Origin of the sequence: Marinospirillum celere, from assembly GCF_900112235.1 — a bacterium.
Taxonomy (GTDB): domain Bacteria; phylum Pseudomonadota; class Gammaproteobacteria; order Pseudomonadales; family Halomonadaceae; genus Marinospirillum; species Marinospirillum celere.
In genome coordinates this window covers 113,676-542,011 of record NZ_FOLH01000002.1, presented here as the reverse complement: position 1 = coordinate 542,011, position 428,336 = coordinate 113,676, and the positions used below count along the sequence as shown (strand labels likewise).

Sequence of the window (428,336 nt, the reverse complement as noted above, 5' to 3'; positions counted from 1 at the left end):
GAAACCACGCCCCGCCATGTGCCCGCCAAAATTATCCAGGTGGCTGATATTCCCCGCACCCTCTCCGGCAAGATCGTTGAGCTGGCTGTTCGGGAAGTGATTCATGGTCGCCCGGTCAAGAACCAGGATGCTCTGGCCAATCCTGAAGCTCTGGAACTATTTGCCAATCTGCCCGAACTCAAAAAATAACTAGAGAAGCTAAAAAAAACCTGGCACTAAGGCCAGGTTTTTTATTGCAAGGTTCACATCAAACCATGTCTTGGACATCATCCGGTGAAGGATCATTACCCCGTGCCGGAGAACCACTGTCATTCGCTTGACGTTCAGCCTGTTCATCCGCATTGCGTTCAACAACCACGTCTTCATCTTCATTACGCTGGGCAACAGCTTGTTCAGTCTGTTGATCCGCTTGACGTATCTGTTCAGCATTCTGTGCCAGTTCGATAGCAGGACGAATAATGCTGCCATTGGGCCGCCCACTTTCGTAAAGTGGCACTTCATCAGGCGTTTCACCAAGCCGAGTTACGACATCACTGGGCTGGGTTGAGACACTATTAACTGCCTCTGCACCACTGGACGCAACAGGCTGACTAGATGCCTGCTCAGCCACAGCATTGTCATTAGCCTCTTGCTGTGCCTGTTGACTACGGACATCTTGGCCTTGTGCTTGACGCTGTACAGCAGCCGCTTGACTGCCAAAGTTGGATTCAATCATCTAGCACCTCTCATGCTTTGGGCGACGACCAACAAAAAATTCTGCTATTAGCATAGTCAATCCGCCGCCCTTGTGCAAACTTTAACCAGATGTTTTCCAGCTTTAGTCAGCCAGGCTGGTTATACGCGTTCAAATACAGTGGCAACACCCTGACCCATACCGATACACATGGTCGCCAGACCCAGAGTAGCGTCTTTTTGCTCCATGACATTCAGCAAAGTGGTCGAGATGCGAGTACCGGAACAGCCCAATGGGTGGCCCAGTGCGATCGCACCACCATTGAGGTTGACCTTCTCATCCATCTTGTCGAGCAGTTTCAGGTCTTTTAATACCGGCAGACCCTGAGCAGCAAAGGCTTCATTCAGCTCGACAATATCAATATCATCCATGGTCAGGCCGGCTGCCTTCAGGGCTTTTTTGGAAGCAGGAACAGGACCATAACCCATGATTGAAGGATCGCAACCAGCCACACCCATGGAGCGAACCTTGGCGATAGGTTTCAGACCCAGAGCCTGAGCTTTCTCGTAGCTCATCATCAGCATACCAGAAGCACCTACTGAGAGCGCAGAAGAAGTACCAGCGGTAACCGTACCATTGCGTGGATCAAAAACCGGCTTCAACTGAGACAGGCTTTCTACGGTAGTTTCAGGACGAATAACTTCATCTTTTAGAATCAGTTTCAGGCGACCTTCGGCATCATGACCTTCAACGCCAATGATTTCTTTGTCAAAACGGCCATTGACTGAAGCTTCATGAGCCAAACGGTGAGAGCGTGCGCCCATTTCATCCTGCTGCTGACGACTGATACCGTGCATCTTGCCCAGAAGTTCAGCAGTTAGGCCCATCATCATGGCGCCCTTGGCATTTTGCTTGCTGGCTGAAGGGTTAACATCAACACCATGCATCATGGAGACGTGCTCCATGTGCTCAACACCACCGACCAGGTAGATATCACCCAGGCCGGCTTGGATATTGGCACCAGCGATATGCAGCGCGCTCATCGAAGAACCGCACAAACGGTTAACCGTCTGAGCTGGAACACTTTTCGGGATAGAAGTCAGAACCGCAGCATTACGGCCAACGTTATAACCCTGTTCCAGTGTCTGGTTAACACATCCCCAGATAATGTCATCAATTTCTGCAGGATTAACGCCTGCACTTCTTTCCAGCAAGGCAGTCATCACCGCAGCTGAGAGCTCCTCAGCGCGCACGTTGCGAAAAGCACCTCTTTTGGCTTTCGCCATGGCAGTGCGCACACCATCAACAATTACGATATCTCTTGGTTGCAGACTCATTGTTTTTCTCCAAAATTCGGTTAACCGGATCGCTTAGGCGTAGAAACGCTCGCCTTTTTCAGCCATCTCACGCAGCTTGTCGGTTGGTGTATATAGAGGACCCAGTTCAGCCAGAGAATCAGCCAACTCAACAAAAGCTTTAACACCCATAGCATCGATGTAACGCAGCGCACCACCACGGAAAGGAGGGAAACCTATGCCGTAAATCAGGGCCATATCAGCTTCAGCAGGTGTTTCCACTATACCGTCTTCAAGGCAGCGAACAGTTTCCATACACAGCGGCACCATCATGCGAGCAATGATATCTTCATCACTGAATTCACGAGTCGCCTGAATCAAAGGCTTGATCAGTTCATAAGTGGAGTCGTCGAAGACCTTCTTAGGCTTGCCTTTACGGTCTTCTTCATAGCGATAGAAGCCAGTGTCATTTTTCTGACCCAGACGACCCTCTTCATTCATGACATTCAAAATGGTCTTGCCATCACGCTTCATACGCTCCGGGAAGCCTTCAGCCATGACTTCGTTGGCATGCAGAGCGGTATCCAGACCGACAACATCCAGCAGGTAAGCAGGACCCATAGGCCAGCCGAATTTCTCCATGACTTTATCCACTTGCTTAAAGTCAGCGCCATGCTCCAAGAGGCCAATAAAGCCACCAAAGTAAGGAAAGAGAACCCGGTTAACCAAAAAGCCAGGACAGTCATTAACGACGATAGGTGTTTTACCCATCTGCTTGGCATAGGCAACGGTGGCCGCAATTGCTGTTTCCGAGGATTTCTCACCGCGAATAACTTCAACCAAAGGCATGCGATGTACTGGGTTAAAGAAGTGCATACCACAGAAGTTTTCAGGGCGTTTCAGATTTTTAGCCAGGCTGGTAATGGAGATGGTTGAAGTGTTGGAAGTAATAATGGCGTCTTCTGCCACCTGATCTTCCAACTCAGCCAGAACCGCGGACTTAACTTTGGGGTTCTCAACAACCGCCTCTACCGTCAGGTCAACATCTTTAAAGTCACCATAGGATAGGGTTGGGCGGATACGCGCCAGGGCTTCACCCATCTGATCGGCAGTAATTTTTTTGCGCTGAACCTGTTTGGAAAGCAGCTTGTTGGCTTCTTTCAGACCCAACTGCAGGGCATCTTCATTGATGTCCTTCATCATGATGGGTGTGCCCTTGGAAGCTGATTGGTAGGCAACACCGCCGCCCATAATACCAGCACCCAATACGGCTGCTTTCTTGGTTGGGTTAACTTGTTTTTCGTAAGCACCAGCCTTCTTTTTAACTAATTGGTCGTTCAGGAACAGACCAACCAAGTTAAAGCAGACATCGGTTTTAGCCATTTTCGCAAAGGTTTTGGCTTCAACTTCCTGGGCCTTGTCACGCTTGGCAGTGGCACCCTTCTGAATCGCTTTGATCGCTTCTACAGGCGCGGGGTAATGAGGACCTGCTTTACCTGCTACAAAACCCTTGGCTGTTTCAAACACCATCATGGATTCAATGGGGTTAAGCTGCAAAGGTGCTTTTTTAACTTCACGGCGCGCTTCCCAATCCAGATTACCTGCTTGGGCTTCAGCCAAAATATCAAGTGCTGTTTCACGCAGTTTTTCTAAAGGAACGACTGCATCAACTGCACCCATCTTCAGAGCAACATCCGCTTTATTTTCAGTACCGCCAGCAATCCACTCAATCGCATTATCTGCGCCGATCAAACGAGGCAGGCGTACACAACCACCCCAACCGGGAATAATACCCAATTTGGTTTCGGGCAGGCCGACTTTGGCTTTTTCAGCCATAACACGGAAATCGGTTGTTAACAGCAGCTCACAACCACCACCCAAAGCAAGGCCATTTACCGCAGTCACCGTGGGGAAAGGCAGGTCTTCAATAGCATTGAAAATTTTATGAACCTTGAGGTTCATCTCAACCAAGTAGTCTTCAGTTTGATTAAAGACACTATGGAATTCAGTAATATCGGCACCAACGATAAATACTTCTTTGGCGCTGCTAATCAGCAAGCCCTTAAGGCCAGATTCTTTTTGCAGGGCAGCAACAGCTTCATCCAGTTCCTGGATCACAGCAGAGCTGAGTTTGTTAACCGATTCGCCCTGTAAATCCAGAGTCAGTTCAGCATTTCCATCACTGAGGGCTTTCACCTCTATGGCTTTGCCTTGGTAAATCATCGCGTGATCTCCAGCTTTTTGTTGTAAAAAATAAAGACTGTATGAAAACTTCAAACAAACTTTTCATACAGTCGTTTGAACTTATGAGTAGATTCGTCCATCCAGGCTTTCTTGTCAAGCCATGAACGTCGATTTTGTCAGGGAAAGTCTAGTGCATGAATCAGCTATTCGAGTGCTTCAATTTGGTGAACCCGGATCTGACGCCCCTTGTCGCCTGAGGCTTCAAAGCGGCCTGTAACCCTGACTGACTGGTCAAGATAAGGTTTAACCTCTTGATCAGGAGAAAGGCCCACGCGGTTATAACGGTCATCTTCCAACCAATAGTGTTCAGGCTCTTCCAAACCACGAACCTGTCCCTCAACAGTCAGAGTTCGGCCATCGTAAGAGCCTGAGTGCAGCACCAAAAAATCTAGTGACACCTCGTCTGTAGAGCCCGAACAGCCTACTAAAAGAGTGACAAACAAGGCTACGACCAATCCTGTTTTAAACTTCATGGGCACTGTTCCCCCTCAGATTAAAGATAGCAAAAAGTCAAAAAGTTGCTGTGTTTGGAAGCCTCTCTACCAACCAGTCGATTAAAACACGCACGGCTGGTAAAAGCCCCTGACGTTGCTGATAAACCAAGTGCAAGTGACTAACTGGCAGCTGCCATTCCGGCAGGACGCGAACGAGTTTTCCTGTTTCCAGGTATTGACGACACAGGTCTTCAGGCAGAGCCGCCAGACCCTGTGCTTTGGCAGCCGCTTCCCGCAGCATCCAAAGATCATCACTAAGAAGCCTTGGCTGGTGGTTAATGATCACTGTCTCGCCTTGATTCGAAGTCAGCTCATAGGTATAGCGACCACTGGTATAGGGCATCGAAAGGCTGGCCCAGGATATCAAATCAGTTGGCTGGCGGGGTTCTCCACGCTCAGCAAGATAATCTGGATGAGCGACTAGGCATTGAATGGAAGGTGTTAACGGCCTAACGATCAGGGAAGAATCCTCAACGCCAGCACGCACGCGCAAGGCGATATCCACCTGATCGGTCAGCAAGTTGATCGGTTGATTGGTCACCCAAAGATCCACCTGAACTTCGGGGTATTGAGCCATAAACTCAGGAATCAGATGAACTAGCATATTTTGACTGACCGCATAGGGGCAGCTAATCCGAACTCGACCGCGCGGTTTTTCCTGCACTCTTTGCGTGACCTGCTCTGCAGCCTGAGCTGCAGCAACCAGCGCCTGACAGGGTTCCAAAAATTCGCGACCTATCGCCGTAGGCACCAATTTACGTGTGGTGCGATTGAGCAGACGCACTCCTTGCTCTTTTTCCAGATCTGCAATACGGCGGCTCAGGGTCGATTTGGGTATACCCAGAACACGGGCTGCCTGGCTAAAACTCCCCTGCTCCATCACCTGAGCAAAAAGGGCCAAGTTGGTAAGGTCTTTCATTTTTATCCCATTTATGGAACAGTGATTTTCATTTTAGCCCACTAGTGATCAAAAGAATAACCCAGTAATCTACTCAACATTATTGCAACCACCACCAAGAGGTTCACTCATGAATATTCTGCACCTGGACTCAGGACTCTTTACTGGACAATCCGTTAGCCGCGAACTTTCAGGACGTATTGTCAAACAGCTGCAACAGCAATACCCAGAAGCCAGCCTGACTTATCGTGATCTGGTCGCCCAGCCCATCAGTCATTTGGATGCTGAAATTTTGCTGGCTGGTGCTGCTGAAGCGGCAGATCGAAGTGAGCGCCAACAAACTGAACTGGCGATGACAGAAACGCTACTCGACGAGCTTTTTGCTGCCGACCTCCTGGTTATTGGAGCGCCTCTTTACAACTTCAGCATCCCAACTCAACTCAAAGCCTGGGTTGACCGGGTTGCTCAAGCAGGTCGCACTTTCCAGTACACCGAGCAAGGCCCTGAAGGCCTGCTGAAAGGCAAGCGTGCCATCATCGCTTCTGCCCGAGGTGGTGTTTACAGTGAAGGCCCTGCGGCGGCTATGGAGCATCAGGAAAGCTACATTAAAACCCTGCTGGGCTTTATTGGTATCACCGATGTGAGCATTATCCGCGCCGAAGGCCTGAATATGGGCGACCAACTGAGAGCAGAAGCCTTGACCTCAGCTGGAAAAGAAATTGAAAGCCTGGCTTCTTAAGCTCATCTTGAGTTAGTCAAAAAGAGTTGCCGGACTTGGCTTATAGGTCAGCGCCAGCAGCTCTTTTTCCATTTGCTGGGCATTCAAAGGTTGTTCACTGATGATTTCCAACCTGGAATCCCGCCGATAAGCCATAGGCTGTACTACCAGCTCATTGCCAACCTGATTAAAACTTCGCCATTCGCGACTGCCGACCCGAAAGACTCCTTTCAAACGCAACAACCCTTTTTGTTGATCGATCCACTGGTAAAGTCCGTCTTCATCAAAGGCATCATCCCGGTGAAACACCCAGCCACTTGAATAAGCACCCTGCCCCTCTCCTGCCTGACAAACTGGCTGCCCAGGTTCTGGCCAGGCCAAAAACTCCAAACCCGAAGTTGGCTTTAACAAGGAAGCCTGGCTGGTTTGATGTGTTTCGCTCTTATGAATAGTCTGCTGCTGGTAAAGCAACTGCTCTGCAGGCTCCAGCACGGATAGCGGCAATTGGCCCTGCTCACAGGCCAGCAAACCCAGTTTTGGTGGAAAAAACTGCTTGGCCCTCTCCAGCGCCTGGTCCAACTGCTGCTGGCTAGCCAGGTCAATTTTGTTAAACACCAAAATATCGGCCAAGGAGATTTGATCCTGAAAGGTTTCATTAGCCAGAATGCGGGGATCTTCCAGCTGCCGAGGGTCAACCAGAGTAATCAATGGATGCAGGCTGACAAATTCCGCAAACTGCTCACCTGTCAGCACATCGATAATACCAGCGGGGTGCCCCAGGCCCGTCGGCTCAATCAGTAAACGATCCGGCTTATACTTCTGCAGCAGGTTGACTAGTGTGACCGAAAGGGTCAAACCCAGGGCACAACAAATACAGCCACCTGGAATTTCCTTAACACGGATATCATCATCTGCTTCTAACAGGCTACCATCGACACCGATCTGGCCAAATTCATTAACCACCAATGCCCAGCGCTCACCTTCAGGCTTGTTTGCCATGAGTTGGTTAATCGCTGTTGTTTTGCCCACACCTAAAAAACCGGTGATAACATGCACAGGCACTCTTGCCTTTTCTTCACCCTTCACAAGGCACCTTCTTTTTTCAATAAATAACGTTTCATCTCCACACCCCAGCGATAGCCACCCAGGCCGCCATCCTTACGTAACACCCGATGACAGGGCACCAACAAGGCAAGGGGGTTAGCAGCACACGCAGTCGCGACTGCCCTGACCGCTTTTGGGCGATCCACCAAGGCAGCCAACTCACTATAAGTCACTGTCTGACCGGCTCTTAGCTGAAGCAGCATTTGCCAGACGCTTTTTTGAAAAGGACTACCCTTTAGATCCAACGGCAAATTGGCAACCAAAGCGGGATTAACCAGAGCTTCACTGATTTTTTGCGACCAAAGAACGCGCAGCCCGGCCGAAAGTTTTTTAACGCCAGCAGGCTCCAGTTGCTGCTGGATAAGCTCATCAAACTCCTCGTCACAGGCAAGGGGCTGGAGCACAGCCAAGCCCTTGTCAGTCACGATAAAGATCGCATTTCCCCAGCCGGTCTGAAATTCTCCCCACTGCGGAGTTTTTTCACTAGCGGCAATAATAGGCTGCAAGTTCATTAAGCACCCTGAGGTTAATAGTCACTATTTGATTTTAGGGATCATAGCAGCTTTTAACGAGGGAAAGGGAAGGCTCAGCCAAGCTATATCATAGGAAAAAATTAAAGATGGCCGGATAACAGCTCCGGCCTGAAGTATCATGCAACCACATGGAAAGGTTGCTGACCTTGGTCATCTCGCCCTATCAGGACACCTATATCATCTGCAGTCTGGTTTAGCTCTCTTTTGATATTTTGCCAGGTTTCGCCTACTTCGGACTTAACTGAATACAAAGATTGGCCTGCTTCATGCCACTGGGTTTTAAACTGTTCCCTGTTTGCTTGAAGAGCATCCACAGCTGAGTTCCAGCCATCGCGCACATGCTTTAATTCCTGGATACTTTCACGAATAGGATCAGCTGCTTGCCTGAATTGGTTAACCCCCTCTGTAACTGAGGCAAAACGCTGTCCCAACGTCTTTCCTGAAGTAAAGGCTTGACCGACTGATTTAGCGCCCTCTGCAATTGATGCTCCTGCTTGCAGAACACTCTTTCCGACAGTAATCACAGCAGACACTCCCTCACCCACCAAGCTTTTTACATTATCTTTCATAGCTAATGCAGTTTGCTTCAAATCGCCAACTCTATCTTTCAGTTCAGCAATAGGCTCTTTCGCGTTAGTAAGCCCAGTGCTAATTTCAGATACTACAGAGCTTGCTGTGTCTTTAACGCGTGCAGCCACCCCTTTTGCAACAGTCACACCTTGGGTAACGGTTTCTGATACTGAGGTCCAAGCATTTTGTACTCTGTTTGCAAAACGAGACAGCAAACCGTTACCACGAGAGCGCTGATTTTCTTGACCAGCGGCTTCGGCTTTCTGAACAGCTTCAGCTTTCTTTGAGGTTAAACTGACTTGGGCATCCAAAGCCTGATCCTTCGCAACAACAGCATTTTCCTGTTTTGGTTCGGCCTTTGGCTGAAGTTCGGATTGAACTACAGATGCAGATCCCGCTACTACCTGATGACTAATACTGATCATTTTTTTCTCCTAGTCAGCGCCACAGCCCAAAAAATCACGACGAGAGTAAACTTCTTCGTCCACTACTTTAAAATCATCTTCAAGAACAAAGGCACCATCAATAAACATTTTTAAAGACCAAATTCCCAACAAGGGTGACTGCATCAGAGTCTTTGGCTGACAACGAAACATGAGTTCAATCGGTGCACTGGTTTCATTCTCAACCAGGTAGTGATCAGACCACTGAAGTAGCCTTGCATCGGGTGTGTACCATGCCAAAGTAACCGTATGCAGACCTTCCACTTGCGTAAACTCAAAGCGGGAAACGATGCTTTCATCAATAGCTAAATTGATCTGCTTGTGAACACCTGGCAAACCAGGGCCATCAAAGCGGGTTGCCAAACTATAGTCGTGTAGGTGCACCCGATAACTTTGATTACTGTGAAGTCGCTGTCCTTTAGCATTAATCAACAATACAGACCAAATTTTTTCGTCATCATCTGGTGCGTAAGCGTTGGCTTCTGGATCATTCAAACGGATACCGCCATTAACGATAAAAGCGTATTTGTATTCACCCGCAGGCAAGCTCAATGAGACCTTCCACCCCTGCTTCGTTAACTTCATGGGTAAGGTTTTCTTTTCTGACCAGGATTTAAAAAGCACCAGACTCACTTCTTGAATTGAACCTAGAGCAGATGCATTAAAGTGAATATCTACAGACATAACGACCCCAACAGAAAACCAATCAATCGTTTGATTGAATCAGTTTATCTTATTAGATTACGTACTCGCATTCCCTGTAGATTGGTACTAGGTGGGTAACGCTTTGCAATTTAAAAGAAGAAAAGCGTATCTAAACTTATTTTAAGCACAACAAAAAAAGCCCCGCAGTTGCGGGGCCAAGAGCAGAGATCTTTTAATTTATTTCATGGAAATAGTGGTATTCACGCCAGCAGAGATGCTGTCAGGCTCAAACCAGCGTTCTGTAACGGTTTTGCTATGAGTCCAGAATTTAACCGCTTCTTTACCGTTGGGACCCAAAGGACCTAAACGCGAACCGCGTGAACCGGTAAAGCTAAAGTAGGCAACAGGAACAGGAATCGGCATATTGATACCCACTTGGCCCACATCAATTTCATTCTGGAATTTGTGGGCAGCCCAGCCAGAAGCAGTGAAGATGGAAGTCCCGTTACCGTTAGGATTGTCATTGATAAAGGCAATGGCTTCATCCAGAGTTTCGGCTTCTACAACACAAAGGACTGGGCCAAAGATTTCTTCTTTGTAGATATCCATATCTTTGGTGACGCCGGTAAACACAGTCGCGCCAACAAAGTTACCCTTTTCATAGCCTTCCACAACACACTCACGACCATCCAAAGCCAGGGTCGCACCCTGCTCAACACCGGAATCGATCATGCGAATAATGCGGTCTTTTGCAGAGCTGGAGACAACGGGGCAGATATCCGCTTTAACATTAGTGCCCGGACCGACAATCATTTTTTTAGAGCGCTCGATAATATCATCAGCCCACTGGCGAGCTTCACCGACAAGTACAACCACCGGGTTAGCCATACAGCGCTGGCCTGCAGCACCAAAAGCAGAACCGATCAAGGCATCGATGGCTTGGTTTTTGTTGGCGTCAGGCAGAATCACACAATGGTTTTTGGCACCCATCATACACTGAGCGCGCTTACCGGCATTGCTGGCATGCTGATAAATCTGCTCACCGACATTGCTGGAACCGATAAAGGAAACCGCTTTAATATGCTCATGCTGGCACAGGCGCGTGGCCACTTCAGGACCACCGTGGACCACATTCAAAACACCGGGTGGTAAACCTGCTTCATGGGCCAGCTCAACCAGACGCAGCGTCGAGGTGGGGTCCTGCTCTGAAGGCTTAAGAACAAAAGTATTACCAGTCGCTATGGCAACCGGGAACATAAAGCAAGGTAGCATGACCGGGAAGTTAAAAGCGGTAATACCGGCACCCACGCCCAGAGGTTGCTTCAGGGTATAAACATTGACGCCTGTGGCAACATTTTCCGCTAGTTCGCTGAGCTGCAGGCTAGGAATTGAACAGGCATGTTCAACAACTTCCAGACCGCGACCCACTTCACCTTCAGCATCTGGCAGTGTTTTGCCATGCTCTTCGGTAATCAACGCCGCCAGATCCTTGGCATTGTCACGCAGCAACTGCTGGAACTTCAGCATGATGCGCATACGCGCGCCAAGCGAAGTGTTACGCCAGCTTTTGTAGGCTTCATTGGCATTATTGATGGCCGCATCCACTTCATCCAGTGTACAGAAGGGGACTTTGGCAACCACTTCTTGGGTGGCGGGGTTAAGAACATCGCGCCAGTCGGTGGATTTGGAGGTGACTTTCTCACCACCGATGATCATGGGAATTTCGCGCACAGACATGGCATACCTCTTTTCGTCTTGGATGATTATTGTTGTTTGAATTTTTTTACAGCGTCCTTGCATCTTAGACATCAGTAAGCATGCATGACAAGCCAGCTGAGTGCAAAGCAGTCTTGCAAATATGCAAAGGCATTCCAAGATCCAAAAAAAGGGGCGAATTCGCCCCTTTTAATGGTTAACTCAGAGAGTTTCTAAATTACTGAGTAGCCTGATTCAGACGATTAAGAGCCTGTTGGCTCATAAACTGTTCGCGCATTTGCGAAGTGGTAAAGGCATCAGGCTCAGCACCCGCAGCTTCAGCAACATTCTGCAGCATTTGAGTGACGCTCTCCTGACCTATGGCGACCATAGAGCAGAACTGGCGCTGATCTTCAATGGTGACATATTCAGCACGTACGCGACGACTGCCAACCATTTCCTGATCAACTATCTGGCGGGTTACTTCTTCAAAGTTACCGCCAACATCCAGACCATCTTCTTCGGTATCAATAGTGCGCTGGTAGTTTTCAGTCAGCGACTGAACCTGAGCACCCATGGTGGTAGCCAGTTGCTGGCGGGCAGCCAAATCTGCACGGCTGCTGTCAGAACTGATACGTCCAGAAGCAGGAACACAGCCTGTTGCAGCTAAGCCATCTTGTACTTCAGGCGTAAAAATCCAGCTGGGAATGGATGGCTCTTCAGGCTGTGAAGGGCTGCTGGCACAGCCAACCAGAGCGAGAGAGACTGCTAGAGCAGAGACTGCAAAGATATTTTTTTTCATGATACTACTCTTCCTTTTCTTAATGATCCCCGCCAGGTGACGGACATTTCTTGGTTATACAGACCAAAACTTCACTCAAATTCACGATACGCCAGAGTTCGCCTAGCCACATGATCCAGGTAGTTACGTGTTTCCTCATAGGGAAGCTGGGCCCGCAACTGGTCATAAACATCTTTTGGCTGCATCTCGTTAATAATGCGAGCAGCCTGGGCTGGGCTGGTAGAACCGCCGGTAAAGGTTCTCGCCACATTGCCAGCCCCAGTGTTATAGGCAGCAATTACTGCATAAAGACGGCTTTCAGGGTGTTCAATTTGGCGCAAATAACGACTGTTGAGAATATCCAGGTAAACAGCCCCAGCGCGCACATTATTGTCAGGATTATAGAGATAGGATGGACTGAAAACTCGATCTTCGCCATAGACAACCTGAGCCACATCTCTACCTGCAGAACCCGGAACAATTTGCATCAAACCAAATGCCGGAATATGTGAGCGCGCCATAGGGTTAAAGCTACTTTCACTGTGCATAATCGCCAGCATTAATGCAGGTTCAATATCATAGTGTTTGGCATGGCGTTTAATCAGCGGCAAGTATTCTCGTGCCTTGTCAGTCGTCCTTGAAGGTGGCAAAGGAACGGTCAGTACAATGACTTCACGCTGACTACCATCGGGTGCAGGTTCTTGACGCTGACTAACCTCAGCTTCATTCATCATCTGTTCAGCATGCTCTGGCTGAACTTCATTTAATACCCGCTTCTGCCCTTGAGTACCCAGAGATTCACTTGGCAAGCCGGCTTTTTCTATCGCCCTTTGGGTTACCTCATCCCGCTCAACCGCTTCATCAACAGGACGGTTGATCACATCAACCAGAAGCTCTACCGCCGCATCAGCTGAGCCACCACTTTTTTCAGAATCAATTTCTATACGGATTTGATTGGCTTGAAAGTCGACGATGCTACGACTGGATTGATCCTGAGAGTACTCAACCCAGGTATGGCGATCGGTCAACAGGGGCTCTTGCCAGTGGGCTCTCAGTTCTTCCTGATAGGCTGCAAAGGCCTCGTTAAAGGCATCCTGATAAGCCTGAAAGGCTGCATCAAAATCCTGCTGGAACTGCTGTAAACCCTGGCGCTGCTGTTGTTGAAACTCCTCGAAACTTGACGAAGCCGCAACCGTTGGTAACAGTATCAGTCCAGCACCCAGCACCCCTAGCAAAACCTTTTTCACGTTATTATTTCCTTGATTTACTGCTCGTTGATCGCATTTCGTGAATGAATCTTGCCACTGGACCACTAAATGTCAAGCCAGTCTCTTTAAAATGCAAACTGGTTCTCAATTTTCTTTGACTTGCAGAAAATGCAGGTCAAGAATGTTGTCTTTTAACTAAAGAGCCATGCAACATGGACTGGGACGACATTCGCATTTTTCTAGAGGTTGCGCGCACTGAACGACTCAGTGAAGCGGCCAAGCGTTTGAGGATCAATGCCTCAACAGTTTCACGACGCCTGCACCGGCTGGAGACCTCCTTGGAAGTTCAGCTTTTTGAGCGGGGACAGGAAGGGCATCAACTAACCGATCAAGGGCGTTTATTGCTTGCAACCGCTAGACAGATGGAACAGCAGGCTTTAACAGCAGGGGAAATCTTACAGGGATTGGGTGAAGAGCAGATAGGTTCTGTCCGTATTGGCTCAACGGAAGGCTTTGGCAGTTTTTTTATCACACCGCGTCTGGCTGACTTTTGCCGACAAAATCCCCGGCTGATTGTAGAACTTCTGCCTATGCCCCGTTTTGTTAAGCTCACCCGGCATGAAGCAGATATGGCCGTCACCATTGAGCGGCCCAGACACACCAGCCTGGTGGTTACCAAGCTCTGTGATTACCGGCTGAAGCTCTATGCGACCGAAAAGTATCTACAGCAGGCCCCCGCACTGGAACGAATTGAAGACCTCAATCACCATCGCTTGATAGGCTATATTGATGACCTGATGTTCAGTGACCAGCTGAATTACATGGAAAGACTACTACCTGATGCGCAACCTGCTTTTCGTAGTACCAGTGTCGTTGCCCAGTACGCCCAGGCCCGTTCTGGATTGGGGTTGGCCATTCTGCCCTGCTTTTTAGCTGCTGAAGCCCCCGAACTCAAACCGGTTTTGGCAGAAGAAATCAGCCTGACCCGGAGTTTCTGGCTTGCAGCCCAACCAGAGCGTAAACGCCTTGCTCGCGTAGAGGCAGTCTGGCAGGAATTAAAGCGGGTCACTCAAGAACACCAAAACCTGCTTATGGATGAGCCTTCACTCAGCTAACCATTCGGGCTCAGCTTCCAACTGGATACCAAAGCGCTCTTTAACGGCCTGTTGAATCTGTTCAGCCAGTTGCAATAAGCCGTCAGCTGTCCCGCCGCCATGATGAACCAATACCAATGCCTGGCGATCATGCACACCAAAAGCCCCTAGACGCTGACCTTTGAAGCCACACTGATCAATTAACCAGGCAGCAGCCACTTTTACTTGATCACCCGCCGGATAAGTGGGCATGGCCGGCCAAGCGTTCAGCAAAGCATCGGCTTGCTCGGCTGAAATCACAGGGTTTTTAAAGAAACTGCCCACATTAGGTAGCTGTTTGGGATCAGGCAGTTTTTCCTGACGTATTTCAGCCACGGTTTCGGCAATAATACGGGGCAAGGGCACACAAGCTGCTTCAACTTCCTTACGCAATTCTCTTTTGCCAGCCACCCGCTCAGCCAAATCAGCATAACCCAAGCGCGGTTCGGCCTGCTTTTTAAGACGCAGGTGCAAGGCCGTAATGATAAAGCGCCCCTTCCAATCACCCTTGAAGCGACTGGCGCGATAACCCAATTGCAGATCTTTTGCGGGCAGCAGATCAGAACGTGGCTTTTCATCTGGCTGCAACCAATAACCCTCGACTGCATCCAGGCAATCACTGAGCTCTGCTCCATAGGCACCTATGTTTTGAACAGGGGCCGCACCCGCCTGACCTGGAATCAAGGCCAGATTCTCCAAGCCGTAAAGGCCGCGGGAAGTGGTCTCCAAAACCAGTTGATGCCAGTTATAACCAGCCGGTACGCGCAAGCTGACATCCAAGCCTGCAGAAGCTGACCAGTTCAAGGGCTCGGGTAATTGATGCACAACCACAGCCTGCAAATCTTTCGCTAGAATCAAGTTACTGCCGCCGCCCAAGGGAAAAACCGGAAGCTGCAGGCTGGCCGCAAAATCCAAGGCTTCCAACAAGGCTTCCTGCCCTGAGGTTTTAACCAGCCAAGCGGCTTTGGCTGGCAGCTTCAAGGTATTAAGGCTGGTCAGGTCAGCATGTTCCTGCTTAGAGATCATGGCTTTTCCGTAGCTGAACCAGCAGACGTTTGCAGGCCTCTTCCACCAAGTCAATGACCTGATGAAAGCCACTTTCGCCACCATAATAGGGATCAGGCACTTCGGTAATGGCTGAAGGGTTGTAGCTCAGCAACAAACGTATTTTATCCAGATGCTCCATTTCTGCGGCCAGCGCTTCCACATCCGTTTTGTTTTGCTCATCCATTACCAACACATAGTCAAAAGCATCCAAGTCTTCAGTTTTAATTTGCCGAGCCTTCAAGGCCGACAAATCATAGCCTCGATCCAGGGCCGCAGCCTGCATTCGCTTGTCGGGTGCCTTACCCACATGCCAATCACCTGTACCTGCTGAATCGATCTGCAAACGATCGTTTAAGCCTGCATTTTCAACCTGTTGGCGAAAGACTCCCTCAGCTGTTGGTGACCGGCAGATGTTGCCTAAACAAACGAAGAGAACAGAAACTTTTTCTTTTTGGGTCATAAAATCAGCACACCTGAACGAAAGTCGGTATAAAGGAAACTGGCTAATGAATGCTGGGCATTATAAGCCACTAGCCTGTAAAATGCTGGCCGCAAATTGTTTGGCTGAAATCTTGTTTATGAAATCTCCTTGTGTCGGTTTTTGTTCCACCACCTTTGGCGATCCCGTTTGTCGCGGTTGTAAAAGAACAACCGACGAAGTGGATCGCTGGAATCGCATGTCGCCCGCTCAGCAAAACCAAGTCTGGAAAAGGCTCTGGAGAAATGCGGAAACTCTGGTGAAAGACTATGTTCTAATCACTGATCAAGCACTCTTACGCAAGCAGTTAAAGCGTTTTGGTGTTCGCCACCATCCGCGGGCACCCGCTGAAGCCTGGGTTATAGACCTGTTAAGGGCAGGCAGCGAAAAAATAGATTCACTGGAAGCCTATGGCCTGAAAAAAACCGCCAAAGCTCAACATTTAAGCCCGGCAGCCCTCTACAACCAGCTCAACCAGCGCCTGATCCAAGCTTGTAGTCCTTAGCCAAAGGGTCTACAACTTTTGCCCAACTTAACTTTGTTGACAATTTACTCTACAATGCCACCGCCTTTTAAAGGGATCGATGAATCCATCGATTGCTTTGATTCAAGAAGAACAGGATTTTCCGCTGTCGATCGAAGCGCTAACAGATGAGGGTATAAAACCGTGCTAGAAGCTTACCGCAAACATGTCGAAGAACGCGCTCAAGAGGGCGTTCCACCCAAACCACTGGATGCAGAGCAAACCGCTGCTTTGGTTGACCTGCTGAAAAACCCGCCCGCAGGCGAAGAAGAGTTTCTGGTTGACCTAATCAGCAACCGTGTACCTGCTGGTGTTGATGAAGCCGCCTACGTTAAAGCTGGCTTCCTGGCTGCCGTTGCCAAGGGCGAAGCCTCTTCCCCACTCATTTCTGCTGAAAAAGCCGTACAACTACTCGGCACCATGCAAGGCGGCTATAACATAGTCACTCTGGTTGACCTCCTGGAAGACGACCAACTGGGTGCCCTGGCTGGTGAAGAACTCAAGCATACCCTGCTGATGTTCGATGCCTTCCACGATGTCGCTGACAAAGCCAAAGAAGGTAACGAAAACGCCAAGGCCGTTATGAAGTCCTGGGCTGAAGCCGAGTGGTTTACTAACAAACCTGCTCTTGCTGAAAAGATTTCCCTGGCCGTCTTTAAAGTGCCTGGCGAAACCAACACTGACGACCTGTCTCCTGCTCCTGATGCCTGGTCACGTCCTGACATCCCTCTGCATGCCAACGCCATGCTGAAAATGGAACGTGACGGCATCAAACCTGAAGAGCCCGGTGTGACCGGCCCTCTGAAGCAAATCGAAGAAGTTAAATCCAAAGGCTTCCCCGTTGCCTATGTTGGTGACGTAGTCGGTACTGGTTCTTCACGTAAATCAGCGACCAACTCGGTGCTTTGGTTCTTTGGTGATGACATCCCCAACGTACCCAACAAGCGCGCCGGTGGCTTCTGCTTTGGTTCCAAAATCGCACCTATTTTCTACAACACCATGGAAGATGCTGGCGCTCTGCCCATCGAGATGGATGTTGAAAACCTGAACATGGGCGACATCATTGACGTTTACCCTTACCAAGGTAAAGTCTGCAAGCACGGCACTGATGAAGTGGTCTCCACTTTTGAACTGAAAACCCAGGTGCTACTGGATGAAGTTCGCGCTGGTGGCCGTATTCCTCTGATCATCGGTCGCGGCCTGACTGAAAAAGCACGCGCTGAACTAGGCATGGGCCCTTCTGATCTGTTCAAGAAACCTGAGCAGCCTGTCGATACTGGCAAGGGATTCACCCTGGCTCAAAAAATGGTTGGCAAAGCCTGTGGCATGGAAGGTGTTCGACCAGGCACCTACTGCGAGCCTAAGATGACTACTGTCGGTTCTCAGGACACCACTGGTCCTATGACCCGTGACGAACTGAAAGACCTGGCTTGCTTGGGCTTCCAGGCGGATCTGGTGATGCAGTCTTTCTGTCACACTGCTGCTTATCCCAAGCCTGTTGATGTCAACACCCACCACACCCTGCCTGACTTCATCATGAACCGTGGCGGTGTGTCTCTGCGCCCAGGTGACGGTATCATCCACTCCTGGTTGAACCGCATGCTGTTGCCTGACACCGTGGGTACTGGTGGTGACTCTCACACCCGTTTCCCTCTGGGCATTTCTTTCCCAGCAGGTTCCGGTCTGGTCGCCTTCGCTGCAGCTACTGGTGTGATGCCGCTGGATATGCCTGAGTCAGTACTGGTTCGCTTCAAAGGCGAAATGCAGCCAGGTATTACCCTGCGCGATCTGGTTCACGCCATTCCTTACCAAGCCATTCAAGATGGTCACCTGACCGTTGAGAAGAAAGGCAAGAAGAACATCTTCTCTGGCCGCGTTCTGGAAATCGAAGGTCTGGAGCACCTGACTGCCGAGCAGGCATTTGAACTCTCTGATGCTTCTGCCGAGCGCTCTGCAGCCGGTTGTACCATCACCCTGTCTGAAGAGTCTGTTGCCGAGTATCTGAAGTCCAACATCACTCTGCTACGCTGGATGATCAGCAACGGTTATGGCGATCCTCGCACTCTGGAGCGTCGCGCCAAGGCGATGGAAGACTGGCTGGCCAATCCTTCTCTGATGCGTGCTGACAAAGATGCTGAATATGCAGCCGTCATTGAAGTAGATCTGAACGAAATCAAAGAACCTGTTCTTTGTGCACCTAACGACCCAGACGATGCCCGCCTGCTGTCTGAAGTTGCTGGTCGCAAGATTGATGAAGTCTTCATTGGCTCCTGCATGACCAACATCGGTCACTTCCGCGCTGCTGGTAAGCTGCTGGAACAATACAAGGGTGAGCTGCCTACACGTCTGTGGCTGTCTCCGCCCACCAAGATGGATCAGCACCAATTGACCGCAGAAGGCTACTACAGCATCTACGGCAAGTCCGGTGCGCGCATGGAAATGCCAGGCTGCTCGCTGTGCATGGGTAACCAGGCACGTATTGCACCTAAATCCACTGCTGTATCCACCTCGACGCGTAACTTCCCCAACCGTTTGGGTGATGGTGCGGATGTCTTCCTAGCTTCTGCTGAGCTGGCTGCGATTGCCTCCATTATGGGCAAACTGCCAACCCCAGAGGAATACCTGGAAAAAGCTTCCAAAATCAACACTATGGCGGGTGAAGTCTACCGCTATCTGAACTTCGACCAGATCGAAGAGTATCAGAAAGCTGCTTCTTCAGTGATTCCTGTTGCCCAGGAAGCCTGATCGGCTGACAAGCGCTGAAGCCTTCGGGTTTCAGCCTTTAAAAAAACCGCCCTACTTAAGTAGTGGCGGTTTTTTTATTGCACCCTTGAAACTTGCAATAAGCACCCCTATCAATCACATTACTGCGATGCAATAAGCCGATAAACCGATAAGGGTTTTCTTCATGTCCCAAGTTTTTTGTGCCTCACTCGATGAGTTGGCAATTCTCGAGCTCCAGGGCGGCCAGCCGGATAAGCTTCTCCAGGGCCAGATCACCACTGATCTACGCCTGGTCAATAATGAACAAGCACTACCTGGCCTTCTTTGCAGCCTGAAAGGCCGGGTCATCAGTAGTTTTGAGGTCGTCTCCTTTGCCGATGACCACCTGGCCTTGATTCTACCCAAGAACAATCTGGAAGCAGTCAGCAGTCATTTAAAAAAATACGAGCCTTTTTTCAAAACTCGACTGGTAGACACAACAGCGGACTACCAGATTTTGGGCTTGTCCGGTAAAGAAACCCCTGCCCTAGTTGCCAGTCTCCTCGGTGCCTGGCCCAAAACTGATTACCGCCAGGCAGTTAATGACCAAGGACTGGTTCTGCATTTACCAGGCCCCCTGGCACGTGGCTTAGTACTTTTAAAACGTGATCACGAAAACTTTACAACCACTTTGAATAAAATCCACAGCCTGACCACCGAGGCTCCTCAAGAATGCTGGAAGCTACTGGATATTCAAGCTGGTCGGGTACAGGTAACTGCAGAATTGGCAGACCAGTACCTACCCCAGATGCTTAACTTTCAGGCCCAGGGCGCGGTTAGTTTTAAAAAGGGCTGCTATATCGGACAGGAAATTGTCGCTCGTGCCCAGTTTCGTGGGCAGGTCAAAAAACGCTTGCATCGCATCCACCTGAACACAGGCGAACTGCAACTTCCAGCAGCTGTTTATGATGCCCAAGGCAAGCAACAGGGTGAGATCATTCAAACAGCATCTGACCGACGTGGTGAGCTGGAAGCCCTGGCAGTGATCAACCAAAATGCATTAGAGGAAAATGATACATTTTTTGCTAATTCAGAACTTACTTTGAAAGCCAGTCTGCTAAACTTGCCCTACGATCCTCAGGCAAGGGTGGCCTTGCATGGTGCCGAAGCCTAAAAACTTTTTTATTGAAAATTGAATTGTGGAGCACAAAATGCCAAGTTTTGAACTCAAGCTGATGGGCCTGACTTGCGGTGGCTGCGTCAACAAGGTCACTGAAGCGCTGGTTACCCATGAGCGGGTTGAGCAGGTCGATGTCACCCAGAACTCGGCTGAAATTACCGGCAGTATCAGCCCGGACGAAGCCATAGAAATTATTGAAAACCTGGGCTTTGAGGCAGAGGAATAAGCCGCAGGCCACCACCTACCGCCTGCCTGTTGCAGGGTGGCTGTTTGTCAGGACGCGTTCATACGTCCCTGTAAGCTCTGGTCACAACATCCTGTTGTGAACAGCCTGACCAAACACCACCCTGCCGCCAGGCTCTTCCCGCTTGCGTTCTATCACTGGAGCTCCTATGTCAAAACCTATTCGTCTGGCCTTGAGAGGCATGACCTGTGGCGCTTGTGTCACTAGTGTCGAAAAAGCTCTGCAGGGTGTTTCCGGTGTCCAGGGAGTAACCGTTAATCTGCCTGACCGTAGTGCTGAGGTTAAAGGCGAGGTAGATGAAAAGATCCTGGTTAAAGCGGTTGAAGATGCCGGTTACGGTGCCACTCCCATGGGCGCTGACTATGGTGAAACAGAACGCCAGGCCGAAGAAGCCGCGGCACTGAAAAAAGTCTGGATCAAAACCTGGGTTGCCCTGGCCGTGGGTGTTCCCCAGATGCTGTTTATGATGACCGGGCACCTGCCGATGCTGGAAGAGGCTCGTTTCACTTGGGGTCTAATCGGCTTAGCCACTCTTTTTGCCATGGTTTATGCAGGCGGTCACTTTTACACCGGCGCCTGGACGGCATTAAAAAATCGCCGGGCCAATATGGATAGCCTGATTGCGCTGGGTACCGGGGCTGCCTGGATCTATTCCACACTGATGGTGCTCTGGCCTGAAATAGTGCCCCCTGAGGGTCGCCATGTTTACTATGAAGCAGCGGCTTTTATCATCGGCCTGGTTAACCTGGGCTCGGCCCTGGAAACCCGTGCTCGCGGCCAGGCCTCCCAGGCAATCCGGCGGCTGATGCAGTTGCAACCCGACACCGCCACCCTGATCACACCCGAAGGTGAAGAAAAGGAAATGCGCCTGGCTTCCATTCAACCCAGCGATCTCCTGCGAGTTAAACCTGGCGAACGAATTCCCGTTGATGGCGTTCTGGCTGAAGGCACCACTCAGGTTGATGAATCCATGCTGACCGGTGAGCCTTTACCCGTTAGCAAAAAGAAAAAAGACTGGCTTTCCGCAGGAACGGTCAATCAGGGTGGCAGCATTAAGATGCGGGTACGTAAGGTCGGTGAAGAAACGGCTTTGGCACAGATCATCAACCAGGTTCGTGATGCCCAGGGCTCCAAACCGGCCATAGGTCGCCTGGTGGATAAAATCAGCTCTATTTTTGTACCCATAGTGATTTTGATTGCCCTGGCTACGGCACTGGTCTGGGGCTTTTTTGGTCCTGAGCCTCAATCCGCCTATGTACTGATTACGGCTATGGCAGTGCTAGTGATTGCCTGCCCCTGTGCTTTGGGCTTGGCAACACCTATGTCGATTATGGTAGGTGTGGGCCGTGCGGCTGAAAAAGGGGTGCTGATTCGTAAAGGCGATGCCCTGCAAGAGTCTTCGCGCCTGGATGCAGTAATTTTGGACAAAACCGGTACCATTACGGAAGGCAAGCCCAAGCTGGTGACCTTTAAGCGCCTGGAGACAAGTCAGCAAACACTCACAGATGATCAGCTCTTGGCCCAGTTGGCCGCTTTGGAACAGGCTTCAGAGCACCCTCTCGCGGCAGCCCTAGTGCAAGCGGCCAAGGAAAAGCAGCTGACTCTGCCCAAGACAGCCACTCCTGAAATTCTCAGCGGCCAGGGCATTAAGGGTGAAATTGATAGCCAAACCTGGTTAGTAGGGAATCGCTCTCTACTGGAAGCCGAGCAGGTTAGCATCAGCCCTGAAGCCGAAGAACAGGCTGCGGCTATGGCCGATCAAGGCCACACCTGTGTTCACCTGGCTATCAAGGGTGAACTCGTTGCCCTGGCGGGGATTGCCGATCCAATCAAAGAGGATTCAGCAGCGGCGATCCAACGCTTGCAAAAAGCCGGTGTTCGCGTCGTCATGCTGACCGGAGATAGCCAGCGCACTGCGCAAGCCGTTGCCAAGCAAGTCGGTATCTCAGAAATTTTTGCCGAGGTTCGCCCTGATCAAAAAGCCGATAAAGTGCGTGAACTTCAGGATCAGGGTTTGCGGGTTGGCATGGTTGGTGATGGCATCAATGATGCCCCCGCTTTGGCTCAAGCCCATGTCGGTTTTGCCATAGGTACAGGCACCGACATCGCTATTGAAAGCGCTGATCTAACACTGATGCGTGGCTCCTTGCAGGGTGTAGCCGATGCCATGCTGATTTCACGGGCCACTGTACGCAATATCTGGCAAAACCTTTTTGGGGCTTTCATCTACAATACACTGGGTATTCCCTTGGCTGCTGGCGTTCTCTTTCCGTTAACCGGCTGGTTGCTGAGCCCTGCTTATGCAGCGGCTGCCATGGCCTTGTCTTCGGTAACCGTCGTCAGTAATGCCAATCGCTTACGTTATATCAAACTGGATAAACACTAAGGTTGCTCTATGTCCCGAAAAATCAGCGTTGCCGCCACCCAAATGGCTTGCTCAGCAAATCGGCAAGACAATATTGCCAAAGCGGAAAAGCTGGTTCGTGAAGCCGCAGCCCAGGGTGCACAGATTATTCTGCTGCAAGAGCTGTTTGAAACGCCCTATTTCTGTCAAAAACAGAAATATGATTATTTAAAGCTGGCCACACCCCTGGAAGAAAACCCGGCCGTTGCCCATTTCCAAAAACTGGCTGCCGAACTGCAAGTGGTCCTGCCCATTTGCTTTTATGAGCTGGCCGGTCAGGTCAGATTCAATACCGTCGTTCTGATCGATGCCGATGGCAGCCTGCATCCCAACCTCTACCGCAAAACCCATATCCCTGATGGCCCAGGTTACAGTGAGAAGTTTTATTTTTCACCGGGCGATACCGGCTTTCAGGTTTGGAATACCCGCTATGCGCGCATAGGTCTGGGGATCTGCTGGGATCAGTGGTTTCCGGAAACCGCCCGTGCGCTGGCCTTGCAGGGTGCTGAAGTCATCTTCTTCCCTACCGCTATTGGCAGCGAGCCGCATGATGCCAGCCTGGACAGCAAAGATCACTGGCAGCGTACTCAACAAGGTCATGCTGCAGCTAACCTGACCCCAGTTGTAGTTTCGAATCGCGTCGGCATCGAAAAAGAAGATGACTGGCAAATCACCTTCTACGGTTCGTCTTTTATTACTGATGGTCTGGGTGCCAAGATTGCTGAACTGGATCGTCAGGAGGAAGGGGTTCTTGTCCAAAGTTTCGATTTGGATGAATTGGCTTTTGCCCGTGATTCCTGGGGGGTCTTCCGTGACCGCCGTCCAGATCGTTATCAAGTCATGATGACCAAAGCGGGCCGCTAAGCCAAACGGTCAACTTCCCAGCAGGCAACTCGGGTGCCTTCACGAACCACCACTTCTGGCCGTTTCACCTTGCATTCCCCGGTTGCCAGCGCACACCGGGGATGAAAGGTACAGCCGGAAGGTGGGTCTATAGGACTGGGAATCTCCCCTTTGATGGCTTGGCGTTTGCGCCCTGTCATCTCATGGTCAGGAATGGCATCCAGGAGCATCCGGGTATAAGGATGCTTGGGGTTTTTAAACAGCTCTTCAGCCGCTGCATTCTCTACCAGCGCCCCCAGATACAAAACCCCTATCCGATCAGCCATATGCTTAACCACTGACATATCATGACTGATAAAAAGATAGGTCAGCCCAAACTCGTCCTGTAAATCCTTCATTAAATTCAGAATTTGCGCCTGAACAGAGACATCCAAGGCTGAAGTGGGCTCATCACAAACCAGAAAATCCGGCTGAGCAGAAAGTGCGCGGGCAATTGCAATACGCTGGCGTTGTCCACCTGAGAACTCATGAGGAAACTTAGCTGCATCCCGTCCGGAAAGGCCCACTTTTTCAAGCAATTCTTCAACAGTACGGTTCACTTCAGCCCGGCTTTTTGCCAGCCCGAAAGCATAAATGGGCTCAGCAACCAGCTCGCCAACCGGCCATCGGGGATTCAGACTGGCAAAAGGATCCTGAAAGATCATTTGCATCCTTCGCCGTAAATTCTTGAAGGCTTGTCCCCGACTGGTTGCCAAGGACTGGCCATCAAACTCGATTTTACCCGAAGAGGGATGCACCAAATCCACAATCAGCTTTGCAATGGTGGATTTCCCCGAACCTGATTCACCCACCAGGGCAAAGGTTTCCCCTTTATTGACTTCAAAAGAAACTTCATCCACTGCTGTTAAAAAGCTTTTGGGCTCTCTTTCCAAAATACGATTCAGCAAAGGCTTGGAAACATCAAAGTGACAGGTCAGATCTTTGACTTCCAACAGGGGCCGTTTAGCTTGATTCATGCCACACCCCCTTGATCAAAGAGCCAGCAAGCCACTTCACCCTGATTCGTTACCAGTAAATCAGGACGTTCCTTATAGCAGCGTTCACCCACTGAAGTGCAGCGCGGATTGAATGCACAGCCCGTTGGAATAGCATCCAAACGTGGCATGCTGCCGGGTATTTGAATCAGACGATGACGCTGGTGAGCAAGTGACGGAATTGAACCCATTAATCCCTGGGTGTAAGGGTGCTGAGGCTGTTTAACAATTTGACGCACCTGGCCTATTTCGGCAACCCGACCCGCATACATAACGGCCACCCGGTCACAGGCTTCGGCTATCACCCCCATATCATGAGTGACCAGCATCACTGCAGCGCCATGGTCGGCGCACATCCTTTTCAAAACATCGATAATCTGGGCTTGTACCGAAACATCCAGGGCAGTTGTTGGTTCATCAGCAATGATCAACTCAGGCTCACCTGCCAGAGCCAAGGCAATCACCACTCGCTGACGCATCCCGCCCGAGAATTGATGCGGGTAGTCATCGACACGCTTGGCAGCCGCTGGAATACCCACCTCATCCAGGAGCTGTATGGCTCTTTCCCTTGCTTGCTTGGCATTGAGAGGCAAATGAGTGCGGATTGTTTCCACCAGTTGCTCGGCAATGGTAAAAATTGGGTTTAAAGAAGTGAGGGGGTCTTGAAAGATCATTGCTATGCGCTTGCCGCGCAATTGGCGCATCTTTTCATAAGGCAGTTGATCAATACGCTGATCTTCCAGCCAAATTTCACCGGAGGCAATGCGTCCAGGCTGCTCCAGCAAACCAATAATGGCTGCACCCGTCAGGGATTTGCCCGCCCCTGATTCGCCAACCACACCTAAAATTTCACCTCGATGGATATCAAAGGACACACCATCAAGAGCCGTTAGCAGGGTCTTGCGCTTTGGAAATTCCACCACAAGATCACGAACCGATAATAGAACATCACTCATATCAACGCAGCCTTGGGTTTAATGCATCACGTAACCAGTCACCCAAAAGGTTCACTGACAAAGCCAGTACCAAAAGAGTGAGTCCAGGAAAGATGGTAATCCACCACTCGCCAGAGAAGAGGTATTCATTACCTACCCGAATCAGGGTGCCCAAACTAGGTTGGGTTGCAGGAACACCCACACCCAAAAAAGACAGGGTCGATTCAAGGATGATGGCTAAAGCCAAGCCTATAGTACCGATAACCAGCACCGGCCCCATGACATTGGGCAAAATATGGCGCAGCAGAATTCGAGGCCAGGTAACACCGAATAAACGAGCGGCCTGTACATACTCCTTGTTTTTTTCTGCGAGGGTAGAGCTGCGTACTGTCCGGGCGTATTGAACCCAGTCACTTAAACCTATCGACAGAATCAAAACATAAACCGCTGCCTGCTCCTGAAGCTCTCGAGGAATCAAGCTTTTGGTAATCCCAAAAATCAACAAGGCTATGAGAATGGCAGGGAAACTGAGCTGGACATCAGCAATACGCATAATCACCGTATCTATCCAGCCTCCTTTATAGCCAGCAATCAGTCCCAGAGTAATTCCCAAAATTGCTGCAAACCCTACTGCTGCAAAACCAACTAATAAGGAAACTCTCGCTCCGTAAAGAATAGCCGAGAAAATATCTCGCCCCTGGCTATCCGTTCCCAACCAATAAACATTACCGGTAAAGGCGTTGGGCTCCATGGGTGGCGTAAAACCATCCATTAGGTTCAAGGATGCAGGATCAAAGGGCGTATGCGGTGCTATCCAGGGTGCCAGCATGGAAGCCGAAATAATCAGCAGGGTCATGACTGCCGAAAGTACAACCACTGGACGCCTGGAAAAATCATAAAACAGGTCACTATTAAGGATACGCTGCCACCAGGGTTCAACCTGATAAGGATCCTGTGACGAAGTTGTTGTCTTGGTCATCGTGGACTCTCTTGGTGAAATTTAGCGGCTTGAAGAAGATTTGGTGACTCTTAGGCGTGGATCCACTACAAAATAAAGCAGATCAACAACCAAATTGATCACCACAAAAACCAGGGCAATCAAAAGCAGGTAAGCCGACATAAAGGGAATATCCACAAAACGGATGGCATTAATAAACAACAAGCCAACTCCGGGCCATTGAAAAACCGTCTCGGTGATAATGGCAAAAGCAATAATTGAGCCTAACTGCAAACCTGCTATGGTAATCACCGGCAAAAGCGTGTTCTTCAAGGCATGGTGGAAATTGATTGAGCGCTGACGTATGCCGCGAGCACGTGCGAACTTGATGTAATCGGTTCGCAGTACCTCCAGCATTTCTGCCCTAACGAGGCGCATCAGCAGGGTCAATTGAAACAGCCCCAGAGTGATGGCTGGCAGTATTAATGATTGCCAACCCGAAACTGTTAGCAAACCTGTGCTCCAATTATCCGTGATAGGCACTGTGTCACCACGACCAAAAGAAGGCAGCCACTGAAGCTCTACAGAAAAGATATAGATCAGCAAAATACCGATCAGAAAGGTTGGCAGGGACACACCAATCAAGGAGGAGGACATAATAAAATGACTGAACCAGCCATCTCGCCTCAAGGCAGTATAAACCCCAAGAACGATACCCAAGGTAATGGCTAAAACCCCCGAGACCAGCGCCAACTCCAAAGTGGCTGGCAGACGTTCTGCGATAACTTCTGAAACAGGGCGAGCCATCCGGTAGGAAATACCAAATTCACCTTGGACCGCATTACCCACAAAGCGCATAAACTGCACTGGAATGGGATCATTTAAGCCCAGGCGTTCACGCAATTCGGCTCTATCCTGTTGAGTTGCTTCCTGCCCAACCATATTGTTGATGGGATCACCGACAAACTGGAACAAACTGAAGGAGATAAAAGCCACCACCAGCATCACCAGTACTGCCTGAATAATCCGGCGTACTAACATTGCAATCATCAAGGCTTACCTTAATCTGATAAACATCTGGCCCAGCCACTGCCGTGACTGAGCCAGATAGATTATTTAATAACTATTAATTAGTTGAAATTCAGATATTTCAACATGGGTTTGTTTTGTGATTGAACTGTGAAATCGATATCTTCACGAACCGCCCAGTTCAACACCTGGTGGTGTACAGGCAGGTAAACGATCTCTTCCTGCACAATTTCCCAGGCCCGGGCAATCTTGCGATCACGCTCATCCAGGTCGGTTTCAGTAGGAAGAGCACGGGATAGCGCATCAAACTCTTCGTTGGACCAGCCGGTGAAGTTCCAGGCGCCAGTATCGGGTGTTTTGGTTTCCAACAAGAAATCAAAGACATAATGCGAGTCCAGAGGAGGAACAGACCAGCCCAGAATATAGAAATCCAGCTCAGCCTGCTGCAGCTCAGCAAAGTGAATACTATTGGCACGGGCATCCAGGCGAACATCAATACCTATTTGTCCCAGCATTCCAGTCACTGCCTGGCAGATGGCTTCATCATTGGTATAGCGATCATTAGTACAGGTCAAAGTCACTCTAAAGCCATCAGGATAGCCTGCCGATGCGAGCAGCTCTCTGGCCCGGTTGACGTCTGTTTCAGGAACGCTATCCAGAGCTTCGGTGTAGCCATTAACAAAAGAGGGGGCAATCATCCCTGCAGGCACTGATTGTCCACGCATCACCACCTGCTGGATGGCTTCACGGTTAATAGCAATATTCATGGCTTCACGAACACGACGATCCGCAAAGGGGTTTTCACCCTGAATATTGGATGTCCGCAACTCGTCTCTGCCCTGATCCATACCAAAGAAAATGGTGCGGTTTTCCGGGCCTGTCAGCATTTTGACATTATTGGCTCGGCTTAAGCGGTTGATATCCTGCACAGGTACATCCTGCAGAAAATCAATTTCTCCAGATAACAAGGCTGCTGCTCGGGTAGGAGATGACTGAATAGGCGTGTAAATCACGCGGCTGATGGCAAGAGGAAATTCATCCTTGCCCCAATAGTCATCATTACGAACCAATTCAGTGCGCACATCAGGGTCACGGCTCACCAATTGAAACGGACCCGTACCATTGGCATTACGCACAGCATGGTTTTCTTCACCCGCCGAGTAATCCTGTGGAGTCATGACATTATGCTCTTCAGACCAGGATTTACTCATAATAAACAGGTCGTTGAGATTATTTGGTAGCAAGGGCGTAGGGCCGTCAGTGTGAATGTGAACAGTGTGATCATCCACTGCCTCCACACGGGTCACCGAACTGATTAAAGGGCGCATATCGGAATTGGCATGCTGGGCACGTTGAAAGGAAAAAACGACATCCTCAGCCGTAAAGGGGGATCCATCATGAAATGTAACCCCTTCACGTAACTTAAATTCCCAGACATTAGGGTCATCAGTAACATCCCAGGAAACAGCTAAACCTGGCTGCATTTCAGAATCCATATCCAAATAAACCAAAGGGTTATAGATCTGATGAGAGACCGCATGGGTTTGACCATGGTTTTGTGAATGGGGGTCCAACGTCAAGGAGTCACCTGCACTGGCCCAGCGCAGGGTTTGGGCAGAAAGCCCGGCAGACATGAGTGTGAGTGCAGTTCCAAGAGTGACGGCACGAACCATTTTTCTCATTATTCGTCCTCATAATTTGAGTTATATTTTTTAGCCACGGCTTGGCTGCAAAGAGTCTAAAGGCAAAACCTGACTCCAAACGATTAAACAATTGTTTGATTTATGTAACGCATGCAGCCACTGGCTTGGTAGTTATCTAAGCAACTCTTATGCCAAATCACTACTTTTAGCCAAAAGATCAGAAAAAAACACTAGTTAATATCGGGTTAGTAGATTTTGACTATATCGACGGTATAGCCAAAAAAAGGGGCTCAGAAGAGAGCCCCAGAAGCGAATCAGAATTAACTGGCCAGTTCGATTTTGCTGTAATCCAAGGTATTTTCTTTGGGTGACCCCTGAATAGCAGCCACTTCTGCACGCCGCTTGGCAAGAATATAAACAAAGCAGCAGAAATAAAGAGCAATTACCAGGGCTCCCACCCATTGAATACGCAGGAAGTCCAGCTGGAACAGCAGGGTCAAGCTACACATAGCCACAAAATTACCAATCACATAGCGGCTTTTACCGATATGCCTGGCTGTTAGCTGCAGATTCTCAGTGTAAAGACGAATCAGAGAGTCCAGAGAGTTGATAACCATCAGGATGCCTACTGAAATCATCGCCAGGTTAATCATACTACTGATATTCAAGCCTTCGGCGTGATAGTAGTAGAGCACACTGAACCAGGTTCCGATTGCAGTTGAGGGAAAGACCAACATGGCCAAGAACAGTTGCCAGGTTTTCAAACCACCCACAAAACGCGCGGTAAACTGGCCGATCATGATGCTCCATGAAAACCACCAAAACAGATAAAACTCATGGTAATCATTGATTGGCAACATAAAATGGTGCAGGTTGCCAAAATAATCACTTATCTTGGCTGCTGTCGCCACAAAGTCACCGGGGGAGCCGGTATCACCGCTAAAGGCAAACACACCCATCACCGCTATCAGGGCAATAAACAGCAGCGAAGAACTCAGACTCAGAATACGTACAAAACGCAGTTTACTACTGGAATAAACCGCTGCAGCAATAGCCAGAACCACAATTAGATAAAACACAGGGCGAACACTTTCCCCATCACCCAATTCAGGCAGATACCAGGGTAAGTTAATCAGCAACAGGAAGGCCGTAAAGGCACAGGTACCAATAATCACTACATTATTGACGATCTTAACCACTGGGATTTCAAAGAACTTGACGCGTGGCTCTACAACGCAGAAATAAAAGCAGGTCAGGAAGTAAAAACCCCAGATTAAGAACGCCCAGAAACCAAATTCAATTGCCAGTGGGTTGGCAAAGGCATATTCAGGACTTTCAGAAAGGTCCGCATAACCGGCAAACTCGGTCAGAGGAAACATGATCAGGCCAACATCCAGGCCAGAAGTAAACAGGATCGCAATAAAAGTCAGGGTACGAACGGGAGTGACCCCGATACATTCCAAATTCCACCATTTAATCAAAACAAATAAAATGGCAGCAAAGGTAAACAGCAGACCAGCGGATAACCAGAGTGTCATGCTCGCCTCCTGTAGAAACAATCAATCATATGACGAAATAGCATGGGGATTTCTCCTCTATTGCAGTTGAAGGGGAAAAACCTTCAGGTCACTTATAAAGAACGCTGAGGTTTTCCGGGTCTTTGGCGTTCCTGCCATGAAGCATCCATGGAAACAGGTGCCTGGGAAGCTTCCAGGGGTTCCAAACCGCGAATTAAATCCGCCGCCCTTTCTGCCACCATGATGGTGGGCGCATTAAGATTGCCATTGGGGATGGTGGGGAAGATTGAAGAATCGACAACACGCAGGCCTTGCAAACCCTGGACACGAGTCTGGGGGTCAACCACGGCCTCAGCATCGACCCCCATTTTGCAGGAGCAGGAAGGATGGTAGGCACTTTCCACGGCCTGGCGAACAAAAGCATCTATCTCTGCATCTGTTTGGACTGCCTCACCCGGTTGGATTTCAGCACCCCGATAGGCATCCATTGCAGGCTGGGCAATAATTTCCCGAGTCAGACGTACACAGTCCCGAAAACCTTCGCGGTCTTCTTCAGCCTGCAAATAATTAAACAGAATACTGGGTGGCTGACGTGGGTCGGCAGATTGAACATGAACACGGCCCCGGCTTTTCGGCTTGTTATGACCAATATGTAGCTGAAAGCCATCACCAGCAAAAGCCTCTTTGCCGTCATAACGCATTGCAGCCGGTAAAAAGTGATACTGCAAATCCGGCCATTCAACACCGGCTTTGGAGCGAATGAATCCGCAGGATTCAAAATGGTTAGTTGCTCCCAAGCCTTTTTTGGTCAAAATCCAGCGCGCGCCAATTTTAAAGCGGCTCCAAAGTCCCAGCTGTCGATTTAAAGAAACTGGCTGTTTGCAGCGAAATTGAAAATAAAACTCCAAGTGATCCTGCAGGTTTTCACCCACACCAGGCAGAGCATGCAAAACGGGGATACCCGCCTTTTTAAGCACTTCAGGCTTGCCGATTCCGGACAATTGCAGCAAATGGGGAGAACCGATAGAACCTGCACACAAGAGCACCTCCTTGTTTGCCGTGACCTGGTGCACCTGACCGCCCCGTTCATATTCCACACCTGTGGCTGTTTTGCCTTCCAGGAGCACCCGGTGAACCAGAGCCTGGGTCACCAGAGTCAAGTTGCTTCTACTCATCGCAGGGCGCAGATAAGCATTGGCAGTAGACCAGCGACGACCATTTTTCACGGTCATATGCATGGCACCAAAGCCTTCTTGCTGGGCCGCGTTATAGTCTTCAGTGGCAAAATAACCGGCCTCCACGCCAGCATCGATAAAGGCTCGATACAGGGGGTTTTGCATTTGATTGCCGTTATTCACGCCCAAGGGGCCCTGGTCTCCCCGGTAATCATTACCACCAAACGCCCAGGTTTCAGCTTTTTTGAAATAAGGAAGACACTGGGCATAATTCCAACCCTCGGCCCCTTCTGCTTCCCACTCATCAAAATCCCGGGCATGCCCGCGGACATAAACCATGCCATTGATGGAAGAAGAACCTCCCAAGACCTTGCCTCTTGGACAGTGCATACGGCGATTATCCAAGCCGGGTTCCGGCTCGGTTTCAAACTGCCAGGCATATTTTTGAGTATTCATGGGAATCGACAGAGCCGTCGGCATCTGAATGAAAATACTCCGATCACTGCCCCCGGTTTCCAGCAATAAGACCGAAGCCTTGCCGTCTTCGGTCAAGCGGTTGGCCAGCACACAACCGGCTGAACCTGCCCCAACGATAATGTAATCAAAAGCTTGCCTGCTCATCAGAAAGGGCTCTCCAAGTCAGACATGCCAACATAGACGGCTTTAACCTGAGTGTAGTGATCCAGGGTAATGCGACCATTTTCACGGCCTATACCAGAAAGCTTGTAACCACCCACAGGCATTTCAGCAGGAGAAGCACCGTAGCTGTTAATCCAGCAGATACCAGCCTGAAGCTGATGAATAACCCGATGAGCACGCTGAATATTCTGAGTAAAGACTCCGGCGGCCAGGCCTACATCCACATTATTGGCGCGGCTAATCACTTCTTCTTCATCCTTGAAAGTCAGTACCGACATAACGGGACCAAAAATCTCTTCACGACAAATGGTCATTTCATCCTGGCAAGCGGTAAAAATCGTTGGCTCAACAAAATAACCCTGCTCCACGCCCTTAGGAGCTGCCGCTTTACCACCGATAAGCAGCTTGGCGCCCTCTTCCACACCTTTATTGATGTAATCCAGCACCAATTCCCTGTGTTTTTCGGAGATCAAGGCTCCAAAGTTGGTTTCCGGATGCATGGGGTCACCCATACGAATATTTTTCTGGGTTCGCTCCAACAAGCGCTCAACAAACGCAGGGTAGAGAGCTTCCTGAACAAAAACACGGGTTCCATTGGTACAGATTTCACCCTGGGTATAGAAGTTACCCAAGAGCGCTGCCGAGACCGCATTATCAAGATCAGCATCATCAAAAATAATCAAAGGCGACTTGCCACCCAGCTCCATAGTGACGTCTTTTAATGAAGAGGCCGCAGCTGCCATGACCTTTTTGCCGGTGCCCACTTCCCCAGTAAAAGAAACCTTGGCAATTTCAGGGTTCTGAGTTAACCAGGCGCCCACTTGACCATCACCCTGAACAACATTGAACACACCCGCAGGCACCCCAGCTTCTGTGAAGATTTCGGCCAGCTTCAAAGCGCCTAAGGGGGTTTCTTCTGAGGGTTTGAAGATCATCGCATTACCGGCAGCCAAAGCAGGTGCCGCCTTCCAGCAGGCAATCTGTAAGGGGTAATTCCAGGCTCCGATACCCGCACAAATGCCCAGAGGCTCTCGACGGGTATAATAAAAATCCCCACCCAGATCTTGCTGATTGCCTTCAATGGAAGGTGCCAAACCGGCAAAGAATTCGATGGCATCTGCACCGGTAACCACATCAACCACTTCCGCTTCCTGCAAGGGCTTGCCAGTGTCTCTGACTTCTACAGCAGCCAACTGATCATTACGTTCACGCAGTAGAGCCACTGCACGCAAAAGAATTCGGCTGCGTTCGATTCCAGTCATTGCTGACCAGTGTGCAAAACCTGCTTTTGCCGATTCTATGGCCGCTTCCTGAACCTTTGTATCGGCCACTTCCATTTCATAAATGACTTCACCTGTTCCTGGGTTGATGACCGGAAAGGCTTCACCTGTCGCATTGGCAAACAAACGACCGTTTACATAGTTTTGGTAACGAGGTAAGGACATAGGGGCTCCACTTAAAAAATTATTTGAAAGTCTTGAGGGCGTTGAGAGCAAAGTGCTTACAAAGCTGTTCACCCGCTTCAAAACCTTCCTGAGGGTCCAGGCTTAAGGCACTACGAAGCCAAAAGCCATCAATCATGGCTGCCGTCTGGCGCGCTGCCTGGGTCGCTGCTTTTGCTGGCAGGCGCTGGGCAAAGGAAAAACGCAAATTGCTGTAAAGACGTGCATTGTTAATTTGTTGCAAACGCTTAAGGCCAGGCTCATGCATAGATCTGGCCCAAAAACTCAGCCAGGTTCGCGCAGCCAGGTCTGAGCGCTGAAAATCCGTGAAGTTGGCTTCAATGATGCAGGTCAGGCGCTCTTCTGGTGAGCCATCAGTTTTTGCAATTCGTTCCAGCAGCTCTTTACCCAACTGCTCCAGCAGATAGCGAAGCGCTGCCTCTATCAAGCCCTGCTTGCCGCCAAAATAGTGACTGATAATGCCCGAAGACATTCCCGCCCGGCGGCTAATGGTGACGATGGTGGTGTTTTGTAAACCCAGCTCAGCAATCGACTCCAGAGTGGCCTGGATCAGCTGCTGCTTACGGGCATCTTTGATTCCAACTTTTGGCATAGGTTTTTTATTGATTGATTGTTCAATTAATAAAAAGCCTAAAGGAAATTGAACGCACATTCAACTTTTGAACAAAAAAGAACCAGCACGCAGAGTTCAACAGCCGTTAATCAGTGCTTCTCTGGAAGGGAATTAAACCTGGGGTTGTTGCTGGGTGATGCAATGGATATTGCCGCCACCCAAGAGGATTTCTCGCCCTGGGAGCATGACTACTTCACGCTCAGGAAAGAGCTGCTTTAAGATGGTTTCTGCCTGGGCATCTTCGGGAACATCAAAGCTGGGGGCAAGCACCCCACCATTGACGATTAAAAAATTCACGTAGCTACCCGCCAGGCGTATACCGGGATCACGTGGCTGAGTCCCTTCAACAGCATCCACACCCTCACACTCTTCAGCTGTTGCATAGAGAGGCGAAGGCAAGGGCAGCTTATGGATTTTCAGCTGACGGCCCTGGGCATCCTGACTCTTTTGCAGAACCCTTAAGGCTGCCTGGCAACGGTTAAAGTTGGGGTCTTGATCATCATCCGTCCAGGCCAGCAGAACTTCACCGGGACGCACAAAGCAGCAGAAGTTATCAACATGGCCATCGGTTTCATCATTATAGAGGCCTTCCGGCAACCAGATAATCGTCTCAACACCCAGATAACGCTGTAATTCAGCATCTATCTCATCCCGAGTTAAATGGGGGTTACGATTGGGGTTCAACAGACATTCTTCAGTGGTCAGTAAGGTTCCTTCACCATCAACATGAAAGGCACCGCCTTCAAGGATAAAACCCGGAGTACGCACACGTTTGACTCTTTCCATCTGCAGAATTTTGCTGGCAACCTGATCATCCCTTTGCCAGGGAAAATAAAGCCCACCCTGCAGGCCACCCCAGGCATTAAACTCCCAATCCATGCCAACCAGCTCACCCTCTGCATTGATCACAAAGGTGGGCCCTGTATCCCTCACCCAGGCATCATCACTGGAAAGCTCGACCACGCGGATATTGGGATGTTGCAAGCGGTTACAGGCGTTTTCATACTGGTCTGCATTGACGCCCAGGGTTACCGGCTCAAAATGCGCGATGGCTTGTGCAACTCGGGTAAAAGCAGCTTGCGCAGGCTTACCGCCCAAACGCCAATTGTCTGAGCGTTGCGGCCAAAGCATCCAGGTTTGCTGGTGCGGAGCCCATTCCGGCGGCATATAAAAACGCGGCATAATCAGTGCTGACTTTTAGCCTTGGCTTTACTGGCCATCACTGCACGCTGCAGGTCAGATTGGAAGGCTTCTTCCTGCTCCAGCTCTTCCATACCGGCGGCTAGTTGGTTGGGGCCTGAAGAGAGTTCCTGCTGGGCCAGAGGTTTGATTTTTTCCATGGCAGACTTGGTGTCCTTGAGCACGTCCCGAAACCGGGTTTGATCTGTGCCCTTGTACTTTTTGAGCTCTTTGATGATGTTGTTGTAAGCAATCATTGCCGCCCGATATTTTTTGCTCTTCAGCTGCTCTTGAGCATGCGCCTGGTTCATTTCAATCACCACCTGGGTGGCCGCGTTGCGCAGATCGGTCATAAATTGCTGTCCCTTGCTTTCACTCAACTTACCGTCACGATAATCCTTCATGATCAGGAATTGTACACTTTTCAGCTGGTTAAGAACTTCCTGCCCCTTTTTCTTATCTTCGATTGGCTGAACTGGTGGGTTGGACTGGGCCTTGATATCCCGAACCAGGTTTTCAACTTCATCCAGGTGCTGAAGAAAGTCAGGGTTTTTATCACCCAAATCCTGTCGAGTGTGAAGTATCTGTATCCAACGCTCTGCCAACCCAACCCGCAAGCCATGCGGCAACAAATGAGGGCGGATCTTGGTCACCAGGGGCTCATAGCGCTTCGCCTGACTATCCAGCTCTTTTACCTGCCTCTCCAGCTGTATGCGCTGTTCTTCTTTAACCTTGTGGTGATGAACCAAAAAAAGAGTCACAAAAGCTACGATAACGATGACGCTGGAAACAATAAGAGCAATCATGTCGGGTTCCGATTTAAGGATTAGGGTTCTTATCTTAGTAGCATTAAATAGTGATAAAGAATATACCGCTTATCCTGTAGGCTTTCCACTTCCCAATGTTAACCCTTGTTTACCTTAGAGATCTCCATGGATTCTCGGCTAACCAAAAACGCCAGGGCGCTTCTCTATCTTCTGGCTCAGCATAATCAATGCCTATTCTGGGTCCGCGCTGAATGGTTTCTTGCAGAGGCTCTGACCTTGGTGCCACCCAGAGCTGCTCACCAAGTGTCATATCCCACTGGTTGTAGTCTTTGTTGACAGCCAAAGCAGCCGTCAATTTACCCGGACCATTACACAGATTACGTCCCTTCACCTGCCGTAAGGCCCGCATAGCCTCTTCATTATGTAAGGGCTGCACAGCTCTTAGCATTACCCCGCAAGGTCGGCCAGCTTCTTCAGTCACCAGGTTCAAGAGATGATGCAGGCCATAAATCAAGTAAACATAGGCATGACCTGGCGGACCATACATCACTTGAGTTCGGGGTGTTCGTCCCTTAGAGGCATGACAGGCCGAATCCTCTTCACCGATATAGGCTTCCAAATCGACAATTCGTGCCGCTAGCTGCTGTCCATCCGGCAGCTCACGAACCAATAGACAGCCCAACAGGTCTTCTGCCACCTCGAGCGTAGGGCGTGCATAAAAAGCTCTTTCCAAAACAGAAAACTTCACGGCTCACCTGCTTTTTAGTTCGCTTGATCTAACAAAAGATTCTAAAAGATGATCTTGTTATAACACAAAATCAGGTTTAGGCTAGTCAGCAAGTCAATTATTGCATATCAAGGATATTTCTAATGCTATTCAAGCTTAACAAACTCAAAAGCGGTCTGGCGATTGCCGGCCTCAGTTTGACCCTGGGTGCAACACCCGCTGTCGGTGCCAGCCTGCTGAATTCCTCTTACGATATCGCGCGTGAACTTTTTGCCAGCTATAACGAGCTTTTCCAAGAGCACTGGCAGCAAACCACCGGCGATAATGTTGAAATCCGCCAATCTCACGGTGGTTCTTCACGCCAGGCTCAAGCCATTATTCAAGGCCTGCGGGCTGATGTCGTTACCTTTAACCAGGTCACAGACGTTAATATTCTCCACGAGCGCGGCCGTCTCCTGCCTGAAGACTGGCAGCAAAGATTACCCAATGCCAGCTCTCCCTACTATTCAACCATGGCTTTTCTGGTCCGCAAGGATAACCCCAAGGGAATCAGTAACTGGGATGATCTGACCCGTGAAGATGTCTCCCTGGTTATGCCTAACCCCAAAACCTCGGGCAATGGCCGCTATTCCTATTTGGCTGCTCTGGGCTTTGCCCAACAAACCTGGGGTGAAGATCAGGACGCCATTGATAGCTTTATGAAAGGCTGGCTCAGCCGCGTCTCAGTTTTTGACACTGGCGGACGGGGTGCGACCAACTCTTTTGTCGAACGAAATATTGGCGATGCCCTGCTGACCTTTGAATCAGAGATTCAAGGTATTATTGAAGCCTTCCCGGATCGTCAGTTTGAAATCGTCGTTCCAGAAATCAGCTTCCTGGCCGAATTCCCTGTTGCTGTTGTCGATCGCCATGCCGAGCGCAACGGCAACCTGGAACTGGCTCAGGCTTACCTGGAACACCTCTATAGCAAAGAGGCCCAGCGCTTATTGGCTGGCTTTAACTACCGCGTATATGACGAAGAAATCAGCGCAGAATTTGCTGACCGCTTCCCTGAGCTGACCTTGTTGGGCATTACTGACATTGCCGGTAGCTGGGAAAACGCCATGCAAGAGCACTTTGCCAATGGCGGCCAGCTTGACCAGTACCAGCGTCGCTAACAGGAAGCCTTCATGTCCACCGCCAGCTTGCTACGCAACCCTTTCAAAGTAACCGGCAGACAAGTTCTGCCGGGCTTTGCCCTTAGCCTGGGTATATCTCTGCTGTTTATCAGCTTGATCCTGCTTTTGCCTTTAACAGGTCTTTTGGTGCAAACCGCAGGCATGAGCTGGGCTGAGTATTGGTCAGTGATTACTGATCCCAGGGTGGTTGCTTCCTACCGGGTCACTTTGCTGATGGCACTGGGTGCTTCTCTGGCCAATGGTGTGATCGGCTTGCTGCTGGCCTGGGTTCTAGTGCGCTATACCTTCCCCGGCAAGCGTCTGGTTGATGCTCTGGTTGACCTGCCTTTTGCCCTGCCTACAGCGGTTGCCGGGATCACCCTGGCCACCCTGTTTGCTTCGGGTGGTTGGTATGGTGATTTACTGGCCAAAGTCGGTATTCAAGTCGCCTATAACCCCATCGGCATTCTGGTTGCCATGCTCTTCACCAGCTTGCCCTTTGTTGTTCGCAACGTACAACCGGTGATGGAAGACTTAAATGCCGGTGATGAAGAAGCTGCTCTCAGTCTGGGTGCCAGTGACTGGACCGTCTTTCGTAAAGTCATCTTTCCATCCATTTGGCCTGCACTGGTCATTGGCATTGCCCTGTCCTTTATTCGTAGCCTCGGTGAATTCGGTGCCATCATTTTTATCGCAGGCAACATGCCCTACATCAGCGAAGTCACCAGCCTGATGATCTTTATCCGTTTACAAGAATTTGATTATGCCGCAGCCAGTGCCATCGCTTCGGTCATTCTTCTAGCTTCACTGACCCTGCTATTCCTGGTCAACATCTGGCAAGCCCGTTATCTGAAAAGGCTGAAGGGGATCGCATGAAACATCAACAAAGAATCGGTGATCAACCCTGGCTGCGCCGCCTGCTGATCCTCAGCGCCCTAACCGCCATAGGGCTGCTGTTGGTCATGCCTTTGGTGGCTATTTTTGCCCAAGCCTTCAGTGCAGGGGCTGGTGTTTTTTGGGACAACCTGAGTGATCGCTACACCCTGCACGCTATCGGCCTGACGCTCCTGGTTGCGGCCATTACCGTTCCTTTAAACCTGATTTTCGGGGTTTTTCTGGCTTGGCTGGTGACGCGTTTTGAGTTTATCGGTCGTAAACTGCTGATCACTCTGATCGACATTCCTTTTGCCGTTTCACCCGTCGTTGCTGGTCTTTTATACCTGCTACTTTACGGCAGCAACGGCTGGCTGGGCAGTTGGTTAATGGATCATGATTTACAACTGATGTTTGCCTGGCCAGGCATTGTTATGGTCACGGTTTTTATCACCTGTCCTTTTGTCGCCCGCGAGTTGATTCCTTTAATGCAACAACAGGGCTCTTCTGAAGAAGAAGCCGCCGTCAGCCTGGGTGCCAATGGTTGGCAGATGTTTCGCCGGGTCACCCTGCCCAATATTCAGTGGGCGCTGTTATACGGTGTCATTTTAACCAATGCCCGGGCCGTCGGTGAATTTGGTGCTGTGGCTGTAGTCTCGGGCAACATTCGTGGTGAAACCAACACCCTGCCCCTGCATGTGGAACTGCTTTACCAGGATTACAACCTGGTCGGTGCCTTCACCAGCGCCTCGCTGCTGGCCAGCCTGGCTCTGGTCACCCTGGTTATCAAAAGCTTACTGGAATGGCGGCAGCATCGTGCGGCCCATTAAGTACACCAACTACTTGGCACTTGGCAGTGGCAGGCAAGGTGTTGCTTGTCAGGCTGTCCACAACAGGATGTTGTGGCCAGAGCTTACAGGGATGTATTCACGCGTCCTGACAAGAAATTCCTTGCCTAAAGCCACTTTGAGAAAAGGTCATAAACTATGAGTATTCAAATTAAAAATGTCAGCAAAACCTTCGGTGATTTCCAAGCCATCAAGCCTTTGGATCTAACCATTCACGAAGGTGAAATGGTGGGTTTGCTGGGCCCTTCGGGTTCCGGCAAAACCACTTTATTGCGGATTATTGCCGGCCTGGAAACTGCCGACCAAGGCCAAATACTCTTTGGTGAACGGGATATGACCCGTCTGCACGTGCGTAATCGACGCGTGGGGTTTGTGTTTCAGAACTACGCCCTGTTTAGGCATATGAGTGTGGCCGATAATATTGCTTTTGGTCTGGAGGTGTTGCCACGCAAGGAACGACCTGCCAAGGCCGAAATCAAGAAACGCGTAGCTGAGTTACTTGATCGCATTGAGCTAAGTCACTTAGCGGGTCGTTATCCGGCACAGTTGTCAGGCGGCCAGAAACAGCGGGTTGCTCTGGCCCGTGCACTGGCAATGCAACCCCGTGTGCTCTTACTGGATGAACCCTTCGGTGCTCTGGATGCTCGGGTGCGTAAAGAATTGCGCCGCTGGTTGCGGGATTTGCATGATGATCTGGGCTTTACCAGTGTCTTTGTCACCCATGACCAAGAAGAGGCCCTGGAGGTTTCCGATCGGGTGGTAGTGATGAGCCAGGGGCAAATTGAGCAGCAGGCCACACCTGAAGATCTTTATCACCAGCCTGCTAACCGTTTTGTTTATGACTTTCTCGGCCAGGTTAATGTCTTTCAAGGCACACCTTGGGGCCAGCAACTAAAGCAGGAAGCAGCTTGGATTCGTTTTCCTGAAGGTACGACGCCAGAATCCGGCCAGTTGTATCTCCGCCCACATGAAATCACCCTGGCGCGCCAGCCGGATCATCGGGCACACCTCCCCTTGACGATCAAGGCTGTGAATCTAATCGGTGCCGAGGTACGTCTGGAGCTGGAGCCAGAGGGCTGGCACAGTGATGAGATTTGGGAGGCTGGAATTACTCATGCCGAATACAATGACTGGCAGCCGCAAAGAGGCGAAACCTGCTATGCTCTGCCGTTGAGTGCTCAGCTATTTGCTCAGGATGCTGCTCAGCCCAGGCCGATCAGTTGGTTAACCGCAGCTCAGGTCAAAGGGCGGCCATCCTCAGCGAGTATTGCTCTGGTCTGATGAGTCATCTTGCCAAGGGGATCGATATTGAAAACTGAGGAGTTGCTAAACCAACTGCTAGAAGCCGCGTTAAAAGCGGCCCAGCCCGAAGAACAGCTGGCCCGGTTAAAACTGGAGCCGGTAAAAGGCAAAACCCTGGTTCTCGGTGCTGGCAAGGCCTCTGCCGCCATGGCCCAGGCACTGGAAAAAATCTGGCCCGACCCCTTAACAGGCCTGGTGGTCACCCGTTATGGCTACGCAGTCCCCTGTGAACACATAGAGGTCATCGAAGCAGCTCATCCCATTCCAGATGAAAATAGCCAATTAGCTGCTCAGCGACTGCTTGCAATGACCAAAACACTAACCGCTGATGATCGGGTATTGCTGCTGATTTCAGGGGGTGGCTCCTCCCTGCTGAGCCTTGCAGCAGATCCGTTGAGCTTTGCTGAAAAACAAGCCCTCAACCAGGCTCTATTGCATTCCGGTGCCAGCATTTCCGAAATTAACTGTGTGCGTCGTCACCTGTCTGCAATCAAGGGTGGGCGCCTGGCCGCTGCCTGCCAACCAGCCCAGGTGATCAATCTGCTGATTTCAGATGTTCCTGGTGACAACCCGCTGGATATCGCTTCAGGCCCTGGTGTGCCTGATCCCACCCGCTGTAGTGATGCCCTCAAGATTCTTGAACGCTATCAAATCAAGATTCCAGACAGTCTTCGCCGGGCTCTTGAAGACGGCCAGCTGGAAAGCATCAAACCCGAAGCCTTTGCGCCAGGACAAATCCAAACCCACCTCTTGGCTGCTCCCCGTCAGTCTTTATTGGCTGCAGCCAAGGTTGCTGAACAACAGGGGATCAGCACTCATCTATTGGGCGATGCCCTGGAAGGCGAATCGAGGGAAGTCGCCAAGGTGATGGCTGGAATCATCCAATCCTGTCGACTTCATCAGCAACCCTTTAAAACACCCTGCCTGCTGCTATCCGGTGGAGAAACCACGGTCACGCTGAAAGGCAAGGGTAGCGGCGGCCCCAATGCAGAGTTCATGCTGGCTTTGGCCATCGCTCTCAAAGGGCAGGAAGGTGTCTATGCCCTGGCTGTGGATACCGATGGTGTTGATGGTGCCGAAGAAATTGCCGGAGCCTGGATTAGCCCCGAAACACTGGATAAAGCCCGTCAACTCAACCTCAATCCAGAAGCTTATCTGGATAATAACGATGCCCATTACTTTTTCCAGCAACTGGACCAAGCCATTATTACCGGCCCTACCCTCACTAATGTGAATGATTTTCGGGCGCTTTTGCTGCTTTAAGGACACTTGGGCATTCGAGTTGTCCTCTTCCTCTTTAATCGGGATAATAGGCCCCTACTTTAGTCGCCCCATCCCGCCAAAGAGGTAGCCATGAGTCTGCATGTTATTAATCACCCCTTGGTTCAGCATAAGCTTGGCTTGATGCGTGCTGAACATATCAGTACCAAAAGTTTTCGTGAACTCACCAATGAATTGGGCAACCTGCTGACTTATGAGGCAACCCGCGATCTAGAGCTAGAAGAAGAAACCATCACCAGTTGGAGCAGTGAAAAAATTCAGGTTCAACGCCTGAAGGGTAAAAAAGTCACGGTAGTCCCTATTCTGCGTGCTGGCATAGGGATGCTGGATGGTGTGCTCCGCCTGGTGCCCAGTGCCAAAGTCAGTGTTGTGGGTCTTTATCGGGATGAAGAGACTCTAGAACCTGTTTCCTACTTTGAAAAGTTTGCCGGCAGCCTTGATGAGCGTATCGGGCTGGTTATCGACCCGATGCTGGCCACCGGCGGCTCCATGGTTGCCACCCTGGATATGCTGAAAAAGCATGGCTGCACGACCATCAAAGCGCTGGTACTGGTTGCCGCTCCAGAGGGAGTGCGTAAGGTTGAAGAAGCTCATCCAGATGTTGAGATCTACACAGCATCTCTGGATGAATGCCTGAATCACCAAGGCTATATTCTACCGGGCTTGGGTGATGCCGGTGACAAAATTTTCGGTACCCGCTGATCCAGGAGCCCAGTAAACAATGACCACCCCCAGCGAATTTCCCGGTTTTCTAAATAGCAAAACCGCCATTTCCGGTGCCCAAATGTTGTTTGTTGCTTTTGGCGCTCTGGTACTTGTACCTCTACTAACTGGCTTGGATCCCAGCGTTGCTCTTTTCACCGCTGGCTTGGGCACCCTGGTATTCCATTCCATTACCAAAGTCAGTGTTCCTGTCTTTTTAGCCAGTTCCTTTGCCTTTATTGCACCCATTCATGTCAGCGTTCAGCAATGGGGTATCCCTGCAACTATGTCAGGTCTTATGGCGGCAGGGGTTGCTTATATTATCCTCAGTCAAATCGTTCGCATCTATGGGGCCAATGCCTTGCAACGCATCCTGCCAGCCATCGTTGTTGGCCCGGTAATCATGGTTATCGGTCTGGCCCTGGCCCCCGTAGCTGTGAATATGGCACTGGGGCTCAGTGGTGACGGCGCGCATGAACTGCATCCCAACACTTCAGCCTTGATTGCCTCTATGACGGCTCTGTTAGTCACCCTGGCACTGGCCGTTTTTGGTCAAGGTTTCTTTCGACTGCTATCAATTCTCGGGGGTGTCGTTGCTGGCTACCTGGTCGCCCTCCCCCTGGGCCTGGTTGATTTTTCACCGATCGGTGAAGCTGCCTGGGTTGCCGCACCTGCATTTGTGATGCCTGAATTTCATTGGCAGGCCATTTTATTTATGCTCCCGGTTGCCCTGGCGCCAGCGATTGAACACCTGGGCGATATGGTCGCCATTGGCCAAATCACTGGTAAAAACTACATCAAAAAGCCGGGCCTGCATCGCACCCTTCTGGGCGATGGTTTGGCGACATCCACGGCAGCAGCCTTCGGTGGTCCGCCTAATACGACCTATTCAGAAGTGACTGGTGCAGTCATGCTAACCCGTAGCTTCAACCCCAAAATTATGGTTTGGGCAGCCATCATCGCCATCTGCCTGGCCTTTGCAGGTAAGCTGGGAGCTTTACTGCAAACCATTCCCTCTCCGGTTATGGGCGGTATTATGACCCTGCTGTTTGGCTCTATTGCCATCGTGGGTATGAATACCCTTACCCGTGCGCACCTGGACCTGACAGCACCACGCAACCTCTGTATCGCTTCGCTGATTTTGGTGTTTGGTATAGGCGGCATGCAAATCGGTGGCGGTGCTTTCATGCTTCAAGGCGTCGGTTTGGCAGCCGTCGTTGGTATCCTACTTAACCTGATCCTCCCCGGAGCTCCTGTCGTCAAAACGACTGGAGCCGATCACTCCTAATCAACGCATCTCGTGCACAAGGAAGTGCTAATTACTCTTTAGTCGCATTACTAATCTATCTTAAAAATGGCATATTGGGCTCGCTGGTCATCAAATATAAACAAAAAGAGTCGCGACCATGAGCCTTTACCGAAGCATAGAAAAAACCTTCTGGCATACCCTGACTCGTAAAATAGTGGGCAATGTTTCAGTTCTTCTCCTACCCCAAGCCACCCTGGTCATTTTAGCTAGCATCTACCTGCAACGTTTAGAGTCTGATCTGGACCCAGCCAGTCTGTCATCCAGTATACAGGCCACTCTTGATCATTTCTGGTGGCTGCTGGGCATCAGTAGTCTAGTGGCTATCGGCCTAGCTGTTTTCACGGTTTTTTTCATGCGGGTACTGATTGTTAAACCCATCAAGGAAATCACTCAGGTACTGCAAGCCATCAAAAGCAAGAATGGCGATATTTCAGCAACCCTGCCCGACTACACCTATGATGAAATTTCAGTGATGGCCAGAAGTTATAATGAGTTTTCTGGCCAGCTCAAACAGATGATCAATGAAGCCAGGCATCACTCCGTCAAGGTGGCACTCAGCGCCGCACGTCTGCAAAAAATCATTGCTCAAGCAGCTGACTCTTCCACCCGCCAGGAAGAGCAGGCACAGCAAATTCTGGAATCCAGTCAGCAGGCCACTCAGGCTGTTGAGGAAATTGCTTCCAACACCACCCATATCAGTGAACAAACCACTAATAATCTTGGTGAAATTCATCATTCCAGTCAGGAGTTACAGGGTGTACTGCAACAGATCAAGGATGTCGACCAGCTGGTCAAAGGCTTCCAAAAAACCGTTGCCACCCTGAGTCAAAACTCAACCAATATTCGTGAGATTCTTAATCTGGTTGAAGACTTCTCAGAGCAAACCAATTTATTGGCCCTGAATGCCTCGATAGAAGCAGCCCGAGCTGGTGATGCTGGCCGAGGCTTTGCTGTAGTAGCTGATGAAGTACGTAGCCTGGCCCATAAAGTCAGTGAGGCAACCCAACAGATTCACACCAATATCACCCAGATGAGTAGCCTGGTGGTGGAAACCGAGCAAGGCGCTGACAGTATTCGCAGTAATGTTGAAGAGACTGAAAACTTTATGGGTAAAACCAATGATCAGTTTATCAGTCTGGTTGCTGGTTTTGAGCAAATGAGCCAACAGCTAACCACTATTTCTGCTGCCATTGATGAGCTTTCTTATACCAATAGAGAAACCCATGAGCATGTCGGCGCCATTACCGAGCTTTCTGTCGCGGTAAAAAATGATATGAAAACATCCCGCGAACACTCCTTTGAGTTGGAGCTGGCGACTGAAAGCACTCAGGAGTTGCTGTCGCGTTTCATTATCGGTTTTGGTGGCTTTGAAAAGATGACCCAGTTAGGTTACCAGTGGGCACGTCAAACTCAGGATGCTCTGGCTGCATTCCAGGCTCAGGGACTGAATCTTTTTGATCAGGATTATCAGCGAATCAATCCTGACCAACAACCTGCTCAGTACCTAACCAACTATACCAAAAAAATAGAATCAACCCTTCAGCCACTGTTTGATAGCTTTATTGCCGCTCACCCTGAATTCATTTATGCCGTGGCTGTGGATCGTAACGGCTATCTGCCCGTGCACCACAAGAAGGTCTCCCAGCCTATTACGGGTGACTTTTCGGTGGATAATGCCAAGAGCCGCAACCGACGTATTTTCTTTGACACCCGCCCCGAACAAAGGCGCTGTACTCATGACAATCCCTTTTTGCTACAAACCTTTATCCGGGATACTGGAGAGATCCTCAATGATCTCTCCATCCCACTGTATATTGATGGCAAACGCTGGGGCTCACTGATTATGGGGTTTGAGACCCAACATTTGCTGGATGAAATCAATCAAGCTGATTAATTGGCAGTCATGAGTTGTTCGGGTTCAAAACCCATCACCAGGGCACCCCAATGACGGCCATTGATGTAAAGCGGAATCGACAGATCATTAACCAGCTGGCCGGTATCGCGAATATAGGTCTGCAATAGAAAAGGTTTTTGATGGGTACAGCGTCTTTGTTCCTGGCGATTATCCATGAAGAAACGCCGGTTGCGGCTTTTTGCGATATCCACCTGGGGGTCACCAGTCAGTGGCTGGCTCACTTTAGACAAGTGGGTAGGAGCATAGCCTTCAGTGTTTACAGCAATGGTGTAAATAAATTCGGGCTGGCTAGTCACAAAGCGATCAAAGAGCGGCTGCAAGCGTTGCTCAAAGGCATCGGTATAACTGAGGTTAAACTTCTCAGGCTTCTGGCCTGAATTTAAGGCCTGATACTGGGTATCAAAAAGATTTTTGCCTTCTGCGACCAGTTCATCCAGTGCTTGCTGTACTTCTTCAGCCCAACCAAAAGCCAGTTGTGTAATCCGCTCAAAGCCCCCTCGGCCTGTTGTAAAGTGAGATAAAAGCTCTTGGGTTTGTTCTGTGGCTTTTTCCAAATCACCCGAGTGCTTATGAGCTAGCGCCATATCGCCTTTTAACTCGCTAGAAAGATCAGTAATGATCTTCACATGCTCATGAGATTCCTTGTTACTGTAAGAAAGCTCTTCCAAGGCCGCTGAAATACCTGAAAGCTGCTCACTGGTCGCTTCCAAATCACCCGACATACGTTGAAACTGCTCTTGAGTGGACTGAATAAAACCATGGGTCCGCTCAACTGATTCCATAACCTGAGCCGAGCTGCCATGAACATCTTCAACGATACGGTGCATTTGCCCGACAACGTTTTCAATATTGCCAGCAGAAACACTGACGCTCTGCGCCAAGTGACGTACCTCATCCGCTACCACTGCAAACCCACGGCCAGCATCACCCGCCCTGGCCGCCTCTATTGATGCATTGAGAGCTAGCAGATTGGTTTGCTCAGAAAAGCCGTTGACATCGGTAACCGCTGAAGCGATTTCCTGGTACTTGTCAGACAGGGTTTGGGCCGCCTGATGAAACTCTGTGACCTTCTGCTTCACATCACTCATCTCAGCAACGATATTGCTGATTTCCGTCCCTGAGCCACGAATCTCATCCATATTATTCTGAGTTTGATTACTGATTTTATGCGTGTTGTCGGATATTTCTTCAATCGCCAAAGAGGCCTCAGAGCTGGATGAAAAAACCAGCTGCGCCTGCTCTTGCTGGCGTTCGGATGCATTAACTGCTTCTCTAACAATTTTTTGCATATAGGAAGCATTAATGGAAACTTCCACCGAGCGATTACGGGTTTCTTCAATCATCTTTTTCAGACGATCCACAAACTCATTGTAACTGGTTGCCAGGATTGAAATTTCATCATGAGTATAAGCCGGAAGGCTGGATGAAATATCGCCATCTTTATTTTTAATGGCTTGAAGAACTTCGGTGATTTCCCGAACCGGTTTAACAATTAGATGACGTAAAAAGAAAACCACAAAGCCACCGGCAAAAACAGCAAAAAGCCCACTGATCACCACCAGATAAAAAACCTGCTGGGCAGCCGCTTCCACTGATACAGCAGAAGAAACCAGCAACCAGGTGATGAATACCAAAGCCCAGGGTATCAGCACCAGAACAGCCACATTACTGACCAGCTTGCGCGTCAGGGTATAAAAAAAGGTTTTTTCTACTTGTCGATATAGACTCATGGTCCTTACCTTTTACTGGATGCCTAACTAAAACAGGCTGCAAGCCACCCCAATGCAGCTTGCAGCCCGACAAGTGTCGCTAATCAACCCTGGCTTTTAGCTACCTGACGCCAGTGATGCAGTAGCGGCTCGGTATAGCCACTGGGCTGTTCAAGACCCTTGAACACCAAGTCCAGGGCCGCCCTGAAAGCCACCGAATTTTCCAGATCAGGAGCCATCGGCAGGTAATCAGGATCACCTGCATTCTGCCCATCAACAACGGCAGCCATACGCGTGAAGGCTTCCATCACCTGCTCTTTACTGACGATGCCATGGTGCAACCAGTTAGCCAGATGCTGGCTGGATATCCTCAGGGTTGCCCTATCTTCCATCAGGGCAATATTGTTGATATCCGGCACCTTGGAGCAACCAATACCCTGGTTAATCCAGCGCACCACATAGCCGAGGATGCCCTGGACATTGTTGTCCACTTCCTGTTTTTTCTCTTCATCAAGCCATTCATCACGGCTAACCAAAGGCACAGCTAGCAGATCTGTCAAAAGTTGTTCACGCTCATCAGCCAGCTTCACTTTTTCAAGTGCTTGCTGAACCTCGGCAACCTTGATTTGATGATAGTGGAGTGCATGTAAAACCGCCGCCGTGGGTGAGGGTACCCAGGCTGTATTGGCACCTGATTTGGGGTGACCCACTTTTTGTTCCAGCATAGCGGCCATTAAATCGGGCATGGCCCACATACCTTTACCGATCTGGGCTTTACCTCTCAGCCCACAGGCCAGACCAACCAACACATTGTTGCGCTCATAAGCCTGGATCCAGGCTGTGCTTTTCATATCACCTTTGCGAAGCACTGCACCGCCTTGCATGATGCTGTGCATCTCATCACCCGTGCGGTCCAGGAAACCGGTATTGATGAAGACCACCCGCGAAGCGGCTTGGGCAATACAGGCCTGAAGGTTGACTGAGGTGCGTCTTTCTTCATCCATAATACCCATTTTCAGGGTGTTTTCAGGCAGGCCCAGTAGCTGCTCTACACGACCAAAAAGCTCACTGGCAAAGGCCACTTCATCAGGGCCATGCATTTTGGGTTTAACAATATAAACACTACCTGTGCGTGAGTTACCTTTGCGCTGCAAGTCATGCATGGCCAACAGACTGGTGCAGACGGCATCGAGAATGCCTTCGGGAATCTCACTGCCATCCTTCAACTGGATAGCGGGGTTAGTCATTAAATGACCGACATTGCGAATAAACAACAGGGAGCGGCCATGCAGTCTCAAATCGCCACCGGCTGCGGAAACATAGTGGCGGTCGGGATTTAAACGGCGGACCTGAGCTTTCCCGGCTTTTTCAACGGACTCTTCAAGATCGCCTTTCATCAGGCCCAACCAGTTGCGGTAAACCAATACCTTGTCTTCAGCATCTACGGCAGCAACCGAATCTTCGCAATCCATGATGGTTGAGACAGCCGCTTCCATCAGTAGATCTTTAACTCCGGCAGCATCGGTTTTTCCGATCGGGTAGCTAGGGTCAATTTGAATTTCAAAATGCAGGCCGTTGTGAACGAACAGCAAGGCTGAAGGCTTGTCTTGGGGCCCCTGGTAGCCCGCAAATAAGTCAGGGTTTTCTAAGCCTGTGGTCTGGCCTGATTGCAGTTCAACCACCAAGCGCCCATTTTCAACGCGATAAGCTTGGGCCTGGGTATGATCACCTGTGGTCAGCGGCAGTACTTCATTAAGGAAGTTACGGGCAAAGGCAATCACCTTTTCACCACGCACGGGGTTATAGCCAGGGCCTTTATCCGCCCCCCCTTCTTCAGAAATAGCATCGGTACCATAAAGGGCATCATAGAGGCTGCCCCAGCGCGCATTGGCGGCATTGAGTGCATAACGGGCATTCATAACCGGTACTACCAGTTGTGGGCCCGCCTGTTGACTCAGTTCGGTATCGACGTTTGCCGTGGTTATTTTGAAATCAGCCGGTGCTGGCTTCAAGTAACCGATGGATTCCAAAAACTGGCGGTAGGCCTGCATATCCTGAATAGGGCCAGGATTAGCCTGGTGCCACTGGTCCAGCTCTTGCTGCAGACGATCCCTTTCTGCCAACAGTTCTCGATTTTTTGGTGTCAGTTCATGAACCAAGTTACTGAAGCCTTCCCAGAAGCTAGCGGCATCCAAACCGGTACCTGGCAAAGCCTGGGTTTCAATAAATTCGTGCAGAGCCGCATCGATCTTCAGGCCTGCAACCTGGATTGCTTGTTTCATAGCTTGTTTACCTGCTTAACTAGGGTTCAAAGAGCAGCAATACCTGCCTTGGCAACTTGAGCATCCTGATCCGGCTTAACACCTGAGACACCAATTGCAGCCACCACCTGGCCTTCAACGATCAGGGGCACTCCCCCTTCTAGAGTGGCTTGAATTTCCGGTGCTGATAAAAAGGCCGTGCGGCCATTGTTGATCATCTGCTCAAAATCACGGGTTTCTTTACGGCCTATCGCGGCTGTTTTGGCTTTTTGTGGAGCCACATAGGAAGCGACAGGAGCACAGCCATCCATCCGCTCCAGAGCCAAGAGGTGGCCGCCATCGTCAACGACAGCAACACAGACCTTCCAACCTTGGGTCTGGGCTTCAGCTAAAGCGGCCTGAATCATGGTGTTGGCTTCGTCGAGGGTCAGTACGGGTTTAGTTAACATGGGTATCTCCAGAAATTTAATCGAGGGCTTCTTCAACCACTTCAATCCAGTGGCGAACAGGGGTTTTACTACCGGCATCCAAATGCGTTTGGCAGCCGATATTGGCAGTGACAATTTTATCGGGATGTCCTGCTTGCAAGGCTGTTAAACGCTGGTCTCTCAGTTCACTAGCCAGTTCTGGCTGGGTAATTGAATAGCTGCCTGCTGAACCACAACAGAGATGACCATCAGCAACAGCGGTTAGGCTGAATCCCAGGTTTTTCAGTAGACTTTCAACGCGGCCACCCAGTTTCTGGGCATGCTGTAGCGTACAGGGACAATGAAAGGCAAGGGTCGAGTCCTTATTGACCTTAAGCGGCTGTAGGTCTTCTTTTTCAACCACTTCGATCAGATCCTTGGCCAGCTCACTGACACGCGCAGCCTTGTCTGCATAAGCAGGATCTTCTTTGAGGAGATGACCATATTCTTTCACAAAGGCACCACAGCCACTGGCCGTTTGAATAATCGCCTCAGCACCGGCTTCAATTGCAGGCCACCAGGCATCGATATTCTTACGGGCTCTGTCCAAACCCTGTTGCTGGGCATCCAGGTGATAGTCCACAGCACCGCAACAGCCTGCTTCACTAATACTTTGTACCGAGATACCCAGACGGTCCAAAACCCGTGCCGTTGCTGCATTGGTATTGGGCGATAGGCTGGGCTGTACACAGCCTTCAAGGACCAGCATGCGTCGGCTGTGGCGTTGTTCAGGGCGTGCCTTGGCAGGAAGAATTTGAGCGGGAATCTTATCCTTCAACTGGGCAGGCAGCAGGGGACGAAAGGCTTGCCCGGCTTTCAACAACCATTTGAAGCGGGTCGGTTCAGGAACAGCCCAGCGAAGACCAGCACGTAACCAGCGCTCATTACGCGGACGCTCTAAATGGGCTTCCAAAGCATCCCGGCCAATATCCAGCAAGGCATGGTAATTAACTCCCGAGGGGCAACTGGTTTCACAGTTACGGCAGCTCAGACAGCGATCCAGGTGAATTTGAGTCTCACGCGTGGTTTCTTCACCTTCCAGAAAAGCTTTAATCAGGTAAATACGCCCTCTGGGGCCGTCACGCTCATCACCCAGTAACTGGTAAGTAGGACAGGTTGCTGTACAAAAACCACAGTGCACACAGGAGCGCAAAATGCTTTCAGCTTCAGCCGCACGCGGCAGTTTTTTCGCTTCTTCGGATAAATTGGTTTGCATCTTAAATTCTCTCCTGCCTTAGAGTCCCGGATAGGTACGCCCAGAATTAAAAATACCCTTGGGGTCCAATTGGGCCTTGAGTTGCTGGTGATAACGCGCCAGCAAGGGAGGCAAGGGTTGCAGGGGAGTCGCCGTCACTCCAGGAGTTTGACAACTGGCATGTCCACCTAAAGAAGTGGCCAGTTTTTGGATTTCTTCAGCCGGCGCATCACTTTTCAGCCAGCGCTGGCAACCACCCCAATCCAACAGCGAAGTACCCGGCAGATCAACCAGCGGTGTGTTGGTGGGCAGGGAAAGACGCCAGAGTGGGCGCTCATCCGCAAAGAAAGGCAATTGGCGTTCATTCAGCTGTGTCCAGAAGCTGGCATCCAAACGCTCACCACCCATCCGATCTGCAGCTGAACTGACTGAGCCCTCACCACCTTCAAGTCGTAATTTCAGGCTGTTATCCGAGTAGCAGGCGCCGGTAATGGGTAAAGGCTGCTGGCCCCATTCAGCCAGTTTTTGCAGTGCTTTTTCAGCAGGAATCTGCAAATCCAAATGGGCACTGGCAACGGGCTTGGGCAAGACTTTCATGGAGACTTCTGTGACCACGCCCAAAAGACCAAAGCTGCCCGCCATCAAACGTGAAAGATCATAGCCGGCAACATTCTTCATCACTTCACCACCAAAGCGCAGTAAACGCCCTTGGCCAGTGATAACTTTAGTGCCAAGCACAAAATCCCTGATTGAACCCACCCAGGGACGACGTGGACCCGCCAAACCGGAGCCCAGCATGCCACCCACCGTTGCCTGACCATCAAAAACCGGTGGTTCACAAGGCAGGGTTTGACCCTGTTCATCCAAAGCAGCCAGCAGTTCGACCAGCGGTGTTCCTGTACGAACCGTGACGACCAATTCAGTAGGATCATAGCTCACCAGTCCCCGGTGCTCGCGGGTATCGAGTAACTGCCCTTCAATGGGGCGACCCATAAAAGCCTTGGTGTTACCCCCTTGAATTTTCAGGGGTGTTTGGCTGGCCAGAGCAGCACGCACCTGTTCAACCAAAGCCTGCTCAGTGGCTGTTACCGCCCTTTCGCCCGGGCGTTGGGGTTTTTCTTGTGTTGCTGACATCAGAAGCGCTCCAATTCCGGGAAAGGCAGTTCGCCGTTATGAATGTGCATGGCACCAAATTCAGCACAACGATGCAGTGTCGGGATATTTTTGCCAGGGTTTAACAGGCGATCTGGATCAAAAGCAGCCTTCACGGCATGAAAGGTTTCCAGTTCATCATCATTAAACTGAGAGCACATCTGATTGATTTTTTCCCGGCCCACACCATGCTCGCCAGTGATGGAGCCACCCACCGCGACACAGAGTTCGAGAATTTTGCCGCCCAGAGCTTCCGCCCTTTCCAGCTCCCCTTCCTGATTGGCATCAAAAAGAATCAAGGGGTGCATATTGCCATCACCGGCATGAAAAACATTGGCCACTCTCAGGCCATATTCTTTGGAAAGATCAGCAATACCCTGGAGTACACCCGGCAGTTCACGGCGAGGAATGGTGCCATCCATGCAGTAGTAGTCTGGAGAAATACGCCCGACAGCAGGAAAGGCATTCTTACGGCCAGCCCAGAAGCGCTTACGCTCTTCGTCATCCTTGGCCAGGCTGATTTCTGTTGCCCCGGATTTTTCCAAAACGGCTTTAACCCGATCACACTCGGCATGCACATCGGCTTCCACACCATCCAGCTCACAAAGCAAGATGGCCTCAGCATCCACCGGGTAACCCGCATGAATAAAGTCCTCAGCTGCGCGAATGGCAAGGTTGTCCATCATTTCCAGGCCACCGGGAATAATTCCGGCTGAAATGATGTCACCAACCGCTTGGCCGGCTTTACCCACATCATCAAAACTGGCCATCAAAACCTTGGCAACCTGAGGTGCGGGCAACAGCTTGACCGTTACCTCCACGACAATACCCAGCATGCCTTCAGACCCCATGAACAACGCCAGCAGATCAAAACCCGGTGCATCCAGGGAATCAGCACCCAGGGTCATGCGTTCACCTTCCACGGTAATGATTTCCACCTTCATCACATTGTGAACGGTTAGGCCATATTTCAAACAATGCACCCCACCGGCATTTTCAGCGACATTGCCACCGATTGAGCAAGCAATCTGTGAAGAAGGATCAGGGGCGTAATAAAGCTTGTGAGGAGCCGCTGCTTCAGAAATCGCCAGATTGCGAACCCCTGGTTGAACCCGGGCAAAACGGCCTTCAGGGTTGACTTCCAAAATCCGGTTGAAGCGGGCCATCACCAACAAGACCCCCTTTTCCAGTGGCAAAGCACCACCGGAAAGCCCCGTACCCGCACCGCGAGCCACGACCGGAACCTTACGCTGGTTACAGATTTTCATCAGGGTCTGGACCTGCTCAAGGGTTTCCGGCAAAACCACCAACATGGGCAGAGTCCGGTAAGCAGACAGTCCATCACATTCGTAGGGCTGCAGGTCTTCGCGTTTGTGCAGGACCTCCAGCTCCGGCAAAGCCTGCTTAAGATCATCTATCAAAGCTTCCCGGTCTACAGCGGGTAGCTCACCATCAAGCTGTTCATCATAAAGAAGGTTCATCGCTATCACCCAGGTTCTTGTCAGTTGTCGGGTTATTGATTTTTATTGCGAAATCTTGGCTGTTTTAACTTGCCCAGTCCACCTAAAAACCAACTGGTCAGACCAGTAATTTCTTTCATCCAAGGCAAACCTGTAAAAAAATACTTTTTATTATCATTGAGTTAACAATACTTGCTGGACATAAATAAAACATAAAACTAATCTGGTAAGACCAGTATTAGAGAGGTTTACCGCATGCCTTCCAACACCCCCCAACGCCCACAAATTGGTGATCTGGTTGCCGACCGTATCGAAAAGTTAATCGTAGACGGTGTCCTTAAAGTCGGCCAGGTTCTGCCCTCCGAACGCCGTCAGTGCGAGCGTTTGGGTATTTCCCGCAGTGCGCTTCGGGAAGGTCTGAAAGTCTTGCGGGGGCGAGGCATCATACGCACCGAGCAGGGCCGTGGTTCTTATGTTGCCAGCCTGACTGGGCCTCGTGATGAAACCCCTTTGATGCATCTGTTCAGTAAACATCCGCGCACCCTTTATGATTTGCTTGAAGTAAGAGCTGTTCTTGAAGGTGAATCGGCCAGGCTGGCTGCAATCAGAGGAATGGATGCCGATTTTGTCATTATCCGCAAACGCTATGAAGAAATGCTGGAAGCCCACACCCTGGGTGACCAGCTGCCCCCCGAAGAACATGCGCGTTTGGACCATGCTTTTCATCTTGCTGTTTGTGATGCTTCTCATAACCCGGTCCTCGTCCACACTCTGCAGTCCTTGACGGATTTAATGCTCAGCTCAGTTTTTGCTTCGGTTAAAAACCTCTATCACCGTCCTGTCCAAAAACGTCAGATAGATCGACAACATTCGCGGCTGTTTAATGCTGTGATGGAACGTTTACCCAATCAAGCCAAGAGAGCTGCAACCGACCATATCCACTCCATTCGTGACAACCTTTATGAAATAGAACAGGAGGAACACCGCTTGGAGTTGGCGGCCATGCGGCTGGAAAAAGAACCGGGACTTTAAGTCCCGGTTCCTGGCGTGCTGTTAAACACTAGCCTCCAGCAGTGGTCACACCCGCCTGAGTTAGCGGATCACCAACACCGAAGACATAAACTGCAAGCATCATCAGAATACCCGCTGCCAGCAGATAGTAGAGCGTTGGTATAATGGTTTTACGAAGAATAATCCCTTCACGTCCCAGCAAACCAACGGTTGCCGAAGCGGCGACCACGTTATGGATAGCAATCATGTTACCGGCAGCAGCCCCTACCGACTGAGCAGCAACCATCAAGGCGCCAGAAATTCCCAGAAGTTCAGCAGTATTGAACTGGAACTGGGACAGCATCAAGTTGGATACTGTATTAGACCCGGCAATAAAAGCCCCTATCCCACCAACCGCTGGTGCGAAAAGCGGATAGACTCCACCCACAGCAGTAGACACCAAATCGGCCATAGCAACTGGCATAGACGGCAAGTCAGATGCATTGACTCCTGAGTTAATCAGAATCCGTACCATGGGAATGGTAAAGATCAGCACAAAGCCAGCGCCCAGGAGAGTTTTACTGGATTCTGAAACAGCAGCTTTAAGCTCAGTAAATTTCATTTTGTGCAGGAAGAAGGTCAGGATAACCACCATTACCAGAATACCGCCTGGTAAATAGAGGGGTTGTAAACTGGCCGAAATACCCGCCTCACCCAGGATATTGGTAAAACCTATACTGACTGAATTAAGTAGATCCTTGAAGGTGTCATTGGTTCTTGAGAACACCAGGAGCACAGCCAAGAGTACGTAGGGAACCCAAGCCATCCAAGTAGAGATGGGCGTTTTACCGGCAACATCGTCCAATTTCATTTCGATGCTTCCCATCCACTCAGCGGGCCAGTCTTTGGGGTCAGCAAAGTCCCAGCTCTCTTTGGGAATCAGGAAACCAGCTTTAGCAGCAGGTACAACGATAGCCAAGCCAACCAGGCCACCAATCATTGAGGGGAATTCAGGGCCCAGGAAAACACCAGCTAAAGCATAGGGAATAACAAAGGCCAAGGCAGCAAAGATAGCAAAGGGCGCAATGGCAAGACCTTCTTTCCAGGATTTGTTCGCACCGAAGAAGCGGGTCATTACACTAACCATGAACAAGGGCATCAAAATGCCGACTATTCCATGGGTAATGGCTACTTCAGAAACGATAAGTTGGAAGAAAATATCCCAGCTAGATCCTACACCCTCCAAAGCGGCACCGATACCTGCTTGGTCCAGACCAGCACCCACACCAACGATCATGGGAGTACCCACCGCACCAAAGGATACCGGGGTTGATTGCACCATCATACCAACAACCACAGCGGCCACAGCCGGGAAGCCCAGGGCAACCATCAGGGGTGCGGCAACGGCAGCAGGTGTACCAAAACCTGAAGCACCTTCAATGAAACAGCCAAACAACCAGGTTACGATGATTGCTTGTACCCGCCGGTCAGGACTGATACCTGAAAAACCCTGGCGTATTGCTGCAATACCCCCTGAGTGTTTCAAGGTATTCAACAACAGGATGGCACCAAAAATAATCCAGAGGATGGCAACTGTGAGCACCAGGCCTTGAAGGCCGGAAGCAAAAACACGATTGAAGGTCATATCCCAGGCGGTTAGTGCGATGACGACTGTCAGCGCCAGGGCCAAGGGCATTGCATATTTCGCCGGCCAGCGGAACCCGATCAGCAGGACACCTGCTAGAACCAGAGGCGAAAATGCCAGCAGAGACAAAAGGATTTGGCTCATTTGGATTTTCCTTGTTGTTATTATCGGCTAGAAGTCTAAGGTGTAGACGCCAACTCACCCTAAGGGCCAGTCAACATCCTGACTAATAGTGCTCCTCTGGATCTCGTGGGTCTAGCAAACAGCCTTCTGGTCTGACCAGTTTTTTCAAACACTTTTCATGCTGCGCAGCAATAAAAGCTTATTTATCAGTAACTAGCAATCAGAAAACATATAACAACAACAAGCAGGTTAACTGGTCAGACCAGATTTACTTGGCTCCAAGCTGGCTGGAGACTTCTTTCCAAAGTGCCTGATAGGCAAGGTTGGCGGGCTTGTTACGTGCAAATTGATCAACAGGCGCCCGGTACTCTCCCATGTTTTCAACATCTGCTGAAAAAGGAATGACTGTTTTTAGAAATTCTGGATACTTAGCACGTAATTCTTCTTGCAGGTTTTTATGCAGGGACTTTTGATTCTGAACCAGAGTAAAAAAGGGCAGGATTTTTTTTCGTGAATACCTCTCTTGTTTGAAAAAATCATGCAGTTGTTCAAAAGTACGCTCTGACAAAGTGGTAGGAATAACCGGCACCAGCAGCTGATCAGAAGCCATAAACACCGCTTCCGATAATTGCCCGATACTGGGCGGACAATCCAGCAGAACCAAGTCATACTCTTTTTTCAAACCTTTAAGCACTTTTTGCAGGCGGCTTTTACGCTTATTCAAACCTTTGAGAATGACATCAAAGTGGCGAAAACTCAGGTGAGCCGGAATAATATCCAGATTCTCATAATCGCTGGCCTTGATCTGTTTCAAGAGATGCTCATATGCCTTGAAAAAACGTTTACTCCAGCTCTTTTTTGCAGGCTTTACTCGAAAATAAAAAGAAGAAGCACCCTGAGGGTCCAGGTCGATCAGCAACGTTTTCAGGCCCGATTGGGCAGCCCAATAAGCCAGATTAACTGAAGTAGCTGTTTTTCCGACCCCGCCTTTCATGCTGTAAACTGCCAAAGTTCGCATAAAGCCTCCACCTATCGTTTGGGATAACCTGCCTTAAAAGCCGCACGCATGTGTTTGCCGGTAAACTCCTGAAGCTCTAGAACCACCTTTTGTTTAATATCCAGTTGACGCTGGTAGAGCAGAGTAATCAAGCCGTGCAGGGCTGCATCCAAATCACTGGTGGTATCCTTTTCCAAACGCTCTAACAAGAAACCTTGTTGGACGGAAGAATCATTAAAATCACCCAGCAGAGACTGCAAACGCTTGAGTTTTTTAACCTTCCGCTGATGCGGCTTGCTGGGGTAAAAGCCTGCAAAAAAATCCATAAGATAGCGTAGCTTCTTACACTCAATACGCAATTCATGCAGATCTTCATCCGGTGTCTGAGTATTAACCTGACGAGCCAGCTTGCAAATTTTATTGTAGCGTTCCCATATTTTCTGATTAGCAACCTGGCCGCCTGGGGTGCAGCCAAGGGGTGTTTTCTGCTGGGCCGGCTGAGTAAAAAAAGCACCCAGCCACTGACAGGCCTCACGATAATCAGAGGATAAAAACTGAGTGGCTAACTGCTGGTGCGCACTCAGCCTTTCTTGTTCAACACGAACAAAGAGATCGGCTAAAGCTGGCCGAAAAGCCTCTGGTAGTAGGTTCAGAAACTTCTGACGCTGCAATAAAAACACATCCAGATCTCTAAGCGGCCCTGTGATCTGATTGAGTTGTTTCAGGTAACTGTTTAATTGTCGCCCTTCCTGCCGAGGTAAAGCCCCTTTCAGCAAACTAAAGATAGAACGCAGGCGCCGTAAGTGCACACGGTATTGATGCAAAAATTCAGTATCACGATCCTGAAGGATGCCCTCTTCATAACGGCGCATCTGAGCAAATAATAGTCGCCCCGCGTCCCTTAATAGAGTTTCCGTTGGACTCTTTGCAGAGAGAGGTAAAGGCTTGGGTAACAACTCACTGGCAGGATCAAATCCACAGAGCTGATAAAGCTTGCGAGGCTCCAGCGGCAGGGCTTGATGCTTAAGCCAGGAAGCCAGGCTTTGTTTGACCCTTTTGGCTTCCTGCTCATAGCCTCTCAGGGGCTGGCAGGTCAGAAAGAACTGATGATAGTGAGGCGTTTCCTCAGCATCCAGACGAAAAATCTCCTGGTTGCGGATTTGCAAACGAACCAGAATCTTACCTTCATCATCTCGACAAGCCCAGTGACTGATTTGTTCACTGATCTCAATTAACGGCTGCAAAGAGCTAAATTCAAGGCGCTTCTCAAGGAAGGTACGCAGCTCTCTCTGAGGCAACTGCCACCAATGTGCTGGACAGGCTTCCAGCCAGGCCGCTGGAAATTTCAATGGCCGGCCTTCCAGAGACAAGGGCGTTAGGAGTCCTTTCTGATCCTCTGCCTCCAAGGAATAAACCAAGGCCGTTTTTTTACGCCATAAATTCCAGTCAAAGGTATCCACTAGCCAGATCGATCGGCTAGTGGAAGCCTCTTCACTTAAGCTTTCACACCAAGGCAAAAGCCTTGTTTCTAATTTGTCGAGGTCAGGTTGTTGTTTCAGTAGCCAACTGCTTTCCTGCATGCCTTTCATCAGTAGCCTTCCCGGAAATGAAAAGGTCATAGAGCACGGGAACCGCGATCAAGGTCAGCAGGGTAGCAAAAGCCAAGCCTGCCATAATGGTGACTGCCATACTGGCAAAGAAAGCATCAAAGAGTAAAGGCAGCATTCCTAGTATGGTTGTTACTGCGGCCAAAATCACGGGTCGCAAACGGCTGCTACTCGCTTGTAGCAAGGCTTCACGGCGAGAATTGATCTGCGTCAATTGATGGTCGATTTCATCAACCAAAACAATCGCATTTTTCATCAACATCCCGGAAAGGCTCAAAAAACCCAATAAAGCCATAAATCCAAAGGGCAGCCCTGTAGCCAGCAGCCCAAAGACCACCCCAACAGCTGACATGGGAACTACCAGCCAAATTAACAACGGTTGACGCCAGCGCCCAAAGAGCAGCAAGGAAATTACCAGCATCACCAGAAAGCTAATCGGCAGTTGAGAAGCCAGAGCCTTTTGGGCATCGGTTGCTGCTTCAAATTCACCACCCCACTCCAGTCTATAACCATCGGGCAAGGGATAGTCAGCAAGCTGTCTGCTAATTGCTTGGAAGGCTTCATCGGTTGTATAGCCAGGGGCGGGCTCTGCTTGAACCGTTAGAGTTCGTAAGCGGTTACGTCTATGGATACTGGCTTCTTCGGGGATCAATTCAAAACCTTCCACCACCTGATCCATAGGAATATAGGCCGCCTCCATAGGGCTCCAGATTTTTCGTTCCAACAAACGCCCCAGGTCACCTCGGTCACTGGCTGTCAAACGCGCAACCAGGGGCAGGCGCTCAACTCCTTCGCGGTAACTACCGGCAACGACACCCTCAGTAGAAAACTTCAAAGCTTGGGCCAAATCCTCCCGGCGTATCCCTGCATGACGCCCACGTTGCTCATGAAACCTTGGACTCAACACTTTTTCTTTTTCTTTCCAGTCATGGCGCACATCAACCAGCTCGGGTTGCTCCTGCATCTGCTGGGTAATCTCACTACCCAGTTCACGTAGACGGGCAAGATCACTTCCGGATAAGCGGGCTTCAATTTGGGCTTCAACGCCTGGGCCAAACATGATGCGCTCAAAACGCAACTGACCCTGAGGATAAACCAGCTTTTCACGAAGTTCTTCAATCATCGGGTCGATCGCATCCAAATCCTGAACCCGGACCAGCAGTTGCCCATAGCCTGGATGAGGTTGCGTCGGTTCATAGGTGAGCATGAAGCGACTTGCCCCTTGACCCACAAAACTGGTTACTGACACCACTTCCTCTTTTTGCAACAGAATTTGTTCCATTTCTGCCAAATCACGACTGGTAGCACGTATATCTGAGCCTTGAGGTAACTGGTAGTGAATATAGAAAAGTGGCGTATTGGAATTGGGAAAGAAAGCCATACGCAACCACCCGAAGGCTAAAAAACTGCTCAAAGTTAAAAGCATAAGAATGCCCAAAGTGACTTTGCGATAGTTAAGGCTCAGGTTTAATAACTGGCTATACAGCCTATAAACCCGGCTGGCATAGGGGTCACTATCTTGGCCTGAAGCTGGAACTTGCAATAGGTAGTAACCCAGCAAGGGGGTAATAGTGATGGCCAACAACCAGCTTAATAGCAGAGAGATAGAAATAACCTGGAACAAAGAGAATAAAAACTCACCCGTTTGATCCGGCGACAAACCTATACCCGCAAAGGCCATAATGCCAATCAGGGTAGCACCTAACAAAGGAAATTGAGTGCGACTGACAGCCTCTTGAGCAGCTTGATCTGGCCTAAGTTTACGCTGAAGATTAATCAACATTCCCTCAGCGACAACGATGGCATTATCCACCAGCATTCCCATGGCGATAATCATTGCCCCCAGAGAGACCCGCTCCATATCGATATTCAGCAGGCGCATGAAAAAGAGGGTGCCGAACACCGTGAGGAGTAGTGTGCTACCCACCACCAAACCAACACGCCAGCCCATAAACAAGCACAGAACCGCGATGACAATGCTGACCGATAAAGCCAGGTTAACCATGAAACTTTTAACGGCTGTATCGACCACCCGGTGCTGCTCATAAATGGGCTGTATCTCGACACCCAAAGGAATTCTGGGTTCCAGATGAGCCAGGTGCGCCTCTACCGCTTGGCCCACTTCAACAATATTGGTATCAGCAACGCCGGCTATCGCCAAAGTAAAAGCTTCTCGGCCATTGTGTCTGATTAGGTGACGGGGGTGCTCAGTGGGCAAGCGATGAATTTCAGCCAGGTCTCCAAGCTGTAACTGTTCAGTTGCACCTGGCAGGCCCACTCTAATTGCTTCAAGAGTTGCGACTGAATCCATACCCGGGCGCACAACCAAGCGTAAACGCTGATCATCAATACGACTTCGCCCAGCATCAACCACCGAATTTTCACTTTGGATGATACTTAGCAACTGATCTACCGGGAGTCTTAAACGAGTCAGCTGCTCATGGGAAACATCCAGATAAATGGTTTCTGTCGGCTGGCCTGCACTGGTCACCTTACCCACGCCTGGGACTGTTAGCAGTTCACGGCGAAGAAAACGTTCCAGATCACGAATTTCCTGATCACTGAAGTCTTCAGCCATCACCGCATAAAAGATTCCAAATACATCACCGAAGTCATCAATCACTTGTGAAGGTTGAGATCCAGGGGGCATCTCTTGCTGAGCATCCTGAACTCGGCGGCGCAGTTCGTCCCAGATTTGCGGCATATCCTTGCCCCGATAACGATCATCAATTTCCAACGTAATTTCTGAACGCCCTGGCAAAGAGCGCGATGTTAGGTGCCTTAATTGGGGAAGCTGCTGAATGGCTGATTCAAGATGCTCAGTGACCTCTTCTTCAACCTCTTGGGCAGTCGCGCCTGGGTAAGGTGTGATCACCATCGCTTGCTTAATCGTAAACGCAGGATCTTCAAGACGCCCCAGGGTCATTAGTGCCCAAAGGCCGCCTAGCAATAATAACAAAATCATTACCCAGGCATTCAGAGGGCGTTCCAGAGTATAACCAGCGGGATTAAACATGCTGCCTTCCTTTTAAAAGTGCTCGAATGGCTTAACTTTCATACCTTCATGCAAACGCTGACCGCCTGCTGTGACCAGCTGCTCACCCGGCTCAACACCTGCCAGGAGCTTCACTCGATTACCCTGCAAAGGGCCCACTTCAACCGGACGAGCATTGACTTTGCGTGTTTCCGGGTTATAAATCCAAACAAAAAAATGGCCGTCAGAACTGCCATTCAAAGCACCTACAGGAATTTCCAGTTGCTGTTGCTGGGTTTGACGGGCTTCGACAACCACTGTCACTGTTCGCCCTGGAAGTAAAGCCAGGTCAGGCAGTTGATCCCTACCTAGCGTCACTTCATAAGTTTGCACCACCGGGTCAGGTTCGGTGACATGCTCACGGTATTCGAGTTCTAAAGGTTCTCGGCCAGAGAGCTTCAACCAAGCCTGAAAATCATCGGGTCGGGTAATTCGGTGAATCAAATCTTCAGGAACACTAATGTGAACCCGCAATTCAGTCACATCCTGAACCCTGACTACAGGTGTACCCGCTTGGATCAAGGCATACTTTTCTTGAAGACGTCGGGACACCAGAGCATCAAAGGGCGCCTGCATGCGGGTGTGATCCAAATCTCTCTGGGCAGCACTCAGTGCCACTTCAGCAAGACGCAGTTGATCTTGCGCCTCATCCAAAGCGGCTCGGGGAATGGAGTTGCGTTCATAAAGTGAAAGCTTACGATCCTTATCACGCTGTGCGCGAGCCACTTCAATTTCAGCCCGCTCCACGGCTAATTGGTAATCCACAGGATCCAAGGCAGCCAAAAGCTCTCCTTCAGCGACTTTAACGCCTTGCTGAAGGGATAATTCTTGAATCTTGCCACCCACCTGAAAAGCCAGATCGACACTGCTAATCGCATCCACCCGGCCTACAAAGCGGCGGCTTTCACTGACTTCGCTGGCTCCCAAAGTCATTACTCTGACACTGGATAAAGGGGTAGTCGCTTCTGCCCAGGCCATTTGGCCCACCACGAGCAGTAGTAACACCCCCACCACTTGATGGGGTAGCAGACGTGTTATCGGTTTCATTTCAGGCCTCCAGCCTTTTCATCCAGCTTTTCCAGAAGACGGGTTTTCTCTTCAGCACCAAAGGGCAAAAGTTTCAGCATATCAAGTAGCATCAAGCCTTCACCCGCCGCCCAAAGCAGAGCAGCAGCATCCCCGGACGGAGCTTCTGCCTGGATTCTTTGATAACGCTGTGCCATTTCATCACGAAGGGGTTGCAGCAGCTCCAGGTTTTCTGCAGCAGCGGCAAGGATCGCCATAGGAATATTATGATCCAACTCCTGTAGCTGAGAGATGACACGAAAGACAGAACGCAAATGAGGGTGGGCTTGACCCTCCAGCTGTTCAACACTTTCATCAATCAAGGGACCATAGGCTTTCAACAAGCGCAGCAGCAAGCCGCTAATCAGCGCATCCTTGCTGGGAAAGTTGTATAAAACCCCACCCTTGGTTAAACCTGCTTCCTTGGCCACTGAGTCCAGGCTTACCTTGTTGGCACCCTTAGCCACAGCGACTCGTTGAGCGGCATCAAGAATGGCATTGGCGGAGTTATTTCTGCGTCTGGCTTTGGTCATGATCTCACCTTAAACAACCGTATGGTAAAGTTAATACCGGATGGTATAGTTAACAGTCGAATTTGGCAAGTCATAACTTCTAGGATTAAGCTCCTTGAGTATTGACCGCAACTAAAGGAAAGCCTGTGAAGCTCCTGTTTCGATACCTGTCCTTGTTGAGTCTGCTGGTTGCTTGGGCCTTTTTTTCGACCACTTCTCTAGCTGATGAGCCCAGCGTTGAGCTGCCACCGCTTACAGTGACAGCGGCAGGTCTGGAGCGGGAGCTTAAAGACACCGCAGCAGCTATCAGTTATTTGGACTCAACCCAGTTGCAAAGCGGGCGTCAGCAGCTACAACTTGATGAAAGCCTAAATCGAGTGCCAGGCACTTTTTTTCAAAATCGTTATAACTTTGCTCAGAATCTGCGCTTATCCATTCGGGGCTTTGGGGCCCGGGCACCCTTTGGCATTCGAGGTCTTCACCTGCGGGTCGATGGCTTTCCCGAAACCCTGCCGGACGGTCAGTCACAGGTGGATACCATTGATTTACAGTCCCTGACTGAAGCCGAAGTTCTGCGCGGCCCTTCTTCAGCGCTCTATGGCAATGCCGCTGGAGGTGTTGTCCTCTTGCGCACCCGTGATGGCAGTGAAGACATAGAAATGGAAGCCAGAGGACAGGTGGGCAGCGATGATTTCTATCGAATCGGCGCTCTGGCAGGCGGTCAAAATGGACGCTGGACAGGTCATGTCAGTGGTTGGCAAATGCGCTATCAGGGCTATCGTGAACAGAGTCAAACAGAAAAACGCCTGATCAATACCCAAGCCAACTATTGGCTCGCCGAAGATCGTAACCTGCGTCTGGTGTTTACCGCGCTGGATCAACCCCTGGGCCAGGACCCAGCTGGTTTGACACGTCAGCAGGCCAGAGAAAATCCAGGTCAGGCCTCAGCCAATGCACTGGCTTTAAATGCCGGGCAGGAAGTTCAGCAGCAACGCCTGGGCCTGGAATATTCAGATCGCCATAACCTGACGGGCGAGCTGCGCCTACAGGTCTTTTATAGTCATCGGGATTTTCAACAGCAACTGCCCTTTCCCGGCCCCAGCTTGATTGAATTTGAGCGGCACTTTTATGGACTGGGCGGCAACTACAGAGACAGCTTCGTGTTGAATCAGCAACGCCTGCCGTGGGTAGTGGGTGTCGAACTCTTGCAGCAAAGCGATGATCGCCAGCGCTACTCCGTCAACCCGGATGCGGAGGTAACCGGCCAATCGCAGGATGCGCTGGAAACGGCCACCAGCCTGGGTGTTTATGGTGAAATCGACTGGCCTTTAACCTCTGCCCTGACGCTGACTCTGGGTGGGCGTTATGACCAGTTGGACATGGAAATTGAGGATCGCTTTACCCCGGAAGGCCAGGCTTCAGGCAAACAAAGTTTCGATGAATTCAGCACCACCCTGGGTTTAAGCCTCAGCCTGAACCCTGACCATCAACTTTACGCACGCCTGGGCACTTCCTTTGAAAGCCCAACCTTTACGGAATTCTATGACCCCAATGAGCCTGAAGCCGGTTTTGATCCGCAACTTAAACCCCAGCAGGCACTGAATCTGGAAACAGGTTTGAAAGGCGCTTTCAATCCCAGCAGCCAATATCAGTTGGCTGTTTTCCAAGTCACCACGGACGATGAAATCATCAAGATTGCCTCTGACCCGGATCGCTTTGCCAATGCCGGTAAAACCCGCCGCCTGGGGTTGGAAGCCAGCCTGGATTACAACTTCAACAAGCAGTTAGTTACCCGCCTGGCCTATACCTGGTCGGATTTTCGTTTTCGCCGCTTTGAGGATGAAGAAGGCAACAACCTGAACAATAAACGCTTGCCTGGCCTTCCTGAACACCAGCTTTTTGCCGAGCTGGCCTGGCGAGAAACCAGTGGTTTTTTTGCCATAGTGGATAGCCTGCTGATCAGCGAAGTCTATGCCGATAATCAAAACAGCCGCCAGGTGAGTGGCTATGGTCTAGTCAATAGTCGTCTGGGTAGCCGTCAGCAACTTCAACACCTCAGGGTGGATACCTATATCGGTATCAACAACCTGTTTAACCGTGACTATCCGGCCAACCTGCGCATCAACTCTGGTGACAACTATCTGGAACCCGGCCCAGGCAGACACTTTTATGCAGGCATTAATCTGAGGTATTAAACCAGACCAATTGCGGCTGCAACTCCACCACCTCACCGACAATAATGATAGCCGGGGCAGGCAGCTGGGCTTTTTCTTGCTGGGCAAGAATATCCACCAGGGTGCCAGTCAGAACCCGCTGTTCCGGCGTGCTGCCTTGCGAAACGATAGCAATACGTGTGTCAGTGGGTTTACCGTGTTCCAACAACCCCTGAACAAGCAGCTCCAAAGTATGCAGACCCATATAAAAGACCAGCGTCTGGTTGGGGTGAATCATTTCCGCAAAATTCAATTCACTGGTGCGGTTTTTCAGCTGACCGGTGATCATCTTCACCGACTGGGCATAGTCCCGGTGGGTCAGAGGAATGCCAGCATAGGCAGAGCAGGCATTGGCAGCGGTGATGCCTGGCACCACCTGAAAGGGCACGCCAGCAGTTTTCAATTCTTCCAGCTCTTCACCACCGCGACCAAAAACAAAGGGGTCCCCGCCTTTTAAACGCACCACACGATGACCGGCCTTGGCCTGTTCCACCAGCAAACGATTAATGTCCGGCTGGGGGACGGCATGGTTATCGCGTTTTTTACCGACATAAATCATTTTGGCATCACGGCGGCAAAGATCCAACACCTCTTTGGAAACCAAGCGATCATAGAGCACCACATCGGCCTGCTGCATCAAGCGCAGGGCCTTGAAGGTCAAGAGTTCAGGGTCACCAGGGCCGGCACCAACCAGATACACTTCACCCACCTGCTCCTGACTGTCGGAAGCATCCAACTGCTCCTGCAAGAGGCGCTCAGCCTCTTCCATCTGGCCATTAAAAACCCTTTCGGCTACCGTGCCTTGAAAGGTGCTTTCCCAGAACTTGCGTCTTTGATTGATATTGCTAAATCGGGTTTTAACGGCATCACGAAAACGCGCTGCCAGTTGGCCCAGATCGCTATAGCGCGTGGGAATCCAGGTTTCCAGTTTGGCCCTAAGCAAGCGCGCCAGAACCGGGGCTTTGCCACTGGAAGTAATGCCAATCACTAATGGCGAGCGATCCACGATGGCGGGAAAAATAAAGGTACACAAGGGAGGATTATCCACCACATTAACCGGCAGGTTACGAGCAATACAGTCGGCGTGGATCTGCTCGTTGAGTGCCTGGTCATCGGTGGCTGCAACCACCAGCACCCGGCCTTCCAGCAGCTCGGCAGAATAGTCACTGGCTAGCCACTCCCCCTGATGTGCCTCTAGCAATTCTTTAAGCTCGGGATCAACCTCATGGGACACCAAAGCAATGCGAGCACCGGCACGCACCAGTAGGCGTGCTTTACGCAAACCCACATCACCGCCACCGACGAGAAGAAGCGAGCGACCCTTAAGGTCAAAGAAAAAGGGGAAATAGTCCAAAGTTGGCCTCTTTATTTACTTGTGTAAACCACATTCACGGGTTTCTGGATTTTCCCACCACCAACGGCCTGAGCGCGGATCAGCACCGGGCTGGACTGCACGGGTACAGGGTGCACAGCCAATACTGGGATAACCCTGATCATGCAGGGCGTTGTAGGGCAGCTTAAGCGCCTTGATCGCCTGCCAGACTTCCGCTTCACTCCAGTCATACAGAGGACTCAGTTTCTGCAGGCCATTGCCTGCATCCCACTGGCTGTATTGCAACTGGTCGCGGGTGACAGATTGTTCGCGACGCAGCCCGGTAATCCAGGCTTTTTTGCCCTGCAAAGCCCGCTTTAAAGGCTCCAGCTTGCGCAGGCCACAGCAGGCTTTACGTAACTCCTGAGAGCGATAAAAGGCATTCACGCCTTCACGATTGACAAAGTCTTGCAGCTGCTCGGCATCCGGATAAAACACCTGAAGACTAATTTGTGGCCAACGGCTGCGCACCTGATCTAGCAGGGTCAGGGTTTCTTCAGGCAAACGACCGGTATCCAGCACAAATTGGGCAATCTCTGGCTGCTGCTCGGCAATCAGGCCGGTCAAAAGCGCATCTTCAGCACCCAGGCTATTGGCAAAGGTCAGAGCCTCGCCATACTTCTGCCAGGCCGATTGCAGGCGTTCAGTGACCTGATCCAGCTTGGCCTGAAGGGCGGGATCAATTGGCTTGGCTTCCTGCCTAGATTCGGGTTCCAGAAAGGCATCAAGGGACATGAGGCACCTCAAAAGTTGGGCGAAGCGCAAGGTAACTGCTTGTGTCAGGACGCGTAAATACATCCCTGTAAGCTCTCGCCGCAACCTCCTGTTGTGGAGAGCCTGCACAATCAACACCTTGCACTTGTAAAAGTAAGTATCGAGCTTGCTCAGCTACCAGGATTCGGGTGAAAGGCACCGACTGAAAAAGCAGTACCTGCTGCCTCGACTAGGCAGGAGCGGTTTCAGCGTCCTCGAACGTCTCCACTTGATAACTCACACTAATCTCAGAGAAGGCCTGTAAATCATCCGAGTTAAAGCGCTCTTCAGCGATGTCAAAAGCATCAAAGCCACAGCGCTCCAGATAAGCCAGACGATCACGAGCCACATCACCTATGGCTCTGAGTTCACCCTTGAAGCCTGCCCGACGTAGCAGACGGGCCTGGCTGAAACCACGGCCATCCCGAAAGACAGGGAATTCAATGGCAATCAATTGCAACTGATCCAGCCAGGGCAGCAGAAGTTCATGATCTTCTTCAGTGGTCAACCAGGCTCCCAGTTGTTTGCTTGCTTTGACTTTATCTTCAGTCAAATCAGCCAGGTGGGCAGCAGGAAGAACAGCAGCTTCCGACCAGGGTTCCTGGGGCAGTTGGCCGGTTTCTGCATCAACGTGCAGAAACTGCCAGCTATCCTGTTCAACCAGGCGGCGATTACGTAGCAGGGGCATTTACCTCTCCTTATCATTAAGCGATCTGCTACGCAGTCTAACGCCTCTCAAGACAAACAAAAAATACTAAGTAGAGCTTTTTATATTCATAAATAGAATATCAATAATAGACTTCTACTTCTGCGCCCACCAGTCGAACCGGCCAGGTACGAACCTTGATGCTTTCTTCTTCCAGGCATTGGCCATCAGTTAGCCGATAACGTTGCTTGTAGAGGGGTGAAGCAACCGACCACTCACCCTGGCTTTCACAAACCAGGCCATGCGCCAGAACTTCCGCCTTACCCAGGGGGTCATAGTGGGCCAGTGCATAAATCGCAGGCTCCTGATCTGGTAACCAGAAAAGTGCTGCTGGCTGGGCATCCAGCCAGGCCACGACACCCGAGTTAGCGACCAGGTCATCAAGACGACAAACAGGATGCCACTGGGCTGCATTTAAGTGTGCGCTGTTCATGCGACCTCCTCTTCAGTGATATCCCGTACAGGAATCAACTGGCCTCTTTCTTCAACCAGTTGAATACGGGCACGCCTGGGTTCATCGGCATTGACATAGCTGCGGAAGCGTTTGCGTTTGCTGGGGTCTTCAATGGCGGTTTTCCATTCGCATTGGTAGGTATCTACCACCTGTTGCATCTGGGCTTCCAGCTCGGCACCTAGGCCCAGACTGTCTTCCAGCACCACCTCTTTGAGATAGTTCAGACCACCTTCCAGGTTTTCCAGCCAGACGGAAGTGCGTTGCAAACGATCACCGGTGCGTACGTAAAACATCAGCACTCGGTCAATAGTGGCAATTAGTTCTTCATCGCTTAAGTCCGTGGCAAAAAGATCCGCATGGCGTGGACGCATGCCGCCATTACCACAGACAAAGAGGTTCCAGCCGTTTTCAGTGGCAATAACCCCGATATCCTTGCTTTGCGCTTCAGCGCACTCACGGGTACAGCCGGAAACCGCCATTTTAATTTTATGGGGTGAGCGCAAACCCTTGTAACGGTTCTCCAGGAAAATCGCCATGCTGACGCTGTCCTGAACACCATAGCGGCACCAGGTATTACCGACGCAGGATTTAACGGTTCTCAGGGATTTACCATAGGCATGCCCAGTTTCAAAACCAGCGGCGATCAGCTCTTCCCAAATCAGGGGCAGTTCATCCAGGGTGGCTCCGAAAAGATCAATCCGCTGCCCACCGGTGATTTTGGTATACAGCTGGTATTTTTTACCCACCTCACCGATTTTGATCAGCATCTCTGGAGTAATTTCACCACCGGGGATTCTGGGCACTACAGAATAGGTGCCGTTCTTCTGCATATTAGCCATGAAGGTATCATTGGTGTCCTGCAGAGAAACATGAGGTTCTTCATGCACATGTTCATTCCAGCAGCTGGCCAGAATTGAAGCAACCGTGGGTTTACAGATTTCACAGCCGCCACCCTTGCCATGTTTTTCCAGCAGTTCTTCAAAACTACGTATCCCTTCTACTTGAACCAGGTGAAAAAGCTCCTGGCGGGTATAGGAAAAGTGCTCACACAGGGAGCGATCAACACTAACACCGCGACTTTCCAATTCATTTTCAAAGACAGTTTTCAGCATGGCCGCACAGCCACCACAGCCAGTGCTGGCTTTGGTTGTGGTTTTCAGGTCACCCAGACTCATAATGCCATCATTCATGGCTTCACGAATATCGCCTTTGGTGACATTGTGGCAAGAGCAAATACTGGCTTCATCCGGCAGCGCATCAGCGCCCAAAGCCGGCGGACCACCGGCATTGCTCGGTAGAATCAAGGCTTCTGGCTGCTCGGGCAGGTCTATCCCATTCAGGGCATATTGCAGCAGGGTATCGTAGGGCGCATTATCACCCACAAGAATGGCACCCAGGAGTTTTTTGTGATCTTCTGAAACTACCAGTTTATAGTAGATACCGTCAATTTCATTCAAATAGCGGTAGGTTTGCGCACCTGGCGTAGTGACATGAGCATCACCGATTGAGCCTACATCCACACCCAAAAGCTTCAGTTTGGTGGACATATCAGCGCCGGTGAAGGTCACAGAAGAATCGCCATTAATGGCTGCGGCAGCAGTACGCGCCATCTGGTAACCAGGAGCGACCAAACCAAAATGCTGATTATTCCAAATCGCACATTCACCAATTGCATAGATGTTGGGATCACTGGTTCGACAGGCGTTATCCACTAGTATCCCGCCTCTTTCACCCAACTTAAGACCGGCTTCACGGCCCAGAGCATCCTGAGGACGTATCCCGGCTGAGAAGACAATCAAGTCAGTTTCCAGGTGGCTGGAATCACTGAACTCCATGCACAGGCGATGCTCATCACCTGGACGGATCAGTTGCGTCGCTTTTTCTGTGTAAACCTTAACACCCAGATCTTCTATCTTCTGGCGCAAGAGTTTCCCGGCCTCAGCATCCAGCTGTACTGGCATCAGGCGCGGCGCAAACTCAACGACCGAAGCCTCCAACCCCAGTTTTTGCAAGGCGTGGGCGGCTTCCAGACCCAACAAACCACCACCAACGACCACACCCTTAGTTTTGCCTTCGGCGCTGGCTTTGATGGCATCCAGATCATCCAGAGTGCGATAGACCAGGCAATGTGGCAGGTCTTTGCCTTCAATAGGGGGAACAAAGGGATAGGAGCCGGTGGCCAGAACCAGTTGATCATAGTCATAACTTCCTTTGGAAGTAGTGACCTTCCTGGCCTGGGGGTCAACTTTAAGCGCCTGCTCGTTCAGGTGTAATTGAATCTTGTTACCCTGATAGAAAGCCGGGTCAGCCAGGAGCAAATCTTCAGCCTGACCTCGCTCAAAATACTCGGACAAGTGCACTCGGTCATAGGCTGCATAGGCTTCTTCACCCAGCACTCTGATTTCCCAGCTGTCGCCATCAGCAGCATCCAGGAATTGTTCAATAAAATGCTGACCAACCATGCCATTGCCAATGACTAGCAGTTGCTTTTTCATGTTTCTAACCTCCTCAACCAGCAGACTTACGCCAGCTCTTTTTCTTTATTAGTTGCGCTTTCTGCTGCTCGCGTCTTTTTTGCCGAAGGCAGGTCTTCCACCTTGCGCTGCTTTTCATAAAGGAAGCTCAATACCTGCTGGCGATAACGGTTATAAAGCGGGTTATCTGCCATCTCGATACGATTGCGAGGACGCGGTAACTCGATATCCAGGATTTCACCAATGGTTGCTTCAGGCCCATTGGTCATCATCACAATGCGATCTGAAAGTAAGACAGCTTCATCAACATCATGAGTAATCATAATGATGGTTGTATTCAATTTTTCTTGAATACTCATAACCTCATCCTGCAAATGAGATCGCGTCAAAGCATCCAGAGCCCCAAAAGGCTCATCGAGCAAAAGCACGCGAGGCTCCAGTGACAGGGCTCTAGCAATACCTACACGCTGTTTCATACCACCCGAAATTTCATTGGGACGTTTATCCAGCGCATGGGACATACCCACCATATCCAAACTCTGAAGTATCCAGTCACGTCTCTCTTTAGCCGTTTTCGTTTTTTTGAAGGCTTTATTCACGGCAAGAGCGACATTTTCATAAACCGTCAGCCAGGGCAGCAAAGAGTGATTCTGGAAAACAACACTACGATCCCGACCAGGAGAATTAACTTCTTTTCCTTCCAGAATGACGCCACCGGAGGTTGCCGAAAGCAGGCCAGCAACAATATTCAAAACAGTTGATTTACCACATCCTGAGTGACCAATAATGGATACATATTCGCCTTTGTCTATTTGAAGATTGATGTCATCAAGAACACGGGTCTCTTTTTTACCTTCACCAAAAACCATGTTGACTTTTTCAATAGAAAGAAATGCATTACTCATAATTTGACTCCTATTAATTCTTAGCTACTACTGGTTCCACGAGTAACCAGGCGACCAATAAAACCGATAAACTGGTCAAGAAAGAAACCTACTAGCCCGACATAAACCAAAGCCAAAATAATGTCGCTCAGCATTGAGGCATTCCAGGCATCCCAGATAAAGAAACCTATACCTACGCCACCAATTAGCATTTCTGCAGCAACAATAGCTAGCCAGGACAGACCAACCCCAATTCGCAAACCAGTGAAAATATAGGGTGCAGCTGCTGGCAGCATGATTTTCACAAAGTATTCATAGCCATTCAGAGAAAGCACCTTAGCAACATTCCGATAATCATCAGGAATATTACGAATGCCCACAGAGGTATTGATAATGATGGGCCAAATGGCAGTAATGAAAATCACAAAAATGGCGGAGGGGTTACTGGCCTGAAAAGCAGCCAGGGAAATAGGTAGCCAAGCCAAGGGAGGCACGGTTCTCAGCACCTGAAAAACCGGATCCAGACCGCGCATGGCCCAGGTTGACTGGCCTACCAAAACACCCAGTGCCACACCGGCAACTACAGCCATCAAATAGCCATAGGCAACCCTCTCCAGACTGGCAAGAATTTGCCATCCCATGCCGACATCATTCCCGCCATAGTTATAGAAGGGGTTGACGATCAATTCCCAAGTATCGCTGACAACTTGTGATGGAGCTGGGAGGAGGGCTCCCTGCGAGCCGCTCAACATTTCCCAAATCAGCAAAAGCAAGCTTGTCACCACTAATGCTGGAAGAACATTAAAAACAAAATAATTTCCAGTGTTTTTCAGAGCCACAAGAAAATTATTAATGAAAGATAATTTATCATCAACCCTATAGTTCAGAGCAGAATTATGATCACTTTTAGAACTCATAACTATTAACCTCTAATACAATAAATAATTAAACTTTAATTTCAAGACTTTCTAGATAAGCCTGAGGGTTTTCTGGATCAAATTTTTTGCCATCAAAGAAGGTTTCAACACCACGAGATGTTGAATCAGGAATAGCTGAACTATCGATACCCAAACTTGCTGCTGCTTCACGCCAGATATCTTCTCTGTTTACTTTCTGGATGAGTGCTTGGGTATCCATGTTTTTTGGTAAAATTCCCCAACGCTGATTTTCTATCAGGAACCAAAGATCATGACTCTGGAAGGGATAGGAAGCTTGATCTTTCCAGTAACGCATTTGGTCTGGATGGTCTTCAACAATACGACCATTACCATAATCAAAGTTACCTTTCATACGATCGATAATGTCGTCAAAAGGCGCATGAATCCAACGACGACGTGAGCAGATACGAGCAACTTCTTCCTTGTTTTCAGGTTCTTCACAGTACATCTGGGCTTCCATTACAGCCATGACCAAGGCTTTAGTTGCATTGGGGTTAGCTTCAATATAATCAGAGCGCAGGCAAAGCGCTTTTTCAGGATGGTTATGCCACAGCTCACCTGTAGTGTTTGCTGTGTAGCCAATGTTTTGATTAATCAGCTGCATGTTCCAAGGTTCGCATACACAAAAGGTATCCATACTGCCAACCCGCATATTGGCAACCATTTGCGCAGGAGGAACAGTTATCGTGGCAATATCACGATCAGGGTTAATACCACCAGCAGCCATCCAGTAACGAATCCAAAGATCATGGGTTCCGCCGGGGAAAGTCATCGCGGCACGAACCTCATCACCACCCGCTCTTTTATCTGCAAGAGCTTTAGCAAATTGGCTGGTGTCTGTACCGACTTTTAGATCACTGTATTCATTGCCTACCGAAATGCATTGGCCAGCAAGATTAAGGCGCGCCACGATATTGATAGAAACGTCGTTGCGTAACCCAGACTGAGTAATGATGTAAGGCATGGATGTCAAAATATGACCGCCATCTATCCCACCGCTTCCTGAACCCAAAACCAGGTTGTCTCGGGTTGTTCCCCAGGAGGATTGCTTAAGCACCTCAACGTCGGTCATGCCGTGTTTAGCAAAAAAACCCTTTTCTAAAGCAACGAACAAGGGGGCAGCATCGGTCAAGGCAATAAAACCAAGTTTTGCTGAAGTTGTTTCCAGTGCATTACCAGAGGCTTGTAAAGACCCTAGGCTGCCTGGAGCCAAGCCACTCAGCAGACCCGCTCCGGCAAGACCTGCCATGCCGCCTATAAAACGTCGACGGCTTGTATCGGGAGAAGATTTCATGTCATTAGAAAAATTGGATTTGCTCATTGGGGCACCTCTGCTCAGTACACATAAAAAAACGGCGTCACTTCCAGCAGCTGCTTTAGGGCAGTAGGAAGTGGACGCCGTTGTCCGTTCTTAAATTGTTCATTTACTATCAAGCAGAAACCATGCCAGAAATACAAAAGCGTTTAATTACTATTAAAAATCATCAGCTTAAAATAAAAAACTGCTTTACCCCGCCTTGCAGCCCTATTGCTTTTTAAGCGCTGTTGCAGTGCACACTGGTTTTTAAATGGAACATAAGAGCGCATTTTTGATCTCTAACCCTGGAGTAACTCAACAGTACCGATCACTCTTTCTGCCACTTCAACCAGACGCCGATTTTGTTCCATCGCAGTTTTACGTAGCTGGCGATAGGCCTGTTCTTCTGTAACGCGACGATGCTGCATCAATAAGCCTTTGGCACGTTCCACCAGCTTGCGCTCCTCCAGGGCTTGGCGCGCTTCGTGTAGCTGGTCCTGCACCTGTTGCAGATGCTGGGCCTGAGTTTGTACCAATTCACAGAGTGAACGCCCCACACCACTCATTTGACCTTCCACCCATAAAGAAGAAGGCGCATCCGTCGGTTCTTGGGCCAGTTGGTCCAGGAGTTCCTGGTGGTTCTTAAGGTCAATCCTGGCTTTTTGTATACGACATTCAGAAAGTTTTTTTAGGGTGGCGGCTAGCTGATCTTCAATGGTTTTCATAGTATCGATACGGCTAGTTGCAACCTCATACCAGACTTCACTGAAACTAGATGGAATCCCTTCATCTTTACCTGATTTTTTGACGACCTGCCGCAAACGGAGCAATTCTTTATGGGCAGTGGCTTCCAGTAGTTGCTGCCAGGCCTGAAGTGAATCCTGATCTGCAAACTGTTCAAAGAGGTCAAAGCATTTTTCCTGACCTTCAACAAGATGACAGAGGCGTTGTTGGTTTTCTTCAGTAAAGTGACCCGCTGCAAAACCACTGGCACCCCAGGCCCTTTCCTGCCCCGCCAGCTCCTTACCTTGCATAAAGTTGAACATGGCAACCAGGTGGCCGGTAATTTCAGGATCGGCTGAAGCATCTGCGGCTTCAAAAACAATCGACAGTAAACCACCGATCAAATGCGTGAAGGTGGCGGTGGACTCTTCGGGCTGCAAACGCTGCTCAATAATTTTTTGACGTAGGCGAGGCAGCTGGTCCAATTCCTGAAGAACAGCTGTAATGCGAATAAACTGCCTGACGCGGCCGTTGTCCTGACACTTTTCTGGATGCAACTCCTCTAAGAACTGATCCAGTTGGTTTTCCTTCTCCAAAGAATTCTGCACCTGTTCAGTGCGCTGCTGACCAAAGTGGCTCCCTTGTGACGCAAGAAACACATTGGAAAGCCCTCGCTCTTTTTGCAAGGCATGAACCAGTTGGCTGATATAAGCCACCAACTCACAGGTTACACCCAGATACTCAAGGCCATGGATTTCACAGTGTTTAGCAGCCAATAAATAGTGCCTGGCTAGATGGTTACGTGTACTGGTCATCCTTAATTATCCGCCTTATTCATTTGCTCGAATCATCAGATAAGTAGCAAGTACTGTTCCTTCTGGCATTCTTTTTGCGTCTAGCCTTACAACAATTTATTCAAGCCACAGGCAAAGATGCCTCTACCAGCGACCTACGGGCAGCTGTTAGAGGCATTTTTTTTATTTAAACACCGAGGTTATCAAGATGCACTGGACACTCTACCCTGCCCTACTGCTGCTGGGACGCTTAAGCCTCAGTCAACTTTTAGTACTTAAAGCTTTAAGTTGGGCCTTGCTGCTGATGACCTTGCATCTGGCTCCACTGGCCCTAACCACTGGCTTTGCAGTGCTGCTGGGCTACTTTAGCCTGGCTTACTTGCAGCTTATCAACCAGGAAACCAAGAACCTGCTCGCTCCTTCTAAAAACCAGTTACTAGCTTGGCTGGCCGAAGGGATTCAGAACCAGCTGATTCAGGAAAAGCGCCAGCAACAGTTACTACAACAAAGGCTGGATGAAATTTCGCATGCATCCGATGAGCTCGAATCCAGTGCGGTAGTGGTAACTAGCAGTGCAGACAAACAAAGTCAGGCTGCGGCAACCGCAGCAGCCGCCATTGAAGAATTGAATGTCAGCATTCTTCAGGTGGCAAGCTTGGCGAGCGAATCACGTCAAGCCAGCCATGAAGCTGAGCATGAACTTCTGGCTACCAACCAGCAGTTGCTTGAACTGGTCGAACAGTTCTCAGAGGTTGCCGAAGCGGCCCAGCAAAGCAACCAGCAGATTCACCAGCTTTATAGCAGTTCTCAGGTCATTAATGATGTGACTCGTGTCATTCACGAGATTGCCGATCAAACCAATCTCCTGGCTTTAAATGCCGCTATTGAGGCAGCCAGAGCGGGCGAGGCTGGCCGGGGTTTCGCTGTGGTTGCTGATGAAGTACGTCAATTAGCCCAAAACAGCCAGGATTCAGCCAGTGAAATCAGTCGCACCATCACGGAAGTTCAGCAACAAATCAGTCAAGCCACTGAACGTATGGACCGCCTTAGTCAGCAGGCTCAAGCCAGTTCAGAAAAATCAGAGTTTTTACGCCAACGCTTGGAAGGTGTTAGCCACAAAACCCATCAGCTTTCAGATCAGGTTGTTCAGGTTGCAGCCAGCACAGAACAACAAAGTCATGCCGTAACTGAAATTGCGGCCCTGGCGGATCAGGTCAAAGAAGGTAATCACAATAATAAGCAAGCCGCCGATCAAACCCGATCTATTGCCCGTCATCTCAGCCACCTAACAGGTTAAGTCTTATGTTTGCATTTATCACTCATTACGCCCTGTTACTGGTTTTGCTTGCCAGTAGCTTTTTCTTGTTCAGCCTGTTTATTTTTTTACATCAACTACGCCTGAGGCAGACTCAGCAACTCAAACAGCTGCGTTTACAACAGTTGGGTAAGCTACGTGAAATTATTGCCGGCCTACAGCGCCATCGGGGTTTAAGTAATGGTCTTTTATCCGGTGATGCCAGCCTGCAAGGTGATCTGGATGCCACCCGAAGAAAGCTGGATCAGCAGATTCAAGAAGCCAAAAAGCGCGTTAACTCTCATCAGGATTCTTGGAATAATCTTTTTGATCACTGGTCCCGATTACGTGAAGGTCGTATCCAGCAGGCGGAAAACAACCTTGCCCAGCACCATCTGATCATACGTAACAGCATCTTTTTATTACAGGATTTAGCCATCAACCTGGATCTGACTGGGGAAGATAGCAACCTGGCCTTTTTAACCTGTATATGGCAAGACGTAATCCAGGCTGCAGAGTGGGCAGGGCAAGCCAGAGCCCTGGGTACGGGCATCGCTGCCGCCCATAAAAGCAGTGCCGAACAACGTATTCGTTTGCGATTTCTTTACCACAAGATTCAGGAGCTTTCCGGCCAGGCTTTCGCAACACTTCAGCAGTCCGATTTAGGTAGAAGCTTTAGCCTGGGACGCTGTCAGGCCAGCGTTAATCAATTTCTGCACTGTATCGAACAGGACCTCTTGGCTGATGAGGAACCCAAAACGAGCGCCCGTGTTTACTTTCAACAGGCCACTCAGGCCATTGATCAGCTGTTTTCACTGGTTGATTCCAGCCTTGAAGCGCTACAAACAAGCGCACGCACTTGAAATGCCTTACAAGAGTGCATACTTTCTTTAGCACCAAGCATAAAGATACATTAAGGCACTGATTTTTAAGAACTAAAATTAATGGCATCAAAATTGCTTAGTTTTAAAGTAGAAACGACCAACTGATTGACTTGTCAGGCAACGCTGCCTGCAACCTTCCGCCTTAGGAGGGTTGCAGGCTTTTTTTTGGGTTACAGAAAATGAATAAGCAAGCAAAACGCAAAGTTTCCACAACCTGCCCTTACTGCGGCGTGGGCTGCGGTGTTCAGGCCAGCATCCAGGGTAATGACTTGATCGCTACTACAGGTGATCAACGCCATTCTGCCAACCTGGGGCGTCTTTGCATCAAGGGCAGCAAGCTTCCAGAAACAGGCGGCCATGCAGGACGCCTGCTCTATCCACAGGTTGCCGGTCAACGGGTGAGCTGGGATCAAGCAGTTAAGAGCGCAGCCGAGGGGTTACAAGGAATTATTGACCGTCATGGCCCGGAAAGCGTGGCTTTTTACCTGTCAGGTCAATTGCTGACCGAAGACTATTATGTCGCCAATAAGTTGATGAAAGGCTTTATTGGTAGCAGCCACGTCGATACCAACTCCAGACTCTGTATGGCTTCCACCGTTGCTGGTCACAAGCGGGCTTTCGGGGCAGATGCCGTGCCTGGCTGTTATGAAGACCTGGAACTGGCAGATCTACTGGTGTTAGTCGGATCCAATGCAGCCTGGAATCATCCGGTACTCTATCAACGCATTCAAGCCGCGAAACAGGAGCGGCCTGAATTAAAAGTGGTTGTTATTGATCCACGGCGTACAGCCACCTGTGACCTGGCGGATCTCCATCTCGCTTTAAAGCCAGGCACCGATTCTTTGTTGTTCAATGCCCTTCTGGTGCACTTGGCTGAAAACCAATACCTGGATCATGAGTTTATTTGCAATTCCACTGACCATTTCACGGACAGCCTTTTGACGGCTCTGGCCGAAGCCGCTGATCTCAAGACAGTTGCCAGCCAACTGGATGTTCCCGAACACCAACTAATGACCTTTTTTAACTGGTTTGCAGAAACACCCAAAACCGTCACCCTTTTTTCCCAGGGTGTCAACCAATCCAGCAGCGGTACTGACAAGGTCAATGCCCTAATTAACTGCCATCTGGCCACTGGACGAGTTGGAAAACCTGGCAGCACGCCTTTTTCCCTAACCGGACAGCCCAATGCCATGGGCGGTCGTGAAGTAGGCGGCCTGGCCAATCAATTGGCCGCTCATATGGGGTTTTCCAGTGAAGAAGTTACTCTGGTCGAAGAGTTCTGGCAGGCACCCAGAATGGCCCGTCAGGAAGGTTATAAGGCCCTGGACCTTTTTAAAGCCATTCACCGAGGTGACATTAAAGCCATTTGGATTCAGGGTACCAACCCGCTGGTCAGCCTGCCGGATAGCCAATTTGTTCGCGAAGCACTGGAAAAATGTGAGCTGGTTATTGTGTCTGAGGCCATGGCAGAAACGGATACAATGGAGTTTGCCGATATAGCTCTGCCAGCTACCACCTGGTCAGAAAAAAATGGCACAGTCACCAATTCAGAAAGACGGATTTCCCGCCAACGTGGCTTTTTACCAGCTCCAGGTGAAGCCCGCCATGACTGGCAAATCCTCTGCCAGGTTGCAAAAGCCCTGGGCCATGGAGAAGCTTTCAACTATCAGTCACCTGCGGCTATTTTTCGTGAACACGCCGCGCTTTCCGGGTTCAAGAATCAAGGCCAGCGCTGCTTTGATATCAGCGGTTTGCAGCACTTAACCGACCAGGCTTATGAAAGCCTGCAGCCCGTACAGTGGCCCGTCAACTCATCCAACCCTCTGGGCACTGAGCGCCTTTTTACCCAGGGCAAATTTTTCACTGCCAGCCAACGTGCTCAGTTTCTTAGCATTCAATCCCGACCACCCGAGCAAAAACTGGACCCAGCCTATCCTTTCCGTTTAAACACCGGGCGCATTCGTGATCAGTGGCATAGCATGACACGTACCGGACGTTCAGCGGCCTTGATGCAACATCGCAGTGAACCCTTTATTGAAGTTCACCCTGAAGATGCCGCTCAAGTTGGCCTGCAAGATCAAGGCCTGGCCAGAGTCAGTCACCCCCAGGGCGAGTATCTCGGGCGTGTGCGTTTTAGTGAAGGCCAGAGACCCGGTGAGATTTTTCTTCCCATGCACTGGAATCGTCAGTTTACTGGCAAAGGGCTTTGCAATCAGTTGATCGAACAGATCTGTGATCCCGTATCCGGGCAACCTGAATCCAAGCAGGGCCGAGTTCAGCTGGAAGCCTTGAAAACCAGCTGGCAAGCCCAGCTATTGGTTGCCCAGCCACTGAAAAAACCTTTACCCGCCACTTATCTGGCTGAACAGCCCCTAACCAATAGCCATAGCTATGTGTTTGCGGGTAGCCAGGCCGTTGAAGACTGGAGCGGCTGGTGTGAGGAAACCCTGGGGCAACGCCCACAGATGCACTTACAAACCTCTCAGGAAGGCCCCTTCCGGGCTGCCGGTTTTGATCAGGGACAGCTTGCCTGGGTGCTAGCGGTCAGTCGGGAACGCCCCCAACTGGCCATCAAGGAAATTGATCAGCAGTTTGCCAGCAGCAGTCTTTCACCCGAAGCAAGGCAAGCCCTCTTCACCCCTTCTGAACACCAGGCTGAAGACCAGCTCATTTGCAGTTGCTTTCAAGTTTCTGCCAACCAAATCAAACAAGCCATCTCTGAAGGCCAGGATACGCCCGAACTTCTCGGTCAAAGCCTGTCTTGTGGCACCAATTGCGGCTCTTGTTTGCCGGAAATCAAATCACTTATTGAACAGGAGGTGCCCCATGGCATCACTGAACTTGTTTAAACCCCTGAATCTCGACTTTTTTCACTGGAGCAGCCTGCTGGAAAAAGCCTCGGCTCCAACTGAGCAGCCCGCCAAGAAGAAAAAGCTCGGTGAAGTAGCCCTGGTGGGTGCTGGCCCTGGTGACCCTGATTTGATCACCCGCAAGGGTTGGAAGCTTCTGCTCAGTGCAGAAGTCATCGTTTATGATGCCCTGGTCAGCCAGGAGTTATTGGGTGAGATTCCATCGACTATCCGCAAAATTTATGTTGGTAAACGCAAAGGCCAGCACTCCCGCTCTCAACAAGAAATCAACCAGTTATTGGTTGAACTAGCCCAACAAGGCTTGCAGGTGGTACGCCTGAAAGGCGGTGATCCCCTGATTTTCGGACGCTTAACCGAAGAAGTAGACACCCTGAAACAGGCCGGTATTCAGTGGCAACTGGTTCCCGGAATTACCGCTGCGGCTGGCTGTGCTGCCCAGGCAGGTTTTTCTTTAACAGAAAGGCGCATTGCTCCCAGTTTACGGCTGGTCACGGCTCACTCCTGTGATGAACGCCCGATTAACTGGGCCGAATTGGCTCGTCGGGATGAGACCCTAGTGTTTTATATGGGGCTATCCAAGGTCGATGAAATCAGTCAGCAACTGATGCGTTATGGCCTACCCGAAGACTGGCCGGTTCTGTTTGTGGAAAAAGGCACCCTTAAAGACCAACGCCAATTTCTAACCAATCTAAAAGCCATGCCTGACTGTGCCCGACAAGTAGGCCTAAAGGCCCCGACCCTGATTTACGTCGGCCAGGTTGTCAGGCAGTTGCAAAGCACCGGGCAATTATTAAGTGAAGAGGTTGTACAGCAGCCCTGAAATTCAGGGCTGCTGTTTGATTCTTAGAAAAAGACCAGACCCAGGCTGATGATAATACCGGTGATAAAGAGTTGAACCAGACAAAAGCCCATAATGTCTTTTGCCTTAAGACCAGCAATAGCCAGCATGGGCAAAGCCCAGAAAGGCTGTAACAGGTTGGTCCAGGCGTCACCCCAGGCAACAGCCATGGCCACTCGGGCAACATCAGCACCCAGTGCCTCTGCGGCAGGCAACATAACGGGTGCCTGAACAGCCCATTGGCCGCCACCTGAAGGCACAAAGATATTGAGTAAGCCGGCACTGATAAAGCTCCAGAAAGGCAAGCTGGTTTCACTGGCAATGGCTACGAAACCTGAAGAGATGGTTTGCGCCAGACCTGATTCAATCATGATGGCCATGATCCCGGCATAAAAAGGAAACTGAATCACTATGCCCGCGCCACCTTTAATGGCTTCCTGAAGGCAGTTCAACAAACGTCTTGGCGTTTGGTGAAGAATAATGGCCAAGAACAGAAAGGTGAAATTCACCACATTCAGGTTCAGAGTACCGCTATTCACAAAATAGTGAACCATATAAGCCAAGCCAGCAAAACCAACTAACCAAGCCAAGGTACGGCTGTTTTCCAAGTGCTCTGCAGGTCGGGTAATTTCAGTGTCCATTTCCGGCTCATCAATCAGTTTGGACTCATCAACATAAACCCGATCCTTTTCTTCCGGCATCATCAGACGATTAACCAGCGGCACAGCAATAAACAGTGCCACAACGATAGCCAGGTTGAAGAAAGCAAAAATTGTATCGCCTGTACCTATGATCCCTATGCGATCTTCAGTGAAGTGGCCAGGTGTCGCTATGGTCAAGGGTACTGAGCCTGCCAGACCACCGTGCCAAACGATAAAACCTGAGTAGGCACTGGCAACCAACAACCGGTAATCCACCTTAATGACCTTCGCCAACTGGCGTGCAAAAAGAGCACCGATAACCAGGCCAAACCCCCAGTTAATCCAGCTAGCCATCAAAGACACCAGGGTGACCAGAATAATGGCCTGCCCAGGTGATTTCGCCAGGCGTGCAATTCGGACCAAAACCCCTTTGATCAAAGGCGTACTGGCCAACATGAAACCCGTCAGCAAAACCAGCAGCATCTGCATGGAAAAGGTCAAAAGACCCCAAAAACCGTTACCCCACATCTGAACAACGTCCATTGGGGTTTTACTTTCAACAAGTACCGCTGCAACAAAAGCAACCAAAGTCAGCAGGAGTACAAAGATGTAAGGATCAGGAAGATAACGCTCAACAACGCGTACGAAGGGTTGTGCAACACGACTTAACATGGCTATTATCCTTATTTATATTGTTGTTATTCAAGAGCATGGAACATTAGTGTCTTGCAACTGCGACTAAAGCATAAGAACAAATTAACTGCAAGATATAAGATAAGGAAAGCCACTACCCGGATCGCAAACCTGATTGAATCGCCTGCTCAACCAACCAACGCCTGAACAGTTGAATACCTGTTTCCTGGCGCCGGGCCTGCTTCCAAGCGAAGTAGAAGTGATCCCCGGTTGCCACGGCATGACAAGGCAGACGAACAAAGTCATCAGCATCCTTGCGGTTGCTGAGCATATAGTCATTGGTCAGGGCGACCCCCTGATGGAAACGGGCCGCTTCCAAGGCCAACAACATATGACTGAAGTGTTGAAGGTGAGCCTGGGCAGGCAGCTCCTTCCCTAAAGCCGCAAACCAGGCTTGCCAATCACCCGCTGCACGCTGGTAGATACTGTGGGTGGATAGCAGCGGGTAGCGCAGCAGGTCGTCTGCTGTCAGCCGGGCATCAGAGGAAGTCAGCTGCAGCTCGCGTTGCATCCGGTGCCAGTAATCCTGACTGACTACCGGAAAGAGCTGTTCTTCATACAAAAGCTCGTAATCAAAAGCCGGTGAGGTTTTTTGGATGGTGATAAAGCAGTCCCCGACCCGGTCCGAGAGCACTGGGTTTTCACCGGTCATTTCCAAAGACAGTTCTACCTGGGGGCAAGAAGACTGCAAGTCCGGCAGACGTGGCACCAACCAGCGCACAGCAAAAGAACTGTAAACACTCAAACGAAGGCGCGCCTTTTCCTGACCTAAGAGTCGACTACTGGCTTTTTCCAACTGCATCAAGGATGAAGTGACCGCTTCCTGATACTGCCGACCTTCCTCCGTCAAACGCAGGTGACGACCACTGCGTAAAAACAAGGGCTCCCCCAGGTAGGTTTCCAACTGTTTGATCTGATGACTGACTGCACTCTGGGTAATCGACAACTCTTCAGCAGCCAGCGAAAAGCTGTTCAAGCGAGCGACAGCTTCAAAAACCGGTAGAGATTTCAAGGGTGGCAATTTCATTATCTAATTTTCTAATGGATGGCAACAAAAGATCATTTTATCAGATAAAGAAACCCGCTTAAGCTAGTCAACACCCTTTCACAGAGAAAGCCTTTAATTGATCAAAAAATCAAAATAATCATCTGGATATCAACTATTTCAAGGAGTTTTTTATGTCAGGAAAAACCGTCAACAGTGCCATCTTCTTACTCATTTTAGGTAATGCGCTGGCGATTCTTTCTGATGTCGTGATCAAGCTGCTGGAGCCGGGCACCCCTATTTTCCAGTTTGCCTTTTTGCGTTGCCTCTTCACCCTGCTGGTGCTTTTACCTCTATTTAAAAAGATTAACTCTTCAGAGCTTTTTACCGGCTGGAAGCTGCACACACTAAGAGCTCATATTCATCTGGGCGGTATTCTCTGCATGGTACTGGCCTTGATGCATCTGCCCCTGGCCACCGCCAATGCTATTTTTTATGCAGCGCCCTTGCTGGTGATGCTTTTGTCAGTAGTATTTTTCAAGGAAAGATTGTCAGCCCTGAGTTTTTTGGCTGTAGTTAGTGGCTTCTTGGGTATTCTGGTCATTTTACGACCCGTGGAAGTGAACTGGGCCGCACTGGCTGCACTAGGCTCAGCCTTTGCCCTGGCGATTAGTGCCGTGTTGGTTCGCAAACTGCCCAAAACACAAAGCACGGTTCACAAGCTTTTCCTGGGGTATTTGCTGATCCTGCCCACCGCAGCGGTCTTGGCCTGGTGGGAAGGGGCTGGTTGGAACCCTCAGTTGCTGGTCTATGCCCTGGCTTCATCAGTTTTTATTCTGGGTTACAACATCACCGTGCTTTTGGCCTATCAACAGGTCGATGCCAACCAGGTGACCAGTGCTGAATACACTGGCCTGATCTGGGCGGTGGCCCTGGGCTGGATGTTCTTTGCAGAAGTGCCCGATCTCTGGTTTGTCATCGGCAGCAGCATGATTGTCATCCCGCTGCTACTGATCGCCTGGCGACAGCGCACCAGGCACTCCTTTAAGCTGGCTGATAAACCGCTTTCTTGAAAGGTTCGATGCCCACACGCTCATAGGCCTGGACAAAGCTTTCACCTTCTTCACGCAGTTCCAGGTAGGTTTCCAGCAGTGTCCGCAGGGTCGCGGGCACCTGGTCAGCAGGCACAGCCCGGCCTAGCACCTTACCCAACTTGGCATTTTCTGTGGCACTACCACCCAGGGTAATCTGATACCAGTCCTCACCCTTCTTATCGACGCCCAGAATCCCGATATGGCCGATATGGTGGTGAGCACAGGCATTAATACAGCCCGACATGTTCAACTGGATATCGCCCAGATCATGCAGGTAATCCAGGTCTTCGAAGGCCTGATTGATTTCATCGGCAATATTCAGAGTACGGGCATTGGCCAGGTTACAGAAATCAAAGCCCGGGCAGACAATCATGTCGGTCAGGGTATTGATGTTGGCGCGCGCCAGCTGAGCATCCTGAAGACGCTGCCAGAGTGCATAGAGATCCTTTTGCTGCACATCGGTCAACACCAGGTTCTGATCCTGGGTAGCACGAATTTCACCAAAACTAAAGGCATCGGCCAGATCAGCCACCACATCCATCTGCTGCTCAGTAATATCTCCGGGTGCGCCCAGCAGGGGTTTCAGAGATAAATGCACCACCCGATAACCCGCTACCTTGTGCTCCTGGGTATTTTGTTGATACCAAACCCGAAAATCTTCGCTGGTATCCAGCGCCTGTTGCAGACTACGATCCTCGGCTGCTTCAGCGGCATACTCAAAAGGCTGGAAGTGAGCCTTGATTTCATCTATCCGCTCCTGGGTCAGGCGCAGCTCACCTCCTTTAAGATGCTGCCATTCCTTTTCAACCAAGCGACGAAACTCATCAATACCCAAAGCAGCAACCAGTATTTTGATGCGTGCCTTGTATTTGTTATCACGACGGCCTTTCAGGTTGTAGATCCGTAGGATGGCTTCCAGATAACTAAACAGCTCTTCCGGTTCCAGGTAGTCACGAATCACCTTGCCAATAAAAGGGGTACGACCCAGGCCACCACCCACCAGGACTTTAAAACCGGTTTCGCCTGCGGCATTACGAACCAGCTCTAGGCCGATATCATGGACTCGGGCTGAAGCACGATCTTTAGGGCCACCACTGACGGCAATCTTGAACTTGCGCGGTAGATAAGCAAACTCAGGATGCAGCGTCGACCACTGGCGAATCAACTCACACCAGGGGCGTGGGTCTTCCACCTCATCAGCTGCGACCCCCGCCAGAGGGTCAGTGGTGGTGTTACGGATACAGTTGCCTGAAGTCTGAATGGCATGCATCTGCACTTTGGCTAATTCAGCCAGAATATCCGGCACCTCTTCCAGCTTTGGCCAATTAAACTGAATATTGGTGCGGGTGGTGAAATGACCATAACCCTTGTCCCAGGTACGAGCGATATGAGCAAAGGCGCGCATCTGAGTGGCAGAAAAAGTACCGTAAGGAATCGCCACCCGCAGCATCGGTGCCTGACGTTGAACATAAAGCCCATTCATCAGCCGCAGGGCCAGAAACTCCTCCTCCGGCAAATCACCGGCTAGATAACGGCGTGTCTGGTCACGGTACTGAGCAACCCGCTCATCCACCAGCTGTTGATCGACTTGGTTATACGTGTACATAGGGCTAGGCCACCTTCATCTTGAATATTGAGTGCTGAGGCCAGCTGTGGGTGAGAGTCTTGAATGATCAGGCTGTCAACAACAGGAAGTTGTTGCCAGAGCTTACACGGACGTATTTACGCGTCCTGATCAACAAGACCGAGCCAAAGCAGCTTCTCAGCTAATAATGCTGGCAAGGGTAACTCCTATCTCTTATAGCATAAAATACTTAATGATCATTTTGATATAACCAGAAGAAAAGCCCCGATATCCCAAAAGAGCATTACAAAATTCCTAGATATTCTTTTTGGTTTGGATTAACCCAAGGCATACTGGCTGGCATTCAGAATCAACAGGAGTTTATCGCATGCCCCAGCCAGCACCTGAGCGGCTTACCCATCTCAAGCAACTGGAAGCGGAAAGTATTCACATCATCCGTGAAGTTGCCGCCAGTTTTGATAATCCGGTGATGCTCTATTCGGTCGGCAAGGATTCCACAGTGATGTTGCATCTGGCCCGCAAGGCTTTTGCACCAGGCACACCGCCCTTCCCGCTTTTGCACGTGGATACCACCTGGAAATTCCGGGAGATGATTGAGTTTCGCAACCGCATGGCCAAGGAAGCGGGTATGGAGCTGCTGGTGCATATTAACCAGGAAGGTGTGGATATGAACATCAACCCCATGGTTCACGGTTCCGCACTGCACACGGATATCATGAAAACCCAGAGCCTCAAGCAGGCCTTGAACAAATACGGCTTTGATGCCGCCTTTGGTGGTGCCCGGCGGGATGAAGAAAAGTCCCGTGCCAAGGAGCGTATTTTCTCTTTCCGCGATAAAAACCACCGCTGGGATCCCAAAAACCAACGCCCGGAGCTGTGGAATACCTACAACACCCAGGTCACAAAGGGTGAAAGTATTCGTGTCTTCCCCTTGTCCAACTGGACGGAACTGGATATCTGGCAATACATCTGGCTGGAAATCCTGCCCATCGTACCTCTTTACTACGCTGCAGAGCGCCCGGTTGTCGAAAGAGATGGCACCTGGATTATGGTTGATGACGACCGCCTACCGCTGGAGCCCGGCGAAACCCCACAAATGAAAAAGGTGCGCTTCCGCACCCTGGGCTGTTACCCCTTAACAGGCGCTATTGAATCCGAAGCAGCCACCCTGCCCGATATTATTCAGGAAATGCTGCTAACCACCACCTCCGAACGTCAGGGCCGCATGATTGACAAGGATGCCCGCGGCTCCATGGAGCAGAAGAAGATGGAGGGCTATTTCTAATGAGCCTAATGATTGCCCCTGTGGGAGCTTGCTCCGCAAGCGATGAATTCAGACTCATGATGACTAGCCCGAGGAATTAAGATGTCACACCAGTCAGAACTGATAGCCGAAGATATCCATGCTTACCTTAAACAGCATGAAGACAAGCAACTGCTGCGCCTTTTAACCTGCGGCAGTGTCGATGATGGTAAGTCCACCCTGATCGGTCGTCTGCTGCATGACAGCAAGATGATCTATGAGGATCAACTGGAAGCCCTGGAAAAAGACAGCAAAACCAGCGGCACCACAGGCGAGGATATTGACCTGGCATTGCTGGTGGATGGCCTGCAAGCAGAGCGCGAGCAGGGCATTACCATTGATGTGGCCTACCGCTACTTTTCCACTACTCGACGCAAATTCATTATTGCCGACACCCCCGGCCATGAGCAGTACACCCGCAATATGGTCACCGGTGCCTCCAACTGTGAGCTGGCGATTATCCTGATTGATGCCCGCCAAGGGGTTCAGGTTCAGACCTGCCGCCACACCTATCTGGTTTCCTTACTGGGCATCAAGCATCTGGTGGTCGCCATCAACAAGATGGATCTGGTGGATTATAGTGAAGAAACCTTCAACCAGATTCGTGAAGACTACCTGAAATTCACTGATGGCCTGAATGTACCCGAAGTGCATTTTGTGCCCCTGTCGGCCCTCAAGGGTGACAACGTGGTAACGCCTTCAGAGGCAATGAGCTGGTATTCCGGTCAGCCCCTAATGGAGCTACTGGAAAGTGTCGATACCCGGGAAGACACCAGCCACCAACCGCTGCGTTTTCCGGTTCAATACGTCAACCGCCCTCACCTCAACTTTCGGGGTTACTGCGGCACCCTGGCTTCCGGGGAAGTTAAGCCGGGCGACTCGATTACCGCGCTGCCTTCAGGAAAAACCAGCCGCGTGCAATCCATCGTCACCTACGAAGGGGAACTGGAAAGAGCCTATGCACCCATGGCCGTTACCCTGACCCTTGAAGATGAAATTGATATTTCCCGTGGTGACCTGCTGGTACGCACAGGTGAGGAGCCACGCATACTGGAACGCTTCGAAGCGGAACTGGTTTGGATGGCTGAAGAACCCCTAGTGCCTGGCAAAACCTATCTGCTGAAACTGGGCCCCAACCAGGTCAATGCCCAGGTTACGGCTTTGCACTACAAAACTCAGGTCAACACCCTGGAGCGCCAGCCAACCGCCAGCCTGGAGCTCAATGAAATTGCCCGGGTGGAAATTCAACTGGAAAAACCCCTGGCTGCGGATGCCTATGCCGAACTGCCCAACACCGGCAGCTTTATTCTGGTTGATCGCTTCAACCAGGCCACCGCTGCGGCGGGTATGGTACAAACAGCTGGGCAGGATGCTGCTTCCCGAGTTGCCAACCAGCAACCCGTTACCGCAGAAGAAAGAGCTGCGCGCCTGGGGCAAAAGGCCGTCAAGATTGAACTTAGTGGTGATGATGCACGGCTGCGCAGAGAAGTGCTGCAACAGCTGGAGCGCCTGCTGTTTGACCGCGGACGCCTGCCCCTGCTGCTGACAGACGAGGAACTCAGCCAGGAACTAGCCCGCCAACAGCCTGCACTGGAGCAGCTGTTACTCAGCAAAGGGCTTTTGCTACTCACCGCCAGCGCCTCGGATCAACCCGGCCTTCAGGCGCAAATCAGCGGGCTGGAAACACCCCTGAAGCTGGAAGCTGATAACGCAGCCCAGGCAATCTTCAACCAACTCAGGGATAGCGGAGCGATTTAATCACCAGGCCCCAGGGAAGGGGCCTTTTGTTAACCCTCTTCCTTCACCACATCGATAAAGTAGCCTTCCACACCCTCCACTTCTTCATGCACTAGACCATGCACATCGGTTTCAAAACCGGGGAAGCGCTGGTTGAAATCGCGGACAAATTGCAGGTAACGCAGGATACTGGCGTTGAAGCGTTCACCAGGAATCAGTAGCGGAATGCCTGGTGGATAGGGCGTCACCAGCATGGCGGTGATACGACCTTCCAGCTCATCAATCGGGCAGCGTTCGATCTGACGGTGCGCCATCTTCGCCCAGGCATCGGCAGGCAGCATCGCTGGTTCAATTTTTGACAGGTACATATCGGTAGTCAGCCGTGCCAGGTCGTATTCACGATAGACCTGGTGGATGGCATCGCAGAGATCTCGCAGCCCGGTTTTTTCGTACTGAGGGTGCTTGCCAACAAACTCCGGCATCACCCGCCACAGCGGGCGATTGCGATCATAGTCATCCTTGAACTGCTGCAACTCAGTGACCATGGAATTCCAACGGCCCTTGGTGATACCGATGGTGAACATGATAAAGAAGGAGTAGAGGCCTGTTTTTTCAATGATAATGCCATGCTCGGCCAGGTATTTGCTGACAATGGCCGCCGGTATGCCCTGCTCATCAAACTTGCCCTGCACATCCAGGCCAGGCGTGATAATGGTCGACTTGATGGGATCAAGCATATTAAAGCCGGTTTCGATATCACCAAAACCATGCCAGGTATCTCCGGAATGAATAATCCAGTCATCGCGGTCACCAATACCTTCTTCTTCGGTCAGGTGATCCGGACCCCATACCTTGAACCACCAGTCGTCGGCACCAAACTCTTCATCCACCTTGCGCATGGCACGGCGAAAATCAATGGCTTCATGAATTGACTCTTCCACCAGCGCACGACCACCCGGCTCTTCCATCATGGCTGCAGCCACATCACAGGAGGCAATAATTGCATACTGGGGGCTGGTCGAAGAGTGCATCAAATAGGATTCATTGAAGCGATAGCGATCCAGCTTGCGGGTCTGGCTGTCCTGGACCAGTATCTGCGAGGCCTGCGACAAACCCGCCAGCAGCTTGTGGGTGGACTGGGTAGCAAACACCAGAGTTTCTTCGGAACGTGGGCGATCAGCCCCAATGGCGTGCATGTCCTTGTAGAAATCATGGAAGGCTGCATGGGGCAACCAGGCCTCATCAAAATGCAGGGTATCAATGCGATTGCCCAGCACCTTTTTGATTTCTTCAACGTTATACAGCACCCCGTCATAGGTCGACTGGGTGATGGTCAGAATACGCGGTTTTTTATTCACGGCATTGCGGGCAAAGGGGTTCTCAGCAATCTTGCGTTCCAGCGCCTCGGCGGTGAACTCACTCTTGGGAATGGGGCCGATAATGCCGTAGTGATTGCGCGTTGGCATCAGGAACACCGGGATGGCGCCGGTCATGATGATCGAATGCAGAATGGATTTGTGGCAGTTGCGATCCACCACCACGATATCCCCCGGCGCGACCGTGGAATGCCAGACCACCTTGTTGGAGGTGGAGGTGCCATTGGTGACAAAAAACAGGTGGTCACAACCAAAGATACGCGCGGCGTTATGCTCACTGTCAGCGACCGGGCCGGTATGATCCAACAGCTGACCCAGTTCATCGACGGCATTACAAACATCGGCACGCAGCATATTCTCACCAAAAAACTGGTGGAACATTTGGCCGACCGGGCTTTTTAGAAAGGCGACACCACCCGAATGCCCAGGGCAATGCCAGGAATAGGAGGAGTCACTGGCGTAGTCCATCAGCGCATTGAAAAAAGGCGGAGCCAGAGCTTCCAGATATTTTTTGGCTTCACGGATGATATGCCGGGCGACAAACTCCGGCGTATCCTCAAACATATGAATAAAGCCGTGTAGCTCGCGCAGAATGGAATTGGGAATATGCCGTGAGGTACGGGTTTCACCATAGAGGAAAATAGGAATATCTTCATTGCGCTTGCGCACTTCGCGGATAAAGCTTCCGATTTGTTCCAGGGCTTCATCCACCCCATCTGGCTGCTCAGCAAACTCTTCATCATCAATCGAAACGATAAAACAAGAAGCCCGACTTGCCTGCTGCGCAAAAGCCGTGAGATCACCATAGCTGGTGTAGCCTACAACCTCCATGCCTTCTTTACTGACCGCTTCAGCAAGATCTCGGATACCTGAACCTGAGATATTCTCAGAACGAAAGTCTTCATCAACGACGACGACGGGGAAGCGAAATTTCATGGGCGCAGCACACCTCCTGAAGCAGGATGGACAAACTGCGCAATCTAACTGATCCCCCCTGCCTTGACCAGAAGAAAATACAAAATTTACTGGATCGCCAGTTCACATTCAGGCACACGGTAACCAACCCCCGAAAGGGTTTGAATAACCTGCTTACAGCCCAGCTTTTTGCGCAGTCGATGAATCAATACCGCTATGGTTTCAGGACTGGTATCCAGATTACCCCGCCCCACTGCATCACTAAGCTGCATTTTCGACAAGGGTTTACTATCCGCTTTTAACAAAGCCAGCAGAAGATCAAACTCAGCCCGCGTTAATAGCAACTCTTTACCTTTATTGTTTTTCAACACACGCCGACCTTCCTCTAGAGTCCAATTGCCGAAGGACCAGATTTTCTGAGTCGTTTTGTCAGAACGGCTTTGCAAGCGTAAACAAAGGTTTAGCAGATTGCGCATTCTTAACAGAATTTCCATACAAGAGGCATTTGCATCAACAACATCATTGGCGCCCATCTCCAGAGCAGCCAGACGATGTTTATCCTGTTCCAAGTCTTCCTGAACAATCACCAAAAGCTGGTCACGTTGGCGCAGTTTGCGCAGCACCACCAGGTTACTTTCATCAGTCAATTCACCCAAAAAAATCAGGTCATAACGCTGATAGTCCCAAAGCATAAACATTTCACGAGCATTTGCAGCCAAATCAGCAACCATTCCTTCCTGAGCCAAACAACGGACGAGTTGCTGACGAAAGTCAGGCCGCGAATCAACCAAAAGCACACGTTGATATTTATGAACTGTCATTCCATTAACTCCTGATATATTAACAATAACTAAAACTTAATACATTTTGAAAAAAATGCTGTCAGAAATACTGGACAACTTGTCCCCCTGATGGATGATCTAGACCTAAGAAACAGACAAAAAAATCCACTTGTAGTATTACTACAGAGATGCTAAACTTTAGTCTAATAAATTGGCAGGCTTGCGGAGGCTAGATGGTCACCAGCAAACAACTTCTTGAACTCCTTGAAAGTAAAGAGCAGCTCAAGCAGCAGCTGGCACTCAGTCTGCCTGCAAGGCCTGAAACCTGGCGCAGCATCCTGAAAAATCATCCTCACCTGGCTTTCACTTTGGCTCAGAACAAGAGCCTACCCCAGGATCTGGCTGACGAATTAACTCAGCATGCGGACCCCAAAGTCCGCTTGATGATTGCCAAGAAGGGTGATTTAAGCTTTGCTGGCTTTCAGCAACTGCTTGACGATCCGGAAGCAGCAGTACGCTTAACCCTGGCCAAGCGCCAGGATTTAGAGCCTCAATTTGCGCACCAGTTGCTGACAGATTCGGACCCGGGGGTGCGCTTGGCCGCTGAAATCTATCAAACACCTGCTTTCACTATGGCGACAGCAAGCGGGTGGTAATTTTTTCCTACGTCGATTGACTTGAGTGCGTCCTTATTTGCACTGAGAGAGCAGCTAACCTGCTCTCTTTTTTTTGCCTTTTATTTCACCCCAAGTTATGCACAGTTCCTGTGGATAGATCTGTTAAAAAACCTGTGGCAACAGCCTCTGTTTCCCATAATAGCTAGCCGCATGACAGATTGATTAAAAAGGCATCACCCAGAAAACAGGTGCCTTCAAACTACTGAAATAAATCCAATTAATTTTTTAAGTCATTGATTTTATTCAATTTTAAATAAAACCCTCTCCGCAAGGGGTTGACATGACCATAATTAAAATTCTATTTACCCAAGAGGTTGCGAAGCTTATTGACAGGACTTGAATTTTACGAAAAGTTAATAACTACGCCTGTGGACACTTGACAAGCGAGTGACTTTCCTAAAAGCAACTGGCAAGCTGTATAAGCCATTGTTATTCTGAAAATCATATCTTTCCTTTTGAGCCCAGAATCATGTCCACATCCCTCAGTAAACTAACAACATCAGGACAGGATAATCCTTTGGAAGCAAGGCTCAACCCGCTACAGAAACAATTGTTGGATTTGAGCTTTAATATGAGGAAGTCAAAACCAGCTTACAACTGCTTGATGGTCGCAAAACCTTCCAAGGCTTTACTCCCGCCCCCGGTTTTAGTGGACTTCAAGCACATGAGCGTTTGCTGGCCGCCTATTAATAGGTGCAAAGAACCCAGACTGCAAGCAATTGATTTGTATAGAAGCACCGCTAAGACTACACTCGCTTTAACAGTTTCAAGGAGATTTGCATGCAACTCAAAGATACCAGCCTTTTCCGCCAGCAAGCCTGGATTAACGGTGAGTGGACGCAAGCCGACTCAGGTGCCACCACAAAAATCTATAACCCATCCAATAACGAGCTTATTGGAGAAGTTCCCAACCTCGGTCAGGCAGAAACCCGCCGGGCCATCCAAGCGGCTGAAGCTGCCATGCCTGCCTGGCAAGCCCTGACCGCCAAGGAAAGAGGTAACTGCCTGCGCAAGTGGTTTGATTTAATGATGGAAAACCAGGAAGACCTGGGCCGCATCATGACTCTGGAACAGGGCAAGCCCTTTCCTGAAGCCAAGGGTGAAATCGCTTATGCTGCTTCCTTTGTTGAATGGTTTGCCGAAGAAGCCAAGCGAGTCAATGGTGAAACCCTCCCCGGTCATCAGCCCGACAAGCGTATTCTGGTCATTAAACAAGCCATCGGCGTTGCTGCGGCCATTACTCCATGGAATTTTCCTGCCGCCATGATTACACGTAAAGTTGCACCAGCTTTGGCTGCTGGCTGCGCTATGGTGGTTAAACCCGCGCCCCAGACACCCTTTTCGGCACTGGCCCTGGCTGAACTGGCTCAGCGTGCGGGCATTCCGGCCGGCATTCTCAATATACTTCCAGCCGATGTCGAGCAGTCCCGTGAAGTGGGTGCCGAACTCTGTGCCAACCCAACCGTGCGCAAGCTTTCCTTTACCGGCTCCACTGCGGTTGGCAGCAAACTGATGGAGCAGTGCGCGCCCAGCATTAAGAAGCTTTCATTGGAACTGGGCGGCAATGCTCCCTTTATTGTTTTTGACGATGCCGACCTGGATGCCGCTGTCGAAGGGGCCATGCTGTCCAAATACCGTAATGCGGGTCAAACCTGCGTTTGTGCTAACCGCATTTATGTGCAGGAAGGTGTCTATGAAGCCTTTACTGAAAAACTCAGTGCTGCGGTCAAAAAGCTGAAGGTGGGTGATGGCTTTGAGGAAGGGGTCAGCCTGGGCCCCTTAATCAATCAGCAGGCTGTCGACAAGGTTAACCGTCACCTTGAAGATGCACTCAGTAAGGGTGCCAAAATTCATACCGGTGGTGAAGCTCACCCCAAAGGCGGCACTTTTATGAGTCCGACGATTATCACCGGTACAACCCAAGACATGCTGCTGGCCAGCGAAGAAACCTTTGGTCCCTTGGCCCCGCTGTTCAAATTCAAGGATGAAGCTGAAGTGATCCAGCAAGCCAATGATACCGAGTTTGGGCTAGCCGCCTACTTCTATGCCAAGGACTTAAGCCGGGTCTGGAAAACCGCCGAAGCCTTGGAGTACGGAATGGTTGGCATCAACACAGGTATTATCTCGACTGAAATCGCACCCTTTGGCGGCGTCAAAGCCTCTGGCTTGGGTCGTGAAGGTTCCCACCACGGTATTGAAGAATACCTGGAAATGAAATACCTGTGCATGAGCGTTTAAGATGACTTCTTCAACACAAGAGTTGGCTGATCACTACGCTGACCAGCACCTTGCACTCCGCTTGCGTGAGGCGTTAGTTGCCGAAGGGCTTAATCCGGATAAGCTGACTCTGGAAGAGCTGGCCCCGATTGACCAACTCCATGTTGGTGGACGCCTTGCCAGTCGTCAACTGGCTGATGAAGCAGGTTTCCAGCCAGGTGACCGGGTTTTGGATCTTGGCTGCGGAACAGGTGGTAGTAGTCGGCTCTTGGAAGCTGAATATGGAGTTCAAGTGGTCGGGGTGGATATCACCCCACCCTTTATTGAAGTGGCCCGCTGGTTGAGCCAAGCAACAGGACTGGATGCGCGCAGTGAGTTCATCTGTTGCAATGCCCAGCAGCTTCCTTTGCAAGACCAGCAGTTTAATGCTGTGTGGTGCCAACACACCCTGATGAACCTGCCAGAACTGGAACTGGGCCTCAAAGAAGTCCACCGGGTACTCAAGCCAGGAGGCCGCCTGCTTCTGCATGAAGTCCTACAGGGTACCAATCTGGAACCGCTGGACTTTCCAGTGCCCTGGGCTGAGCAAGCCACCCAGAGTTATTTAAAAACACCTGAGCAACTTGCAGCCTTATTGGAAAAAACCGGCTTTCAGCCTCTTTTCCAAATCGAAGTGACTGAAGAAGCCCTTGCCTGGCGAAAAAAACACACGGAACGTGAAGCCAGAGGACAAACGCAAATCCTCACCCCCCAACTGATTTTTGGCCCCCGTTTTCTGCAGATGGGCAAGAACCTGATGAATAATCTGGCGACGGGAAAAGTCCGCTTGTTTCAAGCTGGTTGGCAAAAAACTTAAAGGCGACCACCACCACGCGCTTCCAGTCGCTGACCCGGTGCCAGTTCGCCTTCCTGAATTGCACCCTGAGCACGCCAACCCAGCATTCGCAAGAGAGGCGCTAGCTCAGCCTCTTGGTGAACCTGGGCCTGGGCGGTAAACGACCAGCGTTCAACACTCGCCTGACCTTCCAGCTCCAACTGATGCTCATTTTGAATAACAGAGCTAAGCTGCCAGCCCAGTTGCTGTTCGCTAGGACAGGAGGGCTGAAGACTCACGCGTCCCAGATCAAAGCTCATAGGGCTCTGCAAGCGGACCACTCCCTGCCAGCCACCCTGGAGATGAATGCATTCCAAGCGATTCTGATTGACTGCCAGGTGCGCAATCACCTTGCCTTCCAAACGCCCCAGGAAGGCCAGGGGCAGCCCTTGAGCAACTTCTAGGCTGCCGGCTTCCAGCTGTAGCTTGTAAGTTCCCCAAGGACTGGCAGAGGCCTTAAGCCGCCAGGGTAGAGGCTCTTCACCCAGTTCTACCTGCAGGGCAGGATTCAAAAACAACAAGCGCCACCAGCTCAACTGCCACTCCACGCGAGCCAGTTCACCAGCGGCCAGTTGCAGGTTGTTAGCCTGCCCTTTGCCTAGGTGACCTTCAAAGGCATCAGCATTAATTTGTAAAAGCAATTGACGGGATTCAACGGGTAAGTGCTCAGCCAGCCAGCCCTGTTGAGCCTGGTACACCAACCAGGAAACCGGGGCCTGATACACCAGGCTGATTAGGAACATCCAGCTAAATGCCAAGACCACCAGGAGCCCTGGCAGGCTTTTCTTAATCCATTTCATAAGGGGCGTAACTCCAATTGCAGCTGCAAGGGGCGCCCCTGCAAATCGATTGCATCCCAGTGCCAACCCTGTTGCCCTGCAGCTTGTAAAAAGCGTTCTACTTGGCGGGGTTCGCGGGCCTGGGCACGGATTAACCAGCGACCAGCATCTTCGGTTACCTCAACCTGACGTAAACCCTGACTTTGCGCCAAAGCCTGCCATTGACGTTCACTCATGCTTTCAATCGGTTGCAGTTGCCCACCCAGCCCTTGTAAAAAGGCGACCAGGTTTTCTTCTTGTTGAACGCCTGTAGAGCTGGCTTCACGCCTTTCTTGTATTGGCTGCCACACTAATAAATAGCCAACCAGCAACAGAATGATCGGGCCGCCCAACTGGATCAAACGCCTCTCTCTGGCCTCCAGTCCGGACCAGTAGTCTTTGATCAGCCGGGTCATAAAGCCTTCTCCCAGTGTGCTTGGTTATCAGTAAAGGTCCACTGCCCTGCCAGCGCACGCAGGCGGGCCTGATCTGCCTCTTCAACATCCACTAAGCGGGCACTAACCCCTTCCGCATTAAGCTGCAAAGCCTCCAGCTTCAAGTGCGGGTAATCAGCCAACAAGGCCTCCAGCGCCTGCCAAGCTTGCAGGCGTTCATTTTGCCATTGACGGTGGCTCTGCATTCTTTGCAAACGCCCTTCAACCTGCTGCCTGAGATTGCGTGCTGGTATTGCCTCACCCATAAGCTCCTGGCTCAAGCGCTCCAACTGCTCATTTTGTTGTCGTTGTTGGCCAGAAAATCCGGGGATGAGCAACTGACCCATCATCAAAATTAGAATCAGTGCCCAGGGCAAAACCCAAGTCAGCTGGCCACGCAGCTGTTTGAGTTGACGCAGGGGCTGTAAAAGATTCTGCAAGGGCGAAGTGGGCCAGAGGTTGATTTTAGGGGGCAGGTGATCAGCCAAAAAAGGAACCAAGGCGCGCTGGGGAAGCTCTTCACTGGGCAGAGTTTCACTTCCCAGACCTGCCTGTTGATACACCCCCGCAGGTAACACCAAAAGCTCGTCGGAATCCTTGCGGTAGTGCCACACCAGCCCCTTCTCGGCAATCACCAGGCTCTCTTCTTCAGCAGCCTGGGCAAAAGCCAGATTTTCTGGAAGCCAACGCTTAACCTTTAACCCCAGCTCATCGACCCTTTCTTGCCAGGCGGCTACTCGGCTGTTTTCCAGGGTCGCGGTTTGCAGTTGCCGGCCTTTTTTCTGTAAAACCAGCACCTGTACTTCTTCTAAAGGCTGGGAAATCAAATCTTCCAATAAAAGTTCTGCTTCCTTGGCTTTGACGCCCGGTGGTAATTCCAGCCAATCCAGACGCAAACCCCGTGCATCCAGCAGGATTTCAGCAGGATACTGCTGGCTTAGGTGTGCAGCCTGGTCTTCATCCAGCTCACGAGCTGCTGAAGCCGCAGGCAGCCACCAGAATTGATCGTCTTCCGGCTGTAGTGCCAGGCGGACAAGCAGCTGACCCTGGCGTTTGGTTGCTTTCATTGTCAGAGTTTTCAAGCCTTGCATCCTTTATTCCTCTAGCCTGTCTTGAAGGCTAATCCGCCCATCAACGGGTCCCCAGCGCCTTGCATAAATACGTGTCTGGGCGTCTGGGCTCAGGTAGAGATCACTTTCAAAAACCAAGTGTTTATCGCTTAAATTCATTTCAATACTGATTCGGTAGTAGTCACTGACAAACATCAAACGCTGCCCCACACGTTGACGCCAGGCAGAATCCTCTGGAAGCCAGGTTTCACCAACATCCTCCCAAAACTCATCCAGACTGGAGTAACCAATTTCCGGACGCTGTGACCACCAGTCTTCCAGTGCGGTCAGAGGTACCTGACCTTCCATTAATGCCCAGAGTAAAGGCAAACGCTCTTCTGGCAGAGTATTCACATTCAACCTTAAGCGGGTATCAGGCAGTAAGCAGATGGATGCGGGTAGCTGACGAAAACGCTCTCGATTACCCGGTTGCAGCCAGTTTACTTCACTCAGGTCGGCCATCGGTTGGTTAGCCGCAACCCGCGGTGGATCTTTGAGCAGATACTGTCCTGTCTCGGCGCCAAAATCCAGGGCCTCATTGTCGCCATCCGTCCAGTCCCTTGCCCTGTCTAAAAATTCTTCCATCGTCAAATCAGGTAACCAGTTTTCTTCCTGTTCCAACTGATTGATATACAACCGCCAGGGTAAAAGTGCAGGCAGGTCCAGACTGCCTTCCTGTGAATTCAAACCCGCTAAATGATTGAGATTAAAGCAGCTGCGCATATCTTCAACCGTCAGGCTCAACATGCCTTCATCCACCGGGTAGGCAACTGCCTGACCTCTCAGGGTATTCCACCAGCGCGGCTGCTCACGGATACGGCTATCAGTAAGTACCTGACGAGCCAGGGTTTCCGCTCCCAGCATATAGGCCCAACCCTGTTGCTGTAAAAAGCGGCTTTCTATGCGTTCCAGATCCTGACGGCTGGCCCCTTGCATTTGGGTTAGCGCATAGGTCACCACCACCAGGATCATCAAAACCGCCAGCAAGGCAATGCCTTTTTGTTTCACCCTAGGGTGCGGTGATCTAGTCATTGCCACCCCCGGAACTGCCAGCTGGTGTCACACGTATCGCTTCCGGCAAGAGCACCAGGCGCTGATAGTCTTCGCCTTTCCAGGTCAATTCCAGACGCACACCCGCCGGTAACTGACCACCCGGCAGGGTTGTTTGCCAGCTTTGCTGATGATAAAAAGCCCAATTCATGCCGGTCACCTGGCTGAGCCGATCAACCAGCGTCCAATCATGTGCTTCGGCTGCATCCAGCAGGCCTGTGGCTTCCAAAAACAAACTCTGATCATCCGGCTCCCAGCGTACCCGCCACAAACGCAAACGGGTTGAATAATCCTGGAAGGGCAATACCCATTGGCCGCTACTCACCCAATAGAGTTCACGGGCATTATTCATTAACAACAGAGAACCATCACCCTGAGACTGGCCCAATTCATGGGGCCTACGCAGAACCAATTGACTCAAAGGCCGATCAACACGAGTCAAAAAATCAACCAGCCGCTCCCGCCCTTCTGCTCTGGCTTCACTGAGTTGGCTACGGGCATCCAAAACCTGGGAAACCAGTAGGGTCAAGGCCACCGCCAGGGCCCCCATGATCGCCAGGGCAACCATGACTTCAATCAGGGTAAAGCCTGCTTGCCTTTTCATTGGCCAACAAACCCAGATACTTCAGCCAGTTGATAACGCCTGTCGCTGGATGCAAAAACCTGTATATCGACACGGCGCATGGTCGGTAAAGGCGTTCCTTGAATATCAACCCGCCAGTAGCAGGCCTGATCACCATAAGATTCCTGGCCTTCATCCCGGCCGACTTCCGGCCAGTCTTCACGCAGCATCCACTCAACCAGCAGATTATCCGCACATAACTGCCCCAAAGCCCTTTGTTCTGCAGCCAGACGTATATCAATGCTGCGACTGACCACTTCATTGGCAATGCCTGCCAGCAACGCCAAAATAAACAGGGCCACCAGCACTTCAATCAGCGTCAGGCCTTGCTGTTGATGCTCAGGCTTGTGCAGGCTAGTTATCATCGGCCAGATCCAAAAGTTCAAACTTCTCGACTTGCACTCTTAGCCGACGCTCTGTGCTATTGAGTTGCAAGGTCAGTAGGGCGGGAGTCACTTCACCACTGGGAAAAAATACCAGGCTCGGCTGGTTAAGCTCTTCATCATTAGTATTCAACAGTTTTTCAGGCGACTCCTTGAGCTGCACGCCTGCTTCCCAGCTGCGCTTTGGAAGCCCTCGACTGGTATAAGGCTGCCACTGCCCCCAGGAGTCGCGCAGTGAGAAGCGATAACCCTCCTGCGTTGGGTGCCAACCCACCAGTCGATGCTGGTTCAATGCCAGATCGCGTGCAAAACTGAAGTCTTCCAGCAGTTGACGCGCCTGCCGATCAACCTGGGTTTGATCATCCCGACCCAGAGTGACCACAGCCAAGGAGGTGGTCAAAGCAATAATGAAAATGACCACCAGAACTTCAAGCAGCGTAAAACCCTGCTGAGACTTTTTATAACTGCCAGTTACCAATTTCAGCATTCATGCCCTCACCACCAGGGCGGCCGTCAGCTCCCAGCGAGTAAATATCCACCCGGCCATGCTCACCCGGATGACGGTACTGATAAGCATTGCCCCAAGGATCTGTCGGTAAACGGCGGATATAACCATTTTCACGATAGTTGCGCGGTTCAGGGGCTAAAGAAGGCTTACTGACCAAGGCATCCAACCCTTGTTCACTGGTTGGATAATTGAAGTTATCCAGGCGATACATTTCCAATGCCTGCTCCAGACTGGCAATATCCGCCCTGGCTTTTTGCTTCATGGCCTGGTCTTGATTATCCAGTACATTAGGCGCAACAATAGCCACCAGCAGGCCGATAATCACCAGCACCACCATCACTTCCAGCAGGGTAAAACCCTTTTGTTTTTTTACTCGCTGCATTTTTACTTCCTTCGATTTCTCTTGAAATTCATTTTGTCATGGATGAAGGTGCCGCAAGGTCAGGCTGTCTGCAACAGGAAGTTGCAGTCAGAGCTTACAGGGAAGTATTCACGCGTCCTGACCTGCGGCACCTTCATCCTCTCTCAACTCCTGAGCTACTCGATGCCAAGGTGCGGCAAAGTTGCTAGCGTCACGAAGTTAAAAATTCAATACATCATTCAACTGCATAATCGGTAGCAGAATTGCCAACACGATAGTCAGTACCACACCCCCCATAAAGAGGATCATCATGGGTTCAAACAAGGATAGGCTGACATCCACCTTTTGTTGAAATTCGTTATCCTGTAAGTCGGCCACGCGCATCAGCATCGCATCCAGTTCACCACTGGCTTCACCACTGGCGACCATATAAACCATCATGGGTGGAAACTCGCCGCTGGCTTCCAGAGCACGATGTAAGCTCACCCCCTCTCTGACCTGATCGACAATACCTTCTACTTTATATTGCATCCAGGTGTTGCCCAGGGTTTCCCTGGCGACTTTCAAGCCTTCCAGCAAGGGAATCCCACTGGCTGTTAAAATAGCAACAGTGCGCGCTAAACGAGCTGTATTCAAGGCGCGGCTGAGTTTGCCCAGCATCGGCAGGGTTAGCAGGCGACGGTGCCATACCAAGCGAACTTCAGGCTTTTGCAACAGCATACGTATTAGAAGCAGAAGTAGAGCCAAAGCCAGCCCGGCAACCAAACCCCAGTCACGAATCGCATCACTGACGGCTATGAGCCCCCGGGTAATGGCAGGCAGGGTTTGCCCAGCATGATCAAATTGACTGACAATGCGTGGCACCACAAAACTCATCAAAGCTATGACGATTGCCAAAGAAACCAGGGTCAAAAGCACTGGATAGACGAGGGCCATAGTGGCTTTCTGGCGTTGTTTTTGGCTGGTTTCCAGATAATCGGCCAGGCGCATCAGTACCTGATCCAAGCGTCCGGCTTTTTCACCCGCCGCCACCAAGGCCACATAAAGATCTTGAAAGGTGCCCGGCCAGTTTTTCAAACTATCCGCCAGACTATGGCCTTCACGTACACGGGTTCTCAAACCCAGTAGCAGACTGCGCTGCTTGTCCGTTTCTGCCTGCTTGCTCAGGGTTTCCAGTGCGTTTTCAAGGGGCAGACCTGCAGCAACCAGGGTAGCCAACTGGCGGGTAAAGAGTGTTTTTTGATCATGAGACAAATAGCCCGCACGAGCTTTCGGTTTTTTGAGGCCTTGGCGCTCCCCGGACTTGCGACCCGATGAGCGTTCGACCTTGCGGGGAAAAAGCCCTTGATCACGCAGTAACTGGCGGGCATGGCGTTCTGTTTCTGCTTCCAGCACCCCTTTTTTTGCTTTGCCCTGAGTATCCAGTGCCTGATAGCGAAATGAATCCATGGCTTAGCTCCGGGTCACTCGCAAGACATCTTCCAGGGTGGTCTCACCTCGGGCTATCCTTTCCACTCCGGCAGCCAGTAGATCAGGCCATTCTTGAAAGGCCTCACGGGCCATTTCCGCTTCGGCAGCGCCATCATGAATCATATCGGACAGGCGTGCAGAGATGGGTACAAATTCATAGAGCCCCACCCGACCTCGATAGCCGGTATGCTGGCAATGTGAGCAGCCTCTTGCCTCACGAATTTCAGTCAAGTCTGCAGCAGCCGGACCCAACCACTGGCGCTCGCTATCGCGCAGCGGACGGGCTTCACTGCAATGACTACACAAGCGACGAACCAGGCGCTGAGCCATAACCCCCTTTAAACTGGATGCCAGCAAAAAAGGCTCTATCCCCATATCTCTTAAACGGGTAATCGCACCCAGAGCCGAATTGGTGTGCAAGGTGGATAAGACCAGGTGCCCGGTCAAGCTGGACTGAACCGCAATGGATGCGGTTTCCAGGTCACGGATTTCACCAATCATCACCACATCCGGGTCCTGGCGTAGGATCGCACGCAAACCCTTGGCAAAGGTCATTCCGGCTTTAATATTCACTGAAGTCTGGCCAATTCCGGCAATGGCATACTCCACTGGATCTTCAACCGTCAAAATATTACGGCTGGAATCATTGAGTTTGTTCAAGCTGGCATAAAGGGTTGTGGTTTTACCGGAACCTGTTGGGCCGGTAATCAATAGAATGCCATTGGGCTGCTCTAGAAGCTGCTGATAACGCTCGGCAACCCGAGCAGGCATACCCAACTCAGTGATTCCCATTAGTGCGGCGGTTTTATCAAGTAGCCGCATCACCACCCTTTCGCCGTAAATGGAAGGCAGGGTGGATACACGAATATCCACTTCCCGCCCCGCAGCTCTTACCGTAATCCGGCCATCCTGGGGGTGACGCTTTTCGGCAATATCCAGGCGAGCCATCACCTTGATGCGTGATACCAGCATGGGCGCCAGCTTGCGGGGTGGCCGCATGATTTCCAGCAAAACGCCGTCCACACGAAAGCGTACCAGCAGTTCCTGCTCAAAGGTTTCGATATGGATATCCGATGCGGACAGGCGCAGAGCTTCGGAAAAGAGGCCATTGATCAAGCGGATAATCGGTGCTTCGCCTTCGCTTTCCAGCAGGTCTTCAATGGCGGGTAATTCTTCCATCAGGCTATCAAGGTTGACTTCTTCCAGCCCTTCGATCAACTCTGAGGTTGAGGCGCGTCCAGCATCGTAGATGCGTGATAATTCGCGGGCAAATTCCTCTTTATCGACCCAAGTAATTCGAGCCGGTTCGCCACGGACACGGAGCACTTCCTGCAGCTGTTTAAACTCAGCACCTTCTTCAGCAACCAGAATAAACTGCCCATCGGCTTGGGGTTCAACCAGGAAGCCATAACGCTTAGCAAAACGGTAAGGTAGTAACTCCACCATCATTAACGGTTTTCCCAGCGGGCAGGAAAAAGGTCTTCCAGCGTTAAATTCTGATTAGCTGCAGTACGGGGCTCCCATTCATCCAGGCGTCGACTGCTTTCACTGCGCAGCAGATGAGCTGCACGCATATAACGGTACTTATCACTGCTGGCCAAAGCCAGGGCATCCCGGTCATGTAGGATTTGTGGTTTGATAAACACCATCAGGTTGCGTTTTTCAGTTGAAACAGAGGTGGATCGAAACAAAGCTCCCAGCCAGGGAATATCACCCAGCAAAGGAACCTTGCGAACAATTTCCTGCTGTTCATCCTGAATCAACCCGCCTAGTACGATAATGTCATCATTATCAGCCATCACGGTGGTATTGATTTCACGCTTGTTGGTAATCAGGTCAGCAGCTCCTTGCACACTGTCTTCAACATTCGAGACCTCCTGCATGATTTCCAGACGGACAGAATCACCATCATTGATTTGGGGTTTGATTTGCAGGCGTACCCCCACTTCCCGGCGCTGAATGGTTTGGAAGGGATTGTTGTTGGTATCCAACTGGTTTCCGGTGATGAAAGGAACTTCCTGGCCGACCAGAATCGAAGCTTCGGCATTATCCAGGGTCAAAAGACTGGGCGTGGAGAGGATATTGGAATCCGTTTCTGTTTCCAGAGCACGTAAAATGGCAGCAAAGCTAATCCCGGAACTGGAAATACGCCCCACACCTGCAGCCAAGCCTTGGATACCAGCCAAGGCTGCCAAAGCCCCGGCATCACCTCCTGAAGAGTAACCCTCGGCAACACCTCCCAGCCCCCCGCCAAAATTGCCCGAGGCCACGGGTACAGCCCCGCCACTGGTGTCACCGAATAACCAGCTCACCCCTAACTCTCTGGCCTGGCGCTCAGAAATTTCCACAATGATGGCTTCAACCAGTACCTGGGCACGGCGAATGTCCAGCTGGTCAATGATCAGACGCATTTCCCGCAGCTGATACGGGCTTCCTGAAATAACCAGGGCATTGGTGGACTCATGGGCCTGAATATTCAAACGCCTTCTTTCACTCCCTTCACCAGCAGCTTGTTCATCTTCAGCCAGATTTTGCAGCAGACTGACCATTTCTGTAGCCGAAGCATGGCGCAGATAAAAAACCTGGGTATTTGCTGAGCGCTCCACAGGCTGATCCAGTTCACTAATCAAGCGCCTGACTTCATTACGGGTTGCACTGTCCCCTCTCACCAAAAGCACATTCAAACGGTTGTCGGAGATAATTGTCGGGGCCTGTCCACCACGCCCTTCACGGCGCAGCAATTGATTGAGCAGCTGTTCCATTTCTGAAGCGGCTGCATGTTCCAGCACCAGCATTTCCAGATCATCACTACTGGCGGTATCTATACGCCTGACCAGATTGGTCAAGCGTTCCAGATTAGTGCCCCAATCAGTGAGAATCAGCAGGTTGGAAGGCTCATAATGAGTAATTACCCCGATGCGCCTGTCCATCAGAGGAGTCAAGATATTGACCAACTGAGCAGCACTGGAATGGCGCACTTCCAGCACGCGTGTAGCCATAATGTCCTGACCATCCGTATTGGGTGCTTCTGCGCCTTCAACGCGTATGGGTTCCAAACGTGCGGTTTGTTCCGGCACTATCTTCAGGCGATCATCATCCATTTCAACCACGGCAAAGCCATTCACGCGCAGTTGAGAAAGAAAGACTTGATAGACTTCGTCTGCGGTTAGTTGCCTTTGGCTACGAATACTGACCCTGCCTCTAACCCTGGGGTCCAGCATAAAGGTCCGGTCGGTAATGCGCCCAACACTATCTATAAATTCAGCCAGTTCAACATCCTTCAGGTTCACTGAAAAACGCTCTTCTTGTGCCCAAGCCACCAGAGGTAGGCTACAGAGTAGAACCAACATTATTTTTATCAGAAGCTTCACGGTTTACTCCATTTCCAAGCTGAATAGCAGGCGCTCACCATCCCGCAGAATTTCCACATCCAAACTTCTTGCTGTCGCTAACTGTCCATGCAGATTCATCATAGCAGCGGTATCGCTGACGGGAACACCATCAACACTAACAACCAGATCACCCGCTTCCAGACCCAGGCTTTCAAAAAGTGCCGGATCTGAACCCGGACGTATTCTAAACCCCTGCAGCTGACCACCTTCATTATGCGGGGAAACGGTAATATGCCGCATCAACTGTAAAGGATCACGCACCAAGGACTCACGAAAATCCGGTCCGAAGGTTTCTTCCAGAGGCCGAATGCCCACAGTCTCCTGACGGGAAATTTGCTGTGACTCTACAGCCGCATCACTGGCCTCTGAATTTCCCGTTGCAGCTCTTTGATTGGCTTGACTGCGTCCTTCTGGGGAGCGTCTTGAAGAGGTTGTCGCTTCGCCCTGATCAAGCAGACTGCTTCTCCTGCTTTGGCGGTCTTCCTGAGCAAGTTGCCAATCCACTCTTTCCAGCCGGCCATTTCTATTGAAGATCAATGCATCCTGATGAATTTCTGCCAGGGTCACACCTTCTTCCAGTTGATCACCAATAGACAGGGTTCTATCCTGATTCCGGTATTTTAGAAGCACTAGAGAGCGTTCTGGCCGGGATGAAAAGAGCACTCCCTGGACATCCACACGCAAACGGCTGCGCTCAACGGGCTGAACCTCTTCAAGCGGTTGCTGCTCTTGCGCAGGCTGCCAGTAGTCATCCAAATTAGTGATCCAAAGAACCTCAGGGCCGGATGTGCGGGAACTTGTTGAAGTATCCTGAGGCAAAGGCGCCAGGGTTTCCATCAAAGTCCAAATAAAAGCAGCCAAAACTGGAGCCAAAAGCAGCCAGCCAAGTACTACCAAAGACCAGCGGAGTGCTGACTTAACGGCTACCCCTTTCACGACCCACCAGCCTCATCCAGTAAGGCTTCAGGATGCCATCCTGGATGACCTTCCACAAAAGCCAGACTTGGTTTTTCAATTTCAGGTAACTGCCAGTCTTCCGACTGCTGACGTAACCAGGCTTCTAAAAGCTGCCACAGCGGAGTTCCTTCACCCTGATAATGGCGGGACCAACCCGATACTCGTAATTGTTCAGTCGTTGAGGCAGCCGGCCATTCCAACTCAGAAACCCGTTGACCGGCCTGAGCCTGATAACGCAATACATAATGACTACCGGTTAAGCGCGGTAGATCTTCACTAGTATGTAAATAGAGCTGGTCACCCAGCCATTGGCTGGCACCGGATTCCAAACGTGAACGCAGCTGCCTGCGGTTAGCACCGACATTAAACACCGGCGCTTCATAACCCCCCGTCAAACTAAGCAGATGTTCGCGGGTAATCACTACGCCAGGGGGTACTGCCAGCCCCTGTCTCAAACCAGGTGCAAAGGTCAAATCAGCTCCCGTGGTTTTTAGAGCTTCAGCTATCAACTGATCCCAGCTACCGGCCAAAGCATCGCGCCGATACAGCCACCCAGGTGCTTTGCCCAAGGGTTGGTCCAACCATCCCGCATAGGGAGCGCGCAGGCGAGTGATTTGATCAGCTACCTCGGCATCTTCTTCGGTCAGGCGACTCCACACCGGGTGAAACTCTGCATCCAGTTGCCACCCATAGCTACCAGGCCGCACTTGTATAGTAAAAAAGCCCTGCCCCTGACTACCGGCCAGGCATACAGGAATGGGAGCCGCCGTATTTTGGCGTGGGTAAACCAGTTGCGGCCAAAGATCCTGGCCACGGGAAGATAGAATTAAATCAACCCCTTGCAGCTGTTGAGCCAGCCAAAAATCAGGGTTGGTGCCTGCATCAGAGAGCACCACCACCAAGGCTGCTTTTTGTCCCGCTGCATCCACCTGCTGCTGAATGCTATTCAACCAGTCTTGCTCATCAAAACGGCCTACTTGCCAGGAAGGGTCAGTCACACCGACCACGGCGACTTCTATCCCCCCCTTGCTGAAATAGGCTGTTGGCTGATCACTGGTCAGAACCGGACGTCGAAAGCTGGAATAAAGCTGCTTATAAGCTGAAGGCCATAAACGCTGTTCTTCACTGGCAACCCTGACATCAGCTCCCAGCCAATCACTCGATAGAGGGCCATGACGTCCTGCTGACATTTGTGCCAAACCACTGCCATTCCAACATTGGCCGCCTTCAAGCGTTAAACTAGCTTCAGCTCCAAAAGCTTCGCGTTTTTCCTGCAAGGCACTGGCCAAAGCCGCATAGCCTCCCATTTGGCCTAACTGCTGGGATTGTTGGCGCGCGGCAGAAGCAGTCAACCAAGCTGCCGCCGAAGTCGTTTCTGCAATACCCAAGCTGGACAGACGGCTGGATTCCGTTAAATAGGGCGCCTGCCCCAGTAACGACATGGGCCCCAAATGATTGGCAGCAGGATGAGAATGCACAGGTAGCCAGTGGGCGTGAGTATCCGCATAAAACAGCAGCTGCAACTGCCCATCGGCTGGAGGAGAAGGACGCGCAGCGCCCTTGGAAGCACAGCCTGCCAACCCAGTAGCAGCAGCACTGGCCAAAGAAGCCTGAAGAAAACGACGGCGTGAAAGCTTGGGCATGAAAACATTCGTCCTTAACGGAAACTCACCAAAACCCTTGGATAATAACGGAATTAACAGACCAATAAAACTAGGCTATTGATCTTATTAAACTGAAAAAGGATAACTCATCTCTAACGAGAATTTGTCAGAATTTTCGTACACTTTTTTCACCAGTCTGATGCCTGCGTTTTCACAGAAACAGAAAAACAGCGCCTTCGACTCGCAAACCATATCGGTCAAGCTGTTAACTTTATTGCCGGAACTCCCTTTATGTTTTTCCAGGAGGGCCGCTAATGCACAGACGCGACTTTCTTAAGCAGCTTGCCAGCTCCAGCTTGGCTACACGCTTTTACCTTTCATCCGGCCTCCTGGGCTTAGCGAGCGGTTTCAGCACCTAGGCTCTAGGTGAAAGCTTTTGGCGTAACCACTTTACTGCCCACTATCTCAGAAACAGCAACCCGGACACCATCAAAAACTACTGGGAAGAAGACTATGACTCTATAAATTTTGATGGCCATACTTTTGAGGTTCTCAAAAAAGCCAACTGGCTCAAAGATGAAATCCTGGCCGGGCGAGTTGCTCTTATCGCTAATGTATTTGGCTCCCGCTCGCGGGATCATGTTCACTCGCTACTGGCTCTGGAGTATGGGCGCTGGGATACTCAAGCAAACGAACTTCTTGGCTCCGGTTGGGGTTGCCGCCTGGCAGCTGAGCACCCACAAGGACGGGTTATATCCTTAACCGCCACGCCACGGCGTTTTTGCCATGCCCCCGACCCGTTTAACACTGAACGCCGTGCACGCAGTGACAATCTAATCACTCTACAGAACTCACGGGCAGCCGGTCTTTTTGACCATCGCACTGACTCACGCCTTGATGATGTAAATGACAGGGAAGCCCACTGGCGCTTAGTCATTTCCCGTGCTCACAGCAGCTATTACGCCAGTCTACAGAATAAACGTCACCAGTTGCCTGAACACCTGCACCAGTTGCTTGATCACGAATATGAACTTAGAAACCTTAGCAGAGATTTAAATGCCGCCCTCGCCACCCCGCTGCCTGAAGAACTGGCCGAACTCAACTTGAGCCGCAACTTCCATCAACAAATAACAACCCTGTATGACCTACTAAGTCAGGTTGGTGGTTTGCTCAATATGAAGGTTGCTTCCCTAGGACTGGGCGGCTGGGATAGTAACAAAAACCAAAAACAAGACATAGAACCGCTACTGGCAAGCCTTTTTGGTGAAAACCAGGGCCTACACCAGCTTTATCGCCACTTGGGCTCCACCGCAGCGAATAATCTAGTAGTTTCCCTTAACGGTGAGTTTGGCCGCCAGATTCTTAGTAATGGTGATCGCGGCACGGATCACGGTGAAGGGAACCTGTTTATCCTCTTGGGCTCCCCAGTGAAAGGCGGGGTTTATGGTGAACTCTTCCCTGAGCGAGAAATTGAAGTTCTCAAAAACCGGAAGGTTAACACCCCCGACATTGAAGGGCGCACTAGCATAGAGCACGTCTTCAAAGCTTTGGCTGACTGGAGCCTGGATAGGGACTCCGGCACCCAAGTCATCACCCGCCCGCTAAGTGACCTAAGCCTAACACCCAGAGAGGCGGGGATTGATTTTAATGAACTAATTAGCGGCTAAACCACTGCCAGAAGCTAATCAAACGATCCAGCCCCCAGCGAACTAGAGCTTGCAAACGCGGTTTATCATCCATCCATTCCGCAAAAGCAGGCGAATATTGATAATACTGACGAACCAGCCAACGACCTGTAGCGGATTGCATTAAGACCTCACCACGAAACTCACGCAAGGCTTCAACTTCAGGTGCCTTCACATCACCGTAAACACGCGTGGCTATATAGCATTCGGCTGTCTCATCATCATAGGTAATCGAAGGGTGAACAATAAACTGCCAGTAGTGCCCAACCTCTCTAACATAGTTAGAATCCAAGTGCAGATTCACAGTAAAGGCTTGGTCAGACCGCTGCCCTGGGTAATAACTTTTCCATACAGGTTTATTATCTAAAGTAGTTGCTTCAGCAGACCAGTTACGAAGGCGAGGTGCATTAACACTGAACCCTTCATCACTGCTCAGAGCAAAACGCCAAGAATACTTATCTCGATCACGATGATTAGTTGGTTTTTCAATCAGAATACTGATTGCCTCTATACGCTCACCCTCAGCCTCGTAAGCTTCAACAGGATAAGCCCACCAGCGGGGTTTTTCATCTTCAAAACCCTCCAGTTGAGCCGTCACTTCTAGACTTGAACGTTCACTAGCCTTTTGCCAACGCAAGTTTCGACTGTCGCTTAAGTTGTTTACGGCTTCCCAGCGATAACCTCGCTCAAAACCAGAATCTGAGTTTTTCTGTGATTGAAATTTAAGGTTTAAATCATAGCTGTCTGCAGCGTCTGGTATAAATGCCAGTTGCAGTTGATTAATAGAAAGGCCAGGAATTGCTTGAGCTCCTAACCTTTCAACTGAAGTCCAGTGATCCGCAAGCAAGTAATTAAAATCCAGAATAAAGGCTTGGTGTGCTTGCACCTGCGGCAGAGTCACAGGAATGCCATCCCTCTCAAAATTTGGTTCACTCAACACCAAAGCAGGCCAGGCCAGCAAGCCCACCATGAGCATTCCTGCTCTTCTAATCATTAAGTTTCCCCTTAGGCTCTACATAAAAATTCAGAAAGGCTTCATTCGTTAGCAATCAATCTACCAAATACAACGATGAATTCGAACAAAAAGATTTTTTAGGGATCATAATTGGGCGACCGCCACCAATTTTGGACGTGATATGAAAAAGCGCCTAGTTTACTTGACTGCTCATCTGGTTCTCTTGAGTTCCATTCTGCTCGTTTCTGCCACTCAAGCACTTGCTTACCCTTCTTTTGAAGCGAGCTATCGCGTCACCTCCAATCAATACTCCTTGGCACCTAGCGCGACCATTCAGCACCAGTTGACCTACGATCAGGGTGAAGTAACTTCACATATGAACGCCAGTGTTCGACTCGCCCGCTGGGAAGAAACCTCAACCTTCTATGCCGAAAACGGCCAATTGGAAGCTGGGAACTTTGATATGTACACTCGCGTCATCCTGCGTCGACGCAATTATGAATTGGCAACTGAAGATTTTGACCAAGAGCTACCTGCCTATGACCGTCAAAGTGCAATCTTTTACATGGCAACAGCCATCCATGATATGGAACCCGACCAAATTCAATCCATCATGCTGGTTGATGAGCGTGGCCTGGCCGATGAACTGGTCATTGACCTGGCTGGCTTTACCGAAATGGAAGGACTGAAAGTGGCTGAGGTTTATTTCTGGAAAACCAAAAAACCAGCTGAGTACACCCAGGCCTATTTGGCTATCGACTACCCGGGCCTTCTGGTTTTCGCTCAAGTTCACGGTAGTAAAGGTGAAAAGCTGCTGACCTTTCAATTATTGGATTGGGAGCGTCTTTAATTTTAAAGCTGGTAGCTTGCGGAAAAACGCCATAACAGGCTACGTGCTTCTTGATAAGAGAAATCATCACTACCCAGACTAAGATCCAGGCTCCAGTCTTTCTTTTGTTGCTTATAACCCAGCAGCCAGCGTTTGCTGCGCGCTTCATAGCCAGCCGACACCTGTCCAAAAGATTCTACTTGCCTGCTTAGACGAACCTCAGGGAAGGTCAAGCCCCAATAACGACTAGCAAGTAACTCAGCGCCCCAGCCTACTCCCTGGTAGCCCGCCAAAAAGTGGCCACTAACAGCTAAGGGCTGCTGCACCCAGTTTTCCGTTCCTCGCACACCACTGCGCAATAGGGGGTCATAACGAATATAGCCTCCATCCGTTATAGAAATACGGTCTGTATTAAGCTCGCCCCGTGTATAGGGTGCGTCATACCACTTAAAAATCATCCAGGCATCTTCAACCTTCAGGTTGAGGTAAAAAGGGTCGCCTTGCCAATGTAACTCTAACCCTACAGATGCTCCTTGCCCTCCAGGCTGGGAGGCCTGATGCTCCAACAAGCGATCTTTACTGTAGCGGTAGTTTAACTCTGCCCATCCCTGATAATCAGCACCCTCCTGAGCTCCCCACTGCCCCTCTAATTCACCTTTTTGAAATGCCCGCCCTTGAAGTAACTGCAGGTTAGTCTGTAGCAACCAGGAAGCTCCTAACTCAAATTGATAAGCCAGTTGCAGACCTTCAGCTGCTAGTTGCTGAACCTCTAGATCGACACCAAAAACTTCGTCTTCTGGCACAGGCAAGTTGTTGTTATACAGATAAACTAAATAAGCAGTAGCAGGTGAAAACTTGAAATACCAATCATTGCGGTACAAATAGCCTAGGCTAAAACCTGCTCTGTTTGCTCCAAGATAGAAACGATCACGCCTAAACGCATAGCGCCCCTGACTACTAGGCTTTTCTTTCCAATCACTAGCCAACTGATAAAGTGCCGCCGTATCTGAATAAGCAACAATTTCATGGTTTACAAGGAGTTGCCAACTGTCATCAGCATTAACTGAAAAAACCAAAAAGAGTAAGGGAGCACAAAAAACCCCAGCAAGCTGGGGTTTTTTGTGCTCAACAATCCAACCTTTTAACTTAGAAAAGGCTTTCAAACTCAATTTCCTTACTGTCACCATCCAGGTAGTTAACTAGCACTAGGCCACTTTCTTCTGTAATTGAAGCATAAACAGTACCATCTCGCATAATACGAGCAATAACTGGTGACTGGCCTTCAATCAACTGCATCTCAGTACCCTGTCCATCGCTCAGATAAAAGAGGTCAGGTGTCGGGCGGCTGTCATCAATATCCACTCGCAGCTTAAGCATTTGCTGGCTTTCACCCTGAACCTGCCAACTGGCAACCAGTTCAGCATTGCCCTGCTCGTAGCTAGTCCTTCTCACCTTAGCTTCCAGGGCCAGCTCTGGCAGGTTAGGGCTCAAACGTGCAGATTCGATCTTGGCATCAAAGCTTAACTGAGCCCAGCCATTTTCTTCATTGGTTTCATCAGGATAGAAAGCAAAAGCACTGGCATTATGCAGCTGGGCACGCACACTGGCTTCCAACTTTCCGTTATTCGCCCCGGTAAACTCGCCTTTTAGCTGCAACTCACTTGGCACCAGGCCCAAAAAGCCGTATTCACCCTGTTCCTGGTTAACCGCCACCTCACGCTCAGAGCGCACAGCCTTAAGACTCAAGTCACCACGGAAACCATGTTCATCGCCCACTTGAATACTGGCTTTACCTGCAAGAGTGAAGGCTTCTAGCTCACCCTGAAAGTCAGGCAATTCATCTGTATCCAGCATAGACACCTGCAAACCTTTTGTGGTTTGTAAACGCAACTCAGTGCCCTCCTCAATGGCCATAACGAGGGTATTCTGCCCCTCTAGGGTGGCATCAGCAGCGATAGTGAAATGTACATCCTTCAAACCCTCTTCAGAATCCAAAAGGCTTAAATCTGGATAGCTGAGGGCAACATTCAAGGTCATGGTAGCATCACCTCGGGTGGTAAACTCCAGGCCAGAAACACTAATCGATTGATCACCGTAGGTAATCGCCGTGTTACCCCCAAAGCGATCATGGATGCTTTCAATATCCGTCAGGACATCTTCATTCATAAAGTCAGCGGCAACCTGCTCAGCTAAAGTCTGAATAACGATACTCAGCACTTCTGCAGTGACTTCTATGCGGAGATCAAGAGCATTGCCTACCATTTCCAGCTGCTCGAAGATACTGCCTTCTTGCTGTTTATCAGCAGCCCCACCTATGCGGACTACTTCATTACCCATAACACGGACTGTTTGAACCAGACCTTTTACATAGTCCAGATTGGTTTTTTGGATATCCGTCAAAGCTGTTTCTTCTGGGCCAGTCGCACAGTTTTCATCAACACAGGCGTTCAGGGTGGTATCAAGCCTAGCAGACAAGTCCGCAATGGCTTCGCTCAAACCCTCACGTGCTGTGCTCAAACCATCAATACGCTCTTTAACGCCTTCCAATTCTGTTTTGGTCAACTCCCCTTTGGACGCACGCTCAACAAAGTTGCTAATGGCATCACCTACATTATCTCCACCGGCAAAACTGGCAGCTACCAATGCCAACTGCATACCTGCAGGATCAGCCCCTTCCAGGGATTCAGATGTTAAATCGATCGGGCGAGTACGAATGGGATCCACACCTGAAGGTAACCCCAAAGCCTTTTGAACAGTTTGGCGAGCTGCCGTTACAGTCGCATCATCTAAGCGCCCTCCACTCTGCAAAGCAGCGGTCACCAGCAGCTCACTGGCAGGTGTGACATGGCTCTCTACAGATGTTGAACTTGAATCCAACTGAGCTACAGATCGCAACCTCAGGCCAGGATCCATAGGGAGATTGTCACCGAAATCTACACTGCCACACTGGGGAGCATCACAGACCATCTCGGCATCCGGTGCATAACGAACCCGAACAGTGTAAAAGGTCGGGTTTTCAACTGCTGCGTTAAAAGAGTACTCGCCTTTATCATTAGTCGTTGTACTGGCCAAAATCGTTGTACATTCGGGATCAACACAAAGTTCAACCCTGGCCCCTTTCAAAACCCCTTTGGCAGCCACACCACTGACTGCTATATCTTGTTTAGCTGGGGTTGAGTCACCACTTGATGAAGAACTACTATCTGAACAACCAGCCAAACCCAAAGACATCAAGGCTGCAGCAAGCGTAGCCAGCTGCAGCAGTTTATTATTTTTCATTACCATTTCCTCATAGAACCAATATACTGAACTTAACCATAAGTCCACTAAACTTATATAACACTATGCTTATGGATCCACAAGCTCTTATCTGCCCTACTAAGGCTACTCAGGGCAATAAAAACCAGGTTTAGTTTTCCAGGCCTTTTATTTGAGATTCTCATGCAGGCGCTCCTCCAGTGTGGCCAATTCAAGTTGATCCAATTGATTCGTTGTTAGTTCGCTTTCTAAGCGCTGAATACGGTCTGCAAAGCTAGGATGAGTACGTGAAATTCCAGCCGCTTCCTGTTCTGCTTGAGACTGAACACGTTCAAAAAAGTCCTTAAGGGCACCGGGGTGATAGCCTACCAGGGTCAGAAGCCAAACGGCAGTCTGATCGGCTTCGTATTCATCTTCGTGGGATTGCAAGCCGGTTTCGAAGAAGATTTCCATCATGGCATTAACAGCCTGATCAAAAGCGATTGCTGCTGTTGCACCGCCACCCATCAACATAGTTGTCAGGCCGGATTCAAGGTCACCCTGGCTAGCTCTTAAGCCAACGGCCTCTACATAATGTCTGTGTTCTATATGTCCAATTTCATGGGCAAGAATGGCCGCAAGCTCAGCTTCATTAGCAACCTGATCCAAAGCACCACGAGTGATAAAGACATAACCTCCCGGAGCAGCAAAGGCATTTACTTCATCAGTATCTAAAGCCAGAAAACGGTAAGTTAACTCTGGACGCTGTGAGTTTTCTACCAGCAGTTGGCCGACCTTGTTGATGTAAAGGTTCACCTTAGAGTTATCCCAGGCCGGGTAACGACCCAAAACTTTGCTAGCTAACTCGCGACCAAAATGAATTTCTGCTTCTATATCCTCAGCGGTGTAGGCACCACTGGTAAGCTCAGTATTCAGACGGTTACGAAAATTTTCATCGGCCTGAGCAGCGGTGAAGACAAAAACAAGCAAAAACACTGCAATTAATGTGCGCATCATGGGCGGGCTCCCTGCAAAGCACTTGCAAACTCATCCAACTGTTCACGGGTAATTTCAAAAGACTCCATTAGCTCAACCGCCGGGTAATCAGAAGGGTGTTCTCCACCCTGGTCTTGCTGGCGACGGCTGGAAGCCAAACCACGCGCAGCAGCTGCGGTTGTAATAGCAGAGGTTCTACGCCTGACATCACGCATTTGATTTTCCTCATTCCCACCCAAGACGGACACTCTTTCCATCGGTGGTGTTGATGAAGTTAGCATTCAGGCTACCCAACCGGTTTCACCATTCGGCAAAGCAATGGCTAACCAAGCACCTTGCCGGTCAGTGACTTCTATTGCCTCGGCGCGCTGTAACTCAACAACAACTTCAGCCTGAAAAGCGGGCTCGCGCATCACCTTAGCCTGATGACTAGAAATATACAGAGTTTCAGCCTGTAAAACAGAAGCCATCATCAACAGTAACAAAGTGCTAAGTAATTGTTTTTTCATAGCAAGTTCCTTGATCTTCTTGCACTCCTTTAAACTTGATAGGTGAAGCAAGCAATCATTAATATTAACGCTTCTTGTGATCTGGCTCACAAAATGTAGACTTAATCTATCTTAGGTAATTTCCTGTGACTAAGTTTACCCTAAGATCAAGGGTAAACTTGTCAGATTTTGGAGACAGGTTGAGTCAATACAAGACTTTTTGATTTCCATCAACAAAAGAACCGGATTGCTCTTTTATGCGAATGGACTTAGAAACTTACATTAGGCAGCGTGCACGAAACCTGAACATTTCTTTAAGCCAGCTCTGTCGAGAGGCAGGTATTAGTCGTCAAACACTTTACGAAGCCTGGTCACTTAGTGGCAAATACCCCAGCCTGAATACTCTCGTCAATATCGCCTACACCTTAAAGGTGCATCCACTGCGCCTATTACAGCTACTCTTTGGTGACCAGGAGCTTCCTGAAACCATTAAAAGCATCCCCGGCGACCGTAGTGCTTTTGTCGGCGATATAACCTATCCAGATGGCGAATATGTCATGCCAGGCGAAACCTTCACAAAAGTTTGGGCGATCCAAAATATAGGGGAAGTCGCCTGGGAAGGTCGGTCCTTAATTTGCCAAGATGATGAACTCATCGTTTTTTCAAATGCCGGTGACGAGCTCTGCCTTGCGCAACAGCTCATACCAACTGAAGCCATTATTCCTATACCCTACACACCACCGGGCCAAACGATTGAAATAGCGGCAGAGTTCACTGCACCTGACTCACCAGGAACCGTCATGTCCTATTGGAAAATGGTTAACTCTGAAGGGAACTTTTGTTACAGCAAGTCCAAAGGCCTCTGGGTCAAGGTGACGATCATTACGCCTACGCGCTCAGCACAAGGAGAAATTCTTGAAGAAGAATGATTAGCTTTTGATAAACAGCCCGATTATTAACATATCGCTACATTATTTTAATCTAAAGTTTAACAAAACCCTCCTAATTGAAAGGTAACATAGATTCATCATAAAAACATATTATGGATGAGTCATGTTAACCTTCAGACCCCTCGCACTTAGCTCGCTTGCTACTGTGATAACAGCGACTTCTCTCACAGTCACTGCCTCAGAATCAACTCACTTAGAAACCCTACAAGTGACTGGCCAACCACTACCTGATCAGGAGTTAACAACAAGTGATCTCGATAAAAATATTCGTAGTGTCTACCGCTTAGATTTAGATGCTATCGATCACCCTGCTACCCGCATAGAAGATCTTGCTTTCACTATTCCTGGTGCCCAAGAAGGGGTCCAAGACAGTGGCTTTTCAACCTCAATGATCATACGGGGATTCCCGGTTACACGACCTGATTACAATGGATTACCAGATATTCAAAGGCTGTTTGTGCGTGATCTTCACACCGTTGAAAGCATTGAAATACTCAGTGGCCCTGATGCCATTATGCGGGGCATCAGCTCGCCAGGCGGTAGTATTCGGTATATTGGGAAGCTGCCTGAGTTTGAAAGAAAAACTACCGTTGGGGCACAACTATCAAGCTACCAACCCTTTCAAGAGCATAATGGTTCAAGGCTCACCCTAGATACGACTGGCCCTTTAGGAGAACAAGTTGCTTATCGTTTAGTTGCAGCATCTCAAGATATTGACTTACAGCCCAATGATACAGCAGCACAAAGAAACCACGTTCTCGGTGGTCTAACCTGGCAATATCATGATTTAGGGGAAATCCGTCTTGAAAGTGAATACCAGGAAAATCGCCAGCCCTATCTCTTTGGTACTGTCATTACTAGCGAAGGTGAACCTATCTATAACCACTATTTTCATAGCCCTGACCAAGAAAGTAAAAGGCAGTACAAACGACATGCTGTTGACTGGCAACAGCGCTGGAAACCCTCTGAGAAGAACAAGTTCAAAGTCAGTGGCCGTTATGCCCATTCAGAAGTAAAGCGTCAAGATGAGTTGATAGGGTTCTGGTCTAGACTAGACGATGAAACCTTGTCAGGTTATTACACTGATGTTGCTGACGACTACCAGCAAACTTCCTGGCAGCTACAACTTGATTGGAAACATGATGGAGCACTAAGCCACCGTGGACTAATACTCCTTGATCAACATACAGAAAGCTTCACACTGGATCGTACCCAGTCTCTTTGGGACTCGAGTGTAACTGATCCACCCTGGGGTGACTGGGCATTCTTTATAAAAACTGATAACCCTAATTTTCAACCTTTAAGCAATGATGGTCTACAACCAATCAACGCGAAGGATGCTTTTTCAACTAGCTGGCAAGATAAAAATGAGAACACCACTCAAGGCTTAGCAGCAGCTTATCAAATAGGTACTCACTGGGGGCAACGAAATGTAGATTGGACAGTGGGACTAAGATACAACGAATTTGAGCAAACCTATGCTAGAAACTCAGATCAACTACCAGTGGTGATGAAAGCTGACGGCTTAAGCTGGCAGTGGGGGTTCCGTCTAGACGTAACTGAAAATTTACAATTTCGTTTAGCACAAGGGCTTTCGCGCCAAGTAGCAGCAAATGGGCGTAGGGACAAAGAAGGCAGCTTTCTTCCCCCTGAAGAAAATTTATTATCTGAAATTAGCCTAGCATACGCACAAGCCAATCAAAAAGCCCAAATAACTGTTTACCATATAGAAAAAGGAAAGATTGCAGAGGCTGATCAATCTGTCAGCAATGAAGAAATTAGCGACTTAGGCTTCACACCTTTCAAGCTTACCGGTAGTCAAACATCAATGGGACTAGAAGGTATTTATCAGTATTCAAATGAAGCTTTTTACTTTTCTGCATTAGCTAGTTACCTGGAAACTACAGATGACCGTAGAGGTTTTGAAGGCAGCCAATTTCCCGGGGTCGCTAAAAGTACTGGTAGCTTAACTGCTGGACTACATAAAACCCTTAATAATGGTGCTAAGTTAAGGCCCTGGTATTCACTTAGATATGTTGGCAAGCGCTATGCAGACACCGCCAACGAAGTTGAAGCTGATGCCTTTTTGCTTCACAGCTTAGGGCTTTCTTTAACCAAGGAGAACAGCCGTATCAGCCTAGTAGTAAACAACCTGCTAGATGAAGAGTATGTCAGCTATTTATCCAGCACTGACACTGTTTATCAGGGTGATCGAAGAAGGATTTGGCTCTCGATGGAAACTACTTTCTAAACAAAAATTGAAAAGTTGTCTAGTTTTTCTGACACCTTTCGTAAGGTTATTAAGTAGACTCTTAGCAAAGATTCCAACCAATAACCTTTTAACAAAACTTAAGGATGATCATGAAAAACAAAGCATTGAAACTACTGGCCGCTGCAACAACGACTGCATTTTTAGCGGGTTGTGGAACCACAGGTGGCTTTACTCAGTATGACCGCCATGGTCTTTATTCCAGTGATACTGCAGGCAATTTACCTTATGTTGAAATAGGTCCCGCCCAGGCATCTACGCGGAGTTTTTTCTGGACTTCTTGTGACGAGATGGTTGAAGAAGTAGCAATTGATCTGGCCGAGCAAACTGCTGCTCTGGGTGGTAATGCGATGATCAATCTACGTTGGCGCTCTGTTGGTAGTGATGAAATGCTTTCAGTTCCTCACTGTGACACTGGCTGGGGCTGGGCAGCTCTAGGTGGTGTAGGCTTGTTGCACCCCTGGACAAAAAGCGCCTATGCCGAAGGTGTCATGGTTTATATTGATCAAGAAGACAAAGATTATCTGGTTACCCGTGTAGCGGATGTCCGCCAGCAAATTCTTGATGACCTGGCAGCCCAGCGAGCTGCGGAAGAAGAAGCACGCCGCCAGGCTGAAGAAGAGGCCCGCCGTCAAGCAGAAGAAGAAGCTGAGCGCCAACGCTTGGCCGAAGAGGAAGCCGCTGCGGCCGCTGAAGCAGCCGAAGCCGATGCTGAAGAAGAAGCTTCCGATGAAGACTAAAGTTATTTAAACCAAGACCAGAAAGCAACCAAACGATCAAGCCACCAACGGGTTACTGCTTCCAGGCGTGGCTTGTCGTCCATCCATTCAGCAATTGCTGGTGAGTACCGATAATACTGACGTATCAGCCAGCGCCCTGGCGGGTGTGTTGCTAGAGCTTTATTCCTGAAGTCCCGCAAGACTTCAACCTGTCCAGATTGAGCGCCATAAAGACTAGAAGCAATATAGCAGTCAACCTGCACGCTGCTGCTACGCAGAGTCACGCTGGGATTAATCAATAATTGGCGTTTTTCACCCGCAGGCCTGGACCAAAGCTGAGTATCCGAACTAGTCAAAATCCACTGGGCGCTAGTCGTACCCAAGAAGTCCAGATTCACAGGCTCCCATGAATCCAGAGCCTTATCCTGTCGTGCTGAAAAGCCATTTAAGTTAATGCCAGAATGACCAAAAAACTCAAAAGTCCAAATACCTTCCAAAGCAGCTTCATCTTCAGTCAAAATACTGATGGATTCATAGGTTTGGCCATTACGAGTGGCATAGACAGGGTAAACCCACCAAGCTTGACCATCACCTTCTTCGCGAGTCACGCGGACTCTTAACCCTTCCCAAATGATCTCCCGGGTTTCTGAGAGAGACTCAACAACTTGGAAGCGATATTGTTGAATTCTCTGATCTCCATCTTCGCTACCCCTTTCCATCCTTAAATCAAGTCGATAGGGTGCAACAGGCTGATCAGCTTCAATAATCAATAAACCGTCTGTTAAGGTTACAAAATTGCTCGCTTGATCTTCAATTTCCCAAAGCCCCCAATAATTTGCCAAACTCTTTAAATCCAGTTGAAATGGCTGATTTACTGCAATTCCAGGCATTTGCAAAGGAACACCTTCAAGCCGCTCAGGGTGGTCGAGGCTTAGCTCTTGCCATTCAGATACATAGGTCTGTAGATCAGATGTAGCCGTTTCTCTGGCTATATACGAGGTTCTTACTCGAAAGTCCAACTGGTCGATTTCTACCTGCTCATCCAGATACTCACCGGACTGGGGATCAACTTCTGCGATGACTTCCCAGTTAGTCGATGCTGAACTACGCCTTTGGATTTCAACCTTCTCCGGTTGCTTGCTAGGCTCCCAGGTCAGCAGAATATTCTCTCCCTCCCAGGCCACTTTTAAATTTGCCAGTGGTTGAGGTGCCAGGTTAATAGGGATAGGTTGCAGTTCTCTTCCGGAAGCAGTTTGCATCAATAGCTGGCCACGACGCAGGGCCCCTGGCAAGTCCAGTGACAAATTTCCAGCCTGCAAATTAGCGTCCAAGGATTGCAGGGTTAAAGCCTCATCAAAATACTGATACTCCACTTGATCCACTTCATCCAACAAATAACCAGATAGGCTTATTTCTCGATCTAACTCATTGAGTTGATAGTTAAACCAAGTGGCTCTGGCCAGTTCATCAAGAGAGCCGGTGAGGGCTTGCCGCACATCTAAAATACCCGGATAGCGCAACTCACCGAGTAAAGCCTCTTCATGTTCAAGACTATTGAGCACTATGGCTTTTAAAGCTTCAGGTGGAAGGCTAGGTTCTTGAGTCGCCAAAGCGGCCAGGGTTGCAGCAACCAGGGGGGTCGCCATAGAAGTACCCGTTAGAAAACGATACTCCTGATTCAACCAAGTGCTCTTAAGTGACGTTCCCGGAGCGGCAAGGTCAACCGTACGTAATCCATAGTTGCTATCCAGGTTAAGTTTGCGGTTAGAGTTAGCATTGGCAATTGCAAGAACAAGCGGTAAATCACGAGTGTAGGAGGCAGGGTAAGCTGGCTGTATATCTAAAGAGCGCCCATTGTTTCCTGCTGCAGCGACTACCAGAACACCCTCCTGGTTCGCGTCTTCAATCGTAAAACGAAGACTAGGGGAGTCACCTGTGACCAAGGAGGCATTAATAATTTTTACACCTGCATCCAAGGCAGCTTCTATTCCTTGTACCAAGCTAGTAGTGGAACCCGTTCCACGCCCGTCTAGGCTTTTAATAGATAAGATAACGGCCTGATCGCAGAGACCCGCTGTTTTTTGTTGTTCGTTAATAGTGCCCGCAATCAACCCAGCAATGTGAGTGCCATGCCCATCATCATCTTGGCTGGATGTTGTTGATTCAATAATATTAATATCTGGCCGGAACTCTAAGCTCTGACGATTTAAATCTGGATGTGCGGAATCAACACCCGTATCAATAATGGCAATGGGGGCAAGACTGCAATCAGTAGGAGCTAGGGAAAAATCATTTAAACCCAAGTCAAGGAAGTACTCAGGAATACTGGATTGGGTTTCAACAGGCTGATCCCTTTCAACAAAAAGGACTTCGTCTTTGGCTTGAAGACGCTTGATCAATTCCAAACGCTGCTGGCGGTCAGGTACGGGATAACTGAGCAGCTTATAGTTGCGACTTTCCGAAGTTGTAACCAGTGTGCCTTCCACTTGCGCTGCTGGCTGGGCATCCGTAGCCACCAGCTCTAGCGTCCACTGGACATTTTCAAGAGGTGTCCAGGCTACTAATAGGTTCTGGGCAGCAGCACTACCACTACTAACCGCCCAGATAACAAAAACAATAAAAATAAGTCTTTTCACTACTCGCAACCCTTACCTCAAGTGTTTAGCTGCATTTTAGCAGGCTACATGAGGCGGGTGTTACTGAATAACCACATCACTTTCAGCATTATATTCTGGATTACTATAGGGTCCGGCCGTCAAAGAAACAGGCTGGATGCAAACTTCAACCTTGCCTGAGCCTTCTTCGGACCAAGCATAGAAATTCTGTTCCAGATCACTTTCGTCAGTGGAAGCATCAATGATACCTGTCATTCCTCCACTTGGCTGGATAGAATAAATCACGCCATCTTCTTCAAGTGTCTCAGAAGGGCTTGCACCAGTTCCAAATGTCTCGATCTTGCCTTCCTCATCTCTTAAATAACTGCCATCTTCAGCTTGATACCAGTAACCAAACTCAGGGGCGGCTGGCAGCCAAGTTTCCTCGTCCGGATTGAAAAGATAGAAGCTAGATACTCTCTGAACATCCAAATCCATCACAAAACAACCACTAGCTGCAGTTGAAGCAATTAACCCAGAGTCAGCTGCCAAGGCACTTAATTGTAGATTGCGTAATATCAATGCTTGGCTAGAAGAGCGCAGTGAACTTCCACTCGTGTTCTGCAAAGAGCTGCTTGCAGCTACTCCACCTATGACAGGATTAACTTCTATTGTATCGACTTGAGTAAAGTTGCCCTCTTCATCTTCTAAAAGAAGAGGATATTGGTAGGGTGGGCTTTCAATGGCATTATAGTAGCCTACATATTCAATAAGACTACCCTGAATACGATCAGCAGCAGTCAACCGGGTTGGCTCCAAAGCATCAAGGGCCTGAAAATTTTGAGTATCAGTACCTTCTGCAATAAGTAGCTCCCCTTGCTGGGTTTCTATATCGAAGAAAGCAATAGTCAGATTACTTTCGGGCAGAACTTCAGGTACTGGTTGACCAAATTGACCAAATTGACCAAATTGACCAAATTGACCAAATTGACCAAATTGATCAAAAACAGGTCGACGGACATTAAGTTGATCAAAACTTCTCTGGCCCTCAACTTCTTCTGTTGCATCCCGCAAAAGATTTAATATGTCATTCTCTCCAGAAACCAGCATCAAGCCAGCAAAAATTTCTACATTTTCTGTAGAGATTTCTTCCCCAATAGTCACTTCCCAAGTTCCCAAGCCTAACCGATGGCGATTGGCTTGCGACTGCTCTGGTGCATACTGCTGCATTAAAGTGGCTGGCTCATAAACTCCACGACCGAGCATTAAATCAGGGTCATCGTCTATACCCTCCACCAACTCAAAACGGGGTTCCACAAAAAAAGCATTGCCTGCTACTGAACTTTGCAATAAAGGCTCATGAGGCGCCAAGATTCCCCAGGGGTATTGACCAAATAAATCAAAGTTATCAGGCTCACCTTGAGCACCAAATAGCCGTATGCCCTCATCATTTCTTGCACTATCCACCTGATTATTGGGCGATAGTTCGTAATAGCTACGCAAATGCAAACGATCCAGGTTAATAGTGGCATCTCCAGTGTCGGCAAGGCCTAAAGCCATCGCTGGAGTACTCATGACGTGAGTACTTGCTGGCCACCAATCTGGAGCTTCCGTAAATTCTTCTAAATCTTCTTCATTAAACCCAATAAAGTTACCAAATGCATAGGTTGAACGATTAAGCAATTGCAGACTGGGGCCGCCATCAAACTCCCAGGAACCGTACAGAAGGTTCAGCTCAACATCGTTGTTGCCATCATTGGGAGTAATGGTTGTTGTTGTCCAGCCAACCGGAGTCAGTCCAGCAGGATTGGATGAGCTATATTGAGCTGCTAAGACGATATAACTATTACCTGGTTGCAGGTTGAACCCTGCAGCAGGAAGGTCACTGGTCAAGGTTGCTGAATAAAGAGGTGTATCAGCTATTTGTGCTGGATAACGGCCACAGGCTGACTCCATCTCCTGTATTCCCATGTCACCTTCAGAAGGGGCATTGGCCATCACACATTGAAAATAAGCTCTTAATACATCCGTTGCTTGAAAGCGATCCACATCAAAACCCGCAATACTGCTTGGAAATACACTAACAACGATTGATCGTGTATTTTCAGTATCGATATAGGCTGCCGAAGCATCTCCTGGCAAGTGAACAGAAAACTCGACCCGGGCAGTGCCTTCTCCCTGACGGTATTCACCTCCCTGTGAAGCATCCGAGCCTAACTGGCGACTGGACTCATCCTGCTCAGCCAGGCAGGCCGTTAACAACCAGCCAAGTGAAATCAGCAAGGCCAAATTCAGCTTTTTCATTCCATCCACTCCACTTAGGCGAAGCACCTAAATTTGATTACTGGTGACTACTGAATAATACCGTCAACTTCTGAGTCTTTTCTTGGATCACGATAAGGGCCAGCCGTTAAAGTGGCAGGCTGTAGGCATACTTGCATATGAACATCTTCAGTTTTTTGCAAACCTTCGCCGCTCGCATTATCAAAATTTAAGCTTATAATGCCAAACCTGTAATCATCAGCATCCTCATTTTCATCAATATAAGCCCAGGGATCATCACTTTCGTCAATAGTCACAATATCACCATTTTCATCCCTAACTGGTTGTCCTTCAACATCTACAAACCAGTAACCCTCCTCAGGAGTGCCAGGTGTCCAAACACCGTCAATTAGCTGATAGTAGCTATCAGTAATTTCCCTCTGGACATTTTGAAAATAACACCCGGAACTGGCTGACATCGGGGGTGCTTCACCCAAGAGTTCACTGACCAGATTCATTTTCATTTGATGCTTGATCTGCGCACGTATCCATTGTGAGCGTTTGGTATCCCGTTTGGCTGTAGTCGTTACAGCTTGAGCAGTAGCAAAACTGCCATCTTCATTAAAGGTAGGTGGTGTTAAGTTTGTCTCTGGAAATTCATCGATATTAGCAACGCCAACATACTCAATCAGGGTCGTTTCTATTTGACTGGGGCTATTAAGCTGTGAAGGTTTTGCTTCTATGATTGCTGAGAAATCATCCGTGTCTCCTGCCAGGGTGAAGGTACTATCAAAACTATTAACTTCTAGCAGAGCAATAGTGAGCCCAGGTAGAACTTGTATTGAAGGCAGGTCACCCCATATTTCAACACCTTCTAAAGCCAAGCCTTCACTCGTAGGCTCCTGCTGCTGCAAACGCTGGAGGAAATCATCCAAAGCATTGTAGAAAAAAAGGCCCGAGAAATAATCCTTAATATCCAAACCTGCATCATCTTCAGTTTCAACAAACTTAACCACTTCCCAGTCACCCAAACTTATGACATGACTGTTTCTGTTACCTGTAGATTGGTTAGGATCATATTGCTGCATTAAAGTGGCAGGCGCATACATTCCCTTCAGATATTCAGTTCTACTTGGCCCCTCAAACTCTTCTGGTGGGTCTTCAAACCCCTCACCAAGGTAAACTTGGTCAGAAAATTCAATCAGCGGGTTATGAGGAACAGCAACACCCAGTGGGTAGCCTTCCAAAGCTGAGAAAGGGTAGTCAAAAGAATCTTCAAACGCTATTGCCTCAGGAAAAGGGTAATCCGTATTACCCGTCGTAAAACGGGGATAGTCACGGATATGCATAGCCCTCAAACCTAAAGCCTCACCAGCATTATCAATTAACCCTAAAGCTACAGCTGGTACAGCAGTTGTTGCCTGTTGATCCCAGGTAAAACCTGATTCAAAACCCTCTACACCCAAGTCAGTAGAATCACGATTGAGAAGCTGTAATTGTGGCTCATTATCAAAAGTCCAGGAGCCGTAAATTAGATTAAGTTCAACATAATTGTTGCCCTCTTCCAAACGAGCAAAAGTCGTTGCCCAGGCAAAAGGATTATTGGCCCGGCGCTCGGTTTCAGATGCATAAAGAGCTGCTGAAAAACGATATTTCTTATTGGGACGAAGATTAAACCCTATTGCTGACTCATCAGGCGTAATATTACCTTCATCAACCAGGGGGAAATTTAAGCTGCCAGGAACAGGGCCACAATCATTCGAAGGTGACACCACCTCTGCTATTTGTACTGATGAACTGGAGCCCGGAGATACACCATAACCGTAAAGGCACTGAATATACTCTCTTACCACCTGCTTAACACTATCTTCTGCCACATCATAACCAGCAACACTGCTTTCCCTAACCTGAACCCGAATAATTTGGGTTTTAGGGTCAATGTAGGCTGCATGAGGACCATCCGGCAACTTGGCGCTGAAGGTCACCTTGGCTGTGTCCTGCTGAGTAGAGCCCTGTGATTGTTCAGAACCTGAACCCAGCTGCCTGTTTTGCTCTTTTTTTGCCCGGCAGCCACCGAGAGTGAGTGCACCTGCCATTAATATTAAGGGGTAGACTTTATTCATGACCAACCTCATTTAGCTTCTGCTCAGCCTGTTGTTTTAATCATTAATTTATTGCAGACGTATGATGGTGTTGTAATCATCAAAACTTGGGCCTGCATCATCTTCCGTTTGATCTTCAATAATATCTTCAAGCGTGTCTTCAATGCTCGCTGAAATCAGTTCATCAGTTAGCTCATCTAACCCAGTATCATCATCCGATATGCCATCATCAAGAAGGTCATCATTGACTGCTTCATCATCAGTTTGGCCTTCATCATCTGACGATGCTGTTGATTCAGCTTCAAGAGACTCAGCACTGGCAGGGAGTGCGGGAATAAATTGAGGTGCTTGTCCTGGGCTTGCCTGGGCAATGCTTCCTGCGGGAACGCCCAGTTCCACACCTTGAGAAGTAATCGTGCCTTCACCTGAATTCACCCTGAGTACAGATTGCAGGCCATTGTTGTTACCCGGTTGCTCATCAGGCACCACGAAGGTGTCCATGTCAGTACCACGTATACCCATGGTTGCCACTGGCGTTTCTATTTTGACGTTTTCACTTCGATTACGGCCAATAACACCTGAAACGGTTCGCAAACCACCTCTGGCCAGGTTAACCAAGCTGGCATCATCATCGGCTTGGTTGTACTGATAACCTTCAATGACAAGTTCGCTGCGTGGACGCAAGGCCATGAGAGCATCATCGACCATGCGAATTTGTGCGCTACTGGCAGCCGCTGTGGTTACAGTGTCACCTTCGTACACCGACAGGTTACGTTCTGCTGCCAAGGTTTCGCCATCCGCACGAACGACTTCGACAGTACCGTGTACAAACTGAAAGCGACCAGCCTCCTGATTGGCATAGGCTGACGAATGAAAAAAGGTTAAAGCCAAAAGCAGACCCAATACCCAGTAGGGAAAAGGTGCTGCTTTGTTTTTATCGTGTCCAGGTATCAAAATCATAGCGCAGACTCACTTGGGTGATCAGGCGTTGGTATTCATAGGGATCGCTATTGCTCTGCTGATCGATATAGGTCAGCCTGGGTTCAACTCGCCAGGAGGAAGCAAAGCGGAATTGGGCACCCAGGCTGTATCTAAGCTGTAGATCTTCACGCTGGGAGTCACAGGAAGTAACAGGGTGGCCATCACAGTCATAACTGCGAAAGCTGCTGGAAAAGCGAACAAAGTAATTTTGCTGGGCATTGAGTCGGTAGCTTGCATTGACACTGGTTCCAAACCCGGAAAACTCACCTACCGGCGAATCTGGCTGGTCGGTAAAAAGGTAATTACCTGTTGCGACCAACAAAAGCGGCAACTGAGCACCCAAAGGATGTCCAGCCCAGCCACCACCAATCAGGTTAAAGTCACCGTCGTTGGCAGGTGTCTGGTCATACTCGATTTGGCTTCGGCTTAAAAAGCCTAAAACCTGCGAGTTGTTATCAAGTGTATAGCGGCCATTAACTGCTAAGCGCTTTTCATCAAACTCACCTTCACCATCTTTCCAACCCTTGGCATAAGTCGGCTCCAAGCTGACCCGCCAGCGATCAGCTCGGTAGGCCGCACCAAAATTAAGGGCCAAGTTCTGGCGGATAAACTCACTTTCAGAATAGGGACGGGTATCTCGAAAACGATAGCCAGCAAAAAGACTAATGGAATCAATGGGGGTGTAGGTCAGTCTCTGCCTTAAAGTGAGAATTGAAAAAACACTGTCATCTTCTTCATAGCCCTCAGGAACAGCATCAAGAGGCGTGCCTGGAGAGGAGGTAACATTGGAGTCATAACCAAGGGCTAACTCAACCCGAGTGGTTAATTTCAAGTGAGTGGGCTGGGTACGTTGTTGAATCCTTTGTTCTAACCGAGCAACACGATTGGACATGCTTTCAGTGGGTTGGCGCTCTTTGATGATATCCAGCTGTCGTTGTGCTGACGAATAGCGCTCTAGTTGAAAGTAGGCTTCAGCAAGCAGGTATTTAGCAGACAGGCTACGAGGTTCAACCAGAACTAGACGCTCTAAAGCCCAGGTTGCTTCATCCGGCCTGGATTGGCTAAGTGCAGCTTGTGCAAAAAGGCGATCATAAGCAGCCTGGCCCGCAAACTCAGCTTCCAAAGGCTTCATCAGCTCGTAGACTTGAGCTCGTTGGTTACTGGTATAAAGATCTCTTAGTTCATTAATATCAGGCAGATTTTCTGCTGTAACCGCAGCAGATGCGCCTAATATCAGCAAGGTGAGTAGCCCGGTTTTAATTTTTTTTCCCACAACCCTTACCCCAAAGTGAACTCTTGGCATTTATGTTAGTCAAAAGAGTCGACCGTTACTGTGATCTCTTTCACAAAGTCCTCATAAAGTTCAGGGTAGATGCTTTTTATTTTTTTTCAAAAAAATTTTTATATATATTTTAAATACTTTTTAACAAGCCCTTAAAGTTGCATTCTGTACTATCCAAACCAAAAGACTTATTAGTACAACTCCACCAAAACCCAGTGCCACCCACTGCAGCCAACTCAAATTGTAGATGATTTTGCTTTTCCGCTTCCCAGGCACTTGACGCTTTTCAGTTTTTAATTCCACCTTGTCGCGTTCAATTTCTGCTGCTGCTTCTACGAGCAATCTGACATCAGGTGCCGCTCTTTCGAGTAAAAATTCAGCAGCGGCCTGCCAGTTGGGGTTGCTTTTACCTACCCGAAGGGTTCTAAGCGCTGATCCTGAAGAGGTAAAGGTGGGTTTATAGCCGCTTTTCTGTTCGCTCATATCCGTTGGGTATCCTGATCTTCGATATCGATTAAAGCCGTGAATGGCTTGCAATTCTGCGGCAGAGCTAAAGAGCTTGTCCAGCTCTCCAGGCAGGTAATTTCAGTTGGACGCAACAACCCTGACCTTCAGGGTTGTTATAAATATTCAGGTGAGCACCCAGTTCATAAGCGCGCTGATGCATATTCGCCAAGCCTCGCCCACCTGGTGACGGGTCTCTGGAAAGTCCTTTGCCCCGGTCACAAATTCTAATAATCAGATTTCCGTAATCATCTGTTTCAGCTGTCAGAGTTGCCTCCTTGACCTCCGCATGCTTAATAATATTGGTTAGTGCCTCCTGTATCAGGCGTTGAAAATTCAGTGCTTGCTGAGGTGTAAGCTCTTTTTCCATAGGCAGATCCTGAACCTGCCAATTAAGTTTCAGCCCAGCGGCCTGCATACGCTGTCCCAAACGATAACGCAGCTGCCCCAGCAAAGTAGCAAGATCCATACCTTCCGGTTGTAGGCTGTCCATCATTAAACGCAGATCATTCAGAACAACCTCCAATTGATCCTGCAGCTGGTTTTTATCGACTTCTTCCCGACGCGCAGCATAGAGAGTAGCTGTCAGTTGGGAGCCTAAACCATCGTGCATTTCCCGCATCAGGCGTTCACGTTCCTGGCTGTTGTTCTGAACCAGGCGGCGTTTTTCTTCTTCAGATGCCACCAGTTTCTTCAGAGTCTGTTCGTATTCATAACGATCCAGATAGATTTTTTGTGCGACAGCCAGGGCGAAGAAGATAACCTGAGCAGTCATACCCACCAAAATACCGTTACGTGAAATAAAGAAGGCTGAAAAGCCCCACTCACCCAGTAACAAGGGCTGCAAGGCCGTAGTGAGCGCACGGCTAATATCTATGCCCGCCCCCAGCATAGAACAAAGAATACCGATCAAAATCAGACCTGCAGGCCGGAAACGCCGGTGCCAGGCCAGGATAATGATCGCCAGGGTCATCGGCGTTGCCATCCAGGCCAGCAACATGGTCAGCCGGTAGCCCTGAGTGTAATCCACAATTGCCAGTAGAGCCGCTGGCAGCATCAACACCAAATAACCGTAGAAAACTTTGACCAGGCGCGGAGCCCATAAACGCAAATTGAAAAAAGCACTCAGAAAGAGCAAAGAAGCTGCCGTAGTCACCAGTGGCCAGAAAACAATCATTAGCTTTACGGCCTGCGGCCAGCGACTTAGCCAGGCATTGGCGACAAATTCCCCGGCATTGGCCAAACTAAGTATTAAAACCGTTAGGACCAGCCCGCCAAAATACAAAAACATGCGATCACGCAGCACCAGGAAGATGATCGCAAAGAAGAGTCCCAACCCACCAATGATGCCATAGAACCAACTCAGCCAACGGCTTTCGGTGGCATTAAAGCGATAAAGGTCGTCAGCCATCCAGTGCAGCAAGAGAGTATTCGCCAAGCCTTCGGTCTGAATACGAACATAGGTTGTTAAGCTGGCGTTTTCTGGTAGCTGGAAGGGAAAAGCAAAGCGTTTTTGCCAGTCAGGACGCTTATCCAGCGGCTGATAAAGCCCTGAATGCTGCTCAGTGACTTGGCCCTGCTCATCGACCCAGTAGACACTAACCTGATCGAGCAGGATAAAAGGTGCCACTAGAAACCAGGGGTTTTCTTCTGCCAGCGGCCCAGTCAGCTGAAAGCGATACCAGTGAGCTGCCTCGTTGAACCCCAGGTTGCCAGAGGCCTGACGCTGCCAAGCTCCATCCGGCAGAGCACGTATCTCGGCCAAATCCATCTTACCTTCTGTGTCCTGATAGTAATCCAGAAGCTGGCCGTAACCCTGACCATAAAAATGCCGCTGTTCAATTTTGAATTCAGGAGCAGCCTGAAGCCCTGCTGACACTAGCAGCATAACAATCAGCAGTAACAAGCGAGCCATGTCTTAGTCCAGATGACGCATATCCAGCAAGCCCTGACGCGTTGCTGCAAAAACCGCTTCGTTTTTGGTTTTGACCGAAAGTTTACGATAGAGGTTTTTGATATGGGAATTAACGGTGTGACTGGAAACAGAAAGTTCTTCGGCCACTTCGCGGTAGGTGTAGCCTCGGGCAAGAAGTTTCAACAGCTGCATTTCACGTTTGGTTAGCGCTACACCTGTGACCTTGGCCTGCTCAGGCTCTAGTGGCTGCTGCATTTTTTTCAGCAGATGTCGCGCAATCATCGGGCTCATGGGGCTACCACCATCAACCAACTGAATGATGTGCTCGGCAAGGCTTTGATCATCCGTATCCTTAAGGATATAGCCACTGGCACCCGCTTCTATGGCCTGAATAACATGCCCTTCGTCACCAAACATGCTAACCACCATGATTTCGGTCGTGGGACTAAGTTGGGTGGTTTCCTGAATCACTTCCAGCCCTGAGCCATCGGGTAACCCCAGATCGACAAGAAGCACCCGCGGATAGTTATCTTCAAGTAGGATTCGACTCTCTTTCACTCCCGCCGCTTCACCCGCCCAGGAAAGCTCAGGATGCTTTTCAATGGAATTTTTGAAGCGTTGTCTGACTGCCGGATCATCTTCAATCAGAGCAACACTGATCGCTTGTCGGCTCATATGAAATTTCCTTATCTGATCAGGTTTAAAGGCTTACTTAATCCAGTGTGCAGCAAAGTCAGCAGCAAACCTATACCTAACCTTAGTTAATCACTCACTTGCTGATGAATAGCAAAGAGCGATTGCAGGTTTTTTTCGAGTTGTTCGACAAGGTATTCCTCTTCTTCCTGCCGGATTTTTGCCAGCACCTGCAAAACCTCAGGAATTCTAGCAGGCTCATTGCGCTGGCCCTGATAGCCTTTTAGCGGCATATCAGGGCTATCGGTTTCCAGCACGAAGGATGAAATAGGCAGGTTTGCAGCTACGCGGCGAAGCTTTTGAGCACGCGGATAGGTCAAGGCACCACCCAGACCCAATTTAAAACCCAGCTCAACCAGCTTTTCTGCCTGCTGCTGGCTGCCAGAAAACGCATGGGCCAAACCGCCTCGAGGAAGTGCTACCTGACGAAGGCGCTGGGTCATTTTATCCATGGCTTTGCGAATATGCAGCACCACAGGAAGCTGGTATTTTTTCGCCAGTTGTAGCTGGGCATCAAAGAAAAACCACTGACGTTCCTGCTCTTGGGGTGAAGGATCTGCCCACAAGTCTATCCCTATTTCTCCAACAGCCACTACTTGCGGGTGCTCTTGAAGCAATTGCTCCAGTTGCTGCAAATGCGCTTCACAATGCTCATCAATAAAATAAGGATGCAGCCCCAGGCAGGGGTAAATATCCGGGTGGGAAGCGGCCAGCTTTAAAGTGCGCTGCCAGGTTGCTGCTGTGGTTCCGGGGAGAAGAAAGCGCTTTACCCCGGCCTGACGCGCCCGCTCCAACATAGCTTCCCGATCCTTATCGAAATCAGGAAAATCCAGGTGGCAGTGGGCGTCAGTCAGAAACATTAAATCACCATCAGGCTCCTGGCAGGTCACGCATGATCATGGCGTATTTCAGATCCTGTTCACTCAGGGTGTCGCCAGGTAAAGGAATACGAACAAAATAGCCAGTGCCTGGGGCCACGTCCATAGCAAAGCCGTTTTTACGGTTTTCCAAAGCATCCAGCTTAAAACGGCGGTTGCCTGATGGTGTCATGATTTCCAGGGTATCGCCCATTTGGAATTTATTTTTAACTTCCACTTCCAGCCAACCCCGGTCATCCGTACCCAAAACCTCACCCACAAACTGCTGATGAACACCTACGGAATTACCCGTTTCATAGTTCTGATATTCATCATGCACATGGCGGCGGTAAAAGCCTTCGGTATAACCCCGGTTAGCCAGGTTTTCCAGGGCATTCATCAGGTCCATATTAAAAGGGCGACCGGCAGCGGCATCATCAATAGCCTTGCGATAGACCTGGGCAGTGCGGGCCACATAATAATGGCTCTTGGTACGCCCTTCGATTTTCAAGGAGTCGACACCCATCTCGGCAAGACGGGCAACATGCTGAACAGCTCGCAGGTCTTTGGAGTTCATAATGTAGGTGCCATGCTCATCTTCATAGATGGGCATTAACTCGCCTGGACGACCCGCCTCAGAAATCAGCGCTGACAACTCTTCCTGGCCTTCAGTGCCACCCGCTGTTTTGGTCGAAGCCAAACCCTGATCCGGCGTCCAGATGCCCTGAGCTTCAGCCTGGGCCAAAGGAATCAGATCGCCGGTCGCATCGGTTGTGGTTTGTACCGTGTCGTATTTCCAACGGCAGGCATTGGTACAGGTGCCCTGGTTGGGGTCGCGGTGGTTAAAGTAACCGGAAAGCAAGCAGCGTCCTGAATAGGCAATACACAAAGCACCATGAACAAAGGTTTCCAACTCCATGGTTGGACATTCCTGACGTATCTCTGCAATTTCATCCAGAGAAAGCTCCCGGGACAGAATAATGCGTTGTATGCCCAATTTCTCCCAGAAACGTACCGCAGCATAGTTAACCACATTGGCCTGTACAGAGAGATGAATGACTTGATCCGGCCACTTTTCACGCACCATCATAATTAAACCTGGATCAGACATGATCAAGGCATCCGGTTTCATTTCAATAACCGGTTCCATATCCTTCAAATAGGTGCGCACCTTGCTGTTATGGGGCGCAATATTGCTGGCCACAAAGAAGAGCTTGCCGCGCTCATGGGCATAATTGATGCCTTCAGCAAGCTTTTCCAGCTTGAAGTCATTATTACGTACCCGCAAACTGTAGCGCGGCTGCCCTGCATAGACGGCATCAGCGCCGTAGGCAAAGGCATACTGCATGTTGCGGAAGGTTCCTGCTGGAGAAAGTAGCTCGGGCGATTTCATGGAAAGGCAATACCTGAGTGTTTAGCTGGGTTAAAGCGCTATCTTAACATGATTTTCTGCTATATTAACGCCTATGAGCACTTGCGATGAACATCAATGCCGTCCCGGCTGTGGAGCCTGCTGTATTGCACCTTCCATCAGCACGCCAACACCCGGCCACCCTCAAGGCAAGGCAGCCGGTCTGCGCTGTGCTCACTTGAATGAAGATTTGCTCTGTAGCCTTTTTGGTCAACCGGAAAGGCCAGCTGCCTGCGCTGCTTTTCATTTCGACACCAGCGTTTGTGGCACAGAACGACAAGAAGCCTTGCAACGAATCCACTGGCTGGAAGAAGCAACTCAAATATAAGAATCAAAAGGGGATTGCATGCATCAAGCATTTATTATTGCTGCCGCAGGCCGTCAGGACGGCCAAGGTAGCCTGGCAGAACTGGACAAAATGCGTGAACAGGTGACTGAAGCGGGTCTTAAGCTCGAACGCCTAGTTATCGACCCCCTCAAAGCGGGCTGGAACTCACCCAAACCACGCAATCATTTTCGTTCCGGTTGCGCCCCCTTGGAAGCCCTGGCCTTTGCCCACACCCAATTAAAAGAAGGCGCTTTTGAAGCCGTACTCATTGAAGGCCAGGATGCCATCAAAACCGGTTATTCAAGAGAGGAAAGGGATGAACTCATGCAGGAAGTCTTTGGTCCTGATTACCCCCTGCCTGAAGCCTATACCGATCTGGCCCGTTATTTTTGCCATCAACAGGGCCTGAGCTTTGATGAATTCCGTAAGCTGCGTGATGCCCTATTTGAAAACTATCGTCGCTCTGCACCCGAAGCAGCTGTTGATGAGCGCTGGTATGCAGAAATTACCGAGCTTTTCCGGGGCGTGGATTGCGCTAATCCCTATACCGACTACTCTGGTGGGCTGCTACTCACCCGCGATGACTTACTGGGAAGCTTTGATTGCAGCCAGCCTCCCGTTGAGGTCAAAGGTGTAGGCATTGGCTTTGCCCAGGGCGATGGCGCCGATCACTTAGAAGAGCTGGCCGATTACTGGCACCTGGAAAAGGCCGTGCACTATGCCAACCTGCAAGCAGAAATGGAGTTTGCTGAAGAATTTAATGCTGGCAAAGCCTTACTGGAAGCCTACACCTGCTACCCGGTAGTTCCTCTTGCTTTATTATTAAGAGGTGATTTTGTGGGCAGTGTTGAAGAAATTCCTGCCTGGCTGGGAAAACATCGACTGACTTTAAAAGGTGGCATGAATCTGAATCGTGCTCCCTGGAACCTTCCCGCACTCAGGGCCTTGATTGAAATGACTCTAGCTCTGCATAATAACCCCGGAATGCTTGGTGGGGTTCACGGTAACGGTGGCTTGGGTTACAAACAAGGTTTTGCCATTCTGGGCGGGAACCCCTAAGCTGTTTGCAAATCCAAGCAAGCGTATCAACATTAACTCTGGAGAAGACAACCATGCGTTACGACGCTCAATCAACACAGACACAGGCTCAGTCCAAAGCCCTTAGTCCTGAGGCGCACCGCGTCCTCAGAAACACCTATATGCTGCTGGGCATGACTCTGGCGTTCAGTGCCCTAACGGCCTTCTTTGCAGTGGCCACTGGCCTTCGCTTGAATATTTTTGTCTTCTTTATTGGAGCCTATGGTTTCATGTTCCTGACCCACAAACTGGCTGATTCTGCCTGGGGCCTCTTGAGTGTCTTTGGCTTTACCGGCTTTATGGGGCTGTCACTCGGCCCAATTCTCAGCATGTATCTGGGTGCTGGAATGGGCAATGTTGTGGTTTCAGCCCTGGGCATGACCGCATTGGTATTCTTCGGGCTATCCGCCGTTGCGCTGGTCACCAAAAAGGATTTCAGCTTCCTGGGTAAATTCCTGCTGGTCGGTGGCCTGGTCCTGATTGCCGGTATTATTGCCAATCTCTTCATGGGTCTAACCAACCTGCACCTGGCTCTCAGCGCTGGTTTTGTGATCTTTGCTTCTGCCTTGATCCTCTTCCAAACCAGTGAAATTGTGCATGGTGGAGAAACCAATTACATCCGTGCAACCGTGGGCCTGTTTGTTGCCATTTACAACCTCTTTGTCAGCCTGCTGGCACTGCTGGGTATGAGCAACGACTAATTCCATGGCAGTTTTTGCACTCAACATTACTGGGGCGCCCTATTCCACTTTGGCGCCCCTTTCTGCGTTAAGGTTTGCCCGCGCTGCTCTGGCTGCAGGACACAGCATCCAGCGTATCTTCTTCTATCAAGAAGGTGTGCTTCTGGCCAACCAACTGGCTTGCCCACCCCAGGATGAACTCAACCTGACCCGTGCCTGGCAAGAGTTAGCCAACGAGCATCAGCTGGAGCTGGTAGTCTGCGTGGCCGCAGCCCTAAAACGTGGCGTTCTGGATGAGAAAGAAGCCAAACGCCACGGCCTGGATCAGCACAATCTTGCCAGTGGCTTTAGCCTTGCCGGACTCGGTCAACTCATTGACAGCTTCAGCCAAGCTGATCGAACCCTGACTTTTTGCTCATGAAAGCCTATAGATTTGATTTGGTTGTCTTTTTTACTCAGCCTCCCTTGGCTGGAGCACAAGGCAAGGAAGCACTCGATACCGCTCTGGTCAGTGCAACCTTTGAACAAAAAACGGCCCTGGTTTTTACCGGCTCCGGTGTTTTACAGCTCCTTAAAAACCAGCAACCTGATTTGCTTGAATTAAAGGGCATTCAAGCTATGCTCAAAGCGCTACCCCTTTATGATTTGGATGCCATCTATGTTGATCAGGAATCCATGGAGCGCCTACAACTAACAAGTGAGCAGCTACTCCTGGATATAGACGTTTTGCCTGCTGATCAAATTAGACAACTGATGTCGACCAGCAAAAACCTATTGGTATTCTGATATGGCAACCCTGCACCAACTTAATGCCGCGAATAAACTGGAAAGCTGCCGCCCCTTTTTAGAAGCAGGTGATCAGTTGCTGCTCATAGAAGCGGCTGTTTTTCTGGCACTGGATGAACAGGCTTTGCAAACCCTACCCCCAGGGGTTGAGCTGCTGGTGTTACAGCAGGATCTGGATGCCCGCGGCTTAAGTACTTTAGCCAACTGGCCCCTGACCCGAGTGACCGCTGTCCAGTGGGTAGAGCGAGCACTGGAGGCTGAGCGTGTCTGTAGCTGGTAACCTTCCTCCCCTAGACCCAGAAGGCTATCTGGAGAACCTCAATGACTGGAACGAAACAGTTGCTGAAGCCCTGGCTGCTGATGAGGGCAAAAGCCTGACAGCCAGCCATTGGGAAATTCTGCACCTACTGCGCCAGTTCTATCAGGAATATGAACTCTCCCCGGCCATGCGCCCCTTTAGCAAATATCTACGCCAGCACCTGGGCCCGGATAAGGCACGCAGCATCTACCTCATGCAGCTTTTTGGTGAAAGCCCTGCCAAAGCAGCGGCCCGCCTGGCTGGCCTCCCCAAGCCGGATAATTGTCTGTAAGGTTTTCCTTAACTGCCTGCATACAATACAATGGGGGAATTTTCTATCACCGCCATTTCTATGTATCCAAGGAAAACCTATGTCTGATAACAAAAGGGTCGACAACCTGAATGTTGCTGCCCAGGAAATTTTGATTACTCCAGATCGCTTGAAAGACAAGCTACCCCTGACAGAAGCGGCTGAAAAAACCGTCTATGAAGGTCGCCAGGTCATACAGGATATTCTAGATCGCAAGGACCCCAGACTCTTTGTGATTGTTGGTCCCTGCTCAATTCATGATATTGATGCAGCGCTGGAATATGCCGAACGCCTAAAAAAACTGGCCGACCAAGTCAGTGACAGTCTCTACTTGGTGATGCGTGTGTATTTTGAAAAGCCCCGCACTACCGTTGGCTGGAAGGGTTTGATCAACGACCCTCACATGGATGATTCCTTCCAAATTGAAGAAGGCCTGCACCTGGGCCGTAAACTTCTGGTCAAGCTTTCAGAAATGGGCTTGCCACTGGCAACCGAAGCCCTGGACCCCATCTCACCCCAGTATATGCAAGACTGCATTGCCTGGAGTGCGATAGGCGCACGCACGACCGAATCCCAGACCCACCGTGAAATGTCCAGTGGCCTTTCCTGCCCAGTCGGCTTTAAAAATGGCACTGACGGTAGTTTGGATGTTGCGGTTAATGCCCTGAAGTCCATGGCACATCCACACAACTTCCTGGGTATCAACAGCGAAGGACAGGTCGCGATTATTCGTACCAAAGGCAATAGCTACGGCCATGTTGTTCTGCGCGGTGGCAACGGCAAGCCCAACTATGACTCAGTCAGCGTCAAACTCTGTGAAAAAGATCTTCACAAGGCAGGCTTGGCCCAAAACATTATGATTGACTGCAGCCACGCCAACTCCAACAAAGATCCCGGCCTCCAGCCACTAGTACTGGATAACGTCACCCACCAGATCACCGATGGCAATGAGTCAATCGTTGGTTTGATGATTGAATCCAACCTTGGCTGGGGCAACCAGAAGATCCCAGAAGATAAATCACAATTGCAATACGGCGTCTCCGTCACCGATGCCTGCATCGACTGGGAAACCACCGAAAAAGCCCTGACAGAAATGGCTGAAAAACTACGCCCAGTACTTGAAGAGCGTCGTCAAAGAGCCGTTAAAAACGTCTGATTCCTAGTCGCGAAACAAAAAAACGGCCCTAAAATCTTAGGGCCGTTTTTATTCATCTTTACAGCTAATTAGCTCTTGTCTTCTAACCCTTGGGTATCATCAAACAAGGGTTTATCTTCCTTACTGCCCAGAACCCGTTCACGGAAAAGATCCAGCTTTTCATGAACCAGCTCCAAAGTCCGTTCGGCATTTTCTTGCACATCACCTTTGAAAATCTCAAAGCCTTGCAGTATCTCTTTGGCTTGATTAAAACCACGGTCTATGGCAGGCGTGATGATATCCATAAACTTGTCTAAGGCTTCTTCTTCCGAAAGACTGGGGTTCTGCTTTTTGAAAGCTTCAAAATAGCCAGTCGCGCCAGTAACAATGCGATCAGCTGTTTTTTCTGGCGACCAATAGTCTTCCTGGCCTTCAACACCTGAAGTTTTTGCAGCCAACTTTTCCAAACTGAAGTTATCATCGCCCAATTCTTTTCGCAGAACCTCTTCCAGCTTAATAACTACTTCTTGATAATTAATCTTCTGAGCATTGGCTCCGCGACTATCCGCTTTACCAAACATTGCCTGAAGCAAACCAGCATTGGCTTCCAAACGAGACTCAGCCTGAGCTTGAGCCCAGTCTTTACCCCGTTCTTTAGTGTTCACTTCAGGGGCATCCGTGCGCTTAGCATCCAGAACCTCCGCAGCACGCGCTTTGGGCGGATTAGCCTGACCCGGCGTGGTGACTGGAGCTGATGAAATAGAAAGATTTTCGCTGGACATAGCCAAGCCCTCATCAAGTGTATTCGTATCAATAGAGGAGATCGGCAAAAATCAGCAAAACTTTACAGAATTTAGCGTATTTTTCGGGAAGTCTTTAAAAAGCAATGGCTTAGTAAACGACCCACGAAACACTTCAGTATACCTGTTGTCAATTATGTCTTTAGTATGCAGATAGGAGCCTGCATTCCTACCAGAAGAATTAGCTATAGCTTTGCAGCTTCCGGTAATAAGGCAAACTAATCGCTAGCAATCCACTTAGTAAAAAACTGGCTGCTATCAATTCCAGACTCTCCTCAACCAAATGGTCCACCAAAAGATAGCCTGGAGAAAACCCATAATCAGGATTCTGCTCAAGTTCATGATAGTAGATAGAGAAGGCTTCTTGCCAAGCTTCAATAGCTTTGAGGTTTAGGCTATCAATAATGGTATTTCCCAAACGCTCCTGCCACTCAAAAAGCCGACGAAATGCCGAACCAAAACCAACCATACCATAAAGAACAAAACCAAAGGTCAATCGCTTATTAGGCTTTAATTCACTAGAGCCTGATTTTAGGAGGCACCAAAAAGCACCTACCATAATGGATGCAAGGAAGAAGTAGAAAACAGCTTCCCAAATCATGCGTGCCTGAGTGCTACTCAACCAAGCTTCAAACAAGGGAATCATATAAGCTGATGAGATTAGATGACGAATATTCATCCAGTCTTCTAAAAACATCAAGAAAAACCCGGCAGAAAAAAGAAAAAAAGCCCTCCGTTCTATGCTCCGTGCTGGAGAAGTGCCTATTGAGCCATACACTAAAGCACTTAGCAAAGCACCTGAAGCAAGGAAGAACCATTGGAGTTTTTCAATAGTTCGCCCTTCACTAAAAATTGAATAATATACCAGAGGATAGTCGTCTATAAAAAACAGAGCTAAAGCAGAGACACCAAAAAAATCAAAAACGACAGTTACTGCCAAAGATAAGAAAAGTAACGTCAATCCCAAAAAAACAGGTAAGTAGGACATAATAAAAAAGGAGCAGCCTTTTAAAGCTACTCCTTCCTGATAGTATAATTATTTAAGCTATAGGCTTATCGCAACTACTGTTTTAAGGTGTGGCTGGTGTTCCATCTGGTCCAGAGCAATTACGCAAATTCACACCTTCGAAATCATGCACACAGCTCCAGCGACCTGCTTCAGTTCTGGTCAGAGTGACTGATCCACGGTCATTGCTAGCAGTGATAGTATGATCTTCACCATCTTCAGCTATAGCTACACTAGTGTCATTCTCATCATCAAGAGGAATAATATCGTCATCAGTTGGATCGTCACCTGAGAAGATAGCTGCATCTACAGCTGTACGATAGGCTGTTGCAGTCGCAAACAATGAAGAAGCCTCAGCTCTATCAATGTAGCGCTGATACTGAGGCACAGCGACGGCGGCCAGGATGCCGATAATGGCGATAACAACCAGAAGTTCAATCAGGGTAAAACCTTGTTGAGCGGCTTTCATTCAACCTTCTCCTTTAAAATTTCAAAATTTAGTATCCAGCTTCCCTGCGGGAAGTCTTGAGCTTGTATGGCAACTATGAAACACTTTGTTACCTAATGCAACAATGATTTTAGTCAATCTGTTAATTAAAATGCAAGCTGTTACCTAGCCTAGCCAAGTCTACCAATGTCATAATCCTTTGACTATCCGGTGCAACTGAAATAAGGAATCCAGGCTTTATGGTGGATGTATCCAATCCTCACGTGCTGAGCTCTTTGTCCAAACGCTTGATTCGCCAAGGCCTTATGGATGAAAGTGAAGCGCTGGCCGCCCAGGTCAAGGCTAAAGAGAGCAACCTATCCTTTAGCCATTACCTGAACTCCACTGGCCATATTGATAGTGACCAACTTGCTAGCTTGATTGCCGAAGAGTTCGGCCTTCCTTATCTTGATCTGGAAGCAATGGAACCCAAGCTTTTCCCAAAGAAGCTGGTCAATGAAAATTTACTACGCAAGCACCAGGCTCTACCTGTTTTTTTAAAGGGGAATCAGCTGACGCTTGCCCTGACCACACCAACCAACCTGGCTGCCATTGACGAAATTCAGTTCCAAACAGGCTTGATTATCTATCCAGTAATCGTATCTGAAATTAAGTTACATCGAATCCTGGAAGACTCACTGGAAACAGATATCAGTGCCCTGGGTGATCTTAATGACAGTGAGCTAGAAGGCTTGGAAACGGGCGAAAGCCAACTTCAAGAAGAAGATTTGGATGATGGCATCGGTGGCAAGGATGATGCACCCATCGTTAAATTTGTCAACAAGGTGCTCTTGGATGCCATACGTCGCGGGGCTTCGGATATTCACTTTGAGCCCTATGAGCATAGTTACCGGGTTCGCTGCCGTATCGATGGTATCCTGCATGAAATGACCCGCCCACCACTTTCACTGCGTGGACGCTTGGCAGCCCGTTTGAAGGTGATGGCCAAGCTAAATATTTCTGAGCGGCGTATCCCTCAGGATGGCGGCATCAAACTCAAACTGTCCAAAACCCGCTCTATCGACTTTAGGGTCAACACCCTGCCCACTCTTTGGGGTGAAAAGATCGTCCTGCGGATACTGGACGCCAATGCCGCCAAAATGGGCATAGAACAATTGGGCTTTGAGGCCGATCAGCAAAAGCTTTATGAACAGGCCCTAGCCAGGCCTCAGGGGATGATTCTGGTCACCGGGCCAACGGGTAGCGGTAAAACCGTAACCCTCTACACAGGTCTGAATCTACTAAACAGCCCGGAAAGAAATATTGCCAGTGCCGAAGATCCGGTTGAAATCAATATGGAAGGTATCAATCAGGTCAACATCAATACCAAGGTGGGATTGAACTTTGCCGCTGCTTTGCGGGCTTTTTTGCGCCAGGATCCTGATGTGGTTATGGTGGGTGAGATCCGTGATTTGGAAACCGCTGAAACGGCAGTCAAGGCAGCACAGACCGGGCACCTGGTACTCTCAACCCTGCATACCAACTCAGCAGCAGCGACTTTGAATCGCCTGATGAATATGGGCATACCTTCTTATAACCTGGCCGCTTCTGTGCAGCTAATCATTGCCCAGCGCCTGGCCAGAAAACTTTGCCCCAAATGTCGCAAACCGACTGAGTTGCCGAAAGACACACTTTTGGAGTTGGGTTTTACTCAAGAACAAATCAATGCGAAGGGTATTTTTGATGCTGTTGGTTGTACTCACTGCACCAAGGGTTACAAGGGCCGTATCGGGATCTATGAAGTGGTCAAGATTACCCCTGAACTGGCCGACTTGATCATGCATTCTGCGAGCGCTTTAGAGATTGACCGCAAGGCCAGAGCCGAGGGTTTTGATGATCTTCGCCAAGCGGGACGCAAGAAGGTACTGGCAGGCCTGACCAGTGTTGATGAATTAACACGTGTAACCATGGAGTAGGCTGAGACGCTATGGATAAAAAACCACCCAAAATTCATTTATTCCATTGGCAGGGCACCAATGCCCGCCGTGAAAAGATATCCGGTGAAATAGAAGCTGAAGATATCAATCTGGTGCGGGCAAAACTGCGTGAACAGGGTATTTCACCCAAGCGCATTCGCAAAAAATCCAATTTCTCACTGGGGTTTGGTGAGAAAATTACTGCCCGGGACATCACTTTATTTTCCAGGCAACTGGCGACCATGATTAAAGCCGGGGTTCCTGCGGTTCAGGCGTTGAGTATCACTATTGAAAGCCAAACCAAAAAGAAAATGCGGGACCTCCTTATTGATTTGAGGGATCAGGTTTCTTCAGGTACGCCCATCGCCCAGGCTTTGCGTCGGCACCCTAAAGTATTTGATGATCTTTTTTGCAGCCTGGTAGAAGCTGGTGAAGCCTCAGGCGCTTTGGAAAATATGCTGGAAAGGGTGGCTCTTTACAAAGAGCGCATGGAGTCTCTGAAGAATAAAATCAAAAAAGCCCTCTACTATCCGGTGTTTGTCATGGTCATCGGCTTAGGGGTCGCTGGCCTTTTGCTGGTGAAGGTGGTTCCTGAGTTTGAGCGCATGTTTGCTGGTTTTGGGGCCGAACTTCCAGCCTTCACCCAAATGGTCATTAACATGTCTCGCTTTATGCAGGAATGGTGGTATCTGGTTTTCGGTGGAATGCTTGCGGCTATATATTTAACTCTAGTGATGCGCAAGCGCTCAGAAACCTTTGCTTACCGGCTTAGCAAACTGGCCTTGCGGCTTCCTGTAATAGGCATGTTGCTTCACAAATCTGCTGTTGCACGCTTTGCCCGCACCCTGGCCACTTCTTTTGCTGCAGGGGTTCCTTTAGTGGACTCACTGGATTCTGCTGGCCGTTCCACAGGCAGTCTAGTTTATCGTGATGCTGTTGCGAGCATGAAAGATGATGTAGCCGCAGGTCAGCAACTTAATTTCAGTATGCGCCAGACCAAGCTATTCCCTACCATGGTCAACCAGATGGTTGCCATAGGGGAAGAGTCAGGGGCCCTGGACACCATGTTGGTTAAGGTGGCTGATTTTTTTGAAGAAGAAGTCAACACCCTGGTGGATTCCATGACCAGCCTCTTGGAACCCCTGGTTATAGCGGTCTTGGGGATAATCGTTGGTGGTCTGGTCGTAGCCATGTATCTGCCTATCTTCCAGATGGGTGATATTCTCTAATGAGTGAATTGGCTGCCCTGAATGCCAGTTTCTGGCCTTTTTGGCTGTGGTTAGTCTTTGCCAGCCTGCTGGGCTTGGTTATCGGTAGTTTTTTAAATGTGGTGATTTATCGCTTGCCGCTAATGCTTAGGCGTAGCTGGGGCGAAACCCAGCTTCCTGAACTCAGCTTATCCTGGCCAGCATCCCACTGCCCTGCCTGCTTAACGCATGTCAGTTGGTACCACAACTTACCTGTAATCAGCTGGCTACTGCTCAAAGGCAAGTGCGCCAGCTGCAAAACACCCATTTCCAGACTCTACCCCGGCGTTGAACTGGCTGCTGGTTGCCTGGCACTGATGATCGCCTGGCGCTATGGGGCCAGCCTCCAATCGCTTGCGTTTATGGGTCTGGCTTTTACGCTCTTGGCCTTGGCCGTTATTGATGCCCAAACTCGCCTTCTGCCTGATTTTCTGACCTTGCCACTGGTCTGGGCCGGACTCACCTTTCACTGGTGGTTTTCTTCACCGGAGTTATTTAATCAAGCCTTTGTCGGTGCGCTTCTGGGCTATCTAAGTCTCTGGAGCCTCTATTGGGTCTTCAAGCTGTTGACTGGACGAGAAGGCATGGGGTATGGCGACTTTAAATTATTAGCCGCTCTGGGAGCCTGGTTGGGTGCTCCTGCCCTGGTTCCTATTGTCTTGCTGGCTTCCCTGTCGGGTTTGGTTGCTGCCTTGCTGCTAAAGCTAGGTAAGAGGTGGCAGGGGCAGGCCTTGCCCTTCGGACCTCATTTGATCCTCGGCGGGCTGGCTCTGTTACTGGGTGGCTGGGAGTTAGCGCAAACCTTGAGGCTGGGTAGCTGGTTGCTGGTTACTGGCTGGGCTTTTCCTGGTTAGCCGCTGCATCCAGCTGTCTTAAATAGCGCAGTTTTTCAGCAATTTTGATTTCCAGCCCCCTTTCTACTGGCTGGTAGTAGCAAGTGCCTGCCAGCTGTTCAGGCAAGTAGTTTTCTCCAGCCGCATAGCCTTCAGGCTCATTGTGGGCATAGCGATAGTCTGCACCATAGCCCAGCTCTTCCATCAGACCTGTCGGTGCATTACGTAAATGCAGGGGCACTTCATAGCTAGGTGATGACTTAACTGCTTTCATGGCCGCATTAAAGGCGTTATAAACGGCGTTGGACTTGGCTGCTACGGCCAAATAGACCACGGCATGGGCAATGGCCAGTTCACCTTCGGGGCTACCTAGCCGGGTTTGTACATCCCAGGCATTCAGGGCCAACTGCAGGCCACGCGGATCAGCATTACCGATGTCTTCACTGGCCATGCGCACGACCCGCCGGGCAATATACAAAGGATCACAACCGCCATCCAACATACGGCATAACCAGTAGAGGGCAGCATCCGGTGAAGAGCCCCGCACCGCTTTATGCAGCGCAGAAATCTGGTCATAAAAGGCTTCACCGCCCTTATCAAAACGCCTTAAACTTTCTTGAACGACTTCGGCAATGGTTTTTTCGGTAATCTGCCCTTCTTCAGCAAGATCGGCTGCAATTTCCAAAAAATTCAGTGCCCGCCGGGCATCACCATCAGCGGCCCTGGCCAGGGTCAGCAGAGTCTCGGCTTCTGCTACCAGCCCCAGTTGACCCAAACCCCGATCAGTATCAGCCAGCGCCTGCATCAGCAGCCCTTGCAAAACCTCTTCACTAAGTGATTTGAGTACATAAACTCTGGCTCGGGACAGTAAGGCGGAATTAAGTTCAAACGAAGGGTTTTCTGTGGTTGCCCCTATAAAAAGAAAGGTGCCATCTTCAATGTAGGGCAGGAAGGCATCCTGCTGGGATTTATTAAAGCGATGCACCTCATCAACAAACAAGAGAGTTGGCTTACCAGTAAATTGCTGATGCTCCTGAGCCGCAGTAACCGCCGCACGTATTTCTTTAACACCACTCATAACTGCTGACAGGCTGGTGTAGCGTAGTTCTCCCTGCTCTGCGAGCAAACGGGCCAGGGTTGTTTTACCGACTCCTGGAGGCCCCCAGAAGATCATTGAGTGCAGCTGCCCGGCTTCCAGCGCCTGACGTAACGATTTGTCCTGGCCCAGCAGGTGGTCTTGACCAACAAACTCACTGAGGTTGCGTGGCCGCATTCGTGCCGCTAGAGGTTGCCAGCTGGTTGGCCCGCCTGCGCTGAACAAATCATCCGCCATAATTACTCCTGAATGACATCCACATTTTCAGGAAGGACAAAATCAAAACCGGAAGGGTCTAAAGGCTGGTTGTAACGGGGGTTGAGCAGTTCAACACGGGTTTTCTGACCCAGGCTGTCTTCCAGATGGATCGCTTCTATTTGACCGTCCCGGAAATAAAGTTCCATTTGTTCAAAAAGACTATCACCTGCCAAGGGCGTCAGGGTGAAGATTTCCTGTTGGCTTTCCTGACGGCGGGTAATTTCAAAGTCATCACTAAGCGTTGCGGTTTCCCCTGAAAGAATCAGCGCCGGCGTATAGGCCATGCGTTGATCCAGCTTTTGAATGGTTACCTGCTCCAGATCGGGATCATAAAGCCAGAGAGATTCGCCATCGGATACCAGAACTTCTGGAAAAGGGTTACGGGTTTCCCAATAAAAGCGCCCTGGCTTGAGAAGGCGCATTTCACCTTCCGTTTTTTGCATACGCTGGCCCCGGGCATCCAGAAGCTGTTGTTCAAAACCCGCTTCCAGGCTGCGTATTTCAGCCAGGTAAGCCTGCAGTTGCTGTTCAGCCTGATCAGCCAGAAGCGCCGGAGCCAATAACCAACAGCCCAAGCCGAAAATCAGTGATCTAAGTCGCATGCTTTTCCTTACATTCAGTTGAATTTACTCGCCAACCAGAAGTTCACGCTGCCCATTCGCCTGTAAAGGAGAAACCAAGCCAGCTCTCTCCATGGCATCGACAAGGCGGGCTGCCCGGTTGTAACCTATTTTGAAACGCCTTTGCACCGAGGAGGTTGAAGCTCTTCGGGACTCAATCACAAAGGCGACGGCCTCGTCATAAAGAGGATCATTTTCATCGTCGTTATCAGCGCCTTCGGCTTCCAAACCCGCCAGACTGGCTGCTTCGACATCACCCGACAAAATAGATTCCACGTAATCAGGGGTTCCTCTTTGTTTCCAGTCTTCAACCACCCGATGCACTTCATCATCATCTACAAAAGCACCATGCACCCTTTCGGGCTGAGGAGCCCCAGTCGGCAGATAAAGCATGTCGCCATTGCCCAGCAGCTGTTCCGCTCCTCCTTGATCGAGAATGGTTCGTGAATCAATTTTACTGGAGACCTGAAAAGCGATGCGGGTTGGAATATTGGCCTTGATCAGACCGGTAATTACATCAACTGAGGGCCGCTGAGTTGCCAGGATCAAGTGAATACCGGCTGCCCTGGCTTTTTGGGCCAGACGGGCAATCAGCTCTTCCACCTTTTTACCCACCAGCATCATCATATCGGCAAATTCATCAATCACGACAACGACATAAGGCAGGGACTCCAAGTATTCCTGGCGACCTGATTCCGGGTCCACCAAAGGGTCCACTACCTTGCCGCCATTACGCGTGGCTTCTTTAAGTTTGGCATTAAAGCCGGTGATATTGCGCACACCCAAGGCGGCCATCAGCTGATAGCGCCTTTCCATTTCAGCAACACACCAGCGCAGGGAGTTGGCGGCTTCCTTCATATCCGTCACGACCGGCGCCAGCAGATGCGGAATACCCTCATAAACTGAAAGCTCCAGCATTTTAGGGTCGATCATGATCAGTCGCAGCTCTTCGGGGCTGCGCTGTAAGAGCAAAGACAGCAGCATGGCATTCACGCCAACCGATTTCCCTGAACCTGTAGTCCCTGCGACCAGTAGGTGGGGCATCTTGGCCAGGTTGACGACTACAGGGTTGCCAGCGATATCCTGACCCAGTGCCAGGGGAAGAGGGTGTTTGTCCAGAGTAAAAGCATCATGATCCAAGACTTCAGTCAAACGAATCAGGGCTCTTTTGGCATTGGGTAATTCGATCCCTATGGTCGATTTACCTGAGATGACTTCAACAACACGAACACTGGGTACTTTTAAGGCTCGCGCCAGATCCAGCGCCAGGTTAGCCACCTTACTGGACTTGATTCCTGCGGCCAGCTCCAGCTCAAATCGGGTAATCACCGGGCCAGGGTGAACATCCACCACTTCGGCTCTGACACCAAACTCAATCAGCCGCTGCTGTAAGAGAACGGCAAGAGCTTCCAATTCAGGCTGGGTAAAGCCAGCCTGTTGGGGCCGACTGGCATCCAGTAACTGTAAACCGGGTTTAGTGCCCTGCACCGGCCCGGCAGGATGTTGACGTTTGGGCTGAAGGTCTTCGGCAGTCAGTAAACGAGGTTCCTGGGTAGGTTCTTGTTCTTGTTCATCATCAGTTTCCAGGTGAGGCTCCCGATATTCCTGCGGTGACTTTTTGGGAGCTTCAGGTTTGGGTAGCCTCTGTTTAATATCTTCCAGCCAGCCAGGCGCGGACTTTTCCTGAGGTGGCAGGGATTCCGTTTGTGGCTCTCGGGCATCACGATAATAGTCTTCTTTTTCTTTGCGTCTAAAAAGCTCAGCCTTCCACCAAGTATTTTTTAACTTTTCAAACAATCTAACCAACAAACTGCCCAGCTCATCCATGATCATGAACCAGGACCAACCAGTGATCAGTGAGAAGCCCGCAAAACAGGCCGTCAAAAATACCAGAGTAGCGCCCAAGTGCCCGAGTAATGGGCCAGCAAGGCTGGATAGGCTTTCACCCAGAATGCCACCGGCGCCATAGGCCCAACTGACTTCCTGGTCGTAAAAGTGCATGGCGGCCAGGGCAGCAATACCCACCAGCAGGAGCATTAATCCAGAAAAACGCAACGAGGGAATGAAAGGGTCCCAAGCTTCATTTTGCCAGGGACGACGCATGACTTGGATGGCCAAATGCACGATAGCCAGAGGCAGTAACCAGGCCGCAGCACCAGCAAGGGAAAAGAGCACATCAGCCAGCCAGGCACCCGAAAGACCCATCAGGTTGGTCGCCGCCTGTTGGGACGTCATATTCCAACCCGGATCAGCCGGATCAAAGCTGAAGAGTGCCAAGGCCAGCATCAAGCCAACCAAAGCCAGAACCAGAGCACCGGCTTCATAGAGTGCTTTGCGCAAACGATCCGCCAGAGGACTGGGCTGATGAGGGGTTGCTGTTGTCTTTTCCTGTTCAGTCACTGCTACTTCCCGTTTACTCAACTTGTTGATTACCCTGCCAAGGCCTTATGATAACTGATATCTTCAACAGCAACAGGCTGATTTATGCTTGAAATCTGGCAACTGGATGATGAGCTCTGGTTTCCCCCGGTACAGCTGGCCCTAGAGGAGCCCAACGGGCTCCTTGCCTTTGGCGGCGACCTTAGCCCAGAGCGCCTGTTGCTAGCCTACAGCAAGGGTATCTTTCCCTGGTTCAGCGAGGGCGAACCCATTCTCTGGTGGTCACCGGCCCCGCGGATGGTTCTGTTTCCAAAAGAAATCAAAGTCAGCCGCAGCTTGCGAAAACGCCTGAAACGCAATGACTTCAAGATAACCTTTAACCAGGCTTTTTCCCAAGTGATTCATTTCTGCGCGGCTCTTCGTGAAAACCGTGAAGGTACCTGGATCAGCAAGGAAATGGAAACCGCCTATAATCAATTGCATCAACAGGGTTTTGCGCATTCTGTGGAAGTCTGGCAAGAAGAAGAACTGGTTGGCGGCCTTTACGGCCTGGCCCTGGGTCGGGTATTTTTTGGTGAATCCATGTTCAGCCGGGTCAGTGATGCCTCAAAAGTTGCTCTGGTAGCTTTAGCAAGGCATCTGGAAGCGCTAGAATTTGAATTAATCGATTGTCAGGTTTACTCGCCTCACTTGGCTAGCCTGGGGGCAAGAGAAATTGGTCGGGAAGAATTTTTAAGCTTTCTCAAGCAAGGAGTTGAAGTGTGACTAGCAATACTCCGGGTGAAAAGGCTTTTTCACTACGCTTCTACCAAACCATGCCGCACGCCTGTAGTTACCTGCCCAACCGGGAGGCGACCACGCTTTTCCTTGACCCCCAGCAGCCCCTGACCCTGGAAGTCTACGATAGCCTGACCCAGGTTGGTTTCAGGCGCAGTGGACGCCACCTCTATCGCCCTCACTGCCAGAACTGCAATGCCTGCCAGTCAGTACGTATTTCAGTGCCAGAATTCAAACCCAGCCGCCAGCAGCGTAAAATTTGGAACCGCAATCAGGATTTAACTGCCTGGGTGGTCAATACCCGCTTTACCGAAGAATACTATGCCCTTTACGAGGAGTACCTGGAAGCCCGCCATGCAGATGGCGACATGTACCCGCCTTCTGTAGAACAGTTTCGCAGTTTTTTACTTCTCAGCGAGCCCTGGGCGCGTTTGGTGGAATTTCGTGATGAACAGCATCAACTCCTTGCTGTTGCAGCCATGGATAGGCTGTCACGAGGCCTCTCGGCCATCTATACTTTTTATTCTCCTGAAGAAAACCGGCGCAGTCTTGGTGTCTATGCTGTACTCTGGCAGATTGAACTAGCCAAGAAACTGGGGCTCCCTCATGTTTACTTAGGCTACTGGATCAAAAACTGCCGGAAAATGAATTACAAACAAAACTACCAACCCCTCGAAATCCTCCAACAGCAAGAATGGATTCCATTTAAAGAAGCTAATGACTAGCTGCTGCTGATAAAGGCTTTTTTTGCCATTTCTTGAAAAATAAGGCAGAATGTTGGCGATTTTTATTCTGGCAAAATCCAATCAGCCAATTCAGAGGTTTTTACCGAATGGCAAAAGAAGACCATATTGAAATGGAAGGTGTCATCATTGATACCCTACCCAATACAATGTTTCGTGTAGAGCTTGAGAACGGTCATGTTCTGACTGCTCATATTTCAGGAAAGATGCGTAAAAACTACATCCGTATCCTGACTGGTGACAAGGTTAAGGTTGAGCTCTCGCCTTATGACCTGACCAAAGGGCGTATCACCTATCGCGCTCGCTAAGCACTTGACTAGGGTCCGCTTGCTGATTCAATAAGCTTAGGGCCCGGGCACAAAAAAACCCGCACTTGCGGGTTTTTTTGTTTCTAAGAAAGGGCTGGATTAAACAGCCCCTTCTTCCTCTTCTTCTCTGGAAGCAGCTTCAAACTCCAGCTTAAGATCTTCGCTTTCTGAAGACTCAACCGTGACATGCACAGTACCGCCCTTGTCGGAGAGCTCGCCAAAGAGAATCGCTTCAGCCATGGGTTTCTTGATTTTCTCCTGAATCAAGCGGGCCATCGGCCTTGCACCCATGGCCTGGTCGTAGCCTCTGGCTGCCAACCAAGCTCTTGCCTTATCGTCAACATCCAGCACCACACGCTTGTCATCCAACTGGGCCTGAAGTTCAACCAGAAACTTATCGACCACGTTTTTGATGACTTCGGTGTCCAGTGCTTTGAACTGAATAATGGTGTCCAGACGATTCCGGAACTCAGGTGTAAAGAACTTGCGTATCACCTCCATACCATCCGAGGTATTGTCCTGTTCTTTAAAGCCGATGGAGCGCTTGTTCAACACTTCAGCACCTGCGTTGGTTGTCATCACCAGAATCACATTGCGGAAGTCAGCCTTGCGCCCATTGTTGTCAGTCAGGGTTCCGTGATCCATAACTTGCAGCAGCAGGTTAAAGACTTCTGGATGGGCTTTTTCTATCTCATCCAGCAAGAGCACACAATGCGGATTCTTGGTAATAGCTTCAGTCAAAAGGCCGCCCTGGTCATAACCCACATAACCTGGAGGCGCACCGATCAAACGGGAGACAGTATGTCTTTCCATGTACTCAGACATGTCGAAACGAACCAGCTCTATACCCAGGGTACGCGCCAGCTGTTTAGTCACTTCTGTCTTACCCACACCAGTAGGACCTGCAAACAAGAAGGCCCCTATGGGTTTTTCAGGTGATTTAAGCCCTGCCCGCGACAATTTAATGGCATTGGACAGTGCCTGAATACCTTCATCCTGGCCAAAGACCAGCATTTTTAGATCCCGCTCAACATTGCGCAGCACCTCTTTATCATTGCTGGAGACCGTTTTAGGCGGAATACGCGCAATTTTGGAGACGATGGCTTCGACTTCGGAGCTGGTGATCACTTCCACCCGCTGATCTTCCGGTAGCAGCTGCTGATAGGCACCCGCTTCATCGACAACATCGATGGCCTTGTCAGGCAGATGGCGATCATTGATGTAGCGTGCAGCCAAGCGTGCAGCTGTCTCCAGCGACTGATCGTCATACTTGAGCTTGTGATGCTGTTCAAAACGGCTCTTCAGGCCTTTGAGAATCGCAATGGTATCTTCGACACTGGGTTCAACCACGTCGATTTTCTGGAAGCGCCGCGCCAGGGCACGATCCTTCTCAAAAATACCGCGAAATTCCTGGAAAGTCGTTGACCCTATGCAGCGCAGCTCACCACTGGATAGCATGGGTTTCAGAAGGTTGGAGGCATCCATGACGCCACCGGAAGCAGCACCTGCGCCGATAATCGTGTGTATCTCATCGATAAAAAGAATCGAGTTTTCCTGCTTTTTCAATTCATGCAGCAGCGCCTTGAGGCGTTTTTCAAAATCACCGCGATATTTGGTACCAGCCAGCAGTGCACCCAAATCCAGTGAGTAGACTACGGCATCGCCAATAACTTCTGGCACTTCGCCATCGACAATGCGTTTGGCCAGGCCTTCAGCTATCGCTGTTTTACCAACGCCTGCCTCACCAACCAACAAGGGGTTGTTTTTACGGCGACGGGCAAGAACCTGAATCGTTCTTTCCACCTCTTGATCACGGCCTACCAGAGGGTCAATCCGACCTATGCGGGCCTGCTCATTGAGGTTGGTTGCAAAACTGTGCAGAGGATGGTTGGAACTCACACCTTCCTGGCTTTCTTCCTGTTCATGGCCAAGCATGCCGTGATCCTGTTCGGGATCATCCGACACCTTGGAAATACCGTGAGAGATGTAATTAACCACATCCACACGAGCAATATCCTGTTGCTTAAGGAAATAAACAGCCTGGCTTTCCTGCTCACTAAAAATGGCAACCAGTACATTGGCACCGGTTACTTCACTTTTACCTGAGGATTGAACATGGAAAACTGCTCTTTGCAGCACTCGCTGAAAGCCCAGAGTTGGCTGTGTTTCTCGCTCCAGATTGTCATCAGGAATCACTGGCGTGGTTGCGTTGATGAAGTCGTTGAGATCCTTACGGATGACACCTAGGTCAGCGCCACAAGCTTTGAGAACCTGTGCAGCCGATTCATTATCCAGCAATGACAGCAATAAATGCTCAACTGTCATGAATTCATGGCGTTGGCGCCTTGCCAGGGTGAACGCCTCATTCAGCGTATGTTCAAGATCTTTGCTAAGCATGAGCCTACCCTCACTTACCCGCCTGGGAACCAGATTGATTTTACAGCTTTAAGGCTTATGCCCAGCTGTTTACTCCGCCACTTCTACATTGCACATTAATGGATGCTGGTTCTCACGAGCAAAATCGACGACCAGCGCTGCTTTGGTTTCAGCGACATCCCTCGTAAAGACACCGCAGGTTGCCTTGCCTTCAGTATGCACTGCAAGCATGATCTGCGAAGCCTTTTCCATATCCATGTGGAAAAACCTGATTAATACTTCAACGACAAACTCCATGGGTGTAAAGTCATCATTTAGCATCACCACCTTGTACAAGGGTGGTTTTTTCAGCTTCGGCTTGGATTCTGCTGTTGCCAGCCCTTCACCATCCTGATGATCAAAATCATCATCACCCGTTCCGCCAGAAGAGACGACCCTGCCCGATGCCAACATCTGTGACTTCAACTGCTAACCCTCTCTGCTATCTGTTAGTCTTCGCCTTTACCCAAGCTTAGTCCCTGTATGCAGGAATAAATTCAACGGGAAGCGCAAATCTTTGTTTCTTAAAATGTGTTACTTAGAAAATAGGGATGTTTTGGTAAAATCACAAGTAACACGCCAAAAAAAACTGCAATCGAGAACACCATGAGCGACCTTTACCTCTTTTACAAACCCTGGCAGGTCCTGTCCCAGTTCACTGACGATAAAGGACGCAGCACCCTGTCGGACTTTATCAAGGTTCCAGATATCTACCCTGCTGGCCGCCTTGATTATGACTCAGAAGGCCTACTGCTGCTAACCGGTGACGGTGAGCTGCAAGCCCGCATCACCCACCCTGAATTCAAGCTACCCAAAACCTACTGGGTGCAGGTCGAGGGCCAGATTACCGATGAAGCCCTGCAAGAACTAAGCCGCGGTGTTGAGCTCAATGATGGCAAAACCCGTCCGGCTCGCGCAAGACACCTGCCAGAACCCAAGCTACCGCCCCGCGCCGAACCCGTTCAGCCCAGACCAGGCAAGGGCACCAGTTGGCTGGAGCTGACCCTGGTTGAAGGCCGTAACCGCCAGGTACGACGTATGACAGCCCATGTTGGTTTTCCGACATTACGCCTGGTGCGCTGGTCCATTGGTAGCTGGTCACTCGACAAAATGAAACCGGGTAAGCTAAAAATGACTCAGGTTCACCTGCCCACCAAAGAAAGCAAAGTTGCCCTAAAACCGCGTAAAAAAGGCGTTCGCAAGGAGTCAAAATGAGCCGCTGGACACCCAATGCCACCGTATCCACCCTCGTCCATGATGGTGAACGCTTTCTGCTGGTCGAAGAATACGACCAAATGACACGTTCCGACCGGCCTGTATTGAATCAACCTGCGGGCCATCTGGAACAAGATGAAAGTCTCATTGAAGCAGCCGAACGGGAAACCCTGGAAGAAACCGGCTGGCTGATTGAAGTAGAGGCCTATCTGGGACTCTACATCAATGTCGCTCCCAATGGCATCACTTATCACCGGCACTGCTTTATAGCCCGCCCTCTATCCGAAGTCCCCAATGCTGTTTTGGACGAAGGCATTATTGGCCCGCATTGGCTAACTCTGGATGAAATCCTGGCTGAAAATGAGTTGGGTCGCCTGCGCAGCCCCATGGTGCTGCCCTGTTGCAGAGATTTTCTGGCAGGCATTCGCTACCCGCTGGAAATAATCAGAGATTTTCGTGAGCTTCATCCTTAATTGCAGGCTCTTCCTGCCTACTTTTAAGCCCGTGCCTGCGTTATAATGGGCGTTTTTTGACCCCGGAGCCACCAGTGCCTCAGGCAACACCCATGCAGCCAGTTGATCCAGCTTCCACCCGCGTCATCGTCGGCATGTCCGGCGGTGTTGACTCCTCCGTTTCCGCCCTGCTTCTCAAACGCCAGGGTTATCAGGTTGAAGGCCTGTTCATGAAAAACTGGGAAGAGGACGATGGCACTGAATACTGTACGGCCAAGGAAGACTATGCAGATGCGCAGGCAGTCAGTGACAAGCTAGGCATCAAGCTGCATGCGGCTAATTTTGCTGCCGAATACTGGGACTTTGTCTTCGAGCATTTTCTGGAAGAATACAAAGCGGGCCGCACGCCCAACCCAGATATTCTTTGTAACCGAGAAATCAAATTCAAAGCCTTCCTGGAATATGCCCAACACCTGGGTGCCGACCTGATTGCCACCGGCCACTATGTGCGCCGCGGACAGGACGACCAAGGCCAGGCGTTACTGCTACGTGGCCTGGATAACAACAAAGACCAGAGCTACTTTCTACATGCCGTGGGCCACAGAGAAATTGGTCTGACGCTTTTTCCCGTGGGTGAACTGGAAAAGCCCGAAGTTCGCCGTCTGGCAGAAGAAAATGACCTGGTCACAGCCAAGAAAAAAGATTCCACTGGAATCTGTTTTATTGGCGAAAGACGTTTTAGTGACTTTCTAAAGCGTTATTTACCCGCTCAGCCAGGCACAATCATTACCGATCAGGGCGAAGTGATTGGGGAGCATGCCGGACTCATGTATTACACCCTGGGCCAGCGCCAGGGCCTGGGAATCGGTGGTGTCAAAGGCTACCCGGATGCACCCTGGTTTGTTGCCGGCAAAAACCTGGACACCAATGAATTGACCGTAGTCCAGGGTGAAGATCACCCTCTGCTGTTCACTGACGGCTTGATTTGTGCCGCACCTGACTGGGTTGCCGGACAGCCACCCAAAAGTGCTTTTCGTTCAACAGCCAAGGTCCGCTATCGCCAAGCCGATCAAGACTGCCAGGTTGAAGTCCTGGAATCAGGCCAGTGCCGTGTGCTTTTCGACCAGCCCCAACGTGCGGTCACCCCCGGCCAATCCGTCGTTTTTTATCAAGATGAAATCTGCCTGGGCGGCGGTGTCATTGAAGAAACTTTTTTACAATCTAAAGGTAGTCACCTATGAACAACCTGGATGCAAACAAACGTCAGGCAATTGGCCTGATAGGCGTCCTGCAAGCGGCCCAGTTGGTCCATGAGCTGGCTGGTCGCGGACTCGTCGATCAACATACCTTTGAAACCAGTGTCAGCAGTATTCTGGTACTCAACCCCGAATCGACTGAAGACATTTATGGTGGTGACCTTTTCAATCTACGTCCAGGCGCACGGGCCCTGCGTAAAATCCTGCAAAAGGAAAAAGACATCCACCCCAATATCATGCGCTATGCCGTAGGCATCCTGGTATTGCAGACCAAACTCATGAAAGACCAGGGCATGCTGACCGCCCTTGGTGAACGCCTGGATGCCATCCAGGGCCAGGCCAGGCACTTTAGCCCCACGCACGAAAATGTAATCTCAGCCCTGGCCGGGCTTTATCAGGACACCCTAAGCACCTTTTCTTTTCGTATTCAGGTGCAGGGTGACCCCCAAATTCTGCAACAGCAAATCAACGCCGATAAAATTCGTGCCCTCCTGCTGGCAGGAGTACGCTCGGCAATGCTTTGGTCACAAGCAGGCGGCAAACGCTGGAAACTACTCTTTGCACGTAAGCGCTTATTAAGTGATTTGGATGAACTGGGCTTTCGCGCCTAAACCTGCGACCTGGCTTAACTTTAAGTGCTGAAGCAGCTGATCAGCCTCAGGGGAGCAAGGCACTGCTTACTTCTGGCTCAATGGATGGCGCTATGACGCTTTTGTAGAGGCTGGTTTTTTCAGGACGCGTAAATACATGCCTGTAAGCTCTGACTGCAACTTCCTGTTGCAGACAGCCTGAAAAAATCAGCCTCTACCGCGCCCTGGCAGCTGCAAAGTAATTTTTAACTTAAACCGATAAACTTTAAATTGGAAAATTTCATGTCTCTTGAGCAACTTACCAATCTGACCGCCATTTCACCTGTTGATGGCCGCTATGGCAGCAAAACCGCCGCACTGCGCGAGCATTTTTCTGAATATGGCTTGATTCGCGCCCGTGTCGAGGTCGAGGTTCGCTGGTTACAGCGTCTGGCCGAGCACCCCCAAATCAACGAAGTACCTGCACTTTCCGAACAAGCCAATCAGCTGCTCAATGATCTAGTCGCCAACTTCTCTGTTGAAGATGCTGAGGCAGTGAAGGCCCACGAGCGGGTGACCAATCATGACGTCAAGGCCGTGGAGTACTTCATCAAGGACAAGATCGAAACCCTGCCTGAACTCAAGGCCATCACTGAGTTTGTCCACTTTGCCTGCACCAGTGAAGACATTAACAACCTGTCCCATGCGCTGATGCTCAAGGGTGGTCTGCAAAAGGTGCTGCTTCCCGAAATGCGCCAGGTGGCTGAAGCCATTCGTGCCCTGGCCCATGCCAATGCGGAAGTGCCTCTGCTATCCCGCACCCACGGCCAGACCGCCAGCCCTTCCACCCTCGGCAAGGAAATGGCCAATGTAGTTTATCGCCTCGAACGCCAGATCAAGCAGGTTGAACAAATCGAGCTGCTGGGCAAGATCAACGGCGCTGTCGGCAACTACAATGCCCATTTGAGTGCCTACCCCGAAATTGACTGGCAGGCGAATGCCAAGCAGTTTATCGAAGGCCTGGGTTTGGCTTGGAACCCCTACACCACGCAGATTGAGCCCCACGACTACATTGCCGAGCTGTTTGATGCTCTGGCCCGTTTCAATACCATCCTAATCGACTTTGACCGGGACGTTTGGGCTTATATTTCTCTGGGTTATTTCAAACAGAAAACCGTGGCCGGTGAAATTGGTTCTTCCACCATGCCCCACAAGGTTAACCCCATCGACTTTGAAAACTCTGAAGGCAACCTGGGTATTGCCAATGCCCTGTTTGATCACCTGGCCGCCAAATTGCCCATTTCGCGCTGGCAGCGGGATCTTACCGATTCCACGGTTTTACGTAATCTGGGCGTGGGTTGTGGTCACAGTCTGATTGCCTACCAGGCCAGCCTGAAAGGCATTTCTAAGCTGGAAACCAACCCCGCACGTCTGGCCGCTGATTTGGATGCCGCCTGGGAAGTCCTGGCTGAGCCCATTCAAACGGTGATGCGTCGCTATGGCATTGAAAAGCCTTATGAAAAACTGAAAGAGCTGACCCGCGGTAAAACCATCAACCAACAGGCCATGGCTGAATTTATTGATACGCTGGCACTGCCAGAAGAGGCCAAGGCTGAGCTTAAGCAGTTAACGCCCGCTAACTATATTGGCAATGCAATAGCTCAGGCCAAGGCGATCTGAAGATGACACTTTCAATCCTCGGTTCTATCAGCCCTGAAACTTTTCTGCGTGAGTACTGGCAGAAAAAACCCCTGTTGATCCGCCAGGCCCTGCCGGGCTTTCAACCACCTCTGGAAATCAATGAGTTGGCGGGGTTGGCCTGTGAAGAGCAGGTGGAATCGCGGGTTGTTATGGAAACAGGTCCAGAGGGACCCTGGCAGCTGTTCAATGGTCCTTTTGAGGAAAGTTTTCTACAGAAGCTTCCTGAACAGAACTGGACCCTACTGGTTCAGGCCGTAGATCACCTGCTACCCGAAGTCGGCGAGTTGCTGCAAGCCTTTGATTTCCTGCCTCGCTGGCGGCTGGATGACATTATGATCAGCTATGCACCCCCAGGTGGCAGTGTTGGTCCGCATATTGATTACTATGATGTGTTTCTGCTTCAAGCCAGTGGTCAAAGGCGCTGGCAACTGGGCCAGTTCTGTGATGAAAGCACACCACTGCGCCAGGATACCCGTCTGAAAATTTTGACCGACTTCCAGCCCAATCCTGAACAGGATTGGGTGCTGGAACCCGGTGACCTGCTTTATCTGCCCCCGCAACTGGCTCACTGGGGTACTTCCCTGAGCGAGGATTGCACCACCTGGTCAGTGGGCTTTCGTGCACTGAGTGCCGAAGAAATTCTCTGCGGTGCGGCTGATTTTATCGGCGAAAAGCTTCAGGAAGACCTGCGCTACACCGACCCGGATGTCACTCTGCCTCGGCATCCGGCAGAAATTGATGATGCCGCCACCCAGCGCTTGAAAAAGCTGCTGCTGGAAGTGCTGGATCAACCTGCAGCTATCAATGAATGGTTTGGCCGGGCCATGACCCAAACCAAATACCCGGATCAATTACTTGCGCCAGAACAACCCTGGGTTCAGGAGGATCTGGAGCAACTACTCACTTCAGCACCTTCAGAAGCTCCAGTGCTTCAGCTGGCCGAAGGCAGTCGCCTTGCTTTTCGCCAGGGATCTGAAGGTCGCTGGCTATTTGCGGATGGGGCGGCCTGGCCCTATGCGGAAAGCCTACAACCCTGGATTGAAAGCTTGAGTGCCAAGTTCACACTGGATGCAGATTTCGTTAAACTCAGTTTGCAAGATCCGGCCAGCCTTGACCTTTTATTGCAGCTGATTAACCAAGGTAGCCTCTACGCCATTTCAGACGACCAATGAAGGATTAGGGATAGCCAACCATGACCAGCAACTCTGCCGAGCAAAACAAGACTTCACTACGCCTGACTGCCAAGCAGGGTTCCTGGAAACAAATCGGTGATGCCTGTCATCAGGTGCGCTATAAGGTTTTTGTAGAAGAGCAACAAATCGCCGAAGAGGACGAATGGGATGAGCAGGATGAAGTCAGTGAGCACTTCCTATTATTGATCAATGACCGCCCCGTGGCTACAGCCCGGCTGACTCCTGGTAACAAAATTGGCCGTTTTGCAGTACTCAAACAGCTTCGTGGAAAAAATCTGGGTGTAAAACTCATGCAGCGTATGCTGGAACATGCAAAGCGCCAGGGCATCAAAAAACTGGCGTTAAATGCCCAAACCAGCGTCGTTGATTTTTATCAAAAGCAAGGTTTTAGCATCAGCGGTGAAGAATACCTGGAAGTCGGTATTCCACACCGACCCATGCAAATGAGCTTGGGTGCTGATCTGCATGAAGACACCCAACTAAGCCAAGAAGACTTTTTAGAGGCTTTGGCGCAAAAAAACCAAGTACGTATCCAGGGACGGCAGCAGGTGAACAGTCTGATTAAATGCCTGCTTCAACAGGCCAGACGGAGCGTTTGCTTGGAAGCGCCAGCCTATGTCAGTCACTGGTTCTCAGATGCCAGTTTGAGTCCTCTGCTAAGTCTTGCCAAACGCCATCAACATAGCCGGGTACAATTTATTTTTACCGATACTCTGCAATTCTCCCGTCAGTCCAGCAACCTGCTAAAACTACACCAGCGCGCACCCACACATATTGAAATTCGTAAGGCAGCTACCGCTTACCGTCCCAATAAAGAAGCTAAACTACTGATTGATGATCAGCATCTTCTGGTTTGGCCTAATTTCCAGGAAACCAGGACAGAGCTTTATACCCAAGAGCACCGCGAGGCCTATCGTCAGGCGCAGGCTTTCAAACTTCATTGGGAAAAAGCCGAAACAGTTAAATATCTACAAGGCCAAAGCTTGTAGTTAAATAACACTGTAGTCAAATTACAACGAAATCACCTCGACTAATGCCTATTTGTATATCAACCTCCACTGGGGCATGATGCACCGCACCAACCGGTTGGCAACTGCCGGTTCATGATTAAAAATCCGGTGGGCAACCACTGAACCGTAAATGCCAATAAACCAGCATCTGCTTTGTATGAGGAAATAGCATGTCAACTTATCAAAAAGACATCGACGCAGTAGCAACACTGAAAGAAGCCAACGGCTCGCCCTGGGATGCAATCAATCCTGAAGCTGTAGCACGTATGCGTGCTCAGAACAAATTCAAGACTGGCCTGGACATTGCGCGCTATACCGCTGGCATCATGCGTCGTGACATGGCTGAGTTCGACAAGGACAAAACCAAGTACACCCAATCACTGGGCTGCTGGCACGGTTTTGTTGGTCAACAGAAACTCATCTCCATCAAGAAGCACTTCGGCAGCACCGAGCGCAAATACCTCTACCTGTCCGGCTGGATGGTTGCAGCCCTGCGCTCTGACTTTGGTCCTCTTCCTGACCAGTCTATGCACGAGAAAACGGTCGTTGCTGACCTGGTCGAAGAGCTCTACACCTTCCTGCGCCAGGCCGATGCCCGCGAGCTGGGTGACCTCTTCCGCCAGTTAGATAAAGCCCGTGAAGCAGGTGATACTGCTAAAGAAGCTGAAATCCAGAAGAAGATCGACAACCACGAAACTCACGTTGTCCCCATTATTGCCGACATAGATGCAGGTTTTGGTAACGCAGAAGCCACCTACCTGCTGGCCAAGAAAATGATCGAAGCCGGTGCCTGTGCCCTGCAGATCGAAAACCAGGTTGCTGATGAGAAGCAGTGTGGTCACCAAGACGGTAAAGTCACCGTTCCTCACGCCGACTTCCACGCCAAGATCCGCGCTCTGCGTTACGCTTTCCTGGAACTGGGTGTTGATGACGGTGTTATCGTTGCCCGTACCGACTCTGAAGGCGCAGGTCTGACCAAAGAAATCGCTGTAGTTCGTGAGCCAGGCGATCAAGGTGACATCTACAACTCCTTCCTGGATGTTGAAGAAGTGGCCCCTGAAGACACCAATCCCGGTGACGTCCTGATCAGCCGTGACGGCAAGCTGGTTCGTCCCAAGCGTCTGCCTTCCGGTCTTTATCAGTTCCGTCAGGGTACTGGCCATGAGCGTTGTGTTTTCGATTGCATCGAAGCTATCAACGCTGGTGCTGACCTGCTGTGGATTGAAACTGCAGTACCGACTGTTTACGAAATCCGCGACATGATGAACGAAGTGCGTAAAGTACACCCAGATGCCAAGCTGGTGTACAACAACTCACCTTCTTTCAACTGGACCCTGAACTTCCGTCAGCAAGTATTTGATGCTTGGGAAAAAGAAGGCAAAGACGTTTCTGCCTATGACCGTTCTGACCTGATGAACGCCAAGTACGATGATTCTGAAATCTCTGCTGAAGCGGATCGCTGGGTTAAGAACTTCCAGGCTGACTGTTCACGCGAAGCGAATGTCTTCCACCACCTGATCACTCTGCCGACTTACCACACCACGGCTCTGTCTGTAGACAACCTGGCAAAAGAGTACTTCGGTGAAGCCGGTATGCTGGGCTACGTTGAAGGCGTACAGCGTAAAGAGATCCGTCAGGGTATCGCTTGTGTTAAGCACCAGAACATGGCGGGTTCTGACATAGGTGATGACCACAAGGAATACTACGCTGGTGAAGCGGCTCTGAAAGCTGGCGGTGCGAAAAACACCTCCAACCAGTTCGGCTAAACCGACAAGGGAAGTGCTCTGACCGCCCCTAGGGTCGAATCAGAGCCATCCTGATAAAAAAGGCGACCCTTGCAAAGGGGTCGCCTTTTTTTACGTTAGAATGGCAGACTGATTTCTTATGCTAACTGAATAAATGGTTTAACTATGACTGCTACACCGGCTTTTCTGAAAGACACCCAAGAAGTATTAAGCGCCCAGGGTTTTGCCACCGGTAATATCTGGTATCACGGCACCTCATCAGCACTGGTTGGCTCCATTCAGGAGCAAGGCTTAAAAGGCTCAGGCGACCAGGCAATCCTAGAGGCCACTAAGAAGACCATGGCAACCATCGGAAACAGCTACACAGAAACACAGGAACCCGTCTTTCTAACGCCCAGCAAAGAGCTGGCCTACTACTGGGCACAGCAAACAGTTCGTAACCGTCAGATGCGTATCCAAGGTGAAGAAGCAGCAGTTGTTTTGGAGGTTAACCTCCCCGATGAACTCAACCAGCAAGTCAAACCCGATGTCGGTGCTGCCAGCCTTTTATTGCTTAAAGAAGGTGAAAACTACCTGGCCTACTTGGCTAGCCTCTACCAGGCAAACGGACTTGAACTTCCTCAAATTAATCTGATGAAAGCCGAGCGTACTGATTATCTGAAACTCCTGGGCATGGCATATAGCGATCAGGATATTCCAGCTGAATACATCCGATTGCTTGCTGAATAAGCCTGCACAGAGCTTCTAGACTGCACTCCAACAGAAAAAGGCCACCTATGAGGGTGGCCTTTTATTAAAACAATTTTTTAGAAGAGTAACAAAACTGCCGTTTAATCGCGCTCTTCAACAACCCAGCCTTCGACAGTTTCAGAGCCGTGCTCTGCCTTCCATTCTTTTAACTGTTTCTGGTTACCGCCACGGGTTTCAATACGCTCACCTGTTTTAGGGTGAACATAAACTTTCAGTTTACGGGTACGACGATTGCCACGACCGGATGTTTTAGCCGCTTCCTGACCCAAGCCAAAAATTTCGGCAAGATCCTTTACTGAGCGTTGGTGTTTATCAAGTACTGCTTCAATTTCCTGCTTAAAAGTAAGCTCTTTTTTAAGCTGGGTATTTTCTTCCATTTTGCGCAGCTCGTCCTGGAGCTTGCGCATCAGTTCTTCTTTTTCACGATAAGAGGCTAGAATCGACATTAATGTCTCCTTAATTTGTAACAGGCAAAGTAATTCTTATACAAAAGAAGATTTTTAGCAAGTCTATTTGAAATAAGCAATAAAAAAAGACACTGACAAAAGAGAAAAGTTTCTCCTATTTAGTCGTAAATTTTGTTTAAATAGTCTTTGTAAACTAGCAGTTTTAAAATTCTGGAGCCACCTATGCAGCATCAACCCTTGTCTCACTCCGGCACCTCATCCTCATTGATTATCGGGCTTACCGGTGGTATCGGCTCAGGGAAAACAGCCGCCAGCAACCTCTTTGCTGAAAAAGGTATTGAAGTAATAGATGCGGATGTTATTGCAAGAGCGGCATTGGAACCTGGGTCACCCTTGCTCGAAGATGTTTATGAACATTTTGGCAGCCAACTGCAATTAGCAGACGGCAGTCTGGATCGTGCAGCCCTTCGCAAAAAGATATTTAATAACCATCAGGAAAAAATCTGGCTCGAAGAGCTGGTTCACCCCTGGGTTAGAGAAGAAGTTGTAAAACAACTTAAAACAGCTAAGGGCGGCTACTTGATCCTTGCATCCCCCTTGTTGATTGAAAGTCATCAAGACCAATTGGTTGATCGGATTCTTGTAATAGATTTACCTAAAAAACTGCAAATAGAAAGAACTTGTCAGAGAGATAATAACCAAGAAGAGCTGGTAACCAAGATCATGGCTAACCAGCTGGAACGCCAAGAGCGTCTCGCCAAAGCGGATGATGTTATTGATAACAGCAAAGGATTAAACGAGCTGAAAAAGCAGGTAAACTACTGGCATGATTTTTATCAACAACTGGCCCGGAGAGCACCATGAAAGCACCAACCCGAATTTTTCCTTGTCCAACCTGTGGCCAGGCCAGTGTGATAGGTCCAGAAAATAGCTGGCGGCCCTTTTGCAGTGAACGCTGCAAACTTATTGACTTAGGCAGCTGGGCTGCAGAAGAGCACAAGATTGCTGGAGAGCCCGCTATGGATGAGCTTAATCTGGATGACGAGAGTCTTTATCCCAGAAATGACTGATTCCTGCTACCCCCTGGCCACCCAAAGCAAAAATGCGCTGTCGATCGCTAGGTCGCATACCGCCTAAGGCAAACACAGGCATTTTTGCTTCGTATTCGACAAGCTCTTTGAATCTTTGCCAACCCAGAGGAGCTGCCTCTGGGTGAGTTGTCGTGGGTAATACGGGTGACAGGGTTATAAAGTCTGCATCCAGCTTTACAGCCTGACGAATTGAAGCCGGATCATGGCAGGAAGCAGCAAGCAACTTGTCCTGCCCCACCGGGCGTTCCTTTAAAGCCATTAAGCGCTGGCCAGTCAGGTGGATACCAGCGGCATCAACCTTCTTCAGCAGCTCAGGAGCAGCATTTAATAGCAAGCGGGCACCGGCTGCCTGGCAAGCCTCTTGAAAGCGTTCTGCAAGCAGGCAGAAGTCCTCTTCACTCAAGGTTGGCTGCCTTAGCTGAATCAGCTTGGCGCCAGCCGTCAGCAGTTCCTGCAGGCGCTCCAGAGCGTGATCTGGATCATTGCAATCACCGGTTATCACATATTCGTCCGGCAGGGTTAGTGCCTGAATAATCGGCTTGTTGGCGTCGGGAAAAGAGTAGTTAACCAATTCATCCAGTTTCACCCAGCGTACGGGTTGTCCTTCACGTCCCCAAGGCTCACCTTGAAAGGATTCCACCTTCCAAACATCCAGAAGAATCTTTTTATGAGGATAAGCATGATTAATTCTTAACAGAGGCCGCGCTCGGGTCAGAGTGATCCCCAATTCTTCATGAATTTCACGCTTAAGTGCCTGATAGCCGGTTTCATAGGGGGCCAGCTTACCGCCGGGAAATTCCCACAAGCCACCCTGATCAACATCATGTGGCCTTTTGGAAATTAGTACTTCCTGCTGGTCATTAATAATTGCAGCGGCAGCAACCAGAACTGGATGGGGCATGGGTGGTCTCTTTTCCTGTCAAATAGCTAGCTTCGATAATCAGCATTGATGGTCACATAGTCGTGTGAAAAATCACAAGTCCAGACCTCTTCACTGATCTTACCCCGCCCCAATTGAAGGGTCAGAGTAATTTCGGACTCCTGCATCACTGCAGAACCCGCTTCTTCTGTGTAGCTGGCTGCCCGGCCGCCCTCTTCAACCAGCAGGACATCGCCCAGGTAAACAGTAACACCTTCAACTCTCAGGTCTTCCAGGCCCGGAGCACGCCCTACAGCAGCGAGGATACGCCCCCAGTTGGCATCGCTGGCATACATGGCTGTTTTCACCAAAGGCGAATGAGCAACGGTGAAAGCAGCACTGAGAGCCTCTTCAGCGGTCGCTGCCTCTTCGACCTTCACTCTAACGAATTTGGTTGCGCCCTCGCCGTCGCGGACAATCATTAATGCCAGTTGCTGCATCACCTGAGTCAGGGTTTCTGTAAAGACAGCAAGATCTTCAGGCGTCTGTTCGCTAATTTGCGGACCCTGGTTGGTCGCAATCAACATACAGCTATCATTGGTGGAAGTATCACCATCAATGGTAATCCTGTTAAAGCTTAGGTCGCAGGTTTGCTTAAGCAGTTTTTTCAGTAATGGCAGGGGAAGGCTGGCATCTGTGGCGATGAAGCCCAACATGGTCGCCATATTGGGCTTGATCATACCTGCCCCTTTGGTAATGCCACTGATATTTACCTGCTGGCCCTGAATCTGACAGCTGGCTGTTGCTCCCTTGGGGAGAGTGTCAGTGGTCATAATGCCAGCCGCTGCTTCCGCCCAGCCAGTTTCACTGAGTGCAGAGATGGCACTGGGCAAGCCAGCTAATAATGCGGGCATGGGCAGGGGTTCGCCTATGACACCCGTTGAGAAGGGCAGGACTTCTTCCGGTTTAACACCCATCAGTGCTGCCACTTCAACACAGATACGTTCAGCATCCTGATAACCACGCTTACCTGTACCGGCATTTGCATTGCCTGTGTTAATCACCAGGTAACGAGGATGGCTTTTTTGCAGGTGGTCCCGGCAAATTTTGACTGGTGCCGCACAAAAAGCATTCAGGGTGAATACCCCAGCAGTATGGCTGCCTTCAGGTAGTTCCAGGATAACCAGATCCTTCCGACCTGCTTTTTTAATGCCTGCACTGCCAGTGCCCAGCTTGATCCCAGCCACCTTATGAAAGTCAGGCAGGGTAATTTCTCCGACAGCCATCTTAGTGCCTCTTAACTCAATTTACCGTGACAATGCTTGTATTTTTTGCCTGACCCACAAGGACAGGGTTCATTCCGGCCCACCTTGGGAACTTCGCGTTTAAAAGGCTGGGAGGGATTTTCTGTCGCTGGACCCTCGCCTCTGGCTGTAGAGCCTGGGCTGGCATGCCTTGCCTGCTGGCGTTGCTGCAGAAGGTCAGCCTCAGCACGGCGTTGCCTTTCCAGTTCTTCCACTTCTTCTGGAGTGCGTATTCTTACGTGACTCAGAATACGAACGACATCCCGACGCACATTGCCCAGGAAGTTTTCAAACAAGTAAAAGGCTTCCTTCTTATATTCCTGTTTGGGGTTTTTCTGGGCATAGCCACGCAAGTGAATACCTTGACGCAGCTGATCCATACTCTGCAAGTGCTCTTTCCAGCGGGTATCGAGGACCTGCAACATGACCTGCTGCTCAAAGCGTCTCAGCAGTTCAGCACCTGCTTGCTCTTCTTTTTCCTGATAACTTTTTTCCAGCTCTTCATGAAGCCTGTCACGTAAGGATTCTTCATGCAGGGTTTTATCTTCATCCAGCCACTGCTGAACTGGCAGAGGCAGGTTGAATTCGGTTTCCAGATGCTTTTCCAGCTCAGCAATGCGCCATTGGTCAGGCATGGATTGAGGTGGAATAAATTGCGAAATCGCCTCTGCCAGGACATCGCCACGCATTTCTTCAACTTCTTCAGCTATATCCTGAGCTTCGAGAATTTCTTCGCGCTGGCTATAAACCACCTTACGCTGATCGTTATTAACGTCATCGTATTCAAGCAGCTGTTTACGAATATCAAAGTTGCGGCCTTCAACCTTACGCTGGGCTTTTTCAACAGCATTGGTGACCATCTTGTGCTCTATGGCTTCACCCTGTTGCATGCCCAACATGGACATCATGTTTTTAACGCGGTCAGAAGCAAAAATACGCATCAAGGGGTCTTCTAGGGATAAGAAGAAGCGCGTCGTCCCTGGGTCACCTTGGCGGCCAGCACGGCCACGCAGCTGGTTATCGATCCGGCGAGATTCATGACGTTCCGTACCTATAACATGAAGACCACCCGCTTCCAGCACCTGGGCATGACGCTCTTCCCACTCTTTTTTCAGCTGATTTAACTGTTCTTCAGTGGGGTTTTCCAGTTTCGAGGCTTCATTTTCCCAGTTACCACCCAGAACAATATCCGTACCCCGACCAGCCATATTGGTTGCCAGGGTAACGGCACCTGGACGCCCTGCCTGAGCAATGATATCCGCTTCACTTTCGTGCTGCTTGGCGTTTAAAACCTTGTGCTTGATACCCGCCTTCTTTAGCAGGTTGCTGACATACTCTGAAGTTTCTATAGATGCAGTGCCCACCAGGACAGGCTGGCCTTTATCAATACAATACTGGACATCTTTAATGATCGCTTCAAATTTTTCTTCTGAGGTCATATAGACCAGGTCATTCATATCAATCCGCTGCACTTCCCGGTTAGGCGGAATGACAACCACATCCAAGCCATAGATATGATTAAACTCATAGGCTTCAGTATCAGCCGTACCTGTCATGCCTGACAGCTTGTCATAGATGCGGAAGTAATTCTGGAAGGTGGTTGAAGCCAGGGTTTGACTTTCCGCCTGGACCCTCAGGCCTTCTTTGGCCTCAACAGCCTGGTGCAAACCCTCACCCCAACGGCGGCCTGGCATGGTACGACCGGTATGCTCATCGACGATGACCACCTGGTTGTCACTGATAATATAATCAACATCCCGGTGGAACATATGGTGGGCACGCAGGGCTGAATGCACATGGTGTAGCAGGTTCAGGTTACCAGCGGCATAAAGGCTGTCACCTTCTTTGATGAGTCCTTCGTCTGTCAGGAGCTTTTCAACCAACTGGTGCCCCTGCTCAGTTAATTCGATACTGCGCTGCTTTTCATCAACAAGAAAATCGCCTTCTTCCTTTTCCTCATCCCAGGCTTTGAGAGTCGGAATCAGTTTGTTGATGCTCTTGTAGAGCGCCGAACTGTCTTCAGCCGCACCTGAAATAATCAGCGGCGTACGGGCTTCATCAATAAGAATAGAGTCGACCTCATCGACCACAGCAAAGAAATGGCCTCGCTGAACCCTGTCCTTCAAAGAGAAAGCCATGTTGTCGCGGAGGTAGTCAAAACCAAATTCATTATTGGTGCCGTAGGTAATGTCGGACTGATAAGCTTCGCGCTTTTCTTCAGGGTTCTGACCTGAGTAAATAACCCCAACACTCATACCCAAGAAGTTATACAGCTTACCCATCCACTGGGCATCACGCCGGGCCAGATAATCATTGACCGTGACGACGTGTACACCCTTGCCCGCCAAGGCATTTAAATAAACTGCCAGGGTCGCTACCAGAGTTTTACCTTCACCAGTACGCATTTCCGCTATTTTGCCCTGGTGGAGAACCATGCCACCAATCAGCTGGACATCAAAATGGCGCATAGCCATCGCCCGTTTACCGGCCTCACGCACCAAGGCAAAGCTTTCTGGAAGCAGCTTATCCAGGCTTTCACCCTCAGCATAACGCTGCTTGAACTCCTCGGTTTTTTGTTTGAAGTCTTCGTCTTTTAAAGCGTCAAACTGAGGCCCTAGTGCATTAATTTTTTCAACAGTTTTGCGAAGATTTTTGAGTTCGCGCTCGTTTTTACTACCAAAGATTTTCTTGAACAAAGGGGTAATCATTGACTGTCCTTACCCGTGAAATTGAAGTTGGGTGTGTGAATTGACCAACATATCACGTTTTCATTTAAAAGTGGTTTGCAGGATTTTAACACCCTGCCGATTGAGAAACACCCGCTTTAAAGCGGGTGCATCAGTAAAGAGGGGATTAAGAGCTTAGCTAGGGAGCTGAGCGGGAGACGTAGCGTGCTGGGTCGACAGCGCGACCATTACGCAAAACTTCATAGTGAACATGGGTTCCTGTGCAACGACCAGTACACCCCATCCCGCCAATAATATCACCACGCTGAACCAGGTCACCCTTGGAGACTCTAAATTCATTTAAGTGTGCATAGCGGGTTAGATAGCCATCACCATGGTCTATCTCGACCAGTTTTCCAAAACCACCCCGACGCGCAGCGAAAACTACCACTCCTGCTCCCGTGGCCAGCACATCGGAATTTTCACGACCGGCGTAGTCGATCCCTTCATGCCAGGAAGTACGACCAGTAAAAGGATCACTACGACGTCCGAAGGGAGAGGACATCCAGCCACTATTGACCGGACGACCCGCCAGATAAACCTGATCAGCAAGATTACGCTGGGTCAATAAAGCATGGATAAGTTCAAGCTGCTGATGGCGTTGTTCAATTTTACGAGTGAGGGCGTTGAGGGTGTCCATCAATTCTGAATCGGTATAAACAGAGCCCTCTTCATAAAGGGATTCAGGACCACCCATAGGAGGCGGCTGATCAAAATTAAATTCATCGCTTAAGTCAGCAACGGCAGTCAAACGCTTACCGAGAGCATCCAGTCTTAATAGCCTGGCTTGCAGCTCACCAATGCGGGGGGTTAGAGCATCGATACGTTCTATCGATTGTCTCTTAACTTTTTCAACTTCTTCACGCTGATTTTGCAGTTCTTTTGCCATCATCTGGCTGGCTTGATTGTTATGTAGCCTTTCATTGGCATCAACCCACCAGTACACCAGGGTTCCTCCTATCGCCGCGGGTATGGAAAACACCACACCAAAGATGATAGCCAGTAGTCCCGGCGTCAACTTAAACGACTTGCTTGAACTGTGTGCACTGCTGCAAAAAATCAGATTCATTGATCACTTCCCGTATTCGTCCCTTGGTGTTTTACTTGGTTGTTCGTTAACATCTAGATTGAAGTCATTCCAAGGGGCTAAGCGTGAGTATAAAGGCAAGAGTGGGTAGAACAAAATCCCTGAATGCACTTATTAACAAAGATACCTCAGTTTTAAGGCATATTTTTGATCAGGCAGCAAAACTGAAACAGATTGAAACACTTGTGCTGCAAAAGCTGCCAGAAGCCAGCCGCACTGACTACCGAGTGGGGAATTATTCTCATGGGCGCTTGGTATTGCTGACCTCCAGTGCTGTCAACCTGACTAAATTTCGTTATTTGAAGCCCCAGTTATTCACCGACCTAAAAGCTGTCTTGCCAGATTTACAACAGCTGGACTTAAAAATTCGCCCTGAAACGCCGGTCAAAGAACCCCAAAAGAAGGGTAAACCTATTTCTAACAAGGCTCGAAAGCAACTTAGCGATCTGGCTGATGAAATTGATAATCCACGGCTCAAGGAGTCTTTACAGCGCTTGGGTCGTCAGCAGGCAACAAAAAACCAGCCCTAGGGCTGGTTTTTTGTCAAGCCATTTCAAAAGATCAGGCAAGCGCTGCTGCGGTTGTATAAGAAATAGGCGACTTGGCTTCTTCACCTTCAAAAGTCACCACTTCCCAGGCATCAGGCTGGCTAATCAGCTCACGCAAGAGCTGATTATTCAAGCCATGCCCTGATTTGTGACCCTTGAACTCACCAATCAGGCTTTTGCCCAAGAGATAGAGGTCGCCAATGGCATCCAGCACCTTGTGCTTAACAAATTCATCTTCGTAGCGCAGACCATCTTCATTAAGAATGCGGTAATCATCAACGACGATCGCATTTTCCATGCTGCCACCCAAAGCCAGATTACGCGAACGCAGATACTCAATATCACGCATAAAGCCAAAGGTGCGGGCGCGGCTGACTTCACGAACAAAAGAAGTGGTTGAAAAATCAATCGTAGATGTTTGCTTTTGATCCCGGAAAACCGGGTGATCAAAGTCAATGCTAAAACCTACTCTAAAGCCTTCGTGAGGTTCAAAGCTGGCAATCTTGCCATCTTCAGTCACACTGACTTTTTTCTTGATTCGGATAAACTGCTTGGCTGCTTCCTGTTCCTGAATACCCGCAGACTGGATCAGGAATACAAAAGGACCAGCGCTGCCGTCCATAATAGGAACCTCTGGCGCACTGACCTCAACATAGAGATTATCGATTCCCAGACCAGCTAGGGCAGACAACAAGTGCTCTACCGTACTAACTTTAGCACCACCCTCGCAAAGTGTCGTCGACAGAGTCGTCTCACCTACGTTTTCAGCTTTGGCGTGAATTTCTACTACTGGGTCCAAATCAACCCGACGAAAAATAATACCCGCATCCACCGGAGCTGGACGCAGCGTCAGATAAACTTTCTCACCAGAATGCAGGCCTACACCCGTCGCACGAATCGTATTTTTGAGGGTACATTGCTTGATCATTGCCACTCTTCTCAGCTCACGCGGAGCTAAATATCAAGAGAAAGCCCAAAGCGCGTACTTTGGGCATGAATTTCATATTACTTTAACAAAGTTCTGCTAAAAGCGAAACTTCAGGCAATAAAAAAACAGATAAGTTTCGTATCTTCAGACGTATTTGTGTTATCAGTCTGCCTGCTTTCTTAAAAAGGTAGGGATATCCAGCATGGAAGTCTGGTCTCCGCTGGGCGAAGCCTGGGGTCGCACATTGGCCTGACGGGCAACCTGAGCACCACCCGCAATGGCAGCTTCGGAAAGCGAGGATCTTTTTCTTGTCCCTGCTTCAGCTTCATTCTTGGCAGCAACTTTCTTCTTACTTTCCAACCCAGTAGCGATTACTGTAACTCTAAGTTCATCATCCAGATTGGGATCAACAGTATTACCTACGATAATCGTGGCATCCTCATCCGCATGCTCATACATCAGGGCCAGGATTTCATCATATTCATCCAGTCCCAGATCAACATTGGCTGTAACATTAACCAAGATCCCTTTGGCACCTTTAAGATCGATATCTTCAAGGAGAGGCGAACGTATAGCCTGTTCTGCGGCCTGAAGGTGGCGATTTTCACCAGAAGCCACCCCTGCGCCCATCATTGCAGTGCCCATTTCGGACATAACAGTGCGCACATCAGCAAAGTCGACGTTGATTTCACCGGGATGAGTAATGACATCAGCAATGCCCTTCACCGCACCCAGGAGCACATCATTGGCTTTGCCAAAAGCACCTTTTAGGGTGATACCCTTGGGTAGAACCTCACGCAACCGCTGATTGGGTATTACAACCAAAGAATCCACATGCTGAGTCAGTTCAGCAATACCCTCTTCAGCCAAACGCATGCGTTTGGGTCCTTCATTATTGAAAGGCTTGGTGACTACGGCTACCGATAGAATACCCAGTTCACTGGCAACTTCAGCGACTACTGGCGCTGCCCCCGTTCCTGTTCCTCCACCCATACCGGCGGTAATAAAAACCATATCGGCACCCTGAAGGATGTCGGCAATAACCTCACGGTCTTCCAGTGCTGACTGGCGACCTATTTCAGGGTTGGCACCAGCCCCTAGACCTTTGGTGATATCACCACCCAGCTGTATTTTAATGATAGGTGTATTGTTGACCAGGGACTCATCATCCTGCATCTCTTCTTCATTGAGCTGCAATTTTGACATTTCCAGAACCGTATCACTGAGCTGGCTTTGTGAGTTCTGACGGGCGGACTCGACCGCCTTTTGTTTTCTTAGAATCCCATTAACCTGACTATCAAGGTTCTTGAGTGCCTGGGCATCAGTATTGGCACAAATGAACTCAACATCCCTGATTTGGTTGGCAACCATGTGGGCGACGGCATTGCCACCACCTCCTCCAACACCGATAACCTTGATCACTGCCAAGGATGATGGTGTATTTTCTACAATTTCAAAAGCCATTTGCCCGTCTCCTGAAAACAGCTCTAAAGCTAAAAAATTGACCCCAGCGCTGCTAATCGACCCGTAATTACTTAACTTTGCACTAGACTAACAAATACAGCAAGCAGAATAAAAGCTGAGCAGCACAAAATTCCTGCCAAAACAGAGTGCTTGAGCTGTTTTTTACTAAAACTGGCGTTGGAACCAGCGCTTGACTCTACTTAAGGTTGTTTCGTATTCAACTTCACCAGACTGACCCTCGTGTCGATAGCCACCTTCGGGTAGCGCCTCACTATCACCGCGCTGCAGTGCATAATGCAGCAAACCCACACCTGTAGAGTAGATGGGATTGCTGACAACATCATTCAAACCAGCAACAAACTGAGGGCTGGCCAAACGCACAGGAGCGTGAAAAATTTCTTCAGCCAGCTCCACTGCACCTTCAATTTTTGCTGTGCCACCGGTGAGCACTATCCCTGCCGCGATTCGGTCTTCAAAACCACTTCTGCGCAGCTCGGACTGTATCAAGGTAAACAGTTCATCATAACGCGGCTCAACCACTTCAGCCAAAGCCTGGCGTGACAACTCACGTGGCGGACGATCGCCTACACTGGGCACCTTAATCATTTCATCAGGGCCTGCCAACTGTGTCAGGGCACAAGCATACTTGATTTTGATGTCTTCAGCATGCAGCGTTGGTGTGCGTAGCGCCATAGCTATGTCATTGGTTACCTGGTCACCGGCAATGGGAATGACTGCGGTATGACGAATCGCGCCCTCAGTGAAAATGGCGATATCGGTTGTACCCCCACCGATATCCACCAGACAGACGCCCAGTTCTTTTTCATCTTCTGTTAATACAGCATAGCTGGAAGCCAACTGTTCAAGAATAATATCTTCAACTTCCAGCCCACAGCGGCGCACACACTTTTCAATGTTCTGTACGGCGTTAACTGCACAGGTCACCAAGTGCACCTTGGCTTCGAGGCGAACCCCAGACATCCCCAAGGGTTCCCGAATACCTTCCTGACTGTCGATTGCGTATTCCTGAGGCAGAATATGAATAATTTTCTGGTCAGCGGGAATGGCCACCGCTCTTGCTGCATCGATAACCCTTTCCAGATCAGCTTCACCCACTTCACGGTCACGAATAGCAACAATGCCGTGAGAATTCATACTGTGAACATGACTGCCAGCAATACCGACGTAAACTGAATGTATCTCGCAACCAGCCATGAGCTCAGCTTCTTCAACGGCTCGGCGTATGGATTGCACAGTAGAGTCTATATTGATGACGACACCTTTTTTCAATCCGCGGGATGGATGTGAGCCCAGGCCAATAACCTCCAATTTACCCTCGGGGGTACGCTGCCCGACAATAGCAACAACTTTGGAGGTACCAATATCCAGCCCGACAACCAGACTACCAGGATTAGACTCTTGTGCCATGATGTAGGAATACTCCCTAATTTATAACTACAGACTTATAATCTGCAGTCATCTTTTATTAATCTTCTGTTACTGCCAACCAACTGCAAGACCATTCGGATAGCGTGCATCTATTTTTTTTATCTGAGCCTGCTCTTCAGGCATCCACTGGTTCCAAGTCCAGATAAAACGATTAATTCGTTTCTCTATATTATCACGCCCCAGTAAAAGTGTAACACCATCCGTTAACTCAACACGCCAAGCACCTCGCGGCTCAAGCTGAATTTCAGAGATTCTCAGATCACTTTCCTGAAAAGCCTTATTTAAATATTGATAAAATTCCAGAAGACTATTCAGGTTTTCAGGCTCACTGTATAAATGCAGCGACAGTTCCAGGCTTTCCCAATTAGCAGGGAAAAAGATTTCACCCTGCTTATCCAAAATACCGTCTTCGTTCCAATTTGCCCAAGCTTGACGTTCAATCAACTGCATATCAATCTGATCAGGCCAGCGTCGGGTAATAACAACTTTTTCAAGCCAGGGGTCCTGTTCTAGCTCCTCACGCAGGCCAGCAAGATCAACTCGCCAGAAAGGGGCTGCAAGCCAGGGTAAGGCATGTTCTTGCAATCTATGCTGGTCAACATAGCGTACTTCACCATAAATGGATACCTGGCCGACTGGGCGCGCCAGCATCCAATTCAAAGCATAGGCAGCCAGTAAGATCAAAACCAGCAAAGGAACCAGGGCTTTGAGCCACTTTAGAACCAGGCTTGTCTGCATCGGAGTTGCTGAAAAGTCAGTGGCCACTGAAAACCTTGAGCCTTGCAGAACACAAAAGGGTTAAAACCAGTTCTTCAAAGCTCATGCCATTAAAAGCAGCTGCCTGGGGAACCAGGCTAAGATTAGTCATACCCGGACTGGTATTCACTTCCAGGAGCCAGGGCCGCCCTTCTGCATCAACCATGATATCGACGCGCCCCCAGCCTTCACAGCCAACGGCCTGATAGGCTTTAAGGGCAAGCTCCTGCAAGGCCTGTTGCTCTTCATCGGGCAACCCGCTGGGCAGGAGGTATTGGGTATCCCCAGTCACATACTTGGCGTTATAGTCATAAAAAGCATGACTGGTTTGCAGCCCAATCACTGGCAGCGCCTGATCACCCACGATGCTGACGGTAAATTCAGCACCCTGGATATAACGCTCGGCCAAGACCCTGGCATCATAGTGACTGGCTTCTTCCCAGGCGGCCTTAAGATCGGCAGCCGAATCCACTTTACTCATTCCCAGGCTGGAACCCTCGTGTGCAGGCTTGACCATTATCGGGAGTCCCAAGTGTTCAACAACTTGCTCAGGGTCAGACTCGGGTGTCAGCAAACAAGAAGCAGGTGTTGGCAGGCCTTGCCCCAACCAGACCTGTTTACACTTGTATTTATCCATAGCCAGGGCTGAAGCCATAACATCACTTCCAGTGTAGGGCACGCCCAGCCATTCCAATGCCCCTTGTATGCAGCCATCTTCACCGCCCCGACCATGCAGAGCAATAAAGGCCCGATCCATGGGTTCAGCAAGTAATTGCGCCAGGGCATTCTTACCCAAGTCCAACCCAAAAGCATTGACACCCTTTGCTTGCAGCGCTGCCAAAACAGCCTGACCGCTTTTCAAGGACACTTCACGTTCTGCAGAACAGCCCCCCATCAGAACAGCAACACGACCCAACGCTTTAATTTCTTGCTCAGTGGCAGACATCCGCAACTCCGAATTCTTTTTTTATTTCATATTCACAAAAGCCAATTCACTTCTCGCTAGGCGCTGGGCAAGTCCACCAATATCACCAGCACCCTGAGTCAGAAGAATATCATCAGGGCGCAAAACATCAGCCAGTACCGTTTCCAATTCAGCCGGATCATCAATAAACAAAGGATCCACTTTACCTCGCTGGCGAATAGAGCCACTCAGGTTGCGGCCATCAGCACCAGAAATCACGGCTTCTCCGGCAGGAAAAACATCCAGCAGAACCAGGGTATCCACGCCGGACAATACCTTAACAAAGTCTTCGTAAAGATCACGTGTGCGTGAATAACGATGCGGCTGATAGAGCATCACCAGACGCCGCTCTGGCCAACCTTCCCTAACGGCTTTAATGACGGCCTCAACTTCACGTGGGTGGTGGCCATAATCATCCACCAGCATAATCTCACCCCCAGGAACTGGAAAATTACCCAGTTGCTGAAAGCGTCGACCCACGCCCTGGAAATTACGCAAGCCCTGCACGATATGCGTATCGGCAATACCTTCATCAGTGGCTACTGCAATAGCCGCAAGGCTGTTTAAGACATTATGGCGTCCAGGACTGTTCAGAGTAATTTCCAGATCAGGAAGCTCCTTGGGGCGTTTGACCCGAAAACTGATTTCACGCCCTTTTTGACAAAAATCGACAGCAACAAAATCGGCTTGATCGGAAAAACCATAGGTAAGCACGGGTCGGCCTATGCGCGGCATTATCTCACGGACAAACTCATCATCGATACAAACCACCGCCAAACCATAGAAAGGCAAGTTGTGCAAAAACTCAACGAAGGTATTTTTGAGTTTTTCAAAGTCACCACCATAGGTCGACATATGGTCAGCATCGATATTGGTGACTATGGACACCATGGGCTGAAGGTGTAAGAACGACGCATCCGACTCATCGGCTTCAGCAACCAGATAGCGGGATTCACCCAAGCGGGCATTGGTTCCAGCCTGTGTTAGTTTACCGCCAATGACAAAAGTCGGATCTTGCCCTGCTTCTGCAAGAATTGATGCGATTAAACTGGTGGTTGTAGTTTTACCATGAGTGCCGGCCACAGCAATACCATGGCGAAAACGCATCAATTCAGCCAGCATTTCTGCACGGCGAACAACAGGGATACGTGCTTCAAGGGCGGCCGCAACTTCCGGGTTGCTTTCATTGATAGCAGTTGATACAACTACCACATCCGCACCCTTAACATTTTCTTGCTGATGACCAAGTGCAACCTGGGCACCCAGCTGGGTCAGGCGCTCTACTGCGGGCGATTGCTTGAGGTCGGAACCACTCACCTGATACCCCTGAGTTAACAATACTTCAGCAATTCCACACATGCCTGCACCACCAATACCGACAAAGTGCAAATGACGTATACGCCTCATAGTAGGTACTTGGTAGGGGAATTCAGTCATTTATTCATCCTTCAAAAGCTGTTCAATCATGAGTGTTGTTGCTCTGGGTTTGGCAAGCTGTCGAGCTTTAACTGCCAAAGCTTGTAGCTGGTTGCGCTGCCCCAGTTCATTACTTAGAACCAGCGCCAGCTTCTCTGCAGTAAAGTCTGTTTGGGGTATCAGCAGGCCTGCTCCAGCATCAGCAAGAAAACGGGCATTATGCGTCTGATGATCATCAACCGCAAAGGGAAAAGGCACCAGCAGGGAAGCAACGCCCGCTGCGGCAACTTCCGAAACGGTTAATGCCCCTGCTCTGCAGATCACCAGGTCAGCCCAGCTAAAAGCAGCGGCCATATCGGTGATAAAAGCGGTAATCTCTACGGATGACAGGTCCTCCAAATGCGCCTGATAGGCGAGTTCTGTGGCCTCCACCTTGCCAGCACCCGCTTGATGCCTAACTTGAGGTCTTTCATCTTCAGGCAAGAGAGCAAGAGCCGCCGGTAGCGTCTGATTAAAGACCTGAGCACCCAAACTGCCGCCGATCACCAGAATACGCAAAGGACCGTCACGGTCCGCATAGCGCTGCTCAGGTTCAGCAATTGACAAGAGTTCCTGTCTGACCGGGTTACCAATGCAACTAACTTTAGGTCCAGGTGGAAAAGCATTCGGAAAAGCGGTAAAGACTCGTTTGGAAAAATCGGCCAGACGTCGATTAGTCAAGCCTGGCAGTGCATTTTGTTCATGAATATACAGAGGAATACCCAGTAGCCTTGCCGCCAAGCCGCCTGGACCACTGGCAAAACCACCAAAACCCACCACTCGCCCGGGCTTTAGGCGCTTAAGAATCCTAAACGCCTGCCAGAGTGCTGCCAAAAGTCGAAAAGGTGCTGCCAACAAGGTTAACTTACCCTTACCCCGCAAACCCTGAATACTCAGCCCATAAAAGTCGATTCCGGCCGCAGGAACCTGTTCGGCCTCCATCCCCTTCAAACTACCCAACCAAGCCAGACTTTGCCCTTGCTCTTCCAGTGCCCGGGCCAGCGCCAAAGCCGGAAAAATATGGCCACCTGTTCCCCCGGCCATAATCAAATTATCAATACCTCTGGCTTTCACTTGGCTTTTAACTCCTTAGCTTGACGACGAATTTCCAGATCAGCACGAAACACCAAGCCGAGCATGATTCCACTGGCCAAAAGGCTACTGCCACCATAGCTGATCAAGGGTAAGGTCAAACCCTTGGTCGGCAGTAAGCCAGTGTTCACACCCAGATTGATCAGTAACTGGACAGCAAAAATAACACCCAGGCCATAGCACAAATAGGCCGCATAAAAATGCCCCACCTTTTCACCTCGGCGGGCAATCAAAAAAATACGCGCGATCATCAGCCCAAAAAGCCCCAGCGTTAACAAGGCACCCAGCAAGCCCAACTCTTCGGCAAGAATCGAAAAAATAAAATCGGTATGGGCTTCTGGCAGATAAAACAGCTTCTGGACACTATTACCCAAGCCCAACCCTGTCCATTGTCCGCGACCAAAGGCAATCAGTGCCTGGGTGAGCTGATAGCCAGAATCAAACTGCCTTGACCAGGGGTCGGTAAAACTGATCAGGCGTTGCATCCGATAGGGCTCAATAACTGCAATAAGGGCCAAGGCAGCAACAGCCAAAAACAGAACCAACAGAAAATGGCTAAAGCGTACGCCGGCAAGAAAGACCATCCCCATAACAGCAGCCATAACCACAACCAGGGCACCATAGTCCGGTTGAGCAATCAGCAGGCCACCATAGAGAACAACCAGTACCAGAGGCTTAATAAAACCGCTAAAGGTTTCGCGCACACTTTGAAGATGGCGCACCAAATAACCGGCCATATAAATCAGCAAGAAAATTTTGGCTATTTCTGATGTCTGCAGGTTAAAAGGCCCTAGGCTAATCCAACGGGTACTGCCATTGACCTCACGACCGATAAACAAGACCACAACCAACAACAAAAAGGCCAACATCAAAAACCAGTGGCCATTGAAGCGGCTGAGTGATAAAGGAATACAGCTAACCACCCAGGCCGCAATAACTGCCAGGAAAATAAAGGCGCTCTGGCGAAAAGCAAAGTATTGTGGCGAACCCGTCCAGGCTTCAGCAATGGCAACCGATGCCGAGCTGACCATGACCCAACCCAGCAACAAAAGAGCAATGGCAGAAAACAGCAGCCAGGCATCAACCGGCGTCTTGCCGACCTCAGGGCTGGCTAACAGGCTGCGGACCCGCTCTAGCAAGCCCCGGTAGCCAAGGCTCAAGCGGGTAAGTGTTGCACGCACTGGACAAACACCTCGCCACGTTCAGCATAACTGGTAAATTGATCAAAACTAGCGCAAGCAGGAGCAAGAAGAACAGCGTCTCCTTCTTTGGCTTGCTCGGCCAGCAGTTTAACTGCTTCACTGAGGCTATCAGCCTTCCAACTGGGCAGCCCGATAGGCAGATGCTCGGCAAGCAGGTTCGCATCCCGACCGATCAAAGCAATGCCGGCTACCGGGGCCTGTAAAGCCTGGTTCAAACTAGAAAAATCCTGGCCCTTACCTTCCCCACCCATAATCAGCCAAAGCTTTGCATAGCTCTGATTTAGTCCTTGAATAGCTGCCAAGGCAGCCCCCAAATTTGTTGCTTTGGAATCATTGATATAGTCAACGCCTTGTTTAGAGGCAATCTTTTGGCAACGATGAGGTAAACTCTGGAAACGGCGAATTGCCGGAGCCAAATCTGCCAGAGGAATAGCTGCTGCAGTCAGTAGGGCTAAGGCCGCCAAAACATTAAGCAGGCCATGCTCTCCCGCCAGAGGCACTGTATCCAGCGTAAACAGAAGTTGTTTGCCCTGCGCTATCCAGGTTTGTCCGGCTTCGACTCGCAAGCCCAAATCCTTTTCACCCGGCGGCTGATCCAGTCCAAAGCTAATCGGAGTCGCCAGCTGACCATGAATAGGACGGGTCCGTTCATCCTCGCGGCTGAAAATAACATGACGGGCATGGTGAAAAATGCGCTGCTTGGCAAACACATAGTCATCCATACTGGCATAGCGATCGAGATGGTCTTCACTAATGTTCAGTAAGGCTGCCCCCTGAGCCTTCAGGGAAGAGGTGGTTTCCAGCTGAAAAGAAGAGAGCTCAAGAACATAGAGATCCGGATCAGGAGCAGCCAGTAAATCCAGGGCAGGCACACCGATATTGCCACCTACGGCCACTTGCAGGCCTTGAGAGGCGGCCAGCTCACCCACCAACGTGGTTACTGTGCTTTTCGCATTGGACCCGGTAATAGCCAGCACCGGCTTACGGGCTGCACGACTAAACAACTCTATATCGCCCAGCAATTCAACCCCTTCAGCCTTGGCCTGCTGGATGGCTGGCTCTTCAAGGCTGACACCCGGGCTAACCACCAAATGGGCGGCCTGACATAAAAGTTCAGGGTCCAGGGGGCCCAGCCAAATTTCTGCATCTGGAAAGGCCTCTTCAAAAGCCTTTAATCCAGGTGGATGCAGACGGGTATCCGCTATGGCAAAAGATCGCTGTTGCTGTGCCAGGTAACGTGCAACAGACAGGCCAGTTATGCCCAGCCCCAGGATCAGATATTCTGTTTCAGTCTTGCCGGACATCCCGCCTTTTACCTCTTCAATTAACGCAGTTTCAGTGTTGATAGGCCAATCAGTACCAGCACTACGGTGATAATCCAAAAGCGCACGATTACCCGAGGCTCTGGCCAGCCCTTCAGTTCAAAATGGTGATGCAACGGGGCCATCCGAAAAACCCGCCGCCCAGTTAACTTGTAGGATGCCACCTGCAAAATAACCGATAGGGTTTCGGCAACAAAAATCCCGCCCATGATAAAAAGCACAATTTCCTGGCGCACTATCACCGCAACCACACCCAGGGCAGCACCCAAGGCCAGAGCCCCTACATCACCCATAAATACCTGAGCGGGATAGGTGTTAAACCAGAGAAAGCCTAGACCAGCGCCGATAATGGCTGCACAAAAAACCACCAACTCACCGGAGCCAGGCACGAAAGGAATCAGCAGATAGTTAGCAAAGTTCACGTTACCCGCTGCATAAGCAAAAATACCCAAGGCGCCGGCAACCATAACTGTTGGCAAAATCGCCAACCCATCCAAACCATCTGTTAAGTTAACCGCATTACTGGAACCAACAATCACCAGGTAGGTCAGCAGAATAAAAAACACGCCCAGCTCAAGAGTGTATTCTTTAAAGAAGGGGAAAATCAGCTGGGTTTCAGCAGGCACCTGAGCGGTGGAAAACAACAAATAGGCCGCCAGGAAGCCCACAATGGACTGCCAGAAATACTTCCAGCGTGCAGGCAGGCCGCGAGGATTCTTTTCAACGACTTTACGCCAGTCATCAACCCAGCCGATGGCACCAAAACTCAGGGTAACTCCTAAAACAATCCACACAAAACGATTGCTCAAATCAGACCAGAGCAGGGTACTTAAAGCGATGGATAAAAGAATCAGTGCCCCACCCATGGTTGGCGTACCAGCCTTGGATAAATGGCTTTCCGGGCCATCATCACGCACTGCTTGTCCGATTTGGCGGCTGGTCAAACGTCCTATAACCCAAGGCCCCAGCAAAAGGGAAAAAGCCAAAGACGTCAAAACGCCCAGAATGCTTCTCAGCGTCAGGTAATTAAAAACATCAAAAACAGCAAAATATTGGGCAAGATATTGAGTTAGCCAGAGCAACATGAAGGGTTATCTTTTCTTTGAGTGTTTTAACAAAATAAAACCACCAGGAAGCCTCTAAGTGCCTTGAAAAAAGGCATCAACTGCTTCCTGACCGCTTTACGCCCCTGTTTCTTCCTTACGCAGCAAAGTCACCAGTAGATCCATGCGAGCACTACGCGACCCCTTCACCAACAAACAGGTTTCCCTATCCAAGTGAGGTTTCAAGGCCTCGGCCAAGGCCGAATGATCAGCAAACACCCTGGCCTCTTGTCCAAAAGCGCTGGCAGCAGCCTCAGCGGCTCCGGCCAGAACATAGAGCCCATCCAGCTTTTGCTCCCGCGCATAGCCTCCCAACTGACTGTGGATGGCCGCACTGGCATCACCCAGCTCCGCCAAAGCCCCCAATGCTAGTAAACGCTTACCCGGCAAGCTGGCGAGCAGGTCTATCGCAGACTTTACTGCACCGGGACTGGCATTGTAACTATCATCTAGCAGAAGGGCATCACCATAAGCGTTGATTCTCTGTAACCGGCCTTTTACTGACTGCATTTCAGCAAGGGCCTGAGCCTGAACTTCTAACACGATACCCAGGTGACCCGCCAGGGCCATACTTGCCAGAGCATTCGACAGATTGTGTCGCCCAGGTAACGCTAGGTGAACAACTTGCCTCCCCCAGGGAGTCACAGCCGTAAACTGGCTGTTGCCCAAAGCATCTGTGTGCAGGTCTTCAGCCCGGACATCCCCCTGCCGAATACCAAAGCTTGTTATAGGACAAAGACTTTGCTTTCGCCAGAAATCAAAAAACACATCTTCCGCATTCAAGACACTCACGCCATCATTGGGTAGCCAGGCCAGCAACTCCCCCTTCGCCTGGGCAATGGCTTCAAGGCTGCCAAACTCACCCAGATGGGCTCCGGTGACATTGGTGATCACACCCAAATCAGGCCGGGTTAAAGATGCCAGATAATCAATTTCTCCCAGGTGGTTAGCCCCCAGTTCAATGACCGCTGCCTGGTGCTGAGGCTCCAGGCTTAACAGGGTTAAAGGTAGGCCTATCGCATTATTCAGGTTACCCGGCGTTGCCAGTACTGAGCCTCGATCCAAACGCAGCATGGCAGCCAACATTTCTTTAACTGTTGTTTTACCGCTATTACCAGTTACACCTACCACGGGCCCTTTAAAAGCCTGCCTATTCCAGGCAGCCAATTGCCCCAAAGCCTGCAAACTGGAAGCCACCTTAACCTGGGGCAAGGGGTCGTCCACCCAGCGCTCAACCAGGGCGGCACTGGCACCAGCTTCCCTGGCCGCAGCGATAAAATCATGTCCATCAAAACGAGGGCCCTGCAAGGCAACAAATAAAGCCTGATCGCTAGTTTGCCGGGTATCTGTCACCACCCGGCAAAAAGTGTTTTCCTGCGCCCCTCTGATTTGACCGTCAAGCAACCCGGCCAGGAAATCCAATGTTAGGCTTTGCATCATGACTTGAGCCGCTCCTGCAGAAGTGTTCTGGCAACCTCTTGATCAGAAAAAGGCAGGCGCTGTCCGGCAATTTCCTGATAGTCCTCATGCCCCTTACCGGCAATTAACACCAGATCTCCGGCTTTAGCCTCGGTCAGGGCCCAACTTAGTGCTTCTTTACGATCAGCAATTTCTTTTGCATCCGGTGCTTCGCTGAGGAGTTGCTGGCGTATTTGGGCTGGATCTTCGTTACGCGGATTGTCATCGGTAATGACCAGTCGATCCGCTCCCTCTCTCGCCACTTTAGCCATCAGTGGGCGCTTACCCTGATCACGATCACCACCGCAACCAAACACACAAAACAGCAAACCCTGAGTATGGGGGCGCAAAGAAGCCAGGGCCTGCTCCAAAGCATCAGGGGTATGGGCGTAATCAACAACCACTCGAGGAAGAGTCCGAGAAGCCGCCGTTTCCGGGAAGCGAAGCTGCTCCATACGCCCAGTCACCGGTTGTAACTGGGTTAAAGCAGGAAGCAGTTGCTCAAGTGAGTGTCCTTCACTCAACAAAACAGCTAAGGCCGCCAACACATTGGCTAAATTAAAACGTCCTAGAAGAGGCAAGTGCAAAACATAGCTTTGTTGCTGCCAAACCAAGCTGGCCTCAAACCCTTGATCCGAGTAGGTATAGTGCGCGAGAAAAAGATCAGCTTCCGGTTTTTTCAGGCTAAAGGTCAGGGTTTTAGCTACTGAGGAACTGGCCACCAGCTTTTCGCCCAATAGAGCATCATCCAGATTGATCACTCTGGTTTGCAGCTCAGGGCGGGAAAACAACCGGCTTTTTGCTGCTGCGTAGGCTTCCAGGGTCTGGTGATAATCCAGATGGTCACGGGTCAGGTTAGTGAGTACACCAGTGCTGATCGGTAAAGCATCCAAACGTCCCTGATCCAGTGCATGGGAAGAAGCTTCCAGGCAGACCTGTTCTATACCCTGATCCATCCAATCCTGGTAAAGCTGATGCATACGCAATAAATCAGGGGTCGTATGGCTTGCTGGTTGCAAAGCATCCAAAGGGCCATAGCCCAGGGTGCCCACCAAGGCCACTTTTTGGCCGAGCTGCTGACGTAGTTGCGCCAGAAAATGAGCCACTGAGGACTTGCCATTGGTACCCGTAATGGCAGTCGTGTTCAGCGCGGCATAGTCTCTGCCAGTCGAGACTGCCAATAGCTGGCCGAGATGTTTTTGCAGGTCCGGTAGAGTCAGTTGCCAGGTATCCGCTTGCAGGCGAGTCAAAGCCAGGGGGCCTTGGTTAACCAAAAGGCTGGCTCCCTTATCTCTGGCCACCTGAAGATAATCCATCCCTGATTGAGTGACTCCCTGCAGAGCAAAAAATACGCTGCCTGCCTTAACTCTGCGGCTATCGGCTGTTAAATGCTCAATTTTGGGAAGTTTTTCGGAAAAACCCTGGAGCTGGGGCCAGATAGCCGACCAGCAGGTTAAAGGCTGGATTCTCACAGAGAGCTTCAGCTCACTCATCTTCAGTTCTCTCCATTGACACTTGAATTCTGCAAGGGGTCCGTATTATCTGGTGGCACATCCAGAATACGCAGGGCATGGCCCACTACACGGCTAAATACGGGAGCCGCCACTTCGCCACCAAAATATTCCTGCCCCTTGGGACTATCAATCATGACCACTGCAACCAATCTGGGGTTACTGGCCGGTGCTATACCGGCAAAAGTGGCCAAATAGTCGCCGGACCCATAACCCTGGGCACCCAGTTTATGGACCGTTCCTGTCTTACCAGCAACCCGATAACCGGGAATGGCAGCCCGCCTGCCGGTTCCTCCCGGTTCGGTTGCTCTTTCCATCATTGCCACAACCTGGCGGGTGACTTCAGGATCAAAAATCTGGGTACTGGAAGGCTCATGCACTTTTAGCAGGGAAAGCGGATGCAGACGCCCCTGGTCGGCTAAAACCATGTAAGCCTGGGCCAGCTGCCCCAAACTCATAGATAGCCCATAGCCATAGGAAAGCGTTGCTCGTTTGATTCGGCTGATATTAAAACTGCCGGGCAAGACACCCGAAGCTTCACCAGGAAAACCGGTTCCTGTTGCCCGACCAAAACCCAAGGAATCATAATAATTGATAAGCATTTCATCAGGCAGTTCCAGCACCATCCGAGAGACCCCTATGTTGCTGGAATGGGTCAGAATACCCGCCAGTGACAATTCACCATAGTTTCTAAAGTCACGTATGGTTTGTCCAGCCAGGCGCATCACACCAGGCGAAGTATCTATCCTGTCATCCACATCAAAAACGCCCGATTGCAAAGCAATGGCAATGCTAAAGGGCTTAATGACCGACCCAGGTTCTATGAGATCAACCAGAGCACGGTTACGGATGCCGGAAGGGTTTAAATTTGCCCGGTTATTCGGGTTATAGGAGGGCTGGTTGACCATCGCCAAAACTTCACCGGTTTTGGCGTCCAGCAACACCAGGCTGCCGGAAACTGCTTGATGCTGCTCCACTGCAGCTTTCAGTTCGCGGTAAGCCAGATACTGAAGGCGTAAATCCAGGCTCAACTCAAGAACCTGACCGGGCTGGGGCGGATTCAAGGTTGCCAGATTTCTAATCGTTCGGCCCCGGAGGTCTTTTAAAACGCGTTTGCGACCTGGGGTGGCTTCCAGCCAGTGATTCCAGGCCAACTCCAGGCCTTCCTGCCCCTGCTCATCAACATTGGTAAACCCTACCAAGTGAGCTGCCACCTCACCACTGGGATAGTAGCGCTTATATTCATCCAGCGCATAGAGTCCGGGAATTTGCAGGCTTAGGACAGCTTCCGCCAAATCAGGAGTCACTTGGCGCTGCAGGTACATAAACTCTCTGGAGGCAAAACGCTGTAAGCGCCTGGTTAGTTGCAGCGAAGAAATATTCAGACGCTCAGCCACCTGACGAATCACTTCTGCATCTGCAGGAAACTGCTGAGGATTGATCCAGAGGGTGGCAACAGGTGAGCTAACCGCCAGGGGTTCGCCATGACGGTCGGTGATCATGCCCCGGTAAGCGGGAATTGGCTCCACCCGCAGTGTTCGCACATCACCTTGGCGTTTAAGAAATTCGCTCTCAAAAAGATGCAGCTGTACCAAACGGCCGACTACAACCAAGAGCAGGGCGGCCAATACCAGCCAGACTATCCTGATTCTCCAGGCTGCGGCTGCCTGAAGCTGTACCCCTGAGTCCTTGTTCACTGAATAACCCTGATGTCCAGATCGGAAGTTTCCGGTAAGCGGAGCTGAAAGTGTTCACTAGCCAGCTGCTCCAGCCTCACCGGTGTAACCAGTACGCTCTCTTCCAGCAAGAGCCTTCCCCACTCAACTTGAAGCGCATCCCTCTCTCCTTCCAAGGTCTGCAAGCGTACCTGTTGCGACCGAGCCTCATGGGTTACCTGGACCAGCAGATGGGCACTAATAACCAGCAAAACCAGCACCAGGGCCAGTATTCTGACAGGCCAACTGGTGTTTTTGAGAAGCTGTATCCCTTCCCGAATAAGTGGGCGAAAAGGTAAAAGCTGGGACACCTCAAGGAACCTCTGGCAGTTTTTCAGCAGCTCGCATCACTGCACTACGTGCACGTGGATTGAGTTTAACCTCTTCTGCACTGGCTTTCACGGCTTTTCCAAGAGGTTTCAGGCGACGTTTAAGTTCATCTTCCCTAAAGGGGACTCCAGGTGGCAAATGGCTGTCTCCCTTTGCGGCATCGCGGATAAAACGCTTAACCATTCGATCTTCCAGCGAGTGAAAACTAATCACCACCAAACGGCCACCGGGTGCCAAAAGATCCAGGGCCTGGCTCAACAAGCGCTCCAGGTCTTTCAATTCTTGGTTGATATGGATGCGTATACCCTGAAAGGCACGGGTTGCAGGATGCTTGTGTTTTTCCCAGCTCGGATTGGCGGCTTTGATGATTTCAGCCAATTGGCCGGTTCGGGTAATCGGTGCTTCTTCACGGGCACGAATCAAAGCCCTGGCCATCCGCCTGGCATGACGCTCTTCACCATAATGAAACAGAACATCGCTTATCTCAGCCTCTTTTGCTGTTGCCAGCCAGTCTGCAGCGCTTAGACCTTGACTGGTATCCATACGCATATCCAGAGGGCCATCCTGCATAAAACTGAAGCCACGTTCAGGATCATCCAACTGCGGCGAGGAAACGCCTAAATCCAGCAAGATGCCCTGCAGACCCTGGCTGATCCCTGCCTCTTCAAGGCAGAGAGGCAAATCAGCAAAGGAAGCATGATGGATGGAAAAGCGTGAATCCTCGGCTGCCAACTGACGGCCAGCCGCCAAGGCCCGAGGATCCTTATCGATACCAATCAAGCGACCTTTCGAGTCCAGCTTTTCCAACAGCAGACGACTGTGACCACCCCGACCAAAAGTGCCATCCACATACACCCCTGAAGGATCAGAACACCAGGCAGCAACGGCTTCCTGTAATAACACCGTAAGGTGTTGATGATCGGTTGAGGCAAGGGGGTTAACGGACGCTGAATGGGTTGACATAGTTGGCTCGGTATTAAGAAAAAGTGGGAAGTCGGCCTATAAGCCGGGTTCTGTCGAGGACAGCCATTCCTCTAGGCGCTGGATCACTCCAGCGCTCAAGCAACCTACCCGAACCCAACGCGGGCCACGCCTTTAGGGTTCCTATTTGGTCTTGCTCCAGGTGGGGTTTACCCTGCCACGGTGTGTTGCCACCCGCGCGGTGCGCTCTTACCGCACCTTTTCACCCTTACCTGTGCCTCGAAAGGCCATCGGCGGTATATTTTCTGCGGCACTTTCCGTAGGCTTGCGCCCCCCAGGCGTTACCTGGCACCCTGCCCTTTGGAGCCCGGACTTTCCTCCCCCGCTGCAAGCAGCGGCAGCGACTGTCCGGCCGACTTCCGAGCGCAAGGATATAGACAAACCCGATGCGGCTCAAGCCTTGCCTGCAGCTTCCTGCGCCAGCATCCAAGCATACAGCGGTTTCTTTTTAACACCAGTCATTTTAGCGACCAGGGCACAGGCCCGCGAAGGTGGCATTTCATTTTTCAATTCCCCCAGCCATCGACAGGCTTCAGACCAGTCCTCGGCATCCTGCACCCCCTGATAGCCTTCAACCATCACCACCAGCTCTCCGCGCTGCTGATTACTATCTGCCTGAACCTGCTGCAACAATTCAGCAAGGGGCGCATGAAGAAAAGTCTCATAGCGCTTGGTAATCTCCCGAGCCAGGCACGCTGGTCGTTCACCGCCCAAGACATCCACCATAGTTTGCAGACTCGCCAGGATGCGGTGAGGGGATTCATAAAAAATCAGAGTGCCCTGCTGCAGCTTCAACTCTTCCAGCTGCTTGCTGCGTGCCTGAGATTTGGCCGGTAAAAAACCAGCAAAGTAAAAACGGTCGGTCGGCAGGCCCGCTACACTCAAAGCCGCAATCAGTGCACTAACACCAGGAATGGGCACCACTGAAAAGCCTCCCGCTCTAACCTGCCGAACCAGCGAATAGCCAGGATCAGAAATCAGAGGCGTGCCTGCATCAGAAACCAAAGCCAGGCTTTCACCTCGCTCAAGAAAACTGACCAGCTGTTTACTACGAGCTTCTTCATTGTGATCATGCAAGGATATCAGCGGGCTTTGGATACCAAAATGCTGTAGCAGCTTTTGAGTTAAACGCGTATCTTCGGCTGCAATTCGATCAACTTGCTGTAAAATAGTCAGGGCTCTGGCTGTCATATCATCCAGGTTGCCTATGGGTGTCGCCACTACGTACAAACAGGCCTGTTTTTTGGTATGCTCAACAGATTCATTAACTGACTGTGGAGCCTGAACAGTCGGAGAGCTATTGCGGGTCATTATCGAAGGATCATCCAGGGTGTTAAACAAATTATCAGCTCATCGTCCGATGCTTTTGCTTCTGGTTGTATTTATGCTTCTAGTCGGCTGTGCCACTGCGCCCCAGCCTTCAGAAGAAGCCGAAGACTTGGCTATTAGCCACCAGGACCCAGAAGTTGAAGCACAACTACTCAGGCTGGAAGCTGCTCAGATTCTAGCACAGGAAGGTAACTATCAGCAGAGCCTGGAACTGGTGCAAAGTATTCAGTTGCACCTGCTGCCTGCCGAGGAGCGCTGGCGGCTTTTGGTCCTGGCCGCTGAAAATGCCCTGGCTCTGGATGATGGGCGTCAGGCTCTACGACAAATTAACCGTATCAGTCAAAGTCTTGAGCAAACATCGCTTGAGCAGGAATATCAGCTTGCTGGTTATCGATCCGCGGCTTTTGAAATCACTGGGCACTTTGTCGCGGCCCTTCAGCAAAGCTATAGCCAAACCCTAATAGCACCTAATCTTGAAAAACAAGAAGAAGCTCAAAATCGCCTTTGGCAGCAACTTAACCAACTGAGTGGTGAGCAGCTCAACAACCTAGTCAGCCGTGAACGCCAAGCAGGGCTCAGAGGCTGGATAGAGTTGGCCCAAGTACGTCAGCAGACCACTGAAAACTTTGAAGCCTTTCAAAGCCTAATGGATAACTGGACGGAGCGCTGGCCAAACCATCCCGCTCGCCAAAATCTCCCTGAAGACCTGGAGCTGCTCGCCGAACTCAGCCGACGTCAGGTTCAGCATCTGGGGGTTTTCCTGCCCTCATCCGGGCCCCTTGCCGAAGCTGCCCAGGCCATACGCAATGCGTTGATTGCGCGGCACATCCGTGCCGGTGAAGAGGGGCAGTTTCAACCCCAAATCAGCTTTTATGATACCCAGTCAGGCAGCTTGGACGAGCTTTATCAACAGGCCAAAAGAGATCAGGTTGAAGTGATCATCGGCCCCCTCGCCAAATCACGCGTTGATCTCCTGGAGCGGCGTTCAAACCTACCCCTTCCCACACTGGCTCTAAACTATGGCAATGATCCTGAATTCCCAAACCGCGATCTTTTCCAGTTTGGACTCTCCGCTGAAAATGAAGCCCGCCAGGTTGCTCAAAAGGCATGGCAAAGCGGTTTTAGACGAGCGCTAAGCCTGACACCTGAAGGTGATTGGGGGACTCGTGTGGAAGCCAGCTTTATAAAAGCCTGGGAAGAACTGGGTGGTGAAATCACCCACACCCGCCAGTATGGCGAAGGACGTAGCCTGGATTCTGCATTACGTCAGCTACTGGAAGTTCAGTTAAGCCAGCAACGCCACCAAAATCTAACCCGTCTTCTCGGTCAGCGCCCCCATTTTGTTGCCCGGCCCCGTGAAGACAGTGACTTTCTTTTCCTGCACGCCAATACAGCCACTGGACGCCAAGTAAAACCAGCCCTAAGCTTTCTTCTCGCTTCTGGCCTTCCGGTAATGGCAACTTCTTCTATCTATTCAGGCACTCCCAATCCTTCGCAAGACAGGGATATGAATGAAATTGCTTTTGCCGATATCACCTGGTATTTGGCCCCTGAAGACGAATTGCAAAAGCGCATTCGCGAAGCCTGGCCGAGCAGTATGAATCGCTATGGGCGTCTCTATGCAATGGGTGTCGATGCCTATCTGCTTGCTCAACGCATGGAACTCTTGGAAGCCTTGCCTGAGTCCCGCCTTGACGGAGCAACTGGACGCCTGGGTCATCAACACCGCAGAATTGAACGTGAACTTCAATGGGCCCAATTTATAGCAGGACGCCCTCAACCACTGCCTGAAAATGCTTTCGAACAGCAACAACTGGTTGATCAATTGATATTGGACTAATGCAGGATGCAAGAGATTAAAAAGCCAACACAAAAACAGCTCCAAGGACAGGCAGCAGAAGAAGCCGCCTGCCAATTTTTGCAGGCACAGGGCTTAAAACTGCTGAAACGCAACTTTCTATGCAAACTGGGGGAGCTCGACCTGATCTTTCAGGATAGAGACTCCCTGGTCTTTGTTGAGGTACGCTTTCGGAAAAACAACCACTTTGGCGGTGCAGCAGCCAGCGTAACGCCAGCAAAACAACTTAAACTTAGACGAGCCGCTCAAGTCTATTTACAACAAGTGGGTAGCACCCTTCCCTGCCGCTTTGATGTAGTGGCGATGACTCATGACCAGCAGGCGCAGCTAGTCTGTGAAAACTGGATCAAAAATGCTTTTTAATCAGGTTGGTAACTATGGATCTTAATGCAAGAATAACCCAACATTTTCACGCAAGCATCGACACCAAAGCTGAAGCCAGCCAAGTGTTGCCCCCTCAGATTGCCTTTGCCAGCCAGATGATGGTGGAAACACTACTAAATGAAGGAAAGATCTTGGCTTGCGGTAATGGCGGCTCAGCAGGTGACTCGCAACACTTTTCATCAGAAATGCTTAACCGATTTGAGCGTGAGCGACCCAGCTTGCCAGCGATGGCCCTGACCACCGACACCTCAACCCTGACTTCAATTGCCAATGACTATAGTTTCAACGAAGTCTTTTCCAAGCAAATACGCGCTCTGGGCCAGCCAGGCGATATCCTCCTGGCTATTTCCACCAGCGGTAATTCAGGTAATGTTATCCAGGCGATACAAGCAGCTCACGAAAGGGAAATGCGCGTGGTAGCCTTAACCGGAAAGGAAGGCGGGGATATGGCAGCGCTCCTGACGCCGGATGACTGCGAAATTCGTGTTCCCAGCCAGGTCACAGCAAGAATCCAGGAAGTACACCTACTGGTCATTCATTGCCTTTGCGACCTGATTGATGAACAGCTTTTTGGGGGCGCTTAAGCCTTATTTAACCACCTTCAAATGAGAGGCCTGCCTAGAAGCAGAAGCTGGGGCCTCCTCACTGGCTGCAGAGGGGCTTTCACTAGAAGCCTCCTCTTCCTCCAGGGCTTCCTCCACTCCCGGCTCCTGACCAAAGACCATTCCAGCGCCATTCTCTCTAGCGTAGATAGCAACCACAGCCTCCATAGGAATGTAGAGCTGCCGGGGAACACCCCCAAAGCGTGCACTAAAAGTCAGCGCCTCGTTACTAATTTCCAGGCCACGAGTTGCGGTATCAGAAATATTCAATACTAATTGACCTTCCTGAACCTGTTCTCGCGGCACCTCAACACCGGGCAAGTCAGCCGCAATGATTACATGCGGCGTCAGATGGTTGTCCAACAACCACTCATAGAGGCCACGAAGCAAATAAGGACGGCTAGAGCTTGTCATAGATTTTACCTTCTAAATTCAGCGCATTTCTTTTTCAGCTTCAGAAAGACTTTCCAGAAAACCTTCACGGTCAAAAGATCTTTCCATGTAGTCAATCAAGGGCTTAATCTGCTTTTCAGGCAACTCAATACCAAAGTGCGGCAGACGCCACAAGATAGGCAGTACACAGCAGTCGACCAAGCTGAACTCATCACTCATAAAAAATGGACGGTCAGTGAAAATAGGGGCAACCCCAATGATGCTCTCACGCAATTCCTTTCGGGCTTTATCCGCTTTCTTTCCTTCTTCAGAAACCAGAGTATCAACCAGCGGACTCCATTCACGCTCTATGCGATGCAGCCAAAGGCGGCTTTGTGCGCGCGCAACTGGGTAGACTGGCAAGAGGGGCGGATGAGGAAAACGCTCATCCAAATACTCCATCATGACCTTGGATTCATAAAGCACCAAATCCCTGTCCAGTAGTGTTGGCAAACTATTGTAAGGATTAAGATCAGCCAACTCCTCTGGTTTGTTATTGGGGTTGATGTCCAGCAAATCAACAGTTACGCCCTTCTCTGCCAAAACTATACGTACACGATGGCTGTAGTGATCACTTCCATCTGAAAAGTAAGTCATGGAAGAACGTTTGGTGACAACGCCCATTGATAATTCCTCACTCTACAAGTAGCCCATAACTATAACGTCTTGGGACCAGAAATAGCAAAAAGCGCACGGTCATCCGCACGCTTTCTGCCAAGTTCACTGAGCAGGCAACCCTAGGAGCTGCCCAAAAGAATCAGTGTTTAATGTCACGCCAGTATTCTTTCTTCAGCAAGTAAGCAAAAATGAAGAATACAAAAATGAACACCAGCACCTTGGGACCCAGACGGTCACTTTGGTATTTGCTGGGCTCAGCGACGTAAACCATGAAGTTGGTCAGATCATAAACCGCCTGATCATACTCAGCAGGAGACAGGCTACCTGCACGTACTTCACTAAAGCAGTCACGTGGATCAGCCACCGTTCCCTTTAGTGGATCAGTGGTTTTAACTTCCACTTCATTGGGATCACAAATCAGTTCATATTCACCCTGGAGGTGGACCAGCGGATGAGGCATACCGATATCGGCGAAAACAGTATTGTTAACACCGAAAGGACGGCCTTCCTCAACATAGTAACCACGCAGCAGGCTGTAGATGTAATCAGCACCGTGTGAGCGGGTAATCAAGCTCAGATCAGGAGGCGCCGTACCAAACATGGCTGCACCGTCTTCACGAGTCAAACCATTTAACATGTGATCATTGTAAGCCAGCTGAGGACTCAAAATCAGATTCTCCTCAATGACATCCTGAGGAATACCCAGATCTTCAGCAGTCCTTGAAAAACGCTGGTGCTCAGCAGTATGACAACCCATGCAATAGTTCACGAAAAGACGTGCCCCATTGTGCAGGGATTCAAAATCATAGAGATCCGGTTTCATGGAATCCAGTTTACCGGAAGGTGCCGCCATAACCAGGCCCGGCACCAGCGCAATAATCATTGCCAGTAATAGTTTTTTCATTAGCCGGTCACCCTTTCTGGAGGAGTTTTGCATTTCTCAATCCTGGTGTAGAAAGGCATCAGAATGAAGTACAAGAAGTAGATCGCTGTACAAATCTGAGCAACAACTGTCCGAATTGGTGTTGAAGGCAGAGCACCCAAAACACCCAGCACGACAAAACTGATGCAGAAGAGTATCAAGGCAAGCTTACTCATCCAGCCTTTGTAGCGGATAGAGCGCACAGGGCTACGATCCAGCCAAGGCAGTACAAAAAGAATAGCGATCGCTGCACCCATAAAGACCACACCAAGGAATTCAGCTTCCAGACCAAAGAGCGAGAAGGTTATCGCGCGCAGGATGGCATAGAAGGGCGTGAAGTACCAAACAGGGGCAATGTGATCCGGTGTTGTCAGTGGATCAGCCGGAATAAAGTTCGGATGTTCTATGAAGAAACCACCCATTTCTGGGAAATAGAAAACCACGATGGCAAACACAAATAGGAAGACAGCCACACCCACCAAGTCTTTAACGGTGTAGTAAGGGTGGAAAGGAATACCATCTTTAGGTACGCCGTTTTCATCCAGATTGTCTTTTATTTCAACACCATCCGGGTTGTTAGAACCCACTTCATGCAGAGCAATAATGTGCAGAACGACCAGACCCAAAATAACGATGGGCAGAGCAACCACGTGCAAAGCAAAGAAACGGTTTAGAGTAATACCCGAAATCAGATAATCACCACGTACCCACTGAGCCAGGTCAGGACCAATCAGCGGAATCGCAGCAAACAGGGAAATGATAACCTGGGCACCCCAGTAGGACATTTGTCCCCAAGGCAGCATGTAACCCATAAAGGCTTCAGCCATAAGGGCCAGATACAGACACATACCGAAAATCCAGATGAGTTCACGTGGTTTTTGGTAGGAGCCGTACATCATGCCGCGCAGCATGTGCAGATAGATAACCACGAAGAACGCAGAAGCGCCAGTGGTATGCATATAACGAAGCAGCCAACCATATTCAACATCACGCATGATGTATTCCATGGAAGCAAAGGCACCCTCGGCAGAGGGGTTGTAACTCATGGTTAACCAAATGCCGGTAATGATCTGGTTAACCAGAACCAACAGGGCTAGCGAGCCAAAGAAATACCAAAAGTTAAAGTTTTTAGGCGCATAGTATTTGCTGAGGTGATCTTCCCACATCTGAGTTGCGGGAAAGCGGTCATCGATCCACCGCATTAATCCTTTTTCAGCCTTAGCGCGATTCGGGTTACCCATTAGGCGTTCTCCTCATCGACACCGACAATGATGGTGTAGTCGTCCTCAAACATATAGGGAGGCACCTCAAGATTACGGGGTGCCGGCTGGTTCCGATAAACGCGGCCAGCAAGATCGAAGCGCGAACCGTGACAAGGGCAGAAGAAACCACCCAGCCAATTAGAGCCCAGATCATTCGGTGCCACATCAGGGCGATAAGTAGGAGAGCACCCCAGGTGGGTACAGATACCAATCACCACCAAAAACTCACGCTTACGTGAGCGGTGTGGGTTACGCGCATAATCAGGCTGCATGTCGCTACTATGACTATCAGACTGAGGATCACGAATCCTATCTTCTAGCTGCTCAAGGCTCGCCAGCATTTCTTCAGTACGGTGTACGATCCAGACAGGACGACCGCGCCATTCGACGGTCATCTGTTGTCCGGGCTCCAGCCTGGAAATATCAGCCCTGGCCGGTGCACCTGCAGCACGCGCCCTGGCACTGGGATTCCAGGAGGCAACGAAAGGTACCGCCACCCCGACTGCGCCCACCGCCCCTACGACGGATGTCGCACCAACGAGGAAGCGTCGCCGCCCCTTGTTCACGCCATCATTACTCATTGAAGGTTCTCCCCATCTACAAATAGTTTATTCAGGCAACGCAAGTGTATCCCGAATCTTTTCTAAATAGATGTAATATTAAAAAAAAGCGCCGTCCAAAACAAGAAAGCCCTGCTTATCCTTGCTAGTGAATTAGTGGTAGGGCTTATTGTCGCAGCAAAAAAAAACGCCTAACCAACAGTGGCCAGGCGTTTTTGGGAGGCCAGAAGCCAGCCCGTCGATTAACGCTTGGAGTACTGTGGACGCTTACGCGCTTTGCGCAGACCCACTTTCTTACGCTCGACCATACGCGCATCACGGGTTACATAACCCGCCGCACGCAATTCACCACGCAGGCTTTCATCGTAATCCATCAGCGCACGGGTAATACCGTGGCGAATTGCCCCAGCTTGACCACTCGCACCACCACCAGCAACGGTAATGTGAAGATCAAACTTCTCAACACTGTTAGTCAGCTCAAGCGGCTGCATCACAACCATGCGTGAAGTTTCGCGACCAAAGTAGTCTTGCAGACTGGAGCCATTAATTGAAATCTTACCACTGCCGGGCTTCATAAAAACACGAGCAGTTGAAGTTTTGCGACGGCCGGTGCCGTAATTTTGAGTAGCAGACATGACGACCCTTCCGTTAGATGTTCAGAGTTTGCGGTTGCTGGGCGGCATGAGGATGCTCCGCTCCGGCATAGACCTTGAGTTTTGCCAGCATGGCGCGACCCAGAGGGCCCTTGGGCAGCATGCCCTTGACCGCACCCTGAAGAACACGCTCAGGCGCATGGTCAATAAGTTTCTCAAAGGACATCTGCTTGATGCCACCAGGGAAACCTGAGTGACGATAGTAAAGCTTGTCTTTAGCTTTTTTACCAGTCACTTTGACTTTCTCAGCATTGATGATAACCAGGTAGTCACCAGTATCAACGTGAGGCGTGTATTCGGGCTTGTGCTTACCACGCAGACGACGCGCGATTTCAGTCGCCAGGCGACCGAGGGTTTTATCTGTGGCATCAACCACATACCAGTCGCGCTTAACGCTTTCCGGTTTTGCTGAAAATGTTTTCATTACTACTGCCTCAGTAGGATCATCTCGACTTGGATACAAGCTGAACTTGTGCCAGATCGCACTGATCTTTACCTATTTTTATTGGGTTGCCTGACACCAGGGCCACGACAACGGCTTGCCTGAATCTCATCTGAAATTCAGGAGCGCGGATTCTAACCCACCACCAACCCTGATGACAAGTTAAGGTTTGTGCTCGCGCCCTAAATATTCGTGGGACTGCATTTCCAGCAAGCGACTTTTGGTACGGTCAATTTCAAAAGCAAGATTGCCACCCGTATAAATCTCATCAATGGCGACTTCTGCAGAAATGATCACCTTGACGTTGCGATCGTAGAATTCATCAATCAGATTGATAAAACGGCGGGTTTGGTCATCTTTTTCACGGCCCAGCTGAGGCACATTGGAAAGCAGCACGGTATGAAAAATTTTTGATAGTTCAATGTAGTCGTACTGGCTACGCGGCCCATCACACAGCTCATGAAAATCAAACCAGGCGACATGATCATGACAACGTTTGGCTTTAATGGGACGGCCATTAATATCGATACTGAGGTCTCTCTCGCCCTCAACCATCACCACGCTTTCAAAGCTCCGGTTAAGGCTCAGGTCGGCTTCAGCATCCAGAGGCCAGTGATAGATTTCGGCCTGACTCAAAGCTCGAAGCCGGTAGTCCACCCCACTGTCCACATTGACAACCAGGGTGTACTTTTTTAGTAAATCGATTGCCGGTAAAAAACGAGCACGCTGCAAGCCATCTTTATAGAGTCCGTCCGGCTCAATATTAGACGTCGTCACCAGCGTGACTCCTTCACTGAACAAGGCATCCATCAGGTTACCGAGGATCATCGCATCGGTAATATCCTTGACGAAAAACTCATCCAGGCAGAGCACCCGAAACTCACTTGCCAGTTGCTTGGCAACCAGCTTTAGGGGATCAGATTGGCCATCATGCTTTTTCAATTCAGCATGCACCCGCTGCATAAAGCGGTGAAAATGGGTACGCAGCTTTTCCTGGAAGGGCAGAGTATCAAAGAAGGTATCCACCAAGTAGGTCTTGCCGCGACCCACGCCACCCCAGAAATATAAGCCGCGCACTGGCTGCTTGCTTTTCTTGCCGGTTAGCCGCGACAAAAAGCCACCAGCCGCAGGCTTGTGTGCAATCAGCTCATCATGCAATCTCTGTAGGTGTTCAACAGCCATTTTCTGAGCCGGGTCTGACTTAAAATCATCCCGTTTCAGGTCTTCCTGATAGCGCTCCATCGGCGTCATAGGACTTTTACCTTTTGCTTGCCAACTAAAAATCCGGCGATTATACGCTAGGCCTACTCCATCTCCCAACCCCACCTCTGGCTACCCTGCTTAAGTTGTAGGCCTGCAAGCCTTGACCAGATGACCGGGCAGACCGATATAATGCCCCTAAAGAACAAGGTAACCACCTTGCCGTTATTGAGGAGCGACCTGTGAATATCGCTGATACCCAGTGGGTTTTTGTTATTACTGCTTTTATTCTTGGTGCAGGTTTGGGGGCGCTAGCTTACCACCTGATGAATGCCAACGTGGCGCATAGCATCAAAATCCGCCACCAGTTGACCGAACGGGAACTGGAAGTCAACCAGCTAAGAGAGGGGCTGAACGATCACTTCTCCCGCACCGCTGATGGCTTAGCTTCACTCAGCAAGCAGTTGGATGATATGCAAGATCAGGTTCGCAAAGATGCCAAGCACCTTTGTGATGATGAAAGCGTGATCAAGCGCTTAACCAATCAAGCAGAAAGCGAAGCTGATAATGAGGAACTGGATGCACCGACTGATCCAGTGAAAAAGCCTGTAGAACCCCCACGTGATTATGCTGCTGGAACGAGTCGAGGCACTCTTTCTGAAGACTATGGACTGAAACCAGAAGTCTTTGAGCCACCGCGCAACTAATCTTCATTAGCGATAACCCGGCCTTATACCGGGTTATCAATATCAATAAACTCCACTTCTATCGAAGTCTGACCTGCAACCCACTCACCCAAAGCTTTAACACCATAGCGCTCAGTGGCATGGTGACCTGCAGCAAAATAATCAATCCCCAGCTCTCGCGCTTCATGAACGGTTTTTTCACTAATTTCACCGCTAATATAGGCATCAACACCCAGTTCAGCTGCCCGAAAAATACCGCCTTCAGCAGAGCCAGTACACCAAGCAAAAGTACGCAGCGGCCTGCTGTGTCCAGCAATATGCAAAGGTTTACGCTTTAGTTTAAGTTCCAGCAACTTTTTAAACTCGTCACTGGAAACAGCGGATGGTAATTCACCGTGCTGACCCAAAGGCCAGCTTGGCGAGTCCATCAAGCCTTTGATTTCAATTCCCAGAAGCCTTGCCAATTGCGTGTTGTTTCCCACTTCGGGGTGGGCATCCAACGGCAGATGATAGGCAAGCAGACTGATTCCTTCCTGCATCAAGCTTTTGATTCTGCGACCTTTCATACCCGTCAAAGGCTCGGGCTCACCTTTCCAGAAATAGCCATGATGAACCAGTAGAGCATCAGCTTTTCGTTGGATAGCTTGATCAATCAGGGCTTGGCTAGCAGTTACTCCGGTCACCAGGCGTCGAACCTCAGAACACCCTTCAACCTGCAAACCATTGGGTGAGTAGTCTTTAAAGTTGGTCGGTTCTAAAAGTTGATTAAGGCGCTCAACCAGGCTGGTTAACTTAACACTCATACTGATCCTCAATTGATGTTATTTGATAACTCTTCCCAAGATACAAGCGAAGCGAACAAATTTGTAGTAATCTTATTGGGTTTTTTTGGCGGAGATCCACCCCAGATGCGTTTTCTGAAGCCCTCACTCATTTGGCCACTACTAACCGGCTTGTTATTGGGACTCCTCTTACTCCAAGTCTTTCCCGAACTAGCCGGTCAGGGAGGTGAGTCCCAAAGTAGCAGCCAGGTTCAGGCTGAAGTTATGGCGAGTGAACCCTTGCTTATCCCGCGTCAGCAAGGGCCGGTTTCCTATGCCCAGGCGGTCCGTCAAGCAGCACCCTCGGTTGTTAACATCTATACCACCAAGGTCATTCAACAGCAGTTGAACCCTTTTCTGAACGACCCCTTTTTCAGACATTTTTTTGGTGATGACACCCTACCGCGCCAACAACGTATGCAATCCAGCTTGGGCTCGGGAGTCCTGGTCAGTAGCGAAGGCTATCTGCTCACTAATCACCATGTGGTCCAGGATGCCGATGAAATCCGCGTCGCCTTGCGTGATGGACGTGAAACCTTTGCGCGCATCATTGGCAGCGATGCTGAATCTGACCTGGCCGTCCTAAAAATCGAACTGGATAATCTACCGGCCATCAGTTTGGCCTCTTCAGATACGCTTGAAGTGGGTGATGTCGTCCTGGCAATAGGCAACCCCTTTGGTGTGGGGCAAACCGTCACCCAGGGCATTGTCAGTGCTTTGGGACGCAGTAGCCTGGGCATCAACACCTACGAAGATTTTATTCAAACGGATGCGGCTATCAACCCAGGGAACTCAGGCGGCGCTCTGATCAACCCCTATGGACAGCTGCTGGGTATCAACACTGCCATTTTCAGTCGCTCAGGCGGATCTCAGGGTATAGGCTTTGCCATTCCATCGAATCTGGCCAGAGAAATCATGTTAGATTTAATCAATGAAGGGTTTGTGATTCGCGGCTGGCTGGGCGTAGAAGTCCAGGAGTTAACTCCCGGATTGGCCAGCTCTTTAAACCTGGAAACGGTTCAGGGTCTTCTGGTTGCTGGACTGCAACGCAATGGGCCTGCCCATCAAGCGGGCCTGCAGCCAGGGGACTTGCTGCTGGAAATCAATGGCCAGCCGGTCACCACTGCTCGGGATACCATTAATTATATTGCCCGCTTGCGTCCCGACAGCACAGCCAGACTGGGTATTCTACGCGATGGCGAAACCCGGGAAGTTCGTGCACGGGTTCGCCAACGCCCTTCTCAGGAAAATCGTCGCTAGTCTTTGACCCGATAGCGGGCAGAACGGGCGTGGGCCGTCAAGGACTCACCATCAGCAAGCTCTCCTGCGATCTTGCCTAGTTCACTCGCTCCTTCAGGTGAACAGAAGATTAAGGATGAGCGCTTCTGAAAATCATAGACACCCAAGGGCGATGAAAAACGAGCCGTTCCTGAAGTCGGCAGCACATGGTTAGGGCCAGCACAGTAATCACCCACCGCCTCAGCCGTATAGCGACCCATAAAAATGGCTCCAGCATGGCGTATTTCGGGCAACCATTTTTGCGGATCTTCAACTGAAAGCTCCAAATGCTCAGGAGCTATCCGATTGATCATCTCCAGAGCTTCCTGCTCAGAAGCCACAGTAATCAGAGCGCCTCTCTCCTGTAGCGAAGTGCGAATGATTTCGGCTCTTTCCATGGTAGGTAAGAGTCGTTGAATACTGGCCTCTACCTGCTCCAGGTACGCAGGATCCCAGGTGACAAAAATCGACTGGGCATCCTCATCATGTTCAGCCTGAGAAAAGAGATCCATGGCAATCCAATCGGGGTTGGTTTGACCATCGCAGACCACCAGAATTTCTGATGGACCGGCAATCATATCGATACCCACCTTGCCAAAAACCGCTCGCTTGGCGGTCGCCACAAAAATATTGCCGGGCCCAACAATCTTATCAACCGCAGGAACGCTTTCGGTTCCATAAGCCAAAGCAGCCACGGCCTGGGCTCCACCCAAAGCAAACATACGCGTTGCCCCTGCAAGCCAAGCGGCACCCAAGACCAGGGGATTGAGTTCACCCTCGGGAGCAGGCGCGACCATAATGATTTCTTTAACCCCAGCCACCTTTGCAGGCAGAACATTCATCAATACTGATGAAGGGTAGGCCGCTTTACCGCCGGGCACATACACACCGACGCGGTCCAAAGGCATGATTTGCTGCCCCAACAGAGTCCCATCCGCTTCACGATATTGCCAGGATTCTTGCTGCTGCTTTTCATGGTAACGGGTAATACGTTCAGCGGCTGCTTTCAGGGCATCACGCCGGGCAGGAGCAAGGCTCTCAAAGGCTTCGCGAAGCTGGTCCTGTGAAATTTCCAACTCAGCAAAGGACTCTGCAGGGTGACGATCAAATTTTTGGGTCAAGGCCAGCAGGGCCTGATCACCCTCTTGCCGGACCTGATGAATAATTTCGTCTACGGAATTCTGTACCTCTTTGCTGGAAACACCTTCCCAGGACAAGAGTTCTTCCAACTGACGATCAAATTCAGGGGCACCAGCTTTTAATTTACGAATGACCAGGGCTTCACTCATGATTCAACTCTCTGATTGACATCGGCAACAGCTTTTTCAAGACGTTGCAGCAGTGGCTGTATTTGGCGGTATTTCATTTTCATCGAAGCTTGATTCACCACCAAACGAGAAGAAATATCGGCGATGTGTTCGCAGGGCTCAAGACCATTGGCCCTCAGGGTATTGCCGGTATCCACAATATCAACAATTTCATCGGCAAGCCCCATAATGGGTGCCAGCTCCATACCCCCATAAAGCTTGATCAAATCCACCTGGATACCCTGTTCGGCATACCATTGCTTGGCAATCCCCACAAACTTGGTGGCCACACGACGCCGTCCTTCAGGAACAGCTGCACCCTTAATTCGGGCAGTCATTAGCCGGCAACCGGCAATTTGCAGGTCCAGGGGTTCATACATACCTGCCTCACCATGCTCCATCAGCACATCCTTGCCGGAAACACCCAGGTCAGCAGCACCCAGCTCCACATAGGTGGGTACATCCGTTGCACGAATCACCAGCAAACGAACACCCGGCAAATTGGTATCAAAAACCAGTTTGCGGCTTTTCTTGATGTCTTCAGCAGGCTCAATTCCTGCAGCAGCAAGCAGTGGCAGGGTATCGTCCAGTATGCGCCCTTTGGAAAGAGCCAGAGTTAAACTTTGCGGCATCTTGAATCTCTGTTTTTTGTTCAGTCGGCGACCCGTCTTATTTTGGCGCCAAGAAGCATGAGTTTTTCTTCAATACATTCATAGCCACGGTCGATATGGTAAATACGATCAACCAGGGTCTCGCCTTCCGCAACCAGGGCCGCTATCACCAAACTGGCCGAGGCTCTTAAGTCAGTGGCCATGACAGGAGCAGCCGTTAAGCCCTCCACTCCTTTAATAATCGCGGTATTACCTTCAACCTGGATATCTGCACCCATGCGATGCATTTCCTGAACATGCATAAAACGGTTTTCAAAAATGGTTTCTATGACCGTTCCTGTCCCCTCTGCAACCGCATTCATGGCCATAAATTGAGCCTGCATATCGGTTGGGAAGCCTGGATAGGGTGAGGTCTTGATGCTCACCGCTTTGGGCTGTCGCCCCTGCATATCCAGTTCTATCCAGTCAGGCCCTGAGGAGATGCTAGCACCGGCCTCTTCAAGCTTGGCAAGTACTGCATCAAGAATATCCGGGCGCGTGCGTTTGACTCGGACCCGGCCTCGGGCAGCAGCAGCAGCGACCAAAAAAGTACCTGCTTCTATCCGGTCTGAAATGACATCATAATGGCAACCCTTGAGGCTCTCGACCCCCTCAATGGTAATAGTATCTGTACCATGACCGCTGATCTTGGCTCCCATGGCATTAAGAAACTCAGCCAGATCAACCACTTCAGGTTCACGGGCAGCATTTTCCAGCAGGGTTTTGCCTTCGGCCAGGGTCGCTGCCATCATTAGATTTTCAGTACCTGTCACCGTCACCGTATCAAAAACGATGCGGGCACCTTTAAGGCGACCTTCAACCTTGCCACGGATATAGCCCTCTTCAACCCGAATTTCAGCACCCATCTGACGCAGGCCATTGATGTGCAGGTTGACGGGGCGGCTACCTATTGCACAGCCTCCGGGCAGGGAAACCTCAGCCTTGCCATAACAGGCCATCAAGGGGCCCAGTACCAAAATGGATGCCCGCATGGTTTTCACCAGATCATAGGGGGCAACGCAGTTCTTCAGATGACCCGCATCCAGTTCCAAAGACATTTTTTCGTCAATGACTGCGCGCACGCCCATACCACCCAGGAGTTCAATCATGGTGGTAATGTCGTGCAGGTGTGGCAGATTGCCGATGGATACCGGCCCTTTAACCAACAAACTAGCGGCCAGTATGGGAAGCGCGGAATTTTTGGCACCAGAAATCCACACTTCTCCATCAAGAGGAATGCCCCCTTGAATAATCAATTTATCCATGCGTTTTGGCCTTACCCTACTTGCAAGTCTTTGACCTTCGCCCATTCATCAGGCGTATAGGTTTTCAGTGCAACAGCATGAACCTGATTGCTGGCAATTTCTTCACTCAGCTGGCTCATGACCAACTGCTGTTTTTTAACCGGTGTTTTGAGTTCAGTAAAGGCGTCGCTAATGGCAATGACCTGGAAATGCTGGCCATCATCACCCTGGACAATAAATTCACACTGGGGCAAACGGCTTTCCAGAAGCGCTTTCAGTTCATTTGCTTGCATGGACTTTCCTCATGAAGTAAGCATCCTCTGGGGATGCGGATTCTAAAAATTGGCTGGCATGATAACCGAAATCAGGTGTCCAGGGACACCTTGAATTCAGCTGGCTTACCATTCTGTTCGAAGGGTAGCAGGGATTCCAGGTCACTAAGAACAACCAGACGCAGCAGAGAGTCACTGGCGTTTAAAAAGCGCAAAGGCCGCTGGGCCGCTCTGGCCTGGCGGCACCAGGAGAGCAAAACCAACAAGAGGGCCACGCCCCCGTTTGCTTCTTGAAGGTCGATACTGCAGCTTTGCACACCTTCGATATCCAAAGCTGCGGCCAGGGACTCAGCGTTTTCAAAGCCCACTTGGCCCTGTAGAACCCATTTCCCAGGCTCAGGGTTCAAGAGCTCAGGTGAAGCCTTCATGATTCGGCTTCTTCCTGAATTTCTTCCAGAGCTGCATCCGGTGACCACTGGTCAATAACACGATCAAAGTCTCTGCGATGCTCACGCATGGCCCGGTCAAACTGGCTATTGAAGGTCAAACCCAGGTTGACGCCATTGACGATCAGGTTGATCACCTTCCACTCGTCGTTACTCTTGCGAAGTGTAAAGACAACCGGATAACGCTGCCCGTCTTGAGCGACGACTTCCAACTCCACATTATCCTGGTCTTCATGACGACTGGCTGTTTCCCGAAACTGCAAATCAAATTCGCGGTAATCAAAATTCATCAAGCCCTGACCAAAGGTCCTAACCAGCGTTTTCTGAAAAACCCGGGCAAAACGTGAGCGCTGTTCAGGTGAGGCCGCCCGAAAATAACGCCCGCCCATAACCCGGGCGCTGATGTAGCGAAAATCCACATAGGGCTCCATTGCGTCCGAGAGAGCTTTGTAAAGAATGTCCGGGTCTTCTTCAAAACTGCCGCGATTTTCTTCAAAAGCTTTGGTTAAAGCTTCGATACCGGCTTCAACCACCTGATGGGAAGCTGAAGTTCCCGCCTGCGCAGGCACGACCAAAAAGCAAAGCAGCAGTAACAAGTACGCGGGTTTAAACATAGTTAATCCCTCGAGGAGTTGGTAATAAACTGATTGATCAGCTGTTCCAAAATAAGTGCCGACTGGGTATCCCGCAGCGTGTCTCCAGGGCCCAGCATCTCGTCTTCGATTCCTGGAGTCAGGCTGATATAGTTATCACCCAAGAGGCCGGCTGTTTGGATGGCGGCAGCCGTATCCTTGCTGAGTTTACCCTGGAGACTGGAATTCATTTCCAGAACAACCCTGGCTTCAAACCATTCTTCATCCAGCTCGATAGCGGCAACCCGACCCACGGTTACTCCGGCTAGTGTGACCTTGGATCTTGGCTTTAAGCCACCAATATCACCAAAATAGGCTTCAACCTGAAAGCTGTTTCGATCGGCATTCATAGTCAAACCGCTCACTTTCAAAGCCATAAAAACCAGAGCCAGAATCCCCAGTAGCATAAAACCGCCTACAGAAATCTCGACCCAGCGCTGCTTAGGCATCCATCTACTCCCTTCAAATATTGCTGAACATCAAGGCAGTCAGGATAAAGTCCAGACCCAAGATGACCAGTGATGAGTAAACAACCGTTTTTGTGGTTGCCCTGCTGATACCTTCGGAAGTCGGCACCAGATCATAGCCCTGAAAAACCGCTATCCAGGTTACTGCCAGAGCAAACACCAGACTCTTAATAACCCCGTTAATGACATCCTGCTGAAAACCAACCGCAGACTGCATGTTGCTCCAAAAAGCGCCACCATCAACACCCAGCCAGTCAACACCCACTAACCAGCCACCACCAACACCAACCATGGCAAAAACCAGGGTTAGCAAAGGCAACGCAAAAAAACCGGCCAACAATCTTGGAGCAACAATCCGCTTGAGCGGATCAACACCGATCATTTCCATACTGGAAAGCTGTTCAGTGGCTTTCATCAAGCCAATTTCAGCGGTCAGAGCTGAACCTGCCCGACCTGCAAACAGCAGAGCGGCAACAACAGGAGCCAGCTCGCGAGTCAAACTTAAGGCAACCATCTGACCCAAAGCCTGTTCAGCACCAAAATCAACCAGAATGGTATAACCCTGAAGTGCCAGCACCATCCCGATAAAGAGCCCGGAAACTACAATAATAATCAGCGACAGAACACCGATAGAATAAACCTGTCGCACCCATAAACTCAGGGCTTCGGTTGACTTGGGCCAACCCACCAGTGATTGGAAGATAAAAATCCCGGATCGCCCCAAGGCAGCCAGAATATCCAACTGCTTCCTTCCCAAGCCTGCCAGCAAGTCAAGCATGATCCGCTTCCTTAGCAATGCCAAAAAGATCTTCTGAAAAATCTGCTGCCGGGTAGTGAAAAGGTACAGGGCCATCGGGCAAGCCACCAACGAACTGGCGCACCTCTGCTTGCTTGCTGGCTTCCAGTTCTGCTGGTGTACCTTCGGCAATCACCCGACCGCCCGAAAGAATATAGGCATAATCTGCAATCGACAGGGTTTCACCTATATCATGGGAAACAATAATGGACGTCAAACCCAGCACCTGGTTCAAACGTTTAATCAACTGAACCAGCACGCCCATAGAGATGGGATCCTGGCCTACAAAGGGTTCATCATACATCAAGAGTTCAGGGTCCAGAGCGATGGCTCTGGCCAAGGCTACCCGCCTGGTCATCCCCCCGGAAAGCTCGGCAGGCATCAAGTCTCTTGCCCCACGCAGGCCCACGGCTTCCAGCTTGATCAGAACCAGGTCCCGGACCATGGTTTCCGGTAAGTCAGTATGCACTCGCAGAGGAAAGGCCACATTTTCATAAACACTCATATCCGTAAAAAGCGCCCCTGACTGAAACAACATGCCCATACGGCTGCGTAACTTAAACAAGGCACTGCGTTCCAGGCGGGCCACTTCCTGATCAAAAACACTGATCTTGCCGGAAGCAGGCTGCAACTGACCACCCAGCAATTTAAGCAGAGTGGTTTTACCTGTGCCACTGGGGCCCATCACAGCCGTGATCTGGCCACGCCTGACCCGCAGATTAACTCCAGAAAATATAGGAGTCGCCGCGCGTGAAAAGTGCAGATCTTCTACTACGGCAAGATTTTCGGTCATGAGTACCAACTACGAACGGAAGCTAAAAGAGGGTATAATCTAAAGACTAGCTGGCGCCAACACAAGTCCGCCTTTACCCTAGACCTTTCGAATTTTAAGTGGAGTTTCCAAGCCACCTTATGACTGTCACCGATCATCTGGCCAGCGCCCAGCGCACCCTGCAATTAGAAATTGCCGCTTTAGAGGAAATCAGCCGCCATCTGGACACTGGTTTCAGCCAAGCCTGTGAACTGATTCTCAAGTGCTCAGGTCGCGTTGTTGTCACCGGCATGGGCAAGTCAGGTCACATTGCCAACAAGATAGCAGCCACGCTCGCTAGCACAGGCACACCGGCTTTCTTTATGCACCCAGGAGAAGCCAGTCATGGTGATCTGGGCATGGTAACCCGTAGTGACCTGGTCCTGGCGCTTTCCAATTCCGGTGAAACTCAGGAAGTAACCTCCCTGCTCCCGCAATTGGTTCGCCTGGGCATTCCAGTAGTCAGCATTACTGGAGCACCTAACTCTACTTTAGCCCGTGAGGCCAGTGTTCACCTCAATGCCAGCATCAGCCGTGAAGCCTGTCCCTTGAATCTGGCCCCCACCTCCAGTACAACGGCAGCTCTGGCTTTAGGTGATGCCTTGGCCATAGCCTTGTTGGAAGCCAGAGGTTTTGGTCCGGATGATTTTGCACGTTCGCATCCAGGTGGTAGCCTAGGCCGCAAACTCCTACTCCGGGTAGGCGATATTATGCATAAGGACAGCCAAATCCCCTGGGTCACTAATACAGCCAGTCTACGCGAGGCGCTATTGGAAATGACCCATAAAGGCTTGGGCTTCACTTGTATTTTGGATGAGCAGAAAAAATTACTGGGAGTCTATACCGATGGCGATCTGCGCCGTACCCTGGACCAGCAAATGGATTTCCATCAGCTGCAGGTCACTCAGGTGATGACACCCGGTGGCAAAACCATCGCCCCGGAGCTCCTGGCTGCAGAAGCTGTGCATTTAATGGAAGAAAACCAAATCAATGCCCTGCCCGTAACCAATGCCCAAGGTGAAGTGGTAGGTGCCCTCAACATGCATGACCTGCTTAAAGCAGGTGTCATTTAACTGGTAAACGCTATTATGGATTTATCCAATACCCTGCTGGACAAACTTCGCCCCCTACGCTTGCTGGCCCTGGATGTTGACGGAGTTCTGACGGATGGAAGCCTTTACTTCCATGCTGATGGTGGTGAAACCAAAAGCTTTAACACCCAAGATGGTCAAGGCCTGAAGCTTCTGCAAGCCAGCGGTGTTGAATTAGCTATTATCACCGGCCGGGACTCTTCCATTGTCAGCCAGCGTGCGGCTGCGTTGAAAATCAATTGGGTCATGCAGGCGCGCGAAGACAAACTCAAAGCGTTAACTGAGCTGGTCAACAAACTGGGCTATAGCTGGGAACAAGTCGCTTACTGTGGTGATGATCTTCCTGACCTGGCCGCCATCCGTCGTGCTGGATTTGGTGCCAGTGTCGCCAATGCACCTGAGTACATTCAAAACCATAGTGACTACACAACCCGCCGGCCTGGAGGCCAGGGGGCTGTCCGGGAGCTAACCGACATGATCATGCAGGCTCAGGGCACCTGGCAGGCCTGTATCAACCATTATCTTTTCAATCAGCAATGAAAGCCGTCACTGCCTCCTTGCAACGCCTGCTCAATCAACCCAGCCACCGTAAAATCGGCGGCCTGGTTGCTTTGGCACTTTTGGGAGGCTGGATTGTTTGGTTGCAGGACTTTTCACAGAGCCCTCCCCGGGCCCAGCTGCCCCAGGTTCATGGTGAACCCGACTACTATCTGGAAGATGCCACCCTAAAGCGCTACAACGCTCAGGGAAGGCATCATCAGACCCTGGAAGGCAAGGTGGTCACTCACTACCCGAACACCCAGCTAACAACGGTGGACCTGCCCAGAGTTCACCACTGGTCTGAAGATGGCCAACTGTGGATACTCAGTGCTCTTGAAGGTGAAATTCGTGAAGATAACGAAATCTACCTGCAAGAAAATGTACGCCTGACGCCCATCAATCCAGATTCTGCCTATACCCCCGAATTTGCCACTCAGCGCTTATGGCTGGACACGCAAACAGAAACGGCCAGAACCCCGGACCCAGTCAGCTTCAGCAGCCAGGGTGGACTCACTCAGGGGCTGGGACTCTTCGCTCAACTGGCTACCGGCCAAATTGAAATTCTCGAACAGGTCAGTAGTGAATATCTGACTGAATTCACTAGCCGCAATACCCAGGAACAACCATGATGCCTTCATTGTCTTTTGCAAAGCCTATCCGGATTCTGGCGGGCCTGTTATTGATAACCCTGATGAGCCCTGCTACCTTCGCCCTGCCCGAAGACAGAGAGAAGCCAGTACAGGTTAATGCCCAGCGGATGGAATGGCACAATCAGCGCCAGCAAGGCGTCTACAGCGGTGACGTTGTTGCCACCCAAGGTGAGTTGCGCCTGGAAGCAGCAACCCTGACCCTCTACCGGGGCACTAATGGTGAGTTGACCCGCGCCCTGGCAGAAGCAGGTGGAGAGCTGGCCTACATGAGAGACCTACCCAATCTCGATGAGCCAGAGGTTGAAGCCTGGGCGGAAAGTATTGATTATCATCCGGCTGAAGACAAAATCATTCTCATCGGACAAGCCAGACTGGTCCAGGGTGAAGACAGCTTTCGGGGCCACCGCTTGACCTACAACCTGACCACCCAGGATCTGGAAGCCGAGCAGGCTGAAACCGGGGAGTCAAGAATAGAGGTCATTCTTACCCCCAAACGCAGTAATGGAAACTGATCATGGCTAAAACCCTGGCTGCCCGCCAATTGCAAAAGAGCTACAAGGGCCGCAAAGTGGTCAAGGATATCTCCCTGGAAGTCTCACAAGGAGAAATAGTTGGCCTGCTGGGTCCCAATGGAGCTGGCAAAACCACCTCCTTCTATATGATTGTTGGCCTAGTTAAGGCTGATGCCGGTCAAATCACTCTGGATCAGCAGGATATTACCCAGCTCCCCATGCATGGCAGGGCTCATGCAGGTTTGGGCTACCTGCCCCAGGAAGCTTCAGTTTTTCGTAAGCTGACCGTGGAAGAAAACATCCTAGCTATCCTTGAGCTGCGTAAAGAACTCAGCAAAACAAGGCGCAAGGAAATTCTCAACCAACTGCTTGAAGAGTTTTCCATCACCCATATTCGTAACAACAAAGGCATGAGTCTTTCCGGTGGCGAAAGACGACGCGTTGAAATTGCCCGAGCCCTGGCCAATGAGCCTGACTTTATTCTGCTTGATGAACCCTTTGCCGGGGTGGACCCCATCTCAGTTGCTGAAATCATGGGTATTATCAGACAGCTTCAGGCACGTAATATCGGTGTTCTGATCACTGACCACAATGTTCGTGAAACCCTGGAAATTTGTGAGAGAGCCTACATTGTCAGTGAAGGTAGCATTATTGCCCAAGGCGATGCCGAAGCCATTCTGGCCAATCCGGACGTCAGAAGGGTTTACCTGGGCGAGCAATTTAAGATATAAAGGGTTAACATCTAATGGCACAGTATTTGCTGATCCAAAAACAAGTATCAGCATGAAAAACACATAAAACTGTTAGCCAACATTTTCTGGCAGTAAAACAAGCGGTTACAAGTGTATGTCGATGAAACCCAGCCTTGGGCTGAATGTATCCCAGAATCTCGTTATTACTCCCCAGCTGCAGCAGGCTATTTATTTGCTGCAACTATCGACTTTGGACCTTCAACAGGAAATTCAGCAGGCGCTGGAATCCAACCCCTTGCTCGAACTGGAAGAAACTGACCAGACACCTCTGGCAGCCGAACCTGACCCTTTCGACACCTCCACCCGGGAAGCCAGCAAAGCCGAAGCCCAGCAGGAAGCAGCCACCTCGGAAATGAATCAGTGGGAAGAGCAGCGCCTGCCTGAAGAACTGCCTGTCGATACTGGGTGGGATGATATCTACAGCCATGACTATAGCCCTCCCGCAGGTAATCAGGATAATCACGACTACTTTGAGCGTGACACTTCCAGCAACAGCCTGATCGATCACCTGCTCTGGCAGCTAAACCTGAGCCTGCACAATGAAAGAGATAGAATCATTGGGGAAACCCTGATTGACAGCATCAATGCCGAAGGCTATCTCAGTGAAGACCCTCAGGTCATTTGCGACTCCCTGCAACAGCAGGATGACCGTTTTGCTGACCTGACCTGCGAGGAAGTGATCGCTATCCTCAAACTGATCCAGCGTTTTGATCCCCCCGGCGTGGGTGCCAGAGATCTTCGTGAGTGCCTGCTCCTGCAACTGGAACAACTTCCTGAAAGCACTCCACAGCTGGCCAGTGCCCGACGCCTGGTTGACCAATACCTGGAAGTCCTGGCCGCCAGAGATTACCGCTTTTTGATGCGCCGCTTAAAACTGCGCCATGAAGACGACCTCCACAACATCATCACCCTGATCCAGCAACTCAACCCCAGGCCCGGCAGTAGTATTGAAAGTGAAGCTTCCAGCTATGTCATCCCTGATCTGCTGGTCACCCGCACCAAACAAGGCTGGCGGGTTGAACTCAACCCCGAAACTCTTCCCAAACTCAGGGTACAGCCCCAATACGCTGAACTTATCCGCCGGGCAGATAGCAGTGAAACCAACCGTTATCTTAAAGATCACTACAAGGAAGCCCAGTGGTTGATCAAAAGCCTACAAAGCCGCTGTGAAACCCTCCTCAAGGTTGGCAGTAAGATTGTTGAAGTTCAGCAGGACTTTCTGGAAAAGGGCGAAGAATTCATGAAGCCAATGGTTCTAGCTGATATCGCCAACGCCATAGAGATGCATGAATCCACCGTTTCCCGGGCGACTACACAAAAATACATTCATACGCCCAGAGGCATTTTTGAGCTGAAATACTTCTTTTCCAGCCATGTCTCCACAGCCGAGGGAGGCGAAGCTTCTTCGACCGCCATTCGCGCTATGATCAAGAAGCATCTTTCCAGTGAGCCACCCAAAAAACCCCTCTCTGATAGCAAGCTGGCGGACCTTTTGGCCGATGCCGGCATTCAGATCGCCAGGCGTACTGTTGCCAAGTATCGGGAAGCCATGGGCATCCCTCCTTCCAGCGAAAGAAAGCGCTTACGCTAAAGGCTCATTTTGTCAAGGGAATTATGTTTCTATGCTAGGCATTTCAGGGCTTTGCTTTAAGACAAAAAGCGTTACAATGAAAGTGCACACTCATTAAAAGGAGTCTACTATGCAACTGAACATTACTGGCCATCACGTAGAACTAACAGACGCCCTGCGCGACTACGTCGAAACCAAGTTTGCTAAGCTGGAGCGTCATTTTGATCAAATCACCAATGTTCAGGTGACTCTAACTGTCGACAAGTTACGTCAAATTGCCGAAGCCACTCTCAAAGTATCTGGTGGTGAAATTCATGGCAGCGGTGAAACTGAAGACATGTACTCCGCCATCGACCAGTTGATCGATAAACTTGATCGCCAACTGATCAAGCACAAAGAAAAAAATCAGGCCCGCCAACAGGGTGCAACCCACTAATTAAAGCGCAACTGCCCGGCCATCATGCAAATTAATGAAATCCTGACCCTTGAGCGAACCCTTTACGGGGTTCCCGGGGGCAGCAAAAAACGTGTTTTGGAATACTTCAGCAAATTCATTGCCCAGCAGATTCCTGCGCTGGACAGTGAAGAAGTCTTTTCAAGACTGATTGCCAGAGAAAAGCTGGGCAGTACAGGGATAGGGGAAGGCGTTGCCCTCCCCCATTGCCGTATCAGCCACTGCAAGGAGGCAATAGGTACCTTTATTCGCCTCAGAGACAAGATAGACTTTGACGCCATTGACGGGCAGCCAGTTGATCTTATCTTTTTGCTGTTAGTCCCTGAAGAAGCCAACGAAGCTCATCTGCAAACCCTGGCCAACTTGGCTGAAACCTTTGCTCAGGATGACGTCCGTAAATCCCTGCGCAAAACAGATCAGCCGGAAGAACTTTACCAACTGCTGACTACCCAGAAAACGCCCAGCTGATTGAATACACCTAGCCTGACAACCAAGGAGGCGCCCATGCAACTGGTCATCATCAGCGGACGCTCAGGGTCAGGCAAGAGTGCCGCCCTTCATGCCCTGGAAGACCTGGGCTACTATGCCATTGACAACCTCCCCGCCGGGCTCTTGATTCCCCTGGCAGAACAAGCCAGGGTGCAATCCAACCTCAGCCGGGTTGCTGTCAGCATTGATGCACGCAACCTGTCGCGTGACCTGGACCACTTCCCGACCATTATGCAGGAACTGACTGCTGAAGGCGTGGAAGTTAATGTCGTCTACCTGAATGCCAATGCCAAGACGCTGCTTGAACGCTTTTCATCAACGCGCAGACGTCACCCGCTGACCCGTGAAGGTGAGCTTTCCCTGAGTGAAGCCATCGACCGCGAACAAGAACTGCTAGACCCTCTGGCCAACCTGGCTCAGCTGACCCTGGATACCACCCGGTTGTCCGTGCATGAATTACGCTCAACCATTGCCCGGGAAGTCGCCAAAGAAGCCAGCCAGCCAACCACGCTACTCTTTCAATCTTTTGGCTTTAAAAAAGGCGTGCCCCTGGATGCCGACCTGGTTTTCGATGTCCGCTGCCTTCCCAACCCCTTCTGGGATATCAGGCTGCGCGGCTTAACGGGGTTAGACCCGGAAGTTGCAGACTTTTTTAAACAAAGCAGCCGCCCGGAAGAAATGTTTGAAGACATCAAAAATTTTATCCAGCGCTGGCTACCCCGCTTTATTGAAAGTAATCGCAGCTATATTTCTGTATGCATCGGCTGCACAGGCGGACAACACCGTTCTGTTTACCTCGCCGAGCAACTGGGCAAATACTTTAGTCAGCAGCACCCAGAGGTGCAAACCCGTCACCGAGAACTTCAATCCAAGCTAACGAACACCTGATCCATGCCCGAAAAGACCGTCACCCTGATCAACAAAAAAGGCCTGCACGCTCGGGCTGCGACTCGGCTGGTCCATCTCAGCCAAAAATATAACTGTCAGATTGAACTCTGTTTGGGTGACAAGATTGCCAATACCCGTAATATTATGCAGCTGCTAATGCTCGCTGCACCCTGTGGAACCCAACTCCTCCTTAGGGCTCAAGGTGATGATGCCGAAGCCGCCCTCTGTGCACTTGATGAATTAATCCAGGCTCGATTTGATGAAGAAGAATGACGACCTCCAGGCTTCCGAACAGGAACTGCCACCCAGTAAAAGTGAAATCAAACGCCAGATGCTGCAACTGCAAGAACTGGGTAAAAAGCTACTGGAGTTAAATAAAAAGCAGCTACAAAGTGTTCCTCTTAATGAAGAATTACTCCAGGCTTTACAAGAACACCAGCGTATCAAGTCGCATGAAGCCCGGCGGCGGCAACTACAAAGAATAGGTAAGTTGATGCGTTCAGCCGACCATCAAGCCATACAGGCGGCAGTGGATCTCTTTGATGCCAGCTCTGAAGCCTATGCCCAGCATTTCCAACAATTGGAGCTCTGGCGTGAGCGGCTCATTCAGGATGAAAGTGCAGTTGCCGAGTTTATAGAACGCTGGCCAGCTTGTGATATCCAGAAACTCAGACAATTGATTCGCAATGCGCGTAAAGAAAGGGATGCGGAAAAGCCCCCCGCCCAGGCGCGCAAGCTGTTCCGTTATCTAAGAGAAGTCTGTGAAGTCACTGAGTGACCGTTAACGCAGATGCCTGAGTTTGACTTCAGGGTCGAGTAGCGGGCCTTGAACATCGTAAACAGCTTCACGGCGGGTATCAAAAAACAGCGCCAGCACTTTTTGACCCGCCCAAATTGCTACCCCCACCTGGGGAGCACCCAAAACCAGGGCAGCTAAAGGCAGCGTTTGACCCACTGGCAAGGTCACTCTAAGACGCTGATCCAAAGTTTCCTCCAGCAAATCGATTTTCCCAGTTAAGCTCACCCGAGTTGCTGAACTTTGCATCTGCGTGGGTTCCAGAGTTCGCAAATAGCCCTCTTCCAGCTGATATTCGGCCTGCAGGCGATCAAAACTGACCCCATCAGCCGTTACATCGGTAAAATCCAAACGCAGACGGCGAACCAAATTATCCAGATTCATCAAACCGAAGAAACGACTGGCACCCAAAGCCGGACCTTCAGTATCTGGAAAATAGCCGTTGGTAAAGTTCATCGCCAGCTCACCTTCCAGCCTGGGTAGATCCCAGGCCGCAGGAGAGCCCGGCCACTGAATACGGGCTTCCAGCTGATGCTGATTACTGATTAGTGGTGAGCGTCCAGCCAGGGTTGCCGCCAAGGCCGGAGCAATATTGCCACCTGCCAGCTTAAATTCCAGCTCACTGCTCATCTCAGGAGCCAGCAACCAGACCAGGTTTCCTTCGAGGCGACTTTCACCCAAGCGAGCTTCTACATCGGCCAGAGATGCTTTTTCCGGCTCCAGCAGCAAACGCCCTTGCCAACGACCCAGGTGCTGCTCACCTCTCTCCAGGCTGGCCAAAGTCCAGTGAATTTCAGGCCAGGAGACCAGGCTGACTTGCGACCAGGGATCTTCACGACGAACAGCCATTCTTTCCAGACGACGGCTTCCTGGCACCCTGGGCTCATCCACCTCAGCAGTTGTTTGTTGTTGATCTTGACTGGTTTTAGCCAGGCGCAAACGCAATAAATCCAACTGCAGGGGAAGGCCCTGCTGCCAGGAAAGACCACCAACCAAATAAGGGTGGCTGAGCTGGGCATCAAGACTTACTTCAGGCTGATGAGCCAACTCAAGCGATAAGGGGCCCAGTTGATTATCCTGCCAATAGCTCTGTTGAACCTTCAAATCCAGCCCACGCAGACCAGAAGGTAGAACACGGCCCAGGGTAACTGCTGGCCTTTCACTGGCTGCCGACCCTCGCACTTGCGGTGGATCAGGTCGATATTCCTGGAACCATTGCCAATAGGCATCCAGATCTGCAGCCTCTAAATCCAGTTGGACATGCACTCCGGACGCTTCTGGCAAGTAGGCATTCACCTGCTCTGAGGCCAAAGCCACACCAATACCCAACTCAGGCCTGGAAAGCTCGGCTAACACCTGTAGCCGATCCTCAAGGGTCACTTCCAAGGGTAAATCAGCAGCATCCAGGCCTAAATTCAGGCTGAGCTTACGACGCTGTTCGGCTGTTTTGTGAAAGGGTGCGGGAAGATCCAAAGCCAGTCCCTGCAGATCTGATTCCAGTTGCAGTTCGCCCAGAGGGTTCAGCGGCAAGCGACCATCCAGCTTCACCTTACCCTCGGCCCAGGGCCAAGCGGGCCAGTCCAACCAGGTCAAGACCGAGCTCATGGCCTGCTGACCACTGAATTCCAGTAAATTCGTGCCGCCACTGATCTTTGCAGTAAAGTCTTCGTCCCAAAGCTGCCCTTGCAGGCTGGAAGCACTTAACCCTTCAGCCAAATCAAACTGCAAGTCACCCTTCAGCTGCTTAAACAATAAATCAGCCTGGCTTATGCCTAGTTCGGCCTCGTCAATATCCAAATCCAGGCGTACCTGTAAACCCTCTGTCGCTTCATAGAAAGGGATAAACAACTCCAGCTGCCCTTGAGCTCGCCCCTGATAGTGCCAAGCCTGCAAAGCTTCCGGTAACCACTCTTGCAAAGGGCTACGGCCAATCAAATCAGTAAAAGCATCCAGCCCAGCAGTAAACTGACTGTCTACCTTTAACGCCTGTCCCTGAGGAGTCGCCTGAGTAGTAAAACGGCTAGGCAGCAGCTGTGCATTCAAAAAGCGACCCTGATCCACCTCACCACGAACACCTTCGTTATCTACCCGGACCCATCCAGCTAAGTCTTCCAACTCTGGCCACTGGTTATCAAAAGCCAAGCTGGCAGCATCAACATCAAGATGGAGTTGAAAACCCGAAGGACGATCAGGCTGCAGGGAGCCGGAATAAATAAAACCACCCTGTTCAACCTTTCCTGCCTGCAAGGCAGTTTGCAGCCAGAGGTAGACAGGCCCTGGAAGCAAGTACTCAGGCACCAGCTGGCTATGTGCTGCGACCTGAGCAGGTTGTAAACCCAAGTTCAGGTAAAAACGTTGATCACCCTCCAGAAGCTGCAAGCTGAACTCACCGGTTACGCGGGTTGGCGCCTCCTCATGCGAGGCTTCAGGCAAGGGCAATTCAGCTGCCAGCTGCTGACCTTCAACCCAAATCGAGTCTTCGTCCAGCAGCCAGCTCACCTGCCCCTGGCCCCAAGCCAGAGCGAAGGGATCACGATAAAAGTAAGGGAACCCAAGTTCAAAAGCCTGATCCGCAAAAACCACCCGGCCTTCGGTTGCGGACATTTCCAGCCAAGCATCCAGTTGCTTTACGGACGGAGCAGCAGCCCAGGCGCCTGCATCCAGGTTTTCTAAATACCCGCTTAGCTTCCAGGACTCCTGTGGTGCCCAAGTCAGGCTCAACTGCTTAACATCGCCCTTGGGCTGCAAGGCTGTCAACAACCCCTGAAGACGTTCAGATTCACTGAATACTTGTTTGGCGATGCCCGCTGCTGGCTCCAAGGCGAAGTGGTCAACCAAAAACTGCCAACGCCCCTGATCAAACTTGAGTTGCGCCTGCAGATCATCAACAGCCTGCCCCGCCCATTGCAAAGCATCCAGTTGTAAAGCTGCTTGCCAAACTGTTTCCCGCCCAGCCAGACTCATTGCCAGCTTGTTAAAGCTTAGGGTTTCATCACCAAGAAGAAACTGCCCTCCCTCACTGAACAGGTCCAGTTGCGTTTGGCCTTCCTCCAACTGCATCCAGGCTTGCAGTGAAAGCTCCCCTTCAGGAACACCCAACCAGGTTTTCCAGTCAGCAGGCCACACAAAGTGCAGGTCTTCAGCATTAACCTGATTAAAAGCCAACCAGGCCCTAAGACTGGATTCCTGTAGGTTAAAGGTTTCACCCTCCAGGGTGACTAAAAGACGTGAACGCGCTTCTCGTCCTTCCAGGCCCAGTTGAAAATCCAGTTGGCGACCTTCCGACCAGCGTCGATAATTCAGGTGAGGGGCATAAAGCTCTAGCGGTTCAGCATCCAGTGGCTTTAAATGCAGCGTTAGTTCAGAGAAGTCCAGCTCACCCTGTACCAGCAGCAACTCCAACCATTCCAAGAGTTCTTCAGCCTGTACACCTGCTGCCACTCTTGTCGCAGTTGCTTGTTCGGACTCTGCTGTTTGCCAACCGGGTAACTTCCAACCCTCAGGAGTTTCTTCCAACCAGATATGCAGGTTACTCAACTGCACTTCCTTCATTCTGGGAGCCCAGGCCAACAAGGAAGACCAGCTGTCGAGTTCAACTTCCAGATATTCCAATTCCATAAACACCTGATCCTTGCGAGACAGGCTGATGCCCTCGATACCCAAACGAGGGTCGAGACGATAAAGAGAGGCTTGAATGGCTTCACTCTGATATTGAAAAGGAAGTTGCTGGCTTAACCAGGCTTCAAGATCTGGGCGAGCCTGGTCCAAGTGGGGGAGAAGACTGCGAATCAGAAGAACAGCAAGGGCCAGAAGGACCAGCAGAATCAGCAGTGCCCAGAGGGGGAGTTGTAAAATAAACCACCGCAAGGTAGTTTGCTTTCTGTTGCTGCTGGCCATGATTACTGAAGAACAATATCAAATTGCTCTTGGGAATAAAGGGTCTCAACCTGAAAGCGTATGGTCTTGCCAATAAAAGCTTCCAAATCAGCTACAGCAGCTGACTCCTCATCCAGAAAACGATCAACAACCTCTTGGCTGGCCATCACCAAATAGGCATCACCGCCATAGGCTCGATCCATACGCAACAAGTCACGCAGAACTTCATAACAAATGGATTCAGGTGTTTTCAGCGTTCCGCGCCCCTGACACAGATGGCAAGGCTCACAAATGATCTGCTCCAAACTTTCCCTGGTGCGTTTGCGGGTCATTTGCACCAGGCCCAGCTCAGTTACCCCAGACAGCTTGGTTTTGGCATGGTCCCTTTCCAAATTCTTTTCAAGCAATCTGAGCACCTGACGCTGATGTTCAGCATCATCCATATCGATAAAATCAATAATGATAATGCCACCCAGGTTACGCAACCTCAATTGGCGCACTATGGCTGCTGCCGCTTCCAGGTTGGTTTTGAAAATGGTTTCTTCAAGGTTGCGGTGCCCGACAAACCCACCGGTATTAACATCGATAGTAGTCATGGCTTCAGTTTGGTCGATAACCAAATAACCGCCACTTTTTAGCTGCACCTTACGGGTCAGGGCTTTTTGAATTTCATCCTCGACACTGTAAAGGTCAAAAATGGGCCTTTCACCAGGATAGTATTCCAAACGTGCTTCCAATTGAGGGACAAACTCTTGCACAAACTCTTGCAGCTTTTGAAAGTTTTCTCTGGAATCAATTCTGATTTTTTCAATTTCGGGGCGTACAAAATCACGCATCGAACGCATGAACAAGGGCAGGTCTTCATAAACACAGCAGATGATCTGGTCTCTCTTAATCCGCCTTTGCACGGCCTGCCAGACACGATGCAAGAACTGGATATCTGCCAAGATTTCCTCGCTACCCACGCCTTCAGCAGCGGTGCGCAGAATAAAGCCACCCTCTTCGGCTTCGGCAATATCGGACATCCCCTGACCAACCAAGTTTTTCAGACGTTCCCGTTCTTCTTCCTGCTCAATACGCTGGGAAACACCAACATGCGGGGTTTGTGGCATGTAAACCAGGTAACGCGAAGGAATCGATAGATGAGTGGTCAAGCGGGCACCCTTGGTTCCTATCGGATCTTTGGTTACCTGCACAACTAGAAGCTGGCCTTCATGCAAGAGTTGGCTGATATTGGGCATTTCAGCTTCTGTCTGAGAACGGGCGACTTCAGCAACATGAATAAAAGCAGCCCTTTCCAAACCTATATCGATAAAAGCAGCCTGCATTCCAGGCAAGACCCTAACAACCTTACCCTTATAAATATTACCAACGATCCCTCTGCGTCGAGTACGCTCAATGTAGACTTCTTGGAGAACACCATTTTCCACCAGGGCCACCCGGGTTTCCATGGGAGTAAGGTTGATCAGTATTTCTTCACTCATTTACTATCCTTAAACCCTATTTAATTCAGGGCAAAGCGCCGTTTGAGTCCCTGCAAGAGGGTAAACACCCAGGCCCAAAGCAAACCGGAAACCAATGCAGGCAGCAACAGGAAACCCAGCGTGGACATGGCACCAAAAATACCCTGAATCCATTGAAAAACCAGTTGGCTAATTCCAATCAACAGAAACACCAGCAGCGATTGCTTAAGCAGGGAATACATACGTATGCGCTGGTAAAAACGATTGCACAGAAAGCCCAGAAGTGCCATCACCAAAGCATTATGACCCAACAGAGTGCCCTCTATCAGATCCAACAGCAGCCCCCAAAAGAAGCCATGCACTATACCCACCCGCTGCGGCAAACTTAGTGACCAGTAAATCAATACCAAGCCCAGCCACTCAGGCCGCCAATAAAGAACCGCATCCGGCATGGGCAAAGCCTGCAGATAAAGGGCGACCAAAAAGGTCAGCTGCACCAACCAAAAGCCATGAAAGGTTTTCTTGGCCATTAACGTGACCTCCTGTTTGGTGCATCCACATCATCGGGCATGGGTTCTTGGTAGAACAACAGAAGTACGTAACGACTCCTATCCAATTGAGCCAGTGGACGAGCCTCGACATCCATAAAGGGTTCACCTCGCTGATGACTCACCCGCTCAATACGGGCTACCGGATAACCAAAGGGAAAGCGATCACCCAACCCGGAAGTAACAAGGAGATCCCCCTCCCGAATATCGGCGGTTTCAGGAACATGATCCAACCGCAAGAGGTTGGCACGACCACTGCCCTGGGCAACAAAGCGCAAACCATTGCGATTAACCTGGACCGGAAGGGCGTGGTTAGTATCTGAAATCAGCAGCAAACGACTGGTATAGGGGCTCACCGAAATTAGCTGGCCCATAACACCTGAAGCATCAACAACGGGCATGCCAATGTAGGCACCATCCTGACGTCCCCGGTTGATCACCACCTGCTGGGAGAAGGGGTCATAATTAACCCCGATCAGCTCGCCGGTGATAAAGTCCAATTCACTGCGCTGGGCCGCATTCAAGAGTTCGCGCAGGCGAACATTTTCAGCCACCACGGCAGACATAGTCTGACTGCGTTCAGCCAAAACCAACGCCTGGGATTTGAGTTCACGGTTTTCTTCAAGAAGCAGATTACGGTTGGCTAGAGTATCAACCGCCCAGCCCCAGGTGCGGCCGGGAACATCTGCCGCCCATTGAATAGGCGTTACTACCAGAGACATCCAGGAACGCGCATAGGCCACTTCTGAAAAGCGATGTTCGGCAAGCATCAAAAGGGCACTCAGGGTTACCGCAAACAGCAAGCGGTAACCCAAAAAAGGTCCTTTAGCGAAAAGTTGCTTGATGGTACTACCCTCTTGAAAACACTGGCTTTAACGTAAAGAAACGCCACCCTGAAATTTTCAGGGGGCGTTTCAAAGCTGGGAAGCTGGACGCTGAATGCTTATTCAATCGCCAGCAAATCGAAAGTCTGCTGATCAATCAATTCTAGAGCTTTGCCGCCACCCAGTGCCACACAGGTCAGAGGGTCTTCTGCAATGATAACAGGGAGGCCCGTTTCTTCTGCAATCAGCTTATCGATATCACGCAACAAGGCGCCGCCGCCGGTCAGCACCAAGCCCCGTTCGGCAATATCCGAAGCCAGTTCTGGTGGAGACTGTTCCAAGGCACTCTTGATGGCCTGCACTATGGCTGCCAGAGGTTCCTGCAAGGCTTCCAGGATCTCATTGGAGTTGAGCGTAAAGCTACGTGGAATCCCTTCTGCAAGGTTACGACCGCGAACGTCGATTTCTTTGATATCGCTACCGGGATAGGCACAGCCAATTTCTTGTTTAATGCGTTCTGCCGTGGCATCACCAATCAAGCTGCCATAATGGCGGCGCACATAGGCAACAATGGCTTCATCAAAACGGTCACCAGCAATACGAACCGACTCAGAATAAACCACGCCGTTCAGGGAGATAATAGCAATTTCAGTGGTACCACCACCGATATCAACCACCATGGAGCCCTGAGCCTCTTCAACTGGCAGGCCAGCACCGATTGCAGCTGCCATAGGCTCTTCAATCAGGAAAACATCCCGAGCACCGGCACCCAGTGCCGACTCTTTAATCGCACGCCGCTCTACCTGAGTAGACATACAAGGCACACACACCAGGACTCTGGGGCTGGGTGTGAAAAAGTTGTTGTCATGTACTTTGGAAATAAAATGCTGCAGCATTTTTTCAGTAACATGGAAGTCGGCAATTACACCATCCTTCATCGGACGTATCGCCGTAATATTGCCAGGTGTCCGGCCCAGCATCCGCTTGGCTTCAAAACCCACGGCAGCCACACTACGCTGGTTACCATGGTGGCGGACAGCAACTACTGAGGGCTCATTCAGAACCACTCCCTGCCCGCGTACATAAATCAAAGTATTTGCGGTTCCCAGGTCAATCGAAAGATCGCTGGAGAACATACCTCTGAGACGTTTAATCATGCTTTTGGTGACCTATCCTATTGAAACCCTCTACTGGGCGGAAACTCTAGCAACCTGAGGGGGTCAGAGCAAGCAACTTTAACACTTGCGCCACTAAATATATGTTATTCTTTACGACTTTGATTCATGACACAACAGTCATTGCACTTTAAATCAGCATTAAGGTTATCAAATGACTCTGGAAGCAGAAGAATTGCATAAGGTTGCCCACTTGGCACGCTTGACCCTGGAGCCCGAAGCCGTCAAGGACTACGCCCAGGCCCTCAGCAACATTCTCGATCTGGTTGATGAAATGCAGGCCATCGATACCGATCAGGTGCAACCTATGGCTCACCCTCTGGATGCAACACAACGCCTACGCATTGATGAAGTAACCGAAACGGTGGACCCTGAATACCTACAAGCCGGTGCCCCTGCCACCGAAAAGGGGCTCTATTTGGTCCCGCGAGTCGTTGAGTAAGCAAGAGTCGATTTTCTAGGAGACAGCATGATCAACCTGAGCCTGACCCAGATGGCCCATGGCCTGGCCTCTGGTGATTTTTCCAGCACTGAGCTCACCCAGGCCTTTTTGGATCGTATTGCCAAGCACAGCCAACTCAACGCCTTCATCTCGGTAACCGCAGAAGAAGCTCTTAAAGAAGCGGCAGCTGCAGACCAGCGTATCAGCCAGGGCAAGGCGAGTCCACTGACCGGCATTCCCTTGGCCCACAAGGATATTTTTTGCACCCAGGGCGTCAAAACCTCCTGTGGTTCAAAAATCCTCGACAACTTTGTTGCCCCCTATTCAGCCACTGTTGTTGAGCGCCTGGCTGCTGCTGGCATGGTTTCATTGGGCAAAACCAATCTTGATGAATTTGCCATGGGCTCTTCCAACGAAAGCTCTTTTTATGGCCCGGTTAAAAACCCTTGGAATGCCCAGGCTGTCCCCGGTGGCTCTTCCGGTGGCTCAGCAGCCGCTGTCGCCGCCCGCCTGGTTCCTGCCGCAACAGGAACAGATACCGGTGGCTCCATACGCCAACCTGCTGCCTTCTGCGGCATCACCGGAATCAAACCCACCTATGGCCGGGTTTCCCGCTGGGGGATGATTGCCTATGCCTCCAGTCTGGACCAAGGTGGTCCCATGGCCCGTTCCGCAGAAGACTGTGCCCTGCTGCTGAAAGAAATGGCCGGTTTTGATCAACGGGATTCGACCAGCATCCAACGCTGTGTTCCTGATTATCCCGCCCTACTGCAAGAACCTCTTCAGGGTTTGAAAATTGGCCTGCCCAAAGAATACTTTGGCAGTGATCTCAACCCAGAGATGAAAGCCTGCCTGGATACTGCCGTCAAAGAGTTGGAAAAACTCGGTGCCCAGGTTCTCGAAGTCAGCCTGCCTCTGACCCGCCTGGCCATTCCGGCCTACTATGTGATTGCACCTGCTGAAGCCAGCTCCAACCTGTCGCGTTTTGACGGTGTACGCTTTGGCTATCGTTGTGAAGATCCCAAGGATTTGGAAGATCTCTACAAACGCTCACGCAGTGAAGGCTTTGGCCCGGAAGTGAAACGCCGCATCCTGATTGGCACCTACGCCCTATCAGAAGGCTTTTACGATGCCTACTACCGCAAAGCCCAGCAGTTAAGACGAATGATTACTGAAGACTTCCAGAAAACGCTTAATGAAGTCGACCTCCTGCTGGCACCAACAACGCCGACTCCGGCTTTTGATCTGGGCAGCAAAACCAGTGATCCGGTGCAAATGTACCTGGAAGATATTTATACCCTGGGCGTGAACCTGGCAGGCCTACCAGCTATGTCAGTTCCAGCAGGGCAAGTCTCAGGTCGCCCGGTTGGCATGCAGCTGATAGGCAATCATTTTGATGAAGGCCGCCTGTTGAATGTCGCCCACCAGTTCCAGCAGGTTACCGATCATCATCTACAGGCTCCGGAACTGGATTAAACGAAGATCACAAGTCACTACCGCAGTGATTTGAGCATCCGATATCAAGAATAAGTCCTATTATAGAAAGGTTTGCACTATGCAATGGGAAGCGGTTATCGGGTTGGAAGTACACGTCCAGCTCGCCACAGAATCGAAGATTTTTTCCGGTGCCAGCACCCGCTTTGGTGCCGAGCCCAACACCCAAGCCTGTGTCATCGACCTGGGTATGCCCGGTGTTTTGCCGGTACTAAATGAAAAAGCCGTGGAAATGGCTGTTCAGTTTGGTCTGGCCGTTAATGCCAACATCCCGCAGCGCTCCTACTTTGAACGCAAGAACTACTTCTACCCAGATCTGCCCAAAGGCTACCAAACCAGCCAAATGGCCGAGCCTATTGTTGGTCCTGGCTATCTGGATATCCCTCTGGAAGAAGGCAGCAAGCGTGTCCGTATTCACCACGCCCACCTGGAAGAAGATGCTGGCAAAAGTCTGCATGAAGACTTCCACGGCATGACCGGTGTAGACCTTAACCGGGCAGGTACGCCTTTACTGGAAATCGTTTCTGAACCTGAAATGAACTCGGCCAAGGAAGCCGTTGCCTATCTGAAAGGCATCCACTCAATTGTTACCTATCTGGGTATCTCTGACGGCAATATGGCTGAAGGTTCACTGCGCTGTGACGCCAACGTCTCGGTACGTCCCAAGGGACAAAAAGAGCTGGGAACCCGCTGCGAAATCAAAAACGTTAACTCCTTTCGCTTTGTCGAAAAGGCTATCAACCATGAGATCGAGCGTCAGATTGAGTTGATTGAAGATGGCGGCCGCGTGGTTCAGGAAACCCGTCTTTACGATCCTGATCTGGATGAAACCCGCTCCATGCGGACCAAGGAAGAAGCCAATGATTACCGCTACTTCCCCTGCCCGGATCTGCTACCGGTAGAACTCGACACAGCCTACATTCAGCACCTGAAAGAAGGGCTGCCAGAACTGCCTGATCAAAAGCGCCAGCGCTTTACAGAACAACTCGGCCTGTCAGACTATGATGCTGGAGTGCTCTCTGCCAGTCGCGCTCTGGCTGACTACTTTGACCGGGTCACAGAAATCTGTGGCGATGCGAAACTTGCGGCCAACTGGGTCACCGGTGAGCTTTCCGCTCAGCTCAACCGTGACAGCCTTGACCTTCAACAGGCCCCTGTTGCTCCAGAACAGCTTGCTGGCCTCCTCAAGCGATTGCTTGATGACACCATCAATGGCAAGGCCGCCAAGCAGGTTTTCGCGGCGCTTTGGGCCGGTGAAGGCCATACCGCTGATGACATCATTGAAGCCAAGGGGCTTAAGCAGGTCACCGATACCGGCGCCATTGAAGCTATCATTGACGACGTCTTGGCCCAGAATCAGGCTCAGGTTGATCAGTACAAGGCAGCCGAAGCGGATAAGCGGGGCAAGATGATTGGCTTCTTTGTCGGCCAGGTCATGAAGGCCTCCAAGGGCACAGCCAATCCTCAAACGGTCAACCAGCTTCTCAAAGACAAGCTGGGCTAAAGGGATCTAGAGGGGCAGCAGTTGCAGTTCCGAGGTTCGGAACCACTGCTGTCTTAACCCTCTTTGCTCACGGATGAGCAGCTGTAAATAGGCCACCAAGGGATGCCTGGCTGGCAAAGCCTGCAACTTTTCACGCAAACTCTTCTGATAGCGCAATTGCTGTTCGGGCTGATGCAAGGCTGCTGCCTTTTCCTGAACATAGGCTAAAGGCGGAAGCAGCAGATGGGTATAGCCTTCATTAACCGCTATATTGACTCCCTTGGCATCAAAGTCGCCCAGATAAATGGAGGCCTTGCGTCTGTCCCGCCAGCAACTTTTCAATTGTTTAAGGCCCGAGGCATAGTGTTGATCACCCCGATATGCAATCAGGGCGCTATTCAGGGAAGCAGGCAACAAACAACCCGGCTGTTGCAGGCTATAAAAACTATCCAGGTTTTCAACCACCAGTAGCTGTTCAAAGCTGGTCAGATTCAGGTCTCGCCAGTCCAAATCAGCATAAACACGCCGACTGGGTTCCAGGCAAACCTGATCAAGAAAGCCGTTTGCATTGGGCAGATTAACCAGTAAACGCTGCTCCCTTGGGCTTTCGCCCTGACCCTTGAATTCATCCAGGCCCAGCTGCGCCTGGTCTTCACGTGTTTGCGCCGGGTCTCCCGCTTGCAAAGGCTGCTGACCCAACTCTTTGAGTGCCTTTTCTATTTGTCCCAAAAAAAGTGCATCAAAGGCAAAATCTTTACTGCCCTTGCGGCTACCTAAATGAATTTCCTGCTCATAACACCAGTCCAGAATTTCCTGTATCACCGGCCCGCCGAGTTTTTTCTTGACCTGGATTTCGCCCTTTCTTAAGCGCTGATAAATACCGAGCAATTGCTTGCGGGCCGCCGGACTCAAAGAAAGTCCATTCATAAACCCACTCCCGAGCGTTTGAATTGCAGGTGCAGGTCACGAATTAATAGTACCTGGTTCCAGTCACTGGCTGGACTCTCTTCTTTAAAAAGGTGTAACTGTTCCTGCTCTTGGGCTGGCAAACCCTGGTGCTCAGCCAAGACCTGAAAAAGCCAGATTTCAGCATCCCAACCCAGCTGTTTTTTATGCCAAAAATCCAGGGCACTAACTGCCCCTTCGGAATCAATCACTTCCAGATAAAAGTCTTCAACTTCTTTTTTAAGCTGTTGTTGGCGGGCGGCAATGGCTTCATCCTGGGGCGTTGCCAGAACCCCGGCCTCTTCCGTAGCCACCAGAGGCTGTTCGCGGCGGGGCAGTTGCCGTACCAGCTCAGCCAGTTGATCACTTTCTGAAGGGCGATCCAGGGCAACAGCTGCGGCGGGCACCAGAGGCGCCGCCCGGTTGACCACTTCCGGCACTTGGCTGCGTCGGGCATAATTGCCTGGCTGAAATCCCGGATGCTCGCGTAAAAAGGCCAGCATGCCATGAACCAAAAGGCTGCGTTCCTGTTGTTGGCGAAAACGCGCCAGCAGCTGCACCAGGCGCACCTGAACTTCACGCAGGCTGGTGTAATGACTGGACACCTGGACTTGCAGCTGGCTTATCAAGAGCTTACGAAGCGCACCCTGACCAGCAACCAAAGCGATCAGCTCTTCAAAATCAATGAGTTCCAGCCCATCCAAGAGACGACTGATCTGCTTTTGTGCGCGCTCATTTTCCCGAATCTTGTCATTCAGGCTGCTGACAAAACCAAAATCACTATTCAACCGCTGCCAGAGGCTATCTATAGCATCTGCAAAACGACTGTTTAGATCATCCACTTCCTGAGTGAGTCTCAGCTGCTGCTGTTCAGCCAACAGGTAATCACCCCGGTGCTGAGCTTCGTGATACCCCTGTACCAGATTACGAATCAGCTCCAGTGTCTCAGCAACATCCGCATTAACATGGCGACGCTTTTCATCAGCCAGCATTTCTGCCAGCAGATCCCTCACCCGATGGCTTAGCTTCAGACCCGAATATTCATCCGGCCGCCATAGAATGCGCGCTGCCATCAGCTTTTTTAGGGCGGTCTCACTAAAAGCGGAGGGGTCGACTTCTTCGCCAATATAGCCTTGCATCAGGGCTTCGGCATGTTTACCCAGCAAACTCAGGCGCTCGACACCCGTTTTAACCAGGCTACTGGTGAAGGTTTCATCCACCATCAGAGAAGTTCCTCCTGCTCGCCCACCTCTTGGTCAATGGGGAGGTTTTCTTCATCACGAATAAAACGAATCAGATCGATCAGGTAATCGACTTTACTGGTCACCAGGTAAAACTGGCGGTCACTGTGTGGCTGCAATAAATAGCCATGTTCTTTAAGCCTGCGAAAAATCAATTTGACCTGATTATCTAAAGCATCACTTTGCGAATTGAAAAAGCGATCACTGGCCAAACGCTGCAGGCGATCTTTCAAGCTGGCGTTATCTTCACACTTCAGGGTAAATTCAGCCGGTTTCAAAACATCGCCTGCTGAAATAACGGCATCCTTACCCAGGGCCTCCTGAACCAGTTGCATCCATTCCAGCAAGGGTTGCAGGCTGTTCAGGGTTAGCGCCAATTGACCCGACAGCTGATCCCTGGCCTCACCGGTTAATTCCAACCAGGCCAGAAACCAAACACTGCCTTCGGGATTACTGGCAAGGCGCCGATTCAAGGGTTTCAAATAATCATTGATGGCTTCACGCGTGCTTTCATCCTGAAGATGGCGAAAAGCGTCTTCATCAGTCACCGGGCAAATAAATTCACCCGCCAGCAGGCGTTCCAACAGAGGGCCGTGTACTTGAATCATGACACCACCTCCTGGTGTTTTTGTTGCAGGCGTTCAGCCAGACGGCTTAGTTGGGGCTGGATACGTTTCAGTTGTCGTTTGTTGGGGTTGTTACTATCCCGGTCGATCAAATAGCGGTGCTGGAAAAGCAGCAGCACATCCGATTCTGGGTTGGGAAAGGCGCCAACGATGTGAATACGATTGCTTTCACAGGCCTTAAAGAGTTTTTCGACATTGTGGTAGGCCAGGGTGCCTATTTCATCGATTGGCCAATGAATCGCTATATCGGCTGGCCCCCTAAGCAGACGGGTAAAGGCCAGCAGAAATTTACATAGAATCAGGTAGGCCATGCCATGGCTGGAGGATTCCAGCAGCTGGCGGTCATTGCGAATAATCAGATCCGTGCCACCCTCATTCAGATGCAGCTCCAAGCGCAGCAGGCTTTCAAAGGTATAGCTCTGGTCACTGCGTAGCAGCTCAACCACATCGGCCAGGGCATGCAGGTATTCATTACCCGGCAAGCGTTCACCGGAAAGACGCCAGTCTTCATAGAGGCTGGCAAAGTGGCGCAAGGGTTTCCAGAAACCCAGCTCGTCTATGGTTGACTGAATTTTTACTTCAGATTTGCTGATGCCTTCCAGTAACAGATCATCAGCCACCTCCCGGCTTAAGCGCCGGCTCTGTTCATGGATACGCAGGTTGAGGTCACGAAACACTGTGAAGAACTTACTTAAATCCGCACCCAGATTACGCCCCTGCTCCAAAAGCTGATGCTGCTGGTCTTCCAGGAGTTTAAGCATACCGGCAAGAATCGGCAGGAGCTGGCGGGGATTGGCAGAACCCGGGCGGTCGCCTTCCAATTTTTGACGTTCATTGTTCAGATAATCAATAAAGTCACTGCTCGCATCCTTGATCAGATGGGCTTCAAAATCTTCCAAGGATTTTCTGAATTGATGGCGCAATTGATCACTTTCAGTGAATGCCTTTTGAGCACGCTCTATGCGCTCGGTTACGTCACCCGCCATCAGGGCTTGTTGAGGGGGCTGTTCTGGTGGTGTCAGGCTTTCCAAACGACTGACCAGAGGACCCAGCTGGTTCAGCAGCCGTTGGTGTTCTTCCAGCCTTTTCTTCAGTTGCTGCAGCCGCTGATTGTAACCTGCACGCTTGGTTTTAAAGTCTTCCTTAAGTTTTTCCAGGGCCTGCTCAGCCTGGCGCGCCTCCTGCTTGAGCCGGGCTTCACTTTGCAACAGTTCTGGCTTGCGCTTTTCCCAGTCAATGCGGATAAATTTATGATAGGCATCCAATTCATCCCGGCGGCCACTGGTGATGCGAATTTTTTCATCCAAACGCTGGCGACGTTCTTCAACCTCACGCAGATGTCTGGGGTCCAGCTGTTTTTCTTCCAGCTCACGATTGAAGGCCGCTTCCAGTTCATCCAGTTGCTGTTGCTGTTCATCACGCAGGGCTTGTAGCTGTTCTTGCTGCTGTTGAATTTGGCGATCCAGGGTTTGCAACTGCTCCTGCCAGTCAGCTTTGAATTCCAGGAGCTGGGTTTGGTATTCATGGCGCAGGGCTTCCAAACTCTGATCACGCTGGGCCAGGAGTTGCTGCTTACGCCCTTCCAACTGCTGAATCTGGGCTTGCAGGCTTTCCCGGCGTTCTTTTTCCAACAGGCGCTGCTCTTCCTGTAAGCGATTACGGGCATCCACTGCATAATCAATTTCAGCTTCGACCTTGCGCAGTGTCAGCCGCGCCCCCTCTAAAGCTTCTTCACGCTGTTTGACATCCAGATTGCACTCAGCCAGGTGTTTCTCACTGGCCTGGCTGTCCGCTTGCAAGTCAGCAACCCGATGAGTGGCCGCTTCCAAAGCCAGGAGCAGTTCCTGTTCGTCACGGGCATAATCTGGCAACTCTATTGCATTCAGATCCAACTGCAGGTTGAACAAGCGCTGTTCATCACCCGCTACCTGCTGTGGCGACAGGTCACTCCGCTCCAGCAGGTCCGAACGCAGCACCTTACCGAGGCTTTGTTCCCAGCCAGGCTGGTGGGCGCGCAAAAAGTGTCTGAGCGTTCCCTGTTCAGGATCCTTCTGACGTTCCAGTTCACGCTGACGCGCTTCAGCCAGACTCAGCTGTTGGCGAAGCTGAGTAAGCTGTTCACTGGCCTGACGGCGTTTTTCTTTGCTGGTTTCTGCTTCCTGGCGCAAGGCTTCCAGAGTTTTGGAGTGAACTTGGAGTTGCTGTTGAGCTTGCTCAACACGTGCCTGCGCAAGTTCCAGCTTTTCAAGTTCCTCTTCATTCAGCTGGGAAACCTTCTCTCGGGCTCGGATGGCGGCCAGCTGCTCGGTCATTTCATCCAGCTGTTCCTGGAAGAGCGTTTGGTTTTCAGTTACCTGCAGCTCCTGTTCTTGCTGTAAGCGGCTACGTTCTTCTTCCTGGGCTTCACGGCGACTTTCTTTTTCATTCTGCAGCTCTTGAATGCGGGCATAGGCTTCGCGTGTTTGCCGTTCCAGACTTAACGACAGCTCCAGCTTGCGGGCTTCCAGTTTTTGCTGGGAATCACCCAGTTCATCGCGCATCAACTGGAGATGCTTATCCAGTTCTTCACGATCCTGACGCCACTGAGTCAGGCTTTGTAAGTCAGCTTCCAGACCGGGCATATCCCTTTCGATAAACTGATCATAGCGGGCATGCAGGTCTTCCAGTTCAGCTTCCACCTGACGCAGCTCACTGCGGGTTTCACTCAAGCGGTCGTTAAAACCATTACGTTCCTCTTCATAGCTTTGCTGCTGTTGCTGAAGTTCATAGTTCAGCTGGTTGAGTAGGGCTTCTTCATCGGCTTGAAGGGTCTGCAATTGGGCGGCATCCTTTTCCAACAAGGGATGCAATTGCCAGAGTTCTGCTTCCAGGGCCGCCAGTTGCTGGTCAAGCTTGTTCAGTTGGGTGAATTCCTGCTGCAGGCTGTCCAAACGCATCGACTGCCGCATTTGCTGAATCCATTCTCTGGCCTTGGTGTTTCGCACACCGGTAACCGGAAGCTCCACACCATCCTCTTCAAAAATGGCGGCCAGCATGGTCTTTAAGGTATCCATTTTGCCTTCCTTGGCATGAACAGCTGATACCAGTTTTTCCATATGACGGATCCGGTGCGTCTGTTTGACCAGACTAAACTGGGCAGCCAATTGGCGAAGACGCAAGCCTTCACGGCTATTACCGCGCAGCAGACTGAAATCATTTTGAATGATACTGCGATATTCTGAGGTGGCCGCCAGTTTGGGTGAAACCACACGCTGCTGCTGGCGTAAGCCGCTGGCCCAGTCGGAGTAGTTAAAAGCACGCAAGCCTTCGGGTGTTTCCTGAAGATAATCACCTGGCAGGTAACCTGCCTTGATAAAGCGGTATTCCACTCCGCCATCGGCTTTACGGGTTAATACCGCCTGACAAAGATCACCGTCTTCGCGGCGATATTCATAAATCAGGTAAGAGTTGCTGTTGGGTAGATAAAATTCATCAAACTTCTTGCGCGTTCTGGGCACTACTTTATTGGGTAGTTCACCATAAAATACCGGCAACAACCGCTGGAGCGTGGTTTTACCCGAGGCATTGGTTCCGCAAATATTGGTGTGCCCATCCAGGGCCAGCTCCACCACCCCATCAAGGTGGCTGTTGATCAGGATAATACGCAACAAGTGAGACATGACAGGTGCCTGTAATCCGTTGGCAAAAGAAAAATTATCGCATAGAAAATCAGGGGAAACACGCTTGGCAACTTTTGCTATAGTAGCTGGCATTTTTTAACGGTCAGGGACTTGCAGTATGTCGATTGCCATCGTGGTTTTTCTGGGCATCATTCAGGGTGCCTTTATGTTTCTTCCGGTCAGCTCCACGGCTCATTTAGTGCTTGCCCAGCACTGGCTGATCGGTCAGGGCGCTGACCTGCCTGCCCCTGACAGCCCGGAAATGATTTTATTTGATCTGGTCGTTCATGTTGGCACCCTCATTTCCATTGTCGTGGTCTTTCGTCGCAGCCTTTGGCGTTTGACGTGCGACACTCTGTCAGGGCTGCGCAACATGCTGGCCAAACCCTCGCCTATCCCTTTAGCGGTTCGCTTGGCATTGCTGCTTGCCCTGTCCGTCCTGGCTACCGGGGTTATCGGCATTACCTTTAAGCTTTTTTTCGAAGCCATTTTTGCCTACCCGCAAATGGTTGCCCTGACCTTGACCCTGACCGGCATCCTCTTGTGGATTTCCGATAAGCTGCCACCCCGCCCCAAGGGTCTTAGAGACATCAAGCCTTCTACGGCTTTGATTATAGGTGCCGCTCAGGGTTTGGCGCTCATCCCGGGGATCAGCCGCAGCGGGATCACCATTGCCGCCGCCCTCTTTACTGGTATGAAACGTCGCTGGGCCGCTGAATACAGCTTCTTTTTGGCCATCCCGACCATCCTGGCGGCTACGCTGGTGCAAGCCATTCAAGTCTATTCAGCCGACACCAGCAGTCTGCGCTTGGGTTGGATGGAAATGGGGGTAGGTATGCTGGTTGCCGCTCTAGTTGGCACCTTTGCACTCTACCTGGTGGTCAGGCTGTTAAGAAGAGCCCAGCTGCGATTTTTTTCCTGGTACCTGTGGCTGTTGGCCGGGCTGGTTCTTTTTGGCTTTATTCCAGTAGGCTACTAAAGCGCCCTAATTAGCGTCGATTGGCCCAGTAAACACCCAAGACAGTGACCAGCATGCCTACCAATGCCAGGGTGGTCATGCGCTCATCAAACAGAAGCCAGGCTTCCAGAGCGGTCAGAGGTGGCACCAAATAAAAATAACTGGCTGTACGCGTGGCTTCCCCTGCTTTGATCATCATCAATAGCAGCAGAAGCGCCCCGACAGAAAGAACCAGGACGGACCAGGCCAGAGCAAGAGCAAAATCTGGATGCCATTCAACCGCCCCCTCACCACTCAGCCAGACACCCGCAAGAACCAGCACAAAGGTCGCTGAGTACTGCATAAAAGAGGCGGCCAACAAGGGCTGGGGATCACAAGCCTGCTTTTGGTAGAGAGTGCCCAGGGTAATGCCGAATAAAGCCAGCAACACCCAAAGCAAGCCTTGCCAGGTAATCGCCACCCTATCCACATCCATATCTGCGGTTTGCTGTAAAACCAGCAAGACACCCAGAAGACCTAGGACTAGCCCGGCCCATTGTTTAAGGCCCAACCTTTGTTGCCAGACCAGATAAACCAAGAGCCCAGTCAGTAGCGGTTGTAGCCCGACCAAGAGAGCCGTTAAGCCAGCCGGAATACCAGCATCAATCGCGGAAAAAACCCCACCCAGGTAAGCTCCATGAATCAGCGCACCAGCGACCAGCTGTTGTCGCCAAAGTCGCCAGGAACGGGGCAGCTGCACAGTAAAGAGTTTTAACAAGAGGGCAAAGCAGAGTAGGTTAAAACCCATCCGCCAGCTAAGAAAAGTAAAGGGATCACTATAGGGCAGGCCATATTTGGCACTGATAAAACCGGTACTCCAAAGCAGCACGAAGAGCCAGGGAACCACGCGGTACAGCCAGGGAGCAGTAAAGAATTGGCGATTAATCATCAGTAGAACCCAGCCAAACGCTCATCAATGGCCACAACAGGCACACTGAGGATCCTTAGCCAATTTCAAGGTACGCATTTCAGCCCTTAGGGCATCATAGGTGACGAGCTTACCCACTGCGGGTTGACCACAAATAGCAAGCAGCTTCATCGCTTCCACGGCTTGCAGGCTACCGATTACACCCACTAGCGGGGCCAGAACACCACTTTCCGAGCAGGTGAGTTCTTCGTCCTGAGCTTTTTCATCATAAATGCAGGCATAGCAGGGGCTGGTCTCCTGGCGAGGATCAAAGACAGCTAGCTGGCCTGAAAAACGTATTGCTGCACCAGAAACCAAGGGCTTGCCAGCCTGCCAGCAGGCTCGATTGACGGCAAAGCGGGTCGAAAAGCGATCACTGCAATCACACACCAAATCCACTTCACTGATGGCCTGCAACAACGCCTGACCTTCCAGCTTTTCTGGATAGGTTCTTAGCTTGAGCTGGCTGTTGATTCGTTGCAGTTGCTGGGCTCCTGACTCTACCTTAAGCTGACCAATACTGCTTTCCTGGTGAACAATTTGACGTTGCAGGTTGGAAAGATCGACCTCATCGTGATCAGCCAAATGGAGTTCACCGACCCCGGCAGCAGCCAGGTAAAGCGCAACGGGTGATCCCAAACCACCCAAGCCAATAATCAACACTCGACTTTGCAGCAGGCGCTGCTGTCCGGCAACATCAATTTCTGGCAGCAGTAGCTGGCGACTAAAGCGCAGCAGCTCTTGGTCGGTCATTTCACGCTGGATCATCCCAGGCAATCCTGCTCGAATTCCTGAAGCTCAGGAACATAAATCGCTGTATCTTCTTTCACTTCTTCCATTACCACATAGCTTTTCGATTCCTTAACCCCTGGAAGGGTCAAGACGACATCGCCCAAGAGTTGGCGATAAGCACTCATTTCAGGAATTCTACACTTGAGAATATAATCAAATTGTCCAGAAACCAGATGACATTCTTGGATCTGTGGCAGCTTGGCTACGGCCTTACGAAACTCATCAAACACTGCTGGCGATTGAGTTTCCAGGCTGATTTCCACAAAAACCAGCAAATTGGCCCTTAAATACTTGGGGTTCAATATGGCCTTGTAGCCCTTGATCACACCCTTGCGCTCCAAGCGCTTAACCCTTTCCAGGCAGGGTGTTGTCGACAGACCCACCTTGTTGGCCAGGTCGACATAAGAAATACGGGCATTATCCTGCAAGGCTTGCAGAATCTTCAGATCGATCTTATCCAGAGTTCTGGTTTTATTGTTTTTCATGAAGCTAGCCTTTTATTTTTGTATATCAGCTTAAAGCTTCGGCAATCCAATCGTGGGGCCACATCTACCTCTATCCAGTTGATCTTGCCAAAAGCTCTCCCTCTTTTAGAGTTTTATCATGTTATATCCATAAAAACCACACCCAAATAAAAGGTTTAAACTTTTGGGCGACGTCCCTGAGTGATTCGAGGCTGACCGGCATAATCCTGAAAGCCAGAGATTTCTACCAAGCCAGCCCGGGCAAAAAGCTCGGCCACTGCTTCAGCCTGATCATAACCCTGTTCGACCAGGAGCCACCCCCCGGGTTTTAAGCGCTGCTCAATCCCGGATAACAACTTGCGATAGGCCTCAAGACCATCATCGCCGCCAACCAAGGCCGTTTGTGGCTCAAAGCGGACATCCCCCTGCAGGAGATGCGGGTCGTCAGGATGAATATAGGGCGGGTTGCTGAGGATCAGATCATAGTCGCCGGGTGGCACTGACTGCCACCAATCGGATTGCCAGATGCGTACGTCCAATTCCAGCTGGCGGGCGTTTTTTCTGGCCAGGGTCACTGCCGCAGGCTGAAAGTCAACCGCCTCAACCTGCCAACCCGGCCGTTCTTTTTTAAGAGCCAGAGCCAGGGCACCCGTTCCTGTACCCAGATCCATGACCCGCAAAGCGGGCGCTTCGCCCAGACTCAAAGCCTGTTCAACCAGGCATTCAGTATCGGCACGAGGAATCAGAGTGGCAGGCGAAACCTCTAGCCTTAACCCCCAGAATTCCCAAGCACCCAAAATCCAGGCTAAAGGCCTACCATCCAAACGCTGCTGCAACCAGCTAGCCAGTTGTTCTTGCTGAATGGGGGTCAGGGTTAGTTCAGGCCAGGCAAAGAGGTAGGCCGTATTCTTTTGCAGCTGCTGGCACAAGAGCATTTCAGCTTCCTGGCGTGCATTTTCCTGGCCTGCTTCCTGTAATTGCCGACTGGCTTCAAGCAACCAGCTTTTAAGCGTCACGGCCATGTCAGTCACTGAGCCTGGCCAGAAGTTCTGTTTGCTGTTCCTGCGCCAATGCAGAAACCACTTCATCCACCTGGCCGGTTAAAATTTCATCCAGCTTGTAGAGCGTCAGGTTGATACGATGATCCGTGACTCGGCCCTGTGGAAAATTATAGGTCCGAATGCGCTCGGAACGATCACCACTGCCCACCAGAGAACGACGGGCATCGGCCTGGTTTTTATGGGCCTCTTCTTCAGCCTGTTGTTTAAGCCGGGTCGCCAGCCAAGCCATAGCCTTGGCCTTGTTTTTGTGCTGGGATCTTTCCTGCTGACACTCAACCACCAGACCGGTTGGCAAGTGGGTAATCCTGATTGCTGAATCGGTGGTATTAACATGCTGGCCGCCTGCGCCTGAAGAGCGGAAGGTATCAATACGCAGGTCAGCCGGGTTGATATTCACATCTTCGACTTCATCAGCTTCCGGCATCACCGCAACGGTACAGGCGGAAGTGTGAATTCGCCCCTGAGATTCGGTGGCTGGAACCCGTTGCACCCGGTGCACACCTGATTCAAATTTCAACCAGGAATAAACATCCCGACCACTGATACGGGCAATGATTTCTTTATAGCCACCTGCTTCACTGGCATTGGCGCTGAGCACCTCAACCTGCCAGCCCTTGCCTTCTGCAAAGCGGGTATACATCCGGAAGAGGTCACCAGCAAAGAGGGCCGCTTCATCCCCCCCGGTGCCTGCTCTGACTTCCAGAAAAATATTCCGGCTGTCATTCGGGTCTCGGGGCAAAAGCAAACGCTGCAACTCTTGTTCAAGATCGGCTAAACCGGCCTTCAGCATCTGAGCTTCTTCTCGACCCATTTCACGCATTTCCGGGTCTTCATCCGAGGCTAGGGCTTCAGCCGCTGCCAAATCTTCCTGCTGTTGGGTATAGTCTTGGTAGGCTTGAATGACCGGTTCCAGCTCAGCATATTCTTTTGAATAGCTGCGAAATTTATCCTGCTGACTGATGGTTTCAGGGTCTGATAGCAAAGCTGACAACTCTTCAAAACGATCACGCAGGTTATCCAATTTGCCGAGTATTGATGTTTTCATAAATGAGGTTTATCCAGAGAACTGAAAGGAAAATTCAGGAAAGAAAACTGAAGTAAAGACTCAAGCCAGCTAGGGCTCTTTATTGGCCCGGGGTTTGGAAAGCTCTTCCGGGTCTGTCAGATTCAGGAGTTCAGAAGCCGCCGCCAGCAAATCAGCACGATTTTCAGCCGAAGCTTCACGGAGCTTGAGTGTTGGATGATGCAGCCACTTATTGGTTAGGCTGCGGGTCAAGCGCTGCAAGACTTCCCGGGCATCCTGCCCTTGATCCAACTGGGACAAGGCCAGCTGCAATTCAGTGTCGGCCAGTTCCTGAGCATTGCGCCGGAACTCACCAATCATACGCCCGGCATCTCTTACCCTTAGGCTACGCAGAAATTCCTGTACACTGCCACTAATCAGCTCTTCGGCCTGTCGGGCCGCTTCACGTCGCGCAGCCAGGTTTTCATCAATGACTTCTTGCAGATCATCCACGGTAAAAAGAAAGACATCGTCCAGCTGGTCCACCTGAGGCTCTATGTCCCTGGGCACAGCGATATCAACCATAAAAATGGGTTTGTGACGACGTAGTTTCAGCGCCCGTTCGACCATTCCCTTACCCAGTATGGGTAAGGGAGCCGCGGTTGAGCTAATTACGATATCCGACTTGACCAGGCAATCAGGAATGGCATTCAGTGCCACAGCTTCAGCTTGCATTTCATCGGCCAAAACCTGGGCTTTTTCCACAGTTCGGTTGGCAATGGTCATTTTCTGAACCCCGGCCTGACGCAAATGACGCGCAACCAGTTCTATGGTTTCACCCGCGCCGATTAACAGGGCATGGCTATCTTTCAAGTCGGCAAAGATTTTTTGGGCAAGACTGACCGCAGCATAGGCCACGGAAACCGGGTTGGTTCCTATACCTGTTTCCGTACGCACACGTTTGGCCGTTGCAAAGACCTGCTGAAACAAAAGCTCCATGCCTGAACCCAGAAGCTGCTGCTGCTTGGCAAGATCATAGGCATCTTTGATCTGTCCCAAAATTTGCGGCTCACCCAGGACCATGGAATCCAGTCCACTGGCAACCCGCATTAGGTGACCTATTGCAGACTGGTCTTCATGTACATAACTGTACTCAGCGATTTCTTCCAGCGACAAGCCATGAAATTCACTGAGCCAGGTCAGCAGAGGACGAGCATCCCCGGCCTCCACGAGAGTGTAGACTTCAGTGCGATTGCAGGTAGATACTATGGCTGCTTCTTTGATACTCTCATGCTTGCGTAACTGCTGACTGGCTTCTTCCAGCTGGGATGGCGTAAAAGCCACCCGTTCACGCAGAGCAACGGGTGCCGTCTTATGATTTATGCCCAGAGCTAAGAAACGCATTGGCTGTACTGCTGGCACCGTCAAACGTCACTCCAAGGTATTGGCAGCCCCTGACTACTAAGGGGAAAGAGTGCAAAAAAATACAACTGCTTACAGTTTTTGCAGAGCAGCTGACTATAAGGACGTTATGATAGCACAATCAACAGTGAAACCAGACTCAAGGCAGATGCGTAACCTTTATTTTTCTCTTATTGCTTGCTACAGATCATGCTTCAATTGCATCTTTGCTCTGCTGCTGGTCAGTTTGCTAACCGCCTGTGCTTCCAGTCAGCCTGCGGAAACCTCTACTAATGCTGGTCAACCGGTCGAGTCAACGTCCCTTTATATCCACGACAGGGACACCCAATTACCTGAAGTCCAGGGCCTCAATCAAAACCTGGTTTTTGGGCTCCTTAGTGCCGAACTGGCCGGACAAAGAAACCAGCTCAACTATGCCCTGGAAACCTATTTGCAGCTGGCCATAGAAACACGTGACCCTGGCCTGGCAGAAAGAGCCACCTGGATCGCCCAGTTTGCGCGCCAGCCTCAACAAGCACTTCAGGCAGCCATTCTTTGGGCCAATACAGCTCCCAATAATCCGGATGCCCAACGCACAGCGGCTGGGTTACTCCTCCAGAATGAGCACTACCTGGAAGCCTTCGACCACTTACTGCGTTACGAACGTCTTGGCGGTGAAAGCAACTATTCACTCCTAGCTGGACACTTGGCAGAAAGCGCCAATCCGGTTATTGGTGAACTCTACAAGTTGATGCTGCAAGAAAGCCAACAAAGAGAAGAACCCACCACTGACCTGCTCACTGCCCTGGCACTACTCAGCGAAGAAAGTGGCAATTTGGAGCTGGCCAAGCAACACCTTAACCAGGCACTCGGCAAAGAGCCCAACAATGTCCGGGCTTTACAGTTGAGAGCACGTATTTATCGCCAGCAGGGTCGAGTAGAGGCTGCCCAGCAACTTTTGGAAGAGGCCCTGCATGAAAACCCTGAAGAAGTCAGGCTCTGGTTGGAATTGGCCAGAACCCAATTGCAGAACCAGCAGCTGGAAGCAGCAGAGCAATCTTTTGAGCGCATCATCAGCTTGCAGCCTGACAACCCGCAAATCAGATTGGCACTGGCCCGCATTCAACTGGAAACCGAGCAGTTTGAAGCAGCACGTACCAGCCTTTTAGCATTAACTGATGATGAACTTTTAGCTGACCAGGCCTATATTCACCTGGCTGAGCTGGCCGAACGCGAAGGCCAAATTGAACAGGCTTTAGATTATTATTACCGGGTTCAAGGAGGGCAGGCGTTACTGGAAGCCGCCAGAGCCAGAGTCGATATTCTGACGGCACGCAGTCAACACCAGGAAGCGCTTGAGTATCTAAACTCGCTGCGCTTATCCAACCCAGAACTAACAACACCCCTCACCCTTCAGGGTGAACAGCTTCATCGCCAGCAGGAGCGTTTTGAAGAGGCCATCAAATGGATAGATCAAGGCCGCAAACTCCTCCCTGACAACCAGGAATCCCTGCGTTTACTTTACGCCCGTGCTCTGCTCAATTATGAACTCAAACAGCTGGACGCCATGGAAGCGGACCTAAGGCTTTTGCTGGCCACAGACCCTGACAATGCCATGGCCTTGAATGCCCTGGGTTATACCCTGGTCAATCTCACCGATGATCGTATTGAAGAGGGCCTGGAACTGATCAAAAAAGCCTATCAGCAAAACCCTGAATCACCTGAAATTCTTGATTCCCTTGGCTGGGCGCTCTATCGCCTTGGCCGCTTGGAAGAAGCCAGAGAATATCTGGAAGAAGCCTTCCAGCGCCTACCCGATGAAGAAATTGCCGCCCATTTGGCGGAAACCCTCTGGGACCTGGGTGAAAACCTGGAAGCACGCAACCTGCTCTACCAGATGCTGGACTCTCAGGAAGCCACACCAACTATTGATGATTTGCTGCAAAGACGCCCTCAGTTGATACCTCAACCATGAAACCATCTAAATTTTTACTGTTATTGACGCTCTTCACTAGCCTGTTGGTTGGCTGCGCAAGTCACCCTCTGCCACCAGTCCCCAAACCAGACTCAGTTGCCCCCAACGCCAAACTCTGGCATTGGCAGGTTCAAGGTCGCCTGGCAATTAATGATGGTCAAGAGCGTCATTCCGCCAACCTGGATTGGCAACAACAGGGCTTTGAATATGAACTGATGATTTTTGGACCCCTGGGCCAGGGACGCGCCCGACTTGAAGGTCAGCCTTTTCGTGTGCGCTTGACCACTTCTGATGGCAAAACCCTGGAAGCTTCCAGCCCCGAGCAACTCATCCGTGAAGGCTTGGGTTGGGATCTGCCGCTTTCCAACTTGATCTATTGGGTACGCGGCCTACCGGCTCCCGGCGAACACCTCTATCTGGATACCCAACTGCTCAGGCAAGGGCATTGGGAGGTTGAGTGGCGACGTTTCACTGAGGTGGAAGGCTATCAGCTACCCAGCTTAATTATTGCCCGCCAGGGAAATTTTGAACTGCGTCTTGCCGTCAATACCTGGACTCTGCACAGGAACAACCAGCCTTGAAGACCTTAACCCTACCGGCACCCGCCAAACTGAATTTGATGCTGCACCTGGTTGGACGGCGCGCTGATGGCTACCACCTGCTGCAAAGTGTTTTTCAATTTCTTGATCTTGCTGACGAACTGCATTTTCAGCGCCTTGATGCCGACCAGTTAGAACTAAAAACGCAATTAGCTCAAGTCAAACAGGAAGACAACCTCATCTGGAAGGCCGTTCAGCTCCTGGCACCACTGCGCCCCCACCCCAAGCTGGGTGTCAGCATCCAGCTAGAAAAACGCCTGCCAATGGGTGGCGGACTAGGTGCAGGCAGTTCTGATGCAGCAACCACCCTGCTTGCCCTGAATCAGCTTTGGGAATTAAACCTGAGCCTGGATTACTTGGCCGAGCTGGGGCTCCAACTGGGTGCTGATGTCCCTGTTTTTGTTCGCGGTCAAACCGCCTGGGCGGAAGGAATTGGTGAACAGCTGGAACCTCTTAGCGTGCCTGCTGAACACTATCTACTGATTCATCCAGGCTGCCATTGCTCAACTGCAGAACTCTTCCAACACCCTGACCTGCCCCGCTCGACAGCCAAGATCAGCAAAGAGCAAGCACTGGACCACCTGGGATCCAATGATTTTACAACACTTGCCAGACGCCTTTATCCGGCCCTGGATAGCAGCTTTCATTGGCTGGAAGAGCAACAGCTGCAGCCCTGGCTGACAGGCACAGGAGCCTGTGTCTTTGCTCACTTGAAAGAGCCAGCTCAGGGCCATGAACTCCTGCAACAACTGCCAGAAAGCTTTGGCGATCAGCCTCTACAAGGCTGGGTTGTTAAAGGCTGCCAGCTTTCACCTGCTCATCAAGCCCTGATCTAAAAATCAACCGACTTTTTCACCATGGGCTTGTTTGTCTGCATGGTAAGAGGAGCGTACCAGCGGGCCGGAAGCGATGTGTTTGAAGCCCATTTTGTAACCCTCTTCGGCAAACCAATCAAAAGTTTCCGGGGTTACCCAACGATCTATAGCCAGATGGTCTTTTGAAGGCTGCATATACTGTCCCAGAGTCAGCATGTCGACCTTATGGGCACGCAGATCGCGCATGACATCCAAGACCTGCTCATTGGTTTCTCCAACACCCAGCATCAAACCAGATTTGGTCAAAACATCTGGGCAGATCTCTTTATAGCGTTGCAGCAACGTCAGTGACCACTGGTAGTCCGCACCGGGACGCACCTTTTTATAGAGCTGGGGTACCGTTTCCAGGTTGTGGTTGAACACATCCGGGGGTGTTTCTTTAAGAATCTCAAGGGCAACGTCCATACGTCCACGAAAGTCGGGAACCAGGACTTCAATTTCCAGTTCGCTCATTCGAGTGCGCAGTTCCGAAATACAGGCAGCAAAGTGTCCAGCACCGCCATCACGCAAATCATCACGATCCACAGAGGTGATCACCACATACTTGAGCTGCATTTCGGCAATGGCTTCAGCCATTTCGCGTGGCTCATTTTCATCCAAAGGATTGGGACGACCATGGGCCACATCGCAAAAGGGGCAACGGCGAGTGCAGATATCGCCCATAATCATGAAGGTTGCTGTGCCTCCATGAAAGCACTCGCCCAGGTTTGGACAGGAGGCTTCTTCGCAAACGGTATTGAGTTTATGCCGACGCAAGGTTTCCTTGATGCGTGTCACTTCGGGTGAAATAGGCATTCGAACTCTCAGCCAATCCGGCTTCTTGGGCAAAGTTTCGGTAGGAATAACCTTTACCGGAATGCGTGCGGTTTTATCCGCACCACGCAGTTTTTCACCTTGAACGATCTTCTTTGCTTGTGTGTTTGCTGTCATGCCAGCTCCTGCCAGGAGTTCGTGGTATTAACCTGCTGATGCCCAAGGCGACGCAGGATGATAGAAAGCAGGCCATCCCGGGCCTGATCAAAGCGGATATCCGGCTGCAAATCAATCAAACGGGTTACAGGCATGCCTGCGTAGCCACAAGGGTTGATGCGTTTAAAGGCATCCAGCTCACAGTCAATATTGAAGCTGAGGCCGTGAAAACTACAGCCGCGACGAATTTTCAAACCCAAGGCCGCTATCTTGGCCTCACCGACATAAACGCCAGGCGCATCGGCACGGGCTTGAGCGGAGATACCCAGGCTGTCAAGGTAATCAATCAAACTTTCTTCAATCAAGTTGACCAGATCCCGTACGCCATACTCCAGGCGCTTTACATTCAGGAGTAAATAGATAACCAGTTGACCTGGTCCATGCCAAGTGACTTGTCCACCTCGGTCCACTTTGACAACAGGTATGGAGCCTGGGTCCAGCAGGTGGATGTCCTTGCCAGCCTGGCCTTGGGTAAAGACACTGTCGTGTTCAAGCACCCAAAGCTCATCAGCGGCATCCGCAGTACGTTCATTGGTAAAAGCCTGCATTTTTTTCCATACAGGCTCATAAGGCTGGCGATCCAAATAACGCAGGATCAGCGGTGGGCTTGCCTTCATTCAAAGAACCATCTGAACACGCCCAGTTTCTTTCAAGGCTTGATGCAGACGAGTTAGGTGTTGCTCACTTTCCGCTTCAATAGTCACTCGTACTGATTGAAAGCGGCCATTGCGACTATCCATAACGCTGACACTTTCATGAACATAGCCTGTCTCTGTGGTGATGAGCACATCCAGTACACAGGCTTTAAAATCAGGTGCCGCTTCCCCCATCACCTTAATAGGAAACTCACAGGGAAATTCAATTTTTGGAGCCTCGGCGGCTGTTGTCTGAGTCATGGCTCACCTATAACCAAGTAATTTTGTCAATTATAGCCCAGCCTGTTTAACTGAACAAACCTATGACGAACATTAGCAGGCTGTGCCACAAGCGCTTGAAAAAACCTGCCTGCTCCAGGTTCTCCAGAGCAATCAGGGGCTCACGTGCCACCACCTCATCGCCCAGGCGAACAACCAGGGTTCCCAGCTCTTGGCCGGCTCTGATAGGTGCCTTAATGGTTGAATGAACCTCAACTTCTGCCTCCAGGTTAGCCTGCTCACCTCTGGGAATGGTGGCATAAAGCTCATCTTTCAAGCCCAATTCCACTTCATCGCGCACCCCTTGCCAAACACGCGCCCTGTCGAGCACTTCATAACGCTCGTAGAGCTTGGGAGTTTCAAAGTACCGAAAACCATAGGTCAGCAGCTTCTGACTTTCTTGGGCTCGCCCTTCTTCACTTCGTGCACCCATGACCACGGAAATCAGACGCATATCATTACGCACCGCCGAAGCAGCCAGACCATAACCTGCTTCTGTGGTATGCCCGGTTTTCAAACCATCAACGCTGGAATCACGCCACAGCAGACGGTTACGGTTACTCTGGCGAATTCCGTTATAGGTAAACTCCCGCTCTGAGTAGAGGGAATAGTGCTCAGGGTAGTTAATAATCTTTTCTTGGGACAGGATGGCCATATCCATGGCTGTCGAATAGTGGCCTTCATCAGGCAAGCCAGTTGAGTTTTTAAACTGGGTGTTCTGCATACCTATGCGACGGGCATGTTGATTCATCAAGTCAGCAAAGGCTGCTTCACTTCCAGCCAAATGCTCTGCAACAGCTACAGATGCATCATTACCCGATTGAATCACCACCCCTTTTAGCAAGTCCTCAATACTTACAAAGGTGCCTTCCTGGATAAACATACGTGAACCTGGCATCCTCCAGGCCTTAACACTGACCCGAACCAAATCATCCAGCTCCACATTGCCACGCTTGATTTCATATTCCAGCAAATAGCTGGTCATCATTTTAGTCAAGCTTGCAGGGGGCAGTTGTTTATCAGCATTGTGTGCAGCAATAACCTTTCCGCTATGAGCATCCATCAATACCCAAGCATTAGCTGCCAGTTGGGGTGGCGCCGGAATCATAACCTGGGCATGTGCAACCAGGCCGAATGCCAGCATCAGTGCTGCACTTAGCATTAATTGGGATACCAAGGTCTTAAGGGGTAGAAACAAAACAAATTTAACCGACATCAGTAATTACTCTATTAATACTCAAATGGAAGAAACCTTAGAAATTCTACTTCACACAATCAGTTTCTGACCCTAAAGGGGCGACCAAGTTCTGAAGCTTCAAGTTTACGAATAGCCACTTCGGCAGAAGCTTCTTCCAAAGGCCCGACCTGGACGCGATAGAGGGTCTGATCACTGACTACTCTGACCGGGGCCTGGGTCAATTCTCTGGCACGGGCTTGCAGACGCTGAGCAGCCTCGGCATTACCTAGCGCACCAACCTGAAGGAAAATACCGCCATTGGCACTCGCAGCTGATTGGTTGGACTGCCTGCCTCTGGAGTTTTGGCTAGCCTGCCATTGTACAGGATCGATCGCTTCTATCCGAACCCTTGCTGTCCCCTTATCCAGCATATCCAGACGGTAGGCAGCAGCATAGGAAAGGTCGATTACCCGGTTACCAACAAAGGGCCCCCTATCATTAACCCTGACAATGACTTGCCGATTGTTTTCCAGATTGGTTACACGCACAAATGTCGGCAAAGGCAGACTGGTGTGGGCTGCTGTCATTGCAAACATGTCATAGATTTCACCATTAGAGGTTTCGTGACCATGAAATTTGCTGCCATACCAGGAAGCCACCCCTGTCTGGGTAAATCCGCGGCTGGATGGCATAACTCGGTAGGTACGCCCAAAAACCGTGTAGGTGGACGCATTACCGCGGCGACTACGTTCTTCAGGCACAGGAACGGCATCAGGAACTCGGGAAACATCCGGTGGATTGGCCGGCATGCTGTCAATTCTTTGAGTGTAGCGTCCCCCACCCGAACTGACGATCTTGTCCTGCAGGGTGTAGCCACCGCCTCCCCCGCCAGGGCCATGCGCTCCGAAGACACCTCCTCCGCCACCCACAGAACAACCTGTCAGCACCCCTAAAGGCAGCAGTAGCACACCAAGGCGTAAATAGCGGTACATTTTTCTTTCTTTCCTGAAGCTTATTGACGCAAGGCCTCAGCCAGTTCGTAAACAGCAAGTGCATACATACGGCTGTGGTTATAGCGTGTTATGACGTAAAAATTGGGTAAACCCAAAGCAAAGCGCTCGCCCTCTTCAAGCTTAAAAGCCATGGGCAGAACACGCGTTGAATCAATGACACCCTGGCGTTCTTTGGCTTTCAAACCAGCAGCTTCTGCTTCTGACAAGGGTATACGCTCAAAACGATTACGGCGCAAATCCGCAAGGCCATTGCCATCACCTTCCAAACGGGCCTTCAGCAAAATAGGTTCGTCACTTTGCCAGCCATGCTCCTTGAAGTAGTTGGCTACTGACCCTATGGCATCAACCGGATTCGTCCAGATATCGATAAAACCATCACCGCTAAAATCAACAGCAAAATCACGGTAGCTGGTAGGAATAAATTGGGGATAACCCATAGCACCAGCATAGGAGCCCATCGGCAAGCGTGGATTCAACCCCTGTTCACGAGTCAGATTCAAAAACTCGGTCAGTTGGGTTTGAAAAAAGCTGGATCTATCTCTAGGTGTGTCTTGGGGGTAATCAAAACTCAAGGTCGCCAGTGCATCAATCACCCGGTGACGGCCCTTGTTGCGACCATAAAAGGTCTCAATACCAATAATTGCAGCGATAACTTCTGGAGCCACGCCATATTCTGCTTCAGCCCTGGCCAGAGGTTCTTCATATTCTTCCATGAACACTCGGCCTGCATCAATTCTTTGCTGGGTTATAAAGATTTTGCGGTACTCATACCAGGGCAAAACCCTTTCCGCAGGGCGTGACATCAGGTCTTGGATATCCTGACGTTTCTGAGCTTGAGCAAAAAGGCTACTCAGTTCTTGGCGATCATGGCCCTTGTCGTTGACTAACTCATCAATATAGGCCTGGACATCTCCTCTCAGTGCGGGATCGTAGTAGCCGGCTGCAGCCAAGCCAGAAACACTCAGTAGACCAGCTATTAACAGGCCTACAGCAAACTTCTTGTTAATCAGCAACACCCTTTAACTCCCAGACTGTTATTTATTGAGCAGGCTCTTATGTGTGTGAATCGACATGAGCACACCAAAACCGGCCATAAGAGTCAAACTTGAAGTACCGCCGAAACTTACCAAAGGCAGAGGAACCCCAACAACGGGCAAAAGCCCACTAACCATCCCTATGTTAACAAAAACATACACAAAGAAGGTAAAAATGATCGCTGACGCTAACAAGCGACTAAAAGTTCCTACCGCTGAAGCAGCTATCTGCATGCCTCGCCAAATAATAAACAAATACAAAGCCAATAGCAGACTAACACCTATCAGCCCAGTTTCTTCAGCTAAGACAGCAATAATAAAATCCGTGTGTCGTTCAGGCAAAAATTCCAAACGTGACTGAGTTCCTTGCAGCCAGCCCTTACCCTCCAAGCCACCAGAGCCTATTGCTGTTTTTGATTGAATAATATTCCAACCGGTTCCCAGGGGATCACTTTCGGGGTGCAAAAAAGTCAGCACCCGGTTGCGCTGATAGTCATGCAACATCCACCAGAGAGCAGGTAAAGCAGCTAACACCAGGGTCAAGAAAGAGAAAATTATCTTCCAACTCAAACCCGCCATAAAAAGCACGATCAGGCCGGCAGAAGCAACCAGTACAGAAGTCCCCAAATCAGGTTGCCGGGCAATCAAAAGCACCGGAATTATCATTAAGATCAGGCTAAGACCTAGGTGTTTAAAGCCTGGAGGCAGTTGCCTTTGAGATAAATAGGCAGCCAGCATCAGCGGCAAAGCCAGCTTCATCAGTTCCGAGGGTTGAAAGCGGAACCCGCCCATCACTAACCAACGCTGAGCCCCCTTGGCATCCGTTCCAATAAAAAGCACAACCACCAAGGCCAATAATGACAAGAGGTAGACCGCTGGTGCCCAACGGCGCATATAACGCGGTGGGACCTGAGCCACTGCAACCATGACCACCAAGGCCAGAGCAAAACGATAAGCCTGGGAAATCGTGGCTTGAAGGTTACTGCCAGTCGCACTGTAAAGAACCAACAAACCTGCACCCATCAGTACAAGCAACGCCAAGAGCAGCATTCCATCAAGATGAATGCGGGTAAGCAGGTTTTCTTTTTTCTTTAGATGCAGGTGAGCACCTGGCAGCTTCCATTGAAAATCGCGAGGCATTAGTTGCTCTCCAACTGTGCGAGACGCTCAGGGGTCAGGTAGGCATCAAAAATGCGACGGGCTATGGGTGCAGCAACCTGACTACCCCCTCCTTCAGCATTCTCTACAATCAATGCCAAAGCAATTTGTGGGTTATCTGCGGGAGCAAATCCCATGAAAATAGCATGGTTACGCAGATGTTCAGGCCTATCCACCGGCAAGTTGTTTTCATCTTCTTCCTGACTCAGACTGAACACCTGGGCTGTCCCGGTTTTACCTGCAATCCGGTAAGCCGCCCCGCGACCTGAAGCCCGAGCTGTGCCTTCATGACCGTGGAGTACAGCTTCCATGGACGAATAAATATAAGACCAGTTTTCCGGGTCAAGTTTCGGAACCGGTTCCCGATCTGACAACACATCCGGCACTAGGCTGGAAGGCTGGCTTTCCCTTAGCATCCGAGGTTGCACCCAATGGCCCTGATTAGCAAGCACTGAGGTAGCCGTAGCCAATTGCAGCGGTGTGGTTAACCAATAACCCTGTCCGATACCTGCACTCAGGGTTTCGCCAGGGAACCAAGGTTGCCTGTGAACTTCGCGCTTCCATTCACGACTGGGCATTAAACCACTGCGTGCACCCAACACATCCAAAGCGGTTTGTTCACCAAAGCCAAACTGACGCATATAAGCTGAAATACGATCAATGCCCAACTCATAAGCCAGGCTATAGAAAAAGGTGTTATTGGATACTGCAATAGAGCGGTGCAAATTCACGGTGCCATGCCCCCAGCGCCGCCAGTTACGATACAAGCGGTCATCATTGGGCAGTTGGAAGTATCCAGGATCATGCATTTCCATATCCCGGTCAATAATACCCAGCTCTAAACCAGCAAGACCCACAAAGGGTTTAACCGTTGAGCCTGGGGCATATTGCCCGCGACTGGCACGATCAAAGAGGGGTAATTGCGGATCATCCCGTAAACGGCTAAAGGCTTGGCCATCCAGGCTACCAACAAAGACATTGGGGTCATAACCAGGTGAACTCACCAAAGCCAGAATGCCGCCTGTTTCTGGCTCTATGGCAACCAAACCAGCGCGACGACCTTGCAATTCTTCATAAGCCACCTGCTGAAGAGCACTGTCCAAATGCAGGGTCAAATCAGCGCCGGGAACCGGGGGTTCAGATTCAACAACACGCAGTACCCGGCCTCGGGCATTGGTTTCTACGCGCCTATAGCCAACCTGACCATGCAGCAGATGTTCATAATGGCGCTCTATCCCGGTTCGACCTATATAATGAGTCCCGGCATAAGCACGGCGGTCCAGGGTTTCCAAATCGTCGGTACTGATACGCCCAACATAGCCGAGCGCATGAGAAACCGCTTCACCAGCCGGATAGTGCCTTAACAGTTGTGCTGAAACTTCAACGCCCGGAAGAAGATGGCGATTGACAGCTAAACGAGCGATCTGCTCTTCATTCAACTGATCAAGCAAGAGTGCGGGTTCAAACGGGCGCCGCCGATGGCGACTACGTTCAGTTAGAGTGTCTGCACATTCTGCATCCTGTTCCAGTAATTCACAGATTAGATCAACCACTTCACGCACATTACCCGCCAGCTCGCGGGTCAGCGTTAAACTATGACTGGGCAGGTTGTCGGCCAGCAAGCGGCCTTCACGATCAAAGATCAAACCTCGAGTGGGAGGGATGGCTTCAACGGCTGTACGATTACGCTCTGAGCGACTGACGTGCTGGTCGTATTGAAACACCTGCAAATAAGCCATGCGACTAAAAAGAACGCCGATCAGCGCAAACACCAGTATCATAAGTAAGCGAGCACGAAACTGGAAAATTCGATTTTCCTTTTCTGGATCCTTAAGCTGTCGGCGAAACTCATTCATGGTTCGTTCAACGATGATAGGGGTGGCCGGACAAAAGCGTCCAGGCACGATACAACTGTTCAGCCAGCAAAACTCTGACCAGGGGGTGCGGCAAGGTTAATGCAGAAAGCGACCAGCGTTGTTCTGCACGAGCCAAACAGTCTCGGGAAAGACCATCAGGCCCGCCGATAAGCAGAACCAAATCTCGCCCATCCATTCGCCAGTCTTCAGCTTGAGCAGCTAAGTCTTCGCTGCTCCAACTTTTGCCTTTAACATCCAAAGCGATCACCTTGTCTTTATCTTTGATTTTTGACAAGAGGGCTTCCGACTCTTTAGCCAAGGCTTTCTTCAAATCCTTTCCCGCCTTACGCTGCCCCAGCGGAGTTTCTTCAAAGACTACTTTAAATTCAGGTGGTAGGCGCTTCAGGTATTCATTAACACCTTCCTCGACCCAGGCAGGCATCTTCTGCCCTACGGCAAGTATCCGGATTTTCAAAACCCTTCCTGATCCTCAGCTAGGGAAAAGTCCCCCCAAAGCTTTTCCAGATCATAAAATTCACGGGTTTGGGGTTGCATGATATGCACGACCAAATCTCCCAGGTCAACCAGCACCCATTCACCAGCATCCAGACCTTCCAGGCTCAGCGGGGTCACCCCGGAAGCTTTCAACTCACCTACTAAATTGGTTGCCAAGGCACTAACCTGGCGTGATGAACTGCCAGATGCGATCAACATAAAGTCGGTCACGCTACTGGCTTCACGAACGTCTAGCTCGACTAGATCTTTGGCTTTCAAATCTTCCAGCGCTTTTAGCGCCAATTCTTTCAGTTGTTCAACTTGCATGGCTACTCTTGATGGTTTTATCGACAGGAACATAAAGCCCCTGACTAAATAGATAGTTTATCACCGCATCTGGCAGAAGGTAACGTACTGAAGCCTGCTGCGAAAGGAGGCGGCGGATATAGGTAGCCGAAACCTGCATGGCACTGGGCAGAGCCAGTCGCAGTATACGGCCTGCAGGTTTTGCATTAAGTGCTTCTCCTGCTTTCAATTCATACTGATCCAGCAAGTCGAGTAACTCTTCAGAAGCCGGTTGCTTTTCTCCCGGCCTGGCAATCACGATTAAGTGGGCCTTTTCCAACAACAGGTCTCTACGTGACCAGGACGGCAACCCCAAGAAGGCATCCCAGCCCAGAACCATAGCCAAGGGCTGCTGGTCACCATAGTCTTCACGCAAGCTTTCCAGCGTATCGATTGACCAGGAAGGTCCTGGCCTGCGCAGCTCTCTGTCATCGGCAACCAGAAGTGGCTCATCTGCAGTAGCCAGCTTGAGCATTGCCAAACGTTGTTCAGGGCTGGCACTGGGCTGATCACGATGCGGGGGCAGTTGACAAGGAATTAGATGCACCCGAGCCACTGGAAGCACCTGGGTCAACTCCAAAGCAGAACGCAGATGCCCGTTATGTACGGGATCAAAGGTTCCGCCATACATGAGCACCAGAGATGTTGACGCCATTACGGAGTCCTTATTCACGAATATGACCATTTCCCAGAACAACATACTTTTGAGAGGTCAGGCCTTCCAAACCAACGGGGCCACGCGCATGAATCTTATCCGTTGAAATTCCAATTTCAGCACCCAGACCATATTCAAAACCATCTGCAAAACGAGTAGAGGCATTGACCATGACAGAACTGGAATCCACTTCATTTAAAAAGCGTCGTGCACGTGTGAAGTTTTCAGTAACGATTGCATCAGTATGATGAGAGCCATAACGGTTGATATGCTCAATGGCATCATCCAAGGAGTCGACAATTTTCACAGCCAGAATCGGGGCCAGATATTCAGTCGTCCAGTCAGAATCGATGGCCGCTTGCATAGCAGGTGCAAGCAAACGTGAACGTGAACAACCACGCAACTCCACACCCTTTTCTATATAGGCTTCTGCCAACAAAGGTAAAAGGCTCGCCGCCTGGCTCTCATGAACCAGCAGGGTTTCCATGGTATTACAGGTGCCATAACGGTGGGTTTTAGCATTGATAGCAATCGCCAAGGCTTTATCTTTATCCGCCTCCTGATCCAGATAGACGTGACAAACGCCATCCAAATGCTTAATAACTGGAATTCGAGCACCTTCACTGATGCGTTCTATCAACCCTTTACCGCCACGCGGAACCAAAACATCCACGTACTCGCTTAGCTTTATAAGTTCACCGACGGCTTCACGATCTGTGGTTTCCACCACTTGAACAGCCTCTGCAGGTAGGCCTGCCAACTCCAAACCACTGGCCAAACAGGAGGCTATTGCCTGATTAGAATTAATCGCTTCAGAGCCGCCGCGTAAAATAGCCGCATTACCAGATTTCAAACACAAACTGGCTGCGTCGACCGTCACATTAGGGCGGGATTCATAAATAATACCAACCACGCCCAGGGGCACACGCATTTTGCCCAATTGAATGCCACTGGGACGATAGTTCATATCAGTAATGGCGCCCACAGGATCGGGAAGACTGGCAACCTGTTCCAAGCCCTCAATCATGGCATCGATTCGGGCGGGGGTTAATTCAAGACGATCCAGAAGGGCGGCATCCAGCTGTTTGGCAGCACCGGCGCGCATATCCAAGGCATTGGCTTGCAATAGCTGGTCTCGACGCGCATCAAGCTCTGCCGCCGTTGCCAATAAGGCTTTATTTTTTGTCGCAGTGGTTGCTGCTGCGAGTTGCCTGGAAGCTTGGCGTGCCTGGCGGCCAAGCTTTTGCATGTATTCTGCGATGTTCATCATTCATCTCTTTATAATGGATGTTTTCTTCTCATGATGCGAACGAATGGGCATTATACGCAAGTAGCAGGCTTTACCCTAGTCTTGCAGAGCTGCAAAAAATACCAACTCGCTTATTTATCTGGCTTCCTTGATGAATAACATTGAGTTACAATCTAAGGAGTTTTACCAAGGGAAGGTAGAGTCAACCAAGTAAGGTACCCAGACTTTTCAACACCCGCTGCTGGATGCAGGGTGCAATAACTTAACTTTAGGGTCTTTCCGGCTATGGGGCTACTGGAGTCCATACGCACACTTACCTGGTGCCAATTGCTGGCAAGCGGTCTCTTTGCGCTGCTTTCAGCCTGGTATTTTTATTCAGGTAACCAGTTACTGGCCCTGGCCTACCTGACTGGCCTGCTATTTATCAGCATCCACCTCTTCACCAAAACCCAGTTGGCGGCCAAAAGACAAACTTATTTAGGCCTGCTAGCTTTCAGTGCGTATTGCCTCGTTTCTTTAACTCTTTTACTACTACCCGAACACTATCAGTCACTTACTGCGCTAAGCCTACATCTGGCCTTCCCTTTCCTGGCTTTTAGTCTGCTGCCTTTTCGCCCGGCACTTCTGTTTGTTCTTGGCTTTACATTGGTTGCCAACCTCTTGGCAATGATCCATCTTGACGGCAGCTTTAGGTTCACCTTCCTAACCGCCCTCTGGCTGGTTACTCTGATGACCAGCGTTTATAGCTTCACCCATGAATTGCGCCAGCAAAATCTTTACCAGTTGCTAAGCCGCAATCCGGAAACCGGGCTTTTTAACCGCAAACAACTTGCTCAGGATTTAGAAAAAGAACAGCAAAGAGCCCTGCGTGAGGGCACTGCACTGGCCATTTTTGAACTGGAAAGCCAGGAAAGCCCTGTCTGGAGCAAAAAGCAGCTACAGGATTTGCTCAGTGTTTTTGCTGCCTATGAGCGCATCTACCACTTCTCTTCCAAAAAGCTACTAATACTGGCCCCAATCAAAGAGCAGGAACAGCTGCAGGAGCGTAGCCGCCAATTAGAAATAGACCTGGATGACCTGAAATTGCATAGCTATCTTTGTCCTCTGGATGCGTTACCCGCCCGAATTCTTCATTCGCTCCAGTCAGACAACAAGGATATGTGGTTATGAGACAGGGTTTCTCACGCCAGCAGCGCAGGGTAACTGCTAGCCTCTATCTGATTCTGAGTACCGTCATGGCACTTCTTGCCAGTCAGGTCTACCTGTCGGCCTACTATGAAGCCATTCTCCTCCCTGCACTCTTAACACCCATCTTCTTTGCCTTGGGCCTGCTACGCTGGCAGGTGAATAGCCATCTTCAGTATGATCCGGCAGCTTTGACGGCCTTAATCTGCCTGGGTGGTTTTCTGTTGCTCCAGCCTGAAACCCTGTCTGGCTTTACCCACTGGCACTTTGCCGGCCTTTTTTACCCCCTGGTTGCTTTTTACCTATTACCCAATGCTGCCTCCCTTGCCCTCAGCCTGCTATTACTTTCCGGCTTGCTGACCTTTCGTCTGGATAGACTGGGCCTTGAAGAACAATTGCTTTTTTGCTTTCAGTATCTGCTGCTGGTTATTTTAGCCTGGCATTATGGCCTTAGTAGTCGTTTAAAAACTCAGAAGCTAGAGCTTCTAACCGGAGAAGATGCCGTCACCGGCCTGCTCAATGCTGAACACCTGCAATCTCGCTTGACCGCTGAAGTTGCTCGCTCACGGGCAACCCAAAGACCCCTGGCACTTTTGCTCATAGAGTTTCACCAGTACCCACAGGTCGTTGAAGAACTGGGGCAGGCCAGTGCCGATCGCTTTTTACAAGAAGCGGGAAAAATTGCCTTACAGACCTGCAGAACGGGTGATGAAGCCTATCGGATGGATGACCTGACTCTGCTGCTGCTGCTACCCAACACAACCATCAATGGCGCCCTGGTTCTTCGCGAAAGGCTTTATCACCAACTCTTGCATCAAGTCATTTGTGAACTGGGCCCGCTGGATACCACCATCACTCCCCTGCTTTTGCAACCGGGTGAAAAACCAGAAGAGCTTTGGCAGCGTATCGGTGAAAGCTGTTATCACTCACTCAGTGAACGAGTTGATGATCAACTGGAAGATCACCCCTAAGCATCAGCTTCTCCCCAACGCGCTACTAGCTTTTGAGGAAGATTCAAGTGGTCCAGCAGCCGGGCCACAACAAAATCCACCAAATCCTCTACTGATTCTGGCTGATGATAAAAACCCGGACTGGCAGGCATGACTAGAGCGCCCATCTGTGTCAGCTTCAACATTTGTTCCAAATGCACCTGATGCAAAGGCATTTCACGGGTCACCAAAATCAACTGACGTCTTTCTTTAAGCGCCACATCACCGGCTCTTTCAATCAGGTTATTACTCGCCCCGGTTGCCAGGGCTGAAAGAGTACCGCCAGAACAAGGACAAATAATCATGCTGGAAGCGGCACCCGACCCCGAAGCCGCCGGTGCAAACCAGTCTTCACGGCCATAAGCCTGAACTCGACCGGGCAGATGTTGATACTGCTGGGTCAATTGAGCGGTTAGCTTTTCCGGGTTGGCAGGCAGACTTTCCTGTGTCTCGGTCGCTATGACCAAATGGGCTGCTTTGGAAATCATCAAGTCCACCTCACAGCCAGCAGCCAATAGGCACTCCAGCAAACGTAGCCCGTATTGAACACCTGAAGCCCCGGTCATTGCCAGGGTCACTCTTTTTACTTGATCATTAGAGTTCATGCAGAATCCTTCTCAGCCAAGGCGGTCAGTAGACGTTCATGCAGGCCACCAAAACTACCGTTACTCATCAATACCAGATAATCTCCAGAACGGGCTTCGGCAACCAAACTTCGGCAAAGTTCACCCAAGTCGGTAAAGCTATCGCCCTTGCCTAGAGTGGCAGGCGACCAACCCATACCCTTGCCTTCAAACCAGAATACTTTATCCGCTGCTGCCACGCTGGCAGCCAGACGACCCTTAAGGCTTCCCAGCTTCATGGTATTGGAACGCGGCTCAATAACAGCTAGTAAGCGTCCGGGGCAGCTGGGTCTGATTCCTTCCAAGGTCATTGCGATGGCCGTTGGGTGGTGGGCAAAATCATCAAAGACCTGAATCCCCCGAACTTCACCTTTGTTTTCCATTCGCCGCTTCACACCTTTAAATTCAGCCAGAGCAGCCAAGGCCTGAGCTGGCTGAACTCCGGCATGACGCGCTGCAGCCAGGGCGGCCAGGGCGTTATAAAGATTATGATCGCCGGTCAGTGACCAGCAGACTTCACCAAGCTTTTCACCCTGCAAAAAAACAGCAAACGCTGAAGCCTGAGGGTTGAGTTTAACTGCCGTCCAGTCACCCACTTGCTGACCAAGAGTTTCCTGCTCACTCCAGCAACCCTGCCCCAGAACTTCTTGCAAGGCTGTATCCGCCTGAGGGTAAATAATCCGCCCCTGACTGGGAACCAAGCGAACCAAATGATGGAACTGCTTTTGAATGGCTGCCAGGTCCGGAAAAATATCCGCATGATCAAATTCAAGGTTATTCAAAATCAGAGTGCGCGGCGCATAGTGAACAAACTTAGAGCGCTTATCAAAAAAGGCCGTGTCATATTCATCGGCTTCCACAACAAAGAAAGGAGAGCCACCCAGGCGCGCTGAAACAGCAAAGTTACCCGGCACACCACCAATTAAAAAACCCGGTTGCATCCCAGCGGCTTCCAACAGCCAAGCCAACATACTGGCTGTGGTGGTCTTGCCATGAGTGCCTGCCACGGCCAACACCCAACGGGGTTCACCTATAGATCCGCGCAGTAGATGATCGTGCAGCCACTGAGGGCCTGAGGTATAGGGCAAAGACGAATTCAACAAGGCTTCAACGCAAGGCGTACCCCGACTCATGACATTGCCGACAACCACCAAGTCCGGTTGCCAATCAGCCGGGTTATAATCAAAACCCTGGTGAATTTCGATACCGGCAGCAGCCAACTGGTCGCTCATAGGCGGATAAACCTGTTGGTCTGAACCACTCACCCGGAAGCCCATTTCTCTGGCCAAAATCGCCAGAGAGCCCATAAAGGTTCCACAAATACCCAGAAAATGAAGGTGCATATAAAGGTTTCCAGCCCACTTGAACTTTAGTGTCGCGAGTTTAGCATGCTGCAGTCAAAATAGGGCTTGAGAGTCACAAACACCCCATGCATCCAAACGCTGAATCCGTTAGAATGCGCAGAATTTTTTAAAACCAGCAGGAGCCTTATCCCCCATGGCGAAGCAAAACGCCTTTTATGCCCAGTCCGGCGGTGTCACCTCAGTCATCAATGCCAGCGCCTGCGGCGTAATCGAAACAGCCAGAAAGCACAGTGATCAAATCGGTACCGTTTTCGCAGGACGCAATGGTATCTTGGGCGCTCTCACCGAAGAACTGATTGATACCTCTGCTCTTTCTGATGAAACCGTCAAGCAGCTTCGTCACACCCCAGGTGGTGCCTTTGGTTCCTGCCGTTATAAGCTGAAAGACATAGAAACTCACCGCACTCAATATGAGCGCCTGATTGAAGTCTTCAAAGCCCACAATATTGGCTACTTTTTTTACAATGGCGGTAATGATTCCGCTGATACCTGCCTAAAAATTGCCCAGTTGGCAGAATCCATGAACCATCCGCTAAAAGCGGTTCATATCCCCAAAACTGTCGACAATGACCTGCCAGTAACCGATAACTGCCCGGGCTTTGGTTCTGTTGCCAAGTATATTGCCGTTTCCACCCGTGAAGCCGCCCTGGATATCGAATCCATGTGTGCAACTTCCACCAAGGTCTTTATCCTTGAAGTCATGGGGCGTCATGCGGGTTGGATTGCTGGGGCTGGCGGTTTGGCGGGCCAGGGTGAAGGCGAAGCCCCTCATTTGATCATCTTCCCTGAAATCCCTTTTGACCGGGCAACCGTGATGGCCAGGGTCGATGACTGTGTCAAAAAATATGGCTATTGTGTGATCGTGATCTCTGAAGGCGCCCGCTATGCAGATGGCACCTTCCTGGCCGATGCAGGCACAACCGATGCCTTTGGTCACAAGCAACTTGGTGGCGTTGCACCCACCCTGGCCGGTATGGTCAAACAGGATTTGGGCTACAAATACCACTGGGCCGTTGCTGATTACCTGCAACGCTCTGCACGCCACCTGGCTTCAGCCACTGATGTCGCTCAGGCTTATGCCGTCGGCGAAGCCGGTGTCAAACTGGCTCTGGAAGGCAAAAACTCAGTCATGCCAACCATCGTCCGCACCAGTGATACCCCCTACCGGTGGGAAATTGGTGAAGCCTGCCTGTCGGATATTGCCAACGTGGAAAAATTCATGCCACGTGACTACATTACCCCCGATGGCTTTGGAATCAGTGAAGCAGGACGTGAATACTTTGAGCCCCTGATCCAAGGCGAAGACTATCCGCCTTATGAAAAGGGTATGCCCGTTTACATTCAGTTAAAGCATCAACTGGCTGAGAAAAAGCTACCCGACTTCCAGCCCTAAAGCTGAAGTAACCAGGCCACCTTCGGGTGGCCTTTTTGATCTGAGATTCCATTCATCCTGCAAGAGGAGGTCCCAATGCAATACCTGCACACCATGCTGCGTGTCAGCAATCTTGAAGAGTCTCTGCACTTTTTTTGCGACCTGCTGGGAATGAAGGAAATCAGCCGCAAGGATAATGAGAAGGGACGCTTCACCCTGGTTTTTCTGGCGGCTCCAGAAGATGAAGCCAGGGCACGCCAAGATAAGGCACCCATGCTTGAATTGACCTACAACTGGGACCCTGAAGACTACTCAGGAGGCCGCAATTTTGGCCACCTTGCCTTTCGGGTCGATAATATTTACGCCTTGTGTGAAAAACTGCAGAAGGCAGGCGTCACCATCCTGCGCCCACCCCGGGATGGTCATATGGCTTTTGTTCGCACCCCTGACCAGATTTCGATCGAACTCCTGCAAAAAGGTGATGCCTTGCCTGCCCAAGAACCCTGGGCCAGCATGGAAAACACCGGAACCTGGTAAGCAGTTGTTCAGGCGGTTTCCAGAACCACAAAGGCCAGGGCATGCTCCTGTTCATCGCTCAGCGACAGGTGAACCCTGGTCACCTCCTTTTCAGCCGCCATTTCCGCCGCCCGACCGGACAGCGTCATCACCGGCTTGCCCAGCCCATCATTACTGACTTCCAGCTGCTGCCAACTCAAGCCATCTCTCAACCCCGTACCTAGCGCTTTTAATAAGGCTTCTTTGGCCGCAAAACGCTTAGCCAGGAAAGCAGCAGGCGAAGCTGCCTCCGCCAAGCCTTGACGCTCAGAGGGCGTTAACAAGCGTTTGGCAATCGAATCACCGCGCCTTGCCAGCAAATCAGCAAAGCGCTCTATCCGGGCCAGGTCCGTACCTATACCAACCAGCATCAGTCGCGAAAATTATTAAATTGCAAAGGCATATCCAGATCAGCACCCTTGAGTAGAGCGATCACCTGTTGCAAATCATCGCGCTTTTTCCCGGTCACCCTAACCTGATCGCCTTGAATTTGGGCCTGCACTTTCAACTTGGCATCCTTGATCATTTTGACGATCTTTTTAGCCAAATCACTTTCAATACCTTCGCGCAGCTTCACCGGCATCCGTGCTGATTTATTGGCTTCACTCACATCACCCTCTTCCAAACAAGCCAGGTCTATCTCTTTACGTACCAGCTCACTACGCAAAATATCCAGCATCTGGCGCACCTGAAACTCAGCTTCGGCATGAATCACCACTTCATTACTGCCTGCCTGCTCAAAGCGGGCATCCACCCCTTTGAAGTCAAAACGGTTACCTACCAAGCGATTTGCCTGATCAACAGCATTGGTTACCTGGTGCTTGTCCAATTCGGACACCACATCAAAGGACGGCATAACAACTCCTCAAAGTAGAAAAAATAACTGAAGCAATTATACCCGGCTTACAAAGTCTCAGGAACAGGAAGGTTTTTCTTGGGCCTGACTTGGTTTCTTTTTTAGTTTCTGCATTTACTGGTTTGTTGTGCGATCTAAACCCTAATAAAGCCCTTAGTATATAGAGGGATTTACTACGCTTTTAGGGTTGCGCTCCTGTTGCGGTGGCGTTATGGTGCCTGACTTCTGCTAGGGGAGTAAGAATGACAAGTCGCAGTTGGTATGTGATTCAGTGCAAGGCAAAAGAGTCTTTTCGTGCTGCTGAAAATTTGCAAAATCAGGGGTATGAAGTCTTCCACCCCTATATTCAAGTTGAAAAATTGCGCCAGGGTAAAATCCGCCTGGTTGAAGAGCCCCTCTTCCCCTATTACCTGTTTATCCATCTCAGTGATGTTGCCGACAACTGGCGTCCGCTTAGGTCGACACGGGGTGTGCTTAAACTGGTCAGCTTTGGTAATAAGCCGGTAAAAATTTCTGATCAGCTGATTGCTCAGCTGCGTGAACGTACTCAACCGCAACCCAAGGATTATCTAAAAGCCGGTGAACAAGTTCTGATCGAGGAAGGTCCTTTTAAAGGGCTGAATGCCATCTTCCAAAGTCGCAAGGGAGAAGAAAGGGTGGTGCTGCTACTTCAACTACTGCAGAAGCAGCAACGCCTGGAAATGCCGGTTACTTCGATTCGTCCGCTTTAATAGCCTGGTAGAGCTCTTCACTGAGCGGTAACTGCAATTGCAGCGGTTTCGCCACCTTGAGCAGACTACCTGTTATATAATCTATTTCGGTAGGACGGCCTGCCAGCACATCCTGAAGCATGGAAGAACGATTAGCTGCGGTTGCCAAAATCACCTGTTCGACCCGGTAGGCTAGGCCGCCTTCAGGCTCAGGAATCCCCAATCTTTTGAACACGCTTAAGACTTCTTCAACCAAGCCTTCAACCTGGGGTCTGAACTCTCTGGCTGCCAGGGCACCATTTTCAACCCTATGCACTGCTGTTAAAGGATTGATCACCGCATTGACCGCCAGCTTCTGCCAAAGCACCGGACGGATAGGCTCAACTTTTTCAGCCTCAAGCCCGGCCACCGTGAGCCGGGTCACCCAGGAAGCAGCCGCGCCCTTGGCTGGCCCACACCAACGACCCAAACGGGTTTTGCCCTTGCCAGCATGAACTACAGTAGCGGGGCTTTCCAGGTAGGCACCTTCAGTAACACTGGCCGCTAAGAGGGTTTGTCCCGGCTGCATCAGCTCTGCCACTTCAGCTTGACTCCCCAAGCCATTTTGCAGCATGAGTACTTCCGCATCTTCGGTTAAACAAGGCTGCCAGTGTTTAAGGGCGTCAGCGGCACTCCCTGCTTTGGTCGTCAATAGCAAACGGTCAATACGCAGCTGCTCATACGGTTCGCTGATCACCCGCATAAATTGCCGCTTGGCCAGGGAGCCAGGGCTTTCTTGTAGGGTAACGCCCAGGCTCAAGGCCGAAACCTTTTCAGGTCGAACGAGCAGGGTGACCGCTTGTCCATTTCTGGCTAAGCGGCTGGCAAACAAAAGCCCCAGGGAGCCGGCACCAAGAACACAAAAACGGGGTTCACTCATGAATCATCCTAACTGCTGACGCGCTTTAATCAGGGCGCGATACCATTCACGTTTCAGGGCAACCACTCGGGGTGGCCGCAAACTCAGGAAGCTGACCGGGCCATTGCCGGGCGTTGCTTCATAATTGGACAAAAGGTCCAGGGTTTGGCTGCGGGCACCATAGGCATCAACCAAAAACTCCTTGGCCTCCTCGGTCAGATCCACCCGGTAGTGTTTGACGAGTGCCACGGCCAGGCGCTCAGCAGCCCCACTCATATCCTGCTGCACTTCCTTAGCCATGGAAGAGCCCAAGGCGGCCTTTTCTGCAGCACTCATGTCCGGTTCCAGCCCCCCCAGATAGGTTGCATTGGTGGCATTCAGTCCACGCTGAACAGCAGGTCGGGACAGATTAATATAGGGCTCCAGTGCCAGAGCCACTTCAACGGCTAATTGACGAGCACCTTCCAGGGTGAGCGGACGGGAACGGCCATTGTGTCGGGTAAAGAAACGCCTGCCTCTCTTTTCCAATTGTTCACCTTGCAGGTAATTAACCAGGTGCTGGCAGACATCAACCTTTTCTTCGTCCGTTAGGTAGGTGACCTTCTCAAGAATGCGCAGACCCATACGGCCTGGCCCCAGGCGCAGTTTACTGGCTTCATCACCAAATTTTTCAGCTAGCTGGTTCCATTCTTCCGAAGCTTCCAAAAGACCCGCATGGGCTTTACCCAGTTGTTGATAACCCTGACGCGCCGCCTTGTAAAGACTTAAGCATTTGCCCAACACGTCGGACTTATTGCGCAACTCGCTCAGACTGGTGAGTTTGCGAATTCTGGCCTGATGCGCCAGCTGAGTCACTTCGGAAGCCAGGCGATCGAGAATTTCTTCAACCCGGATCACCAGTTCTTGAGCAGAAAGGCCATTGGGTAACTGATCATGAGTGGCTTCATCTGTTTCTACCAAAAAGCCGGCCAAAGCTCTTAAACGGTTACTACCGCTGGCTTGGGCAATTCGATATTGGCTGCGTTTAGATTCCAGATCATCCAGGGCCTGTGCCAGCTTCCACTGCCCTGAATAGCTAAAGAGTAAGAGTGGAATCTCACGACCATTAATCAGCTCAAACGCTAAAATCAGCATCTCTTCGACATCCTGCAAAGTCATTAAGAGCAGGTTGTCTTCTTCGATAGCCGCTAATACCCTTTCGATGAAAAACTCATCCCGAGGCACCCCTTTTTCCAACTGGGGAGCTTCGCCGTTAAAGCGTTCACTAAGCACACTGGCCGCTTCTGGAGAAACGTCATTTAACCACTCTAAGGCCAGTTCAATACGCTCACGATGCTGGCGATTCAAATCCCGGACCCGTGAATAAAGACCAGCACGCCGGTAGGTTTCCACCCGGCCCAGGATTTTCGCCAGTTCACTGTCGCCAGTCAGCTCCTGGGCAGCAAAGGCCACACCATCCGGTGTGAGTTCAATGCGCCGCAAGAGTTGCAAGGCCGCTTCGCGCTGCCTGGCCTCACCCTCTTCAAAACTTTCAACAATCAGATCACGGACAGCCAAAATCAAATCAGCCAGCTTATCGATCGCTTCACTGACATCCTGCTGGGCCTGTTCCTGAACATGGCCTCGCGTCATGTCATAAATGACTTTGGCGATAAAGGCCAGCAGACCTGAAAACAGGGTGAAAAGGAAAAAATACAGCAGGGTCTGACCGGGAGGAGATTTGCCATAGGCCGCATAAAAGCCGCCATAAAGCCCCAGCAGGGTAACCGGCCCTGCGGTCCAGACAATGCTCAGTAGATTGCGTGTCCAGTGGATGCGATGGACGACCCGGCTGATCCGTTCAATTTGTTCATTGCCTTCACGATCCAGGGAAACCCGGGCCCGCTCAAAACGCTCCTTTTTCTTGCTCTTAAACCAATTCAACCTGAACCTCCTTGATTCGCTGAAGATTCAACCGGTTGGGCTTCTCGAAACTGTGCCTGACGCACCTGTAGAGGAGCAGGAAAATACTTCATCAGCACCCACAGCAAAGGAAGCCCAATCAGGGCAATTACGGCTGTCATTACAAAGAAAAGCGCCCAGTCACCACCCAGGCTATCGACCATCCAGCCACTAGATGCTGAAAGCCAAATCCGGGCAAGATTCCCCAGGGAAGCCAGCAGGGCGTATTGGGTGGCTGTGTAGGCTGAATTACACAGACTAGACAAGTAGGCCACAAAGGCAACAGTGACCAGCCCGGTTGTAAAATTATCTGAGGCAACGGCCAATACAAACACCAGCCAGGACTGCCCGGAAACCGCCAGCCAGGAATAAGTCAGATTGGTGGCTGCAGTCGCCAGACCGGATAGAAAGAGGGCCTTTAGGAGCCCTATTCGGGCCACCAAAACACCGCCCAGGATGATACCAATAATATTGGCCGTAAAGCCGTAGATTTTGGCCACTTCGGCGATATCAGTCAGACTGAATCCCATTTCCCGATAGAAGACACCCGACATACGGCCCAAAAGAGCATCACCCAGTTTAAACACAAAAATAAAGGCCAGAATCCAGATCCAACCCTTACGGCGAGTAAATTCGGCAAAGGGCGCAATCAAGGTGACATAGAACCAGCCCAAAAAACGGCGCATCAGCGAAGGCAGTTCTCGCCAGCGCTCCAAATGAGCCAGAGCGCGGGATTCTTCGGCCAAGGTTTCAGCAGGCGGTGGCCGCTTGGGTTCAGGGCTGGAGAGAACCGCCAGCATTCCAACCAGCACCCCAAAGGCCAAAACCAGATAAGCCAGATTCCAACCAAATTGATGCGCTAAATACAGGCCCCCGGCTGCGCCTATCAAGGTGCCGCCCAGGTGCCAGCCCCAAATAGCAGCAGCCGTGCCACTACCGTATTGATGGGGTTCAAGGATTTCTATTCGGTAAGCATCAATAACGATGTCTTGAGTCGCTGAAACAAAGGTCACAAAGAGCACGCCCAAAGCCACCAAGTGCAGATTGGCTTCAGGGTCGGTCATCGCCAGCAGGGCAATCGCCAGCATCAGCAGCATCTGGGTAAAGAGTGCCCAGCCCCGCCTTCTTCCAAAGCGTGCGGAAAGATAAGGCAGACGCAGGCGGTCTATCAAGGGCGCCCATAAGAAATTGATGGCGTAGGGTGTTGCTGCCAAAGCAAAAAGGCCAATATCCGTCCGGCTAACCCCCACATCCCTGAGCCAAATCGACAAATTGGAAAAAACCAGAGGCGCAGGCAAGCCGCTGGAAAAGCCCAGCGCCAAAAGCGTCAGCATTCTGCGATCGCGATAAGGTTCTACCCAGGCAGCCAGCCTGTCCCTGAAACTGACAAGTGTCATCAGCGACCTGTCAAAAGTTGGGCACGCTGAATCAAGGCATGCATTTCTTTGACGGCGGCATCCAAACCAACAAACAGGGAGCGGGCAATCAAGGCATGACCGATATTCAGTTCATGCATACCAGGAATGGCCGCTATCGGCTCAACATTATGGTAATGCAGGCCATGACCCGCATTCACCACCAGACCCTGTTTTAGCGCATAGGCAGAAGCCTTGCGCAGTCGAGTCAATTCCTGGGCTTGTTGCTGAGGGTTAGTGGCATCCGCATAGGCACCGGTATGCAATTCGATGGTTGGCGCGCCTGCCGCAACAGCCGCATCAATTTGTTTTTCTTCAGGATCAATAAACAGGGAAACATCCATACCTGCAGCCGCCAAACGTTGGCAGACTTCCTGCATTCGTGCCTGCTGACCTGCAACATCCAAACCGCCTTCAGTGGTCAGCTCTTCGCGTTTTTCAGGAACTAGGCAAACATGCTCGGGTTGAATTTTTTCCGCATAATCCAGCATAAAATTCGTGACGGCCATTTCAAAATTCATGCGGGTCTGCAAAACCTGTCTGATCAGCTCAACATCCCTTTCCTGAATATGACGACGATCTTCGCGCAGGTGCAGAGTAATACCATCAGCACCGGCCTGTTCAGCAACCAGGGCAGCCTGCACAGGATCAGGATAAAGCGTTCCCCTGGCCTGACGAAGGGTCGCTATATGATCAATATTGACACCCAGTAATACCCGCTGACTCATGAATTACTCCGAAAGTTTGGATCGCGATGGATTCTTGACCAGTTGTTTAAAAAGTTGTCGGCTCTGCAAGGGCCGCTGGCCCAGTAAGGGTTGCAGCAGTTGCCGGGTCAGGTGTTTACCAGCCTGACGGGTTGCAGCCAGCCGCCAGTCATCCGCTGCAATAGCCAACAACTGAGCACCAGTAAACACCGGCTGCCCGCTTCTGCCCGACTCAGTCGGCAAACAGGGCACAAAGCCCTCTTCTGACCGGTAGCTATAATACCAGTCTGCAACCAGAGTCTCACCCGTTGCCGACTGCCATGCAGGAGCATAACCCAGGGTTTCCAGCAAAGTGAATTCCAAGCGTCTGAGAGCGGGTTCGCGTTGCTCAGCATTGCTGAGTAGATTCAATAACAGGGAATAGTCTCGGAAAAGGTCGGCACAGGCTTGTCCGGGAAGCAGCAGGCGACTCAGCAACTCATTGGCATAGAGGCCACAAACCAGCGCCTCACCCTGAAACCAGTGGGGCGCACTGGTTGACTCCAGGCCCACCAGGGTTCTTAACTGGTGATGCCCCTTTAAGTTGACCTGCAAGGGGGTGAAAGGCTGCAACAAAGCCCGATAGCGGCTTTTACGGCTGCGCACGCCACGCACCACTGCATCAACCCGGCCTTCTTCAAGAGTGAGCAGCCAGGCCAAGGCACTGGTTTCCCGATAAGGCCGGGAATGCAGGAGCCAAGCCGGTTGATAGTCAGCAGCGCTGGAAGCCATGGCAGCACCCTTGCCGCGAAAGGTTAGTTCAGGTCGTTATAACCCAGGCTTTTCAAAGCGCGGGCATCATCCGACCAGTTACTTTTCACCTTGACCCAAAGATTCAACATCACCTTGGTATCAAAAGCCTGTTCCATATCCAGACGGGCATCACGGCCTATCTGTTTGATACGGCTGCCCTTGTCGCCAATAATAATTTTTTTCTGGCCTTCACGCTCAACCAGAATCAAGGCATGGATATGCAGGACATGTCCTTGTTGCTGAAATTTTTCAATTTCAACAGTTGTTGAATAGGGCAGCTCTTCACCCAGTTGACGCATAATTTTTTCACGCACCAACTCAGAAGCGAGAAAACGTGAACTCCGATCCGTGACCTGATCTTCCGGGAAAAAGTGCTCCCCTTCTGGTAAGCGGGAAGTGGCCTGGGTAATGAGTTCATCAACCTGAGTTCCCTGCTTAGCAGAAATAGGAATGATCTGCTCAAAGGCAAACTTCTGGCTGACTTCTTCAATATAAGGCAGGAGGCTGGCCTTATCTTCCAGCCAGTCCACCTTGTTGATTGCCAGAATCACAGGGCATTTCACATACTGCAAGCGCTTGAGAACCAGGTCATCCTCATCGGTCCACTTGGTCCGGTCTATCAGGAAAATCACCAGATCAACATCTTTCAGGGCGCGGCTGGCGGCATCATTCATATAATGATTGATGGCTCTATCCCGATCACCTGTGGCCAAGTGCATGCCTGGCGTATCAACAAAAATGGCTTGGGTAGTCTGGTCGGTATGAATACCCAAAATCTGATGACGAGTGGTTTGGGGTTTTTTGCAGGTGATACTGATTTTCTGACCCAATATCCGATTCAACAGGGTAGATTTACCCACATTGGGGCGCCCTACCAGGGCAATATAACCACTGCGGGAAACACTCATTTGACCTCCAGGGCCTGCAGGGCTTTTTCGGCTGCCTGCTGTTCGGCATGACGACGGCTGGAACCTATGCCCATCGGGTGGTAATCCAACTGATCGATCACACATTCAACAGTAAAGAGTTGCGAATGGGCTTCGCCCTCAACCTGAACAACTTCATAGCGGGGCAGAGCGTACTGGCGTGACTGCAGAAACTCCTGCAAGCGGGTTTTGGGATCCTTTTGGGTATCCTTCAGGCTGACATCAGCCAGACGCCCAGCAAACCAGCTCAGCACCCTTTCTCGAGCCACCTGCATGCCGGCATCCAGATAAATAGCACCGATCACTGCTTCCAGGGCATCCGCCAAAATCGAATCCCGACGAAAGCCGCCACTTTTTAACTCGCCCGAACCCAAGCGCAAATAATCACCCAGGTTAAACTCTCTGGCTACTTCAGCCAGGGTCGCTCCTTTAACTTGCCGGGCTCTCAATCGGGAGAGCTGGCCTTCTCTGGCCTCAGGAAAACGTTGAAAAAGATCCTCGGCAATTAAAAAATTAACGATGGAATCCCCCAGAAACTCCAGGCGTTCATTGTTCTGGTTGCCATGGCTTCGATGAGTCAATGCCAGTTCCAAAAGATCAACCTGGCTAAAGGTATGACCCAAAGCCTTAATCAGTGGGTCCAGTTTTTTCTTCACTTAATAATTACTCAATTCTTCGAATAGCGGTAAAGTCGGGCAGGCTGAAAAGCTCAGGCCAGTGCATCCACACAGCCACGGCCTTGCCAACCAGCGTTTCTTCAGGCACAAAGCCCATAACCAGAGGCGCACCCCGTTCATTCACATAACCGGGAATGACCAAGCAGCCTACCCCTTCATTGACCTGCCCCTGACACCAGAAACGGCTATCGTTACTGTGATCCCGGTTGTCACCCATCACAAAATAATAGCCTTCCGGCACTTCTATATCGGGAAAGTCGAAGACACGCGGTGGATAGTTGTAAACCTGGTGGTCAGCAACACCGAGTTGTTCTCGCCACAGCCACTCACTGGGAGCCTCTGTGGGATACTTGTCAATCAACTCACGTGCAATTGGCTCACCATTAACCGTCAGCGCCTTCTCCCGATAGCTAATCACATCACCCGGTGTTCCTATCACCCGTTTAATGTAGTTCAAGCGCTCATCCAGCGGGTAGCGGAAAACAGCCACTTCACCCACCTGGGGTTCATTGACCTCCAGAATCTGGGTATTGGTGACCGGCAGACGCACCCCGTAGGTGTATTTATTGACCAAAATAAAGTCGCCCACTTTCAGTGTCGGCAACATGGAGCCGGAAGGAATTTGAAAGGGCTCGAACAAAAAAGAGCGCAGCACCAAAACCAGGGCTAACACTGGAAAAAAGGAATTGGAATATTCCACCAGTAGGCCCGGCTTATTGTCACCCAACCTTTTTTTACGCTTTTTCTGCAAGAACAGCTTATCAAGCAGCCAAATCGCGCCAGTAAAAAAGGTGGCCAGTACCAGCACCAAAGCAAAGTCCAGATGCATTCTTTTATTTCCTAGTTATCGACCTGTAAAACCGCCAAGAAGGCATCCTGTGGAATTTCCACACGACCAACCTGCTTCATGCGCTTTTTACCGGCTTTTTGTTTTTCAAGAAGTTTTTTCTTACGGCTGGCATCGCCACCATAGCACTTGGCGAGAACATTCTTGCGCAGGGCCTTAACCGTTGAGCGGGCAACGATTTGACCGCCCAGGGCAGCCTGAATAGCGACATCAAACATCTGGCGTGGAATCAGCTCTTTCATTTTTTCAACCAAAGCCCGTCCCTTACCATGAGCCAGGTCCCGGTGAACGATCAGAGCCAGGGCATCCACTTTTTCGCCATTGATCAGAATATCAAGGCGCGCCAACTTGGAGGTTTCAAAGCGATCAAAGGAATACTCCAGCGATGCAAAGCCCCGCGAGGCAGATTTCAAACGGTCAAAGAAGTCCAGAACCACTTCTGCCATGGGAATATCATAGGTGAGCTGTACCTGGTTACCCAGATAGAGCATGTCCTTTTGCATCCCTCTTTTTTCAGTACACAGGGTAATGACCGCACCCACCATGTCCTGAGGCGTTAAAATGGTACAGCGGGCAATGGGTTCGCGCATTTCTGCAATACCGGCGGGGTCAGGCAGGCGCGTGGGGTTATCAACATAAACCGTATCGCCATTTTTCATGACCACTTCATAAACGACCGTGGGTGCTGTTGTCAGCAGGTCCAGGTCATATTCGCGTTCCAGGCGTTCCTGGACGATTTCCATATGCAGCATACCCAAAAAGCCACAACGGAAACCAAAGCCCAAAGCATCGGAGGAGTCCGGCTCATAAAACAAGGACGCATCGTTCAATGAAAGTTTTTCCAAGGCCTCACGAAAGTCTTCAAAATCATCGGCAGAGACGGGGAAAAGACCAGCATAAACCTGAGGTTTGACCTTTTTAAAACCCGGCAGGCTGGCCACTTCGGGGGTCTTGGCATGGGTAATGGTATCCCCGACAGGCGCACCATGAATTTCTTTGATTCCAGAAACCAAAAAACCGACTTCACCAGCACGCAGCTCTGTTTTTTCCACCCGCTTGGGAGTAAAGATGCCAACACTATTGGCATCCCATTGCTTGCCAGTGGATTTGATCAGAATCCGGTCGCCTTTTTTCAAGGTGCCATTTTTGATTCTGACCAGGGAAACCACGCCGAGATAATTATCAAACCAGGAATCAGCAATCAGCACCTGCAAAGGTCCTTCAGGATCACCTTCGGGGGGTGGAATCTGTTCAACCAGGCGCTCAAGCACCTCTTCAATACCCAGGCCGCTTTTTGCTGAGCAGCGCACGGCATCTGTAGCCTCAATGCCTATGATGCTTTCAATTTCATCAGCAACTTTTTCCGGGTCAGCCTGGGGCAAGTCCATCTTGTTGATGACAGGCACCACTTCCAGGCCCTGTTCGATGGCGGTGTAGCAGTTAGCAACCGACTGGGCTTCAACACCCTGGCCAGCATCCACGACCAGCAGTGCGCCTTCACAGGCTTCCAGGGAACGGGAAACCTCGTAGGAAAAATCAACATGGCCAGGCGTATCGATAAAATTCAGTTGATAGACTTTGCCGGAGCGGGACTTGTAGTCCAGAGTCACACTCTGGGCCTTGATGGTGATGCCCCTTTCCCGCTCCAGGTCCATGGAGTCAAGCACCTGCTCTTTCATTTCCCGGTCTGTTAGGCCTTCACAAAACTGAATAAAGCGATCAGCCAGGGTGGATTTGCCATGGTCTATATGGGCAATAATAGAAAAGTTACGAATATGCTCGAGACGACTCACGTTCACCTGCGCTGAAAAAGTAGAATCAATAAATAAGGAAGGTTTTGAAAACCGGCAAAGTCTACCTGATTAGCCGCCCGAGGGAAACTTAACCTCGCCTTGGACGGCCACCTCACACGTTATTCGTTGATTCTAAGAGCAATAAACAGAGGATTGCCTTGGCGAATCAAGCGGACAGCAATAGAGCGTTGGGCGGGCAAATCAGCAACCAGCTCGGCAAATTGCCGCGGAGATTCTATTTGCTGGCCTGCCAGGGTCACCAAAATATCGCCACGTCGAATACCGGCCTGGGCAGCGGCGCCCTCAGAAGCCACAGAAGCAACCAGGACACCCTGATCAACTGACCAGCGTTCACGGGCATTGGCAGGCAGAGGCTCAACTCGCAAACCCAAGCGATCCGCTTCAGCTGGCTCTTCCTGCTGTCTTGGCGAACGCTGTCCAAATTCAGGCTGATCCGGCCGCTCACCCACAGCGACCTGTAACTCTTTACGTTCGCCATCACGTAAAATCACAAAGCGACCTTCAGTGCCAGGCTGTATCCGGCCCACAGCCGGTGGCAGATCGGAGGAGGTTTCAATATTCCGGTCATTAACCTCAAGCACGATATCACCTGCCTGAATACCACCTGCAGCAGCTGGACCCTCAGGGTCAACATTGGCAATCAAAGCCCCTTGAGGTCTGTCCAAACCAAAGGATTCAGCCAGATCACGGCTGACTTCCTGAATCACCACACCCAGCCAGCCGCGGCTGACTTTACCGCTTTCACGCAGTTGCTCAACAACTTCCATGGCAACATGGGTTGGAATGGCAAAAGACAGCCCCATAAAGCCACCTGAGCGGGTATAAATCTGTGAATTAATACCGATGACTTCACCATCCAAATTGAAAAGCGGGCCACCCGAGTTACCTGGGTTAATAGCTACATCGGTCTGAATAAAAGGCACATAGGTTTCATTGGGCAGGGCACGTCCCTTGGCACTAACGATGCCAGCAGTTACCGAATGGTCAAAACCAAAGGGCGAACCTATAGCCAGCACCCATTCACCCACTTTCAATTGCTCAGAATCACCCAAACGGACTACGGGCAAGCCTTCAGCATCAATTTTCAACAGGGCCAGATCACTGGAAGGGTCGCTGCCAATCAACTCTGCAACGAGTTCACGCCTATCACTCAGACGCACAACGATTTCTTCAGCATTTTCAACAACGTGGTTATTGGTTAGCACATAGCCATCTTCAGAGATGATGAAGCCTGAGCCCAAGGATTGGCGCTGCCTTTGTCGAGGTTGCTGGGGCTCCTGACCGCCATGAAAGTCTTCAAAAAAGTGACGAAAAATATCCGGGACCTGGGCGCCGGGTGGCAAACCGCCAGAGCGCGAACGCTGCTGGACTTGTTGAGTGGTACTAATGTTAACAACGGCCGGTGAGGCTTCTTCTACCAAATCCGTAAAATCTGGAAGGCCACGGGCCATTACCGGCGGCATACTGACCAACAAAAATGCCAGCAGCACCGAAAACCCAGTTAAGACGCTTTTTTTATTCAACATGAATCAGCTCCAGTTCAGGCTAAGTCGTTACTTTTCTCAATAACTCAGGTTTGGTTGCTTGGCCAGCAAACTTGCGTGCACCCAGCAAACCCACCGCCAAACCGAGGATGGCAACCACCAGTTGCATAAAGACACTGGTAACGCCGAGAAATTCCGCAAAAATACTGGCCAACAGCAAAGTCATCAGCGGCAAAGCAAACTGCAACCAGGCGGCACGATTTAAAATGGAGGCATCCACCCCCAATTCAACCCGGTCACCTACTTCCAAGACCAGATTGGGAGCATCTAACTGCAAGAGAGGGGGCGGTCGTGAGAACCAGCGCGCCAGCAGGCCCTGACCACAGGAGCTGGACAGATGGCAGGAAGAGCAACCCTGCTCAATACAGGCTTGAACCCAGACCCGGTCAGCCTTTTTGGCAACCACCCGCGCTTCCTGGATTACAGCTGTCATCTGTGTCTACCTGAACAAAGTCAGCGGGATGCAGCGGGTTGAACAGTAAGTGGCTGCCTTTCAGCGGGAGAAAAGTTTTGCTCTGTTCTTTCCTGGCGCGACTGTAAGGGCTGCACACCTGTTCCATAGCTCACCAGCGAACGGCCCGTAAAGGCATGTGGACTAAAAGGCGAGCTGGGAGATGAAGATGCTTGCAGCAGCGGACCTCGGAAATCATCAGCTGCAGCACTGACACTTTGCGCTGCCTGGCGCTGTTGCTGACTGTCACCTTGCTGAGTTGCCAGAGTATTAACGCCACCTGGCTGCACAACATCGCGACTAGCATTGTAGACCTGGACACCGGTAATCACCAGCAAGGCAACGGAAGCAGCAAGCGCACTGCCACGGAACCATTGGTAGCGGTCATTACGCTGTTTTAAAGGTTTAGAATCAGCAGGCTGGTCATTCGCCGCCTGGGCAAAGGCAGCCACTTCGGTGAGGGTTTCTTCAAGATTTTCTGTTGCCTGGGGTGCTGAGGCATCCATTTCAAGATCCAGTTGTTGCATAACGCTGTCTGAAATATCTACCTGAGCGGCCTGGATTTGTTCTGTCCCTCTCAAATCCCCTTGAAGAATTGCCTGGGCGAGATGGTAACGCCGCCATTTTTCACCCAACTGCTGTCCCAGCTCAGGTGATTCCTGCATGCTATTCAGCAGTCGCGGTAATTCCAAATCGTCACCAGCGGCATCCATGATAGATGATAGGGACTGGTGAAGTCTTTCTGTCATGCCAAGTTACCTCTTGATCATAAAAATACAGAAGATGAGCCTTCAATCTAGACATTCAGCTCTGGATTTGGTTTTGTCAAAATCCCAAAAAACACGACTTTTTTTTAATGTTTTTCGTGAAGAGCCAAAAATATAACTCTTGGATATTTAACGCATAAATCCGGTACAACTAATTAGGTGACTAAACTTTCGATCGCCTTATCGATGGCTTCACGGGCCCGAAAAATCCGAGAGCGCACGGTGCCTACAGGGCATTGCATCACCTCAGCAATTTCTTCATAGCTCATACCATCAAACTCGCGCAGACTGATTGCCGTCTTCAAATCATCCGGCAGCTGACGAATGGTCGCAAAGATACGCTCCTCCAACTCATCACGCATCAAGTTGGCTTCGGGCGTATCCGAATCCTTCATCTGGGGTGTGACTGAATAAATTTCGGCTTCATCAATATCCACATCCGTACCCGGGGGTCGCCTGCCCCTGGATACCAGATGGTTTTTTGCTGTATTGATCGCAATGCGATACATCCAGGTATAAAAAGCACTCTCTGCACGAAAGTTTCCCAAGGCCCGATAAGCTTTGATAAAAGCCTCCTGAGCCACATCCTGCATTTCATGCTGATCCTGAATATAGCGCCCTACCAGAGCAATAATTTTGTGCTGATACTTTTTGACCAAAAGGTCAAAGGCACGCTTGTCGCCTTTCTGAACACGTTCAACTAATCGCTGATCAGTTTCCCTTGCGCTTGTCATCAGGAACTCCAGAATAATTGCCAGCAAGCCCTCCCTGCCCTGCCGGGAACCTGTAAATCTATTTCTTTTCAAGAACCAGGGGCTTGCCAGCCAGATAAAAATGCTTATACCTTAGCATGCTAACGCCTGCTCAAGAAGTCAGGAAGCTGCTGTATAATAACAGGCTTTTTCCATTCAGGAGCCCCAAGATGCTACCGACCCGTGAATTTGATGTTGTCCTACTTGGCAGCGGTGCAGCTGGTATGACAGCCGCCCTCCATTTAGCCAGGGACTATAGGGTTGCCCTGCTGAGTAAAAGTGAGCTGGGCCAGGGCTCTACCCGTTGGGCTCAAGGCGGCATAGCGGCCGTTGTTGACCCTGAAGATACTCAGGACGCCCACGTCCAAGATACCCTGATAGCCGGTGCCGGCCTCTGCCACCAAGACACTGTTGAACGGGTGGTGGGTGAAAGCCAGCAGGCTATTGAGTGGCTAATCAACCAGGGCGTACCCTTTACACCATCAAGCCCTGAAGTTGACCCAGAAGAAGCCTCAAAACAGCCTTATCACTTAACACGTGAGGGCGGACATAGCCACAGACGTATTCTGCATGCTGATGATGCGACCGGCAGAGCTATTATTGATTGCCTGACTGCCCGCATACGTGAAAATGCCAATATTGAAGTTTTTGAAAACCACTTAGCTGTCGACCTGATCACCCGTCATAAACTGGGCTTGGCTGAACAAGCCTGTGTGGGTGTTTATGCACTGGACAACCAACTGGGACAGGTTCGACCCTTTTCTGCCCCGGCAGTCATTCTGGCAACGGGTGGCGCCAGCAAGGTTTACCTTTACACCTCCAATCCGGATGGCAGCTCAGGTGATGGTATTGCCATGGCCTGGCGTGCGGGCTGTCGGGTGGCCAACATGGAATTCAACCAATTTCACCCCACCTGTCTTTACCACCCCAAAGCCAAAACCTTTTTGATCAGTGAAGCCCTGAGAGGTGAAGGCGCCCGCTTATTGCTGCCTGACGGCCAACCTTTTATGCAACGCTTCGACCAGCGCCAGGAGCTGGCTCCCAGGGATATCGTCGCACGCGCCATAGACCACGAAATGAAACGCCTGGGGCTGGATCATGTGTATCTGGATATCAGTCATCAACCTGCTGATTTTATCAAGAGCCACTTCCCAACCATTTACCAACGCTGTCTTGAATTTGGTATTGATATTACCCGTGAACCCCTACCAGTAGTTCCTGCTGCGCATTACACCTGCGGCGGTGTAGTCACCAATGAATGGGGTGAAACCGACATCCCAGGCCTTTTTGCCATTGGAGAGTGTGCCTTTACCGGATTACATGGAGCCAATCGCATGGCCAGCAACTCACTGTTAGAGTGCGTGGTCTATGGCCGACTTGCCGCCACGCAGCTGCTGAATCGCAAACTTCAGAGAAGCCAACTACCCACTCCACCGGCCTGGGATGAAAGTCAGGTGACAGATTCAGACGAGGATGTAGTGATCAGCCACAATTGGGATGAAATCAGGCGTTTTATGTGGGACTACGTGGGTATCGTGCGAACGGACAAGCGTCTGGAAAGAGCCAGTCACCGAATCAAGTTGCTGCAAACTGAAATTCACGATTACTATTCCAATTACCGCATCAGTGGCGATCTTTTGGAATTACGCAATCTGGCAACAGTGGCCGAGTTAATTATTCAGTCTGCTCAACTACGCAAGGAAAGCCGGGGACTTCACTACACACTAGACTATCCTGAGCCGGCAGCCGAAGCCAGAGATACGCTGCTTACACCGGCCCGCTGGTAACCTGACTGAAGCTTCTAACCAAAACACGCAACTGTTGACGGTCGGCTGCACTTAGCATGTCCGGCCACAACAACCAGCTTTTAAGGCCCCAAGGACGCCCCTTAACCTGAAAAGCCAGCCAGCAATAGCTCGTCCAAAGAGCTGGCAAGCTCACCTCAAGCAATTCGCCCTGGCGTGTGGTCATCCAAAGACGACCCGCTTCCCAGTCCAAACTGACCGGACGCTTACTGCCAAAATCATTCTGCCAGCGCAGCAAAAAGCCCAGCATAATCGGCAAGAGCCCCCAGGTTAGAAAGCTCCAAGGCTGCAAAAACAGGGCAATGGAGAACAAAACAGCCACAAGTAACCAGCAGCCCCTACCCAGCTTAGAGACCCTTAAACTGACTGAGATCGCCTTTTTCTGCATAGTCGATAATCTGGTCAACAATCTGCTGCAAACTTGAGTCTGCAGCAGGTTCCCTTCTCATTAGCCAGGTAAACAAATCCTGATCTTCCAAAGTAATCAAACGGCGATAGTCTTCCTGCAACTTGGAGTCCAGTTGGTCATAACTATTTTCCAGGAAGGGAATCAGCAATAGATCCAGCTCCCACATGCCACGGCGACTGTGCCAGTAGAGGCGCTTGCGTTCGGGGGATTGCGCGCTAGCTTGTTCGCTTGTCATCATTTTCTCGTGCATTTACGGCCAAAGATAGAGCGCCAGTCTAAGCCCAAAAAAGGTACAAACCAAGCAGTCATTTCCCACCCCCACTACCAAAAGCTAAGCGATTGTTTGCAAGCAACTTATTGTGTATTGAGAAAAACACCACTATGCTTGCAAGGTCGAAGAAAAATAACCAGCCTGGCCGCAACCCCCTGGCATGGAGAAAAGGCATGACCAAATCTGAACTAATCGAACAGCTGGCAATGCGCAAACCTGAACTAAGTATTAAACAGGTAGAGTCAGCAGTGAAGCTTCTGCTTGACCAGATTACTGAAAAACTCGCTACTGGCGGCAGGGTTGAAGTCCGCGGCTTTGGAAGCTTTTCGCTGCATTATCGTGAGCCTCGCCAAGGTCGCAACCCCAAGACAGGTGATAGCGTTCATTTAGATGGCAAGTATGTCCCTCACTTTAAACCCGGTAAAGAACTACGCGACCAGGTTAATGCCGCAGCCCGATTTGATTAATAGCCATTAAAGAGGGCCGGAACTTAATTTATTTCTCCAGGGTGATATCAACAGCACCTTGAGGTTTTTATGCGATTAATCAAGTCCATTTTTACTTTCATACTGGTTCTTACTCTCCTGCTACTGGGAATCTGGTTTACCCTGCGTAATCAGGCCCAAGTACCTCTGGACCTAATCTTCGTCCAGCTCCCTGAAAACAGCTTGGCACTCTGGCTTATCCTCAGCTTGATTTGCGGAGCCCTGTTTGGATTACTTCTTCTCTTGCCCTGGCTAACCAGCTGCAAAGCACGTAACCTCCAGCTGGAACGCCAGCTGAAACAACAACAAAAAGAGCTCCATCAACTGCGCACCCTTAGCCTTAAATCTCCTGAATAGCCATGTCTGCTAAAGGGTTCACAGGATGCTGACGGATTTCTTACTACTTGTCATTTTGGTACTAGCTCTAGCCACTGGCTGGTGGCTTGGCCGTCGTGAAAAATACCGCCGCACCCCACCACCCGGAGCAACTCCTGAACTAAGCCGCGACTATTTTGTTGGCTTGAACTATCTACTCAATGAGCAGCCTGACGAAGCCATAGACACCTTTGTCCGCGCCCTGGAAGTCAATTCAGATACCATAGAAACCCATATTGCCTTAGGTAATCTCTTTCGCTCTCGGGGAGAGTCCGATAGAGCCGTCCGTGTTCATCAGAATCTTTTTGCGCGGCCCAGCCTGACTAAAGAACAATCAGCCCGGGTTCAGCTCGAACTGGCCAGAGACTTTATGTCCGCAGGCTTACTTGACCGTGCCGAGCGACTATTGTTGGAGCTCACCGAAAACAACAGCGAGACAGGTCAAAACAGCCAGGTTCTGCTGGTTGATCTTTATGAACGGGAAAAGGAATGGCAAAAAGCAATACACACCCTGTCATCCAGCCTGCTTAAAGACCACCCCCGCTTGCAAAAAGCAGCCGCTCATTATGCCTGTGAGCTGGCCAGTGAACTCTTAGCCAAAAATCAGTTTGCTGCGGCTCGTAAACAACTCAAACAGGCTCAGGCATTTGATGCCGCCTGCATTCGGGCCACTCTGCTTATGGCCCAATTGGAATTACAAAGCGGCAGCGCCAAATCTGCGATTCGACTTTTACTTCGCATTCCCAATCAGGACGCCAACTACCTACCTGCTATACTGCAAACCCTGGTTGATGCTCACTTACTGCTGGACCAGCCTGAAGAACTCGCCAAAAACCTGGAAAAACTGCTGGTTGAGCACAGCTATACATCCATCCTCTTACATCTGGCGCAAACCCTGAGAAGCCTGGGAAGACATCAGGAAGCACTTGAAAAAGTCAGTCACTATATGCGCCACCAGGTTTCACTCAAGGGTGTCGACTATCTGATAGATCTCTATATGGACCAAGCCAGTGGCGAGGAAAGAGCACACCTGGTTACCCTACGCACCCTCACCCGCCAACTGCTTGAACATAAACCTGAGCACCAATGCACCAGCTGCGGTTTTCAGAGCGTACAACTCTACTGGCAATGCCCCAAATGCCGCGAATGGGGCAGCATCAAACCCATTATTGGGGTAGAAGGCGAGTAATTTCCTGCAATACCTGACCTGGGTTATCCGCCCGCGTAATAGGACGCCCAATAACCAAATGCGTACTCCCTGAGCACATCGCCTTTTCTGGAGTCATGACTCGCTGTTGGTCACCCAGATCACTGTCTGGCAAACGAATTCCCGGAGTTACTTTAAGAAAAGCCCGGCCCAGCTCACGCTCCAAAAGCTCAGCTTCACGCGCAGAACAAACCACTCCATCCAGACCAGCTTCATGCGTCATTTGTGCCAAGGCCAACACCTGATCCTCAAGTGAACGCTCAACACCCAGAGCAGCCAGCTCTTCCGCATTCATACTGGTTAGAACTGTGACCGCAATCAAATGGGTTTGCAAGTTGCTCTTAACCAGCAGCTCCTTGGCCGTTTGCATCATTTTCAAACCACCACTGGCATGAACATTCACCATCCAAACACCTTGGTCCGCTGCAGCTAGAACAGCTTGGGCACAAGTATTGGGAATATCATGAAATTTGAGATCAAGAAAAACTTCAAAATCACGCTGATGCAATTGCTTGAGTATCGCGGGCCCGCAGCGAGTAAAAAGCTCTTTACCAACTTTGACACGACATAACTGAGGATCAAGCTGATCGGCCAAGGCCAGCGCCTGGGCTTCTGAAGGTACGTCCAGAGCAACAATAATTGGGGTCACAAAGGTCTCCAAGATGTGAATTTTTGCAGTGAAAATTATAACAAGCTTTACAAATTTGCGCGTCATCAACCAAAAGCTAGCCGTTCAGCTTGATGACTTGTTCAACTCTAGACCTAAATAGAAGATAAACCCGTCAGTCAATGCTGACCTTGACACAGATGACCCTATCAAGAGGAAATCCCCATGCAAGGAATAAAAGCACGATTTTTTTACCTATCACTTACTCTTCTAACCGCTCTGACCTTGATATCCAGCCCTGTCTTGGCCAACTCAGCTGAGGAACAGCAAAAGGTAGTTGCCGCCAGCCAAAAGCTCGATATCAACCAGGCATCAGCTGAACAGTTGGTGAGCCTTCCGGGTATAGGCCCAGCAAGGGCAGCTGCCATCATAGAGATGCGTACCAGCCAGGGTGATTTCAGCAGCCTGGCTGACCTACAAAAAGTCAGCGGTATAGGGCCTGCCACTTTAAGAGAGTTAGAGCCGCTAATCAGCTTTTAGCAAAACCTATTGATAAAAAACATAAAAAAGCCCGCCTTCCATCCAGAAGGCGGGCTTTATTGCTTAGCGCAAAGGCTACTCAGATGCGCAGAGCACCATTACACTCAACAACACTTCCTGAGAAGTAGTCATTTTCAATGATATAGCGAACGGTGTGAGCAATTTCTTCTGGCTGGCCCAAACGCTTCAAAGGAATACCAGAAGTAATTTTATCCAGCACTTCCTGCGGCATGGCTGCAACCATATCCGTTGCTACAAAGCCTGGAGCTACTGCACCGGTACGAATACCGTAGCGAGACAACTCTTTAGACCAGGTCACAGTCATGGCAACCACACCCGCCTTAGCGGCCGCATAGTTGGTTTGGCCCATGTTACCTGCGCGGGAAATAGAGGAAATATTGATCAGTACACCCTTGTTACCCAGCTTAATCATCTGGGCAGCCGCCTCACGACCACATAGGAAAACACCGGTTAGGTTAACATCCATAACCTGCTGCCAGCTGCTCAAGGGCATTTTACCGGTGACTTCACCATTCTTGGCTTTAACCAAAAGGCCATCACGAGTAATACCTGCATTATTAACCAATACATCCAGGGCACCAAAATCCTTTACGATCTGTTCAAAAGTACTGACGACCGCTTCTTCATCGGCAACATTAACCAAGTAGTAATGAGCCTCACTACCCGCTTCACGAACCAACTCAACAGTTTCCTGAAGCTTTTCTTCATTCAGGTCCAGCAGCGCCAATTTTGCGCCCTGAGCAGCCAGATCAACAGCCATAGCACGACCCAGGCCTTGACCACCACCAGTAACGACCACAACAGAATCTTTTACTTGCATGCTTCACCTCGAACTTAAAAATGAACGCCAGCCCTCTTGTTATCTTTATATTGGCGGAAGGGGCCGAACAGTGACACACAGGGTTTATTCCTGCTATCTTGCAATATAACTCATCATCTCGCACTTGCGAAATGAATTATGCAAAACCTGAACAAAAAATTTGACTTAAGAGTCACAGGCAGAAGGAAAACACCTTGAAGTCGCCAACAAGCATCACCATTGTTATTCTGTGAAACCTGTTACCCAGGTCCTAACTTTTTCAAGGTATCCCTATGCCCCTCATTTTTTTATTTCTTGTCTGGCCACTTGCTGAAATTTGGTTAATGATCCAAGTCGGACAGGAAGCCGGAGCTCTCAACACCCTCCTGCTAATTATTGCTACTGCCGCTTTAGGCTTGCTGCTGGTTCAGTTGGAATGGCGTCGCTTGGCTCTGACGTTACGCAACCATTTGAACGAAGGCAAAGAACCTTTAATACCTCTACTGGAAACAGCGGCAGTTGGGCTTGCTGGGGTCCTCTTGTTTATTCCCGGTTTTATCTCTGACTTTCTAGGTGTTCTACTTTTGCTGCCTTTCACCAGAAAAATTTTGATTACCCCCTTGAAAAAGCGCCAGCGCACCACCAGTTTCCACTATCGAGAAACTTCTTACCGGGGAAAGCCTGACGACCCGAGTGCCGAAAAGGATGAGACCCTTTCCGAAGGCAAGGTGCTGGAAGGCGAATATCAAAGAAAAGATGATAAGCGCCCTTGAAAAATCCTTACTCACCCCCATTAAGCATCACGGGATACAGGCAAGACCTGTAAACGCACAAGGGGCTAAGCCCCATTACTGTTGAACTACCAGGAGATATTCAGCAATGAAAATCCGCCCTCTGCACGATCGCGTTGTCGTTCGTCGAATGGAAGAAGAAACCACTACACCCGGCGGCATCGTTCTGCCCGGCAGTGCCCAGGAAAAACCTTCACAAGGTGAAGTGATTGCTGTTGGTGAAGGCCGCTTTGTAGATGGCGAAGTTCGTCCTCTGTCTGTTAAAGCAGGCGACAAGGTAATTTTTGGCAGCTATGCCGGCAGTACAGTCAAAATTGACGGCGAAGAACTGCTGATTCTGAACGAAAGCGAAATCTTTGGTGTTCTGGAAGGCTAAGCACTGCTTTCCGGAAGTTTTTTTAAGACCAACCAACGAATTGATTAATATAGGAAGCGAAAATGGCAGCTAAAGACGTACGTTTCGGTGATGACGCTCGTAAACGCATGGTCGCCGGTGTCAACATCCTGGCTGATGCAGTAAAAACCACCCTCGGCCCCAAAGGTCGTAATGTCGTTCTGGAAAAATCCTTCGGCGCTCCTACCGTCACTAAAGATGGTGTTTCCGTTGCCAAGGAAATCGAACTGCAAGACAAGTTTGAAAACATGGGCGCGCAGATGGTTAAGGAAGTAGCTTCCAAGACTTCTGACGTTGCTGGTGATGGCACTACCACCGCAACCGTTCTGGCCCAGTCGATTGTCAACGAAGGCTTCAAGGGTGTGACTGCGGGCATGAACCCCATGGACCTGAAGCGTGGTATCGACAAAGCAGTGGTTGCAGCCGTTGAAGAAATTAAGAAGCTGGCCAAGCCTTGTACCGACACCAAATCCATCGCCCAGGTTGGCACCATTTCTGCTAACGGTGACAGCCGCATCGGTGAAATCATTGCCGAAGCCATGGAAAAAGTCGGTAAAGAAGGTGTTATCACTGTTGATGAAGGTCGTGGTTTTGAGGACGAGCTGGAAGTTGTTGAAGGCATGCAGTTCGACCGTGGCTACATCTCTCCTTACTTTGTCACCAACCAGGACAACATGTCGGCCGAACTGGAAGACCCCTACATCCTGTTGATTGACAAAAAAGTCTCCAACATCCGTGAACTCCTGCCTGTTCTGGAAGCGACTGCCAAGGCCAGCAAGCCACTGCTGATCATCGCTGAAGATATCGAAGGCGAAGCCATGGCGACCCTGGTCGTTAACTCCATGCGCGGTATCGTTAAGGTTGCTGCGGCCAAAGCGCCTGGCTTTGGTGATCGCCGTAAAGCCATGCTCCAGGATATCGCTATCCTGACTAATGGCACCGTGATTTCCGAAGAAGTTGGCCTGACTCTGGAAAACACCACTATTGAGCACCTGGGTACTGCCAAGCGTGCGGTTCTGACCAAAGAATCCACCACCATTATTGATGGTTCCGGCAGCCAGTCTGACATCGAAGGTCGCGTTAAGCAGATCCGTGCCCAGATGGAAGATACTTCATCCGATTACGATCGTGAAAAACTGCAAGAGCGTCTGGCCAAACTGGCTGGCGGCGTTGCCGTTATTCGCGTCGGTGCTGCGACCGAAGTGGAAATGAAAGAGAAGAAGGCTCGTGTTGAAGACGCTCTTCACTCGACTCGCGCAGCGGTTGAAGAAGGCGTCGTTGCCGGTGGCGGTACTGCCCTGATCCGTGTCCTGAATGACCTGAAGGTGACCGGTGACAACGAAGATCAGAACCACGGTATTGCCCTGGCCCTGCGTGCAATGGAAGCACCACTGCGTCAGATCGTTACCAACGCTGGCGAAGAAGCTTCAGTTATCGTTGCCAAGGTTAAAGAAGGTACAGGTAACTTTGGTTACAACGCCCAGACTGGCGAGTATGGCGACTTGGTAGAAATGGGTGTTCTGGACCCAGCCAAGGTAACCCGTACAGCCCTGCAGTCTGCTGCTTCTGTTGGCGGTCTGATGATCACCACTGAATGTATGGTTGCCGAACACCCCGAAGAGAAATCTGGCGGTGGCATGGGCGACATGGGTGGTATGGGCGGAATGGGAGGCATGGGCGGCATGATGTAATGCCGGTCAGCTGACCTTTCCCGGCCCTTAGCGGCCCGATCAAGCCCCGGTTTCTTAGGAAGCCGGGGCTTTTTAATTAGGCCCCGCTCAGCTAACCTAGATACTTGGACACCAACCCTAGAAGGCAGAATCTCATGGACTACACCTGGATCATTATTCTTGGCCTGCTGTTACTCGTTGCGTTTCTACTGATAGCAACCTACAACCGTCTGGTTAAACTCAAAAACCGTTTTAAAAATGCGTTTGCGCAAATTGAAGTACAACTCAAACGCCGCTATGACCTTATCCCTAATCTAGTGGAAACCGCCAAAGGCTATATGAGCCATGAGCGGGACACCCTGGAAGCCGTCATTCAAGCTCGTAACCAGGCATCTGCTGGCCTACAAAAAGCTGCAGGTGATCCCGGCAATGCCGCTGCCATTCAGCAACTTTCTCAAGGCGAAAGTGCTCTGGGCGGTGCCTTGGGTCGTTTTAATATGCTGATGGAGGCCTACCCAGACCTCAAAGCTTCCCAAAATATGCAGCAGCTTTCAGAAGAGCTGACCAGCACTGAAAATCGCGTTGCCTTTGCCCGTCAGGCTTTCAATGATGCAGTTATGGAATACAACACCGCTCGCCAAAGCTTTCCTGCAGTGGTTGTAGCCGGGATGCTAGGACATGCCAGTGATGCCAGCCTGCTGGAATTTGCTGATTCCGAGCAGATTCAAGCGGCACCCAAAGTTTCTTTTTAAGTAGCCTAGTCAAGGAGTCAGGGGATGAATTTTTTTGAGCACCAGGACCGGGCCCGCAAGCGCACGGGACTCTTGATTGGCCTCTTTCTGGTCGCCGTTTTGGCGCTCATCAGTATCACCTCACTGGTACTGCTGATCTTTCTGAACGAAGGAAAAATTCCCTGGCTAACCAGTGAACCCCAGGCTGGCGACTGGAAAATTCTTGCTAGTGTCAGTCTCAGCGTCCTTTTGCTGGTGCTACTAAGCAGCTTTTTCAAGCAGCTCCAGCTGAATGCTGGTGGCGAGGTGGTCGCCGAGGCCCTGGGCGGTCGTCGCCTGCCTCCAGATACCCGCGACCCTGAAGAAAGACGCCTACTCAACCTGGTGGAAGAAATGGCTCTGGCCTCAGGTTCTCCCGTTCCGCCGGTTTATCTACTCGAAGACAAGGCCATCAATGCCTTTGCAGCGGGCTATTCACCGCAGGATGCCGTCATCGGCATCACCCGTGGTGCTGTTCAACAACTTAACCGGGATGAGCTTCAGGGCGTAATTGCCCATGAGTTCTCGCATATTTTTAATGGTGACATGCGCCTGAACCTGCGTCTGGTTGCCCTGCTGCACGGCATCCTGATTATCGGTCTGGGCGGGCGGGTGCTATTGCATAGTATGAGTGCTGCACGTTTTCGGCGTACCTCCCGCGATGGCCGGGCAACCGCAGTTATTGTCATCCTGGGCATTCTTTTACTGGTGGTCGGCTATATCGGTATCTTTTTCGGCAAGCTCATCAAAGCAGCGGTCAGCCGCCAACGCGAATTCCTGGCCGACGCCTCCGCCGTGCAATTTACCCGTAACCCTCAGGGCATTGCCGGGGCACTGGACAAAATTCGCCGCAGCAGTCAGCAATCTAAACTGGAATCAGGCCATTCCGAGGAATTCAGCCACCTGTTTTTCAGTAATGCTCTGGGCTCATCAATCAGTGGTCTCCTTGCCACCCACCCCCCCTTGGATGAGCGCATTCAACGACTGAATGCTGGCCCCCTTCCCAAGACCTCAGCCGCTTCGCCTCAGCCGAAACAGCAACAGGAAGCAGAGGCTTCACCCAAGGAACAGCTAGCGCGCCCTCTGGCTTTTGCTGCTGCCGCTCAAGCTTCCATTGAAGCCATGGGTCAACCCCAGCAATGTCATCTGGATCAAGCCAGGCGTACCCTGGAACAGCTGGATTCCCGACTGCTGGAAGCCACTCACGAACCCTGGACGGCACGCGCAGTCATCTATGCTTTATTGCTTAGTCGTGATCCTGAAATCCGTGAGCAGCAGCTAGCAGCACTGAACCAGGAAGCAGCACCAGAAACCCTGCATGCTCTTAAAGAGCTGCAGGAATTTTTGCCCACCCTGACGGATGAACAGCGCCTGCCCTTGGCTGAACTCAGCTTGCCAGCTCTTAAATATCTGACACCTGACCAAAAAGACCGCTTCTATCGCTGTATGACGCTGTTGATTCGAGCCGATCAGCGCCTTAGCCTGTTTGAATGGAGCCTGTCCCGATTGATCCGCCACAGCCTGGATGATCGCAAGGAGCGCCAGGATCGCAAGCTGCCGCAGCTGTTAAAACCTCTGGCAGAACTGCTATCACTGGTTATCTGGGTCGGCCAGCAGGATAGCTCCTTGGCTCACTTAAGCCCCGCTGAAAAAGAATTGGCCGCCCAGGCCAGTTTTGCTGCAGCCAGCCGGGAACTCCAGGCTCCTGATTTGCAACTACTAGCACGCGATCAGGTTAGCCTAAAACGCCTGGATGAACTCCTGGCACAAATCAACCAGCTACGCCCAGTACACAAACCTCAAGTACTCAAGGCCCTGGCTAGCGCCATCAGTGGTGATGGTCGCATCACCCTGGCTCAAGCTGAACTCTTCCGTGTTCTTGGCGTCACTTTGGACTGTCCACTGCCACCCCTGCAGCTAGGTGAGGACCTGTAGGTAGAGGCACACCACCACTTTTCAGGCTTAGATTTGAACACTTGCATCCACTGAATGAATCTGCTTAAATTCCTCCACTTCTCAGGGGAGTAGTCGCACTGCCTGCTAGGGCAGTGGCCTGTATCAACATTCTTGACCCTCAAGGTCATGGTACAGGCGGCAAGGGTAAACACCCGGCTTGACGAGACCTGTGATGCGAATTTTCTGCTTGAATCATCAGGCGGCCTTTGGTCGGGCGGAGAAAATTCAGCATCACGGTTCTACGTTCAACCGCCCGGCCCCGGAGATTTTCTTGATGGAAGCCTTTTTCACCTCAACCCTCACTGTTGGTATCGCTGAAATTGGTGATCGCTCACTGTTTCTTGCTTTGCTTTTCGGTATTCGCTATCAGCGTCCCTGGCCTATCTTCTGGGGAATGACCCTAGGCTTGATGCTCAATCAAGCGATTTCAGCCTTGGTTGGTGTTTGGCTGTTCACCTGGATTCCAGCCCACTATCAAGGCTGGATTCTCAGTCTGGTATTCTTTGCCATGGCCATCTGGATGCTTTTTCCTGAAAAAGATGATGAAGAAGGCAAGCTAGTGATGACGGGGCGTGCGCTTTTTCTGGTTGCCGCAGTCAGCTTTTTTGTCCTGGAGATGGCCGACAAAACCCAGGTGGCAGTCATTAGCTTGGCAGGTGCCTTTGATACCTACTGGCCAGTGGTATTCGGTGCAACCCTGGGTATTTTGTTAGTGACAACTCCGGCACTTTGGCTAGGTCAGCGCTTCGCTCACTGGCTAGCTGTCCAGAAAATCAAATATGTATCTTCTGCCATCTTTGCTTTACTTGGTGCCTGGATCTTTTTAACAACAATCAATATACCTGTTTAAACTATTTTAATTAAAAGGTTGACGTGAAGAATCAGGATAATTATAGCTAGCTCGTCTATACCTAGTAGACACTTTTTTAACTTACAGTGAGGTGCAAAGCAATTGATGGACGACGAACCGCGAAGTCGAATATCCAGCTGTGGTGTTTTCCGTTTGAGTGGAAACTGCCCGGTTGCCTTGTCTGCCTGCTGCTGATTACCCACCTTTCAGCATCAGGCCGCCAGGCGCCTGGTGCTTTTCCTTATACAAGCTAAAAACAACTTCTTCTCAAACAGTAGACTCCATACCTGGATGTATACCTATCAATGCCGCCTGTCAGAAATAGGGTTCGTGCCCTTTTCCGACTGCGCTCGATTAGGTATGCCATAAAAAAACTTCTGGTTTTGATTTATCTTTATTGATAAGTCACGCCTTTATATTGTCTATTTAAAAGTTAAATCAAAATAGACAAGAGTTGCCTGCGCCTTGATATTAAATCAAGGAGTTTAATTATGTCTGAAAGCCTGGCTTTAAAACAGTCTATGCAAACTGCAGCAAAAGAAAAGGAAGCTGCTCACCCCGTAAGCAAAGTGATGCGCGGTAGCTATCTGAGTGTTAGTGAAAACCTCAGTGCTGGAGAAGTGCTGGATATGGTCCGCTCTTCTTGCCTTAAAAACGACCAACTCAACCTGGTCTTTGTCAGTGGCCGTAGTGGTCGCTACAGCGGCTTTGTTCGTCTTAGCACTCTCCTGCGCGCGCCTGAAAGCACCCAGATGAAAACACTGGCCAAAGGCCGAGATCTTTTTGTCACTGAAACCAGCGATCAGGAAGCTGCTGCACGCCTACTCCAGAAAAGAGATATCCCAATGCTGCCTGTGGTGGATGAAAACCAACGCTTGCAGGGGGTACTGACTTTTGACGATGCCATGGACATTCTGGAAGAGGAAACCTCGGAAGATATCTATTGGAAAGCCGGTGTTGGTGACCCCTTACATATGAAAGACACGGTTCGCAGTGAAAAGCTGACGCTGGGCGGTATCGGTTACACCCTGAAAGTTCGTATTGCCTTTCTGCTGGTAACCCTCGCTGGTGGCCTTTTGGTCGGTGGTTTGATTGATCATTCGGCTTAAGCATGGGTGCTGCCCTGGCCTTGATGGCTGGTGTCATTGCTCACTACTGGCAGGGGGTTCCCAATGACTTGCCCATGCTTGGTGTCGTCGTTGGTAGTGCGCTGATGTATTCCATCACCACGGCCAGTGTTCTGGGTTTCCTACTACCCTGGATCATGCTGAAAATTGGTGTTGATCATGCCCCAGGTGCTGATCCTTTTATAACTACTATTAAGGATTTTTCAGGCCTTTTGGTTTATTTCCTGATTGCCGCCTGGCTGCTTGGCATCACCATGTAAATTAACCAGCAGCTTACTGCTGGAAGTCGGCAGTAAGCTACCCTACCCAAAGGAAAGTATTATGGCTATTGACCAGAGGCTTATTCGCGACCTAAGCCATGCCAATATTCACCAAGACTGCGAAAGCTTGGTCACTTTGCTAGAAACCTGGAATGAAAAGCTGCTTGCCAAAGCCTTTGCATGGCTCTTCTTCCAAGGCTGTTTTAGTCTGAATGAAATCGTTGATCTTTTGAATGCCCTACCCTATCGGCATAAAATGCTTGTTTACTCAGACCTACCCGTGCATTTGCAGGCCCTGGTGCTTGCCAAACTTAGGGCAAGAGGCAGCCAGGCGGCAATACGACAAAAAATCAACACTTTAACTTGACAAAGACATAGCATCTAACCAGGGTTCGCACGATTTTATCAATAACCAACAAGGTGTATGACAATGGACGACCCACGAAGTCGATTATTAATCGGGGTTTTGCTTCTTACTGGAGGCAACCCTGTCTAGTTCTTACCCGCCTTGTCCCTCACTTTTGATCAGGCTGGTAGCAACTAGCCCTGGTTATCTTTTCTGAAGCCGTTTTTATAGAAACGCAATCAAACCCCGATAAATTACAGCGATGCGTCTCTCATCCTGCTCGTAGCTGGACTTTTTAAGTTTAGTTCCCTGCAGTGGTCAGTAATGCCTGTTGGGTTCAATTTCACCCTTGAACCTTGGGAGTTTGTTATGTCTCAAAAAGACCTGATACAAGAACTCAGAGCTTTATTCATGAGGCAGAATGGCGAAGCCATGGTCAGGCTAGTTGAAGAAAACCACAATGCTGATATTGCTGAAGCCTTAAAAATCATCCTGGAAGAAGAAGAGTTCTCTTTTCAGGAAGCTCAGCAGCTTGGCCCCTGTTGAGTCCAAAGCCAAAATTCTTGGCTATTTGCCCTTAACCATGCAGTTGGCCATTAGTGAGCACTTCGAGCAGCAAGAGCTTGCCAATACTCTAGAAGCCATGCCTCATGATGAGCGGGTCGACTTCTACAACCAGCTCCCTGATGAAAGGCAGCAAGAACTTCTGCCCGAAATGAAGCCAACTGAAAGGGCTGACTTGGAGAAGCTGGCTTCTTATGAAGAGGGTACTGTTGGTGCGGTAATGACCACTGACTTTGCTCTGCTAGAAGCAGGGTTAACGGCTGAAAAAGCCATTGCTCAGCTGCGCCGGACCAGTAAAGATAAAGAAACCATCTACCAGGCCTATGTTGTCGACAAGGATCAACAGTTGGTCGGTACTGTTTCTTTGAAAGATCTGATCATGGCGGAACCCGACGAAAAAATCCGGGATTTCATGACCACCGATCCCGTATTTGTCCGAGCCGAAGAAGAACAGGAAGTCGTGGCCCAAGCGATCAGCAAATATGACTTGATGGCTATACCCGTTCTTAATGGTGGTGATCGCCTGGCTGGTATTGTCACCTACGATGATGCGATGGACGTTGCCTCTGAAGAGGTCGACAAGGATTTCCGCGCCCATGGTGCGGTTAGCGGCTTGGCCGGTAGCCTGAAAGAAGCCACCGTTCATGTACTTTATAAGAAGCGGGTGTTCTGGCTGGTCTTACTGGTCTTCGGTAACATCTTCTCAGGTGCCGGTATTGCCTATTTTGAAGACACCATCGCGGCCTATGTCGCTCTGGTCTTCTTCCTGCCACTGCTGGTGGATAGTGGTGGTAACGCTGGCTCCCAGTCGGCAACCCTGATGGTTCGTGCTTTGGCCACCGGTGAAGTCATCATGAAAGATTGGGCCAAGATGCTCGGCAAGGAACTGGCTGTTGCCGGTCTGCTGGGTGCCACCATGGCCGTTGCAGTTTCCCTATTGGGTGTCTGGCGCGGTGGTATGGAAATTGCTCTGGTTGTGGCTCTGATCACTTCAGTTGCTGATGCAGTTGGTGTTGTCATCTACTTTGGTATGGCAACCTGGATTTTGGATATCCCTGCCGGAGTAGCAGGCTAAACGTACACCACGTCTAATGGATCTGACCGGGGAGCAGAAAGCTCCCCACCTTCACAAGAGGCAGTACAGGGTGAAGTCTGGTGGAACTACATGATGGATGTTGTTTGCAAGGAAACCGACGAAGCTCACATTCGAGCCCTTTTACTACAAGGTTTGGCAGGGAGTGGCTTGCAACTACAAAAACTCGAAAGCGAAAACCTGGTTGAACAAGAAGAAATTCGCGTTAAAGTGGCAGCACAACTACTTGCCAGCGAACGCAATGATGCGGTTGTTGAAAAAGTGATTGGCCGTCTCAGCCTGGAACCTTCCGTTACTTCAGCCCGCTGGGATGTCCGTGAAGCCTAAAATCAGGAGTCGATATGGCTGTTTTACTCTTCAAACTTAACAATGTACCAGATGATGAAGCTCAGGAAGTTCGAGCACTGCTTGATGAAAAGGGCTTTGACTATTACGAAACCTCAGCAGGTCGCTGGCGACTTGGTGTCAATGCCATTTGGATACGCAGCAATCAAGAAGCAGAAGCCGCACGTAAACTCCTCGCCGAGTACCAACAAGAGCGTGCGCAGCGAGCAAGAGCAGAACAAGCCGAGCTGGAAGCCCGGGGTGAAGCACCCCGTTTTGTCGACCGCCTGGCAACAGAGCCGTTGAAAGTTCTGCTTTCTTTGGCAGGCGTACTAGCGATCCTACTTGTTGGGCTGATTCCCATTATCTGGATTGTCTACTCTTAACCCGCTTCTCTCTTGTCAGCCTGGCATACAAAATGCCCGGTTCTAGATAGCAAGCCCTCCAAGAAGCAAATACAAATAACAACAATTACCACTTGCAAAAGGGAGGCAAACGCACTAATCTACTTGCGAACCATTAGCATTTACGGGAGCGCAACCATGTATGTATGTATTTGCAAAGGAATCACTGATCAACAAATCAAAACATCCATTGCTCAGGGTGCGGGTTGCATGCGTGACCTCTACAAAGAATATGCCTTGGGTAGTCAGTGTGGCAAATGTGTATGTACAGCCAAACAGCTTCTAAATAGCGAGAAACAAGCCTGCAATGGCTGCGAAATAGTCGCTGCTTAATTCCAAGGCACCTTTTAGTAAAGCCTTCCATTCTTCCAGAACACCCCTACCTTCATCAAAAAAACTTCCCCTTGGCAGGTTTTCAATGCTGCCAAGGCCTGGGAAGCCTCTGAAATTAACTCTAGAGTTTACTAACACGTCTTTGGTTAAGGACTTCCGAGTCACACCTTTTTTGCTGCAAAAACCAGGGTTAACGCTCACTTTTTTGCAAAAAAAAGGCCGCCCTAATTAGGGCGGCCAAGACTCGCTTGATGATGAGGAGAACCTAAAACACAGGGAACCTGTAAACAACCCTAGTCTTAAGTTAGGATCTCTCGATCCATATGCTAATGTTAATCTTTCTCATTTGTGTTTGCAAGCGATTTTTAATCAAATTAAGTGTTTTTTTAGCCCAGATGACTGAGCAAAGGAGCCAAAATACTCAGCCCTAAACCCACAGCAACAAGTTGTAACCAGAGTGCATTTTTCAACATGATCCACCTCCTTTAAGACAAGGCCTGAAAAATTTCACGATAAAGTAGATTCTCAGGCTGACACTCAGGCTTTTCTTCCTGGATCTTGAGAACCAACTGACCTTGACCATTAAAAATTTCCAAGGAAGTCACCCAGCCATCTCCTTCGGGTTTACGGACAACAAAAGCTTCTTCAAGCTGCTGGGGATCGCAATGCACACAGCCATCTGCATAGGCAATACAGAGCTGATTGTGTTGTAGCCTGGGGGGCTGGAGCACGCCACTGACTGCCTGCATGCAACCCTCAGTATAAAAGCTCAGTTTCAAGCGCGGCTTATTGGTCATGTCAGACAAGCCGGTCCACTTTTTCAATAATTGACTTAATGAAGTCAGGCTTACTTCTCGCGCAAACTTTGCATCCAAATGCTGTAAAACAGGCAGATAATCAGCCTGGTGTCTTCTTAAAAGAACCGACAATTGCTTGGCATGACTCATTAATCGCCATTCTTGACTGAACTGCTGCATATCAGCAGGAGGGGTCAATTGCTTCTGATCCTGCTGTGCAGCAAAGAGGGGTTTTGCAGCTGATTCTTTTTTTGCAAAATTTGTAATCAGGTTATGCCAGGCCAGCTCATCGGTCTGAGGCACAGCATGAATTTTTAAGAAACGCTTACCCTGGTAATTGAAAAATTGCAGGCTGCGCTGCACACTCCGCTCAGGAGGACGGTCCTCAACGGCACAACCCCAGTACCATTTTTCCAAATCCAGCTTCATATGCATGCTGGCAGTTCGAAATTCCAACTCCAGGTGCTGAGGGTCATCCAAACAAAGATCAGGTGCATTAAAACGTCCCTGGTATTTGGCCCAGCCCAGATTGTTAAATGTCTGAACTTCTACCTCGCCCAGACTGGACAGTAAATAAAATAATGAAAAGACATCCTCCAAGGGCCAGACCTTCTCATGATTTAAGCGCGAAGCCTGAAGCTCACCCTCACTGGTCGCCAACAAGCGACTCCAGCCAGTCAGTCCCAATAAGGGTTGGGCTTCACGGACCCCTACAAAGGCCTGGTAAAGCAAGGAAAGTGGTTGAAAGGACGGAGAGATTTTAGCCAAAGCATTCATAGTGAGCTCCTTTTTTTGCAAGGTTTTGCAATAAAAACCGGGTGCTTTGGCTGGCTTGAGCAACGGCTGGCTAAGTAAGCACTCTTATCATTCGATAATGATTATCATTTATAATCTGGCCTATGTCAAAATTTAATTGGCAAGCAGGAATAAAAAAGGGGAAACCCGTTTGTACGGATTTCCCCAACTCACTAAATGGTGAGAACGCTTGCTCTGCTACCCTGCCGTGAAAAAGCTTTTCACTTCCCTTGTAAAAAGCTTCTTACCTGTACCTTGTGAGTACTTAAAACTGGTAACGGGCACCTAATTCAAAGTTACGCTCAGGTCCTACATAGATACCCTGGCGTAAACCAGAAATATACCGCTCATCCGTCAGGTTTTTAACTGCACCAAACACCTTGAAGCCTTCCATCACCTCCAGGCTAGCAGTCAAATCCAGTGTGTAGTAACTGGAAATCAAGCCGCCCATGTAGCTTTCAGGGTCGATTTCTTTACGATTCATGCCGTCACCATAAACTTCATCTGTGAAGTTCAACAACAGCGCTGTTTGCAAAGTGTCTGTTCGATAGCCCAGAGCCACGTTGGCAGTCCACTCCGGTGAATAAGCTAAACGATTGCCTTTGTCTGCCTCACCTGCACGGTCCTCACCATATTCTGCAGTAGGAATCCAAGTCACATTCCCATCTACACGAAATCCATGGCCTATCTCATAACCTAGGGCTGCTTCAGCACCCTGAATAAGTGCACTACCCTCATTAGGACTCCTAATTCCTGAAATACCTGGATCTACTTGATTAGAGAAATCCATGTGGAAAGCTGTAAGTTCATAGCTAAACAAGTCGTCTCCACCACGTACACCCAACTCTATGTTTAAGGATTTTTCTGCTTCGGTTGGCTTGTCATTGGTACCTACAACACTACCAACAACAGGAGGTGCAAAGGCTTGGTAAACACTACCGTAGACTTGGGCAGAAGGAGTTAACCAGTAGGTTGCACCCAGACCTGGAAGAACTTCAGTGTTGGAGTAAGTATCCTTGGCGTCAGTAGCTGCCTGCAGGTTTTTACGCTTTTGTTCGTAGGTCTCTAAACGTAAAGACGCAGTAACCGAGAGGCGGTCATCAATATCAAAGCGATTCTGGGCAAACACTGCCAGACTATCTGCAGAGTCTTCACGGTTTCTACGTAGAGCGGACTCACCTTGAGCAGTGCCTAAAGAAACAGGATCACGTGGCGTGTCTCTGGATGCACGAGGTCGAGTATCCAGCATTTCTTCCTGCATCAAGCGGGCACCCAGCTCAGCCTTGTTGCCAATACCAAATAATGCATGATTCACGACTAAACGTGAGTCAACACCAATACGCTGAAAATCACGATTTCGACCTTCCAGTACGTCAGTGAAGTTCCATACTGTGTGACCATCAGCATTTTGAGTCGTACCATCTACATTATAGCGCCAATAATCCCGATTCATTTCGCTCCAAAAAGCAACTGTCTTCAACTGCATATCTGAACTGATATTCCATTCATGATTAACATCAAAAGACTTGCGTTCAGTTAGGAAATAATCGTCCTTGCCAGGATTAAAGGTTGCACCAGCATCATAGGCATCTTCAAAGTAGCCACGATAGGAAATATTAGCTTCATTTTCGTAATACGAAAATTTAACACCTACAAACTGATTATGGTTTATTTCTGTCCCAGCCTTAACCATAACATCCGTCATCTCCCAGCCTTTATCCATCCAGCCATCACTTTGAGCATGGGTTGCAATCACACCAAAATAGGCGTCGTCGGAAGGAGAGCGGCCACCTGCTTCAATACTGGTTTCATAGGTAGCCCAGGAGCCAACACGACCGGTAACTGCAACACCCTCATCCGGCGTCTTGGTTTGATAATTGATGACACCACCAATATTGTTTGGCCCATAACGTAAAGAAGAAGCCCCCTTAAGCAGCTCTACGCCTTCCATTCGCTGGATGCGTGGGTTGTAGTAGCGTGAGTTACCAACAAAGGTTCCAGGCTGTACAGGAACACCATCTTCTAAAACTAGCGTTTTATAATCACCAGCAGGAAGACCACGCACACCAACATTAGTCACTACAGCACTATCTTCTTCACCTTTAATATAAATACCTGGCACACGGCGAAGAACGTCTTCAGTTGAGCGGGGCTTACTTTGCTCAATATCTTCAGAAGTAATCAAAGTGACAGCACCGGGTTGAGCAGATACATCATCACTCGTGTTCCCTACTATATTCATCTGAGGAAGGCGCACACCAGATCTTTCAGTTTGATCACTTCCCGTTTCCTGAGCCTGAACACTGCTAACTGCAACCATGCTGGAAACAGCTATTGCCAGAGCAGTTTTTTTCATGGATTGGATACCCTGACTGATCTCAGTAGCTTGCAAGTCACTCTGAGCCCGAGTTTTATTATTGCTCATTCCTTCTCTCCAGTTGGATTTTACAAGATCACTGGCTGGCTGGAGTGAACTCACTCTTGGCTGGCTGGATTTATTTTCTATTTATTTAGTGAGGATCAGCTTGCCTTTGCTTGTGATACGCAAGGTATAGAGCTCACCTTCATGCTCGATCTGCAGTTGACGCAGATCTCCGAATAATTCATGGGATTGAAGAGTATTCTTGGGGCTGCTTTTTCTAGCACTCGACTTCAGCTCGCTATCTAGAGACTGCCCATGACTATTTTGAACACTCATACCCTTTTCCTCGATTTGCACTTCAAGAAACATTGCCAATTGTAATTCTTAATGATAATGATTGTCAATAAGAAATGTATCTTATAACAATTGCTTGCCATTTAGTAAGTTGAGCGACTTTTATAGGGACGCACTGAAAAGACGGAAACGGCAGTCCAATGGCTCCCTAAGGAGTTTGTTGAAGAGTTACTTAATCAAGGTCTGCGCTGGTTCAAGATAAATGACCGCTTTTTGCCGCACGGTTTCAGGATCAGCACCTTCAGAAGCCAGATGGAGGTCTTCTAAGGTATCAACCAGTTGGGTCACTTCTTCATGAATTTTTTCCAAAGCATTCTCAAGCGTATAGGTCAGGCGATGAACTTCCCCCAGGTCGCGTCGGGAAAAACCCTTGTCCAACATGGCTTCTAACTTTTTGTTATATTCAGAAAAGTTGGCTACCGCTTCCTGTAAGGTATCTGCTGGAAGCCCCTTAAAGTGGTCAGGTCGATTATCAGCCTGAACCCAAGAAGCTGCTACTAACAAGATAACGGCTACAAGTACTTTTTTCATAGAATCACCTTCATTTAGGTTTTACGGAATAGGAATCATTTACATTAGCTTCTTATTCGCATAAACGCAATGGTTATCAGTTGCTATTTTACCCACGTCTCAACTTGTAACGATTTGCATTGACAGCCGTAAACCCCTGTCATTGCTGGATTTTTTTGATTTATGCGCCAATAAAGACTAAGCTTCATTGTGAATTTGCCAGCCAGCCCGCTTCCGGCAAGCCAGCCCTAGAACTCCTCTTAACTTTAAAACCAACGCATCAGGTGATGACCATGAAAGGCAATCAAGCCGTCAAGGATCAGCTCAACCGGCTATTAACGCTGGAGCTGACATCTATCAACCAATACTTTTTACATGCCCGCATGTTTCGTAACTGGGGCTTTGAAAAACTCAACAAGGCCGCTTACAAAAAATCCATCAAGGATATGAAGCAGGCTGATGAACTGATTGAACGTATTTTGTTTCTGGAAGGACTACCTAACCTACAGCACCTAGAAAAACTGCGTATAGGTGAGCAAACTCAGGAAATGCTGCAATGCGACGAAGCCCTACAACTGGATATGATCAAAGAGCTGCGCACTGCTATTGCCCTTTGTGAAGAGGAAAAAGATTTTGTCAGCCGCCATCTACTGGAAGAAATTCTGGAAAATGAAGAGGAATACCTGGATTGGCTGGAAACCCAGCAGCACCAGATTGGCGAAATGGGCATCGAAAACTATCTTCAAGCAGCCGTAGCGGAGGAATAAATCATGAAAGGCAGTAAAAAGGTCATCGACTCTTTAAACCATCTTCTGGGCGGCGAACTGGCTGCCATGGACCAATATTTCATCCATTCGGAAATGTATGCCGATTGGGGCCTAACCAAGCTGTATGAGCGTATTTCTCATGAGTTTGATGATGAAAAGCAGCATGCCAAGGATCTGATTGAGCGTATTCTTTTTCTGGAAGGCACGCCTGACATGGTAACGACCCGTCCAGCAATCAAGGTTGGCAAGGATGTTAAAGAAATGCTGACTAATGACCTGAATCTTGAATACCAGGTTGTTGACGATCTGAAAAAAGCCATGGCGCTTTGCGAGAAGGAACAGGATTATCAAACACGCGAAATCCTGCGCAAAATGTTGGATGACACGGAAATGGATCATGCTTACTGGCTGGAACAACAGCTGGGCCTGATCGAACGTATTGGTATGAAGAACTACCAGCAATCACAGCTGTAAACTCTAATAGCCAGCTATCCAGATAGCTGGCTATTTTTTCCATAGAAACCTCTAAACATCAATCATAAAAACCTGCTGTTGCTTCTGCGAATGAGCATAAATATCCAGCTCAGCCGCATAAACACGGCTTAAGTGATCTACATCCAGGACCTTTTTAGGCAAACCCCACGCCTGAGTTTTCCCTTTTTCCAGTAAAAGCACCCTATCGGCATAGAGACTGGCCAGGTTTAAATCATGCAGCACCACCACTAGAGACCACTGGTATTCCTTAACCAGCCGCCTTAAGCAGCGAAAAATCCATTGCTGCTGGCCCAGATCCTGAGCAGATAGAGGCTCATCCAGCAATAGAAGCGCTCTAGGAACAGCCCAAACTTGTGCTAAAACGCGAGCCAGATGGACACGCTGCCTTTCCCCCCCAGAAAGCTGAGTAATCAAACGTCCTTTGAGGAGATCAGCGCCTGCAGCCTGCAAGGCAGCCTCCACAATTTTGTCTGTTTCTTCAGGTATTTCCTGCCAGGCAAAACGTCCCAGGGCAACCACTTCTTCAACACGAAAATCAAAACTGATGGTGACTTGCTGCTCAAGCCTGGAGCGGGTTCGAGCCAATTCCCGGTTTGACCAGCTATTCAGTGGCCGCTCTTGCAGTTTTATTTCACCGCAGGTCGGTTGGAAGTCATTAGCCAAGAGCCCAAGTAGGGTCGATTTGCCAGCACCATTAGGGCCGCAAACTGCCGTAATTTCACCCGGGTAGAGCTGCAATGAAAGCTCACTGAGACGCCAGTTGCCTTTTGCAGCCATACCTAAGGATTCAAGAGTCACATTTGGGTTCATCTGCACCTATTCCTTTTTGCGTCCACGCGACAACATCCACAAAAAGTAGGGGCCGCCAATTAAACTGGTGAGCAGGCCTACAGGTATTTCAGCAGGTGCTGCCAGAGTTCTTGCCAAAGCATCGGCTATCAGTAGCAAACTGGCACCGCCCAGTGCAGAAGCTGGCAGTAAGAAACGATGACCGGGTCCAAAAATCATTCGCAACAGATGGGGAATCATTAAGCCCAGAAAACCAATAATACCCGCCAGAGCAACACTTCCACCAACGGCCAAAGCTGTTCCCAGTACCACTTTTCTTTTCAGAAGGTCAGCATCCAAACCGGTACTTGCGGCAGAAACATCACCCAGTTGCAGGACATCCAAATCCTTTCTGACATGCAGTAAGAGCAGCAAGCCTGGCAGCATCAGCAGGGCTCCAAACAGCAACTCTCTAGTCTGCACATAACCCAGCCCACCCATGCCCCAAAGGCTCATTTGTCTTAGCTGCTGGTCATCGGCCAAATAACTCAGCAAACCGCTAAAAGCGCCCGCAAGGGTATTGATTGCCAGCCCCGCCAAAAGTAACCAGAGCATCGAGGTTTGTCGGCCTTTACCCAGATTGAAAACCAACCAACAGGCAAGCCAACCACCCAAACAGGCAGCCAGCATCTGACCCGCCCAGTTCCAGTGATCGGCAAGCAGCAAATGAAAAGGTAGGAGTATCCACAGGGCAACAGCTAAGCCTGCGCCACTGGAAACACCCAGTAAACCAGGATCAGCCAGGGGATTACGAAACATCCCCTGCATGGCCGCACCGGCAATGGCCAAGCTGGCCCCAACCAACAGGGCAAGCAGTAAACGCGGTAAGCGTATGGCTGACCAAAGTTGCCAGTCATAAGCGGACATCTGTCCTCTTAAAGCTTGCCAGGGCCCCATACCCAAAGCGCCTGCTTGAGAGGCAACCAAAAGTGCCCCCCCCAGGATTAGGAGCAACAACAGCATTCCTTTAGGCAAGGGGCCGGGTTTTCCTAAGGATTGAGTTTGCATATCAAAGCTGCTCCACCTGTTCTCGCAAGCGAATCAGCTCGGTTGGAGTACGAGGACCAAAACCCAAAAAGGCCAAATCATCTACTACGATCAAATGACGACTCCGTCCAGCTGGGGTTCTGGACAAGCCCGGTAAGGACCAGATACCCGTCTCACCGCCGAGGGATCGCAATCCGGCTTCCGTCACTATCACCAGCTCAGGGCTGGCACCAATCAAGCCTTCCGGGCTTAAGGGTTTATAGCCTCTTAGCCCTTCGACAGCATTACTAATCCCCGCAAGGGAGAGCATGGAATCCGCACTGGAACCTTGGCCCGCCACCAAGGGAGCACTCATCCCACCATGATTGAGAATAAAAACCGCGTTTTTATCCCAAAGCCTGGCCTTAGAAGCCAAATACTCCTGCTCTTCTTCAAGGCGTTGACTGAGACGCTTACCTTTATCTTCAACACCTAAAGCCTCAGCAATCTGAGCAATCTTGAGATGGACACCTTGCAGGTCTTGCTGATAGCTGATGCTTTCCACACGCACCCCGGCCGAGCGAAGCCGATTGGCAATGGGCGCTGGCCGGGAGGCCTCGCTGAGCAGAACCAAATCTGGGCGATAAGCCAAAATGCCTTCCAGAGATAACTGCCGCAAATAGCCAACATCCGGCAAGTTTTCTGCTTCCTGTGGAAATTGACTGGTTGTGTCCCTGGCAATCAAGCGATCACCTTCACCCAAGGCAAATACAATTTCGGTGACATCGCCTCCGAGGCTGATAATACGTTCAGGAGCTGAGCCTGCAACCAAAGCTGTAGACCAGCAACTCAATAGCAGGCCCATTAAGAAACTCGCGGCTGGATAACGGATGCTTAACATCATCAGTCCCTACTTCAAGCGTCAGGCAAACTGGCTAACAGCTCAGTCCAGGCTTGCTGTTCTGGCTCACCCTCATCTCTGCGGCCATACATTTGCAATAAAATACGCCCTTCAGAATCGAAGATTTCCAAGCTCGTTACCCAGCCGCCGCTCTGGGGCTTACGAGTCACGAAAGCATGTGCAAAGGTGCTTGGGTCAGCATGCAGGGTAAAGTTGGGTTCAAAAAGGTTCAGCCAGCCTCGCATAGGCTTGAAGCCGGAAACCTTGCCGGTATAAATCTGTACACAGCCACGGCTGCCAACAAAAAACATCACCTCCATACCGCTTGTTGCAGCCTGCTCAACTACCCGTTCCAAAGCACCTGATTTCACAGGACGGCTCAAATCACTGGGGACGGCCTGCAATGCAGCAAAACGGGTGGTCCGATGTCTTCTGATCAAACTGAAAAACTGGTGAACATCGGTCATTTGCCGCCACTCTTCAGCCAACTGCTGAGGACTGACTGGCGCAGGGTTGCTCGCCAATGGCTGAGGAACAAACTCGGGCAAGGGGCTGGGATCTTCAGCAGCCAAATCAGATAAGAGTTCTTCCCAGGCAGAAATATTCGACTCCTCCAAAGCAAACACCTTGTGGACAGCCTGCCCATAATGGTCAAAAAACTGCAGGCTACGCTTTTTGCCTTTGGATGTTTCTTCTTCAAAAGCACAGCCCCAATACCAGTGATCCATAAACAAGCGTAAATCCAGCCCGCCAATATCCAGGAAAATTCCTGAAGCATGGCGTCCTTGCTCACCGAGTTTCGGTTCTGGGTAGCACCCCTTGTATTCATGCACAACACCGGCATTTCGCGTCAAAGCCAGCACTCGCCCCAGCTTTGGCAAGAATTTAAGCACCTTGCGAATATCCTGAATCGCCCAAACTTTTTCCTGACCGATACGGCAAGCTTGTAAAGCACCTTCACTGGTATTTAGTTGCTTGGCCCAATCCACCATGAAGCCAGGTTGTTTTCTGTCACGAAATTCACAGAGGGCCTGAAATAGGGATGAGGTTTCAGAAGTGTCTTTAACAGCAGTCATGGTCAGCTTCCTTAGAAGTTTAGGATTAAAAAGTCTGGCTGGCTGGTTGCTTACCTTGGCTGGCTGAAAAATAGCTTAGCCTGCCTCTTGACAGACTGTCAATCTACATTGTTATTATAAGCATCCGTAATTGATAATTATTATTATAGCCAGCCAACCTTGCATTTCAAGTTTAGCCAGCCCTAAACCCCTGACTTTTGATAACAGGAAATGCAATGCAAGGCTGGTCTCGGCTTTTTATCCGTTCCACAACGGTTTTGTTTTTATGCTCATCCAACCTACTGATCGCTGATCAGGTTGCTGAATCTGTTTATGCACAGCTTAACCCTGTGGTTATTACTGGCACCCGGACAACCCGGGATCTGGCTGCCAGTCCGGTTAGAACGCAGGTTATCGACAGGGAAGAGCTGGATCGCTATCAGCCCAGAGACTTGGCAGCAGCGCTGCGCCACCTGCCGGGTGTTTATCTGCGTACCACCCATGGCAAAGAAGGCCAGGAAGTCTGGATGCAGGGGCTGGATAGTGAGCGGGTACTGGTGCTTATCAATGGTGTACCCGCTATTGCCTCTACAGGAAGCAGTGTCGATCTGACCCAAATTGCCATTACCGATATTGAGCGGATTGAAGTGGTACGCGGGGCGACCTCTGCCCTCTATGGTTCTTCAGCAATGGGTGGCGTGATTAACATTATTACTCGCCAACCTGATACTTCGCGTTATCGCATCCAGACCCTTGCCGGAAGCCTGGGGGAAACTGGCGATGGCGACCCACTGGATCGCTCACAAATTCAGGCACTGGCCAGCCTGGCCGGTAAAAGAGCGCAATTGGAAGTCAGTATCGACTGGCGAAGGGATGAAGGCTACACCCTAAAGCCGGATGCTTTTGCTCAGGATGGGCATCAGCTGGAACAGTTAAACCTCAATGCGCAACTTAACCTGCAAACCCAACACTGGGGTGATTTTTATTTTCGTCCCAGCTGGTTCCAGGAAGATAAAAGCAAAAGCCAGGCCACTCCCTTACCTGGTGGCATGGAGGCCCGCAGCATTAAGGAAGAAAGTGTTGAACAACCCGGCCTGCAAATGGTTTGGAAAAAGTCGACACCCCTGGATGGCGAAATTCAACTGCAAGCCAGTGGTTCTCTTTTCCAAAACATCACTCAGGACTCGCGCATCAATGGCTCCCCCTTGATGCGTCGTGAAGCCGAAATAAACAACCTGCGCACTGAGCTGCAATGGAGCAGCTGGTGGCATGCCAGACATCAAGTCACCCTGGGCGCCCTGGCCCGTCAGGAAACCCTGGATCAGTTTAAAGACACCTGGTCTTCGACAGGCAGGGAAAGAGAAGACGAAATTCAGGAAGATGCCGAACAAACCAACCTGGAAGCCTATCTGCAGGATAACGTCTTCATCACTGACTCCCTGGAGCTATTAGTCGGTGCCCGCTACCAGCACGACAGTGATTTTGGCTCCTTTGTTACTCCTTCAGCAACCCTCTTTAATCGTACGAAAATGAACGCAGGTCATTTCGCTCAACGCTTGAGTTTAGGTCGCGGTTATCGGGTTCCCAATCTTAAAGAACGCTATTTTGTTTTTGACCAAAGTGACAAGGGCTATCAGGTGCTGGGCAACCCAGATCTGGAACCGGAAAGCTCTTGGAGCTTGCAAGCCGGCGCAGACTGGCAACCCAAAAATCGCCACCACCCTAGCCTGGATATCAATTTCTTTTTCAATGACATAGAGCAGCTGATTATTCACGAATATGACCCGCAAGCCAGCCAGGCTGCAGGACTGCAAGTCTATAACTATCAAAATCAGGATAGGGCCAGAACCTGGGGTAGCGAAGTCAGTAGCCAATGGCAGCCTCACCCCAACTGGAAACTGCAACTGGGCTACACCTGGCTGCAAACTGAAGATCCAGATACAGGTTTAGAACTCAGTAGCCGCCCCACCCACCAAATTAAGGGCGATATCGGCTTCAACTACCAAAATTTTGAACTCACCCTACTGGGTGAATACCAGTCACGTGAGTTTACCGACAGTGACAACACCCAGATTTCACCCGCTTGGCAGCGCTTCCACCTGCGCGCCAACTATCACTTGAAACCCTTCACCCTGCTGGCCGGCATCGACAATCTCTTCGATGAACTGCCAGACCTGGATGATCACAACGACCTCAGCCCCAAACCCGGACGCTATGTTTTCGTCGGTTTGCGCCTGGATGGTCACTTTTAAATACATGGAGACCCATCATGAAACAGCAATTTTCTTCCCCTGTTTTTTACAAATCCACCCTCGCCCTGGCACTGAGCAGCTTACTGCTGACTGGCTGTTTGGACAGCGACTCCTCATCTGGTAGTGACTCTAATGATGACCCGTCTGAAATCGCTGGCATGCAGGAAATCACTCTGGATGCCACCAGCAATACCGATTGGGTCTACCTAAATCTGGATACTGGCGAAACCTTGGAACTGGATGCCGAAGCAGCTGCCACCTCTACTGACTGGCATCTGGCTGCCCGGCGGATGAACATCAAACTCAATACCGGAGCTTCAGGCCCAGGTTCGGTTAGAGCGGCCTTGGCAGAAGCCCAAGAACATCTTTATGACCAGCAAGGACAGCCAATCGAAGCTCAGTTTCAGGGCATGAGTGCCAACAGCGAACTCTATCTACTGGATGGCCCTTTTGACGAACCTGGAGCCCGAGACTGGAGCAGCGAAAGTATCACCAATTCGTTTGGTATGGATTGGGCTAGCTATAACCACGGCAGTGGTCATTATACGGCCAATGATCAAAAGGGCTGGGTTGTGCGTGCCGCTTCAGGCAAGGCCTACGCCAAAATGCGCATGACGGATTTGGACTTTCCCACCCGTGAAGGCCAGGGCATTAAAAGCTTTGAGTTTGAATTTTATGTCCAGCAAGAGGGTGAGTCTGAATTCTCAGCAGCGCCCATTACCTGGCAAGGTAGCGCCCTCAGCAGCGGCACCCTATGTTTTGACTTTGAAAACAATCAGGAGGTCGCAGACTGTTCAGGCAATGACTGGGATATCCAGCTGGGCTTTCAAGGTCGTGATTTCTTCCTCCGCACCAACAGTGGTGTCAGTGGTGAAGGCCAAGCGGGCAGCTTTGGAGCCTTTGCCTGGTCTGATCAGGGTGACTTCACCTCAGCCAGTGACGTGCCCTCGCCTCAACCTGGTTTTGCAGCCGACACCACCAGCGGCATTTTCACCGAATCCCCCTGGTATGCCTATGGCATCGGCGGTGGTCACCAACTTTGGCCCAACTACCGTGTTTACCTGATCGATACCGACAGCAGCAGTGAAGAAGCAGCCCGCTACGCTCTGCAAGTCATTGGCTATTACGACGATGCAGGCCAATCAGGGCACCTAAGCCTGCGTTACCAGTCAGCGGAAATGAATGAGTGAAAAATGACTTGATATAAAAATCAGTAGGGCTATTTCCTGAGTAAAAAATGTTATAACATAACACTTTTTACTCAGGAAGCTTTATGAACGCCCAGCTACCCGATGTCGCCAGCCAAACTCACCAAAGCCTACATCTTGACCAGGTAGGCATGGCTGGCATTCCCATTCGTTTGCAATTTCTTGGTCAGGAAGTAACTGCCAGAATTACCGTTACCGTTGATCTGGATGCCCAGCAACGCGGCATTCATATGTCCCGCCTCTATCTGGGTCTGGAACAACTACTGGAACACAAAGAGTTAACACCTGCATTACTCGGTAAAACCCTTCAAAAGCTTTTGGCAACCCAAGGCATCAGCAGTGAACAGCTTCGCCTGGAGCTAAGTTTTGAGTGGCTACGCAAGGCATCCGCTTTACTTAGTGGTCACCAAGGCTGGCAAGCCTATCCTATTCGCTTGGTAGCTAGAGTCACTCCACAGGGTTATGAACTTTTGGAAGAAACCAGCCTTCTCTATTCTTCAACCTGCCCTTGCTCGTCAGCCCTTTCTCGTGAGGCTTTGGCTGAAGTTTTTGCAGAAGAGTTTTCCAGTCAGCCACTGCTTAGTGCTCAGGAGGTAACCGCCTGGCTCAAAAATAATGCCAGCCTAGCCACACCGCACAGCCAACGCAGCCAAGCTACCTTGGGATGGGTATCCAGTCTGGAAAATCTTGATACCTTCTCAATAGCTGAACGCTTGCAAGCAGCTGAAAAGGTATTGGGAACAGCAGTACAAACCGCCGTCAAGCGTCCCGATGAACAGGCTTTTGCTCTTCGCAATGGTGCCAATCAGATGTTCTGCGAGGATGCTGCTCGCCGCTTAGCTGGAATCTTTGAAACCTGTGATCAGTGGCTGGATGCCAAGATTCACGTAGAGCACTTTGAAAGCCTGCATGCTCATGATGCCGTTGCAAGCAAATGGCTAACGCGCAGAAATACCCCGGCTCCCTGGTTAAAGGCTATCTAACTTCATTTTTGTTAGGGCAGCAGCTAGGGCTGCTGCCCTTTTTCATTCAACTTAAAACAGCCTTCTTGTTGGTTTAGCTTTTAATGATGATGGTGGTGGTGTGCATCAGCAGCCGCACCACCTTCCGAGGCCTCTTCAACCCAAACATCAACACGAATCTCACCTTCCTGCTCAAATGTCAGCCAAAGCGGAAAGCTATCACCCGCTGTTAAAGACTCTTGCAAGCCAATTAGCATCAAGTGGTAACCACCACCAGGTCGCATTTTCAGAGTTTCCTTGCCAGCAATTTCAATCTGGGAGACTTGGCGCATTTTCATGATGCCTTCGTCCATTGCCATATCATGCAACTCTACCTTGTCAGCAATATTTGCTCGGGCACTGACAAGACGAGCGGGCGTGTTGCTCTCGTTGGAAATATCAAAATACACCGCCCCTACCTGGGCGCTGGGGGGTGTAGGGGTTGCAAAGGGATGAACCAGGCGCAGATCGGCCAAGTGGAAATCATGTGCAGCTAACTGCCCTGCCAGGATGAGCAGGCAGGCAAAAAAGAAGGTACGAAGCATGGTATTCACCTTGTTTAGAAAAAATGGTGGCCTTTTTCAGGCCGATTTCATGATTTCAAGACAACAAGGTTGGCGGAGCACGACCGGGTGGTGGCAGGCTAACAAAAAGTGGGTGGGCATTCTGGTGTTGAAACGCTAAAACAGGATTTCTGGAAGGCGAGGCCTGTTCACTGATTTTAAGCAGCTCAGGCGCAACTAGCGCAGCACTGGCAACACACTGGGGACAATGGCTGAAGGGTTGTTCAGATTCGAACTGGTTGCCATCAGTATCAATCAGAACACGATTAACACCACCGTGCCAAGAACAGACTTCAATATAACCATTATCATGAACAACAACTGCAGGCACTGAAAAAGGCGTGAGTACTCGACTGACCATAACAGCCAGTGCAAAAAGTAGCAGCCAAGTATTCAGGTTGCGGTTGTATTTCATAATAATGAATTCCAAACAAAGCCTTCAACTATCCTAGCGCAAAGGCTTCGCTTGGAGTAGAGCCGTTTTGCAAAGAATTTTAAATTCAACTGGCCAGATCCAGCGTCAACAAGAGACGCTTTTGTCCCGCAGGAACACCTGGGGAGCGGTGCACCAGCCCTCTGTCTTCATTACCTTCCCATAAACTGCCTTTAAGCAACCCCACCTCACCGGTTTGCAGTCGCTGTATCTGGGTGTCCTGTTGATAAAGGCGGCCTTCCAACGCCGCTTCTTCAGGATGCCGTGGGCCTAAGAAGCTTCGATCAACCTGTTCGTGAGTTAGCCATTCAGTCCCTGGCCCAGCAAAGGTTGCTGCCAAGCGGCAGGGTACGCGATCAACATGAAATCTTGGACACATGGGTTGATCCAGCACCTGCATACGCCAACCAATACGCTCTTGATCAAAGAGGCAGGCAAACATCTCACCCAGCTCTACCAATTGATCAATAAATCCATCCTTAGCGGTCAAATCAGGTAGGCTTTCGTTGAGGCTCTTGTCCAAATCCTGCAGTGGAAAACTGGCTTTTAAGTTCAGCTTCCAGGGTAATTGCAAAATTTCATGAACATAGGCAGAAGCTTGCTGCTCCTGCTGCCAGACGACCATATTCACTTCCGGCTCAAAAATCCGGGTCATCACCAGAGGATCATCAGATGAGTAGTGCATAATCTAACCTCGCGAAACCCTAACTCTTAGGTGTTTCAATAGATAGCAGCCAACACCCTGGAGCAGGGCAATCAGTACCAGTACCGGTGCAAAGGGTTGATCGCCCCAAAGAGCCAGCACCCAAGCCAATAAAAATGCAGTCAGGCTGAAAACAAGACTCAACAGAAAAAAAGCTTTCAAATTGCGGGCAAAAAGTGCCGCTGTCCAGGCGGGCAACAAAAGGCCGGCCAGAGCAGCAGGCAAGCCCAGAGTCAGGCTACCCAGCACCACCAACAGCAAGCGCCAACCCAAATCCAGAAATTCCAAAAGACGTCCAGCGGGCTTCCGGCAACCTCGATCGGCACCCAACTGACTTAATAACCAAACCCGATAAAGCCAGGGCAAAAGCAGCAGAGTGAGACCACTTAATGCCAGTATCCAGTAGATATCTCTGAAGGCCAGAAAGTACACCTGTCCTTCCATCCAACGGGCCGCTGCCAGACTGGCTTGGGAAAAATTACTGGCCAACAGGGTTGTCATTGCCAAGGCGGCCAAAAAAGCGGCTAGCGCTAAGCGCTCCTGATCTTTTTTATTCTGCAGCAAACCCATCAAAAGGCCTGAAAAACCCAGTGCTGTAGGGACCAGGGGCCAAGCCAAGACACTGGCAACCAAGGCACCTGTAGCCGCTGTTTGAGCCAGAGCCAAACCCTGCCAGGCGGAACCCTTAATAAAAAAAGCTGCTCCCCCCAGCCCCAGGAGGGCCGCCATCAATAAACCACCAATAAAGGGCCAGAAGAGAAAAGAACCCAACAGCTCAGAGAGCATCAGTGACCTCCCCCGCCCAGAGTTGCTGCATAGGCATTTCCTTGGCACCTGAAGCCTGAATAAACTCCTGATCATGACTTGCCATCAGCAGGCTTTGCTCAGGTTGCAATTGTTTCAGCAGTGCCAGACTCTGCTCACGTACCCGCACATCCAAATGATTACTGGGCTCATCCAGAAGAAGGACATCTGCACCGGAAGCCAACACCGAAGCCAAGCGCAGCAGTTGCCACTGACCTCCACTGAGTTGGTCCAGACGTTTGCTCAACAGGGGCTGAACAAGTTCCAGTTGTTTTTCAGTCACCCCCATCGCTTGTAACCAATCCCCTGCGCTCATCGGCCAAAGCCCAGGACGTGGATGCTCCTGAGCCAGATAGACCCACTGAATATCCGATTGCCAGCGATAACGGCCGGCCAGCGGCTGCACTTGTCCAACCAAGGTTCTTAGCAGTAAAGATTTGCCGCAACCATTAGGGCCAGTGATCACCCACTTATCTCCTTTTTCCAGCTGCCAATGGATAGCCGGAGTCAGAGATTGCTGATAGCCCAGCACCAAGCCGGTCAAATGCAGCCTGGGCAGATCATTTTTGTTCAAAAGCAGCAGCCCATTCAGTCATTAAATTCAAATAACCTTCCAAGCCTGAACCTATTGCAGGCTCCAGGGGTAGTGCATAGCCCGGCCAGCCCAGGTGTTCTTCCAGAAAGCGGGCTCCTCGTGAAGGCTGATAATTAGCATACAGCACTCGCCCTTCCTGCCCGGAAAACTCCTGCACCAAAGCACGCAGATGCGAAGAGGTGGGTGGCAGGCCAGGAATAGGTTCCAAATAACCAACGTTCTTTACCGGCAGCCACTCTTCTAGATAATCAAGATCTTCGTGGTAGATGATAAATTGCTGATTTGGCTTTACCTGCGCGGCAAGCCTCCCTGCATGATCTCGCAACTGCTGGCCCAGAGCTTCAGCCCTTGCCTCTAGCTCTTCTGCTTGGTCAGGGAAGAAAAAACCCAAACGACGACCGATGACCTGAGCAACCCTTGCCATACGATCTGGATCAAGGTTGAAATGCGGATTGCCCTCTTCATGAACATGCCCAGTGTTCGGGCCTTCAACAGTAATTGAGGGACGTAAATCGGTAAAATCTGAAGCCCGCAAATGCCCAGGACGACCATAATTCACAGCCGGATTGGCCGCATTGCCGGTCACTGCAGGCAGCCAGCCTTCTTCCAGTCCAGCCCCCATTTCAATCAAGAGGTCAGCCCGGCGAACAGCAGCCATAAAACTGGGACGAGCATCCAAATCATGCGCATCTCGATCCGGTGCAGCCAGCACCCGCACCTGCACCAAATCACCACCTATCTCTTCGGCCAACATTCCCAGAGTCGAAGTGGTCGTTACTATCCTAAAGGAACCTGCCCAACTGGCCGTTGCCAATAACAAACTAACCAGTAAAACCAGTGAAAGCCCTAGCTGCTTCTTCATGAGGCCTCCTTTATCTAAACTTAATTTAAGAAAAAAAGGGGACTCGTAAGTCCCCAATACACCTTGACCCCGAAGAAATCTTAGGATTAACGTGATGAGCGCAGGTCAGACAAGGCAAAATTGAACGAAAAAGCGCAGTTTACAGCTAGTAAATGAGCATTTTGAGATCAATTTCAACGCAGTATCACCCAGCGCAATAGTTAATCTAAGCTTTCTAGAAGGTGTGGGCACCATGCGCACCCAATGCCACATTAACCTGCAACATCAAATCCCAACCGCCGTGGCTGTGACCATCGCCTTCTTCAGCAAAGTCATTGTGGTTGACTTGAGCGCGAAGGAAAATTGGCTCAACAGGACGGAAGGTCAGCTGACCGGAATAACGAAAGGAAGCATCATGACTGGTGCCATCACCGCGACCCAGATCATTGGTCAGGCCCAAAGCTTCAGCACGCACACCCGCTTCCCAGCGGGGAAGAAAACCATAGACCGCCTGTGCATAAAGACCATCCTGCTTGTTTTTAAAGCTGGATACATTGCGAATATGGCCAATTGGACCATTACCATCAGCTTCAAAATTCACATCACGACGATCAACATCAATTTCACGGTAGAAGTACTCAGCTTGGAGGGTCAGGTTACCCTGTCCGTAACTGCGCCCGGATTCATACTTGTAAACCGCATCCACACCGGCAAACCAGGCTGTACCTTCCCAGTCTTCATGACGGGTTGAGTGCTGATCGGTATATTGATAGCTGAAGCTATAGCCACCGGATGCACCCAGTTGCAGAGCATGATCATGCCCCAGATCCGGTGCCCACTTAGTGAAAGCAGTCAGCAGACGAGGGCCCGCACGATCCTTTAGAATACGGTCGGTTCCGTCTTCTGCTTCCTGCTCGCCGATGTAGTTAGCCACTTCTGCATTTTCACCCTGCAACAACTCCACACCAATCAGGGTATAGGTGTCACTGGGTGCCAACCAGGTGGCCTGGATACCGGTTTCCTGCAAGCCATGATCACCAAAGAGATATTCATTAACCAGAGGACGATCAACAAAGTCCCAGTCATGGCTGTGACGACTGTTGATGTAGCCGATGTCTGACAAGAACTTACCGCCTTTGACCTGGAAACCAGCAGGCAGACTTCGGGTTTTCAAATAGGCTTCTTCGACCTCGATATGATCGTTATCAAAACCTAGCAATAAGACGCCATCCAGCAGCTCGCCAAGACTGGCTTCAAATGCTAGCTCTGAATGCCCCAAATTAAAGCCCTCTTCAATCCCATGGCTATGGCCGTGATCATGTCCATGATCGTGACCACCACCAAAACCAGCAGGGCTGTGAGCCCCGTGCTTGAGTTCATTGAAGTAGATGCCGTCCAGAATCAAAGACACCCGCATGTCCAGATTGTGTTCGGAAGCCAAAACACCAGAGGATAGACTGGCAGCAACGGCCATCGCCGATGCTTTCAAAGCAAATTTATTCATGATTTTCCCCAAAGCCAATCAGATTATAAAATGTTATAACATAACTTTAACGGCAGGAATTTTGGCAGAGGGATCGTAAATCGTCAAGTTGGTGAAGGCAGGCCACAGAAATTCTTTAGCAAACGACTCAGTAACTAACTACAGCCAAATTCGTACAAGAGTCTGGACAAGACGATAAAAAAACCGCCCGTTTCAGGGCGGCAAAGACTCGCTTGATGATGAGGAGAACCTAAAACAGCCTGGGAACCTGTAATTCCAGCTATTCTTGGTTAGGGCCTCTCAGCCCATAAAGCTAACAATAATCAATCTCATTTATATTTGCAAACACTTTCTTGAGATTTTTTATCATCTGCATCAAGCAAAGGCCTAAATTTACAAACTAATCCATCGATCCGCTCGCGGCAGATGCTCCAGGTTATGAGCCAATAAAAATACAGTGCGCCCCTGTAACCAGGAATCCAAACGCAGTTTGAGTCGCTCACGGGTTCTCCAATCCAGGCCACGAAAGGGTTCATCCAGAATGATAAGGGGGGCATCTTTTAAAAGAAGACGGGCCAGTGCCAGACGTCGAGCCTGACCACCGGAGAGTTGCTGGCCGGTTTCACCCACCCAGGTATCCAGTTGTCGGGCAAAACCAGCGACCTCCTCTGCCAGATCGACTGTTTCCAGAGCCTGCCAAAGCTCTGCATCTCTGGCGTCAGGCTTGGCCAAGCGCAGGTTGTCGGCAATGCTTGCAGCAAAGAGCTCAGTTTCCTGGGTCAGATAACCCAGGTGGTTCAGCCAAATCTCTGTATTCAAGTCTTCAAGTGGCAGCGCTTGATCCTGAGTTTTCAGAAGCAGTTGGCCCTGCTGCGGGCTTAGCTGCCTGGCCAGCAGAGAGGCAAGACTACTTTTACCTTTGCCGGAAGCAGCCAATACCGCCAGCTTTTCGCCCTGAGCTATCTCAAGCTGAAAGTCTTTAAGCACCTGCTGTCGCCCTAAAAGCAAGTGGATCTTCTGGAACTCAATTGAGGTGTAATCAGGCAAGGAGGATAGCTGGCCAGATGATGGCTTTTCAGTGCCCTCTTCACTGGCCTGGTTCAAGCGCCTTGCCGCAGCCAGGGTGCCACCCCAGTTGGCAAAAGCCGCAGGCAGGTTTTGAAAGGCTTCTTGCAGGGCCAGCAACGCCAGAGGCAGCATCACCAGTACCGGGCCGGAAACCCAGCCTTCTTGCCAGGCACCCGCCAAGAGCAGCAGACAGGCAGCTACCACCAGCTGCAACATCAGGGATTGCAGCCCCTGACCCAGAGCGACCAGGCGTTGCAGGCGTGCTTGGTCTTGCATATTGGTTTTTTGCGCCTTGATCCTTGCCTGCTGATGAACCTTCAAACTGTGGCTGGCCTGGAGAGCACCCAGACCCTGAAGGTGTTCAACCAACTGACTCCGCTCCACCTCCTGCTGCTGAGCCAGGCGACCACTTAATTGCTGACCGGCCAGCGCCATGCCATAGGTAGAAATAGCCAGGATCAACAAAAGGCCTAAACCGACCAGCAAGGCAGCCTGCAAATGAAACAGCGCCAGTACCAGAACAACCAGTAATAAGGTGACCAGAGCGACCAATGGCGGGGCCAAAAGACGCAGATAAAGATTATCCAGGGTTTCCACATCGGTAATCAGTCGATTAACCCACTGCGAAGCCCGCCAACGCGCCAGAGTCATGGGGTCCAGCTGCGTCATGCCCTGAAAAAGGCGCTGACGAAGCCTGGCCAGAAGCCTGAGTACGGTATCGTGGTTATAGACCCTTTCCAGATAACGCCCCACCGTCCGTGATAAAGCAAAGAAACGAATGCCGCCACCAGGCGTATAAATATCCAGGGTCACTGCCAGACCAGCGGCCCAGGCCAAGGCGGTCATTCCGGTTGCGGTAATAAACCAGCCAGAAAGCCCCAGCAGACCCACTGCGGATACCAGCGTCACCAACAACAAAAAGCTGCCCAGCCAGAGACGACCGGACTCTACTTTAAGTAACTGTAACCAGGGTTTAAGTGGATGCATCCTGACCTCCCGAGGTTAATTCCAGGTGGTGATCGGCCAATTTAAGAAACCGGTCATCGTGACTGGCAATCACCAGGGTGCAACCCTGCATCTTCAAACCAAACAACAAGTTCAACAGCTCATCAGCGGCTTGATCATCCAGACTGGCGGAAGGCTCATCGAGTAGTAACAGGCGAGAAGGCGTCAGTAGCGCACGCGCCAGCACCAGGCGTTGCGCCTGGCCACCAGAAAGACTTCTTCCTCCTTCCAGTAGGGGCGTATCCAGACCTTCCGCTTGTTCACCCAGCAATTCCAGCAGTCCAACTTGCTGCAAGGCATCCAGCATTTGCGCGGAATTGGCTTGCGGGGCCGCCAAACGCAGGTTTTCAGCCCAGGTCCCCTGAAAGATAAAGGCCTGCTGCTGCATCCAGACCAGAGGACGCTCTCCTGCGGGTAAACCCTCGACGTGAAGACTGCCCGAAGTAGGCTGAATAAAACCCGCCAGCAAATGCAGTAGAGAAGACTTGCCACTGCCCGTACGACCACTGATCAGCAAACAGCTGCCCCGACCAAGCTGGAGGCTGATGGGGCCCAGAACCTGGCCGCGCTCGGCAAAGCTGATACAGACGTGATCAAGATCCAGCATCCAGGGTGACAGCCTGGCCTCCGAAGTTTTGTTAGCGCTAGGGCTTTCACTCACCGGCCTCTCCAGGAGATCGACCAGGCTGTCGGCAGCACCCAGGGCGGCTGCACGATCATGGTATTGCTGGGCCAGGGTGCGCAAAGGCTGAAAGAACTCAGGGGCAAGCAACAAGATCAACAGTCCACTGAAGAGAGTCAAGGAAGGTGCTGGCCCCCAGGCGATATAACCCAGCAGGCCAAAGCCGATATAGATGGCGACGGCTGCAATGGCTACGGAAGCAAAAAACTCCAACACGGCAGAAGATAGAAAAGCCACCTTGAGCGTGCGCATATTTAAGCGCCGATAGTCTTCAGTCGCGGCGACCACTTGATCACAGGCCGCCTGGGTCTGCCCAAACAGCTTGAGTGAAGTCAGACCGCGAATACGATCCAGGAAGTGACCCGACAGGCGTTTCAACAACACAAAATGCTGTTGATTAAGCCGCTCAGCACCCCAACCCACCAACGCCATAAACAGAGGAATCAAGGGCGCAGACACCAGCAGGAAGAGGCCAGCGACCCAATCCAGATAGAAAACAGCCCCAAGAAAAATCAAGGGTGAAGCCCAGGCCAGCGTCATCTGAGGCACAAAGCGAGCAAAGTAAATCTGCAGGGCATCGACCTGCTCTAGCCATTGACTACTTAGTGAGGCAGGCGAGTCACCACTCAGGCCTATTGGTCCCAGTCTGGCCAGATGACTCAGCAGTTGCTCACGTACACGCAGGCGCAGACGGTTGCCTACAGCCTGACCCACGCCTTCCTGTAAGCTTTGCAAAAGACTGCGAATCACTATCAGCGCAATCAACAGCAACCAGTAACCCAGCAGAGATTCCAAAGGCTGCTTTTCCACCAGGAGTTGACTAATCAGCCAGGCCATCAGGCCCAGCTGCAACAAAATCACCAGCGTCAGCAACAACCCAAGCAAGCGGGCCATCAATAGCCCGCTTTTTTCCTGAGCAGCCAACTGACGCAACCAGTTACGGTTGCGCTTTTTGCGATCCAACTCAGTGATAGCCTTCACCTGCTTTCACCTTGCCGCGGAACACCCAGTAGGTCCAGGCGGTGTACATCAGCACAAAGGGCACCACAAACAACAGGCCCAGCAACAGAAAGAGTTGCGACTCATGAGCAGAAGACGCATCCCAAAAGGTGTAGTTGGGCGGCACTACATAGGGCCACTTGCTGACCAGTAGGGACACAAAAGTGGAAACAAAAAGGCCTACTGTGGCAACAAAGGGGAAGCCCTCCTGACGCTTGGCTACAGCTCTAAGAGTCCAGGCCGCAAAACCCAAGGTCACTAAAGGAATCAACCAGAGCAGACTAATACTGGTGAACCAGCGCTCACGAATCATATCGTCAATAAAGGGTGACCAGATACCAATCAAACCAAAGATGATCAATACACCAAACAAAAGACATGGCGTAATCTTATAGGCCCAGTCCTGGATATAGCCTTCAGACTTCATTATTAACCAGGTACTACCCAGCAGGGCATAGCCCAGCAGCAGGCCAACACCCGTCAGGACGGTAAAGGGCGTCAGCCAGTCCAGGGCGCCGCCAACATAGCGCATATTTTCGGTTTCAAAGCCCTGAATATAGGTACCCACCACGGCACCCTGCGCAAAAGCAGCCACTATCGAACCACCGGAAAAAGCCCAGTTCCACAGATAACGGGACGTATTGGCCTTGAAGCGAAACTCAAAGGCTACGCCACGGAAGATCAACCCGGCCAGCATCAGGAAAACCCCGATATAGAGTGCCGGCAAAAACACCGAATAGACCAGCGGGAAGGCTGCCAAAAGCCCCGCACCACCCAGCACCAGCCAGGTTTCATTACCATCCCACACAGGGGCAACGGAGTTCATCATCACATCGCGGGCATCTTCGTCCGGGGCGAAGGGGAAAAGGATCCCCTGCCCCAGGTCAAAGCCATCCATCAAGACATACATGATGACACCGAAACCTATGATCCCTACCCAGATCAATGTCAGATCAAATACCGGAGTCATAGCTTACCTCCATTATCCAAAGACACATGCGCAGCCGACATGGGGCGCTTGGCATGATCAAAATCTAACTCATGATCTTCATCCTGAGCTTCGATGCCTGCCTGAAATAGACGCAACAGATAATAGATGCCCGCCGAGAAAACAGCCGCATAAACAGCGATATAACCAATTAAAGTGAACAGGGCCATGCCACCCGTTAACGAGGGGGTAAGACCTTCAGCCTGGGTCATCAAGCCATACACCAGCCAAGGAGCGCGCCCTACCTCAGTTACAAACCAACCCGCCAATACGGCAATAAAAGGAGAGACACTCATCAAGGTGAGACCCTTCAAGAAGCGCGGTGACTGCCAGTAGCGACCGCCACGGCGCAGCCAGAGGCCTGCCAGAGCAAAACCAATCATGATGAAACCAATACCGACCATGATGCGGAAGGCCCAGAAAACAATACCTACAGGCGGCCTTTCTTCAGCAGGTACATCCAGCAAGCCGGGCACTTCACCTTCCCATTCGTGGGTCAGGATCAGACTGGCCAGTTTGGGAATGCCAATTTCGAAATGGTTGGTTTCATTTTTTGAATCAGGAATTGCAAAAAGCAGCAGGGGCACCCCTTCACTGCGCTCCCAGTTGCCTTCCATTGCGGCCACCTTGGTGGGTTGATGCTCCAGGGTATTCAAGCCATGGAAGTCACCCACCAAAGCCTGGCTAGGTGCAATAAGCAACAGCAACCACAACGTCATGGAAAGCGCCTTTTTGTTGGCTTCCACTTCGCGTTTACGTAGTAAATACCAGGCACTGACCCCTGCCACTACAAAGCCACCCGTCAAAAAGGAAGCCAAGGCCATGTGTATAAAGCGCCAGATAAAGGACGCATTGAAGAGTGCCTGCCCCCAACTGGTGACATGGAAGATGCCATCACGCAAATCCACACCGGCCGGAGTCTGCATCCAACTGTTCGCAGCGAGAATCCAGAAAGAGGAAATGAAGGTCCCCACCGCAACCATAATTGCTGCAAACAGGTGCACCCCCTTGGGAACTTTGTTGCGGCCAAACAGCAATACGCCCAGGAAAGCGGCTTCCAGGAAGAAGGCCGTGACCACCTCATAGCTCAGCACTGGGCCAAGGAAATTGGCAGTGGCGTAGGAGAAATTACTCCAGTTGGTTCCGAACTGGAAGGACATCACTATTCCGGAAACTACGCCCATGCCAAAAACAACGGCAAAAACCTGGGTCCAGAATTTCGCCAAACGTTCCCATAAAGGGTTACGCGTTTTATAAAAGAGCCCTTCCAAAAGAGCAATAAAGGATGCCAGACCGATGGTAAACACCGGAAAGATGGCATGGAAGGAGACCACAAACGCAAATTGTATTCGCGAAAGCAGAAGAGGATCTAGCTCCATAGCTTGCTCCTAAAATAAATCAATAAAAACTGCAAGTGCTCATGTCATGAAACAGCATGGCAGAATATTGATGTGGAGCAATCAGACAGCTTGTCACACCCTGTCAAGCCAATAAGGATATCTTATACTTCTATTCTTATTTCTTTATGGAATAAATATTATGCATATCCGGCTTTGCAAATGGAGCAAAACCAAACCACAGATCCAATAAAACCGGCAGCGCTGCTGCCGGTAAGTGCGTTAAACTTCGACTCATGCAATTTCCTGCAAAGGGACTTCTGCGGCTTCCAGCGCATAGAGGTGGAAAGCTTCCGGCCCAAAAGCATCAACTGCTGTTGCTAAATGCTGATAGCGTGCAGGAATGGCTTCACCCGTATGAAAAACGCGAAGATGCATTGAGTGTTCGGGGCGCGTGCTATCTAAGGGCACTTCGATCCAGACAAATACAACCTTCTCTGTTACCAAGTACTCACTGTGCAAAGTGCAAATGTTTAAGGTTCAGGCGAGAACTCATCCGACCCAAAGAATGAATTGGTGGTACATAGGAATACCCACTAAAACATTAAATGGAAAGGTCACACCCAAGGAAGCAAGCATTGCTAAACCTATATCTGCTTCTGGAATGGCATTACGAATAGCAACAGGTGCAGCTATATAGGAGGCACTGGCTGTCAGTGCTGCAAGAATGACTGCGGAGCCCTCCGGAAGCCCCAAGAAAACCGCAGCAAAAATACCAAAAAACGACAGGGCGATAGGCGCTGCCACTGCAAAGGTAATCACGCGCCAGTAGTGCCAACGTACTTTACGTAAAGTTTCTGATGCCACCAGCCCCATTTCCAGAAGAAAGAGCGCCAGCACCACCGCAAAACTACTCATCAAAAGCTGAGTAACTTGAGCACCTTCATCGTAACCATAAAGGGCACCAATAATCAGCCCCCCTACCAGCAAAACGACACTGCGGTTGGTAAAGGTTTCATGGAGCAGGTCTTTGAGTTGAAATTCAGCTTTTTGATTGCGGGTCAGCTGATAAAAACTTAAAGCCACCAACAGGGCCGGCAGTTCCAAAAGGACTAGGTACAAAGTAACCTGTCCCCCCGTTTCCAGACGATGTGTCATGGTATAGGCCAAGGCCACTGCAAAGGTACCTGCACTCACTGAACCATAGTGAGCAGCCAAGCTAATCGCATTGGCTGAATTCAAACCAACCAGTAGGCGAAGAAGTGGGATCAAAATAAGAGGAATAATAAAACCAATAGCAAGGACAACGCCTACTTCCAGCATCAATGCCGGTGAAAAATTACCATGAAGTGCCATGCCACCTTTCAAGCCAATTGTTAACATCAGCAGCAGGCTTAGTGTGTCGTAGGCAGCTTTGGGTAGATTAAGGTCTGATTTCAGCAGACCTGAAACCACACCCAGTACAAAAAACATGGCAACAATATCTGGCATTGATGGCTCCAATCAGAAAAAACGGCGGTATCTTACCCCAGTTTGTAAGTGAGAACACCTAATTCAAGCTGATTTGACTTCAACCCGGTTGCGACCCGCATTTTTGGCTAGATAACAGGCTTCATCCGCTCTTTTAACCCAGGTAGAAACACTGTCATCACCTTCTTGCAGAAGCGCAATTCCTATACTGGTAGTCACCGAAAAACCTTCGGATTCAGGAATTTCAATTGCCATCACCTGATGGCGCACTATTTCAGCTTCTTTCTTGGCCTCATTCACTGAAAAGCCGGGCAAAAGCAATGCAAATTCATCACCACCCTGGCGGGCAGCAGCTCCTTGGGCGCTTGCCCGCTCACGCAAAATATCGGCTATTTTTATTAACCAAATATCACCTACATCATGCCCCAGAGTATCGTTAACCGGCTTAAAGTGATCCAAATCGATCAATAAAAGAGCCGCAGGCTGGCCGGTTTTTTGCCAGGCATCAAAGGCTTTGAACATCATCTCATCAAACCCGCGCCGATTGAGCAAATGGGTTAAACCATCATGCAGCGCCGCCCAACGATGAGCTTCTTCTTTTTGTTTGCGCTCAGTAATATCCCTCACAGTACCTATATAGCCTTGAGTCACCCCTTGATCATCAGTAATCGGCGATGCATGCGCTTCCAGCCAGATTTCACCAACCTCGGGGGTTGAATAACGGTATTGGATTTCATAACTATCATCTGCAGCAACAGCACCCTGCCAATACTGCAAAAGCTTGGGACGATCTTCAGGATACACATAGTCCAACCAGGTCCAACCCAGTAGCTCGCTCGCCTCTAAACCAGTAATCCGGATGTAGGCTGAGTTCACGTAGATGGACTTGCCTTCCAAATTGGTCAAAAAGACTCCTGACGGTGAAGAGTCCAATACAGCATTCAAATAAGCCTGGCGCCGCTGCAGGTCTTGTTGAGTTCTGGACTGGGAATAAAGAAGAGCATTAAAACGCTTGGCGACCGAACGTAATTCCGTTAAAGAGGTTCGTGCTTCGAGCCATTCCTGCTCCCCCCTGTTAATTGAGTCAATTTGCGTGGCAAAGCGCTGCACCGGTAAAAGCAGTAAACGTAGCAACCACCAAAGAAAAGGCAGACTACCCAGAATAACCAGGGTACCCAAAGTCCAGAGAACCCACCAGAGGCGGTCAAAAGCAGCATAGGCTTCATCATTGGGCAAATAAACACCCACGATCCAATCGGCAGCCCAGATCTGCTTATAGGCTTGCAACGCCTGAACCCCAGCTAGAAGTCGGCTTTCACCTGAACCCTCCCAACCCAGCAAAGCCTGCCTGATAAACGCATTATACTCATCAGGCACTGGTTCCATAATTAGGCTGCGGTCAGCATGCACCAACACTCTCCCTGAGGCACTGCCAATGGCAGCAAAACCCGTTGTACCTAACCTGTGGCGCTGTAAAAAACCCAAAAAATTATCGCCCAGAATGGTTAACACCCCACCAACCATGCCCTGAAACTCACCTTGCTCATCTCTTAGGGGGTAGCCCACCATGACCAGGGGCTCAGTTGTTACTGCACCAACAAAAGGCTCACTGATAAAACCCCGACGCATCCCCTGAGCACGTTGAAAAAACTCACGCTGATTAACATCCAGACTTTGTCTTCCCGGCGCTTGTGGCCAATCGGCTTCCACAAAACCTTCAGGGCCAGCAAAAACCAGCGCATCAAAATAGGTCAATAACGCCGAGTTTTTCTCCAGCACCTGTTGTACTGCTCCTGTTTGCTGGACGACTGGCTGAACTTCAGCTGCCAATTTTGCTATCGAAGCCTTACGGGTTAAAACATCCTGCTCAACCGTTCTAGCCAGCAACTCTGCTTGGTACTCCAACTGAACGAGTAGAGTTTCACGGGTGATATCCCGGCCTAAGTACCAGGAGGTGCCCAAAAGGACACTGACTAGCAGTACCCAGCCTAATCCCAGGCTCAGCATCAGACGTGCATGGAGTGATGACATCCACCGCTTCATCATTATCCTTCCCTAAAATTCAGCTTACTATGTTAGAGTTTTCATTCAGTCTCAGCTTACAGGTTGACCAATGCAGCTTGCCAAAGCCTATCCTGCCAGCTTTTCAGTTGAAACAACCAGCAATCAATTGTTTCACTTTTTTAACGAACACCACAAATGGCTGGTTCTGACCGGTGCAGGTATCAGCACAGGGTCAGGTATACCTGATTATCGTGATGATGAAGGTCAGTGGAAAAGGCGCCAACCTGTTCAGCATCAAGAATTTATGACCTCACCTCAAGTCCGGCAACGCTATTGGGCTAGAGCCCTCGCCGGCTTTGAAGCCTTTCGTTCGGCGCGCCCAGGGGCTGGTCACCTGGCACTGGCAGCACTCGAAAAACAAGGACGCATTCAGCAGGTCATTACCCAAAACGTTGATCGCCTCCATCAAAAAGCGGGTTCAAAAAAAGTGATTGACCTGCATGGTCGCGGTGATACCGTCAGTTGCCAAAGCTGTGGCTTCCGCACTATGCGCTATGCCTACCATCAGCACCTTATTGAGCTTAACCCCCAGTATGATAAAAAGCACGCCAGCTTAGCTCCTGATGGTGATGCCGATTTGGAACAACAGAATTTCAGTGACTTTCAACTGCTCGACTGTCCGCGCTGCTCTGGCATCATCAAGCCTGACGTGGTGTTCTTTGGTGATTTAATTCCCCCAGCAACGCGTCATGCAGCTGAACAAGCAATGCAAGCTGCAGATGGACTTCTGGTTGTTGGCTCTTCTTTAATGGTTTATTCCGGATATCGCTTCTGCCGCCTTGCCAAACAGACTAACAAACCTATTATTGCCATCAATCGAGGGAAAACCCGTGCTGATGAACTCTTGGATCTGAAAGTCAACCAGCCTGCAGAGAGTATCCTCACTAGACTTGCGGACTTATAGATGAGATCTTTTAAGCTTAGAACATCAGCTGGAATTTCAGGAGATCATAACTGATGCTGCAAAAACTCTACAATTTCAAATTATGGATACGCCTTGTTGTAGTACTTTGGGCATTATTAGTGATCACCTGGACCAGCATGATTGCCTGGGCCGCTTGGGAGCAACGCAATACAGCCTATGCGCAATCCGAAGTCTTCGCTCAATCATTATTTGAAAGCACCATGGCTGGTCTTACGACCATGATGATTACCGGCACCATGGATCAACGCCACGAATTTCTTGATCAAATCACCGAACTGCAAAATGTGTCCGACCTACGTGTTCTTAGAGGCAAATGGATTGATGAGCAGTTTGGTCCAGGCTCCAGAAGCGAAGGGGCAAGAAGCGATCTTGAGCGCCAGGTTCTTGATACTGGTGAAGCCTATATGGCAGTCGATAGGGACACCCAAGCCTTAAGAGCCGTATTACCTATTTTTAACCGCACCGATTACCTTGGCAAAAACTGTACGCAGTGCCACGCCGTTGCTCCTCAAGATGCCGTGCTGGGTGCGGTCACCATGAATATTTCACTTGAAGAAGTTAACCGTGATGCCAAGGCTTTTGCGATCAATCTTTTTAGCATTGCTGTCGGTATTAGCCTGGTTCTGCTGGCATTCGTTTACCTGTTTATCCGTACCTTTATTACCCGGCCTTTAGAGCAGATGACCCGAGGTATGCAGGCTGTTGCAGCAGGAGGTGACGACAACCTCAAGCTGGAAGTAAAAGGTACAGATGAAGTCGGTCAAGCCTCTTCGGCATTCAATCAGGTCGTGCAGCGTTTTAGCGACCTGGTCACTGCCATTCGAGGCTCAGTGGCAAGCATGCAAGACTCGGTTAACCAACTCGCTCAGGTGGCGGACAAGACTTCTCAGGCGGCTTCCAATCAACAAGGACAAACCGATCAAGTGGCTACTGCCATGAATGAAATGACGGCTACGGTTCAGGAAGTTTCCCAAAGTGCTGGCCATGCCGCTGATTCAGCGCAGGATGCCCGAGAGAGAGCCGCCCGAGGTAAAGAAGTGGTTAGCCGCACTATTCATATGATTAACACCCTGGCTCAGGATATTCAGCAGGCTGACCAAGTGATTCAGGAAGTTGAAGGCAGCACCGAAAATATCGGTATTATCCTCCAAGTGATCAGAGATGTTGCTGAACAAACCAACCTTCTCGCCTTAAATGCGGCTATAGAGGCAGCCAGAGCCGGTGAAGCAGGACGAGGATTTGCCGTGGTTGCCGATGAAGTGCGCAACCTGGCCCAACGTACCGAGCACTCAACCCGAGATATAGAAGTGCAGGTGCATGAGTTACAAGAGAAGGCCCGTCATGCTGTTCAAGTCATGCAAAACAGCCGCAAGCAAGCCGAAGAAGGCATTACTCAGGCGGCTGAAGGTGACCAAGCCCTGGATAGTATTACTCAGGGCGTGGAATCCATCAGTGATATGACCACCCAGATTGCCAGCGCTGCAGAACAGCAAAGTGCGGTCGCCAGTGAAATTGATCGCAGTATTATTGAAATTAGCCGGATGGCTGAGGATACCGCTAATCAAGCTCAGGGCTCCGTTGCGGTTGCAGATCAGCTGAGGCAAATCTCTCGTGACCTTGATGAACTAGTCAACACTAAGAAAAGCGCCACTTGATATTACAGCCCAGGCTGGGCTTCTGGTGAACTTCAGGAGGCTGAATCCCCTGAGAAAGAAGCTTGGCCGCAGTCAGTAAGTCTTCACCAGTGACTGGCTGCTCATTACCTGGGCGGCTGGAATCCAATTGTCCCCGATAGCTCAGCTTGCCCCGGTGATCAAACAAAAAGAAATCCGGGGTGCAAGCAGCCGAAAAGCTCTTCGCTACCTCCTGGCTGGAATCAAACAAGTAAGGAAAGGGCAGCCTGTATTCAGCAGCAAATTCTGACATCTTTTCAGGGGAGTCTGCAGGATAGGCTTTAATATCATTAGAGTTAATCGCCAGTGTTTTGATACCTAATTCATCCAATTGGTCGTAAAGCGTTTCCAAAAAAGGCGCAATATGCAGCACAAAAGGGCAATGGTTACAGATAAACATGACCAGTAAGCCCTTACTACCCAAGGATTCAGACAAGCGCCAATATTGATTATTGGGGTCAGGAAGATTCGCATCCGGCAAAGGGGTGCCCAAGGGGAGCATAGCAGAAGGAGTCCGTGCCATAGTTGACCTCACATACAAATAAACCTAACTGCATGCTAAAGGTTGAAACCTGGGGGTTCAATGCCCAAGAAAAGATTCAATTTCTGCTAATACTTGCTCTTGCTGCTCCCGATGAGGCACATGCCCACATTCAGACAACAAACGCATCTGCGCACCAGTCGGCACCTGCCTGACGATCAATTCAGGAAAAGCAGAAGAGCCATATTCATCCTGATCGCCATGCAAAGCCAACACAGGGCTCTCAATCCTGGCCAAGGCTGAACTCAGGTTCCAGTCACTAAACTCAGGAGCCAACCAGGTTTTAATCCAGGCATCCAAAACCCACTGGGCTTTATCGCCATGCCATCGCTTCAAGCGCTCAAACTGGCTGGGATCTACAAACAGCTTCTCTGCCTGACGAATACCTTCGCGCGTACGTTCTTCAACAAAGGTTTGGGCGGCCTCAGTGACAACCCAACGACAAATCTGACCATAGACGGCAGCCACATTCAAAGCCATAGCCCCGCCAACACTATGTCCGAGCAGGGCAAACTCCTGAATATCCAAACCCCGCAGCAACTCTGGAAAATAAACTTCCGCTTCTTCCTCAACAAAATGCCAGGATGGCAAAGCATCACGGGGAGAAGATTGTCCAAAACCCAGGCGATCATAGGCGAAAACCGGTTGTTGCAGGTGTTCGGCCAAGCGTTGGGGGAAATCCCGCCATAACTCAACACTACCCAGAGAGTCATGCAGCAAAATGATCGGGAGACTGCTTTTACAAAGCTCTGGCTGCCACAGGCGTACAAAAATATCGCCACCGGGTACCTTTAAATAGAGGTCTTCAGTAGTGATCAGGTTGGTCATTGAGGTGTTCATCCTGGTTAAGTGGTTTTCTGTTGGTTCCCGCAATACGCTCTTTCTGCTCTCTGATAGCTGCGGTCATATAATCCAATAACGAATTAATTCGGGCAACCCCACGTAAATCTGGGTGGAACAGGAACCAAAGCTGATAGCTTAAAGGCTCAATCGGATCAGTTAGCTGGATTAATTCAGGTTCATGGTCGCCCAAATAACAGGGCAAAACGGCTACTCCCAAACCCGCTTTAATACCATTCAACATACCGATCAGGGTATCCACCCGAAATTGACAGTGGTGATCATACCCCTGCTCAAACATCCAGTCCCTTAAGGGCTGATCCAGCAAGCGGGCACCCGGGCCTACCCAAGCTAAGTCCTTCAGCTCTCCAACACCCTCTTTAAAATCAGCGCGACGACCATAAACCGCCATACCGATATCAACCAGCTTACGACCCACCAAATGATCGGGTGGTGCTTTGGAAGCTCGAATAGCCACATCAGCTTCGCGGCGGGTCAGGTTTAAAGGCTGATTAGAAACGGCTATATCCAACAGAATACCTGGATATTCCTGCTGAAACTGAGCAAATAAGGGGGCAAGCAAACCCGCAAACAGTGAATCCGTGGTTGTGACCCAAACGGCTCCACGCGGCTGCAAATCACGACCCACAACTCGCCTTTCAGCAGCTAACACCCGAGCCTCAATTTCACGGGCAGTCGCAGCCAACTCTTCACCGGCTTGAGTAGGTAAATAGCCGCGGCGCGAACGTTCGAACAGCAGCACACCCAGGCGTTTTTCAATATCCCCCAAACGCCTGAAAATAGTCGCATGGCTCACCTTCAAATGCCTGGCTGCACCTGATAAGGAACCTGTTTCGGCAATGGCGAGCAGGGTTTCAAAATCATCCCAATGAATTCTTAAAGGGCCGCCACTGCGCTGCCTTTTTTGCTGTTCGATTTTGCAAACTCCATTTTAATTTTTTGGGGATTTTATTTAACTCAGGTTCAGATTAGCATTCGCGCCCTGATTAACAAAGCCAACCCAACCAAGAGGAGGAATGCAATGAACTCACAGGTGATGAATCTTGCCACTGACTACACCAGCGAAGAGCGCCTAGACACTGCAGCAGTTGCAGCCAATGACCAAACCATGCAATTCCAGGAAGTGGTTCCTCTTGAGTATCGCTTGAATGCAGGGCGTATTGATCTTGAAAAAGTAGAACGTCAAGCTAGGGCTGCTCGTGCCAACTGGCTACGTAGCTGGTTGTTTCGCTAAGCAACCCTTCTAAAAATTTTTGTTTTGGTGATAAAGATAAATGGGGCCTGCTATCCAAGTAGTCACAAGGCTTAGATAGAAGAGCACCTCATTGACAAGTTCCAGCCGGTAAAATAAGTAAAGCCCTAAACTACCCACCACTAGGCCTAAGAAGAGGCCGGGTAGTTTTTTCCAGTAAGCCGGCTGGAGGTTATGACTATAGAATCCCTGATAGCCCCGCAACCGCTCTTTAATCCAATCATCCCAGGAAACCTTAATCCCAGAGCACGCAAAGCCCAAGAGTGCAGCCCACACCAACAACCAAAACCCGCCAAAAACAAAAGGCGTAATAAAGAACACAAAGGCACTCACTCCCAAACCATAAGCCGTACCCTGTGCCCAGGCCTTCAACCTCATCAGCAGACTTGCGTTCAACCCTTCTGGTACCGGTTTATTAACCAGGGCAGAGCCTAAACGTTTTCGGGACTCAAACTCTTCTTTATCAATAACGAGTAGCCTGCCCACATAAACACACCCCAAGCCCACGACGACCAGAAGACAGTCAATAACCAAAAAGGTAGGGCTTAGAAAATGGGGGTCTCCATCTGCTGTAAACATAACCGCACGCAAACCCATGGACGCCAAGACAATCAGAACCAGCCAAAGGTATGCCAAGCGCTCATAGACTAAGCTGCCCAGTAAAAAGGGCCCCAATAAAAGTACAGTGGTTAAGATCACTGGAAACCAAAAGCCTGGCAGTGGCAGGCCAAGGATTGAATTCAGGTAAGTTGGGGCAGAAAGAGGCAGCCCTGTGATAAAAAACACCAAAAAAAGCAACGCCAGCAAAACTGCAAAGGACAGATAGTGTAGTGGGTTGCGTGATAAATACATGGCATCAACCTTTTTAATCAGCGGCCGCATAGATCCAACAAAGGCGCCCTGATTTTAGGGTTGCAGAAACCCTCTTATAGTCACTTACCTCATAGTCATCCGCCTGTTCCAGTTCAGCTGCAGTTAACTCAAAGACACTGCCACTCACTTCATCTTCTGGATTGCCGGTATATCTGAGAATAGGATGAATTGCCTTGCCACTTTCCCTTAAAACCCGCTCATCGGTAATACGAATTTCACCCACTTGATAGCCAGGGAGCAGATCTGGCTCCCCTTTCAACTCCCGCCCAAAATTAGCAAGCTGTACTTTTTTTTGCTGTAAAGTGCCATAAGAAAATAACCAAGGCATGCTTAGCTCCAAGCAAAAGTTAATGGCTAGCGGTTTGCGAAAAAAGATTGATAACCAGCACACCACTGATAATCAGCAGCATGCCCAAAATAGCGGGCATATCCAACTTTTGACCAAAAACCAGCCAACCCAAAAGGGCTATCAAAACAATACCCAAGCCTGCCCAAATTGCATAGGCAACACCGACTGGAATGACTTTAAGAGTCAAGGCTAAAAAATAAAAAGCAATCCCATAACCCAAAACCACCAGCACACTGGGCACTAAGCGCGTAAAGCCTTCACTTGACTTCAGTGCAGAGGTTGCCAGTACTTCAGCAACAATTGCAACCCCAAGAAATATCCAGTTTTTCATAACAACAAGTCACTCTCTATTAAGGCGCAAGCACTACAAATCCTGCCCCGCTGCGACACCTGAAGCCCAGGCCCATTGGAAGTTAAAGCCACCCAGCTGTCCGGTAACATCCAGAACTTCACCAATAAAGCGAATTTGCGGCAAGTCTTTAACACTAAAATCCCGTGATGAAATTGCTTGAGTGTCCACGCCACCCAGAGTGACTTCGGCCGTTCGATAACCTTCAGTACCTGCCGGGGTGAAGGTCCATTCTTGTAAAAACTGGCCCACCAGCTCCAACTGGTTGTTGGAGAAATCAGCCAGACGCTCGGGCAGCTGCAACTTCTTGCTTGCAAATTCTTCTTGCAGCATTTCGGTCAGCAGGCCTGCCAGACGTTTAGCATGATGGTCATTCAACCAGGCATTGAGGCTGCTTTTGGGAGCTGTTAGGCGTAACTGACTGAGTTCTTCAACCACCTGCAAACCTGGCAACCAGTTAATCGTTACCGAAGCACCCGGTTGCCAGTAGCTGGATGCCTGAAGAATCGAAGGGCCCGACAAGCCACGATGAGTTATCAGTAAGGGTTCGGCAAAGCTGTGCCCACCACAGGTTACTTCCACTTCAGCACTTAAACCCGACAAGGGGGCCAAGCGCTCCTTTAACTCAGGATGAAGGGTAAAAGGCACCAAGCCTGCACGCGTGGGCAAGAGGTTAAGTCCCAACTGGCGGGCCAAATCATAACCAAAACCAGTGGCCCCTAAAGTTGGAATAGAAAGGCCACCGGTAGCAACAATCAAAGTACCTGCATCGATCGAACCTGCTGAGGTTTCCAGACGAACGCTCTCGGCGGTGGTTGCAACCTGATTGATGCTGGTTTTCATCCGCAGGTCCACCCCGGCCCAGTCTGCCTCAGTCAAAAGCAGATTAAGTATTTCCTTACTTTTGCCTGCACAAAACAATTGACCCGGTGCTTTTTCTACAAAGTCCACGCCATGGCGTTCCACCAGTTCCACAAAATGCTGGGGGGTATAGCGCTTTAAGGCTGAAATACAAAAATTGGGATTGCTGGATAGAAAATGGGCTGGCGTGGTATTCAGGTTGGTAAAATTACAGCGCCCACCACCGGACATCAGAATCTTTTTGCCTGGTTTGTCGGTATGGTCCAGCAGCAGTACTTTTTTACCCGTATAGCCAGCAGTGGTAGCTGCCATGAGTCCAGCAGCCCCTGCACCGAGAACCACGACATCAGCTGTTTGGCTCATAGCAGCAAGAGTCCCGATAAAACCACGAGTAACAAAGTAAAAATTAAGGCGGCTTCCCGACGCCAGGCAATTTCCTGATAACTGATTTTATCCATTAAAAGCCCCAAGCTCTTTAAAGAGCCCAACCAAGCCACCAGCTGCTGCATTGCAGCATCCCAGCCAGCAATCAGTCCGCGAACTCCCTTTAGCAGACCCAACCCCAAATACCTGTAAACCACTAAAAGATCACCCAAAGGGGGCACCCACTTCTGCCAGGCTGAAGAGCGACGGGTAAGAGCCCAGGCCAAGACGGCCAACACCAAGCCTGCAAGAACCGGCCAAGCCAAATCCAGCCAACCCTGTTGATCTGGCCAAAGAAAGTTATCGATAGACAAGGGCAGCCACCAGGGGGTCAACAAGCCCAGGATCAGCAAGAGTAACCAGCTGCCCAGCATCCAGAAGTTGATTTTTTGTGGTTGTTTTTCTTGCTGACTGAGTTGCTGGCGAGCCAGGTACAAAAGCCATAGATAACGGAACATCAGTAAGCTGGTCGCCAAGCCAGCAAGCGTTAACCAAAACACCAAAGGTTGCCAACCAGCCTCATAGAGCACCCCCTTCATCAGGGTTTTATTCAAGGTGCCACTGCCCAACCAGCCAACCAGGGCCAGAGGTGGCAGCACCAGACCCAACCACAACAAAGGGGTCCAGCGCAGAGGCAGGCGTTCATTCATCCCGACAGCCAAAAACAGGCTGCCTTTGTTAAGGCCATGATGCACAAGGAAGAGTAAAAGAACAGGCACCAACGCAGGCCAGAGCGTAAAATCCAACAGGCCCACACCCACCAGGCTAGTCATCATGCCCATTTGACTGATACTGGAATAAGCCAAAACTGCCTTGGCTTTAAATTGCAGAGCACCCAAAAGCCCCGCACCCAGGGCAGCAACCAAGCCTGCCAACAGCAGGGCCTGACCCACTTCCGGCCAGTTGCTGGTTCCCAGAGGTAGCGTCAACCACCAGCCTAATAAACCTGCTTTAATCATGGCTCCTGAAAGCACTGCACTTGCAGGCGTTGGAGCAACCGAATGAGCAACCGGCAACCAGACATGCAAGAGTGCCAAACCCGCTTTCACCCCAAAACCCAATAAAAGACAGAGCAAAAGAGGCAGCCCCAAGCTATTGTCTGGTTCCAGAATTAAAGGAATTTGGGACATCAAGGGTTCGGCTGCCTGAGAAGCTGCACCCAGAAAACCAATCAGCAGCAAGCCTTCACCCAATAAAGCCAGATAGAGGTAGCTGCGTCCTGCAGCCAGGCCTTCATGGCTACGAAAATGAATCACAAGCCCATAGCCTGAAAAAGTCATGATCGCAAAGCCGGTGTAGAAGCTGGCAATGTCCTCAGCAACTATCAGCAGCAGGTTGCCAGCCAAAGTAAGCAGCCAAAGGTATTCAAAGCTTCTTAACCTGGCTTTCAGCTGATCCTTGGCTCCCTGGCTTACCTTGAGGTAGCCTCGGGCATAGCAACCTGCCAACAGCCAAAGCAAACTGGTCATTAGCAGGAAGACCAAGCGTACTTCATCCAGCCACCAAAGCGCTCCCAGAAAAAGCCCAGGTAATTCCAAAAAGCTGGCTGCAGGGTCAGGTTCTGCAAGCACCGCCAACAGGAGCCCTGGTAAGGGCGCTGTCAGCCACAGGAAACCAAAACTGGCTGTTTCGCCTTTCGCAAAACGCCAAGCAGCCGAACAAACCAGTACCACCAGCGGCCATACAGGTGTTAAAAACAACAAGGCTTCAATCATGGCAGATACTCCCGGCTGGTGATCAACTCAACCCAAGTCAAAGGACTGAATCCGGAGGCTGCAAAAACACCGGCCAGCAGACTCAAGGCAGCGGTCACCAAGGCAGGGACGAGCAGCCAAAGACTTGTATCCCAGCGCCCCAAGACCCGCTCATGAGGCCAGGGCTGCTCCTGGGGTCTAAACCAAATACGGTAGAGCACGGGTAAGAAATAGGCGGCATTCAAAAGACTACTAGCCACCAACACACCCAGCACCCAATAGTTGCTGGCGGCTACCGCTCCAATACCCAAATACCATTTACTGATGAAGCCTGCGACTGGCGGCACCCCGATCATACCCAGAGCCCCGATTGTAAACGCAAGACTGGTACCCGGCATGCGTCGACCAGCGCCATCCAGATCTTTGATCTTGTGAACCCCTAAAGTCTCGGCATAGTTGCCCGCACAAAAAAACAGGGTTACCTTCATCAAGCCCTGATGCAGCAGATGTACCAAGCCACCAATCGTCCCGGCTGGCCCGAAAAGGCTGATACCCAAGGCGATATAAGACACTTGGCTGATCGTCGAGAAGGCCAGACGTTTTTTGATATCCTCCTGCATCAGCGCACGGATAGAGCCATAAATAATGGTCACAGCCGCCGCAATTCCCAAAGGCAGCAGGAGGCCCAGCTCCCAGGTCAGGGTAATTCCATAGACATCGTAAACAACACGCACAATACCGAAGGCACCGGCCTTGACGACTGCAACCGCATGCAACAAGGCACTGACCGGTGCCGGGGCAACCATTGCCTGGGGCAGCCAACCATGAAAAGGTACCATAGCAGCCTTAACCGAAAGCCCAGCAATCAACAGGAAGAAAATCCATTTCAGGGCGGCAGGTTGAGTGACCGCTAAAGCATCCAGATGATTGCGTCCATAGAAGCTGAGATCACCCGCTAAACCATAAAGCCAGAGCACGCCCATCAGAAGAACCAGGCCACCACCGAGGGTATAAATCAAATAAATTTTACCGGCACGCAAGGCTTTGGCCGTTCCCCGGTGAACAACCAGCGGGTAGGTTGAGAGGGTTAGAAGTTCATAAAAAATCAGGAAAGTAAAAAGATTACCTGCAAAGGCAATACCCAGGGTAGAAGCTACGCAGAGACCAAAGAAACCAAAGAAGCGTCTTCTGTTGGGCGTACCCTCAAGATAGCCAATCGCATAAATGGTAGTGAACAGCCAGAGCACCGAAGAAAGCCCGGCAAACATGACTCCCAGGGCATCTGCGCGGAGCACAAAGTCAATATCGGCCAAGAGTGCAAAACGAGTTTCATAAACCTCCCCACCCATAACACCCAGTAGAATAATCACTACCAGGGCGATTTTTAGTACTGCTGCTGTCAGGTTAATACCACTGCGCAACTGACTGCGATTTTCGTTAATCCAAAAAATAAAACCTGAAGCAACCAAAGAGGTTGAAAGCACCAGCAGAGGTAGCCAGAAATACCAATCCAACATCAAACTCCCCCTCCTGATAAGGCCGTTGCCAACAGTGCTTGTGGCCAGGCCGAGAAGATACCCAAAGACAAGGCCAAGAGTGCCAAAGTGATAGATGACAGATCGAGCAGCAAAGAGGGATGCCTGAAGTTATCCACTTCGGTATCTTCGATATAACACTGCTGATAAACCTTGAAAATATAAACAGCACTCAAGGCACTGCCGCCTGCCAACACCAGCAACCACCACCACTGCCCACTAGCCAGCGCACTTTGCAAAAGCAGCCACTTGGCCATAAAGCCGCCACTGGGAGGAAGTCCCATAATACTGACACCTGCCAAACCAAAGCCCAACAAGGAGAAGGGTAAAAACCGCCCTACACCGTGCAGACCAATAATATCTGGCCTGCGCATTGCCAGGACCAAATTGCCTGCAGCCAGGAACATTGCTGCCTTGGCCAGGGCATGAGCAATCAACTGCAACCAGCCCCCCTCCCAAGCCAGCTGGGCTGCAGTTGGTGAAACGCCAACCATTAAGGGGAAAATCAGCATCAAATAACCCAGCTGGGCCACAGTGGAATAGGCAACCAGCATTTTCAGCTCTGTTTGCCGCCAGGCCATCCAACCACCCCAAAAGACGGCACCAGCCCCCAAAGCACCCATAAACTGGGCAGCAGAAGGCACGACCACCTGCAAACCGGCTTCCAACCACAAGCGAACAAGAATATAAAAAGAAGCCTTGACCACCAGGGCCGAAAGCAAGGCACTAACAGGCGGCAAAGCCTTACCATGAGCGGGTGGCAACCAAATATGCAAAGGGAAGATAGCCGTTTTCAGCAGCAAGCCCAGGGTCATCAGCGCCAGTGCCAAACGCGTACTGGCATCAGATTCCAGCAGGCCGGACAAGGCCGGTAAGTCCAGCTGACCATAGCCACTGTAAATCAGGGCCACACCCAACAAGTAGGCCAGTGATCCCAGCAAAGCAGCGTACAAATAGCGCAGCGCCGCACCCAGCGCTTCGGTCTGCCCTGTCAGCGCCACCAAGCCTACAGCACTCAAACCTAAAAGCTCTAGACCCACATAGAGGTTGAAGAGATCAGCCGAAAGCCAAATTACATTCAAGCTGGCCCAGGTAAAAGCCAATAAGGGCCAAAAGTATTGCTGAGCACGTGGGTAATCATCCAGGTAAGTGCTCGCATGCAGGCTGCACGCCGCCGTCACCAGACTGGTTACCGTAACCATAGCGAGTGCAACCCCATCCAGGCGCAACTGAATGCCCAGCGGAACGTCCCAGTCCCCCAGGCTATAGTAAAGATCACCCAGAAGTAGCCACTGTCCAATCAAAATCAGATTGGTTGCCAGCAACAAAAAGATGAAGACCCCAGCAATCCAATGTCTATAAAGAACACCCAGCGCCAAGCTGAATAGGGCCCAAAAGAGCGGCAGAATAACTAACCAGGGTAATAGCTGGGGTAACTCCTGTAGCAGGGAACTCATCCCTGAGCCTCCTTACTGGATGTTTTTTCCAGAGACTGAACATCTTCCGGCAAAGAAGTCTGGCCGGTTAAGTGATACCAGCGACGGATCAGAACCAAGGCCAGGGCAGTAGCCGAAACAGCAACGACAATGCCTGTCAATACCAACGCTTGGGGCACAGCATCCACGCCCTGATGAGATTGAGACAAACCGGTTAGTATCAGAAAGCAGCCACTGCCCATCAGGTTAAAAGCCATCAGACGCCTTAACAGATGACGATGCAGGATAAAACCCAAGAGCCCCAAACTCGACAAAAGACCACCAGTCAGCGCATAGATAAAAAAGGTATTCATGCTCCACCTCCACGCGTCATGCTCGCCTGCTTGGGTGCAGGACTGGCTTCAAACAGTGAAAAGAGCAACATGCCCAAGGAAAAAGTCAGGGCTCCTTCAACAACCAGAATGGAGGCTTTTTCCCAACCTTCAGGCCAAGCCAAAAAATTGCCGCCACTGACCAAGTCTACCGAACCCAATAGCAAAAACAGACCCAGCCCGACCACCAGACCAATTCTCAGCAGATAGAGGTTGCTGTGACCTGGAATGGGTGTGCCTGACATACGCATCAAGACAGCCATAGCAGCAAGTACCGCTGCTGCCTGAAAAGCACCACCACTGCGATAACTACCTATCCACAACAGGTAGATGGCCACCATCAGCATCAAAGGTAGCAGCCAAACCAGCATTTTTTGTAGCAGCGGGGACAGCACCTGGGTTTCAGCAGGCTGGTCTTCTTGGCTGAAGCGCAAGGCCAAACCCACCACCACTGCAACCAGAATGACAGCCACTTCGAGAAGCGTATCGTAAGCCCGGAATGACAAGAGGACGGCTGTAATCGGGTGTTCAACACCACTGGCCAGCAACTGTTGATCAACTATTTCAGGCAAATGAACGCCCGGCTGAGGACTATCAACCAAAGCCATCCATAACAAGCCTGTCACGCCTAAAGCCAACAAAAAAGCTAATCCAGACAACAAAGGCTGGCGGTACTTCTGGCGAACTGCAGCTGCTTTATCCGGGTTAAGGTGACCCAAAGCATCCAAAAACAGAACACCGGTCAGCCCCGCCCCGATAGCTGCTTCAGCCAGAGCCAAATCGGGCGCTTCCACCCTGACCCAAACCAGCGCCATCAGCAAACCAAAAATAATAAATAGAACGACTGAGCGATAAAGATCCCGAGTCAAAAGAACACCAGCCGCCGTTCCGATTAGTGCTCCTGCCAATAACCAATCAAGAATCACGGGATGAGGTCTCCTTGTTTTGGGAACCTGCCCAAGCCTGAACAACCAAATGGCCTGCCAAAGAAGCAGCCGCTATAGCCAGCAACCAAATCAAAATCATTTTGAAGACTACCGGCCAACTGGCTACCCCAGGCAAAAGCCCCAGTACGATTAGTCCCAACCCCAGGTTATCTACCTTGGTCAAGGCATGAATTCGGGTTGGTGCATCCGGAAAACGAAGCAAACCCAAGGTGCCAACTAGAAAAAAGGCTGCTCCAACAAGAATTAACAGACTGCGTAGCAAATCAATCAGCATCCTCGTTCTCCTTTTTGGAAATTGATTGACCAGCAGGCTGAGCACGGGCAACAAAGGCAACTGTGGCCATCACTGCCAAGAGGGCAATAACCAGAGCGACATCTCTTAATGCAGGCTGCTCTAGGAGTTCAGCCAAGAGCAAGAGCAGCGCTACCCCCGTGGTCCCAAACAACTGGGCAGCCAGCATACGGTCAGCAAGGGTAGGCCCCAACCAGACCCGCCAGACGCCCAGAACCAATGCCAAAAGTAGTAGCAGAGTACTTACCCACAGCGCCCAAGTCATAACAATGGCTCCCTGGCTCTGATTAAAGCCGCTCCTGAAAGACCAAATACAGCCGCAACCCGGCGCTCAGCAGTCAGCACATCGACTTCAACCGGCTCACCAATATCCAGGCAATGCAGTACCAGGCTGTCACCTTCAAAACGAACGCTAAGGGTGCCGGGCAAAAGTGACAGGGTCATTGCCAGCAGCCAACGCGGGGCTCCGGCAGGCAGGTGAAGCTTTAGAGTCACCTCACCCGGTTGAATGGGCATCTCAGGTGAGATGATTCTTTTGGCAACGTCATAGCCAGCCACCAGGGATTGACGGCTGAAGTACCACCAGAAAGCCAGAATACCGGGTAAGGAAAGCCGGTAACCGGAAGCAGGCTGCAGATAAAAGCTAAACACGACAGCCAAAACAACCGCAGGGGCGCCCAACACCCAGGAATCATTTCGGCCCTCACTGATTAGCCACCAGCAAAAGGCAGCCAAAAGGCCTCTGATCAGCCAGGCTAAATACCTGTCTGTTTTGGAAAGCTGTTTCGATGTCTCAGGCATCTCGCCCCTCAAGGATGTAGCCATCAGTCAATCAGCTGACAAGGATATATGATCTGAGCCTTGGCTGCCATTTACCCCAGCATTAACGATCACTTAGCTGTACCTTTTCAAACCCCAGACAAAAAAATTTGACACTAGTAACATTTGTTACTATCTTCACAAAACACACAACAACAAGAGCGGAGACCAATCATGATCCAGCTACAACAAATCCATCACGTGGCTTATCGCTGCATGGATGCCAAAGAAACTGTCGAGTGGTACCAGGATAAGCTCAACATGGATTTTCTGGTTGCCATTGCTGAAGACAGGGTTCCTTCCACCAAAGAGCCTGACCCCTACATGCATCTTTTTCTGGATGCTGGTAATGGCAATATTCTGGCCTTTTTTGAAATCCCCAACTCGCCGCCCATGGGTAAAGACCCCAATACGCCTGAATGGGTTCAACACATCGCTTTTCAAGTTGCCGATGAAAAAGCTTTACTGGATGCCAAGGCAGAACTGGAAAGCAAGGGTGTTGAGGTATTGGGCCCTACCGAACACGGTATCATACGTTCGATATATTTCTTTGACCCCAATGGACACCGCTTGGAACTGACCTATGTGAAGGGAACTCCGGAACAAATGAAGCAGCTCAAAGAAGTGGCTCCGGCCATGGTGGAAGAATGGTCAAAAACTAAGCGCGCACCCAAGCATGCTGCCTGGCTACATGAAGAAGAGTTCAAATCAAAAGAGGGTAGCGATTAATCCTTGGCCTGCAGCTGGCGTGTACGCGCCAGCAGCCTGTCCATGATTTGATCAAGAAAACGCCTTTCTTCATCGTTTAGATCAGCCAGCAGCCAAGCTTCTCTTTCCAAAACAAGAGGCACTATTTGCTGATACAGCTGATGGCCCGCTTCGGTTAGGCTTAATTTCAGATAGCGTCGATCATGCTCAGCAGGGGTTTGTTCCAACAGCTCTCTGGTCGTCATACGCGCAACAGCCCGACTGACTTGCATTTTTTCAAGATTGGTATGCTCAGCCAGCTGTTTCGCAGACAGCTCAGGGTATTCATGCAAGGTAGCAAGAAGACGCCATTCATGATGAGTCAACTCAAAGCGCCCTTGGTAGAGCTGAGCCACTGCTGCACTGACTGCAGCCTGAAGGCTGGAGAGCCGATAAGGAAAAAAATCTTTTAATTGCAGCTGTTCAGCGGTATCGGAAGTTTTGTGTTCAGACATACTCAGCCAGAGAATCCTTGGAATGCCAGCCACTCTACCCAGTTTTTTCAGGCTTGTCAGCTTTTCGCCGGCGGCTGTTCCTCACAGGCATTGATTCGGTCCAGCTGCTGTTCCAGCTTTAGCATGATGTTGAACAAATCCCGATATTCCTGAGCCGAGAGCCCGGCAACCAACTCACTTTCCCAGTTTAGTGCCCGGGGAATCAATTTATCCAGCAATTGATGCCCCTGCTCACTCAGACTCAAAAATACCGTACGCTGATCTTCTTCATCACGGATGCGTAGCAGGTAATCTTGATCAGCCAAGCGATGCACAGCTCGGGAAACCTTGGCCTTATCCATATTACTCAGCTTGCAAATTTCTTTAGCAGTGAGGGTTTCTCTGGCATTAAGCCAAATTAAGATACGCCACTCAGGAATGCTGATACCAAATTCCTGGCTGTAGATGTGCGAAAGTGAACAACTGATACGCCCACCCAGGTGATTGATTCGAAAAGGCAGAAATTGCTCCAGGCTCAATAAAGCCCGGGTTTTGGAAAGAGGATTTGCTTTAACAGGCTTATTCATCAAGGACTACCTTCGTTTTTCCTGCCAGTTGAAACCACCAGGCAGCTGCTCCCAAAAATGCACAACTCAGTAAAATCACCGCTAAAGGCAAAAGCGTCTGTTTGTAAAAATAACCGGCCAGGGCTCCGGTCAAGCCCGCAGTGGAAATCTGAAACAAACCAAACACCGCCGAGGCTGAACCTGCCGTTTCTCGAAACAGAGTTACTGCCCCGGCCTGGCTATTCGCCAGGGTTAATCCACCGGCCGCAAAAACCAGCAGCATAGCAGGCATCAGCGTCCAAACATAAACCCAGTCCAGCCACCAAAAAATAGCTGCCAAACCGGCTGCCAGAAACAACACTGCCATGCCCCAACCCAAAGTCGTTTCCAAGCCCAACCTGGCGACCAGCCGTGCGCTTAAAAAAGCCCCCAAAATAAAACCCAGCACCACAAAGGCAAAGGTATAACCAAAAAGGCCCGCATCCAGCCCCAGCACCTCCATAACCAAATAAGAAGAGCTGGATATATAAGCAAACATAGCGCCAAAAGCGGTACTGGCACAGGCCACATAGGCCATAAATTGTCCGTGCAGCAAAAATCGTGGCATTAGGCGCAGCAGATCACTCAGCTTGCGTTTTTCACCTTCAGCCAGTTGCGGCCGAGTTTCCCATAGCAGCAAAGAGACTCCCAGCAAAACCAGGCAAGCAAACAATGACAGGGCAACAAAGTGCGAACGCCAGCTAAACCAAATCAACAGCAAGCTACCCAGAATGGGGGCCAAAGCAGGCACCAAAGCCATGGCTGAGCTGAGGTAAGCCAGAATTCTTGCCGCATCCTGACGAGGGTAAACATCACTGACGATGGCTCGACCCAGCACCGGTCCGACACTGGCCCCAATACCTTGCAAAATACGGCCCAACCAAAGCACTTCGATAGTGGGAGCCCAGATGCAAAGCAAAGAAGCCAGGAAAAAAATCACTAAGCCCAGTTTGAGTACCGGAATCCTGCCCCAGCTATCCGACAAGGGCCCATTGATCAGTTGTCCCAGTGCAAAGCCCAGCATAAACAAGCTCAAAGTAAGCTGTACTTGGGAGTGAGTCGCGCCCAAATCCTCAACCATAGCCGGCAAACCAGCCAGGTAAAGATCCGTGGATACAGCACTCATGGCAACCAGGCCAACCAGCACCATACCTTGCGCCCAGCCAGGCAATCTTAAAGCACTGGCCGCAGCAGAGGATTCCTGAAGGGGCGAACTCATTTTCAAATTAAAAACCTGTTAGTAGAAGAAATTAGGTAACCAGAGTGCCAGTCCGGGGATAAAAACCACCAAGAACATGCGCACTACATCAGCCACCCAAAAAGGAAAGATACCCTTGAAGATGGTTGCGGTTGACACTTCCGGCAGCAACCCCTTGAGCACGAAGACATTCATACCCACGGGCGGAGTTATTAAGCTGATTTCAATAACAATGACCACTAGGATACCAAACCAAACCAGATCAAAGCCAAGTCCAGCCATGATTGGGAAAAATAAAGGCACGGTCAGTAGCAGCATGGACATGCTTTCCAGCATGCAGCCCAAAAGCAGATAAATCAGCAGTATCGCCATCAGCACCATCATCGGGCTTAAATCCCAACCATGAATCATCGCCAAGAGCTCATTGGGCAGACCGGCACGGTTGATAAAATTGGAAAAAATCATCGCGGCAATAATGACGGCAAATAGCATGGCTGTGGTTCGGGTGGTATCAACCAAAACTTCTTTCAGAACCTGGAAGTTTAGCGCTCTACGGCTTAACGCCAGCAAAAAAGCACCAAAAGCCCCCATGCCTGCTGCTTCTGTAGGGGTAAACATCCCAATATAAATGCCACCGATAACCAACAAAAAGAGCGCCAAAGTGGTTCCGACCCCGGCCAGCGCTGAAAAGCGTTCTTTCCAGTCAGCCTTTTCGCTTTCAGTACAAGAATCCTTATGACGACGGACCACAAACTGAATCGCCACCAGGTAGAGCAAAATACCCAAAATGCCCGGTAACAGACCCGCTGCAAAGAGTTCACGAATACTTTGTTCCGCTAAGATGCCATAAATGACCAGCATGACACTGGGTGGAATCAGAATACCCAAAGTGCCCCCGGCAGCAATGGAAGCCGTTGCTAGTGAATCCGAGTATCCATATTTACGCATTTGCGGCATGGCGACCTTGGACATGGTTGCCGCTGTTGCCAGGCTAGAACCACTAATTGAACTAAATCCACCACAAGCAAGGATGGTCGCCATCGCCTGACCACCGCGATAATGACCAATAAAAGCATTGGAGGCGCGATAGATCGCTGCCGACATGCCCGCTTTGGTCACCAGATTGCCCATCAACACAAAAAGCGGAATCACCGTCAGGCTATATTGCAAACCGGTATCAACAATACGCCGTGCCGCCATAGCCTCGGCGGCATTCCAATTGCCTCCCAAAACAAAGTAAAAACCAATAAAGCCAACAGCACCCATTGCAAAAGCGAGGGGAATACGCAGTAGGATCAGAATAAAAAGAACAAAAAAACCAATCAACGACTCAATCACTGCGACCTTCCTCTTGATTCTTGTTATGGCCAGACTCACTACCCAGATACTGCTCGGTCATACTTTCCTGTTGCTGGTGCGCCCAGGTCTTGTAGCCGAAAATCTCTGGTATATAAGTAAATGCACGCAAAGCACAAAGCACTGCGGCTATCCAGGCCATGACAGCCATCAAAACAATTAAATAACCCATAGGAATTTTCAAAAATTCAGTCACATCGCCGTAAGAAAAAGCCCGATTGGCAAACACCTGAATGCGACCAGCCATGATATAAAGCGCAAAAGCACAAAGACCATTGATCACCAGTTGCCGCCAGGGCACAACCCAAGCGGGAACCCAGGTATCCAGCAAATCAATACTGATATGCTCTTCCTTCCAGCAAACGATTGGAAAGGCACAAAAAATCACAATCGCCAAAGCGAGTTGCATCAACTCAATCGCGCCCAACAAGGGAGCGTTGAAAAAAAAGCGCCCTAAAACATCTACTGTGGTGATCAGCATCATGCTGAGCAGGGAAATTCCCGCCAAACCCTCCAAAAGGCAACGCAAGCACCCTTCTGCTCGTGCGGCAAGACGACCTAAAAGCATAGATTCACCTTTTCATCAGCCCGAATAAGCCTTAACTCAACACCCTGCCGCCTCAGGCGACAGGGCAAGACTTTAGTTGAGTTCCTGCAATTGCTTGCGGAAAAAGGCCAAAGCTGCCTCTGCATCCACTCGGGAAGAATTCATGCGCTCAACCCAGTCATCGGGTAGGTCAGCCGTCAGTTGCTTAGCAGCTTCAACCACTTCCGAAGAGGCTTCAGTAAAGGTGTTGCCCTTTTCTTTGGCAAACTCGACACCGGCCTGATCGCTGAGATCCATCATTTCACCAAACAGACGTGATAGTCGTTCACCGGACACTTCCATAATGGCTTCCTGATCAGAGGCGGAAATTGAATCCCAGACATCAGGGTTGATGACGATCGCAAAGCTGCCCCGATAAAGGCCGCCAGGCAGACTCAAGGTGTAGGGTGCAACTTCAGCGATACGGAAAGAACGTAACCCTTCCAGAGTCAGAAAAGCCCCTTCAATCACCCCTTGAGAAGCGGATTCATAAGTCTGGGTGGGTGGCAAGGCAACACCGGAAACCCCCAAACGATTAGCAATTTCCGACATCACCCCACCACCGGTTCTCAAACGCTTACCTTCCAGTTGATCAAGACTTTCGACACGTTCACGGGTAAAAACCTGGCCAGGCCCATGAACACCCAAGCCCAGCACCTTAACCCCCCTATGCTCATTGGCGGCACTCAGGTACTCCTGATGGGTTCGCCAGTAGGCAGCCGACATCTTTTCTGATGAAATAGCTTCAAAGAAAGGCAGTTCGGGCAGTTGGGTTGCGGTAAAGCGCCCCGGAAAGTGACCATGGAACATCCAGGTCACATCGCCGATACCGTCAGCAACGATATCCATCTGCTGGTTAGGTGGCCCCAAATCTGAAACCACTTCAACAGTGACCCGCCCCTCAGTGGCTTCTTCCACCCACTGCCCCCAGTTGGGCCAAACATGGGTATTAATGCCGTGATTGGGTCCCCCCCAGCTGCTGACTGTCAGGGTTGTCTGGGCAAGAGCTGGGGTCATAGAGGTTGCTGCTACCAGGCCGGTAGCCAACAGCATTGTTTTTATTTTATGCATGGTTTTACCTTATCTGATGAGTTCACTTGTTGTTTTTGAAATTAGTTTCACTCAAAACTTTTAGGTTGTCTTATTTCGTGCACTGAGATCTGCTTTTCAGGAATTCAAAGGCTTGAAAAAAACCAACTAAATACACTTATGAAGCTAGATCACCCTTTCAATATCCAACACAAGCTTGCTTTGTGTCAAGGAAGATGCTTAGATCCTTAAAGTTTCAATTGAAACAAGATAAACAAGCATAGATGACAACCAAAAGCATATCGAGGTAGACAAATGACCAAAAAATTTGCTTCTCACGGCGACCTGGAACCCAAGCAGGTCAGCTTTACCCAGCTGGGGGAAGGCCTTTACGCCTATACCGCTGAAGGCGATCCCAATACTGGCGTTATCATTGGCGATGACAGCGTGCTGGTCGTCGATACCCAGGCAACCCCGATCATGGCTGAGGACGTCATTCGCCGGATTCGTGAAGTCACAGACAAGCCCATTAAGCATGTTGTCATGAGTCATTATCATGCTGTTCGGGTACTGGGTGCTTCTGCCTATCAACCTGAAAATATCATTGCCAGCCGCAATACCTATGACCTGATTGTCGAGCGCGGCCAGCAAGACTATGAGTCTGAAGTGGGTCGCTTCCCCAGGCTCTTTCAGGGTGTGGAATCGGTACCCGGCCTCACCTGGCCCAACATTGTTTTTGAAAAAGAGCTCACCCTGTTTATGGGCAAGCGTGAAGTCAAAATCATGCATCTGGGTAAGGGCCACACCAAAGGCGATACCGTGGTCTGGCTACCCGAAGAGAAGGTTCTTTTTGCCGGTGACCAGGTGGAATATGGCGCCACACCCTATACCGGTGATGCCTACCATGAAGAATGGCCGGCCACCCTGGATAAAATTCTCGCCCTGAACCCACAAAAACTGGTACCTGGCAGAGGCGATGCTCTGGAAACACCGGAAAAATGCCGCGAGGCCATCGAAGGCACAAGAGACTTTTTACTGGATATGTACTCTAGCGTTCAGGCAGGCAAAAAAGCCGGCAAGTCACTGAGTGAATGCTATGCAGAAACCTACAAGAAACTAAAACCCAAATATGGTCACTGGGTTATTTTCGACCACTGCGTCCCCTTTGATATCACCCGCTGCTACGATGAGGCGGGAGGCGACTTCCCGGACCCAAGAATTTGGACCGCAGAAAGAGACACTGAAATGTGGCATTCTTTGCAGGAAGTTGTAGAAAACCAATAAAAACAAGAAATCAGGAGTTGTATCATGAAATTAGCTTCTCTGAACCGCGGCCGCGATGGAGAACTTATTCTGGTCTCGAGAGACCTGACCCAGGCTGTTAGTGCCAGCGATCTTGCGCCCACCTTGCAAGCAGCACTGGATAACTGGGAAAGCTGCAAGGCAGCCCTGGAAGCCCGTTATCAAGAACTCAACCAGGGCCAGGCACAGGGTGCTTTTGCCTTTAATCAAGCGGATTGCCACAGCCCACTACCCCGTGCCTACCACTGGGCGGATGGCAGTGCTTATGTCAATCATGTTGAACTGGTTCGCAAGGCCCGTAATGCTGAAATGCCCAGCAGCTTTTGGGAAGATCCACTCATGTACCAGGGCGGCAGTGATGCCTTCATCCCGCCCCAAGCCCCCATCCAAATGGCTGATGAAGCCTGGGGCATAGACTTGGAAGCAGAAATTGCCATCATCACCGATGATGTTCCCATGGGCATAACTGCTTCCCAGGCAGCCGATCACATCAAACTACTGATGCTGGTCAACGATGTTTCCTTACGTAACCTGATTCCTGGTGAGCTAGCCAAGGGCTTTGGGTTTTATCAGGCCAAGCCTTCTTCCAGCTTCTCACCCGTTGCCGTTACCCCGGATGAGCTGGGTGAACATTGGAAGGAAGGCAAGGTTCATCTACCGCTGGTTTCCCATATCAATGATCAACTTTTTGGTCGTCCCGATGCGGGCACCGACATGACCTTTAATTTCCCAACCCTGGTTGCCCATGCCGCAAAAACCCGCCCCCTGGGTAGCGGCACCATTATCGGTTCAGGCACTGTATCCAACTATGATCGCAGTGCAGGCTCTTCTTGCCTGGCCGAGAAACGGATGCTGGAAATTCTTGAAAAGGGTGAGGCGAGCACGCCTTTTCTGAAGTTTGGTGATCGGGTACGTATCGAAATGTTTGATACTGAAGGAAAAAGCATTTTTGGTGCTATCGATCAAGCGGTTGAAGCCTATTCAGCAGACTAGTGGAGGCCAGCATGCAACTTTTTGGTTACTGGCGCTCTAGCGCAGCCTACAGAGTCAGAATTGCCCTGCACCTCAAGGCATTGGATTTCAGCAACCATTCCGTTCATCTGGTTAGAGACGGGGGCGAGCATCGCAAGCCAGCCTATCAAGAGCAAAACCCTCAAGGTCTGGTGCCCCTGCTGGTTGATGGTGATTTTCGGGTTAGCCAGTCACTGGCTATTATCGAATACCTGGAAGAAAAGCACCCCCAACCAGCACTCTTGCCCAGAGATCTGCAAACCAGGGCTCAGCTGCGAAGCTGGGCTCAATTCCTGGCCTGCGAACTGCACCCGCTGAATAACCTGCGCGTGCTTCAGTATCTGACTGGACCCTTGGGCCTGGATGAAGACCAGAAAATGACCTGGTATCACCATTGGTTGCAGCAGGGTTTGGCCGCACTCGAAACACAAGTCAGCCAAAGTCCGCTACTGAAAGCTACGGACTTTACTCTGGGCGATCTTCCAGGGCTTTTTGAAGCCTGCTTGGTACCCCAGCTCTACAACGCCCGGCGCTTCCAGTGCCCCCTGGACCCTTACCCAACACTAGTTGCACTGGATCAGCGCTGCCAACAGCTACCCGCCTTTCAACAGGCAGCTCCTGAAGCCCAGCCAGACGCCCAGGTCTGAGCAAAGGCTTCCAACTGCTGCTGACTTACCTTGGCACCCAGGTGCCGGGGCATTCCTGCTGCAAAAAATAAATTTAAACCTTTGAAAAACAAAAGCTTTTAAGCTTGACTTTCACTCAACCCCTCTCTAAAGTTAGTTTCATATGAAACTAACTGCTTCATATCTCCTGCTGGTACAGCCAAACCTCCAACAACAATAAACAGGTGGAAAAGTAAGATGCTGAATACCTATACCTACCCTGAATTCCCCTACCAACAATCCAAAGAACAACAAGAAGGGCACATCAAAAGGCACCCCCTGGTGATCATTGGTGCCGGACCCATCGGCTTAACCGCTGCCCTAGATGCAGCAGCCTATGGCATTCCTGCGGTGGTCCTTGATGATAACAACACCGTCAGCATAGGATCGCGTGCGGTTTGTTATGCCAAGCGCCCCCTGGAGATTTGGGATCGACTTGAAGTCGCGCAACCCATGGTGGATAAAGGCATTAATTGGAAAGTGGGCAAAACCTTTTTTAAGGACAAGCTAGCCTATGAGTTTGACCTCCTTCCTGAAGAGGGTCACAAGATGCCGGCCATGATCAACCTGCAGCAATATTATCTTGAAGAGTATCTGGTTGAGCGCTGCAATCAGTTGGATAACGTTGATCTACGTTGGAAGCACCGACTGCTCACCCTGGAGCAAAAAGGCGATCATGTCCTTCTCACTGTGGAAACACCCGACGGTATTTTTAAAATGGAGGCTGATTGGGTGCTGGCCTGCGACGGTGCCAACTCAGATACACGGGAAATGGTTGGCGGTGTTTTCAAAGGCCAGTTTTTCCAAGACCGCTTCCTGATTGCGGATGTGGTGATGAAAGGCCAGTTCCCAACCGAGCGCTGGTTCTGGTTTGATCCTCCCTTCCACCCCAACCAGTCAGTGCTGCTGCACAAACAAGCTGATGATGTCTGGCGTATTGATTTTCAGTTGGGCTGGGATGCCGATCCCGAAGAAGCCAAAAAACCAGAAAATGTACTGCCATTATTGAAGCAAATGCTGGGTGAAGACTCGGAATTCGAACTGGAATGGATTTCTGTCTATCAGTTTGCATGTCGGCGTATGGACCAATTCCGTTATAACCGGGTGCTCTTTGCGGGTGACGCCGCCCACCAAGTATCCCCCTTTGGTGCCAGGGGTGCCAATACCGGTGTACAGGACATCGACAACCTCTTTTGGAAACTAAAGCTGGTGATGGATGGCAAAGCACCCTTGGCTTTATTGGACACCTACTCCGAAGAGCGGGTTTATGCCGCAGACGATAACCTGAAAAACTCCACCCGCTCTACTGACTTTATTACCCCTAAAAGCAAAAGCAGCAAAATCTTTCGGGATGCCGTGCTTGAGCTGGCTGAAAAGCATGACTTTGCAAGGCCCCTGGTCAATTCAGGTCGCCTTTCAACACCCACGCCCTACCTGGAGTCTTCACTGAATACAGCAGACGAAGAGGCTTTTGCTGGAAAAATGCAACCTGGCACCAATTGCGCCGATGCCCCCATTAAAGTGCAAGGACAGGATGCCTGGCTACTCAATCAATTGGGTGAAGGTTTTCAATTAATGGTGTTTGGTGATGCTCCCCAAAAATCAGTAGAACAGGGCGGTGTCTCTGCTCAGGTAATTCAGGTAGGCCAAGATTTCGAAGATTCACAAGGCCTGGTCACCCAACGCTATGACGGCCAGCCGGGAACGGTTTATCTACTCAGGCCTGATCAGCATGTTGCCGCTCGCTGGCGTCAGTTTGATGCCAGCAAAATCAAACAAGCCCTGGCCAAAGCCACCTGTCAGTATTAATTATCTTTGGAGTAGAATCATGAAGCTCAATCTGAACCGTAACCTCGAAAAATATGACGATTTTTATGAAAAGCTCATCGCCATGCAGCGCAATAAAACGGAAGATCAAATTCAACTGATGAATGCCAAACTGTTGCTGATTCTGGCAAATCACATCGGTGATGAGCAGATTTTGGAAGAGGCCATACAAACAGCCAGTGCAAGCTAAACGCAAAAAACCCGCCTTTAAGGCGGGTTTTCATGCAGTCTGAAGTAAAGAGTTACTTAGACTACAGTGATCTTTGCAGCCTGCAGGCCTTTGGGGCCTTGCTGAACTTCAAAGGAAACTTTCTGGTTTTCAGCCAGGGTTTTAAAACCCGTAGCTTGAATTTCAGAGAAGTGAGCAAAGAGGTCATCGCCACCGTCGTCTGGAGTAATGAAGCCAAAACCTTTGGTGTCGTTGAACCACTTAACTGTACCAGTTGCCATATCGCTAATTCCTATTTCTTACTGTTTAAAATTGAACCAGACCCACATTTGTAAGCTCTGACTCGGTCTTGCGGGAATCAAGATAGAACGAATGACGAACTGATGTTACCGACACTTCGATTACAACGGTGTTACGACACTTCTACTTGCTACCTTGCTGCCTACAGGATCTACATTGATCGAATTGAGGCCCCACGTCAAGTAGTTTTAGAAAAACTTTGTGACGCCGTCAAGTCAAATGGAAGACGTTTTTGTTGCACTATGTTCAGTTTCTGAAGCCGGGTCAATTTTTTGACCTGATACTCCAGCTTCAGAGCCTGGCTTTGATCACCAACCGGGCACCAAAACACCAGTTGCAAGGGCCCTTTACCCCGTAGACTGCGCGCTGCCTTGGCCGAACCTGACTGGTGTTCAGCAAAACGCCTTTGCACATCGGTAGTCACACCCGTATAGAGCTGGCCTGAAGCCAGCTGCAAAATATACAGATACCACTCGCGCTGGATTGCGGTCATGCTTTGGGCTCTTCTGGCTTAAGGCCACCCCACTGATGCTCAATGTCTCTGTCTGAAAAGCCAATCAGATACAAAATCGCATCCAGGCCCAAGGTAGACAGGGCATGACGGGCATTTTGACGAACCAGTGGCTTGGCGCGAAAAGCAATGCCTAAGCCCGCCAAGCCCAGCATGGGCAGGTCATTGGCACCATCGCCAACGGCTATGGCCTGCTCCAGATTGATACCCTCATTGCGAGCAATTTCCTGGAGCAATTCAGCCTTGCATTCACCATCTACAACCCGACCAACGACGCGTCCAGTGACCTTACCGTCTTCAATTTCCAGTTCATTGGCATGAACTTCATCGATACCCAGTTTTTTCTGCAGGTAGTGACCAAAATAGGTAAAACCACCGGACAGGATGGCTGTTCTATAGCCCAGGCCTTTCAGGGTAGCAACCAGCTTTTCAGCACCTTCCGTCACTGGCAGGCGTTCAGCAATTTTTTCCAGAACACTGGCATCCAAGCCTTTTAGTAGAGCCACACGAGCACTGAAGCTTTCTTTGAAGTCCAGTTCACCACACATGGCTCTTTCCGTGATTTCAGCAACCTGATCCCCCACCCCCGCTTCACGGGCCAGCTCATCAATCACTTCCGTTTCTATCAGCGTCGAGTCCATATCAAAAACGACCAGGCGACGATTGCGGCGATAGATATTGTCTTCCTGAACGGCAATGTCTACCTCCAGCTCTCCCGCCAAAGCCAGAAAATGACGGCGTAACTCAGCCGTATCTGTTGCTTCGCCACGGACTGAAAACTCAACACAAGCCCGGCCAGGTTGCCCCATACGCGAACGACTCACCCGCCCAGACAAGCGATGAATACGGTCGATATTCAAGCCATTGGCTGCAACCGTCCGCGTCACCCTGGCGATCTGCTCTGCGGTAATCTGCCGTCCCAGCAGAGTAACGATATGGCGGCTTTTACCCTGCCCCGCTACCCAGTGTTCATAGCTGGCTTCAGCAACCGGGGTGAAACGTATCTGCATTCCCCACTCATGGGCTTTAAAAAGCAATTCCTGAAGCACAGGCGAGTTCTGAGCTTTGGGCGGCAGGTGCACCAAAAGACCCAAAGCCAGAGTGTCATGAATCACCGCCTGCCCGATATCCAGAACCTGTACATCGTAACTGGCCAGTATTTCGGTAATGGCTGAGGTAATACCCGGACGATCATGCCCGGAAAGATTGATAAGAACGATGCTTCGGTCCTGGGTATTCATTCGCTACCTGTAAAAAAATAAAAATTTTGTTAAGCAGAAACCACAAAGGCTTCTATACTCAAAACATTCGGAAAGTAAGGTTTTTTCAGCGCCTAAGTATAACGCTCCTTGGCATTCACTTGCACCGTCAAGCGATCTGGAGGTCGACAATGACAACCCGCGGCAAAAAGCACCTTGATGAGATGATGCCGCAACTTGGACAAATCTGCTCCCAAGGCTTTCGCAGAGTCGCTCATTACTGTCGCAAACAATTTCAGGTTCCCGTAGCGGCAATAGGTATGCGCGAAGGCCGCCATGTACGCCTCTACTTTTCTCAGGACGGCCAACAACGCCTCTTGGTTGACGATGCTTTGTGTGGGTTACCCCTGGTCATCCCCGGCGAGCAGATCTTTATTCGTGACCTCGAGCTAGTACCCGAAGAAATGCAGCCTCACTTGGCACTGGCATTGGGCGTACGCAGCTATGTCGGCGTTCCTATCTTTCTTCGCCAGCAATTGGTAGGAAGCCTGAACCTGGCTGATCACCAACCAAGGGATTTTTCATCCAAAGAAATCGCACGCCTCAAAGAACTGGCCAAATGGACCGGCAATTTAATGGAATTACATTTGTAAAAAAACCAAACTCTATTAACTTTCTACCTATATCAACAAAAACAATCGATACGATTTAAGGATATGATTATGGCCAGTTTAACCCCTGCCTGGTGGAAAAAGCTTAGTTTTGGCTTGCGTCTAACCGTCACCATCTTGGGCCTGCTTGTCCTTTCGTTACTCATTCTACTCAGCCTGGCCTTTAACCAATACCGGGAAGCTGTCATCACCGACACTCTCAGTGACGCCCAAACAACCAGTCAAAACAATGCCGTGCGTTTCACTGACTGGCTCCTGGCGCGCCAGGATGAAATGCGCTATCTGGCCAAGGTTCGCCCGGCAAGAGATTTGGATCGCAACAGCATTAACAGCTTAATGGCCAGCCTGGCCGAGCAGGATGGTTTTTATGACACCATTTTTGTCGTGGGTGAAAATGGCCGTGGCTTGGCCGGTATCAGTTATGAAAATGGCCAAGCCAGACTCCTCAGTTCGCAGGAAGCTGATGACTTTAACGTCGCTGACCGCGCCTGGTTCAGGTCAGCCATTTCTGGCCAAAACACCTTTTCACAGCCTGTTGTTTCCCGAGCCAGCGGCAACCTGGTGAGCACTGTGGCCATTCCAATACGTACCGACGGTAATATTATCGCGGTAATGCGCGGCGCGGTGCAAATCGACACCCTCATTGAGCGCTTGGCTGAACTTTCCAGAGATGCGGGCACTGAAATCTATCTGGTCAACCAAGAGGGTAGAGCAATCACCCCGGCTGACTCCATTGCCGACACCAGCCAGCCGCTCAACACCCAGGCCAGTCAATGGGCCAGGGCTGGAAGCTCAGAAGTTGGGCGCTATACCAATGCCGCAGGCACACCAGTGATTGGTAGTACCGCTTTTATCGACCTCCTGGGCTGGAGCCTGGTCGTGGAAACTGAAGAAGCCGTTGCCCTGGCCAATGTTAGGACCATGTTCTGGGTACTGGCAGTGATTACCTTGATTATTCTTGCCGTTGCCTCTGTGATTTCCATGGCTGTTGTCCGCTCGATCACGCGTACGCTTGGCGGTGATCCTGAATATGCTTCAGAAATCGTTCATCGGGTTGCCGAAGGCAATCTAATTACTGAAATCAAACTTACCAAAGGGGATAACAAAAGCCTCTTGTCTGCTCTGGCGGGCATGCAGGACAAGCTGCGCCACCTACTGGGTGATATTGCCAACTACTCGGATCAGGTAGCGGCGGCCTCGACCCAACTCACTCAAATCAATGAAGCCACCGATCAGGGGATGCAGCAACAAACTGAAGAAATTAATTCTTCAGCAACGGCCATGACTGAAATGACCTCCAGCCTGGAAGAAGTGGCCCATAATACCCAGCGCACTGCCGATGCTTCGACCAGTGCCCTGGAAGCGGCAGATACCGGCCAGGAAGCCATAGCAACCACCCTCAAACAGGTTCACACCCTGGATAAAGAGGTTGTGATGACAACGGATCTGATCAATCAACTGAAAAATGACACTGATGAAATCGGCCAGGTGCTTGAGGTAATAGAAGGTATTGCCGAGCAAACCAACCTGCTGGCATTGAATGCTGCCATAGAAGCTGCCAGAGCTGGTGATGCTGGCCGGGGGTTTGCTGTCGTTGCTGATGAAGTACGCACCCTGGCCAGTCGTACCCAGACTTCCACCTCAGAAATTCAAGCCATGATTGAGCGGCTTCAGGCGGGTGCCGATAAGGCCGTCAATGCCATGCACAAGAGCAATCAAAGTACTCAAAAAACTGTAACCTTGACTGAAGATTTGAGGGATAAGCTGGATCACATAGCCACTGCAGTGAGTGAAATTAATAGCAATGCTCAACAAATTGCCAGTGCAACTGAAGAGCAAACTTTAGTCTCCCGAGATATTAATGCTAGTATCGTCAATATCAGCGAGGTTGCCGAACGCACAGCTGGAAATGTGGGCGAATCAGCCAAAGCCAGTGAGTCTCTGTCACAACTGGCCGAACACCTGAAAGCCCTGGTTGCCCAGTTCAAAACCAGCTGACCCTTAATACCTATGGCACTGTAATTCCAAGGATGCCCTAAGCGCATGTCTGAACAAGAAAATTTACCCCATCTGGTCTGGATCGATCTGGAAATGACTGGTCTGGACCCAGCAAAAGAACGCATTATTGAAATAGCGACCCTGGTGACCGATAGTGATTTAAATATCCTGGCGGAGGGCCCGGTACTTGCCATCCATCAGCCGGATAGTCTATTGGATGCCATGGATGACTGGTGCACCAAAACCCACGGCAATTCAGGTCTCACCCAGCGCGTCAAAGATAGCCAAGTCAGTACCCGTGAAGCCGAACTGGCGACTCTTGAATTCCTGCGTAGGTATGTCCAACCTGGCGCCAGCCCCATGTGCGGCAATAGTGTCCACCAGGATAGACGTTTTATGCTGCAGGAAATGCCCGAACTGGAAGCTTTTTTCCATTATCGTAATCTGGATGTTTCGACCCTCAAAGAGCTGGCCAAACGCTGGAATCCAGAGGTTAAAAAAAGCTTCCAGAAGCAGAATACCCACCTGGCCCTGGACGACATCCGTGAATCAGTTGCCGAACTGCGCCACTATCGTGAACATTTTCTGCGTACAACCAACGACCAGCCTGCATGAGTAAACGCAAACTGACCCGTCAGCAACGCTGGCGTGTAGAGAAGGTTCAGGCTGAACGCACACAGCGCGCTCACAGTAAAGATAAAAAAGCCCAGCATGCTTTGATTGAGGGACACCTTGATGAAGTCAGTAATGGCTTGGTCACAGCCCACTTTGGCCGTCAGGTTGAAGTAGAAGCAACGGACGGCCCGCATCAGGGAAAACGCCAGCGCTGCCATGTCAGAGCAAATGTTGAAAGCCTGGTGACAGGTGACAAGGTAACCTGGCGTCCGGCGCTGGATGAACTTCAGGAAGGTGTTGTTGAAGCCCGCCAGGAGCGTAAAAGCTTACTGGCTCGCCCCGATATGCGCGGCACCATGAAAGCCGTTGCAGCCAATGTCGATCAACTCTTATTGGTCGTCGCTCCTGAGCCGGAACCCTTTGCCAACCTGATTGACCGCTATCTGGTTGCTGCTGAAGATTCCGGCCTGGAACCGGTTCTGGTCATTAACAAATGGGATCTGATCAGCCAGGGACAAGTGAGTCCGGTGATTAGCCAGCGTCTGGACAGTTTTCTGGAAATTTATCGGGAAATTGGTTATCAGGTGCTGGCCACCTCAACCCAAAGTGAAGAAGATCTTCGCGATCTTAAACAACAGCTCAAAGGCCAAATCAGTGTCTTTGTCGGTCAATCCGGTGTTGGCAAATCGTCACTAATCAATTACCTGCTGCCAGGCGTTGACCTGCGCGTTGGCAGCCTGTCTGAAGATAGCCGCAAAGGGCGTCATACGACCACCACGGCCAAGCTTTTTCATTTTCCCGAAGGGGGCCAGCTGATCGACTCTCCCGGTATTCGGGAATTTGCTCTGGGTTATCTGGAAGCTAATGCCTTGGCGGAAGGCTTTAGAGAGTTTCGCCCTTTCCTGGGCCTTTGCCGCTTTCGGGATTGCAGCCATCAAAAAGAGCCTGGTTGTGCACTCCAGTCAGCTGTTGCTGAAGGCAAAATCCGCCAGCAAAGGTTTGATAGCTTCCTACATCTACTCACCAGCCTTTAATCCATTAGCTTACGCATTTCATCGTAAAGGCGGGCATCCAGAGCCAAGGGTGCCTGCTGCAGCCAGCGGTGACTGCTCATTAACTCTTTAAGCAGGGTAATGGACAGTAAAGGGCCTCGCCAACTGGCACCCTTGCCTTCTGTGGCTTCTTCTACTTCCTGAGAAAACAGTTCCAGATAATCCTGCCAAAAACCAGGAATAAAGCGACGCACTGGGCGCTGGCTCATCATTCCCAGACGCTCGGCAATAACCAAGCCCTGATGGTCCAGGTCACCAAAGTGAACATGTGGAACAAACTGAGGCAGAAAACGTAAGAACTCACCAGCCAGCTCCAGGTTATCAGGAGCCACCCAAACAACCAGCAGGTTTTCCGGCAAATCAATATCCAGAAAGACGCCCCTGTCTTCAATCGTCATTACCAAATAAGGAAGCTCACCATCCAATTCTTTAATCTGATGAAAGTCTCTTTCCGGCAATATCGCTTCACTCAACTGTCGCCAGATTTTTTTTAGCTCAATATTAACACCATGGCGCTTGACCAGTTTGAAATCCATTTTTCCACGCAAATGCAGGCAACGGTCTTTGCTTAGTTGCAAAGGCGGCAACTGTTGCTGCAAGTGTTCAGGAAACTCATCCATTTCCTGACCCAGCAAAGCAAGCTGTAAACTGCGCTGATTCAAGGTATGTGGCAAATCTGAACGCAAGGCTTTTTGTAAAAACTGCCAGCGTTTCTCAAAGGTTTCACTAATCAGGGGAGCATCACCATCAATTAATTCCAACCACTCACGCCATTCGGGCAGGCGCAAGTCCAGCAGTTCAGCCAAACCAGCCCGTCCGCGTGCACTGAGGCTAAACTCATCCTCCTGTTCGGTTGGCAAGAGCCAGTTGCTGGTAATCAGCTCATCAACCAAGAGCGCATTCGCCTGGTTACGACGAATCATTTGGTGTTTATAGAGCGCCAGGACGGCCTCCTGTATCGCCAGCGATTGCCAGTCAATTTGTGCATCAAGCATTGATGATCCTCTCCGCATCTCTTTGCCCAACAAGATACCACAAGTCAGCAGTGGACTATGCGTCCAAAGCCCACTTGACAAGCCCTCAGTGTTTCAGTGGATACTAATAGTAACTTTAATTGCTAGATCGAAATCCCTGATGACAATAATGAACAGAAAAAAGTGTAAAGGTTCAGGTGATTTTTAATCCTGGAAGTTAAGCTGCACGCACTGATTTCTTTACAACTCAAGCAAACCTCTTAAGATGGTTACTAGTCAGTGCATCAGGACCCAAGGAAGTAACAAGGAGCCGATATGAACAACAAGCATTCTAAATTACTCCTGGTGTTTGTCTTCCTAATCGCGGGTATCAATTTGCCGGCTTTCGCGTTTGAGCCCCAGCGGGCAGCCCCAGAGCTTCTCGACCAGCTTAAGACAGGTGGCTACGTCCTTTATATCCGCCATGGTCACACGGATTCTTCGATCCCAGACCAGGTGCCCGTCAGTCTCGATGATTGTGCCACTCAGCGCCCATTAACAGCCAAGGGCCACCAACAAATGCAGCAATTGGGTCAAGCACTGACGCGCTTGCAGCTTCCTTTAGATCCCATTATTTCCAGCCCTTTTTGTCGTACGCTCGACAGTACCGAAGCCGCTTTTCCAACAACTGGTTACCAAGTGGAAGAGCTGCTGATGTATACCGCTGCCTTAACCAGTGAAGAGAAAGAACCGGTTATTGCACGAACGCTAGGGTTAATTAGCAAGCCCCAGCCAGAAGGAAGCAATCGCGCCCTCGTTGCTCATGCACCCAACCTAGCCGAGTTGATTGACTACTTCCCACCTGAAGGTAGCCTGGTCATTTTCAAACCTCTGGGTGACGGTAACTTCCAGTACCTGGGTAGCATCTACCCCGATGACTGGCCACGACTCCTGAAAGCTAAAGGACTGGCTGATGATAACCAACCCTAAGCTCCTGTTTTACTTTCTATTTCCAGCCCTTTTGTTGGTACTCTTTGCTCTCTTATTTGGGGGCTGGAGTCTATCGCAGCTGAAAAACGAGTTTGATAATAAGCAAAAGCTAACCATTACTGACCTGGAAACCATTGAAAAAGCCGCCGACTTCAATCAAGAATTAGCAGAAGTTCACAATCAACTCATGGCAGTACTTCAAGCCGCAGAAGCGGGCGAAAAATCACCCTTGCAGCTGTACCGTAGCCATAGCAATTTAGTGGATCAACTCAGCACGCTACAGCAGCTCATTGATCAGATGGCCAACTCCCCCCTGCTAATCGACATTAATCACGGCACCTCCCAGTTACTCAACGAAGCCTTTCAGGAGTATCGGCGTTTTGCCATCATGTCAACGGATATCATAGCGGTTGACCCTGCAACCTCTGCCCATTATCTACGTGAAGCCGAGCAGAACTTCCTGGCTTTTAATACCTACACCAGCCGCATCAATCAACTCTTGGCCGAACGCACCCGGGTCAGAACTCAAGTCAGTACCGAAAGCTTTACCCAGTCTTTCCAGCGCCAACTGGCTCTCGGTTTAATGTTGCTTCTGGTTACCCTGGTCTTAATGCTATTTATGGTTCGTTTTGTAACCAGTAAGCTAATGGTCGTTACCCGAGCCCTGTCCCGACTCGCTCATAAAAGAGACTCCATACCCCGCTTAAGGTCTGTTGAAAAACTGGAACAAACCACAACCGGAGAGTTCAACAGCCTGGCTAAGGCCCTGTTGGCTTTTCGGGATTCAGAGCGTCTACGCCAGAAAACCGAAGAAGAAAACTACCGTCTTGCCTACTATGACAATCTCACGGGTTTGCCCAATCGTCGCTTGATTGCCGAACACCTGCAGCACTCTTTGCAAATTTGTCGGAGCCATCAGCGCTTGGGTGGTGTGATCTTCATGGATCTGGACCAGTTCAAAAGTATCAATGAATCCGAAGGGCCCAGCTTTGGCGACAAAGTTCTTCGGGCCTTTGCTGAACGCTTAAGTGAACAGCTCATCGATAAAACGGCCCTGGGACGTCTGGGTGGTGATGAGTTTATGCTGATTTTGGACAACCTGGACCCAGAACCCACTCTGGCAGCCAAGCAGGCACAAAGCTTTGCCGATAAATTTCGTCGCCTGCTCTGCGAACCTTTTATTATTGATGGCCAGGCTCGTAAACTCACAGCCAGTTTTGGTCTCACGCTTTTTGATCTAACCCAAGCAGATAGCCATATCGACAGCCTCTTTCGTAAGGCAGAAGCTGCCATGTACCAATCCAAAAACCTTGGTGGGAATTGCTGCAGCTTTTTTGATCCACAGATTCAGGCCAAATTGGAAGAACGTATTTGGTTGGAAAGAGAGCTGGAAAAAGCACTCGAAGAACAACAGTTGGAACTTCATTACCAACTGCAGGTTGGTACCAATAATCAACCTCTGGGTGTAGAAGCCTTACTCCGCTGGAAGCACCCGGAAAAAGGCTATATCTCTCCAGGCCAGTTTATCCCCCTCGCAGAAGAGTCCGGGTTAATTCTTCCGATAGGCCACTGGGTTTTGGCTACAGCCTGTAAGCAACTTAAGCAGTGGGAAGAACATCCAGAAACCCGGGATCTATCGCTAGCGGTCAATATCAGTGCCAAGCAGTTTCACAAGAATGATTTGGTCAGTCAGATCAAAACCTTGCTGGATACCTATAGGATCAACCCTCACCTACTCAAACTCGAATTAACCGAAAGCGCCCTACTGGAGCAGATGGAAACAACCATTCTGAAGATGCTGGAACTCAAGCAAATTGGGATTACCTTCTCCATGGATGACTTTGGAACCGGCTACTCATCACTCCAGTATCTGAAGCGCCTGCCTTTGGATCAGCTCAAAATTGATCAATCATTTATTAAAGACCTGCCCAAAGACCGTGAAGGGGCTGCTATCGTCGAAACCATCATCGCCATGGGCCATGCCTTGCAGCTGGAAGTCATTGCTGAAGGGGTAGAAACAACTGAGCAGCAAGATTTCCTGATCAGCATGGAATGCCGGGCTTTCCAGGGTTTTCTGTTCTCCCGCCCCCAACCAGGCGAAGGCCTGACCGCTCAGTTGACTGCAGGTGTAACAAAAACACACCCAAGCAAAACACTTAACAACTTGTAACACTTATAGTATACCATTAGTATGCATGAAACTTTATTCAATGAATCCAGATACTTGAGAAGTGATCATTCAATCAATTGACAGGAACCTTATCTGCAAGGAGGCTTAGTGATCGCCTCCTTACAACAGGGTAATCCATGTCAACCAGCCGCAACCTGCTACTTGTTTTCCTTTTACCTGCACTGCTGATTCTGTTTATTACCCTGGTTTTTGGGGCCTCCTCCCTTAACCAACTGAAAACCCAGTTCACCAATTACCAAACTCTGAATACCCAGGATCTGCGTACTATTAAAGAAGCCATACGTTTTACTGAAGCCTTGGATGCCCAGCATCAGGAGTTATTAGTGAGTATCAATGCTGCACGTAATGACTTAGTCGGCGAACTTAAACTAGGCTTTATTTACAGTGATCAGCAAGCAAGCTTTAATCAGTTGGCAAATCAGGTGGAATCTCTGGCTGAATCAGCCCTGGTTTCTGCCGTCAATGAAACCTCACGCTTAAGACTAAGAACTGCTTTTGCTGATTATCAAAATTTTGCGTTAGAAGCTTTGGAGATTTTGCAAACGAACCCTGAAAAAGCTGAACAGACTCTTCAGCACGCTTACTTGGAGTTCCATGAGGCTACTCAGGACATCAACCACATCAAAACCCTCTTGGCTGAACAGGCAGAAGAGCGTACACAAGTTGCTTCACTAGAGTTTTTAAGTACCGCCCAAAAACAAATGCTGGCAGGCTTGGTTGCCCTGCTTAGCCTGCTGTTTGTCTCCCTGATGCTGATTCGTTGGTTTGCTGACCGGCTGTTAATGATCACGCAGGCACTGGTTTCTCTGGCCAGTAACCGAGATGCTGAAGCTGCCGTGGCGAATATGGAAAAAATGAGCAAAAGCAGTACCGGAGAGTTTCGCCGGGTTGCCTCTGCACTCTTGTCTTTCCACACTTCAGAAAGTAAACGCAAAGCAGCGGAACAGCTGGCTGAACGCTTGGCTTATTATGATCAGCTAACCCAATTACCCAACCGGCAACTACTAAACGAACACCTACAACACTCCATGAAAATCAGCCAGACGGCACAACGTTCAGGCGCTTTGGTTTGTATCGATATCGATCAATTCAGCAGCATCAATGCCGTGCGAGGCTTTGCCACTGGCGATCAACTATTAAAAATTTTTGCCGAACGTTTTAACAAGCTGATCAAGGATCCAAGTGCTCCTGGCCGCTTGGGTGGCGATCAGTTCACTTTGATCTTGGACAACCTGCACCCGAAGCGGCCACTAGCAGCTCGACAGGCTCGTGAATATACCTTTTGGTTGCAAGAACAGCTCAGCCAGCCCTACGTGATTGACGGTGAAACCTACTCATTGACTTTAAGCCTGGGCTTGGTCTTTTTTGATGACTGTAAAGAGGATGCGAATCATCTACTGCGTAAAGGTGAATCAGCCATGCGTTTGGCCAAGGAATCAGGCGGCAATCAGATCTGTTTTTATGATCCAAGCATTCAGGCGGAGCTTGAAGAAAGAATTTGGATTGAAAAGGAACTACATCTCGCACTGGAAAGGAATCAGCTGGAACTTCATTATCAGCTTCAGGTCGGCAAACACAACCAGCCCTTGGGCGCTGAAGCTTTACTACGATGGACACATCCAGAAAAAGGTCCTATTTCACCAGGCCAGTTTATTCCTTTAGCCGAGGAAAGTGATTTAATTTTATCGGTGGGTCACTGGGTTTTGGAAACAGCCTGCAAACAACTGAAAGCTTGGGAGACTCATCCAGCTACGGCCAAACTGGAACTCGCCGTTAATGTTAGTGCGCGCCAATTCCAACAGGATAACTGGGTTGAAGAGGTTCAAGGCCTCGTTGAGCAAACAGGTATCAATCCTCAGCGTTTGAAACTGGAAATAACAGAGAGTGCTCTGTTAACCAATATGAACCCCACTATTACCAAGATGAAGGCCCTGCAAGAGTTGGGTATCCGTTTTTCCATGGATGACTTTGGTACCGGCTACTCGTCACTTCAGTACCTCAAACGGCTGCCACTACAACAACTGAAGATAGATCAAAGCTTTGTCAGAGATTTGCCAGGTGACCAAGAAGCTCTTGCCTTGGTAGAAACCATTGTTGCGATGGGCCACGCGCTCAAGTTGGACGTGATTGCTGAAGGGGTGGAAACTCAGGACCAGCTAATGTGCCTAACCCGTATGCAGTGCAGCCATTATCAAGGTTACCTCTTTGCCAAGCCGATGACAGCAACAGACTTAATTGAACGCCTGACCGGAGAGGCTTAAAGGGATTCGTCAACACTTTCATCGGTTAAAGGAAAAGCCAGGGTAAACAAAGCACCTTTCGCTGAGTTGACCACCTGAATTTCACCCTGCATTTGTTTTTCTATCACCATTTTGGCCATATAAAGACCGATGCCTGTTCCTTCTGCCTTGGTAGTAAAGTAAGGGTCAAATACTTTACTGATGGCCTCCTCGGGAATACCGCCCGCGTTATCTTCCAGGGTTAGCAATGCTTGGCTCTTTTCTTTTTTCAGGGTGATCCAAACCTCTCCAGCCAGCCCCTTCTGGTCCTTAATCGCTTCACGGGAGTTTTGCAAAATGACCATAATCACCTGCAGCACTTCATTGGGGTAACCTTTTACGCGAATATCCTTGTCCACATCCAAGTGCAACTCCATCGACTGAAGGCTGGTTTGCATCACATCCAAAGACTGGTCAACCAAATCAGCCAAATTAAACACTCGGGCCTCCTTGCGTGGCCTAAAGAAGGTCACAAAATCCCTAACTGTTTGGTTCATCTGGGTAATCAGCTTATCGGCCTGTTGCAGGCTGTCATCAAACAAGTCTTCAGTCAATTGACCAAACTCTCGCGCATCCTGAAGATTCCCCAAAGTCAGACGCAGGCTATTTAGGGGCTGCCGCCACTGATGGGCAATATTGGAAACCATTTCTCCCATTGCGGCTCGGCGTGACTGATGCAAAAGCAGCTCTTCCTGTTCTTTAACTTTCTCTTCCGCTTCATAGGTTTCAGTCATATCAGTGATCAAACCATCAACACGCAAAGGTCGTCCTTCAGCCGAATATACCAGCCAGTATCTTAGGGTCATAACGCGCCATTCTTCTTCTTTCGGATTCCAAAAGCGCATGACAAGACGGCCCCTACCTCGTTGCGCCATATGACCCAATTCTTGCAATACTCCCGCAACCTGTTTCTTATCAAGGCCACGCCGAATTAAGCCCTGAGCATCACCCAGCCAGGCACGGGCTGAATAGCCTGTTAAATAAAGGACACTGGGACTAATAAAGTTCAACTTGAACAGGGCTTTGCCTTCATTAAGTTGCAGGTCTGCAGACCAAAGCACGGCTTCCATGGAATCCATCACACTTTGTAAGTGCTGATGCGCATCAACCAGTTCCCGAGTACGGTTTGCAATGACCTCCTCCAGGCGCTGTTCTTTTTCCTGAAGTTCGCCAAACTGCTCTTTGAGCAAGCGTCCCATGGTTTCCAGTTGGACACCTAACTGATTGAATTCCAATACCGGGTATTTTTGTGACCAGCGCCAAGATTCTATTGGCAGAGGTAGTTGAGAAGGAATATTTTCTGCCACCTTAATCAAATCTTTAACCGGGCGGGCAATCCATACAGAAACCAAGCGGGTAATCAGTAAGCCGACCAGAATTAATAAAAAAGATAAACCAAAGAGAAGCGCATACATGCTAAACAGATTTTCTTGCATTTGGCGGGGGCGCAGCTCTATACGAATTGAGCCAGGCAAAGCAATACCCAGATTTTCAAGCCGATTTTGCAGGTAGTAAATGGAATTACCCCAACGACCAACAGCAGTCGCTCCTTCATCAGGCAACCAATGCAAAAATTGTCCATCTTTTGAAGCATCCAGATGCTTTGCAAGTGGTAAAACCGGGTCGATAGCAGCTTGGTTAGCCAGTAGTTCCTGTTCACCCAATTGCCAGATATAGCGCAGCTCTGGATAAACCATAGCAGCAAGCAAATCCAGGTTGAGTTCACTGAGATCAACTCTGGCTACCAGCCAATTTTGGTGCAAATAGTCATTAAATACCCGGCGCACTAATAGCAGTTCACCGGTATCGGTTAAACGTTGGGTTCGGTTGCGTCCAGTCTCCTGAAGCTCTCTAAGACTGGATTCCAAGTCAGCATTAAGGGATTGGCTAAATTCATCCAAGCGTGAAAAGCTGGTCAGGTTATTCCAATCGGAGCCCGACATGGGCCTTAACAGCAGTTCCTGGAAGGGGGTGCCTATTACTTGCCGGTCATAGCATTGACGTGTTCTGGTTTCATCATCCAGAGTACTCTGGCAGAGCTGATTAATCCGGGATAACTGATCATGTAAGCTGCCCAGCTTTTGATCCAACTGCCGGACCACAAAGCTTTGTGCACCTCTCAACTGCTGCTGTATTTCAGCTTGGGCCCTTTCCATTTGAAAGTGACCAGTAATCATGACAATCACCAGGCTGCCTAAAACCAGCATTAGCGTGGGCAGATAAAAAAACAAATCAGTGATCGACATTTCAGGTCTTTTGCGCAGACCTAAACGATCAGGCAGCAAGTAAATAAGAGTTAGCGCCAGGGTAGCATTCGCCAGAGAATTCAGGGCCTGTTTACCAATAATCATCCAGGCATCCAGCCAGGGTAATCCCAAAACCTGGTGGTAAATCAGTAATCCACCGGGAATACCCAAAAGTAGCCAATAGATGGCAACCAGCAAGGGTAGTTCCCGAAACCGGTAATGTGACAAGAGCCCTGCAACCAGGATCAATTCAAGCAGGTGAGTGATGGTTCCCCAGGGATGCCCCCAGAGTAGCCAGGTCAGCAAGTAAGCAGGGATAGCAGCGACAAGCGTTAAGGGCAGTCCATAATAAAACAACAACAGGTAGATAAAGATACTACCCAACAACAAACTGACCCCAAATAAAAGCGGGACAGCAAAATAGTTGCCCAGGCAAGCCAGCAAGGCTAGAAGTAAGAAAATCCCCAGCTTACCGGCACGCTTGTTAGCCATCTCTTAGCCCATTTCTCTAGCCAAACGGTTGAGTCCCATGGTTCTGGCCATTTCCTGAACACTCAAGCTGGTTTTTGGATGCTTCAATTTGGGATCAGCGCCAGCATTGAGTAGAATTCGAGCCGCTTCTTCATTGCGCATCATCACAGCAAACATCAGTGCTGAGTTGCCCTGTTCATCGAGCAAGTCAATATTACCCCCCTCCTGAATCAGGTCTTCCAGGGTCTTTACATCCCCTTCAACGGCAGCAATACGCATCAAAACCGCCTGACTTCGGCGCGAACCCGATTGATGACTGCGTTCTCGCTCCAGGTGACTTAGTGAGTGTTGTTTACCCAAGCGCAGGCCTATGGCTTTTAACAGGCCTTCACGGGTAAAGGGTTTGGTCAGATAGTCATCGGCCCCTAGTTCACGACCTAGGCGCTGGTCTTCTTCAGAGGTTTTTGCAGTTAGAAAAATAAACGGCAAGCTGGCGGTTTCCGGCTGGGCACGCACCTTCTCCAGAAATTCAAAACCATCCATCATTGGCATCATAATATCGCAGACGATCAAGTCCGGTTGATGCGTTTTTAATTGAGCCAGGGCTTCACCGCCGTTCATCGCCTTGATAATGTCAAAGCCTTCCAGTTCCAACATTTCTTCCAGGTTGTCCAGTAAACTGGCTTCATCTTCTACCAACATTAAGGTTTTCGTCATATTTCATTTTCCTTGGATTGCAGATTGATGGGTAGCCAAACACGGAAGCAGCTGCCTTGACCCAGTTGACTGGTTATCTCCAAACGCCCCTGATGCAAATCAACAAAGCGCTTAACGATGGAAAGGCCCAGCCCTGTGCCCTGTACATTGTCAACATTACCCGCCCTAAAGAAGGGTTCACCCAGGCTATCCAGGTCTTCCGCTGGAATTCCCCGACCCTGATCTTCTATCTGCAGACACAGCCAGGTATCCACTTCTTTGACCTGGATGCTGATCTCTTGCCCCGGTGTACTAAACTTCAACGCATTGGAAAGCAAATTAGTCAGTATGTGTTGAATCAGCTGAGCATCTACTGGGTAGGTTTTGCTAGGATCCTCCAACTGACAAGAATAGCTGATCGGCAGTTCCAGTTTTTCTGCCAGGGGTGTCAAACTATCAACAACCTCTTCAACCAGTTTGCCAACACTAACCGGGTAGGGGTCAAAGCGTGTTCGCCCTGCCTGACTTTTCTCAAGCACCAACATTTCTTGAACCAGTCCATCCAGGTGCTGAATAGCTTCTTCCGAGCGTTTGACATGCCTTAATAGTTTATCCAACCACTTGCTTTCTGTTTCTTGAGCCAGCTTTTGGCAGTATTGATCCATTAGCTGCAAGCTGGAATAGATACTTGCCAAAGGGGTGCGGAATTCATGGGTGGCCATGGACATGAACTCCGATTTCATTCGATTAATTTCTTCCAGGCTGCTGATTGCATTTTCCAGCTTGTGTCTGGCTTGGCTTTCTACGCTAATATCGTGAAACAACAGAATTCTTGCTGGGGTTTCCTGCCATTTGATCGAAGTTTCCTTGGCGAGAAGGACAACTTCACCCGTTGGCGAGTAGTCCTCATCAACTTGCAAATACACCTCTTGATCCGGCTTAAAATCGGGAAAAGCTTCTTCCAGCAGCGGATAGACCGGCTGGGTTTTATTGAAGTTATAACCCATGGCCGCCAGCAGTTTTTTAGCCGCCACATTGGTCAAGAGCATGCGCCCTTCATCATCAGTGATCATCAAGGGTGCTGGATGGCTTAATAAAAGCTGGCGCATCCGGATTTCAGCAGCAATAAAATGCTTAAGTAAATCATGAGGGCCAGCTGGCTTGCTTCGGTCAGAACTGGTGATTTCCAAACGCACAGCCAGCTCTTGCCCTTTTTGCTGAGCATCAGCCACCCGCTGATTAAGCTGATCTCTCTCCGTCTCCAGCCAAACCCTCAGGGGCAGTGGTTGTTTCAGCAACTGGCTCATATTAGAAAAGCTCTATATCAGGAGTTGGCGCTTTTTGGTTCTGCTTAGCTTCTTCAGCTTCTTTGCCAACAGCGGCCTTATGAGTCTGCCGCTGGTCCTGCATCACATAGCCTTTTTCATACTCATCCAAATCAATATGCAATTCTTTTTTAGGCAGCTGAGCAGGATTTTCCAGGAGATCAAGCATTGCCATATCACTTTTCAACAGGCATTCCAGACCATGAATGACCTGTTCGATTTGTTGCCGTGAGACATCCTGAAATTGGATTGCAGACAGGGCTTTAATCACCAGATCTTTAAAGCGCTCACTAACATTGAACATCTCTCCAACCAACTGACCGTGCTGATCGATCAGCTGTAAATAGCCTGAGCCCAGGTGCTCCAACTGCCCGGCAATTTTATCCAGCATCTGTTGCTCTTCATCCTGAAGACCTTCATCCAATTCTTCACGAAACTGCTCCTGGATGGTTTCGACCATCTGCAGGATTTCACCACTGATTTTTTCGGCTGCTTTCTCAGATTGCTTGGACAGGTCTCTGACTTCATCGGCAACCACGGCAAAACCACGACCATGCTCACCGGCCCGTGCTGCTTCGATACTGGCATTCAGTGCCAAAAGATTGGTTTGGGAAGAGACATTTTTGATCAATTCGATGCTGTCTTCCAAAGATTTGGAGCGCTCCAATACCGCCAATACTTTCTCGCGGTTATTTTCCATCTGGCGATTTTGCTGGCGTATCAAGGAGCTGACGTCTTCGAGAGCCTTTTGATTGGCTGCTGCCTTTTGTTTAGAGTCTTCGGCAAGGCTTTCTGTTTCTTCACTGCGCTGACCAACCAAATTAACAAAGTTACTGACCTCCTGATCCATTGAATCCAGATGAGTCATCAGTTCGGTAACCGCTCCCTCGGTGTGTCCATTTACACGTTGTAAGTGTCCGGAAAGCACCCCATACAAGGGTTGACGCTCATCAAAAGCCTTTTCGGCATGCCTGAGGGCTTTCAGGTAGTCCTTCAACTGGTCACTGAAGTAGCGCACCATATTGCTGGCCCCAGCCGTCAAATCACCTTCACGAAAATAAGACCATACCGCCTGAAGTGCCAAAACAGACAAGACCAGCAGGGTATTGAGTGTCGCCTGAACAAAGGAGGTTTTAAGTCCCAAGTAAACCGTTAACTGATCTACATAGTCCTGAGTCAGAAAGACCAGCAACCAGGTCATCACCAATAAAAAGCCAATACGCCTGAGTAGACGGCTCTGTAAGAGCCGAGCGCGCTTGGGTAGAGGGCGTTCTTCACTGGCCATGGTTAGATCCTTGAGCAATAGGGTAAAAACAAACTTCAGGCACCGGGTAAAACCTTCTTGATCACTTGCATCAACTGATCACCTTGCACGGGTTTGACCAGCCAACCTGTTGCTCCCGCTGCCCGAGCCTCCTGACGTTTGGATTCTTGAGACTCAGTGGTCAAGACCAGCATGGGGGTGAATTTTAAACCGCCTTGACGGGCTTTTTGAATCAATTCGATGCCATTGATTCCCGGCATATTCAAATCGGTAATCATCAAATCGGGTTTGACCCCACCCTTGATCTTATCCAGGGCTTCTTCACCTGTTTTCGCGGTTTCCACGTTTAAGCCATTACGCTGCAACACGCCCTTAACACTCATCAGAATTGTTGGTGAATCATCAACCAGCAGTACTGTTTTCATCGCCTTTTCCTTTACAAGGTAGATTAAACCACTTAAATTTTTAAAAGCTGCTCAGTTAGCAGAAAATAATCCATCGCACCCCGTGAACGAGGAGCATAGTCTCTAATTGCCTGCCCGGCTGCAAAAGCTTCAGCCAAACGCTGATCTCGTCGAATGCCTCTGAGCATGCGGCCCGGCCCAAAGGCCTGCTGGAGTTCACGTACCACAGCCTGGTGTCCGGGCACCTGGGGGTCAGCCATCACAGGGACGATACCTAAAAGTTTGAGTCCTGGATTATCCCGGCTGGCGACCCGATAAAACAACTGTGTCAATTGACGGACACCTTCAGCCCCCAGATGATGCGGAACCGCTGGAATCAGTACGCCACTGGCCGCAGTCAGGGCGTTAATGAGTACCAGATCTACTGAAGGCGGCGTATCCAGCAGAATCAAATCATAGTAGCTACGCGCTTCCTCTAGAGATCGTTTCAGAATGCCTGTGTCTTCACTGCCCCAGAGACCTTCAAAACGGGTATTGGCTGGAATCAGATCCAGGCCTGGCACCTGAGTTTTCAAAACGCATTCTGACCATTCCGGGGGCTGATCCTTAAAAAGATCATGGACACTCGGCATTCCTGAACGCCAGCGTATACCCAACCCTAAGGCACAGTGACCCTGGGAATCAGTATCCACCAGAAGCACGCGAAACTGACGCGCTGCAAATTCAACAGCCAGGTTAACTGCCGTTGTCGTTTTACCGGTGCCACCCTTGCGATTGCTGATGGCCAGTACCGGATAGGCAAGTTGCTCAAGCATCCATCAATCCCTATTCGCTTCAGCGAGGGCTTTTTCCAGTTGCGGTTGTAGCCAACGTTTAATAAAAGAATCTGTTGCTGCCCGTTTAATCGGTCTTGGCTGGCGTAACAAGGCTTGAAATACGGCCGCATGCAAATGCTCACAAGCACTGAGATCCAGGTGGAGCTCGGGGTCTTCCAAGAGCTTCTCGTGTATTTCCTCTGCCTCTTCAACGCCGCAGATGGCTTCCAGCTTCAGGCAGTTACTTTCAAGTGTATAACTCATAGTCAATCAGCCTCCTAAAGCAGGTTGGGAAGATCCAGAACCAAAAGAACACTGCCATCACCGAGGAGCGCTGTCCCCTGATAGACACCCAGGCTTTCCAAAGCGCCTTCCATAGGCTTGAGAATTACTTCCACACCTTCACTAAAATCATCCACCATCAAAGCCACCAGCTCACCGCGCAGACGCACAATCAACAGAGCAACCTGCTGCTGGTCTTCAGGTTCTTCCAATGCCAGCAGTTGGCGTGAACGACAGACAGGCAACACCTGTTCACGGAGCATCACCGTTTCCCGGTCTTTGAACTGGTGCAAGCGATCCTTGGGCAGGCGAACCGTTTCAGCGACCTGATCCATGGGCACACCATAGCGCTGGCCATCAATCCAGATCTGCATCACCTGACTAATCGACATGGACAGAGGCAGTTTCATTCGGGTTCGAGTTCCTTCACCCAGGCGGCTATCCAGTTCCAGACGCCCTCCGGCCTTTTCAATCGTGGTTCGAACCACGTCCATGCCTATACCACGACCAGAAAGATCGGTGGCCTCATCTTTGGTTGAAAACCCAGCCGCAAAAATTAATTCCTGAGCTTCCTGATCCGTCATTTCTTTGATTCGGCGCTCATCAACCAGGCCTTTCTCGTAGGCTTTGAGGCGCATGGCTTCGGGGTCGATCCCCTTACCATCATCGGCCACTTCAATCACCACCCATTCATTTTCCTGCCAGGCTGACAACCAAATCTTACCGGTTTCCGGCTTACCCGCAGCAGCACGCTCTTCAGGCATTTCGATGCCATGATCAATACTATTGCGCATCAGGTGAATCAAGGGATCTGACAGGTTTTCAATAACATGCTTTTCCGCTTCAGTATCCTCACCCTTGACCTCCAGCTCCAGAGGTTTGCCCAGTTTGCGGGACAAGTCCCTAACCAACCGAGGAAAACGCTGGAAGACATGAGAAACAGGCAGCATTTGTACCTGCATCATGGCATCTTGCAGGGCGCGGGTAATCCGGTTAATAACATTGAACTGTTCACGAATTTCCCGGGCAATGCGGCGCTGACCATAAATCTGTTCTGCCCGCTGCGCCAAAAAAGGCAGGGTATTCTTGGCAACCACCAGCTCACCAACCAGATCACCCAGTTGCTCGACCTGCTCATGATCAACCTTATAGGAACGTATCATGGGGGCTGCTGCTTTACTGTCACGTGCTGACGATGCAGGCGCAGTAGCTGATTTGGCAGGAGTTGGGACTGTTGTTTTGGGCTGATCAGTCACCCTTTCTTGAGGCTGCGCAGCTGGAGCTTCATCCTGAATAACCCAGGCTTTCAGCGCCTGCTGCATTGCCTGGGTGTCTTTGGCTTCTACAACCGCAGGAGGCAGACTGGCTTGGCAGGCTTGAGCCAGATTAGCCAACAAGTGCCTGACCGAAGCCAGGGCGCCAGCCTGTAGCTGGGCTTCCTGGCAGCTAGCCAGCAAGCGTAGCTGCTCTTCGATCAGTTGGGTTTCCAAACTGCCTTCAGTGAGCTGAAGAACAGGTGCAGACTCAATAGACGGAGGTTGGTTGGCTACTTCTGAAGCAGTTTCAGACTCAGATTCAGCTTCTTGCTCTGGAATTGAGTGCTCTTGAAAAGCAGGCTGAGTTGAAGCTTCAAGGGGTTGTGGTGTAAAGACAGCCAAGCGTGAAGACCAGTCAATTTGATTGTCGACCAGGAGGTCATCGGGATTTTCCAAAGCCTCAACCAGGGTTTCAAAAATCAGGGCATCATCTGGCGTCAGTTGAACAATTTCTTTAAGCCAACGCAGCAAGCTGGCTTCCCGACTTGTCGGGTTGAGTAGTTCCAGTTGAATATCCAGGCGCTCAAGCAGCTGATCCTGCTGGCGGTTTTCCCAGAAGTGGCGCATATCCTCCAGCATGGCTGAGTCTAATTCCATGCCCAAGGGCTCACCCTGTGGCTGAATAAGCTCTTCCTTGACCAGCGGCTGATAATCAATTTGCTCAGGAATATACTGAAAATGCTCGGCGACTTCTGCTTCACTGGTTTGAATCAAAGCGCCCAACTGAAGTTCGCATTGATAAACATCCGCTGATTCAGGTTCTGTCGTTGCAGGCCATTGGGTTAACGCCAAACCGAGCAGACCGGGAGCCTGACGTAAATTAAGCAGTGGATCATCGCCCTGATAAAAACAACCTTCATCCGGTGTATAGGTCAACACCCAAAGGGTTTCGCCGGCCTGAGCCAAACGAAAAGCTTCCAGCCTGGCTGCTTCATCCAGATTAACCAGCCACTGGGGGGCAACTCTATCTTCAACAGGATCTTCAAACACACCCCAGTTGATGCCCTCACCCGTGGCTGCTGCAGGTTCTTCTTCAGGCTGGGTTGCTTCCGTTGTTTCCTGGCTGGTCGCTGTTGCCTCCACTGGGCTGCCCTTGTGAGCTGCAAGCACTTGGCTCAGTTCACCCGCTAGTTGATCAGCCTTTTGGTCAGCATCTCCTGGCAAAGTACCCTGAGTATCCAAAGCATCCACCCAGGCACTGATCTGGTCCATGGCTTCCAGCAGAATATCAATACTGCCAGCATCCAGCCGGGTTTCACCTTCTTTGGCTATTTCCAGCAGTTCTTCGGCAACATGTACCACCTTAACCAAAGCATGCAGCTCCAGTACTCCACCCGAGCCTTTCAGGGTATGTACCTGGCGAAAAACTTCTGTCAAGGCATCAGGATCTTCAGGATTTTTTTCCAGAACCAAAAGCGCCTGCCCGGCTTTTTGTACCAGCTCATTGGCTTCTTCAACAAAAAACTTGAGCAAATCATCCATGGTTAGCCTCCTCAGTACGCCCAGTCACCAGCTTGAGCTGACGAGCCAACAAATCACCTTTGACCGGCTTAACAAGATAGCCATTGGCACCCGCTTTGTAGGCCATTTCCCGGTCGTGTATTTCCGATTCGGTAGAAATCATAATCATAATCATGGCCTGGGTTTCAGGGTTGCTTCTCACTTCACGAACCAGGGTATAGCCATCCATCTGAGGCATGTTGATATCAACCAGTAGAGCTAGATAGTCTTTAGGTTTTTGAAACACCTTTTCAACGGCTTCCAGGCCATTGGCTGCTTCATCGACTTCAAAACCTGCTTGCTCCAGCAGTTGTCGGTGGTAGCCTCTTACGGTCTGAGCATCATCAACGACCAAAATTTTCATACTTGACTCCTCTTGGCTCTGGCTACTTCTGATACACCAGGGCATCAGGAAACTTGCGTACCTTGAAAAGGGGCGAAATGCGGCTCATGGATTCAGAATGCCCCAGACAAATAAAGCCGCCTGGATTGAGGGCATCAAAAAGTCTTTCTGCAGCTTGACGCCTGGATAAATCATCAAAATAAATCAATAGGTTGCGACAAAAAACAACATCCATCTTGCCCAAAGCAGCCACTTCTGAAGCTGAATAAAGGTTGACTCTTGAAAAGCCAACACTTTCGCGTATATCTTCAATCAGTTGATAGCGTGAAGAAGAACCGCCAGCTACCGGGCGAAAATATTTTTTAAGCCACTGTTCCGGGACATGTTGCAAGGATCGCTTGTCATAAATACCCTCGCGTGACCGGTTTAAAACCTGAGTATCGATATCCGAAGCCAGAATTTCTACGTCCCAGTCCGCCAGGCCTTTCCAACGTTCCAATAAACTCAAGGCGATGGAGTAAGGCTCTTCTCCTGTGGAGCAAGGCAAAGACCAAATACGTATGCGCTGACCCGGACGTTTTTGCCAGGCCACTTCATTCATCATGCTGTTGACTAGGCAGTCCAACTGATAGGACTCTCTAAAAAAGTAGGTTTCGTTCACTGTCATCAGATTAATGACCGCCTGTAACTCGTCGGTGCGATCAAATCTCAACAGGTTGAAATAACTACGAAAGTCTGCGCACCCCTTGATTTTGGCCCGTTCTTCGAGCCGTTTATCAACGAAGTAGCGTTTACTTTCTTCAAAATAGATGCCGGTTTTGCGATAAAAGTAATCACGAAACCTCAGAAAATCCTCTTTAGTTATTTCCACTCAGGAACTCCTTGCCGGATGCATCCTGATTTTTCTGAGCAGCCAGTTCCTTGCGAATATTGGCAAGGGCAAAGCTGGCGTAGGGCTCATCACTGAATTTTTCTGCAATTTCATCAAGCAAAGGTAGCTCAGGATCGGCCTTCAGCGATGGCAGAGCATCCAGAGCTGTCATACAAACATTGATATCTTCTTCCTGGCTGAGCAGCTTGAGTACCACTGGTAAGAATTTAGGGTTTTCCAGCCAGGTAATCAGGTTAAGGGTTAAAATGCGGGTATCCCTGTCCCCTTCTTCCAAGCGTTTTTTCAACTCAGGAAAGAGTAATTCCCGCTGTTGATCCTCACTCACCTGGCTCAGCCCATCAATAATTTGACTGCGCAGGCCGGCATCATCGTTATTCAGTTGGTCGAGCAACAGATGTAACTCTTTTGCTGTCAGCCCCGGCAAAAGGTGATTCATAAACACCTGCTGTAAACGAACATCGCTTTCGGCAACCATTCGCTTCAGCATGCTTTTGCGCAGATCAGCGGGCAGACTCGGGTTAGAAGACAAGAGGTGGATGCAGTCTTCAGCACTACCTTCTTGCAGCTGCTCAGCGAGTTGCTGAACCAACTCTTCGGTTGTCGCTGCTGTTTTTTGCTGCGCTTCAGCTTTAGGGTTACGAATTAACATGCACCTTACTCCTGTCCTAGTGAGTCGTTGCTGGAAGCCAGCGCTTAAGCTGGGCAGGCATGTCTTCAACAGGTAGAACCTCATCCGCACCACCCAGCTCAACCAAAGCACGCGGCATACCATAAACCACGCAAGAGTCTTCACTTTCAGCCAGAGTGCGTCCTCCTGCTTGGTTCAACTGATACATTGCCTGAGCCCCATCATCACCCATTCCGGTCAATAACAGACCGACCAGTTGCTTGGCATCCAGAACTTCCATTGCCGACTCCACCATACGTTCAGCACTGGGATGCCAGGGACGTTTGGCGTCTTGTGGGCAGGGCACAGCCATCAGGCGTCCAGCACGACGTCTTATTTCTATATCCTTGTCACCCTGAGCCATATAGACATGCCCGGCCAGCAGTGGTGTGGGTTTATTGACCTCCCTAACGGGCAGCGCACAGAGGCCATCCAGGCGTTTGGCGAGGACTCCAGTAAAGGTTGCCGGCATATGCTGGGCAATAACCAGGGGCCAGGACTGCTGGCTGGACAAGCCACTCAACAAGCTTTCCAAAGCACTGGGGCCACCCGTGGAAACACCAACCAGTACCAGGCCTTCTGCTTCCTCTGTTGAAGCTTCTTGGATGACAGGTGGCTGCTCTTCAAATTGTGCAGCGACTGGGCACTGACGGGTTCTTGGACGAGAGCTGGCTGCAGCACGAACTTTTGCCAGCAGCTCTTCAGCAATGGTCTGCATATTGTGCGAAACCGTTCCCCCCGGCTTGGCAATATAATCCACTGCACCCAGTTCCAGGGCTTCCAAAGTTGAGAGAGCACCCTTTTCAGTCAGCGAGGAAACCATAACCACCGGACAGGGCTTTTGAGTCATGATATGGCTTAGGCAAGTCAAACCATCCATAGCGGGCATATTGATGTCCAGAGTCACCACATCGGGTGTTTCCTCAGCCAGCAACTCCAAAGCAACTTCGCCGTTACGTGCGGTGCGTACCTGAAAATCACCCGCCTCTTCAAAAATACGCGTTAAATAACGGCGCATCATGGCCGAGTCATCGACTACCAGTACGGAAATCATACTTGGAGGCTTCCTTCTTCCGTTGGGCTGTCCTCGACTGAACTCAGGCCTTCGGCCAATTGCCTGGCTTCCTGGTCGCTAATCAAACGGGCCACATCCAACAGCAGGATAATGCGCTGCTGGTCGGTAATATTGGCCATTTGGCTAATTAGTTGCATCTGTTCAGGCGACAAGGGAGGGGCTGCTTCAATTTGTTTGGTACGAATCTTCAGAACTTCTTTAACACTATCCACAATAAAGCCCGTTCTCTGACCATCCAGGTTCAAGACAATGATTCTCTGACGATAGTCTCTTTCTTTTAAAGGCAAATCAAAACGACGGCGCAGGTCCATGACTGGTAAAACACTGCCACGCAGATTGATAATACCTTCAATAAAAGAGGGTGCCTTGGGCACTCGAGTTAGTTGTTCAGGGACACGCAGAATTTCCTTAGCGGCTTCGATGGCAACACCATATTCTTCATCTTCCAGGGAAAAGACCACCAGTTGCCTTTCTTCTTCTGTGGTTGTTTGATTCATATTTGCTGTCTCCTGCTCGACCGCTTCAGCGGCCTGTTGAAACTGTTGGTCAGCCAAGAGCTTGCGGGTATCCAGCAGGGCTAACAGGCGTTGATTGTCAGCCAGGCGAGCCATCGCATTAACATCCTGAAAACCCGGCAGGCCGGCTAGCAGTTCAGGAACAGGCTGAAAGGCCTTTTCGGGAAGGCTGGCAACCTGGGTAATCGCATCCACAATCAAACCCACAAAATGCTTGCCACTGCGATCTCCCAGAGGAACCACCAAAACACGCTGTTGGGATGCAGGCACCTGGTCTTCGGGTAATTGATACAGCCGATGCAGACTAACCAGCGGAATCAAAAGCTGACGCAAGGGCAAAACACCAACCAGATAACCAGGCAAGCCGGTTACAGGTTCCAATTCATCAGGCAGACGAACGACCTCCTTAACCTGCTGAATGGGCAGGGCAAAATCCTGGTTGCCCAGTTCAAAACCTATGATCAGCTGCTGTTTGTCCGTCTTTTCCTGACTGGCAAGCTGGGCTTGATCACCCACTTTGCCTGAGGAGGCCGTTTGCTTTTGATAGTCCGGGTGGAGGCCACTGGCTTCTTGGAGTGCCTGGGCGTCAAGTAGCCGGCGTATACCCTGCTGCGGCTGCTGGGGATCAGGGCGTAAAAGGCCAGCCAAGTAGCGGCGACTATCTTCACGCTGTAGTGAATCGCTGGTATCCAGACGCGATTGAGGAAAGTTTTCAACCGCTTCGACTTCATCAACCCAGAGCCCCAGGGGCTGTTCACCCTTAAGAACCAATATTCGGGCTGCAGCTGTTTTGGGACTGGTTTCGCGGCCTAGCAAACTGGCCAGATTGACCAGAGGCAGCACCTGGCCACGTAGATTGGTAACCCCCAGCAGATGGGCACCGGCCAAGGGCACACGAATCAATTCGGGCACACGAATCAGCTCTTTAACGGCACTCATCGGCAGGGCGAACTGCTCTTTGCCGAGCACAAAGCAAAGGCATTGCAGCTGTTGGTCAGCGTGTCCGGCTACCTGGACCTCTTCCTGCTGAAGACTGGTCGTCATAACCCCTCCTCAGCTTATTCGAGTGTCTGCAGCTCATCAGCCAAAGACGCGATTTCTTCGGTTGCTTTTGCCAACTGCTCGGTACTGGTTGCCTGCTGGCGAGAAGCGGCAGCGGCTTCACTGGTCGCCTGATCCGCCTCTTCAGCTGCACCGGCAATCTGTTCGATACCCTTGGTGGCTTCATCGACAGAAACACTGATTTGTTCAGAGGCGGCAGCAATTTCATCATTACCTGCCAGAACTTGACTCATGGCGTCTTCAACACCTTCCAACTCCTTGGCTGTACTGGCGTTTTTCTCGGCATCCATAACCGCAGCATCGCTAATGTCATCCATGATGTGACGGACATTGGCAATATCATCCTGTGCCGATTCAATCACTTCCAGAATACGCTCAGCATTTTCATTGGCATCATAGGATAGGTTGCGTATGTCAGTGGCAACCACGACAAAGCCCTTGCCATGCTCACCCGCACGAGCAGCCTCTATACCCCCGTTGACTGCCAGCATACTGGTCTGGATATTAACCTTGTCGATAGTGTTCATGACCTTGTTAATTTGGCGCAGGAGTAAGTCCAACTCACGAATTTGCTCGCGGGCACGACGAACTTCTTTAACACTTTCCTGGACACTCTGTGACAGGGATTCCACCTGCTCACGGTTAGTTTTTACCAGTTCCATGGCCTTGTGGCCTGTTTCCTGAATGCCACGCACCAGCTCAGCCGACTGGCTGGCCGCTGCAGATAACTGCCTGACGGCCGAAGCGGCTTTACCGGAAGCCTGACTTTGCTGCTTGGCACCCCGGTTGATTTGTTCGATGGCCGTGGCCACTTCATTGGCTGCTCGATTAACTTCTTCAATTGCAGCGGCCAGATCTTCAGTAGCCGCAGCCACTTCTTCACCGCTTTTATCCGCCTCACTATTCACGCGCAGATCTTCGGTCAGTTCAGCCAAAGCCTGGGTGGAATCCTTGGCTTGTACCAGGGCCTGATTTTGCTGCTCGACCATGCGTATGGCCTGGTTACAGGCTGAAGCCTGCTCTTCAGCTGCTGCAGCAATGGTTTCCCCTTCCTGGCTGAGCAGACGAACACCCTTAACCGCTTCAGAAACAGCCCGGGCAATCTCTTCGCCCTGGTTAACCATCGAGTCCATGGAGGTTCTGACTTCCCCCAATTGATCGACCACCTTATCAGCAATTTTCATGTCTTCACGGCTGGATTCAGCTGAGCGGTTGGTTTCTTCAACCAGTTGTTTAACCTTGGTTTGTATACCTTCCACGACCTCTTGAATTTTACTGGCTGATTCCTGCGAGGTTTCTGCCAAAGCACGAACTTCATCGGCAACCACTGCAAAGCCCCGGCCATGCTGACCAGCACTGGCTGCTTCTATCGCCGCATTCAAGGCCAGCAGGTTGGTTTGATCAGCAATATGAATGACAGCTTCAACGATATCGCCGATTTCATCGGAACGCTTAGCCAGTAATTCGGCGGCGTCTACTGCCCGTCCTTGGCGATCAATGGATTGGCGGATGGAGTCAATCATGGCTTCAACCTTATCGCCAACTTCACCGACACGCTTATGCATCCTCTGGAGACGCTTGCTGGCCTCCTGGGTGGATTCTGTTTGCGTTTCTATGGCGTCATTGACTTGGCGAACCACCTGCTGGGTTTCTTGAGCAGCGCCGGAAGCCTGTTCAGCACCTGAAGCTATCTGCGTGGTGGCTGCTTGCAGCTCCAGAGTGCAATTCGGTTACGGCACTGGCAATACGCTCAGCCAATTGTTGTTTACGGGCCAGGGTTCTGGCTCGTCGACGGGCTTTCATGGCTTCATCATTTTGACGGGGGTTGGTGGCAGGTGCGGAAGCTGGAGTAGCAGCTGTCGTTGATTGGTCCGCTGAACCCTTAGTGTTACGGTACAAGCGCCATAGGTTGATCTCTCCATCAGCCAAAAACTTAAGTTTAATCCTGCTATTTAAATACAATTTTATTCTAAGGTAACAAAAACCAGCCTGCTGACCTAGGGTGTTTAAACCTAAGGTAGCAGAAATAAAAAAATGTACAACCTGTGTACAGGTATTTTATCGTTACTGATACAGGAGTTTTTGTTAGCTTTCACTTTCCGATGGGCGAGTCAGTTCTCCCAGAGCTTCAATCGTCATTTCCAAGACTTCCACCAAAGCTTCCTGTTCTTTCATGCTTGCCAAGCGGTCGCTGGCATCCCGACTGGTCATCAAACCCAAATCCCGGTGGCCGCTTTTAAAGCGGGCAACCAGCATTTCCGCCGGAAAAATTTCCTCACTTGAATTCTGAACATTGACCAAGAAGACTTCCCGCTGACGCTCTGTTTGGTCAATCAAATCTCTTACTTTGGCAAATTGCTGATCGGCAAAAAGCTCTACCAGACTGCAACCTTGTAACTCACGATAGGAATAACCAAAAAGCACTTGGTGTTGGCGGTTGATTTCTTGGATTTCCAGGCTGTCCCAATCAAAAATACAAAAGGCATCCATGGCGGTCCAAAACAGGGTGCGATAACGCTCTTCACTCTCTTGCAAGGCTTTACGAGCTTTATCCAGTTCCTTACGGGCATGCAATTGATTGGCAAGGCGCAGCAGGGTTTGGTTCAACTGGCGGGTATTCACTGGCTTGAGAATAAACTTGTCAACGCCCAGATCAATGGCTCTAAGAAGATATTCTGTTTCCTCATGAGCTGTGGTCATGATGATGGGCTGGTCAGGATTCATTTCACGCAGATGTTCAGCCATCGCCAGACCATCCATTTTGGGCATGCGGATATCACTGATCACCAGGTCAGGCCGGGGGTTTTGGCGGGTATACAGATGCAAGCCTTCAGCACCATCTTTAGCCAGAAGCACTTGGCCAAAACGTCTTTCCAAAAACTGTAGCAGTTGGGCTCTAACGTCCTCATTGTCTTCAACATAGAGTACCGATAGGGCTTTCAATCCATCTGGATGCTCTGCTTCAGAGGACTGCTGAAATAAACTCATTCGATCTCCTGATAATTAACCCCGCCCTTGGGTTCTGTTTTTGTTAGGTGCAGCGTTTTTAGCAATATAGTCAATAATCAGGCCGGCAACATCTTTTCCTGTCGCCCTTTCGATACCTTCCAAACCCGGAGAGGAATTGACTTCCATCACCACAGCGCCATGATTGGAGCGCAGTAGATCAACACCGCAAACCCGCAAACCCATGGCTTTGGCCGCACGGATTGCTGTCGAGCGTTCTTCAGGGGTGATTTTGATCAGCTCGGCCTGACCACCACGATGCAGGTTGGAACGAAACTCCCCGGGGGCGGCCTGGCGCTTCATCGCCGCAACCACCTTGTCACCAATAACAAAGCAGCGAATATCAGCCCCTCCGGCTTCCTTGATGTACTCCTGAACCATGATGTTGGCTTTCAAACCCATAAAAGCCTGGATCACACTTTCCGCAGCCTTTTCTGTTTCTGCCAAAACCACTCCTATGCCCTGAGTGCCTTCCAATAGCTTAATTACCAGAGGAGCACCACCGACCATGCGGATCAAATCAGGAATATCATCAGGTGAGTGGGCAAAACCAGTGACAGGCAGGCCTATCCCTTTGCGTGACAGCAGCTGTAGGGAGCGCAGCTTGTCTCTTGAGCGGGTAATGGCTACGGACTCATTGAGTGTATAGACACCCATCATTTCAAACTGACGGACAACAGCTGCCCCATAAAAGGTGATGGAAGCACCGATGCGAGGAATCACGGCATCAAAGTGCTCCAGGTCTTCACCCTTGTAGTGAATAGTGGGCTTATGGGAGGCAATATTCATATAGCACCGCAGGGTATCGATAACCCTGGCTGTATGCCCACGCTCTTCAGCTGCTTCCAGCAGACGGCGTGTGGAATAAAGAGAGGCACTACGAGACAAGAGGGCAAAATGCATAGAGATCCTACCAAAAAGTTCAGGACTGGCTGAGCAGATAGCTGGCACCAGGAGCAACTACAAAATGTTCTTCCATCGCTGTACGGCCAAGCAGCATAGGGTATTTCATCCGCGAACGATCGGCCAGAGTGAGCTGAATTTTCTGGCGAACTGGCCCCAGTTGCATCCACAGGCGCACTACATAGCGGGTACTTTCATCGCCGTTGGAACTGCGTACTGGGCGACGGTCATAGACTGGCAAAACCAGAGTCATCGGCTCGTCTTTGTCTTCCAGTTGGTTACAGGTAACAAAACTCACCCAAAGCTGATCTTTACGCATCAGCGGGGTGATCTCTTGCGCATGCAAACTGGAGGTTTTGGCTCCGGTATCCACCTTGGCACGAACTTCCAATTGGTGCTCTGGAAACCAGATTTTTTCCCGAGCACCAATAAGGTGACAGCCTTCCAGCCAGAACGTCCGGGATTTTTTTTTATGATGACTCATCCAACAGCATCTCAAGTGATTGGTTATTTATTGGCCAGAGCGGCCAGCCGCCCGAAGGACTTTAGGTTGATCCACTTTTACTGAAGTTATCCACATGCCTGTCCACCCGATTTGTGGGTAAAGCCTGTTTATGGAAAATGAACCACTTCAGTATTCCAATCGCCATTGGCTTGTAAGTCCAACCAGCGTAAGCCAGCGGGAGTCTGTAGATCCAACTGAAACTCATCTTTTTGGGGCGCAAACTGCACCGCCGTGGCTGGCGTGGAAAAAACCTGCGCACCCCGGTGTTCCCAGCTTTGTTCCTGGTGAACATGACCGCAGATAATCACAGGTGGGCAGGTGGCTTTTTCGACCCTTTGCCAAAAATCTTCATTTTGCTCCAGGGCCAAAGCATCCATCCAGGCACTACGCACAGCCAGAGGGTGATGATGCATGGCTATCAATAAAGGTTGTTGTTGCTCAAGGGCCACTTGCAAACGCTCCAACTCCTGAGTGCCCAAGCGTCCTGAAGCCGAACCCGGTTGACGGGTATTCAAGCCCAAAAACTGCCAACCCTGCTGCTGAAATTCAAAAACAGGGGCTGCCCAGGGTGCCATCAATTCAGGGTCATCATGATTGCCAGGCAACCAGAACCAGGGCAAGGCACTCTTATTTAACTCTGTGGCTAGCCAAGCATAGGTGGCTGCAGCTTCATCCTGGGCCAGGTCACCGGTTAGCAGAAGCAGATCAGCCTTTAGCTCCTGGACTTTTTCCAGAGCCTGCAGAAAACGCTTGCGAGTATCCACGCCTTTGAAAAGGGCACCAGGCTCGGCCAATAAATGTAGATCAGTCAGTTGAATAACACGCAGCTTTTCAGCCATTGTCGATCTCCACTGCCAAACTATAGCCCTTGTCGAGCGCAAAGCGCAGCAATTCCCGCAAGAAGTCATTAACCTGGACCTTCTCATCGGGGTGGAACATGGCGTCATTGGGATAGGCATAACGCCCTTCTCTGGCTTGGCGCTGCTGAAAAGCAATCACTTCCGTCAAACGCACATCATGATAGCTGCGTATTTGCATCACGGCCGGGTAGAGATGTGGGTGGCTGTTACCAATATCCAGACGCAGCTCAAGAAGCTCTGTCCAGCGGCTTTTTTCCAACTGCCGAAGACTCATCGAACCCAGGTCACGTCCTGCTGAGCGTAAACCCAGCACCACCTGCTCCTGAGTTTGCCCAGGCCAAAGGCGCTGCAACAGCAAATAGTTGGCCGCAGCATCTCTTTGCAGACGCTGAAGCTCAGCCACATATCGCCTCATCGGGGATACTCCTGTTGCAGGCGTTGAAAGTTGGCCTGTAACCATTGCAGGCCGATCAGACTCATGGAATTGGCCGCCCGTCCACGGCAGGCTTCCGCAAAAGCCTCTTCACGTGTCATCACTCTAACCAGAATATCTTCATTTTCATCTTCCAAACCATGTACACCCCCGGCATTACTGGCATCCACTATACCCAAAAAAAGAATAACCTCTTCGTCAGTTCCGCCAGGGCTGGAAAAGTAGGTAAAGAGTTGTTCCAGCGCCTGGATCTCCAAACCGGCCTCTTCAAAAGCCTCTCGCTTGGCAACTTCTTCTGGACGCTCACCGGTTTCAACCAAACCGGCAATCAGTTCGATCAACCAGGGACCCTGGGGATTTTGCAAGGCACCCACCCTGAATTGTTCTACCATGACCACTTGGTCAAGTCGCGGATCATAAGCCAAAACACCAACTGCCTGTCCTCGATAGAGGAGTTCACGACTCATCACTGGCGTCCAGTCACCAGCAAAACGCTGATGCTTCAAACGCAACTTGTGCATACTGAAAAAGCCCTGGTAGACAGGCTTGTTTTCAACCAGCTGATAATCCTCTGGTTGCCAGGAATCTACTGTCATTCACAACTCCTGATGGTAAATTATACGGCTATTGATTTTTCCAACCTGCCGGAGCCAAGTATGCAAGGTCGCTACACCCAACGCTGGCGTGATCCTGCCAAGGATCCCCGAGCCGAGTCAAAAACCAATCTGATTACTTTGCAAGGCTATCAAAAATTGCGCTCAACCAGGGATTTTTTATGGCGGGTTCGGCATCCAGAACTGGCAGCCAAGGTACAAGAGGCAGCCGCCAATGGTGATCGAAGTGAAAACGCGGATTATACCTACAATAAACGCGAACTGAATCGCACTTTATCAAGAATTGCCTATTTGGATAAGCGCTTGGATGAACTTAAAGTTGTGGACCAATTACCGGCCGATCAAAGCCGTGTTTACTTTGGTGCCTGGGTTACTCTAGAGGATGAAGAAGGCCAGGAAGAAATCTGGCGACTGGTCGGTCCGGATGAGGCCGATGCCAGCCAGGGTCTGATGAGCATTGATGCCCCCAGAGCCCTGCTGCTACTCGGCAAGCACTTGGATGATGAGATAGAACTACCCACCCCTGACGGCAAGGCGTTTTTCCAGATTACAAAAATTCGTTACTGCTGACGCTGATTATTCAGGCTGTCAATAAAATTGCTGGCCAACAGATGCAGATTAGCAACCTGGTTATCCAGTTTGTCGGATTCATGTCGGGCAGCTTCCCCAGCGGTCACTGATTTCTCAGCCAATTCAGCCAGCTCACCAACTTGACGCCTGGTTTGTTCGCTCAAGGCTGACTGCTGGTGAGTCATATCTGACACTTCAACAGCCAGCTGATTGATCTGGGCCACAGCACTCAAAACCTCTTCCAAAGAAGTGCGCATATCTTCAGCCAGATTAACTGTTTTTTGAGAGGCTTGAACACCCTTCTCAATAGCTGCAACAGACCCCTGGGTGTCCTCTTGAAGCTGATTGATAATGGTACGCACCTGCTGGGTGGATTCATGAGTACGTTGTGCCAAACCTCGGACTTCATCAGCAACGACTGCAAAGCCGCGTCCAGCCTCACCGGCTCTGGCGGCTTCTATGGCCGCATTAAGCGCCAGCAAATTGGTTTGCTCAGCAACATTGGTAATCACATCTATGACAGTACCTATTTGTTCACTGCTTGCAGCCAGACTGGCAACCTGCTTCTTGGCCACTTCCAACTCTTCAGATTGGCTTGCAATGGCTTCAGCAACCTCAGCAATGCGTTCTTGGCCCTCGCGTGTTGCCGATTGTGATTGGCTGGCAGCAGCTGCTGTTCTTTCGGTACTTGCCATCACGCTTTCCAGGCTTTGCATTTGTTCTTGCATGGCTGAGCGTATTTCAGTCACCCGCCCTCCCTGCTCTTCCAAATAATGGAAGGCTTCATGCAATTTTTCATCAGAACGGGATTTGCTACGTCTTAAATAGCTGGAATTATTGTGCAAGCGAGACACTACCGCCCGCAACTCAGAAGAGCGGGTGCGCAGTGCAAAATCCATTGCACCCAGTTCATCTTGGCGGCCGGTATAAAGAAATTGCATCACTGGGCTGGCATTGATGCGCTCGGCGGCTGTTTTAAGGCGTTTAAGGCCTTTCAATTGATTGGCCAGGAGCCCAGTAGTGACCAGGCCAGCAACTAAAAGCGCACCACTGACCCAGCCCTGGCCCAAACCGGCCAGGATAGCCGCAGCTATTAGGGCTGGAAGACTGCCTGTCAGCAAGACCTTCATGTGCAGCGACAAACCTGGCCGTTTTATAAGAGCTGGAGTTTTGCCTTGCCGCCACTGCCGATAGAGTTTTTCTGCACGGGAAATGCTTTTTTGAGTCGCAGCGATACGTACTGACTGGTACTCAACGATCTTGCCGTCACGACGAATGGGGGTGACATAGGCATCCACCCAGTAGTGATCGCCATTCTTACAGCGGTTCTTAACCAGCCCTTTCCAGGAACGCCCCTTACCCAGGGTGTCCCACAAGTCTTTGAAGGCTTCAGGTGGCATGTCTGGATGACGAATCAGGTTATGGTTTTGACCGACCAACTCTTTACGCTCATAGCCTGAAATTTTGACAAAAGCATCGTTGGCAAAAGTGATGATGCCCCGTAAATCAGTGATGGTGATCAACTGCTCATCATCAGAAACCCGCACTTCCGCGCCGGTAACCGGTTCATTGATTCTCATTAGGTCGCTCCCCAGATTAAAACTCGCCTTCCTTGGAGTGCAGCAATATTAGACCAAGGCGTGCTAAAGGTTGAACCCGACACTTTAGTCGGGGGAGCCCAGATGCGCTATTGACTTCAATCAATGAAAAATAAAACAATTAACCAGAACTTACTTTTTCTCTCTCATTTCTTCCTGATGCTTCTGAAGCTGGGAGAAAAGCACATCCAGTTGATTTTGTAGCCCTTCATACACTTTGGATAAAGTGAAAGGGTCAGCACCCTGTCTGATTAGGATTTCCAGCTCTCTGGCCAGAGCACAGGGTTCTTCAGCAGCAAAGGTGGCCAACAGGCTTTTGAGAGTGTGAGCAGCTTGCTTAAGGGACTGTAAGTCTTTTTCCTGCCAGGCCTGTTCAAGTTTTTGCTGATGCTCAGGGTATTCATCAATAAAAGTCTCCAAAGCCATCACCAGCAGACTTTCATCGGCACCCAAGACCTCAACCGCCCTTTGCCAATCAAAAAGTGAGGAAGCTGGCTCCTGCAAAGGCGGCTCTTCATCAGCCATAGCTTCTTCAAGAAGACTCGCTGCCTGATCAAGCAGGTCATCAAATTCACCAGGAACCACTGCTTCTTTAACTGTTTCTGGACGATATTCAGCGATAACCCGGTCAATTTCCCTGTAGAGCAACAGCGGGTTAACTGGTTTAGGGATATAACCTTGCATGCCCTCTGCCAGACATTTTTCACGGTCACCCTGCATGGCATTGGCTGTCATGGCGACTATAGGTGTCATGGGCAATTTACGTTGCTGCTCTTCCTGCCGCCATCGTCGGGTTGCTTCCAGGCCATCCATCACCGGCATCATGATGTCCATCAGCACCAAATCATAAGATTGTTGAGCCAGAAGCTCCAAAGCCTCATGACCGTCGGCAGCTCGTGTAACCTGATGCTGGCACTTTTCCAAAAGCTTGAAAGCTACCTTCTGGTTAACCGGATTGTCGTCGACCAGAAGAATATTCAAACCGGTAAGAAAGCATGTCGGGTCTCCTTTGGACCCTGCTGCGTTAGACTGTGCTTTTTGACCAATCAAATAACTCAGCAAAGCCTTGAGTTCAGTGGAAATGATCGGTTTACTTAAATAACCCGCCAGGCCGAGCGCCCGACAACGTTGAGCATCACCAGTTTCTGCAGCTGTAGTCAGAATAACCACCGGGATACTTCCAAAACGCTGATCCTGGCCGATTCTTTCGGCAACTTGAAAGCCATTGAGCCCCGGCATCTGGGCATCCACGAGAACCAAGTCAAAAGGCCTCTGCTCATCACAGGCATGACGAAGCAAAAATAACCCTTCAGGCCCTGAGGTGGCTGTTTCCTGCTCGACACCCAGTTGACTTAACATCGCAGCCAGCATACGTTGATTGACTGGCTCATCATCAATGACCAAAACCCGTAGGTCATTAAATTCCAAAGGCTTTTCATCACCTGGACTTACTTCTGAGGAAGCTGGCAGGGGTAATCGCAGACGTATGACAAAGCGGGAGCCCTCGTTGAGTTGACTAGTAACAGAAACCTCGCCACCCATCATCTCAGTCAGTTGTCTGACAATCGATAACCCCAGACCGGTTCCTTCAAACTGGCGATTTGATTCAGAGTCTACCTGCTCAAAGGGTTCAAACACTTTCCTCAAAGCCTCAGCAGACATCCCTATCCCGGTATCCGTTACTTCCAGATCTATCAAAGCTTCTGTTGGCTGGAGGTCAACACAAGTTACCTTTAAATAGACGCCACCCATTTGAGTAAATTTGATGGCATTGCCCAACAAGTTAATCAGCATTTGCCGCAGGCGCGAAGGATCGCCATAGACAAAGCGAGGCAAGTTCGCGGACATCTCATATTGCAGTTGCAGCTCTTTGACTTTGGCTCTATTGATCAGACTGCGGACCGTCTGGCCCAGCATTTCGGGTAAATCAAAGACCCTGGGCTGCAAGTCGAGCTTACCCGCTTCAATTTTTGATAGATCCAACAGGTGGTTAATAATTTCCAGTAGATGCTCAGCAGAAAGCCGAGCCAGATCCAGGTTTTCTCTTTGTTCTTTTTCCAGCTCCGTCGCCAACACCAAATCCAGCATGCCAATAATGCCATTCATAGGCGTGCGAATTTCATGACTCATATTAGCCAGGAACTGACTTTTGGTTTTACTGGCCTGGTGGGCTGTATCCAACTCATTCAGGAGGCATTTCAGGGCCTCCTGGGTGCTGGTGTCCAGTATTTGTGGTTCTTGAGCGTTCGCGACTTTATAAAGCTTGGCTTTTGCTTGTGAGGGATCCATAGGTCTTGCCTTCTTTGAGGTCAGTCACAAGTTCCCAAGATTTAAGCCGGTGTTGAGCGTTTACGAAAGTGATCCAGTACCGAAACCGCCAGCTCGTCAGCATCAAATTTGGCAATAAACCTGTCCGCACCTACTTTTTGAACCATGGATTCATTGAAAACACCGGAGAGCGACGAGTGCATCAGAATAAATAGCTGCTGCATACGCGCGTCCTGTTTAACGTTACGAGTTAGGGTATAGCCATCCATTTCCGGCATTTCAATATCTGAGATCATCATCAGATACTCTTCATAAGGGTCCTTCCCTTCTTCCAGCATTGCCTGCAGATGCTCCAAAGCTTGAAGACCATCTTTCAGCAACACAGCTTCCAGCTCTACTTTTTCAAGACAGCGTTTAATCTGGTTGCGTGCAACCACTGAATCATCAACGACCAGCACCTTACGTGGTATCTGGGAAGCTTTCAGTTCGCTTAGGTCTTCATCAAATTGGGTTTTAAAGTCTTCAGGTGCCGGGGTTACTTCAGAGATAACCTTTTCAACATCAATGATTTCCACCAGTTTACCTTCATGACGAGTCACGGAGGTTAAATAATGGCGATGGCCTATTCCCTTGGGCGGCAGGAGAATCTCACTCCATTCCATATTGACGATGTTATCGATGCGATCAACAAGAAAGCCCTGCATCTTACGGTTGTATTCACAAACGATAACTTGTTGTTTGCGAGGGTCTTGAACCTTGCCTGACTGAATAGCACTAAGCAAATCAAGAATAGGTAGCGAGCCATCCATTGTATTGGCTACACCCGCAACATGGGGGTGATGGTAGGGAAGTTGAGTCAGTGGCGGGCAGGGCATAATCTTCTTTACCTTGAAGACATTAATCCCATAAAGCTGGCCATTTTGTAAACGAAAAAGCAAAAGCTCCAGACGGTTTTCACCGGCCATCTGGGTACGCTGGTTAACATTGTTCAACAGCTTGCTCATCAGGCGGGTCTCCCTAGCCTTAATGTTTTAGAAGCATTGAACCCTGAACAACCTGTCAACGCAATACATTTTTACATTTTGCAACGTGTTGCAGTGCAATAATTCAGATCAATCCACGCATAAAAGGGTCAACTGAAGAGAGGTCAGTACGCTGTTCCACCCGCAGGGCATCAATTCCCCACAGGGTGGCTGGATTAATTTTAACCTTTTCCGTGGCATCACAAACATAGCGAACTTCTATTTCACCTTCCCGTAAGTCTCTTTTTCGAGGTGAAGGATACATATAGCCATCAGAACGTCGAATGCTCGCCACCATAGGGGATTTGGGGTGATCAGTACGCCCGATTACAACGGCCAGATCATCATTACTCAAGCGCACATAGATGCCAGGTGGATAGAGCCCCAACTCCATGATAAATAGCTCTGTGAGCTTGCCATCAAAGGCTCGGCCCCTTTGCTGGAAAAGATCTTTGAGAGAATCTTTCAGTTTTAAAGGGCCACGGTAACCACGCGGTGTCACCATGGCCGAATAGACATCTCCCAATGCCAGAATTCTGGCTTCACGCCGAATAGCATTGCCTTTTAGCCCCAAGGGGTAGCCACTGCCATCCAGTTTTTCATGATGCTGAGTCACCAACTCCAACCAGAGCTCATCATCTACTCCAGCGACTCTTAGCATTTCAGCGCTAATCAACGGGTGTCGATTGATCAGATCTTTTTGAGCAGGCAGCAAGGGCCCTTTTTGCTGGTCCAGGCGTTTCTGGAAAGGGTTCATGGCCAGGTTGCAGGTTAAAGCAGCTCCCAGAACACTTAAGCGTGTTTCCTGATCAACCTTCAAGCGGGCCAAAATCAGCTCGGTCAAGACGGCGATCTGCATTGGATGCTGAATGGGGTATTCAAAGCTTTCTGTTAAATGGACGGCGCCGAGTAGCGCATCAGCATCATAGTGAACAAGGCCCTGAAGGCTGGCAATGAACCGATGAAAGCGTTTAATCAATAATCCGGTAGGAAAATGTTGCCCTGCTTCGATGCGTTTAAAGATTGCTTCCAGCTGCACACAAAGATCATCAAATTCAGCAAAAGGGTTAACCTTACCCTTCAGGCGTACTGGTTGAACCAGAGCTTGATTGATTTGCTTGGCAAAATAACCCACCTGTTCTAGAAGCCTTTTAAAGTCTTCCGAATCGATGGGGCTGCCCTTTTCAACCAGTAGACTCCCCTTGCTGTCACAAATGCTCCAGGGTGTTGGCTGGCCAACCACCAGATCCCCTGACGCAATTTTTAACAGCTCAAAATCTTTTGTTAACATTTTGTTTCTCAAAGACACGATTAAACTGGACATTAGAAGGAGTGCCTCTTGATGTCAATAGGTGTTATTTTTAATCGGAGGGCTTCACCTTCGCCTAGTCAACTTCCATCAAAATTTGATTCACCCAAATCTGGCTCTCCAGCCAAACCCGGTTCAGACGCTCTATCAATTCAGACGATTTGCCTGACATTTTTGCTTGTTCAAAAGCCTGCACAAGACTCAGCAATTGGCCCAGGCGGCCTGCTCTGGAGACCAGGGCTGCCTTGAAATCACTACTAAGAGGCAACTCTTGCAGCAAGTCCTGCATGGGCATGCCCATAAGTAGGTCCATCATTGACATGAGTCCAGCCATAAAAGCCTGACGCTCACCAACACCACTCACACTGGCCGCCAAACGCTCGCACATGGCTGCACGCGTTAAAGCCTTGGGCAAAGAAAGCCGGTTGGCAGCCCCGTTATTCGCCAACATCACTGTGGTTACCAGGCTTTTGACTCTATCCAGCCCCAGGGTATTGAGCGCCTGATGAATGGTAGTGACTTCAGATCTCCGTCTGTAGAGCGGGGAATTGGTTAGCTTGAGCAACAAAAAGGCCAAGTGAGGGTCTTGGGCAATCAAGGGTTCCAGCACTCGATAGTCAGGCTCAGGGGCTTGAATTTCGGCAAGAATACGTATCTGAGCACTGCGATTGCCACTGCGTTCCAAGGTCGCTGCCTGGGTAACTTCAGGCCGCGCGTAAAAATATCCCTGAAAATAATCAAATCCCAATTCACGGCAGCGCTCAAAGATTGTCCAGTCTTCAACACGTCGTGCCAGCAGCTGTAGCCCCCGGCTTTTGAATTCGGCGAGTTGCCCGGTATCCAAAGGCTTCAGCAAGTCCACCTTGATAACATCAACCACTTCAAGCAAAGCCAGGTTTTGGGGGGTCATTGCAAAGGCAGCCAGGGCAACACGATAACCCAGCTGACGTAAATTTTTGAGGGCTGCAAGCAGGTCAGCATCAGGCTGAGGGTCGAGAACCTCTATAACCAGTTGTCCGGTCGGCGGCGGCAGGTTTTCAGGGTGTAAGACCCATTCGCGGGGCGCAATAAAAAACAATTCCCGTTGACCGACCAGTTTTTCCAAGCCCAATTCGTAGAAAGCGGTATGGCACACCCGGGCAGTCGCCATCAGATGATCATCAATTCGTGCTGCCTGCTCATTGGATGCGGCACGATAAAGCAACTCATCAGCCTGGTGACGCAGTTCTGCATTGCAGATGGGCTGCAAGGCCACACAATAAGCCTGGTTATTGAAAAGCAATTGCTTACTCACAAGTCGTTTTGACTCCTACAGCCAATCTTGGAAGCTAACAGCATTATAAAAAATGGCTGTCATTGCCACTTAAATATGTCATTTATTTGTTAAACCACCCCCATAAAAAAACGGCCTTCCCGAGAGAAGGCCGCTTTAACTGGTTAAAACTTTAGTTACCGGAAAGCGGAGCCCGGCTGAATCCCCAGTTTTTTGAAGATCATTACCGCTGGACAGAAGCCTGTAAAACTGGCCTGAATCATATTGACAGCAATAAAAGCGGTGAACCAGACAAAGCCCGGATGAACAAAGTGAGTCAACAGTAGACTGATACCTACCATGATTCCAGCAAACAACAAGAGCGCACGATCAACGTTCATGACTGACTTCCTCCTCGAGAAGAAAAACAACTAATTAAGAATTATCTTAATTAGTATACTCTTGCCAACTGGCTTTGCAAGCCTGTCAATTTATTTTCAAAGCTACCTTGGCAACCTCTTTAAACTGGCGAGCAAAATGAACCTCCAGGCCAGCCTGCAGGTAGTCAGGCAATTCATCATAGTCCCGTCGATTGGCCTCAGGAAGAATCAGGGTGGAGACCCCCGAACGCCTGGCCGCTATGACTTTCTCCCGAATCCCTCCCACAGGTAACACCTGCCCGGTTAGGCTTAATTCACCCGTCATAGCCACCTTTTCAGGTTTTCTCTTCAAAGCCAGAGACAATAAAGCCGTTGCCATGGTCACCCCGGCTGAAGGACCATCTTTGGGTGTCGCCCCTTCGGGCACATGCAGGTGAATAAAGGCTTCATTATAAAATTTCGGGTTGGCCCCAAAACTTTTTAAATGCCCCATCACATAGCTGTAGGCAATTTCAGCCGACTCTTTCATGACATCGCCCAGCTTACCGGTCAGCTTAAAACCGCGTGTCAGGGCATGCACCTGATTTGCTTCAATCGATAAGGTGGCACCCCCCATAGAAGTCCAGGCCAGGCCGGTAACCACGCCGACGCCCTTCATCAATTGCTCACTACGGAAAACCGGCGCGCCCAAATAGTCTTCCAAGTTTTTAACGCCAACCCGGACCTCTTTTTTATCCGGGTCTTCGAGCAATTCCACGGCCGCCTTGCGCAGAATGCGGTGCAGTTGTTTTTCCAGTTTGCGGACCCCGGCTTCTCGGGCATAGCCTTCGATAATCTGCTTTAGGGCCGCATCGGTAATATTCAACTGCTTTTTCTTCAAACCGGCGCGTTTCAACAAGCGTGGCCAAAGGTGATGCTTAGCAATGGCCAGTTTTTCTTCAGTGATATAACCGGACAGGCGAATGATTTCCATCCGGTCCAGCAGAGGTCCGGGAATCGTATCCAGTTGGTTGGCTGTACACAGAAAGAGCACCTTGGACAGATCAACACGAACATCCAGATAGTGATCCAGAAAATTGACATTCTGCTCTGGGTCCAGCACTTCCAAAAGGGCCGAAGCCGGGTCGCCTTGAAAGCTGGCTCCCAATTTGTCGATTTCATCCAGCAAAATCACCGGGTTTTCGGTTTCGGCTTCCTTGAGTGCTTGGATCAACTTGCCCGGCAAAGCACCGATATAAGTACGACGATGCCCTTTGATCTCGGCTTCATCCCGCATCCCTCCCACGGAGAAGCGATAGAATTTGCGCTCCAGGGCTTCAGCTATAGAGCGGCCTATCGAGGTTTTACCGACACCGGGCGGGCCCACCAAGAGCACGATGGAGCCGCCAACGTCGCCTTTAAAGTGGCCTTCAGCCAGAAATTCAACGATTCGGTCTTTGACATCCTCCAGACCATCATGGTCTCTATCCAAAACCTGACGGGCATGGCCCAGGTCCAGGTTGTCATCCGAGCGAATGCCCCAGGGCAGACAGGTGATCCAATCCAAATAATTGCGGGTGACGGCATATTCCGGTGAGCCAGATTCCAGCACCGAAAACTTCTGCATTTCTTCATCAATGCGTTTTTGAACCGGCTCAGGAAGCTGCTTACCTTCCAGGCGTTCACGAAACTCATCCACTTCGGCGGTCTTGTCATCCTTGCTGATGCCCAGCTCCCGCTGAATGACTTTAAGCTGCTCACGTAGAAAGAATTCGCGCTGACGGTCCTGAATTTTCTGGTTGACCTCTTCGCTGATTTCACCTTGCAAGCGGGCTACTTCCACCTCTTTGCGCAACAAGGGTAAAACCTTTTGCATCCTGGGCAGCAGAGGCAGGGTTTCCAGTACCTTTTGCAGTTCACGTCCCTTGGCAGAAGTAATGGCTGCAGCAAAGTCAGCCAATGGGCCTGGCTCATTAGGGCTAAAACGATTCAGATAGTGTTTTAGCTCTTCACCGTAAAGGGGGTTGAGTGGCAGCAGCTCCTTAATGCCATTGATCAAAGACAGCGCATAAGCCCTGGCTTCATCACTGGTATCCTTTTGCTCTTTGGGGTAGCTGACTTCAACCAGATAAGGAGGCTTGCGGGAAATCCAGCGCTCTATCTTGAAACGTTTCAAACCCTGGGCAATAAACTGAATACGGTTTTCTTCCATATCCGCCCGATGAACGCGCACTGCAGTACCTATCTGGGGCAGTTGATCCAACTCCAGTTTTTCGGGCGAGGTTTCACCAACATAGATGACGCCCAACACGTGATGGGGTGTTTCACTGACCCGCTCAAGGGTGGATTCCCAGCGTTTACGGGGAATCACCAGAGGCTGAATCTGGGCAGGAAAAAAAGGACGGTTATGAATCGGTAGTAAGTAAATACGTTCCGGCAAGTACTCACCGGAGATCACCAGCTCTCCAGCCTGAGCCTGGGAAGAATCCTGTTGGTCTGTCATGCAAGGGCCTCTTATGGCAACTCAGATTGATCTCTACTTGCCTTGATGCGGCCCTCAACAGGGGATTTCAAGTCTGGGCTAAGTAAAAGCCTTCAGCCACTGGTGCCAAGGCTGGCTGGGATCAGCCAGAGCAACAAAGTCTGGATTGATCAATTCAGGCTTTTGATTGTAAGTCAGGGGTTCTAATTGCCAGTTCAAGAGTTGGCCACCCGCCGCTTCCAGAATGGCCTGAGCGGCAGCGGTATCCCACTCACCTGTTGGCCCCAGACGCGGATAGAAATCAGCAAGACCTTCAGCCAGCCGGCAAAACTTTAATGAACTGCCCAAAGGGCTGGATTCCAGCAGGAGCTTTTGATGGCGTAAAGCAGTCAAGACAGGTTGTAGCTTGTCCAGGCCATGGCGATGACTAGTCAGCAGGTGTAGCTGCTGCCCCTTCAGGGGTCTAACTTGTATCCGTTCCGGTTCAGCGGTTGCAGTTTGTTTCCAAGCGCCCAGTTGACGATCACCCCACCAAAAACAGGCTGTGGTTGGCTGATAAATAATCCCTAGGCTTGCTTGCCCTTGTTCAATCAAAGCGATGTTAACGGTGAACTCATCATTGCGATCCAGAAATTCCTTGGTGCCATCCAAAGGATCAGCCAGCCAATAAGTAGACCAAAGACGCCTTTCTTCCCAAGGGATATCCGCTGCCTCTTCAGAGAGAAGCGGCAGCTCTGGGGTTAGGGCCTGCAAGCCTTGGCTAATAATCTGATGTGCAGCCAGATCAGCTGCAGTGACGGGCGAGGCATCACTTTTTTGCTGGGTTTGCCAGAGCTCCGGCTGCTGGTAGACCTCAAGAATGGCATCACCAGCACGACTGCAAATTGCTTTTAAGCCAGTGATCAGTTGATTCTTATCCTCAAGCACCACCTAACTCCTGCCAGTCTTTCCCGGACCAGTCTTCCTGCTTCAGCCTTTCCTGAGCAATAAATAAAGCGGCGATGGACCGGCCTTCATGAAAGTCATCACGACCGAGCAGGTCACTGATTTTATCCAAAGGATGCAACTCAACTTCCAAGGGCTCAGGCTCGTCCCCTTCCAGCTTGCAAGGATAAAGATCCCTGGCCAGTACCACCTGCATCTTATGGCCCATATAGTTAGGGGCCAGGGACAATTGGGTTAAAGGCTCCAGTTGGCGGGCTCCATAACCGGTTTCTTCCATGAGTTCGCGGTTGGCTGCAACCAGCAGGTCTTCCCCAACTTCAACCAAACCCTTGGGTAGAGCCAACACATAGTCGTGCATGCCACCCGCATATTCACGAATCAGCACCACTTCTCCTTGGTCATTCACAGCGACCACCATGACGGCTCCCAGCCCCTGGCTGACCAGTCGCTCATAATGGCGCTTGGCACCATTGGCAAATTCCAGGTGCATTTCTTCAACCTTGAACAGGCGAGTTTGCGCCACTATCTTACGCTGCAGAATACTGGGACGAACGGGCATGGGTGCCACTCCTTATCTTGAGGGTGCCAAAAGAGAACGGGTTCTGATCAAAGTCAACTTCCGCTACAATTCATACTAGATGATTATCAACTCTATCCCACCGACTCACAAGGCTTGGCATGATCAACTGGCACGCAATCGACACTGTTTTGCTGGATATGGATGGCACTCTGCTGGATCTGCATTTTGACAGTCACTTCTGGCTCGAGCATCTGCCACGCCGTTATGCAGAATTACACAAACTGGATCATCAGGCTGTCCGTGATGAACTCATCCCCAGAATTCTGGCTGAAAAAGGACAACTGAACTGGTACAGCCTGGATTACTGGACGCAGGAACTGGGCGTGGATATAGTCACGCTCAAAAAGGAAATCCAGCATCTGATTGGCTTTAGAGCCGATGCCGTGGATTTTTTGCAATGGCTGAAAGAAGCCCACCCCCGGGTCATCCTGGCAACCAATGCAGATCGCAAAAGCCTAGAGCTCAAACTCCATCTGACCGGACTTGACCAGTATCTGGATGCGATTGTCAGTTCAGCCGATATCGGTATCCCCAAGGAAGAACAGGGTTACTGGCAGGCCTTAATGCAGATTGAACCCTTTGACCCGGCACGCACTCTGTTTATTGACGATAATGAAGAGGTTCTGGAATCAGCCCGGCAGTTTGGTATTACTCAGTTGATCACCATCACTCAACCGGACAGCCAGCTACCCATACGCCAAATGACTGAGTTTCCAGCAGTCACCCGCTTTGCAGAACTTCAACCGGTCAACAAACCGGGAAAGGCAGCCCGCTGAAATGAACAAAACAACTGCAGATCCTAAATCCCAGGAAGTCCGCCTGGATAAATGGCTCTGGGCAGCGCGCTTTTTTAAAACCCGCAGCCTAGCCAAAACCGCTGTTGAAAATGGCAAGGTTGAATATGATGGCCAGCGCCCCAAAGTTAGTCGCCTGGTTGAAGTAGGGGCTCTACTCAAAATCACCCAAGGCTGGGATGTTAAAGAAATTGAAGTTCTGGCCCTCTCCAACCAAAGAGGTCCGGCCAGCGTTGCCCAACAGCTCTATCGGGAAACCGAACAAAGCTTGGAAAAGCGCGCCCAAGAAACTGAAAAGCGCCGTCTTTCCGGCGCTGTACTGCAAGCACCCCAGCACAGACCGGACAAAAAATCCCGTAGACAAATCCAGCGCTTCAAACGACAGGAAACAGAATGACCAACTCCCCCGATTCCACCCGGTCACTGGACCAGGTACAACGCTTTCTTTTTGATTCCACTGCCGTCAGGGGGGAACTTACCCACCTGCAACAAAGCTATCAGGAAGTGCTGGATCGCCATGAATATCCACCTGCCGTTGCCAAGCAGCTAGGCCAACTTCTGGCTGCCGCTGCTCTTTTGACCGCAACGGTTAAACTGGAGGGCACTCTGAGCCTGGAAATTCGTGGACAAGGCCCAGTCAGCCTGATGATGGCCGAATGCAACACGGGTCAGCAGGGCGGTGACCAACTTCGAGGAATTGCCCGCTATCAGGAAACACCCCAAGGCCAGACCCTGCAGGAATTAACCGGCGGTGGACAGCTGGTGATTACCCTTGACCCTTCACAAGGCAAGCGCTATCAGGGCATAGTGGCCCTGGATAAAGAAAACTTGGCCCTGTGTCTGGAAGACTATTTTGCCAACTCAGAACAGTTGCCTACCCGAATCTGGCTGGAAGCAGCTGACCAAAAAGCGGCTGGCTTACTGCTGCAACAACTGCCGGATGATGCCAACAACAAGGACCCGGACGCCTGGAACCGAATCACCCACCTGGCTGCTACCGTTCAAAAAGACGAGCTGCTGGATTTGGAACCCTTGCAACTGCTCCACCGGCTTTACCACGAAGAAACACTCAGGGTTTTTGACCCCCATAACCTGGAATTTGGCTGCACCTGTTCACGAGACAGAACAGCCGATGCCCTGGCCAGTCTGGGCCAAGAAGAGCTCCGTAAAATTATTGAAGAGCAAGGACAGCTAGAAACTCAGTGCCACTTCTGTAATACGGTTTATACTTTTAACAAAAAGGACCTATCGGAGATCTTCAACCAACCCGGTGCAGACAACCTGCCTGAAGGGCATAAACTTCATTAAGCAACCTTGATCTACCGCAAGATTAGGTAGTCATCAATGATCATTTTCTAAGCAGAATGAAAATAAATCCTGCTTATGCTTTGTAATATACTGAATAAAAAGGACTTTTTTCATGTAATGGGCCTACACCGGCTTTTAGTCATTTTTTGACCGAGAGCAAGTCTTCGCCCCTAAAGCTTTTTTTGACATAATAGCCGCCACTTTTCGGGCGACTGAGATACAAAGGCCACCCTTGACTCATGACAAATCTTAACGAGAGCGCTGTGAAAACTTATATCAACCTAAGCAATGCCCAACTGATCGAACTAGCCATTCAACGCGGCGAAGGCCAGCTGGCCAATAACGGAGCCTTGGTAGTCAACACAGGTGAACGTACCGGGCGCTCTCCGTTAGACCGTTTTATAGTGGAAGAGCCCAGCACTTCTGCACAAATTGAATGGGGTGGCATCAACCGTCCTTTTGATGCAGCCAAGTTCAATGCCCTTTGGGAAAAGGTCGATGCCTACCTAAAGGAAAAGGATCAGTTCATTTCTGAACTCCATGTTGGCTCCGACCCCACGCATTATCTGCCCGTTCGTGTCACCACTGAAACAGCTTGGCACAACCTCTTTGGTCGCACCCTGTTTATTCGTCCTGAAGTTTTCAATCCTTCCAGCAAGGAAGAATGGACGATCATGAATGCACCTCATTTTGAGTGCGACCCAGCACGTGATGGCACCAATTCTGACGGCTGTGTCATCCTCAACTTTGCCGAGCGCAAGGTGCTGATTGCGGGCATGCGCTATGCCGGCGAAATGAAAAAAGCCATGTTCTCCGTTCAGAACTTCCTTCTGCCCGATGCTGATGTCCTGCCTATGCACTGCTCAGCAAACGTGGGTGAAGATGGCGAAACTACCCTTTTCTTTGGCCTGTCTGGCACCGGCAAAACCACCCTGTCAGCTGATCCTTCACGCTACCTGATTGGTGATGATGAGCATGGCTGGGGCGTGGGCACCGTATTCAATATTGAAGGCGGCTGCTACGCCAAGTGTATCGACCTATCCCAAAAGAATGAGCCCATTATCTGGGATGCCATCCGCTTTGGCTCCGTCCTGGAAAATGTGGTTCTGGATGATCGTCGCAACCCTGACTATGCCGACGACAGCCTGACTCAAAACTCGCGTGCTGCCTACCCACTGGAGCATGTTGAAAAACGGGTTGTTGAAAATCGTGCCGGTGAGCCCAACGCCATCATTTTCCTGACCTGCGATATGAGCGGTGTACTGCCACCGGTTTCTATCCTGTCTAAAGAAGCAGCGGCTTATCACTTCCTGTCTGGCTACACGGCTAAAGTGGGCTCCACTGAAATGGGTTCCACCTCGGGTTTGGAAGCCACCTTCTCTACCTGCTTCGGCGCTCCCTTCTTCCCAAGGCCAGCACGTGAGTACGCCGATCTTTTAATCAAGCGTATTGAAGCCTTCAACTCTCGTGTTTACCTGGTTAACACCGGTTGGACGGGTGGCTCCTATGGTCAAGGCGGCAACCGCTTCAGTATCCCAACGACCCGCGCCATCGTTAATGCGGTTCAGAATGGTGCTCTGGCTGATGCGGAAACCGAAACTCTGCCAACCCTTAACCTTCAGGTGCCGACTCATGTTCCCGGTGTTGACGCCAGCCTGCTCAACCCTCGTGAAACCTGGGAAGACAAGGATGCCTACGACCGTCAGGCCAAAGAACTGGCAACCATGTTTATTGAAAACTTCCGTAAGTTTTCTGGTGTGGATGACAGTATCATTGCCGCGGGCCCCAAGCTCGGCCAGTAATCCTCGCCACTTAAGTATCCAAGCCTGCATTTTGATGCAGGCTTTTTTTTGCCTGCTCCATCCAGCAAAGCAACAGCATGACTCGACAGGCCAACAAGCAAAAGGCAAACTACACGCCTTGCAAAGCAGTCACTAGGAAGAACCGAGATGAGCCAATACAATGCCAGCGCCATAGAAGTCCTGACCGGCCTTGATCCCGTTCGCAAGCGCCCGGGCATGTATACTGATACAACCCGCCCCAACCATCTGGCCCAGGAAGTTATCGATAACAGTGTTGATGAAGCCCTGGCAGGCCACGCCAGCGCCATTACCGTCACCCTGCATGAAGACAATAGCCTAAGCGTTCTGGATGATGGCCGCGGTCTACCTACTGACCCTCACCCTGAGTATGGTATTTCAGGTGTTGAGCTCATCCTCACTCGGTTGCATGCCGGGGGCAAGTTTTCCAATAAAAACTATGAATTCTCAGGTGGTCTTCATGGGGTTGGGGTCTCAGTGGTCAATGCCCTGTCTCGCCGCCTGGAAGTGACTGTCTGGCGAAATGGCCAGGTACAAAGAATTGGTTTTGCCGAAGGTGAAAAAGCCAGCGAGCTGGAAGTCATCGGCAGCTGCGCCAAGAAAAACACCGGAACCTCTCTGCGCTTTTGGATTAATGAAAGCTATTTCGACAGCCCGCGCTATGCGCTGGGCCGCCTGAGACACCTACTTAGAGCCAAGGCTGTTCTCTGCCCAGGTTTAAAGGTTATCTTCATCAATGAGCAGGAAAAAGATCCTGAAACCGGCGAAGCCCTGGTTGATGAATGGCTGTTTCAAGAAGGTCTCAAAGACTATCTCAGCCAAGCTTGTCAGGGTTGGGAAACTCTACCCGCCAGTCCCTTTTCCGGAGAATTCAAGGCCCCTCATGAAGCAGTGGACTGGGCCCTGGTTTGGCTGCCCGAAGGTGGCGAGCAGGTTCAGGAAAGCTACGTCAACCTGATCCCAACCACCCAAGGGGGCACTCACGTCAATGGCCTGAGAGCTGGTCTTCTGGATGCCCTGCGTGAATTTTGTGAATACCGCAACCTGCTACCGCGCGGTGTCCGCCTGGCCCCTGAAGACCTTTGGCAAGACTGTGCCTTTGTGCTTTCCCTTAAAATGCAGGACCCTCAGTTTGCTGGACAAACCAAAGAACGCCTGTCTTCCCGCCAGAGTGCTACCTTTGTCAGTGGGGTGATCAAGGATGCCTTTTCTCTATGGCTGAATCAGCACACCCTGGATGCTGAACGCATTGCCGAACTGGTACTCAGTCGGGCCAACCGCCGTTTACGCGCAGCCAAAAAAGTGGTCCGTAAAAAGATTACTCAAGGACCCGCCTTGCCTGGCAAACTGGCCGACTGCACCGGTACTGACATCGCACGGAGTGAGCTTTTCCTGGTCGAGGGGGATTCTGCCGGGGGTTCAGCTAAACAAGCTAGGGACCGGGTTTTTCAAGCCATCATGCCGCTTAGAGGTAAGATACTTAATACCTGGGAAGTCGATTCTTCAGAAATTTTAGCTTCACAAGAAGTTCATGATATCGCTGTCGCCCTGGGCATTGACCCTGGTTCAGAAGACCTCCAAGGCCTGCGTTACAACAAAATCTGTATTCTTGCTGATGCTGACTCGGATGGCCTGCACATAGCGACTCTCTTGTGCGCTCTCTTCCAACGCCACTTCCCGGCTTTAGTGGACAAGGGACACGTTTTTGTCGCCATGCCACCCCTCTACCGAATAGATTGCGGCAAGGAGGTTTTCTACGCTCTAGATGAAAGTGAAAAAGAAGCCATTCTGGATCGCCTCAGTGGCCGTAAAGCCAAAATCAACACCCAACGCTTCAAGGGCCTCGGGGAAATGAACCCTCAGCAGCTACGCGAAACCACCATGGCGCCCGAAACCCGCCGCCTGGTGCAACTGATCAGGGAAGAAGGCGATCAAGCCAACGAACTGCTCGACATGCTTCTTGCCAAAAAGCGCTCCAGCGACCGCAAAAGCTGGCTGGAAGCCAAAGGCAACCTGGCCGAGGTGGCAGGTTAACTGTCTGTCTCTTCTTTTTTCTTCTTGCCGGGCTTGATATTGCGCCCTTTAATGATCTTGACTGGCAAGGTGGATTGCGCTTTGACGATGCCTCTTTTACCTTCAGGGGCTTCTTCAGTGCGCGTGGTTTCACCCGCTTCATTGGCTGCCGGGTAACTGCTACGGTCGATTTCGTTCCCCATCAGGAAGTCGCCCATGGCGTACATATCTGAACGGGAAATCTTGAAGGTATCCAGGCCGCCATACATTTGAAACTCACGTTTCTTGTAGGCGCTGAAGGTTCTGTTGATGCTTTGTGTCAGGGCTTCAGCAAAGATAATGCTGGAGTTGTTGATTCCGGTGCCAACAATCGAGCTTTTCGGTGCCTGAATAAATAGCGCATCTATTGGCATGTTTTCAAAGGTTTTCTGGCTACCCTTGACCCGGGTTAGCAGGCTATCAATGTTTTCAGTCAGCATTTTGCGCAGGTTACGGCTGACATACTTAAACATTTCCACCGGGTTTTGCATGACAATTTCACGACCCCGAACGCTACGACTCCATTCGCCCCGGTAGTTGACCTCAATTTTACCGTGGATGGCCCGGCTGTTAATGATGGTCATGCCATAGCTGTGGATTACGATATGGTCGACATTGACCTTGCGTTCTTCGTCATAAGGAACACGAATATCATTAAGAACAATAACATCTTCATTATTTTTGAAGGCATTCCTCAGGCGGGTTGCCGCATCGGCACAGGTTTCCTCAGACTTGGGATCTGCATCCGGTCGGTGGACATAATCTTTTAAAATCATTCAACTTCTCCCTGACCTTATCGGTTTACCCTGGCGCTTGCTGGGCCTTGAAAACTTCACTGATCCAAGGATTATAGCGACTGCCCTGATGCTCGGATAGCATTCACTACACATGGAAACAAAGTTCACGGGTGCCTGATGGCGATTTATCCAGTAAGCTATGCACCCCTATTCAGTTCAGACCACCCAGGGATAGTCGTCAATGACCAGCTATAACGAATTTGTCGATGACAATTTTGAGCGCCAAAGCCTGAGCCAATATACCGAAAAGGCCTACCTGGATTATTCCATGTACGTCATTCTGGACCGGGCCCTGCCCCATATCGGCGATGGCATGAAGCCTGTTCAAAGGCGCATCATCTATGCCATGAGCGAGCTGGGGCTTTCCGCCACAGCCAAATACAAAAAATCAGCCCGTACTGTTGGTGATGTTTTGGGTAAGTTTCACCCTCATGGTGACTCAGCCTGTTATGAAGCCATGGTACTCATGGCCCAGAGCTTTAGTTATCGCTACCCACTGGTTGATGGACAAGGCAACTGGGGCAGCCCGGATGACCCCAAATCCTTTGCAGCCATGCGTTACACCGAATCCCGCTTGGCCCGTTTTTCGGAAGTACTGCTTAAGGAACTCGGCCAGGGTACGGTAGATTGGGTGCCCAACTTTGACGGCACTATGCTGGAGCCAGAAGTCCTCCCGGCACGCCTGCCCCACCTGCTTTTAAATGGTGGCACCGGGATAGCCGTAGGCATGGCAACCGATATTCCACCACACAATGCCCGGGAAGTTACTCAAGCCTGTATCCACCTGCTGCATAACCCGGAAGCCAGTGTTCTGGACCTGATGCAATTTATCAAGGGGCCGGATTTTCCAACTGCGGCACAAATCATCACGCCAAGGGATGAGCTGCAAAAAATCTACACCACAGGCAAGGGTTCAGTTAAAAGCCGTGCCACCTGGACTCTGGAAGAAGGTGAAATTGTTATCCAGGCGCTGCCTTATCAGGTTTCTCCTAGCAAGGTACTGGAACAGATCGCCGCCCAGATGCAGGCCAAGAAACTGCCTTTACTGGCCGATTTGCGTGATGAATCAGATCATGAAAATGAAGTGCGTCTGGTGTTGGTGCCCCGTTCCAACCGGGTGGATACCGAGGCCTTGATGGCTCATCTGTTCGCCACCACGGATCTGGAAAAAAACCAGCGCGCCAATTTTAATGTCATCGGCTTGGATGGTCGCCCACAGGTTAAGCCGCTGAACCGTCTACTCAGTGAATGGCTGCAATTTCGTCGTACCACGGTTATTCGCCGCCTGGAAAACCGTCTGAAAAAGGTTGAAGATCGCCTGCACCTGTTGGCAGGCCTATTGATTGCCTATCTGAATCTTGATGAAGTCATCCGCATCATTCGTGAAGAAGAAGACCCCAAGCAGGAGTTGATCAAGGCTTTCGGCCTTTCTGAACGCCAGGCCGATGCCATCCTGGATTTGAAACTACGCAATCTGGCACGCCTGGAAGAAGAAAAGATTCGCGGTGAAGAAAGTGAGCTGGAAAAAGAGCGCAAAAAATTGACCCAGTTACTGGGCAGTGAAGATCAATTGCGCCAGCTGATTATCGATGAACTCCAAGCCGATGCCGAAAGCTTTGGTGATGAGCGCCGCTCGCAACTGGTGGAAGCCAAGCAGGAAGCCAAAGCCTTCAGTGAAACTGAACTCGCCGGTGCCGACCCGGTCACCGTGGTCTTGTCGCGTAAGGGTTGGATTCGCTCTGCCAAGGGGCATGATGTTAATCCCGAAAGCCTCAATTACAAAAGTGGCGACAGCTTTTTCCTTGCAGCTCAGGGGAAAACCAATCAACAAACCATCCTGCTGGATGACACCGGGCGCAGCTATAGCTTGCCTACCCATACCCTGCCCTCAGCTCGCGGGCAAGGTGAACCTGTCACCAGTCGCTTGAACCCACCAGCAGGTGCTGAATTCCGTGGACTGCTGATCGGCCAGGAGCAGGACCAGGTGTTGGTCGCTTCAGATGCGGGCTATGGATTTATTACCAGCCTGGGCGATATGGCCAGTAAAAACAAAGCAGGTAAGGGGCTGCTCAACCCGCCCAAGGGTACAGAAGTCATGGCACCACAACTTCTGCCGCAGGTTGAGGAAGGCCAAACCCTTCTGTTGGCGGCCTTATCCAATGAAGGGCGCTTGCTGGTTTTCCCAACCAGTGAGTTACCACAACTGAGCAAGGGTAAGGGCAATAAGATTCTGGATATTCCCGCAAGACGGGCAGCCAATCGCGAAGAAAAAGTCATTGCTTTGGCCTTGTTGCCTGAAGGCAGTTCACTCAAGGTGATTGCAGGTAAGCGCAACCTGACCCTCAAACCTGCTGATTTGGAGCATTACATGGGTGAAAGGGGTCGACGAGGCAGTAAATTACCGCGTGGCTTCCAGAAGGTCGATCGCCTGGAAGCCAGTGAGTGACCTTGCTATTGAAGCGGGGCGTTTAAACCTTCAGGTTAACATTATGGCCACTGCGGGCATCGGGCAAAGGAACTGCCTCCATTAGAGCCATGATGGCATTTTCCTGAGTTTCTTGTACGTTCTTAACCAAACGTGCTTGGGCCTCAATACGGGTGTCGGCTTCACGCTGTTGCGCCACTGCTTGAACGATCACTTCGGGGCTAACGCCTGAAAAATCCATGGGGCTATTTCCTTTGTAAGCTTGATGGAGTTGGGAAGCTTGGGCTTCCCAACCTGCAGATTACATCGAATCAGGCCTGAAGGTCCAGGTTTTGGCCCTTGTTACCTTCTGGCTGGGGTACAGAGTTGATCAGGTCAGTGACAGCTTGCGCAGGCTGCTCCTGAGCATCCTTCAGTACACTGGCCTGGGCTTCACTTTTGCTTTGGGTATCATTCTGCTTCATAGCCGCTTGGGCCATAACAGAACCGGCACCAGAAATATCCATTATTTCTCCTTAATCTTTTTTAAGGTGAATGTTGATCAAGCTACTTCAGCTTGGCAGTCATTACTGCAAACTGCAACTTCAGTAAAACACTCATGAATCAGGACTGAACAGTGTCTCCACCAAGCAACAACAACCCAGCGCCAGCCCGTGAACTGCACCGCTTCCTCGGTATTTTTCGCTATACCCGCCGGGCTCTGGAACTGGTCTGGCAAACTTCGCGCCGCCTGACATTTGGCCTGATGTTACTGACAGTGGTCGCCGGGGTTTTACCTGCGGTTGCTACTTGGCTGGGCAAGCTGATTGTCGATGCTGTGGTTGCGGCTATGGAGGTTTATCAGGCCAGTGGTGAAATCGATTACCAGCCATTGCTAACCTATGTGCTACTGGAAGCCCTGGTACTTATTGGGATCAGTGCTGCGCAAAGGGCAACGGCAGCTCACCAAGCCTTATTGCGTGCCCTGCTTGGCCAGAAAGTCAACGTCATGATTCTGGAAAAAGCACAGACCCTCTCCCTGGCCCAGTTTGAGGACTCAGAATTCTACGACAAGCTGACCCGCGCCAGACGCGAGGCTTCGATTCGTCCTCTGGCCTTGGTTAATAAAACCTTTAGCCTGCTACAAAACACCATTTCTCTGGCGAGTTTTGCCTTCCTGTTGATTCAGTTTTCTCCCTGGGCCCTCTTGTTACTTTTTATCGGTGCCCTACCGGTATTTATTGCCGAAGCCAAATTCTCCGGTGATGCCTTCCAAATTTTCAGACGCCGCTCGCCTGAAACCCGGGCGCAAATGTACCTGGAAACTGTGCTGGCTCGGGAAGATTCCATCAAAGAAGTCAAACTCTTCCAGCTTGGCCCCCTGTTACTGGGACGCTATAAGGGTATTTTCGACACCCTGTTTAAGGAAGATCGCCGCCTGATTCTACGCCGTGAAACCTGGGGCTTTCTACTCGGTTTACTGGGAACCCTAACCTTCTATGCGGCCTATGCCTGGGTTGTTCTGGAAACTGTACTGGGAAAAATCACTCTGGGTGATATGACCATGTATCTGCTGGTATTCAAGCAGGGTCAAACAGCGATTAGCACCTGCCTAACGTCTATTAGCGGCATGTATGAAGACAACCTCTATCTATCCAACCTCTATGAGTACCTGGAACAACCTGTTCCTGGTGAAACAGGGCGTATCACTGCAGGAGAAAAACCGGGCGATGGCCTGCGCTTTGAAGGCGTACACTTCACCTATCCCGGTAGCACCCGTCCCGCTGTACAGGATTTCAACTTACACCTAAAGCCTGGTGAAAGCCTGGCTTTGGTGGGTGAAAATGGCTCCGGTAAAACCACCCTGATCAAACTCCTGACCCGCCTCTATGATCCGGATCAGGGCCGTATTCTACTTGATGGCACTGACCTGCGTGACTGGAACCCCCTGACCCTGCGCCAACGCATTGGTGTGATTTTCCAGGATTTTGTACGCTACCAGTTTCTGGTTGGTGAAAATATCGGTATGGGTGATGTTGAAGCCTTTAGCGACCAGGAGCGTTGGCAGGCCGCTGCCGAATCAGGCATGGCCAATACCTTTATCGATAAACTCTCTGATGGCTATCAAACCCAATTGGGTCGCTGGTTCAAAGGAGGGCAAGAGCTTTCCGGCGGGCAATGGCAAAAAATTGCTCTATCCCGCGCCTTTATGCGTGAAAAAGCCGATATTCTGGTACTTGATGAACCCACGGCAGCCATGGATGCCGAAGCTGAAGCCCAGATTTTTGAGTATTTCCGGCAGCATACCCTGAACAAAATGGCGATTTTGATTTCGCATCGCTTCTCTACAGTACGTATGGCCGACAAGATCCTCTTTATTCAGGGCGGTCAGGTTATTGAGCAAGGCAATCACCAAGAACTTATGGCTGCCGATGGGCGTTATGCTGAACTCTTCAATCTACAAGCAAGCGGTTACCGCTAAAGGGCTTTCTCTGTATAATCCTTTAAGCCCAAAATACAACTCAGGCAAGAGACCCCCCTCATGCTGCTGATGATCGATAATTTCGACAGCTTTACTTACAACATCGTCCAGTACCTGGCTGAACTCGGTGCTGATGTTCGTGTTGAACGCAACAATGCCCTGACCCTGGAACAGATTGAGGCGTTAAACCCCAGTCATCTGGTCATTTCGCCCGGCCCCTGCACGCCCAATGAAGCCGGTATTTCCCTGCAGGCCATTGAACACTTTGCTGGCAAGTTGCCCATCTTGGGTGTTTGTCTTGGGCACCAGGCCATCGGCCAGGTTTTTGGCGGCCAGGTCATACGGGCACCGCAAGTGATGCATGGTAAAACCTCGCTGGTCAGTCACAAAAATACCGGGGTTTTCAAGGGTCTGGACAACCCCTTGTCAGTAACCCGCTATCATTCTCTGGTGCTGGATGAAACCCAGCTGCCGGACTGCCTGGAAGTCACCGCAAGCGTGGTCGAAGATGATCCGACTCCGGGTTTAATCATGGGCATCAAACACAAAACCCTGCCCATTGAAGGTGTGCAATTTCACCCGGAATCAATTTTGTCGCAGCAGGGCCATGAATTACTGAAGAATTTCCTGGAGTACTAAGAACAACCAGAGGTCACTTTGGCCAGGCCCTTGGCTTTTCAGATGACACTTCTATCCATGAACTGACATCTGCGCTCGTCTTTCTCTGACTCGCTGACGCCAACAACCTGGCCGTGACCTTCCAGTCCTCAAGACTGCCAAGCAAAGAGGTTAGATGATGGATATGAAAGCGGCCCTGGACAGGGTGACAAAACAGCAAGACCTAACCCGCGAAGAAATGCGCGACGTCATGCAGCTGATTATGACCGGCGAAGCAACCCAGGCTCAAATGGGTGGCTTTCTGGTCGGCCTACGCATGAAGGGTGAAACTGTTGATGAAATCACGGCCGCTGCTGAAGTCATGCGCAGCCTGGCCACGCCAGTAACCATCGACTCTGAGCGTTTAGTGGATATTGTTGGAACCGGCGGTGATGGCGCCAATCTTTTCAATGTTTCCACCTGTACCAGTTTTGTTGTCGCCGCCGCTGGTGGCCAGGTCGCCAAGCATGGTAATCGTTCGGTTTCTTCATCCAGTGGCAGTGCCGATCTTCTCGAAGCAGCTGGAGTCCATCTGGGTATTGATCCTGAAGCCGTGGCCCGGTGCGTCGAAGAACTAGGTGTTGGGTTTATGTTTGCACCTGCTCATCACAGTGCCATGAAGCATGCTATTGGCCCCCGCAAGGAAATGGGAATCCGCACGCTTTTTAATATTCTGGGTCCTTTAACCAACCCTGCTGGAGCCCACTACCAACTGCTCGGTGTCTATACCCCTGAGCTAGTGAGACCTCTGGCAGAAGTCTTGCAACAACTGGGACTTAAGCATGCCCTGGTGGTTTGTTCCGAAGAGAGTCTGGATGAAATTTCCATTGCCGGACCAACGCGGGTGGCAGAATGCCGACCTGATGAAATTCTTGAATACGTCATCCAGCCGGAAGATTTTGGCCTGGAAAGACAGCCCCTGGACAGTCTCAAGGTAGAAACTGCCCAAGAGTCACTTGAGCTGATTCGCAAGCTACTCAACAATGAGCAGGGTCCGGCACTGAATATGGTTTTGCTCAATGCCGGTGCCGCTCTCTATGCGGCCGATATTGCTGACTCGATCATTGAAGGCGTTGCCCTGGCCCAGGATGCTGTTGCCTCCGGCCAAGCTGCTGAAAAACTTAAGGCCCTGGTCAATTTTACCCAGGCCCTCAAATAATCAGGTTTTGACATGAACCCCGACACTCCAACGATTTTAAGAAAAATTGTTGAGCGCAAGCATCAGGAAGTGGCTGAGCGCCAGCAACAGGTCAGCATTAAAGACCTGCAAAAGAAAGCCGATCAGGCTGATCTACCCAGAGGCTTTACCCAAGCGCTGTTTAATAAGCTGGAAAACCAACAGCCCGCCGTGATTGCCGAAATCAAAAAGGCCTCACCCAGCAAGGGCATCCTGCGTGAAGACTTTATTCCCGCTGAAATTGCCCAGCGCTACGAAGCCTGTGGCGCAGCCTGTTTATCCGTACTAACCGACAGAGACTTTTTCCAGGGCCATGAGGACTACCTGCAAGAAGCCCGTGCGGCCTGCCATCTGCCGGTGATTCGTAAAGATTTCATCGTTGATCCCTACCAGGTATTTGAAGCCAGGGCGATTCATGCCGACTGTATTCTGCTGATTGCCGCCTGCCTGAATGATGAGCAGATGAGCGAACTCAATCTACTGGCTCATGAGCTGGGTATGGATGTCTTGATTGAAGTACACAACCGTGAAGAACTCGATCGGGCACTGAAGCTACCCAACCGCATCCTGGGTATCAACAACCGGGACCTGCATAGCTTTGAAGTGAGCCTCAGCCATACCTGGGACCTGCTACCTGCGATCCCAGAAGATCGACTGGTTATTACCGAAAGCGGTATTCTTAAACGTGCGGATGTCCAGGCCATGCAAGCAAGGCAAGTCAATGCGTTTCTGGTCGGTGAAGCCTTTATGCGCCAGGAAGACCCAGGCCGCGCCTTGGAAGAATTGTTCTTTTAAGACTCTTGATACAGCGGACGTAAACTCGGGTCACGGATGACCAAGGTCTTGCCTTCAGCATCCACCAACCCCCGCTCTTCTAAATCCTTCAGTACTCGACCTGCCATTTCCCGTGAACAGCCAACCAGCTGGGCAATTTCCTGACGGGTAATCTTAACCTGCATCCCTTCAGGATGCGTCATGGCATCTGGCTGCTTGGCCAGCTCTAAAAGTACCCGGGCAATGCGGCCGGTCACATCCAAAAAGGCCAGATCCCCCACCTTTTCGGTTGTTGCCCGCAAGCGCACCGCTAACTGATTACCCAAGAAAAACCACAGGCACTGGTGCTCAACCGCCAATTGGGTAAAGCGCTGATAGCTCATTTCAGCAACTTCGCAATCAGACTTAGCTCTCACCCAGGCACTACGGCGGCTGATTTCATCGAAAAGACCCAACTCACCAAAAAAGTCGCCCTGATTGAGGTAGGAAACGATCATTTCCCGCCCCTGGTCATCTTCTATATAAACAGCAACACTGCCTTTCAGAAGATAATAAACCGAGTGGGCATCCTCACCTGCGTGAATAACCAAAGAACGCTTGGGGTAACGTCGGGGGTGGGCCTGCTGCAAGTAAATACTCAGTGCACGTTCCTGGGCATCCTTCTGAGGTTGCATTTCGCCTTGCTCCTGAACAAAGTTTTAACCAAAGAACCATTAAAACACCAAGAGTGGTAAGATAAAAGCCACTTATATTGGTTAGAAACAGGTTGTCAGCATGCAAGCAAAAATCAAGTGGACCGATGGCGTTCAATTTGTTGCCGAATCCGGAAGTGGTCACTCGATCGTCGTGGATGGCCCGCCCGACAAGGGTGGACGCAATACCGGTGCCCGCCCCATGGAGCTGCTACTTATGGGACTCGGCGCCTGCAGCAGTTTTGATGTCGTCAATATTTTGCAAAAAGCCCGCCAGCAAATCAGTGATTGCCATGCAGAAATCACCGCTGAAAGAGTCGATGAAGTTCCTGCCGTTTTCAGCAAGATTCATCTGCACTTTGTGGTCAGCGGCAAGGAGTTGAAAGAAAAGCAGGTTGCCAAGGCCGTCAGTCTGTCTGCCGACAAGTACTGCTCAGCCTCCATCATGCTTGGCAAAGCCGGCGTGGAAATCACCCACAGCTATGAAGTGGTTGAACAAAGCTGAGACCGTTTCCGGAAAGGTAGCCTGAATCACCCGACCCGGAAACACCTTGAGCAGCACCACCGCCCTACTTAATGAACAGTGACCTATAAGCTTAGTTTGTCCAAACCTTGTCCTTGAAAAATTGACGCGGGCCGCCTAACTTTCATATAGGTGTCTATTTTCCAGCCAGTGGGGTGGCTCTCATGGAGTCTGATCTTTCGGCGTTAACATCAGTCGCTGACCTTCTCACCTTTGCTAGGCAGCAGAATACAAACAAAGCGACCGGTCAGGCCAACAATTTGTTTGTTGATCAACAGCCGCCTAGCATTCAGGTTAGCCTCAGTTTTAATGAGCCAAGAAACACCTCACCAGAATTACTGGAAAGTCTTCTACTATCTCGTCCACTAGGAAACCTGGCAGTTTTTAATCCAGTTAGTATTGACCGAGATGAACCTCAGGGCAGGCAACAGCTACTTAATGAGGACAGGTCTGGCCAAGATTTAAGTGAAACTAGCTTTCAGTCCATTGAAAACTCAAGATTGCTGACCGCTGATCTTAGTGAGTCTGAGCTGAGTGGAGCCAATATCACTAATAGCAACTTAGGTATGGCGAATCTCAGTGAGGCTGATCTGGCTGATTCCAGAGTTTCAGATTCCAATTTTATGCGTGCCAACTTGGGTGAAGCTGACCTCAATAACGCCAATCTTGAAACAACCAACTTCAGCCGAGCCAATTTGAGTGCTGCCAACCTTCAAAGCACCAATATTAATGAGTCGACCTTCATTGAAACCAATCTGGAAGCTGCTGATATGTCCGGCAGTCAAATCAGTGAATCCAACTTCTCAGCCGCCAACCTAAGCCAGGCTAAGCTGGCTGGCAGCGATATCACAGATTCAAACTTCAGTTTTGCTAACTTTAGAGATGCGGATCTTAACAATACACGTTTCAGCGATTCTAGCCTTTATGGAGCAGATTTCCGTGGAGCGGACCTAAGTGGTGCCGACCTTAGTGATAGCAACCTAGATGCAGCAAACTTTGAGGGTGCGCTTTATGATGCCACGACTGATTTGGGTAACCTTAATCCTGAAGATCTAGGCATGATAAACATTGATGAAATGGAGCAGGAAGAACTGGAAGAGATGAACTAATTTCTGTGAGGCAGGCCATGATTACCGAAGCCCCCAGCTTAAACCCTTTTGGTGCTCAGCTTCTTAAACAGCAGGCGCGCAGAGAAGCAGAACAAGCTGAAGCCAAAGCAGATCAACTGGCTGAACAGGCTGATCAAAAGCGTAAAGAAGCACGGCAAGCTACTGAGCAAGCTCAAGAGCTGGATAAGCAAGCAGGCAAATACCAAACCCGTGCAGATAATGTGCGTTCCAGCCAACAGGTTGCTGAAGGTTTTAATCAAGCCGGTGAAAGTGTTGCTCAGGCCGGTGAAAACTGGTTTGAAAGAAGAAGTGATAACGGTCAACAGGAAGAGCAAGCTGCAACAGCAGACAACGAGCTTTACAATAACAACCTTTCTCTCAACACCCTAAACAGCTCAACTGGAACCCGCTTTAATACCGTCATCTAGAATTAAAAAAGGCCAGCAATTTGCTGGCCCTTTTACTGATCACCCAAGGATCGCTTAGGTTAGGAGAAATGCAAAGGACGCTCGCCTTCTTCATCCCGAATCGAGGTGGGCAGCCCCATCTGATTAAGCAGGTTCAAGAAAGGCTGGGGCGGCAGCTCTTCGACATTCGCCATAGTGCCTATATCCCAGGTTCCATCAGCAACCAGCATGGCCGCCGCAACTGGGGGCACACCAGCAGTATAGGAAATCCCCTGGCTGCCAACTTCGTTGTAGGCATCCTTGTGGTCAGCAACATTGTAGATAAAGACTTCCCGCTCCTTACCATCCTTCTTACCTTTAACCAGATCGCCAATACAGGTTTTACCGGTGTAATTAGGTGCCAGGGATGAAGGATCAGGCAAGACCGCCTTAACTACCTTAAGTGGCACCACTTCCTGCCCTTCCGCCGTGGTCACTGGCTGCTCGGACAAGAGGCCCAGGCTATTCAATACGGTAAAGACATTGATATAACGCTCACCAAAACCCATCCAAAAACGAATATTGGGAACATCCAGGTTTTTGGACAGCGAGTGGATTTCATCATGTCCGGTCATATAGCTGGTGCGCTCACCGACCACCGGCAGGTTATCCGTACGGCTATGCTCAAACATCTTGTTTTTAGTCCACTGGCGATTCTGCCAAGACCAAACACGCCCGGTAAATTCGCGGAAGTTAATTTCGGGATCAAAGTTGGTGGCAAAATAACGACCATGATCACCGGCATTAATATCAATAATATCGATGGAATCGACGCTATCAAAATATTCATCCACCGCCAGCTTGGCATAGGCATTAACCACACCCGGGTCAAAACCAACACCAAGAATGGCCGTGGTTTCTGCCTTGGCAAACTCATCCTTGCGGGTCCACTCATAATTGCCATACCAGGGTGGATCTTCACAAATCTTGTCCGGCTCTTCGTGGATAGCCGTATCCAAATAAGCGGCGCCGGTATTAATACAGGCCGTCATCACCGACATATTGATAAAAGCGGAGCCAACATTTATCACAATGCGGGACTCTGTCTTGCGGATCAGGTCTTCTGTGGCGGGGATATCCAAAGCATCCAGTGCGTAAGTCTGAATACGTCCGGGCACCTTCATGCTGCCCTTTTCTTCGACACTTTTGACGATGGCATCACACTTTTCCTGGGTACGTGATGCCAGAACTATCTGGCCCAGTACATCGTTGTTCTGGGCGCATTTGTGGGCGACCACCTGAGCAACGCCCCCACCTCCGATAATCAAGACATTTTTTTTCATTTCCAGACATCACTCCACTATTAAATAAGTTTCAACAGAGATTCCGTTTGATGAGTCGCACGCTTTTGTAAGTTCAAAATTCAGTCTAAGAACCAGAAGTTCAGAGCAAGGTGTTACTAGGTCAGGCTGACCACGACAGGAAGTCGTGGTCAGAGCTTACAGGGATGTATTCACGCGTCCTGACCGGTAAGCTCCTTGCTCGGGACAAGTCGCTACTACTAGGACAAAGCCTGCACAAAATCATCGTAGGTAAACTCCCTGGTGACCTCAAGACTGCCATCCAGATTTTTCACGACAATAGAAGGCATTTTCACGCCATTGAACCAGTTTTTCTTGACCATTGTATAACCAGCTGCATCCTGAAACGACAGGCGATCACCAATTTGCAGCGGTTTTTCAAACTGGAAGTCTCCAAAAATATCTCCAGCCAGGCAGGACTTACCACAAATCTGGTAGCTGTACTCACCTTGATTGGGTTCCAACTTGGCTGTTTCACGGTAGATCAACAGGTCCAGCATATGGGCTTCAATGGAAGAATCCACTATAGCCAGCTCTTTACCATTATTGAGCAAATCCAGAACGGTAACTTCCAAACTAGTGGAGTTGGTTATGGCTGCCTCACCCGGTTCCAAGTAAACCTGAACAGAGTAGCTGTCAGCAAAGGCTTTCAGGCGCTGACAAAAACGCTCCAGCGGATAGCCTTCGCCAGTAAAGTGAATACCACCACCCAGGCTGACCCATTGCACTTTTTTCAGCAGATGACCAAAGCGGTTTTCAATCACCTGCAGCATTTCATCAAAGCGTTCAAAAGAAGCGTTTTCACAGTTGTTGTGAAACATAAAGCCTGAAACCTGATCCAGAACTTCTGCAATTTGGTCTGGGTTGTGTTCACCCAAACGGCTGTGCGGACGAGCCGGGTCAGCCAGGGTAAAGTCTGAAGAGCTAACACCAGGATTCACTCTCAGACCTCGAGTTTTGCCTTCTGAAGCTTTGGCAAAACGCTTTAATTGGCTGATGGAATTGAAGATAATTTTGTCACTGTGAGCCAGGACTTCTTCAATTTCATCATCGGCATAGGCCACGCTATAGGCATGGGTTTCCCCGGCAAACTTTTGCTTGCCGAGTTTGACTTCGTAGAGGGAAGAAGAAGTGGTGCCATCCATGTATTCCTGCATAAGATCAAAAACACCCCAGGTCGCAAAGCATTTAAGCGCCAGCAAGGATTTAGCACCTGACTCTTCACGAACCCGGGCGATAGTTTCCAGGTTACGCTTAAGTTTGCTTTTATCGATCAGGTAATAGGGTGTTTTGAGCATCGACTTACCTCAGCAGTGATGAAGCTTGAAAAAGCGCGCGATTATATACGATAAACGCTCTTAGTCATCACTTTTGACATTAGAGTCATCACTTTTTTTACTGGGGTAGGAAATTCCACACCACCGGCCTTGAGTGCCCAGTCAGCATGATGAGCTTCATCTTCATGCATCTGGCGCAAAATAGCCCGTGAACGCTCATCCTGAGCAGGCAAGGACTCAAAGTGTTCTTCCAGGTGGTGGCAAACCTGATCTTCAGTTGCAGCAACAAAACCCAGACTGTATTTATCGCCTGCTTTACCAGCCGCAGCACCTATCCCAAAAGAAAGAGCATAGAAAAGCGGGTTTAACAGGCTGGTCCGGCTATCCAGCTCTTGCAGGCGTTGATCACACCAGGCGAGGTGATCAATTTCTTCTTGAGCCGCCAGCGTCATTTGATCACGGACTTCTTCCAATTTGGCCGTCATGGCCTGCCCCTGATAAAGAGCCTGGGCACAAACTTCACCAGTGTGGTTAATTCGCATCAGACCAGCAGCATGCTTACGCTCAGCCTCATCCAGATCGGGCTGCTCATGCTGTAAAGCGGGATTGGGACGATAAGGCTGTGCGGCCTTGGGTACCAGAGTGCGCAGCAGCGTATCAAACTGGCCTATGGCCTGGTCCAGGGGGCTGGGTTGACGTGTCAGGGACATGGGGAAGCCTCCAGCTGTTTCAAAGTATGTCGGGCTATCATTTTTTCTTCATTGGTTGGAATAGCAAAAATTTTAACCCGGCTGTCATCGGCTGAGATCAGGTATTCATTGGCCTGGTTACGACGAGAGTCAATTTTCATACCCAGCCAAGCATTCTGTTCAACCACTGCTGCGCGCAAGTCAGCATCATTTTCACCGACACCACCAGTAAACACCATAACGTCCACGCCACCCAAGGCTGCCGCCAGGGAGCCGCTTTCACGTGCAATGCGGTAGATAAACATATCAATGGCCGCCTTGGCGTTAGGATCATCTGACTGCTTGAGCGCCAGCATTTCCGAAGCAATACCACCAGAAACACCATACCAGCCGCATTCCTTATACAGCATCTGCTCCAAAGCTTTGGCATCCATACCTTTTTCCTGCATCAGGTAGAGAAGTACCCCAGGGTCCAATTGGCCAGAGCGCGTTCCCATAGGCAAGCCTTCAACTGCGGTAAAGCCCATGGTCGATGCTCGGCTCTTGCCTTGCTCAATCGCAGACATGGAGCTGCCTGCACCCAGGTGTGCAACCAGAAGCTTTTTCTGGGCCAGTTCTGCATCCAGTCGGCCTAGCTTGTCGAGGATGTATTCGTAGGAAAGGCCATGAAAACCATAGCGGCGCACACCCTCTTCGGTGTATTTACGCGGAATGGCAAATTCTTGTGCCACCTTGGGGATGCTGGTGTGAAAGGCCGTATCGAAACAAGCGACCTGAGGGCATTCGGGCAGGAACTCACGGCACAGGTGTATCAGCTTGAGGTTATAAGGCTGATGCAAAGGAGCCAGAGGAACCAGAGTTTCTAGGAAATCCAATACCTGAGAATCAACGATCACCGGATTTGAATAGCGGTCACCACCATGGACGACCCTATGTCCAACCCAAGCCACTTCATATTGCGGAGTGTTTTTACTGATCCAATCGAGAATGACTTTTAACGCATTGGCATGGGCCTGGTTGTTAGCAACATCCAGCTGCTCTTTATCAAGGGTTTCCTTGTCGACCAGTACTCCATCTGAATTTTCACTGTGGTCGTAGATTTCCAGGCGTGCAGGGCCTTTGAGGTTGGCTACCTTAACGCGAAAGTGTTGACCCACTTCGCTACCCTGAACATCAAACAGGGAGCACTTCAGGCTGGAAGAACCCGCGTTAACAATTAAAATCATTTGTGTTTTAGTGCTCATAAGCTTACTCCAGGCGACCCATTTTGCGTGCCACCATAACCGCTACAGCACAGGAAGAAAGACGCTCCAGCGACTTGGCTGCTCGACTGGTCAAAATGATCGGAACTCGGGCACCCATTACAATACCTGCAGCTTTGGCATTCGCCAGGTACTGAAGCTGCTTGGCAAACATATTGGCCGACTCCAAATCCGGCGCCATCAGAATATCAACATCCCCAGGTACAGGGGATTTGATACCTTTATCTTCGGCAGCTTCACGCGAAATAGCATTATCAAAAGCCAGAGGCCCGTCCACAAGCGCACCAGTGATCTGCCCCCGATCCAGCATCTTGCAAAGGGCCGCAGCATCCAGTGTTGATTGAATATTGGGTTTGACCTTTTCCACCGCAGAAAGAATAGCGGCTTTAGGTAAATCCACGCCCAGGGCATGAGCGCAATCTATGGCATTTTGCAAAATATCGCGCTTTTCCATCAGGTTAGGCGCAATACTTATGGCAGCATCGGTAATAAATAGACTTTTGTGATAGCTGGGAACATCCATCACAAAAACATGCGACAGCCTGCGTTCAGTACGCAGACCGCCCGTTTTAGAAATGACCGCGCCCAAGAGTTCGGAAGTACCCAACTTACCTTTCATTAGTGCATGAACATCGCCACACTTGGCCATTTCGACCGCTTTTTCAGCTGCTTCATGGCTGTGTTCGGTGTCGATGATCGGATAGTCCTTCAGGTCAAGGTTATTTTCCTTGGCAACCTGACGAATTTTCGATTCAGGACCCACAAAAATTGGAATAATAATATTGGCTTCAGCAGCTTCCAAGGCACCATCCAGGCTATTGAAATCAACCGGATGCACCACGGCTGTAGGAACGGGGGGCGCATCCTTGGCCTGTTGCAGAATTTTTTCCAACTGATAATGCTTAACGTCAGTGACTTCCAAAGCATGGGGAGCCAGTACTTTCTTTATCGCATCATTCATGGTCATCTTTCCTTAAAGTTTGAAAATTTCCGCAACCGCCAACCCCTTAACTGGTGATCAGAATAAAAAGATCAGCCTGGTGGCCAGGTCAGGCTTCGTCCAGCAAGCAAGTGCATGTGAATATGCCAAACCGTTTGACCGCCATCTTCATTGCAGTTCATGACAATTCGGTAACCCTGCTCAGCAAAACCCATTTCTTTGGCCAGCTTGGCAGCGGTAACCTGTAAGCGCCCCACCAGAGCAGCATCCTCTTCAGTCAAATCATTCAAGGTCGTAATATGACGCTTGGGGATAATCAGAATATGGGTCGGTGCCTTGGGGTCGATATCATGAAAAGCCAGCACCTGCTCATCTTCGTAAACAATTTTAGCTGGAATTTCACGCTCAACAATCTTACAAAATAGACAGTCTTGCATGGTTATTTTCCTTATTTTTCAAGATACTGAATTTTGTCTGGCTTGCCGTCCCAGTCTGCTGCATCAGGCAAGGGGTCTTTTTGTTCACTAATATTAGGCCAGACTTCAGAAAGCTCAGCATTGAGCTGGATGAACTTTTCTTGCCCTGCCGGTAATTCATCTTCAGAAAAAATAGCCTCGGCAGGACATTCAGGTTCACAAAGGGCGCAGTCAATACACTCATCCGGGTGAATGACCAAAAAATTAGGGCCTTCATAGAAGCAATCGACCGGGCAAACTTCTACACAGTCGGTATATTTACAGCGAATACAGTTTTCAGTTACGACAAAGGTCACTTTCTTCTCCCATCTATTCTCGGCTTGGCGCTAAACCCGAAGTCAAGCAACCATTCTCGGGCTGAGTACTGGATGCAACTTGCCCGGCTGTACACGACAGGAAGTCGTGTTCAGAGCTTACAGGGATGTATTCACGCGTCCGGGCAAGTTCGTATCCAGTTACACAGCTTTTCTCAAGCGTTTAACCCGCCATTCTAGACTGCTATTTGCATTTTTTCAGCTTTTGGCTTTGATCTGCAGTTGATAAAGCAGCTCCAGCGCTTGGCGGGGGGTCAGATCATCCGGTACCAGCTGGCTAAGTTCTTCAACCACTGGATGCGGCTGGCCAGCAAACATGTCCGGCTGCCAGGGTTGGGGCTCTTCTTTTAAAGGTTGGGCCTGTTGATAAGCCGCACTTGCCTGGCGGTCTTGCACTTCCTGTTTTTCTAACTGGGTCAGACGTTCTCTGGCACGTTGAATCACCGGTTCAGGCACGCCTGCCAAGCGAGCCACCTGCAAACCATAACTCTGGCTGGCAGGGCCGGGCTCCACCTTGTGCATGAAGATCAGTTGCTCAGCATATTCACTGGCTGAAAGGTGAACGTTAACCACGGTTTCCAGTTCATCGGCCAGGGTGGTGAGTTCAAAGTAGTGGGTTGCAAAGAGTGTCCAGGCGCCCAAGTCAGCAAGCTGTTCAGCACAAGCCCAGGCCAGGGACAGGCCATCAAAGGTAGAGGTTCCCCGACCCACTTCATCCATCAAAACCAGGCTTTGGCGGGTGGCATTGTGCAGAATATTGGCGGTTTCGGTCATTTCCACCATAAAGGTTGAGCGCCCTGAAGCCAAATCATCTGAAGCCCCTATGCGCGTAAAGATGCGATCTACCGGGCCAAGCCGAGCTTCTCGGGCAGGGACAGCAGAGCCGATATAAGCCAGCAGGGTGATCAAAGCAATTTGACGCATATAGGTGGATTTACCGCCCATATTGGGGCCAGTTATAACCAGCATGCGCGAACCAGGATCAAATTCCAGATCATTGGCAACAAAAGGATCGGTCACCACCTGTTCCACAACGGGATGTCGCCCTTCTTTAATACTCAACCCTTCTTCTTCAGTCAGTTGAGGAAGACACCAGTTGAGGCTGGTGGCACGTTCAGCCAAGTTTTGTAGAACATCCAGTTGCGCCAGAGCGGCAGCCGTCATCTGCAGGCTGCCCAGCTGCTCATTCAAAACATCCAAGAGTTCTTCATAGAGCTGTTTTTCACGAGCAAGGGCCCGGCTCTGGCTGGACAGGGCCTTGTCTTCAAAGACTTTCAATTCAGGGGTGATAAAACGCTCGGCATTTTTTAGCGTCTGACGGCGCTGATATTCAACCGGAGCTTGATCTGACTGGGCACGACTGATCTCAATATAGTAGCCATGCACCCGGTTATAACCCACTTTGAGAGTGGAAAGGCCTGTGCGTTCTTTCTCGCGGTTTTCCAGATCCAGTAAAAAGCCGCCGGCATTTTCACGCAGTGCCCTCAGCTCATCCAGTTCTTCATCGTAGCCAGTGGCAATCACTCCGCCATCACGGATAATCACTGGTGGATTTTCAATCAGTGCCTTGTTCAATTGCTCGGCCAACTCGGGCAGGGGTTCTAACTGAGCGTTTAGCTCAACTAGCAAAGGGGCTTGCAAATCAGCCAACTGGCTTTTTAAGTCCGGCAGCGCCAGCAAAGCATCGCGAAGGCGAGATAAATCTCGGGGGCGAGCTGAACGCAGAGCTACCCGAGACAAAATTCGTTCCAGGTCGCCTATTGCTTTCAGGGGTTCACCTAACTCCAGGTCACAGGCCAAATTCATTAATTCCTGAATAGCTTCCTGGCGTTCTTTTAAACGGGCCTGATCGCGTAAAGGCCGATGCAGCCAGCGCCTTAACAGCCGTGAACCCATAGGTGTTGCTGTTGCATCCAGAACCTGAAAAAGCGTGTGCTCACTGCCACCCGACAGATTGGTATCCAGCTCCAGATTACGACGACTGGCCGCATCCATTAAAAGAGTGTCTTCTTCGTCTTCAAGAACCAAGGAGCGCAGATGAGGCAGGGCTGACTTTTGGGTTTCCTTGGCATATTCCAATAAGGCGCCAGCCGCGGCTAATGCGGGGTGCAGGTGTTCACAACCAAAGCCACGCAGATCCTGAACCGCAAACTGCTCAACCAATTTGCGTCGGGCTGTTTCTTCATCAAACTGCCAGGGCGACAGGCGGCGTAACCCTGAAAACTCTGACCAACCCTTGGGCAGGCTCGCCATTTCATCGACCAGTAATTCTGATGGCGACAAACGGGCCAGGGTGGTTTCCAGCTGACTGGCATCACGGGTTTCACTCACCACAAAGCGGCCACTGGCCAAATCCAGGCTGGCAAAACCATACTCAGTGTCTTGCTGATAAAAGGCAACCAGCAGATTGTCACGGCGCTCATCCAGCAGGGCTTCATCGGTTAGCGTACCTGGAGTCACGATACGAACCACCTGGCGCTCCACCGGACCCTTGCTGGTTGCAGGATCACCCAACTGCTCACAGATAGCGACTGACAAGCCTGCCCGCACCAAACGGGCCAAATAACCCTCAGCAGCATGGTAAGGAATGCCAGCCATAGGAATTGGCTGACCACCGGACTGGCCGCGCTGGGTTAGGGTAATATCCAGTAAACGGGCAGCCTGCTTGGCATCGTCAAAAAATAATTCGTAAAAATCACCCATTCGATAAAAAACTAGAGTCGTCGGATACTCCCGCTTTATCTTTAAGTATTGGCGCATCATGGGCGTGTGGTTGCTATATTCTTCTTCTGACATCAAGGCCTTACCGTAAATTTATCCATTCGAATCAAAATCTTAAGAGCTTCACAGAAACTCACGACCCGACAACAAGCGCCTAAGGGTAACTTGCACGGGGAAGGGCATCAAAACCTTTTTCCGACAAAGGGCCAACTTGCATGCCAAAGCCCTGTTTGCTAAAAAAGATATCAAGGATCACCCCACCTCCGCAGGATGCGCGTCACCACTCGACCCACTCCCCAAGGCAGTAGCTTAAAAGCCAAGCCAGCTTTTTTGTTGGCAAAGAATAACGAAAACGTCTTGTGAATAAGAATATTTGGTAAAAAATGAAGCTCACTAGAATCGACTACTCACGATTGAACGCTAGGCAGCAGGAAGCTTTCAATTTTCAGAAACATGAGTTTCATAACCGGCAGGTGCGGCTCTATCGCAAGATGCGTGAAGACTGGATACTTAACTAACGGGTGCTTAATTAAAGAGGCACAAAAACCTTAATCCCACAGTCGCCATGCCAGTTCAAAACCTGTCCAGAAGAGGGCGTATTCAAGGCCGTCATGATCGCTGTAATCGTAACCTAGCAGCCAGCCACCTCTTTCACTACCAAGACGCAGGAAAACGCCAGCATAGGGGTCAGTGCCTGAATGGCTTTCCCAGCGGGTTCCACTAATGGCAAGTGGACGGATTTCATATTCCCAATCAATAACACCGCCACGAATGCCTAGCTGTAGCCATTGCGTCAAGGGTTGTCGATAACTCAAAAGATAGCGTTTAGCAGAGCCACGAACGCCATAAAAAGCATCATTAATGGTTGGCAGCAGATCCTGCTCCAAATAGCTGGCTTCCAGTGTCCAGCGCTCACCAAGACTAAGGCCCACGCCCGCCATTAAACTGAAATTGGCATCACTGACCCCGTCTTGCCCTTGGGCACCTGGCGCGTTTTCATTCCCGTCAAAGTCGCTGTAGCCAGCACCAGTAACCAGGTAGATATCCAAGGCTACTGCTTTGGCTAAACCAGAGGACAGGGTTAAAGAAACAACCAAAAAGAAGAGTAAGGCTCTCATGGCTTGGCCTGCTCGCTAAGATCAATAAAATTGTTTTTAGGCTGGGCAGCTTGGCTGTTAACCCTTAAGCTGAGCCTTAAAACTTCACTTGAGTTTAGCGGGAAAAACACATGTCACGCCTAAAAATTCTTCAAGAGTTGGCTGAACTGCTTGGTAAACATCAATGGATGCTCGCAACGGCCGAATCCTGTACGGGTGGCGGGGTTGCCAAAGCAATTACAGAACTTCCCGGCAGCTCTGCCTGGTTCAACTGCGGGCTGGTCACCTATTCCAATAGCGCCAAAACAGCGCTGCTGGGGGTCCAGCCGACCAGCCTTCAAGCTTTTGGTGCAGTCAGTGAAACAGTAGTCAAAGAAATGGTAGCTGGTGCTTGTATTCATGGGCAGGCTCACTTTGCCCTGGCAACCAGTGGTGTTGCCGGGCCAGAGGGTGGAACGGCTGACAAACCTGTCGGTACTGTTTGGCTGGCCTGGGGTTCGGCACAAGAACAACAAACCCTGGTCTGTCATTTTCCCGGTGATCGGCGCAGTATCCGTGAAGCTAGCATTGACAGGGTGCTGGAAGAATTACTCTACTATCTGCAGCAGCAGTAAAGTCAAACTAAGGGCTTCCATTCGACAGTTTTATCATTTTATACTGGCAACCCATACAGTATTTTTATAGAATTCCTAACCAAGCCCAACTCTCATAATTTGCAAGGATCTTCACTCATGGCAATTGATGAAAACCGCCAGAAAGCGTTAACCGCTGCTTTAGGTCAGATTGAAAAGCAATTCGGCAAGGGTGCCGTCATGCGCATGGGTGACCAACCCCGCGTGACCATGCCTTCAGTCTCCACGGGTTCCCTAGGCCTGGATATCGCCCTGGGTATTGGCGGCCTGCCTTATGGCCGGGTCGTGGAAATCTATGGTCCGGAATCTTCGGGTAAAACCACGCTGACGCTTTCCGTTATTGCTCAGGCCCAGAAGCAAGGTAAAACCTGTGCCTTTATTGATGCCGAGCATGCTCTGGACCCGGTTTACGCTGAAAAGCTGGGCGTTAATATTGATGATCTACTGGTTTCCCAGCCTGATAATGGTGAGCAGGCCCTGGAAATCACTGATTCTCTGGTGCGCTCAGGCGCAGTTGATGTTCTCATTGTTGACTCAGTCGCGGCTTTGACTCCCAAGGCTGAAATTGAAGGTGAAATGGGTGATTCCCACGTTGGCCTTCAAGCACGTCTTATGTCCCAGGCGCTGCGCAAAATTACCGGTAATATCAAAAATGCCAACTGCCTGGTGATCTTTATCAACCAGATCCGCATGAAAATTGGCGTTATGTTTGGTAGCCCTGAAACCACCACTGGTGGTAACGCACTGAAGTTCTACGCCTCCGTTCGCCTGGATATTCGCCGTATTGGTGCCGTTAAACAGGGCGATGAAGTCACCGGTAATGAAACTCGCGTCAAGGTCGTCAAAAACAAGGTTTCACCGCCCTTCAAACAGGCTGAATTCCAGATCCTTTACGGCAAGGGTATCTACCACGCGGGTGAAGTTATTGATCTGGGTGTGCAGTGCAAGCTGGTGGAAAAAGCCGGCGCCTGGTACAGCTATCAGGGCACTAAAATTGGCCAGGGTAAAGCCAA

General features: G+C 50.3%; 411 protein-coding genes, 1 other RNA gene and 1 riboswitch (1 of these 413 only partly in view). Of the genes, 145 read left to right on the top strand and 267 right to left on the bottom strand.

The genetic code is table 11. The features are described from left to right. The coding region (locus BM185_RS07090) for a hypothetical protein (RefSeq protein WP_143089494.1) at positions 1–189 on the top strand (189 nt) is incomplete at its 5' end. A gap of 58 nt (positions 190–247) precedes the next feature. On the opposite strand, the gene BM185_RS07085 is transcribed toward BM185_RS07090, so the two are convergent. The 5 genes from BM185_RS07085 to BM185_RS07065 form a co-directional block, all read right to left on the bottom strand. Further along, positions 248–715, bottom strand: a complete 468-nt coding sequence (locus tag BM185_RS07085; RefSeq protein WP_091961298.1) for a hypothetical protein — start codon at positions 713–715, stop codon at positions 248–250. A 119-nt stretch (positions 716–834) separates the two neighbouring features. Further along, positions 835–2,010 carry an acetyl-CoA C-acyltransferase FadA gene (fadA, locus tag BM185_RS07080; protein ID WP_091961295.1) on the bottom strand — a complete coding sequence of 392 codons (1,176 nt, stop codon included), beginning with the start codon at positions 2,008–2,010 and terminating at the stop codon, positions 835–837. A gap of 33 nt (positions 2,011–2,043) precedes the next feature. Continuing rightward, complete coding sequence (fadB, locus tag BM185_RS07075; protein WP_091961293.1) at positions 2,044–4,191, bottom strand: fatty acid oxidation complex subunit alpha FadB; 2,148 nt, start codon at positions 4,189–4,191, stop codon at positions 2,044–2,046. A 164-nt stretch (positions 4,192–4,355) separates the two neighbouring features. Beyond that, positions 4,356–4,685, bottom strand: a complete 330-nt coding sequence (locus BM185_RS07070) for a hypothetical protein (RefSeq protein WP_091961290.1) — start codon at positions 4,683–4,685, stop codon at positions 4,356–4,358. A gap of 37 nt (positions 4,686–4,722) precedes the next feature. Next, positions 4,723–5,625: a LysR family transcriptional regulator gene (locus BM185_RS07065; RefSeq protein ID WP_177203500.1), complete on the bottom strand. Its 903-nt coding sequence runs from the start codon at positions 5,623–5,625 to the stop codon at positions 4,723–4,725. 109 nt (positions 5,626–5,734) lie between these two features. Between BM185_RS07065 and BM185_RS07060 the strand changes: the two genes are divergently transcribed. Beyond that, positions 5,735–6,343, top strand: a complete 609-nt coding sequence (locus BM185_RS07060) for an FMN-dependent NADH-azoreductase (RefSeq protein WP_091961285.1) — start codon at positions 5,735–5,737, stop codon at positions 6,341–6,343. A 12-nt stretch (positions 6,344–6,355) separates the two neighbouring features. Here BM185_RS07060 and BM185_RS07055 read toward each other — a convergent pair whose 3' ends face one another. From BM185_RS07055 to BM185_RS07025, 7 genes are all read right to left on the bottom strand, one after another. Next, positions 6,356–7,408 carry a CobW family GTP-binding protein gene (locus BM185_RS07055; protein ID WP_091961282.1) on the bottom strand — a complete coding sequence of 351 codons (1,053 nt, stop codon included), beginning with the start codon at positions 7,406–7,408 and terminating at the stop codon, positions 6,356–6,358. Continuing rightward, a complete protein-coding gene (locus tag BM185_RS07050) occupies positions 7,405–7,938 on the bottom strand; it encodes a methylated-DNA--[protein]-cysteine S-methyltransferase (RefSeq protein ID WP_091961280.1) in 534 nt (177 codons plus the stop codon). The genes BM185_RS07055 and BM185_RS07050 overlap by 4 nt, the downstream gene beginning before the upstream one ends. Positions 7,939–8,075: 137 nt before the next feature. Then, complete coding sequence (locus BM185_RS07045) at positions 8,076–8,954, bottom strand: hypothetical protein (RefSeq protein WP_091961277.1); 879 nt, start codon at positions 8,952–8,954, stop codon at positions 8,076–8,078. A 9-nt stretch (positions 8,955–8,963) separates the two neighbouring features. Further along, positions 8,964–9,656 (bottom strand): early set domain-containing protein, encoded by a 693-nt coding sequence (locus BM185_RS07040; protein WP_091961275.1) that lies wholly within the window; start codon positions 9,654–9,656, stop codon positions 8,964–8,966. Between the two features lie 198 nt (positions 9,657–9,854). Then, entirely contained in the window at positions 9,855–11,354 is a 1,500-nt protein-coding gene (locus BM185_RS07035) for a CoA-acylating methylmalonate-semialdehyde dehydrogenase (RefSeq protein WP_091961272.1), read from the bottom strand. A 196-nt stretch (positions 11,355–11,550) separates the two neighbouring features. Next, entirely contained in the window at positions 11,551–12,114 is a 564-nt protein-coding gene (locus BM185_RS07030) for a hypothetical protein (RefSeq protein ID WP_091961270.1), read from the bottom strand. A 71-nt stretch (positions 12,115–12,185) separates the two neighbouring features. Beyond that, complete coding sequence (locus BM185_RS07025) at positions 12,186–13,340, bottom strand: transglycosylase SLT domain-containing protein (RefSeq protein ID WP_177203499.1); 1,155 nt, start codon at positions 13,338–13,340, stop codon at positions 12,186–12,188. A gap of 173 nt (positions 13,341–13,513) precedes the next feature. Between BM185_RS07025 and BM185_RS07020 the strand changes: the two genes are divergently transcribed. Then, positions 13,514–14,416 (top strand): LysR family transcriptional regulator, encoded by a 903-nt coding sequence (locus BM185_RS07020; protein WP_091961263.1) that lies wholly within the window; start codon positions 13,514–13,516, stop codon positions 14,414–14,416. Here the strand turns inward: BM185_RS07020 and murB are convergent. Both murB and BM185_RS07010 read right to left on the bottom strand, forming a co-directional pair. Next, positions 14,405–15,460 carry a UDP-N-acetylmuramate dehydrogenase gene (gene murB / locus BM185_RS07015; RefSeq protein ID WP_091961260.1) on the bottom strand — a complete coding sequence of 352 codons (1,056 nt, stop codon included), beginning with the start codon at positions 15,458–15,460 and terminating at the stop codon, positions 14,405–14,407. The two genes, BM185_RS07020 and murB, sit on opposite strands and share 12 nt — an antisense overlap. Further along, positions 15,450–15,941, bottom strand: coding sequence for a low molecular weight protein-tyrosine-phosphatase (locus tag BM185_RS07010; protein ID WP_091961257.1), 492 nt, complete (start codon positions 15,939–15,941; stop codon positions 15,450–15,452). Before BM185_RS07010 ends, murB begins: the two co-directional genes overlap by 11 nt. Before the next feature lie 46 nt (positions 15,942–15,987). Between BM185_RS07010 and BM185_RS07005 the strand changes: the two genes are divergently transcribed. The 6 genes from BM185_RS07005 (at position 15,988) to aguB (ending at position 23,877) form a co-directional block, all read left to right on the top strand. Next, complete coding sequence (locus BM185_RS07005; protein WP_177203498.1) at positions 15,988–16,464, top strand: DUF1289 domain-containing protein; 477 nt, start codon at positions 15,988–15,990, stop codon at positions 16,462–16,464. Positions 16,465–16,626: 162 nt separating this feature from the next. Next, positions 16,627–19,227, top strand: a complete 2,601-nt coding sequence (gene acnB / locus BM185_RS07000) for a bifunctional aconitate hydratase 2/2-methylisocitrate dehydratase (protein ID WP_091961251.1) — start codon at positions 16,627–16,629, stop codon at positions 19,225–19,227. A 163-nt stretch (positions 19,228–19,390) separates the two neighbouring features. Continuing rightward, entirely contained in the window at positions 19,391–20,359 is a 969-nt protein-coding gene (ygfZ, locus tag BM185_RS06995) for a CAF17-like 4Fe-4S cluster assembly/insertion protein YgfZ (RefSeq protein ID WP_091961249.1), read from the top strand. 37 nt (positions 20,360–20,396) lie between these two features. Continuing rightward, positions 20,397–20,591, top strand: a complete 195-nt coding sequence (locus tag BM185_RS06990) for a cation transporter (protein ID WP_091961246.1) — start codon at positions 20,397–20,399, stop codon at positions 20,589–20,591. Between the two features lie 166 nt (positions 20,592–20,757). Next, positions 20,758–22,995, top strand: a complete 2,238-nt coding sequence (locus tag BM185_RS06985; RefSeq protein ID WP_091961242.1) for a heavy metal translocating P-type ATPase — start codon at positions 20,758–20,760, stop codon at positions 22,993–22,995. Positions 22,996–23,004: 9 nt separating this feature from the next. Then, positions 23,005–23,877 (top strand): N-carbamoylputrescine amidase, encoded by an 873-nt coding sequence (gene aguB, locus BM185_RS06980; protein WP_091961240.1) that lies wholly within the window; start codon positions 23,005–23,007, stop codon positions 23,875–23,877. On the opposite strand, the gene BM185_RS06975 is transcribed toward aguB, so the two are convergent. From BM185_RS06975 to BM185_RS06920, 12 genes are all read right to left on the bottom strand, one after another. Next, positions 23,874–24,872, bottom strand: a complete 999-nt coding sequence (locus BM185_RS06975; protein WP_091961237.1) for an ABC transporter ATP-binding protein — start codon at positions 24,870–24,872, stop codon at positions 23,874–23,876. The two genes, aguB and BM185_RS06975, sit on opposite strands and share 4 nt — an antisense overlap. Further along, positions 24,869–25,846, bottom strand: coding sequence for an ABC transporter ATP-binding protein (locus BM185_RS06970; protein ID WP_091961233.1), 978 nt, complete (start codon positions 25,844–25,846; stop codon positions 24,869–24,871). Before BM185_RS06970 ends, BM185_RS06975 begins: the two co-directional genes overlap by 4 nt. 1 nt (position 25,847) lies before the next feature. Beyond that, positions 25,848–26,804 carry an ABC transporter permease gene (locus tag BM185_RS06965; protein WP_091961230.1) on the bottom strand — a complete coding sequence of 319 codons (957 nt, stop codon included), beginning with the start codon at positions 26,802–26,804 and terminating at the stop codon, positions 25,848–25,850. 21 nt (positions 26,805–26,825) lie between these two features. After that, positions 26,826–27,812, bottom strand: a complete 987-nt coding sequence (locus BM185_RS06960) for an ABC transporter permease (protein ID WP_091961226.1) — start codon at positions 27,810–27,812, stop codon at positions 26,826–26,828. An 80-nt stretch (positions 27,813–27,892) separates the two neighbouring features. Beyond that, positions 27,893–29,473, bottom strand: a complete 1,581-nt coding sequence (locus BM185_RS06955; protein ID WP_245751720.1) for an ABC transporter substrate-binding protein — start codon at positions 29,471–29,473, stop codon at positions 27,893–27,895. Positions 29,474–29,754: 281 nt separating this feature from the next. Continuing rightward, the gene (locus BM185_RS06950) at positions 29,755–30,972 is read right to left on the bottom strand and encodes a choline transporter (RefSeq protein WP_091961223.1); all 1,218 of its coding nucleotides are present in this window, start codon (positions 30,970–30,972) and stop codon (positions 29,755–29,757) included. Positions 30,973–31,064: 92 nt separating this feature from the next. Continuing rightward, complete coding sequence (gene betA, locus BM185_RS06945; protein WP_091961220.1) at positions 31,065–32,747, bottom strand: choline dehydrogenase; 1,683 nt, start codon at positions 32,745–32,747, stop codon at positions 31,065–31,067. Further along, positions 32,747–34,210, bottom strand: a complete 1,464-nt coding sequence (betB, locus tag BM185_RS06940; RefSeq protein WP_091961218.1) for a betaine-aldehyde dehydrogenase — start codon at positions 34,208–34,210, stop codon at positions 32,747–32,749. The genes betA and betB overlap by 1 nt, the downstream gene beginning before the upstream one ends. Before the next feature lie 19 nt (positions 34,211–34,229). Then, the gene (gene betI, locus BM185_RS06935) at positions 34,230–34,820 is read right to left on the bottom strand and encodes a transcriptional regulator BetI (protein WP_091961361.1); all 591 of its coding nucleotides are present in this window, start codon (positions 34,818–34,820) and stop codon (positions 34,230–34,232) included. Positions 34,821–34,952: 132 nt separating this feature from the next. Beyond that, the gene (aguA, locus tag BM185_RS06930; RefSeq protein ID WP_091961216.1) at positions 34,953–36,023 is read right to left on the bottom strand and encodes an agmatine deiminase; all 1,071 of its coding nucleotides are present in this window, start codon (positions 36,021–36,023) and stop codon (positions 34,953–34,955) included. Positions 36,024–36,025: 2 nt separating this feature from the next. Continuing rightward, positions 36,026–36,826 carry a hypothetical protein gene (locus tag BM185_RS06925; protein WP_091961213.1) on the bottom strand — a complete coding sequence of 267 codons (801 nt, stop codon included), beginning with the start codon at positions 36,824–36,826 and terminating at the stop codon, positions 36,026–36,028. A gap of 109 nt (positions 36,827–36,935) precedes the next feature. Then, entirely contained in the window at positions 36,936–37,535 is a 600-nt protein-coding gene (locus tag BM185_RS06920) for a DNA-3-methyladenine glycosylase (RefSeq protein ID WP_091961210.1), read from the bottom strand. Between the two features lie 122 nt (positions 37,536–37,657). Between BM185_RS06920 and cysP the strand changes: the two genes are divergently transcribed. From cysP to BM185_RS06880, 8 genes are all read left to right on the top strand, one after another. Continuing rightward, on the top strand, positions 37,658–38,671 hold the full coding sequence (cysP, locus tag BM185_RS06915) for a thiosulfate ABC transporter substrate-binding protein CysP (RefSeq protein ID WP_091961207.1): 1,014 nt from the start codon (positions 37,658–37,660) through the stop codon (positions 38,669–38,671). 12 nt (positions 38,672–38,683) lie between these two features. Beyond that, positions 38,684–39,547, top strand: a complete 864-nt coding sequence (cysT, locus tag BM185_RS06910; protein ID WP_091961204.1) for a sulfate ABC transporter permease subunit CysT — start codon at positions 38,684–38,686, stop codon at positions 39,545–39,547. Next, entirely contained in the window at positions 39,544–40,374 is an 831-nt protein-coding gene (cysW, locus tag BM185_RS06905) for a sulfate ABC transporter permease subunit CysW (protein WP_091961201.1), read from the top strand. Before cysT ends, cysW begins: the two co-directional genes overlap by 4 nt. A gap of 156 nt (positions 40,375–40,530) precedes the next feature. Then, positions 40,531–41,673 carry a sulfate/molybdate ABC transporter ATP-binding protein gene (locus tag BM185_RS06900; RefSeq protein ID WP_091961198.1) on the top strand — a complete coding sequence of 381 codons (1,143 nt, stop codon included), beginning with the start codon at positions 40,531–40,533 and terminating at the stop codon, positions 41,671–41,673. Between the two features lie 27 nt (positions 41,674–41,700). Further along, on the top strand, positions 41,701–42,957 hold the full coding sequence (locus BM185_RS06895) for a glycerate kinase type-2 family protein (protein ID WP_091961195.1): 1,257 nt from the start codon (positions 41,701–41,703) through the stop codon (positions 42,955–42,957). A 90-nt stretch (positions 42,958–43,047) separates the two neighbouring features. Beyond that, positions 43,048–43,677, top strand: a complete 630-nt coding sequence (gene upp, locus BM185_RS06890) for a uracil phosphoribosyltransferase (protein WP_091961193.1) — start codon at positions 43,048–43,050, stop codon at positions 43,675–43,677. A 19-nt stretch (positions 43,678–43,696) separates the two neighbouring features. After that, a complete protein-coding gene (locus BM185_RS06885) occupies positions 43,697–44,965 on the top strand; it encodes a uracil-xanthine permease family protein (RefSeq protein WP_091961190.1) in 1,269 nt (422 codons plus the stop codon). Between the two features lie 118 nt (positions 44,966–45,083). Then, positions 45,084–46,880: a methyl-accepting chemotaxis protein gene (locus BM185_RS06880; RefSeq protein ID WP_091961187.1), complete on the top strand. Its 1,797-nt coding sequence runs from the start codon at positions 45,084–45,086 to the stop codon at positions 46,878–46,880. Here BM185_RS06880 and BM185_RS06875 read toward each other — a convergent pair. The 6 genes from BM185_RS06875 to glcD all read right to left on the bottom strand — a co-directional run bounded on the left by BM185_RS06875 (position 46,877) and on the right by glcD (position 55,166). After that, positions 46,877–48,631 carry a methyl-accepting chemotaxis protein gene (locus tag BM185_RS06875; RefSeq protein ID WP_091961184.1) on the bottom strand — a complete coding sequence of 585 codons (1,755 nt, stop codon included), beginning with the start codon at positions 48,629–48,631 and terminating at the stop codon, positions 46,877–46,879. The two genes, BM185_RS06880 and BM185_RS06875, sit on opposite strands and share 4 nt — an antisense overlap. An 83-nt stretch (positions 48,632–48,714) precedes the next feature. Next, entirely contained in the window at positions 48,715–50,892 is a 2,178-nt protein-coding gene (locus BM185_RS06870) for a malate synthase G (protein WP_091961181.1), read from the bottom strand. A 26-nt stretch (positions 50,893–50,918) separates the two neighbouring features. Further along, complete coding sequence (locus tag BM185_RS06865) at positions 50,919–51,320, bottom strand: GlcG/HbpS family heme-binding protein (protein ID WP_091961178.1); 402 nt, start codon at positions 51,318–51,320, stop codon at positions 50,919–50,921. Between the two features lie 16 nt (positions 51,321–51,336). Next, positions 51,337–52,554 (bottom strand): glycolate oxidase subunit GlcF, encoded by a 1,218-nt coding sequence (glcF, locus tag BM185_RS06860; protein ID WP_091961175.1) that lies wholly within the window; start codon positions 52,552–52,554, stop codon positions 51,337–51,339. A gap of 18 nt (positions 52,555–52,572) precedes the next feature. Then, a complete protein-coding gene (gene glcE, locus BM185_RS06855) occupies positions 52,573–53,667 on the bottom strand; it encodes a glycolate oxidase subunit GlcE (protein ID WP_091961173.1) in 1,095 nt (364 codons plus the stop codon). Continuing rightward, the gene (glcD, locus tag BM185_RS06850; RefSeq protein ID WP_091961170.1) at positions 53,667–55,166 is read right to left on the bottom strand and encodes a glycolate oxidase subunit GlcD; all 1,500 of its coding nucleotides are present in this window, start codon (positions 55,164–55,166) and stop codon (positions 53,667–53,669) included. The genes glcE and glcD overlap by 1 nt, the downstream gene beginning before the upstream one ends. 234 nt (positions 55,167–55,400) lie before the next feature. Here glcD and glcC point away from each other — a divergent pair, with 234 nt between their 5' ends. Next, positions 55,401–56,177: a transcriptional regulator GlcC gene (gene glcC / locus BM185_RS06845; protein ID WP_091961167.1), complete on the top strand. Its 777-nt coding sequence runs from the start codon at positions 55,401–55,403 to the stop codon at positions 56,175–56,177. A gap of 28 nt (positions 56,178–56,205) precedes the next feature. Here glcC and BM185_RS06840 read toward each other — a convergent pair whose 3' ends face one another. From BM185_RS06840 to BM185_RS06815, 6 genes are all read right to left on the bottom strand, one after another. Next, on the bottom strand, positions 56,206–57,924 hold the full coding sequence (locus BM185_RS06840; RefSeq protein ID WP_091961165.1) for an L-lactate permease: 1,719 nt from the start codon (positions 57,922–57,924) through the stop codon (positions 56,206–56,208). Positions 57,925–58,171: 247 nt separating this feature from the next. Next, on the bottom strand, positions 58,172–58,921 hold the full coding sequence (locus tag BM185_RS06835) for a ParA family protein (protein WP_091961163.1): 750 nt from the start codon (positions 58,919–58,921) through the stop codon (positions 58,172–58,174). An 11-nt stretch (positions 58,922–58,932) separates the two neighbouring features. Next, positions 58,933–60,489, bottom strand: a complete 1,557-nt coding sequence (locus BM185_RS06830; RefSeq protein ID WP_177203497.1) for a CHAD domain-containing protein — start codon at positions 60,487–60,489, stop codon at positions 58,933–58,935. Then, positions 60,443–63,523: an efflux RND transporter permease subunit gene (locus tag BM185_RS06825; protein WP_091961157.1), complete on the bottom strand. Its 3,081-nt coding sequence runs from the start codon at positions 63,521–63,523 to the stop codon at positions 60,443–60,445. Before BM185_RS06825 ends, BM185_RS06830 begins: the two co-directional genes overlap by 47 nt. Positions 63,524–63,535: 12 nt before the next feature. Next, positions 63,536–64,588 carry an efflux RND transporter periplasmic adaptor subunit gene (locus tag BM185_RS06820; protein ID WP_091961153.1) on the bottom strand — a complete coding sequence of 351 codons (1,053 nt, stop codon included), beginning with the start codon at positions 64,586–64,588 and terminating at the stop codon, positions 63,536–63,538. Then, a complete protein-coding gene (locus BM185_RS06815; protein ID WP_091961150.1) occupies positions 64,585–65,139 on the bottom strand; it encodes a TetR/AcrR family transcriptional regulator in 555 nt (184 codons plus the stop codon). Before BM185_RS06815 ends, BM185_RS06820 begins: the two co-directional genes overlap by 4 nt. Positions 65,140–65,264: 125 nt before the next feature. On the opposite strand from BM185_RS06815, the gene BM185_RS06810 reads away from it, so the two are divergent. Then, complete coding sequence (locus BM185_RS06810; protein WP_177203496.1) at positions 65,265–67,313, top strand: TonB-dependent receptor family protein; 2,049 nt, start codon at positions 65,265–65,267, stop codon at positions 67,311–67,313. Here the strand turns inward: BM185_RS06810 and cysG are convergent. The 9 genes from cysG to BM185_RS06765 form a co-directional block, all read right to left on the bottom strand. After that, positions 67,297–68,685: a siroheme synthase CysG gene (gene cysG, locus BM185_RS06805; RefSeq protein ID WP_091961144.1), complete on the bottom strand. Its 1,389-nt coding sequence runs from the start codon at positions 68,683–68,685 to the stop codon at positions 67,297–67,299. The genes BM185_RS06810 and cysG overlap by 17 nt on opposite strands. 15 nt (positions 68,686–68,700) lie before the next feature. Further along, entirely contained in the window at positions 68,701–69,438 is a 738-nt protein-coding gene (locus tag BM185_RS06800; protein ID WP_091961359.1) for a phosphoadenylyl-sulfate reductase, read from the bottom strand. A 208-nt stretch (positions 69,439–69,646) separates the two neighbouring features. Further along, a complete protein-coding gene (locus BM185_RS06795) occupies positions 69,647–70,144 on the bottom strand; it encodes a DUF934 domain-containing protein (RefSeq protein WP_091961142.1) in 498 nt (165 codons plus the stop codon). Between the two features lie 100 nt (positions 70,145–70,244). Continuing rightward, entirely contained in the window at positions 70,245–70,595 is a 351-nt protein-coding gene (nirD, locus tag BM185_RS06790; RefSeq protein ID WP_091961139.1) for a nitrite reductase small subunit NirD, read from the bottom strand. After that, entirely contained in the window at positions 70,592–73,111 is a 2,520-nt protein-coding gene (nirB, locus tag BM185_RS06785) for a nitrite reductase large subunit NirB (RefSeq protein WP_091961137.1), read from the bottom strand. Before nirB ends, nirD begins: the two co-directional genes overlap by 4 nt. A gap of 26 nt (positions 73,112–73,137) precedes the next feature. Further along, complete coding sequence (locus tag BM185_RS06780) at positions 73,138–73,995, bottom strand: ABC transporter ATP-binding protein (RefSeq protein ID WP_091961135.1); 858 nt, start codon at positions 73,993–73,995, stop codon at positions 73,138–73,140. Between the two features lie 20 nt (positions 73,996–74,015). Next, entirely contained in the window at positions 74,016–74,756 is a 741-nt protein-coding gene (gene ntrB / locus BM185_RS06775; RefSeq protein ID WP_245751718.1) for a nitrate ABC transporter permease, read from the bottom strand. A gap of 163 nt (positions 74,757–74,919) precedes the next feature. After that, positions 74,920–76,233 (bottom strand): CmpA/NrtA family ABC transporter substrate-binding protein, encoded by a 1,314-nt coding sequence (locus BM185_RS06770; protein WP_218149402.1) that lies wholly within the window; start codon positions 76,231–76,233, stop codon positions 74,920–74,922. A 275-nt stretch (positions 76,234–76,508) separates the two neighbouring features. Continuing rightward, positions 76,509–77,747: a nitrate regulatory protein gene (locus tag BM185_RS06765; RefSeq protein ID WP_091961129.1), complete on the bottom strand. Its 1,239-nt coding sequence runs from the start codon at positions 77,745–77,747 to the stop codon at positions 76,509–76,511. A gap of 187 nt (positions 77,748–77,934) precedes the next feature. On the opposite strand from BM185_RS06765, the gene BM185_RS06760 reads away from it, so the two are divergent. The 4 genes from BM185_RS06760 (at position 77,935) to cobA (ending at position 83,594) form a co-directional block, all read left to right on the top strand. Further along, entirely contained in the window at positions 77,935–79,023 is a 1,089-nt protein-coding gene (locus BM185_RS06760; RefSeq protein ID WP_091961126.1) for a methyl-accepting chemotaxis protein, read from the top strand. A 5-nt stretch (positions 79,024–79,028) separates the two neighbouring features. Continuing rightward, on the top strand, positions 79,029–79,883 hold the full coding sequence (locus BM185_RS06755; RefSeq protein ID WP_091961124.1) for a nitrate- and nitrite sensing domain-containing protein: 855 nt from the start codon (positions 79,029–79,031) through the stop codon (positions 79,881–79,883). A gap of 200 nt (positions 79,884–80,083) precedes the next feature. Further along, complete coding sequence (locus BM185_RS06750; RefSeq protein ID WP_091961121.1) at positions 80,084–82,753, top strand: nitrate reductase; 2,670 nt, start codon at positions 80,084–80,086, stop codon at positions 82,751–82,753. Next, positions 82,731–83,594, top strand: coding sequence for a uroporphyrinogen-III C-methyltransferase (cobA, locus tag BM185_RS06745; protein WP_091961119.1), 864 nt, complete (start codon positions 82,731–82,733; stop codon positions 83,592–83,594). Before BM185_RS06750 ends, cobA begins: the two co-directional genes overlap by 23 nt. 23 nt (positions 83,595–83,617) lie before the next feature. Here cobA and BM185_RS06740 read toward each other — a convergent pair whose 3' ends face one another. Then, a complete protein-coding gene (locus BM185_RS06740) occupies positions 83,618–84,925 on the bottom strand; it encodes a short-chain fatty acid transporter (RefSeq protein WP_091961116.1) in 1,308 nt (435 codons plus the stop codon). A gap of 115 nt (positions 84,926–85,040) precedes the next feature. Continuing rightward, positions 85,041–85,973, bottom strand: a complete 933-nt coding sequence (locus BM185_RS06735; RefSeq protein WP_091961113.1) for a LysR family transcriptional regulator — start codon at positions 85,971–85,973, stop codon at positions 85,041–85,043. 152 nt (positions 85,974–86,125) lie between these two features. On the opposite strand from BM185_RS06735, the gene BM185_RS06730 reads away from it, so the two are divergent. After that, positions 86,126–87,004 carry a DMT family transporter gene (locus BM185_RS06730; protein WP_091961111.1) on the top strand — a complete coding sequence of 293 codons (879 nt, stop codon included), beginning with the start codon at positions 86,126–86,128 and terminating at the stop codon, positions 87,002–87,004. Here BM185_RS06730 and BM185_RS06725 read toward each other — a convergent pair. After that, positions 86,976–88,631 (bottom strand): nitrite/sulfite reductase, encoded by a 1,656-nt coding sequence (locus BM185_RS06725; RefSeq protein ID WP_091961108.1) that lies wholly within the window; start codon positions 88,629–88,631, stop codon positions 86,976–86,978. The two genes, BM185_RS06730 and BM185_RS06725, sit on opposite strands and share 29 nt — an antisense overlap. 346 nt (positions 88,632–88,977) lie before the next feature. Here BM185_RS06725 and cysD point away from each other — a divergent pair, with 346 nt between their 5' ends. Then, positions 88,978–89,895 (top strand): sulfate adenylyltransferase subunit CysD, encoded by a 918-nt coding sequence (gene cysD / locus BM185_RS06720; protein WP_091961105.1) that lies wholly within the window; start codon positions 88,978–88,980, stop codon positions 89,893–89,895. Between the two features lie 81 nt (positions 89,896–89,976). After that, positions 89,977–91,671, top strand: coding sequence for a sulfate adenylyltransferase subunit CysN (cysN, locus tag BM185_RS06715; protein ID WP_091961103.1), 1,695 nt, complete (start codon positions 89,977–89,979; stop codon positions 91,669–91,671). A gap of 29 nt (positions 91,672–91,700) precedes the next feature. On the opposite strand, the gene BM185_RS06710 is transcribed toward cysN, so the two are convergent. Then, entirely contained in the window at positions 91,701–93,962 is a 2,262-nt protein-coding gene (locus BM185_RS06710) for an arginine/lysine/ornithine decarboxylase (RefSeq protein WP_091961100.1), read from the bottom strand. Between the two features lie 86 nt (positions 93,963–94,048). Next, positions 94,049–94,762 (bottom strand): response regulator transcription factor, encoded by a 714-nt coding sequence (locus tag BM185_RS06705; RefSeq protein WP_091961097.1) that lies wholly within the window; start codon positions 94,760–94,762, stop codon positions 94,049–94,051. Between the two features lie 194 nt (positions 94,763–94,956). On the opposite strand from BM185_RS06705, the gene BM185_RS06700 reads away from it, so the two are divergent. The 3 genes from BM185_RS06700 to BM185_RS06685 all read left to right on the top strand — a co-directional run bounded on the left by BM185_RS06700 (position 94,957) and on the right by BM185_RS06685 (position 98,473). Next, positions 94,957–95,379, top strand: coding sequence for a hypothetical protein (locus BM185_RS06700; protein ID WP_091961094.1), 423 nt, complete (start codon positions 94,957–94,959; stop codon positions 95,377–95,379). A gap of 801 nt (positions 95,380–96,180) precedes the next feature. Continuing rightward, positions 96,181–97,638 carry an NADP-dependent succinate-semialdehyde dehydrogenase gene (gene gabD, locus BM185_RS06690; RefSeq protein WP_091961090.1) on the top strand — a complete coding sequence of 486 codons (1,458 nt, stop codon included), beginning with the start codon at positions 96,181–96,183 and terminating at the stop codon, positions 97,636–97,638. Position 97,639: 1 nt separating this feature from the next. After that, complete coding sequence (locus tag BM185_RS06685) at positions 97,640–98,473, top strand: class I SAM-dependent methyltransferase (protein ID WP_091961087.1); 834 nt, start codon at positions 97,640–97,642, stop codon at positions 98,471–98,473. Here BM185_RS06685 and gspN read toward each other — a convergent pair. From gspN to BM185_RS06620, 13 genes are all read right to left on the bottom strand, one after another. Then, positions 98,470–99,291: a type II secretion system protein N gene (gene gspN, locus BM185_RS06680; protein ID WP_091961083.1), complete on the bottom strand. Its 822-nt coding sequence runs from the start codon at positions 99,289–99,291 to the stop codon at positions 98,470–98,472. The two genes, BM185_RS06685 and gspN, sit on opposite strands and share 4 nt — an antisense overlap. Continuing rightward, entirely contained in the window at positions 99,288–99,725 is a 438-nt protein-coding gene (gene gspM / locus BM185_RS06675; protein WP_091961081.1) for a type II secretion system protein GspM, read from the bottom strand. Before gspM ends, gspN begins: the two co-directional genes overlap by 4 nt. Continuing rightward, positions 99,722–100,834 (bottom strand): type II secretion system protein GspL, encoded by a 1,113-nt coding sequence (locus BM185_RS06670; protein ID WP_091961078.1) that lies wholly within the window; start codon positions 100,832–100,834, stop codon positions 99,722–99,724. The genes gspM and BM185_RS06670 overlap by 4 nt, the downstream gene beginning before the upstream one ends. 3 nt (positions 100,835–100,837) lie before the next feature. After that, positions 100,838–101,884: a type II secretion system minor pseudopilin GspK gene (gspK, locus tag BM185_RS06665; RefSeq protein ID WP_091961075.1), complete on the bottom strand. Its 1,047-nt coding sequence runs from the start codon at positions 101,882–101,884 to the stop codon at positions 100,838–100,840. Then, on the bottom strand, positions 101,877–102,506 hold the full coding sequence (locus BM185_RS06660) for a prepilin-type N-terminal cleavage/methylation domain-containing protein (RefSeq protein WP_091961073.1): 630 nt from the start codon (positions 102,504–102,506) through the stop codon (positions 101,877–101,879). Before BM185_RS06660 ends, gspK begins: the two co-directional genes overlap by 8 nt. After that, a complete protein-coding gene (gspI, locus tag BM185_RS06655; RefSeq protein ID WP_091961070.1) occupies positions 102,503–102,889 on the bottom strand; it encodes a type II secretion system minor pseudopilin GspI in 387 nt (128 codons plus the stop codon). Before gspI ends, BM185_RS06660 begins: the two co-directional genes overlap by 4 nt. Continuing rightward, a complete protein-coding gene (gspH, locus tag BM185_RS06650; protein ID WP_091961066.1) occupies positions 102,879–103,394 on the bottom strand; it encodes a type II secretion system minor pseudopilin GspH in 516 nt (171 codons plus the stop codon). The genes gspI and gspH overlap by 11 nt, the downstream gene beginning before the upstream one ends. After that, a complete protein-coding gene (gspG, locus tag BM185_RS06645) occupies positions 103,366–103,797 on the bottom strand; it encodes a type II secretion system major pseudopilin GspG (protein WP_091961063.1) in 432 nt (143 codons plus the stop codon). The genes gspH and gspG overlap by 29 nt, the downstream gene beginning before the upstream one ends. A gap of 198 nt (positions 103,798–103,995) precedes the next feature. Further along, on the bottom strand, positions 103,996–105,225 hold the full coding sequence (gene gspF, locus BM185_RS06640) for a type II secretion system inner membrane protein GspF (protein WP_091961061.1): 1,230 nt from the start codon (positions 105,223–105,225) through the stop codon (positions 103,996–103,998). 3 nt (positions 105,226–105,228) lie between these two features. Further along, positions 105,229–106,695, bottom strand: coding sequence for a type II secretion system ATPase GspE (gene gspE / locus BM185_RS06635; RefSeq protein WP_218149401.1), 1,467 nt, complete (start codon positions 106,693–106,695; stop codon positions 105,229–105,231). Next, positions 106,695–108,617, bottom strand: coding sequence for a type II secretion system secretin GspD (gene gspD / locus BM185_RS06630; RefSeq protein ID WP_143089493.1), 1,923 nt, complete (start codon positions 108,615–108,617; stop codon positions 106,695–106,697). The genes gspE and gspD overlap by 1 nt, the downstream gene beginning before the upstream one ends. Positions 108,618–108,620: 3 nt before the next feature. After that, the gene (gene gspC, locus BM185_RS06625; protein ID WP_091961056.1) at positions 108,621–109,574 is read right to left on the bottom strand and encodes a type II secretion system protein GspC; all 954 of its coding nucleotides are present in this window, start codon (positions 109,572–109,574) and stop codon (positions 108,621–108,623) included. Further along, a complete protein-coding gene (locus tag BM185_RS06620) occupies positions 109,571–111,238 on the bottom strand; it encodes a twin-arginine translocation signal domain-containing protein (RefSeq protein ID WP_091961054.1) in 1,668 nt (555 codons plus the stop codon). Before BM185_RS06620 ends, gspC begins: the two co-directional genes overlap by 4 nt. A 950-nt stretch (positions 111,239–112,188) precedes the next feature. Here BM185_RS06620 and BM185_RS06610 point away from each other — a divergent pair. Beyond that, positions 112,189–112,866 carry a DUF1501 domain-containing protein gene (locus BM185_RS06610; protein ID WP_091961050.1) on the top strand — a complete coding sequence of 226 codons (678 nt, stop codon included), beginning with the start codon at positions 112,189–112,191 and terminating at the stop codon, positions 112,864–112,866. Here the strand turns inward: BM185_RS06610 and BM185_RS06605 are convergent. Beyond that, entirely contained in the window at positions 112,856–113,878 is a 1,023-nt protein-coding gene (locus tag BM185_RS06605; protein WP_143089492.1) for a CFI-box-CTERM domain-containing protein, read from the bottom strand. The two genes, BM185_RS06610 and BM185_RS06605, sit on opposite strands and share 11 nt — an antisense overlap. A 142-nt stretch (positions 113,879–114,020) precedes the next feature. Here BM185_RS06605 and BM185_RS06600 point away from each other — a divergent pair, with 142 nt between their 5' ends. Continuing rightward, a complete protein-coding gene (locus BM185_RS06600; protein ID WP_091961045.1) occupies positions 114,021–114,689 on the top strand; it encodes a hypothetical protein in 669 nt (222 codons plus the stop codon). A gap of 2 nt (positions 114,690–114,691) precedes the next feature. Here BM185_RS06600 and BM185_RS06595 read toward each other — a convergent pair whose 3' ends face one another. From BM185_RS06595 to BM185_RS06575, 5 genes are all read right to left on the bottom strand, one after another. Continuing rightward, complete coding sequence (locus BM185_RS06595) at positions 114,692–115,831, bottom strand: hypothetical protein (RefSeq protein WP_091961042.1); 1,140 nt, start codon at positions 115,829–115,831, stop codon at positions 114,692–114,694. Beyond that, complete coding sequence (locus BM185_RS06590) at positions 115,815–117,947, bottom strand: hypothetical protein (RefSeq protein ID WP_091961040.1); 2,133 nt, start codon at positions 117,945–117,947, stop codon at positions 115,815–115,817. The genes BM185_RS06595 and BM185_RS06590 overlap by 17 nt, the downstream gene beginning before the upstream one ends. A 147-nt stretch (positions 117,948–118,094) precedes the next feature. Beyond that, positions 118,095–118,922: a M48 family metalloprotease gene (locus BM185_RS06585; protein ID WP_091961037.1), complete on the bottom strand. Its 828-nt coding sequence runs from the start codon at positions 118,920–118,922 to the stop codon at positions 118,095–118,097. Then, positions 118,919–119,182, bottom strand: coding sequence for a hypothetical protein (locus BM185_RS06580; protein WP_143089491.1), 264 nt, complete (start codon positions 119,180–119,182; stop codon positions 118,919–118,921). The genes BM185_RS06585 and BM185_RS06580 overlap by 4 nt, the downstream gene beginning before the upstream one ends. Then, the gene (locus BM185_RS06575) at positions 119,183–119,410 is read right to left on the bottom strand and encodes an SH3 domain-containing protein (RefSeq protein WP_091961032.1); all 228 of its coding nucleotides are present in this window, start codon (positions 119,408–119,410) and stop codon (positions 119,183–119,185) included. Positions 119,411–119,652: 242 nt separating this feature from the next. On the opposite strand from BM185_RS06575, the gene BM185_RS06570 reads away from it, so the two are divergent. The 3 genes from BM185_RS06570 (at position 119,653) to BM185_RS06560 (ending at position 123,348) form a co-directional block, all read left to right on the top strand. Beyond that, positions 119,653–120,318, top strand: coding sequence for an NBR1-Ig-like domain-containing protein (locus tag BM185_RS06570; RefSeq protein WP_218149400.1), 666 nt, complete (start codon positions 119,653–119,655; stop codon positions 120,316–120,318). 124 nt (positions 120,319–120,442) lie between these two features. Continuing rightward, positions 120,443–122,590 (top strand): TonB-dependent siderophore receptor, encoded by a 2,148-nt coding sequence (locus BM185_RS06565; RefSeq protein ID WP_091961026.1) that lies wholly within the window; start codon positions 120,443–120,445, stop codon positions 122,588–122,590. Positions 122,591–122,700: 110 nt separating this feature from the next. Then, positions 122,701–123,348, top strand: coding sequence for a hypothetical protein (locus BM185_RS06560; RefSeq protein ID WP_091961024.1), 648 nt, complete (start codon positions 122,701–122,703; stop codon positions 123,346–123,348). 2 nt (positions 123,349–123,350) lie between these two features. Here the strand turns inward: BM185_RS06560 and BM185_RS06555 are convergent, their stop codons facing one another. The 10 genes from BM185_RS06555 to trhP all read right to left on the bottom strand — a co-directional run bounded on the left by BM185_RS06555 (position 123,351) and on the right by trhP (position 137,910). Continuing rightward, positions 123,351–125,963, bottom strand: coding sequence for a S8 family serine peptidase (locus BM185_RS06555; RefSeq protein WP_177203495.1), 2,613 nt, complete (start codon positions 125,961–125,963; stop codon positions 123,351–123,353). Positions 125,964–126,023: 60 nt separating this feature from the next. Next, complete coding sequence (locus tag BM185_RS06550) at positions 126,024–128,225, bottom strand: hypothetical protein (protein WP_091961020.1); 2,202 nt, start codon at positions 128,223–128,225, stop codon at positions 126,024–126,026. Positions 128,226–128,272: 47 nt separating this feature from the next. Continuing rightward, positions 128,273–130,306, bottom strand: a complete 2,034-nt coding sequence (locus BM185_RS06545) for a hypothetical protein (protein WP_091961018.1) — start codon at positions 130,304–130,306, stop codon at positions 128,273–128,275. A 48-nt stretch (positions 130,307–130,354) separates the two neighbouring features. After that, on the bottom strand, positions 130,355–131,245 hold the full coding sequence (locus BM185_RS06540; RefSeq protein ID WP_091961017.1) for a FecR family protein: 891 nt from the start codon (positions 131,243–131,245) through the stop codon (positions 130,355–130,357). After that, positions 131,220–132,539, bottom strand: coding sequence for a tetratricopeptide repeat protein (locus BM185_RS06535; RefSeq protein ID WP_177203494.1), 1,320 nt, complete (start codon positions 132,537–132,539; stop codon positions 131,220–131,222). The genes BM185_RS06540 and BM185_RS06535 overlap by 26 nt, the downstream gene beginning before the upstream one ends. 150 nt (positions 132,540–132,689) lie before the next feature. After that, a complete protein-coding gene (locus BM185_RS06530) occupies positions 132,690–133,031 on the bottom strand; it encodes a hypothetical protein (protein WP_091961013.1) in 342 nt (113 codons plus the stop codon). 67 nt (positions 133,032–133,098) lie between these two features. Further along, positions 133,099–134,967 carry a sensor histidine kinase gene (locus tag BM185_RS06525; RefSeq protein ID WP_091961011.1) on the bottom strand — a complete coding sequence of 623 codons (1,869 nt, stop codon included), beginning with the start codon at positions 134,965–134,967 and terminating at the stop codon, positions 133,099–133,101. Positions 134,968–134,970: 3 nt separating this feature from the next. Then, positions 134,971–135,642: a response regulator gene (locus BM185_RS06520; RefSeq protein ID WP_091961009.1), complete on the bottom strand. Its 672-nt coding sequence runs from the start codon at positions 135,640–135,642 to the stop codon at positions 134,971–134,973. An 86-nt stretch (positions 135,643–135,728) separates the two neighbouring features. Next, positions 135,729–136,520 carry a TatD family hydrolase gene (locus BM185_RS06515; protein WP_091961007.1) on the bottom strand — a complete coding sequence of 264 codons (792 nt, stop codon included), beginning with the start codon at positions 136,518–136,520 and terminating at the stop codon, positions 135,729–135,731. Between the two features lie 10 nt (positions 136,521–136,530). Beyond that, a complete protein-coding gene (gene trhP, locus BM185_RS06510; protein ID WP_091961004.1) occupies positions 136,531–137,910 on the bottom strand; it encodes a prephenate-dependent tRNA uridine(34) hydroxylase TrhP in 1,380 nt (459 codons plus the stop codon). A gap of 73 nt (positions 137,911–137,983) precedes the next feature. Between trhP and BM185_RS06505 the strand changes: the two genes are divergently transcribed. The 8 genes from BM185_RS06505 to BM185_RS06470 all read left to right on the top strand — a co-directional run bounded on the left by BM185_RS06505 (position 137,984) and on the right by BM185_RS06470 (position 142,563). Then, positions 137,984–138,256, top strand: a complete 273-nt coding sequence (locus BM185_RS06505; protein WP_091961001.1) for a YkgJ family cysteine cluster protein — start codon at positions 137,984–137,986, stop codon at positions 138,254–138,256. 18 nt (positions 138,257–138,274) lie between these two features. Next, complete coding sequence (locus BM185_RS06500) at positions 138,275–139,315, top strand: hypothetical protein (RefSeq protein ID WP_091960998.1); 1,041 nt, start codon at positions 138,275–138,277, stop codon at positions 139,313–139,315. Between the two features lie 53 nt (positions 139,316–139,368). Further along, a complete protein-coding gene (locus BM185_RS06495) occupies positions 139,369–140,034 on the top strand; it encodes a Bax inhibitor-1/YccA family protein (RefSeq protein ID WP_091960994.1) in 666 nt (221 codons plus the stop codon). A gap of 4 nt (positions 140,035–140,038) precedes the next feature. Further along, positions 140,039–140,434 carry a sulfurtransferase complex subunit TusD gene (gene tusD, locus BM185_RS06490; protein WP_091960991.1) on the top strand — a complete coding sequence of 132 codons (396 nt, stop codon included), beginning with the start codon at positions 140,039–140,041 and terminating at the stop codon, positions 140,432–140,434. Continuing rightward, on the top strand, positions 140,431–140,799 hold the full coding sequence (tusC, locus tag BM185_RS06485; protein ID WP_091960988.1) for a sulfurtransferase complex subunit TusC: 369 nt from the start codon (positions 140,431–140,433) through the stop codon (positions 140,797–140,799). The genes tusD and tusC overlap by 4 nt, the downstream gene beginning before the upstream one ends. A gap of 1 nt (position 140,800) precedes the next feature. After that, positions 140,801–141,079, top strand: coding sequence for a DsrH/TusB family sulfur metabolism protein (locus tag BM185_RS06480; protein ID WP_091960985.1), 279 nt, complete (start codon positions 140,801–140,803; stop codon positions 141,077–141,079). Beyond that, entirely contained in the window at positions 141,063–141,389 is a 327-nt protein-coding gene (locus BM185_RS06475) for a TusE/DsrC/DsvC family sulfur relay protein (RefSeq protein ID WP_245751716.1), read from the top strand. Before BM185_RS06480 ends, BM185_RS06475 begins: the two co-directional genes overlap by 17 nt. A gap of 79 nt (positions 141,390–141,468) precedes the next feature. Continuing rightward, on the top strand, positions 141,469–142,563 hold the full coding sequence (locus tag BM185_RS06470; RefSeq protein WP_091960980.1) for a 3-deoxy-7-phosphoheptulonate synthase: 1,095 nt from the start codon (positions 141,469–141,471) through the stop codon (positions 142,561–142,563). A 68-nt stretch (positions 142,564–142,631) separates the two neighbouring features. Here BM185_RS06470 and BM185_RS06465 read toward each other — a convergent pair whose 3' ends face one another. From BM185_RS06465 to BM185_RS06455, 3 genes are all read right to left on the bottom strand, one after another. Beyond that, entirely contained in the window at positions 142,632–143,324 is a 693-nt protein-coding gene (locus BM185_RS06465) for a DUF5610 domain-containing protein (RefSeq protein WP_091960977.1), read from the bottom strand. 199 nt (positions 143,325–143,523) lie between these two features. After that, the gene (locus BM185_RS06460) at positions 143,524–144,330 is read right to left on the bottom strand and encodes a hypothetical protein (RefSeq protein WP_091960974.1); all 807 of its coding nucleotides are present in this window, start codon (positions 144,328–144,330) and stop codon (positions 143,524–143,526) included. Between the two features lie 82 nt (positions 144,331–144,412). Beyond that, positions 144,413–144,817 (bottom strand): pilin, encoded by a 405-nt coding sequence (locus BM185_RS06455; protein WP_091960972.1) that lies wholly within the window; start codon positions 144,815–144,817, stop codon positions 144,413–144,415. Between the two features lie 218 nt (positions 144,818–145,035). Between BM185_RS06455 and pilB the strand changes: the two genes are divergently transcribed. The 3 genes from pilB to BM185_RS06440 are packed head-to-tail and all read left to right on the top strand — an operon-like array spanning position 145,036 to position 148,852. Further along, positions 145,036–146,751, top strand: coding sequence for a type IV-A pilus assembly ATPase PilB (pilB, locus tag BM185_RS06450; protein WP_177203493.1), 1,716 nt, complete (start codon positions 145,036–145,038; stop codon positions 146,749–146,751). A gap of 11 nt (positions 146,752–146,762) precedes the next feature. Next, complete coding sequence (locus tag BM185_RS06445; protein WP_091960969.1) at positions 146,763–147,980, top strand: type II secretion system F family protein; 1,218 nt, start codon at positions 146,763–146,765, stop codon at positions 147,978–147,980. Beyond that, positions 147,980–148,852: a prepilin peptidase gene (locus tag BM185_RS06440; protein WP_091960966.1), complete on the top strand. Its 873-nt coding sequence runs from the start codon at positions 147,980–147,982 to the stop codon at positions 148,850–148,852. The genes BM185_RS06445 and BM185_RS06440 overlap by 1 nt, the downstream gene beginning before the upstream one ends. Here the strand turns inward: BM185_RS06440 and BM185_RS06435 are convergent. Genes BM185_RS06435 through BM185_RS06425 form a run of 3 tightly spaced genes read right to left on the bottom strand, consistent with a single transcriptional unit; the run spans position 148,827 to position 153,226 of the window. Continuing rightward, the gene (locus BM185_RS06435) at positions 148,827–150,164 is read right to left on the bottom strand and encodes a replication-associated recombination protein A (protein ID WP_091960963.1); all 1,338 of its coding nucleotides are present in this window, start codon (positions 150,162–150,164) and stop codon (positions 148,827–148,829) included. The genes BM185_RS06440 and BM185_RS06435 overlap by 26 nt on opposite strands. Positions 150,165–150,166: 2 nt before the next feature. Further along, on the bottom strand, positions 150,167–150,787 hold the full coding sequence (gene lolA / locus BM185_RS06430; RefSeq protein ID WP_091960960.1) for an outer membrane lipoprotein periplasmic chaperone LolA: 621 nt from the start codon (positions 150,785–150,787) through the stop codon (positions 150,167–150,169). 24 nt (positions 150,788–150,811) lie between these two features. Continuing rightward, complete coding sequence (locus tag BM185_RS06425; RefSeq protein ID WP_245751715.1) at positions 150,812–153,226, bottom strand: DNA translocase FtsK; 2,415 nt, start codon at positions 153,224–153,226, stop codon at positions 150,812–150,814. Positions 153,227–153,289: 63 nt separating this feature from the next. On the opposite strand from BM185_RS06425, the gene aat reads away from it, so the two are divergent. The 3 genes from aat to infA all read left to right on the top strand — a co-directional run bounded on the left by aat (position 153,290) and on the right by infA (position 155,012). Next, positions 153,290–153,949 (top strand): leucyl/phenylalanyl-tRNA--protein transferase, encoded by a 660-nt coding sequence (gene aat / locus BM185_RS06420; protein WP_091960953.1) that lies wholly within the window; start codon positions 153,290–153,292, stop codon positions 153,947–153,949. Next, entirely contained in the window at positions 153,946–154,686 is a 741-nt protein-coding gene (locus tag BM185_RS06415) for an arginyltransferase (protein WP_091960950.1), read from the top strand. The genes aat and BM185_RS06415 overlap by 4 nt, the downstream gene beginning before the upstream one ends. A gap of 107 nt (positions 154,687–154,793) precedes the next feature. Beyond that, a complete protein-coding gene (infA, locus tag BM185_RS06410; protein WP_027849523.1) occupies positions 154,794–155,012 on the top strand; it encodes a translation initiation factor IF-1 in 219 nt (72 codons plus the stop codon). Between the two features lie 99 nt (positions 155,013–155,111). On the opposite strand, the gene clpA is transcribed toward infA, so the two are convergent. Both clpA and clpS read right to left on the bottom strand, forming a co-directional pair. After that, positions 155,112–157,409, bottom strand: a complete 2,298-nt coding sequence (clpA, locus tag BM185_RS06405) for an ATP-dependent Clp protease ATP-binding subunit ClpA (protein WP_091960947.1) — start codon at positions 157,407–157,409, stop codon at positions 155,112–155,114. A gap of 69 nt (positions 157,410–157,478) precedes the next feature. After that, positions 157,479–157,841, bottom strand: a complete 363-nt coding sequence (gene clpS, locus BM185_RS06400; protein WP_091960945.1) for an ATP-dependent Clp protease adapter ClpS — start codon at positions 157,839–157,841, stop codon at positions 157,479–157,481. A 192-nt stretch (positions 157,842–158,033) separates the two neighbouring features. Between clpS and BM185_RS06395 the strand changes: the two genes are divergently transcribed. The 9 genes from BM185_RS06395 (at position 158,034) to BM185_RS06355 (ending at position 167,297) form a co-directional block, all read left to right on the top strand. Then, complete coding sequence (locus tag BM185_RS06395; protein WP_091960942.1) at positions 158,034–158,642, top strand: pseudouridine synthase; 609 nt, start codon at positions 158,034–158,036, stop codon at positions 158,640–158,642. Then, entirely contained in the window at positions 158,639–159,115 is a 477-nt protein-coding gene (locus tag BM185_RS06390; RefSeq protein WP_091960941.1) for an NUDIX hydrolase, read from the top strand. The genes BM185_RS06395 and BM185_RS06390 overlap by 4 nt, the downstream gene beginning before the upstream one ends. Positions 159,116–159,207: 92 nt before the next feature. After that, complete coding sequence (gene mnmA / locus BM185_RS06385) at positions 159,208–160,335, top strand: tRNA 2-thiouridine(34) synthase MnmA (protein WP_091960938.1); 1,128 nt, start codon at positions 159,208–159,210, stop codon at positions 160,333–160,335. Next, on the top strand, positions 160,332–160,961 hold the full coding sequence (hflD, locus tag BM185_RS06380) for a high frequency lysogenization protein HflD (protein ID WP_091960936.1): 630 nt from the start codon (positions 160,332–160,334) through the stop codon (positions 160,959–160,961). Before mnmA ends, hflD begins: the two co-directional genes overlap by 4 nt. 261 nt (positions 160,962–161,222) lie before the next feature. Next, positions 161,223–162,599 (top strand): adenylosuccinate lyase, encoded by a 1,377-nt coding sequence (gene purB / locus BM185_RS06375; protein ID WP_091960933.1) that lies wholly within the window; start codon positions 161,223–161,225, stop codon positions 162,597–162,599. Positions 162,600–162,601: 2 nt separating this feature from the next. Further along, complete coding sequence (locus tag BM185_RS06370) at positions 162,602–163,792, top strand: cupin domain-containing protein (protein WP_091960931.1); 1,191 nt, start codon at positions 162,602–162,604, stop codon at positions 163,790–163,792. 20 nt (positions 163,793–163,812) lie between these two features. Next, entirely contained in the window at positions 163,813–164,802 is a 990-nt protein-coding gene (locus BM185_RS06365) for a GNAT family N-acetyltransferase (RefSeq protein ID WP_091960928.1), read from the top strand. 191 nt (positions 164,803–164,993) lie between these two features. Then, the gene (locus tag BM185_RS06360) at positions 164,994–166,589 is read left to right on the top strand and encodes an isocitrate lyase (protein WP_091960926.1); all 1,596 of its coding nucleotides are present in this window, start codon (positions 164,994–164,996) and stop codon (positions 166,587–166,589) included. A gap of 144 nt (positions 166,590–166,733) precedes the next feature. Continuing rightward, positions 166,734–167,297 carry a hypothetical protein gene (locus BM185_RS06355; protein ID WP_091960923.1) on the top strand — a complete coding sequence of 188 codons (564 nt, stop codon included), beginning with the start codon at positions 166,734–166,736 and terminating at the stop codon, positions 167,295–167,297. A 101-nt stretch (positions 167,298–167,398) separates the two neighbouring features. Here the strand turns inward: BM185_RS06355 and BM185_RS06350 are convergent, their stop codons facing one another. Continuing rightward, positions 167,399–167,764, bottom strand: a complete 366-nt coding sequence (locus BM185_RS06350) for a histone-like nucleoid-structuring protein, MvaT/MvaU family (protein WP_091960920.1) — start codon at positions 167,762–167,764, stop codon at positions 167,399–167,401. A gap of 183 nt (positions 167,765–167,947) precedes the next feature. On the opposite strand from BM185_RS06350, the gene coaE reads away from it, so the two are divergent. Continuing rightward, a complete protein-coding gene (coaE, locus tag BM185_RS06345; RefSeq protein WP_091960918.1) occupies positions 167,948–168,589 on the top strand; it encodes a dephospho-CoA kinase in 642 nt (213 codons plus the stop codon). Next, complete coding sequence (locus BM185_RS06340; RefSeq protein WP_091960916.1) at positions 168,586–168,795, top strand: DNA gyrase inhibitor YacG; 210 nt, start codon at positions 168,586–168,588, stop codon at positions 168,793–168,795. Before coaE ends, BM185_RS06340 begins: the two co-directional genes overlap by 4 nt. Here BM185_RS06340 and BM185_RS06335 read toward each other — a convergent pair. The 4 genes from BM185_RS06335 to BM185_RS06320 all read right to left on the bottom strand — a co-directional run bounded on the left by BM185_RS06335 (position 168,755) and on the right by BM185_RS06320 (position 174,651). Then, a complete protein-coding gene (locus BM185_RS06335) occupies positions 168,755–169,717 on the bottom strand; it encodes a Nudix family hydrolase (protein WP_091960914.1) in 963 nt (320 codons plus the stop codon). The genes BM185_RS06340 and BM185_RS06335 overlap by 41 nt on opposite strands. A 26-nt stretch (positions 169,718–169,743) precedes the next feature. Then, complete coding sequence (gene argJ / locus BM185_RS06330) at positions 169,744–170,961, bottom strand: bifunctional glutamate N-acetyltransferase/amino-acid acetyltransferase ArgJ (RefSeq protein ID WP_091960913.1); 1,218 nt, start codon at positions 170,959–170,961, stop codon at positions 169,744–169,746. A gap of 11 nt (positions 170,962–170,972) precedes the next feature. After that, entirely contained in the window at positions 170,973–173,687 is a 2,715-nt protein-coding gene (gene secA / locus BM185_RS06325) for a preprotein translocase subunit SecA (RefSeq protein ID WP_091960911.1), read from the bottom strand. 157 nt (positions 173,688–173,844) lie between these two features. Further along, positions 173,845–174,651, bottom strand: coding sequence for a M23 family metallopeptidase (locus BM185_RS06320; RefSeq protein ID WP_177203492.1), 807 nt, complete (start codon positions 174,649–174,651; stop codon positions 173,845–173,847). A gap of 206 nt (positions 174,652–174,857) precedes the next feature. Between BM185_RS06320 and BM185_RS06315 the strand changes: the two genes are divergently transcribed. Beyond that, positions 174,858–175,322, top strand: a complete 465-nt coding sequence (locus BM185_RS06315; protein ID WP_091960908.1) for a hypothetical protein — start codon at positions 174,858–174,860, stop codon at positions 175,320–175,322. Positions 175,323–175,353: 31 nt separating this feature from the next. Here the strand turns inward: BM185_RS06315 and lpxC are convergent, their stop codons facing one another. The 17 genes from lpxC to rsmI all read right to left on the bottom strand — a co-directional run bounded on the left by lpxC (position 175,354) and on the right by rsmI (position 194,381). Beyond that, positions 175,354–176,268, bottom strand: a complete 915-nt coding sequence (gene lpxC / locus BM185_RS06310) for a UDP-3-O-acyl-N-acetylglucosamine deacetylase (RefSeq protein ID WP_091960907.1) — start codon at positions 176,266–176,268, stop codon at positions 175,354–175,356. 162 nt (positions 176,269–176,430) lie between these two features. Further along, positions 176,431–177,732 carry a cell division protein FtsZ gene (ftsZ, locus tag BM185_RS06305; RefSeq protein WP_091960905.1) on the bottom strand — a complete coding sequence of 434 codons (1,302 nt, stop codon included), beginning with the start codon at positions 177,730–177,732 and terminating at the stop codon, positions 176,431–176,433. Positions 177,733–177,897: 165 nt separating this feature from the next. Beyond that, complete coding sequence (gene ftsA, locus BM185_RS06300) at positions 177,898–179,160, bottom strand: cell division protein FtsA (protein WP_091960903.1); 1,263 nt, start codon at positions 179,158–179,160, stop codon at positions 177,898–177,900. 69 nt (positions 179,161–179,229) lie between these two features. Further along, entirely contained in the window at positions 179,230–179,919 is a 690-nt protein-coding gene (locus BM185_RS06295; RefSeq protein WP_143089490.1) for a cell division protein FtsQ/DivIB, read from the bottom strand. 16 nt (positions 179,920–179,935) lie between these two features. Continuing rightward, positions 179,936–180,883 (bottom strand): D-alanine--D-alanine ligase, encoded by a 948-nt coding sequence (locus tag BM185_RS06290; RefSeq protein ID WP_091960898.1) that lies wholly within the window; start codon positions 180,881–180,883, stop codon positions 179,936–179,938. Positions 180,884–180,904: 21 nt separating this feature from the next. Next, entirely contained in the window at positions 180,905–182,338 is a 1,434-nt protein-coding gene (gene murC / locus BM185_RS06285) for a UDP-N-acetylmuramate--L-alanine ligase (protein WP_091960896.1), read from the bottom strand. Beyond that, complete coding sequence (murG, locus tag BM185_RS06280; protein ID WP_245751714.1) at positions 182,339–183,430, bottom strand: undecaprenyldiphospho-muramoylpentapeptide beta-N-acetylglucosaminyltransferase; 1,092 nt, start codon at positions 183,428–183,430, stop codon at positions 182,339–182,341. Next, entirely contained in the window at positions 183,427–184,629 is a 1,203-nt protein-coding gene (gene ftsW, locus BM185_RS06275; RefSeq protein ID WP_245751712.1) for a putative lipid II flippase FtsW, read from the bottom strand. Before ftsW ends, murG begins: the two co-directional genes overlap by 4 nt. Then, positions 184,605–185,954 (bottom strand): UDP-N-acetylmuramoyl-L-alanine--D-glutamate ligase, encoded by a 1,350-nt coding sequence (gene murD, locus BM185_RS06270; RefSeq protein ID WP_091960893.1) that lies wholly within the window; start codon positions 185,952–185,954, stop codon positions 184,605–184,607. Before murD ends, ftsW begins: the two co-directional genes overlap by 25 nt. A gap of 20 nt (positions 185,955–185,974) precedes the next feature. After that, on the bottom strand, positions 185,975–187,057 hold the full coding sequence (gene mraY, locus BM185_RS06265) for a phospho-N-acetylmuramoyl-pentapeptide-transferase (protein WP_091960891.1): 1,083 nt from the start codon (positions 187,055–187,057) through the stop codon (positions 185,975–185,977). A gap of 96 nt (positions 187,058–187,153) precedes the next feature. After that, entirely contained in the window at positions 187,154–188,515 is a 1,362-nt protein-coding gene (locus BM185_RS06260) for a UDP-N-acetylmuramoyl-tripeptide--D-alanyl-D-alanine ligase (RefSeq protein ID WP_091960887.1), read from the bottom strand. Further along, the gene (locus BM185_RS06255) at positions 188,512–190,026 is read right to left on the bottom strand and encodes a UDP-N-acetylmuramoyl-L-alanyl-D-glutamate--2,6-diaminopimelate ligase (protein WP_091960884.1); all 1,515 of its coding nucleotides are present in this window, start codon (positions 190,024–190,026) and stop codon (positions 188,512–188,514) included. Before BM185_RS06255 ends, BM185_RS06260 begins: the two co-directional genes overlap by 4 nt. 2 nt (positions 190,027–190,028) lie before the next feature. Beyond that, entirely contained in the window at positions 190,029–191,741 is a 1,713-nt protein-coding gene (locus BM185_RS06250) for a peptidoglycan D,D-transpeptidase FtsI family protein (RefSeq protein ID WP_091960882.1), read from the bottom strand. Further along, entirely contained in the window at positions 191,738–192,070 is a 333-nt protein-coding gene (ftsL, locus tag BM185_RS06245) for a cell division protein FtsL (RefSeq protein WP_177203491.1), read from the bottom strand. Before ftsL ends, BM185_RS06250 begins: the two co-directional genes overlap by 4 nt. 1 nt (position 192,071) lies before the next feature. Beyond that, positions 192,072–193,052, bottom strand: a complete 981-nt coding sequence (gene rsmH, locus BM185_RS06240; RefSeq protein WP_091960876.1) for a 16S rRNA (cytosine(1402)-N(4))-methyltransferase RsmH — start codon at positions 193,050–193,052, stop codon at positions 192,072–192,074. 23 nt (positions 193,053–193,075) lie between these two features. Then, positions 193,076–193,430, bottom strand: an RNA gene (gene rnpB / locus BM185_RS06235) — RNase P RNA component class A. A gap of 33 nt (positions 193,431–193,463) precedes the next feature. After that, entirely contained in the window at positions 193,464–194,381 is a 918-nt protein-coding gene (gene rsmI, locus BM185_RS06230; protein ID WP_091960873.1) for a 16S rRNA (cytidine(1402)-2'-O)-methyltransferase, read from the bottom strand. 73 nt (positions 194,382–194,454) lie between these two features. Here rsmI and BM185_RS06225 point away from each other — a divergent pair, with 73 nt between their 5' ends. The 3 genes from BM185_RS06225 to BM185_RS06215 are packed head-to-tail and all read left to right on the top strand — an operon-like array spanning position 194,455 to position 197,225. Beyond that, positions 194,455–196,239 (top strand): penicillin-binding protein activator, encoded by a 1,785-nt coding sequence (locus tag BM185_RS06225; RefSeq protein ID WP_177203490.1) that lies wholly within the window; start codon positions 194,455–194,457, stop codon positions 196,237–196,239. 6 nt (positions 196,240–196,245) lie between these two features. Then, positions 196,246–196,620 carry a YraN family protein gene (locus BM185_RS06220; protein ID WP_091960868.1) on the top strand — a complete coding sequence of 125 codons (375 nt, stop codon included), beginning with the start codon at positions 196,246–196,248 and terminating at the stop codon, positions 196,618–196,620. Between the two features lie 14 nt (positions 196,621–196,634). Next, on the top strand, positions 196,635–197,225 hold the full coding sequence (locus BM185_RS06215; protein ID WP_091960862.1) for a phosphoheptose isomerase: 591 nt from the start codon (positions 196,635–196,637) through the stop codon (positions 197,223–197,225). A gap of 3 nt (positions 197,226–197,228) precedes the next feature. Here BM185_RS06215 and BM185_RS06210 read toward each other — a convergent pair whose 3' ends face one another. The 8 genes from BM185_RS06210 to zapE form a co-directional block, all read right to left on the bottom strand. Beyond that, positions 197,229–197,657, bottom strand: coding sequence for a ClpXP protease specificity-enhancing factor (locus BM185_RS06210; RefSeq protein ID WP_091960859.1), 429 nt, complete (start codon positions 197,655–197,657; stop codon positions 197,229–197,231). A gap of 18 nt (positions 197,658–197,675) precedes the next feature. Beyond that, positions 197,676–198,299 carry a glutathione S-transferase N-terminal domain-containing protein gene (locus BM185_RS06205; RefSeq protein WP_091960856.1) on the bottom strand — a complete coding sequence of 208 codons (624 nt, stop codon included), beginning with the start codon at positions 198,297–198,299 and terminating at the stop codon, positions 197,676–197,678. A 133-nt stretch (positions 198,300–198,432) separates the two neighbouring features. After that, complete coding sequence (locus BM185_RS06200; protein ID WP_091960854.1) at positions 198,433–199,197, bottom strand: cytochrome c1; 765 nt, start codon at positions 199,195–199,197, stop codon at positions 198,433–198,435. Next, complete coding sequence (locus BM185_RS06195) at positions 199,197–200,456, bottom strand: cytochrome b (RefSeq protein ID WP_091960851.1); 1,260 nt, start codon at positions 200,454–200,456, stop codon at positions 199,197–199,199. The genes BM185_RS06200 and BM185_RS06195 overlap by 1 nt, the downstream gene beginning before the upstream one ends. Beyond that, positions 200,456–201,058, bottom strand: coding sequence for a ubiquinol-cytochrome c reductase iron-sulfur subunit (gene petA / locus BM185_RS06190; RefSeq protein WP_091960848.1), 603 nt, complete (start codon positions 201,056–201,058; stop codon positions 200,456–200,458). Before petA ends, BM185_RS06195 begins: the two co-directional genes overlap by 1 nt. 221 nt (positions 201,059–201,279) lie before the next feature. After that, the gene (gene rpsI / locus BM185_RS06185) at positions 201,280–201,672 is read right to left on the bottom strand and encodes a 30S ribosomal protein S9 (protein WP_091960845.1); all 393 of its coding nucleotides are present in this window, start codon (positions 201,670–201,672) and stop codon (positions 201,280–201,282) included. A gap of 13 nt (positions 201,673–201,685) precedes the next feature. Continuing rightward, a complete protein-coding gene (gene rplM, locus BM185_RS06180) occupies positions 201,686–202,114 on the bottom strand; it encodes a 50S ribosomal protein L13 (protein WP_091960842.1) in 429 nt (142 codons plus the stop codon). A 180-nt stretch (positions 202,115–202,294) separates the two neighbouring features. Further along, positions 202,295–203,383, bottom strand: a complete 1,089-nt coding sequence (zapE, locus tag BM185_RS06175) for a cell division protein ZapE (RefSeq protein WP_091960839.1) — start codon at positions 203,381–203,383, stop codon at positions 202,295–202,297. Positions 203,384–203,574: 191 nt separating this feature from the next. Between zapE and BM185_RS06170 the strand changes: the two genes are divergently transcribed. Continuing rightward, positions 203,575–204,039 (top strand): Z-ring associated ZapG family protein, encoded by a 465-nt coding sequence (locus BM185_RS06170; protein ID WP_177203489.1) that lies wholly within the window; start codon positions 203,575–203,577, stop codon positions 204,037–204,039. A gap of 23 nt (positions 204,040–204,062) precedes the next feature. On the opposite strand, the gene BM185_RS06165 is transcribed toward BM185_RS06170, so the two are convergent. Then, a complete protein-coding gene (locus BM185_RS06165; protein ID WP_091960833.1) occupies positions 204,063–204,821 on the bottom strand; it encodes a Nif3-like dinuclear metal center hexameric protein in 759 nt (252 codons plus the stop codon). A 105-nt stretch (positions 204,822–204,926) separates the two neighbouring features. Here BM185_RS06165 and BM185_RS06160 point away from each other — a divergent pair, with 105 nt between their 5' ends. After that, positions 204,927–206,099 carry a Do family serine endopeptidase gene (locus BM185_RS06160; protein ID WP_091961344.1) on the top strand — a complete coding sequence of 391 codons (1,173 nt, stop codon included), beginning with the start codon at positions 204,927–204,929 and terminating at the stop codon, positions 206,097–206,099. Here the strand turns inward: BM185_RS06160 and hisD are convergent. The 9 genes from hisD to BM185_RS06115 all read right to left on the bottom strand — a co-directional run bounded on the left by hisD (position 206,096) and on the right by BM185_RS06115 (position 212,724). Beyond that, a complete protein-coding gene (gene hisD / locus BM185_RS06155; RefSeq protein WP_091960830.1) occupies positions 206,096–207,406 on the bottom strand; it encodes a histidinol dehydrogenase in 1,311 nt (436 codons plus the stop codon). The two genes, BM185_RS06160 and hisD, sit on opposite strands and share 4 nt — an antisense overlap. Next, complete coding sequence (gene hisG, locus BM185_RS06150; RefSeq protein WP_091960827.1) at positions 207,403–208,056, bottom strand: ATP phosphoribosyltransferase; 654 nt, start codon at positions 208,054–208,056, stop codon at positions 207,403–207,405. The genes hisD and hisG overlap by 4 nt, the downstream gene beginning before the upstream one ends. Before the next feature lie 20 nt (positions 208,057–208,076). Then, the gene (murA, locus tag BM185_RS06145) at positions 208,077–209,339 is read right to left on the bottom strand and encodes a UDP-N-acetylglucosamine 1-carboxyvinyltransferase (protein ID WP_091960824.1); all 1,263 of its coding nucleotides are present in this window, start codon (positions 209,337–209,339) and stop codon (positions 208,077–208,079) included. An 11-nt stretch (positions 209,340–209,350) separates the two neighbouring features. Then, positions 209,351–209,611 (bottom strand): BolA family protein, encoded by a 261-nt coding sequence (locus tag BM185_RS06140; RefSeq protein ID WP_091960821.1) that lies wholly within the window; start codon positions 209,609–209,611, stop codon positions 209,351–209,353. A gap of 71 nt (positions 209,612–209,682) precedes the next feature. Further along, the gene (locus tag BM185_RS06135; protein WP_091960818.1) at positions 209,683–210,018 is read right to left on the bottom strand and encodes an STAS domain-containing protein; all 336 of its coding nucleotides are present in this window, start codon (positions 210,016–210,018) and stop codon (positions 209,683–209,685) included. Next, the gene (locus BM185_RS06130) at positions 210,015–210,650 is read right to left on the bottom strand and encodes an MlaC/ttg2D family ABC transporter substrate-binding protein (protein WP_091960815.1); all 636 of its coding nucleotides are present in this window, start codon (positions 210,648–210,650) and stop codon (positions 210,015–210,017) included. The genes BM185_RS06135 and BM185_RS06130 overlap by 4 nt, the downstream gene beginning before the upstream one ends. 2 nt (positions 210,651–210,652) lie before the next feature. Beyond that, the gene (gene mlaD, locus BM185_RS06125) at positions 210,653–211,117 is read right to left on the bottom strand and encodes an outer membrane lipid asymmetry maintenance protein MlaD (RefSeq protein ID WP_091960812.1); all 465 of its coding nucleotides are present in this window, start codon (positions 211,115–211,117) and stop codon (positions 210,653–210,655) included. 13 nt (positions 211,118–211,130) lie between these two features. Then, positions 211,131–211,913 carry a lipid asymmetry maintenance ABC transporter permease subunit MlaE gene (mlaE, locus tag BM185_RS06120; RefSeq protein WP_091960809.1) on the bottom strand — a complete coding sequence of 261 codons (783 nt, stop codon included), beginning with the start codon at positions 211,911–211,913 and terminating at the stop codon, positions 211,131–211,133. Beyond that, the gene (locus BM185_RS06115; protein ID WP_091960806.1) at positions 211,906–212,724 is read right to left on the bottom strand and encodes an ATP-binding cassette domain-containing protein; all 819 of its coding nucleotides are present in this window, start codon (positions 212,722–212,724) and stop codon (positions 211,906–211,908) included. The genes mlaE and BM185_RS06115 overlap by 8 nt, the downstream gene beginning before the upstream one ends. A gap of 119 nt (positions 212,725–212,843) precedes the next feature. On the opposite strand from BM185_RS06115, the gene BM185_RS06110 reads away from it, so the two are divergent. From BM185_RS06110 to yjgA, 11 genes are all read left to right on the top strand, one after another. Next, complete coding sequence (locus BM185_RS06110; protein WP_091960803.1) at positions 212,844–213,815, top strand: KpsF/GutQ family sugar-phosphate isomerase; 972 nt, start codon at positions 212,844–212,846, stop codon at positions 213,813–213,815. 15 nt (positions 213,816–213,830) lie between these two features. After that, positions 213,831–214,373, top strand: coding sequence for a KdsC family phosphatase (locus tag BM185_RS06105; RefSeq protein WP_091960801.1), 543 nt, complete (start codon positions 213,831–213,833; stop codon positions 214,371–214,373). Beyond that, complete coding sequence (gene lptC / locus BM185_RS06100; RefSeq protein WP_091960799.1) at positions 214,370–215,002, top strand: LPS export ABC transporter periplasmic protein LptC; 633 nt, start codon at positions 214,370–214,372, stop codon at positions 215,000–215,002. The genes BM185_RS06105 and lptC overlap by 4 nt, the downstream gene beginning before the upstream one ends. Further along, positions 214,999–215,535 carry a lipopolysaccharide transport periplasmic protein LptA gene (gene lptA / locus BM185_RS06095; protein ID WP_091960797.1) on the top strand — a complete coding sequence of 179 codons (537 nt, stop codon included), beginning with the start codon at positions 214,999–215,001 and terminating at the stop codon, positions 215,533–215,535. Before lptC ends, lptA begins: the two co-directional genes overlap by 4 nt. 2 nt (positions 215,536–215,537) lie before the next feature. Further along, on the top strand, positions 215,538–216,266 hold the full coding sequence (lptB, locus tag BM185_RS06090; protein ID WP_091960794.1) for an LPS export ABC transporter ATP-binding protein: 729 nt from the start codon (positions 215,538–215,540) through the stop codon (positions 216,264–216,266). A 121-nt stretch (positions 216,267–216,387) separates the two neighbouring features. Then, positions 216,388–217,878 carry an RNA polymerase factor sigma-54 gene (locus BM185_RS06085; RefSeq protein ID WP_091960791.1) on the top strand — a complete coding sequence of 497 codons (1,491 nt, stop codon included), beginning with the start codon at positions 216,388–216,390 and terminating at the stop codon, positions 217,876–217,878. A 109-nt stretch (positions 217,879–217,987) separates the two neighbouring features. After that, positions 217,988–218,293 carry a ribosome hibernation promoting factor gene (gene hpf / locus BM185_RS06080; RefSeq protein WP_091960788.1) on the top strand — a complete coding sequence of 102 codons (306 nt, stop codon included), beginning with the start codon at positions 217,988–217,990 and terminating at the stop codon, positions 218,291–218,293. 24 nt (positions 218,294–218,317) lie between these two features. Further along, positions 218,318–218,779 carry a PTS IIA-like nitrogen regulatory protein PtsN gene (ptsN, locus tag BM185_RS06075; protein ID WP_091960786.1) on the top strand — a complete coding sequence of 154 codons (462 nt, stop codon included), beginning with the start codon at positions 218,318–218,320 and terminating at the stop codon, positions 218,777–218,779. A 36-nt stretch (positions 218,780–218,815) separates the two neighbouring features. Next, the gene (gene rapZ / locus BM185_RS06070) at positions 218,816–219,688 is read left to right on the top strand and encodes an RNase adapter RapZ (protein ID WP_091960783.1); all 873 of its coding nucleotides are present in this window, start codon (positions 218,816–218,818) and stop codon (positions 219,686–219,688) included. A 3-nt stretch (positions 219,689–219,691) separates the two neighbouring features. Next, entirely contained in the window at positions 219,692–219,961 is a 270-nt protein-coding gene (locus BM185_RS06065) for an HPr family phosphocarrier protein (protein ID WP_091960780.1), read from the top strand. Next, positions 219,948–220,466, top strand: coding sequence for a ribosome biogenesis factor YjgA (gene yjgA, locus BM185_RS06060; RefSeq protein WP_091960777.1), 519 nt, complete (start codon positions 219,948–219,950; stop codon positions 220,464–220,466). The genes BM185_RS06065 and yjgA overlap by 14 nt, the downstream gene beginning before the upstream one ends. A 3-nt stretch (positions 220,467–220,469) precedes the next feature. Here the strand turns inward: yjgA and BM185_RS06055 are convergent, their stop codons facing one another. The 5 genes from BM185_RS06055 to BM185_RS06035 form a co-directional block, all read right to left on the bottom strand. Further along, complete coding sequence (locus BM185_RS06055; RefSeq protein WP_177203488.1) at positions 220,470–224,351, bottom strand: YhdP family phospholipid transporter; 3,882 nt, start codon at positions 224,349–224,351, stop codon at positions 220,470–220,472. Positions 224,352–224,383: 32 nt separating this feature from the next. Beyond that, a complete protein-coding gene (gene rng / locus BM185_RS06050) occupies positions 224,384–225,844 on the bottom strand; it encodes a ribonuclease G (RefSeq protein WP_091960771.1) in 1,461 nt (486 codons plus the stop codon). A gap of 20 nt (positions 225,845–225,864) precedes the next feature. Next, entirely contained in the window at positions 225,865–226,353 is a 489-nt protein-coding gene (gene mreD, locus BM185_RS06045) for a rod shape-determining protein MreD (RefSeq protein WP_091960768.1), read from the bottom strand. Next, complete coding sequence (mreC, locus tag BM185_RS06040; protein ID WP_091960766.1) at positions 226,353–227,216, bottom strand: rod shape-determining protein MreC; 864 nt, start codon at positions 227,214–227,216, stop codon at positions 226,353–226,355. Before mreC ends, mreD begins: the two co-directional genes overlap by 1 nt. 98 nt (positions 227,217–227,314) lie before the next feature. Further along, positions 227,315–228,352, bottom strand: a complete 1,038-nt coding sequence (locus BM185_RS06035; protein ID WP_091960763.1) for a rod shape-determining protein — start codon at positions 228,350–228,352, stop codon at positions 227,315–227,317. Positions 228,353–228,524: 172 nt separating this feature from the next. Here BM185_RS06035 and gatC point away from each other — a divergent pair, with 172 nt between their 5' ends. Genes gatC through gatB form a run of 3 tightly spaced genes read left to right on the top strand, consistent with a single transcriptional unit; the run spans position 228,525 to position 231,810 of the window. Next, entirely contained in the window at positions 228,525–228,812 is a 288-nt protein-coding gene (gene gatC, locus BM185_RS06030; RefSeq protein WP_091960761.1) for an Asp-tRNA(Asn)/Glu-tRNA(Gln) amidotransferase subunit GatC, read from the top strand. 27 nt (positions 228,813–228,839) lie between these two features. Then, complete coding sequence (gene gatA / locus BM185_RS06025) at positions 228,840–230,288, top strand: Asp-tRNA(Asn)/Glu-tRNA(Gln) amidotransferase subunit GatA (protein WP_091960758.1); 1,449 nt, start codon at positions 228,840–228,842, stop codon at positions 230,286–230,288. A gap of 43 nt (positions 230,289–230,331) precedes the next feature. After that, complete coding sequence (gene gatB / locus BM185_RS06020) at positions 230,332–231,810, top strand: Asp-tRNA(Asn)/Glu-tRNA(Gln) amidotransferase subunit GatB (RefSeq protein WP_281247330.1); 1,479 nt, start codon at positions 230,332–230,334, stop codon at positions 231,808–231,810. 6 nt (positions 231,811–231,816) lie between these two features. On the opposite strand, the gene BM185_RS06015 is transcribed toward gatB, so the two are convergent. From BM185_RS06015 to BM185_RS06000, 4 genes are read right to left on the bottom strand one after another with little or no spacing between them, the layout of a single operon-like run. After that, positions 231,817–232,716, bottom strand: coding sequence for a DUF7281 domain-containing protein (locus tag BM185_RS06015; RefSeq protein WP_091960753.1), 900 nt, complete (start codon positions 232,714–232,716; stop codon positions 231,817–231,819). Continuing rightward, the gene (locus BM185_RS06010; RefSeq protein WP_091960751.1) at positions 232,713–233,957 is read right to left on the bottom strand and encodes a hypothetical protein; all 1,245 of its coding nucleotides are present in this window, start codon (positions 233,955–233,957) and stop codon (positions 232,713–232,715) included. Before BM185_RS06010 ends, BM185_RS06015 begins: the two co-directional genes overlap by 4 nt. Further along, positions 233,957–234,583, bottom strand: coding sequence for a condensin complex protein MksE (locus BM185_RS06005; RefSeq protein WP_091960748.1), 627 nt, complete (start codon positions 234,581–234,583; stop codon positions 233,957–233,959). The genes BM185_RS06010 and BM185_RS06005 overlap by 1 nt, the downstream gene beginning before the upstream one ends. Next, positions 234,580–238,260: an ATP-binding protein gene (locus tag BM185_RS06000; protein WP_091960746.1), complete on the bottom strand. Its 3,681-nt coding sequence runs from the start codon at positions 238,258–238,260 to the stop codon at positions 234,580–234,582. Before BM185_RS06000 ends, BM185_RS06005 begins: the two co-directional genes overlap by 4 nt. Positions 238,261–238,378: 118 nt before the next feature. On the opposite strand from BM185_RS06000, the gene BM185_RS05995 reads away from it, so the two are divergent. After that, entirely contained in the window at positions 238,379–239,239 is an 861-nt protein-coding gene (locus BM185_RS05995) for an undecaprenyl-diphosphate phosphatase (protein WP_091960744.1), read from the top strand. 10 nt (positions 239,240–239,249) lie between these two features. On the opposite strand, the gene BM185_RS05990 is transcribed toward BM185_RS05995, so the two are convergent. The 6 genes from BM185_RS05990 to hemA all read right to left on the bottom strand — a co-directional run bounded on the left by BM185_RS05990 (position 239,250) and on the right by hemA (position 244,888). Further along, positions 239,250–240,146, bottom strand: a complete 897-nt coding sequence (locus BM185_RS05990; RefSeq protein WP_091960738.1) for a DMT family transporter — start codon at positions 240,144–240,146, stop codon at positions 239,250–239,252. Between the two features lie 24 nt (positions 240,147–240,170). Continuing rightward, complete coding sequence (locus tag BM185_RS05985) at positions 240,171–240,932, bottom strand: HesA/MoeB/ThiF family protein (protein ID WP_091960735.1); 762 nt, start codon at positions 240,930–240,932, stop codon at positions 240,171–240,173. Next, the gene (lrp, locus tag BM185_RS05980) at positions 240,929–241,441 is read right to left on the bottom strand and encodes a leucine-responsive transcriptional regulator Lrp (protein WP_091960731.1); all 513 of its coding nucleotides are present in this window, start codon (positions 241,439–241,441) and stop codon (positions 240,929–240,931) included. The genes BM185_RS05985 and lrp overlap by 4 nt, the downstream gene beginning before the upstream one ends. A gap of 155 nt (positions 241,442–241,596) precedes the next feature. After that, entirely contained in the window at positions 241,597–242,442 is an 846-nt protein-coding gene (gene prmC / locus BM185_RS05975; RefSeq protein ID WP_091960728.1) for a peptide chain release factor N(5)-glutamine methyltransferase, read from the bottom strand. Position 242,443: 1 nt separating this feature from the next. Continuing rightward, positions 242,444–243,526, bottom strand: a complete 1,083-nt coding sequence (prfA, locus tag BM185_RS05970) for a peptide chain release factor 1 (RefSeq protein WP_091960725.1) — start codon at positions 243,524–243,526, stop codon at positions 242,444–242,446. A 69-nt stretch (positions 243,527–243,595) separates the two neighbouring features. Continuing rightward, a complete protein-coding gene (hemA, locus tag BM185_RS05965) occupies positions 243,596–244,888 on the bottom strand; it encodes a glutamyl-tRNA reductase (protein ID WP_091960722.1) in 1,293 nt (430 codons plus the stop codon). A 244-nt stretch (positions 244,889–245,132) separates the two neighbouring features. Between hemA and BM185_RS05960 the strand changes: the two genes are divergently transcribed. The 3 genes from BM185_RS05960 to ispE are packed head-to-tail and all read left to right on the top strand — an operon-like array spanning position 245,133 to position 248,295. Further along, positions 245,133–246,860, top strand: coding sequence for a tetratricopeptide repeat protein (locus BM185_RS05960; protein ID WP_177203486.1), 1,728 nt, complete (start codon positions 245,133–245,135; stop codon positions 246,858–246,860). Further along, positions 246,857–247,441, top strand: coding sequence for a lipoprotein insertase outer membrane protein LolB (gene lolB / locus BM185_RS05955; RefSeq protein WP_091960717.1), 585 nt, complete (start codon positions 246,857–246,859; stop codon positions 247,439–247,441). The genes BM185_RS05960 and lolB overlap by 4 nt, the downstream gene beginning before the upstream one ends. Beyond that, entirely contained in the window at positions 247,438–248,295 is an 858-nt protein-coding gene (ispE, locus tag BM185_RS05950) for a 4-(cytidine 5'-diphospho)-2-C-methyl-D-erythritol kinase (RefSeq protein ID WP_091960714.1), read from the top strand. Before lolB ends, ispE begins: the two co-directional genes overlap by 4 nt. Before the next feature lie 3 nt (positions 248,296–248,298). On the opposite strand, the gene lipA is transcribed toward ispE, so the two are convergent. The 12 genes from lipA to BM185_RS05890 form a co-directional block, all read right to left on the bottom strand. Continuing rightward, positions 248,299–249,264: a lipoyl synthase gene (gene lipA / locus BM185_RS05945; RefSeq protein WP_091960712.1), complete on the bottom strand. Its 966-nt coding sequence runs from the start codon at positions 249,262–249,264 to the stop codon at positions 248,299–248,301. Next, positions 249,261–249,920 carry a lipoyl(octanoyl) transferase LipB gene (lipB, locus tag BM185_RS05940; protein ID WP_091960709.1) on the bottom strand — a complete coding sequence of 220 codons (660 nt, stop codon included), beginning with the start codon at positions 249,918–249,920 and terminating at the stop codon, positions 249,261–249,263. Before lipB ends, lipA begins: the two co-directional genes overlap by 4 nt. Then, the gene (locus BM185_RS05935; protein ID WP_091960706.1) at positions 249,921–250,199 is read right to left on the bottom strand and encodes an HP0495 family protein; all 279 of its coding nucleotides are present in this window, start codon (positions 250,197–250,199) and stop codon (positions 249,921–249,923) included. A 46-nt stretch (positions 250,200–250,245) separates the two neighbouring features. Next, complete coding sequence (locus BM185_RS05930; protein WP_245751711.1) at positions 250,246–251,379, bottom strand: D-alanyl-D-alanine carboxypeptidase family protein; 1,134 nt, start codon at positions 251,377–251,379, stop codon at positions 250,246–250,248. Positions 251,380–251,492: 113 nt separating this feature from the next. Next, positions 251,493–252,386 (bottom strand): septal ring lytic transglycosylase RlpA family protein, encoded by an 894-nt coding sequence (locus tag BM185_RS05925; protein ID WP_091960701.1) that lies wholly within the window; start codon positions 252,384–252,386, stop codon positions 251,493–251,495. Between the two features lie 20 nt (positions 252,387–252,406). Beyond that, the gene (mltB, locus tag BM185_RS05920; RefSeq protein ID WP_245751709.1) at positions 252,407–253,423 is read right to left on the bottom strand and encodes a lytic murein transglycosylase B; all 1,017 of its coding nucleotides are present in this window, start codon (positions 253,421–253,423) and stop codon (positions 252,407–252,409) included. An 18-nt stretch (positions 253,424–253,441) separates the two neighbouring features. Further along, complete coding sequence (gene rodA / locus BM185_RS05915; RefSeq protein WP_091960698.1) at positions 253,442–254,581, bottom strand: rod shape-determining protein RodA; 1,140 nt, start codon at positions 254,579–254,581, stop codon at positions 253,442–253,444. Further along, positions 254,581–256,455, bottom strand: a complete 1,875-nt coding sequence (mrdA, locus tag BM185_RS05910; protein ID WP_091960695.1) for a penicillin-binding protein 2 — start codon at positions 256,453–256,455, stop codon at positions 254,581–254,583. Before mrdA ends, rodA begins: the two co-directional genes overlap by 1 nt. A 7-nt stretch (positions 256,456–256,462) precedes the next feature. Continuing rightward, the gene (gene rlmH, locus BM185_RS05905; RefSeq protein WP_091960693.1) at positions 256,463–256,930 is read right to left on the bottom strand and encodes a 23S rRNA (pseudouridine(1915)-N(3))-methyltransferase RlmH; all 468 of its coding nucleotides are present in this window, start codon (positions 256,928–256,930) and stop codon (positions 256,463–256,465) included. Further along, a complete protein-coding gene (gene rsfS, locus BM185_RS05900) occupies positions 256,927–257,277 on the bottom strand; it encodes a ribosome silencing factor (RefSeq protein ID WP_091960690.1) in 351 nt (116 codons plus the stop codon). Before rsfS ends, rlmH begins: the two co-directional genes overlap by 4 nt. Further along, positions 257,267–257,950 carry a nicotinate-nucleotide adenylyltransferase gene (gene nadD / locus BM185_RS05895; RefSeq protein WP_091960687.1) on the bottom strand — a complete coding sequence of 228 codons (684 nt, stop codon included), beginning with the start codon at positions 257,948–257,950 and terminating at the stop codon, positions 257,267–257,269. Before nadD ends, rsfS begins: the two co-directional genes overlap by 11 nt. Positions 257,951–257,960: 10 nt before the next feature. Next, positions 257,961–259,217, bottom strand: a complete 1,257-nt coding sequence (locus tag BM185_RS05890) for a glutamate-5-semialdehyde dehydrogenase (RefSeq protein WP_091960683.1) — start codon at positions 259,215–259,217, stop codon at positions 257,961–257,963. Between the two features lie 267 nt (positions 259,218–259,484). Here BM185_RS05890 and BM185_RS05885 point away from each other — a divergent pair, with 267 nt between their 5' ends. Together BM185_RS05885 and BM185_RS05880 are read left to right on the top strand one after the other, a co-directional pair. After that, positions 259,485–260,369, top strand: coding sequence for a hypothetical protein (locus BM185_RS05885; RefSeq protein WP_091960680.1), 885 nt, complete (start codon positions 259,485–259,487; stop codon positions 260,367–260,369). After that, positions 260,366–261,355 (top strand): GGDEF domain-containing protein, encoded by a 990-nt coding sequence (locus BM185_RS05880; RefSeq protein WP_091960676.1) that lies wholly within the window; start codon positions 260,366–260,368, stop codon positions 261,353–261,355. The genes BM185_RS05885 and BM185_RS05880 overlap by 4 nt, the downstream gene beginning before the upstream one ends. Here BM185_RS05880 and BM185_RS05875 read toward each other — a convergent pair. Then, a complete protein-coding gene (locus BM185_RS05875) occupies positions 261,352–261,978 on the bottom strand; it encodes a flavin prenyltransferase UbiX (RefSeq protein ID WP_091960673.1) in 627 nt (208 codons plus the stop codon). The genes BM185_RS05880 and BM185_RS05875 overlap by 4 nt on opposite strands. Beyond that, positions 261,975–263,339 carry a UDP-N-acetylmuramate:L-alanyl-gamma-D-glutamyl-meso-diaminopimelate ligase gene (gene mpl, locus BM185_RS05870; RefSeq protein WP_091960671.1) on the bottom strand — a complete coding sequence of 455 codons (1,365 nt, stop codon included), beginning with the start codon at positions 263,337–263,339 and terminating at the stop codon, positions 261,975–261,977. The genes BM185_RS05875 and mpl overlap by 4 nt, the downstream gene beginning before the upstream one ends. 154 nt (positions 263,340–263,493) lie before the next feature. Between mpl and BM185_RS05865 the strand changes: the two genes are divergently transcribed. After that, on the top strand, positions 263,494–264,753 hold the full coding sequence (locus tag BM185_RS05865) for a 6-phosphofructokinase (protein ID WP_091960668.1): 1,260 nt from the start codon (positions 263,494–263,496) through the stop codon (positions 264,751–264,753). Between the two features lie 75 nt (positions 264,754–264,828). Further along, complete coding sequence (gene gloA / locus BM185_RS05860) at positions 264,829–265,269, top strand: lactoylglutathione lyase (RefSeq protein WP_091960665.1); 441 nt, start codon at positions 264,829–264,831, stop codon at positions 265,267–265,269. Between the two features lie 8 nt (positions 265,270–265,277). Here gloA and acpS read toward each other — a convergent pair whose 3' ends face one another. Together acpS and BM185_RS05850 are read right to left on the bottom strand one after the other, a co-directional pair. After that, positions 265,278–265,658, bottom strand: coding sequence for a holo-ACP synthase (gene acpS / locus BM185_RS05855; protein WP_177203485.1), 381 nt, complete (start codon positions 265,656–265,658; stop codon positions 265,278–265,280). After that, a complete protein-coding gene (locus tag BM185_RS05850) occupies positions 265,658–266,143 on the bottom strand; it encodes a YajQ family cyclic di-GMP-binding protein (protein WP_091960660.1) in 486 nt (161 codons plus the stop codon). The genes acpS and BM185_RS05850 overlap by 1 nt, the downstream gene beginning before the upstream one ends. A gap of 242 nt (positions 266,144–266,385) precedes the next feature. On the opposite strand from BM185_RS05850, the gene rfaH reads away from it, so the two are divergent. After that, positions 266,386–266,874, top strand: a complete 489-nt coding sequence (gene rfaH, locus BM185_RS05845; RefSeq protein ID WP_091960658.1) for a transcription/translation regulatory transformer protein RfaH — start codon at positions 266,386–266,388, stop codon at positions 266,872–266,874. Here rfaH and BM185_RS05840 read toward each other — a convergent pair. The 13 genes from BM185_RS05840 to rpoE form a co-directional block, all read right to left on the bottom strand. Continuing rightward, complete coding sequence (locus tag BM185_RS05840) at positions 266,852–267,772, bottom strand: ketopantoate reductase family protein (RefSeq protein ID WP_091960655.1); 921 nt, start codon at positions 267,770–267,772, stop codon at positions 266,852–266,854. The genes rfaH and BM185_RS05840 overlap by 23 nt on opposite strands. Before the next feature lie 3 nt (positions 267,773–267,775). Beyond that, positions 267,776–269,674 (bottom strand): hypothetical protein, encoded by a 1,899-nt coding sequence (locus tag BM185_RS05835; protein ID WP_091960652.1) that lies wholly within the window; start codon positions 269,672–269,674, stop codon positions 267,776–267,778. After that, positions 269,671–271,089, bottom strand: a complete 1,419-nt coding sequence (locus BM185_RS05830) for an AmpG family muropeptide MFS transporter (protein WP_218149399.1) — start codon at positions 271,087–271,089, stop codon at positions 269,671–269,673. The genes BM185_RS05835 and BM185_RS05830 overlap by 4 nt, the downstream gene beginning before the upstream one ends. Then, entirely contained in the window at positions 271,089–271,835 is a 747-nt protein-coding gene (gene pdxJ, locus BM185_RS05825) for a pyridoxine 5'-phosphate synthase (protein WP_091960649.1), read from the bottom strand. Before pdxJ ends, BM185_RS05830 begins: the two co-directional genes overlap by 1 nt. Positions 271,836–271,838: 3 nt before the next feature. Beyond that, a complete protein-coding gene (gene recO, locus BM185_RS05820) occupies positions 271,839–272,585 on the bottom strand; it encodes a DNA repair protein RecO (RefSeq protein WP_091960647.1) in 747 nt (248 codons plus the stop codon). Positions 272,586–272,608: 23 nt separating this feature from the next. Next, positions 272,609–273,514, bottom strand: coding sequence for a GTPase Era (gene era, locus BM185_RS05815; RefSeq protein WP_091960644.1), 906 nt, complete (start codon positions 273,512–273,514; stop codon positions 272,609–272,611). Further along, positions 273,511–274,188, bottom strand: coding sequence for a ribonuclease III (gene rnc, locus BM185_RS05810; RefSeq protein WP_245751707.1), 678 nt, complete (start codon positions 274,186–274,188; stop codon positions 273,511–273,513). Before rnc ends, era begins: the two co-directional genes overlap by 4 nt. A 7-nt stretch (positions 274,189–274,195) precedes the next feature. Next, positions 274,196–275,032 carry a signal peptidase I gene (gene lepB / locus BM185_RS05805; RefSeq protein WP_218149406.1) on the bottom strand — a complete coding sequence of 279 codons (837 nt, stop codon included), beginning with the start codon at positions 275,030–275,032 and terminating at the stop codon, positions 274,196–274,198. Positions 275,033–275,049: 17 nt separating this feature from the next. Further along, positions 275,050–276,849 carry a translation elongation factor 4 gene (gene lepA / locus BM185_RS05800; RefSeq protein WP_091960639.1) on the bottom strand — a complete coding sequence of 600 codons (1,800 nt, stop codon included), beginning with the start codon at positions 276,847–276,849 and terminating at the stop codon, positions 275,050–275,052. A 119-nt stretch (positions 276,850–276,968) separates the two neighbouring features. After that, positions 276,969–278,396 (bottom strand): DegQ family serine endoprotease, encoded by a 1,428-nt coding sequence (locus tag BM185_RS05795; protein WP_091960636.1) that lies wholly within the window; start codon positions 278,394–278,396, stop codon positions 276,969–276,971. Positions 278,397–278,415: 19 nt separating this feature from the next. Further along, on the bottom strand, positions 278,416–278,847 hold the full coding sequence (locus BM185_RS05790) for a SoxR reducing system RseC family protein (protein ID WP_091960634.1): 432 nt from the start codon (positions 278,845–278,847) through the stop codon (positions 278,416–278,418). 20 nt (positions 278,848–278,867) lie between these two features. After that, positions 278,868–279,614 carry a sigma-E factor negative regulatory protein gene (locus BM185_RS05785; protein ID WP_091960631.1) on the bottom strand — a complete coding sequence of 249 codons (747 nt, stop codon included), beginning with the start codon at positions 279,612–279,614 and terminating at the stop codon, positions 278,868–278,870. Positions 279,615–279,787: 173 nt separating this feature from the next. Beyond that, on the bottom strand, positions 279,788–280,366 hold the full coding sequence (gene rpoE, locus BM185_RS05780) for an RNA polymerase sigma factor RpoE (RefSeq protein ID WP_091960628.1): 579 nt from the start codon (positions 280,364–280,366) through the stop codon (positions 279,788–279,790). Between the two features lie 188 nt (positions 280,367–280,554). On the opposite strand from rpoE, the gene nadB reads away from it, so the two are divergent. Then, the gene (nadB, locus tag BM185_RS05775) at positions 280,555–282,171 is read left to right on the top strand and encodes an L-aspartate oxidase (RefSeq protein WP_091960625.1); all 1,617 of its coding nucleotides are present in this window, start codon (positions 280,555–280,557) and stop codon (positions 282,169–282,171) included. Here the strand turns inward: nadB and BM185_RS05770 are convergent. Together BM185_RS05770 and BM185_RS05765 are read right to left on the bottom strand one after the other, a co-directional pair. Further along, positions 282,152–282,511, bottom strand: coding sequence for a hypothetical protein (locus BM185_RS05770; RefSeq protein ID WP_091960623.1), 360 nt, complete (start codon positions 282,509–282,511; stop codon positions 282,152–282,154). The genes nadB and BM185_RS05770 overlap by 20 nt on opposite strands. 25 nt (positions 282,512–282,536) lie before the next feature. Further along, positions 282,537–282,836, bottom strand: a complete 300-nt coding sequence (locus tag BM185_RS05765; protein WP_245751705.1) for an FAD assembly factor SdhE — start codon at positions 282,834–282,836, stop codon at positions 282,537–282,539. Positions 282,837–283,042: 206 nt separating this feature from the next. On the opposite strand from BM185_RS05765, the gene ihfB reads away from it, so the two are divergent. From ihfB to lapB, 3 genes are all read left to right on the top strand, one after another. Beyond that, positions 283,043–283,336 (top strand): integration host factor subunit beta, encoded by a 294-nt coding sequence (ihfB, locus tag BM185_RS05760; RefSeq protein ID WP_091960620.1) that lies wholly within the window; start codon positions 283,043–283,045, stop codon positions 283,334–283,336. Between the two features lie 69 nt (positions 283,337–283,405). Further along, the gene (locus tag BM185_RS05755; protein WP_091960617.1) at positions 283,406–283,711 is read left to right on the top strand and encodes a lipopolysaccharide assembly protein LapA domain-containing protein; all 306 of its coding nucleotides are present in this window, start codon (positions 283,406–283,408) and stop codon (positions 283,709–283,711) included. A 25-nt stretch (positions 283,712–283,736) separates the two neighbouring features. Next, positions 283,737–284,918, top strand: coding sequence for a lipopolysaccharide assembly protein LapB (gene lapB, locus BM185_RS05750; protein ID WP_245751704.1), 1,182 nt, complete (start codon positions 283,737–283,739; stop codon positions 284,916–284,918). Here the strand turns inward: lapB and pyrF are convergent. Next, complete coding sequence (gene pyrF, locus BM185_RS05745; RefSeq protein WP_245751703.1) at positions 284,896–285,585, bottom strand: orotidine-5'-phosphate decarboxylase; 690 nt, start codon at positions 285,583–285,585, stop codon at positions 284,896–284,898. The genes lapB and pyrF overlap by 23 nt on opposite strands. 183 nt (positions 285,586–285,768) lie before the next feature. On the opposite strand from pyrF, the gene BM185_RS05740 reads away from it, so the two are divergent. Next, complete coding sequence (locus BM185_RS05740) at positions 285,769–286,083, top strand: ComEA family DNA-binding protein (RefSeq protein ID WP_091960612.1); 315 nt, start codon at positions 285,769–285,771, stop codon at positions 286,081–286,083. Positions 286,084–286,162: 79 nt separating this feature from the next. On the opposite strand, the gene BM185_RS05735 is transcribed toward BM185_RS05740, so the two are convergent. After that, positions 286,163–286,924 carry an SDR family oxidoreductase gene (locus BM185_RS05735; protein ID WP_091960610.1) on the bottom strand — a complete coding sequence of 254 codons (762 nt, stop codon included), beginning with the start codon at positions 286,922–286,924 and terminating at the stop codon, positions 286,163–286,165. A gap of 272 nt (positions 286,925–287,196) precedes the next feature. Here BM185_RS05735 and BM185_RS05730 point away from each other — a divergent pair, with 272 nt between their 5' ends. The 14 genes from BM185_RS05730 to BM185_RS05670 all read left to right on the top strand — a co-directional run bounded on the left by BM185_RS05730 (position 287,197) and on the right by BM185_RS05670 (position 297,785). Next, positions 287,197–287,676: an FxsA family protein gene (locus BM185_RS05730; protein WP_091960607.1), complete on the top strand. Its 480-nt coding sequence runs from the start codon at positions 287,197–287,199 to the stop codon at positions 287,674–287,676. A 106-nt stretch (positions 287,677–287,782) separates the two neighbouring features. Next, the gene (locus BM185_RS05725) at positions 287,783–288,070 is read left to right on the top strand and encodes a co-chaperone GroES (protein ID WP_091960605.1); all 288 of its coding nucleotides are present in this window, start codon (positions 287,783–287,785) and stop codon (positions 288,068–288,070) included. 62 nt (positions 288,071–288,132) lie between these two features. After that, complete coding sequence (gene groL, locus BM185_RS05720; protein WP_091960602.1) at positions 288,133–289,779, top strand: chaperonin GroEL; 1,647 nt, start codon at positions 288,133–288,135, stop codon at positions 289,777–289,779. Between the two features lie 134 nt (positions 289,780–289,913). Then, the gene (locus BM185_RS05715) at positions 289,914–290,510 is read left to right on the top strand and encodes a LemA family protein (protein WP_091960599.1); all 597 of its coding nucleotides are present in this window, start codon (positions 289,914–289,916) and stop codon (positions 290,508–290,510) included. A gap of 24 nt (positions 290,511–290,534) precedes the next feature. Further along, positions 290,535–292,463, top strand: a complete 1,929-nt coding sequence (locus BM185_RS05710) for a M48 family metallopeptidase (RefSeq protein ID WP_091960596.1) — start codon at positions 290,535–290,537, stop codon at positions 292,461–292,463. Between the two features lie 72 nt (positions 292,464–292,535). After that, positions 292,536–292,692: riboswitch (yybP-ykoY riboswitch) on the top strand. Beyond that, complete coding sequence (locus BM185_RS05705) at positions 292,657–293,334, top strand: TMEM165/GDT1 family protein (RefSeq protein ID WP_218149398.1); 678 nt, start codon at positions 292,657–292,659, stop codon at positions 293,332–293,334. (Overlaps the previous riboswitch by 36 nt.) Positions 293,335–293,825: 491 nt before the next feature. Then, positions 293,826–294,443 (top strand): CBS domain-containing protein, encoded by a 618-nt coding sequence (locus tag BM185_RS05695; RefSeq protein ID WP_218149397.1) that lies wholly within the window; start codon positions 293,826–293,828, stop codon positions 294,441–294,443. Between the two features lie 2 nt (positions 294,444–294,445). Next, entirely contained in the window at positions 294,446–294,721 is a 276-nt protein-coding gene (locus BM185_RS14720; protein WP_218149396.1) for a magnesium transporter, read from the top strand. Between the two features lie 61 nt (positions 294,722–294,782). Further along, positions 294,783–295,088 carry a hypothetical protein gene (locus BM185_RS05690; protein WP_091960591.1) on the top strand — a complete coding sequence of 102 codons (306 nt, stop codon included), beginning with the start codon at positions 294,783–294,785 and terminating at the stop codon, positions 295,086–295,088. Between the two features lie 348 nt (positions 295,089–295,436). Beyond that, complete coding sequence (locus BM185_RS14715) at positions 295,437–295,613, top strand: hypothetical protein (protein ID WP_218149395.1); 177 nt, start codon at positions 295,437–295,439, stop codon at positions 295,611–295,613. Beyond that, positions 295,600–296,706 (top strand): magnesium transporter, encoded by a 1,107-nt coding sequence (gene mgtE / locus BM185_RS05685; protein ID WP_218149394.1) that lies wholly within the window; start codon positions 295,600–295,602, stop codon positions 296,704–296,706. Before BM185_RS14715 ends, mgtE begins: the two co-directional genes overlap by 14 nt. Positions 296,707–296,796: 90 nt before the next feature. After that, a complete protein-coding gene (locus BM185_RS05680; protein WP_177203484.1) occupies positions 296,797–297,051 on the top strand; it encodes a hypothetical protein in 255 nt (84 codons plus the stop codon). A gap of 14 nt (positions 297,052–297,065) precedes the next feature. Next, complete coding sequence (locus BM185_RS05675) at positions 297,066–297,434, top strand: DUF6164 family protein (RefSeq protein ID WP_091960588.1); 369 nt, start codon at positions 297,066–297,068, stop codon at positions 297,432–297,434. A gap of 156 nt (positions 297,435–297,590) precedes the next feature. Beyond that, positions 297,591–297,785 carry a (2Fe-2S)-binding protein gene (locus BM185_RS05670; protein WP_091960586.1) on the top strand — a complete coding sequence of 65 codons (195 nt, stop codon included), beginning with the start codon at positions 297,591–297,593 and terminating at the stop codon, positions 297,783–297,785. 485 nt (positions 297,786–298,270) lie between these two features. On the opposite strand, the gene BM185_RS05665 is transcribed toward BM185_RS05670, so the two are convergent. From BM185_RS05665 to BM185_RS05650, 4 genes are all read right to left on the bottom strand, one after another. Then, on the bottom strand, positions 298,271–299,359 hold the full coding sequence (locus tag BM185_RS05665; protein WP_091960583.1) for a ChuX/HutX family heme-like substrate-binding protein: 1,089 nt from the start codon (positions 299,357–299,359) through the stop codon (positions 298,271–298,273). Positions 299,360–299,642: 283 nt separating this feature from the next. Then, entirely contained in the window at positions 299,643–301,802 is a 2,160-nt protein-coding gene (locus BM185_RS05660) for a TonB-dependent receptor family protein (RefSeq protein ID WP_218149393.1), read from the bottom strand. Between the two features lie 81 nt (positions 301,803–301,883). Beyond that, positions 301,884–302,075, bottom strand: a complete 192-nt coding sequence (gene hemP, locus BM185_RS05655) for a hemin uptake protein HemP (protein WP_091961325.1) — start codon at positions 302,073–302,075, stop codon at positions 301,884–301,886. Between the two features lie 186 nt (positions 302,076–302,261). Then, the gene (locus BM185_RS05650) at positions 302,262–302,624 is read right to left on the bottom strand and encodes a DUF6746 family protein (protein WP_091960580.1); all 363 of its coding nucleotides are present in this window, start codon (positions 302,622–302,624) and stop codon (positions 302,262–302,264) included. A 272-nt stretch (positions 302,625–302,896) separates the two neighbouring features. Between BM185_RS05650 and bfr (BM185_RS05645) the strand changes: the two genes are divergently transcribed. Together bfr (BM185_RS05645) and bfr (BM185_RS05640) are read left to right on the top strand one after the other, a co-directional pair. Next, the gene (gene bfr, locus BM185_RS05645; protein ID WP_091960577.1) at positions 302,897–303,370 is read left to right on the top strand and encodes a bacterioferritin; all 474 of its coding nucleotides are present in this window, start codon (positions 302,897–302,899) and stop codon (positions 303,368–303,370) included. 3 nt (positions 303,371–303,373) lie between these two features. Continuing rightward, complete coding sequence (bfr, locus tag BM185_RS05640; protein WP_091960574.1) at positions 303,374–303,844, top strand: bacterioferritin; 471 nt, start codon at positions 303,374–303,376, stop codon at positions 303,842–303,844. Positions 303,845–303,895: 51 nt separating this feature from the next. On the opposite strand, the gene BM185_RS05635 is transcribed toward bfr (BM185_RS05640), so the two are convergent. From BM185_RS05635 to BM185_RS05620, 4 genes are read right to left on the bottom strand one after another with little or no spacing between them, the layout of a single operon-like run. After that, positions 303,896–304,675 (bottom strand): heme ABC transporter ATP-binding protein, encoded by a 780-nt coding sequence (locus BM185_RS05635; RefSeq protein ID WP_091960571.1) that lies wholly within the window; start codon positions 304,673–304,675, stop codon positions 303,896–303,898. Between the two features lie 6 nt (positions 304,676–304,681). Beyond that, a complete protein-coding gene (locus tag BM185_RS05630; RefSeq protein WP_218149392.1) occupies positions 304,682–305,701 on the bottom strand; it encodes a FecCD family ABC transporter permease in 1,020 nt (339 codons plus the stop codon). Position 305,702: 1 nt separating this feature from the next. After that, the gene (locus tag BM185_RS05625) at positions 305,703–306,563 is read right to left on the bottom strand and encodes a heme/hemin ABC transporter substrate-binding protein (protein WP_091960568.1); all 861 of its coding nucleotides are present in this window, start codon (positions 306,561–306,563) and stop codon (positions 305,703–305,705) included. Between the two features lie 11 nt (positions 306,564–306,574). After that, the gene (locus BM185_RS05620; protein ID WP_091960565.1) at positions 306,575–307,636 is read right to left on the bottom strand and encodes a hemin-degrading factor; all 1,062 of its coding nucleotides are present in this window, start codon (positions 307,634–307,636) and stop codon (positions 306,575–306,577) included. Positions 307,637–307,851: 215 nt separating this feature from the next. Between BM185_RS05620 and BM185_RS05615 the strand changes: the two genes are divergently transcribed. From BM185_RS05615 to folE2, 3 genes are all read left to right on the top strand, one after another. Then, on the top strand, positions 307,852–309,867 hold the full coding sequence (locus BM185_RS05615; protein WP_091960562.1) for a TonB-dependent receptor plug domain-containing protein: 2,016 nt from the start codon (positions 307,852–307,854) through the stop codon (positions 309,865–309,867). A 17-nt stretch (positions 309,868–309,884) separates the two neighbouring features. Then, positions 309,885–311,057, top strand: a complete 1,173-nt coding sequence (locus BM185_RS05610; protein WP_091960558.1) for an HmuY family protein — start codon at positions 309,885–309,887, stop codon at positions 311,055–311,057. 83 nt (positions 311,058–311,140) lie between these two features. Beyond that, complete coding sequence (folE2, locus tag BM185_RS05605; protein ID WP_091960554.1) at positions 311,141–312,058, top strand: GTP cyclohydrolase FolE2; 918 nt, start codon at positions 311,141–311,143, stop codon at positions 312,056–312,058. An 80-nt stretch (positions 312,059–312,138) separates the two neighbouring features. Here the strand turns inward: folE2 and BM185_RS05600 are convergent, their stop codons facing one another. The 14 genes from BM185_RS05600 to BM185_RS05540 all read right to left on the bottom strand — a co-directional run bounded on the left by BM185_RS05600 (position 312,139) and on the right by BM185_RS05540 (position 327,093). Continuing rightward, entirely contained in the window at positions 312,139–312,621 is a 483-nt protein-coding gene (locus tag BM185_RS05600; protein ID WP_091960552.1) for a copper chaperone PCu(A)C, read from the bottom strand. Positions 312,622–312,676: 55 nt separating this feature from the next. Continuing rightward, positions 312,677–313,054 carry a DUF2946 family protein gene (locus tag BM185_RS05595; protein WP_091960549.1) on the bottom strand — a complete coding sequence of 126 codons (378 nt, stop codon included), beginning with the start codon at positions 313,052–313,054 and terminating at the stop codon, positions 312,677–312,679. An 85-nt stretch (positions 313,055–313,139) separates the two neighbouring features. After that, positions 313,140–313,757 carry a DUF1826 domain-containing protein gene (locus tag BM185_RS05590; protein ID WP_091960547.1) on the bottom strand — a complete coding sequence of 206 codons (618 nt, stop codon included), beginning with the start codon at positions 313,755–313,757 and terminating at the stop codon, positions 313,140–313,142. A gap of 3 nt (positions 313,758–313,760) precedes the next feature. Beyond that, on the bottom strand, positions 313,761–314,561 hold the full coding sequence (locus BM185_RS05585; RefSeq protein WP_218149391.1) for a metal ABC transporter permease: 801 nt from the start codon (positions 314,559–314,561) through the stop codon (positions 313,761–313,763). Then, complete coding sequence (locus tag BM185_RS05580) at positions 314,551–315,153, bottom strand: ATP-binding cassette domain-containing protein (protein WP_218149390.1); 603 nt, start codon at positions 315,151–315,153, stop codon at positions 314,551–314,553. Before BM185_RS05580 ends, BM185_RS05585 begins: the two co-directional genes overlap by 11 nt. Then, positions 315,140–316,036, bottom strand: a complete 897-nt coding sequence (locus BM185_RS05575; RefSeq protein ID WP_091960544.1) for a metal ABC transporter substrate-binding protein — start codon at positions 316,034–316,036, stop codon at positions 315,140–315,142. Before BM185_RS05575 ends, BM185_RS05580 begins: the two co-directional genes overlap by 14 nt. Positions 316,037–316,250: 214 nt before the next feature. Further along, positions 316,251–317,519 (bottom strand): TonB-dependent receptor, encoded by a 1,269-nt coding sequence (locus BM185_RS05570; protein ID WP_091960541.1) that lies wholly within the window; start codon positions 317,517–317,519, stop codon positions 316,251–316,253. 372 nt (positions 317,520–317,891) lie between these two features. Then, complete coding sequence (gene cydC / locus BM185_RS05565; RefSeq protein WP_091960538.1) at positions 317,892–319,553, bottom strand: thiol reductant ABC exporter subunit CydC; 1,662 nt, start codon at positions 319,551–319,553, stop codon at positions 317,892–317,894. Continuing rightward, positions 319,540–321,234, bottom strand: a complete 1,695-nt coding sequence (gene cydD, locus BM185_RS05560) for a thiol reductant ABC exporter subunit CydD (protein ID WP_091960536.1) — start codon at positions 321,232–321,234, stop codon at positions 319,540–319,542. Before cydD ends, cydC begins: the two co-directional genes overlap by 14 nt. Then, positions 321,218–322,222 (bottom strand): cytochrome d ubiquinol oxidase subunit II, encoded by a 1,005-nt coding sequence (gene cydB / locus BM185_RS05555; protein ID WP_091960532.1) that lies wholly within the window; start codon positions 322,220–322,222, stop codon positions 321,218–321,220. Before cydB ends, cydD begins: the two co-directional genes overlap by 17 nt. Continuing rightward, the gene (locus BM185_RS05550; protein WP_091960529.1) at positions 322,219–323,619 is read right to left on the bottom strand and encodes a cytochrome ubiquinol oxidase subunit I; all 1,401 of its coding nucleotides are present in this window, start codon (positions 323,617–323,619) and stop codon (positions 322,219–322,221) included. The genes cydB and BM185_RS05550 overlap by 4 nt, the downstream gene beginning before the upstream one ends. Positions 323,620–323,871: 252 nt before the next feature. Beyond that, positions 323,872–324,099 carry a DUF7352 domain-containing protein gene (locus BM185_RS14655; RefSeq protein ID WP_425434196.1) on the bottom strand — a complete coding sequence of 76 codons (228 nt, stop codon included), beginning with the start codon at positions 324,097–324,099 and terminating at the stop codon, positions 323,872–323,874. Positions 324,100–324,129: 30 nt separating this feature from the next. Next, on the bottom strand, positions 324,130–325,068 hold the full coding sequence (locus BM185_RS05545; protein ID WP_091960527.1) for a sodium-dependent bicarbonate transport family permease: 939 nt from the start codon (positions 325,066–325,068) through the stop codon (positions 324,130–324,132). Positions 325,069–325,131: 63 nt separating this feature from the next. Then, a complete protein-coding gene (locus BM185_RS05540) occupies positions 325,132–327,093 on the bottom strand; it encodes a sensor domain-containing diguanylate cyclase (protein ID WP_091960524.1) in 1,962 nt (653 codons plus the stop codon). Between the two features lie 67 nt (positions 327,094–327,160). On the opposite strand from BM185_RS05540, the gene BM185_RS05535 reads away from it, so the two are divergent. Next, a complete protein-coding gene (locus tag BM185_RS05535) occupies positions 327,161–328,015 on the top strand; it encodes an NAD-dependent protein deacetylase (protein WP_091960522.1) in 855 nt (284 codons plus the stop codon). Between the two features lie 53 nt (positions 328,016–328,068). Beyond that, positions 328,069–329,691 carry a methyl-accepting chemotaxis protein gene (locus BM185_RS05530; RefSeq protein WP_218149389.1) on the top strand — a complete coding sequence of 541 codons (1,623 nt, stop codon included), beginning with the start codon at positions 328,069–328,071 and terminating at the stop codon, positions 329,689–329,691. On the opposite strand, the gene BM185_RS05525 is transcribed toward BM185_RS05530, so the two are convergent. Genes BM185_RS05525 through BM185_RS05515 form a run of 3 tightly spaced genes read right to left on the bottom strand, consistent with a single transcriptional unit; the run spans position 329,672 to position 331,985 of the window. Further along, positions 329,672–330,232 (bottom strand): thioredoxin family protein, encoded by a 561-nt coding sequence (locus BM185_RS05525; protein ID WP_091960519.1) that lies wholly within the window; start codon positions 330,230–330,232, stop codon positions 329,672–329,674. The two genes, BM185_RS05530 and BM185_RS05525, sit on opposite strands and share 20 nt — an antisense overlap. Positions 330,233–330,289: 57 nt before the next feature. Continuing rightward, positions 330,290–331,078 carry an alpha/beta fold hydrolase gene (locus BM185_RS05520; RefSeq protein WP_091960517.1) on the bottom strand — a complete coding sequence of 263 codons (789 nt, stop codon included), beginning with the start codon at positions 331,076–331,078 and terminating at the stop codon, positions 330,290–330,292. Continuing rightward, complete coding sequence (locus BM185_RS05515; protein ID WP_091960514.1) at positions 331,056–331,985, bottom strand: LysR family transcriptional regulator; 930 nt, start codon at positions 331,983–331,985, stop codon at positions 331,056–331,058. Before BM185_RS05515 ends, BM185_RS05520 begins: the two co-directional genes overlap by 23 nt. 147 nt (positions 331,986–332,132) lie before the next feature. Between BM185_RS05515 and BM185_RS05510 the strand changes: the two genes are divergently transcribed. Further along, positions 332,133–332,345: a hypothetical protein gene (locus tag BM185_RS05510; protein WP_091960511.1), complete on the top strand. Its 213-nt coding sequence runs from the start codon at positions 332,133–332,135 to the stop codon at positions 332,343–332,345. A 9-nt stretch (positions 332,346–332,354) separates the two neighbouring features. Here BM185_RS05510 and BM185_RS05505 read toward each other — a convergent pair whose 3' ends face one another. From BM185_RS05505 to BM185_RS05450, 12 genes are read right to left on the bottom strand one after another with little or no spacing between them, the layout of a single operon-like run. Next, positions 332,355–333,245, bottom strand: a complete 891-nt coding sequence (locus tag BM185_RS05505; protein ID WP_091960505.1) for a hypothetical protein — start codon at positions 333,243–333,245, stop codon at positions 332,355–332,357. Then, complete coding sequence (locus BM185_RS05500; protein WP_091960503.1) at positions 333,229–333,564, bottom strand: gamma-glutamylcyclotransferase family protein; 336 nt, start codon at positions 333,562–333,564, stop codon at positions 333,229–333,231. Before BM185_RS05500 ends, BM185_RS05505 begins: the two co-directional genes overlap by 17 nt. A gap of 19 nt (positions 333,565–333,583) precedes the next feature. Beyond that, positions 333,584–333,916 (bottom strand): SMR family transporter, encoded by a 333-nt coding sequence (locus BM185_RS05495; protein ID WP_091960500.1) that lies wholly within the window; start codon positions 333,914–333,916, stop codon positions 333,584–333,586. Positions 333,917–333,949: 33 nt separating this feature from the next. After that, the gene (locus tag BM185_RS05490; protein WP_091960496.1) at positions 333,950–335,158 is read right to left on the bottom strand and encodes a BaiN/RdsA family NAD(P)/FAD-dependent oxidoreductase; all 1,209 of its coding nucleotides are present in this window, start codon (positions 335,156–335,158) and stop codon (positions 333,950–333,952) included. After that, entirely contained in the window at positions 335,155–336,933 is a 1,779-nt protein-coding gene (locus BM185_RS05485) for a proton-conducting transporter transmembrane domain-containing protein (RefSeq protein WP_091960493.1), read from the bottom strand. The genes BM185_RS05490 and BM185_RS05485 overlap by 4 nt, the downstream gene beginning before the upstream one ends. Next, a complete protein-coding gene (locus BM185_RS05480; RefSeq protein ID WP_091960491.1) occupies positions 336,930–338,429 on the bottom strand; it encodes a complex I subunit 5 family protein in 1,500 nt (499 codons plus the stop codon). Before BM185_RS05480 ends, BM185_RS05485 begins: the two co-directional genes overlap by 4 nt. Beyond that, positions 338,429–339,904, bottom strand: coding sequence for a complex I subunit 5 family protein (locus tag BM185_RS05475; protein WP_091960488.1), 1,476 nt, complete (start codon positions 339,902–339,904; stop codon positions 338,429–338,431). Before BM185_RS05475 ends, BM185_RS05480 begins: the two co-directional genes overlap by 1 nt. Then, positions 339,901–340,236: an NADH-quinone oxidoreductase subunit K gene (locus BM185_RS05470; protein WP_091960485.1), complete on the bottom strand. Its 336-nt coding sequence runs from the start codon at positions 340,234–340,236 to the stop codon at positions 339,901–339,903. The genes BM185_RS05475 and BM185_RS05470 overlap by 4 nt, the downstream gene beginning before the upstream one ends. Next, complete coding sequence (locus BM185_RS05465; RefSeq protein WP_143089488.1) at positions 340,233–341,180, bottom strand: hydrogenase subunit MbhD domain-containing protein; 948 nt, start codon at positions 341,178–341,180, stop codon at positions 340,233–340,235. Before BM185_RS05465 ends, BM185_RS05470 begins: the two co-directional genes overlap by 4 nt. Beyond that, entirely contained in the window at positions 341,170–341,475 is a 306-nt protein-coding gene (locus tag BM185_RS05460; RefSeq protein ID WP_091961317.1) for a cation:proton antiporter, read from the bottom strand. Before BM185_RS05460 ends, BM185_RS05465 begins: the two co-directional genes overlap by 11 nt. Next, positions 341,465–341,758: an MrpF/PhaF family protein gene (locus BM185_RS05455; RefSeq protein ID WP_091960479.1), complete on the bottom strand. Its 294-nt coding sequence runs from the start codon at positions 341,756–341,758 to the stop codon at positions 341,465–341,467. Before BM185_RS05455 ends, BM185_RS05460 begins: the two co-directional genes overlap by 11 nt. Next, a complete protein-coding gene (locus BM185_RS05450; protein WP_177203482.1) occupies positions 341,755–342,294 on the bottom strand; it encodes a Na+/H+ antiporter subunit E in 540 nt (179 codons plus the stop codon). The genes BM185_RS05455 and BM185_RS05450 overlap by 4 nt, the downstream gene beginning before the upstream one ends. A 192-nt stretch (positions 342,295–342,486) precedes the next feature. Here BM185_RS05450 and BM185_RS05445 point away from each other — a divergent pair, with 192 nt between their 5' ends. Continuing rightward, complete coding sequence (locus BM185_RS05445; RefSeq protein ID WP_091960472.1) at positions 342,487–343,041, top strand: VOC family protein; 555 nt, start codon at positions 342,487–342,489, stop codon at positions 343,039–343,041. On the opposite strand, the gene BM185_RS05440 is transcribed toward BM185_RS05445, so the two are convergent. From BM185_RS05440 to BM185_RS05415, 6 genes are all read right to left on the bottom strand, one after another. Then, a complete protein-coding gene (locus tag BM185_RS05440) occupies positions 343,038–343,514 on the bottom strand; it encodes a MarR family winged helix-turn-helix transcriptional regulator (protein WP_091960469.1) in 477 nt (158 codons plus the stop codon). The two genes, BM185_RS05445 and BM185_RS05440, sit on opposite strands and share 4 nt — an antisense overlap. Before the next feature lie 56 nt (positions 343,515–343,570). After that, the gene (locus BM185_RS05435; protein WP_091960466.1) at positions 343,571–344,080 is read right to left on the bottom strand and encodes a MarR family winged helix-turn-helix transcriptional regulator; all 510 of its coding nucleotides are present in this window, start codon (positions 344,078–344,080) and stop codon (positions 343,571–343,573) included. Continuing rightward, on the bottom strand, positions 344,073–345,317 hold the full coding sequence (locus tag BM185_RS05430) for a multidrug effflux MFS transporter (RefSeq protein WP_091960463.1): 1,245 nt from the start codon (positions 345,315–345,317) through the stop codon (positions 344,073–344,075). The genes BM185_RS05435 and BM185_RS05430 overlap by 8 nt, the downstream gene beginning before the upstream one ends. Positions 345,318–345,335: 18 nt before the next feature. Beyond that, on the bottom strand, positions 345,336–346,634 hold the full coding sequence (locus BM185_RS05425; RefSeq protein ID WP_091960459.1) for a TRAP transporter large permease: 1,299 nt from the start codon (positions 346,632–346,634) through the stop codon (positions 345,336–345,338). Then, positions 346,627–347,220, bottom strand: coding sequence for a TRAP transporter small permease (locus tag BM185_RS05420; RefSeq protein WP_091960456.1), 594 nt, complete (start codon positions 347,218–347,220; stop codon positions 346,627–346,629). The genes BM185_RS05425 and BM185_RS05420 overlap by 8 nt, the downstream gene beginning before the upstream one ends. 72 nt (positions 347,221–347,292) lie before the next feature. Further along, positions 347,293–348,309: a TRAP transporter substrate-binding protein gene (locus tag BM185_RS05415; RefSeq protein ID WP_091960453.1), complete on the bottom strand. Its 1,017-nt coding sequence runs from the start codon at positions 348,307–348,309 to the stop codon at positions 347,293–347,295. Positions 348,310–348,582: 273 nt separating this feature from the next. Between BM185_RS05415 and BM185_RS05410 the strand changes: the two genes are divergently transcribed. The 5 genes from BM185_RS05410 to BM185_RS05390 all read left to right on the top strand — a co-directional run bounded on the left by BM185_RS05410 (position 348,583) and on the right by BM185_RS05390 (position 353,262). Then, positions 348,583–349,551: an MBL fold metallo-hydrolase gene (locus BM185_RS05410; RefSeq protein ID WP_091960451.1), complete on the top strand. Its 969-nt coding sequence runs from the start codon at positions 348,583–348,585 to the stop codon at positions 349,549–349,551. Between the two features lie 24 nt (positions 349,552–349,575). Further along, a complete protein-coding gene (locus tag BM185_RS05405; RefSeq protein ID WP_091960448.1) occupies positions 349,576–350,562 on the top strand; it encodes a fumarylacetoacetate hydrolase family protein in 987 nt (328 codons plus the stop codon). Positions 350,563–350,573: 11 nt separating this feature from the next. Continuing rightward, positions 350,574–351,227 carry a maleylacetoacetate isomerase gene (gene maiA, locus BM185_RS05400; RefSeq protein WP_091960445.1) on the top strand — a complete coding sequence of 218 codons (654 nt, stop codon included), beginning with the start codon at positions 350,574–350,576 and terminating at the stop codon, positions 351,225–351,227. A 216-nt stretch (positions 351,228–351,443) separates the two neighbouring features. Further along, positions 351,444–353,054 (top strand): FAD-dependent oxidoreductase, encoded by a 1,611-nt coding sequence (locus tag BM185_RS05395; RefSeq protein WP_091960442.1) that lies wholly within the window; start codon positions 351,444–351,446, stop codon positions 353,052–353,054. A gap of 19 nt (positions 353,055–353,073) precedes the next feature. Then, positions 353,074–353,262: a DUF2783 domain-containing protein gene (locus tag BM185_RS05390; RefSeq protein WP_091960439.1), complete on the top strand. Its 189-nt coding sequence runs from the start codon at positions 353,074–353,076 to the stop codon at positions 353,260–353,262. Positions 353,263–353,318: 56 nt separating this feature from the next. Here the strand turns inward: BM185_RS05390 and BM185_RS05385 are convergent, their stop codons facing one another. The 3 genes from BM185_RS05385 to serB form a co-directional block, all read right to left on the bottom strand. Further along, entirely contained in the window at positions 353,319–353,522 is a 204-nt protein-coding gene (locus tag BM185_RS05385) for a cold-shock protein (RefSeq protein WP_091960436.1), read from the bottom strand. 197 nt (positions 353,523–353,719) lie between these two features. Beyond that, positions 353,720–354,034, bottom strand: coding sequence for a GIY-YIG nuclease family protein (locus BM185_RS05380; RefSeq protein WP_091960434.1), 315 nt, complete (start codon positions 354,032–354,034; stop codon positions 353,720–353,722). Beyond that, complete coding sequence (gene serB / locus BM185_RS05375) at positions 354,031–355,293, bottom strand: phosphoserine phosphatase SerB (RefSeq protein ID WP_091960431.1); 1,263 nt, start codon at positions 355,291–355,293, stop codon at positions 354,031–354,033. Before serB ends, BM185_RS05380 begins: the two co-directional genes overlap by 4 nt. A gap of 149 nt (positions 355,294–355,442) precedes the next feature. Between serB and BM185_RS05370 the strand changes: the two genes are divergently transcribed. From BM185_RS05370 to rsgA, 4 genes are all read left to right on the top strand, one after another. Further along, positions 355,443–355,904 (top strand): GAF domain-containing protein, encoded by a 462-nt coding sequence (locus BM185_RS05370; RefSeq protein ID WP_091960429.1) that lies wholly within the window; start codon positions 355,443–355,445, stop codon positions 355,902–355,904. A 69-nt stretch (positions 355,905–355,973) separates the two neighbouring features. Further along, positions 355,974–357,920, top strand: coding sequence for a methyl-accepting chemotaxis protein (locus BM185_RS05365; protein WP_091960426.1), 1,947 nt, complete (start codon positions 355,974–355,976; stop codon positions 357,918–357,920). Positions 357,921–357,965: 45 nt separating this feature from the next. Continuing rightward, positions 357,966–358,535 (top strand): oligoribonuclease, encoded by a 570-nt coding sequence (orn, locus tag BM185_RS05360; protein ID WP_091960423.1) that lies wholly within the window; start codon positions 357,966–357,968, stop codon positions 358,533–358,535. After that, positions 358,532–359,569 carry a small ribosomal subunit biogenesis GTPase RsgA gene (gene rsgA / locus BM185_RS05355; RefSeq protein WP_091960420.1) on the top strand — a complete coding sequence of 346 codons (1,038 nt, stop codon included), beginning with the start codon at positions 358,532–358,534 and terminating at the stop codon, positions 359,567–359,569. Before orn ends, rsgA begins: the two co-directional genes overlap by 4 nt. On the opposite strand, the gene BM185_RS05350 is transcribed toward rsgA, so the two are convergent. Beyond that, complete coding sequence (locus BM185_RS05350) at positions 359,566–360,582, bottom strand: hypothetical protein (RefSeq protein WP_091960417.1); 1,017 nt, start codon at positions 360,580–360,582, stop codon at positions 359,566–359,568. The genes rsgA and BM185_RS05350 overlap by 4 nt on opposite strands. 294 nt (positions 360,583–360,876) lie before the next feature. On the opposite strand from BM185_RS05350, the gene BM185_RS05345 reads away from it, so the two are divergent. The 3 genes from BM185_RS05345 (at position 360,877) to BM185_RS05335 (ending at position 365,982) form a co-directional block, all read left to right on the top strand. After that, positions 360,877–361,530 carry a histidine phosphatase family protein gene (locus tag BM185_RS05345; RefSeq protein WP_091960414.1) on the top strand — a complete coding sequence of 218 codons (654 nt, stop codon included), beginning with the start codon at positions 360,877–360,879 and terminating at the stop codon, positions 361,528–361,530. Further along, positions 361,514–363,700: a putative bifunctional diguanylate cyclase/phosphodiesterase gene (locus tag BM185_RS05340; RefSeq protein WP_091960411.1), complete on the top strand. Its 2,187-nt coding sequence runs from the start codon at positions 361,514–361,516 to the stop codon at positions 363,698–363,700. Before BM185_RS05345 ends, BM185_RS05340 begins: the two co-directional genes overlap by 17 nt. 137 nt (positions 363,701–363,837) lie before the next feature. After that, positions 363,838–365,982, top strand: coding sequence for a putative bifunctional diguanylate cyclase/phosphodiesterase (locus BM185_RS05335; RefSeq protein WP_091960409.1), 2,145 nt, complete (start codon positions 363,838–363,840; stop codon positions 365,980–365,982). Here the strand turns inward: BM185_RS05335 and BM185_RS05330 are convergent. The 21 genes from BM185_RS05330 to BM185_RS05230 all read right to left on the bottom strand — a co-directional run bounded on the left by BM185_RS05330 (position 365,979) and on the right by BM185_RS05230 (position 387,176). After that, positions 365,979–368,738, bottom strand: coding sequence for a sensor histidine kinase (locus BM185_RS05330; protein ID WP_091960406.1), 2,760 nt, complete (start codon positions 368,736–368,738; stop codon positions 365,979–365,981). The two genes, BM185_RS05335 and BM185_RS05330, sit on opposite strands and share 4 nt — an antisense overlap. Positions 368,739–368,741: 3 nt before the next feature. Continuing rightward, complete coding sequence (locus tag BM185_RS05325; RefSeq protein WP_091960403.1) at positions 368,742–369,434, bottom strand: response regulator transcription factor; 693 nt, start codon at positions 369,432–369,434, stop codon at positions 368,742–368,744. Further along, complete coding sequence (locus BM185_RS05320) at positions 369,431–370,720, bottom strand: sensor histidine kinase (protein ID WP_091960400.1); 1,290 nt, start codon at positions 370,718–370,720, stop codon at positions 369,431–369,433. The genes BM185_RS05325 and BM185_RS05320 overlap by 4 nt, the downstream gene beginning before the upstream one ends. 1 nt (position 370,721) lies before the next feature. Then, positions 370,722–372,023, bottom strand: coding sequence for a methyl-accepting chemotaxis protein (locus BM185_RS05315; RefSeq protein ID WP_091960397.1), 1,302 nt, complete (start codon positions 372,021–372,023; stop codon positions 370,722–370,724). A gap of 35 nt (positions 372,024–372,058) precedes the next feature. Then, the gene (locus tag BM185_RS05310; RefSeq protein WP_091960394.1) at positions 372,059–372,427 is read right to left on the bottom strand and encodes a response regulator; all 369 of its coding nucleotides are present in this window, start codon (positions 372,425–372,427) and stop codon (positions 372,059–372,061) included. Positions 372,428–372,459: 32 nt separating this feature from the next. After that, positions 372,460–373,221, bottom strand: coding sequence for a ParA family protein (locus BM185_RS05305; RefSeq protein ID WP_091960392.1), 762 nt, complete (start codon positions 373,219–373,221; stop codon positions 372,460–372,462). Positions 373,222–373,224: 3 nt separating this feature from the next. After that, positions 373,225–373,485, bottom strand: coding sequence for a hypothetical protein (locus tag BM185_RS05300; protein WP_091960390.1), 261 nt, complete (start codon positions 373,483–373,485; stop codon positions 373,225–373,227). 14 nt (positions 373,486–373,499) lie between these two features. Next, complete coding sequence (locus tag BM185_RS05295) at positions 373,500–376,301, bottom strand: chemotaxis protein CheA (protein ID WP_091960388.1); 2,802 nt, start codon at positions 376,299–376,301, stop codon at positions 373,500–373,502. Then, positions 376,294–376,683, bottom strand: a complete 390-nt coding sequence (locus tag BM185_RS05290; RefSeq protein ID WP_091960385.1) for a response regulator — start codon at positions 376,681–376,683, stop codon at positions 376,294–376,296. Before BM185_RS05290 ends, BM185_RS05295 begins: the two co-directional genes overlap by 8 nt. A gap of 22 nt (positions 376,684–376,705) precedes the next feature. Next, positions 376,706–377,533, bottom strand: coding sequence for a CheR family methyltransferase (locus tag BM185_RS05285; RefSeq protein WP_091960383.1), 828 nt, complete (start codon positions 377,531–377,533; stop codon positions 376,706–376,708). Beyond that, a complete protein-coding gene (locus tag BM185_RS05280; protein WP_091960381.1) occupies positions 377,520–378,203 on the bottom strand; it encodes a HEAT repeat domain-containing protein in 684 nt (227 codons plus the stop codon). The genes BM185_RS05285 and BM185_RS05280 overlap by 14 nt, the downstream gene beginning before the upstream one ends. 16 nt (positions 378,204–378,219) lie before the next feature. Then, positions 378,220–379,275, bottom strand: coding sequence for a chemotaxis-specific protein-glutamate methyltransferase CheB (gene cheB / locus BM185_RS05275; RefSeq protein WP_091960379.1), 1,056 nt, complete (start codon positions 379,273–379,275; stop codon positions 378,220–378,222). Beyond that, positions 379,272–380,855 carry a chemotaxis protein CheW gene (locus tag BM185_RS05270; protein WP_091960376.1) on the bottom strand — a complete coding sequence of 528 codons (1,584 nt, stop codon included), beginning with the start codon at positions 380,853–380,855 and terminating at the stop codon, positions 379,272–379,274. The genes cheB and BM185_RS05270 overlap by 4 nt, the downstream gene beginning before the upstream one ends. Positions 380,856–380,869: 14 nt before the next feature. Further along, a complete protein-coding gene (locus BM185_RS05265; RefSeq protein ID WP_091960374.1) occupies positions 380,870–382,513 on the bottom strand; it encodes a methyl-accepting chemotaxis protein in 1,644 nt (547 codons plus the stop codon). A gap of 34 nt (positions 382,514–382,547) precedes the next feature. Next, on the bottom strand, positions 382,548–382,802 hold the full coding sequence (locus tag BM185_RS05260; RefSeq protein WP_091960371.1) for a hypothetical protein: 255 nt from the start codon (positions 382,800–382,802) through the stop codon (positions 382,548–382,550). Between the two features lie 156 nt (positions 382,803–382,958). Then, positions 382,959–383,861: a response regulator gene (locus BM185_RS05255; protein ID WP_091960368.1), complete on the bottom strand. Its 903-nt coding sequence runs from the start codon at positions 383,859–383,861 to the stop codon at positions 382,959–382,961. Positions 383,862–383,876: 15 nt separating this feature from the next. Beyond that, positions 383,877–384,782 carry a 30S ribosomal protein S6--L-glutamate ligase gene (gene rimK, locus BM185_RS05250; protein WP_091960366.1) on the bottom strand — a complete coding sequence of 302 codons (906 nt, stop codon included), beginning with the start codon at positions 384,780–384,782 and terminating at the stop codon, positions 383,877–383,879. A 19-nt stretch (positions 384,783–384,801) separates the two neighbouring features. Next, positions 384,802–385,266 carry an ATP-dependent zinc protease family protein gene (locus BM185_RS05245; protein ID WP_091960363.1) on the bottom strand — a complete coding sequence of 155 codons (465 nt, stop codon included), beginning with the start codon at positions 385,264–385,266 and terminating at the stop codon, positions 384,802–384,804. 128 nt (positions 385,267–385,394) lie between these two features. Next, positions 385,395–386,126, bottom strand: coding sequence for a metallophosphoesterase (locus BM185_RS05240; protein WP_177203480.1), 732 nt, complete (start codon positions 386,124–386,126; stop codon positions 385,395–385,397). Then, the gene (locus BM185_RS05235) at positions 386,119–386,562 is read right to left on the bottom strand and encodes a DUF1249 domain-containing protein (protein WP_177203479.1); all 444 of its coding nucleotides are present in this window, start codon (positions 386,560–386,562) and stop codon (positions 386,119–386,121) included. The genes BM185_RS05240 and BM185_RS05235 overlap by 8 nt, the downstream gene beginning before the upstream one ends. Further along, on the bottom strand, positions 386,559–387,176 hold the full coding sequence (locus BM185_RS05230; RefSeq protein WP_091960358.1) for an NUDIX domain-containing protein: 618 nt from the start codon (positions 387,174–387,176) through the stop codon (positions 386,559–386,561). Before BM185_RS05230 ends, BM185_RS05235 begins: the two co-directional genes overlap by 4 nt. Before the next feature lie 60 nt (positions 387,177–387,236). Between BM185_RS05230 and greB the strand changes: the two genes are divergently transcribed. Continuing rightward, positions 387,237–387,764, top strand: coding sequence for a transcription elongation factor GreB (greB, locus tag BM185_RS05225; RefSeq protein ID WP_091961315.1), 528 nt, complete (start codon positions 387,237–387,239; stop codon positions 387,762–387,764). Here the strand turns inward: greB and BM185_RS05220 are convergent. The 9 genes from BM185_RS05220 to nudE form a co-directional block, all read right to left on the bottom strand. Continuing rightward, positions 387,755–389,344 (bottom strand): methyl-accepting chemotaxis protein, encoded by a 1,590-nt coding sequence (locus tag BM185_RS05220; protein ID WP_091960357.1) that lies wholly within the window; start codon positions 389,342–389,344, stop codon positions 387,755–387,757. The two genes, greB and BM185_RS05220, sit on opposite strands and share 10 nt — an antisense overlap. A 150-nt stretch (positions 389,345–389,494) precedes the next feature. Beyond that, the gene (locus BM185_RS05215) at positions 389,495–391,651 is read right to left on the bottom strand and encodes a hybrid sensor histidine kinase/response regulator (protein WP_091960355.1); all 2,157 of its coding nucleotides are present in this window, start codon (positions 391,649–391,651) and stop codon (positions 389,495–389,497) included. Between the two features lie 41 nt (positions 391,652–391,692). Next, on the bottom strand, positions 391,693–392,634 hold the full coding sequence (locus BM185_RS05210) for a chemotaxis protein CheV (RefSeq protein WP_091960353.1): 942 nt from the start codon (positions 392,632–392,634) through the stop codon (positions 391,693–391,695). Positions 392,635–392,737: 103 nt separating this feature from the next. Then, positions 392,738–393,943 carry an HD-GYP domain-containing protein gene (locus BM185_RS05205; RefSeq protein WP_177203478.1) on the bottom strand — a complete coding sequence of 402 codons (1,206 nt, stop codon included), beginning with the start codon at positions 393,941–393,943 and terminating at the stop codon, positions 392,738–392,740. A 94-nt stretch (positions 393,944–394,037) separates the two neighbouring features. Then, the gene (locus tag BM185_RS05200; protein WP_091960350.1) at positions 394,038–395,255 is read right to left on the bottom strand and encodes an EAL and HDOD domain-containing protein; all 1,218 of its coding nucleotides are present in this window, start codon (positions 395,253–395,255) and stop codon (positions 394,038–394,040) included. Positions 395,256–395,410: 155 nt separating this feature from the next. Continuing rightward, positions 395,411–395,614: a YgaP family membrane protein gene (locus tag BM185_RS05195; protein ID WP_091960348.1), complete on the bottom strand. Its 204-nt coding sequence runs from the start codon at positions 395,612–395,614 to the stop codon at positions 395,411–395,413. A gap of 85 nt (positions 395,615–395,699) precedes the next feature. Further along, positions 395,700–398,075, bottom strand: coding sequence for an endopeptidase La (gene lon / locus BM185_RS05190; protein WP_091960345.1), 2,376 nt, complete (start codon positions 398,073–398,075; stop codon positions 395,700–395,702). A gap of 78 nt (positions 398,076–398,153) precedes the next feature. Beyond that, positions 398,154–398,981 (bottom strand): 3'(2'),5'-bisphosphate nucleotidase CysQ, encoded by an 828-nt coding sequence (gene cysQ / locus BM185_RS05185; protein WP_091960343.1) that lies wholly within the window; start codon positions 398,979–398,981, stop codon positions 398,154–398,156. Further along, the gene (gene nudE, locus BM185_RS05180) at positions 398,974–399,558 is read right to left on the bottom strand and encodes an ADP compounds hydrolase NudE (protein WP_091960340.1); all 585 of its coding nucleotides are present in this window, start codon (positions 399,556–399,558) and stop codon (positions 398,974–398,976) included. Before nudE ends, cysQ begins: the two co-directional genes overlap by 8 nt. Before the next feature lie 119 nt (positions 399,559–399,677). On the opposite strand from nudE, the gene yrfG reads away from it, so the two are divergent. The 5 genes from yrfG (at position 399,678) to parE (ending at position 405,535) form a co-directional block, all read left to right on the top strand. Further along, positions 399,678–400,355 carry a GMP/IMP nucleotidase gene (yrfG, locus tag BM185_RS05175; protein WP_091960337.1) on the top strand — a complete coding sequence of 226 codons (678 nt, stop codon included), beginning with the start codon at positions 399,678–399,680 and terminating at the stop codon, positions 400,353–400,355. Between the two features lies 1 nt (position 400,356). Next, positions 400,357–400,770 carry an RNA-binding S4 domain-containing protein gene (locus BM185_RS05170; RefSeq protein WP_091960334.1) on the top strand — a complete coding sequence of 138 codons (414 nt, stop codon included), beginning with the start codon at positions 400,357–400,359 and terminating at the stop codon, positions 400,768–400,770. Then, positions 400,767–401,681 (top strand): Hsp33 family molecular chaperone HslO, encoded by a 915-nt coding sequence (gene hslO, locus BM185_RS05165; protein ID WP_091960331.1) that lies wholly within the window; start codon positions 400,767–400,769, stop codon positions 401,679–401,681. Before BM185_RS05170 ends, hslO begins: the two co-directional genes overlap by 4 nt. Positions 401,682–401,920: 239 nt before the next feature. After that, the gene (locus BM185_RS05160) at positions 401,921–403,483 is read left to right on the top strand and encodes a phosphoenolpyruvate carboxykinase (RefSeq protein WP_091960329.1); all 1,563 of its coding nucleotides are present in this window, start codon (positions 401,921–401,923) and stop codon (positions 403,481–403,483) included. 147 nt (positions 403,484–403,630) lie between these two features. Then, positions 403,631–405,535, top strand: a complete 1,905-nt coding sequence (parE, locus tag BM185_RS05155) for a DNA topoisomerase IV subunit B (RefSeq protein ID WP_091960326.1) — start codon at positions 403,631–403,633, stop codon at positions 405,533–405,535. Here parE and BM185_RS05150 read toward each other — a convergent pair. Beyond that, positions 405,532–406,329, bottom strand: coding sequence for a nuclease-related domain-containing protein (locus BM185_RS05150; RefSeq protein ID WP_091960324.1), 798 nt, complete (start codon positions 406,327–406,329; stop codon positions 405,532–405,534). The two genes, parE and BM185_RS05150, sit on opposite strands and share 4 nt — an antisense overlap. Before the next feature lie 202 nt (positions 406,330–406,531). On the opposite strand from BM185_RS05150, the gene parC reads away from it, so the two are divergent. After that, complete coding sequence (parC, locus tag BM185_RS05145; RefSeq protein WP_091960321.1) at positions 406,532–408,796, top strand: DNA topoisomerase IV subunit A; 2,265 nt, start codon at positions 406,532–406,534, stop codon at positions 408,794–408,796. A gap of 22 nt (positions 408,797–408,818) precedes the next feature. On the opposite strand, the gene BM185_RS05140 is transcribed toward parC, so the two are convergent. Both BM185_RS05140 and BM185_RS05135 read right to left on the bottom strand, forming a co-directional pair. Continuing rightward, positions 408,819–409,016, bottom strand: a complete 198-nt coding sequence (locus tag BM185_RS05140; protein ID WP_091960318.1) for a hypothetical protein — start codon at positions 409,014–409,016, stop codon at positions 408,819–408,821. A gap of 70 nt (positions 409,017–409,086) precedes the next feature. Next, a complete protein-coding gene (locus tag BM185_RS05135; protein ID WP_091960316.1) occupies positions 409,087–409,281 on the bottom strand; it encodes a hypothetical protein in 195 nt (64 codons plus the stop codon). 110 nt (positions 409,282–409,391) lie between these two features. On the opposite strand from BM185_RS05135, the gene BM185_RS05130 reads away from it, so the two are divergent. The 4 genes from BM185_RS05130 (at position 409,392) to trpC (ending at position 413,865) form a co-directional block, all read left to right on the top strand. Then, a complete protein-coding gene (locus BM185_RS05130) occupies positions 409,392–411,236 on the top strand; it encodes an ABC transporter ATP-binding protein (protein ID WP_281247328.1) in 1,845 nt (614 codons plus the stop codon). Between the two features lie 60 nt (positions 411,237–411,296). Next, complete coding sequence (locus tag BM185_RS05125) at positions 411,297–411,875, top strand: anthranilate synthase component II (protein WP_091960312.1); 579 nt, start codon at positions 411,297–411,299, stop codon at positions 411,873–411,875. A gap of 157 nt (positions 411,876–412,032) precedes the next feature. After that, a complete protein-coding gene (trpD, locus tag BM185_RS05120; RefSeq protein ID WP_091961311.1) occupies positions 412,033–413,052 on the top strand; it encodes an anthranilate phosphoribosyltransferase in 1,020 nt (339 codons plus the stop codon). A gap of 12 nt (positions 413,053–413,064) precedes the next feature. Next, entirely contained in the window at positions 413,065–413,865 is an 801-nt protein-coding gene (gene trpC / locus BM185_RS05115) for an indole-3-glycerol phosphate synthase TrpC (RefSeq protein WP_091960309.1), read from the top strand. On the opposite strand, the gene crp is transcribed toward trpC, so the two are convergent. After that, positions 413,862–414,518, bottom strand: coding sequence for a cAMP-activated global transcriptional regulator CRP (gene crp / locus BM185_RS05110; protein ID WP_091960306.1), 657 nt, complete (start codon positions 414,516–414,518; stop codon positions 413,862–413,864). The genes trpC and crp overlap by 4 nt on opposite strands. Positions 414,519–414,618: 100 nt before the next feature. Here crp and BM185_RS05105 point away from each other — a divergent pair, with 100 nt between their 5' ends. The 3 genes from BM185_RS05105 to BM185_RS05095 all read left to right on the top strand — a co-directional run bounded on the left by BM185_RS05105 (position 414,619) and on the right by BM185_RS05095 (position 416,596). Beyond that, on the top strand, positions 414,619–415,041 hold the full coding sequence (locus BM185_RS05105) for an OsmC family protein (RefSeq protein WP_091960302.1): 423 nt from the start codon (positions 414,619–414,621) through the stop codon (positions 415,039–415,041). 182 nt (positions 415,042–415,223) lie between these two features. After that, entirely contained in the window at positions 415,224–416,168 is a 945-nt protein-coding gene (locus tag BM185_RS05100) for a pentapeptide repeat-containing protein (RefSeq protein WP_091960300.1), read from the top strand. Positions 416,169–416,185: 17 nt separating this feature from the next. Continuing rightward, the gene (locus BM185_RS05095) at positions 416,186–416,596 is read left to right on the top strand and encodes a hypothetical protein (RefSeq protein WP_091960297.1); all 411 of its coding nucleotides are present in this window, start codon (positions 416,186–416,188) and stop codon (positions 416,594–416,596) included. Between the two features lie 59 nt (positions 416,597–416,655). Here the strand turns inward: BM185_RS05095 and BM185_RS05090 are convergent, their stop codons facing one another. The 8 genes from BM185_RS05090 to mutS all read right to left on the bottom strand — a co-directional run bounded on the left by BM185_RS05090 (position 416,656) and on the right by mutS (position 425,669). Further along, the gene (locus BM185_RS05090; protein ID WP_091960294.1) at positions 416,656–417,897 is read right to left on the bottom strand and encodes a saccharopine dehydrogenase family protein; all 1,242 of its coding nucleotides are present in this window, start codon (positions 417,895–417,897) and stop codon (positions 416,656–416,658) included. Between the two features lie 218 nt (positions 417,898–418,115). After that, positions 418,116–419,213 carry a carboxynorspermidine decarboxylase gene (gene nspC / locus BM185_RS05085; protein ID WP_091960289.1) on the bottom strand — a complete coding sequence of 366 codons (1,098 nt, stop codon included), beginning with the start codon at positions 419,211–419,213 and terminating at the stop codon, positions 418,116–418,118. A 41-nt stretch (positions 419,214–419,254) separates the two neighbouring features. Continuing rightward, complete coding sequence (gene coq7, locus BM185_RS05080; RefSeq protein ID WP_218149403.1) at positions 419,255–419,896, bottom strand: 2-polyprenyl-3-methyl-6-methoxy-1,4-benzoquinone monooxygenase; 642 nt, start codon at positions 419,894–419,896, stop codon at positions 419,255–419,257. After that, positions 419,893–421,125 (bottom strand): acetate/propionate family kinase, encoded by a 1,233-nt coding sequence (locus BM185_RS05075; protein ID WP_091960282.1) that lies wholly within the window; start codon positions 421,123–421,125, stop codon positions 419,893–419,895. Before BM185_RS05075 ends, coq7 begins: the two co-directional genes overlap by 4 nt. A 4-nt stretch (positions 421,126–421,129) precedes the next feature. Further along, positions 421,130–422,104 carry a bifunctional enoyl-CoA hydratase/phosphate acetyltransferase gene (locus BM185_RS05070; protein WP_091960279.1) on the bottom strand — a complete coding sequence of 325 codons (975 nt, stop codon included), beginning with the start codon at positions 422,102–422,104 and terminating at the stop codon, positions 421,130–421,132. A gap of 71 nt (positions 422,105–422,175) precedes the next feature. Further along, on the bottom strand, positions 422,176–422,520 hold the full coding sequence (locus BM185_RS05065) for a histidine triad nucleotide-binding protein (protein WP_091960276.1): 345 nt from the start codon (positions 422,518–422,520) through the stop codon (positions 422,176–422,178). Between the two features lie 11 nt (positions 422,521–422,531). Continuing rightward, entirely contained in the window at positions 422,532–422,855 is a 324-nt protein-coding gene (fdxA, locus tag BM185_RS05060; protein ID WP_091960273.1) for a ferredoxin FdxA, read from the bottom strand. A 216-nt stretch (positions 422,856–423,071) separates the two neighbouring features. Continuing rightward, positions 423,072–425,669 carry a DNA mismatch repair protein MutS gene (gene mutS, locus BM185_RS05055; protein ID WP_091960271.1) on the bottom strand — a complete coding sequence of 866 codons (2,598 nt, stop codon included), beginning with the start codon at positions 425,667–425,669 and terminating at the stop codon, positions 423,072–423,074. A gap of 308 nt (positions 425,670–425,977) precedes the next feature. Between mutS and BM185_RS14930 the strand changes: the two genes are divergently transcribed. Next, positions 425,978–426,112, top strand: coding sequence for a hypothetical protein (locus tag BM185_RS14930; protein WP_281247327.1), 135 nt, complete (start codon positions 425,978–425,980; stop codon positions 426,110–426,112). Positions 426,113–426,142: 30 nt separating this feature from the next. On the opposite strand, the gene BM185_RS05050 is transcribed toward BM185_RS14930, so the two are convergent. Next, positions 426,143–426,712: a hypothetical protein gene (locus tag BM185_RS05050; protein ID WP_091960268.1), complete on the bottom strand. Its 570-nt coding sequence runs from the start codon at positions 426,710–426,712 to the stop codon at positions 426,143–426,145. A 110-nt stretch (positions 426,713–426,822) separates the two neighbouring features. Here BM185_RS05050 and BM185_RS05045 point away from each other — a divergent pair, with 110 nt between their 5' ends. After that, the gene (locus BM185_RS05045) at positions 426,823–427,305 is read left to right on the top strand and encodes a CinA family protein (protein ID WP_091960265.1); all 483 of its coding nucleotides are present in this window, start codon (positions 426,823–426,825) and stop codon (positions 427,303–427,305) included. A gap of 117 nt (positions 427,306–427,422) precedes the next feature. After that, positions 427,423–428,336 carry the 5' portion of a recombinase RecA gene (recA, locus tag BM185_RS05040; RefSeq protein ID WP_091960262.1) on the top strand. The gene runs 154 nt beyond the window's last position, so the window shows 914 of its 1,068 coding nt (coding positions 1–914); its start codon is at positions 427,423–427,425; its stop codon lies beyond the right edge, outside the window.

What these genes read in the sequence shown, in the direction of transcription:
- BM185_RS07085 (WP_091961298.1), bottom strand. Translation starts at nt 715, where the DNA reads ATGATTGAATCCAACTTTGGCAGTCAAGCGGCTGCTGTACAGCGTCAA.
- fadA (WP_091961295.1), bottom strand. Translation starts at nt 2,010, where the DNA reads ATGAGTCTGCAACCAAGAGATATCGTAATTGTTGATGGTGTGCGCACT.
- fadB (WP_091961293.1), bottom strand. Translation starts at nt 4,191, where the DNA reads ATGATTTACCAAGGCAAAGCCATAGAGGTGAAAGCCCTCAGTGATGGA.
- BM185_RS07070 (WP_091961290.1), bottom strand. Translation starts at nt 4,685, where the DNA reads ATGAAGTTTAAAACAGGATTGGTCGTAGCCTTGTTTGTCACTCTTTTA.
- BM185_RS07065 (WP_177203500.1), bottom strand. Translation starts at nt 5,625, where the DNA reads ATGAAAGACCTTACCAACTTGGCCCTTTTTGCTCAGGTGATGGAGCAG.
- BM185_RS07060 (WP_091961285.1), top strand. Translation starts at nt 5,735, where the DNA reads ATGAATATTCTGCACCTGGACTCAGGACTCTTTACTGGACAATCCGTT.
- BM185_RS07050 (WP_091961280.1), bottom strand. Translation starts at nt 7,938, where the DNA reads ATGAACTTGCAGCCTATTATTGCCGCTAGTGAAAAAACTCCGCAGTGG.
- BM185_RS07045 (WP_091961277.1), bottom strand. Translation starts at nt 8,954, where the DNA reads ATGATCAGTATTAGTCATCAGGTAGTAGCGGGATCTGCATCTGTAGTT.
- BM185_RS07040 (WP_091961275.1), bottom strand. Translation starts at nt 9,656, where the DNA reads ATGTCTGTAGATATTCACTTTAATGCATCTGCTCTAGGTTCAATTCAA.
- BM185_RS07035 (WP_091961272.1), bottom strand. Translation starts at nt 11,354, where the DNA reads ATGTCTGTGCGCGAAATTCCCATGATCATCGGTGGTGAGAAAGTCACC.
- BM185_RS07030 (WP_091961270.1), bottom strand. Translation starts at nt 12,114, where the DNA reads ATGAAAAAAAATATCTTTGCAGTCTCTGCTCTAGCAGTCTCTCTCGCT.
- BM185_RS07020 (WP_091961263.1), top strand. Translation starts at nt 13,514, where the DNA reads ATGGACTGGGACGACATTCGCATTTTTCTAGAGGTTGCGCGCACTGAA.
- murB (WP_091961260.1), bottom strand. Translation starts at nt 15,460, where the DNA reads ATGATCTCTAAGCAGGAACATGCTGACCTGACCAGCCTTAATACCTTG.
- BM185_RS07010 (WP_091961257.1), bottom strand. Translation starts at nt 15,941, where the DNA reads ATGACCCAAAAAGAAAAAGTTTCTGTTCTCTTCGTTTGTTTAGGCAAC.
- BM185_RS07005 (WP_177203498.1), top strand. Translation starts at nt 15,988, where the DNA reads ATGAATGCTGGGCATTATAAGCCACTAGCCTGTAAAATGCTGGCCGCA.
- ygfZ (WP_091961249.1), top strand. Translation starts at nt 19,391, where the DNA reads ATGTCCCAAGTTTTTTGTGCCTCACTCGATGAGTTGGCAATTCTCGAG.
- BM185_RS06990 (WP_091961246.1), top strand. Translation starts at nt 20,397, where the DNA reads ATGCCAAGTTTTGAACTCAAGCTGATGGGCCTGACTTGCGGTGGCTGC.
- BM185_RS06985 (WP_091961242.1), top strand. Translation starts at nt 20,758, where the DNA reads ATGTCAAAACCTATTCGTCTGGCCTTGAGAGGCATGACCTGTGGCGCT.
- aguB (WP_091961240.1), top strand. Translation starts at nt 23,005, where the DNA reads ATGTCCCGAAAAATCAGCGTTGCCGCCACCCAAATGGCTTGCTCAGCA.
- BM185_RS06975 (WP_091961237.1), bottom strand. Translation starts at nt 24,872, where the DNA reads ATGAATCAAGCTAAACGGCCCCTGTTGGAAGTCAAAGATCTGACCTGT.
- BM185_RS06970 (WP_091961233.1), bottom strand. Translation starts at nt 25,846, where the DNA reads ATGAGTGATGTTCTATTATCGGTTCGTGATCTTGTGGTGGAATTTCCA.
- BM185_RS06965 (WP_091961230.1), bottom strand. Translation starts at nt 26,804, where the DNA reads ATGACCAAGACAACAACTTCGTCACAGGATCCTTATCAGGTTGAACCC.
- BM185_RS06960 (WP_091961226.1), bottom strand. Translation starts at nt 27,812, where the DNA reads ATGATTGCAATGTTAGTACGCCGGATTATTCAGGCAGTACTGGTGATG.
- BM185_RS06955 (WP_245751720.1), bottom strand. Translation starts at nt 29,473, where the DNA reads ATGAGAAAAATGGTTCGTGCCGTCACTCTTGGAACTGCACTCACACTC.
- BM185_RS06950 (WP_091961223.1), bottom strand. Translation starts at nt 30,972, where the DNA reads ATGACACTCTGGTTATCCGCTGGTCTGCTGTTTACCTTTGCTGCCATT.
- betA (WP_091961220.1), bottom strand. Translation starts at nt 32,747, where the DNA reads ATGAGCAGGCAAGCTTTTGATTACATTATCGTTGGGGCAGGTTCAGCC.
- betB (WP_091961218.1), bottom strand. Translation starts at nt 34,210, where the DNA reads ATGTCCTTACCTCGTTACCAAAACTATGTAAACGGTCGTTTGTTTGCC.
- betI (WP_091961361.1), bottom strand. Translation starts at nt 34,820, where the DNA reads ATGCCAAAAGTTGGAATCAAAGATGCCCGTAAGCAGCAGCTGATCCAG.
- aguA (WP_091961216.1), bottom strand. Translation starts at nt 36,023, where the DNA reads ATGCCGCGTTTTTATATGCCGCCGGAATGGGCTCCGCACCAGCAAACC.
- BM185_RS06925 (WP_091961213.1), bottom strand. Translation starts at nt 36,826, where the DNA reads ATGATTGCTCTTATTGTTTCCAGCGTCATCGTTATCGTAGCTTTTGTG.
- cysP (WP_091961207.1), top strand. Translation starts at nt 37,658, where the DNA reads ATGCTATTCAAGCTTAACAAACTCAAAAGCGGTCTGGCGATTGCCGGC.
- cysT (WP_091961204.1), top strand. Translation starts at nt 38,684, where the DNA reads ATGTCCACCGCCAGCTTGCTACGCAACCCTTTCAAAGTAACCGGCAGA.
- cysW (WP_091961201.1), top strand. Translation starts at nt 39,544, where the DNA reads ATGAAACATCAACAAAGAATCGGTGATCAACCCTGGCTGCGCCGCCTG.
- BM185_RS06900 (WP_091961198.1), top strand. Translation starts at nt 40,531, where the DNA reads ATGAGTATTCAAATTAAAAATGTCAGCAAAACCTTCGGTGATTTCCAA.
- upp (WP_091961193.1), top strand. Translation starts at nt 43,048, where the DNA reads ATGAGTCTGCATGTTATTAATCACCCCTTGGTTCAGCATAAGCTTGGC.
- BM185_RS06885 (WP_091961190.1), top strand. Translation starts at nt 43,697, where the DNA reads ATGACCACCCCCAGCGAATTTCCCGGTTTTCTAAATAGCAAAACCGCC.
- BM185_RS06880 (WP_091961187.1), top strand. Translation starts at nt 45,084, where the DNA reads ATGAGCCTTTACCGAAGCATAGAAAAAACCTTCTGGCATACCCTGACT.
- BM185_RS06875 (WP_091961184.1), bottom strand. Translation starts at nt 48,631, where the DNA reads ATGAGTCTATATCGACAAGTAGAAAAAACCTTTTTTTATACCCTGACG.
- BM185_RS06870 (WP_091961181.1), bottom strand. Translation starts at nt 50,892, where the DNA reads ATGAAACAAGCAATCCAGGTTGCAGGCCTGAAGATCGATGCGGCTCTG.
- BM185_RS06865 (WP_091961178.1), bottom strand. Translation starts at nt 51,320, where the DNA reads ATGTTAACTAAACCCGTACTGACCCTCGACGAAGCCAACACCATGATT.
- glcF (WP_091961175.1), bottom strand. Translation starts at nt 52,554, where the DNA reads ATGCAAACCAATTTATCCGAAGAAGCGAAAAAACTGCCGCGTGCGGCT.
- glcE (WP_091961173.1), bottom strand. Translation starts at nt 53,667, where the DNA reads ATGTCAGCAACACAAGAAAAACCCCAACGCCCGGGCGAAAGGGCGGTA.
- glcD (WP_091961170.1), bottom strand. Translation starts at nt 55,166, where the DNA reads ATGAACCTTCTTTATGATGAACAGCTTGATGGTGAGCTACCCGCTGTA.
- glcC (WP_091961167.1), top strand. Translation starts at nt 55,401, where the DNA reads ATGCCTTCCAACACCCCCCAACGCCCACAAATTGGTGATCTGGTTGCC.
- BM185_RS06840 (WP_091961165.1), bottom strand. Translation starts at nt 57,924, where the DNA reads ATGAGCCAAATCCTTTTGTCTCTGCTGGCATTTTCGCCTCTGGTTCTA.
- BM185_RS06835 (WP_091961163.1), bottom strand. Translation starts at nt 58,921, where the DNA reads ATGCGAACTTTGGCAGTTTACAGCATGAAAGGCGGGGTCGGAAAAACA.
- BM185_RS06830 (WP_177203497.1), bottom strand. Translation starts at nt 60,489, where the DNA reads ATGAAAGGCATGCAGGAAAGCAGTTGGCTACTGAAACAACAACCTGAC.
- BM185_RS06825 (WP_091961157.1), bottom strand. Translation starts at nt 63,523, where the DNA reads ATGTTTAATCCCGCTGGTTATACTCTGGAACGCCCTCTGAATGCCTGG.
- BM185_RS06820 (WP_091961153.1), bottom strand. Translation starts at nt 64,588, where the DNA reads ATGAAACCGATAACACGTCTGCTACCCCATCAAGTGGTGGGGGTGTTA.
- BM185_RS06815 (WP_091961150.1), bottom strand. Translation starts at nt 65,139, where the DNA reads ATGACCAAAGCCAGACGCAGAAATAACTCCGCCAATGCCATTCTTGAT.
- BM185_RS06800 (WP_091961359.1), bottom strand. Translation starts at nt 69,438, where the DNA reads ATGTCCCTTGATGCCTTTCTGGAACCCGAATCTAGGCAGGAAGCCAAG.
- BM185_RS06795 (WP_091961142.1), bottom strand. Translation starts at nt 70,144, where the DNA reads ATGCCCCTGCTACGTAATCGCCGCCTGGTTGAACAGGATAGCTGGCAG.
- nirD (WP_091961139.1), bottom strand. Translation starts at nt 70,595, where the DNA reads ATGAACAGCGCACACTTAAATGCAGCCCAGTGGCATCCTGTTTGTCGT.
- nirB (WP_091961137.1), bottom strand. Translation starts at nt 73,111, where the DNA reads ATGAAAAAGCAACTGCTAGTCATTGGCAATGGCATGGTTGGTCAGCAT.
- BM185_RS06780 (WP_091961135.1), bottom strand. Translation starts at nt 73,995, where the DNA reads ATGAGTAATGCATTTCTTTCTATTGAAAAAGTCAACATGGTTTTTGGT.
- BM185_RS06770 (WP_218149402.1), bottom strand. Translation starts at nt 76,233, where the DNA reads ATGAGCAAATCCAATTTTTCTAATGACATGAAATCTTCTCCCGATACA.
- BM185_RS06765 (WP_091961129.1), bottom strand. Translation starts at nt 77,747, where the DNA reads ATGACCAGTACACGTAACCATCTAGCCAGGCACTATTTATTGGCTGCT.
- BM185_RS06760 (WP_091961126.1), top strand. Translation starts at nt 77,935, where the DNA reads ATGCACTGGACACTCTACCCTGCCCTACTGCTGCTGGGACGCTTAAGC.
- BM185_RS06755 (WP_091961124.1), top strand. Translation starts at nt 79,029, where the DNA reads ATGTTTGCATTTATCACTCATTACGCCCTGTTACTGGTTTTGCTTGCC.
- BM185_RS06750 (WP_091961121.1), top strand. Translation starts at nt 80,084, where the DNA reads ATGAATAAGCAAGCAAAACGCAAAGTTTCCACAACCTGCCCTTACTGC.
- cobA (WP_091961119.1), top strand. Translation starts at nt 82,731, where the DNA reads ATGGCATCACTGAACTTGTTTAAACCCCTGAATCTCGACTTTTTTCAC.
- BM185_RS06740 (WP_091961116.1), bottom strand. Translation starts at nt 84,925, where the DNA reads ATGTTAAGTCGTGTTGCACAACCCTTCGTACGCGTTGTTGAGCGTTAT.
- BM185_RS06735 (WP_091961113.1), bottom strand. Translation starts at nt 85,973, where the DNA reads ATGAAATTGCCACCCTTGAAATCTCTACCGGTTTTTGAAGCTGTCGCT.
- BM185_RS06730 (WP_091961111.1), top strand. Translation starts at nt 86,126, where the DNA reads ATGTCAGGAAAAACCGTCAACAGTGCCATCTTCTTACTCATTTTAGGT.
- BM185_RS06725 (WP_091961108.1), bottom strand. Translation starts at nt 88,631, where the DNA reads ATGTACACGTATAACCAAGTCGATCAACAGCTGGTGGATGAGCGGGTT.
- cysD (WP_091961105.1), top strand. Translation starts at nt 88,978, where the DNA reads ATGCCCCAGCCAGCACCTGAGCGGCTTACCCATCTCAAGCAACTGGAA.
- cysN (WP_091961103.1), top strand. Translation starts at nt 89,977, where the DNA reads ATGTCACACCAGTCAGAACTGATAGCCGAAGATATCCATGCTTACCTT.
- BM185_RS06710 (WP_091961100.1), bottom strand. Translation starts at nt 93,962, where the DNA reads ATGAAATTTCGCTTCCCCGTCGTCGTCGTTGATGAAGACTTTCGTTCT.
- BM185_RS06705 (WP_091961097.1), bottom strand. Translation starts at nt 94,762, where the DNA reads ATGACAGTTCATAAATATCAACGTGTGCTTTTGGTTGATTCGCGGCCT.
- BM185_RS06700 (WP_091961094.1), top strand. Translation starts at nt 94,957, where the DNA reads ATGGTCACCAGCAAACAACTTCTTGAACTCCTTGAAAGTAAAGAGCAG.
- gabD (WP_091961090.1), top strand. Translation starts at nt 96,181, where the DNA reads ATGCAACTCAAAGATACCAGCCTTTTCCGCCAGCAAGCCTGGATTAAC.
- BM185_RS06685 (WP_091961087.1), top strand. Translation starts at nt 97,640, where the DNA reads ATGACTTCTTCAACACAAGAGTTGGCTGATCACTACGCTGACCAGCAC.
- gspN (WP_091961083.1), bottom strand. Translation starts at nt 99,291, where the DNA reads ATGAAATGGATTAAGAAAAGCCTGCCAGGGCTCCTGGTGGTCTTGGCA.
- gspM (WP_091961081.1), bottom strand. Translation starts at nt 99,725, where the DNA reads ATGACCCGGCTGATCAAAGACTACTGGTCCGGACTGGAGGCCAGAGAG.
- BM185_RS06670 (WP_091961078.1), bottom strand. Translation starts at nt 100,834, where the DNA reads ATGCAAGGCTTGAAAACTCTGACAATGAAAGCAACCAAACGCCAGGGT.
- gspK (WP_091961075.1), bottom strand. Translation starts at nt 101,884, where the DNA reads ATGACTAGATCACCGCACCCTAGGGTGAAACAAAAAGGCATTGCCTTG.
- BM185_RS06660 (WP_091961073.1), bottom strand. Translation starts at nt 102,506, where the DNA reads ATGAAAAGGCAAGCAGGCTTTACCCTGATTGAAGTCATGGTTGCCCTG.
- gspI (WP_091961070.1), bottom strand. Translation starts at nt 102,889, where the DNA reads ATGATAACTAGCCTGCACAAGCCTGAGCATCAACAGCAAGGCCTGACG.
- gspH (WP_091961066.1), bottom strand. Translation starts at nt 103,394, where the DNA reads ATGCTGAAATTGGTAACTGGCAGTTATAAAAAGTCTCAGCAGGGTTTT.
- gspG (WP_091961063.1), bottom strand. Translation starts at nt 103,797, where the DNA reads ATGCAGCGAGTAAAAAAACAAAAGGGTTTTACCCTGCTGGAAGTGATG.
- gspF (WP_091961061.1), bottom strand. Translation starts at nt 105,225, where the DNA reads ATGGATTCATTTCGCTATCAGGCACTGGATACTCAGGGCAAAGCAAAA.
- gspE (WP_218149401.1), bottom strand. Translation starts at nt 106,695, where the DNA reads ATGATGGTGGAGTTACTACCTTACCGTTTTGCTAAGCGTTATGGCTTC.
- BM185_RS06620 (WP_091961054.1), bottom strand. Translation starts at nt 111,238, where the DNA reads ATGCCCAAGCTTTCACGCCGTCGTTTTCTTCAGGCTTCTTTGGCCAGT.
- BM185_RS06605 (WP_143089492.1), bottom strand. Translation starts at nt 113,878, where the DNA reads ATGATTAGAAGAGCAGGAATGCTCATGGTGGGCTTGCTGGCCTGGCCT.
- BM185_RS06600 (WP_091961045.1), top strand. Translation starts at nt 114,021, where the DNA reads ATGAAAAAGCGCCTAGTTTACTTGACTGCTCATCTGGTTCTCTTGAGT.
- BM185_RS06590 (WP_091961040.1), bottom strand. Translation starts at nt 117,947, where the DNA reads ATGAAAAATAATAAACTGCTGCAGCTGGCTACGCTTGCTGCAGCCTTG.
- BM185_RS06585 (WP_091961037.1), bottom strand. Translation starts at nt 118,922, where the DNA reads ATGATGCGCACATTAATTGCAGTGTTTTTGCTTGTTTTTGTCTTCACC.
- BM185_RS06580 (WP_143089491.1), bottom strand. Translation starts at nt 119,182, where the DNA reads ATGCTAACTTCATCAACACCACCGATGGAAAGAGTGTCCGTCTTGGGT.
- BM185_RS06575 (WP_091961032.1), bottom strand. Translation starts at nt 119,410, where the DNA reads ATGAAAAAACAATTACTTAGCACTTTGTTACTGTTGATGATGGCTTCT.
- BM185_RS06570 (WP_218149400.1), top strand. Translation starts at nt 119,653, where the DNA reads ATGGACTTAGAAACTTACATTAGGCAGCGTGCACGAAACCTGAACATT.
- BM185_RS06565 (WP_091961026.1), top strand. Translation starts at nt 120,443, where the DNA reads ATGTTAACCTTCAGACCCCTCGCACTTAGCTCGCTTGCTACTGTGATA.
- BM185_RS06560 (WP_091961024.1), top strand. Translation starts at nt 122,701, where the DNA reads ATGAAAAACAAAGCATTGAAACTACTGGCCGCTGCAACAACGACTGCA.
- BM185_RS06550 (WP_091961020.1), bottom strand. Translation starts at nt 128,225, where the DNA reads ATGAAAAAGCTGAATTTGGCCTTGCTGATTTCACTTGGCTGGTTGTTA.
- BM185_RS06545 (WP_091961018.1), bottom strand. Translation starts at nt 130,306, where the DNA reads ATGAATAAAGTCTACCCCTTAATATTAATGGCAGGTGCACTCACTCTC.
- BM185_RS06540 (WP_091961017.1), bottom strand. Translation starts at nt 131,245, where the DNA reads ATGATTTTGATACCTGGACACGATAAAAACAAAGCAGCACCTTTTCCC.
- BM185_RS06530 (WP_091961013.1), bottom strand. Translation starts at nt 133,031, where the DNA reads ATGAGCGAACAGAAAAGCGGCTATAAACCCACCTTTACCTCTTCAGGA.
- BM185_RS06525 (WP_091961011.1), bottom strand. Translation starts at nt 134,967, where the DNA reads ATGGCTCGCTTGTTACTGCTGATTGTTATGCTGCTAGTGTCAGCAGGG.
- BM185_RS06520 (WP_091961009.1), bottom strand. Translation starts at nt 135,642, where the DNA reads ATGAGCCGACAAGCGATCAGTGTTGCTCTGATTGAAGATGATCCGGCA.
- BM185_RS06515 (WP_091961007.1), bottom strand. Translation starts at nt 136,520, where the DNA reads ATGTTTCTGACTGACGCCCACTGCCACCTGGATTTTCCTGATTTCGAT.
- trhP (WP_091961004.1), bottom strand. Translation starts at nt 137,910, where the DNA reads ATGAAATCGCCCGAGCTACTTTCTCCAGCAGGAACCTTCCGCAACATG.
- BM185_RS06505 (WP_091961001.1), top strand. Translation starts at nt 137,984, where the DNA reads ATGAGCACTTGCGATGAACATCAATGCCGTCCCGGCTGTGGAGCCTGC.
- BM185_RS06500 (WP_091960998.1), top strand. Translation starts at nt 138,275, where the DNA reads ATGCATCAAGCATTTATTATTGCTGCCGCAGGCCGTCAGGACGGCCAA.
- BM185_RS06495 (WP_091960994.1), top strand. Translation starts at nt 139,369, where the DNA reads ATGCGTTACGACGCTCAATCAACACAGACACAGGCTCAGTCCAAAGCC.
- tusD (WP_091960991.1), top strand. Translation starts at nt 140,039, where the DNA reads ATGGCAGTTTTTGCACTCAACATTACTGGGGCGCCCTATTCCACTTTG.
- tusC (WP_091960988.1), top strand. Translation starts at nt 140,431, where the DNA reads ATGAAAGCCTATAGATTTGATTTGGTTGTCTTTTTTACTCAGCCTCCC.
- BM185_RS06480 (WP_091960985.1), top strand. Translation starts at nt 140,801, where the DNA reads ATGGCAACCCTGCACCAACTTAATGCCGCGAATAAACTGGAAAGCTGC.
- BM185_RS06470 (WP_091960980.1), top strand. Translation starts at nt 141,469, where the DNA reads ATGTCTGATAACAAAAGGGTCGACAACCTGAATGTTGCTGCCCAGGAA.
- BM185_RS06465 (WP_091960977.1), bottom strand. Translation starts at nt 143,324, where the DNA reads ATGTCCAGCGAAAATCTTTCTATTTCATCAGCTCCAGTCACCACGCCG.
- BM185_RS06460 (WP_091960974.1), bottom strand. Translation starts at nt 144,330, where the DNA reads ATGTCCTACTTACCTGTTTTTTTGGGATTGACGTTACTTTTCTTATCT.
- BM185_RS06455 (WP_091960972.1), bottom strand. Translation starts at nt 144,817, where the DNA reads ATGAAAGCCGCTCAACAAGGTTTTACCCTGATTGAACTTCTGGTTGTT.
- pilB (WP_177203493.1), top strand. Translation starts at nt 145,036, where the DNA reads ATGGTGGATGTATCCAATCCTCACGTGCTGAGCTCTTTGTCCAAACGC.
- BM185_RS06445 (WP_091960969.1), top strand. Translation starts at nt 146,763, where the DNA reads ATGGATAAAAAACCACCCAAAATTCATTTATTCCATTGGCAGGGCACC.
- BM185_RS06440 (WP_091960966.1), top strand. Translation starts at nt 147,980, where the DNA reads ATGAGTGAATTGGCTGCCCTGAATGCCAGTTTCTGGCCTTTTTGGCTG.
- BM185_RS06435 (WP_091960963.1), bottom strand. Translation starts at nt 150,164, where the DNA reads ATGGCGGATGATTTGTTCAGCGCAGGCGGGCCAACCAGCTGGCAACCT.
- lolA (WP_091960960.1), bottom strand. Translation starts at nt 150,787, where the DNA reads ATGCGACTTAGATCACTGATTTTCGGCTTGGGCTGTTGGTTATTGGCT.
- aat (WP_091960953.1), top strand. Translation starts at nt 153,290, where the DNA reads ATGCTTGAAATCTGGCAACTGGATGATGAGCTCTGGTTTCCCCCGGTA.
- infA (WP_027849523.1), top strand. Translation starts at nt 154,794, where the DNA reads ATGGCAAAAGAAGACCATATTGAAATGGAAGGTGTCATCATTGATACC.
- clpA (WP_091960947.1), bottom strand. Translation starts at nt 157,409, where the DNA reads ATGCTTAGCAAAGATCTTGAACATACGCTGAATGAGGCGTTCACCCTG.
- clpS (WP_091960945.1), bottom strand. Translation starts at nt 157,841, where the DNA reads ATGTTGGCATCGGGCAGGGTCGTCTCTTCTGGCGGAACGGGTGATGAT.
- BM185_RS06395 (WP_091960942.1), top strand. Translation starts at nt 158,034, where the DNA reads ATGAGCGACCTTTACCTCTTTTACAAACCCTGGCAGGTCCTGTCCCAG.
- BM185_RS06390 (WP_091960941.1), top strand. Translation starts at nt 158,639, where the DNA reads ATGAGCCGCTGGACACCCAATGCCACCGTATCCACCCTCGTCCATGAT.
- mnmA (WP_091960938.1), top strand. Translation starts at nt 159,208, where the DNA reads ATGCAGCCAGTTGATCCAGCTTCCACCCGCGTCATCGTCGGCATGTCC.
- hflD (WP_091960936.1), top strand. Translation starts at nt 160,332, where the DNA reads ATGAACAACCTGGATGCAAACAAACGTCAGGCAATTGGCCTGATAGGC.
- purB (WP_091960933.1), top strand. Translation starts at nt 161,223, where the DNA reads ATGTCTCTTGAGCAACTTACCAATCTGACCGCCATTTCACCTGTTGAT.
- BM185_RS06370 (WP_091960931.1), top strand. Translation starts at nt 162,602, where the DNA reads ATGACACTTTCAATCCTCGGTTCTATCAGCCCTGAAACTTTTCTGCGT.
- BM185_RS06365 (WP_091960928.1), top strand. Translation starts at nt 163,813, where the DNA reads ATGACCAGCAACTCTGCCGAGCAAAACAAGACTTCACTACGCCTGACT.
- BM185_RS06360 (WP_091960926.1), top strand. Translation starts at nt 164,994, where the DNA reads ATGTCAACTTATCAAAAAGACATCGACGCAGTAGCAACACTGAAAGAA.
- BM185_RS06355 (WP_091960923.1), top strand. Translation starts at nt 166,734, where the DNA reads ATGACTGCTACACCGGCTTTTCTGAAAGACACCCAAGAAGTATTAAGC.
- BM185_RS06350 (WP_091960920.1), bottom strand. Translation starts at nt 167,764, where the DNA reads ATGTCGATTCTAGCCTCTTATCGTGAAAAAGAAGAACTGATGCGCAAG.
- coaE (WP_091960918.1), top strand. Translation starts at nt 167,948, where the DNA reads ATGCAGCATCAACCCTTGTCTCACTCCGGCACCTCATCCTCATTGATT.
- BM185_RS06340 (WP_091960916.1), top strand. Translation starts at nt 168,586, where the DNA reads ATGAAAGCACCAACCCGAATTTTTCCTTGTCCAACCTGTGGCCAGGCC.
- BM185_RS06335 (WP_091960914.1), bottom strand. Translation starts at nt 169,717, where the DNA reads ATGCCCCATCCAGTTCTGGTTGCTGCCGCTGCAATTATTAATGACCAG.
- argJ (WP_091960913.1), bottom strand. Translation starts at nt 170,961, where the DNA reads ATGGCTGTCGGAGAAATTACCCTGCCTGACTTTCATAAGGTGGCTGGG.
- secA (WP_091960911.1), bottom strand. Translation starts at nt 173,687, where the DNA reads ATGATTACCCCTTTGTTCAAGAAAATCTTTGGTAGTAAAAACGAGCGC.
- lpxC (WP_091960907.1), bottom strand. Translation starts at nt 176,268, where the DNA reads ATGATCAAGCAATGTACCCTCAAAAATACGATTCGTGCGACGGGTGTA.
- ftsZ (WP_091960905.1), bottom strand. Translation starts at nt 177,732, where the DNA reads ATGGCTTTTGAAATTGTAGAAAATACACCATCATCCTTGGCAGTGATC.
- ftsA (WP_091960903.1), bottom strand. Translation starts at nt 179,160, where the DNA reads ATGGCACAAGAGTCTAATCCTGGTAGTCTGGTTGTCGGGCTGGATATT.
- BM185_RS06295 (WP_143089490.1), bottom strand. Translation starts at nt 179,919, where the DNA reads ATGCAGACAAGCCTGGTTCTAAAGTGGCTCAAAGCCCTGGTTCCTTTG.
- BM185_RS06290 (WP_091960898.1), bottom strand. Translation starts at nt 180,883, where the DNA reads ATGTCTGCCACTGAGCAAGAAATTAAAGCGTTGGGTCGTGTTGCTGTT.
- murC (WP_091960896.1), bottom strand. Translation starts at nt 182,338, where the DNA reads ATGACTGAATTCCCCTACCAAGTACCTACTATGAGGCGTATACGTCAT.
- murD (WP_091960893.1), bottom strand. Translation starts at nt 185,954, where the DNA reads ATGTCCGGCAAGACTGAAACAGAATATCTGATCCTGGGGCTGGGCATA.
- mraY (WP_091960891.1), bottom strand. Translation starts at nt 187,057, where the DNA reads ATGTTGCTCTGGCTAACTCAATATCTTGCCCAATATTTTGCTGTTTTT.
- BM185_RS06260 (WP_091960887.1), bottom strand. Translation starts at nt 188,515, where the DNA reads ATGATGCAAAGCCTAACATTGGATTTCCTGGCCGGGTTGCTTGACGGT.
- BM185_RS06255 (WP_091960884.1), bottom strand. Translation starts at nt 190,026, where the DNA reads ATGAGTGAGCTGAAGCTCTCTGTGAGAATCCAGCCTTTAACCTGCTGG.
- rsmH (WP_091960876.1), bottom strand. Translation starts at nt 193,052, where the DNA reads ATGTCAACCCATTCAGCGTCCGTTAACCCCCTTGCCTCAACCGATCAT.
- rsmI (WP_091960873.1), bottom strand. Translation starts at nt 194,381, where the DNA reads ATGACCCGCAATAGCTCTCCGACTGTTCAGGCTCCACAGTCAGTTAAT.
- BM185_RS06225 (WP_177203490.1), top strand. Translation starts at nt 194,455, where the DNA reads ATGCTTCTAGTCGGCTGTGCCACTGCGCCCCAGCCTTCAGAAGAAGCC.
- BM185_RS06220 (WP_091960868.1), top strand. Translation starts at nt 196,246, where the DNA reads ATGCAAGAGATTAAAAAGCCAACACAAAAACAGCTCCAAGGACAGGCA.
- BM185_RS06215 (WP_091960862.1), top strand. Translation starts at nt 196,635, where the DNA reads ATGGATCTTAATGCAAGAATAACCCAACATTTTCACGCAAGCATCGAC.
- BM185_RS06210 (WP_091960859.1), bottom strand. Translation starts at nt 197,657, where the DNA reads ATGACAAGCTCTAGCCGTCCTTATTTGCTTCGTGGCCTCTATGAGTGG.
- BM185_RS06205 (WP_091960856.1), bottom strand. Translation starts at nt 198,299, where the DNA reads ATGGGCGTTGTCACCAAACGTTCTTCCATGACTTACTTTTCAGATGGA.
- BM185_RS06200 (WP_091960854.1), bottom strand. Translation starts at nt 199,197, where the DNA reads ATGAAAAAACTATTACTGGCAATGATTATTGCGCTGGTGCCGGGCCTG.
- BM185_RS06195 (WP_091960851.1), bottom strand. Translation starts at nt 200,456, where the DNA reads ATGGGTAACCCGAATCGCGCTAAGGCTGAAAAAGGATTAATGCGGTGG.
- petA (WP_091960848.1), bottom strand. Translation starts at nt 201,058, where the DNA reads ATGAGTAATGATGGCGTGAACAAGGGGCGGCGACGCTTCCTCGTTGGT.
- rpsI (WP_091960845.1), bottom strand. Translation starts at nt 201,672, where the DNA reads ATGTCTGCTACTCAAAATTACGGCACCGGCCGTCGCAAAACTTCAACT.
- rplM (WP_091960842.1), bottom strand. Translation starts at nt 202,114, where the DNA reads ATGAAAACATTTTCAGCAAAACCGGAAAGCGTTAAGCGCGACTGGTAT.
- zapE (WP_091960839.1), bottom strand. Translation starts at nt 203,383, where the DNA reads ATGACGCCGATGGAGCGCTATCAGGAAGACCTGAAACGGGATGATTTT.
- BM185_RS06165 (WP_091960833.1), bottom strand. Translation starts at nt 204,821, where the DNA reads ATGAGTGTTAAGTTAACCAGCCTGGTTGAGCGCCTTAATCAACTTTTA.
- BM185_RS06160 (WP_091961344.1), top strand. Translation starts at nt 204,927, where the DNA reads ATGCGTTTTCTGAAGCCCTCACTCATTTGGCCACTACTAACCGGCTTG.
- hisD (WP_091960830.1), bottom strand. Translation starts at nt 207,406, where the DNA reads ATGAGTGAAGCCCTGGTCATTCGTAAATTAAAAGCTGGTGCCCCTGAA.
- hisG (WP_091960827.1), bottom strand. Translation starts at nt 208,056, where the DNA reads ATGCCGCAAAGTTTAACTCTGGCTCTTTCCAAAGGGCGCATACTGGAC.
- murA (WP_091960824.1), bottom strand. Translation starts at nt 209,339, where the DNA reads ATGGATAAATTGATTATTCAAGGGGGCATTCCTCTTGATGGAGAAGTG.
- BM185_RS06140 (WP_091960821.1), bottom strand. Translation starts at nt 209,611, where the DNA reads ATGCAAGCAAATGAACTGAAAGCGCTTCTGGAAAGCCGTTTGCCCCAG.
- BM185_RS06135 (WP_091960818.1), bottom strand. Translation starts at nt 210,018, where the DNA reads ATGAAGGCTTCACCTGAGCTCTTGAACCCTGAGCCTGGGAAATGGGTT.
- BM185_RS06130 (WP_091960815.1), bottom strand. Translation starts at nt 210,650, where the DNA reads ATGTTTAAACCCGCGTACTTGTTACTGCTGCTTTGCTTTTTGGTCGTG.
- mlaD (WP_091960812.1), bottom strand. Translation starts at nt 211,117, where the DNA reads ATGCCTAAGCAGCGCTGGGTCGAGATTTCTGTAGGCGGTTTTATGCTA.
- mlaE (WP_091960809.1), bottom strand. Translation starts at nt 211,913, where the DNA reads ATGCTTGACTTGCTGGCAGGCTTGGGAAGGAAGCAGTTGGATATTCTG.
- BM185_RS06115 (WP_091960806.1), bottom strand. Translation starts at nt 212,724, where the DNA reads ATGACCGAAAATCTTGCCGTAGTAGAAGATCTGCACTTTTCACGCGCG.
- BM185_RS06110 (WP_091960803.1), top strand. Translation starts at nt 212,844, where the DNA reads ATGACTGTCACCGATCATCTGGCCAGCGCCCAGCGCACCCTGCAATTA.
- BM185_RS06105 (WP_091960801.1), top strand. Translation starts at nt 213,831, where the DNA reads ATGGATTTATCCAATACCCTGCTGGACAAACTTCGCCCCCTACGCTTG.
- lptC (WP_091960799.1), top strand. Translation starts at nt 214,370, where the DNA reads ATGAAAGCCGTCACTGCCTCCTTGCAACGCCTGCTCAATCAACCCAGC.
- lptA (WP_091960797.1), top strand. Translation starts at nt 214,999, where the DNA reads ATGATGCCTTCATTGTCTTTTGCAAAGCCTATCCGGATTCTGGCGGGC.
- lptB (WP_091960794.1), top strand. Translation starts at nt 215,538, where the DNA reads ATGGCTAAAACCCTGGCTGCCCGCCAATTGCAAAAGAGCTACAAGGGC.
- BM185_RS06085 (WP_091960791.1), top strand. Translation starts at nt 216,388, where the DNA reads ATGAAACCCAGCCTTGGGCTGAATGTATCCCAGAATCTCGTTATTACT.
- hpf (WP_091960788.1), top strand. Translation starts at nt 217,988, where the DNA reads ATGCAACTGAACATTACTGGCCATCACGTAGAACTAACAGACGCCCTG.
- ptsN (WP_091960786.1), top strand. Translation starts at nt 218,318, where the DNA reads ATGCAAATTAATGAAATCCTGACCCTTGAGCGAACCCTTTACGGGGTT.
- rapZ (WP_091960783.1), top strand. Translation starts at nt 218,816, where the DNA reads ATGCAACTGGTCATCATCAGCGGACGCTCAGGGTCAGGCAAGAGTGCC.
- BM185_RS06065 (WP_091960780.1), top strand. Translation starts at nt 219,692, where the DNA reads ATGCCCGAAAAGACCGTCACCCTGATCAACAAAAAAGGCCTGCACGCT.
- yjgA (WP_091960777.1), top strand. Translation starts at nt 219,948, where the DNA reads ATGAAGAAGAATGACGACCTCCAGGCTTCCGAACAGGAACTGCCACCC.
- rng (WP_091960771.1), bottom strand. Translation starts at nt 225,844, where the DNA reads ATGAGTGAAGAAATACTGATCAACCTTACTCCCATGGAAACCCGGGTG.
- mreD (WP_091960768.1), bottom strand. Translation starts at nt 226,353, where the DNA reads ATGGCCAAGAAAACCTTTCATGGCTTTTGGTTGGTGCAGCTGACCTTT.
- BM185_RS06035 (WP_091960763.1), bottom strand. Translation starts at nt 228,352, where the DNA reads ATGATTAAACGTCTCAGAGGTATGTTCTCCAGCGATCTTTCGATTGAC.
- gatC (WP_091960761.1), top strand. Translation starts at nt 228,525, where the DNA reads ATGACTCTGGAAGCAGAAGAATTGCATAAGGTTGCCCACTTGGCACGC.
- gatA (WP_091960758.1), top strand. Translation starts at nt 228,840, where the DNA reads ATGATCAACCTGAGCCTGACCCAGATGGCCCATGGCCTGGCCTCTGGT.
- BM185_RS06015 (WP_091960753.1), bottom strand. Translation starts at nt 232,716, where the DNA reads ATGAATGGACTTTCTTTGAGTCCGGCGGCCCGCAAGCAATTGCTCGGT.
- BM185_RS06010 (WP_091960751.1), bottom strand. Translation starts at nt 233,957, where the DNA reads ATGGTGGATGAAACCTTCACCAGTAGCCTGGTTAAAACGGGTGTCGAG.
- BM185_RS06005 (WP_091960748.1), bottom strand. Translation starts at nt 234,583, where the DNA reads ATGATTCAAGTACACGGCCCTCTGTTGGAACGCCTGCTGGCGGGTGAA.
- BM185_RS06000 (WP_091960746.1), bottom strand. Translation starts at nt 238,260, where the DNA reads ATGTCTCACTTGTTGCGTATTATCCTGATCAACAGCCACCTTGATGGG.
- BM185_RS05995 (WP_091960744.1), top strand. Translation starts at nt 238,379, where the DNA reads ATGTCGATTGCCATCGTGGTTTTTCTGGGCATCATTCAGGGTGCCTTT.
- BM185_RS05990 (WP_091960738.1), bottom strand. Translation starts at nt 240,146, where the DNA reads ATGATTAATCGCCAATTCTTTACTGCTCCCTGGCTGTACCGCGTGGTT.
- BM185_RS05985 (WP_091960735.1), bottom strand. Translation starts at nt 240,932, where the DNA reads ATGATCCAGCGTGAAATGACCGACCAAGAGCTGCTGCGCTTTAGTCGC.
- lrp (WP_091960731.1), bottom strand. Translation starts at nt 241,441, where the DNA reads ATGAAAAACAATAAAACCAGAACTCTGGATAAGATCGATCTGAAGATT.
- prmC (WP_091960728.1), bottom strand. Translation starts at nt 242,442, where the DNA reads ATGGCCGTGACGCTTAAAAGCTGGTTGCTTGAAGCCAGTCGGCAATTA.
- prfA (WP_091960725.1), bottom strand. Translation starts at nt 243,526, where the DNA reads ATGAAAACATCAATACTCGGCAAATTGGATAACCTGCGTGATCGTTTT.
- hemA (WP_091960722.1), bottom strand. Translation starts at nt 244,888, where the DNA reads ATGCGTTTCTTAGCTCTGGGCATAAATCATAAGACGGCACCCGTTGCT.
- lolB (WP_091960717.1), top strand. Translation starts at nt 246,857, where the DNA reads ATGAAACCATCTAAATTTTTACTGTTATTGACGCTCTTCACTAGCCTG.
- lipA (WP_091960712.1), bottom strand. Translation starts at nt 249,264, where the DNA reads ATGACAGCAAACACACAAGCAAAGAAGATCGTTCAAGGTGAAAAACTG.
- lipB (WP_091960709.1), bottom strand. Translation starts at nt 249,920, where the DNA reads ATGAAGGCAAGCCCACCGCTGATCCTGCGTTATTTGGATCGCCAGCCT.
- BM185_RS05935 (WP_091960706.1), bottom strand. Translation starts at nt 250,199, where the DNA reads ATGACTCAGACAACAGCCGCCGAGGCTCCAAAAATTGAATTTCCCTGT.
- BM185_RS05930 (WP_245751711.1), bottom strand. Translation starts at nt 251,379, where the DNA reads ATGCTAAGTGCAGCACTGATGCTGGCATTCGGCCTGGTTGCACATGCC.
- BM185_RS05925 (WP_091960701.1), bottom strand. Translation starts at nt 252,386, where the DNA reads ATGTACCGCTATTTACGCCTTGGTGTGCTACTGCTGCCTTTAGGGGTG.
- rodA (WP_091960698.1), bottom strand. Translation starts at nt 254,581, where the DNA reads ATGCCTCGCGATTTTCAATGGAAGCTGCCAGGTGCTCACCTGCATCTA.
- mrdA (WP_091960695.1), bottom strand. Translation starts at nt 256,455, where the DNA reads ATGAATGAGTTTCGCCGACAGCTTAAGGATCCAGAAAAGGAAAATCGA.
- rsfS (WP_091960690.1), bottom strand. Translation starts at nt 257,277, where the DNA reads ATGCAAGTTGAACAACTGAAAGAATTGGCGCTAAAAGCGCTGGAAGAT.
- nadD (WP_091960687.1), bottom strand. Translation starts at nt 257,950, where the DNA reads ATGGCGTCAACATCTCTGGTGCTCATGTATGGCGGAACCTTTGATCCC.
- BM185_RS05890 (WP_091960683.1), bottom strand. Translation starts at nt 259,217, where the DNA reads ATGAACATCGCAGAATACATGCAAAAGCTTGGCCGCCAGGCACGCCAA.
- BM185_RS05885 (WP_091960680.1), top strand. Translation starts at nt 259,485, where the DNA reads ATGGGGCTACTGGAGTCCATACGCACACTTACCTGGTGCCAATTGCTG.
- BM185_RS05880 (WP_091960676.1), top strand. Translation starts at nt 260,366, where the DNA reads ATGAGACAGGGTTTCTCACGCCAGCAGCGCAGGGTAACTGCTAGCCTC.
- BM185_RS05875 (WP_091960673.1), bottom strand. Translation starts at nt 261,978, where the DNA reads ATGAACTCTAATGATCAAGTAAAAAGAGTGACCCTGGCAATGACCGGG.
- mpl (WP_091960671.1), bottom strand. Translation starts at nt 263,339, where the DNA reads ATGCACCTTCATTTTCTGGGTATTTGTGGAACCTTTATGGGCTCTCTG.
- BM185_RS05865 (WP_091960668.1), top strand. Translation starts at nt 263,494, where the DNA reads ATGGCGAAGCAAAACGCCTTTTATGCCCAGTCCGGCGGTGTCACCTCA.
- gloA (WP_091960665.1), top strand. Translation starts at nt 264,829, where the DNA reads ATGCAATACCTGCACACCATGCTGCGTGTCAGCAATCTTGAAGAGTCT.
- acpS (WP_177203485.1), bottom strand. Translation starts at nt 265,658, where the DNA reads ATGCTGGTTGGTATAGGTACGGACCTGGCCCGGATAGAGCGCTTTGCT.
- BM185_RS05850 (WP_091960660.1), bottom strand. Translation starts at nt 266,143, where the DNA reads ATGCCGTCCTTTGATGTGGTGTCCGAATTGGACAAGCACCAGGTAACC.
- rfaH (WP_091960658.1), top strand. Translation starts at nt 266,386, where the DNA reads ATGACAAGTCGCAGTTGGTATGTGATTCAGTGCAAGGCAAAAGAGTCT.
- BM185_RS05840 (WP_091960655.1), bottom strand. Translation starts at nt 267,772, where the DNA reads ATGAGTGAACCCCGTTTTTGTGTTCTTGGTGCCGGCTCCCTGGGGCTT.
- BM185_RS05830 (WP_218149399.1), bottom strand. Translation starts at nt 271,089, where the DNA reads ATGACACTTGTCAGTTTCAGGGACAGGCTGGCTGCCTGGGTAGAACCT.
- pdxJ (WP_091960649.1), bottom strand. Translation starts at nt 271,835, where the DNA reads ATGAGTCAGCGGGTATTACTGGGTGTCAATATTGATCATATAGCGACC.
- recO (WP_091960647.1), bottom strand. Translation starts at nt 272,585, where the DNA reads ATGGCTTCCAGCGCTGCTGACTATCAACCGGCTTGGCTCCTGCATTCC.
- era (WP_091960644.1), bottom strand. Translation starts at nt 273,514, where the DNA reads ATGAGTGTTTCCCGCAGTGGTTATATTGCCCTGGTAGGGCGCCCCAAT.
- BM185_RS05795 (WP_091960636.1), bottom strand. Translation starts at nt 278,396, where the DNA reads ATGTTGAATAAAAAAAGCGTCTTAACTGGGTTTTCGGTGCTGCTGGCA.
- BM185_RS05790 (WP_091960634.1), bottom strand. Translation starts at nt 278,847, where the DNA reads ATGACAGCTGTAATCCAGGAAGCGCGGGTGGTTGCCAAAAAGGCTGAC.
- BM185_RS05785 (WP_091960631.1), bottom strand. Translation starts at nt 279,614, where the DNA reads ATGACAGAAAGACTTCACCAGTCCCTATCATCTATCATGGATGCCGCT.
- rpoE (WP_091960628.1), bottom strand. Translation starts at nt 280,366, where the DNA reads ATGACAAGCGCAAGGGAAACTGATCAGCGATTAGTTGAACGTGTTCAG.
- nadB (WP_091960625.1), top strand. Translation starts at nt 280,555, where the DNA reads ATGCTACCGACCCGTGAATTTGATGTTGTCCTACTTGGCAGCGGTGCA.
- BM185_RS05765 (WP_245751705.1), bottom strand. Translation starts at nt 282,836, where the DNA reads ATGATGACAAGCGAACAAGCTAGCGCGCAATCCCCCGAACGCAAGCGC.
- ihfB (WP_091960620.1), top strand. Translation starts at nt 283,043, where the DNA reads ATGACCAAATCTGAACTAATCGAACAGCTGGCAATGCGCAAACCTGAA.
- BM185_RS05755 (WP_091960617.1), top strand. Translation starts at nt 283,406, where the DNA reads ATGCGATTAATCAAGTCCATTTTTACTTTCATACTGGTTCTTACTCTC.
- lapB (WP_245751704.1), top strand. Translation starts at nt 283,737, where the DNA reads ATGCTGACGGATTTCTTACTACTTGTCATTTTGGTACTAGCTCTAGCC.
- BM185_RS05740 (WP_091960612.1), top strand. Translation starts at nt 285,769, where the DNA reads ATGCAAGGAATAAAAGCACGATTTTTTTACCTATCACTTACTCTTCTA.
- BM185_RS05735 (WP_091960610.1), bottom strand. Translation starts at nt 286,924, where the DNA reads ATGCAAGTAAAAGATTCTGTTGTGGTCGTTACTGGTGGTGGTCAAGGC.
- BM185_RS05730 (WP_091960607.1), top strand. Translation starts at nt 287,197, where the DNA reads ATGCCCCTCATTTTTTTATTTCTTGTCTGGCCACTTGCTGAAATTTGG.
- BM185_RS05725 (WP_091960605.1), top strand. Translation starts at nt 287,783, where the DNA reads ATGAAAATCCGCCCTCTGCACGATCGCGTTGTCGTTCGTCGAATGGAA.
- groL (WP_091960602.1), top strand. Translation starts at nt 288,133, where the DNA reads ATGGCAGCTAAAGACGTACGTTTCGGTGATGACGCTCGTAAACGCATG.
- BM185_RS05715 (WP_091960599.1), top strand. Translation starts at nt 289,914, where the DNA reads ATGGACTACACCTGGATCATTATTCTTGGCCTGCTGTTACTCGTTGCG.
- BM185_RS05710 (WP_091960596.1), top strand. Translation starts at nt 290,535, where the DNA reads ATGAATTTTTTTGAGCACCAGGACCGGGCCCGCAAGCGCACGGGACTC.
- BM185_RS05705 (WP_218149398.1), top strand. Translation starts at nt 292,657, where the DNA reads ATGCGAATTTTCTGCTTGAATCATCAGGCGGCCTTTGGTCGGGCGGAG.
- BM185_RS05695 (WP_218149397.1), top strand. Translation starts at nt 293,826, where the DNA reads ATGTCTGAAAGCCTGGCTTTAAAACAGTCTATGCAAACTGCAGCAAAA.
- BM185_RS14720 (WP_218149396.1), top strand. Translation starts at nt 294,446, where the DNA reads ATGGGTGCTGCCCTGGCCTTGATGGCTGGTGTCATTGCTCACTACTGG.
- BM185_RS05690 (WP_091960591.1), top strand. Translation starts at nt 294,783, where the DNA reads ATGGCTATTGACCAGAGGCTTATTCGCGACCTAAGCCATGCCAATATT.
- BM185_RS14715 (WP_218149395.1), top strand. Translation starts at nt 295,437, where the DNA reads ATGTCTCAAAAAGACCTGATACAAGAACTCAGAGCTTTATTCATGAGG.
- BM185_RS05680 (WP_177203484.1), top strand. Translation starts at nt 296,797, where the DNA reads ATGATGGATGTTGTTTGCAAGGAAACCGACGAAGCTCACATTCGAGCC.
- BM185_RS05675 (WP_091960588.1), top strand. Translation starts at nt 297,066, where the DNA reads ATGGCTGTTTTACTCTTCAAACTTAACAATGTACCAGATGATGAAGCT.
- BM185_RS05670 (WP_091960586.1), top strand. Translation starts at nt 297,591, where the DNA reads ATGTATGTATGTATTTGCAAAGGAATCACTGATCAACAAATCAAAACA.
- BM185_RS05665 (WP_091960583.1), bottom strand. Translation starts at nt 299,359, where the DNA reads ATGAATGCTTTGGCTAAAATCTCTCCGTCCTTTCAACCACTTTCCTTG.
- BM185_RS05660 (WP_218149393.1), bottom strand. Translation starts at nt 301,802, where the DNA reads ATGAGCAATAATAAAACTCGGGCTCAGAGTGACTTGCAAGCTACTGAG.
- hemP (WP_091961325.1), bottom strand. Translation starts at nt 302,075, where the DNA reads ATGAGTGTTCAAAATAGTCATGGGCAGTCTCTAGATAGCGAGCTGAAG.
- BM185_RS05650 (WP_091960580.1), bottom strand. Translation starts at nt 302,624, where the DNA reads ATGAAAAAAGTACTTGTAGCCGTTATCTTGTTAGTAGCAGCTTCTTGG.
- bfr (WP_091960577.1), top strand. Translation starts at nt 302,897, where the DNA reads ATGAAAGGCAATCAAGCCGTCAAGGATCAGCTCAACCGGCTATTAACG.
- bfr (WP_091960574.1), top strand. Translation starts at nt 303,374, where the DNA reads ATGAAAGGCAGTAAAAAGGTCATCGACTCTTTAAACCATCTTCTGGGC.
- BM185_RS05635 (WP_091960571.1), bottom strand. Translation starts at nt 304,675, where the DNA reads ATGAACCCAAATGTGACTCTTGAATCCTTAGGTATGGCTGCAAAAGGC.
- BM185_RS05630 (WP_218149392.1), bottom strand. Translation starts at nt 305,701, where the DNA reads ATGCAAACTCAATCCTTAGGAAAACCCGGCCCCTTGCCTAAAGGAATG.
- BM185_RS05625 (WP_091960568.1), bottom strand. Translation starts at nt 306,563, where the DNA reads ATGATGTTAAGCATCCGTTATCCAGCCGCGAGTTTCTTAATGGGCCTG.
- BM185_RS05620 (WP_091960565.1), bottom strand. Translation starts at nt 307,636, where the DNA reads ATGACTGCTGTTAAAGACACTTCTGAAACCTCATCCCTATTTCAGGCC.
- BM185_RS05615 (WP_091960562.1), top strand. Translation starts at nt 307,852, where the DNA reads ATGCAAGGCTGGTCTCGGCTTTTTATCCGTTCCACAACGGTTTTGTTT.
- BM185_RS05610 (WP_091960558.1), top strand. Translation starts at nt 309,885, where the DNA reads ATGAAACAGCAATTTTCTTCCCCTGTTTTTTACAAATCCACCCTCGCC.
- folE2 (WP_091960554.1), top strand. Translation starts at nt 311,141, where the DNA reads ATGAACGCCCAGCTACCCGATGTCGCCAGCCAAACTCACCAAAGCCTA.
- BM185_RS05600 (WP_091960552.1), bottom strand. Translation starts at nt 312,621, where the DNA reads ATGCTTCGTACCTTCTTTTTTGCCTGCCTGCTCATCCTGGCAGGGCAG.
- BM185_RS05595 (WP_091960549.1), bottom strand. Translation starts at nt 313,054, where the DNA reads ATGAAATACAACCGCAACCTGAATACTTGGCTGCTACTTTTTGCACTG.
- BM185_RS05590 (WP_091960547.1), bottom strand. Translation starts at nt 313,757, where the DNA reads ATGCACTACTCATCTGATGATCCTCTGGTGATGACCCGGATTTTTGAG.
- BM185_RS05585 (WP_218149391.1), bottom strand. Translation starts at nt 314,561, where the DNA reads ATGCTCTCTGAGCTGTTGGGTTCTTTTCTCTTCTGGCCCTTTATTGGT.
- BM185_RS05575 (WP_091960544.1), bottom strand. Translation starts at nt 316,036, where the DNA reads ATGAAGAAGCAGCTAGGGCTTTCACTGGTTTTACTGGTTAGTTTGTTA.
- BM185_RS05570 (WP_091960541.1), bottom strand. Translation starts at nt 317,519, where the DNA reads ATGAATAAATTTGCTTTGAAAGCATCGGCGATGGCCGTTGCTGCCAGT.
- cydC (WP_091960538.1), bottom strand. Translation starts at nt 319,553, where the DNA reads ATGCATCCACTTAAACCCTGGTTACAGTTACTTAAAGTAGAGTCCGGT.
- cydB (WP_091960532.1), bottom strand. Translation starts at nt 322,222, where the DNA reads ATGACTCCGGTATTTGATCTGACATTGATCTGGGTAGGGATCATAGGT.
- BM185_RS05550 (WP_091960529.1), bottom strand. Translation starts at nt 323,619, where the DNA reads ATGGAGCTAGATCCTCTTCTGCTTTCGCGAATACAATTTGCGTTTGTG.
- BM185_RS05545 (WP_091960527.1), bottom strand. Translation starts at nt 325,068, where the DNA reads ATGCCAGATATTGTTGCCATGTTTTTTGTACTGGGTGTGGTTTCAGGT.
- BM185_RS05540 (WP_091960524.1), bottom strand. Translation starts at nt 327,093, where the DNA reads ATGATGAAGCGGTGGATGTCATCACTCCATGCACGTCTGATGCTGAGC.
- BM185_RS05535 (WP_091960522.1), top strand. Translation starts at nt 327,161, where the DNA reads ATGCAGCTTGCCAAAGCCTATCCTGCCAGCTTTTCAGTTGAAACAACC.
- BM185_RS05530 (WP_218149389.1), top strand. Translation starts at nt 328,069, where the DNA reads ATGCTGCAAAAACTCTACAATTTCAAATTATGGATACGCCTTGTTGTA.
- BM185_RS05525 (WP_091960519.1), bottom strand. Translation starts at nt 330,232, where the DNA reads ATGGCACGGACTCCTTCTGCTATGCTCCCCTTGGGCACCCCTTTGCCG.
- BM185_RS05520 (WP_091960517.1), bottom strand. Translation starts at nt 331,078, where the DNA reads ATGACCAACCTGATCACTACTGAAGACCTCTATTTAAAGGTACCCGGT.
- BM185_RS05510 (WP_091960511.1), top strand. Translation starts at nt 332,133, where the DNA reads ATGAACTCACAGGTGATGAATCTTGCCACTGACTACACCAGCGAAGAG.
- BM185_RS05505 (WP_091960505.1), bottom strand. Translation starts at nt 333,245, where the DNA reads ATGCGGCCGCTGATTAAAAAGGTTGATGCCATGTATTTATCACGCAAC.
- BM185_RS05500 (WP_091960503.1), bottom strand. Translation starts at nt 333,564, where the DNA reads ATGCCTTGGTTATTTTCTTATGGCACTTTACAGCAAAAAAAAGTACAG.
- BM185_RS05495 (WP_091960500.1), bottom strand. Translation starts at nt 333,916, where the DNA reads ATGAAAAACTGGATATTTCTTGGGGTTGCAATTGTTGCTGAAGTACTG.
- BM185_RS05490 (WP_091960496.1), bottom strand. Translation starts at nt 335,158, where the DNA reads ATGAGCCAAACAGCTGATGTCGTGGTTCTCGGTGCAGGGGCTGCTGGA.
- BM185_RS05485 (WP_091960493.1), bottom strand. Translation starts at nt 336,933, where the DNA reads ATGATTGAAGCCTTGTTGTTTTTAACACCTGTATGGCCGCTGGTGGTA.
- BM185_RS05480 (WP_091960491.1), bottom strand. Translation starts at nt 338,429, where the DNA reads ATGTTGGATTGGTATTTCTGGCTACCTCTGCTGGTGCTTTCAACCTCT.
- BM185_RS05475 (WP_091960488.1), bottom strand. Translation starts at nt 339,904, where the DNA reads ATGAGTTCCCTGCTACAGGAGTTACCCCAGCTATTACCCTGGTTAGTT.
- BM185_RS05470 (WP_091960485.1), bottom strand. Translation starts at nt 340,236, where the DNA reads ATGAATACCTTTTTTATCTATGCGCTGACTGGTGGTCTTTTGTCGAGT.
- BM185_RS05460 (WP_091961317.1), bottom strand. Translation starts at nt 341,475, where the DNA reads ATGCTGATTGATTTGCTACGCAGTCTGTTAATTCTTGTTGGAGCAGCC.
- BM185_RS05455 (WP_091960479.1), bottom strand. Translation starts at nt 341,758, where the DNA reads ATGACTTGGGCGCTGTGGGTAAGTACTCTGCTACTACTTTTGGCATTG.
- BM185_RS05450 (WP_177203482.1), bottom strand. Translation starts at nt 342,294, where the DNA reads ATGCCTGAGACATCGAAACAGCTTTCCAAAACAGACAGGTATTTAGCC.
- BM185_RS05445 (WP_091960472.1), top strand. Translation starts at nt 342,487, where the DNA reads ATGATCCAGCTACAACAAATCCATCACGTGGCTTATCGCTGCATGGAT.
- BM185_RS05440 (WP_091960469.1), bottom strand. Translation starts at nt 343,514, where the DNA reads ATGTCTGAACACAAAACTTCCGATACCGCTGAACAGCTGCAATTAAAA.
- BM185_RS05435 (WP_091960466.1), bottom strand. Translation starts at nt 344,080, where the DNA reads ATGAATAAGCCTGTTAAAGCAAATCCTCTTTCCAAAACCCGGGCTTTA.
- BM185_RS05430 (WP_091960463.1), bottom strand. Translation starts at nt 345,317, where the DNA reads ATGAGTTCGCCCCTTCAGGAATCCTCTGCTGCGGCCAGTGCTTTAAGA.
- BM185_RS05420 (WP_091960456.1), bottom strand. Translation starts at nt 347,220, where the DNA reads ATGCTTTTAGGTCGTCTTGCCGCACGAGCAGAAGGGTGCTTGCGTTGC.
- BM185_RS05415 (WP_091960453.1), bottom strand. Translation starts at nt 348,309, where the DNA reads ATGCATAAAATAAAAACAATGCTGTTGGCTACCGGCCTGGTAGCAGCA.
- BM185_RS05410 (WP_091960451.1), top strand. Translation starts at nt 348,583, where the DNA reads ATGACCAAAAAATTTGCTTCTCACGGCGACCTGGAACCCAAGCAGGTC.
- BM185_RS05405 (WP_091960448.1), top strand. Translation starts at nt 349,576, where the DNA reads ATGAAATTAGCTTCTCTGAACCGCGGCCGCGATGGAGAACTTATTCTG.
- maiA (WP_091960445.1), top strand. Translation starts at nt 350,574, where the DNA reads ATGCAACTTTTTGGTTACTGGCGCTCTAGCGCAGCCTACAGAGTCAGA.
- BM185_RS05395 (WP_091960442.1), top strand. Translation starts at nt 351,444, where the DNA reads ATGCTGAATACCTATACCTACCCTGAATTCCCCTACCAACAATCCAAA.
- BM185_RS05390 (WP_091960439.1), top strand. Translation starts at nt 353,074, where the DNA reads ATGAAGCTCAATCTGAACCGTAACCTCGAAAAATATGACGATTTTTAT.
- BM185_RS05385 (WP_091960436.1), bottom strand. Translation starts at nt 353,522, where the DNA reads ATGGCAACTGGTACAGTTAAGTGGTTCAACGACACCAAAGGTTTTGGC.
- BM185_RS05380 (WP_091960434.1), bottom strand. Translation starts at nt 354,034, where the DNA reads ATGACCGCAATCCAGCGCGAGTGGTATCTGTATATTTTGCAGCTGGCT.
- serB (WP_091960431.1), bottom strand. Translation starts at nt 355,293, where the DNA reads ATGAATACCCAGGACCGAAGCATCGTTCTTATCAATCTTTCCGGGCAT.
- BM185_RS05370 (WP_091960429.1), top strand. Translation starts at nt 355,443, where the DNA reads ATGACAACCCGCGGCAAAAAGCACCTTGATGAGATGATGCCGCAACTT.
- BM185_RS05365 (WP_091960426.1), top strand. Translation starts at nt 355,974, where the DNA reads ATGGCCAGTTTAACCCCTGCCTGGTGGAAAAAGCTTAGTTTTGGCTTG.
- orn (WP_091960423.1), top strand. Translation starts at nt 357,966, where the DNA reads ATGTCTGAACAAGAAAATTTACCCCATCTGGTCTGGATCGATCTGGAA.
- rsgA (WP_091960420.1), top strand. Translation starts at nt 358,532, where the DNA reads ATGAGTAAACGCAAACTGACCCGTCAGCAACGCTGGCGTGTAGAGAAG.
- BM185_RS05350 (WP_091960417.1), bottom strand. Translation starts at nt 360,582, where the DNA reads ATGCTTGATGCACAAATTGACTGGCAATCGCTGGCGATACAGGAGGCC.
- BM185_RS05345 (WP_091960414.1), top strand. Translation starts at nt 360,877, where the DNA reads ATGAACAACAAGCATTCTAAATTACTCCTGGTGTTTGTCTTCCTAATC.
- BM185_RS05340 (WP_091960411.1), top strand. Translation starts at nt 361,514, where the DNA reads ATGATAACCAACCCTAAGCTCCTGTTTTACTTTCTATTTCCAGCCCTT.
- BM185_RS05335 (WP_091960409.1), top strand. Translation starts at nt 363,838, where the DNA reads ATGTCAACCAGCCGCAACCTGCTACTTGTTTTCCTTTTACCTGCACTG.
- BM185_RS05330 (WP_091960406.1), bottom strand. Translation starts at nt 368,738, where the DNA reads ATGGCTAACAAGCGTGCCGGTAAGCTGGGGATTTTCTTACTTCTAGCC.
- BM185_RS05325 (WP_091960403.1), bottom strand. Translation starts at nt 369,434, where the DNA reads ATGACGAAAACCTTAATGTTGGTAGAAGATGAAGCCAGTTTACTGGAC.
- BM185_RS05320 (WP_091960400.1), bottom strand. Translation starts at nt 370,720, where the DNA reads ATGAGCCAGTTGCTGAAACAACCACTGCCCCTGAGGGTTTGGCTGGAG.
- BM185_RS05315 (WP_091960397.1), bottom strand. Translation starts at nt 372,023, where the DNA reads ATGGCCAGTGAAGAACGCCCTCTACCCAAGCGCGCTCGGCTCTTACAG.
- BM185_RS05310 (WP_091960394.1), bottom strand. Translation starts at nt 372,427, where the DNA reads ATGAAAACAGTACTGCTGGTTGATGATTCACCAACAATTCTGATGAGT.
- BM185_RS05305 (WP_091960392.1), bottom strand. Translation starts at nt 373,221, where the DNA reads ATGCTTGAGCAACTTGCCTATCCGGTACTGGCCATCAGCAATCGCAAG.
- BM185_RS05300 (WP_091960390.1), bottom strand. Translation starts at nt 373,485, where the DNA reads ATGAGTTATACACTTGAAAGTAACTGCCTGAAGCTGGAAGCCATCTGC.
- BM185_RS05295 (WP_091960388.1), bottom strand. Translation starts at nt 376,301, where the DNA reads ATGGATGATTTGCTCAAGTTTTTTGTTGAAGAAGCCAATGAGCTGGTA.
- BM185_RS05290 (WP_091960385.1), bottom strand. Translation starts at nt 376,683, where the DNA reads ATGAAAATTTTGGTCGTTGATGATGCTCAGACCGTAAGAGGCTACCAC.
- BM185_RS05280 (WP_091960381.1), bottom strand. Translation starts at nt 378,203, where the DNA reads ATGTTAATTCGTAACCCTAAAGCTGAAGCGCAGCAAAAAACAGCAGCG.
- cheB (WP_091960379.1), bottom strand. Translation starts at nt 379,275, where the DNA reads ATGATTTCCGTACTGGTAGTCGATGACTCGGCCATGATGCGCCGTTAT.
- BM185_RS05270 (WP_091960376.1), bottom strand. Translation starts at nt 380,855, where the DNA reads ATGACGACCAGTCTTCAGCAGGAAGAGGTCCAGGTAGCCGGACACGCT.
- BM185_RS05255 (WP_091960368.1), bottom strand. Translation starts at nt 383,861, where the DNA reads ATGAGTTTATTTCAGCAGTCCTCTGAAGCAGAGCATCCAGATGGATTG.
- rimK (WP_091960366.1), bottom strand. Translation starts at nt 384,782, where the DNA reads ATGCATTTTGCCCTCTTGTCTCGTAGTGCCTCTCTTTATTCCACACGC.
- BM185_RS05245 (WP_091960363.1), bottom strand. Translation starts at nt 385,266, where the DNA reads ATGAGTCATCATAAAAAAAAATCCCGGACGTTCTGGCTGGAAGGCTGT.
- BM185_RS05240 (WP_177203480.1), bottom strand. Translation starts at nt 386,126, where the DNA reads ATGGCTGAAAAGCTGCGTGTTATTCAACTGACTGATCTACATTTATTG.
- BM185_RS05235 (WP_177203479.1), bottom strand. Translation starts at nt 386,562, where the DNA reads ATGAGGCGATATGTGGCTGAGCTTCAGCGTCTGCAAAGAGATGCTGCG.
- BM185_RS05230 (WP_091960358.1), bottom strand. Translation starts at nt 387,176, where the DNA reads ATGACAGTAGATTCCTGGCAACCAGAGGATTATCAGCTGGTTGAAAAC.
- greB (WP_091961315.1), top strand. Translation starts at nt 387,237, where the DNA reads ATGCAAGGTCGCTACACCCAACGCTGGCGTGATCCTGCCAAGGATCCC.
- BM185_RS05220 (WP_091960357.1), bottom strand. Translation starts at nt 389,344, where the DNA reads ATGAGAATCAATGAACCGGTTACCGGCGCGGAAGTGCGGGTTTCTGAT.
- BM185_RS05215 (WP_091960355.1), bottom strand. Translation starts at nt 391,651, where the DNA reads ATGGATCCCTCACAAGCAAAAGCCAAGCTTTATAAAGTCGCGAACGCT.
- BM185_RS05210 (WP_091960353.1), bottom strand. Translation starts at nt 392,634, where the DNA reads ATGAGCAAGCTGTTGAACAATGTTAACCAGCGTACCCAGATGGCCGGT.
- BM185_RS05205 (WP_177203478.1), bottom strand. Translation starts at nt 393,943, where the DNA reads ATGTTAACAAAAGATTTTGAGCTGTTAAAAATTGCGTCAGGGGATCTG.
- BM185_RS05195 (WP_091960348.1), bottom strand. Translation starts at nt 395,614, where the DNA reads ATGAACGTTGATCGTGCGCTCTTGTTGTTTGCTGGAATCATGGTAGGT.
- lon (WP_091960345.1), bottom strand. Translation starts at nt 398,075, where the DNA reads ATGACAGACCAACAGGATTCTTCCCAGGCTCAGGCTGGAGAGCTGGTG.
- nudE (WP_091960340.1), bottom strand. Translation starts at nt 399,558, where the DNA reads ATGCCCGTTCGTCCCAGTATTCTGCAGCGTAAGATAGTGGCGCAAACT.
- yrfG (WP_091960337.1), top strand. Translation starts at nt 399,678, where the DNA reads ATGATCAACTGGCACGCAATCGACACTGTTTTGCTGGATATGGATGGC.
- BM185_RS05170 (WP_091960334.1), top strand. Translation starts at nt 400,357, where the DNA reads ATGAACAAAACAACTGCAGATCCTAAATCCCAGGAAGTCCGCCTGGAT.
- hslO (WP_091960331.1), top strand. Translation starts at nt 400,767, where the DNA reads ATGACCAACTCCCCCGATTCCACCCGGTCACTGGACCAGGTACAACGC.
- BM185_RS05160 (WP_091960329.1), top strand. Translation starts at nt 401,921, where the DNA reads ATGACAAATCTTAACGAGAGCGCTGTGAAAACTTATATCAACCTAAGC.
- parE (WP_091960326.1), top strand. Translation starts at nt 403,631, where the DNA reads ATGAGCCAATACAATGCCAGCGCCATAGAAGTCCTGACCGGCCTTGAT.
- BM185_RS05150 (WP_091960324.1), bottom strand. Translation starts at nt 406,329, where the DNA reads ATGATTTTAAAAGATTATGTCCACCGACCGGATGCAGATCCCAAGTCT.
- parC (WP_091960321.1), top strand. Translation starts at nt 406,532, where the DNA reads ATGACCAGCTATAACGAATTTGTCGATGACAATTTTGAGCGCCAAAGC.
- BM185_RS05140 (WP_091960318.1), bottom strand. Translation starts at nt 409,016, where the DNA reads ATGGATTTTTCAGGCGTTAGCCCCGAAGTGATCGTTCAAGCAGTGGCG.
- BM185_RS05135 (WP_091960316.1), bottom strand. Translation starts at nt 409,281, where the DNA reads ATGGATATTTCTGGTGCCGGTTCTGTTATGGCCCAAGCGGCTATGAAG.
- BM185_RS05125 (WP_091960312.1), top strand. Translation starts at nt 411,297, where the DNA reads ATGCTGCTGATGATCGATAATTTCGACAGCTTTACTTACAACATCGTC.
- trpD (WP_091961311.1), top strand. Translation starts at nt 412,033, where the DNA reads ATGGATATGAAAGCGGCCCTGGACAGGGTGACAAAACAGCAAGACCTA.
- trpC (WP_091960309.1), top strand. Translation starts at nt 413,065, where the DNA reads ATGAACCCCGACACTCCAACGATTTTAAGAAAAATTGTTGAGCGCAAG.
- crp (WP_091960306.1), bottom strand. Translation starts at nt 414,518, where the DNA reads ATGCAACCTCAGAAGGATGCCCAGGAACGTGCACTGAGTATTTACTTG.
- BM185_RS05105 (WP_091960302.1), top strand. Translation starts at nt 414,619, where the DNA reads ATGCAAGCAAAAATCAAGTGGACCGATGGCGTTCAATTTGTTGCCGAA.
- BM185_RS05100 (WP_091960300.1), top strand. Translation starts at nt 415,224, where the DNA reads ATGGAGTCTGATCTTTCGGCGTTAACATCAGTCGCTGACCTTCTCACC.
- BM185_RS05095 (WP_091960297.1), top strand. Translation starts at nt 416,186, where the DNA reads ATGATTACCGAAGCCCCCAGCTTAAACCCTTTTGGTGCTCAGCTTCTT.
- BM185_RS05090 (WP_091960294.1), bottom strand. Translation starts at nt 417,897, where the DNA reads ATGAAAAAAAATGTCTTGATTATCGGAGGTGGGGGCGTTGCTCAGGTG.
- nspC (WP_091960289.1), bottom strand. Translation starts at nt 419,213, where the DNA reads ATGCTCAAAACACCCTATTACCTGATCGATAAAAGCAAACTTAAGCGT.
- BM185_RS05075 (WP_091960282.1), bottom strand. Translation starts at nt 421,125, where the DNA reads ATGAGCACTAAAACACAAATGATTTTAATTGTTAACGCGGGTTCTTCC.
- BM185_RS05070 (WP_091960279.1), bottom strand. Translation starts at nt 422,104, where the DNA reads ATGAATGATGCGATAAAGAAAGTACTGGCTCCCCATGCTTTGGAAGTC.
- BM185_RS05065 (WP_091960276.1), bottom strand. Translation starts at nt 422,520, where the DNA reads ATGCAAGACTGTCTATTTTGTAAGATTGTTGAGCGTGAAATTCCAGCT.
- mutS (WP_091960271.1), bottom strand. Translation starts at nt 425,669, where the DNA reads ATGTCAGAAGAAGAATATAGCAACCACACGCCCATGATGCGCCAATAC.
- BM185_RS14930 (WP_281247327.1), top strand. Translation starts at nt 425,978, where the DNA reads ATGAAGCTCACTAGAATCGACTACTCACGATTGAACGCTAGGCAGCAG.
- BM185_RS05050 (WP_091960268.1), bottom strand. Translation starts at nt 426,712, where the DNA reads ATGAGAGCCTTACTCTTCTTTTTGGTTGTTTCTTTAACCCTGTCCTCT.
- BM185_RS05045 (WP_091960265.1), top strand. Translation starts at nt 426,823, where the DNA reads ATGTCACGCCTAAAAATTCTTCAAGAGTTGGCTGAACTGCTTGGTAAA.